The 461,373-nt window shown below is 70.6% G+C and carries 409 protein-coding genes, 5 tRNA genes and 1 pseudogene (1 of these 415 only partly in view); 210 read left to right on the forward strand and 205 right to left on the reverse strand.

Annotated elements, in window-relative coordinates:
* The 3 genes in view from HHX31_RS12610 to HHX31_RS12620 are tightly spaced (at most 43 nt apart) and all read left to right on the forward strand, a layout consistent with a single transcriptional unit that may run on beyond the window.
* Positions 1–315 carry the 3' portion of a TetR/AcrR family transcriptional regulator gene (locus HHX31_RS12610; protein WP_169948446.1) on the forward strand. The gene continues 261 nt to the left of window position 1, outside the view, so only the last 315 of its 576 coding nucleotides appear in the window; its start codon lies off the left edge, out of view; its stop codon occupies positions 313–315.
* Positions 316–358: 43 nt separating this feature from the next.
* Entirely contained in the window at positions 359–1,705 is a 1,347-nt protein-coding gene (locus HHX31_RS12615) for an MFS transporter (protein ID WP_249345941.1), read from the forward strand.
* Positions 1,702–2,454, forward strand: coding sequence for an SDR family NAD(P)-dependent oxidoreductase (locus HHX31_RS12620; RefSeq protein WP_169948448.1), 753 nt, complete (start codon positions 1,702–1,704; stop codon positions 2,452–2,454). Before HHX31_RS12615 ends, HHX31_RS12620 begins: the two co-directional genes overlap by 4 nt.
* On the opposite strand, the gene HHX31_RS12625 is transcribed toward HHX31_RS12620, so the two are convergent.
* Entirely contained in the window at positions 2,446–3,438 is a 993-nt protein-coding gene (locus HHX31_RS12625) for a YafY family protein (RefSeq protein WP_169948449.1), read from the reverse strand. The genes HHX31_RS12620 and HHX31_RS12625 overlap by 9 nt on opposite strands.
* A 62-nt stretch (positions 3,439–3,500) precedes the next feature.
* Here HHX31_RS12625 and HHX31_RS12630 point away from each other — a divergent pair, with 62 nt between their 5' ends.
* Positions 3,501–4,610, forward strand: coding sequence for an epoxide hydrolase family protein (locus tag HHX31_RS12630; protein ID WP_169948450.1), 1,110 nt, complete (start codon positions 3,501–3,503; stop codon positions 4,608–4,610).
* 94 nt (positions 4,611–4,704) lie between these two features.
* Positions 4,705–5,739, forward strand: coding sequence for a hypothetical protein (locus tag HHX31_RS12635; RefSeq protein WP_169948451.1), 1,035 nt, complete (start codon positions 4,705–4,707; stop codon positions 5,737–5,739).
* 65 nt (positions 5,740–5,804) lie between these two features.
* Here HHX31_RS12635 and HHX31_RS12640 read toward each other — a convergent pair whose 3' ends face one another.
* Together HHX31_RS12640 and HHX31_RS12645 are read right to left on the reverse strand one after the other, a co-directional pair.
* Positions 5,805–6,239, reverse strand: coding sequence for a CBS domain-containing protein (locus HHX31_RS12640; RefSeq protein WP_169948452.1), 435 nt, complete (start codon positions 6,237–6,239; stop codon positions 5,805–5,807).
* 63 nt (positions 6,240–6,302) lie between these two features.
* Positions 6,303–6,665 (reverse strand): hypothetical protein, encoded by a 363-nt coding sequence (locus HHX31_RS12645; RefSeq protein ID WP_169948453.1) that lies wholly within the window; start codon positions 6,663–6,665, stop codon positions 6,303–6,305.
* A gap of 88 nt (positions 6,666–6,753) precedes the next feature.
* Between HHX31_RS12645 and lhgO the strand changes: the two genes are divergently transcribed.
* The 3 genes from lhgO to HHX31_RS12660 are packed head-to-tail and all read left to right on the forward strand — an operon-like array spanning position 6,754 to position 10,098.
* Positions 6,754–7,938 carry an L-2-hydroxyglutarate oxidase gene (gene lhgO / locus HHX31_RS12650; protein WP_169948454.1) on the forward strand — a complete coding sequence of 395 codons (1,185 nt, stop codon included), beginning with the start codon at positions 6,754–6,756 and terminating at the stop codon, positions 7,936–7,938.
* An 18-nt stretch (positions 7,939–7,956) separates the two neighbouring features.
* Entirely contained in the window at positions 7,957–8,679 is a 723-nt protein-coding gene (locus tag HHX31_RS12655; protein WP_169948455.1) for a response regulator transcription factor, read from the forward strand.
* Positions 8,680–8,682: 3 nt separating this feature from the next.
* Positions 8,683–10,098 (forward strand): HAMP domain-containing sensor histidine kinase, encoded by a 1,416-nt coding sequence (locus tag HHX31_RS12660; protein ID WP_311931752.1) that lies wholly within the window; start codon positions 8,683–8,685, stop codon positions 10,096–10,098.
* Between the two features lie 70 nt (positions 10,099–10,168).
* On the opposite strand, the gene HHX31_RS12665 is transcribed toward HHX31_RS12660, so the two are convergent.
* Positions 10,169–10,795, reverse strand: coding sequence for an NYN domain-containing protein (locus tag HHX31_RS12665; protein WP_169948456.1), 627 nt, complete (start codon positions 10,793–10,795; stop codon positions 10,169–10,171).
* Between the two features lie 181 nt (positions 10,796–10,976).
* The gene (locus HHX31_RS35090) at positions 10,977–12,779 is read right to left on the reverse strand and encodes an efflux RND transporter periplasmic adaptor subunit (RefSeq protein ID WP_169948457.1); all 1,803 of its coding nucleotides are present in this window, start codon (positions 12,777–12,779) and stop codon (positions 10,977–10,979) included.
* 146 nt (positions 12,780–12,925) lie between these two features.
* Between HHX31_RS35090 and HHX31_RS12675 the strand changes: the two genes are divergently transcribed.
* From HHX31_RS12675 to HHX31_RS35095, 9 genes are read left to right on the forward strand one after another with little or no spacing between them, the layout of a single operon-like run.
* Positions 12,926–14,083 (forward strand): HlyD family efflux transporter periplasmic adaptor subunit, encoded by a 1,158-nt coding sequence (locus HHX31_RS12675; RefSeq protein ID WP_169948458.1) that lies wholly within the window; start codon positions 12,926–12,928, stop codon positions 14,081–14,083.
* On the forward strand, positions 14,080–14,817 hold the full coding sequence (locus tag HHX31_RS12680) for an ABC transporter ATP-binding protein (RefSeq protein ID WP_211589645.1): 738 nt from the start codon (positions 14,080–14,082) through the stop codon (positions 14,815–14,817). The genes HHX31_RS12675 and HHX31_RS12680 overlap by 4 nt, the downstream gene beginning before the upstream one ends.
* Positions 14,814–16,103: an ABC transporter permease gene (locus HHX31_RS12685; RefSeq protein WP_169948459.1), complete on the forward strand. Its 1,290-nt coding sequence runs from the start codon at positions 14,814–14,816 to the stop codon at positions 16,101–16,103. Before HHX31_RS12680 ends, HHX31_RS12685 begins: the two co-directional genes overlap by 4 nt.
* Before the next feature lie 28 nt (positions 16,104–16,131).
* Positions 16,132–16,719, forward strand: coding sequence for a hypothetical protein (locus HHX31_RS12690; protein ID WP_169948460.1), 588 nt, complete (start codon positions 16,132–16,134; stop codon positions 16,717–16,719).
* The gene (locus tag HHX31_RS12695; RefSeq protein WP_311931753.1) at positions 16,716–17,402 is read left to right on the forward strand and encodes a response regulator transcription factor; all 687 of its coding nucleotides are present in this window, start codon (positions 16,716–16,718) and stop codon (positions 17,400–17,402) included. Before HHX31_RS12690 ends, HHX31_RS12695 begins: the two co-directional genes overlap by 4 nt.
* Positions 17,386–18,894, forward strand: coding sequence for a HAMP domain-containing sensor histidine kinase (locus HHX31_RS12700; RefSeq protein ID WP_311931754.1), 1,509 nt, complete (start codon positions 17,386–17,388; stop codon positions 18,892–18,894). Before HHX31_RS12695 ends, HHX31_RS12700 begins: the two co-directional genes overlap by 17 nt.
* 11 nt (positions 18,895–18,905) lie before the next feature.
* The gene (locus HHX31_RS12705) at positions 18,906–19,442 is read left to right on the forward strand and encodes a hypothetical protein (protein WP_169948462.1); all 537 of its coding nucleotides are present in this window, start codon (positions 18,906–18,908) and stop codon (positions 19,440–19,442) included.
* A gap of 48 nt (positions 19,443–19,490) precedes the next feature.
* Positions 19,491–21,218 (forward strand): ABC transporter, encoded by a 1,728-nt coding sequence (locus HHX31_RS12710; protein WP_169948463.1) that lies wholly within the window; start codon positions 19,491–19,493, stop codon positions 21,216–21,218.
* On the forward strand, positions 21,215–22,930 hold the full coding sequence (locus HHX31_RS35095; protein WP_169948464.1) for a GTPase: 1,716 nt from the start codon (positions 21,215–21,217) through the stop codon (positions 22,928–22,930). Before HHX31_RS12710 ends, HHX31_RS35095 begins: the two co-directional genes overlap by 4 nt.
* Positions 22,931–22,945: 15 nt before the next feature.
* Here HHX31_RS35095 and HHX31_RS12720 read toward each other — a convergent pair whose 3' ends face one another.
* The 6 genes from HHX31_RS12720 to HHX31_RS12745 all read right to left on the reverse strand — a co-directional run bounded on the left by HHX31_RS12720 (position 22,946) and on the right by HHX31_RS12745 (position 28,781).
* On the reverse strand, positions 22,946–24,040 hold the full coding sequence (locus HHX31_RS12720) for an SPFH domain-containing protein (protein WP_169948465.1): 1,095 nt from the start codon (positions 24,038–24,040) through the stop codon (positions 22,946–22,948).
* A 3-nt stretch (positions 24,041–24,043) separates the two neighbouring features.
* Positions 24,044–24,475: an NfeD family protein gene (locus HHX31_RS12725; protein WP_169948466.1), complete on the reverse strand. Its 432-nt coding sequence runs from the start codon at positions 24,473–24,475 to the stop codon at positions 24,044–24,046.
* 185 nt (positions 24,476–24,660) lie between these two features.
* Complete coding sequence (locus HHX31_RS12730; RefSeq protein WP_169948467.1) at positions 24,661–25,095, reverse strand: VOC family protein; 435 nt, start codon at positions 25,093–25,095, stop codon at positions 24,661–24,663.
* Between the two features lie 46 nt (positions 25,096–25,141).
* Positions 25,142–26,377 carry an Ig-like domain-containing protein gene (locus tag HHX31_RS12735; protein WP_311931755.1) on the reverse strand — a complete coding sequence of 412 codons (1,236 nt, stop codon included), beginning with the start codon at positions 26,375–26,377 and terminating at the stop codon, positions 25,142–25,144.
* 149 nt (positions 26,378–26,526) lie between these two features.
* The gene (fahA, locus tag HHX31_RS12740; protein WP_169948468.1) at positions 26,527–27,618 is read right to left on the reverse strand and encodes a fumarylacetoacetase; all 1,092 of its coding nucleotides are present in this window, start codon (positions 27,616–27,618) and stop codon (positions 26,527–26,529) included.
* Positions 27,615–28,781 (reverse strand): homogentisate 1,2-dioxygenase, encoded by a 1,167-nt coding sequence (locus HHX31_RS12745; protein ID WP_169948469.1) that lies wholly within the window; start codon positions 28,779–28,781, stop codon positions 27,615–27,617. The genes fahA and HHX31_RS12745 overlap by 4 nt, the downstream gene beginning before the upstream one ends.
* Before the next feature lie 95 nt (positions 28,782–28,876).
* On the opposite strand from HHX31_RS12745, the gene HHX31_RS12750 reads away from it, so the two are divergent.
* Positions 28,877–29,596 (forward strand): uridine kinase, encoded by a 720-nt coding sequence (locus HHX31_RS12750; protein ID WP_169948470.1) that lies wholly within the window; start codon positions 28,877–28,879, stop codon positions 29,594–29,596.
* 3 nt (positions 29,597–29,599) lie between these two features.
* On the opposite strand, the gene HHX31_RS12755 is transcribed toward HHX31_RS12750, so the two are convergent.
* The gene (locus HHX31_RS12755) at positions 29,600–30,253 is read right to left on the reverse strand and encodes a helix-turn-helix domain-containing protein (RefSeq protein ID WP_249345943.1); all 654 of its coding nucleotides are present in this window, start codon (positions 30,251–30,253) and stop codon (positions 29,600–29,602) included.
* A 96-nt stretch (positions 30,254–30,349) separates the two neighbouring features.
* Here HHX31_RS12755 and HHX31_RS12760 point away from each other — a divergent pair, with 96 nt between their 5' ends.
* Positions 30,350–31,474 carry an FAD-binding oxidoreductase gene (locus HHX31_RS12760; protein WP_169948471.1) on the forward strand — a complete coding sequence of 375 codons (1,125 nt, stop codon included), beginning with the start codon at positions 30,350–30,352 and terminating at the stop codon, positions 31,472–31,474.
* A 140-nt stretch (positions 31,475–31,614) separates the two neighbouring features.
* Here HHX31_RS12760 and HHX31_RS12765 read toward each other — a convergent pair whose 3' ends face one another.
* A complete protein-coding gene (locus HHX31_RS12765; RefSeq protein WP_169948472.1) occupies positions 31,615–31,818 on the reverse strand; it encodes an EF-hand domain-containing protein in 204 nt (67 codons plus the stop codon).
* Between the two features lie 116 nt (positions 31,819–31,934).
* Here HHX31_RS12765 and HHX31_RS12770 point away from each other — a divergent pair, with 116 nt between their 5' ends.
* Positions 31,935–32,849 carry an SDR family oxidoreductase gene (locus HHX31_RS12770; protein WP_169948473.1) on the forward strand — a complete coding sequence of 305 codons (915 nt, stop codon included), beginning with the start codon at positions 31,935–31,937 and terminating at the stop codon, positions 32,847–32,849.
* Between the two features lie 116 nt (positions 32,850–32,965).
* Here the strand turns inward: HHX31_RS12770 and HHX31_RS12775 are convergent, their stop codons facing one another.
* On the reverse strand, positions 32,966–34,093 hold the full coding sequence (locus HHX31_RS12775) for a cellulose binding domain-containing protein (RefSeq protein ID WP_169948474.1): 1,128 nt from the start codon (positions 34,091–34,093) through the stop codon (positions 32,966–32,968).
* Positions 34,094–34,667: 574 nt separating this feature from the next.
* On the opposite strand from HHX31_RS12775, the gene HHX31_RS12780 reads away from it, so the two are divergent.
* From HHX31_RS12780 to HHX31_RS12825, 10 genes are all read left to right on the forward strand, one after another.
* Positions 34,668–36,035 carry a cytochrome P450 gene (locus HHX31_RS12780; RefSeq protein WP_169948475.1) on the forward strand — a complete coding sequence of 456 codons (1,368 nt, stop codon included), beginning with the start codon at positions 34,668–34,670 and terminating at the stop codon, positions 36,033–36,035.
* Positions 36,032–36,928 carry a terpene synthase family protein gene (locus tag HHX31_RS12785; protein ID WP_169948476.1) on the forward strand — a complete coding sequence of 299 codons (897 nt, stop codon included), beginning with the start codon at positions 36,032–36,034 and terminating at the stop codon, positions 36,926–36,928. The genes HHX31_RS12780 and HHX31_RS12785 overlap by 4 nt, the downstream gene beginning before the upstream one ends.
* Entirely contained in the window at positions 36,915–38,501 is a 1,587-nt protein-coding gene (locus HHX31_RS12790) for a prenyltransferase/squalene oxidase repeat-containing protein (protein WP_169948477.1), read from the forward strand. Before HHX31_RS12785 ends, HHX31_RS12790 begins: the two co-directional genes overlap by 14 nt.
* A 231-nt stretch (positions 38,502–38,732) precedes the next feature.
* Positions 38,733–41,009 (forward strand): nitrate- and nitrite sensing domain-containing protein, encoded by a 2,277-nt coding sequence (locus HHX31_RS12795; protein ID WP_311931756.1) that lies wholly within the window; start codon positions 38,733–38,735, stop codon positions 41,007–41,009.
* Positions 41,006–41,428 (forward strand): roadblock/LC7 domain-containing protein, encoded by a 423-nt coding sequence (locus tag HHX31_RS12800; protein WP_169948479.1) that lies wholly within the window; start codon positions 41,006–41,008, stop codon positions 41,426–41,428. Before HHX31_RS12795 ends, HHX31_RS12800 begins: the two co-directional genes overlap by 4 nt.
* Positions 41,425–41,799: a DUF742 domain-containing protein gene (locus HHX31_RS12805; RefSeq protein WP_169948480.1), complete on the forward strand. Its 375-nt coding sequence runs from the start codon at positions 41,425–41,427 to the stop codon at positions 41,797–41,799. Before HHX31_RS12800 ends, HHX31_RS12805 begins: the two co-directional genes overlap by 4 nt.
* Before the next feature lie 22 nt (positions 41,800–41,821).
* The gene (locus HHX31_RS12810; protein WP_249345944.1) at positions 41,822–42,379 is read left to right on the forward strand and encodes an ATP/GTP-binding protein; all 558 of its coding nucleotides are present in this window, start codon (positions 41,822–41,824) and stop codon (positions 42,377–42,379) included.
* 474 nt (positions 42,380–42,853) lie between these two features.
* The gene (locus tag HHX31_RS12815) at positions 42,854–44,026 is read left to right on the forward strand and encodes an extracellular solute-binding protein (RefSeq protein WP_311931757.1); all 1,173 of its coding nucleotides are present in this window, start codon (positions 42,854–42,856) and stop codon (positions 44,024–44,026) included.
* Positions 44,027–44,042: 16 nt separating this feature from the next.
* Positions 44,043–44,960 carry a carbohydrate ABC transporter permease gene (locus HHX31_RS12820; RefSeq protein WP_169948483.1) on the forward strand — a complete coding sequence of 306 codons (918 nt, stop codon included), beginning with the start codon at positions 44,043–44,045 and terminating at the stop codon, positions 44,958–44,960.
* Positions 44,957–45,814, forward strand: coding sequence for a carbohydrate ABC transporter permease (locus HHX31_RS12825; RefSeq protein WP_169948484.1), 858 nt, complete (start codon positions 44,957–44,959; stop codon positions 45,812–45,814). Before HHX31_RS12820 ends, HHX31_RS12825 begins: the two co-directional genes overlap by 4 nt.
* A 130-nt stretch (positions 45,815–45,944) precedes the next feature.
* Here the strand turns inward: HHX31_RS12825 and HHX31_RS12830 are convergent, their stop codons facing one another.
* The 8 genes from HHX31_RS12830 to HHX31_RS33625 form a co-directional block, all read right to left on the reverse strand.
* Positions 45,945–46,568 (reverse strand): SH3 domain-containing protein, encoded by a 624-nt coding sequence (locus tag HHX31_RS12830; protein ID WP_169948485.1) that lies wholly within the window; start codon positions 46,566–46,568, stop codon positions 45,945–45,947.
* Positions 46,569–46,723: 155 nt separating this feature from the next.
* Positions 46,724–48,757: a multicopper oxidase family protein gene (locus HHX31_RS12835; protein ID WP_169948486.1), complete on the reverse strand. Its 2,034-nt coding sequence runs from the start codon at positions 48,755–48,757 to the stop codon at positions 46,724–46,726.
* Positions 48,754–49,212, reverse strand: coding sequence for a DUF6220 domain-containing protein (locus tag HHX31_RS12840; RefSeq protein WP_169948487.1), 459 nt, complete (start codon positions 49,210–49,212; stop codon positions 48,754–48,756). The genes HHX31_RS12835 and HHX31_RS12840 overlap by 4 nt, the downstream gene beginning before the upstream one ends.
* A gap of 278 nt (positions 49,213–49,490) precedes the next feature.
* Positions 49,491–50,006: a hypothetical protein gene (locus HHX31_RS12845; protein WP_169948488.1), complete on the reverse strand. Its 516-nt coding sequence runs from the start codon at positions 50,004–50,006 to the stop codon at positions 49,491–49,493.
* Between the two features lie 63 nt (positions 50,007–50,069).
* Positions 50,070–51,116, reverse strand: a complete 1,047-nt coding sequence (locus HHX31_RS12850; RefSeq protein ID WP_169948489.1) for a glycosyltransferase family 9 protein — start codon at positions 51,114–51,116, stop codon at positions 50,070–50,072.
* The gene (locus HHX31_RS12855) at positions 51,104–51,256 is read right to left on the reverse strand and encodes a hypothetical protein (protein WP_211589646.1); all 153 of its coding nucleotides are present in this window, start codon (positions 51,254–51,256) and stop codon (positions 51,104–51,106) included. Before HHX31_RS12855 ends, HHX31_RS12850 begins: the two co-directional genes overlap by 13 nt.
* A 104-nt stretch (positions 51,257–51,360) precedes the next feature.
* Entirely contained in the window at positions 51,361–52,530 is a 1,170-nt protein-coding gene (locus HHX31_RS12860) for a cation diffusion facilitator family transporter (protein ID WP_211589647.1), read from the reverse strand.
* Entirely contained in the window at positions 52,523–52,930 is a 408-nt protein-coding gene (locus tag HHX31_RS33625; RefSeq protein ID WP_311931758.1) for a metalloregulator ArsR/SmtB family transcription factor, read from the reverse strand. The genes HHX31_RS12860 and HHX31_RS33625 overlap by 8 nt, the downstream gene beginning before the upstream one ends.
* Positions 52,931–53,041: 111 nt before the next feature.
* Here HHX31_RS33625 and HHX31_RS12870 point away from each other — a divergent pair, with 111 nt between their 5' ends.
* Together HHX31_RS12870 and HHX31_RS12875 are read left to right on the forward strand one after the other, a co-directional pair.
* Positions 53,042–53,482, forward strand: coding sequence for a hypothetical protein (locus tag HHX31_RS12870; protein ID WP_169948491.1), 441 nt, complete (start codon positions 53,042–53,044; stop codon positions 53,480–53,482).
* A gap of 133 nt (positions 53,483–53,615) precedes the next feature.
* Positions 53,616–54,404 carry a lytic polysaccharide monooxygenase gene (locus HHX31_RS12875; protein ID WP_169948492.1) on the forward strand — a complete coding sequence of 263 codons (789 nt, stop codon included), beginning with the start codon at positions 53,616–53,618 and terminating at the stop codon, positions 54,402–54,404.
* A 79-nt stretch (positions 54,405–54,483) separates the two neighbouring features.
* Here the strand turns inward: HHX31_RS12875 and HHX31_RS12880 are convergent, their stop codons facing one another.
* On the reverse strand, positions 54,484–55,041 hold the full coding sequence (locus HHX31_RS12880) for an Ohr family peroxiredoxin (RefSeq protein ID WP_169948493.1): 558 nt from the start codon (positions 55,039–55,041) through the stop codon (positions 54,484–54,486).
* Positions 55,042–55,226: 185 nt separating this feature from the next.
* Between HHX31_RS12880 and HHX31_RS12885 the strand changes: the two genes are divergently transcribed.
* Together HHX31_RS12885 and HHX31_RS12890 are read left to right on the forward strand one after the other, a co-directional pair.
* Positions 55,227–56,180: a Gfo/Idh/MocA family protein gene (locus HHX31_RS12885; protein ID WP_169948494.1), complete on the forward strand. Its 954-nt coding sequence runs from the start codon at positions 55,227–55,229 to the stop codon at positions 56,178–56,180.
* Between the two features lie 151 nt (positions 56,181–56,331).
* Complete coding sequence (locus HHX31_RS12890; RefSeq protein WP_169948495.1) at positions 56,332–56,949, forward strand: HAD family hydrolase; 618 nt, start codon at positions 56,332–56,334, stop codon at positions 56,947–56,949.
* Positions 56,950–56,970: 21 nt separating this feature from the next.
* Here HHX31_RS12890 and HHX31_RS12895 read toward each other — a convergent pair whose 3' ends face one another.
* Complete coding sequence (locus HHX31_RS12895; RefSeq protein WP_169948496.1) at positions 56,971–57,564, reverse strand: TetR/AcrR family transcriptional regulator; 594 nt, start codon at positions 57,562–57,564, stop codon at positions 56,971–56,973.
* 74 nt (positions 57,565–57,638) lie between these two features.
* Here HHX31_RS12895 and HHX31_RS12900 point away from each other — a divergent pair, with 74 nt between their 5' ends.
* Positions 57,639–58,439 (forward strand): class I SAM-dependent methyltransferase, encoded by an 801-nt coding sequence (locus HHX31_RS12900; protein ID WP_169948497.1) that lies wholly within the window; start codon positions 57,639–57,641, stop codon positions 58,437–58,439.
* A gap of 69 nt (positions 58,440–58,508) precedes the next feature.
* On the opposite strand, the gene HHX31_RS12905 is transcribed toward HHX31_RS12900, so the two are convergent.
* Positions 58,509–59,576 (reverse strand): spore photoproduct lyase family protein, encoded by a 1,068-nt coding sequence (locus HHX31_RS12905; protein WP_211589648.1) that lies wholly within the window; start codon positions 59,574–59,576, stop codon positions 58,509–58,511.
* A gap of 150 nt (positions 59,577–59,726) precedes the next feature.
* On the opposite strand from HHX31_RS12905, the gene HHX31_RS12910 reads away from it, so the two are divergent.
* The 4 genes from HHX31_RS12910 (at position 59,727) to HHX31_RS12925 (ending at position 62,598) form a co-directional block, all read left to right on the forward strand.
* Positions 59,727–60,215: a nucleoside deaminase gene (locus HHX31_RS12910; RefSeq protein WP_169948499.1), complete on the forward strand. Its 489-nt coding sequence runs from the start codon at positions 59,727–59,729 to the stop codon at positions 60,213–60,215.
* A gap of 116 nt (positions 60,216–60,331) precedes the next feature.
* Positions 60,332–60,751 carry a histone-like nucleoid-structuring protein Lsr2 gene (locus tag HHX31_RS12915; protein WP_311931759.1) on the forward strand — a complete coding sequence of 140 codons (420 nt, stop codon included), beginning with the start codon at positions 60,332–60,334 and terminating at the stop codon, positions 60,749–60,751.
* Positions 60,752–61,094: 343 nt separating this feature from the next.
* The gene (locus HHX31_RS12920; protein WP_169948501.1) at positions 61,095–62,012 is read left to right on the forward strand and encodes a TIGR03619 family F420-dependent LLM class oxidoreductase; all 918 of its coding nucleotides are present in this window, start codon (positions 61,095–61,097) and stop codon (positions 62,010–62,012) included.
* Positions 62,013–62,277: 265 nt separating this feature from the next.
* On the forward strand, positions 62,278–62,598 hold the full coding sequence (locus HHX31_RS12925; protein WP_169948502.1) for a hypothetical protein: 321 nt from the start codon (positions 62,278–62,280) through the stop codon (positions 62,596–62,598).
* Between the two features lie 212 nt (positions 62,599–62,810).
* Here the strand turns inward: HHX31_RS12925 and HHX31_RS12930 are convergent, their stop codons facing one another.
* The 5 genes from HHX31_RS12930 to HHX31_RS12950 are packed head-to-tail and all read right to left on the reverse strand — an operon-like array spanning position 62,811 to position 70,496.
* Positions 62,811–63,794, reverse strand: a complete 984-nt coding sequence (locus HHX31_RS12930; RefSeq protein WP_169948503.1) for a DUF2804 domain-containing protein — start codon at positions 63,792–63,794, stop codon at positions 62,811–62,813.
* Entirely contained in the window at positions 63,791–65,527 is a 1,737-nt protein-coding gene (locus HHX31_RS12935) for a glycoside hydrolase family 2 protein (RefSeq protein ID WP_169948504.1), read from the reverse strand. The genes HHX31_RS12930 and HHX31_RS12935 overlap by 4 nt, the downstream gene beginning before the upstream one ends.
* The gene (locus HHX31_RS12940; protein WP_169948505.1) at positions 65,517–67,535 is read right to left on the reverse strand and encodes an alpha-galactosidase; all 2,019 of its coding nucleotides are present in this window, start codon (positions 67,533–67,535) and stop codon (positions 65,517–65,519) included. Before HHX31_RS12940 ends, HHX31_RS12935 begins: the two co-directional genes overlap by 11 nt.
* Positions 67,532–69,187, reverse strand: a complete 1,656-nt coding sequence (locus tag HHX31_RS12945) for an alpha-amylase family glycosyl hydrolase (RefSeq protein ID WP_169948506.1) — start codon at positions 69,185–69,187, stop codon at positions 67,532–67,534. Before HHX31_RS12945 ends, HHX31_RS12940 begins: the two co-directional genes overlap by 4 nt.
* On the reverse strand, positions 69,177–70,496 hold the full coding sequence (locus HHX31_RS12950; RefSeq protein ID WP_169948507.1) for an MFS transporter: 1,320 nt from the start codon (positions 70,494–70,496) through the stop codon (positions 69,177–69,179). Before HHX31_RS12950 ends, HHX31_RS12945 begins: the two co-directional genes overlap by 11 nt.
* 74 nt (positions 70,497–70,570) lie before the next feature.
* On the opposite strand from HHX31_RS12950, the gene HHX31_RS12955 reads away from it, so the two are divergent.
* Positions 70,571–71,200, forward strand: a complete 630-nt coding sequence (locus HHX31_RS12955) for a TetR family transcriptional regulator (protein WP_169948508.1) — start codon at positions 70,571–70,573, stop codon at positions 71,198–71,200.
* A 51-nt stretch (positions 71,201–71,251) separates the two neighbouring features.
* On the opposite strand, the gene HHX31_RS12960 is transcribed toward HHX31_RS12955, so the two are convergent.
* The 4 genes from HHX31_RS12960 to HHX31_RS12975 form a co-directional block, all read right to left on the reverse strand.
* Positions 71,252–72,400 carry a hypothetical protein gene (locus HHX31_RS12960; protein WP_169948509.1) on the reverse strand — a complete coding sequence of 383 codons (1,149 nt, stop codon included), beginning with the start codon at positions 72,398–72,400 and terminating at the stop codon, positions 71,252–71,254.
* A gap of 288 nt (positions 72,401–72,688) precedes the next feature.
* Positions 72,689–73,660, reverse strand: coding sequence for a lysylphosphatidylglycerol synthase domain-containing protein (locus HHX31_RS12965; protein ID WP_169948510.1), 972 nt, complete (start codon positions 73,658–73,660; stop codon positions 72,689–72,691).
* Between the two features lie 20 nt (positions 73,661–73,680).
* Complete coding sequence (locus HHX31_RS12970; protein ID WP_169948511.1) at positions 73,681–74,763, reverse strand: glycosyltransferase family A protein; 1,083 nt, start codon at positions 74,761–74,763, stop codon at positions 73,681–73,683.
* A 36-nt stretch (positions 74,764–74,799) separates the two neighbouring features.
* Positions 74,800–76,011, reverse strand: a complete 1,212-nt coding sequence (locus HHX31_RS12975) for an endonuclease/exonuclease/phosphatase family protein (protein WP_169948512.1) — start codon at positions 76,009–76,011, stop codon at positions 74,800–74,802.
* Between the two features lie 228 nt (positions 76,012–76,239).
* On the opposite strand from HHX31_RS12975, the gene HHX31_RS12980 reads away from it, so the two are divergent.
* The 4 genes from HHX31_RS12980 to HHX31_RS12995 all read left to right on the forward strand — a co-directional run bounded on the left by HHX31_RS12980 (position 76,240) and on the right by HHX31_RS12995 (position 80,556).
* Positions 76,240–77,247, forward strand: coding sequence for a glycosyltransferase family 2 protein (locus HHX31_RS12980; RefSeq protein ID WP_169948513.1), 1,008 nt, complete (start codon positions 76,240–76,242; stop codon positions 77,245–77,247).
* Between the two features lie 24 nt (positions 77,248–77,271).
* The gene (locus HHX31_RS12985) at positions 77,272–78,306 is read left to right on the forward strand and encodes a glycosyltransferase family 2 protein (RefSeq protein ID WP_169948514.1); all 1,035 of its coding nucleotides are present in this window, start codon (positions 77,272–77,274) and stop codon (positions 78,304–78,306) included.
* A 2-nt stretch (positions 78,307–78,308) separates the two neighbouring features.
* Positions 78,309–79,349: a glycosyltransferase family 2 protein gene (locus tag HHX31_RS12990; protein WP_169948515.1), complete on the forward strand. Its 1,041-nt coding sequence runs from the start codon at positions 78,309–78,311 to the stop codon at positions 79,347–79,349.
* A 127-nt stretch (positions 79,350–79,476) separates the two neighbouring features.
* Positions 79,477–80,556, forward strand: coding sequence for an endonuclease/exonuclease/phosphatase family protein (locus HHX31_RS12995; protein WP_249345978.1), 1,080 nt, complete (start codon positions 79,477–79,479; stop codon positions 80,554–80,556).
* On the opposite strand, the gene HHX31_RS13000 is transcribed toward HHX31_RS12995, so the two are convergent.
* From HHX31_RS13000 to HHX31_RS13060, 13 genes are all read right to left on the reverse strand, one after another.
* Complete coding sequence (locus HHX31_RS13000) at positions 80,537–81,334, reverse strand: AfsR/SARP family transcriptional regulator (protein ID WP_169948517.1); 798 nt, start codon at positions 81,332–81,334, stop codon at positions 80,537–80,539. The genes HHX31_RS12995 and HHX31_RS13000 overlap by 20 nt on opposite strands.
* Positions 81,335–81,355: 21 nt before the next feature.
* Entirely contained in the window at positions 81,356–82,339 is a 984-nt protein-coding gene (locus tag HHX31_RS13005; protein ID WP_169948518.1) for a UbiA prenyltransferase family protein, read from the reverse strand.
* Positions 82,340–82,354: 15 nt separating this feature from the next.
* Positions 82,355–83,395: an NAD-dependent epimerase/dehydratase family protein gene (locus HHX31_RS13010; RefSeq protein ID WP_169948519.1), complete on the reverse strand. Its 1,041-nt coding sequence runs from the start codon at positions 83,393–83,395 to the stop codon at positions 82,355–82,357.
* Positions 83,377–84,810, reverse strand: coding sequence for an aminotransferase class III-fold pyridoxal phosphate-dependent enzyme (locus HHX31_RS13015; RefSeq protein WP_311931760.1), 1,434 nt, complete (start codon positions 84,808–84,810; stop codon positions 83,377–83,379). Before HHX31_RS13015 ends, HHX31_RS13010 begins: the two co-directional genes overlap by 19 nt.
* 149 nt (positions 84,811–84,959) lie before the next feature.
* On the reverse strand, positions 84,960–86,882 hold the full coding sequence (locus HHX31_RS13020; protein ID WP_169948521.1) for an AfsR/SARP family transcriptional regulator: 1,923 nt from the start codon (positions 86,880–86,882) through the stop codon (positions 84,960–84,962).
* A gap of 600 nt (positions 86,883–87,482) precedes the next feature.
* Positions 87,483–88,997 carry an endo-1,4-beta-xylanase gene (locus HHX31_RS13025; protein ID WP_169948522.1) on the reverse strand — a complete coding sequence of 505 codons (1,515 nt, stop codon included), beginning with the start codon at positions 88,995–88,997 and terminating at the stop codon, positions 87,483–87,485.
* 851 nt (positions 88,998–89,848) lie between these two features.
* Positions 89,849–90,358: a hypothetical protein gene (locus HHX31_RS13030; protein ID WP_169948523.1), complete on the reverse strand. Its 510-nt coding sequence runs from the start codon at positions 90,356–90,358 to the stop codon at positions 89,849–89,851.
* A 210-nt stretch (positions 90,359–90,568) separates the two neighbouring features.
* Entirely contained in the window at positions 90,569–91,486 is a 918-nt protein-coding gene (locus HHX31_RS13035) for an endonuclease/exonuclease/phosphatase family protein (RefSeq protein ID WP_311931761.1), read from the reverse strand.
* Positions 91,487–91,807: 321 nt separating this feature from the next.
* On the reverse strand, positions 91,808–93,676 hold the full coding sequence (locus HHX31_RS13040) for a DNA/RNA helicase domain-containing protein (protein WP_311931762.1): 1,869 nt from the start codon (positions 93,674–93,676) through the stop codon (positions 91,808–91,810).
* Positions 93,677–94,073: 397 nt separating this feature from the next.
* Complete coding sequence (locus HHX31_RS13045) at positions 94,074–94,487, reverse strand: RNA-binding S4 domain-containing protein (RefSeq protein WP_169948525.1); 414 nt, start codon at positions 94,485–94,487, stop codon at positions 94,074–94,076.
* Between the two features lie 158 nt (positions 94,488–94,645).
* Complete coding sequence (locus tag HHX31_RS13050; RefSeq protein WP_169948526.1) at positions 94,646–95,503, reverse strand: hypothetical protein; 858 nt, start codon at positions 95,501–95,503, stop codon at positions 94,646–94,648.
* A 203-nt stretch (positions 95,504–95,706) separates the two neighbouring features.
* Positions 95,707–96,411: an endonuclease/exonuclease/phosphatase family protein gene (locus HHX31_RS13055; protein WP_211589649.1), complete on the reverse strand. Its 705-nt coding sequence runs from the start codon at positions 96,409–96,411 to the stop codon at positions 95,707–95,709.
* A gap of 145 nt (positions 96,412–96,556) precedes the next feature.
* Positions 96,557–96,736: a hypothetical protein gene (locus HHX31_RS13060; RefSeq protein ID WP_169948527.1), complete on the reverse strand. Its 180-nt coding sequence runs from the start codon at positions 96,734–96,736 to the stop codon at positions 96,557–96,559.
* 589 nt (positions 96,737–97,325) lie between these two features.
* On the opposite strand from HHX31_RS13060, the gene HHX31_RS13065 reads away from it, so the two are divergent.
* Entirely contained in the window at positions 97,326–99,161 is a 1,836-nt protein-coding gene (locus HHX31_RS13065; protein WP_211589650.1) for a DUF2075 domain-containing protein, read from the forward strand.
* A gap of 29 nt (positions 99,162–99,190) precedes the next feature.
* Here HHX31_RS13065 and HHX31_RS13070 read toward each other — a convergent pair whose 3' ends face one another.
* Entirely contained in the window at positions 99,191–100,027 is an 837-nt protein-coding gene (locus tag HHX31_RS13070; protein WP_169948528.1) for a DUF499 domain-containing protein, read from the reverse strand.
* Positions 100,028–100,056: 29 nt separating this feature from the next.
* Between HHX31_RS13070 and HHX31_RS35625 the strand changes: the two genes are divergently transcribed.
* Complete coding sequence (locus HHX31_RS35625; RefSeq protein ID WP_396710916.1) at positions 100,057–101,043, forward strand: replication initiator; 987 nt, start codon at positions 100,057–100,059, stop codon at positions 101,041–101,043.
* 152 nt (positions 101,044–101,195) lie between these two features.
* Positions 101,196–101,717 (forward strand): hypothetical protein, encoded by a 522-nt coding sequence (locus tag HHX31_RS13080; protein ID WP_169948529.1) that lies wholly within the window; start codon positions 101,196–101,198, stop codon positions 101,715–101,717.
* A gap of 436 nt (positions 101,718–102,153) precedes the next feature.
* Here HHX31_RS13080 and HHX31_RS13085 read toward each other — a convergent pair.
* The 6 genes and pseudogenes from HHX31_RS13085 to HHX31_RS13110 form a co-directional block, all read right to left on the reverse strand.
* Positions 102,154–102,478 (reverse strand): annotated as a pseudogene (locus HHX31_RS13085) (LLM class flavin-dependent oxidoreductase); the annotation flags it as partial.
* Between the two features lie 66 nt (positions 102,479–102,544).
* Positions 102,545–103,252 carry a nucleotidyltransferase family protein gene (locus HHX31_RS13090; RefSeq protein ID WP_311931763.1) on the reverse strand — a complete coding sequence of 236 codons (708 nt, stop codon included), beginning with the start codon at positions 103,250–103,252 and terminating at the stop codon, positions 102,545–102,547.
* Positions 103,245–104,342 (reverse strand): XdhC/CoxI family protein, encoded by a 1,098-nt coding sequence (locus tag HHX31_RS13095; protein WP_169948531.1) that lies wholly within the window; start codon positions 104,340–104,342, stop codon positions 103,245–103,247. Before HHX31_RS13095 ends, HHX31_RS13090 begins: the two co-directional genes overlap by 8 nt.
* Positions 104,335–104,688 carry a transposase gene (locus HHX31_RS13100; RefSeq protein WP_169948532.1) on the reverse strand — a complete coding sequence of 118 codons (354 nt, stop codon included), beginning with the start codon at positions 104,686–104,688 and terminating at the stop codon, positions 104,335–104,337. The genes HHX31_RS13095 and HHX31_RS13100 overlap by 8 nt, the downstream gene beginning before the upstream one ends.
* On the reverse strand, positions 104,660–105,349 hold the full coding sequence (locus HHX31_RS13105) for an SRPBCC family protein (protein ID WP_169948533.1): 690 nt from the start codon (positions 105,347–105,349) through the stop codon (positions 104,660–104,662). The genes HHX31_RS13100 and HHX31_RS13105 overlap by 29 nt, the downstream gene beginning before the upstream one ends.
* Positions 105,350–105,399: 50 nt before the next feature.
* Positions 105,400–105,975: a helix-turn-helix domain-containing protein gene (locus tag HHX31_RS13110; protein ID WP_169948534.1), complete on the reverse strand. Its 576-nt coding sequence runs from the start codon at positions 105,973–105,975 to the stop codon at positions 105,400–105,402.
* 286 nt (positions 105,976–106,261) lie between these two features.
* On the opposite strand from HHX31_RS13110, the gene HHX31_RS13115 reads away from it, so the two are divergent.
* The 9 genes from HHX31_RS13115 (at position 106,262) to HHX31_RS13155 (ending at position 115,990) form a co-directional block, all read left to right on the forward strand.
* Positions 106,262–107,152 carry a xanthine dehydrogenase family protein subunit M gene (locus HHX31_RS13115; RefSeq protein WP_169948535.1) on the forward strand — a complete coding sequence of 297 codons (891 nt, stop codon included), beginning with the start codon at positions 106,262–106,264 and terminating at the stop codon, positions 107,150–107,152.
* A 5-nt stretch (positions 107,153–107,157) separates the two neighbouring features.
* Entirely contained in the window at positions 107,158–107,664 is a 507-nt protein-coding gene (locus HHX31_RS13120) for a (2Fe-2S)-binding protein (RefSeq protein ID WP_169948536.1), read from the forward strand.
* Positions 107,654–110,038, forward strand: a complete 2,385-nt coding sequence (locus HHX31_RS13125; protein ID WP_169948537.1) for a xanthine dehydrogenase family protein molybdopterin-binding subunit — start codon at positions 107,654–107,656, stop codon at positions 110,036–110,038. Before HHX31_RS13120 ends, HHX31_RS13125 begins: the two co-directional genes overlap by 11 nt.
* A complete protein-coding gene (locus HHX31_RS13130) occupies positions 110,031–110,978 on the forward strand; it encodes an NAD(P)-dependent oxidoreductase (protein WP_169948538.1) in 948 nt (315 codons plus the stop codon). Before HHX31_RS13125 ends, HHX31_RS13130 begins: the two co-directional genes overlap by 8 nt.
* Positions 110,979–111,010: 32 nt before the next feature.
* Positions 111,011–111,916 carry a dihydrodipicolinate synthase family protein gene (locus HHX31_RS13135; protein WP_169948539.1) on the forward strand — a complete coding sequence of 302 codons (906 nt, stop codon included), beginning with the start codon at positions 111,011–111,013 and terminating at the stop codon, positions 111,914–111,916.
* Between the two features lie 110 nt (positions 111,917–112,026).
* Positions 112,027–113,079 carry an ABC transporter substrate-binding protein gene (locus HHX31_RS13140; protein ID WP_169948540.1) on the forward strand — a complete coding sequence of 351 codons (1,053 nt, stop codon included), beginning with the start codon at positions 112,027–112,029 and terminating at the stop codon, positions 113,077–113,079.
* A gap of 134 nt (positions 113,080–113,213) precedes the next feature.
* Positions 113,214–114,125, forward strand: coding sequence for an ABC transporter permease (locus HHX31_RS13145; protein ID WP_169948541.1), 912 nt, complete (start codon positions 113,214–113,216; stop codon positions 114,123–114,125).
* On the forward strand, positions 114,115–114,909 hold the full coding sequence (locus HHX31_RS13150) for an ABC transporter permease (protein WP_169948542.1): 795 nt from the start codon (positions 114,115–114,117) through the stop codon (positions 114,907–114,909). Before HHX31_RS13145 ends, HHX31_RS13150 begins: the two co-directional genes overlap by 11 nt.
* Positions 114,890–115,990 (forward strand): ABC transporter ATP-binding protein, encoded by a 1,101-nt coding sequence (locus tag HHX31_RS13155; RefSeq protein WP_169948543.1) that lies wholly within the window; start codon positions 114,890–114,892, stop codon positions 115,988–115,990. The genes HHX31_RS13150 and HHX31_RS13155 overlap by 20 nt, the downstream gene beginning before the upstream one ends.
* A 59-nt stretch (positions 115,991–116,049) precedes the next feature.
* On the opposite strand, the gene HHX31_RS13160 is transcribed toward HHX31_RS13155, so the two are convergent.
* Complete coding sequence (locus tag HHX31_RS13160; RefSeq protein ID WP_169948544.1) at positions 116,050–117,342, reverse strand: ISAs1 family transposase; 1,293 nt, start codon at positions 117,340–117,342, stop codon at positions 116,050–116,052.
* Positions 117,343–117,544: 202 nt separating this feature from the next.
* Between HHX31_RS13160 and HHX31_RS13165 the strand changes: the two genes are divergently transcribed.
* A complete protein-coding gene (locus tag HHX31_RS13165) occupies positions 117,545–118,621 on the forward strand; it encodes an IS4 family transposase (RefSeq protein ID WP_211589652.1) in 1,077 nt (358 codons plus the stop codon).
* A gap of 724 nt (positions 118,622–119,345) precedes the next feature.
* Here HHX31_RS13165 and HHX31_RS35940 read toward each other — a convergent pair.
* The gene (locus HHX31_RS35940) at positions 119,346–120,113 is read right to left on the reverse strand and encodes a DUF6338 family protein (RefSeq protein WP_396710922.1); all 768 of its coding nucleotides are present in this window, start codon (positions 120,111–120,113) and stop codon (positions 119,346–119,348) included.
* A gap of 23 nt (positions 120,114–120,136) precedes the next feature.
* On the opposite strand from HHX31_RS35940, the gene HHX31_RS13170 reads away from it, so the two are divergent.
* Complete coding sequence (locus HHX31_RS13170) at positions 120,137–123,013, forward strand: CHAT domain-containing protein (RefSeq protein ID WP_169948545.1); 2,877 nt, start codon at positions 120,137–120,139, stop codon at positions 123,011–123,013.
* A 669-nt stretch (positions 123,014–123,682) separates the two neighbouring features.
* On the forward strand, positions 123,683–124,240 hold the full coding sequence (locus HHX31_RS13175) for a hypothetical protein (protein WP_169948546.1): 558 nt from the start codon (positions 123,683–123,685) through the stop codon (positions 124,238–124,240).
* 609 nt (positions 124,241–124,849) lie between these two features.
* On the opposite strand, the gene HHX31_RS13185 is transcribed toward HHX31_RS13175, so the two are convergent.
* Positions 124,850–124,922, reverse strand: a tRNA-Arg gene (locus HHX31_RS13185).
* A gap of 201 nt (positions 124,923–125,123) precedes the next feature.
* On the opposite strand from HHX31_RS13185, the gene HHX31_RS13190 reads away from it, so the two are divergent.
* Both HHX31_RS13190 and HHX31_RS13195 read left to right on the forward strand, forming a co-directional pair.
* Positions 125,124–125,651, forward strand: coding sequence for a hypothetical protein (locus HHX31_RS13190; protein ID WP_169948548.1), 528 nt, complete (start codon positions 125,124–125,126; stop codon positions 125,649–125,651).
* A gap of 129 nt (positions 125,652–125,780) precedes the next feature.
* On the forward strand, positions 125,781–126,884 hold the full coding sequence (locus tag HHX31_RS13195) for a D-alanyl-D-alanine carboxypeptidase family protein (protein WP_169948549.1): 1,104 nt from the start codon (positions 125,781–125,783) through the stop codon (positions 126,882–126,884).
* Between the two features lie 24 nt (positions 126,885–126,908).
* Here the strand turns inward: HHX31_RS13195 and HHX31_RS13200 are convergent, their stop codons facing one another.
* From HHX31_RS13200 to HHX31_RS13220, 5 genes are all read right to left on the reverse strand, one after another.
* Positions 126,909–127,538: an SAF domain-containing protein gene (locus HHX31_RS13200; protein ID WP_169948550.1), complete on the reverse strand. Its 630-nt coding sequence runs from the start codon at positions 127,536–127,538 to the stop codon at positions 126,909–126,911.
* A gap of 178 nt (positions 127,539–127,716) precedes the next feature.
* A complete protein-coding gene (locus HHX31_RS13205; protein ID WP_169948551.1) occupies positions 127,717–128,523 on the reverse strand; it encodes an S-methyl-5'-thioadenosine phosphorylase in 807 nt (268 codons plus the stop codon).
* 62 nt (positions 128,524–128,585) lie between these two features.
* On the reverse strand, positions 128,586–128,942 hold the full coding sequence (locus HHX31_RS35945) for an FmdB family zinc ribbon protein (protein ID WP_169948552.1): 357 nt from the start codon (positions 128,940–128,942) through the stop codon (positions 128,586–128,588).
* Positions 128,943–129,062: 120 nt separating this feature from the next.
* On the reverse strand, positions 129,063–130,562 hold the full coding sequence (locus HHX31_RS13215) for a potassium/proton antiporter (RefSeq protein WP_169948849.1): 1,500 nt from the start codon (positions 130,560–130,562) through the stop codon (positions 129,063–129,065).
* A gap of 39 nt (positions 130,563–130,601) precedes the next feature.
* Complete coding sequence (locus HHX31_RS13220) at positions 130,602–131,168, reverse strand: 5-formyltetrahydrofolate cyclo-ligase (RefSeq protein WP_169948850.1); 567 nt, start codon at positions 131,166–131,168, stop codon at positions 130,602–130,604.
* Positions 131,169–131,201: 33 nt separating this feature from the next.
* Here HHX31_RS13220 and galU point away from each other — a divergent pair, with 33 nt between their 5' ends.
* From galU to HHX31_RS13265, 9 genes are all read left to right on the forward strand, one after another.
* Entirely contained in the window at positions 131,202–132,107 is a 906-nt protein-coding gene (gene galU / locus HHX31_RS13225; RefSeq protein ID WP_169948553.1) for a UTP--glucose-1-phosphate uridylyltransferase GalU, read from the forward strand.
* Positions 132,108–132,111: 4 nt separating this feature from the next.
* A complete protein-coding gene (gene glp, locus HHX31_RS13230; protein WP_169948554.1) occupies positions 132,112–133,296 on the forward strand; it encodes a gephyrin-like molybdotransferase Glp in 1,185 nt (394 codons plus the stop codon).
* The gene (gene moaC, locus HHX31_RS13235; protein ID WP_169948555.1) at positions 133,293–133,769 is read left to right on the forward strand and encodes a cyclic pyranopterin monophosphate synthase MoaC; all 477 of its coding nucleotides are present in this window, start codon (positions 133,293–133,295) and stop codon (positions 133,767–133,769) included. Before glp ends, moaC begins: the two co-directional genes overlap by 4 nt.
* Positions 133,770–133,772: 3 nt before the next feature.
* Positions 133,773–134,249, forward strand: coding sequence for a molybdenum cofactor biosynthesis protein B (locus HHX31_RS13240; RefSeq protein ID WP_169948556.1), 477 nt, complete (start codon positions 133,773–133,775; stop codon positions 134,247–134,249).
* A gap of 55 nt (positions 134,250–134,304) precedes the next feature.
* Positions 134,305–134,946, forward strand: coding sequence for a GNAT family N-acetyltransferase (locus tag HHX31_RS13245; RefSeq protein ID WP_169948557.1), 642 nt, complete (start codon positions 134,305–134,307; stop codon positions 134,944–134,946).
* Positions 134,947–135,146: 200 nt separating this feature from the next.
* Positions 135,147–135,839, forward strand: a complete 693-nt coding sequence (locus tag HHX31_RS13250) for a hypothetical protein (RefSeq protein ID WP_169948558.1) — start codon at positions 135,147–135,149, stop codon at positions 135,837–135,839.
* A gap of 49 nt (positions 135,840–135,888) precedes the next feature.
* Positions 135,889–135,965, forward strand: a tRNA-Ala gene (locus tag HHX31_RS13255).
* 340 nt (positions 135,966–136,305) lie between these two features.
* Positions 136,306–137,727, forward strand: a complete 1,422-nt coding sequence (locus HHX31_RS13260) for a cell wall metabolism sensor histidine kinase WalK (protein WP_169948559.1) — start codon at positions 136,306–136,308, stop codon at positions 137,725–137,727.
* A 42-nt stretch (positions 137,728–137,769) separates the two neighbouring features.
* Positions 137,770–138,399: a TetR/AcrR family transcriptional regulator gene (locus tag HHX31_RS13265; RefSeq protein ID WP_211589653.1), complete on the forward strand. Its 630-nt coding sequence runs from the start codon at positions 137,770–137,772 to the stop codon at positions 138,397–138,399.
* A 60-nt stretch (positions 138,400–138,459) separates the two neighbouring features.
* Here HHX31_RS13265 and HHX31_RS13270 read toward each other — a convergent pair whose 3' ends face one another.
* Entirely contained in the window at positions 138,460–139,377 is a 918-nt protein-coding gene (locus tag HHX31_RS13270) for an amidohydrolase family protein (protein ID WP_169948560.1), read from the reverse strand.
* Between the two features lie 4 nt (positions 139,378–139,381).
* Positions 139,382–140,344: a YafY family protein gene (locus tag HHX31_RS13275; RefSeq protein WP_169948561.1), complete on the reverse strand. Its 963-nt coding sequence runs from the start codon at positions 140,342–140,344 to the stop codon at positions 139,382–139,384.
* A 78-nt stretch (positions 140,345–140,422) separates the two neighbouring features.
* Here HHX31_RS13275 and HHX31_RS13280 point away from each other — a divergent pair, with 78 nt between their 5' ends.
* On the forward strand, positions 140,423–140,842 hold the full coding sequence (locus HHX31_RS13280) for a VOC family protein (protein WP_169948562.1): 420 nt from the start codon (positions 140,423–140,425) through the stop codon (positions 140,840–140,842).
* Between the two features lie 23 nt (positions 140,843–140,865).
* Here HHX31_RS13280 and HHX31_RS13285 read toward each other — a convergent pair whose 3' ends face one another.
* Together HHX31_RS13285 and HHX31_RS13290 are read right to left on the reverse strand one after the other, a co-directional pair.
* The gene (locus HHX31_RS13285; protein WP_169948563.1) at positions 140,866–142,239 is read right to left on the reverse strand and encodes a hypothetical protein; all 1,374 of its coding nucleotides are present in this window, start codon (positions 142,237–142,239) and stop codon (positions 140,866–140,868) included.
* Positions 142,240–142,342: 103 nt separating this feature from the next.
* On the reverse strand, positions 142,343–143,848 hold the full coding sequence (locus HHX31_RS13290) for a dolichyl-phosphate-mannose--protein mannosyltransferase (RefSeq protein ID WP_249345986.1): 1,506 nt from the start codon (positions 143,846–143,848) through the stop codon (positions 142,343–142,345).
* 208 nt (positions 143,849–144,056) lie between these two features.
* Here HHX31_RS13290 and rsmI point away from each other — a divergent pair, with 208 nt between their 5' ends.
* Positions 144,057–144,887: a 16S rRNA (cytidine(1402)-2'-O)-methyltransferase gene (gene rsmI, locus HHX31_RS13295; protein WP_169948564.1), complete on the forward strand. Its 831-nt coding sequence runs from the start codon at positions 144,057–144,059 to the stop codon at positions 144,885–144,887.
* A 237-nt stretch (positions 144,888–145,124) separates the two neighbouring features.
* Here the strand turns inward: rsmI and HHX31_RS13300 are convergent, their stop codons facing one another.
* Complete coding sequence (locus HHX31_RS13300; RefSeq protein ID WP_311931764.1) at positions 145,125–146,561, reverse strand: hypothetical protein; 1,437 nt, start codon at positions 146,559–146,561, stop codon at positions 145,125–145,127.
* Between the two features lie 362 nt (positions 146,562–146,923).
* Between HHX31_RS13300 and HHX31_RS13305 the strand changes: the two genes are divergently transcribed.
* From HHX31_RS13305 to HHX31_RS13335, 7 genes are all read left to right on the forward strand, one after another.
* Complete coding sequence (locus HHX31_RS13305; RefSeq protein WP_311931765.1) at positions 146,924–148,162, forward strand: glycosyltransferase family 2 protein; 1,239 nt, start codon at positions 146,924–146,926, stop codon at positions 148,160–148,162.
* A gap of 83 nt (positions 148,163–148,245) precedes the next feature.
* Positions 148,246–149,832 carry a methionine--tRNA ligase gene (gene metG / locus HHX31_RS13310; RefSeq protein WP_169948566.1) on the forward strand — a complete coding sequence of 529 codons (1,587 nt, stop codon included), beginning with the start codon at positions 148,246–148,248 and terminating at the stop codon, positions 149,830–149,832.
* Between the two features lie 2 nt (positions 149,833–149,834).
* Positions 149,835–150,692, forward strand: coding sequence for a TatD family hydrolase (locus HHX31_RS13315; RefSeq protein WP_169948567.1), 858 nt, complete (start codon positions 149,835–149,837; stop codon positions 150,690–150,692).
* A gap of 19 nt (positions 150,693–150,711) precedes the next feature.
* Positions 150,712–151,575 (forward strand): 16S rRNA (adenine(1518)-N(6)/adenine(1519)-N(6))-dimethyltransferase RsmA, encoded by an 864-nt coding sequence (rsmA, locus tag HHX31_RS13320; RefSeq protein ID WP_169948568.1) that lies wholly within the window; start codon positions 150,712–150,714, stop codon positions 151,573–151,575.
* A gap of 503 nt (positions 151,576–152,078) precedes the next feature.
* The gene (locus HHX31_RS33630) at positions 152,079–153,581 is read left to right on the forward strand and encodes a serine protease (protein ID WP_211589654.1); all 1,503 of its coding nucleotides are present in this window, start codon (positions 152,079–152,081) and stop codon (positions 153,579–153,581) included.
* A gap of 255 nt (positions 153,582–153,836) precedes the next feature.
* On the forward strand, positions 153,837–154,805 hold the full coding sequence (locus tag HHX31_RS13330) for a 4-(cytidine 5'-diphospho)-2-C-methyl-D-erythritol kinase (RefSeq protein WP_169948569.1): 969 nt from the start codon (positions 153,837–153,839) through the stop codon (positions 154,803–154,805).
* Positions 154,806–154,817: 12 nt separating this feature from the next.
* On the forward strand, positions 154,818–156,623 hold the full coding sequence (locus tag HHX31_RS13335) for an ABC-F family ATP-binding cassette domain-containing protein (RefSeq protein ID WP_169948570.1): 1,806 nt from the start codon (positions 154,818–154,820) through the stop codon (positions 156,621–156,623).
* Positions 156,624–156,681: 58 nt separating this feature from the next.
* Here the strand turns inward: HHX31_RS13335 and HHX31_RS34290 are convergent, their stop codons facing one another.
* The 11 genes from HHX31_RS34290 to HHX31_RS13400 all read right to left on the reverse strand — a co-directional run bounded on the left by HHX31_RS34290 (position 156,682) and on the right by HHX31_RS13400 (position 176,689).
* On the reverse strand, positions 156,682–158,262 hold the full coding sequence (locus tag HHX31_RS34290) for a serine protease (protein WP_249345947.1): 1,581 nt from the start codon (positions 158,260–158,262) through the stop codon (positions 156,682–156,684).
* Between the two features lie 200 nt (positions 158,263–158,462).
* Positions 158,463–160,037 carry a serine protease gene (locus HHX31_RS13345; RefSeq protein WP_169948571.1) on the reverse strand — a complete coding sequence of 525 codons (1,575 nt, stop codon included), beginning with the start codon at positions 160,035–160,037 and terminating at the stop codon, positions 158,463–158,465.
* Between the two features lie 630 nt (positions 160,038–160,667).
* The gene (locus HHX31_RS34295; protein ID WP_249345948.1) at positions 160,668–162,188 is read right to left on the reverse strand and encodes a serine protease; all 1,521 of its coding nucleotides are present in this window, start codon (positions 162,186–162,188) and stop codon (positions 160,668–160,670) included.
* A 581-nt stretch (positions 162,189–162,769) separates the two neighbouring features.
* The gene (locus HHX31_RS13355; protein WP_169948572.1) at positions 162,770–164,269 is read right to left on the reverse strand and encodes a serine protease; all 1,500 of its coding nucleotides are present in this window, start codon (positions 164,267–164,269) and stop codon (positions 162,770–162,772) included.
* Positions 164,270–164,678: 409 nt separating this feature from the next.
* Positions 164,679–166,187 (reverse strand): serine protease, encoded by a 1,509-nt coding sequence (locus HHX31_RS13360; RefSeq protein ID WP_169948573.1) that lies wholly within the window; start codon positions 166,185–166,187, stop codon positions 164,679–164,681.
* An 839-nt stretch (positions 166,188–167,026) separates the two neighbouring features.
* Entirely contained in the window at positions 167,027–168,259 is a 1,233-nt protein-coding gene (locus tag HHX31_RS13365; protein WP_169948574.1) for a DUF3322 and DUF2220 domain-containing protein, read from the reverse strand.
* Entirely contained in the window at positions 168,256–171,594 is a 3,339-nt protein-coding gene (locus HHX31_RS13370) for an ATP-binding protein (RefSeq protein ID WP_249345988.1), read from the reverse strand. The genes HHX31_RS13365 and HHX31_RS13370 overlap by 4 nt, the downstream gene beginning before the upstream one ends.
* Before the next feature lie 2 nt (positions 171,595–171,596).
* Positions 171,597–172,268 carry a DUF4194 domain-containing protein gene (locus HHX31_RS13375; RefSeq protein ID WP_169948576.1) on the reverse strand — a complete coding sequence of 224 codons (672 nt, stop codon included), beginning with the start codon at positions 172,266–172,268 and terminating at the stop codon, positions 171,597–171,599.
* Positions 172,261–173,817 carry a DUF3375 domain-containing protein gene (locus HHX31_RS13380; RefSeq protein WP_211589655.1) on the reverse strand — a complete coding sequence of 519 codons (1,557 nt, stop codon included), beginning with the start codon at positions 173,815–173,817 and terminating at the stop codon, positions 172,261–172,263. The genes HHX31_RS13375 and HHX31_RS13380 overlap by 8 nt, the downstream gene beginning before the upstream one ends.
* Before the next feature lie 207 nt (positions 173,818–174,024).
* Positions 174,025–175,740: a serine protease gene (locus HHX31_RS34300; protein ID WP_249345949.1), complete on the reverse strand. Its 1,716-nt coding sequence runs from the start codon at positions 175,738–175,740 to the stop codon at positions 174,025–174,027.
* 424 nt (positions 175,741–176,164) lie between these two features.
* A complete protein-coding gene (locus HHX31_RS13400) occupies positions 176,165–176,689 on the reverse strand; it encodes a MarR family winged helix-turn-helix transcriptional regulator (protein ID WP_169948577.1) in 525 nt (174 codons plus the stop codon).
* An 83-nt stretch (positions 176,690–176,772) separates the two neighbouring features.
* Between HHX31_RS13400 and HHX31_RS13405 the strand changes: the two genes are divergently transcribed.
* On the forward strand, positions 176,773–177,525 hold the full coding sequence (locus tag HHX31_RS13405) for a trans-aconitate 2-methyltransferase (protein WP_169948578.1): 753 nt from the start codon (positions 176,773–176,775) through the stop codon (positions 177,523–177,525).
* A gap of 241 nt (positions 177,526–177,766) precedes the next feature.
* Here HHX31_RS13405 and HHX31_RS13410 read toward each other — a convergent pair whose 3' ends face one another.
* The 4 genes from HHX31_RS13410 to HHX31_RS13425 form a co-directional block, all read right to left on the reverse strand.
* Complete coding sequence (locus HHX31_RS13410; protein WP_249345950.1) at positions 177,767–178,735, reverse strand: NUDIX hydrolase; 969 nt, start codon at positions 178,733–178,735, stop codon at positions 177,767–177,769.
* Positions 178,732–180,822: an RNA degradosome polyphosphate kinase gene (locus tag HHX31_RS13415; RefSeq protein ID WP_169948579.1), complete on the reverse strand. Its 2,091-nt coding sequence runs from the start codon at positions 180,820–180,822 to the stop codon at positions 178,732–178,734. Before HHX31_RS13415 ends, HHX31_RS13410 begins: the two co-directional genes overlap by 4 nt.
* Positions 180,823–181,080: 258 nt before the next feature.
* On the reverse strand, positions 181,081–182,058 hold the full coding sequence (locus HHX31_RS13420; protein WP_396710935.1) for a TetR family transcriptional regulator: 978 nt from the start codon (positions 182,056–182,058) through the stop codon (positions 181,081–181,083).
* Positions 182,059–182,308: 250 nt separating this feature from the next.
* A complete protein-coding gene (locus HHX31_RS13425) occupies positions 182,309–183,247 on the reverse strand; it encodes a fatty acid desaturase (RefSeq protein WP_169948580.1) in 939 nt (312 codons plus the stop codon).
* Between the two features lie 539 nt (positions 183,248–183,786).
* Here HHX31_RS13425 and HHX31_RS13430 point away from each other — a divergent pair.
* The 3 genes from HHX31_RS13430 (at position 183,787) to HHX31_RS13440 (ending at position 186,715) form a co-directional block, all read left to right on the forward strand.
* Positions 183,787–183,857: transfer RNA gene (locus tag HHX31_RS13430), tRNA-Gln, on the forward strand.
* 164 nt (positions 183,858–184,021) lie between these two features.
* Positions 184,022–185,491, forward strand: coding sequence for a bifunctional UDP-N-acetylglucosamine diphosphorylase/glucosamine-1-phosphate N-acetyltransferase GlmU (gene glmU / locus HHX31_RS13435; RefSeq protein ID WP_169948581.1), 1,470 nt, complete (start codon positions 184,022–184,024; stop codon positions 185,489–185,491).
* A gap of 246 nt (positions 185,492–185,737) precedes the next feature.
* On the forward strand, positions 185,738–186,715 hold the full coding sequence (locus HHX31_RS13440; protein WP_169948582.1) for a ribose-phosphate diphosphokinase: 978 nt from the start codon (positions 185,738–185,740) through the stop codon (positions 186,713–186,715).
* Positions 186,716–186,770: 55 nt separating this feature from the next.
* Here HHX31_RS13440 and trpS read toward each other — a convergent pair whose 3' ends face one another.
* The gene (trpS, locus tag HHX31_RS13445) at positions 186,771–187,859 is read right to left on the reverse strand and encodes a tryptophan--tRNA ligase (protein WP_169948583.1); all 1,089 of its coding nucleotides are present in this window, start codon (positions 187,857–187,859) and stop codon (positions 186,771–186,773) included.
* Between the two features lie 428 nt (positions 187,860–188,287).
* Between trpS and HHX31_RS13450 the strand changes: the two genes are divergently transcribed.
* Both HHX31_RS13450 and pth read left to right on the forward strand, forming a co-directional pair.
* Positions 188,288–188,887, forward strand: a complete 600-nt coding sequence (locus HHX31_RS13450; protein ID WP_169948584.1) for a 50S ribosomal protein L25/general stress protein Ctc — start codon at positions 188,288–188,290, stop codon at positions 188,885–188,887.
* A gap of 78 nt (positions 188,888–188,965) precedes the next feature.
* A complete protein-coding gene (gene pth, locus HHX31_RS13455; protein WP_169948585.1) occupies positions 188,966–189,577 on the forward strand; it encodes an aminoacyl-tRNA hydrolase in 612 nt (203 codons plus the stop codon).
* On the opposite strand, the gene HHX31_RS13460 is transcribed toward pth, so the two are convergent.
* On the reverse strand, positions 189,552–190,172 hold the full coding sequence (locus HHX31_RS13460; RefSeq protein WP_169948586.1) for an exonuclease: 621 nt from the start codon (positions 190,170–190,172) through the stop codon (positions 189,552–189,554). The genes pth and HHX31_RS13460 overlap by 26 nt on opposite strands.
* Positions 190,173–190,313: 141 nt before the next feature.
* Here HHX31_RS13460 and HHX31_RS13465 point away from each other — a divergent pair, with 141 nt between their 5' ends.
* From HHX31_RS13465 to HHX31_RS13495, 7 genes are all read left to right on the forward strand, one after another.
* The gene (locus HHX31_RS13465) at positions 190,314–191,711 is read left to right on the forward strand and encodes a sugar transferase (protein ID WP_169948856.1); all 1,398 of its coding nucleotides are present in this window, start codon (positions 190,314–190,316) and stop codon (positions 191,709–191,711) included.
* Positions 191,712–191,714: 3 nt separating this feature from the next.
* A complete protein-coding gene (locus HHX31_RS13470) occupies positions 191,715–192,488 on the forward strand; it encodes a 3'(2'),5'-bisphosphate nucleotidase CysQ (RefSeq protein WP_169948587.1) in 774 nt (257 codons plus the stop codon).
* 11 nt (positions 192,489–192,499) lie between these two features.
* Positions 192,500–193,414: a sulfate adenylyltransferase subunit CysD gene (gene cysD, locus HHX31_RS13475; RefSeq protein WP_169948588.1), complete on the forward strand. Its 915-nt coding sequence runs from the start codon at positions 192,500–192,502 to the stop codon at positions 193,412–193,414.
* Positions 193,414–194,676, forward strand: a complete 1,263-nt coding sequence (gene cysN, locus HHX31_RS13480) for a sulfate adenylyltransferase subunit CysN (RefSeq protein WP_169948589.1) — start codon at positions 193,414–193,416, stop codon at positions 194,674–194,676. The genes cysD and cysN overlap by 1 nt, the downstream gene beginning before the upstream one ends.
* Before the next feature lie 223 nt (positions 194,677–194,899).
* Positions 194,900–195,823, forward strand: a complete 924-nt coding sequence (locus HHX31_RS13485; RefSeq protein ID WP_311931767.1) for a sulfotransferase — start codon at positions 194,900–194,902, stop codon at positions 195,821–195,823.
* Positions 195,820–196,743 carry a glycosyltransferase family 2 protein gene (locus tag HHX31_RS13490; protein ID WP_169948590.1) on the forward strand — a complete coding sequence of 308 codons (924 nt, stop codon included), beginning with the start codon at positions 195,820–195,822 and terminating at the stop codon, positions 196,741–196,743. Before HHX31_RS13485 ends, HHX31_RS13490 begins: the two co-directional genes overlap by 4 nt.
* Positions 196,743–197,561, forward strand: a complete 819-nt coding sequence (locus HHX31_RS13495; RefSeq protein ID WP_169948591.1) for a WecB/TagA/CpsF family glycosyltransferase — start codon at positions 196,743–196,745, stop codon at positions 197,559–197,561. Before HHX31_RS13490 ends, HHX31_RS13495 begins: the two co-directional genes overlap by 1 nt.
* 10 nt (positions 197,562–197,571) lie before the next feature.
* Here HHX31_RS13495 and HHX31_RS13500 read toward each other — a convergent pair whose 3' ends face one another.
* Positions 197,572–197,946 (reverse strand): DoxX family protein, encoded by a 375-nt coding sequence (locus HHX31_RS13500; protein WP_169948592.1) that lies wholly within the window; start codon positions 197,944–197,946, stop codon positions 197,572–197,574.
* 312 nt (positions 197,947–198,258) lie between these two features.
* Between HHX31_RS13500 and HHX31_RS13505 the strand changes: the two genes are divergently transcribed.
* Genes HHX31_RS13505 through HHX31_RS13515 form a run of 3 tightly spaced genes read left to right on the forward strand, consistent with a single transcriptional unit; the run spans position 198,259 to position 200,494 of the window.
* Positions 198,259–198,879, forward strand: a complete 621-nt coding sequence (locus tag HHX31_RS13505) for a dihydrofolate reductase family protein (protein ID WP_169948593.1) — start codon at positions 198,259–198,261, stop codon at positions 198,877–198,879.
* A gap of 53 nt (positions 198,880–198,932) precedes the next feature.
* Positions 198,933–199,256, forward strand: coding sequence for a YciI family protein (locus tag HHX31_RS13510; protein ID WP_169948594.1), 324 nt, complete (start codon positions 198,933–198,935; stop codon positions 199,254–199,256).
* Positions 199,253–200,494: an RNA polymerase sigma factor gene (locus tag HHX31_RS13515; RefSeq protein WP_169948595.1), complete on the forward strand. Its 1,242-nt coding sequence runs from the start codon at positions 199,253–199,255 to the stop codon at positions 200,492–200,494. The genes HHX31_RS13510 and HHX31_RS13515 overlap by 4 nt, the downstream gene beginning before the upstream one ends.
* 82 nt (positions 200,495–200,576) lie before the next feature.
* Here HHX31_RS13515 and HHX31_RS13520 read toward each other — a convergent pair whose 3' ends face one another.
* From HHX31_RS13520 to HHX31_RS13540, 5 genes are all read right to left on the reverse strand, one after another.
* A complete protein-coding gene (locus HHX31_RS13520; protein WP_169948596.1) occupies positions 200,577–201,821 on the reverse strand; it encodes an RNA polymerase sigma factor in 1,245 nt (414 codons plus the stop codon).
* Positions 201,818–202,132, reverse strand: coding sequence for a YciI family protein (locus HHX31_RS13525; RefSeq protein ID WP_169948597.1), 315 nt, complete (start codon positions 202,130–202,132; stop codon positions 201,818–201,820). The genes HHX31_RS13520 and HHX31_RS13525 overlap by 4 nt, the downstream gene beginning before the upstream one ends.
* Positions 202,133–202,283: 151 nt before the next feature.
* Positions 202,284–203,129 carry a bifunctional 5,10-methylenetetrahydrofolate dehydrogenase/5,10-methenyltetrahydrofolate cyclohydrolase gene (locus tag HHX31_RS35640; protein ID WP_169948598.1) on the reverse strand — a complete coding sequence of 282 codons (846 nt, stop codon included), beginning with the start codon at positions 203,127–203,129 and terminating at the stop codon, positions 202,284–202,286.
* On the reverse strand, positions 203,126–203,746 hold the full coding sequence (locus HHX31_RS13535) for a cyclodeaminase/cyclohydrolase family protein (RefSeq protein WP_169948599.1): 621 nt from the start codon (positions 203,744–203,746) through the stop codon (positions 203,126–203,128). Before HHX31_RS13535 ends, HHX31_RS35640 begins: the two co-directional genes overlap by 4 nt.
* A 139-nt stretch (positions 203,747–203,885) precedes the next feature.
* Positions 203,886–204,839, reverse strand: coding sequence for an EamA family transporter (locus HHX31_RS13540; RefSeq protein WP_311931768.1), 954 nt, complete (start codon positions 204,837–204,839; stop codon positions 203,886–203,888).
* A 97-nt stretch (positions 204,840–204,936) separates the two neighbouring features.
* Between HHX31_RS13540 and HHX31_RS13545 the strand changes: the two genes are divergently transcribed.
* Complete coding sequence (locus HHX31_RS13545) at positions 204,937–205,437, forward strand: MarR family winged helix-turn-helix transcriptional regulator (protein WP_169948600.1); 501 nt, start codon at positions 204,937–204,939, stop codon at positions 205,435–205,437.
* A gap of 56 nt (positions 205,438–205,493) precedes the next feature.
* Here HHX31_RS13545 and HHX31_RS13550 read toward each other — a convergent pair whose 3' ends face one another.
* The 8 genes from HHX31_RS13550 to HHX31_RS13585 form a co-directional block, all read right to left on the reverse strand.
* On the reverse strand, positions 205,494–206,240 hold the full coding sequence (locus HHX31_RS13550; protein WP_311931769.1) for a hypothetical protein: 747 nt from the start codon (positions 206,238–206,240) through the stop codon (positions 205,494–205,496).
* Between the two features lie 73 nt (positions 206,241–206,313).
* Positions 206,314–207,396 (reverse strand): hypothetical protein, encoded by a 1,083-nt coding sequence (locus HHX31_RS13555; protein ID WP_169948602.1) that lies wholly within the window; start codon positions 207,394–207,396, stop codon positions 206,314–206,316.
* Between the two features lie 137 nt (positions 207,397–207,533).
* Positions 207,534–208,442, reverse strand: a complete 909-nt coding sequence (locus HHX31_RS13560) for a sulfotransferase (protein ID WP_169948603.1) — start codon at positions 208,440–208,442, stop codon at positions 207,534–207,536.
* Positions 208,439–209,761 (reverse strand): polysaccharide biosynthesis C-terminal domain-containing protein, encoded by a 1,323-nt coding sequence (locus HHX31_RS13565; RefSeq protein WP_311931770.1) that lies wholly within the window; start codon positions 209,759–209,761, stop codon positions 208,439–208,441. Before HHX31_RS13565 ends, HHX31_RS13560 begins: the two co-directional genes overlap by 4 nt.
* Complete coding sequence (locus tag HHX31_RS13570; RefSeq protein ID WP_169948604.1) at positions 209,728–210,582, reverse strand: sulfotransferase domain-containing protein; 855 nt, start codon at positions 210,580–210,582, stop codon at positions 209,728–209,730. Before HHX31_RS13570 ends, HHX31_RS13565 begins: the two co-directional genes overlap by 34 nt.
* Positions 210,579–211,505 (reverse strand): hypothetical protein, encoded by a 927-nt coding sequence (locus HHX31_RS13575; RefSeq protein WP_169948605.1) that lies wholly within the window; start codon positions 211,503–211,505, stop codon positions 210,579–210,581. Before HHX31_RS13575 ends, HHX31_RS13570 begins: the two co-directional genes overlap by 4 nt.
* The gene (locus tag HHX31_RS13580) at positions 211,502–212,980 is read right to left on the reverse strand and encodes a hypothetical protein (protein WP_311931771.1); all 1,479 of its coding nucleotides are present in this window, start codon (positions 212,978–212,980) and stop codon (positions 211,502–211,504) included. Before HHX31_RS13580 ends, HHX31_RS13575 begins: the two co-directional genes overlap by 4 nt.
* Positions 212,977–214,269, reverse strand: coding sequence for a YveK family protein (locus HHX31_RS13585; protein WP_169948606.1), 1,293 nt, complete (start codon positions 214,267–214,269; stop codon positions 212,977–212,979). The genes HHX31_RS13580 and HHX31_RS13585 overlap by 4 nt, the downstream gene beginning before the upstream one ends.
* Before the next feature lie 321 nt (positions 214,270–214,590).
* Here HHX31_RS13585 and HHX31_RS13590 point away from each other — a divergent pair, with 321 nt between their 5' ends.
* Entirely contained in the window at positions 214,591–215,619 is a 1,029-nt protein-coding gene (locus HHX31_RS13590; protein WP_169948607.1) for a glycoside hydrolase family 26 protein, read from the forward strand.
* Positions 215,620–215,634: 15 nt separating this feature from the next.
* On the opposite strand, the gene cysC is transcribed toward HHX31_RS13590, so the two are convergent.
* Positions 215,635–216,924: an adenylyl-sulfate kinase gene (gene cysC / locus HHX31_RS13595; protein ID WP_283244480.1), complete on the reverse strand. Its 1,290-nt coding sequence runs from the start codon at positions 216,922–216,924 to the stop codon at positions 215,635–215,637.
* Positions 216,925–216,977: 53 nt separating this feature from the next.
* On the opposite strand from cysC, the gene HHX31_RS13600 reads away from it, so the two are divergent.
* Entirely contained in the window at positions 216,978–217,496 is a 519-nt protein-coding gene (locus tag HHX31_RS13600) for a SigE family RNA polymerase sigma factor (RefSeq protein ID WP_169948609.1), read from the forward strand.
* On the forward strand, positions 217,493–218,761 hold the full coding sequence (locus HHX31_RS13605) for a hypothetical protein (RefSeq protein WP_169948610.1): 1,269 nt from the start codon (positions 217,493–217,495) through the stop codon (positions 218,759–218,761). Before HHX31_RS13600 ends, HHX31_RS13605 begins: the two co-directional genes overlap by 4 nt.
* Before the next feature lie 28 nt (positions 218,762–218,789).
* On the opposite strand, the gene HHX31_RS13610 is transcribed toward HHX31_RS13605, so the two are convergent.
* Positions 218,790–219,521 (reverse strand): methyltransferase domain-containing protein, encoded by a 732-nt coding sequence (locus HHX31_RS13610; protein WP_169948611.1) that lies wholly within the window; start codon positions 219,519–219,521, stop codon positions 218,790–218,792.
* 226 nt (positions 219,522–219,747) lie between these two features.
* On the opposite strand from HHX31_RS13610, the gene mfd reads away from it, so the two are divergent.
* The 9 genes from mfd to HHX31_RS13655 all read left to right on the forward strand — a co-directional run bounded on the left by mfd (position 219,748) and on the right by HHX31_RS13655 (position 230,341).
* Positions 219,748–223,245 carry a transcription-repair coupling factor gene (gene mfd, locus HHX31_RS13615; RefSeq protein WP_169948612.1) on the forward strand — a complete coding sequence of 1,166 codons (3,498 nt, stop codon included), beginning with the start codon at positions 219,748–219,750 and terminating at the stop codon, positions 223,243–223,245.
* A 52-nt stretch (positions 223,246–223,297) separates the two neighbouring features.
* Positions 223,298–223,978, forward strand: a complete 681-nt coding sequence (locus HHX31_RS13620; protein WP_169948613.1) for a SurA N-terminal domain-containing protein — start codon at positions 223,298–223,300, stop codon at positions 223,976–223,978.
* A gap of 290 nt (positions 223,979–224,268) precedes the next feature.
* The gene (locus HHX31_RS13625; RefSeq protein WP_169948614.1) at positions 224,269–225,336 is read left to right on the forward strand and encodes a MazG family protein; all 1,068 of its coding nucleotides are present in this window, start codon (positions 224,269–224,271) and stop codon (positions 225,334–225,336) included.
* Between the two features lie 119 nt (positions 225,337–225,455).
* The gene (eno, locus tag HHX31_RS13630) at positions 225,456–226,736 is read left to right on the forward strand and encodes a phosphopyruvate hydratase (protein ID WP_169948615.1); all 1,281 of its coding nucleotides are present in this window, start codon (positions 225,456–225,458) and stop codon (positions 226,734–226,736) included.
* A gap of 140 nt (positions 226,737–226,876) precedes the next feature.
* Positions 226,877–227,323, forward strand: coding sequence for a septum formation initiator family protein (locus HHX31_RS13635; RefSeq protein WP_311931772.1), 447 nt, complete (start codon positions 226,877–226,879; stop codon positions 227,321–227,323).
* Positions 227,320–227,934 carry a DUF501 domain-containing protein gene (locus HHX31_RS13640; RefSeq protein ID WP_169948616.1) on the forward strand — a complete coding sequence of 205 codons (615 nt, stop codon included), beginning with the start codon at positions 227,320–227,322 and terminating at the stop codon, positions 227,932–227,934. The genes HHX31_RS13635 and HHX31_RS13640 overlap by 4 nt, the downstream gene beginning before the upstream one ends.
* Positions 227,931–228,869 carry a Ppx/GppA phosphatase family protein gene (locus HHX31_RS13645; RefSeq protein ID WP_211589658.1) on the forward strand — a complete coding sequence of 313 codons (939 nt, stop codon included), beginning with the start codon at positions 227,931–227,933 and terminating at the stop codon, positions 228,867–228,869. Before HHX31_RS13640 ends, HHX31_RS13645 begins: the two co-directional genes overlap by 4 nt.
* A 132-nt stretch (positions 228,870–229,001) precedes the next feature.
* Positions 229,002–229,331, forward strand: coding sequence for a PadR family transcriptional regulator (locus HHX31_RS13650; RefSeq protein ID WP_169948617.1), 330 nt, complete (start codon positions 229,002–229,004; stop codon positions 229,329–229,331).
* Complete coding sequence (locus HHX31_RS13655; RefSeq protein WP_169948618.1) at positions 229,328–230,341, forward strand: HAAS signaling domain-containing protein; 1,014 nt, start codon at positions 229,328–229,330, stop codon at positions 230,339–230,341. The genes HHX31_RS13650 and HHX31_RS13655 overlap by 4 nt, the downstream gene beginning before the upstream one ends.
* Before the next feature lie 63 nt (positions 230,342–230,404).
* Here HHX31_RS13655 and HHX31_RS13660 read toward each other — a convergent pair whose 3' ends face one another.
* Positions 230,405–231,610: a cytochrome P450 gene (locus HHX31_RS13660; protein WP_311931773.1), complete on the reverse strand. Its 1,206-nt coding sequence runs from the start codon at positions 231,608–231,610 to the stop codon at positions 230,405–230,407.
* A 130-nt stretch (positions 231,611–231,740) separates the two neighbouring features.
* On the opposite strand from HHX31_RS13660, the gene HHX31_RS13665 reads away from it, so the two are divergent.
* The 3 genes from HHX31_RS13665 to HHX31_RS13675 all read left to right on the forward strand — a co-directional run bounded on the left by HHX31_RS13665 (position 231,741) and on the right by HHX31_RS13675 (position 234,386).
* Positions 231,741–232,538: a uracil-DNA glycosylase gene (locus HHX31_RS13665; protein ID WP_169948620.1), complete on the forward strand. Its 798-nt coding sequence runs from the start codon at positions 231,741–231,743 to the stop codon at positions 232,536–232,538.
* Positions 232,539–232,712: 174 nt separating this feature from the next.
* Positions 232,713–234,047 (forward strand): NAD(P)/FAD-dependent oxidoreductase, encoded by a 1,335-nt coding sequence (locus tag HHX31_RS13670; RefSeq protein WP_169948863.1) that lies wholly within the window; start codon positions 232,713–232,715, stop codon positions 234,045–234,047.
* A 266-nt stretch (positions 234,048–234,313) separates the two neighbouring features.
* Positions 234,314–234,386 (forward strand) — tRNA-Leu (locus tag HHX31_RS13675).
* A 130-nt stretch (positions 234,387–234,516) separates the two neighbouring features.
* On the opposite strand, the gene HHX31_RS13680 is transcribed toward HHX31_RS13675, so the two are convergent.
* The 15 genes from HHX31_RS13680 to HHX31_RS13750 all read right to left on the reverse strand — a co-directional run bounded on the left by HHX31_RS13680 (position 234,517) and on the right by HHX31_RS13750 (position 245,688).
* Entirely contained in the window at positions 234,517–235,890 is a 1,374-nt protein-coding gene (locus tag HHX31_RS13680) for a tyrosine-type recombinase/integrase (RefSeq protein ID WP_249345952.1), read from the reverse strand.
* Positions 235,884–236,081 carry an AlpA family transcriptional regulator gene (locus HHX31_RS13685; RefSeq protein WP_169948621.1) on the reverse strand — a complete coding sequence of 66 codons (198 nt, stop codon included), beginning with the start codon at positions 236,079–236,081 and terminating at the stop codon, positions 235,884–235,886. The genes HHX31_RS13680 and HHX31_RS13685 overlap by 7 nt, the downstream gene beginning before the upstream one ends.
* Positions 236,082–236,237: 156 nt before the next feature.
* Positions 236,238–237,416 carry a DUF3631 domain-containing protein gene (locus tag HHX31_RS13690; protein ID WP_169948622.1) on the reverse strand — a complete coding sequence of 393 codons (1,179 nt, stop codon included), beginning with the start codon at positions 237,414–237,416 and terminating at the stop codon, positions 236,238–236,240.
* Between the two features lie 20 nt (positions 237,417–237,436).
* A complete protein-coding gene (locus HHX31_RS13695; protein ID WP_169948623.1) occupies positions 237,437–238,336 on the reverse strand; it encodes a bifunctional DNA primase/polymerase in 900 nt (299 codons plus the stop codon).
* A 272-nt stretch (positions 238,337–238,608) separates the two neighbouring features.
* Positions 238,609–240,906 (reverse strand): DNA translocase FtsK, encoded by a 2,298-nt coding sequence (locus HHX31_RS13700; protein ID WP_169948624.1) that lies wholly within the window; start codon positions 240,904–240,906, stop codon positions 238,609–238,611.
* The gene (locus HHX31_RS13705; protein WP_169948625.1) at positions 240,906–241,286 is read right to left on the reverse strand and encodes a hypothetical protein; all 381 of its coding nucleotides are present in this window, start codon (positions 241,284–241,286) and stop codon (positions 240,906–240,908) included. The genes HHX31_RS13700 and HHX31_RS13705 overlap by 1 nt, the downstream gene beginning before the upstream one ends.
* Before the next feature lie 21 nt (positions 241,287–241,307).
* Positions 241,308–241,625: a hypothetical protein gene (locus HHX31_RS13710; protein WP_169948626.1), complete on the reverse strand. Its 318-nt coding sequence runs from the start codon at positions 241,623–241,625 to the stop codon at positions 241,308–241,310.
* Entirely contained in the window at positions 241,625–241,942 is a 318-nt protein-coding gene (locus HHX31_RS13715; protein WP_169948627.1) for a hypothetical protein, read from the reverse strand. Before HHX31_RS13715 ends, HHX31_RS13710 begins: the two co-directional genes overlap by 1 nt.
* Entirely contained in the window at positions 241,939–242,229 is a 291-nt protein-coding gene (locus tag HHX31_RS13720) for a hypothetical protein (RefSeq protein ID WP_169948628.1), read from the reverse strand. Before HHX31_RS13720 ends, HHX31_RS13715 begins: the two co-directional genes overlap by 4 nt.
* Before the next feature lie 47 nt (positions 242,230–242,276).
* Complete coding sequence (locus HHX31_RS13725; protein ID WP_169948629.1) at positions 242,277–243,224, reverse strand: hypothetical protein; 948 nt, start codon at positions 243,222–243,224, stop codon at positions 242,277–242,279.
* Positions 243,221–243,415 carry a hypothetical protein gene (locus HHX31_RS13730; RefSeq protein WP_169948630.1) on the reverse strand — a complete coding sequence of 65 codons (195 nt, stop codon included), beginning with the start codon at positions 243,413–243,415 and terminating at the stop codon, positions 243,221–243,223. The genes HHX31_RS13725 and HHX31_RS13730 overlap by 4 nt, the downstream gene beginning before the upstream one ends.
* Positions 243,412–243,663 (reverse strand): hypothetical protein, encoded by a 252-nt coding sequence (locus tag HHX31_RS13735; protein ID WP_169948631.1) that lies wholly within the window; start codon positions 243,661–243,663, stop codon positions 243,412–243,414. Before HHX31_RS13735 ends, HHX31_RS13730 begins: the two co-directional genes overlap by 4 nt.
* Entirely contained in the window at positions 243,660–243,833 is a 174-nt protein-coding gene (locus HHX31_RS13740) for a hypothetical protein (RefSeq protein WP_169948632.1), read from the reverse strand. Before HHX31_RS13740 ends, HHX31_RS13735 begins: the two co-directional genes overlap by 4 nt.
* 327 nt (positions 243,834–244,160) lie before the next feature.
* On the reverse strand, positions 244,161–244,475 hold the full coding sequence (locus tag HHX31_RS13745; protein WP_211589660.1) for a WhiB family transcriptional regulator: 315 nt from the start codon (positions 244,473–244,475) through the stop codon (positions 244,161–244,163).
* A gap of 427 nt (positions 244,476–244,902) precedes the next feature.
* Entirely contained in the window at positions 244,903–245,688 is a 786-nt protein-coding gene (locus HHX31_RS13750) for a GntR family transcriptional regulator (RefSeq protein WP_169948633.1), read from the reverse strand.
* A gap of 73 nt (positions 245,689–245,761) precedes the next feature.
* Here HHX31_RS13750 and HHX31_RS13755 point away from each other — a divergent pair, with 73 nt between their 5' ends.
* On the forward strand, positions 245,762–246,205 hold the full coding sequence (locus HHX31_RS13755; RefSeq protein ID WP_169948634.1) for an NUDIX hydrolase: 444 nt from the start codon (positions 245,762–245,764) through the stop codon (positions 246,203–246,205).
* A gap of 692 nt (positions 246,206–246,897) precedes the next feature.
* Here HHX31_RS13755 and HHX31_RS13760 read toward each other — a convergent pair.
* Positions 246,898–251,916, reverse strand: a complete 5,019-nt coding sequence (locus HHX31_RS13760; protein ID WP_169948635.1) for a caspase family protein — start codon at positions 251,914–251,916, stop codon at positions 246,898–246,900.
* On the reverse strand, positions 251,913–252,320 hold the full coding sequence (locus HHX31_RS13765; protein WP_169948636.1) for a hypothetical protein: 408 nt from the start codon (positions 252,318–252,320) through the stop codon (positions 251,913–251,915). Before HHX31_RS13765 ends, HHX31_RS13760 begins: the two co-directional genes overlap by 4 nt.
* A 130-nt stretch (positions 252,321–252,450) precedes the next feature.
* On the opposite strand from HHX31_RS13765, the gene HHX31_RS13770 reads away from it, so the two are divergent.
* From HHX31_RS13770 to HHX31_RS13790, 5 genes are all read left to right on the forward strand, one after another.
* Positions 252,451–252,660, forward strand: a complete 210-nt coding sequence (locus HHX31_RS13770) for a GntR family transcriptional regulator (RefSeq protein WP_169948637.1) — start codon at positions 252,451–252,453, stop codon at positions 252,658–252,660.
* Positions 252,661–252,744: 84 nt separating this feature from the next.
* Positions 252,745–252,829, forward strand: a tRNA-Leu gene (locus tag HHX31_RS13775).
* A 420-nt stretch (positions 252,830–253,249) separates the two neighbouring features.
* A complete protein-coding gene (locus HHX31_RS13780) occupies positions 253,250–253,981 on the forward strand; it encodes a trypsin-like serine protease (protein ID WP_169948638.1) in 732 nt (243 codons plus the stop codon).
* Positions 253,982–254,036: 55 nt separating this feature from the next.
* The gene (locus HHX31_RS13785; RefSeq protein ID WP_169948639.1) at positions 254,037–254,840 is read left to right on the forward strand and encodes a Clp protease N-terminal domain-containing protein; all 804 of its coding nucleotides are present in this window, start codon (positions 254,037–254,039) and stop codon (positions 254,838–254,840) included.
* Positions 254,837–255,808 carry an asparaginase gene (locus HHX31_RS13790; RefSeq protein WP_169948640.1) on the forward strand — a complete coding sequence of 324 codons (972 nt, stop codon included), beginning with the start codon at positions 254,837–254,839 and terminating at the stop codon, positions 255,806–255,808. The genes HHX31_RS13785 and HHX31_RS13790 overlap by 4 nt, the downstream gene beginning before the upstream one ends.
* A 6-nt stretch (positions 255,809–255,814) precedes the next feature.
* On the opposite strand, the gene HHX31_RS13795 is transcribed toward HHX31_RS13790, so the two are convergent.
* The gene (locus HHX31_RS13795) at positions 255,815–257,248 is read right to left on the reverse strand and encodes a cell wall metabolism sensor histidine kinase WalK (RefSeq protein ID WP_169948641.1); all 1,434 of its coding nucleotides are present in this window, start codon (positions 257,246–257,248) and stop codon (positions 255,815–255,817) included.
* Positions 257,249–257,723: 475 nt separating this feature from the next.
* Here HHX31_RS13795 and HHX31_RS13800 point away from each other — a divergent pair, with 475 nt between their 5' ends.
* The 3 genes from HHX31_RS13800 (at position 257,724) to HHX31_RS13810 (ending at position 259,507) form a co-directional block, all read left to right on the forward strand.
* Complete coding sequence (locus HHX31_RS13800) at positions 257,724–258,509, forward strand: Bax inhibitor-1/YccA family protein (RefSeq protein ID WP_169948642.1); 786 nt, start codon at positions 257,724–257,726, stop codon at positions 258,507–258,509.
* A 199-nt stretch (positions 258,510–258,708) separates the two neighbouring features.
* Positions 258,709–258,927, forward strand: a complete 219-nt coding sequence (locus HHX31_RS13805) for a DUF4287 domain-containing protein (RefSeq protein WP_169948643.1) — start codon at positions 258,709–258,711, stop codon at positions 258,925–258,927.
* A gap of 169 nt (positions 258,928–259,096) precedes the next feature.
* Entirely contained in the window at positions 259,097–259,507 is a 411-nt protein-coding gene (locus tag HHX31_RS13810) for a PPOX class F420-dependent oxidoreductase (protein ID WP_169948644.1), read from the forward strand.
* Between the two features lie 49 nt (positions 259,508–259,556).
* On the opposite strand, the gene HHX31_RS13815 is transcribed toward HHX31_RS13810, so the two are convergent.
* The 3 genes from HHX31_RS13815 to HHX31_RS13825 all read right to left on the reverse strand — a co-directional run bounded on the left by HHX31_RS13815 (position 259,557) and on the right by HHX31_RS13825 (position 263,475).
* Positions 259,557–260,774, reverse strand: coding sequence for an acetyl-CoA C-acetyltransferase (locus tag HHX31_RS13815; protein WP_169948645.1), 1,218 nt, complete (start codon positions 260,772–260,774; stop codon positions 259,557–259,559).
* A gap of 311 nt (positions 260,775–261,085) precedes the next feature.
* A complete protein-coding gene (locus HHX31_RS13820; protein ID WP_311931774.1) occupies positions 261,086–262,429 on the reverse strand; it encodes a PQQ-binding-like beta-propeller repeat protein in 1,344 nt (447 codons plus the stop codon).
* 71 nt (positions 262,430–262,500) lie between these two features.
* Entirely contained in the window at positions 262,501–263,475 is a 975-nt protein-coding gene (locus HHX31_RS13825; protein WP_169948647.1) for an SGNH/GDSL hydrolase family protein, read from the reverse strand.
* A 120-nt stretch (positions 263,476–263,595) separates the two neighbouring features.
* Here HHX31_RS13825 and HHX31_RS13830 point away from each other — a divergent pair, with 120 nt between their 5' ends.
* Entirely contained in the window at positions 263,596–264,966 is a 1,371-nt protein-coding gene (locus tag HHX31_RS13830) for a cystathionine beta-synthase (RefSeq protein ID WP_169948648.1), read from the forward strand.
* A 276-nt stretch (positions 264,967–265,242) separates the two neighbouring features.
* Complete coding sequence (locus HHX31_RS13835) at positions 265,243–266,382, forward strand: cystathionine gamma-synthase (protein WP_169948649.1); 1,140 nt, start codon at positions 265,243–265,245, stop codon at positions 266,380–266,382.
* Between the two features lie 4 nt (positions 266,383–266,386).
* Here HHX31_RS13835 and HHX31_RS13840 read toward each other — a convergent pair whose 3' ends face one another.
* The 4 genes from HHX31_RS13840 to HHX31_RS13855 form a co-directional block, all read right to left on the reverse strand.
* Positions 266,387–267,604, reverse strand: a complete 1,218-nt coding sequence (locus HHX31_RS13840) for an MFS transporter (RefSeq protein ID WP_169948650.1) — start codon at positions 267,602–267,604, stop codon at positions 266,387–266,389.
* Positions 267,605–267,671: 67 nt separating this feature from the next.
* On the reverse strand, positions 267,672–268,106 hold the full coding sequence (locus HHX31_RS13845; protein ID WP_169948651.1) for a hypothetical protein: 435 nt from the start codon (positions 268,104–268,106) through the stop codon (positions 267,672–267,674).
* 406 nt (positions 268,107–268,512) lie between these two features.
* The gene (locus tag HHX31_RS13850) at positions 268,513–270,456 is read right to left on the reverse strand and encodes a VWA domain-containing protein (RefSeq protein WP_169948652.1); all 1,944 of its coding nucleotides are present in this window, start codon (positions 270,454–270,456) and stop codon (positions 268,513–268,515) included.
* Positions 270,453–271,862 (reverse strand): sigma 54-interacting transcriptional regulator, encoded by a 1,410-nt coding sequence (locus HHX31_RS13855; protein ID WP_396710961.1) that lies wholly within the window; start codon positions 271,860–271,862, stop codon positions 270,453–270,455. The genes HHX31_RS13850 and HHX31_RS13855 overlap by 4 nt, the downstream gene beginning before the upstream one ends.
* A 183-nt stretch (positions 271,863–272,045) precedes the next feature.
* Between HHX31_RS13855 and HHX31_RS13860 the strand changes: the two genes are divergently transcribed.
* The 3 genes from HHX31_RS13860 to ilvA are packed head-to-tail and all read left to right on the forward strand — an operon-like array spanning position 272,046 to position 275,578.
* The gene (locus HHX31_RS13860; protein WP_169948654.1) at positions 272,046–273,335 is read left to right on the forward strand and encodes an FIST N-terminal domain-containing protein; all 1,290 of its coding nucleotides are present in this window, start codon (positions 272,046–272,048) and stop codon (positions 273,333–273,335) included.
* Complete coding sequence (locus HHX31_RS13865) at positions 273,332–274,336, forward strand: ROK family protein (RefSeq protein ID WP_169948655.1); 1,005 nt, start codon at positions 273,332–273,334, stop codon at positions 274,334–274,336. The genes HHX31_RS13860 and HHX31_RS13865 overlap by 4 nt, the downstream gene beginning before the upstream one ends.
* A 27-nt stretch (positions 274,337–274,363) precedes the next feature.
* On the forward strand, positions 274,364–275,578 hold the full coding sequence (gene ilvA / locus HHX31_RS13870) for a threonine ammonia-lyase (protein WP_169948656.1): 1,215 nt from the start codon (positions 274,364–274,366) through the stop codon (positions 275,576–275,578).
* Between the two features lie 34 nt (positions 275,579–275,612).
* Here ilvA and HHX31_RS13875 read toward each other — a convergent pair whose 3' ends face one another.
* From HHX31_RS13875 to hppD, 3 genes are all read right to left on the reverse strand, one after another.
* On the reverse strand, positions 275,613–277,118 hold the full coding sequence (locus tag HHX31_RS13875; RefSeq protein ID WP_169948657.1) for a M1 family metallopeptidase: 1,506 nt from the start codon (positions 277,116–277,118) through the stop codon (positions 275,613–275,615).
* A gap of 100 nt (positions 277,119–277,218) precedes the next feature.
* Entirely contained in the window at positions 277,219–277,725 is a 507-nt protein-coding gene (locus HHX31_RS13880) for an RDD family protein (RefSeq protein WP_169948658.1), read from the reverse strand.
* A 101-nt stretch (positions 277,726–277,826) separates the two neighbouring features.
* Positions 277,827–278,930 carry a 4-hydroxyphenylpyruvate dioxygenase gene (gene hppD / locus HHX31_RS13885; RefSeq protein ID WP_169948659.1) on the reverse strand — a complete coding sequence of 368 codons (1,104 nt, stop codon included), beginning with the start codon at positions 278,928–278,930 and terminating at the stop codon, positions 277,827–277,829.
* A gap of 96 nt (positions 278,931–279,026) precedes the next feature.
* Here hppD and HHX31_RS13890 point away from each other — a divergent pair, with 96 nt between their 5' ends.
* Entirely contained in the window at positions 279,027–279,494 is a 468-nt protein-coding gene (locus HHX31_RS13890) for an Lrp/AsnC family transcriptional regulator (protein ID WP_169948660.1), read from the forward strand.
* 165 nt (positions 279,495–279,659) lie between these two features.
* Entirely contained in the window at positions 279,660–282,191 is a 2,532-nt protein-coding gene (locus HHX31_RS13895) for a transglycosylase domain-containing protein (RefSeq protein WP_311931775.1), read from the forward strand.
* Positions 282,192–282,218: 27 nt separating this feature from the next.
* Here the strand turns inward: HHX31_RS13895 and HHX31_RS13900 are convergent, their stop codons facing one another.
* Both HHX31_RS13900 and HHX31_RS13905 read right to left on the reverse strand, forming a co-directional pair.
* Positions 282,219–284,216, reverse strand: coding sequence for a thioredoxin domain-containing protein (locus HHX31_RS13900; protein WP_169948661.1), 1,998 nt, complete (start codon positions 284,214–284,216; stop codon positions 282,219–282,221).
* A gap of 63 nt (positions 284,217–284,279) precedes the next feature.
* A complete protein-coding gene (locus HHX31_RS13905) occupies positions 284,280–285,308 on the reverse strand; it encodes a trans-acting enoyl reductase family protein (protein WP_169948662.1) in 1,029 nt (342 codons plus the stop codon).
* Between the two features lie 106 nt (positions 285,309–285,414).
* On the opposite strand from HHX31_RS13905, the gene HHX31_RS13910 reads away from it, so the two are divergent.
* Positions 285,415–286,434: a helix-turn-helix domain-containing protein gene (locus tag HHX31_RS13910; RefSeq protein ID WP_169948663.1), complete on the forward strand. Its 1,020-nt coding sequence runs from the start codon at positions 285,415–285,417 to the stop codon at positions 286,432–286,434.
* Between the two features lie 11 nt (positions 286,435–286,445).
* Positions 286,446–287,609 carry a hypothetical protein gene (locus HHX31_RS13915; RefSeq protein ID WP_311931776.1) on the forward strand — a complete coding sequence of 388 codons (1,164 nt, stop codon included), beginning with the start codon at positions 286,446–286,448 and terminating at the stop codon, positions 287,607–287,609.
* 61 nt (positions 287,610–287,670) lie between these two features.
* Here the strand turns inward: HHX31_RS13915 and HHX31_RS13920 are convergent, their stop codons facing one another.
* Genes HHX31_RS13920 through mca form a run of 3 tightly spaced genes read right to left on the reverse strand, consistent with a single transcriptional unit; the run spans position 287,671 to position 289,044 of the window.
* The gene (locus HHX31_RS13920) at positions 287,671–287,988 is read right to left on the reverse strand and encodes a GNAT family N-acetyltransferase (protein WP_169948664.1); all 318 of its coding nucleotides are present in this window, start codon (positions 287,986–287,988) and stop codon (positions 287,671–287,673) included.
* Positions 287,985–288,152 carry a hypothetical protein gene (locus HHX31_RS13925; RefSeq protein ID WP_211589661.1) on the reverse strand — a complete coding sequence of 56 codons (168 nt, stop codon included), beginning with the start codon at positions 288,150–288,152 and terminating at the stop codon, positions 287,985–287,987. Before HHX31_RS13925 ends, HHX31_RS13920 begins: the two co-directional genes overlap by 4 nt.
* Positions 288,153–288,162: 10 nt before the next feature.
* The gene (mca, locus tag HHX31_RS13930) at positions 288,163–289,044 is read right to left on the reverse strand and encodes a mycothiol conjugate amidase Mca (protein WP_311931777.1); all 882 of its coding nucleotides are present in this window, start codon (positions 289,042–289,044) and stop codon (positions 288,163–288,165) included.
* Positions 289,045–289,194: 150 nt separating this feature from the next.
* Between mca and HHX31_RS13935 the strand changes: the two genes are divergently transcribed.
* From HHX31_RS13935 to HHX31_RS13945, 3 genes are all read left to right on the forward strand, one after another.
* Complete coding sequence (locus tag HHX31_RS13935) at positions 289,195–289,620, forward strand: DUF4307 domain-containing protein (RefSeq protein WP_169948665.1); 426 nt, start codon at positions 289,195–289,197, stop codon at positions 289,618–289,620.
* A 75-nt stretch (positions 289,621–289,695) separates the two neighbouring features.
* Positions 289,696–290,196 carry a transcription elongation factor GreA gene (gene greA / locus HHX31_RS13940; protein WP_169948666.1) on the forward strand — a complete coding sequence of 167 codons (501 nt, stop codon included), beginning with the start codon at positions 289,696–289,698 and terminating at the stop codon, positions 290,194–290,196.
* A 102-nt stretch (positions 290,197–290,298) separates the two neighbouring features.
* Positions 290,299–291,612 (forward strand): NlpC/P60 family protein, encoded by a 1,314-nt coding sequence (locus HHX31_RS13945; protein WP_311931778.1) that lies wholly within the window; start codon positions 290,299–290,301, stop codon positions 291,610–291,612.
* A gap of 24 nt (positions 291,613–291,636) precedes the next feature.
* Here HHX31_RS13945 and HHX31_RS13950 read toward each other — a convergent pair whose 3' ends face one another.
* Together HHX31_RS13950 and HHX31_RS13955 are read right to left on the reverse strand one after the other, a co-directional pair.
* On the reverse strand, positions 291,637–292,269 hold the full coding sequence (locus HHX31_RS13950) for a TetR family transcriptional regulator (RefSeq protein WP_169948667.1): 633 nt from the start codon (positions 292,267–292,269) through the stop codon (positions 291,637–291,639).
* Positions 292,247–293,767 carry a DHA2 family efflux MFS transporter permease subunit gene (locus HHX31_RS13955; protein ID WP_169948668.1) on the reverse strand — a complete coding sequence of 507 codons (1,521 nt, stop codon included), beginning with the start codon at positions 293,765–293,767 and terminating at the stop codon, positions 292,247–292,249. The genes HHX31_RS13950 and HHX31_RS13955 overlap by 23 nt, the downstream gene beginning before the upstream one ends.
* 76 nt (positions 293,768–293,843) lie before the next feature.
* On the opposite strand from HHX31_RS13955, the gene HHX31_RS13960 reads away from it, so the two are divergent.
* From HHX31_RS13960 to HHX31_RS13975, 4 genes are all read left to right on the forward strand, one after another.
* Positions 293,844–294,362, forward strand: a complete 519-nt coding sequence (locus HHX31_RS13960) for a hypothetical protein (RefSeq protein ID WP_169948669.1) — start codon at positions 293,844–293,846, stop codon at positions 294,360–294,362.
* A gap of 288 nt (positions 294,363–294,650) precedes the next feature.
* Entirely contained in the window at positions 294,651–296,492 is a 1,842-nt protein-coding gene (locus HHX31_RS13965; RefSeq protein ID WP_396711020.1) for a phosphoenolpyruvate carboxykinase (GTP), read from the forward strand.
* A gap of 267 nt (positions 296,493–296,759) precedes the next feature.
* A complete protein-coding gene (locus HHX31_RS13970) occupies positions 296,760–297,521 on the forward strand; it encodes an isoprenyl transferase (protein WP_169948671.1) in 762 nt (253 codons plus the stop codon).
* Between the two features lie 245 nt (positions 297,522–297,766).
* Positions 297,767–299,077, forward strand: a complete 1,311-nt coding sequence (locus tag HHX31_RS13975) for a PhoH family protein (RefSeq protein ID WP_169948672.1) — start codon at positions 297,767–297,769, stop codon at positions 299,075–299,077.
* A gap of 39 nt (positions 299,078–299,116) precedes the next feature.
* Here HHX31_RS13975 and HHX31_RS13980 read toward each other — a convergent pair whose 3' ends face one another.
* From HHX31_RS13980 to HHX31_RS13990, 3 genes are read right to left on the reverse strand one after another with little or no spacing between them, the layout of a single operon-like run.
* Positions 299,117–299,674 (reverse strand): hypothetical protein, encoded by a 558-nt coding sequence (locus HHX31_RS13980; RefSeq protein ID WP_169948673.1) that lies wholly within the window; start codon positions 299,672–299,674, stop codon positions 299,117–299,119.
* On the reverse strand, positions 299,671–301,116 hold the full coding sequence (locus HHX31_RS13985; RefSeq protein WP_169948674.1) for a HAMP domain-containing sensor histidine kinase: 1,446 nt from the start codon (positions 301,114–301,116) through the stop codon (positions 299,671–299,673). The genes HHX31_RS13980 and HHX31_RS13985 overlap by 4 nt, the downstream gene beginning before the upstream one ends.
* Entirely contained in the window at positions 301,113–301,787 is a 675-nt protein-coding gene (locus HHX31_RS13990; RefSeq protein ID WP_169948675.1) for a response regulator transcription factor, read from the reverse strand. The genes HHX31_RS13985 and HHX31_RS13990 overlap by 4 nt, the downstream gene beginning before the upstream one ends.
* Before the next feature lie 250 nt (positions 301,788–302,037).
* Between HHX31_RS13990 and HHX31_RS13995 the strand changes: the two genes are divergently transcribed.
* Both HHX31_RS13995 and HHX31_RS14000 read left to right on the forward strand, forming a co-directional pair.
* On the forward strand, positions 302,038–302,748 hold the full coding sequence (locus tag HHX31_RS13995; protein ID WP_169948676.1) for a lytic transglycosylase domain-containing protein: 711 nt from the start codon (positions 302,038–302,040) through the stop codon (positions 302,746–302,748).
* Positions 302,749–302,846: 98 nt separating this feature from the next.
* On the forward strand, positions 302,847–304,832 hold the full coding sequence (locus HHX31_RS14000) for a glycosyltransferase family 2 protein (protein WP_169948677.1): 1,986 nt from the start codon (positions 302,847–302,849) through the stop codon (positions 304,830–304,832).
* A gap of 272 nt (positions 304,833–305,104) precedes the next feature.
* On the opposite strand, the gene HHX31_RS14005 is transcribed toward HHX31_RS14000, so the two are convergent.
* From HHX31_RS14005 to HHX31_RS14025, 5 genes are all read right to left on the reverse strand, one after another.
* The gene (locus HHX31_RS14005) at positions 305,105–306,499 is read right to left on the reverse strand and encodes an aspartate ammonia-lyase (protein WP_169948678.1); all 1,395 of its coding nucleotides are present in this window, start codon (positions 306,497–306,499) and stop codon (positions 305,105–305,107) included.
* An 88-nt stretch (positions 306,500–306,587) separates the two neighbouring features.
* Positions 306,588–307,856 carry a serine/threonine-protein kinase gene (locus tag HHX31_RS14010; protein WP_169948679.1) on the reverse strand — a complete coding sequence of 423 codons (1,269 nt, stop codon included), beginning with the start codon at positions 307,854–307,856 and terminating at the stop codon, positions 306,588–306,590.
* A 42-nt stretch (positions 307,857–307,898) separates the two neighbouring features.
* Positions 307,899–309,224 (reverse strand): serine/threonine-protein kinase, encoded by a 1,326-nt coding sequence (locus HHX31_RS14015; RefSeq protein WP_169948680.1) that lies wholly within the window; start codon positions 309,222–309,224, stop codon positions 307,899–307,901.
* A gap of 99 nt (positions 309,225–309,323) precedes the next feature.
* Positions 309,324–310,976, reverse strand: a complete 1,653-nt coding sequence (locus tag HHX31_RS14020) for a fumarate hydratase (protein WP_169948681.1) — start codon at positions 310,974–310,976, stop codon at positions 309,324–309,326.
* A gap of 304 nt (positions 310,977–311,280) precedes the next feature.
* Positions 311,281–312,189, reverse strand: coding sequence for a DMT family transporter (locus HHX31_RS14025; RefSeq protein ID WP_169948682.1), 909 nt, complete (start codon positions 312,187–312,189; stop codon positions 311,281–311,283).
* Between the two features lie 67 nt (positions 312,190–312,256).
* Between HHX31_RS14025 and HHX31_RS14030 the strand changes: the two genes are divergently transcribed.
* Positions 312,257–313,648 carry a PLP-dependent aminotransferase family protein gene (locus HHX31_RS14030; protein ID WP_169948683.1) on the forward strand — a complete coding sequence of 464 codons (1,392 nt, stop codon included), beginning with the start codon at positions 312,257–312,259 and terminating at the stop codon, positions 313,646–313,648.
* A 65-nt stretch (positions 313,649–313,713) separates the two neighbouring features.
* Positions 313,714–314,586 (forward strand): sulfurtransferase, encoded by an 873-nt coding sequence (locus HHX31_RS14035; protein ID WP_169948684.1) that lies wholly within the window; start codon positions 313,714–313,716, stop codon positions 314,584–314,586.
* A gap of 7 nt (positions 314,587–314,593) precedes the next feature.
* Here HHX31_RS14035 and HHX31_RS14040 read toward each other — a convergent pair whose 3' ends face one another.
* Positions 314,594–315,838: an MFS transporter gene (locus tag HHX31_RS14040; protein WP_249345954.1), complete on the reverse strand. Its 1,245-nt coding sequence runs from the start codon at positions 315,836–315,838 to the stop codon at positions 314,594–314,596.
* 89 nt (positions 315,839–315,927) lie between these two features.
* Positions 315,928–318,294, reverse strand: coding sequence for a LuxR C-terminal-related transcriptional regulator (locus HHX31_RS14045; RefSeq protein WP_211589662.1), 2,367 nt, complete (start codon positions 318,292–318,294; stop codon positions 315,928–315,930).
* A gap of 121 nt (positions 318,295–318,415) precedes the next feature.
* On the opposite strand from HHX31_RS14045, the gene HHX31_RS14050 reads away from it, so the two are divergent.
* Positions 318,416–319,063, forward strand: coding sequence for a DUF1707 domain-containing protein (locus tag HHX31_RS14050; RefSeq protein ID WP_169948685.1), 648 nt, complete (start codon positions 318,416–318,418; stop codon positions 319,061–319,063).
* A gap of 7 nt (positions 319,064–319,070) precedes the next feature.
* On the opposite strand, the gene glpX is transcribed toward HHX31_RS14050, so the two are convergent.
* Positions 319,071–320,099 carry a class II fructose-bisphosphatase gene (gene glpX / locus HHX31_RS14055; RefSeq protein WP_169948686.1) on the reverse strand — a complete coding sequence of 343 codons (1,029 nt, stop codon included), beginning with the start codon at positions 320,097–320,099 and terminating at the stop codon, positions 319,071–319,073.
* 146 nt (positions 320,100–320,245) lie between these two features.
* Between glpX and HHX31_RS14060 the strand changes: the two genes are divergently transcribed.
* Both HHX31_RS14060 and HHX31_RS14065 read left to right on the forward strand, forming a co-directional pair.
* A complete protein-coding gene (locus tag HHX31_RS14060; RefSeq protein ID WP_169948687.1) occupies positions 320,246–320,839 on the forward strand; it encodes a TetR/AcrR family transcriptional regulator in 594 nt (197 codons plus the stop codon).
* A gap of 46 nt (positions 320,840–320,885) precedes the next feature.
* Positions 320,886–321,434, forward strand: coding sequence for a DUF4245 domain-containing protein (locus HHX31_RS14065; RefSeq protein WP_169948688.1), 549 nt, complete (start codon positions 320,886–320,888; stop codon positions 321,432–321,434).
* A 51-nt stretch (positions 321,435–321,485) separates the two neighbouring features.
* Here the strand turns inward: HHX31_RS14065 and HHX31_RS14070 are convergent, their stop codons facing one another.
* On the reverse strand, positions 321,486–321,755 hold the full coding sequence (locus HHX31_RS14070) for an exodeoxyribonuclease VII small subunit (protein ID WP_169948689.1): 270 nt from the start codon (positions 321,753–321,755) through the stop codon (positions 321,486–321,488).
* A gap of 134 nt (positions 321,756–321,889) precedes the next feature.
* Between HHX31_RS14070 and asnB the strand changes: the two genes are divergently transcribed.
* Positions 321,890–323,731 (forward strand): asparagine synthase (glutamine-hydrolyzing), encoded by a 1,842-nt coding sequence (gene asnB / locus HHX31_RS14075; protein ID WP_169948690.1) that lies wholly within the window; start codon positions 321,890–321,892, stop codon positions 323,729–323,731.
* A gap of 40 nt (positions 323,732–323,771) precedes the next feature.
* On the opposite strand, the gene xseA is transcribed toward asnB, so the two are convergent.
* Together xseA and HHX31_RS14085 are read right to left on the reverse strand one after the other, a co-directional pair.
* Positions 323,772–324,977 (reverse strand): exodeoxyribonuclease VII large subunit, encoded by a 1,206-nt coding sequence (xseA, locus tag HHX31_RS14080; protein WP_169948691.1) that lies wholly within the window; start codon positions 324,975–324,977, stop codon positions 323,772–323,774.
* A 115-nt stretch (positions 324,978–325,092) separates the two neighbouring features.
* Positions 325,093–326,091, reverse strand: a complete 999-nt coding sequence (locus HHX31_RS14085; protein WP_169948692.1) for a hypothetical protein — start codon at positions 326,089–326,091, stop codon at positions 325,093–325,095.
* A gap of 155 nt (positions 326,092–326,246) precedes the next feature.
* Between HHX31_RS14085 and HHX31_RS14090 the strand changes: the two genes are divergently transcribed.
* Positions 326,247–327,212, forward strand: coding sequence for a 4-hydroxy-3-methylbut-2-enyl diphosphate reductase (locus tag HHX31_RS14090; protein ID WP_169948693.1), 966 nt, complete (start codon positions 326,247–326,249; stop codon positions 327,210–327,212).
* A gap of 9 nt (positions 327,213–327,221) precedes the next feature.
* Here the strand turns inward: HHX31_RS14090 and HHX31_RS14095 are convergent, their stop codons facing one another.
* Positions 327,222–327,710, reverse strand: coding sequence for a DUF6542 domain-containing protein (locus tag HHX31_RS14095; protein ID WP_169948694.1), 489 nt, complete (start codon positions 327,708–327,710; stop codon positions 327,222–327,224).
* Between the two features lie 10 nt (positions 327,711–327,720).
* On the reverse strand, positions 327,721–329,022 hold the full coding sequence (locus tag HHX31_RS14100; protein WP_169948695.1) for a DNA recombination protein RmuC: 1,302 nt from the start codon (positions 329,020–329,022) through the stop codon (positions 327,721–327,723).
* Positions 329,023–329,131: 109 nt separating this feature from the next.
* Here HHX31_RS14100 and ychF point away from each other — a divergent pair, with 109 nt between their 5' ends.
* Complete coding sequence (gene ychF / locus HHX31_RS14105; RefSeq protein ID WP_169948696.1) at positions 329,132–330,220, forward strand: redox-regulated ATPase YchF; 1,089 nt, start codon at positions 329,132–329,134, stop codon at positions 330,218–330,220.
* 18 nt (positions 330,221–330,238) lie between these two features.
* Here ychF and HHX31_RS14110 read toward each other — a convergent pair whose 3' ends face one another.
* Positions 330,239–330,688 (reverse strand): VOC family protein, encoded by a 450-nt coding sequence (locus HHX31_RS14110; RefSeq protein WP_169948697.1) that lies wholly within the window; start codon positions 330,686–330,688, stop codon positions 330,239–330,241.
* 444 nt (positions 330,689–331,132) lie between these two features.
* Between HHX31_RS14110 and HHX31_RS14115 the strand changes: the two genes are divergently transcribed.
* From HHX31_RS14115 to HHX31_RS14160, 10 genes are all read left to right on the forward strand, one after another.
* Positions 331,133–331,969, forward strand: coding sequence for a hypothetical protein (locus HHX31_RS14115; RefSeq protein ID WP_169948698.1), 837 nt, complete (start codon positions 331,133–331,135; stop codon positions 331,967–331,969).
* Positions 331,970–332,345: 376 nt separating this feature from the next.
* Positions 332,346–333,356: a conjugal transfer protein gene (locus HHX31_RS14120; protein WP_169948699.1), complete on the forward strand. Its 1,011-nt coding sequence runs from the start codon at positions 332,346–332,348 to the stop codon at positions 333,354–333,356.
* A gap of 50 nt (positions 333,357–333,406) precedes the next feature.
* On the forward strand, positions 333,407–333,694 hold the full coding sequence (locus tag HHX31_RS14125) for a hypothetical protein (RefSeq protein WP_169948700.1): 288 nt from the start codon (positions 333,407–333,409) through the stop codon (positions 333,692–333,694).
* Positions 333,695–333,716: 22 nt separating this feature from the next.
* Positions 333,717–336,167, forward strand: coding sequence for a TcpE family conjugal transfer membrane protein (locus HHX31_RS14130; RefSeq protein ID WP_169948701.1), 2,451 nt, complete (start codon positions 333,717–333,719; stop codon positions 336,165–336,167).
* Positions 336,168–336,197: 30 nt separating this feature from the next.
* Entirely contained in the window at positions 336,198–338,675 is a 2,478-nt protein-coding gene (locus HHX31_RS14135) for an ATP-binding protein (RefSeq protein ID WP_169948702.1), read from the forward strand.
* Positions 338,672–341,125 carry a type IV secretion system protein gene (locus tag HHX31_RS35645; RefSeq protein ID WP_311931779.1) on the forward strand — a complete coding sequence of 818 codons (2,454 nt, stop codon included), beginning with the start codon at positions 338,672–338,674 and terminating at the stop codon, positions 341,123–341,125. Before HHX31_RS14135 ends, HHX31_RS35645 begins: the two co-directional genes overlap by 4 nt.
* A complete protein-coding gene (locus HHX31_RS14145; protein WP_169948703.1) occupies positions 341,125–341,763 on the forward strand; it encodes a hypothetical protein in 639 nt (212 codons plus the stop codon). Before HHX31_RS35645 ends, HHX31_RS14145 begins: the two co-directional genes overlap by 1 nt.
* Complete coding sequence (locus HHX31_RS14150; RefSeq protein ID WP_311931780.1) at positions 341,760–342,881, forward strand: bifunctional lytic transglycosylase/C40 family peptidase; 1,122 nt, start codon at positions 341,760–341,762, stop codon at positions 342,879–342,881. The genes HHX31_RS14145 and HHX31_RS14150 overlap by 4 nt, the downstream gene beginning before the upstream one ends.
* Positions 342,878–343,309 carry a (deoxy)nucleoside triphosphate pyrophosphohydrolase gene (locus HHX31_RS14155; protein ID WP_169948704.1) on the forward strand — a complete coding sequence of 144 codons (432 nt, stop codon included), beginning with the start codon at positions 342,878–342,880 and terminating at the stop codon, positions 343,307–343,309. The genes HHX31_RS14150 and HHX31_RS14155 overlap by 4 nt, the downstream gene beginning before the upstream one ends.
* A 93-nt stretch (positions 343,310–343,402) precedes the next feature.
* Complete coding sequence (locus tag HHX31_RS14160; RefSeq protein ID WP_169948705.1) at positions 343,403–344,356, forward strand: hypothetical protein; 954 nt, start codon at positions 343,403–343,405, stop codon at positions 344,354–344,356.
* 47 nt (positions 344,357–344,403) lie between these two features.
* Here the strand turns inward: HHX31_RS14160 and HHX31_RS14165 are convergent, their stop codons facing one another.
* From HHX31_RS14165 to HHX31_RS14195, 7 genes are all read right to left on the reverse strand, one after another.
* Positions 344,404–345,156, reverse strand: a complete 753-nt coding sequence (locus HHX31_RS14165) for a succinate dehydrogenase/fumarate reductase iron-sulfur subunit (RefSeq protein ID WP_169948706.1) — start codon at positions 345,154–345,156, stop codon at positions 344,404–344,406.
* Positions 345,156–347,042: a fumarate reductase/succinate dehydrogenase flavoprotein subunit gene (locus HHX31_RS14170; protein ID WP_169948707.1), complete on the reverse strand. Its 1,887-nt coding sequence runs from the start codon at positions 347,040–347,042 to the stop codon at positions 345,156–345,158. The genes HHX31_RS14165 and HHX31_RS14170 overlap by 1 nt, the downstream gene beginning before the upstream one ends.
* 9 nt (positions 347,043–347,051) lie before the next feature.
* Positions 347,052–347,837, reverse strand: coding sequence for a hypothetical protein (locus HHX31_RS14175; RefSeq protein ID WP_169948708.1), 786 nt, complete (start codon positions 347,835–347,837; stop codon positions 347,052–347,054).
* A 147-nt stretch (positions 347,838–347,984) separates the two neighbouring features.
* Positions 347,985–348,422 carry a response regulator gene (locus tag HHX31_RS14180; RefSeq protein ID WP_169948709.1) on the reverse strand — a complete coding sequence of 146 codons (438 nt, stop codon included), beginning with the start codon at positions 348,420–348,422 and terminating at the stop codon, positions 347,985–347,987.
* The gene (locus HHX31_RS14185) at positions 348,415–350,010 is read right to left on the reverse strand and encodes an ATP-binding protein (protein ID WP_169948710.1); all 1,596 of its coding nucleotides are present in this window, start codon (positions 350,008–350,010) and stop codon (positions 348,415–348,417) included. Before HHX31_RS14185 ends, HHX31_RS14180 begins: the two co-directional genes overlap by 8 nt.
* Positions 350,011–350,060: 50 nt before the next feature.
* Positions 350,061–351,236 carry a PP2C family protein-serine/threonine phosphatase gene (locus tag HHX31_RS14190; RefSeq protein WP_169948711.1) on the reverse strand — a complete coding sequence of 392 codons (1,176 nt, stop codon included), beginning with the start codon at positions 351,234–351,236 and terminating at the stop codon, positions 350,061–350,063.
* Positions 351,237–351,303: 67 nt separating this feature from the next.
* Complete coding sequence (locus HHX31_RS14195; RefSeq protein ID WP_169948712.1) at positions 351,304–352,230, reverse strand: LysR substrate-binding domain-containing protein; 927 nt, start codon at positions 352,228–352,230, stop codon at positions 351,304–351,306.
* A 331-nt stretch (positions 352,231–352,561) separates the two neighbouring features.
* Here HHX31_RS14195 and HHX31_RS14200 point away from each other — a divergent pair, with 331 nt between their 5' ends.
* From HHX31_RS14200 to HHX31_RS14220, 5 genes are all read left to right on the forward strand, one after another.
* Complete coding sequence (locus tag HHX31_RS14200) at positions 352,562–353,233, forward strand: succinate dehydrogenase cytochrome b subunit (RefSeq protein WP_311931794.1); 672 nt, start codon at positions 352,562–352,564, stop codon at positions 353,231–353,233.
* Positions 353,230–355,200: a fumarate reductase/succinate dehydrogenase flavoprotein subunit gene (locus HHX31_RS14205; RefSeq protein ID WP_169948714.1), complete on the forward strand. Its 1,971-nt coding sequence runs from the start codon at positions 353,230–353,232 to the stop codon at positions 355,198–355,200. The genes HHX31_RS14200 and HHX31_RS14205 overlap by 4 nt, the downstream gene beginning before the upstream one ends.
* On the forward strand, positions 355,197–355,937 hold the full coding sequence (locus HHX31_RS14210) for a succinate dehydrogenase/fumarate reductase iron-sulfur subunit (protein WP_169948715.1): 741 nt from the start codon (positions 355,197–355,199) through the stop codon (positions 355,935–355,937). The genes HHX31_RS14205 and HHX31_RS14210 overlap by 4 nt, the downstream gene beginning before the upstream one ends.
* 154 nt (positions 355,938–356,091) lie before the next feature.
* Positions 356,092–356,535, forward strand: a complete 444-nt coding sequence (locus HHX31_RS14215; RefSeq protein WP_169948716.1) for an anti-sigma factor antagonist — start codon at positions 356,092–356,094, stop codon at positions 356,533–356,535.
* Positions 356,536–356,663: 128 nt separating this feature from the next.
* The gene (locus tag HHX31_RS14220) at positions 356,664–357,014 is read left to right on the forward strand and encodes an STAS domain-containing protein (protein ID WP_169948717.1); all 351 of its coding nucleotides are present in this window, start codon (positions 356,664–356,666) and stop codon (positions 357,012–357,014) included.
* A gap of 11 nt (positions 357,015–357,025) precedes the next feature.
* Here HHX31_RS14220 and HHX31_RS14225 read toward each other — a convergent pair whose 3' ends face one another.
* Positions 357,026–357,583, reverse strand: coding sequence for a Clp protease N-terminal domain-containing protein (locus tag HHX31_RS14225; RefSeq protein WP_169948718.1), 558 nt, complete (start codon positions 357,581–357,583; stop codon positions 357,026–357,028).
* Positions 357,584–357,817, reverse strand: a complete 234-nt coding sequence (locus HHX31_RS14230) for an RNA polymerase subunit sigma-70 (RefSeq protein WP_169948719.1) — start codon at positions 357,815–357,817, stop codon at positions 357,584–357,586.
* Positions 357,818–357,916: 99 nt separating this feature from the next.
* On the opposite strand from HHX31_RS14230, the gene HHX31_RS14235 reads away from it, so the two are divergent.
* On the forward strand, positions 357,917–359,611 hold the full coding sequence (locus HHX31_RS14235; RefSeq protein WP_169948720.1) for an ABC transporter ATP-binding protein: 1,695 nt from the start codon (positions 357,917–357,919) through the stop codon (positions 359,609–359,611).
* 2 nt (positions 359,612–359,613) lie between these two features.
* Positions 359,614–361,362: an ABC transporter ATP-binding protein gene (locus tag HHX31_RS14240; RefSeq protein ID WP_169948721.1), complete on the forward strand. Its 1,749-nt coding sequence runs from the start codon at positions 359,614–359,616 to the stop codon at positions 361,360–361,362.
* 13 nt (positions 361,363–361,375) lie between these two features.
* Here the strand turns inward: HHX31_RS14240 and HHX31_RS14245 are convergent, their stop codons facing one another.
* On the reverse strand, positions 361,376–363,445 hold the full coding sequence (locus HHX31_RS14245) for a DPP IV N-terminal domain-containing protein (RefSeq protein WP_169948722.1): 2,070 nt from the start codon (positions 363,443–363,445) through the stop codon (positions 361,376–361,378).
* Between the two features lie 42 nt (positions 363,446–363,487).
* On the opposite strand from HHX31_RS14245, the gene mshB reads away from it, so the two are divergent.
* From mshB to rraA, 5 genes are all read left to right on the forward strand, one after another.
* Positions 363,488–364,393 carry an N-acetyl-1-D-myo-inositol-2-amino-2-deoxy-alpha-D-glucopyranoside deacetylase gene (mshB, locus tag HHX31_RS14250; protein ID WP_169948723.1) on the forward strand — a complete coding sequence of 302 codons (906 nt, stop codon included), beginning with the start codon at positions 363,488–363,490 and terminating at the stop codon, positions 364,391–364,393.
* A gap of 10 nt (positions 364,394–364,403) precedes the next feature.
* Complete coding sequence (locus HHX31_RS14255; protein ID WP_169948724.1) at positions 364,404–364,838, forward strand: DUF6113 family protein; 435 nt, start codon at positions 364,404–364,406, stop codon at positions 364,836–364,838.
* Positions 364,839–364,898: 60 nt separating this feature from the next.
* Positions 364,899–365,324, forward strand: coding sequence for a hypothetical protein (locus HHX31_RS14260; RefSeq protein WP_169948725.1), 426 nt, complete (start codon positions 364,899–364,901; stop codon positions 365,322–365,324).
* A 194-nt stretch (positions 365,325–365,518) separates the two neighbouring features.
* The gene (locus HHX31_RS14265) at positions 365,519–366,454 is read left to right on the forward strand and encodes an MBL fold metallo-hydrolase (protein ID WP_311931781.1); all 936 of its coding nucleotides are present in this window, start codon (positions 365,519–365,521) and stop codon (positions 366,452–366,454) included.
* A gap of 90 nt (positions 366,455–366,544) precedes the next feature.
* A complete protein-coding gene (rraA, locus tag HHX31_RS14270; RefSeq protein ID WP_169948727.1) occupies positions 366,545–367,027 on the forward strand; it encodes a ribonuclease E activity regulator RraA in 483 nt (160 codons plus the stop codon).
* A 317-nt stretch (positions 367,028–367,344) separates the two neighbouring features.
* On the opposite strand, the gene HHX31_RS14275 is transcribed toward rraA, so the two are convergent.
* From HHX31_RS14275 to HHX31_RS14310, 8 genes are all read right to left on the reverse strand, one after another.
* On the reverse strand, positions 367,345–369,378 hold the full coding sequence (locus HHX31_RS14275; RefSeq protein WP_211589664.1) for a DUF222 domain-containing protein: 2,034 nt from the start codon (positions 369,376–369,378) through the stop codon (positions 367,345–367,347).
* 477 nt (positions 369,379–369,855) lie between these two features.
* A complete protein-coding gene (locus HHX31_RS14280; RefSeq protein ID WP_169948729.1) occupies positions 369,856–370,947 on the reverse strand; it encodes a cysteine--tRNA ligase in 1,092 nt (363 codons plus the stop codon).
* Between the two features lie 43 nt (positions 370,948–370,990).
* Positions 370,991–372,856 carry a sigma factor-like helix-turn-helix DNA-binding protein gene (locus tag HHX31_RS14285; protein ID WP_169948730.1) on the reverse strand — a complete coding sequence of 622 codons (1,866 nt, stop codon included), beginning with the start codon at positions 372,854–372,856 and terminating at the stop codon, positions 370,991–370,993.
* Between the two features lie 55 nt (positions 372,857–372,911).
* A complete protein-coding gene (locus HHX31_RS14290) occupies positions 372,912–374,972 on the reverse strand; it encodes a UvrD-helicase domain-containing protein (RefSeq protein ID WP_169948731.1) in 2,061 nt (686 codons plus the stop codon).
* A 3-nt stretch (positions 374,973–374,975) separates the two neighbouring features.
* Complete coding sequence (locus tag HHX31_RS14295) at positions 374,976–376,565, reverse strand: hypothetical protein (RefSeq protein WP_169948732.1); 1,590 nt, start codon at positions 376,563–376,565, stop codon at positions 374,976–374,978.
* Positions 376,566–376,646: 81 nt separating this feature from the next.
* The gene (locus HHX31_RS14300) at positions 376,647–377,423 is read right to left on the reverse strand and encodes a trans-aconitate 2-methyltransferase (RefSeq protein ID WP_169948733.1); all 777 of its coding nucleotides are present in this window, start codon (positions 377,421–377,423) and stop codon (positions 376,647–376,649) included.
* Positions 377,424–377,602: 179 nt separating this feature from the next.
* Entirely contained in the window at positions 377,603–378,703 is a 1,101-nt protein-coding gene (locus tag HHX31_RS14305; protein WP_169948734.1) for an ABC transporter substrate-binding protein, read from the reverse strand.
* 86 nt (positions 378,704–378,789) lie between these two features.
* Positions 378,790–379,026 carry a hypothetical protein gene (locus HHX31_RS14310; protein ID WP_169948735.1) on the reverse strand — a complete coding sequence of 79 codons (237 nt, stop codon included), beginning with the start codon at positions 379,024–379,026 and terminating at the stop codon, positions 378,790–378,792.
* Between the two features lie 94 nt (positions 379,027–379,120).
* Between HHX31_RS14310 and fdxA the strand changes: the two genes are divergently transcribed.
* The 7 genes from fdxA to HHX31_RS14345 all read left to right on the forward strand — a co-directional run bounded on the left by fdxA (position 379,121) and on the right by HHX31_RS14345 (position 384,695).
* Positions 379,121–379,447, forward strand: a complete 327-nt coding sequence (gene fdxA / locus HHX31_RS14315) for a ferredoxin (RefSeq protein WP_169948736.1) — start codon at positions 379,121–379,123, stop codon at positions 379,445–379,447.
* A 44-nt stretch (positions 379,448–379,491) separates the two neighbouring features.
* Positions 379,492–380,571 (forward strand): succinyldiaminopimelate transaminase, encoded by a 1,080-nt coding sequence (gene dapC, locus HHX31_RS14320; protein WP_169948737.1) that lies wholly within the window; start codon positions 379,492–379,494, stop codon positions 380,569–380,571.
* Between the two features lie 11 nt (positions 380,572–380,582).
* Positions 380,583–381,215, forward strand: coding sequence for a DUF4178 domain-containing protein (locus HHX31_RS14325; protein ID WP_169948738.1), 633 nt, complete (start codon positions 380,583–380,585; stop codon positions 381,213–381,215).
* Positions 381,216–381,272: 57 nt separating this feature from the next.
* Entirely contained in the window at positions 381,273–382,037 is a 765-nt protein-coding gene (locus HHX31_RS14330; protein ID WP_211589740.1) for a hypothetical protein, read from the forward strand.
* 24 nt (positions 382,038–382,061) lie between these two features.
* Positions 382,062–383,117, forward strand: coding sequence for a succinyl-diaminopimelate desuccinylase (dapE, locus tag HHX31_RS14335; RefSeq protein WP_169948740.1), 1,056 nt, complete (start codon positions 382,062–382,064; stop codon positions 383,115–383,117).
* 243 nt (positions 383,118–383,360) lie between these two features.
* Positions 383,361–384,107, forward strand: a complete 747-nt coding sequence (locus HHX31_RS14340) for a TIGR00730 family Rossman fold protein (protein WP_169948741.1) — start codon at positions 383,361–383,363, stop codon at positions 384,105–384,107.
* Between the two features lie 9 nt (positions 384,108–384,116).
* A complete protein-coding gene (locus tag HHX31_RS14345) occupies positions 384,117–384,695 on the forward strand; it encodes a TIGR00730 family Rossman fold protein (protein WP_169948742.1) in 579 nt (192 codons plus the stop codon).
* Between the two features lie 7 nt (positions 384,696–384,702).
* Here the strand turns inward: HHX31_RS14345 and HHX31_RS33635 are convergent, their stop codons facing one another.
* On the reverse strand, positions 384,703–384,975 hold the full coding sequence (locus tag HHX31_RS33635; RefSeq protein ID WP_211589665.1) for a hypothetical protein: 273 nt from the start codon (positions 384,973–384,975) through the stop codon (positions 384,703–384,705).
* A 43-nt stretch (positions 384,976–385,018) separates the two neighbouring features.
* Here HHX31_RS33635 and HHX31_RS14355 point away from each other — a divergent pair, with 43 nt between their 5' ends.
* Both HHX31_RS14355 and HHX31_RS14360 read left to right on the forward strand, forming a co-directional pair.
* On the forward strand, positions 385,019–385,462 hold the full coding sequence (locus tag HHX31_RS14355) for a hypothetical protein (RefSeq protein ID WP_169948743.1): 444 nt from the start codon (positions 385,019–385,021) through the stop codon (positions 385,460–385,462).
* Positions 385,456–386,037 (forward strand): DNA-3-methyladenine glycosylase I, encoded by a 582-nt coding sequence (locus HHX31_RS14360; RefSeq protein WP_311931782.1) that lies wholly within the window; start codon positions 385,456–385,458, stop codon positions 386,035–386,037. The genes HHX31_RS14355 and HHX31_RS14360 overlap by 7 nt, the downstream gene beginning before the upstream one ends.
* 14 nt (positions 386,038–386,051) lie before the next feature.
* Here the strand turns inward: HHX31_RS14360 and HHX31_RS14365 are convergent, their stop codons facing one another.
* Both HHX31_RS14365 and HHX31_RS14370 read right to left on the reverse strand, forming a co-directional pair.
* Entirely contained in the window at positions 386,052–386,846 is a 795-nt protein-coding gene (locus HHX31_RS14365; RefSeq protein ID WP_249345956.1) for an enoyl-CoA hydratase-related protein, read from the reverse strand.
* 1 nt (position 386,847) lies between these two features.
* Positions 386,848–387,621 (reverse strand): PaaX family transcriptional regulator C-terminal domain-containing protein, encoded by a 774-nt coding sequence (locus HHX31_RS14370; protein ID WP_169948745.1) that lies wholly within the window; start codon positions 387,619–387,621, stop codon positions 386,848–386,850.
* 180 nt (positions 387,622–387,801) lie between these two features.
* Between HHX31_RS14370 and HHX31_RS14375 the strand changes: the two genes are divergently transcribed.
* Complete coding sequence (locus HHX31_RS14375) at positions 387,802–387,969, forward strand: DUF3117 domain-containing protein (protein WP_082777371.1); 168 nt, start codon at positions 387,802–387,804, stop codon at positions 387,967–387,969.
* Positions 387,970–388,046: 77 nt separating this feature from the next.
* Positions 388,047–389,477: a leucyl aminopeptidase gene (locus HHX31_RS14380; protein WP_311931783.1), complete on the forward strand. Its 1,431-nt coding sequence runs from the start codon at positions 388,047–388,049 to the stop codon at positions 389,475–389,477.
* 22 nt (positions 389,478–389,499) lie between these two features.
* On the opposite strand, the gene HHX31_RS14385 is transcribed toward HHX31_RS14380, so the two are convergent.
* Positions 389,500–390,129, reverse strand: coding sequence for an O-methyltransferase (locus HHX31_RS14385; protein ID WP_169948746.1), 630 nt, complete (start codon positions 390,127–390,129; stop codon positions 389,500–389,502).
* 185 nt (positions 390,130–390,314) lie between these two features.
* On the opposite strand from HHX31_RS14385, the gene sigE reads away from it, so the two are divergent.
* The 4 genes from sigE (at position 390,315) to HHX31_RS14405 (ending at position 393,374) form a co-directional block, all read left to right on the forward strand.
* The gene (sigE, locus tag HHX31_RS14390; RefSeq protein ID WP_211589668.1) at positions 390,315–390,923 is read left to right on the forward strand and encodes an RNA polymerase sigma factor SigE; all 609 of its coding nucleotides are present in this window, start codon (positions 390,315–390,317) and stop codon (positions 390,921–390,923) included.
* Positions 390,920–391,483, forward strand: a complete 564-nt coding sequence (locus HHX31_RS14395) for an anti-sigma factor (protein ID WP_169948748.1) — start codon at positions 390,920–390,922, stop codon at positions 391,481–391,483. Before sigE ends, HHX31_RS14395 begins: the two co-directional genes overlap by 4 nt.
* A gap of 123 nt (positions 391,484–391,606) precedes the next feature.
* Positions 391,607–392,950, forward strand: a complete 1,344-nt coding sequence (locus HHX31_RS14400; RefSeq protein WP_249345957.1) for a S1C family serine protease — start codon at positions 391,607–391,609, stop codon at positions 392,948–392,950.
* 76 nt (positions 392,951–393,026) lie between these two features.
* A complete protein-coding gene (locus tag HHX31_RS14405) occupies positions 393,027–393,374 on the forward strand; it encodes a sec-independent translocase (RefSeq protein ID WP_169948750.1) in 348 nt (115 codons plus the stop codon).
* Positions 393,375–393,378: 4 nt separating this feature from the next.
* Here HHX31_RS14405 and HHX31_RS14410 read toward each other — a convergent pair whose 3' ends face one another.
* From HHX31_RS14410 to HHX31_RS14420, 3 genes are read right to left on the reverse strand one after another with little or no spacing between them, the layout of a single operon-like run.
* On the reverse strand, positions 393,379–394,518 hold the full coding sequence (locus tag HHX31_RS14410; RefSeq protein ID WP_169948751.1) for an Mrp/NBP35 family ATP-binding protein: 1,140 nt from the start codon (positions 394,516–394,518) through the stop codon (positions 393,379–393,381).
* A 17-nt stretch (positions 394,519–394,535) separates the two neighbouring features.
* Positions 394,536–395,030: a DUF1003 domain-containing protein gene (locus tag HHX31_RS14415; RefSeq protein ID WP_169948752.1), complete on the reverse strand. Its 495-nt coding sequence runs from the start codon at positions 395,028–395,030 to the stop codon at positions 394,536–394,538.
* Positions 395,031–395,040: 10 nt separating this feature from the next.
* Positions 395,041–396,246: a magnesium transporter MgtE N-terminal domain-containing protein gene (locus HHX31_RS14420; protein ID WP_311931784.1), complete on the reverse strand. Its 1,206-nt coding sequence runs from the start codon at positions 396,244–396,246 to the stop codon at positions 395,041–395,043.
* 86 nt (positions 396,247–396,332) lie between these two features.
* On the opposite strand from HHX31_RS14420, the gene HHX31_RS14425 reads away from it, so the two are divergent.
* Positions 396,333–397,277 carry a DMT family transporter gene (locus HHX31_RS14425; RefSeq protein ID WP_169948754.1) on the forward strand — a complete coding sequence of 315 codons (945 nt, stop codon included), beginning with the start codon at positions 396,333–396,335 and terminating at the stop codon, positions 397,275–397,277.
* A gap of 27 nt (positions 397,278–397,304) precedes the next feature.
* On the opposite strand, the gene HHX31_RS14430 is transcribed toward HHX31_RS14425, so the two are convergent.
* Positions 397,305–397,682, reverse strand: coding sequence for a hypothetical protein (locus HHX31_RS14430; RefSeq protein WP_249345958.1), 378 nt, complete (start codon positions 397,680–397,682; stop codon positions 397,305–397,307).
* A 35-nt stretch (positions 397,683–397,717) separates the two neighbouring features.
* Between HHX31_RS14430 and HHX31_RS14435 the strand changes: the two genes are divergently transcribed.
* The 3 genes from HHX31_RS14435 (at position 397,718) to HHX31_RS14445 (ending at position 403,208) form a co-directional block, all read left to right on the forward strand.
* On the forward strand, positions 397,718–398,656 hold the full coding sequence (locus tag HHX31_RS14435) for a CoA ester lyase (RefSeq protein WP_169948755.1): 939 nt from the start codon (positions 397,718–397,720) through the stop codon (positions 398,654–398,656).
* A gap of 28 nt (positions 398,657–398,684) precedes the next feature.
* Positions 398,685–399,776, forward strand: a complete 1,092-nt coding sequence (locus HHX31_RS14440; RefSeq protein ID WP_169948756.1) for a CPBP family intramembrane glutamic endopeptidase — start codon at positions 398,685–398,687, stop codon at positions 399,774–399,776.
* 135 nt (positions 399,777–399,911) lie between these two features.
* Positions 399,912–403,208 (forward strand): hypothetical protein, encoded by a 3,297-nt coding sequence (locus HHX31_RS14445; protein WP_169948757.1) that lies wholly within the window; start codon positions 399,912–399,914, stop codon positions 403,206–403,208.
* Here HHX31_RS14445 and HHX31_RS14450 read toward each other — a convergent pair.
* Entirely contained in the window at positions 403,195–403,626 is a 432-nt protein-coding gene (locus HHX31_RS14450; protein WP_311931785.1) for an NUDIX domain-containing protein, read from the reverse strand. The genes HHX31_RS14445 and HHX31_RS14450 overlap by 14 nt on opposite strands.
* A 72-nt stretch (positions 403,627–403,698) precedes the next feature.
* Between HHX31_RS14450 and HHX31_RS14455 the strand changes: the two genes are divergently transcribed.
* Genes HHX31_RS14455 through HHX31_RS14465 form a run of 3 tightly spaced genes read left to right on the forward strand, consistent with a single transcriptional unit; the run spans position 403,699 to position 405,977 of the window.
* On the forward strand, positions 403,699–404,343 hold the full coding sequence (locus tag HHX31_RS14455) for a DUF6758 family protein (protein ID WP_169948759.1): 645 nt from the start codon (positions 403,699–403,701) through the stop codon (positions 404,341–404,343).
* A gap of 14 nt (positions 404,344–404,357) precedes the next feature.
* Positions 404,358–405,068 (forward strand): MBL fold metallo-hydrolase, encoded by a 711-nt coding sequence (locus HHX31_RS14460; RefSeq protein ID WP_169948760.1) that lies wholly within the window; start codon positions 404,358–404,360, stop codon positions 405,066–405,068.
* 6 nt (positions 405,069–405,074) lie between these two features.
* Positions 405,075–405,977: a PD-(D/E)XK nuclease family protein gene (locus tag HHX31_RS14465; RefSeq protein ID WP_169948761.1), complete on the forward strand. Its 903-nt coding sequence runs from the start codon at positions 405,075–405,077 to the stop codon at positions 405,975–405,977.
* A gap of 229 nt (positions 405,978–406,206) precedes the next feature.
* Here the strand turns inward: HHX31_RS14465 and HHX31_RS14470 are convergent, their stop codons facing one another.
* The 3 genes from HHX31_RS14470 to HHX31_RS14480 form a co-directional block, all read right to left on the reverse strand.
* Positions 406,207–407,124, reverse strand: a complete 918-nt coding sequence (locus tag HHX31_RS14470) for an oxygenase MpaB family protein (protein WP_169948762.1) — start codon at positions 407,122–407,124, stop codon at positions 406,207–406,209.
* Positions 407,125–407,134: 10 nt separating this feature from the next.
* Positions 407,135–408,019, reverse strand: a complete 885-nt coding sequence (locus HHX31_RS14475; RefSeq protein ID WP_169948763.1) for an alpha/beta fold hydrolase — start codon at positions 408,017–408,019, stop codon at positions 407,135–407,137.
* Between the two features lie 301 nt (positions 408,020–408,320).
* Positions 408,321–410,342 carry a DEAD/DEAH box helicase gene (locus HHX31_RS14480; RefSeq protein WP_211589669.1) on the reverse strand — a complete coding sequence of 674 codons (2,022 nt, stop codon included), beginning with the start codon at positions 410,340–410,342 and terminating at the stop codon, positions 408,321–408,323.
* Between the two features lie 407 nt (positions 410,343–410,749).
* Here HHX31_RS14480 and HHX31_RS14485 point away from each other — a divergent pair, with 407 nt between their 5' ends.
* Entirely contained in the window at positions 410,750–411,409 is a 660-nt protein-coding gene (locus tag HHX31_RS14485) for a ferritin-like fold-containing protein (RefSeq protein WP_169948765.1), read from the forward strand.
* A 533-nt stretch (positions 411,410–411,942) separates the two neighbouring features.
* Here HHX31_RS14485 and HHX31_RS14490 read toward each other — a convergent pair.
* The 5 genes from HHX31_RS14490 to ligD (HHX31_RS14510) form a co-directional block, all read right to left on the reverse strand.
* Positions 411,943–412,173 carry a DUF3107 domain-containing protein gene (locus HHX31_RS14490; protein ID WP_169948766.1) on the reverse strand — a complete coding sequence of 77 codons (231 nt, stop codon included), beginning with the start codon at positions 412,171–412,173 and terminating at the stop codon, positions 411,943–411,945.
* Positions 412,174–412,267: 94 nt separating this feature from the next.
* Positions 412,268–412,888 (reverse strand): TetR/AcrR family transcriptional regulator, encoded by a 621-nt coding sequence (locus tag HHX31_RS14495; protein ID WP_169948767.1) that lies wholly within the window; start codon positions 412,886–412,888, stop codon positions 412,268–412,270.
* A gap of 73 nt (positions 412,889–412,961) precedes the next feature.
* Positions 412,962–413,162 (reverse strand): hypothetical protein, encoded by a 201-nt coding sequence (locus HHX31_RS14500; protein WP_169948768.1) that lies wholly within the window; start codon positions 413,160–413,162, stop codon positions 412,962–412,964.
* 69 nt (positions 413,163–413,231) lie between these two features.
* Entirely contained in the window at positions 413,232–414,113 is an 882-nt protein-coding gene (ligD, locus tag HHX31_RS14505; RefSeq protein ID WP_169948769.1) for a non-homologous end-joining DNA ligase, read from the reverse strand.
* On the reverse strand, positions 414,110–415,066 hold the full coding sequence (gene ligD, locus HHX31_RS14510) for a non-homologous end-joining DNA ligase (protein WP_169948770.1): 957 nt from the start codon (positions 415,064–415,066) through the stop codon (positions 414,110–414,112). The genes ligD (HHX31_RS14505) and ligD (HHX31_RS14510) overlap by 4 nt, the downstream gene beginning before the upstream one ends.
* A gap of 76 nt (positions 415,067–415,142) precedes the next feature.
* Between ligD (HHX31_RS14510) and HHX31_RS14515 the strand changes: the two genes are divergently transcribed.
* On the forward strand, positions 415,143–416,084 hold the full coding sequence (locus HHX31_RS14515) for a Ku protein (protein ID WP_169948771.1): 942 nt from the start codon (positions 415,143–415,145) through the stop codon (positions 416,082–416,084).
* A 213-nt stretch (positions 416,085–416,297) separates the two neighbouring features.
* Here the strand turns inward: HHX31_RS14515 and HHX31_RS14520 are convergent, their stop codons facing one another.
* The 6 genes from HHX31_RS14520 to HHX31_RS14545 form a co-directional block, all read right to left on the reverse strand.
* Complete coding sequence (locus HHX31_RS14520; protein WP_169948772.1) at positions 416,298–416,606, reverse strand: hypothetical protein; 309 nt, start codon at positions 416,604–416,606, stop codon at positions 416,298–416,300.
* A gap of 619 nt (positions 416,607–417,225) precedes the next feature.
* Positions 417,226–417,888 carry a hypothetical protein gene (locus tag HHX31_RS14525; protein ID WP_169948773.1) on the reverse strand — a complete coding sequence of 221 codons (663 nt, stop codon included), beginning with the start codon at positions 417,886–417,888 and terminating at the stop codon, positions 417,226–417,228.
* A 1,099-nt stretch (positions 417,889–418,987) separates the two neighbouring features.
* A complete protein-coding gene (locus tag HHX31_RS14530; RefSeq protein ID WP_169948774.1) occupies positions 418,988–419,500 on the reverse strand; it encodes a hypothetical protein in 513 nt (170 codons plus the stop codon).
* Between the two features lie 855 nt (positions 419,501–420,355).
* A complete protein-coding gene (locus tag HHX31_RS33640; protein WP_211589670.1) occupies positions 420,356–420,844 on the reverse strand; it encodes a hypothetical protein in 489 nt (162 codons plus the stop codon).
* Positions 420,845–421,505: 661 nt separating this feature from the next.
* Positions 421,506–422,105, reverse strand: coding sequence for a hypothetical protein (locus tag HHX31_RS14540; RefSeq protein ID WP_169948775.1), 600 nt, complete (start codon positions 422,103–422,105; stop codon positions 421,506–421,508).
* 286 nt (positions 422,106–422,391) lie between these two features.
* Positions 422,392–422,970 carry a hypothetical protein gene (locus tag HHX31_RS14545; protein ID WP_169948776.1) on the reverse strand — a complete coding sequence of 193 codons (579 nt, stop codon included), beginning with the start codon at positions 422,968–422,970 and terminating at the stop codon, positions 422,392–422,394.
* Positions 422,971–423,362: 392 nt separating this feature from the next.
* Here HHX31_RS14545 and HHX31_RS14550 point away from each other — a divergent pair, with 392 nt between their 5' ends.
* Both HHX31_RS14550 and moeZ read left to right on the forward strand, forming a co-directional pair.
* Positions 423,363–424,277: an alpha/beta fold hydrolase gene (locus tag HHX31_RS14550; RefSeq protein WP_169948777.1), complete on the forward strand. Its 915-nt coding sequence runs from the start codon at positions 423,363–423,365 to the stop codon at positions 424,275–424,277.
* A 98-nt stretch (positions 424,278–424,375) separates the two neighbouring features.
* Positions 424,376–425,554 carry an adenylyltransferase/sulfurtransferase MoeZ gene (gene moeZ, locus HHX31_RS14555; RefSeq protein ID WP_169948778.1) on the forward strand — a complete coding sequence of 393 codons (1,179 nt, stop codon included), beginning with the start codon at positions 424,376–424,378 and terminating at the stop codon, positions 425,552–425,554.
* A gap of 89 nt (positions 425,555–425,643) precedes the next feature.
* Here moeZ and HHX31_RS14560 read toward each other — a convergent pair whose 3' ends face one another.
* Both HHX31_RS14560 and HHX31_RS14565 read right to left on the reverse strand, forming a co-directional pair.
* A complete protein-coding gene (locus HHX31_RS14560; RefSeq protein ID WP_169948779.1) occupies positions 425,644–425,955 on the reverse strand; it encodes a transcriptional regulator in 312 nt (103 codons plus the stop codon).
* Positions 425,955–426,419, reverse strand: a complete 465-nt coding sequence (locus tag HHX31_RS14565) for a hypothetical protein (RefSeq protein WP_169948780.1) — start codon at positions 426,417–426,419, stop codon at positions 425,955–425,957. The genes HHX31_RS14560 and HHX31_RS14565 overlap by 1 nt, the downstream gene beginning before the upstream one ends.
* Before the next feature lie 149 nt (positions 426,420–426,568).
* Between HHX31_RS14565 and HHX31_RS14570 the strand changes: the two genes are divergently transcribed.
* From HHX31_RS14570 to HHX31_RS14600, 7 genes are all read left to right on the forward strand, one after another.
* Positions 426,569–427,288 (forward strand): hypothetical protein, encoded by a 720-nt coding sequence (locus tag HHX31_RS14570; RefSeq protein WP_311931786.1) that lies wholly within the window; start codon positions 426,569–426,571, stop codon positions 427,286–427,288.
* Positions 427,282–428,574, forward strand: coding sequence for a S8 family serine peptidase (locus HHX31_RS14575; RefSeq protein ID WP_169948781.1), 1,293 nt, complete (start codon positions 427,282–427,284; stop codon positions 428,572–428,574). The genes HHX31_RS14570 and HHX31_RS14575 overlap by 7 nt, the downstream gene beginning before the upstream one ends.
* Before the next feature lie 9 nt (positions 428,575–428,583).
* Positions 428,584–429,489, forward strand: a complete 906-nt coding sequence (locus tag HHX31_RS14580; protein WP_169948782.1) for a hypothetical protein — start codon at positions 428,584–428,586, stop codon at positions 429,487–429,489.
* On the forward strand, positions 429,483–430,676 hold the full coding sequence (locus HHX31_RS14585; RefSeq protein WP_169948783.1) for a S8 family serine peptidase: 1,194 nt from the start codon (positions 429,483–429,485) through the stop codon (positions 430,674–430,676). The genes HHX31_RS14580 and HHX31_RS14585 overlap by 7 nt, the downstream gene beginning before the upstream one ends.
* 118 nt (positions 430,677–430,794) lie before the next feature.
* A complete protein-coding gene (locus tag HHX31_RS14590) occupies positions 430,795–431,163 on the forward strand; it encodes a hypothetical protein (protein WP_169948784.1) in 369 nt (122 codons plus the stop codon).
* Complete coding sequence (locus HHX31_RS14595) at positions 431,160–431,471, forward strand: MGMT family protein (RefSeq protein ID WP_169948785.1); 312 nt, start codon at positions 431,160–431,162, stop codon at positions 431,469–431,471. The genes HHX31_RS14590 and HHX31_RS14595 overlap by 4 nt, the downstream gene beginning before the upstream one ends.
* Positions 431,472–431,722: 251 nt before the next feature.
* Positions 431,723–434,620 carry a CDP-glycerol glycerophosphotransferase family protein gene (locus HHX31_RS14600; RefSeq protein ID WP_169948786.1) on the forward strand — a complete coding sequence of 966 codons (2,898 nt, stop codon included), beginning with the start codon at positions 431,723–431,725 and terminating at the stop codon, positions 434,618–434,620.
* Positions 434,621–434,695: 75 nt separating this feature from the next.
* On the opposite strand, the gene HHX31_RS35650 is transcribed toward HHX31_RS14600, so the two are convergent.
* Complete coding sequence (locus tag HHX31_RS35650) at positions 434,696–435,364, reverse strand: TetR family transcriptional regulator (RefSeq protein WP_169948787.1); 669 nt, start codon at positions 435,362–435,364, stop codon at positions 434,696–434,698.
* A 109-nt stretch (positions 435,365–435,473) separates the two neighbouring features.
* On the opposite strand from HHX31_RS35650, the gene HHX31_RS14610 reads away from it, so the two are divergent.
* The 3 genes from HHX31_RS14610 (at position 435,474) to HHX31_RS14620 (ending at position 443,162) form a co-directional block, all read left to right on the forward strand.
* Positions 435,474–436,469, forward strand: coding sequence for a zinc-binding dehydrogenase (locus HHX31_RS14610; protein WP_169948788.1), 996 nt, complete (start codon positions 435,474–435,476; stop codon positions 436,467–436,469).
* A 211-nt stretch (positions 436,470–436,680) separates the two neighbouring features.
* The gene (locus HHX31_RS14615; protein WP_169948789.1) at positions 436,681–439,911 is read left to right on the forward strand and encodes an ATP-dependent DNA helicase; all 3,231 of its coding nucleotides are present in this window, start codon (positions 436,681–436,683) and stop codon (positions 439,909–439,911) included.
* On the forward strand, positions 439,905–443,162 hold the full coding sequence (locus HHX31_RS14620; protein ID WP_169948790.1) for an ATP-dependent helicase: 3,258 nt from the start codon (positions 439,905–439,907) through the stop codon (positions 443,160–443,162). Before HHX31_RS14615 ends, HHX31_RS14620 begins: the two co-directional genes overlap by 7 nt.
* Here HHX31_RS14620 and HHX31_RS14625 read toward each other — a convergent pair.
* A complete protein-coding gene (locus tag HHX31_RS14625; protein ID WP_169948791.1) occupies positions 443,137–443,865 on the reverse strand; it encodes a Uma2 family endonuclease in 729 nt (242 codons plus the stop codon). The two genes, HHX31_RS14620 and HHX31_RS14625, sit on opposite strands and share 26 nt — an antisense overlap.
* Positions 443,866–444,920: 1,055 nt before the next feature.
* Between HHX31_RS14625 and HHX31_RS14630 the strand changes: the two genes are divergently transcribed.
* From HHX31_RS14630 to HHX31_RS14645, 4 genes are all read left to right on the forward strand, one after another.
* On the forward strand, positions 444,921–447,080 hold the full coding sequence (locus tag HHX31_RS14630) for a hypothetical protein (RefSeq protein ID WP_211589673.1): 2,160 nt from the start codon (positions 444,921–444,923) through the stop codon (positions 447,078–447,080).
* A gap of 147 nt (positions 447,081–447,227) precedes the next feature.
* The gene (locus tag HHX31_RS14635) at positions 447,228–448,598 is read left to right on the forward strand and encodes a multicopper oxidase domain-containing protein (RefSeq protein ID WP_169948793.1); all 1,371 of its coding nucleotides are present in this window, start codon (positions 447,228–447,230) and stop codon (positions 448,596–448,598) included.
* Between the two features lie 97 nt (positions 448,599–448,695).
* Complete coding sequence (locus HHX31_RS14640; RefSeq protein ID WP_169948794.1) at positions 448,696–449,442, forward strand: YcnI family protein; 747 nt, start codon at positions 448,696–448,698, stop codon at positions 449,440–449,442.
* Positions 449,439–451,196: a copper resistance protein CopC gene (locus HHX31_RS14645; RefSeq protein WP_169948795.1), complete on the forward strand. Its 1,758-nt coding sequence runs from the start codon at positions 449,439–449,441 to the stop codon at positions 451,194–451,196. The genes HHX31_RS14640 and HHX31_RS14645 overlap by 4 nt, the downstream gene beginning before the upstream one ends.
* Before the next feature lie 421 nt (positions 451,197–451,617).
* Here HHX31_RS14645 and HHX31_RS14650 read toward each other — a convergent pair whose 3' ends face one another.
* Positions 451,618–452,355: a Uma2 family endonuclease gene (locus tag HHX31_RS14650; RefSeq protein WP_169948796.1), complete on the reverse strand. Its 738-nt coding sequence runs from the start codon at positions 452,353–452,355 to the stop codon at positions 451,618–451,620.
* A gap of 268 nt (positions 452,356–452,623) precedes the next feature.
* Here HHX31_RS14650 and HHX31_RS14655 point away from each other — a divergent pair, with 268 nt between their 5' ends.
* A complete protein-coding gene (locus tag HHX31_RS14655) occupies positions 452,624–453,508 on the forward strand; it encodes a hypothetical protein (protein WP_169948797.1) in 885 nt (294 codons plus the stop codon).
* Here HHX31_RS14655 and HHX31_RS14660 read toward each other — a convergent pair.
* Genes HHX31_RS14660 through HHX31_RS14675 form a run of 4 tightly spaced genes read right to left on the reverse strand, consistent with a single transcriptional unit; the run spans position 453,496 to position 458,968 of the window.
* Positions 453,496–454,590 (reverse strand): type III PLP-dependent enzyme, encoded by a 1,095-nt coding sequence (locus HHX31_RS14660; RefSeq protein WP_169948798.1) that lies wholly within the window; start codon positions 454,588–454,590, stop codon positions 453,496–453,498. The two genes, HHX31_RS14655 and HHX31_RS14660, sit on opposite strands and share 13 nt — an antisense overlap.
* A complete protein-coding gene (locus HHX31_RS14665; protein WP_169948799.1) occupies positions 454,587–456,203 on the reverse strand; it encodes an IucA/IucC family protein in 1,617 nt (538 codons plus the stop codon). Before HHX31_RS14665 ends, HHX31_RS14660 begins: the two co-directional genes overlap by 4 nt.
* Positions 456,204–456,206: 3 nt before the next feature.
* Entirely contained in the window at positions 456,207–457,814 is a 1,608-nt protein-coding gene (locus HHX31_RS14670; RefSeq protein WP_169948800.1) for an IucA/IucC family protein, read from the reverse strand.
* Complete coding sequence (locus HHX31_RS14675; protein ID WP_169948801.1) at positions 457,811–458,968, reverse strand: acetyl-CoA carboxylase biotin carboxylase subunit family protein; 1,158 nt, start codon at positions 458,966–458,968, stop codon at positions 457,811–457,813. The genes HHX31_RS14670 and HHX31_RS14675 overlap by 4 nt, the downstream gene beginning before the upstream one ends.
* Before the next feature lie 129 nt (positions 458,969–459,097).
* Here HHX31_RS14675 and nudC point away from each other — a divergent pair, with 129 nt between their 5' ends.
* A complete protein-coding gene (gene nudC, locus HHX31_RS14680; RefSeq protein WP_396711022.1) occupies positions 459,098–459,997 on the forward strand; it encodes an NAD(+) diphosphatase in 900 nt (299 codons plus the stop codon).
* A 28-nt stretch (positions 459,998–460,025) separates the two neighbouring features.
* On the opposite strand, the gene HHX31_RS14685 is transcribed toward nudC, so the two are convergent.
* A complete protein-coding gene (locus HHX31_RS14685) occupies positions 460,026–460,265 on the reverse strand; it encodes a mycoredoxin (protein ID WP_169948803.1) in 240 nt (79 codons plus the stop codon).
* Positions 460,266–460,343: 78 nt separating this feature from the next.
* Complete coding sequence (locus HHX31_RS14690) at positions 460,344–461,357, reverse strand: alpha/beta hydrolase (protein ID WP_311931787.1); 1,014 nt, start codon at positions 461,355–461,357, stop codon at positions 460,344–460,346.
* Positions 461,358–461,373: the final 16 nt, after the last annotated feature.

Consider the following 461,373-nt stretch of genomic DNA (forward strand, 5'->3'; position numbering starts at 1 on the left):
GTCGAGATGTACGCCGAGGACTCGATCCGCGACCGGCGGGGCTGCCTGATCGTGAACGCGGCGGCCGAGCGCCTGCCGTACGACGAGCCGGTCGCCCGGTTCGTCGAGACGAGCTGGACGGGTCTGGAGACGGCGCTGACCTCGGCCCTCATCCGCGCCCGCGCCCAGGGGGAGATCTCCGCCGAGTCCGACCCCCGGGCGCTGGCGCGGTTCGTGCTCGTCTTCGCGCAGGGGCTGCGGGTGATGGGCAAGGGCGGCGGCGACCCCGCCCGCGTCCGCGACGCCGCCGCACAGGCGCTCGCCCTACTTCGCTGATCTCTCCGTGGGAAGGGGAGTGCGCTTTTCCATGCCCTCATTCTTGACTGATCGGTCCAGAAATGTGGCCGCGTTCGCCGTGCTCGGCGGGGCGCAGGTCACGCTCGTCGCGGCGATCACTCTTCTCACCGTGCCGCTGCCGGCCATCCAGCGGGAGTTCGGCCTCGGTCAGGGGGACCTGGCACTGCTGACCTCGGCGTACGGGCTGACCTTCGGCGGGCTGCTGCTCCTCGGGGGCAGGCTCGCCGACAGGTGGGGCGCCCGGGAGACGTTCCTCGCCGGGATGGCCCTGCTCGCGCTGGCGTCGGCGGCGGGCGGGCTGGCTCAGGACCACGCGGTCCTGCTCGCCGCGCGCTTCGCCCAGGGAGTGGGCGCCGCGATGGCCGCTCCCGCGGCCGTCCCACTGGTGACGCGGCTCCGCCCGGACGTCAGGGAGCGTGAGCGCGCCCTGGCGGTGTGGGGCACCCTGTCGGTCACCGGGGCCGTCACCGGAAGCCTGCTCTCCGGCCTCGTCGCCGCCGCTGCCTCGTGGCGCTGGTCGTTCCTCCTGCCCGCCGCCGTCGGCGTCGCGGCCGTGGCCGCCGGGATCCTCCTGCTGCCGCCCCTGCCTCGTACGGCGGCCCGCCTCGACGTGCCCGGCGCGCTGCTCGCCACGGCCGGGCTGATCGCGTTCGCGTACGGCCTGCTGGAGGGCGCGACGACCGTCGTCGTCACCGGCCTGGTGCTGACGGCGGGCTTCGTCGCCCTCCAGGCGAGGACGCCGCGGCCACTGCTGCCGCTCGGGCTGGTGGCTCATCCCCGCAGGGGCGCCGCCCTGCTCGTCGTCTTCGTCACGGCCGCCGCCAGTGCGACGATCACGTTCCTGCTGAGTCTCCACCTGCAGCAGGTGCGCGGGCTGTCGCCGATCTCCACGAGCCTGGTCTTCCTGCCCTTCCTCCTGGTCGTCGTCATGGGCCCGGTGAGCGGCCGCCTGCTGCGCCGCCTCGGTGTGCGGCACGTGCTGGTCGCCGGGTCGCTGCTCGCGGCGGTGTCGATGCTGCTGCTCGGCCGTCTCGCGTCCGGGGGAACCGTGCTCGCCGGGCTGCTGCTCTTCCCGGTCGCCTCGGGGCTGGCCTTCTCCGGCGCCACCGTGGCGGCCCTCGACGGCGTACGCGCGGAGGACGCCGGGGCGGCCGGGGGACTGGTCAACACCGCCATGGAGGCGGGGCCGACGGTGGGCCTCGCCGTGCTCGTGGCACTCGCCGCCGCCCGAGCGGGCGACGTGCCCGCCGGCGGCGCCCGGGCCATGACGGAGGGCTACGGGTTCGCCCTCACCGTCATGGCCCCGGTCTTCCTCCTCGCGGCGGCGACGGTCGCCGTCGCGTTCATCCGCACAGGGAGCGGCAGATGAGATTCACGGACAAGGTCGTGCTGGTCACCGGCGCCGGCTCCGGCGTCGGCCGGGCGGTCGCCAGGGGATTCGCCCGCGAGGGCGCCACCGTGGTGGCGGCCGGGCGGATGCGGGAGCAGTTGGAGCGGACCGTCACGCTGATCGAGGCGGGGGGAGGCCGGGCCGTCGCGCTCACGGCCGACGTGACCGACTCGGCCGCTGTGGCCCGGCTCGTCGGTGAGATCGTCACCCGGTTCGGCCGCCTCGACGTCGCGGTCAACAACGCCGGAATGTTCGCGGGAGGGGCCGTCGTGGACATGCCGGAGGAGGACTGGGCGCGCGTCCTCCAGGTCAACACGACGGGAGTCTTCCTCGCCCTGAAGCACGAGATCGCCGCGATGCGCGCGCAGGGCTCCGGCGTGATCGTGAACATCGCCTCGAACATCGGCGCGCACAAGGCGGTCCCGGGGCTGGGCGCCTACGCCGCGTCGAAGGCGGCGGTCAGCGCGCTGACCCGCACGGCGGCGCTGGAGAACATCAGGGCCGGCGTCAGGATCAACGCGGTGAGCCCGGGGCCGCTGGACACCGCCATGTCCCTGCGCCCCGGCGAGACCGAGGACGACCGGGCCGCCCGAATGCGGGAATCGCTGCCGATCGGCCGCGTCGGCGCACTCGACGAGATCACCGGCGCCGTGCTCTGGCTCGCCTCGGACGACGCCGGCTTCGCGGTGGGCCTCGACCTGGTGCTCGACGGCGGCGCCTCAGCCTGATCCCGCTGCCGCTGCCGCTGCCGTCGCCGCTGCGGCGGTCGCGCGGGCGTAGCGGGCGGCCAGGGCGCGCAGGTGGTCGACCAGTTCGGGCGGGCCGGTGACCTCGAAGTCGAGATCGAGCAGGCCGAGGTGGACGGCGAGCGAGTGCACGGTCCCGGCCCCCGTCGCGAGCACGCAGGTACGGCCGTCGACGTCCTCCACGACGCCGACGGCCGGGTTGATCCGCGCGGCGACCACCTCGGCGGGGGCGTGGACGAGCACCCGGGCGTGGTGCCGCCAGGCCGCCGACGACACGCCGCGGGCGACGTACGCCGCCGCGCCGCCCTCCGGCGGGTCGCGGGGCGGAAACCGCGGCCCGGTCGGAGTGCGCGGTGCGATGCGGTCCACCCGGAACGTGCGCCAGTCGTCGCGGTCGACGTCCCAGGCCACGAGGTACCACCGGCGGCCCCAGGACACGAGCCGGTAGGGCTCGGCCAGCCTGACGCCGGAGGAGCCGTCGTGGCCGCGGTAGTCGAACCGCAGCCGCTCGCGGTCACGGCAGGCCGCCGCCAGCACGCTCAGCACGCCGGGGTCGACCGCGGGGCCCGGCCGGTCGGGCGGCACCGGCTCGGTGTACGCCTGCACGGCGCCGACGCGGCGGCGCAGGCGTGACGGCAGGACCTGTCCGAGCTTGGCGGCGGCGCGCTCGGCCGCCTCCTCGACGCCCGTCACACCCGCGGCGGTGCGCAGCCCGATCGCCACGGCCACCGCCTCGTCGTCGTCGAGGAGCAGAGGCGGCATCGCCGCCCCGGCGACCAGGCGATAGCCGCCGTCCGTGCCTCGGGTGGACTCCACCGGATAGCCGAGACCGCGCAGCCGGTCGACGTCGCGGCGCACCGTCCGCTCGCTCACGCCGAGCCGATCGGCCAGGGTCGCGCCGGGCCAGTCGCGTCGGGCCTGGAGCAACGACAGCAGGCGCAGCAACCGCGCCGAGGTTTCCAGCATGGTCTCAGTCTGGCGTCACTTCAGGACAGAAGCTGTCCGGAAGGGTCCGTAATGTCGGCGTCATGAGCGAGAACACGCAGATCAGGCCCTTCCGCATCGACGTGGCGCAGGCCGGCCTCGACGACCTGAGGGACCGGCTCGGCCGGACCCGCTGGCCCGACGAGATCCCCGGAACCGGCTGGGAGTACGGCGTGCCGGTCGCGTACGTCAAGCGGCTGGCCGAGTATTGGCGTGACGGGTACGACTGGCGCGCCCACGAGGCCGAGATCAACCGGCATCCGCAGTTCATCACCGAGATCGACGGGCAGGACATCCACTTCCTGCACGTGCGGTCGCCGCACGAGGACGCCTTCCCGCTGATCCTCACCCACGGCTGGCCAGGCTCGATCGCGGAGTACCTCAAGGTCGTCGAACCGCTGACGAACCCGGAGGACCCGGCGCAGGCGTTCCACCTGGTGATCCCGTCGCTGCCGGGCTTCGGCTTCTCCGGCCCGACGAGGGAGCGGGGCTGGAACCGGTTCCGTACGGCCAGGGCGTGGGCGGAGCTCATGCGCAGGCTCGGCTACGACAGGTACGGCGCGGTGGGCAACGACGGCGGCTCGTTCGTCTCCCCCGAGGTGGGCAGGGTGGACCCCGAGCACGTCGCCGGCGTCCACGTGACGCAGATCTACTCCTTCCCCTCCGGCGACCCGGCGGAGATGGCGAACCTCACCGACGAGGAGCGGAAGGGCCTGGAGGTGCTGCAGTGGTTCTACGAGAACAAGATGTCGTTCAACATGGTCCACTCGCAGCAGCCGCAGACGCTGTCGTACGGGATCTTCGACTCGCCGGCCGGGCTGCTGGGCTGGAACGCCCAGTTGTTCGGTGAGGACGTCGACGACGACTTCATCCTGACCAACACGATGCTCTACTGGGCGACCGGCACCGCCACCTCGGCCACGCGGTTCTACTACGAGGACGCGCACGCCGAGCATCCCAAGGAGCCGACGACGGTCCCGCTCGGCCTGGCGATGTTCGAGGGCGACTTCGTGTCGATGCGCACCTTCGCCGAGCGCGATCACAAGAACATCGTCCACTGGCGGTCCTACGACGGGGGCGGTCACTACGCCGCCCACCTGCGGCCGGACGTGCTCGCCGCCGACCTGCGCGACTTCTACGCGGCCCTGCGGTGACAGGCCGCCCGCATACCCGTTCCTGACCGATTCCGGGACGGCCGGGGCACGTCGCCCGCCGCGCCCCCTGCGGACATCGGCCATGATGGGCCGCATGGGGTGCGCAAGGGGGCGGAGCCGGACGAGACGGATTCCGCGCACCGTCCTGGCTCTCCTCGCGACCGCGGGAGCGGTCCTCCCTGGTGCCGCCGCGCGGGCCGACGACGGGGACAAGCCGCAGTTCGTGATCCGGGACGAGCGCATCGGCGAGTCGAGCGGCCTGGCCGTCTCGCCCACGCACAAGGGCATCGTCTACACCCACAACGACAGCGGCAGCGGGCCGCGGATCTACGCCATCGGCCCGGACGGCCGCACACGGGCGACCTTCACGATCGGGAACGCCGAGGCCCGCGACTGGGAGGGCATCGCGGCCTCCACCGACCGCGCGACCGGCCGCGGCGTGCTGTGGATCGCCGACATCGGGGACAACCTGGACACCTGGCCGGACGTGTCCGTCTACAAGGTCGTCGAGCCCAGGACGATGGAGGACGCGACGCTGCGGGCGACCAGGTATCGCTTCAGGTACGCCGACGGTCCCCGCAACGCCGAGGGGGTGATGGTCAATCCCCGCACGGGCCGGCTGTACATCGTCAGCAAGGAGTTCTCCGGCGGCGTCTACGCCGCCCCCGCGAAGCTCCGCACCGACAGGGTCAACGTCCTGCGGCGGGTGGGCAGCGCGCCCATCATGGCGACCGACGCGGCGTACGCGCCCGACGGGTCGAGCTTCGTCATCCGCACGTACTTCTCGGCGTCCGTCTACCGGTCACCGGGCGAACTGATCGCGCACGTCACGATGCCGCCGCTGCACCAGGCCGAGTCGATCGCGTACACGCGGGACGGCAGGGCACTGCTCACCGGGAGCGAGGGGAAGAACAGCCCGGTCTACCGGGTGCCGCTGCCCGCCGCCGCCAGACCGGCTCCGTCGCCCACGCCGGCCCGGACCTCCGCCCGGCCGAGGGCGGTCAAGGCGACGAGCGGAGCGGCCGCCGGGGACGGAGTCCTCGCCGTGCCGATGCCGGTGTTATGGCTGGCGGTCGCTGTAGGGGCGATCGGGATCATCGCGTTCGTCGCCTACCGCACGGGCCGCTGAACGAGGCGTGGCGGCGCGAGAGGGCCGGGCACCGTCGGCGCCCGGCCCGGAGAGCGTCGCGAGAGTCAGCTCCGCGCGTAGATGCGGTGCACGAACTCCGCGAGCTTGCTGTCGGGCAGTTCCTTGGCCAGGTCGGCCTCAGTGATCATCCCGACGATCCGGTGGTTGTCGATCACCGGCATGCGCTTGATCTGGTGCTCCTCCATCTTCGCCAGCGCGTCCTCGACGCTGGCGCCGGCGTCGACCCAGACGAGGCCGCGGGCGAGCTCGCTCGCCGTGGTCTGGTCGAGGTCCTTGCCTTCCGCGCAGCACTTGATGACGATGTCGCGGTCGGTGATGATGCCTTTGAGCCGGTCGTCCTCCCCGCAGATGGGCAGGGCCCCGACGCCCAGGTCGCGCATCATCTCGGCGGCCCTGCGCAGGCTGTCGTGCTCGCCGATGCACTGCGCGCCCTCGTGCATGACCTGGCCGGCGGTCTTGGACACTCCCTCTGTGGTCATGGCTAACCCCCGATTCCCTCTTTTGAGCGGTTATGCCCCATATGTCGGGAAATAAGACCGGAATCACAGCCGGGGAAGGAAGTGCTCGCCGCGCAGGGCGCGCTCCACCAGCGCGATCGACGCGGCCAGCCGTACGAGCCGGGGGCCCTCCTGGCGGTAGGCGTCCAGGACGGCCTCGACCGCGTGCGGGGGGAGATGTCCCTTCAGCTCCACCGCCGCTCCGCGGTAGCCCTCCCTGGCCGCCTGGATCGAGGCCGCCACCTGCTGGCGTGCCATCCGGGCGAGCGCGAGCGGGTGACGGCGCAGCACGCCGTACGCGCGGTAGTCCGGAGGCACCGCGTCGAGCAGCCACGACACGGCCGAGATCTCCCAATCGGGGCTGTCCGGAGGGCGCACCTCCGGCGGCCAGCCGGGTGGCACGTACACGCAGCCATCGTACCGAACACAGGTTCGATCACCGCGGAGCGACTCCGGCTGCCACAATGTGCGCCATGCTGACGAGAGCCGCGCGGACATGAGGATCGGGATCGTCGGCGCCGGGATCCTCGGTCTGGCCGTGGCCCGGCAGATGGCGCGGGCAGGCGCCGAGGTGACCGTCCTGGAGAAGGAGAACCGGGTCGCCGCCCACCAGACCGGGCACAACAGCGGGGTCGTGCACGCGGGGATCTACTACCAGCCCGGCTCGCTCAAGGCGACGCTCTGCCGGGAGGGCGCGGCCATGCTGCGCGAGTACTGCGCCGAGCACGGCCTGCCGTACGACGAGGCGGGCAAGCTCGTCGTGGCCTCCACCCGGGCCGAACTGCCCGGCCTGCGCCGCATCGCCGAGCGGGCCAGGGAGAACGGCGTGCCCGGCATCGCCGAACTCGACGCGATCGGCCTGCGGGACGTGGAGCCGTACGCGGTCGGGGTCGCCGCCGTCCACTCGCCGCACACCGCGATCACCGACTTCGCCGCGGTCGCGCGCCGCCTCGCCGCCGACGTGGCCGAGGCCGGCGGGACCGTACGGCTCTCGCGTCCCGTACGCGCGATCAGGCAGACCACGGACGGCGTCGCGGTGCTGGCAGGGCGGGAGAGGTTCGACTTCGACCGCCTGATCTCCTGCGCCGGTCTCGGCTCGGACGGCGTGGCGGACCTGGCGGGGGCGGGCGGCGACGTGCGGATCGTCCCGTTCCGCGGGGAGTACTACCGGCTCGCCGGGCCGGCGCGTGACCTGGTGAAAGGGCTCATCTACCCCGTGCCCGACCCCCGGTACCCCTTCCTCGGCGTCCACCTGACCCGCCGGATCGACGGGGAGGTCCTGGTCGGGCCCAACGCCGTGCCCGCGCTCGCCCTGGAGGGCTACTCCTGGCGGTCCGTGTCGGCGCGTGACCTGCGGCGGATCGCCGCCTGGCCGGGCACGCGGCGGCTGGCGGCCGAGCACTGGCGGACCGGCCTGCGCGAGGTGTACGGCTCGCTGGCCAAACACGCCTTCGTGGCCGCCGCCCGGCGGTACGTGCCAGAACTGGCCCCGGCCGACCTCGTACGCACCGAGGGCGGCGTGCGGGCGCAGGCCGTGTCGCGGGACGGCGGGCTGCTCGACGACTTCGTCATCGACGTGCGCGGACGGATCGTGCTGGTGCGCAACGCGCCCTCACCGGCGGCCACGAGCAGCCTCGCCATCGCCCGGCATATCGCCTTAACGGTTCCCTTAGCCAATTAGGTCTAGAGTGCAGGCGCCATGGTCGCTGCATCTCCTGAAGCCCGGCTGCTGATCGTCGAGGACGAGCCGAACATCCTCGAACTGCTCGCGGCCAGTCTCCGGTATGCCGGATTCGAGGTCCGCACCGCGTCCAACGGCGGTGAGGCGGTCGCCGCGGCCCAGCGGCACCGCCCGGACCTGATCGTGCTCGACGTCATGCTGCCCGACATGGACGGGTTCGACATCGTACGCAGGCTGCGCGGCGGCGGCAGCCACACCCCTGTGGTCTTCCTCACGGCGCGGGACGCCACCGAGGACAAGGTCAGGGGCCTGACGCTCGGCGGCGACGACTACGTGACCAAGCCGTTCAGCCTGGAGGAGGTCGTCGCCCGCATCCGGGCCGTGCTGCGCCGCACCGCCGGGGACCCGCTGGTCGCCCCGCCACGGCTGACCTTCGCCGACATCGAACTGGACGAGGAGTCCCACGAGGTCTGGCGCGGCGGCCAGGCCGTGCCGCTGTCGCCCACCGAGTTCAAGCTGCTGCGTTACTTCATGCGCAACGCCGGCCGGGTGCTGTCGAAGGCCCAGATCCTCGACCACGTGTGGGAATACGACTTCCGCGGCGACGCCGGGATCGTCGAGTCGTACGTGTCGGTGCTGCGCCGCAAGCTCGACGGCGCGCAGACCATGGCCCACCCCCGGCTCATCCACACGCTGCGCGGCGTCGGCTACGTCATGCGGACACCGCCAGCCGGCGCCTGAGCCGTGTCGGGGCGCACGCCGCTGCGGATCCGGCTCAGCGCGGCCATGCTCGCGCTGGTCGCGGTCGCGCTCGCCGCCATCGGCGTGGGCAGCGTCTCTGTGCTGCGCGACTACCTGGTCAGCCGGGTTGACCTGCAGGTCGCCATGCTGGCGAACGAGACCCGGATCCGGCTCGACCGCGGGCCCGCGGCGTTCGCACGGCTCAGGCTGCCGCCCGAGGGACGCGTGGAGATCCGCGACACCGGCGGCAGGACGCTGCTCGCCCAGGCGGGCATGAGCGTGGAGGACCTGCCCGGTCCCGCCGTCGTGACCTCCCTGCGCCCGGCGACGGTCCCCGCGGTGTCGGGGGATGGCCGGTGGCGCGCCCGCGTCGTGCCCGTCGACGGCCGGGGCACGGTGGTCGTCGCGGTGGACATGGCCTCGGTCGGCCAGATCACCGCCCGGCTCGCCCTCATCGAGGCGCTGGTCGGCGGCGCCCTGATGGTCGTGCTCGCCGTCGTCGGCGTCGTGATCGTACGGCGGAGCCTGCGGCCCCTGGCGGAGATCGAGGCGACCGCCGAGGCCATCGCCAGGGGAAACCTAGGCAGCCGGATGCCCGACCGCGACCCGCGTACGGAGGTCGGGCGGCTCGCCCGCGCGCTGAACGGCATGCTCGCCCAGATCGAGGCGGCCTTCCAGGCGCGGGCCGCCTCCGAGGCGGCGGCCAGGGAGTCGGAGGCGAAGGCGCGGGAGTCGGAGGCGCGCATGCGCCGCTTCGTGGCCGACGCCTCGCACGAACTGCGCACGCCGCTCACCTCGATCAGGGGCTTCGCCGAGTTCCACCGGCAGGTGCCGGACGCGGACGTCACCCGGCTGTTGTCGCGCATCGAGAGCGAGGCCGCCCGCATGGGTCTGCTGGTGGACGATCTGCTGCTGCTCGCCCGGCTCGACCAGCAGCGCCCGCTGCGCATGCGGCCCGTGGACCTGCTGGCCCTGGCGGCCGACGCCGTCCACGACGCCAGGACCCTCTGCCCCGACCGAGACGTGTCGCTCGTGGTCGAGGGGGACGCCGCGCTGATCGTCTCGGGTGACGAGGTGCGGTTGCGGCAGGTCGTGGGCAACCTGATGAGCAACGCCAGGACCCACACGCCCGAGGGAACCCCGATCACCGTACGCGTCGGAAGCCGGGACGGTACGGCGTACATCGAGGTGGCGGACAAGGGGCCCGGCCTCACCCCCGAACAGGCCGCCCGGGTCTTCGAGCGTTTCTACCGCGCCGACCCCTCCCGTACGCGGCCCTCCGGGGGCAGCGGCCTGGGGCTGGCGATCGTACGGTCCCTCGTCGAGGCGCACGGCGGCGAGGTCGGCGTGGAGACCGCTCCCGGCGCCGGGGCCGCCTTCCGTGTCACCCTCCCCCTCGCCCCCGAGGCCCGCCCCTGAACCGCTGATCCCGCTGACTCCCCGTCCCGCGAAGCGGAGGTCGAGGGCGGAAGGCGTTCGTGGTCGGCGGTCAGTCCAGGGTGTAGTCGGTCGGGTCCTTGACCTGGTCGTAAGACGCGGCGTTCAGCCAGTGACACCAGAGATTCATGCCGGAGATCGACAACCGCCTGTTGTGCATGTTGTCTCCGCTCCACGCCGCCACCTCGACACGCGGGCCTCCTGACGACCGTAAAGAAGCCACCACTTCCAGGGCCGGCTTGAGGTCGGTGTCGGTCGACATCAGGATCCCGACGTCATACTCCTTCTCGATGGCCAACCGCACGAAGTCGACCGCCAGCGCGACGTCGACGCCTTTCTCCTGTGGCTTTTCGCCGGGAGCGCAACGTTCAGGCCACCCGTACGGATAGCGAAGAGTGCGGAGGGCGGTCACCACCTCAGCGCTGCGTTCCCAGGCGGCGACCTGCCGCGTGCAGGCTCCGTATCCCTTGGGGTCCCTTGTTGCGGCGGGCCTGCCGTGATAGACCCTGACCTGGGTCAGTTCACGGTCATAAGGGCTGTTGCGGACTATATGTTGACCAAGTGTCAATGGGAATATCTGTCCGGCCGTATGGGGAGGGTGTAATTGTGAGTAGAAACAGCTGCGGGCACCCTTGTAGACGTTCTGATAGTCGATGAACAGAATGACGCGGTCTGTCACTTTGCCCCACAACAAATAATCCCCGCCAGTCCGGGTGATACCCGGACGGCGGGGAGCAGTGTTTTCTTTATACGAGAGTAGCGAGGGCCGCGTCAACTCGCAGGGAAATGACGTGACCTCGTCTTTGCGCGCGACCGGGCTGGACGCCGTGTGGACCGCCGCCGGATCAGTGGGCTCCGGGTCAGTGGGCTCCGGGGAAGCCTTCGTCGGGGAAGGCGGTAGAGGCGGAGGGCAGGACGACCTGGTCGCCCTCGGCGAGACCGTCGGTGATCTCGACGTGGGTGTCGCCGCGCACGCCGATCCTGACCGTACGGCGCGTCTGCGTTCCGCCGTTCACGACGGTCACCACGGCGCTGCCGTCGTCCTGGGCGCGTACGGCCTGTGAGGGGACGTAGAGCGCGTCGGCCGCCTCGCCGGTCGTCACCCGTACGGTGGCGCTCTGCCCCAGCAGCAGCCGGGCGGGACGGTTCTCCAGGTCGATCGTCACGCCGTAGCGGACGAGACGGTTGGAGGTGGTCGCGGTCGGGTCGACGTGGGCGACCGTTCCCGCGTACTCCTGCCCCGGTCGCGTGGACAGCGTGACGGTGGCCGCCTGACCGACCTTGAGGAAGCGGATGTCCGACTCGGTGAACATCGCCCGCACCTGCAGGGCGTCGAGGTCGCCCAGGGTGATGAAGGCGCCCGAGGTGTAACGGGAGCCCGTGGTCCCCGCGATGGACAGGATCGTGCCGTCCGCCGGAGCCTTGATCCGCACCCCGGCGAGGGCCTGCTTGGCCTCGGCCAGTTCGGTCGTCGCCTGGCTGACCTGTGCCTCAGCCTGCGCCTCGGTCAGCCGGACGCCGCCCCCCTGGCCGCCCTGGCCCCCCGGAGCAGTGCGGCCGCCGCCGAAGCCCGCGCGCCCCTGCGTGCCGCCGCCCTGGCCTTGTCCGCTCCACCCCTGAGAGCCCTGTCCCTGGCCGGGCGCGCAGGTGGAGGAGGAAGCGCTGGGGGAGAGGCTCGGCTTGGCGGTGGGCTGGTGCGCCGGCGGCGTGGGCAGGATCGAGACGCTCGCCTCGGGGTTCGGCGCGGTAGCGCCGTGCGTAGGGGCCGGGTGGTGCGGCCTGGACGGTGTCGGGTGCGGGCGCGGGCGTGGCGTGACCGAGGGAGCCGGACTGGGCTGGGGCGTGGCGCCGCCGTGATCGCCACTGTGATCACCGCCGTGATTACCGCTGTGATCGTGGTCGTGGTCACCGCCCTGGTACGCCACAAGCGCGATGCTCGCCGCGCTCACCCCGTCGCCCATCGCGGCGGCGGCCGGTCGGCTCGACGGCCGGGCGGTCGTGGAAGGCTGCGAGGAGGGCCGCGGCGAAGGCTGTGGGGAGGGACGCGCGGACGCCTGCCCGGAAGGCCGTACGGAGGGAGCCGGGCACGAGACCGGGCCACCGCCGCCGGAGCCCGCCGCGTTCCCCGAGCCGGCTCCAGGGCCGGTCCCGCCGGAGCTTCCGGCCCCCGCGCCGCCGCCGTAAGAGCCGGTACCAGCGCCGTTAGAGCCGGTGCCGCCGCCGTACGCGCGGGCTCCGGAGCCACCCGCGCCTAGCGCGGCGGCCCCCGCTCCGGTGGCGGTGGCGGTGGCGGTGCCGTTCTCGACGTCGTCGAGGGTCTCCTGGGCGGCGGCGAGGGCGGCCTTCGCGGCCTCGTAGTTCTCCCTGGCGATGGTGTCGTCGACCCGGGCGAGGACCTCGCCCCTGCGCACCTTCTCGCCCACCTTGACGTAGACCTTCTCGACCGTGCCCTCCGCTCCGAACGCCAGGTCGCGTACGCCGGTGTCGATCGTGTTGCCGGCGGCGGAGACGTACGACTCGACCGTGCCACGCTGGACCGAGGCGAGCGCCATGCGATCGGCCACGGAGGCGTCGCCGCCCGTGGCGGAGATCACGGCGACGCTCGCGATGACGATCCCCGCCAGCGCGAGCCCTCCGACGCTGAGTGGAGTGCTCGGTCTCATGGCGGACATCCTGCTGACGTCACGTGACCGGTGGCTTGGCCGTACCTGAGAGTTGTCTGTGGATGCGGGCTCCCGATCCGGACTGTCAGCAAACCCTCAGCATCGGCCTAGGTTGCCCGCAGCGGAGTTTGCCAGGGTTCGACGTCGTGAAGCTGTCGACGAAGCGCAGGACGCTGGTCATCAACGGCGTCCTTGTGGTGCTGCTGCTCGGCGGGATCGCGGCGGCCTGGGCGTCCTTGGGGAGCGACTCCCCGGGCGACGGCGCCGCGCCGCTGACGACCCGGGTGACCCGCGGGACCGTGCTCGCGTCGGTGTCGGCCTCCGGTTCTGTCGAGAGCGCCAGGACACGCGCCCTCGATTTCGGTGCGAACGGCACCGTCGAGTCGGTCCTGGTCGAGACGGGCGACCGGGTCAAGAAGGGACAGGTGCTCGCGCGCGTCGACGACACGGCGGCCCGGGAGAGCCTCGAGGCGGCCCGGGCGAGCCTGGACGCCGCCGAGGAGGCGGACACCTCCACGGCCTCGGGCTACTCGCAGTACGTCAACGCGAGGAACGCCTACCGCTCGGCGAAGCGGGCGCTGGCCGGCACCGTGATCAAGGCGCCGTTCGCCGGGGTCGTCACGGCGGTCAACGGGGCCGTCGGCGGCTCGTCCGGCGGATCCGGCGGGTCCGGCGGCTCCGCCCAGGGCAGCCTCGCGCAGTCGCAGAGCGGATCGGGCGGGTCGAGCGGGTCCGCTGGCTCCAGCGGGTCCGGCGGCTTCATCGAGATCGCCGATCCCGCCCGGCTGCGCATCGTGGGGAACTTCACCGAGGCCGACGTCAGCAGGATCAAGACTGGCCAGGCGGCGACGGTGTCCTTCGACGCGCTCACCGGGATCACCGCCACTGGCAAGGTGACGGTGATCGACCCGCAGCCGCGGACGAACAACAACGTCGTGCAGTACGCCGTGACGATCTCGCTGACCGACGTGCCCTCCACCGTACGGCTCGGCCAGACGGCCACGGCACGGGTGACGGTGGGCGAGGCGGCCGACGTGCTCACCTTGCCGTCCACGACGGTCACCACGGCGGGCGGCCAGACCACCGTGACGGTGCTGGAGAACGGCACACAGGTCGTGAAACGGGTGGAGGTGGGCGTGAAGGGCGACACCACCACCGAGATCAAGTCAGGGCTCCAGGAGGGCGACCAGGTGGTGCGGCCCCGGGCGGCGACGACCGGCGGAGGCGGCATCCAGTTCCCCGGAGGCGGAGGCGGGTTCGGCCGCGGCTTCGGTGGCGGCGGTGGCGGCGGAGGCAACCGATGAGGCCCGACCCCCCTGTGCTCGATCTGAGCAACGTCACCAAGGTGTACGGCGAGGGCGAGACCGCGGTGCGTGCGCTGCGCGGCGTGTCGCTCCGGGTGGAGCGCGGCGACTACGTGGCGATCATGGGCGCCTCCGGCTCCGGCAAGTCCACGCTGATGAACATCGTCGGCTGCCTCGACGTCCCCACCGGCGGCACCTACCACCTCGACGGCACCGACGTCGGCGGGCTCGACGAGCGGCGGCTGGCGATCGTACGCAACCGCAAGATCGGCTTCGTGTTCCAGTCCTTCAACCTCATCCCCCGGATGAGCGCGCTCGCCAACGTGGAGCTCCCTCTGGCGTACGGCGGGGTCAGGGCCGCGGAGCGGCGGCGCAGGGCCCTGGCCGCGCTCGACCGGGTCGGGCTCGCCGAGCGCGTCCACCACCAGCCCAACGAGCTGTCCGGCGGCCAGCAGCAGCGGGTGGCGGTGGCCCGCGCGCTCGTGACCGCGCCGACCCTGCTGCTGGCCGACGAGCCCACGGGCGCTCTCGACAGCAAGTCCAGCGAGGACGTCATGAACATCTTCGACCGTCTCAGCGCGAGCGGCCGGACCCTGGTCGTCATCACGCACGAGGAGGAGGTCGCCGCGCACGCCAAACGGATCGTCCGCCTCGTGGACGGCCGGATCGTGGAGGACGTGCGCGTCGCCCCGGCCGGCGGCCCGCCTCCCCGGCTCGCCGAGGTGGCCTCGTGAACGGCGTGGAGGTCCTGCGATTCGCGCTGCGCGGCCTGGCCGCCAACAAGATGCGCAGCGCGCTCACCATGCTCGGCATCCTGATCGGCGTCGCCGCGGTGATCCTGCTGGTCGCGATCGGCGAGGGGTCGTCGCAGCAGATCCAGCAGAACATCCAGCGGCTGGGGGCCAACTCGCTGACCATTACGCCCTCGACCTCGGGCGGCGGTGGCGGCCCCGGCGGCTTCGCCCGCGCGGCGGGCGGGGGCGGCGGGCGGGACGGCGGACAGGCCGGGCGGCAGAACACCGGACCGCGCGTCCAGGCCAGGGACCTCACCGTCGACGACGCGCGGGCGCTGGCCGACCCGGCGAACGCCCCCTCGGTCAAGAGCGTCTCGCCCGTCGTCACGGCACAGGCCCAGAGCGCCGCGTACGAAGGGGCGAGCCACTCGATCAGCCAGCTCGTCGGCACCTACCCGAGCTATTTCGAGGCGTCCAACAAGCCGGTCGCCAAGGGCTCCTACTTCTACAACGACGACGTGCTGGCCGCGCGCAAGGTCGTGGTCATCGGGCAGACCGTGGCGGAGAACCTGTTCGGCGCGGTCGACCCCCTCGGCAAGCAGATCACGGTGTCCGGTGTGCCGTTCACCGTCGTGGGGGTGCTGAAGGAGACCGGCTCGTCCGGGTTCCAGGACGCCGACGACGTGGCGATCGCCCCGCTGCCCGCCGTGCAGCAGAGCCTGACGGGGTTCGGGCCGCTGGGGCAGATCCTCGTGCAGGCCAAGAGCGCCGAGGCGGTCGACGCCGCGCAGGCCGAGGTCACCGAGGTGCTCGACCAGCGGCACGGCATCACCGGCTCGGCGAGCGCCGACTACCGCATCCTCAACCAGGCGACCCTGCAGGAGACGGTCAGCGCGGCGACCGGGACGTTCACGGTACTGCTCGGCGCGGTGGCCGCGATCAGCCTGCTCGTCGGCGGCATCGGCATCACCAACATCATGCTCGTCACGGTCACCGAGCGGACCAGGGAGATCGGCATCCGTAAGGCGATCGGCGCGCCCAAGGGCGCGATCCTCGGCCAGTTCCTCGCCGAGGCGACGATGCTGAGCCTCGTCGGGGGCCTGCTGGGCGTGCTGATCGCCGTGGCCGGCGCCCAGTTCACGATCGCGGGCGTGCGACCGGTGATCGTCCCGACGTCGATCGCGCTGGCGCTCGGGGTCTCGGTCGTGATCGGCCTGTTCTTCGGCAGCTATCCCGCCAACCGCGCCGCAGGGCTGCGGCCGATCGAAGCCCTCCGCTTCGAGTGACGGCCGGGCCCATCGAAGGGAGACGAACATGAGCACCCGCGACTCCGAGGAGCTTCTGGAGACCTCGCCGTTCGACGACGACCTCCAGGAGGTGCTGACGGCGAGTCCCACGCGGGCGGGCGGGTCGAAGCTGACGCTCGCCCTGGCCGGGGGCGTCCTGCTCGTGGCCGGGCTGCTCCTCGGCATCCAGGTGCAGAAGCTTGTGGGCGGCTCCGCGCCGGGCCAGGGTCCGTCCCGCCCGGGCGGTCCTGGGGCGTACGCCGGTGCCGGTCAGGCCCCCGCGGGCGGCGGACTCGGCGGCGGGTACGCGCGGGACGGGGGCGTGGGCGGCGGCTTCGCCGGACGTGCGGGAGCGGGGGCGGGGGCCGGTGGAATGACCTTCGGGACGGTGAAGCTCGTCGACGGCGACAAGATCTACATCCAGACCGCGAACGGCGGCGTGGTCACGGTGACCACCTCGGGCGAGACCAAGGTCCAGGTCAGCCAGGAGGGGAAGGTCTCCGATCTCAAGCCGGGCAGCTTCGTCACCGTCGCGGGCACCGCCGACGACCAGGGCCAGGTGGCGGCGACGTCGGTCACGCAGGGCTCGCCCGTGGGCCGGAGGGCGGGATCGTGACGGAGGGCCGTCTGCTGGTCGTCGACGACGAGCCCGACATCAGGGAACTGCTGTCGGCGAGCCTGCGGTACGCCGGGTTCGAGGTGATCACCGCGGGCACCGGCAGAGAGGCGGTCCAGATCGCCGCCAAGGTGCGCCCCGACCTGATCGTGCTCGACGTCATGCTGCCGGACCTGGACGGCTTCGCCGTCTCCGACCGGCTCCAGGCGTCGGGGCGGCGGGTCCCTGTGCTGTTCCTCACCGCCAGGGACGCGACCGAGGACAAGATCGCGGGGCTGGGCCACGGTGACGACTACGTCACCAAGCCGTTCAGCCTGGAGGAGGTGCTCGCGCGCATCAGGGCGGTGCTGCGCCGCACGCGCGCGGGCGACGCGGCCCCCGCCCGGCTGCGCGTCGCCGACCTGGAGCTCGACGAGGACTCCCACCAGGTCTGGCGCGGCGGAACCTCCGTACGGCTGTCGCCCACCGAGTTCAAGCTGCTGCACTACTTCATGGCCAACCAGGGCCGGGTGCTGTCGAAGGCCCAGATCCTCGACCATGTCTGGCGCTACGACTTCGGCGGCGACCACAACGTGGTCGAGTCGTACGTCTCCTATCTCCGGCGCAAGGTCGACGCCGTAGAGCCCAAGCTGATCCACACGCTCCGCGGCGTGGGCTATGTCCTCCGTGCGCCACGCGGCTGACCAGCCGAGTCCGGGGAAGCGGGCCCACGGGCGCCTGCCGCGCCTGCCGGGCGTCGGCGAGCTCCGGCGGCGTGCCGCCCGGACCCCGCTCTGGCTGCGGCTCGTCGCGGGGACGCTGCTGCTCGTGGCGCTCGCGATCGCGCTGACCGGGGGGTTCGCCGTCCAGCTCCTGCGCGGCTACCTGGTTGATCGGGTCGACTCGCAGCTCACGGCCGTCGGCCGGCGCCCGGTGGAGCCGCCGTCTCCCGTCCAGGGCGCCGGCGCCGCCATCCGGCCGCCGAGACAGTTCGGGTCGTTCTACATCGTGGTGCTCGACCGGTACGGCGCGGTGGTCCGCACCGTCCAGGAGCCGCCGAACCCCGACCCGCCGCCCACGCTGCCCAGGCCCAGGCAGGACCGGAGGCAGTGGCTGTTCACGGTCGAGGGCCCTTCGGGCGCGCTGTGGCGGGCGATCGCCGTACGCGAGGACGACGGAGCCCGCTTCCGCGTCGCGGCCGTCAGCCTGGCCGACATCGACGGCACGGTCTCCCGGCTGGTGGTGATCGTCCTGGGGGTCGGCCTCGCGGTGCTCGCCGCCCTCGGCGTCGCCTGCCACTGGCTCGTACGGCGCAGCCTGCGCCCGCTGGGGGAGATCGAGAGGACGGCGGAGGCGATCGCGGCCGGCGACCTGTCGCGGCGCGTCCCGCTGCGACATCGGCGCACGGAGATGGGCCGTCTCGGCCGGTCTGTGAACGGCATGCTCACCCAGATCGAGACGGCGTTCCGGGAGCGGGAGGCGTCGCAGGAGAGGATGCGCCGGTTCATGGCCGACGCGTCCCATGAGCTGCGCACGCCGCTCACCTCGATCCGCGGCTACGCGGAGCTGTACCGGCAGCAGGGCTCGCAGGACCCGGGCCTGCTGCTGCGCCGCATCGAGGACCAGGCCGTGCGCATGGGCCTGCTCGTGGACGACCTGCTGCTGCTCGCCCGGCTCGACCAGCAGCGCCCCCTCGAACGCCGCCCGGTGGACGTGCTCAGCCTCGCGGCGGGGGCGGTGCTCGACGCGCAGACGCTCGCGCCGGATCGCGAGATCGACCTGCTGCGGCTGGACGACTCCGACGAGCCGGTGCGGGTGCTCGGCGACGAGGCGCGGCTGCGCCAGGTCGTCGGCAACCTTGTCGGCAACGTCCTGCGGCACACCCCGCCGGGCACCGCCTTCCGCGTGGGCGTGGGCATGGTTCCCGGGGGGCAGGCGGTGATCGAGGTGGCCGACGACGGCCCGGGGCTGGCCCCCGGCGACGCGGGGCGCGTCTTCGAGAGGTTCTACCGCGCGGATCCCGCGCGCAGCCGGTCGGACTCGGGCGGCACGGGACTCGGGCTGTCCATCGCCGCCGCCCTCGTCCAGGCCCACGGCGGCACCATCACGGCCGACAGCGAGCCAGGCCGCGGCGCGGTGTTCCGCGTCCGTCTTCCCGCGTGCCCTCCTGAAGAGAGCCTCCTGGAGAAAGGTTAGGGTGATCCCCCTTGCGACACCTGTCCATCGCGGTCGCCGCGGCGGCGCTGGCGGTCACGGTGACCGGCTGCGGCGGCGCCGACGACACCGCCGCCACGACCACCACGACCACCACGCGGGCCGCGGGCGGCGATTCGAGCGCCGACCCCCGTGCGGCGTTCACCGAGTGCCTGCGCAAGAACGGCGTCACGCCGCCCACCGGGCGTCCTTCCCAGGGGCCGAACGAACGGCCCAGCGGCAGGCCCAGCGCCTGGCCGAGCGGGCGGCCCAGCGGCGGCTTCGGCGGGTTCCGGTCGATGGACCCCGCCATGAGCAAGGCGTTCGAGGCGTGCCGCTCCCTGATGCCGCAAGGCGGCGGGGGCGGGTTCGGCGGCCGGCGCGGCGTCGATCCGCAGGACCTGCAGGCGTTCCGCACCTGCATGAAGGACAACGGCGCCGAGCTGCCCGCCGGCGGCCGCGTGCGCGGGCCGGCCACGCAGGACCCCAAGGTCGCCAAGGCGTACGACAAGTGCAAGGTCCTGCTGCCGGCGCCCACGCCCACTGCCTGACCGCCGGGGCGGCTGATTCGGCGGCCTTCCTCAGGGAAGGTCGGAAGTATGGCGGGGAACGACAGGCTGCGGGCCGCCCTGGAGAGCCTGCGGCGTCACCTCGAACAGGACCTGTTCCCTCTGGAGATCGGGGACGCCGCCGCCGACCGGCGCGTCCTCGCTGAGCTGCGCGGGCAGCTCGACGACTACGTGCTGCCCCGCCTGTCGGCCATCGACGCGCCGCTGCTCGCGGTGGTCGGCGGCTCCACCGGGGCGGGCAAGTCCACCCTGGTCAACTCGCTGGCCGGGGCGACCGTGACCGAGCCGGGGGTGCTGCGGCCCACCACGCTGGCCCCGACTCTGGTGTGCAACCCCGCCGACGCCACCTGGTTCACCTCCACCACGGTCCTGCCGGGGCTGGCCAGGGTGACCGGTGGGACGGCAGGCGGGGGACGCGGCGAGCCGGGCACCCTGCGGATCGCCCCCGTGGACGGCCTGCCTCCCGGGCTCGCGCTGCTCGACGCCCCCGACATCGACTCGGTCGTCGCTGCCAACCGGGAGCTGGCCGCGCAACTGCTCGCCGCGGCCGACCTGTGGTTGTTCGTCACGACGGCCGCGCGGTACGCCGACGAGGTGCCGTGGAGCTTCCTGCGCCTGGCCAGGGAGCGGAGCACGGCGCTCGCGGTGATCCTCCAGCGGGTCCCCCCGGAGGCGTGGGAACCGGTGGCCGCCGACCTGGCCCGGCTGCTGCGGGAGAACGGCCTCGGCGGCACGCCGCTGTTCACCGTCCCCGAGCTCGAGCTGCCGTCGGAGCGGGCCCGGCTGCCCGCCCACGCCGTGCAGCCGATCGCGACCTGGCTCGCCGGCCTGTCGGTGGACGCCAAGGCGCGGGCCGAGGTCGTACGGCGGACCCTCACCGGGGCTCTGGACAGCCTGGACACCCGGCTGCCCGACCTGGCCGGCCGGGTGGAGCGGCAGCGGGCGGGCATCACCGAGCTGCGCGACATCGCGACCGGGGCGTACGACGTGGCCATGTCGGCCTTCGACGACGGGATGCGCGACGGCAGGCTGCTGCGCGGCGAGGTGCTGGCCCGCTGGCAGGACTTCGTCGGCACCGGCGACCTCATGCGCTCGCTCGAATCGCGGATCGGCTGGCTCCGCGACCGCCTCGCCGCCGCGTTCCGCGGCCGCCCGGCGCCGGACAGGGAGCTGCGCGTCGCGCTGGAGAGCGGGGTGGAGTCGCTGATCCGCGCCACCGCCGACGGGGCCGCCGAGCGTGCCGTCGAGGCGTGGCTGGCCCTGCCCGCCGGGCGCGACCTCCTGGAGAAATCAGGCGTCGCCGTCTCAGGGCGGCTCGGCCGCGCCGCACCGGATCTGCCCCGCCGCGCGGGCGAGGCCGTACGCGCCTGGCAGGGGCACGTGCTCGACCTCGTCCGCGCCGAGGGCGGTGACCGGCGCACGCTCGCCAGGGCGGCGTCGTTCGGCGTGAACAGCCTCGGCGTGCTGATCATGCTGGCGGTGTTCTCCACGACCGGCGGGATCACCGGGATCGAGCTGGGCATCGCGGGCGGCACCGGCGTGCTCAGCCAGAAGCTGCTCGAAGCCGTCTTCGGCGACCAGGCCGTACGCACGCTCACCCAGGAGGCCCGCGACGACCTGCGGCGGCGCGTCCGCGCGCTGCTCGACGAGGACCGCGCCCGGTTCACCTCGCTGCTGGACGGGCTGGGCCCCGAGCCGGAGACGGCGGCCCGGCTGCGGGAGATCGCCAAGACCGTACAGGAGAGGGGCGCCCTGTGAAGCTCCCGCGCAGGAGGGCGGAGGTGCCGCTGGACGACCGCCTGGAGGCGCTCGCGGAAGCCGCGGACCTGGCGGAGGGCCGGCTCGCGCGGGAGGCGGTCGACCAGGCGCGCGCCGTGGTCGCCCGCGCCGGAGCACGGCGCGGCCTGTCGGTGGACCACACCGCGGTGGCCCTCGCCGGGGCGACGGGCAGCGGCAAGTCGTCGCTGTTCAACGCGCTGTCCGGGACCGATCTGGCGGCGGTGGGGGTGACCAGGCCCACGACCGCCAAGGCGCAGGCGGCCCTGTGGGGCGCCGGCGGCGCGGGACCGCTGCTCGACTGGCTCGACGTCCCCCTGCGCCACACCGTCGAGGACGGCGCGCCCGGGCTGATCTTGCTCGACCTGCCCGACCACGACTCCATCGAACTGGCCCACCGCGGGGAGGTCGACCGCCTGGTCGGCGTGGTGGACCTGCTGGTGTGGGTGCTCGACCCGCAGAAGTACGCCGACGCGGCCGTGCACGAGCGCTATCTGCGCGGGCTGGCCCGGCACAGGGACGTCATGGTCGTCGTGCTCAACCAGGTCGACCGGCTGCCGGAAGGGTCGGTCAAGCGCTGTCTCGACGACCTGCGCGGCCTGCTGGCGGCGGACGGACTCGAAGGGGTCACGGTGCTCGGCCTGTCCGCCCGCACCGGCGAGGGCGTCCCAGAACTGCGGGGGCTGCTCGACCGCGAGGTCTCCCGCCGCCGCGCCTGGTCGTCGCGGCTCGCCGCCGACGTGGCCTCGGCCGCCGCCGGGCTCTGGGCCGCCACCCGGCCCCCGGCCACCTCGCCCCCGGCCACCTCGCCCCCGGCCGCCTCGCCCCCGGCCACCCGATCCCCGGCCGCTCAGCCCCCGGCCACCCGATCCCCGGCCGCTCAGCCCCCGGCCGTCGCCGCGTCGCCGCCCCCGCCGGGACGGGTGACCGTGCCGGAGGTCACCGTCGGCAAAGCACTGACGCGGGCGCTGGCGCAGGCGGCCGGGGCGCCCGTCGCCGTCGACGCGGTCGCGAAGGCGCACCGGCACCGCTCGGTCGCCGCGACGGGCTGGCCGGTGACGCGCTGGCTGCGCGGGCTGCGGCCCGACCCGCTGCGCCGCCTGCACCTGACCGGGGGAGCCCGCTCCTCGCTGCCCGCGGCGACCGCCGTCGAGGTCTCCGCCGTGGACACCGCCCTGCGGGACGTCGGGGCCGCCGCGTCGGAGGGGGTGCCGGAGCCGTGGGCGACGGCCGTACGGCACGCGGCGCGGGCGCGGTCAGGGGAGCTGGCCGACGCGCTGGACCGCACGGTCGCCGCGGCCACCTCGGGCGACGTGTCCAAGGCCCCCCGATGGTGGCGGGTGGCGGGGACGGCGCAGTGGCTGACCGTCGCCGCGATGGCCGCGGGCGCGATCTGGCTGCTCGTGCGGTTCGCGCTGACCTACCTCATGCTGCCCGAGCTTCCCACCCCCACGGTCGGCCGGGCGCCGTGGCCGACCGTGCTCCTGCTGGGCGGCGCGCTGGCGGGCGTGCTGATCGCGCTGCTGTGCCGGCTGTTCGCCTGGGCCGGCGGGCGGCGCAGGGCGCGCAGAGCCGCCAAGACGCTGCGCGCCGGCGTCGAACGGGTCGCTGCGGAGCTGGTCGTCGCCCCTGCCAGGGACGAGCTCGACCGCTACGCCAGGTTCGCCGACCGCGTGTCGCTCGCCGCCTCCTGACGCCGTCCGGAGTTCCTACGGGCGCTCGTCCGGGCGTACGGCGTGGGCGGGGTCGGGGTTCGGGACGCCGGTCGCGCCGAGGTCGGTGCGGCGGGACTCGATCTGGCGCGGACCCAGCTCGCTGTCCTCGGCCGCGGCCTTGGCCTCCGCGGCGGCCCGCTCGGCCTCGGCCACGGCCGCGTCGCCCGCCGTCCTCCGCTCGTGCTCCCTGCCGTCCGTGACGGTGGCCCGGCTGGCGGGCAGAGACTCGGTGAAGGCCCTCGACAACGTGTTCAGCGCCGAGGTGACCTCGCTCGGGATCACCCACATGGTGTTGCCCTGGCCCTGCGCGAGCTGGGGCAGCACCTGGAGGTACTGGTAGGCGAGCAGCTTCGGGTCGGGGTCGTTGCGGTGCACGGCCTGGAACACCTCGTCGATCGCCTGCGACTGGCCCTGGGCCTTGAGGATCTGCGAGGTGCGCTCACCCTCGGCGCGCAGGATCGCGCTCTGCTTCTCGCCCTCGGCCGTGAGGATCTGCGACTGCCGCTGGCCCTCGGCCGTGAGGATCGCCGCGCGCTTGTCCCGCTCGGCGCGCATCTGCTTCTCCATGGCGTCCTTGATGGTCTTCGGCGGGTCGATGGCCTTGATCTCGACCCGGTTGACCCGGATGCCCCACTTGCCGGTCGCCTCGTCGAGCACGCCGCGCAGCTGGCTGTTGATCATGTCACGGGAGGTGAGCGTCTTCTCCAGGTCCATGCCGCCGACCACGTTCCGCAGCGTCGTCACGGTGAGCTGCTCGACGCCCTGGATGAAGTTGGCGATCTCGTACTCCGCCGCCCGGGGATCGGTGACCTGGAAATACAGCACCGTGTCGATGTCCACCACGAGGTTGTCCTCGGTGATGACCGGCTGCGGCTTGAACGACACCACCTGCTCGCGCAGGTCAAGCAGCGGGCGGACCCGGTCGATGTAGGGGATGACGAAGTTCAGGCCGGGGCCGAGCGTGCGGTAGTACCTGCCCAGGCGTTCGACGTTGCCGGCTCTGGCCTGGGGCACGATCCGGACGGCCCGCAGCACCGTCAGGATCGCGACGAACGCGATGACGATTCCGGCGATCAATGCTGCGTCCATTACTCACTCCCGGGGATACACGAGGGCGGTGGCGCCCTCGATCTCTATGACGTCGACCGTGGCCCCTGGCGGGATCACGAGCGTCTCGTCGTAGGCACGGGCCGACCACTCCTCGCCGCCGATCCGCACCCGGCCGTCCCTGCCGGTGACCTCCTTGGTCACGTACGCGGACTTGCCGATGAGCGCGGACACCCCGAAACGCTTGGGCGGCGGCTGCTTGAGGTGCCGGAGCGCGATCGGGCGCGCCCCGGCGAGGCCGGCCGCGGAGGCGATGACGAACACGGCGAACTGGATCGCGGGCGGCAGCCCGACGGCCGCGACGACCGTCGTGAGCACGGCCGCGACGGACAGCAGTCCCAGTGCCGCGGTCAGCGTGAAGATCTCGGCGACGCCCAGAAGCGCCGCCAGGATGAGCCATACGATCCAGGAGTCCATTGCCGCCTCCCTAGGTCGTGTCCGCCGATCCCGTGCCCTCGTACGAGTGGTCCAGGCGTCCACCTGGATCGCGCTCATCTACTGGCGGTATTCGTCAGACACTCTCTAGCAAACGAACGAACAACGCTGGGGTCCGGTTCCTCCAACCTAACGCGTACGGCCGCCGGTGCCCATGGCGCCGGGTCTCAGGCCGGGATCGCGGTGACGCGGAACTCGTTTCCCTCCGGGTCCGCCACCAGGATGTGGTCGTCGAATGCCTCAAGGAGCGTGCCGCCCGCGCGCACCAGCCGGGCGGCCTCCGCCCTGATCCGCTCCCACCGGTCGGCGGCCGAGCCGCTCCCTGGCACGCGCACGTCGATGTGGAGCCGGTTGTCCGCCTTCCCGCGCTCGGGGACCCGGACGATGGTGAGCCGGGGGCCTGCCCCCTCGGGGTGGCAGAGCAGGGCCCCCTCGTCGTCGGGGGCGCCTGCGGGCAGGTCGAGCCGCCCGAGCGGCTCCCCGGCGAGCCCGTGCCGGGACGCCGGGATCTCGTCGACGTAGCCGAGCGCCGTCTTCCAGAACTCGGCGAGGAGCCGGGTGTTCTCACAGTAGAGAGTCAGGTCGATCGTCACTGCTGCCATGACTCGACCGTAATGCAGGCCGCTGACTCGAAGGCGGTGATGCGTGTCAGGAGGCCGCGGAAGTGGCCGCCGCGGAGGGGGCCGGCGCGGCGTCCTCCCGCAGGGCGCTGCCGGCCAGCCACCGGGGCCAGGACAGCTGCCAGTAGCCCCAGCCGTTGTTCCACTCCAGCTTGCGGGTCGTGCCGGTGACGATGACCGGATCGCCGCGCAGCGCGTGCTCGTAGAACCACCGCGCCTGTTCTGGGTGGGCGTTCACGCAGCCGTGGCTGACGTTGACCCGGCCCTGCGCCCACACGTTGTCCAGCGAGTGGACGTACTCACCGCTGTTGGAGATCCGTACGGCGTGGTCGATGAGCTTGTCGTAGTAGCCGGGGTCGCCCTTGCGGCGGCCAGGGGACACCATGCGGACGGGATTGCCCTTGTCCATCGTCAGATGGATCCCGCTCGTGGTCGTGTATTCCCTGGTGGACGCCTTGCCTGCGCTGATCGGCATGCGCATGGCCACCCTGCCGTCCTGCCGCACCACCATCTCGTGCGCGCGGGTGTCGACCGTGCTGACCATGGCCCGTCCCACGGTGAAGGCCACGCTCCGGTCGGCGGCGCCGTACGTGCCGGGGGCGGCGCGGACGCCGGCGAGATGGGCGGTGAGCCGGACGGCCCCGCCGGACGGCCACATCCGGCGGGGCCGGTAGACGACCTCGGTGGGCCCCACCCAGTGCCAGGCGCCCTCGGCGGGGCCCCGGACCTCCAGCGCCCGCTCGACCGCCGCGCGGTCCTCGACCGGTCTGGTGAACCTCACGATGATCGGCATGCCGATCCCGACGGTCTCGCCGTCGGAGGGGATGATCGAGGCGACGGCGACCTCGCGGCGCGGGGTGAGCGTGCGGAACCGGCTCGCGACCCGGGTGGTGACGCTCTGGGGCCCGGTCGCGACCGCGTTGACGACGTACTGCGTGCCGGGGCGCAGCGTCCACGACGCCCGCCACACGGTCCTGGCCTGGTCGAACGTGCCCGGCACGAGGTCGCGCCCCGCGAACGCCAGCACGCTGGTCAGCCTGCCGCCCTCGGCCCTGACGACCAGGCCCGTCTCCGGCGGGACCGCCGCCGCGCCGGACGACGGGGTGATCACGATGCGCGGCGCGGGCGGCACGCGTACGGCGCAGCCCGCGACAAGCGCGAGGCAGACCGCGAGCAGCGCCGGGAGCAGCGCCGGGAGCAGCGCCGGGAGCAGCGCCGGGAGCAGCGCGGTGAGCAGGGCGCGGGCGGCGGCGGGGATCGCCACACGGTGGCCGTCCCCCTGCCGTCGTCTCGATCGCCGGGCGCGCCGGCTCCGTTCATGCCGCTCCGGCCGGCCGGAGCGGCCGCCTCGCCCATGGTGCCCGGGTAGCCTCACGGGCACCAAAGATAGCGGGGTGTGACGACATGAACACGTCAAGTCGCCGGAATGATCCTCCCCGAGACCTCGCCGAGACTGATCCCGTGCGAGGTCCACGCGGTGATCGTGACGGTGTCGCCGTCCTCGAGGAAGGTCCGGGTCTCGCCGGGCAGCTTGACCGGCTCCGCGCCGTTCCAGGTCAGCTCGATGAGCGAGCCCGGCTGGCCGACAGAAGAGACGGTGCCGCTGGCGAACAGGTCGCCGGTGCGCAGGCGCGCGCCGTTGACGGTGAGGTGGGCGAGCATCTGGTCGGGCGTCCAGTACATGTCGCGGAACGACGGCGTCGAGACCGTCTCGCCGTTCAGTTCGACGTGGAGGGTGAGGTCGAGCCCCCAGGGCGACTGCCTGCGGAGGTAGGCGGGCGGTTCCGGCTCCTGCGACCGGCCCTCGACCCTGGCCTCCTCCAGGGCGTCGAGCGGCGTGATCCACGCCGACATCGAGGTGGCGAACGACTTGCCCAGGAACGGGCCGAGCGGGACGTACTCCCACGCCTGGATGTCGCGGGCGCTCCAGTCGTTGACGAGCGCGACCCCGAAGACGTGGTCCTCGAACGCGCCTGCGCGCTCGCCGAGCCGCGTCGGCGTCCCCACGACGAAGCCGACCTCCGCCTCGATGTCGAGCTTCCGCGACGGCCCGAACGAGGGCCGCTGCCCGCACGGCCGCGTGATCGGCGTGCCCGAGACGACGACGGTGCCCGCCCGCCCGTGGTAGCCGACGGGCAGGTGCCGCCAGTTGGGCTTCAGCGGCTCGTCGTCCGGGCGGAAGATCCGCCCGAGGTTCGACGCGTGCTCAAGCGAGGCGTAGAAGTCGACGTAGTCGGCCACCTCGATGGGCAGGTGCAGGGTCACCTCCGACAGCGGGACCAGGTGGTCGCCGGTGGCCGCCGCCTCGCGGGCCCGCGCCCGCGTCTCCTGCCAGGCCGCACGGCCGAGGGCCAGCAGCGGGTTGAGCGTGGGCGCCGCGTAGACGTCCCCGCCGAGGGCCGCCGCCAGGTCGAGGACGTGGTCCCCGACCCGGACGCCGACCCTGCGCGCCTCGCCGGGCCGGGAGAACACGCCGTACGGCAGGTTGTCGAGCCCGAAGCTCATCGCGCCCACGTCCAGGCGTAGCCGGTGTCCTCGCAGGCGAGGGCCGCCTGGCCGAGGTCGAGCGGGCGGAACGTGTCGACCATGACGGCCATCTCGGTCGTCTCGGTGTGCCCCTGGCGCACGGCCTCGACGGCGGCCTCCACCGCGCCGGGCTGCGGGCCGTGCGTGAAGCCGGCCGGGTGCAGCGAGATCGAGCCGACGTCGATGCCAGATCCCTTCCTGGCCGTGTAGTCGCCGCCCACGTAGAACATGAACTCGTCGGAGTCGACGTTGTGGTGGTTGTACGGGATCGGCACGGCCTCCGGGTGGAAGTCCAGCGGTCGGGGGCAGAACGAGCAGACGACGAAGCCGGGGCCCTCGAACGTCTGGTGGACCGGCGGCGGCGCGTGGGTGCGCTTCACGATCGGCTCGAAGTCGCGGATGTTGAACGCGTAGGGGTAGAGGCAGCCGTCCCAGCCCACCACGTCGAACGGGTGGTGGGCGTAGGTCAGCCTGGTCAGCCCGCCCCGCGTCCTGACCAGGACGGGGACCTCCTCGCCGTCCACGATCAGCGGCTCGTCCGGCGCGCGCAGGTCGCGCTCGCAGTACGGCGCGTGCTCAAGGAACTGGCCGAACTGGGACAGGTAGCGCTTCGGCGGCCTGATGTGCCCGGCCGCCTCGATCACCAGCGCGGTCACCGGGCCCTCGGGCACCCAGCGGTGGATCGTCCCCGTCGGGATGACGACGTAGTCGCCCTCGCCCACGTCCAGCGCGCCGTACGCGGACTCGAACCGGGCCCGGCCGCTCGCGATGTAGACGCACTCGTCGCCCATCGAGTCGCGGTACAGCTCGCTGGGCGCGTCCGTCGCGGCGTACGAGATGCGGACGTCGGAGTTGCCCGCGAGCGGCATGCGCCCGGAGACCAGGTCGCCGTCGGGCTTCAGGTCCTGGGTGCGGAAGTGGCGCGGCGACAGCGGCAGGTTGGGCGTGAGGGCGGAGGTTCCCGCGTCCACGGACTCGGCCTTGACGATGGCCGTCGGCGCGTGGCGGTGGTAGAGGAGCGAGGAGTCGGAGGAGAAGCCCTCCTCGCCCATGAGCTCCTCCTTGTACAGCCCGCCGTCGGGAGCGCGGAACTGCACGTGGCGCTTGCGCGGCACCTCGCCGACCACCCGGTAGTACGGCATCACACCTCCCGATGCGTGTCCGTTAAACGGACGTCAGTGTCCTATATCCATGTACGACGATTCGTCATGGTGCCGGGAATGTCAAGCTGTGTGGCATGAGCACTGCCGAGATCCGCTTGTCCGTCTCGACCTGGCGGCAGCCGACGCCGGCGCCCGGGTCCCCCGCGCGTACGGCGTTGGTCCGGCGGGTGGCGGAACGCGTGCTGGCTCTGGGCCCGGGCCGCCTGCGCGTCGGCGTGGACGGGCTCACCGCCGCGGGGAAGACCAGCTTCGGCCACGAGCTGGCCGAGCACCTCGCCCGGGCGGGGCGCCCGGTGCTGCGGGCGAGCCTCGACGACTTCAAGCGGCCGTGGCGTGACCGGCACCTGTACGACCGGGAGTCGGGCGAGGGGTACTACCGCAACGCCTACGACTACGACGCCGCGATCGCCCTGCTGCTCGAACCGGCGGGTCCGGACGGCTCGGGGGACGTGGCGCTGTGCTCCATCGACCCGCTGACCCAGGTGGACCACTCGTCGGTGCGGACGACCGCCGCGCCCGGCGCGATCACGATCGTCGACGGGGTGTTCGCGTTCCGCCCCGAGATCGACGCGCACTGGGACCTGCGCGTCTGGATGGAGGTGTCCGCGGAGACCTCGGTGCGTCGCGGAGCCGAGCGCGACCAGGACTGGGCCGGGTCGGAGGCCGAGGCGCTGCACCTGCACCGCTATCTGCCCGCCGAGCGCCTCTACATCGCGGAGGCCGATCCGCTGGCGCGGGCTGACGTGATCGTCGACAACACGGTGTTCGCCGAGCCGCGGCTGCTGAAGTGGTGACCGTCAGTCCGGGGGCTCCAACAGGGCGGTCGCGAGCTGCTGGGCGGCCTCCAGGACCAGAGGGCCCACCTTGTCCTCGTCGAGGTAGGCGAAGCTGACCACCCCGACGGACGCCTCCAGCCATGGCGGACCCGGGATCGGCGCGGCGATGCCCCGCGCGCCCTCCTGGAGATGTCCCCTGCTCATGTGCACCTGCGGAGCCGTACGGCCCTGGCGCAGCGCGAGCAGCGCCAGCCCGGCCGCGCCGCGCGTCAGCGGGTGACGCGAGCCCTCGCGGTAGGCGACGTGCAGGTCGGTCCAGGACGGCTCGACCACCGCGACGGCCAGGCCCTCGTCGCCCTCGGCCACGGTGAGGTGCGCGGTCGCCCCCGCCTGCTCCGCGAGCGCGCGCAGCGCGGGCAGCGCCGCCGCCCGCAGCAGGGGATGCACGGCCTGGGCCAGCACGAGCACCCCGAAACCGAGATGCACGCGGCCCTGCGTGTCGCGCCGGGCGAAGCCCTCGGCCTGCAGGGTCGTCAGGAGCCGGTAGACGATCGGCCGGCTCAGGCCCAGCTCCTGGGCGAGCTCGGTCGGCGTACGGCCCCGGTTCGCGTCGGCGAGCAGCCGCAACAGCCGTAAGCCACGTTCGAGGGTCTGCGCCGACTCGGCCGCCATCATGCTCTGATTATCACCGCCCCGGCCACCGGTGGCCCAAATCAGCGCGTTACGTAGCCTACGTGCGATGTGGTTTCCGGGCGCGATCAGGGAGCGTGGATGAAGTCGGCGATCGTCGTGGGGGCGGGGATCTGGGGGGCGTCACTGGCGCTGCGGCTGGCCGACGAGGGCTGGCGGGTGACGCTCGTCGAGCAGTACGCGCCGGGACACGTGCGCCAGGCCAGCGCGGGGGAGACCCGCCTGCTGCGCTGCGCGCACGGCTCCGACGACTGGTATCCCCGGCTGGCCTGGCAGGCCAGGGACGCCTGGCGGCGGCTGGAGGAGAGGACCGGCCAGGACCTGTACGTCGAGTCGGGGCTGATGTGGTTCGCCCGCGACCACGACGGCTGGGAGACACGCAGCGCCCGGGTCCTGGAGAGTTTGGACATCCCTCACGAAATGCTTGATCCGGATGAGGCGGCCCGGCGGTTGCCAGGTCTGCGTGCCGACGACCTCGCGTACGCGCTGTGGGAGCCGAAGGCCGGGCTGCTGCGGGCCAGGCGGGCGACGCAGGTGACCGCGCGCCTGGCCGGCGACGTGGGCGTCCGGCTGGTCCGCGCCAGGGCCGTGCCGTACGCGCGGACGACGGGAGTCGTCGCGGACGGCGAGGTGCTGACGGCGGACCGCGTGGTGTGGGCGTGCGGCGCGTGGCTGCCGTGGCTGTTCCCGCACGAGGCGGGACACGTCAAGGTGACGCGGCAGGACACCTACCACTTCGGCGTGCCCAGAGACTGGACCACGCCGCCCCTGCCCGCGTTCTGCGACTACGACCTGGCGGCGTACGGGCACGGTGACCTGGACGGCATGGGTATGAAGATCACCAGTGACGCCGAGGGCGAGCCGTACGACCCGGAGACCGGCGGCAGGCGGGTGCTGCGGCACACCGAGGAGCAGGCGCGCTCCTACCTGGCCAGGCGGTTCCCCTCGCTGGTGGGAGCGCCGGTGATGTTCAGCCAGGTCTGCCAGTACGCGCTGACCGATGACTCAGAGTGGATCATCGCAGAGGTCGAGGACGGCGTCTGGCTGCTCGGCGGCGACTCCGGGCACGGCTTCAAGCACGCCCCGGCGCTCGCCGGCCTCGTCGCGGAGATCCTGGACGGCCGGCGGGAGCCGGAGGCGCGGTTCGGCCTGCACGAGCGGCAGGCGGCCAAGGGCCTGCGCACCAGCGGCGGCGCCACTTCCTGACCGGGCGGCGGCTGCCGGAGGGCCTGCTGGGCGCGCGGCCCGCTCTCCGGCAGACGCGTCCGTGTCGTGGGCGGGGACGCGGCGGCTCGCGACGCCCGTGGGCGCCGCGTCCCGGGACTCCTCGTCGTCCTACCGCTCGCTCAGCGCCCGCCCAGCCAGGTGCCGAACTCCTCCAGGTCGATCAGGCCGTCGCGGTCGGCGTCGACCTTGTCGATGGCGCTCTGCGCGTCCTCAGGCGTGAGCGGCCGGCCGAGCACCTCCATCAGGCGTACGAGTTCGTCGGCGGAGATTCGCCCGTCGCCGTCGGCGTCTATAAGTTGAAAAGTCGCTGCATATTCGCTCATGCCGTCCTCCTCCGGGATCGCGATCAGCACCCTAGCTGAAAGCACGCGCTGCCCCCAGGGATCGCGGTCAACCGCCGAGAGCCGTTTCTGTCGGTGGCGTCTGACAGCATGCGCTCATGACGAGCAGCCTGGAGGGGAAGGTCGCGCTGGTCGCCGGGGCGACCCGGGGCGCGGGCCGGGGCATCGCGGTCGAGCTGGGCGCGGCGGGGGCGACGGTCTACGTGACCGGCCGCAGCACGCGCGAGCGGCGGTCGGAGATGGACCGGCCGGAGACGATCGAGGAGACGGCCGAGCTGGTCACCGCCGCGGGCGGCCGGGGGATCGCCGTGCCGGTGGACCATCTCGACCGCGAGCGGGTGCGGGCCCTCGTCGAGCGGATCGACGCCGAGCAGGGCGCGCTCGACGTGCTGGTCAACGACATCTGGGGCGGAGAGCTGCTGTTCAGCTGGAAGGACCGGCTCTGGGAGCACTCGCTCGACGACGGCCTGCGCATCCTGCGGCTGGCGATCGACACGCACATCATCACCAGCCACTACGCGCTGCCGCTGCTGATCCGCAGGCCGGGCGGCCTGGTGGTCGAGGTCACCGACGGCACGGCGGAGTACAACGCCGCCAACTACCGCGTCTCGTTCTTCTACGACCTCGCGAAGACGTCCGTGAACCGCATGGCGTTCGCCCAGGCCAAGGAGCTCGCGCCGCACGGCGCGACGGCGGTCTCGCTCACGCCGGGCTGGCTGCGTTCCGAGCTCATGCTGGAGCACTTCGGGGTGACGGAGGCCAACTGGCGTGACGCGCTGGCCCACCAGCCGCACTTCGCCATCTCGGAGACGCCGGCCTTCGTGGGCCGCGCGGTGGCGGCCCTGGCCGCCGACCCCGAGGCGAGCCGCTGGAACGGGCAGTCGCTGTCCAGCGGTCAACTGGCGCAGGTGTACGGCTTCACCGACGTGGACGGCAGCCGTCCTGACTGCTGGCGCTACCTGGTGGAGGTCCAGGACCGGGGCCTCCCCGCGGACGTCACCGGCTACCGCTGATGCCGAAGCCGCCGCGGCGCGGGCGGCCCGCCGCACCGTCGGCATGAACCGCCGAGGACGCGGCTCTGCCGGGCCGGGCCTGGCCGCCCTCGGCGTGGCGGCCAGGCCCGGCGCGATCAGGTGGCCGTGCAGCCGGTCACGGGGACGGGGTTGGCGGCGTTCCAGGAGGCGATGAAGCCGAAGGTGGTGCTCGCCCCGGGGGCAACGGAGCCGTTCCAGCTCTCGTTCTTCACGGTCACGCTCGCCCCGCTCTGCGTGGCCTTGCCGCCCCACGCCTGGGTGACCTGCTGTCCGTTGGCGAAGGTCCAGGTCACGGTCCAGCTGTCAAGAGTTTCCTTGTCCCAGTTCTTGACCGTGACCTCACCCTGGAACCCGCCGTCCCACTGGTTCACGATCTTGTAGGTGGCTACGCAGCCCTTGGCGTCGGACGGGGGCCACGGCGACGGCGACGGCGTCGGCGACCGCGTCCCCGTGGGGCTCGGCTGGGCACTCGGGCTGACGCTGGGACTCACGCGGGGGCTGGGGCTGACACTGGGACTCGGGGACGGCTGGGCGCCGCCGAGCAGCGCCGACAGGGCGGGGTACCACTTGTCGGCCATCTTCTGGTCGCCGCTCGCGTTGGGGTGCACGCCGTCGTAGGTGTCCGCGCTCGTGCTGAAGCCCGTCCACTGGTCGACGACCACGATCGGGGAGGCCGCCGTGGTCTTCGAGGCGGCCCACGCCGGGATCGCCGCGTTCAGGGCGACGGTCCGCTGGGCGCACTCGGAGCAGGTCGCGGGGTTCATCGGGATGATCTGCGCGACCAGGATCTTCATGTTCGGGTTGCTCGCCCGCATCTGGTCCACGAGCTTGCCGTACGCCGCGAGGATCGTGCTGGTGGGCCTGTTGCTCCACACGTCGTTTGTGCCGAAGTGCATCATCACGATGTCGGGCCGGGCCGCGGAGAGCCACCCGGGGAGTTGGTTCTGGTCGGCGACGTTGGTGACGAGGAAGCCGCCGTGGCCCTCGTTGTCGCCGTCGTACGGCACCCCGCACCCCTGGGCGGGCAGCGTCCCCACCATGTCGACGTCCGTGAAGCCGCCGTTCTGCAGCTTGTTCCACAGCAGTGCCCGCCAGCAGCCGGGCGATCCGGTGATGGAGTCGCCCAAGGGCATGATGCGCACCGTGGCCGCCTCGGCGGGCCGGGCGACGAGCAACCCCAACACCACGAGCAGGGCCGCCAGCACCGCGTTCCTCTTCGCCATCGCGTCTCTCCCTCGTGTCGTCCGGCGCGATGGTAAGAAGCGGCGGGTCGCCAGACCCAGGGACGATCCGGGGCATGGCCCCTGACCAGCGGGTACGCATGTACGTTTCACCGCGACCGGCGGCGGCGCGGGCGGGGTCGCCGCCGGCTCGCGCGGTCCCCGGGGGCGGGGATCGCCGCCGTGCGCCGCCGCGGGTGGTGCCGTGTTCCCACGTCAGGCCCGACCGAATATGCTCTGGGTAACTTTCCGCACGTCACCGAGAGGATTCGGTCCCCATGTACAAGGAGTTCCTCGGCGAGGTCGTGGTGTGGCTGATCCCCATCGTCATCCTTGTGGGCATCGCGCTGCTGGTGACCAGTCACACCTGACGACGCGTCGGGAGAGGCCGGGCCGTGAGGTCCGGCCTTTCCCTTTTCTGCCACCCACCAAACACGCCTCAAGCGACAAATCCAACTTTCCTCACATCTGCGGTCACATCGGTATGAAAATGCCACTGACCTGCATAGTTGATCAATGTGAGGAGATCATGTGATACTTCGCAAATGGCGTGATCGTCAGGTGAGGGGCAAGTCCAATGTCGGTCAATGTTGATCCGAAGCCGACCCGAAACACGGGCGTTCTTCCCTTCTATCGGTTCCTCGCGAAGCACCCGCGTGATCCGGTAGCGGCCTTCGAAGAGGTCGGGGCGCAGGCCGGCGGCAGGATCGTCCAGCTCAACATGGGACCCTTCCGGCCCTACCTGGTGACCCACCCGGACCACGTCCAGCACGTGCTGCGGAACAACCAGCCCAACTACGTCCGTGAGGGCATGTTCTGGGATCCGCTGGTCCCCCTGCTGGGCGACGGCATCCTGTCCGACGGCGAGCACTGGCAGGAGAGCCGCCGGGTGCTGCAGCCCCTGTTCACCGCGAAGTACGTCGAGTCGCTGGCCGACCGCATGGCCGAGATCATCACGGAGCAGATCGACGCCGTCGTGCGACCCGGGGAGCCGTTCGACGTCGTCGACGGGATCTCCGCCATCGTCCATCCGACGATCGTCCGCCTCTTCTTCGGTGACCGGATCTCCAGTGGGGACATCGCCCGGCTCATTCCCGCGTACGAGGTGGCGGTGACGGCCACGTGGCCGCGCCTGCTGATGCCGTTCGTCCCGAACTCGGTGCCGCTGCCGGGTGACCGCGCGTTCCGCCGGTCCATCGACACGATCAACACCGTCGTCTACCCCCGGGTCCACGAGGCCCGCCGTACGGCGACCGAGGGCAAGGACGTCGTGTCGGCGATCTGCCGCGCCCGCGCGGACGACCTCGGTGAGCGGGGCGACCGGCGGATCAGGGACGACATGGTCAGCATGCACGGCGCGTCGACCGAGACCTCCGCGACCGCGCTCACCTGGGTGTGGGTCGCCCTGGACGCCTATCCCGACCTGGCGGAGAGGATCTACAAGGAGCTCGACGAGGTGGTCGGGACCGAGCCGGTGCGGCCGTCTCACCTGCCCGAGTTGCGCTACCTGAAGATGTTCCTGTCCGAGCTGGTGCGTCTCTATCCGCCGGGCTGGATCCTGCCGCGCAAGGCGGTGGAGACGGACGAGATCGACGGAGTCACGATCAAGGCCGGGTCCACGGTGATGATCAGCCCCTACCTCACGCACCGGATCGAGGAGTTCTGGGACAGGCCTGAGGAGTTCGACCCCGAGCGGTTCGCGCCGGAGCGCGAGCGGGACCGGGAGCGCCGGCACCGCTGGTCCTACTTCCCGTTCGGTGGCGGCCCCCACAAGTGCCTGGGCCAGCACCTGTTCATGATGGAGGCGCAGCTGCTCATGGCGAGCCTGCTGAGCCGCTACCGCCCGGTGATCACCGCGACGAGGCCGGTCAGGCCGCGGCTCGCCTCCTCCTTGAGGCCGAACCAGAAGGTGAAACTGACGCTCGTCGAGCGCAACCGCACATGATCCTTCAGCAACTCGCGGGGGAGGAGACCGCTCTCGCCGCGGATTTGGGCAGAACCTGCGCGCTCGCCGCGCGCTGTCAGCGTGATCTGCAGGCCGGGGCCGCGCCGTACGGCGATCTGTTCCCCGCCAGGCCGTTCGATCCGGCGTTCTTCGCCGGGGTGTCGATGGTCACCGCGTTCGGCTCGCCCTGGGCGTCCCCGGGCGAGCTGCGCGCGGTCGGCCGGGCCTCTCTCTGGATCTTCGCGGTCGACCGCCTGGTGGACCAGGTCGCCGGCTCCCGCGCGGAGGTGGAGACCCTGGTCGCCGAGTGCCTGGCGGCGGCCGGGGCAGGACCGGCGCAGGACGCCCCCGCCGTCGTGCGCTACCTGACCGACCTCCGGGACGAGCTGGCGGCGGAGCCCGCGTACCCGGCCCTCGGGCCGGTCTGGCTCGACCGGCTCGGGCGGACGCTGCGCGCCATGGTCCAGGAGTGGCGCTGGAGGGAGGAGGGGGCGCCGGTCTCGCTGGACGAGTACCTCCAAGGCGCGGACGGCTGCGGGTCCTCCTTCGTCAACGTCTCCCACTGGATCAGGACGGGCGACCCCTGGACGCTCGGCAACATCGACGAGCTCCTGCGGGTCAGCGACGAGGTGCAGCGTTATCTGCGCCTGCTCAACGACCTGGCCACCCGCGAGAGGGAGCGCGCCCTTGGCGACGCCAACGCGCTGGCGTTCGGCGTGGGCGTCGACGAGGTCACGGCCAGGATGAACGAGATCCGCCGCCGCTGCCTGACGCTTCTCGAGCCCGTACGGGCGGGCAGCCGGCGCACCGCGGCCTACCTCGAACGGCAGATCGGTTTCAACACGGGCTTCTACGGGCTCGCGGATTATTGGGGCGAGCGTGAACGTGCGTAATGGTGTTCTCGACGGGCCGGTCGACGTGCCGACGGCCGCGGGCGAGCTGATGATGGACCTGATGTTCCGGCCCTGGGGCCAGGTGTCTCCGTCCGTCTACGAGACCGGGCGGCTCGTCACCCTGGCGCCCTGGCTGCTGGGTCACGACGACCGGGTCGCGTACCTGGTGAAGACGCAGCGGCCCGACGGGTCGTGGGGCGTGCCCGACGGGTACGGCCTGGTCCCGACCCTGAGCGCAACCGAGGCGCTGCTGTCGGTCCTCATCCGGGGCGACCGCGGCATGGACAGGGACGTCCTGGTGCGCGCGGTCCGCGGTGGGCTGCGCGTGCTGTCCGGCTGGCTGGCGGAGACGGACGCCGCCACGCTGCCCGACACCCCCGCGATCGAGATCATCGTGCCGGCGCTGGTGTCGCTCATCAACGCGCATCTGGACGGTCTGCCCGAATGCGAGATCGGCCGCCTGCCGATCCCCGCGGGGATGAGCGACGTGCCGCTCGGCCGGATCAGGCAGCGCCTGGAGTCCGGCGCCGCGCTGCCGGACAAGCTCCTGCACGCGCTGGAGGTGGGCGGCCGGTCGGCGGCGGGCGCCCCGGCCGTCAGCCCGACCTCGATCGGAACGGTCGGCGCGTCACCGGCGGCGACCGCGGCCTGGCTGAGCGGATCCGAGCTGCCCGACCCCGGCCACCACGCCCGGCGTTACCTGGAGGCGGTGGCGGTGCGGCACGGAGGCCCGGTGCCGGTGGGCCTGCCGATCACCGTGTTCGAGCGCGGCTGGGTGCTGAGCTGGCTCGCCCGCGCGGGTGTCCCGTTCGACGCGCCGCCGGAGATGCTGGCCGACCTGCGCGCGGCGATCGGGCCGGCGGGCACGCCCGCGGGAGCGGGACTGCCGCCGGACGCGGACACCACCTCGGTCGCGCTGTACGCCCTGGCGCTCCTCGGCGTGCCGTACGAACCGGACAGCCTGCTGGCCTTCGAGACGGCCACGCACTTCTGCACCTGGCAGGGCGAGGAGGGCTCGTCGGTCAGCGTCAACGCCCACGTGCTCGACGCCTTCGGCCAGTACGCGGCGGCCCGGCCGGACCTGGCGTCCCGCTACGCGGCGGTGCCGGGCAGGCTCGCCGCCTGGCTGCGCGAGCGGCAGCGGCCCGACGGGAGCTGGGAGGACCGCTGGCACGCCTCGCCCTACTACGCGACGGTCTCCTGCGCGCTCGCGCTGCACGAGTTCGGCGGGCCGGAGTCGGCGGCCGCGGTGCGGACGGCCGTGCGGTGGGCGATGGACACCCAGCGGGAGGACGGCTCCTGGGGCCGGTGGGGCGGCACGGCCGAGGAGACGGCGTACGCGATGCAGCTCCTGCTCATGACCGGGCTGCCGGACGGTGACGAGAACCGCGCGGAGGCGGTGCGGCGGGGATACCGCTACCTGCTGGCTTCGGCCGACCCGGCGGACGGGCCCGCGCTCTGGCACGACAAAGACCTCTATCTGCCCATGGCGGTCGTCCGCGCGGCCGTGCTCGCCGCTCTGCATCTCGCACAGTCCAGTGGACTTGTTGTCCAACAAGCCGGTCAACTATGATCGCGTAGGGTAATCTCAATTTCGTCTTAATTCGGGTATGTCCCTGCCGCATCTTGCGGGTTGAGCGGTTTTCCAGCCTTTTGCTAGGGTGGCGCGAGGCGCGGCGCGATCTTTGGCGCTGGGCAGCCCGGGCTGCCCAAATGGCGGGCAATTGTTAATGGCCGGTAAACGCGCTGATAGGGCGTTCTGACTTCGCTGGGTGGTATATCGATGCGCTTCCGGAATTCGCGTGTGCGAACCAAGGTCGCGGCCCTGCTGGTGTCACTGACCGCCCTGTGGGCGTTCGCCGCCTGGGTCACCGTCCGGGAGGGTGTCAACCTCATCTGGGCCACCACCATCGACAGCGGGATCGCCCAGCCGAGCGAGCCGCTGCTGCTGGAACTGCAACGCGAGCGCCGGCTTTCCGTCGTCCGCGTCGGAGACGCCGCCAGGGTGTCGCGCAAGGAACTGCAGGACCAGCGTGCCCGCACGGACGCCGCGATCGGCGTCCTGAAGGAGTCGTCGAGCAGCGACAGGGTCCGTCTCGCGGCCGGCGACGAGCTGAAGGTCCGCCTGAACGAGACGCTGCGGCGGCTGGACGGCCTGCGCGAGGCCCGGTCGGCCATCGACGCGGGACGCCTCGACCGCATCAGGACGGTGGACGTCTACGACGACGTCATCGACGCCTTCGACGCCATGTACGGCGTGGTCGCCACGCTCGACGACGCCACGCTCGCCAAGGACGGGCGCACGCTGTCGGCCATGAGCCGGGCGCGCGAACTGCTCGCCCGCGAGGACGCGATGATGGCCGGCATCTTCGCGTCGGGGCTGTTCACCGAGCAGGACCACCGGCAGTTCATCCAGATGGTGGGAGTGGCCCGCTTCGAGCTCGACCGGGCTGCGGCCGACCTGCCGCCCGCGGACCGCGCCGCGGTGGACAAGTGGAAGAAGTCGCCGTCGGTGACGACGCTGCGCACGCTGGAGGACCAGCTCTCGCTCAGCAGGCAGGCAGGCCGCCCGCCCATAGTGACCGAGACGCAGTGGCGCGGCGCCGTGGAGGCGTCGATGGCCCAGCTGCAGAACGTGATCATCAACGCCGGTGACGCGCTGGTCGAGCGGGCCATTCCGGTGGGAATCGCCGTCTTCGCCCGCCTCCTGCTGGCCGGCGTGCTCGGCCTCGTGGCGGTCGTCGCCTCGATCGTCCTTTCGATCACCACCGCCCGGGCGCTGGTGCGCCAGCTGGAGAAGCTGCGCGAGGCAGCGCTCGAACTCGCCAACGACCGGCTGCCGAGCGTGGTCGCCCGCCTCGCCCAGGGCGAGAAGGTCGACATCAAGGCGGAGGCGCCGCCGCTGGACTTCGGGCCCGACGTCATCGGCCAGGTGGGCGCGGCGTTCAACACCGTGCAGGAGACCGCCATCCGCACCGCCGTCGAGGAGGCCCAGCTCCGGCAGAGCATCCGCGACATCCTGCTCAGCCTCGCCCGGCGTACGCAGTCGCTGGTGCACCGCCAGCTCACGCTGCTCGACGTGATGGAGCGGCGCGAGTCGGACCCGGCGGAGCTGAAGGACCTGTTCCGCATCGACCACCTCGCCACCCGCATGCGGCGCAACGCCGAGAACCTGATCGTCCTTTCCGGGGCGTCCCCCGCCCGCGCCTGGCGGCGCTCGGTGCCCATGGTCGACGTCGTACGCGGCGCGCTGGCCGAGGTCGAGGACTACACCCGCGTCACCATGCTGCCGATGGGGCAGACCGCGCTCAGCGGACGCGCGGTCGGCGATGTCATCCACCTGCTCGCCGAGCTGATCGAGAACGCGGTGTCGTTCTCCCCGCCGTACACGATGGTGCAGGTGGGCGGCCAGGTGGTGGCAAGCGGGTACGCGATCGAGATCGAGGACCGCGGCCTCGGGATGAGCGCCGAGGACCTGGAGGCGACCAACCAGCGGATCGCCGACCCGCCCGAGTTCAACCTGTCGAGCACCGCCAGGCTCGGGTTGTACGTCGTCAGCCGTCTGGCCGAGCGGCACGGCATCAGGGTGTCGCTCAAGGCATCCCCGTACGGCGGCACGACCGCGATCGTGCTGCTGCCGCGCGACCTCGTCATCGAGGGCGAGGACGCCGAGCCCGAGGAGGAGACCGGTCGCGGTCTTCCCGGACATCGGGAGCCGGGCACCCGGCGGATCGCCCTGGTGGGCGCGCCCGAGGCGGCTCCCGAACCAGTGCAGGAGGTGGTCCCCGTGCCGAGGGCTCCCGAACCGCCCAGGCCCGTGCCGAGCGTTCCACCATCCGGCGGCGAACCGGACCGGCTCACGCCCACGGGCGGCTTCACTCCGTCCGGCCTGCCGTTCCGGGTGCCGCAGGCGAACCTCGCTCCCGCGCTCGCCGAGGAGCCGAGGCGCGAGCAGGTGGACGAAGACGAGGACCGCTCACCTGAGGACATCCGATCGATCATGGGCTCGTTCCAATCGGGGACGAGGCGCGGCAGATACGAGGCCGCGAAGCTGCTCGGCGAAGAGGAGGACGACTCGTGACGCACAAGACCGCGGCCTCCGCGGACCTCACGTGGTTGCTCGACGACCTCGTCGCACGGATCCGCGAGGTGGAGCACGGCATCGTGCTGTCCACCGACGGCCTGCTGCTCGCCGGCTCCCAGGGCCTTCGGGTGGAGGACGCCGAGCACCTGTCCGCCGTCGCCTCCGGCCTGCAGAGCCTGGCACGCGGGGTCGGCGAGCGCTTCCAGGGCGGGCCCGTACGGCAGACCATCGTGGAGATGAAGTCGGCCTACCTGCTCGTGACCGTGGCGGGCCAGGGCGCCTGCCTGGCCGTGCTCTGCGCGGGAGACGCCGACGTCGGCCTGGTGGCCTACGAGATGGCCATGCTCGTCGCGCGGGTCGGGCAGTACCTCACCTCGCCCGCCCGCACCACGACGGGGAACGAGGTCCGCCTGTGAACGGTGAGTGGCACGCTGACGAGGAGCGCCTGCTCGACGCGCCGACCATCCGGCCCTACGTGATCGCACGCGGCCGTACGGAGGCCCAGGACCGCTTCGACCTCATCTCGCTCGCGGTGACGGTCCGGCCCACGACGGGGACGGAGATCGGGCTGGACCCCGAGCATCAGGCGATCGTGCGGCTGTGCCGCAGGCCGCTGTCGGTCGCGGAGATCGCGGCCCATCTGGATCTGCCGGCCGGGATCGTCCGGGTCCTCCTCGGAGACCTGTTCGACCGGGGCTTCGTGGCCGTGCAGCAGCCCCAACCGGAGATGGACGTGCTGGACGAGCGGATGTACAAGGCGGTGCTCGATGGTCTTCGGGCTCTCTGAATCGCCGAAGTCCCCCCTGAAGATGCCCACGCCGATCAAGTTGCTGATCGCCGGGGGGTTCGGGGTGGGCAAGACGACGATGGTCGGGGCGGTGTCGGAGATCCGGCCGCTGCGCACGGAGGAGACGCTGACCGACCGCAGCGTCGGCGTGGACGACCTGTCGGGGGTCGAGGCGAAGGCGACCACCACGGTGGCCATGGACTTCGGCCGGATCAGCATCGGGCAGGACTTCGTCCTCTATCTCTTCGGCACCCCCGGCCAGGAGCGCTTCTGGTTCGTCTGGGACGAACTCTCCCGGGGCGCGCTCGGCGCGGTCGTGCTCGCGGACACCCGCAGGCTCGCCGACTGCTTCCCCTCCGTCGACTACTTCGAGCGGCGTGGCACGCCCTTCGTGGTCGCGGTGAACTGCTTCGAGGGCGCCCAGGTCTTCGACCTGGACGAGGTCAAGCTCGCCCTCAACCTCGGCGGTGACGTACCGATCATGCTTTGCGACGCGCGTAAGCGGGAATCGGGCAAGGAAGTCCTGATCGAGCTCGTCAAGCACGCGTACGGGAAGCGTCCCACCGCCACCGCCCACTGACGTTTCTTCGCGGCTTCACCCCGGCTATGTCCGGGTTTATCTACATGCAGGCCATTTGTCTGGTCTGTGCGTGTTTACGTTTCGCGGCGTGCGATGTTTTCGTATCCGCCGACGCGCCGCCCACCTCTGCGGGCTGAACCGGACCCCATTTTCGGCTGTCCGTTATTGCCGCCCGATTGCTGCCTACTCATCCCGATTGAGTGCTGTGGGCCAATCGCGTTGCCCTCCGCGCTCAACCATGCGTAACAGGTGGACAACAGCCGTTGATCTGAGCCTAACCCCACTGTAACGTACGCCACATCGCAGAAACTATCGGGCGCAAGCCGAAAGTTTCGGTCGGAATCCAGAAGGGAAACCACCGTGAAGTTGAGTCGGCGAGGTGTGGCGCTCCTGGCAGCGTCGGCACTGGTCCTCGGGGGATGTGGTAGTACCGGGAACGACGCCGGCGAGAGCAAGAGCTCAGCCGGCGGCAAGGTGACCGTCGAGTTTTGGAATATCTGGACCACGGACCCTCTGAAGAGCTACGGCGCTCAGGCGATCAAGGACTTCCAGGCCAAGCACCCGAACATCACCATCAAGAGCGTTCCCTACGAGAACGAGGCGTTCAAGGCGAAGCTGACGACGCTCACGCAGTCCGGCAAGGCGCCGGACATCTTCCAGACCTGGGGCGGCGGTGTGCTCGGCCAGCAGGTCGACGCGGGCCTCGTCAAGGACCTGTCCGGTGAGGACGCCAACTGGCTCGGCACCTTCACCGACGCCGCGCTGTCGGCCTACCAGATCGAGGGCAAGACGTACGCCATCCCCGACGACATCGGCATGGTGGGCTTCTGGTACAACAAGGCGCTGTTCAAGAAGGCCGGGATCGACGAGCCGCCGACGACCTGGTCGCAGTTCATCGACGGCGTCAAGAAGCTCAAGGCGGCGGGCGTCACCCCGATCGCGCTCGCGGGCAAGGACAAGTGGCCCGGCCACTACTACTGGGCGTACCTCGCCATGCGCATCGGCGGTCTCGACGCGCTGAAGCAGGCGGGCGAGACCAAGGACTTCACGGGTCCGGCCTTCATCCAGGCCGGGCAGAAGCTCAAGGAACTGGCCGAACTGCAGCCGTTCCAGAAGGGCTACCTCGGCGCGACGTACGGCGACCCGGGCGGTCAGGCCGCGACCATGGGTGACGGCAAGGCCGCGATGGAGCTGATGGGCCAGTGGGCGCCCGCGGTTCAGAACGACGCCGGCAAGGGCCTCGGCGACGACCTCGGCTTCTTCCCCTTCCCGGCCGTGGACGGCGGTCAGGGCTCGGTCACCGACGCCTTCGGCGGTGGTGGCGGCTACGCGATCGGGTCGGAGGCTCCGCCGGAGGCGATCGAGTTCCTGAAGTTCCTCACCGAGGACACCGAGCACCGCAAGGCCGTCGCGACCGGCGGTGTGCTCCCGGTGCTGAAGGGCGAGGAGGACGCGGTCACGGACCCGAACCTGTCCATGGTGGCGAAGAACCTCGCCGGGGCGACCGGGTTCCAGCTCTACCTCGACCAGGCGTACCCGCCGGCCGTCGGTCAGGAGGTCAACGACTCCGTGGCCGAGCTGATCGGCGGTACCAAGACGCCGGAGCAGGTGGCGCAGGCCATCACCGAGACGGCGAAGTCGGAGTAAGTGTCGCGTGAAGACGATGAGACCCCGGAGCCACAAGCTCCGGGGGTTCACCACGATCCTGCTGTTCCTGCTCCCCGCGCTCGTGCTCTTCTTCGGGCTCGTCGTGGCGCCGATCCTGCTCGCCTTCTACGCGAGCGTGTTCAAGTGGAACGGCATGCGCGGGCTGCCGACGGACTTCGTCGGCCTGGCGAACTTCACCCGCCTCCTGGCGGACGAGGTCTTCCTGGGTGACCTGTGGCGCGGCCTGCTGCTGATCATCTTGTCGGTGGCGATCCAGCTTCCCCTCTCGCTGGGCATCGCCATGCTGCTGAACCAGAAGATCCGCGGCAGGGCGTTCTTCCGCCTGCTGTTCTTCGCCCCGTACGTCCTGTCCGAGGCGATCACCGCGGTTCTGTTCATGATGATCCTGTCGCCCACCGAGGGCCTGGCCAACTACATCCTCGGCTGGTTCGGGATCGACCCCCTCGACTGGTTCGCCGACCCGTCGACGGTCATGATGTCGGTGTTCATCGTCATGACCTGGAAGTACTTCGGCTTCCACATGATCTTGTACATCGCCGGGCGTCAGGGCATCCCCAGGGAGCTCACCGAGGCCGCCCAGATCGACGGCGCGACGGGCTGGAAGGTTTTCCGCTACGTCACGCTGCCGCTGCTCGGCCCGACGATCCGCATCAGCGTGTTCCTGTCGGTCATCGGTGCGATCCAGCTGTTCGACCTGGTGTGGATCATCACGGGCGGCGGTCCTTCGCACTCCTCCGAGACGATGGCCGTCACGATGTTCCAGTTCGGCTTCAAGCGCTTCCAGGTCGGCTACGCGAGTGCGATCAGCGTGGTGATGTTCTTCATCAGTCTCGTGTTCGCGCTCTTCTACCAGAGATACGTCATGCGCCGCGACCTCGAAGGAGCGAGCACCGTGCTGAGGGACCAGCGATGAGCGCCAACCGTCACAAGCACTCGCCGACGTCCGGCGGTCCGCTGCGCAGCCTGTCCCTGCACGCGGTCGTTGTGATCACGGCGTTGTTCGTCGGCATCCCGCTGCTGTACGGGGTGCTCGGCGGCTTCAAGACCACCCGGCAGTTGTCGAGCAACCCGCTGGGCCTGCCCGACCCGTGGGTGCCGGAGAACTACACGAGCGTCCTCGGCTCCGCGTCGTTCTGGCGCATGCTGTGGAACAGCACCTACATCGCGGTGGCGACCACGCTCGTGGTCGTCGCGGTGTCCGCGCTGGCGGCCTACGTGTTCGCGCGCTTCGCCTTCCGGGGGCGTGAGGCGCTGTTCACGATGTTCGCCGCGGGGCTCATGTTCCCGTTCGCGGTGGCGATCCTGCCGCTGTTCGTGCTGCTGCGGATGTTCGGGCTGCTCGACAACCCACTCGGCGTGATCCTCCCGCAGGCGGCCTTCGGCATGCCGATGACGATCATCATCCTGCGCGGCTTCTTCCGGGCCATCCCGGGGGAGATCGAGGAGGCGGCGATCCTCGACGGGTGCACGCCGTTCGGGTTCTTCTGGCGGATCCTGCTGCCGATGGCCAAGCCCGCGGTCGCCACCGTCTCGGTGCTCGCGGTCGTCAACAGCTGGAACCAGTTCATGCTGCCGCTCGTGGTGTTCAGCGACGACAGCCTCTTCACCATCCCGCTGGGAGTCCAGCAGTTCCAGGGGCAGTACGCGACGGACATCTCACGAGTCATGGCCTACATCGTGGTCGCGATGCTGCCCGCTCTCGGCTTCTACGCCGTGGCCGAGCGCCAGCTCGTCAGCGGCCTGACCGCGGGAGCCGTCAAGGGCTGATCCACGGGCACGACCGCGGCGGGTGGCCGAAAGGGCTCACCACCCGCGGCGGCCCCCGTCCCCGGCCAGGGGGACACCGGGGACGAGGACGGCGACGGGGGACGCGGCAGGACGGAGCCCGTCGTCCGGGTCACAGCCTCCGCAGGTAGCGGGCAGAGGCCCATCCGGGAATGCCGGCGGCGGTGTCGACGGCCACCCAGCCGTGGGTGGCGTCGCAGGCTCCGGCGATGTTCCCCCCGGCCGGTCGCAGCCTGCCCACGGGGGCGTGGCGGATGCCGGCGCCCTCGCGGACGTTGAGGAAGCTGCCCTCGCGCACGTGCCGGAGGCGGTAGACGCACGAAAGCGAGGGCCGCCCGGCGAGGTCGAGCCTGTGGAGGTAGCGGGCGGCGGCGAAGCCCGACGCCCCGCCGGCGGTCTTCACCGCGATCCAGCCCTTGGTGGCGGTGCAGGCTCCGGAGAAGCCCCCGTCGGCCGGTCGCAGTTTGGCGACGGGGGTGTGGCGCAGGCCGGCGCCGTCGCGGACGTTGAGGAAGCCTCCCTTGCGCACGTCCCTGAGCCGGTAGGTGCACACGACCCCGGGCCCTCGCCCGCTCGCGTCCATGAACTGCCCGAACTGCCCGAACGCCTCCGACGAGGTGGGGTCACCGGGACCCGGGGCCGGGCCGGCGACCGCCGGTGCGGGATGGCCCGCGAGGATCGACCCCGCGGCGGCCCACGCCGCCAGCGCGGGGACGATGCTTCTGACGACTTTCACGATCTCTCCCTTCGGTCGGCATCGCCCACGCCGGCCGGGGGGACCCGGGTCAGTGATGCTCACCCGAAGTTCTGATCTGATTACTCTGCGTTTACACCTCCGTCGAATTGGCGCCCTGATTTTTTACTCGACACACCAGGGAAAAGAGGGTGATCTCACTCCCCGTGGGAGCCGTGGAAGGGTGAGGTCACTCCCTCGTACGCCAGGTGCAGCATCATCCCCAGATCGGCGTGGCTGAGGTTGTGGCAGTGGTTCATCCACAGCCCGGGGTTGGTGGCGCGGAAGGCCACCTGCCACACCTCGCCCGGCCGTACGTCGAAGGTGTCGAGCGACAGCGGGCTGCCCGTGGGGGCGCGGCCGTCGCGCGACAGCACGAGCACACGGTGGCCGTGGAGGTGCCAGGGGTGGGTCTCCTGGCCGCGGTTGACCACGGTGAGCCGGACGAGGTCGCCCTCCCGCACCATCTCCGTGGGGATGTCGGGGAAGGCGCGGCCGTTCACCGTGTGCGCGTAGGCCGGCCGCCCACCGGCGAGCGCGATCCCCCGGTCGAGGACGAGCGTGAAGTCCCGGTCGAAGTGGTCGCGCGCCGAGTAAGGCGTCGGGGCGGGAGCGCCGTAGCGGGTGAGGTCGAGCTCAGGCCAGTCCTCCGTGCGGTCTCCGGGCGCGGGCGCGGCGGCGGGGTCCGGCCCGGGAACCGCCCCCGAGTCCGCGGTCGTGCTCTCGCCGGTGTCCCCGCCTGCGCTCTCGCCCGTGCCCTCGCCCGTGCCGGACGGTCCGGGGACGAGCCGTACGGCCTCGGAGCGGTCGTCGGCGCGCAGGACGGCGGGGCCCGCGGGCATCGTGAACGCGAGATCGTAGCGGCCGCCCGCGGCGAGCCGCAGGCCCACCCGGCCGAGCGTGCCCGGCTCGTTGAGATCCGTCCCGTCCATGGCCACCAGCCGGTAGGGCGTGCCCGCCAGGGTGAACCGGTGCGGCGTGTTGTCGGTGTTGATCAGGCGCAGCCGTACGGGCGTGCCCGGCGGGACCTGCCGGACCAGGGGCTGGTCGTGGTCGCCCGTCACCGTCACGCCGGCGAAGGTGTGGACGGGCAGCGTGAGGTCCACCCCCGAGGGGGCGGCCCCCTTCGGCGCGACGACGAACGTGCCGTAGAGCCCCATCCGCACGCCGAGGTCGGACACCTCGTGGGTGTGATACCAGTACGTCCCGGCCTGGGCCGCGACGAAGCGGTAGACGAACTCCTCGCCGGGCATGACGGCCGCCTGGGTGAGGCCGGGCACGCCGTCCTCGCCGGAGGGCACGTCGTAGCCGTGCCAGTGAAGCGTCACCCCCGACGTGATGTCGGCGTTGCGCAACCGCACCTCGACGAGGTCGCCCTGGGTGGCGGTGATCGGCGCCCCGGGCACCTGGCCGTCGAAGGTCCACGCGGCCACCTTCCGGCCCGACGACAGCGTGACGGTCGCCGTACGGGCCGTCAGGGTGAACCTGCGTACGGCGCCGCCGGGCGGTGGCTCGGCGGGACCGCGCAGCGTCGTCACGGACCTGACCGGCTCCTGCGCGCCGGACGCGGACGTGTGCGCGGCGGAGTGGCCGCCGGCAGCGGGGCTCGTCCCCGCCTCGGCGGTCCCCTCCGCGGGGACGAACACGAGCGCGGTGCCGAGCACGGCGGCCACGGCGGTCGCCGCCGTCGCCGTCCGCAGCCCGGGAACGGTCGCGGCGGTCGCCCTCCAGGTCACCAGGACGGCCCCCGCGACGACGGCCAGGAGGATGAGGGCGGTGCCGGCGTCCGCCGGGTAGCCGATCAGGAAGGTCTGCACGAGCCCGGCCGCCGCCGCGTAACCGGCGCCGAGCAGCGGGACCACCACCGCGGGAGCCCGCACGGCGCCGGGGTCCGCGTCCGGCCGCCGGGCGGCGCGCAGGACGCGCGGCCCGGCCAGCGCGGTGGCCACGGCCGCCGCCGTGAAGAGGAACGGCAGGGCGACGGTGACCTTCTCCTGCACGAACCACCAGCCCGCGCCGGCCAGTGCGAGCACGGACCAGACCCGGGCCAGGGACGCGACGACGGCCACGGCGAACAGGGCCGCGGTCGTCCTCGTACGGCGGGCCGCGGCGGCCACGCCCGCGCCCGCCCACGCCGCCGCGGTCAGCGCCGAGACGAGCAGGTCGAGCGCCATGAGCTGGCCGGTCGTCATGACGCGGGAACCGGACGGCCCTCCGCGGCGTCCTGCGAGTGCGCGCCGGGCTTGGGCCAGGCGAGCTGTCGCGCCCGGCGGAACACGAACTCGCAGACGCCGATGATCGCCATGCCGTTGATCGCGTGCAGGCCGAGGATCACCAGGGAGAGGGTCGTGGTGTTGCCGGTGCTGTCGTCGAACAGCCTGCCGACCACGACGATCAGCGACTGCACGATGATCAGGCCGAGGGGCAGGACGGTCATCCCGATCTGGCGTCCTGGCGCCTTGGCCGCCGCGGCGGCGGCGGTGGCGACCAGCGACAGCACCGGGATGATCATCATGCCGTTCATGGTGTGCAGGGCGAACGAGGAGTCGTCCTGCGGTTTGTCGAACGCGCCGACGGCCGCGAGGTACATCTGGAAGACGGCGGCGGCGAGCAGCAGTCCGGCTATGGCGGCGTAGACCTTGCGCACGCTTTGCTCCCTTCGGTCAGCGGATCACGGGGATCACGGGGGGTGTACGGGGATCACGGGGGACCATGGGGATCGTGTCCCACGTGGGCCGGGGACGCGTCCCTCGCCGGAGGACACATCGGCTACCACCGGGGGAGTACACGGGTCCGCGCAGGCCGTGCCCCGCGCTGTCTCGATGGTGGCCGCCGGGCCCTGCCCGCGTCGTCGCACGCGGGGAGGCTTCCCGGTGTACCGCCGCCGGATCAGCGCCGTACGCCGCTAACGCGAGGGGAGTAGGGTCACTGCGGCCAGTTCGCGATGATGGCCGGGGTGATGGCGTCGGCGTGGCACCTCAGGGTCGTACGGCGCTGTTTGTCGAGCACGCAGACCTTCACGTCGACCCGCTTGACCTGGCCATCCGACGACAGCCGGAACGAGGCGCGCGACGCGCATGTCGACTTCGGCCGGGCCCAGCCGGTGCCGCCGCCGACGTAGTGGAAGCGGGCCCGGACGTAGGCGCAGTGCCCGCTGTGCGCGTCGCGGTCGCGCAGCGTGCCCGAGACGACGAACGTCTCCGCCGTGAAGCGGGTGAGCCACACGTCGGCCGCGGCGTAGCCGTGGTGGCCGGACTTGGACCGCACGGGACCCCAGTGGATGGGCGGCGCCGCGGCCCGGTTCGCGGCGGCCTGAGCGGTCTGAGCGGTGAGGGCATGGCTCGAAGTGGCGTCGCTGGTGACGGCGTGGGCCGAGGAGACCGGCAGGACCATGGCGAAGGCGGCGGACAGCAGGCCGCCGATGACGAGGTTCTTGCTCATGTCCGCCGACCCTAGGATCGCGGACTTGGAAGCTTCTTGCGGTCCGCTGGTCTCCCAGGACGGTCAGCTTCCGAGCAGGTCCGAGGCCTGTTCCACCACGGCGTCGACCGTGACCTCGGCCACCCACGACTCGTCGTGCGGGCACCGCCCCGCCCGGGGATCGTGCCCGCCGGCGCCGCAGACCGGGCACCGCGCGGTCCAGGAGACCAGGGGCCGGTGCAGGGCGCGGGTGAGAGGCCCCGCGTTGATCAGGTTGCCCGACCAGTAGACGCCGACCGTGGGCGTGCCGACCGCGGCGGCGAGGTGGCGGGGGCCGGTGTCGTTGGAGACGACCAGGTCGCACCGCTCGTACAGCGCGGCGAGGCCGCCGACGGTCAGCGTGCCGACCGCCGTGAAGGCGGGCCGCCGCATCGCCGCCGCGACCTCCTCGACCACCTCCCGCTCCGCCTCGACACCGGTGATCACGACCGGGCGGCCGAGCCGGTCGGCCGCCTCCGCGAAGGCGCGCGCCGGCCAGCGCCGCCGGGGGTCGCGCGCCCCGGGATGCAGCGCGACCAGGCCGCGCGGCGGCTCGCCGTACACACGGGCGACCTCGGCGCGGTCGGCGTCGGTCACGGCGATCACGGGCTCGTACGCCTCGGCCGTTCCGCCGACCAGCGCGGCGACCTCCAGATGGCGGAACGTCTCGTGCTGGTAGTGGACGTACGGCACCCACAGGTCGAGCCGTACGGCGTCCGGCGTGCACAGCCCGGCCGTCACGGGGGCGCCGATCGCCCTGACGAAGGGGTTGGAGTGGCGCCCGCCGCCGTGGATCTGCACGGCGAGGTCGAACCGGTGCTCGCGCAACTCCTTGACCAGGCTCTCCGGCGCCTCGCGGCCGCTCTCCGCCGAGGAGATGCCGGAGATCGGCGGCAGGGCGACGACGTCGTCGACCGGACCCGGCCTGCCGTGCAGGAACCGGGCGTGCCAGGGGGTGCCGAGCAGGGTCAGCCTGGCCTGCGGATAGGCGCGGCGCAGCGACTCCAGGGCGGGCATCGAGAGGACCAGGTCGCCAAGGGCGTTGGCCCGCAGCACGGCGATGCGGCGCACCCCCTCGATCAGCGCGCCCATGCCGGCTCGAACACGTGGTCGTGGCACTCGGAGATCACGACACGGAACCCGGCCACGGTCCGCGCCGCGAGGCCCGCCGGCGTCACGCCCGGCCTGTCCTTCGTGGGCACGAGCACGTCCAGGTCGGACGGGGCGAACATGCGCGGCTGATACCCCTGAGATCGCAGGGCAAACAGCCGTGCGAACCGAGGAGCGGCGGCCCGATTCAGGTGGCCGATTCAGGCGTCTGATTCAGACGTCCGATTCAGGGACGGCGGTCGGAGAGCCGTCCGGGGCTGGGGAACCTGATGCGCCGGCGGCCGGCGCACCCGGCCGCGCGCCGCTCCCCAGTCGGCTCCCCAGCCGGCTCCTCTGTGGAGTCTGCTGCGGAGTCTGCTGGGGACTCCGCTTTGGACCCGGTCGCAGGCTCCTCCGCGGGCTGCCGCCGTCCGTTCGTGTGCGCGGGACCATGCGCGTCGGCGCAGTGCGGCTCCGCGACGTCCGCAGACGCCTCGCCGATGGCCAGGAGCCGTGGTGACGCGTGGTCGACCTGGAGGGTGGTGTGGGCGATGCCGTACTCGTCGTGGACCATCCGCTGCGCCGCCTCCCGTACGGCGTGGCAGTCGGCGCCGGGGACGACCAGGATGTGCGCGGACATGGCGGGGTAGCCGCTGGTGACCTCCCAGATGTGCAGGTCGTGCACCTCCACCACGTGTTCGAGGGCGGCGGCCTTGCGGCCGATCTCGGCGGGGTTCATCCCGGCGGGGGCGGCCTCCATGAAGACCCGGCCGGAGTCGCGCACCAGGCCCCATCCGGCCTTGAGCATCAGGGCGGCCACGACCAGCGCGGCCAGGGCGTCGGCCCGGCCCCAGCCGGTCAGCCAGATCACCACGCCCGCGGCGGTGGTGGCGATGAAGGCGAACAGGTCGTTGAGGACGTGCTGGAAGGCGCCCTCGACGTTCAGGCTGGCGCGGTTGGCCCGGTTGAGCAGCCAGGTGGCGCCGAGGTTCACCGCGATCCCCGCGACGCCGGTGACGACCACGTAGACGCCCTGGACCTCGGGTGGCTCGATCAGCCTGCGTACGCCCTCGTAGACGAAGTAGACGCTGAGGAGCAGCAGAGTGATGCCGTTGATCTGAGCACTGATGATCTCGGCGCGTTTGAGGCCGTAGGTGAAGCCGCCCTGCGGCGGGCGGGCGGCGATCCGCATCGCGATGATCGCGAAGGCGATGGCGATGGCGTCGGTGAGCATGTGCCCGGCATCGGTGATCAGGGCGAGGGAGTGCGCGATGACGCCGACGACGACCTCGACCGCCATGAAGCCGAGGATGAGCGCCAGCGCGCCGGTCAGCAGGCGCCGGTCGGCCTCGGTGCTGACGGCGTGCCCGTGCCCATGCCCATGTCCGTGCCCATGACCCTTGCCGGTCTCAGCCATCGCCCCGGTCCTTCTCCTCATGCCCGATGTGCGTGATCGCCAGATCGAACAGCAGTCGCACGTGCGAGTCCGCGAGGCGGTAGTAGGCCATCCTTCCCGCGCGCCGCACCTTCACCACGTTATGCACACGCAGCAGGCGCAGGGCGTGGGACGCGGCGGACATGCTGTGACCGGTCGCCGCGGCGAGATCGCACACGCACATCTCGCCGCCCTCCAGCAGCGCCGCGATCAGCCGCAGCCGCCCGGGATCGGCCAGCAGCGCGAAGACCTGCGCGAGGCCGTCCACCGTCTCCGCGGGCGGCATGGCCCTCCTGACGCTCTCCACCCGGCTCGCGTCCACGACGGGCAGCGCGCAGGAGTCGGCCGTCACGAGATCCACCACAGTTGAACGATCGTTCACATGTGAGAGTGTAGGCGAGGGCCGATCGAAGTCAACGCGTCCCGGACGGCGACCACCCCGCGCCCCGGTGGCCCGTACGGCCGTCATCCGGCCGGATGACAAGATCGGCGCATGAGCACCACCGATCCAGTACTGCGGGCCCTGGTCTTCGCCGTGTCCATGGCGAAGGAGCGAATGGGCGTCGCCCTCGCCGTCAACGGCACGATCATCACCGGTCAACTCGTCTCCCCCGAGGAGTACGCCGCCGCGGTGATCGAACAGATCCGCCGGTCGCACGCCAAGGAGGCGCCCGCGGGCAGTGGCCCAGAAGGCTTCTTCGCGCGTATCGCCGAGAGCGCGAAGGAGAGCCGGGAGCGCCACCGTGCCGCCGCGCTCGCCGGCGACTTCGACTCCGGCTCCGAGCAGGACCTCCCTGACTACCTTCACCTCGTCGACGCCTTCGCCGGCGACCGGCCGGCGGGCGGCGCCGGGGCGGCCTGGCGGATCCGCCTGCGGGACGTCAGCGGGTGGTCGCTCGTCCCGGCCGCCGCCCCGGAGGTGTGGACAGTCTGACGTCGCGCTCGGCCCCCGCCTCCTGAGCAGCGGGGGCCGAGCGGGGAACCCTGACCGGGGAAGTCAACGGGTCTTCACTGTTAGGAAACTTTCTTTTATATTTGCGCCACCCCCCCAGCAGTGAGGAGCACACATGCGAAGAACGCTGATCTTCCTCGCGACGGCGGCGACAGCGATCGGCGCCACGCTGTTCGTCGCCTCCCCGGCTCAGGCGCACGGCTACATCTCGTCGCCCCCGAGCCGCCAGGCGATGTGCGCCCAGGGCCGCGTCCCCAACTGCGGCGACATCGTCTACGAGCCCCAGAGCGTGGAAGGGCCGAAGGGGCTGCGCAGCTGCAGCGGCGGCAACACCCGGTTCGCCCAGCTCGACGACGAGAGCAAGCCGTGGCCGGCCACGAGCGTCGGCAGCACCGTCACCTTCACCTGGTCGCTGACCGCCCGCCACGCGACCAGCACGTGGGAGTACTACATCGGAAGCACGAGGATCGCGGTCTTCAACGACCAGGGACGCCAGCCTCCCGCCACCGTCAGCCACACCGTGAGCCTGAGCGGACGGACGGGCCGGCAGAAGGTGCTCGCGATCTGGAACGTGGCCGACACCACCAACGCGTTCTACGCCTGCGTGGACCTGCAGGTCGGCGGGGGCGGGACGCCCAGCCCCACCCCGAGTCCATCCCCGACGCCAACCCGTACCCCGAGCCCGTCTCCCACACCGACCCGTACCCCGAGTCCGTCTCCCACGCCGACGCGTACCCCCACACCCACTCCGACCGTTCCCGGCGGCACCTGGGCGGCCGGCACGGCGTACAGGGTGGGCGACCTGGTCACCTACGGCGGCGTGACATACCAGTGCAGGCAGGCCCACACGGCGCTCGTGGGCTGGGAGCCGCCGAACGTCCCCGCGCTCTGGCTGAGGATCTGAGACGAGCGGGCGGACCCGGGGTGCGCGCCCCGGGTCCGTTCCCGCCGCCGTCCCGGACGGCTTGGCCGGGCGCTGCGTGTCAGGCGAGATGGAGGTGCACCTCGGCGCCCTGCATGAAGGCCCGCGAGTACGGGCACTCCCAGTGGGCCTGTTCCACCAGCCTGCGGGCCGTCTCGGGCTCGACCCCCGGCAGGCGTACGGTCAGGTCCGTCGCGATCCTGTAGTCGTCGGCCACGCCGCGCTTGCGCAGGGTGACGGACGTGTCCACGGTGGCGTCCACGGTCCTGACGCCCTGCCGGCCCGCGACCAGGGTGAGCGAGTTGTGGAAGCAGGAGGCGTAGGCCGCGGCGAGCAACTGTTCGGGATTGGTCGCCCCGCCCGGCCCGCCGAGCTCGTCCGGCGCCTTGACGCGGACGTCGAGCATGCCGTCGTCAGACGCGACCTTGCCGAGGGCGGACGAGGCCCTGGCCGTGTAGAGGTCGTCGTAGGCGTCGTCGTCCTCGTGGGCGGCCTGCCGTTCGGGCCGAGTCTCGGGGAGTCTCCCGGTCAGCTCCGCCTCGACCCCTGGCCCCGAGTAGTCGGGCCCGGGCGCCCGGTCACTCGGCAGATGGGTGGATCGCCATACTTCTCCGCTCATAGCGCGTCCTTGTCCGATCGCGTCGCGTCCCTGTCGGGATCGGCGGTCTCCGTACCCCGCAGGTGACCCGATATCGGACTAAAGGGGCAAAGGTTCCCGCCAATGTCCCTGTGCTACGGTCCCGGCAGGCATTCCCCGGTAAACAGTGAAATCTCTGTCATCAGCGGCGAGAGGTGGGTTCGGGTATGAGCGGGGCTATCCGATGGGGGGTCCTCGGCACGGCGGCCATCGCCCCGCGGGCGTTCCTGCCGGCGTTGCGTGAGGCCGGCGGGGGCACGGCCGCCGTGGTGGCGGGCCGCGACCTGTCCCGGGCCGAGGAGTTCGCCGCGCGGAACGGCGTCGAGCAGGCCGTGCGCGGCTACGAGGCCGTCATCGAGGACCCGTCGATCGACGCGGTCTACATCCCGCTGCCGAACGCCCTGCACGCGCAGTGGACCATCGCCGCCCTCGAAGCGGGCAAGGCGGTCCTGTGCGAGAAGCCGCTGAGCCTCACCGCCGAGGAGGCCGGGAAGGTCATCGAGGTGGCGCGCCGGTCGGCCCGGCCGCTCTGGGAGGCGTTCGTCTTCCCCTTCCACCCGCAGACGGCCCGGCTGCGCGGCCTGCTCGCCGAGGGCGCGATCGGCGAACTGCGGGAGATCTGGTCGTCGTTCCACTTCACCATGCAGGGCACCGAGGACATCCGGCTGGAGGCCGCCTTGGGTGGCGGCGCGCTCTACGACGTGGGCTGCTACCCCGTACGGCTCGCGCACCTGCTGTTCGGCGGTGACGCCGTCGACGGGCACGCCGTCGTGGTCAAGGGGGACGCGGGGGTGGACATCGAGACCTCGGGCGTCCTGGAGTTCGAGTCCGGCCGCCTGATGATGAGCTGCGGCTTCGCCCTGCCGTTCACGACGTGGACCCGCCTGGTCGGCACCGGCGGGGAGATCCGGCTGACCAACCCGTTCCACCCCGAGCCGCACGACGGGATCGAGGTGTGGCGCGAGGGACGCCTGGTCGCGCGGCACGAGCCGGGCGAGGGGACCGCGTTCTCCTGGGGCATCCGGCACATCCACGAGGTGCTGCGCGGCGAGGCCGAGCCCAGGCACACGGCGGCCGACGACTCCCTCGGCACCGCCCGCGCCCTCGACCTGCTGCGCTGACCCGCCCCGGCCGGGTCGTCGCCCGCGCCGTCCCGCTCCGGCGCGGACGAGGTCGCCGGCGCCGCGTACTGGAAAAGCGGAGGCAGCGGTCTGACCGTCACCCGCCGATCATGTCATTCCGGGGCGCGGCGACGCGTGGTATGCATGGGCGATGGCGAACCCCCGGCCGTACGACGCGGTGCTGTGCGACTTCGACGGTGTCATCCGCTTCTACGACCAGTCGGAGCTGACCGAGCTGGAGCGGGCGATGGGCCTGGCCGAGGGCACCACGGCGAAGGTCGTCTTCGCGCCCGAGGTGGACCGGCCGGCGCTGCTGGGGCGGATCACCGTCGAGCAGTGGATGGAGGCGGCCGAGGCCGCCCTGACCGTCCAGGTGTCGCGAGAGCAGGCCCGCGCCCTGGTGACGGCGTTCGTCAAGGCGCCCGCCCGGGTGGACGACGACGTGCTCGGCCTGCTGCGCCGAGCCCAGGAGCAGGTGCCCGTCGTGCTGGTGACCAACGCGACGCTGAGCCTGGAGGACGACCTCGCCTGGCTGGGCCTGACCCACTTCGCCGACGAGGTGGTCAGCAGCGCGCTGGTGGGCGTGGCCAAGCCCGACCCCCGCATCTACGAGATCGCCGCCGAGCGCGCGGGCGTCCCGGCCGGGCGGTGCCTGTTCGTCGACGACCGGGCGGAGAACGTCGAGGCGGCCAGGGAGATCGGCATGACGGCCGTCCTGTTCACCGGCGTGGCCGACCTGGAGACGGCGCTCGCGCCGCTACTCGGCTGATCGGGGCTCCCCGCGCGGTGATCAGTCGCGTACGACGCCGGCGATGACCGTGGTCACCATCCTGTGGACGGCCTCGGCCTGCGGCGGGCCGCCGTCGCGGTCGGCGAACAGCAGGTGGGAGGCGCCGAGCAGGGTGGGGGCGAGCGTGCCGACGTCGGCGTCCGCCGCGACGCGGCCCAGGTCGCGCTCGGCGGTGAGGTAGGCGGCGAGCATGTCCGCGGCCTCCGTCAGGAGCGGGAGGCCGGGGCCCGGCCTGGCCTCGCGCAGCCGGGCGCGCAGGCCGTCCCTGGAGATGATCAGCCCGACGACCGCCACGGCGACCGACCCGAACAGCTCGGTCAGCACGCCGGTGAGGTTGCCTGCGACGGTGCCGGTCCCCGCCGACCGGCGCAGCGTGGCGGCCTGGGCGTCGACTCTCGTGATGCCGTTGAGCACGAGCTCGGCGAGGAAGGCGTCGAAGTCGGCGAAGTGCCGGTGCAGCACCCCCTTGGCGCAGCCCGCCTCGGTGGTGACCGCGCGGCTGGTCAGCCCGTTCGGCCCGTCCCTGAGCAGGACGCGCTCCGCGGCGGCGAACAACTGCTCCCGCGCGTTGTGGAGGGCAACCCCCGTCGGCACCGTTCGTTCCTCCTGTCCGTCTGTCGACTTTATCCCGTTTGACGAGTGGGCATGCGCCCACTCATAGTGGGCATATGCCCACTGCCTCGTACGGGAACGAAGCCCACAAGGCCAGAGAGACGGCGGAGTCGTTCGGCGAGGACGCCGAGCGTTACGACCGCACCAGGCCGCCCTACCCCGACGCCATGATCGAGCGGATCGTGGCCGCCAGCCCAGGCCGTGACGTTCTCGACGTCGGCTGCGGCACCGGCATCGCGGCCCGGCAGTTCCGGGCGGCGGGCTGCGCGGTGCTCGGCGTGGAACCCGACGCGCGGATGGCCGGATTCGCGCGCCGAGGGGGACTGGAGGTCGAAGAGGCGACCTTCGAGGCGTGGGACCCGGCCGGCCGCACGTTCGACGCCGTCGTCGCGGGCACTGCCTGGCACTGGGTCGACCCGGTCGCGGGAGCGGTCAAGGCCGCCGAGGTGCTGCGTCCCGGCGGCCGGCTGGCGCTGTTCTGGCACGTGTTCGAGCCCCCGCCCGCCATGGCCGAGGCCCACGCCGCGGTCTTTCAGCGGGTGATGCCCGGCTTCCCGTCGCAGGACCGGCCCGCCGGATCGGCCCTCGACGGCTACCGGCCGCTGTTCGCCAAGGCCGCCGACGGCATCAGGGACGCGGGCGCCTTCCGCGACCCCGAGGAGTGGCGGTACGCCTGGCAGCGGTCCTACACCCGGGACGAGTGGCTGGACCAGATGCCCACGTCGGGCGTCCTCACCAGGCTGCCGAAGGACACGCTCGCGGAGGTGCTGGCGGGCGTCGGGGACGCGATCGACGCGATGGGCGGCGGCTTCACGACGTCCTACGTCACGGTGGTGATCACCGCCGCACGCCTGTGACCGCCACGGACGGCAGCCGGAGACGGCATGCCCCGCCCCGAGGAGACCGGACGCCGTACGCGAGCCGGCTCAGAAGGCGTAGCGGACCGTGCAGTACGGGATCTTCTCGGCGATCAGGCCGGTGAGCGCGGTGACGTAGCGGCCCTTGTGGCCGGTCTTGTAGCGGACGTTCCAGCCGCCCGTCTCCGAGCGCTTCGGCTGCTGGAGGTCGGGACGCCACAGCACCTCCTCGGCCTTGGGATGCCAGCCCAGGTTGACCTCGTGCAGCCGGTCGTTGTGCGTGAGAAAGATGACCTCTGCGGCGAGCTGGGCGCGGGCGGCCGGGCCCAGCGCGTCGCCGAGCTGACCGAGCAGCTCGGCCCAGTCATCCAGCCAGCCGTCGCGGACGACCACCGGGCTGAAGTTGACATGCACCTCGTACGCCGCCTCGACGAAGTCGTCGATCGCCGCGATGCGCTCGGCGACGGGCGAGGTGCGGATGTCCAGCAGCTTGGCGTCGGCGGCCGGCATCAGGCTGAACCGGACGCGCGTACGGCCCCGCGGGTCCCAGCCGAGCAGGTCGCGGTTGACATGCTTGGTGGCGAAGCTCGCCTTGGCGTTCGGCAGGCCGCGGAACAGCTCGACGAGGTCGCGCACGTTGTCGGAGACGGTGGCGTCCACCGAGCAGTCGGAGTTCTCGCCGATGTCGTAGACCCAGGCGTGCGGGTCGACCTGGTTCGGCTCGGGCTTGACGCCCTGCCGCGCGGCGTGCCTGGCAAGATAGCCCGTGATCTTGTCGATGTTGGCGAACACCGTGATCGGGTTGCTGTAGCCCTTGCGGCGCGGCACGTAGCAGTACGCGCAGGCCATCGCGCAGCCGTTGGCGGTGGAGGGCGCGATGAAGTCGCTCGACCGGCCGTTGGGCCGCGCGGTGAGCGACTTCTTGACGCCGAGGACCAGCGCCTCGGTCTTGATCCTGACCCACGGGGCGACGTTCGCCTCGTCCCCGTACAGCTCGGGGATGCGGTGGTGAGCCTCGATCTCGATCCGCTCGGCCCCGGGGAAGCGATCCAGGATCTCCCTGCCGCGCGGCAGTTCGGCCGCGGCGGGTTCGAGGTAGATGCGGCGGATGTCCAGCAGCGTGCGGCCTTCGGTCACCTGGATATAACACGTGGGCGAAGGCATGACTTCCCAGGTCAGAAGGGATATGGGTACTGGCGGCCGGGACCCGGTGCCCGCGATGGCGGCCGGGCGCCTTTCCGGCATGCCCATGCCCGGCGATCGCCGTTCCGGGTTACCGTTTCGATCATGAGTTATGAGCCGGCATCTGAGGAACTGCGGCACCTGCGCCGCTGTGTGGAACTGGCGGCGGAGGCGCTGGAGGCGGACGACGAACCCTTCGGCTCGGTCCTGGTGTCCGGGGACGGGCAGGTGCTGGCCGAGGACCGCAACCGGGTTGCGGGCGGCGACCAGACGCGGCACCCGGAGTTCGAGCTGGCGCGCTGGGCCGCGGCGAACATGACGCCCGAGGAACGCGCGAAGGCCACGGTCTACACCTCCGGCGAGCACTGCCCGATGTGCTCTGCGGCCCACGGGTGGGTGGGGCTGGGGCGGATCGTGTACGTGGCGTCGTCGGCGCAGCTCGCGCGGTGGCTGGCCGAGTGGGACGTGCCGCCCCCGCCGGTGCGGACGCTCCCGGTCCAGGAGGTCGCGCCCGGCGTGCGGGTGGACGGGCCCGTGCCCGCGCTGGTGGACGAGATCCGCGCGCTGCACCGCCGCCTTCATACCGGCTCGTGAGCTTCGTGCCCGCGGTCCTGGTCAGGGAAGGCGGGCCGCCGGTGGAAGCACCAGTAGGATTCCACGGTCCAGATTGACGGAGACCCACCCTGGAAGGGCTGCACGTGGCGCAGAAGGTGATTCTGGTTGACGACCTCGACCACTCCGAGGGCGACGACGTGGCGAGACGGGAGTTCCCGCTGCTGAACCGGACCTTCTCCATCGACCTGTCCGACGCGAACCAGCGGAGGCTGAGCGAGGCTCTCGCGTTCATCGAGGAAGTGCTGGAGAACGCCCGTGAGGTGAAGCAGGCGTCGCGGGCCAAGAAGGCCGCGGACACCACCCCGCGGCTGCGCGGCTACACCCTGACGGACGTACGCGAATGGGCCCGCGAGCAGGGCCTGGACGTGCCCGCGCGCGGGAAGATGGCCGACGAGGTCATCGAGCGGTTCGTCGCGGCGCACCCCGACGCCGCCGCCGAGGACTCGACCGCCGAGGACTCCACCACCGAGGACTCCACCACCGGGGATCGCGTGGAGGCGGCCGTCGGCGCCTGAGCGGACGCCCCGACCGGACGCCCCGAGCGGGCGATCCGGGGCCGACGTTCCGGGCCGGCGTTTCAGATGGGATTTCGCCCGGCCCGGCCGGCCACGTGACGGCGGCCGGGCCGGGCTGCCGCTCCACTCGCCCCTGGCCCGACGTGCGTCGCGGCCGAGGAGCGGCGCACAGGAGCCGGCGTACCGCCGGTTTCGGCCGTGGTCCACGGGCAACGCCGGTCTTGGGGCGCTCTTGGACCTCACACTCCGCTTGTCCAAGTTTTCCGTAAGCGGGCTTTCCTAGCGTCTCCGCCGACGCCCGATCAGGGCGATCTTCTACCGGCGCGACGCGATGGAGACGATCATGCGGCTCGGATACACGGTTCCCCAGTACGGCGCGTTCGCCGACCCGGAGTTCATCCGGCAGGCGAGCACGGATCTCGAAACGATGGGTTACGACAGCCTGTGGGCGGGCGACCGCGTCCTGCTGCCGGTGACGCCGAGTGATCCGTACCCGGGGGGAGACGGGACGATTCCCCCGGCCTTCGGCACGTTCTTCGACCCGCTCATCGCCCTGACCCTGGCCGCCGTCGCGACGCGCGAGATCCGGCTGGGGACCAGCACGCTCAACGCGCTGTGGCAGCCGCCCGTCCTGCTCGCCCGTACGCTGACCTCGCTCGACCTGCTCAGCCACGGACGGCTGGACGTCGGCATCGGTCTCGGCTGGCTCCGCGACGAGTACACCGCGACGGGGGTGCCCTGGCGGGGCAGGGGAGCCCGGCTGGAGGAGACGCTCGACCTCATGGAGGCCGTCTGGACCGGTGAGGTGGTCGAGCACAAGGGCGCGCTGTGGACGGTGCCGCCGTCGCACATCGACCTCAAGCCCTGCCAGCGTCCGCGGCCTCCGATCCTGCTCGCCGGTTACACGCCTCCGGCGCTGGAGAGGGTCGGCAGGCGGGCCGACGGCTGGCTGAGCGCGGCCATGCCGATGCCCTACCTGACCTCGCTGTGGGGCATGGCGCTCGATGCCGCGTCCCGCGCGGGCCGGGACCCGTCCGCGCTGCGCATGGTGGTGCGGGTCAACCCGGAGATCACCGACTCGCCGGTGCCCGCAGACCAGGTGCCGCACGCCGGGACCGTGCGGCAGGTCGCCGACTATCTGCTGACCCTCGCCGAGGCCGGGGCCCACGAGGCGTTCGTGGACCTGCAGACGACGACCTCGTCGCGTGACCGCTTCCTCGACGTCGCGCACGCGCTGCTCACCACGCTGCGGGCCGGCTGAGACCCCGGGCGCCGCTCGCCCCGCCGTCCACCCCCAGGAGCCGAGGCCAAATCGGACATTAAGGGATAAGGGTGACATAAGCGCTCAGTCAGTGCCCTCAAAGGGACAACGAGGCATTAAATACCGTAGATCGCCGTTTGTTGCTCGTTCTGGCCGGAAACACTGACGTCGCGGGGCAATGACCACTTAACGGTCATTAGGCGACATTCCATTTCATTTTGGAAAGTCGCACAAATTAGGCAATTGATCCTTAGAGGGGGACGAAATGCCCAAGCTCAATAAGGTCATCGCCGGACTCGCTCTGTCCGCCGCGCTCGGTGGCGGCGCTCTCGCCGCGAGCGCCACGGCCGCGAGCGCCTCTACCGCCCCGACTGGCTGGGGCTGGGGCAACCCGGTGACGAACGAGTTCAACAACGGGTTCAACAACACCTTCGAGAACAGCCCCGTCCTCAACGAGGCCTGCTCGGGCGGCTGTTTCCAGGGCGGATGCCTCGACAGCTCGGACCTCGACGACATCCTGTGGGACGTCTGCGTAGCCGGCAACTGCCCCGACCTGCTGCCTGGACTGCTCGGCTGCGTGAACTAGAAGGCCGGCCTGACGGCCTGCGGAAATGAACGACCCGGGTGGCGATGTCCATGAGAGGCGTGGCGTCGGCTCATATGAGAGATGCTCCGAGCGCGAGCGCTCGCGCACGGACTCGCCGGTGAGCGCTTTCAGAACTCGGACGCGTTAGTTCCGCAGAGCAGGACACGGGCTCCGGCGACGGAACCGCCGGAGCCCAGGCTTTCTCCACCCGATCACCAGCGGTTGCGGGCCTCCTCGGCCCAGCCGGTGAGGCCGTCGAGGTCCACCCAGGAGCCGTCGTCGGCCCTGGCCCGTCCCGAGAAGTGGCCGAAGCACTGGTGCGTCTCGTTGCCCACCAGGCCGAGCTCGGTGCGGCCCGCCTTCTCGTGGAACGGGTGGAACTCCACCTCCACCCGCGGGCCGGTGATCCGCCACGGGCGCAGCCAGTCGCCGCGGTCGTACGACCACTCCAGTTGGTCGCCGATCTTGTGCAGCCGGCCGCCGACGAACAGGGCGTTCTCCGTCGAACCGGTGCCGTCGGTCCACTTGCCGCCGAGCTGGATCGCCCGGCCGGGCCCGCTGCCCGCCGCCCAGTTCCACGTGATCGAGTACGGCCACTTCCCGCGGCCGTGGTCGAGCACGGCGAAGGAGTCCGCCTCGCCGACGGCGAACTCGGCCGACTCCAGCCGCAGCCGCCCGCGCACCGGGCGGCCGACGTCCTTCACCGTGTACTGGAACCGGTTCGGCCCCCACGGCACCACCACGCCCAGCGACTCGTGACCCTCCGGCAGCGGCACCTGCAGATCGAGTTCGACGCCGGGCGCCACGGCCCGGATCGCGGTGCCGGAAGCGCCCTGCTCGATGTCGATCGTCACACCGCCGCCTCGTACGGACACCGTGCCGGCGCCGCTGCGGTCGGGGAAGACGGCGCCGCGGGCCAGCGGCACCACGACGTCCCTGGCGGTCTCCACACGGGTGTCCCGGTCGAGCACGTACACGCCGTTCACCGCGGCGTAGTCCAGCGACGACGCGACCAGGCCCACGATGTGGCGGGGGGTGACGATCCCCCAGTATTCCCAGCGCTTGCGCCTGCCCCAGCCGCGCAGGTTGCCCCGGTGCAGCGGACGCCGGCTCCAGCCGACAGCGCCGGGGTTGAGCCGCCCGTCCGGCAGGCACAGGTCGACCGGCTCGGTGATCTCCCGCTCGTGCGTGGTCATGCGAACCTGAGCCTTTCCATGATCGAGCGTACGAGGTCTTCGGGAAGCTTGAGCACCGCCCTGTCGTAGGTGAGCAGGCCGTTGACCTCGTCCTCGACATCGGACAACTGGGTGTAGACGGTCGCACTCAGGCCGCGTGCGACGGCCGGGACGATCTGCTCCTCGTGCAGCCGGGCGAACGCCTCGCCGAGCGCGCCTGCCGAGCGGTATCGCCGGTAGCCGAACACCTTGTCGCCCCAGACGTGGCCCTCGACCGGCAGGCCGTACCCGCCGTATTCGGACAGCACGAGCACGCGCCCGTCCGGCCGGGGCGGGCGGAACCGGCGGAAGTAGACGTGCAGGCTGCGCAGGTCGCCCGCGCGCTGGTCGTGCCAGCCGCTGGCGTGGTCGACCGTACGGGTCGGGTCGAGCCGGGCGACCTCCCCGGCGATCCGTGCGGCGTCGAACTGGCCCCAGCCCTCGTTGAACGGCACCCAGACCGCCAGGCTCACCACGTTGCGCAGGTGCTCGACCGTGGCGCGCGTCTCGGCCTCGAACGCCGCGCGCCCCGCCGCGTCGGCCCGGCCGAACCTGCGGTGGCGCCGGTCGTCCAGCCGTACGGCGGGCAGGATCGCCGGCGCGGTGACGACCCAGGGACGGTACGGCTCCCCGCCGTTCACCATGTCCTGCCAGACGAGGATGCCGAGCCGGTCGCAGTGGTGATACCAGCGCAGCGGCTCGATCTTGACGTGCTTGCGCAGCATGGTGAAGCCGAGCCGCTTCATGGTGGCGATGTCGTGGATCATCGCCTGGTCCGACGGCGGCGTGTAGAGGCCGTCCGGCCAGTAGCCCTGGTCGAGCACTCCGGCGTGGAAGTACGGCCGGCCGTTCAGCAGCAACCGGGGGACGCCGTCGGCGTCGGGCCCGACCGAGAAGGAGCGCATGCCGAAGTAGCTCCGCACGCGGTCGGCGCCGAGCGAGACCGTGACGTCGTACAGGTGAGGATCTTCGGGGCTCCAGGCGCGCACCTCGGGCAGGGGGACGCGCACCGGCCGCCCAGGCGGAACCGCGACCCGCGCGACCGTCTCGCCGCCGGACGAGATCTCGACGTCCGCCTCCCCAGCCTCCCCAGTCTCCCCAGGCTCCCGAGGCTCCCCGCCGGACGCGTGGACCGTCACCTCCACGGAGGAGTCGTCGAGCAGCGGGGTCAGCGTGAGCCGGTCGACGTGGACCTCGGGCACGCGCTCGGCCCAGACCGTCTGCCAGATGCCCGACTGCGCGGTGTACCAGATGCCCCCGCGCCGCCGCCGCTGCTTGCCCCGCGATCCGGTCCCGGTGTCGTCCCGCACGGCGACGACCAGGATGTTGCCGCTGTCGTGGAGCGCGTCGGTGACGTCGAACGAGAACGGCAGGTAGCCGCCGGTGTGACCACCGACCTCGTCGTCGTTGACCCACACCCGGCAGGTCTGGTCGACCGCGCCGAAGTGCAGGATCACCCGCCCGCCGGCGAAGTCGTCCGGCAGGTCGAACCGGCGCCGGTACCACAGGGTCTGCCCGGGGAGCAGCCGCCGGTTCACCCCGGACAGCGGCGCCTCCGGCGAGAACGGCACGAGGATCTCGCCGTCGTACGTCTCCGGGGCGTAGTCCCTGATCGCGTAGTCCCTGATCGCGTAGTCCCAGCGGCCGTTGAGGTTGAGATAGCTGTCGCGGACGAGCTGCGGCCGCGGATACTCCGGGAGCGGGTCATCCGGCACGGGTGAGCCTCTTCAGTTCGCTGGTGGCGTCCAGCGGCCACGGCCTGGGCAGCCCGTGGCTCATCAGCAGCGCGCCGTGGTGCGTCTCCCCGGTGTCCTCGTCCCGGTAGAGGCCGTCCGGATCCAGGCCCTTCAGCCGTACGGGGGCGGTCACGCGGACCAGCGCGGTCGGCCGCCAGGAGAGCACCACGACGTGCGGATCGAGGGTGTACTGCACGGCCCAGTCGGCGAGGCGGTCCATCCGGCCCTCGTGGACGACCGGGCGGATCAGCTTGTACTGCTCGACCAGCTGTCTCGCCTGCTCCAGCTCGTCGGTGCTCCAGCGCCCCAGGTCGCCGCCGATGCCGAGCGCGCCGGCCATCGCGACGTGGAAGCGGAAGGCGAGCGGCGTCGTCCTGCCGGTGAGCGCGTTGGGGCTGTCGGTCACCCAGCTGCCCATCGTGCAGGCCGGATAGACCTGGCCATAGCCGTGCTGGATCGCGATCCGCTGGGTGGCGTCGGTGTTGTCGGAGGTCCAGATCTGGTCGGTGCGGGCGAGCATCCCGAGGTCGGCGCGGCCTCCACCGCTCGCGCAGCCCTCGATCATCAGGTGCGGGTGGGCCGCGCGCAGCCGGTCCTTCACGGCGTACACGTTCCTGATGTACGGCGTCCACACGTCGTCGCCCGCCTCGGTGACCGGCCGATTCATGTCCCATTTGAGGAACGCGATGTCGTTGTGGGTCACCAGCTCGTCCAGCCGGTCGTAGGCCCATTCGGCGACTTCGTCCTTGGAGAAGTCGAGCAGGAGCTGGTGGCGCACCTCGGTGGCGCGCCGGTTCGGCTGGCCAAGCACCCACTCGGGGCGGGCGCGGTAGAGCTCGCTGTCGGGATTGACCGACTCGGGCTCCACCCACAGGCCGAATCTCATGCCGAGCCGCTTCACGTGGTCGATCAGCGGGGTGAGGCCGCCGGGGAACCTGTCGGGGTTCGGCCACCAGTCGCCCAGGCCGGCCGTCTCGCCCGTACGGCCGCCGAACCAGCCGTCGTCCACCACGAACAGTTCCACGCCGATGCCCGCGGCGAGCTCGGCCAGCTCCATCTGCCTGGTCAGGGAGATGTCGAACTCGGTCGCCTCCCACGAGTTGTAGACGACCGGCCTGACCCGGACGGGCGCGGGCAGCACGTGGCGGCGGACGTGGTCGTGCCACCGGTGACTCACCCCGCCGAATCCCTCGGCCGAATAGATCCCGGTGAACACCGGCGTCTCCAGGGATTCGCCGGGCCCGAGCCGCCAGGTCACCCCCTCGTGCCCGAACCCGCCGCTCCAGCCCGCCCGGCCGTCGTGGTCCCGATGGACGGTGACGCGCCAGCTTCCGCTCCAGGCGAGCGCCGCGCTCCACACCTCGCCGTGATCCTCGGTCGCGTCGCCCGCGTCGAGCATCACCCACGGGTTGGCGTTGTGGCCGCTGTGGCCGCGCCGGCTGGTCAGCACCGTCTCGGCCACCGGCAGTGCCGTACGCCGGACCTGGAACTCCGCGCCCCACGCGCCGGTGACGTGGGTCAGCCGGTAGTCCTCGCGCCCGGGAACGGCCCAGGCCGCCGAGTCGCAGCGCAGCACCGTGATCGCCTCGTCGCCCGTGTTGCGCAGGGTCGTCCACCGGTCGACGGCGTCGCTGTCCGGCCTGACCAGGTAATGAAGGTCGATCTCCAGCGGGTAGTGCCGGTCGGCCATCCTGATCGTCAGACGGCCGCCGCCGGCATCGTCGCCTTCGATGTCATGACCCAGATGACGCCACTCGACCCCGCGTACGGCGTCGTCGTACCTGACCTGCAGGCCCGCCACGCCGAACCGGTCGCCGCCCTCGACGGGCAGTTCCTCGGGCCCGGCGGGCAGCGCGCGGGCCTGGCCGGGCGTGAGCCGCGGCCCCCAGTGCGCGCAGCGCGGCGCGCCGTCCGGCCCGAGCCGCACGGCGTACGCGCTGGACGGGGTGGTGAGCAGCCACGAGCCGGGCTCCGGACAATCGATCATGACAGCCACACTCCGGTGTCGGGCGGCAGCAGGTCGCCGTCGAGGGGTCCGCTGGCGAGCAGCACGTCGTGGTGCCAGGCGAGGGGCACCGGCTCCGCGCCGAAGTTCACCATCAGGGTGAAGCCGGGGTCGCGGGCGAGGGCCAGCACCCCGGCGGGCGCGTCCAGCCAGGTCAGGTCGCCGTCGCCGAGCGCCGGGTGCTCGCGCCGGATGGCGAGCGCGGTGCGGTAGAGGTTCAGCGTCGAGCCGGGGTCGTCCCGCTGCGCGGCGACGGTCAGCGCCGCCCAGTCCTCCGGCTGCGGCAGCCAGGTGCGGCCGGCTCCGAACCCGTACGGCGGGGTCGCGCCCGACCAGGGGAGCGGCACCCGGCAGCCGTCCCTGCCCATGAACGTGCGCAGCGTGCGCTCGAACATGGGATCCTGCCGGGCCTCGTCCGGAATGGCGAGATGTTCCGGCAGGCCCAGTTCGTCTCCTTGGTAGATGTAGGCCCCGCCGGGCAGGGCGAGCAGCAGCAGCGCCGCCGCGCGGGCCCGCCGGGCGCCGAGCTCGGCGTCGACGTCCATCCGGCCCAGCAGCACCTCCGGGGTGGGCGCGCGGACCAGGTCCTGGTCGACGCCGAACCTGGTCACCATGCGCGGCACGTCGTGGTTGCCCAGCACCCACGGGATCGACCCGCCCGTCTCGCGCGCGAGACGGTGCGACGTGTCGATGACCGTGCGGAACTCCTCGGCGGACCACGGCGTGGGCATCAGGCCGAAGCCGAACAGCTGGGCCAGACCGTCGCCCTTCAGGTAGGGCCTGGCCTGGTCGGGGTGGCCGAACCACATCTCCGCCACGGTGCAGACGGGCGCGGCGCCGCGGTCGCCGGAGTAGGAGTCGAGGATCTTCCGCCAGGACCGGTAGAGGTCGAGCAGTTCCGGCTGGTGCTCGTACGGCACGGCCGCGTGACCTGGGCTGAGCGGGCCGCCCTGGCTGCCCGGGACGACGTCGGGCAGGCCCTCCTGCTTGAACAGCATGTTGGCCACGTCGATCCGGAACCCGGCCACGCCCCGGTCCAGCCAGAACCGCAGCACCCGCTCGAACATGGCGACCACATCGGGGTGGCGCCAGTTCCAGTCGGGCTGCCCTGAGTCGAAAAGGTGGAGGTACCACTGCTCGTCGGGCACCTGGGTCCAGGCCGGGCCGCCGAACACGGACTGCCAGTTGTTCGGCTCGTCCCTGAAGACGAACCGCTCCCGCTCGGGGCTGCCCGGACCGGCGGCCAGCGCCGCGCGGAACCACGGATGCTCCGCCGAGCAGTGGTTGGGGACGATGTCGACGATCACCTTGATGTTCTTCGCCGCGGCCGCCGCAACGAGCGCGTCGAAGTCGGCCAGCGTGCCGTACCGGGGATCGACGTCGCAGTAGTCGGCCACGTCGTAGCCGCCGTCGGCCAGCGGTGAGGGGTAGAAGGGGCTCAGCCAGATCGCGTCCACCCCCAGGTCGGCCAGGTGGCCGAGGCGGGCCAGCACGCCGGGCAGGTCCCCTTCGCCGTCGCCGTTCGCGTCGGCGAAGCTGCGCGGATACACCTGGTAGACCACCGCGTCGCGCCACCAGGCGCCCTGGTCGTACGGCCGCGCGGGGCTGCCGGGGGAGTGGTCGTCAGCGGACACCGCGGATCCTCCAGATCAGACAGGCACCGAGCGCGGCGAAGCCGGCCGCCACGCCGTACATCAGGGGGTAACCGCCGGCCGAGGTGACCAGGGGCGCCGCGATCACCGGGCCGAGTGTGTTGGACGCGGAGTTGGCCAGGCTCACGATGCCGAGGTCCTTGGCCCGGTCGGCGTCAGCGGGCAGCAACTGGGTGACCATCGCCTGGTCGACGGCGGCGAACATGCCGTAGCCCGCGCCGAGCAGGACGGACGCCGCGATCGCGGCGGTCCAACTGGTCATGAGCGTCAGCACCAGCCCCGACGCGGCCATCGTGAGGCCGCCGACGAAGACCGCGGGCCTGCGGCTGCCGTACCGGTCGGACAGCCAGCCCGCCAGCAGGGTCGGCACGACGCTGCTCAGCGTGAACACCGCCACGAGGACCACGACGCCCTGCTCGACGCTCGAACCGGGGAAGAGGCGCTCGTAGTGGACCGCGTCCCGCAGGTAGTACTGCAGATAGCCGATCGCCATCGCGAGCGTGAGGGTGATCAGGAGCCGGCTCGTCCAGGCCCAGGCGAAGTCGGGATGCCTGCGCGGGCTCACCCACAGGCCGCGCAGGAAGGACCGCAGGTCGAACGGCGCCGGGTGCGCGAGGCCCGCGACCGGTGCGGCCGGGGGTGCCGCCGGGGGTGCAGGCGTCGCGACGGAGACGGCGGCGGACGGGGTTTCCACGGGTTCGCGGGTGAACAGGCCGAAGGGCAGCACGAGCAGCAGGATCAGCGCCGCCATCGCGAGGAACCCGGCCTTCGTGCCGGTCAGCAGGACGGTGGCCACGACCCCGCCGAGCAGCGGCCCGGTCAACTGGCCCACCCCCGCCAGCGCGGACACCTTGCCCCGCTGACGAATGGGCACCTGGTCGGGCACGGTGGCGATGGCCGCGGCCAGGGCGGCGGTGAACGCCAGTTGGGCCACCGCCCAGCCCGCGACCAGCCCGGCCAGCGACTCCTGCCAGGCGAGGAACACCAGGGACGCGGCGCAGACCAGCGCTCCCCCCACGATCCAGGGGCGGCGCCGGCCGAACCGGGAGCGGGTCCGGTCGGACATGGCGCCGAAGAGCGGATTGGCGATGATCGTGCAGACGGCGCCGACGGCGAACACGGTCGCCAGCGACGCCTCCTTGTGCGCCGGGTCGATGCGCGCCACGTGGGAGGGCAGCAGGATCTGGTTGCCGACGGTCATCGCCATGATGACGCCCATCTGGGCGAGCGCCAGCAGGGTCATCCAGCCGGCGGTCACCCGTTCGGCGGGCGTGCCGCGCACCTCGTCCATGGGCGTCCTAGATGTTCAGAACATGACAGGGTGCCACGTTAGAACATGACAGGGCGTCATGTTAAGACTGATCGGTGGACAATCCCGGCGTCCGGCGGCGGCCGGTGCAGAAGCGCAGCATCGACAGGGTCGAGCGCATCCTCGACGCCTGTGCCCGCCTTCTCGACGAGGTGGGTCTCGACGCGCTGACCATCGTCGACGTCGCCAGGCGGGCCGAGGTGCCGAGCGGCACCATCTACCAGTTCTTCGACGGCAAGACCGGAATGCTGCGTGAGCTGGCGCTGCGCAACCTGGAGCTGCTGCTCGTGCGGCTGCGCCGCAGGGTGGCCGCGGAGGGCCCGCTCACCTGGCCGCGCGCGGCCGAGCTCGTCCTGGCCGAGACGGTCGAGATGCGCAGGACCGTGCCCGGTTACACCGTGGTCGACTTCGCCGACACCCGGCCGGGCGGGCCCACCTTCCTGCCTCCGGGCGAGGCGCAGGAGGGCGGAGACGTGCTGGCCGAGCGGCTCTACCACTTCGCCGTGGACGAGGCGGGGCTGCCGCCGCTGCCCGATCCCTACCGCGTGACGCGGCTGGCCATCCAGGCCACCGCGGCCGCGCTGCAGCTCGCCTTCGCCGCCTCGCCGCAGGGTGACCCCGCGATGATCGAGCAGGGGCGCAGGCTTCTGAGGGCCTACTTCGCCGACGTGTCCTCGCCCGGCTGACGCCAGGCCTGCCGGCCCTCCCGGGGGAGGGGAGGGCCGGCAGGAGTCCGGTCAGGACGTGGGAGCCGGGGTCGGGGTGTCGGTGGGAGCCGGCTCAGGGCTGGGAGCCGTGGTGGGAACCGAGGACTCCGTAGGGGTCGGGGTCGGCTCGGGCGTGCCGGCCGGCGGCTCGGTGGGGAGCAGCGTCGGCGTCGGGCACGGCTTGGGGGTGCGCCAGACGGGCTTGCCCGAGCGCCACTGCAGGGAGTACGGCGCGTTGTCGCCGTGGTACCACGCCCGCTTGCCCGGCCGAGAGAGGTCGAAGACGTAGGCGGCCGTCGCCGTCTCCCCCTGAGGGGCGGCGGGCGCCGTCTCCACCTGCGGAGGAACGGAGTCCGTCCCGCCCGGAAGAGGAGTGGGGGAGTCCGCGGGAGCCGTGGGCACGCCGACGGGCGGCGTCGGCGTCTCGGGGGGCGCCGCGCCGTCCGGCGGTGTCGGCGTGCCGCCCGGAGCCGTGCTCCCCGGAGGGGCCGGAACGTCGCCGGGCGGTGCCGGGCTGGCATCGGGCGGTGCCGGGACGCTGCCGGCCGGTGTCGGGGTGGTCTCCGGTGAGGCCGGTGCGCTCTCCGGCGGCGCCGGGCTCTGCGGGACGGGTGGCGTAGGGCTCTCCGAGGCGGGCGGCGCAGGGCTTTGCGAGGCGAGGGCCGGTGCCACGACCGAGACCCAGGCGTCCTGCCGGGGTTCGCCGCCCCGGCGACCCGTGAACACCTTCGTGGAGTCGGCGATCGCGTACGACCTCTCGAAGCCGTCCTGGCTGCGGACGGTGATGGAGTCCTCCGCCACGGCCACGGCCTGCCCGGTCTGGGTGAAGACGGCGATGGTGCCGCACCTGTCCTTGGTGGGCACGACCACCTCGCCGTGCAGCGCGCCGAGGAACGGGCCCACCAGGGGCACCTCGGCGGCGGGGCTCGCGGGGGAGCCGGTGGCGATCTCCGCCGGTCCGGCCGTCGGCGTGATCGTCACGGTGGCCGTCACGACGGGGTCCGACGTCTCGGGTGGCGGGTCGACGGGTGTGGCGGCGGAGGCCGCCGACGCTCCGGCGCCGCCCGCCGCGGTCAGCGCGAGCGCGGTCGCGAGGATCATGGGTGGGGAGATGCGCCGGCGTGGCCCACCCGGCCGGGACGGCAGCCCGATCTTCGGGTGGTGGGGGTTGGTCGGCATCACCGTTCCTCCGTATCGTCGATCCGATGGTCTCCGCCGGCGGGCGGCGGTCGTACCGGAGCGCTCTGCCCCGATGTCCGACGGTGGTGACCGGCGAATTCGTTGCCAAACCGTGTCACTTCCGAGGGATTGAGGAGACCTTCCCCATATATGCCGACTCCATTCGGGGCGATCCACGCCCGAGGAGCGGCCCGGCCGCCTTTCGGCAGGTCGCTGGGGGATCGACTGATTTCAGATTCTTCGGTCATCCGAAAGCGGAGAGCGGCCGGAGGCCGTCACCGGGCCGGCTCAGACCCCGGCGGACTCGCCGTCCAGCGCCTGGACCCCGGAAAGACCACGCGGCCTGCGGCGGATGAGGTATTCGGCTGTCCCGAGGGCGACCGCGCCGAGGAGGATCTCGCCGACGGTGGAGACGAGGCGGCTGGCCACGGCGACGACCGCGGCGGCGGGGGCGGGCAGCACCAGGGACAGCGCGGCCGCCAGCACCGCCTCGCGCACGCCGATGCCGTCGGGGATGATCACGCTGGCGATGCCGATCGTCGTGGCGAGCGTGAACGCGCCGACGCAGAGGGCGAGGGAGCGCGACGGAGGCGCGCCCATCGCGATGGCGAGGGGCCACAGGTGCAGCCCGGTGACCACCCAGGACAGGCTCTGCCAGGCGACCGCGAGCCGCACTCCCCGCACGGAGACGGCCTTGGCCGCCGAGGGGCGGCGCAGCAGTCGCAGCAGCAGCGCGGAGCCCTGGGTGACGATCTGCGGACGCACCAGGACGAGCACGATCAGCACGGCGGCGCCCGCGAGCCACGCCGCCTGGGCGCCCAGCATCTGCACGCCCGCGAGCAGCCCGACCGTGAACCCGCTCAGCAGCACCAGGCTCATGACGAGCGCGGCCGTGCTGATCAAGCGGGCGAAGGTGACGCCGTTGGCCGTCGCCACCTTCGTGATCGCGATGATGCCGGGCACTCGGCCCGGCACATACTTGGACAGGAAGCCGACGAAGAAGATCCGCACCACCCGTGGCTCGCTCACCGGGGGGCCGCTCTCCAGCAGCACGACACGCCAGGCGAGGAACCCGAACGACAGCCCGGCCATGCTCGTCAGCAGCGACCCGCCCAGCAGGAGAGCGATCTGCCCCGGGTCGCGCCGGGTGAACAGGACGGCGACCACGCCCCAGTCCAGCCGGCTCAGCGTCACCACGATCGCGCCCACGGCGACGAGGACGAAGACGGCCACCAGCGCCCGCAGGACCGGGCGCGGCACCCGAGGGAGCCTGATCGCCCTCACTCGGGCGCACCGCTCGACGGCACCGGGGACATGCCCGCCCTGACCGGCTCGCCCTGTCTGCGGCCCAGTTCGTACGCGACGCGTACGAGCCCCACGCAGGCGCCGAGGAAGAACGCGGTGTGGAAGCAGAGCTGCATCCAGGCGACCCACGCCGCGAAGCGGACGCCCCGATAACGGCGGGCGAACCCGATGAACGTGCGGTTCATCCCCAGGAACACCGCGAGCGTCGCCGCGGGCACGACCAGCAGCCAGGGGCTGACGAGCGCGAGCGGCAGGGTGAGGAAGGTGGCCGTCGCGGAGGCGGACGAGACTCGGGGCGGCTTGCGGCGTTTGTGCTGGCCGGTCCCGATCATGTTGAGCTGGAAGCCCACCCTCCCCTCGTCGCGCAGCCTGCGGGCCCTGACCATGATCACCGGTAAGGTCGTGGACCGGACGAACCGCTCCACGAGGCACCCCCAGAACTTGTCCTCGTCGTCGGCCCTCGTCACCACGGAGGTGGTCACCACGAGCCGGTAGCGGGCCGGGACACGCGTGCCGAACTCGAAGTCCTCGCCGTCGCGCAGCCGCTCGTCGAGCCGTCCCGCCTCCTCGAAGACGTGGCGCGGGATCAGCGTGCAGGACAGGAACGTCGCCGTGGTCTGGCTGCGCTCGTAGTGCTCGCACAGCACCCGGTAGCGCTCGACCGGGCCGTCGTCGTACAACGGCTCGATGTCGTAGATGCCCTGCACCATGCCGCAGTCCGGGGTGCTCCGGTACGCCTGGACCGCGTTGCGGATCGCGTCGGGAGCGAGGGCCGTGTCGGAGTCGACGAAGAACAGCAGCGGCGCCGTGCTCCTCGCCACCCCGAGGTTGCGGGCCACCGCGGGCCCTCCGTTGCGTGGCGACTCGACGATCGTGCACGGGAAGTCCCGCGCTATCTCCAGCGAGCCGTCGGTGCTGACGTCGTCGACCACGATGACCTCGGCCGGGCGGTAGGTCTGGGCGTACACCGACTCGAGGCAGGCGCGCAGGGTCTTCCTCTTGTTGTAGTTCGGCACGATGACCACGACGTCATCACGCCAGATCGGCTCGTCAGGCATGTCCGTTCCTCTCGTCGGTCAGGTCGTCGCAGGGGCTCAGGACAGGGATATGAGCATGCGCTGGGCCCGGTGATCGGACAGCCCCTCGGAGTCCGGCAACTCGTACTCGTGCACCGCCACGTCGGGGGTGGTGTAAAGCCAGTCGATCCGCCACAGCTCGAGGCCGTAGGCGGTGAAGGTCGCCGGGTAGAGGGACGAGAGCGCGGGTGTCCGGTCGACCAGCCCTTCGGGGAGCAGGCGGCGGAGGCCCATCGCCGGGGAGGTGTTGAGGTCTCCGGCGAGCACCACGGGGTTGGGGTTCGCCCGGACGTCCGCGCTGATGGCGTGGTAGCTCGCCGCGCGGCGCAGGGTCCTGCTCCGGTTGACGTCGCGGGACTCGGCGCGGTCCAGGCGCCACTCGAGGGGCGGCTGGAGGACCTGCGGGGCGTAGAAGGAGACGACGGTGCCGTTCACGTCGATGTCGGTGCGTAGCGTCTCGACCGTGTACCCCTCCGGCCAGTCCCGGAAGACGTCGGGGATCTCCTTCTGGCCGGCCGGCAGCCACGGGCGCAGGTCGAGGCCGCGGTGCCCGGTGATGGGGAACCGCGAGAGCGTCATCTGCTCGCCGGAGACCGAGACGTGGTAGCCGGGGAACTCACGGCGCAGTTCCGCCAGCTTGTCGATGCGCAGCGCCATGTCACCCGACCAGCTCTGCCCAGGGCGCACGTCCATGTAGAGGTACTCCGTCAGGAGGTAGACGTCGGCGTCCAGCCTGTGGAGATAGTCGTAGAAGCCGGGCGAGAACCGGGTGCCGCCCGAGCCGCGCAGGTCCTGGTCCCAGAACTCGGTGTTCCAGGCGACGACCTTGATGGCTCCGGGGGGCGCGGGCGGCGGGGTGTGCCACAGGGTGGCGTAGTTGACCCCGCTCCGTCCGGCGCCGAGCACCACGGCGAGCACCAGCAGCGACATGATCCGCCAGCGGACCGGCCTGGCCAGCGGCGCCACGACCATCAGCAGCACGGGGACCGCCAGGAACGTCAGCGGCGGGATCAGTTCGAGCGGCGCCCACCACCACGTCCGCCCGCTCGCCAGCAGGTGGGCGACCAGGAAGACCAGCCACGCCGCCGTGGCGGTCACGACCAGCTTGGTGCCCCAGCACCAGCGCCGCCGGGGACGGACGAAACGGCGGACACGTGCCGCCCAGCCTGCCGGGGGTTCGGGTACGGCGGTGACGGACTGCTCCTCGACCAGGGCGTCCCGATCGCTCATCGACACCATCCTCGGTGGGGTGGACCGCGTCGAACCTAACGAGCGCTCCTTGTCGCATCCTTGTCGGACGCGGACGCCGCGGCCGCCCTATTCGCGTTAATCGCGGCCACGGCCGGCCCCGGACGTACGCGACAAGATTGGGACAAGCCGCCGTGCCTAGCGTGGTCAGAACACGAGGTCCGACACGCACTCTTCGGAACCGACGACCTCCGGCCCCTGGAGCACATCATGAGTCAGGAGCACCCGCTCGTCTCTGTGATCATCCCCAGTTACAACAGGTCCGACGTACTGCGGCTCTGCCTCGACGCGGTCAAGGAGCAGACCTATCCGCACATCGAGGTCATCGTGGTGGACGACTGCGGCACCGAGGACGCGGCACAGGTGGCCGAGTCGAAGGGCGCCAGGGTGGTGCGCACCCGCGTCAACGGCGGCCCGACCCCCGCGCGCAACCTCGGCGCCGAGCACGCCACGGGAGAGATCCTCTTCTTCCTCGACGCCGACATCGCGCTCGACCCCGACGCCGTGGAGAACGCGGTGCGGATCCTGGAGTCCCACCCGGAGGTCGGCGCGCTCGGCGGCATCCTGCGGCCTGAGTCGCTGATGTCCCAGAGCCTGGCCTCGCAGTATCGCGCGCTGCAGATGCACCGCTGGTGGATGCCCGCCCATCGGCCCACCCTGGAGTTGCACGCGTCGGTGCTGGTGGTCCCCGCCAAGGTGTTCGCCGAGGTCGGTCCCTTCGATCCCCGGCTGCGCGAGACGGTCTCCTCGGACTACCGCATCAGGGTGACGCGGTCCCACCAGGTGAAGCTGAGCGACGCGATCCGCGGCAGGAAGGATCACGACCACACCGCGCGGATGATCCTGGGCAAGGTGTTCCGCCGCGCCCGTCTCAGCGCGCTCGACTGGCGTCAGGGCGAGACGCCCGGCGACTCGGTGCCCCGCGCGGTCGGCGGCGTCCTGCTGCTCGCCGCGGTCCCCGCGCTCGCGCTGCCCATCGTGGCGGGACGTGCCGGGGCGCTCGTGTCACCCGCGCTCGTCGCCGCCGCGGCGGCCCTGGACGCCGGCACCTATCGCTTCGCCTTCGCGCAGCGGGGCGCCGCCTTCGGCGTGTACTTCTCCGGCATGCACCTCGCCGTCACCTTCACCGGCGCGCTCGGCGGAGCGGTGGGCGTGCTCCAGCGTCTGGCGCTCTCCCGCCTGGAGAAGCCCGCCCAGGCGCTGGCAGCGCAGGACTGAACGGACGAGGCGAGGAGGACCCCGATGACGTCACAGGCACGCCCACTGGTCTCGGTCATCGTGCCGAACTACAACTACGCCCGCACGCTCGGCCTGTGCCTGAGCGCGCTGGAGCGGCAGACCTATCCGCACATCGAGGTCATCGTCGTCGACGACCGCAGCACCGACGACTCGGTGGAGATCGCGCGCAGGCACGGGGTGCGGGTCGTGGAGACCGACACGAACATCGGCGCGCCCGCGGCGCGCAACCTCGGGGTGGAGTACGCGCGCGGAGACGTGCTGTTCTTCCTCGACTCCGACCTCGCCCTGGCCGAGGACGTGGTCGAGCACACGGTGAACCTGCTCACCTCCGACCCCACGCTGGGAGTGGTGTGCGGCACCTACGACCCTGAGCCGCTGATCCCCGACAGCCGGGTGGAGCGGTACCGCAGCCTCCAGTTGCACTACTGGATCTCCGGCGACGAGGGTGAGATCACCACGATCTACTCCGCGCTGTTCGCCATGCGGACGGAGGTCTTCCACGAGGTGGGCCCGCTCAACCCCGCGCTGCGGCACAGCGAGAACGCCGAGTACGGCCACCGGGTCACCACCAAGCGCTACCGCATCGTGCTGGACAACCGGATCAGGGGACGGCACGACCACGACGACAGGCTCGGCGTGGTGCTGTCGAAGTTCTTCCACCGCGCCCGCCTGCACATCCCGCTCTATCTGCGCCGCCCCGACTTCAACGGCGGGCCGGCCCAGAGCAGCCGCGGGTGGGGCTCGCTCGCCGCCCTGTTCGCCGTGCTCTGCGCGCCGCTGCCGGTGGTGCTCGGGCCGGTCTGGCTGGTCGCGCCGGTCGCGCTGCTGGCCGGGTCGATCGCCGCGGACCTCGGCATGTACCGCTTCGTCCTGCGTTACGCCGGCCTGTGGTTCACCCTCTACTTCGCCGCGATCCACTTCCTGGTGAACGTCACCGTCGCGGTGGCGGTGTTCGCCGGCGTCGCCCAGTGCGTCCTGTCCAGCCGGTTCAGGCGCACCTACGACATCCCCGCCCGCTCCGCGTCGGTGGAGGCGTGACCGTGACAGAGCATTCACCCCTGGTGTCCGTGATCGTGCCCAACTACAACTACGCCGCCTCCCTGGAGCTGTGCCTGCGGGCGATGCGGGTGCAGACGTACCGGCAGATCGAGCTGATCGTGGTCGACGACGGCAGCACCGACGACTCGGTCGAGGTCGCGCGGCGGCTCGGCGTGCGGGTCATCCGCACGGAACGCAACATGGGGGTGGCGGGAGCGCGAAACCTGGGCGCGGCGCACGCCCTGGGTGAAATCCTGGTGTTCGTGGACTCCGACGTCGCCGCCTACCCCGACGCCGTGGAGGTCGCCGTGCGCATGCTCGCCGCCGACCCCCGGCTGGGGGCGGTGTGCAGCATCCACGACCCAGAGCCGCTGATCCGCGACAGCCTCGTCGAGGAGTACCGCGCGCTGCAGTACTACTACTGGACGGCGAGCTCCGAGGGGCCGATCTCGTTCCTGTTCCCGGCGCTGATGGCGATGCCCCGGCGCGTGTTCGACGAGCTCGGGCCGTTCAACACCCGGCTGCGCGAGACGGAGGAGGTCGACTACGGTCACCGCCTCACCCAGCGATACGGCATGGTGCTCACGTCGGCGATCCGCTCGCGGCACGACCACGACCACAACCTGCCCCGCCTGCTGCGCAAGCTGTACCGGCGGGGCCGCGCCCGGGTGCCGCTGTACGCGCGGCGGCGGCGGTTCGCAACCGGGTTCGAGACCTCCAACAGGGCCGGTGGCAGCCTCGCGGCGCTGGCGGCGGTGGCCTCGATACCGGTGGCGGTGGTGCTCGGTCCCGCCGGGGCCGCGCTCCCGGCCCTCGCCCTGGCCGTGTCGGTGGCGGCCGACCTCGGCATGTACCGCTTCGTGCTGCGCAGGCGCGGCCCGCTGTTCCTGCTCTACTTCGGCGCCGTGCACTTCCTGGTGAACGTGACCATCGCGGCCGGGGTGGCGGCGGGCGCCGTGCGGTGGCTGTTCTCGGCGAGGTTCCGCCGGCTCTACGACGCCGACCTGCCCGCGCGTCCCCCGGCGCTCGGGGAGGCCGCGTGACGGCGTTCGCCGCGCCCGCGCCGCGCCTTCTGACAGGGCGCGGCGCATGACAGGAGGCACGCGGGTCGCGACGCGCCCCGGCGGGTTCCCGCCCGCTCCGAGGGCCCGCCGGAGGATCCCTGTGGTGATGCCGGCGGCGGCCGCCTGGCTGACGTTCGCGGTGCTGCACCGCGCGCTGTCCGGCCGGGTGTGGTGGTGGCAGGTCCCCGAGCTCGTCCCCCCGCTGGCGTTCGCGGTCGTCCCCGTCGTGCTGCTCGCGGCGGTCTTGGTGGCGCGCCACGCGCGCCGCGCGGCCGTCGCGATGGCTCTGGTGTCACTGGTGCTGGGCGCGGGCGCCGGCGGGCTCAACCTCGCCTCGCTGTGGCACCGCGCCACCCCGGCTCCGCCCGGCGCGATCAGCGTGTTCTCCTGGAACACCTTCTATTGGGACCAGTCGGCAGAGGCCGGGCGGGCGATGCCCCCGCCAACCGGCACTCCCCAGTGGGAGTCCGACGGTTTCTACCGCTATCTCCGCGCCCAGAACGCCGACGTGTTCCTGCTGCAGGAGTACGTCTACTTCGGCGACGACTCACTGCCGATCCGGGTGAACGACCTGGACCGGCTGCGCCGTGAGTTCCCCGGCTACGACGTCGCCACCGCGGGCGAGATGGTGACGCTGTCGCGCTTCCCGATCGTCGCGCGGCGCGGCCTCGACCTGGGACCCTGGCTGGAGCCCGGCGGCGGCTCGCCCGTGCCGCCGGGCTCCCGCTGGCCCGGCTTCCACACCGTGAAGACGCTGCGTACGGACCTGGACGTCGGCGGCAGGACCGTCTCGTTCTACAACACGCACATCAACACGCCGATCGACTCGTCGCCGCCCGGCCTGGATCCCCGCCGCCTCAACCTCACCCAGCACGAGGCGCGCAAGGCGAACCTCCGCGCCCTCGCGGCCGACGTCGAGGCGAACCCGCTGCCGGCCTTCGTGGCCGGAGACTTCAACGCGTCCCCGGCCATGGGCATCATGCGCCTGCTGCCGCGGCGGCTGACCGACGCGGGACCCGCGATCGACTCGATCTACCCCGCGACCTGGGACGACCGGTTGCCGCTGTGGCGGATCGACTGGGCGTTCACCACCCCGGGCATCGCCGTGCACGAGTATCGGATCATCCCCTCGGAGGGCCAGTCGGACCACAGCGGCCAGCGCCTGGTCATCTCACTGACTCGGTGACCTGGGCGAGCAGCAGGTCACGCGGCTGGGCCCGCCGGCCGGTCCGCACGAGCGGTTCCCCGTCGCCGCGCAGGATCCGCAGGTGCAGCGCGCGCAGTTCCGGCCCCGGCTCGACGCCGAGGCGGTCGGCGAGATACCCGCGCAGGCGGGCGTACAGGGCCACCGCCTCCGCCGTACGGCCGAGGGCGCACAGGCCGCGCATGAGCATGTCCGCGAGGGGCTCCGCGAGCGGGTAGTGCGGCACCAGCGGGGTGAGCTCGGCGACCACGATGTCCGGGCGGCCCTGGCGCAGGTGCGCCTGGGCCCGGATGGCGAGGGCGCCGACGAACTCCTGCTCGATGCCGTACCGCATGCGGGCCGCCCAGTCTCCGGGAACGCCGGCCAGCGGCGCGCCCCGCCACAGCTCCACGGCCTCGGCCAGCAGCGCGGCCCGTACGGTGTCGTCGTGGGTGTTGCGCGCCTGCGTGGTCAGCCGGCGGAACCGGTGGGCGTCCACCCGCTCGGGGTCGATCTCCAGCGCGTACCCGCCGCCGCGGCGCTCGATGGAGGCCCCGGTCCCGGTCAGCGCCTGCCGCAGCCGGGCGATGTGGGCGTACACCGAGTCGGTCGCCCGGTCAGGTGGGTCGTCCCAGACCCGCTCGATCATCGTACGGAGCGACACCGGGCGGTCGGCGTCGACCGCCAGGGCCGCCAGCACCGCGCGCCGCTGGGGTGGGCCCAGGGGGACGCGGCGATCGTCCAGGGTCACCTCGACCGGTCCCAACAAGCGGACGTCCATCGCCTTCCTTCCATGTCGCTCTCACAAAGAGAGGGCGGCCGCCAGCGACGGGCGGTGGACGAGCACGAGCGTCACGCCCAGGGTCGCGGCCCAGACCATCGAGTTCGCGACCATGACGCGGTCGCGCAGCAGGATGCGGACCGGGTCGCCGCCCTCCTTGTCCATCAGCTGGATCTGCAGGTATCGGAACAGCGCGAACAGCGCGAACGGAGTGGACAGCATCATCGCCGTCTGGCCGTGCTGGGGTCCGAATGGCCCCTCGTCACGCAGGTACATCAGGCCGGATACGAGGGCGAGCACCGAGGCGATCTGCAGCAGCCAGTTGGTCAGCTCCATCGAGTAGCCGCGCAGGGCGGGCCGATGGACGGACCCGCCGTGCAGCAGTTCCTGGCGGCGCTTGCCGATCAGCAGCAGCAGGGACATCGAGAACACCGTGATCAGCAGCCAGGCGGGCGCCCGGCCTCCTGTCACCTCGAAGCCCTGCACGACGCGCAGGACGAAGCCGGCCGCCACCGTCCCCACGTCGATCAGCGGCAGGTGCTTGAGGAAACGGCTGTAGGCGACGTTGAGCAGGAGATACAGCAGCACCGGCCAGTACGACACCGGGGACTGGGCGACGATCACGGCGAGCAGCGCCAGCAGCAGGGCGCAGCAGACGCCCGCGGTCACCACACCCACCCGGCCGGCCGCGACGGGGCGGTGGCGCTTGACGGGATGATGCCGGTCCCGGTGCCGGTCGGCGATGTCGTTGCCGATGTAGACGGCGGCCGAGGCGACCATGAACGCCACGGTGGCCAGGACGACGTCCATCACCTGGGTCATGCCCTGGGCGGGTGCGCCGATGAGCGCCACGGGGACGAGGAGGATCGCCTTGGCCGAGTGGGAGGGCCGGATCAGACCGGCCAGGTCCGCGGCCAGACGCGTCCAGGTCCGCGCGGCCCGGTCCTGGGACCGTGGCGGATGCTGCGGGCTGTCCGGAAGGTCCGCCGATTCGATAACGTGCATGATCTCCCCGTCAGCTCAGAAGAAGACTTTCGCCAGCGCGAGCGCGCCCTGCCGCCACGCGTCGCGGCTCGTCTGGCCGGCGCCGCGCGCCGCCCCGGACGCCCGCTGCTCCCGCCACCAGGCGTACGTGCGGAGGATGGCGTCGCGGTTGGACAGGCGAGGTCGGAATCCGAGCCGGTCACGGGCCTTGTCGATGCTGACGTAGGAGTCGGCGAGCAGTTTGCGCACCAGCCGTCCGTACACGGGGGACATCCTGGTGCGTTCCAGCAGTCGCAGCCCCGCCAGGGTCGGGCCGGCGGGCAGCGAGACGACGCGCTTGCCGTGGCCGGCCGCGTCGAGCACCGCCTGGAAGTCCTCGCGCAGCGTGCCGAACTCGGCCGCCGCCAGGTTGTAGGTGTCGTTGGCGACGTCGGCCGGCGCGTCGAGCACGCCGGCGATGGCGTCGACCAGGTCCTCGACGGCGAACATCTGCACGCGCTTGTCGCCCTTGCCGAGCACGGGGAAGTTGCGGCCCTCCTCGGCCCATTCGAAGAGCATGGCGAACAGGCCCATCCGGCCGGGCCCGAGGAAGGTCTTGGGGCGCAGGATGGGCAGGCACATCCCCCCGGCGCGGTACTTCTCCGCCAGTTCCTCCGCCTCGGCCTTCGCCCGCGTGTAGGGGTCGACCGGCTCGCGCGGGTGCTCCTCGGGCGTGGGCACGAGTGTCGGCAGGCCGTACACGGCCGTGGAGGAGATGTGGACCATCCGCCCCACGCCGGTCAGGCGAGCGGCCTCCAGGACCGTGCCGGTGCCCCTGACGATCAGGTCGTGGATCTGCTCGGCCGGATAGCTCGGCAGCGCGCCCGCGCAGTGGACCACGGCGTCGGCCCCGTCCATCGCCCCGGTCAGCAGCCCCAGGTCGCGTATGTCGCCGCACTGGTGCCGGGCCGCGAGCAGCGGGTCGGTCTGCGGGCGCAGGTCCACGCCGAGCACGTCGTGTCCGTCGAGCACGAGCCGGCGGGCGAGGTTGCCGCCGAGCATTCCGGCGCTGCCGGTGACTACGACCCGCTGGACCACCGCGACCCCACCTTCTCCCGTACGAAGCGGCTGAGCAGCCGCGGCAGGCCCTTGGACAGCGTCTTGTCGAGGCCGTCCAGGAAGAACTCGACCTCCTCCGGTTCGATGACGAGCGTCGGCGCGACGACGAGCGGGTTGTCGGCGTTCGGGCTGTAGTAGGAGACGATCCCGTGCTCGCGGTAGAGGTCCGCGATCACCGAGAGGGTGATCAGCTTGGTGCGGAACTGCGGATCGTGGGAGAAACCGGGCGCGAACTTGCCGGCCAGGTCGAGCACCTTGGGGCCGCCCGCGAGGAACACCCCCCACAGCGCGCCCACGCCGCTCACGCGGCCGACCACGTCGGGATGGCGCTTGGCGATGTTCTCCAGGCCGGGCCGCAGGACGCGCTCGATCTGCCGCGCCCTGGCCGGGTAGTCCTCCTCGATGGCGATGTTGATGGCCTCGATGGCGGTGACGGTCTCCTCGCCGAACCCGTAGTAGGTCGTGCTGTGCAGGATGACGTCCGAGAGCCGGTCGTACGCCTTGCGGAAGATGGGCTCACGCGCGGTGTAGCCGGAGATCGACGCCTTTCCGCCGCCGAGCGACTTGGAATACACGAGGACGTCGGGCAGGAGGCCGGGGTAGCGCATGAAGTAGAAGAGGCTGCCCGTCTTGCCCCATCCCGTGTAGACCTCATCGAAGATGAGCATGATGTCGTTCACGTCGCAGAGCCGGCGCAACTCGTACAGGTCGGCCTCCGACCAGCAGCGCATGCTCGACGCGCTGTACGGCTCCGCCATGATCGCGTAGATGTCGCACCGTCCGTCGGGGGTGCGCGAGTTCTCGATCAGCTCGCGGACGGCGGCCACGTCTCCGTAGGGGTACACGGCGATGCCCGGCAGGCCGGGGAAGCGGAAGGAGTTCTCGGCCGATCCCGTCAGGCTCCCCGCGCCCAGGGTCTTGCCGTGGAAGCTGATGTCGGAGCGCAGGATCGTGTTGCGCCGCCCCTCGTGGTACTTGTACGCCAGCTTCACGGCGCCCTCGTTGGCCTCCGCGCCCGAGTTGGGGAAGTAGGAGATGTTCAGGTCGCCCGGCAGCACCTCGGCCATGTTGTGGCTCAGCGCGGCCACGTACGGCGAGAAGAACGCCTTGTGCACCTCCATGCGCCGCCGTTCGGCGAAGCGGCGCCTGGCCTCCAGGATGCGGGGGTGGTTGTGGCCGTGGTTGAGCACCCCGACCCCGCCGGTGACGTCGAGGACCCTGCGTCCGTCGCGGGTCCAGATCCAGGCGCCTTCCGCGCGCTCGACGAGCTCGCGCCCGAAGCCGAAGGAGGTCATGAGGTTGACCTGACTGCGGCTGACGTACTTCTTGTACAGGTCCTGGACCTGTTTCACGGTAAGGCTCTCACACGCGTCGATGCCGATCAGTTCGGACACGTTACGCCCATCCCCTTTACGTGATCGGAAATGCACGTCGTCAAGACTCGTCAATACGGCCACACCCCACCCCATACGAATGCGTGTAGGTCGGTGTGGAGGACCAGGCGACGGAAAGAAAAAAGCACCCGGAATCGACCGCCGGGAATTTATCGGTCGGATCTCGCGATCCCCGTGGAGGATTTCCCGTGCATCGGACGGATCGCCGGCTTCAGCCGGTCGCGGTCGCCGCGCGCCTGCGGGACGGACGGCACCCAGATGGTGCGCAGCAACCGCCGCACCGCCTTGGCCTGGTCCTCCGCGGTCTCCTCCTCCTGGGCCCGCTCGCGCGCGAACAGGCGGAGCAGGTCGTGCATGCCGTACCAGTCCTGGTCGCTCGCTTCGAGGAGGTGGGCGTCGGCGAGGCGGTCGAGCAGGTCGGCGGTGCTCGGCTCCGTACGGTCGGCCAGGGCCGCGGCGGCCGCGACGCTGACGGCGCCGCCGGCCAGGCTGAGCAGGCGGAACATGCGGGAGGACTCCGGGTCGAGCCTGCGGTAGCTCGTCATGAAGTAGGGCCGGACGGCGCGGTCGTCGGTCTGGAGTTCCGACAGGCGGTGGTCCTCCACGGCGAGCCGGTCCGCCAGGGCGCGCAGCGACAGGCCGGGCCTGGCGATCAACCGGGCGGCGGCGATCCTGACCGCCACCGGCAGCCCTCCGCACAGCCGCACGATGGCGCGCGCCGCGCGGGGGTCGGTGGCGACGCGTTCCGGCCCGATCAGGAGCCCGAGGAGCGTGGAGGTCTCGTCCTCGGTCATGACGCCGAGGCGGAAGTGCGACACGGCGTCCAGCGAGGTGAGCGACCTGCGGGCGGTGATCAGCACCCGGCAGCTGGGGCTCGCGGGCAGCAGCGGGCGAACCTGCGCGGCGTCGCAGGCGTTGTCGAGCAGGAGCAGCAGGTGCCTGCCGCCGGTCAGCGAACGGAACCGCGCCGCCATCTCGTCCACGTCGGGCCTGACGGCCCTGTCGTCGCCGAGCGAGCGCAGCAGGCGGGCCAGTACGTCGACCGGGTCGAGCGGCGCGACGTCGGGTGAGGAGCCGTGCAGGTCCACGTAGAGCTGCCCGTCGGGAAAGCGGTCCGCGATCTGGTGGGCGACGTGTACGGCCAGCGCCGACTTGCCGGACCCCGCCGCGCCGGTGATCGCCGCGACCGCGACCGCGTCGGAGCCCGCCGAGGTCAGCGCCGCGCGCAGGCGGGTGATCTCGCCTGTCCTGCCGGTGAAGGCCCGGCAGTCGATGGGCAGCTCGGCCGGGGCGGGGGGCCTGAGGGTGGCCCGCGTCGCGGGCGGCGCGAGCGTGGGGTCGTCAGCGAGGATGCGCTGGTGCATGCGCCGCAGGTCGGGGCCGGGGTCGATGCCGAGTTCCGCCGCGAGCACCACCCGCGCGCGCTGGTAGGCCGCCAGCGCGTCCGCCCGGCGGCCGGAGCGGTAGAGCGCCAGCATGAGGTGTGCCCTGAGGCGCTCGTTCAACGGGTCTCTGTTGGTGTGGGCCTCCAGATCGGCGAGCATCTCGCCGTGCCGGCCGAGCGCGAGCCGGGCCTCCAGCGAGGCGTCGACGGAGACCGTCCGCAGCCGCTCCAGCCGCGCCGTCTCGCCGCGCAGCGGCGCGGGCAGGGGCAGCCCCTCCAGGACCGACTCGCCGCGCCACAGGCCGAGGGCCCGGGTCAGCCGTTCGAGCGCGACGTCGTGCCGCGACTCGGACAGGGCGCGCAGGCCCTGCTCGGCGAGGCTCTCGAACCGCGTCACGTCGATCTCGTCGGGCCTGACCCGCAGCACGTACCCGTTGGCGCTCGCCTCGATGCGGGACGGGGTGCCGAGCACCCGGCGAAGCGCGGAGATGTACGTGTACACGTTCGACTCGGCGGCTGCGGGCGCCCGTTCGCCCCACAGCCAGTCGATCATCCGTTTGCTCGGGATCGCCTTGCCGGCGTTGAGCAGCAGGGTCGCGAGCAGAACCCGCTGTTTGCGCCGCCCGAGCGGGATCGGCTTCCCGTGGCAAGTACGGACCTCGATAGGCCCGAGGATCTTGAAGTCCATGCGACCACCCTGCAAGCCCGGTATTCACAGTTAGGAACCGTACAAATCCTGATAAAAGCTGATTTGTTGCGAACTATGATCGAGAGATTCGATCTGCGGGCGGTACTCGCGCGAAAGGAATAATGCTCTTACGCCGTACGAATTACGGGCTGACCTGAAATGGATGCGTAATACGTAGCAATCTGGTATTACGGACTTTCCCTATTTGTATCGGCGTGGAGACCTGCCCCCCAGCTAGGGGCCGACTACGGTGCGTGCGACGGGAAAGGGCCGGTATGTAATTCGCCGTGAGCGGGGCCGGACGTCTCGTCCGGCGGCGGGAAAGCCGGGCGGTATCGGACGCCGGAGCGTCCGCTCGATCACGTCGTGGGGGCCCGCCGCGGGGGGCCAGGGGAGCGGCGCGAGGGGCGAAAGGGACGTGGCCGGGGGACCGGGCAACGACACGGCCCCCGGTGCGGCGGATCGCGCCGCACCGGAGGCCGGGGGAGATGTCAGTGGTGAGACGATCCACGTCGCCGGCCGTCCGTCACACCGGCACGGGCCGGCGTGACGGACGGTGGAGCAGGCGACGTGCCGGATCGGCTCGCCGGTCAGACCTGGTCAGCGGTTCCAGGTCCACTTCTGGTTGTTGCCGCCCCAGCAGGAGTAGAGCTGGAGCTGGGTGCCGTTGCCGGTGCCGGAGCCGACGGCGTCGAGGCACAGCCCGGACTGGACGCCCTGGATGCTGCCGTCGGAGTTGACGCGCCACTTCTGGTTGTCGCCACCCCAGCAGGAGTAGATCTGGACCTTGGCGCCGTTGCCGGTGCCGGCCGCGTCGAGACACTTGTTGCCGTACACCCGGATCTCACCGGACGACGTCGAGCTCCAGGTCTGGTTCGACTGGCCGTGGCAGTCCCACAGTTGCAGTGCCGTACCGTCCGAGGTGCTCGCGTTGGGCACGTCCAGGCATCGTCCGGAGGCGACGCCCCTGATCGGCCCGCTGCCGTTGCCACCGGGGGTGGGAGAGACGCCGGGGCTGGGCGAGGTGCCCGGGCTCGGCGAGGTGCCGGGGCTGGGCGAGGTGGTCGGCGTGGCCGCGTTGAGCGCGTTCAGCACCGAGTTGTAGGCGGCCTTCTTGTTGCCGCCGCTGTCGAACAGCAGCGGGCTGGTGTTGGCGCCGAGCCAGGAGTCGCTGTCGCGCACACCCCACACGGTGATGCCGGTGCAGCGGGGCACGGCGAGGCAGTCGTTGACCACGTTGGCGTAGGTCTGGGCCGAGCCGCCCTGGATGTCCAGCTCCGTGATCTGCACGTCGACGCCGAGGGCGGCGAAGCTGGAGATCGTGGTGCGGTAGTTGCTGTTGTACGGGCTCTGGCTGTTGAAGTGCGACTGCAGGCCGACGCAGTCGATCGGCACGCCGCGGGACTTGAAGTCGCGGACCATGTTGTAGACGCCCTGCGTCTTGGCCCAGGTCCAGTTGTCGATGTTGTAGTCGTTGTAGCAGAGCTTGGCGTCGGGGTCGGCGGCCCGCGCGGTGCGGAAGGCCACCTCGATCCAGTCGTTGCCGGTCCGCTGGAGGTTGGAGTCGCGGCGGCCGCCGTTGTTGTCGTCGTACGCCTCGTTCACCACGTCCCAGGCGTAGATCTTGCCCTTGTAGTGGTTCATGACGCCGTTGATGTGGTTGATCATCGCCTGGCGCAGCGAGTTGCCGGACATGTTCCGCATCCAGTCGGGCTGCTGGCTGTGCCAGGCCAGCGTGTGGCCGCGCACCCGCTTGCCGTTCTGCACGGCCCAGTTGTAGACGCGGTCACCCTGGGAGAAGTTGAACTGGTTCTGGTTGGGCTCGGTCGCGTCGATCTTCATCTCGTTCTCGGCCGTGATCATGTCGAACTCACGGTTGGCGATCGAGGTGTACTGCCCGTCGCCGAGTTTGCCCGACGCGATGGCGGTGCCGAAGTAGCGGCCGCTCTGCCGGGCCGCCTCGGCCAGCGTGCTGCCGGCCGCGTCGGCGGGAACGGACACCGTCACCAGTGCCGAGGCCGCGCCGAGTGCGCCGATCGCGCCGGCCACCAGGGCCCGGCGCCAGCTCTTGACGGATCGCCGGCTTCCAGACGGGGGTAAGGCGTTTGCGCCCATGCCTGAGCCTCCATAGCTGAACGAACGATAAGGGGGACATACGGGGGATCCCGTGCAACCGACGCCGCGCTCCGTCGTGAGGAGCGCACACCAGGAGGGCGTCGTAAACGCGGGCCCCCTGCAGTGCACCACCACCGGGCAGGGGGACCGCCTTGGGGACTCAGTGTGGGAATCTCGCCGAAATGTGTCAAGACTATTTAGAAAAGTTTCGGCATCCATGTTTTACGAGAGGCCCCCGTACATGTCAGGGCACGAAACCTTTTCGAGGACATCGTCGTGGTAGGAGCGTGTGAGGCGACGTGCGAAGGGCGTCGGCGGGGCCGGATGACGATGAAACTTTCAACTTGATCCGGCGAGCGCGAGGCCGTGGTGATCTCAACGCCCAGATCCGCCGCACCGCCGTCTCGTGGGCCGGGCCAGCCGATGACGCGTCCCTTGACAGCGTGTCCCGGCCTCGTATTTGCTCCGGCCACCACCACCTCCACCCGTACGAGGGAGAGGCGACCGTGAACGACCTGTGAAAGATGACGCGCGACATTCACTGCCGTGAATGTGGGCCGACGGCGACCGGAGGCCGTACGACCTGGACGGACACCACGTCCCGGTCCGCTGCCTGACCGGTCCGAGTCCGCCGGGCCGTGACCACCACCCGGCCCGCGCTGCGGGCCTGCATTGTTGGCCTGCACTGGCAACCTGCGCTGCCGGCCTGCCCTGCCGCGGGCCGTGCGGCGGGAGTTTCGCGATCCCGGGCATCCGGCCGCCGAGCGCGCCGGTGCCGTCAGGGGTCGCGCCGCGATGTTCCTCCGGCGGTGTCCGGGTGAGGAAGGCGCGGCCGGGGTGGAGTCGTCCGCCTACGCGCGGCCCTGCAGGAGCTTGCTCAGTCGCAGGGCGGTGTCCTGGCGGCCGTCCGAGTCGGCGGTGCTCACCTTGATCCCGCAGTAGTCCCCGCTCCGGCAGGGGAACCACAGTTCGCCGTGCGTCTCGTCGTACGTGGCGCCGTCGACGAAGCCGCTCACCGGCTGGCCGATCTCGGCCACGGTTTCGTACTGGGCCTTGGGCAGCACCGCCGCGTAGATCGCCTCGGTGAAGCCGTCCTTGGCGCTGGACGCCGTCCAGACGCATCCGCCGAACGTGTAGTCGTGCTGCCCGCCGTCATGCGGGCCGATCGCCTCGGCGACCTCGTCCTCGCTGAGGAACTTGCAGCTTTCGCTGCCGCCCGAGCCTCCCTCCGCGGGGGCTTCGGCACCGGGAAGATCCACCGAGCCGGAGCCGGCGGGTTCGGCGCCGCCTCCGCAGGCCGCGACCAGCGCCAGCGCACTGCCGAGGATCGCGATGAGCGTGCACTTCTTGAGAAGCCTCACCAATGGTCCCTTCGCGTATGGGGTGTCATGGCGGAGTGAACCGCCCAGGGCCGGCACCGACTTCAGCATGACCAGAGCCTCCCGCCACGAGCAGTCCGCCTTACGGTCCCCTTCACTGTCGCTGCTCGTCACGGTCTTTGCACGCCTTATCCGATAGCCGGCCCGGCCGGCATCGGGTCATACGCGTCGCCCGAGGCGCGTACACCGTCGTCAGAGGCGGATACGGGCGACGATCGGCAGGTGGTCGCTGCCGGTTTTCGGCAGCGAGCTGATCTCGGTCACCGTCATCGCGCGGGTCAGGACCTGGTCGATACGTGCCAGCGGGGCGCGGGCCGGCCAACTGAAGGCGAAATCGCGGGGTGGGGCCGACATCAGCGAGAGGACCGGGCGCAGCCCGCGGTCGTCGACGGTGCCGTTGAGGTCGCCGAGCAGAAGAATGCGGTCGACCGGTTCGGCGGCCAGCACCGCGCCGAGCCGCCGGGCGCTCTCGTCGCGGCGTACGACGTCGAATCCCCCCGCGCCGATGCGCACCGAGGGCAGATGGACGACGTAGACGGCGAGGTCGCCGTGCGGGGTGCGGGCGACGGCGCGCAGCCCGCGGTTCCAGTCCTGGCCGACGTCGTGCGGGCGGATGTCCACCGTGGCCGTCTCGGTGAGAGGGAAGCGGGACCAGAGGCCGACGCTGCCGTGCACCGTCCGATACGGGTACTCGGCGTGCAGCGTGGCCTCCCAGGCGGGCAGGGCCGCCGGCAGGAGTTCCTCCAGGCCGATCACATCCGGCCGGGCCGCGATCAGTGCGCGCGCCGTGCCGGCCGGGTCGGTGTTCTCGTCACTGACGTTGTGCTGCACGGCGACCAGGTGATGTGGCCGTTCTCCTCGGGGTAGCAGATGTCCGCCGAACTGGGCGAACCAGGCGGCGACCGGCAGCAGCGTGGCCAGCGCACCCGCCGCGGAGCGCCGCCACCATGCCAGGACGAGCAACAGGGGAACGGCCAGCGCGAGCCACGGCAGGAACGTCTCGACCAGGCTGCTGAGATGACCGATCCCGTTCGGAACCAACTGAGGGAAGGCCAGGACGGCGCCGATCAGTACCGCGACGGCGACCAGGGCAGCACGGAAGATCGGCACGCGGCGATTTTCGCAGCCCCCCGCCACTTCCGGCATCGCCTACGCCGCTTCGCTGTGTACGGCGGCACACTCGAGATGTGTCACGTCGATGTCGTGTCCGTGGCGGTGATGAACGGTGGAGAGGACGGGTGAGGCCCCGGACACCGTGCGGTGTCTGGGGCCCTCGCTTTCCCCGCCCGGATGAGCCGCCCCGTCCGCCGCCAGAGTCGACACCTCGCCGGTAGGTCGCCGATGCAGAGGCGTGGCTGCTGCCGCCTTGGCCGTCGTAGAGTTCCCAGCCGCCGCCACCGGTCGTCGCCTACAGTGCTCCCGAGGCCGCCTTCATGGTGTCGCCGTTCGCATGAGGCCGGCGAGGTGACTCCGCAGCTCGGGATCGACTGCGTAGATCACCGTGCCCCGCATCCCTCTGGTGAGCAGGACCTTGTAGACGTTCCGTACGAGCTGGTCGAAGTCGCTGTCGGGAACGGACTTCCGGCTCCTGAAGGCAGGGTCCTTGTTCTCCTCGCGCACGGTGGCAAGTCGCCCATCCCGGACGGTGAGGTCAGGCCCCAGAATGACGCCATTCCAGTCGTACTCGAACCCCTGGGCGGTGTAGACACAGCCGACCTGCCCGAACCCGTTCGGCTCGCTGGCCCACAACATGCTCGGGGGATAGTCGCCGACGGCGCGGTCCTTCTTGACGTTCCACGGCCGTGCCCAGTCCCCAATGACGACGTCGTCGACGAGGGTGTCATCGGGGCGGGGGTCGCTCCACGGCCAGCAATAGCCCGCGGTCATGCGGGCGGTGCCGGTTTGGGCGCGAAGGAAGGCTTCGAGCTCTTGGGGCGAGTCGGCGAGCCGTACGTCGAAGTCCTGATCTCCGTCCCATTCCAAAGGGCCGCCGTCGGCCAGGCCCAGCAGCCGGAGCACCCACTGCTCGTACTTCCGGCTGCCTCCACAGCGGAACTGCTCATCCAGCGACACGAACCGAACGTCGTAGCCCTTGGCGCGGGCATAGTTCTCGATGGTCTGCACGGTGCCGAGCTCACCCGGCCGCACCACCTGGTGCTGGTCGAGGAGGAAGACCGGCACGCGGGCCGCCGACAGCAGCTCATCGAGCTGACTACGCCCTGTCCGCCTCGCGGCAGGCGTGAAGCGATTGGTGGACGTCTCACGGATGCGATGAGCTTCATCGCAGATCAGCACATCCATGCCGTTCCGCTCGGCGTCGGTGAAGCTGTTGAAGTACTTGAACAGGTTCTTGATCCGAGTACTGCCGCGGCCCGGATAACGGCGCATGGTCTGCGTGAACGATTGCGATCCGGTCGCGTGCAGGGCCGACCGGCCCTGCCTGTACAACTCGCCGAGCAGTGACAGCGCGATGACGCTCTTCCCGCTGCCCGGACCGCCGGTGACGATGACCACCTGTTTGGAATCCGCCTGCCGTGCTCGGTCCACGGCGCCCATGACCAGCTCGTACGCGACCTGCTGCTCGTCCAGCAACGTGAACTGCTCACGTTCGCGAATCTCTTTGGACGCGTACGTCATGAGCTGCTTGCTCGGGGCGACCGCGCTCTTGAGGAGCCGGTCGGCAGCGTCGGCACCCGGTTTGTCGGACAGCCGCTCGCTCAGGTATCGGAGGAATTCGCCGCGCCGCTGTTTGGTGAACAGGCGGCTACGCTCGTCCCGGACCTGCTCTGACAGCCCGTCGACGTCCAGGTCCATGGCGTTGTGCAGGTACGCGGCTCCGTGCACGGCGTTCGGCTTGCCGTTGAGCGCCCCGAGGAAGTCGCACATGTACTCGCAGTATCGGCGTACCTGCTCCGCCGGGTGCAGCGTCTCGCCGCCCGGCATGCCCTCCACGATGACCAGGTGCTCACCCGACTCGGAGGGCTCGGCACGGCTCCACTGCTTGAGCTCGACGACGACATAGGAGTCTTCGCCGGTACGCGGATGCACGCCGGCGAGGACCACGTCGACACGTCGGCTGGTAAGGGGGAGCTTGTACTCCACGAGCATCTCGACCCTGTGCAGCCCGGCGTCGGCAAGGTCGCGAGCGAGGACCGGCAAGCTGCGCTGCCAGGACTTGAACTCGGAGGGGGAGGGGCGGCGTCCTGTGGTCGCCCGCACGTGTTCAGCGATCGCTTCCGCCAGAACGGCCTCGTTCGGGGAGGTGAGCAGGTTGTCGACAGACAGCCGCAGAGCCGTCACGGATCGTCCCCCAGGCAGCACGAAAAACTCGTGCGGGTGGGGGCCTATCCGCTCCGGCCGAAGCCGTACGAATGCGGAAGCCCGTCGGGCCGCATCAAATGGTCACGCGAAAGCGTAGCGGGGGCAGTATCGCCGCGAAACCCGCGTAGCGATGCCGCATCCTCGGCCCCAGAATGCGTGATGCTCCCTCCGTAGGGGTTCACTCAGCGTCCAGCGATCCAGTCGCTGTTCGACTGGGCCGCTCGTGAGGAGCTCGTGAGGAGGGGACATTCGCTTTCCACGGCGGCCATCGCAGCCCCATGATGCTGTGGGGTCAAGGCGCGGAAAACGCGCACCACTCGAGAACAGCGTCGCCGACGGGAGGGACTCCGCACCCGGTTCTATGCGGCGTGGCCATTCACTCCATGGGTGGCCGGCGGTCCCGCTCCTCCGTCACTGTGCGCCCGAGCAGCTTGTCGATGCTGCGGCGCTCGCGTTTGGTGGGGCGTCCCGCACCGCGAGCCCGAACGGCCACCGTCACGGTCTCTTCGCGCGGAGGAGGCGGGGGGCTCTTGTCGACGTAGCACTCGGCGGCCACAGGGGCGCCGACGCGCTTGGTGATGACGCGGGAGACGACCACGATGCGTTCGCGCCCCTCGTGCCGGAGACGGACCTCGTCACCGACCCGGACGACGTGCGCGGGCTTGACCCGCACCCCGTTGACCCGGACGTGACCGCCCCGGCAGGCGTCGGACGCGATCGAACGAGTCCTGGTCAGCCGTACCGACCAGATCCAGATGTCCACCCGTGCGCTCACCTGCTCACCCGACACCCCGCCACTGTACTGACACCGAGGCGGACGACGCGTTCTGCCAGCGTCTGCGAGCCCGCTTCACCGAGCTGGAAGGCGAGCGCCGGACCAAGGCGCAGGAGCTTGCGCGTATAGCTCGTGCTCATCACGTCGTACCGCGCTTTCCGCGGCGGCGTACGTCACCCGTTCCCGGCGTGGCACGCGTTCTGCGCACGATGGCAGAGGACGGGGAGCATGCTCCATTCGTCCAGCACCACGCGATCGCCCAGCGGCTCGTCCAGCCTGACGACGCCCTGGCCGGAGTTGCCGACGCCTGCGCAGAAGCCGTAGCCCCGATAGGGCATCTCGAGTCCCAAGACCACGACAACTGGCCTCTCGCCGGCTCGCAGGGTGACGTCGAACGGTTCGTCGCCGACGCAGACGCCGTAGTCGTACTTCACCAGCAGTGTGCGTTCGTCGAGTAGTTCGAGATCTGTGATCCCCTCACCTGTCAGACGGTGGCCGACCGCGTCTTCGATGGTCCCGATCGCCTTCTGATCGACCGCGACGTAGTCGATGGGACCAGGGAGGTTGGAGAAGCTCAGCCGCCAGGCCGGTACGGTCGCCATGCCGCGTGAGGTCTTCAGCCGCCTGGTCGTGAAGGTGGCGCGGGTCAGCTTGTACTGCTTGTTGTCGGGAAACGTCATGTTCTCGGGCCAAGGGGACAGTGCCATCAGCGCCTCGCGCGGTGTGATCACGGGGACCCGCATCGTGGCCCCGCCGTCCCAGTGGACCTGTGCCTCGGCGGGTGGAGTGGGGAGCGGGCCGGCGACGACCCAGCCGTGCCACTCGTAATCGATGTCCTCGCTCACCTTCTGGGACATCTTCCTCAGGTCCTCGAGCGGAACGAACCCCTCGTGCCAGATCTCCGCGGCGCCGCTGGTCCGCCAGGTGGAGACGGCTTGCGTGGCGTTTTCCTCGAACGTCGGTCCCAACAGGCCAGAGCTGTCGCCGAGGAGTAGCACCGCTGCCAGAAGTATCGAGGCTAATCGCACCATTCAATGATCTTGGCAGAGTGCCGCTCCCGACACCGGCGGCTTCGCGCCCCGCACGCTGCCCTCGGAGAGCGCTCTGGTCGCCCGTCACTCCGGCGCGGTCAACGAAGCCATCGAACGCGACCTGCTCGGCGTCTTCACCTCTGAACTCCCGTAGTAACAGCGGGCGGCGATTCTGAACGGTCAGTGCCGTTCAAGTAGGACCATCAGCACTCGGAGCCGTGGCGGGAGGAGAAGGGCGGCCACGCCGCAGACGAGCGCAACTCCTGCCGCGACCCAGGATGCCCGGGCCAATCAATGAGGAGCCGCCCCGACCCCACGTAATCCTGGTATGACCTGCCGTACCGGTCAGAGGCGGATATGGGCGGCGATCGGCAGGTGGTCGCTGCCCGTTTTCGGCAGCGAGTTGATGTCGGCATTGTCATCGCGCGGGTCAGGACCTGGTCGATCCGTGCCAGCGGGGCGGGGGCCGGCCAACTGAAGGCGAAATCGCGGGGTGGGGCCGACATCATCGAGAGGACCGGGCGCAGCCCGCGGTCGTCGACGGTGCCGTTGAGGTCGCCGAGCAGAAGGGTGCGGTCGACCGGTTCGGCGGCCAGCACCGCGCCGAGCCGCCGGGCGCTCTCGTCGCGGCGTACGGCGTCGAATCTCCCCGCGCCGATGCGTACCGAGGGCAGGTGGGCGACGTAGACGGCGAGGTCGCCGTGCGGGGTGCGGGCGACGGCGCGCAGCCCGCGGTTCCAGTCCTGGCCGTTGTCGTGCGGGCGGATGTCCACCGTGGCCGTCTCGGTGAGAGGGAAGCGGGACCAGAGGCCGACGCTGCCGTGCACCGTCCGATACGGGTACTCGGCGTGCAGCGCGGCCTCCCAGGCGGGCAGGGCCGCCGGCAGGAGTTCCTCCAGGCCGATCACATCCGGCCGCGGCCGAGAGTTTCGAGATCGTCCCACGTATATCCCGGTTGCGTCCACGGTCGCGAGGGCAATCACGTCACTCGGTGGCAAGTTGGCCCGTTGTGCAATTCCGCAACGATTGAGATGCGGGTGGTCGGTCGTCGTCTCAGTGCCATTTCGGCGGGAGTTCGATGGTTACCTCGCGGATGGCAGACTTGATGGTGATCGTGGTTTCGCCTCGTCCGATCGCCTTGTCGATCTTCTTGATCTCTGTCCAGGAGAATCCCTGGCGGCGATACTTGTTCCGCTGGCTTGGCTTCATGTGGCGAATATCGTCCTTGGCCACCCGTGGTCATCCCGGGATGCCATGAGCGCGCAGATCCTTGAGTCATCTTGGTCATCGAGACCCTCCTCTGGTCCTTTGAGGTCGAGACCGGCTACTTCAAAAATCCTAATCGAATCAAAAAGGCTCGGTCTGAGACCGTATTACCACACCATCACCGTTACCGCGGCGCTTCGGACTCTTCTTGCTTTATCGGCCGTCGCCAGCGGCCGCCGTACGCCGCTGCCTTTAAGTTTGCTCATCATCGACCGCGCCCGCGGCTGGAAGGGAGGGCCCAACGTACGAGCATGCTGTCTGGTCGGGTCGTGCACCCCGACCAATTCGCCGCAAGCTTTTCCAGTTGGGAGCTGGAGGGCTCACGTTGGCCCCAAGCATCGCTGATCTTGTCGCTGCCCTCGGTTATGATCGTGCCGTTTCCACGCGGTCGACGGGCTTCCGCTGAGCATGATCACGGATATGCCCCCATGCCGCACGAGTCTGTCGTGCTGCCTGGGGGTTATTCATGGATCCTGCCTACCGGATGACGGCGAGGTCGCTGCGGCAGGACCTAAGTGTGCCGAGATCGGTCATCGAGGGACACCTCATTAGGATCTTGGCTGAGAAGGTAGAGCTCACGAGGCGGCGTAAGCCCAATGCGGCCGAGAAGCGCTCTTGGGTCGAGAGTCTGTCCGAGCTCGCGCGCGTACTCGACGATGCGGGATTGGAGCAGGTCGAGGTTCTGATCGAGTTCCCCATGCCACACAACAGGCGCAGCAGCGCCGATGTCCTTCTTGCGGGCGTTCATCCTGACACGGCGCTGGACACGTACATCGTGATCGAGCTCAAGCAGTGGAGCAGCGCCGACTCCCTTGACGAGGAGGCGGAGCTGTTTGAGGTGCCTGGGTTGGGCCCTCAGAGCCATCCCTGCCAGCAGGCCAAGGGCTATCGCAACCAGATAGCCGACCACTTCGGCGCCCTCGATGGGCGCCCCGAGGCCGTCAAAGCGGCTGTCTATCTCCACAACGCTACGCACTCCAGCGTCCAGGACCTTGCCATGGGAGCCGCGGTCGAGGGTGTGCCGCTGTTCACGAAAGCCGAGCGTGGCGGGTTCATCGAGTACCTGCGTGGCAACCTTGCGAACGAGCCGGGCAGGATGGCAGCGGATCGCTTGCTCGGAGGCCCTATCCGCCCGAACAAGCCCTTCCTGCGCAAATCTGCCGAAGTCATCCGCGGGGTCGGACAGTTCGATCTGCTGGACAAGCAGCTCGATGCGTTTAATCTTGTCAAGACGAGGGTGCGACTGGCTCAGGCGGCCAACACCAAACGGGTAGTGATCATCACAGGCGGACCGGGGAGCGGGAAGTCGGCGATCGCGGTCTCGCTCCTTCGCACCCAGATCGAGCAGGGCAACCGGGATCGCGTCGCGTACGCCACGGGTTCCCGCACCGTGACCAAGACTCTCCGTCGGCACGTGGCCGGGCGAGACATGGAATTTGACGGCCTGTTCAGGTACTACCTGGAGTTCGCGAACGCTGAGCAGAACAGTCTCGATCTGCTGATCGCCGATGAAGCGCATCGCGTGCGGAAGAACTCGCAGAGTCGGTTCAAGAAGGAGTGGCGCAGTTCCCGCCCGCAGATCGAGAGCCTTATACAGGCGGCCCGCGTCCCCGTCTTCTTGCTGGACGAGCATCAGGTCGTCAAGCCGGACGAGGTCGGCACGGTCGCTGCGATCGTGGCCCAGGCGCAGGCTCTCGACGTGGATTACGAGCTCATCCGATTGGACGGACAGTGGCGCTGCGGCGGCAGCGCCAAGTACGACGTTTGGGTTCAGCAGTTACTGGGGCTCGGCGATGCCGACTGTGAGTGGAATGGCGACGTGGAGCCCCAGCCCTGGACGGGGGACCAGAACTTCGAGGTCGTCCTCGCGGACACTCCCGGCGAGATGGAGGACCTTCTGCGCGGCAAGATCGCCCACGGGCTCACGGCGCGCATGACGGCGGGGTATTGCTGGCCCTGGCACGAGCCCAACCCGGACAACAGCCTTATGCCTGACGTCGTGATCGGCGACTGGGCACGCCCATGGAACGCCAAGCTGAAGAGAGACAAGCTGGGCTCAGTGCCGTCGAGCGACTTTTGGGCGACGGCCGAGGGCGGTTTCGACCAGGTGGGCTGCATTTATACCGCACAGGGGCTGGAGTTCGACTGGGTCGGGGTGATCATCGGCCCGGACTTCGTGGCTCGTGGCGGCAAGTTCGTGCCCCGGCGCGAGTTCAGCGAGGACAAGAACCTCACCGCAGCCAAGGTCACCCACGAGCAGTTCAGGCGGCATGTCCGCAACGTCTACAAGGTACTGCTCACGCGAGGGCTCAGTGGGGTGGTTATCTACGCGGTCGATCCGGAGACGCGGGAGTTCCTGGCCGGGCTGATCAAGACCGAGCCGGACGCATGAGGCCGGCGAGGAGCGGCGGAGTTCCGGATTCACCGCGTAGGGCACGGTCCCGCGCATGCCTCTGGTGAGCAGGACCTGTACACGTGCCGTACCAGCAGGTCGAACTCGGCGTCGGGTACGGCGCGGCGGCTCTTGAACGCGGGATCCTTGTTGGCTTCACTTTCGCCGATCTCGCTGTCGTCGGCCGGCTTGATCACCGCGCTCGGGTGCACCGCGCGCGTCAGCACATCGCCGATCTCCTGGGCGGTCTTGACCGAGACAGCGTTGGCGGCGTCGGTCTTCTCCTTCTCTTCACCGGTCAACTCGCTAATTTCGGTGGTCTCCGCCCCGAACGCGTTGGTGGTCGCGGCCAGGGTGATAATGATTGAGACCCTGTTGGTCGGATCGGAGGCGACTTCGAAGAGGTTGCCGAGAAAGACCGGTATCGCGCTGGCTATGCGGCGTATGTCCTTCCTGGAGGAGGCCACCGCGCGCAGATACTTGGCTAACTCGTCGATGATCACGACCGTAGGCTTGCCACGGAAGGCGGCCCTGATCGTGGCGGTGCCAGGAGCGGTGCGTTGGGTGTCGTTCGCCTCCATCGCTGCGAACGCGTCATCGCCGATCTGGGCAGCCATCTCACCCCACATCGTGTAAGTGCGATGACCGTTGGTCTCGATACCCACGGTGGGGTCGAGCGCGTCGCCGACCAAGGCCGCGACCTGGACCGGGCCGTCGGGAAGCAGACTCAGGTCGAGGAACTCAGTGACGTTGGACGGTCGGGCACCCTTGGCGAGGTGGTAGACGGCGGTCAGACCGTGGGTCTTGCCGCCACCGAACAAAGTCGTCGGGCGAAGTACGCCATTCTCCCCCGCGACACCCCTCACTCCGTTCAGGCGGAGGCGTCCCCGCGTCGGTGACCGCGCACCCGTGCCTGTTCGTCACCCTCATCGCGCCGTCCTTCGGCCCGGTCCACACCCGCAGGCAGCACAACGGGAGCGTCCTGCCCTGCCACCCCCGCCGCAACGCCGAAACCTGCCCGCACGGGCGCGTCCTGCCCTGCCACCCCCGCCGCGACGCCGAGACCTGCCCGCACGGGCGCGTCCTGTCCTGCACCGCTCGACACGGGGCCGACGATGACTGCCTCGGCGAGCCGCTGTGCCCCGACTGCTACGACTACACCGGCTCGGTGCTGTTCAACGCGGTCGCGCCGCTGCTGTGGAAGCGCTTCGCCGACGCCCTGCGCCGACACCTGGCCAAGCTCGGCGGCCTGACCCTCCGCGACATGCGTGACCAACTCGTCGTGTCCTTCGCCAAGGTCGCCGAATACCAGCGGCGCGGCGTCGTCCACCTGCACGCCGTGATCCGGCTCGATAGCTCGGCCGGACCCATCTCCCCGCCCCCGGCCTGGGCCACTCTCGACCTGCTCGGCCAAGCCGTAGAGCATGCCGCCTCCGTGGTCACTGCCAAGGTGCCCGCCTACGACCGCCAACCGGAACGCGTGCTGCACTGGGGCGCCCAGCTCGACACCCGCCCGATCACGATGACCGGTGACCTGACCGACCAGGCCGTAGCCGGATACGTGGCCAAGTACGCCACCAAGGCCGCCGAATGCGTCGGCACCATCGACCGGCGCATCGTCCCCGGCGAGGACCTAACCGCCCTACCCGTCCGCGACCACGCCCGGCGGCTCATCGCCGAATGCCTCCGCCTCGGAGCCTTCGAGGAACTCGGGGTGGGGCCTGATCACCCTCGAGAAGGCGCGGCCACAAGCGAACAAGCGGTGGACGAACTCGGGGGAGACCCACGACGAACGCGGCCTCCGACATGCGGCGGTCTCCTTGTGGCTGAATGCGGGCGTCCCACCGACCGAGGTAGCCCAGCGTGCCGGACACGGCGTTGACGTGCTCCTACGCGTCTATGCGAAGTGCATCGAGGGGCAACGCGCTCGCGCCAACGGGCAGATCACTAAAGCCCTGGAGCTGTAAGGCTCCGCCGTGCCGGTGTCGAGACAAGCGGTCGGGTCGTGGACCCGGCCGCTCTTACCGTTGAGAGGTGTCGGAAACCCTCGCCTACCGAGATCAGACCTTCATCAACTTTCGTGACTTCCGCTTCGACTCTCCAACTGGGCATGCGTTCCGATGGGTCGACGTCAAGCGGTTCGATCTGCCTCGCTCTGATCTCGGCGACGACTGGCTGTTGACGGCGTTGATCGGCCATGTGGCCTTTCGAGACGACTATGCGGGGGGAGGCGTAGAGGCCGAAGGACTACGGCATGGGCCCTACTGGCTGCGGCACATAACCCCAGCCCGCTATGTCCAGATCGATCAGGAGCACGCGAACGAACTCCTTCACGGCTGGACCGAACAGTTCGGGGCGCTTCCCCCTGCCTTGGCCGCTCGCCTGGAACGAGAGGTTTACTCATGGGTCGCGGCGGCGACGAGCCGATATCAGCTCGAGGACCTCGGCCACGAAGCCTTCCATGACTGGGGCGGAGTCCACACCGACTTCCACGAACTGGTCCTCATCGACCGCACGGCCGGCGTCCTCTTGCTGCTTGTGGCCGCTGATGACTGATGTCAGACCTGACCGGAGAATGGCACCACCATCTGCGTTGACCTGGCCGAACGGCCCAAAGATCATCCCGTGCATATTCCGTGAACGGTGATTCAGGGCTGCTCTCGGTGACCTACGGCTGCATGCGGTAGGAAGCCATGCCGAGAGAGAAGCCACAGGTCAGGCGGCAAATGACAAGGTCAACTAGGTGCCCCCGGCAGGATTCGAACCTGCGGCACCCGCTTTAGGAGAGCGATGATCGCTTCGGGGCATCGATGGCCCTGACCTCGGTGTATGCCGCCGAGGCCTGTCGCTCGCCCTTTGATCATTTCACGCATGTGTCGCGCTCCGCTACCCGTGCTCGGGAAGGGTCTCCGTACCCTCCAGCACATCGCCAACCACGTGATCGGAATCGTGCTCGGGCAGGGCTCCCCGGTCGATCCAGATCGTTCGGAGGCCCGGGGTCCGCCGGCTGTGCCACGCCGTGGAAACCCCTCGATCACTCTGGGGACCGGACGCGCCGATGCCGAGCGTGAAACGCCCCTCGGAGGCGTAGTCCAGGCCGGTCGCCGTCATGGCCAGCAGCGTGGGAGTGCGCGAGTAGACCGACAGGCGCCCGAGGCGATCTTGAGCCGCTCGGTCTCCGCGGCGATGTACCCCATCTCGCTGACCGCGTCGAAGCTGTAGGCCTCGGCCACGAACACGATGTCCAGACCGGCCTTCTCGTAGTCGGACAGCTCAGCGACGGTCTCCTTGAAGCCCCCCGCGTAGTTGAGGGCCATCCCGATCCGCGTCCGCGTCCTTCCATTCGCCCACAACCGAATGTTGTTCCGTTTTTGACGAAAAGGCTAACCGCCGACCTCCGAGATCGAGAAGTCCGCCTGAGCTTCCAGCAGTCTCCTCGGACTCGTCGCTCGCCTCGCCATCCGCCCGGTCATTCGGCTTCGTGGCCTCCCATTGCCTGAAGGCGCACGGCGGCCAGATCTTCGTTCGGAAGTGTCGATGTCGGCCGGGTCACCGGCATCGTCGCAGGGCACCTTCACGACCAGCTCGGGGTGGGCGCGGAGGAACAGCCTGGCCCCCACATCTCCCGCAGCCAGCGCGGCCACCTCGGTGAAGTGCCCGCGCGCGATCAGCACGGGGTTGCGCGGCGCGCTGCCGTACGTGGCGACGGCGACGGTGGCCCCGCAGCGGAACGCCTCGATCAGCCGCCGAACCGCCGCCGGCCGGACCAGCGGCTGGTCCACGAGGGCTATCACCGCGCCGTGGGCCGTACCGGGAAGCGACCGCAGGCCCACCTGCAGCGACGAGCCCATGCCGGACTCCCAGTCCGGGTTGTGCACGGTCATCACCCCCTCGACCCCGATTTCGGCAGTGCTGATCTCAGCGGCTCCCTCCACGACGACCACGGGGCGGCAGCCGCCCTCCGCGAGCAGGCGGACGCCGCGATCGGCCAGCCGCTCGCCGGCGAACTCCACGAGGGCCTTCGGCGTCCCCATCCGGCTGCCGCCGCCCGCGGCCAGCAGCACCCCGGCGACCTGCCCTGTCTCACCCATCGCCATGGATGCGGCCGGTCGTCTCGCTGAGGGAATGGCCGGAGCCGCCCCAGCGGAGCTTGATCAGTTCCGCCGCTATCGAGACGGCGGTCTCCTCCGGGGTGCGCGCCCCCAGATCAAGCCCGATCGGTGAGCGCAGCCGCGCCATCTCGGCCTCGGACAGACCCGCCTCGCGCAGCCTGGCGAGCCGGTCCTTATGCGTACGCCGCGAACCCATCGCCCCGATGTACGCGGCCGGCGTCCGCAGCGCGACCTTGAGCAGCGGGACGTCGAACTTGGGATCATGGGTGAGCACGCACACAACGGCCCGCTCGTCCACTGGGGTCGCCGCCAGATAGTCGTGTGGCCACCGGACCACCACCTCGTCCGCCTCCGGGAAGCGCCTGGCCGTCGCGAACACCGGGCGGGCGTCGCAGACGACGACGTGGTAGCCGAGGAACTTGCCGATTCGCGCCACGGCCGCCGCGAAGTCGATCGCGCCGAAGACGAGCATCCGCGGCGATGGCGCGAACGACTGGACGAACACCTGCAACTCGTCCAGGCGCCGCTCACCCTCGGCGCCGTACCGCCGGATGCCGGTCAGCCCCTGGGCGAGCATGCCGCGGACGTCGTCGTCCACCGCTTCGTCCAGGCGGGCCGAGCCGAGCGACCCGGAGGCGCGATCGGGCCATACGACACGGCGGGCCCCGACAGCACCGGGCCCGGCCACGATCGTGGCCACCGCCACCGGGAGCCGTGCGCCGATCGACGCGGCCACCTCCCCCAGCTCGGGAAACGTCTCCTTGCAGACGGCTTCGACGAACACATCGATGATGCCGCCGCAGGTCAGGCCGACGGCGAAGGCGTCGTCGTCGCTCACGCCGTACCGCTGGAGCACCGGCGGCCCGCCGGCGACGACCTCCCGCGCCAGTTCGTAGACCGCCCCCTCGACGCAGCCGCCCGACACGCTGCCGACGGCCTCGGCACCTAACACGGCCATCGAAGCGCCCGGCGGGCGCGGCGCGCTGCGGAACGTGCCAACCACCGTGGCCAGCCCGAACCGCTCCCCCGACTCCCACCACGCGAGGATCTGGGGCAGCACGTCACGCATCGGCCGCAACCTCCTGTTCAGCCTGTGCGACCCGTTCAGCCCGGCCCGAAAGGAGCGCGGCCAGGTGCTCGAACGCGGCCAGGCTGTGCCCGGCCACGAAGTCCGTGGCGTACGGCAGTGCGGCCCGCATCCCGGCGGTCAGCGGCCGGTAGGCCGGGTCGCCCTTGTGGGGGTTGATCCAGATCATCCGGTGGGTGATGCGCGACAGGCGGCCCATGTGCAGCGTGTACTCGTTGATACCAAGGTCCCGCGCAACATGCGAGACGGGTTTGCCGGTCTCCTTAACGATTCGCACCGCACCGGCCCGGAACTCCGGATCAAAGCGGCGTCTCGTGGTAGCTCCCACGACCAAACCTCTCCCGGTTCGGTCTCCACGCTACGAGGGGAACCTCATCAGCGCGCGGGCGGCGGGCCGCATGCACGAGGAGGATCAGCGCCAGTACGCCGAGCGCCACCGGCACCGCACGCTTGAGCACGGGCGGCCCGACAACGGCGATCAGGTTCATGGAGTCCGGGGCCGCCGCAGCGACTTGGACCATCGGCGGCGGCTCGGCCGCCGCTGGCTCGGCCAGGGTGGCGGCGAGACGGTCGGCGAACTGGCTCAGCAGCCGATCGCCCACGTCGGCGATCACACCCCGGCCGAACTGTGCCGGTCGGCCGGTGATCTCAAGGTCGGTGACGACCTGGACGCGGGTGGTGTTCGCGTCCTCGGCCACCAGGAGCGCCGAGACCGTCGCGTTGGCGGTGCCGGCGCCGCGCTCCTCCTTGCCGTTCGCGGAGACGACGACGCGGTAGCCGTCGGGGTCCTTCTCGACGAACCGCGCGGAACCGCGGTAGACCATGCTGATCGGCCCCAGCTTGACCTTCACCCTGCCGGTGAACTCGTCGCCGGACAGGTTCTCAAGCGAGGCACCGGGCATGCAGGTCGCGACCTTCTCGATGTCCAGTAGCCGCTGCCAAGCCGTGTCGATGGCGGCCGGCAGGACAAACGTGTTTTCGAGCTTCATACCCGTCTCTCGTCTTTTGGTTCTTGGCTGGTGCCGATGGGCCCGGCAGGTCAGAACGAGGGTGGCGTCATCGCGGTGATGGAGATCACGTCCTCGTCGAACGATCGGTACCAGTGTTCGGTGATGGAGGCGAAGCGCATGGAGTCGCCCTTCTCCAACGTCCGTACCAGGTTCCCGACGTGCACCTCAAGCCGCCCCTGCAGGATGAACAAGACCTCTTCCCCCGTGTGGCTGAAGGGGGCGTGCTCGTTGGAGAAATGAGCCGGCACCTCGATGTAGAGCATGGACAGCGCGCCCTTGAGGTCGGGCACGAGTAGTTGGTAGGTGAGGTTCTGGTCCGCCAGTACCAGGCGCGCGCGGGTGTGGGGGTGGACCACGCCGTCGGCGTCGTCGTTGGCACCGAGGAAGAACGAACCGAGCGACAGGCCGAGCGCGCCGGCGATGTTGCCGAGCGTCTCGATCGAGGGGTTGCCGATGCCGCGTTCCAACTGGCTGAGCAGCCCTGACGAGATGCCCGCGCGCCGCGCCAGTTCGTCGATGCTGAGCCCGCGGCCGGCTCGTTCAGTGGCGATGATCGTGCCTAAGCGCCCGACCAGATGATCGCCGTCAGGGGTCTTCCCCTTCAAACGAGGCACTCCTTTTCAGTCGAATGAATCGATGTTCAATATATTGACAGCGAGATTGCTTCATGTCTAGGGTCTGGGCACGAGGTCGAGAAACGGACATCTCGACCAGTCACGCCAACCACTTCTGAGGCCGGCGCGCCGGCCTCCTGGAGCTTGCCTGCTCCCCCACCAGAACCGCTCCCGGGAACTCCGCGTCAGGTCCCGGCGTCGTTCGGGGTCCGGATCTGGTAAGCCATCTGACCACATGAGACCACCAGCCGCGTCGCTGGGCCGAATAGGTGACCTAGTGAAACCCGCAGCCTTCGAGTACCACGATCCGCCGACCACCGCTGAAGCGTGCGAACTGCTCGCTCAGCTCGGCGACGAAGCGAAACCGCTGGCGGGTGGGCAGAGCCTCGTGCCTTTGATGAACATGCGCCTGGCGACGCCTCGGCACCTCATCGACCTGCGGAACGTGGCCGGGCTGTCCGACATCACGATCTCCGACACGTCGGTGACCATGGGCTCGATGACGACGCAGCGGCAGATCGAACTGTCCCCCGCCATCCGGAAGGCATGCCCGATCCTCACCGAGGCGACGACGCACATCGCGCACTTCCAGATACGGCAGCGGGGAACGATCGGCGGCTCCATCGCGCACGCGGACCCGGCCGCCGAACTGCCTCTCATCACCGTGCTCCTCGACGCACGGATCGTGGCCCGCAGAGCCGACGGCACCAGATCGATCCCGGCGCGCGGCTTCTTCTACTCGGCGTTCGTCACGGAGCTGGACGAGACCGAGATCGTCGAGTCGATCGAGCTGCCCCGGCTGGCCGACGGCGAAGGCTGGGCCTTCGAGGAGTTCGCACGCAGGCAGGGGGACTTCGCGCTCGTCGGAGTCGCGGCCACCGTCACCCTGACCGACGGAAAGTACTCCGGTGCCCGGCTGGCCGTGAGCGGAGTCGCGTCGGCTCCGGTGCTGCTGCCGGTGGCCGAGCACCTCGTCGGCGAGCGGCCGAGCCCGGCCCTGTACCGGCGGGTGGCCGCGGCGGTCACGGCCGGCCTCACCCCGGGCGGCGACATCCACGCCACCGGCGAGGACCGCAGGGACATCGCCGGCCACCTGACGGAGGTCGCGCTCGCCGCGGCGACGGAAAGAGCCCTCCAACTGACAGATCGTCCGGCAGGGCGGCGGTGACCACGATGAGACGCGTACGTTTCGAACTCAACGGGCAGACGGTGGAGCACGAGGTGGTGCCGCGGCTGCTGCTGTCCGACTTCCTCAGGGACGTTCTCGGGTTCACCGGCACCCACGTGGGTTGTGAGCAGGGAGCCTGCGGGGCCTGCACGATTCTCCTGAACGGCGAGGCGGTCCGTTCGTGCCTGATGTTCGCGGTCCAGGTGGACGGCGCGACGATACGGACCATCGAGGGGGTCTCCCCCGACGGGACCTCACTGCACCCGATCCAGCAGGCCTTTCACGAGAACTACGGACTGCAGTGCGGCTTCTGCACCCCCGGTTTCGTGATGAGCACCTGCGCTCTGCTGGCGGAGAACCCGGCCCCCACCGAGTCCGAGATCCGCAGCCACCTGTCCGGCAATCTGTGCCGCTGCGCCGGATACGAGTCGATCGTCCAGTCGGTGCGGCAGGCCGCGTGGGAACTGGCCGGCGGGAACTGCGCGGGAAAGGCCGACGGCGATGACGAGTAGCACCCTGGCCCGCACCTCCGAGGCGGCCACCGAACAGTCCGGACAGGGGTTCGGCGCGTCGGTGCGTCGCACGGAGGACTACCGGCTGCTGCTCGGCACCGGGACGTTCACCGACGACCTGCAACTTCCCCGCACCCTGCACGCGGCCTTCGTGCGCAGTCCGCACGCGCACGCGCGGATCATCGCCGTCAACGCCGAGCGGAGTCTCGCGCTCCCCGGCGTCGTGGCGGTCTTCACCGGCGAGGACCTGGCCGAACTCACCGCCCCCGGGGTCATGGTCCAGACCGGGGCCGAATCGATGGTCATGGAGACCCTGCCGACCCGCAAGGTCCGGTTCAACGGCGACCCCGTCGCCTGCGTCGTGGCCGTCGACCGGTACGTCGCGGAGGACGCGGTCGAGCTGGTCGAGGTGGAGTACGAACCGCTTGACCCGATCCTCACCATGGAGTCGGCCGCCGCCCCCGGCGCACCCCTGGTCGACGAGGACCTCGCAAGCAACCTGCACACCCAGCAGACGCAGACCTTCGGTGACGTCACGTCGGCCTTCGCCGGCGCCTACCGGATCGTCGAGGCCCGCTTCAGCACCCAGCGGATGACGCACGTCCCGATCGAGCCCCGCGGCGTGCTCGCCGTATGGGACGCCGGCCGCAGGGAGCTGACCTTCCACAGCGGCCAGCAGACGGCTCATCTGCTGCGGACCAACCTGGCACGCCGGCTCAGGCTGGAGGAGAACCAGGTGCGGGTGGTCTCACCGGACGTCGGCGGCGCCTTCGGCCAGAAGATCCCGCTTTTCCGTGAGGAGCTGACGGTGGCCGCCCTGGCCATCAAGCTGCGCCGGCCGATCAAGTGGATCGAGGACCGGCTGGAGAACCTCACGGCGGCCAACCACGCGCGCGACGACTCCGCCTGGGTCAGGGCTGCGGTGGACAAGGACGGACGCATCCTCGGCATGAAGGCCGAACTGTGGGCCGACTACGGCGCGTACGCCTTCTTCACGCCGAAGTACCCGATCGACTCCATCGGCTGGCTGCTCCCCGGCCCGTACAAGTTCCGCGACTACGAGTACTCCATCAACGTCGTGATCACGAACAAGTGCCCGGCCGGGACGCTTCGCGCGCCGATGGCTCTCGTGACGTGGGCCACCGAAGGCATCATCGAGCGCATCGCCCGCGAGCTGAAGCTCGATCCGGTCGAGGTCCGCCGGCGCAACATGATCACCGCGCAGGACCAGCCGTACGTGTCCGCGACCGGGTACACCTACGAGGCCCTCACCATGTGGGAGGGCTATGAGCAGATGCTCGGGGAGTTCGACCTCACCGGCTTCCGGGCGAGGCAGCGTGCCGCCAGGGCGGACGACCGGTACCTCGGCGTCGGGATAGCGAGTGTCCTTGAGCCGACCACCTACGGATCGGCGTGGTACAAGAAGGGCGGCAGGGGAAGCGGCCACGAGGCCGCCACCATCAAGGTGGAGCCGAGTGGCGCGGTCAACATCAGCGTCGGGATCGTGCCGACCGGCCAGGGATACGAGACCACGATCGCCCAAGTGGTCGCCGAAGCCCTCGGCAGCCGGGTCGAGAACGTCAACGTGCGGCTCGGCGACACGTCCCTGTCGCCGTACGGCATGGGAACCCGGGGTTCCCGTGGCGCCGCCGCCGGCAACGCGGTGGCGTACCTGGCGGCGATGGAGGCCCGCGGGAAGCTGCTGCGCATCGCGGCGCACCTCATCGGCGAGCAGGTCGACAACCTGGAGATCCGGGACGACCAGATCTACGTGCTGGGGGAGCCGGAGCCCCGCCTGCCGCTGTCGCAGGTGTCGTGGACCGCGTACATGGATCCCTTCAAGCTGCCACCAGGCGAACAGCCGGGCCTGGAGATCCACCGGACCTACGACCCGCCACCCATGACCTTCTCCAACGCCACACACCTGTGCGTCGTCGAGATCGAGCGGCGCACGGGCCGGGTGACGATCCAGGACTACCGGGTGATCGAGGACGCCGGCACCCTGATCAACCCGGCGATCGTCGACGGCCAGATCCGCGGCGGCGTCGCGATGGGAATCGGGCAGGCGCTGCTCGAAGAGGTCGTCTACGACGAGTCGGGCAACAACCAGACCGCCACGTTCCTGGACTACCTGATCCCGACCATGGACGCGGTACCCCCCATCCGGATATCGCACGTGCAGACGCCGAATCCGCACACCGTCCGCGGCCTCAAAGGGATGGCGGAGGGGCCGGTCCAGGGGGGTCTCGCCGCGGTGATGCTCGCGGTGCAGGACGCGCTGGACGGCCAGGGCCTCACCATCGAGCGGAGCCCGGCCAGCCCGAGCCGGATCAGAGCCCTGTTCCGAACAGTGGAAGGTGACGTCGATGAGTGAGCCGAACTCGGCCAGGATCGCTTTCGTCGGGCTCGGCACCATGGGGTTCCCCATGGCCCGCCGACTCGTCAAGGCCGGACATCCGGTCACCGTGGTGCCGCACACCTCCATGACCGCGGCCAACCGGCTGGCCGAGGACGGAGCCGTGATCGCCACGACACCGGCCAAGGCCGCGAAGGACGCCGACGTGGTGATCACCATGCTCAGGTCGGCCACCGAGGTCTCCACCGTGCTGTTCGGCGACTCCGGGGTGACCGGCACGGCGCGTCCCCGCACCTTGGTGGTGGACATGTCGACCATCGGGCCCGAGGCGGCACGGTCCATCGCGCGCCGGCTGGCGGACGCGGACCTGCCGTTCATGGACGCGCCGGTGAGCGGCGGGCCGGCCAAGGCCAACGACGGCACGCTGACCGCCATCGTCGGCGCGGACGAGGACACCCTCGCCATGGGCCGACCGATCCTGACTCCCATGACCAGCAGGATCTTCCACGCCGGGCCGGTCGGCGCCGGCCAGGCCGCGAAGATCTGCAACAACCTCATCGGCGCCGCCTGCATGCTCGTCAACGCCGAGGCCCTGACGCTCGGTGTGGCGTCCGGCGTCGACCCGCACACGCTGCGCGACATCATCCTCGCCGGCACGGGTGCGAACTGGCAGTTGGAGCACATCGTTCCCCAGACGATCCTGGCGAACGACTTCGACCCGCGGTTCGCGCTCTCCCTCCTGCTGAAGGACCTGAACATCGCGAGGGATGTCGCCGGTGAAGCCGGGTCGCCGTTCCACGTCGGCGAACTGGCGAGACAGATGTTCGGCCGGGCCGAGGCGTCGTTCGGGGGGCGAACGGACTTCAGCGCGGTCGTGAAGTTGTACCAGGAAGCACTCGGCGGCGACGTCTGGCCCCGGTCCGCCGATGCGGCCACCGGGTCGCCTCGCGACGACTGACCAGCCCCCCATCGCCAGGACATGGAGCACCAATGAACGACCCCACCCCGCTACCCCGACCGATCGTCAGCTTTCTCCCCACCGCCTTCACGCCGGACGAGGCCGTGGACACCGGCAAGATGAAGGACCTGGCGGACCTGCTCGCCGGCCACGGGATCAGGCCGGCGGTCCTCGGCGGCATGGGAGAGTTCTACGCCCTGCGCAGGAACGAGGCACGGGACTGCATGGAGGCGGCGGCGGCCGGCGCCGACGGCCGGGTGCCGGTGGTGGCCGGCATAGGGTTCTCGACGCGCGAGGCCACCGAACTCGCCACCGAGGCACGGGACGCCGGCGTGTCGGTGCTGGTGCTCAATCCGCACTACTTCGCCGTTCCCACGCCTGAGGGTGCCGCGGAGCACGTCCGGCGCGTCACCGGCGAGTCCGGGCTGCCGGCGATCGTCTACAGCAGCAAGACCCAGCCGGTCACCGAGGACCATTTGGACCGGCTCGTCACGGTGCCTGGCTTCCGCGGCGTCAAGGAGACCGCCTACGGACCGGACGAGGTGGGCCGGCGGGTCGCGCGCTGGGGCGACCGGATCGAGTGGTGGGGGGTCGGCGAGATCGGCGGGACCGAGTACGCGCGCGCCGGCGGAAACGTCATCACCTCGTCGCTCGCCAACTTCAGCCCCGCCACGTCGACCGCCTACGTCAGGGCGGCGCTGGGTGACGGCGCCATCGACCAGGAACTGGCCGAGTGCTGCGCCGCGTGGGACGCGCTGCTGCGCGCGCCGGAAGGCTACCTCGGTGTACTCAAAGCCGTCATGCAGGCACTTTACGGATGGCACCCCGCCGTACGGCTGCCGATGACCGAGGCAGGCGCGGCCACCCTGGAATCCGTGGCCCGGTTCCTCGACCGCTACGGACATCTGTCCGCCCGATCCGTCCCCACAAGGGGGTAGAGCACACCGGCTGTGCCCCGAAAGAAAATCCTCCCCACAAACCGGATGTCAGGCCCCCTGACCTCGCGATGACCATTCCGGTTGATCCTCCCCCCGATTGGTTGAATGGTATGAAAACTCGTGCTCGTGTGGCACTCGCCGGGCTTATGTGCCTGGCGGTGGCGGCGTGCGGCAGCGGCGGCGCTACCTCGTCCGCCGACCCAGAGTCCAACGGCCCGCTGACGCTGGTCGACTACGGAGGCGCGACGTCCGAGATCTCCAAGGAGATCTGGATGGAGCCCTTCACCAAGCAGACGAACATCCAGATGCGGCACGACGCGCCGAACGACTACGCGAAGGTCAAGGCGCAGGTCGACTCAGGGAAGATCTCCTGGGACGTCATGTTCGTCCAGCCGTACCGGGCGATCGTCGACTGCGGCACCTACTTCGAGAAGCTCGACAAGAGCAAGATCACGACCCTCGACAAACTCCCGCCGCTGATCGGCGAGTGCGGGGTGCCGATCGACAACTTCGCGTACATCCTCGTGTACGACGCCAAGAAGTTCGGCGCGAACCCGCCGACGTCCTGGAAGGACTTCTTCGACCTGGAGAAGTACCCCGGAAAGCGCGGACTCTCGACGGCCGTCGCGGGTGGCGTGCTGGAGGCGGCGCTGCTCGGCGACGGGGTGAAGCCCGAGGAGTTGTACCCGCTCGACATCGACCGGGCGATCAGGAAGTACGACAGCATCAAGGACAACATCTCCTTCTTCGAGTCGGGCGCCCGGCAGATGGAGCAGATCGAGAGCGGCGATGTTGTCATGTCGCTCGCCTGGCACGGCCGGGTGCAGTTGTCGGTGCGCAACGGCGCGCAGTTCAAGCCGGTGTGGAACCAGCACATCCGGACGCACGACACCGTGGCCATGATCAAGGGCACTCCCCGGAAGGAGGATGCCTACAAGTTCCTGAGCTTCATCACGGACGTGCAACAGCAGAAACTCTGGGCCGAGAAGACGTCCTACGGGGCGGCCAACAAGGACGCCAAGCCGACGCTGGACGAGGTCGGCCAGGAATACGACTCCAACGATCCGGCGCACGCGGAACTCGCGGTGAACCTAGACCTGAACTGGTGGGCCGAGCACTACGAAGAGGCCATCGACCGCTACACGAAGTGGTCCGCCCAGTGAGGTGACGCCGGTCGACGGATTCTCGCGAACGGAGATGACCTCTCCCGTACGCCACCGCGTACGGGAGAGGTCGTCGGAAACGGTCGGCGGATCCTGACGCGAGTATCCGCATGTGTGGTAACGAGGAGGATTGAATGACGACGGCGCAGACCATGGAGCGCGCGGACGGCACACAGGAGCGTTCCCGCCCGCTGAAACGACCGCGTAAAAGGCCCCCCGTGGGGCTGCTACTGACCGCTCCTGTCATTGTCTTCCTCATCATTTTCTTCGTCTACCCGGTCGCCGAGATCTTCCGGCTGTCCTTCGTCGACGATGATGGAGCGCTTTCGCTGGGGCATTACACCGCTTTCGCGGGCACGGACGTGTACGTGACGATCCTCATCCGGACGATCTACACCTCGATCATCGTCACGGGACTGTGCGCCCTCATCGCCTTTCCGTACGCGTATCTCATGGTCCTGGTCGGCCCGAAAGCGCGGGCCGTCATGCTCGGCGTGGTGCTCATCCCCTTGTGGACCAGCCTGCTGGCGCGCACGTACGCCTGGATCATCCTGCTCTCCGATGTCGGCCCGGTCGTGGCGTTCCTCTCGGTCTTCGGCCTCGAAGTGACGCTGCTCGGCACCACCCGCGGGGTGCTGATCGGCATGGTGCAGGTCCTGCTGCCCTTCATCACCTTGCCGCTGTACAACACCATGCGCACGATCGACCGGCGGCTCGTCATGGCGGCCCAGTCGCTCGGGGCCACAGCGGGCGCGGCGTTCCGGCAGGTCTTCCTGCCGCTGACGGCTCCAGGCCTGATCACAGGCAGCGTCATGGTGTTCGTGCTCGGCCTCGGCTTCCACGTCACCCCGGCCCTGCTCGGCTCACCCTCACAGTCCATGCTGGGCCAGCTGGCGGCACAGGAGATCTCGTTGAAGCTCGCCTGGGGAAGCGCGGGAGCGATGTCGGTCATCCTCTCCGTACTGACCCTCATCGTCCTGCTGATCGCGGCCCGGTTCGGTATGACCAAGATGCTCACCAGCGTGGGAGGCAAGAATGCCCGCTAGGCGGCCGTACGGCCTGGCCGCGTTCGCGGTCATCACAGGGGCTTTGCTGATTCTCCCCGGCCTGATCGTGTTCCCGATGAGCCTCAGCGATCGGCGTTCCTTCGTCTTCCCGCCGAAGGAGTGGAGTTTCCGGTGGTACGAGAACTTCTTCTCCGACCCCGGGTGGACAGAGACCCTGATGAACTCGCTGCAGACCGCGGTGGTCGTAGCGATCGTCGCCACCGTCGCGGGAACGGTCGCCGTTTTCGGCATCGTGCGGCACAACTTCCGCGGCAAGAGTGTCGTCGTCGGCCTGCTGCTCGCACCGATGGTGACCCCGATCATCATTCTCGGGGTCGGCGAGTACGCGCTCTTCCTGAGGTGGCAGCTTGTCGGAACGGGCCTCGGGTTCACTCTGGCCCACATCGTGCACGCCATCCCGTACGTCGTGCTCACGGTCTCCGGCGTGCTGATGACGATGGACCGTCAGCTGGAACGCGCCGCGGCGAGTCTCGGCGCTCCCCCGCACAAGGTGCTCAGGACCATCACCCTGCCGATCATCGCCCCCGGGATCATGGCCGGCTTCATCTTCGCCTTCATCTCCTCGTTCGACGAGACGGTGATCGCGCTGTTCCTCTCGGACCCCAACTTCCGCACGATGCCCGTCCAGATGTACGCGAGCATGACGCAGGAAGTGGACCCGACGATCGCGGTCGGCGCGTCATTGATCATGCTGCTCTCGACCCTGCTCATCCTGTTGTCCGCTCTCGTGTTCAGGAGGCGTTATGCCAAGGCCAACCGCTGACCGCTCCCGAGGTGCGGCTGTCCGGTTGCGGGGGATCGTCAAGCAGTACGGTGCTGGAGCTCCCGCCGTCAACGCAGTGTCGCTGGACATTGCGGCGGGCGAGTTCATCTCGCTCCTCGGCCCGAGCGGATCGGGCAAGACGACGACGTTGAACGCCATCGCCGGGTTCATCGACATCGACGCGGGCGAGATCGAACTGGGTGGAGTGGCCGTTGCGTCGATGCGCCCCCACTTGCGGAACATCGGCATGGTATTCCAGCATTTCACGCTCTTCCCGCACATGACCGTGGCCGAGAACGTCGCCTATCCGCTGCGCCAGCGCAAGGTCCCGGCGAAGGAGCGCGCGCGGCGGGTCCAGGCCGCGCTGGAGATGGTGCAGTTGGGCGAGTACGGGACCCGCCGCCCAGACCAACTGTCCGGCGGGCAGCAGCAGCGCGTGGCGGTGGCGAGAGCGGTCGTCTTCGAGCCCCGGGTTCTGCTGATGGACGAACCCTTCGGCGCACTGGACCGGAAGTTGCGCGAGGAGTTGCAGATCCAACTCAAGGGTCTGCACCGGGAACTGGGCATCACCATCATCTTCGTGACGCACGACCAGGAAGAGGCCTTGGTCCTCTCCGATCGCATCGCCGTCTTCAACAACGGCTCGATCGATCAGATCGGCACGCCGGCGGAGTTGTACGACCGGCCCGAGAACCGGTTCGTCGCGCAGTTCCTCGGCGAGTCGAACATCTTCGAGGGCACGGTCCGGGACGTGGACGGCGTCCGCGCGCTGGTGTGCCCCGACGGCAGGTTCGTCCTTCCCGCGCCAGCCGCCGACCCGGGGACGGAGATCCACGCGATGGTCCGCCCGGAGAAGTGCCGCGTCGCACCCGTCGGCCCAGACGGTGATGGGCTGACGAACGCCCTGGAGGGTGAGGTCGAGGAGGAGATCTTCCTCGGCTCGTCGCGGAAGCTGCTGGTCCGCACCCCGACCGACAGAGTGGTGACGGTGCGCTCGACCGCCGCAGCCGACCGCGGCGTTTCGGTGGGGTCGAAGGTGGTCGTGACCTGGGACTCGGCCGACCTGCTGGTAGTGCGCTAACGACCGCGCCGGGCGCCGGCTCGGCGGCCACACCGGACGGCCTCCGACGAAGACGGCGCTCAAAAGCTGGTCCTGCGGCTGGCTCGGGAAAACGCAAGGTGGGGCCACAAACGGATCCAGGGCGAGTTGGCCCGGCTCGGGCGTATGGGAGATCCTGAACGCGGCGGGCATCGATACGGCCCCGCGCCGCACCGGGGCGACGCGGCGGGAGTTCCTCGCGGCCCAGGCCGAGGGCATCCTCGCTGTCGACTTCCATTCAGGCGGGCCAGGCCGATGGCGAGATTGCGGAGGCTCGCCATGATCCGGGGTGCGGCACCGGTCCTCATCGTGCAGGCGTCTTCGCGGTAGGTGACGTCGCGGATGTGGTGCAGGGCTTCGATGCTCCAGTGGCCGCGGATCAGTCCGGCGAGGTGGGCATGGGTGATCTGGCCGGGGTGCAGGCTGGTGATGGCGTAGATGGTGACGATGGTGGTCTTCCCGGTGGCGTTGTTGGTGCGGCGTCGTTTGACCTGGATGGCCTGGGCGGCGTGAGGGAAGGGCAGGCCCGGGCGGACGGTGCAGATCTTCATGCGGTGGATCTCGCGGCGTCCGTGCGCGGTCTCGTCGGTGCGGTCGTTGAGGATGGCCTCGCGCCAGGGCAGTGCCTTGAGCCGGCGCAGCAGCGTGGGCTGGTTGCCCTTGACGATGAACACGTAGTGCCCTCCGGCGGCGACGATCTGGCGGGCGTGCTCGTGCTGGGTGTGCAGGGCGTCGGCGGTGATGACCACGCTGGTGAGGTCGAGCCCGGATAGCAGGGGCGTGAACGCGGGGATCTCGTTGCTTTTGGCTGCGACCTGGGCTTGAGCCATCACCGTCTGGGTGTCGTGGCGGGTGGCGGCCAGCAGGTGGGTTACGCCGCCTGCGGTGCGGCTGCCGCGCAGGGTTTTGCCGTCCACGGCCAGGCCGAGTAGCGCTGTTGTGCCGTTCGTGGCGGTCGCTGGTGGCGCGGCGGCCAGGTTGGACAGGTAGGCGCAGGTCGCGGCGTCGAAGTTGTCGCCGTCCAGGCGGGCCAGCAGCCGTCCCAGGGTGGAGGCGGCCAGCCGTACGGTGCCCGGGAGACCGATCCGGGCGCGCAGGTCGGGATCGTATCCGGCGATGAACCGGGTGATCTTCGCCAGGGAAGTCGCTCCGCCGAGCACGGCGAGAAGGGCTAACGCGAGTAGCGGGCCGAGTCGGTAGCGGCGCCCGCGGCGGCTGCGGGGGTCGGGTACGGCATCCAGCACCTCGGCCAGGGCGGGCAGATCGGACAGCGGATCGGAGATGGTGACGTGCTCCAGGTGGCGGGAGAGCACGTCGATCGGGGATGATGGCACGCGAACGCGGCCCCTGTTCTTGATCGACTGGCTAGACACCGACGATCATGAGGGGTCGCGTTTGTCATCTCCGCACCGGGGTGCCCTCAACCACCCGCCTGTCCCAGGGGTGCGACCGTCTCACCAGCCGAGAACGCTCGAGCCCTGGCGTGGAAGGCAATGCCGTTTAGTTAGATAGCGATCTTGCCGGTACCTTCGCCTGATGATCATGTCGGGCATTGCGGGCAGTTCGGGTCGATTGACGGATCTGGTGGCGATCGGCGCGCTGACATCGCTGATCCCCCGGCAGGTACTGGATGCGGTCGTCGCTGCACACGGATGCCGGGAGCAACGTGTTCGTAAGCTCCCCGCACACGTGGTCATCTACCTGCTCATCGCGCTGTGCCTGTACCCCGACGATGACTACGAGGAGGTCGCTGAGAAGCTGACGGGCATGCTGGCCTTGATGCCCGGAGCGTGCTGGGAGGCACCCACCCGCGGCGCGATCACGCAAGCCCGCCAGCGCCTAGGTTCCGAGGCGGTCCGAGAGGTATTCCGGCAGGTGGCGCGGCCCGCGGCGACCGAGTCAACGCCGGGCGCGTGGCTGAATCGCTGGCGGGTGATGGCGATCGACGGGTTCGTGATCGACCTTCCCGACACCCAGGCCAACGTCGCCGAGTTCAGCCGCGACAGCGCGGGCGGGTACGAGACCGCCTTCCCGCAGGCGCGGGTGGTCGCCATCAGCGAGTGCGCCAGCCACGCCATCGTGGCAGCCGACGTGGCGGGCTGCTGGGCCGGCGAACAGACCCTCTCGTTCTCCCTGTACGAGCAGTTGAACGAGGAGATGCTGCTCACCGCCGACCGCGGCTTCTACAGCTTCGCGGCCTGGAACCAGGCACGTCACAGCGGCGCTCATCTGCTATGGCGCGTCCAGGCCGGGCTCCGCCCCTACTGGCTATGTGACCTGGACGACGGGTCCTGGCTCGCCGTCATCACCAAACCCACCGGCCTGCGCCGATCGCAGAAAGACCGGCTCCGCGAGGCCGCCCGCCAAAGCCGAGACCTCGATCCCGATGACGCGGTGATCGTACGAGTGGTCGACTACGCGGTGCCCGACCGCAAGGGCGAGCACATCCGGCTGATCACCAGCATCCTCGATCCTGCCGAGGCCACCGCCGAAGACCTGGCCCATTGCTACCACGACCGCTGGGAGGCCGAAACCGGTATCGATCAGCTGAAGACTCATCTGCGCGGGCCGGGCCGTATCCTGCGCTCGCGCACCCCCGAGCTGGTCTACTAGGAGATCTGGGCCTATCTGCTGACCCACTGGGCGTTATGCGCGTTGATCTGCACCGCCGCCACAGTGGCTGGGATCGACCCCGACCGGATCAAGTTTGTGGGCACTGTCCGCATCGTGCGCCGCTCGGTCACCGACCACGCGGCCTTTTCCCCCTGAGCCAGCTGACGCCTCCTGAATCCTCCACCGAGTCGCGCACCGCCGGAACGTGAACCCTCTCCGCCGCCACCGTTCCTACCCGCGAGCCGTCAAACGCTCTCGCAGGAGCAGTTACCGTGAGCGGCGCTCTTCCGATAAGGGCATCCGGTACGCGGGTCCACCGACTGTCACGCTCTTGCCCACACCGTCGGCCGCCCAGCGAAGACCATGATCAATTGCTATCTAAACGGCATTGGGCGTGGAAGGTCAGGCCCTTCAGGCCAATAACAAGATCTCAACCGCTCTGGACGGCTAATTCCAGAGCTACCTTGGAAGGGCCTCGGCTATTCCGAGGCCCTTCCTGTTCGGGGCTCAGCCATCTGCCGATAGCCCGAGCCGGCGCAACTGCTCGGCGTCCTCCACCTGACCCTGATCGGCTAGCTAGCTGCTAGGGGATTGAGCTTGATCGGAGTCTGCCGCGTCCGGTTCAGCAATCGGTGCTGGTGTGGGAGGGGGCTGCTTAGGCTCAGGCACATGTCCAGCAGGGCGATAGCCCTTTTTCTCTGCAGGATCGAACGCGGGGCGGGTTTCACTCATCGGCGCTATCTCCTTTCTCCCGGGGGGCCTCTATGAAGTCCAGGCATTCGACCTCGTCCATCCGAATGTATAACCCTCCGCTGTATGGGAGCGGGTTCTCGAAACGGCCGGATTTCGAGAGTGCCCATGCACTTTGCAGGTACACGTCCGCAGGGTGAGGATAGCCTGATACGAATGATGTCTCACCATACCAGCCGCCCACCCAGCCGCCACTTTTGAGGCGTGCCCGAACGAAGCAATGCGAGCGGTTACTGAAAGCATCGTCCCAAGCTGTCGGTGTCGGCTTGTACGCGGAGGCAGCCCGGCGTATAGCCAACCGGTTAAGAAGCCAGGCGCTTCCGGCCGGAGCCGCAACGAGCAACAGCAGGGCCGTCAATGCTGCCAAGCGAGGGCTGGCCGCCGTGCCGACTAGCCAGCCTTGCCGCTGATCATAAACGAGTCGAACAAGCCATTCGCCCCCTATCGCCACATACACGGCATCAAGGACAATGCCAGCGGTTAAGGCGCGGAGCACTCGCTCTCCGAGCTCCTTGTGGCCAGGGGCGAGGCCGCGGAGGCGCTCACGTACGAACTGGTACGACACCCCAGGCAGAACTAGCAGGATCACGATTGTGACCTGCGCGAATGTCGTCGGCGCCTGTGACAACTGCCCTCCTCTCGAAGCCGCTTGAAGCGGCTGCGTGTTCAGATGTCGGATCGGTAACCTAGTGGAAATATCTTGTCCAGGCGTGGGCGTCAACCATGATGTCTTGCGTGACATCCGTTTAGAGGTGAGCCGATAAGATGCATGAGGACTTGCGAGAAGCGCGTGACAGCTGGATCGACCTGCTCGCGACGCAGATCTCTACTCGCTGGCTCCCTCGGGTAGGGATGTGCGCAGATCAGCTGCTGCCTTCTTGGGTGGCGCAGGATACACTGACACTTTCGATGTTGGCATCTAGCGTCGCTGTCGAAGATGTCATGGCGCGTCCGCCTGAGGCGATCGCGCAACGGCTTAAGGAAACTGGCCTTGTCCTCCCAGGTGTTTCTCCATTTCTGATTATTGACGAATTGGTGCTGCCTGTTATTAGGCAATTACGGCTTCATGGTGCGCCCTGGCGTCGTTGGTGGGATGTAGGGGCCCTACACGTATTGCTCGTCGAATTGTGGGCGGGGCGTCGTCGAGAGCAGTGCAGTGCAGATCAAGTGAGGGAAGAACTTGGGACAATCTGGCAAATTCCCGATGAGCAGCTAGCAACAGTTTTGGGTAATCTTGCTGATCCTTTCGTTCACCTGCCGGCGGACCTGCTATGGGAGTCCAGGAGTGGCATTGCCGCACAACTCTTTCAAAATCTCGTGAGACTGGGAAAGATCAGTCTAGCGACGGACGTAGACATTATCCGTGCTTGCCCAGCACTCGCTGACAGGCTAGAGCTTGTCGAGATCGCGCTACGGTATCGACGCCGTGTTGATCTGGAAATCGCTCTGCGGCAGGTGCGGGACACTCCTGCCGCAGACGAAGCCGCACTCCGCCTCGATTTGAAAACCTGGGATGAGCAGTTCGGTCTTCTCCTGCAGAGCTTAACCGCGCACGAGGTGGGCCTGCTGGCGACACCTGATCAAGACGAACTATATAAAGATGAATGCCTCATAGTAGGACAGGGGCTGTACGAACTCTGGTTACAACAAGACGATTCACTTCCATCGGAGCTTGTGCCTGGACGAGATGCCCCCGCACCAGGATGGATGCTCGATGAAATCGTTACTGGCGGCGCGCGCTCGTTCCGTACCAATGTGGGCCCACACCCGGTGTGGCTGGCCACCGCAGATACTCCTGAGATTCTGACGGCGATGCGTGCCCTGACAATACCGGGAAGCGCGTACGGGATCAGGTGCGCCATAGAGGACAACGAAGTGGTGGTTCGGCTGGTGTTGCCGCTCCCCCCCGAGGATTCAGGTCCTCCCATGGAGGTCCCCTATTCCTACCCGTTGGATACGGTCAATTCTGCCTGGCAACTGGTGCATCTAGCGGCGGTAGAATATGTGCGCCTCACGGTGCTGAGTCTCCAAGGCGACGGTGAGCTCCGAGTGCAGGGAACTGTGCCCATTCAGCTTCCACCAGCCGTGTGCGACAAGCTGACAGCAGCCGGTGTCCAGGCGCTCCGTCGCCTCGTTGGAAACGAGACCCGGCAGATCCCGTGGCGTCGTTCCATGGAGGGATTAGACAGGGCAGCCCAAGCGGCGTTTCACGGCAATGAAATTGCCAAGGGCGAAGAGCTCCGGGAGGAGTTTGCCATTCTGGATCCACAACCCTCGCCTGCGTGGGAAGCGTTCATATCGGCCGCCCGCCGACTTGCCCACATCAGGGCTCGCCACGCTGTTGCCGTGCTTGATGGACTTCCAGAACTATCGCTGAGGTCCGCCGTTGATCGGGCCGTCGAGGACCGGCAACGCCATCTGGAGATTGCACGCGCTGACTTCCGCAATGGAAAGAACCAGCGGCGCCTAGATGAGGAGGACCAAGTCGTTGAGGCATTGCGCGATGATGGAAGCGCGTTTGTGCATCTATTCACCAAAAACGATCGTTTGTCGTCAGTCATCGCATGGCTCCAGAATGGCTCGCCGCATTATGAGCTGCAGCCCTACAGCGACATTGCAGCAGAGTGGGTCACTGCTGTAGCATCCAGATGGGTACGATCTCCACATGTGTCAATGCTAGATGGAGATAAGGACGATCTGCTCCAACTATTGGCTGCCGCATCTAAGCTCCTCCAGCCGATTGCAGAAAGACTGATTGAGTTAAGAACTCGCCGCCTATTCCTCAGCCCGACTCCTCCGCTGGACCTGCTTCCCCTCCATGCTGTTCCTGTAGAATTCGACGACGGTCCCACAATGCTCTGTGATGCTTTCGAGAATGTCGTCTACATGCCAAGCGCGCGGATCCTGAGGGCCATCGGACAATCTGTAAGGCGTCCAGCATCCTGTCCCGCGCTCGTCGTAGCACACACCGGTAGCGGCATATTGGGAGCCGGTGCCAGCCGTAGCGCCCTTACCGAAGCCGAGATGGTCGCTGATATCTACCGTGGATCCATCCAACTCTCGGAGGCGGCCGCTACACCCGGCGCGGTACTGGCGGTCATGATGACGGCTCGTATTGTCCACATTACCTGTCATGGCCACATTCATTCGAATCGTTGGGCATCCGGCGTCATATTGCACGGTGAGACGTTGGGTGAAGCGACGCTCACCACGAGCAAGATCTTGGCAGACGCTGATCTCTCTGCAGTCGATCTTGTAGTTCTCAACGCCTGCAGAACGGGCACCCACGAATCTGCCGCTCGTACAGTGCAGACCCTCCGGGGGGTCGAGTCGGCATTTCTCGCTCGGGGTGCCAAATCGGTGATATCTACCTTATGGGAGATAACCAATCTCCACTCATTGGTGTTCTCGGCTTTGCTGCACACGCGGCTGGAAGTGGGGGGTTCCGTAAACGAGGCGTACCGCGATACGACTGACTTCCTGCGTTGGGGCCGGTGGCGTTCTGATTCCCGCACGGATGTCGATGAGGTAGCAATGGGACGGCTCGACCGAGTCTTTCCAGAATGGCGCCACTATCTCATTCGGCAGGCTGAGGATGATCCCCTATTCTGGGCGGCGTTCAAATTCACCGGAGCTACCTGAGTCTGTCGACATCCTGGGTCCTTCATTCAACTCCTGGACTAGTTTAGGACTCTGCTTAGCTGTTCGCCGTCAGAGATATCGCCAATCCTGATGACCCCACGCAACTTGTACCTGGCTGGGATGTCACGGATGCTACTCCAGTACGCCGACTGGTACGGTATGCCGCTGAATCAGTTGGCACCGGGGAATGCATTGTTGCAGTCTTCGCATCGTCGTTCGGCGTACCTGTCTAGGTTCCCACTCTCAGCCCATGCTGGATTATTTGGGCTAATGTTGGTCCAGAGGCCTGGACGAGGTTGGCGAATCCGCCCCCAGTCGGTCTCCATGATTTCTGGTGTGGCGGTGTGATTACAGCCGTCTGGCAAGTGTGCGTACCGCTTGGGTGAGATGAGGATTTCAAAGGGGACGAACATCCTCGCCGGTGCACCTGAGCAGGAGCAACCTAGGCCCACGGGGAGATCGCACCGTTCGCAGCGTGTTTCTGTCACGCGCACATTATTGGCGACCCGCATGAGCTTTGGTAGTCGGGAGCTGTAGAACGCGCTGGCCGAGGTGTCCGAGCTCTATCGACGTGCCTCGCTGGGGACGGGACTGTTGATGGCTGTCGTGTGGTTGTCCTGATCATTTTTCCCTTGGCGGGGTGGCGCCTCGGGCCGTAGCATCCCTCCTGTGACGACAGCCGACACCTTCTACACCTTCTGCAGGACGGTCGAAGCACGTTCGCAGGAGCATCACCAAGCCATGGACGTCGCGCTGGAACGGGGCTGGTGGGCGATCGCCGGCAGCGTGCTGCGCATGGAGCTGGACTCGATGATCCGCGTCATCTATCTACTCCACAATCCGGATGTGCGAGACCGTACTCTGGCGTCCTGCGTTGCCGGCAAGGGATTTAAGAACGACCGGGGCCGCATCGCTGATCAGAAGATGATCGAGGTCGCTACCGGTACCAACGGCTGGGTAGATGCCGTGTATAAGTTCGGGAACAAGTTCGTGCACCTGACCGACGCGCACGACTATGCAGAAGTAGATCCGTTCCAGGTGTACGAGCACAGGGATGAGGTCATCAAGTACCTCAACAAGTATCACCAAGGCAAGGTGCCCGGTCGGCCGCTGGACGACAGCTCCACGTTGCGCGACATCGCCGCGTATACCCCGCACGTGCTAAACAAGATCACCTCGAACCTGAACGGATACATCGAGCGTCTGCACGCAGAGGTACCGAACTAAATGCGTCTTGTCAGGTAGCTGACGAGGGCTGATCTATGCGGTACGACCGTGTGTGCGGTATGCACGGGGCGGTGGCTTTACCCCTCAGGAGCAGCAGCGCCGAGAGGTGGTAAGGCTGCGGGCAGCCGAGATGTTCGAACAGCGGGACACTACGGCGGCGGTAATCCGTGCGCCGCCGCGTCATCGAACGGTCGGTGGAGCGTGGCGGCGCTCCGGGCGGGAAGGCGGCACAGCGGTGCTGGCCTCCAAGGGCCCACCATTGCTGCCCAAGCTGAGCCCCGCGCAATTCGCCCGGCTGGAGGCTGACCTGGAGCGCGGTCCGCTCGCGCATGGCTTCGCCGACCAGCGTTGAACGCTGAGGCGTACTGGCCTGGCCATCACAGCGTGAGTCGACATCACGAATCAAAGATCAGTACCTGGAAGGGCCTCGGGCTATCCCGGGGCCTTTCTGCATGCGCGGCCTGACCTGGGGAAACGCCTGTATGATCATTTCGCGTATATTTCGCGATCACTGACATGTAGCTGCCTACGGCTGCATCTCGCTGCGCATGATCGCCGGGCGGCTACAGAGAAACCCCAGGTGATGGGCTGTTTGGGCTGATCAAAGAGTGCCCCCGGCAGGATTCGAACCTGCGGCACCCGCTTTAGGAGAGCGGTGCTCTATCCCCTGAGCTACGGAGGCGTGACGTGCATCAGTAAGCCTAGCGAAAGGTTGGGCCCGCTCGCGCCTCCACCGGGGGTGTCGTTTTCGAGTCCCCGGGTCACCGGCAGGCTGACCTGCGGTAAAGGCATGGCAAGTCCTCGTACGGCGGCTTGGGCGGGCCGGTTACCGTCGCTGGCCGTGACCGTAACGCGACATGGGTCCGCGCCTGGGCTGCGATCGATGGTGCTCCTCGTGGCGCTGATCGCGCCGGTGGTCCTGGCCTCGGGCATGCTCATGGCGGACTACACCGGCTACGGGGAGCGGGCCCGGGGCGATTTCGTCTCGGACGCGGCCGTACGGGCGGAACCGGCCGGGATGCCGGGTGAGGGGCGTGCCGGAGTCCGGCCACCTGCGGGGACGCCGGGCGCGCAGCCGACTGCGGGGGCCAGTCCAGAAGCCCCGGAAGCCCCAAGGATCGCCGTGGTTCCGATGGCCCGGGTCGTGCGGGAGCCCCTGCTGGATCCGACACCGGTGCCCGAGCCGACTGGTCCCGCTCGTCTCTACGAGCGGCTCGTACGGATTCTTCCGGTCGTCCGGCCCGTCCGTGAGGTCGTCATCCAGGGGAACGCACCGGCGGCGCGGCGTCCGGCGGAGGCGAAGCCATCGCCTCGCGAGGAGACGACCTTCACGTGCGCGCCCGAGTGGCGGGACACCTGGCTGTGGGAGCTCTGCCAGGAGCAACAGGCTCGACCTGATGGAGGGGAATGAGCGGGAATCGTGCAAACGCGACGCGACCGGTCGATAGCGCTTGTGCGAACCGAGGCTCGGGCACACGGGGCGCTGTAGTAACGTGCCTCCCTAATCCAGGTCACGAGTTCGCAAACGGGGGAGTCGATCGTGTCATCTCCTCGATCAGCCAGGCTGATCGCGGTCGTCACGGTGATGACTTCGCTGGCCGTCTCCGGGCCGTACGCCACGGCCTCGGCAGACGCCACGACCACCGCGAAAGAGTCCGCCCTGGCCGGTGAGCTCTCCAAGGAGCCCACCACGCTGACCGAGCTGCGGCGCGAGGCCCAGAAGGCGTACAAGTCCATTGAGGACGCGAACAGGGCGCTGGTGGCGCGCCAGAAGAAGTTCGGCGCCGTGGAGAAGGAACTGGCGGCCAAGCTCGAAAGCCTCCAGGAGGCCACGGCGCAGATCAACAAGATGCGCAAGCCGCTGTCCGATCTGGCGTCGTCGCTGTACCAGGACCCGTCCGTCGACGGGCTCAGCCCGTTCTTCAGGGCGGGGGGCGGTACGGACACGCTGCGGAGGATCGCCGACCTCGATCACATGGTCGCCGGGCGCAACAACGTGCTCGGCGACGCGATCAAGCTGCTGGAGCGGCAGCGGCAGCTCGCCCAGGAGGCTCAGGAGCTCCGGGCGGCGAGCCTGCTGCAGGAGGCGCAGCTGAGCGCCGAGGTGACCGCTCTGCGCAAGCGCTCGTCCGCCCTGGTCCGCTCCCTCACCAAAGCGCTGATCAAGCTCGGCGTGAAGATCGGCGACGGGACCCAGGGAGCCGGCGGATGCGACCCCACCAGGATCACCCAGGCCGAGCAGTACCCGAACGGCCTGCTGCCCAAGAGCATCCTGTGTCCCCTGCCGCAGGGGGGAGAGACGCTGCGGGCGGACGCGGCGATCGCCTTCGCCGATATGAACATCGCCTACAAGAAGCGGTTCGGCACCTCGATGTGCATCTCCGACAGCTACCGGAGCCTGGGCGAGCAGCAGTCGGTCTACTATCGGCGGCCCGGTTTCGCCGCCACGCCTGGCAAGAGCAACCACGGGCTGGGGCTCGCCGTCGACCTGTGCGGCGGTGTGCAGAACTTCCGCTCCGTGCAGTTCAACTGGCTGGAGGCCAACAGCAAGCGGTTCGGCTGGTTCCACCCCGACTGGGCCTACAGCAGCCCCTTCGAGCCCTGGCACTGGGAGTACGACCCCAAGCTCGGCTCACTCCTGTGACCCGGCCCGCGCCGGCCATCGGGGTCAGCGCGGGTGGATGGTGACGAAGAGCCTGCCCTGCGCCTGCGCCTGGGCGAGCAGCGCCGCCTCGCCGGGGGTCGTGGCGAGCACGAGGAGCGCGCCGCCGTCCGTACGGCCGGGCGGCCGCGCGATCACCCGCACCTCCTGGGCGATGGTCCTGGCCTGGAACGGCCCGTCCTCGAAGGCCGCGAGGACGTCGATCACGTCGCCGGGAGACAGCAGCCGGGCGGCGTCGGGGTCGGCGATCCGTATCGGCGTCGCGACCAGTCCCGCCACCCCGCCCGCGGACTGTCCGGCCGGCGCCCGTACGGCGAGGGCCTGACGGAACAGGCCGGGGCCGAGCAGTCGCACGTCGGTGAGCGGCTCACCCCGGCGCAGCGCACCGGACACCACGCGGCCGACCACCGGAGCGCCTGGCGCGTACGCCCCGGCGGGCACCGCGTCGGGCGGCAGCCGTACGACCATGACGTCGGCGGGGGCCAGCCGGCCACCGGGGACGTCACGGGCGGCGGCGAGGACCTCCACGCCGCCGGGGGCCCGGACGGCGAGCAGCACGCAGGCCACCGCCAGACCGGCGAGCCCGGCGGCGATCGGGCGGCGACGCCGCGCCGCCAGGCGCCTCACGCCGCGCATCGCAGCCTCAACCCCGCGCTTCGCGGCCTCAACCCCGCGCTTCGCGGCCTGGCCATCGCGTATCGCGGCCTCGTCCCCGCCCCGGCATGGGTTCCGGCCGTTCCCTCGGAGGTCGCACGTCGTCGGCCGTCCGCGATCGGGGCGCGTCGATGACGGGTCGTGGCACGCATCGGTGATCTCAGGGAAGCGTGATCGGCAGTTCGATGCCGTCGAGGGCGGCGGCGCAGGAGCAGACGCGCTCCTGCGGCAGGGCCTCGACGACCTGGGCGACCAGGGCCCGCATCCGCTCGACGTTGGCGGCGAAGAAGGCCAGGACCTCCTCGTGGGTGACCCCCTCGCCGGCCTCCACACCGGCGTCGTGGTCGGTCACGAGGGCGAGCGTCGTGTAGCAGAGGGCGAGCTCACGGGCGAGGACGGCCTCGGGGTGCCCGGTCATGCCGATGATCGACCAGCCGGCGCCCGCGAACCACTTCGACTCGGCCCGGGTGGAGAAGCGGGGCCCCTGGACCACGACCAGGGTGCCGCCGTCGACCGTGTCCCAGCCCGTCTCGCCCGCCGTGGCGACGGCCGCCGCCCGGCCCGAGGGGCAGTACGGGTCGGAGAACGAGACGTGGACGGCCCCGCCGGTGTCGAAGTAGGTCTGCTCACGCCCCTGGGTGCGGTCCACGAGCTGGTCGGGGATCACGAGGGCGCCGGGGCCGATCTCCGGGCGCAGGGACCCGACCGCGCTGGGCGCGAGAACCTGGCGGACGCCGAGGGACCGCAGAGCCCACATGTTCGCCCGATAGGGGATGCGGTGGGGAGGGAAGGTGTGGCCGCGGCCGTGCCGGGGGACGAACGCGACCGTCCGCTCGCCGATGCGGCCCACGGTGATCAAGTCACTGGGCGGGCCGTACGGCGTCGTCACGTCGACCTCTTCGGCGTCCTCCAGCAGGGAGTAGAACCCAGAACCGCCGATGACCCCGATGTCTGCTCGATTGACCATGGGCAGACCCTAGCGAACGGCTTCGTGCCCCCGCCGCGTCTCGCCGGCCCCTGTGGATAACCTCAGGCGGCGGCGGTGGAGCCGGACGACGAGGTGCTGGACGAGGACGTGCTCGACGTGCTCGACGAGCTCGTGGAGGCGGCCGCGGTCTCCTTCTTGCCCGAGTCGCCGGCCTTGCCCGAGTCGCCGGACGACTTCGAGGACGACGACGTGGTGCTGGCCGCGGTCGACGACGAGCTCGAAGAACGGCTGTCGGTCCGGTAGAAGCCGGACCCCTTGAACACGATGCCGACGGCGGAGAACACCTTGCGCAGCTTGCCCTGGCAGGCCGGGCACTCCGTGAGCGGGTCGTCAGAGAACTTCTGAACGGCCTCCAGCTGCTCACCGCAAGCGGTACAGGCGTACTGGTAGGTAGGCACTCGCTCCTCCTGAGGACTGGCACTCGACCGGGTCGATTGCTAATCGTACGCAACCAACAAGCGCAAACGCCACTCCAGGCATGTTTATTGCCCCGGGGTGTCCCTTTCCCCCAGGCCTGTTCAGCCGCCGCGTTCGCCGTACCAGCCGGCGAGCTTGCCGCGGCGGCTCACGGCGCGGAGGCGGCGTTCGACCGTCTCGCGCTGGGCGGCGGTGGTGACGACGAGAAGCTGGTCGCCCGCGAGCAGCCGGGTCGTCTGCGCGGGCACGAACGACTGCCCGTCCCGTACGACGAGCGTGACCATGGCGTTCGCGGGCAGCCGGAGCTCGAAGATCTCCACGCCGTGCATGAGCGAACCGGGCGGGATGCGCACCTGCAGCAGGTCGGCGTTCAGCTCGCCAAGCGGCGCGGCCTCCACGTCGAGGTCGCGCGCCTCGCCATCCGCCGCCAGGCCGAGCCGCCTGGCGAGCCACGGCAGCGTGGGCCCCTGCAGGATCGTGAACACGATGACGATGATGAAGACGTCGTTGAACAGGCCCTTCGCCCCCGGCAGGCCGGCCGCCCAGGGGATCGCGGCCAGCACGATGGGCACCGCGCCGCGCAGCCCGGCCCACGACAGGAACACCTGCTCGCGCCACGACAGCGAACCGAGGCGCAGCAGCCGGGCGACCGCCGCGGACGCCAGCACGGACGCCGGCCGGGCGAGCAGGACCAGCAGCAGGCCCGACACCAGGGCGGGAACGAGCACACTGGGCAGTTCGCGCGGGTCCGCGAGCATGCCGAGCATGACGAACAGCCCGATCTGGGCGAGCCAGGCGGCGCCCTCCGCGAATCCGCGGGTGGCGGCGCGGTGGGGGAGCCGGGCGTTGCCCAGGACCAGCGTCGTCAGGTAGACCGCGAGGAACCCGCTGCCGTGCAGCAGCGTCGCCCCGCTGTAGGTGACGAACGCCAGCGCCAGCACCGCGATCGGGTAGAGGCCGGAGGCGGGCAGCGCGACCCGGCGCAGCGCGTACACCCCCGCGGGGCCCACGGCGAGACCGACGGCCGCGCCGATGAGTAGTTCGACGGTGGTGTCCAGCAGGACGCCCGGCAGCGAGAGCGTCAGCGACGGGCCCGCGCTCAGCATGATCACGAGGATGACGGTCGGGGCGTCGTTGAAGCCCGACTCGGCCTCCAGGATCCCGGCGAGCCGGGGCGGCAACGGCAGCCGTCTCAGCACGGAGAACACGGCGGCGGCGTCCGTCGACGCCAGGAACGCGCCGAGGAGCAGCGCCATCCGCCAGTCCATGCCGAGCAGGACGGAGACCGTCACCGCGAGCACGACGACGCTGACCGCGATTCCGACCGTGGCGAGCACGAGCGCGGTCGGCACCGCGCTGCGTACGTGGTTCCAGTTGGTGGTGAGACCACCCTCGGCGAGGATCACGGCGAGGGCGACCATGCCGAGTTGCTGCGCCGTCTGGGCGTTGTCGAAGTTGATGCCGACGATGCCGCCCTCACCGAGCAGCAGGCCGAGACCGAGATAGAGGAGCAGCGAGGGAAGGCCGGTGCGATGCGCGATCCGTACGGACGCGATGGCCGCGATGACGACGACGGCGGACAGGAGCAGCCAGACGTTCAGACCTACCCGCTCCTCTCGCCGTCCCTTACAGCAATCTTGTCACAGGTGCACCAACCGGACTATTCCGCTCGGGAGGGCGGCGAAGCGCACACGCTGGTCGTGCGGCTCGGCCGGCACCCCCTCCACCAGTTCGCCCTCGTGCAGGAGCGCCACCGTCGGCACGTTCGGCCCGACGCGGGCGAGCGCCCGGTCGTAGAACCCGCCGCCGCGGCCGAGTCGCACACCGGTCACCCTGTCCACCGCCAGGGCGGGTGTGATGACCAGCGCGGCGGTGCGGATCGCGTCGACACCGCGCCGGACGTCCACGGGCTCCATGATCCCGTAGGGGCCTGGCGCGAGCGAGTCCGGGCCGTCGTACACCGCCCAGTCGAGGTCGCCGTCCGGGCGCTGGACCGGCAGGATCACCGTCGCGCCGTGCTTCCACAGCGCCAGGATCAGCCCCTGCGTGGACGGCTCGGTGCCCGTCGACCAGTAGCAGGCCACCAGGCCGGCCATCTGCACCCACGGCTGGTCGAGAAGCGACTCGCGGATGGACGCCGACGACTCGCGCAGCGTCCTGGCGTCGAGTTCCGACCGGTCGCGCAGGATACGGCGACGCAGGTTCATCTTGTCCAAAGACTGCTCCGTTAGTGTCTACTCATGGCTGACTTCGATCCCGTGACCAAAGCCGTCGTGCCCGCCGCGGGTCTCGGCACCCGCTTCCTTCCCGCGACGAAGGCGACCCCCAAGGAGATGCTGCCCATCGTCGACAAGCCGGCCATCCAGTACGTGGTGGAGGAGGCCGTCTCCGCCGGGCTGCTGGACGTCCTCATGGTGACCGGACGCAACAAGCGCTCGATCGAGGACCACTTCGACGTAGCGTACGAGCTTGAGGACGCTCTTCGCGCCAAGGGCGACGAGGAGCGGCTCAGCCAGGTGAAGGAGCCCGTCGACCTCGCCACCATGCACTACGTGCGGCAGGGGGAGCCCAAGGGACTCGGCCACGCCGTCCTGTGCGCCAAGCAGCACGTCGGCGAGGAGCCGTTCGCCTGCCTGCTCGGTGACGACATCATCGACCCGCGCGACGCGCTGCTCAAGCGCATGATCGAAGTGCGCGGGACCTACGGCGGCAGCGTCGTCGCGCTGATGGAGGTGCCGCGCGAGCACGTCTCCCTGTACGGCGCCGCCGCCATCCAGCCCACCGACGAGGACGACGTCGTCCGCGTCACCGACCTCGTGGAGAAGCCCCCGGCCGACGAGGCGCCCTCCAACTGGGCCATCATCGGCCGTTACGTGATCGACCCGGCCGTGTTCGGCGTGCTGGAGCGGACCCCGCCCGGGCGCGGCGGCGAGATCCAGCTCACCGACGCCCTGCGTACGCTCGCCTCGGCGAGCCCGGAGGAGGGCGGCCCGGTGCACGGCGTGCTGTTCCGCGGCCGTCGCTACGACACCGGCAACAAGCTGGAGTATCTGCAGACCGTGGTGCAGTTCGCCGCGAACCGGGAGGACCTCGCCCCCGAGTTCCTGCCGTGGCTGCGGGAGTTCCTCGACAAGTCCGGACAGTGAGCAGATGAAGCCCGTCGACCGCCATCTCGCCGACATCCTCGCGGCGGTGCGCCCGCTCGCACCGCTCGAGGTCGAGCTCGACGCCGTCCTCGGCGCCGTGCTCGCCGAGGACGTCGCCTCGCCCGTGCCGCTGCCGCCGTTCGACAACTCGGCGATGGACGGCTACGCCGTACGGGCCGAGGACGTGGCCGCCACTCCCGTCACACTGCCCGTGATCGGCGACGTGGCGGCCGGCGACGGCGGGCTGCACGCACTCGGCCCCGGCCTGGTCACCCGCATCATGACCGGGGCGCCGCTGCCCGCGGGCGCCGACGCCGTCGTCCCGGTGGAGTGGACCGACGGCGGCACCGCCCGCGTGCGGATCGACAGGCCGGCCCCGCCCGGCAACGCGATCCGGCGGGCGGGCGAGGATGTCCGGGCGGGCGACGTGGTGCTCCGCGAGGGCACCAGGATCGGGCCCGCCCAGGTCGGCATCCTCGCCGGGGTGGGCCGCCGCCGGGTGCGGGTGCGACCCCGCCCGAGGGTCGTCGTGCTGTCCACGGGCGCCGAGCTCGCCGAGCCCGGCACCCCGCTGGGCGCCGGGCGGATCTGGGAGTCCAACAGCTTCATGCTGGCCGCGGCCGTGCGGGAGGCGGGGGCGGAGGGGTTCAGGGCCGGGTCGGTGACCGACGACCCCAAGGAGTTCCTCGACACCCTGGACGCCCAGCTCCTGCGGGCCGACGCGGTGATCACCAGCGGCGGCGTCTCGATGGGGGCGTACGAGCCCGTCAAGGAGGCCCTGTCGCCGCTGGGCACGGTGACCTTCGAGAAGGTCGCCATGCAGCCCGGCATGCCGCAGGGCTTCGGCGTCGTGGGGCCGGATCAGGTGCCGATCTTCACGCTGCCGGGCAACCCGGTCTCGTCGTTCGTGTCGTTCGTGCTCTTCGTCAAGCCGGCCCTGCGGGTGATGCAGGGACTCCCGGCCGGGCCGCCCGCGACGGTCCGCGCCACCGTGACGGCGCCGCTGCGGTCCCCCGCGGGCAAGCGGTCGTACCTGCGGGCCATGCTGACCGAGGAGAGCGTGGCGCCGGTGACCCGGCAGGGCTCGCACCAGCTCGCGGCGCTGGCCGGGGCGAACGCCCTGATCGTGGTGCCGGAGGACGTGACCTCGCTGCCCGAGGGGGCCGAGGTGGAGGTGATACCGCTGTGAAGCTGACTCATGTGGACGAGTCGGGCGCCGCCCGGATGGTGGACGTCTCGGAGAAGGACGTCACCGCCCGTACGTCCGTCGCGACCGGGCGGGTGCTGCTGTCGCCCGAGGCGGTGGCCGTGCTGCGCGCGGGGGACGTGCCGAAGGGCGACGCGCTCGGCGTGGCGCGGATCGCCGGGATCATGGGGGCCAAGCGCACCCCCGATCTCGTGCCGCTGTGCCACCCCATCGCCCTGACCGGTGTGAAGGTCGAGCTGGCCGTCGTGGACGAGGGGGTGGAGATCACCGCCCGGGTCCGTACGGCCGACAGGACGGGCGTCGAGATGGAGGCGCTCACGGCCGTCACCGTCGCGGCGCTCGCCCTGGTGGACATGATCAAGGCGGTCGACCCGGGCGCCGTGATCACCGACGTCCGGGTGGAGGAGAAGACGGGTGGCAAGACGGGCCACTGGACCCGTGCCGGACAGGAGTAAGGCGTGCGCGCGTTGGTGGTCACCGTCTCCAACAGGGCGTCCGCGGGCGTCTACGAGGACCGCTCGGGGCCGCTGCTGGCCTCCCTCCTGGCGGAGGCGGGCTGCGATCCGGTGGACGGGCCCCGGGTGGTCCCCGACGGCGACGCCGTCGAGGCCGCGCTGCGCGACGGCGTCGCCGCGGGCTACGACGTGATCGTCACCACGGGCGGGACCGGGGTGACGCCTCTCGACCTCACCCCCGAGATGACCGCCCGGGTGCTCGACCGGGAGATCCCGGGCATCGCCGAGGCCGTACGCCAGGTCAACAGGGACAAGGTGCCGACGTCGATCCTGTCCCGCGGGCTCGCCGGGCAGGCGGGCAGGACGCTGGTGGTCAACCTGCCCGGCTCCTCCGGAGGCGTACGGGACGGCATGGCCGTGCTGGCCCCGATTCTGGCTCATGTCGTCGACCAGATCCACGGCGGCGACCATGCGCGCTGAGGACGAGAGCAGGTCCGCGTGGCGCGTTGACCGTGTGTCGGTGGATGATTGACGAATGGATCGACTCCGCGGCTGGCCGGCGTCCATGGCCGAAGGGCCCGTCGGGCTGCGGCCGCTGCGCCTGCGTGACGTCCGAGACTGGCGCGACACCCGGCTGCGTAACGCAGAATGGCTCCGTCCCTGGGAGCCGAGCAACCCCGAGACCCCGCTGTTCCGCACCGGCCTCGGGCCGTACGTCTCGATGGTCGGCACGCTGCGCCGCGAGGCCCGCCAGGGACTGGCCATGCCCTGGGTCGTCACGTACGAGGGACGGTTCGCCGGGCAGCTCACCGTAGGAGCGATCGTGTGGGGGTCGGCGCGCTCCGCGCAGGTGGGCTACTGGGTCGACGGCGCGCTGGCCGGCCGGGGCATCATCCCGACCGCGCTCGCCATGGCCGTCGACCACTGCTTCTTCACGACGGGTTTACACCGTCTGGAGGCCAACATCCGGCCGGAGAACCACGCCAGCCGCAGGGTCGTGGAGAAGCTCGGGTTCCGCGAGGAGGGCATCCGCCGGCGTCAGTTGCACATCGACGGGGCGTGGCGCGACCACATCTGCTACGCGCTGACCGTCGAGGACGTGCCGCGCGGGCTGCTCGTCCAGTGGCGCCGCGCGATGAACTCCGCCGCCCGCCGCAGCGAGTCCAGCCCCGGCTAGGCGATCACTGCGTGCCGCTACCCGGATCGCACGGGATCGAATTACATGAAGAGCTTTGACGATCTCGCGACACACCGGATCGAATGCTCGTCATTCAGTGACACGCGGTCCTACGGTGCGTGACGTGAACACCTCTCCGCCGACACAGGTCCACGGATGTGTTCACCATGCCCTTCGTCCGGGGGTGCGGGGGTGGGCGCATGGGTAGCGCCGTCCTCTACCTCGCCATTGTCGTCATGTGGCTCAGCGTCCTGCTGCCCATGTGGCTGCGCAGGGACCGGCCCACCGACGAGGACCTGTTCGAGGAGCAGGCGGAGGCGTCCACGCTGTCCGAGCGGCCCGCCGACGACGCTTCCGACAGCGTCGACGGCGCCGCTGACGCTGAGCCTGACGCGGACGGGGGCGACGCCGACACCGTCGTCACACCCGCGCGCTCCACGGACGCCGCGCAGCCCACGGACGCCGTGCCGGGCGCCGAGGCCCTCACGGCGGACCAGATCGCGGCCGAGCGGCACGCGCGGGCCCGCCGGGTGGCCGCCCACCGCCGCGCCAGGATCCTCGCCCGGCGCCGGCGGCGGCTCCTGTGGAGCATCCTGCTCGTGCTGGCCTCCGTGGTCACCGCGGCCGTCCGGGTGATGCCCTGGTGGGCCGTCGCGCCCTCGGGCGTGCTCCTCGTCGGCTACCTCACCGTGCTGCGCGTGGCCGTACGAGTGGACAGGGAGCAGCGGGACAAGGCCGCCAGGGCGCGGGCCGAGTATCTGCGCCGTCAGCGGGAACGCCGCCGTGCCCTGGCCGAGTTGGCCCGCGAGGCGGAGATCATCCAGTTCGAGGCGCGCAAGCGCGTCCAGGTCTTCGACCAGTACGCCGACGGACGCCGCGCCTCCGGAGACTGATCGGTGGCGCGAACACCCCACGGAGTTTGCTACTCTAGTCGAGGTCGTTGGGGCTATAGCGCAGTCCGGTAGCGCACTTCGTTCGCATCGAAGGGGTCTGGGGTTCAAATCCCCATAGCTCCACCACGACGAAGGCCCGTCAGGTGATCCACCTGGCGGGCCTTTTCGCTGCTCAGGGCCCTACCGCTACGTCCCGGGCCGCCCGCCGTCGAAGCCGGTCGGTACGGCCACCGGCGCGTTCCCGCTGTCAGGAGCCGTCAGGAGTCAGAGCCCTGGGCCGACGGCGTACGAGCGGGGGTACGGCGGGGCTGCGACCTGCGCTGACGACCCGCTCGATGGGAGGCGGGGAAACCTTGGGGTTTCGCGGCGGATGCTAGCGGGGCTGTGGTGACCTGTCGAAATTGGACAAGTGTCTCTTTTCTGGCTCTTTTCCCCTCGTGTGGTGCACTGGCCAGGAGGAGGGAGGATGCGCCTGGGCGACTGCGTCTCCATCACACGCCGCATCACCCTGTTCACCGGGGTCACGGCGACCTTGCTCTGTGCGCTGCTGGCGCTGTCCATCATGCTCGGCGTCCATCACTACGCCACCAATGAGGTGACCAGGGAGCTCATGGCGGCGGGTGGCCGGGTGGCCGTGGAGCTCGAGCGGGGGCAGGTGACCTACCCTCTGGCCGAGTACAAGTCCCGCAATCTCCAGGTGGTCGACCCGTCCGGCCGTGTTGTCGCCTCGACGGCGAAGATCCGGGGCAAGCCGAGAATGACGACGCTCGTCCCGCCGGACACCAAGAACAGCGTCACCTGCGTCGTGTGCGGCGGCATCTTCCCGGCCGCCGACTGCGACATCGTGGTGGCGCAGTGGGCGCACCGCATGGGCGAGAGATGGATGGTCTACAGCGCCTCTCCGGCGGTGCCGCCCTGGGTCGATCCCTGGCTGGCCGGGCTGGTGGGAGTGAGCGCGTTGACGCTGGCCGCCGCCATCACCTATCTCGGCCACCGGTGCGTACGGGCGTCGCTGAGGCCCGTCGAGGCCATCCGCGCGGAGCTGGACGAGATCAACGGGAACTGCCCCGGCCGCCGGGTGCCGGTGTCGGCCACGGATGACGAGATCCGGAGGATGGCCGAGAGCGTCAACCGCACCCTGGGCCGGTTGGACTGCGCGCTGCAGCAGGTGCAGCACGCGCTGCGAGACCAGCGCCAGTTCGTCTCCAACGCCTCCCATGATCTGCGCACTCCGATCGCCGCCATGCGTGCCGAGGTGGAGGACGGCCTTCTCGCGCCGGAGGAGACCAGCGTGCGCCAGCTGGGTGCGGCCCTCCTGCCCAGCCTCGACCGGCTGCAGGCGATCGTGCACAACCTGCTGACGCTCGATCAACTGGACCATGGCGTCTACGACGGACGATGCAGGGTCGACCTGGCCGAGCTCGTGGCCGCGGAGTTGCGGAACCGCCATCCCCTGGCCAAACGCGTCGAGTCCGAGATCGAGCCCGGGGTCGTCGTGGCCGGGGACAGGATGTGTCTCACTCGACTGCTGACCAGCCTCCTCGACAACGCGGAACGGCACGCCAGGACGGCCTTCACCGTGTCCGTACGGCGCGAGCCCGGCGGTGATCACGGCGCGGCGGTGCTGGAGGTGGCCGACGACGGGCCGGGCATCGACCGGGACAAGCGCGAGATGGTGTTCGACAGGTTCACCCGTCTGGACGCGGCGCGCAACAGGGACGCGGGGGGCGCGGGGCTGGGTCTGCCGATCGCCAGGCAGGTCGCGGAGATCCACGGCGGCAGCCTGAGGATCGAGGACAGCGCCGTCGGCGCCCGCTTCGTCGTCCGCCTCCCGGCCGCTCCGGCGTCGGCGTCGGCTGCTCCGGCTGGCGACGGCCTCTCCACGTAAGTTCGCTTGACGGAGTGAGTGCTCACTCCATATGCTCGTGGCATGACAGACTCCACCCCCCGCCGGCGGTCACCGGCCATGAGCACCGAGCAGCGCAGGGCGATGATCGTCGCTGCGGCGCTTCCCCTGGTCGCCGAGCACGGCGCCGCCGTCACCACGAACCAGATCGCCCGAGCCGCCGGCATCGGTGAGGGCACCGTCTTCCGGGCCTTCGGCGACAAGGACGAACTGCTCGACGCGTGCCTGGCCGAGGCGATGAACCCCGGTCATCTGCTGCGCGAACTGGCCTCGATCTCCCTCGAAGAACCGCTCGCCGACCGGCTGACACAGGCGGCCGAGGCACTAGCCGCCCACCTGGGACGCATGGGGACCGTGATCGGAGCCCTGCACGGCACCGGCCACCGCCGCGATCGGACCCGCGGCGTCCGGGAGGACGGCGCCCGCGAAGGCGACCGGCCCTCCCCGGGAGGCAGGGAGGCCTCGATGACGGCGACCAGGGAGGCGATCGTCGACCTGATCGAACCCGACCGGGCGTCGCTGCGCCTGGAGCCGGAGAGGATCGCCTCGGTCTTCCTGGGAATGCTCTTCACCCGCTCCGGGGCGCCGTCCCCCGGCGAACTCGTGGACATCCTCCTGCACGGCACCCTCAAGAACCGGGAGAGCGCGGCATGACCGTGGACGACCGCGGGGCGTCCGGGTCCTCGGCTCGATCACCCGCCGACCTCTACGAGGTCATGTCCCCGGCGTGATCGACGGGAGGCCGAAGATCCTGGCGGCGTTGTCGTGGCACACCGCGCGCAGCCACTCGTCCCCGAGGTCCAGGCCGGCCAGGGCCGACAACGCCTCGGCGTACGGATAGGGGATGTTGGGGAAGTCGGTGCCGAGCAGGACGCGGTCCTGAAGGTCCAGCAGGAGCGGGAGTGCCTCCCGGGGGAAGGGCGCGGTCTCCTCGGTGAAGCCGGTGAAGGTCATCGTCGTGTCCAGGCAGACCGACGGATGACGCAGCGCCAGCGCGAGAAACTCCGCGTACTCCGGCGTGCCCATGTGGGCGATCACGAGCCGCAGCCGGGGATGCCGGGAGAGCAGGGCCACGATCGGTTCCGGCCCCGTGTGGGGCCCGGGCACCGGGCCCGACCCGCAGTGCGTGACCACCGGGACTCCGTGGTCCTCCAGCATCCCCCAGACCTCGTCGAGCAGCGGGTCGTTCGGGTCGTACGCGCCGACCTGGAGATGCGCCTTGAAGACTCGGGCGCCCGACTCGATCGCCCGCGCGACGTACCGCGAGGCACCGGGTTCGGGGAAGAAGGTCGCCGTCCGGAGGCAGTCCGGGACGCGGGCGGCGAAGTCGGCGGCCCAGTCGTTCAGCCACTCGGCCATGTCGGGCTTGTGGGGATAGAGCATGGAGGTGAACGCCCGCACCCCGAAGGCCCTGAGCCGTTCGACGCGGTCGTCCTGCGGCAGCCGGTACGTGATTGGCCAGGGCCGTCCGACCAGCGGGCCGGCAGAGTCGAAGTACGCCCACACCTTGGTCAGCACGCGGTGCGGCATGAAATGGGTGTGCACGTCGATCAGGCCGGGCAGGCCCAGTCGCCGCCAGAACGCGTTCACGCTCCGGATGTCGTCTTCGCTGGAGATCGTCTCGTCTGGCATGACCTCACACGTTATCCGCCCCCGCGGCCAGGTAGCGCTCGCCGAGCGCACGCAGGTGGGCGCGCAGGCCGGGCGGGTCGAGCACGGTGAAGGGCACGTCGAGCGAGGTGAGGAAGGCCGTCAGGTCGTGCGGTGAGTCGCCGCCGGTCTCCAGCACGCAGGCGTCCGGCCCGTCGGCGCGCAGCAGTCCGGCGGCGGGGGTGAGCCGCGCCCCCATGACCTCGATCGGAGCGTACAGCCGTACGACCGCCTGGTGCCTCCACGCGGTCGAGCCGGTGCCGCGGACGACGTGGGCGGCGACGTCGTCCGCGGGCGGTTCGCGCGGGGTGAACCGGGGGCCGTTCGGGACGCGCGGCCGCACCCGGTCCGCGCGGAAGGTCCGCCAGTCGCGGCGGTCGACGTCCCAGGCGAGCAGATACCAGCGCCGGCCGGTGAAGACGAGCCGGTGCGGTTCGGCCGTGCGCCGCCCCTCGTGTCCCCGGTGGTCGAGATAGTCGAACCGCAGCGTCTCGTGGTCGCGTACGGCCGCGGCGATCGTGGTCAGCGTCTCCGGGTCCACCGTGGGGCCGTGCCCCGGCACCGCGACCGTCGCGGCGCGCACGGCCTCGATCCGGTGGCGCAGCCGGGAGGGCAGCATCCGCTGCAGCTTGGTGAGCGCGCGCAGCGAGGTCTCCTCGATGCCGGTCACGGTGCCGCCCGCGGCGGACTGCAGGCTGACGGCCACCGCGACGATCTCCTCGTCGTCGAGCAGCAGCGGAGGCAGGGAGGATCCGGCTCCCAGCCGGTATCCGCCCGCCGTGCCGGTGGTCGAGCGGATCTCGTAGCCCAGGTGGCGCAGCCGTTCGACGTCGTTGCGCACGGTCCTGGTGGTCACGCCGAGACGGTCCGCCAGGTCGGCGCCGGACCAGCCGGGCCGGGTCTGGAGCAGCGCCAGCAACCGCAGCAGCCGTACGGAGGTTTCCAGCATGGCCACAGTCTCTCGCGCATTGCGGAACCGTACGTTCCTCAATGCCTCATAGCGTCAATCCTGACGAAGGGAGCGCAAATGTTGCGCGGACTGACCACGGTGACTTTCTGGGCGGACGACCTCGAGCAGGCGAGGAAGTGGTACGCGGAGGTGTTCGGCGTGGACGCCTACTTCGAGCGCCGGGGGCCGGACGGGCGGCTCGCCTACACCGAGTTCCGCATCGGCGATTACCAGCACGAGTTCGGCCTGATCGACCGGCGCTACGCCGGCCATCCGACCGGAGAACCGGCCGGCGCCGTCGTCTACTGGCACGTCGACGACCTGGCGGTGAGCCTCGACAGGCTGCTGGCGCTGGGCGCCGAGCAGCACGAGGCGCCGACGGAGCGCGGCCCCGGCTTCGTCACCGCCTCGGTGACCGACCCGTTCGGCAACATCCTGGGGATCATGTACAACGCCCACTACCTGGAGATGCTCGAAGCGAGGCCGGGCACGTCCTGAAGCACGCGGGGTGCCCGCCGGGCTCAGCCGAGGCCGGCGTACTGCCGGGGGCGCAGCGCCTGGACGCGTAGCGCGGCCAGCGCGGCGCGGCGTCCGGCGGTCGTCAGCCGCCACGTCCCCGCGTCCGAGGCAGGCCGCACGGGTTCCCTTTCCGCCCTTCCAGAGCCGGTGGCGAGGGTCCCGGGCTCAGGCGAGGAGCTATCGGGCGTACCTGACGCGGCCCCGAGACCCAGGGCGTCGAGGCGGTGGCGGAGCCGGGCGAGCGGGCCGGTGAGGTCGGCGCCGCCTACCCGGCCGCCGTCCGTCGTGCGCCAGCCCTCGCCGTCGACCACCTCGGCGACCCGGTGGCGCAGGTCGTCGTCCCGCACCTCGTCGCCGTCCACCAGGATCATCAGCGCCGACTCGCGGATGGAGACCTCGAAGTCGTGTTCGCCGGGGGCGGGGACGAGCAGTGTGGGCGTGGCCGCGTCCCAGAGGGCGGCGCGGTCGTCCAGCAGGTTCCTGCCCGTGGTGGTGAGCACCAGCCTGCGGCCGCTGCGCCGCAGCGCCCCGAGGTCGTGCACGGCGATCTGCCGCAACTCGGTGAGCGCGGGCACGTCGCCCTCGCCGCGCACCGTCCGGTCCGCCCAGCCGAACCGGCCGGCCGCCTCGACGGCCACCGCACGCCCGACGTTGAGCCGCTCGGTCAGGCGGACCCCGGTGCGGGCCAGGTCGAGCAGCCAGCGCAGCGGTTCCAGGTGCGGCTCGTCCGGGGCCGTGATCGGCGCGTGCAGCCGCACCTCGAAGGGCTGGGCGAGCTCGCGGCGGGCGGTGCCGCGCCCGAGCACCCAGCGGTTCAGCCGCTCGCCGTGGACCCGGTGCAGCCAGCAGTCGCCGCCCAGCTCAGGACGGGAGGTGGTGAGCCAGCGGCGGGTCAGCTCCTCGCGGTCCACCGGGTCGCCGGAGACGATGGCCAGCTCCAGGGCGGCCGCGCAGGCGACGTGCGCGCCGAGCTCCTCCGGCCCCATGATCGAGCTCCACGACAGCTCGGCGATGTCCGGGGGCAGCACCCCGGTGGCCTCCAGCTCGCGGTGGTAGGCCGCGGCTCCGGCCTCCTCGCCCTCCCCGGCGTACGTCAGCAGGATCCGGGCGGTCGCGGGGGAGTCGCACAGGGCGGCGTAGCGCTCCATGCCGGCGAGCCTGAGCAGCTCGCCGAGGGCGCGCGCGATGGTCGCCTGGTCGCCGGGCACCTTGATCGGCAGCGTGTACCAGAGGAACTCGCACACGTCGAACTGGCTGATGGTCTCCAGAGCCTCGCCACCGGCGAGCCACTCGACCGCGACGCGGGCGGGCTCGGCGATGTCCGGATCGGAGCGCTCCAGCTGGGCCAGGAGCGCGGCGACGTCAGGTGCGGGCATGACCCGCAGTCTGCCGTATCGACCCCATCGTTGACGACGACCCGGCATCACTCGAGACCACCCCCTCTGAGCGCAACGGTATGCGCCCCACGATACGGGGGGCTTAAATCCACCGGTCGAACAGCATCCTCGCGTGCCAGGAGTCGTACGGGATGACCTCGGCGGCGATGACGGGGTAGAGCCAGCCGAAGTTGACCAGGGCCAGGAGCACGAACGCGCCGACCACGGCCGAGCCGACCACGCGCCGGTTGGGCCGGGCCGGGCTCGCCCTGCCGATGATCAATCCGCAGGCCAGCACGAGTGCCAAGATCATAAACGGTACCATCGGTATCGCGTAGAACAAGAACATTGTCCGGTTGTCCGCGATGGCGAAGTAGAACCACGGCAGCCACCCTGCGGCGTAGCCGAGCAGCACCGCGCCGGCGCGCCAGTCGCGGGTCGCGACATACCAGGCGATCATGCCGATCAGCGCGATGACACCGGCGAACCAGATGACCGGTGTCCCGGCCCCGAGGACCGCCCAGGAGCAGGAGTCGGTGCCGCAGCCCTTCGGCGACTCGTAGAAGAACGCCACCGGGCGCAGCAACAGCGGCCACTGCCAGGGCTCGGACTGGTACGGATGGGTCGACTCAAGGCCGGTGTGGAAGCTCAGCACCTGCTTCTGGTAGTCGAGCCACGACCGCAGCGAGTCGAAGACGAAGTAGGCCGGGCCGTTCGAGGTGGCCTGGTCCCAGTTGCGGCCGTACCCCTTGTCGGTGACGAACCATCCCGTGAACGAGACGACGTAGGTGATGACCGGCACGACCGCCATCCACGCCGTGGCGAGCGGCAGGTCGCGGCGGATGACCGCGCCGTACGGCCGGCCGGTCCCGGCGGCCCGCCGGGCCCCCACGTCCCACAGCAGCGACATGATCGCGAAAGCGGCGATGTAGAACCCGCCGGTCCACTTGGTGGCCATGGCCAGGCCCAGGCACAGCCCGGCGGCCAGGCGCCAGGGCCGCAGGCCCGTCCGCGGCCCGCCGGCCGGCGACCCGGCCTCACGCCAGTCGGCCAGGCGGCCGCGGAACCAGTCGCGGTCGGCCACCAGGCAGGCGAACCCCGCGAGCACCCAGAACATCAGGAAGATGTCCAGCAACGCCGTACGGGACAGCACGAAGTGCAGCGCGTCGACGGACAGCAGCAGGCCGGCCACGCAGCCGAGCAGCGTCGACCGGGTCATGCGGCGGGCCGTGCGGGCGAGGATCAGGATGGACAGCGAGCCGAACAGCGCGGCGGCGAAACGCCAGCCGAAGGGGTTCGGGCCGAAGATCAGCTCGCCCAGGCCGATCATCCACTTGCCGACCGGCGGGTGCACCACGTAGGACGCGCACTCGCCGACCGTGCCGCACTGCTTGAAGATGTTGTCGTTGCCGGCGAGCAGGAGCTTGTCCGCTCCCTCCACGAACTGCCGCTCGACACCGTACTTGATGGTGGCGAAGGCGTCCTTGGCGTAATACGTCTCGTCGAACACGACCGAGTGGGGTGTGCCCAGCCGGTAGAACCGCAGGAAGCCGCCGAAGAGCGCGACCAGGATGGGGCCGAGCCAGCCCCACATGGCGCTGCCGGGCATGGGCGGCACCAGCCGGTCTCGCAGGGACATGGCGGGAGCCTCGCCCTCTGCTCCCTCTTCCGGCTGCTCGAACGCCTTGTGGGAATGGTCGGTCACGGTCACGCCGACAGATTACTGGTGAGTCCCCGTCGAGGACACGACTCGCGTGAGTATTGCGGCAACAGGCCTTTCGGCGATGAATGTTTCACACCGGTCATAGGGTGGACGGGTGCTCGTTCTCGCCGCAGCCCCTATCGGCCAGCCCAAAGACGCGTCCCCACGTCTGCGCGACCTGCTCGCCGCCGCCGACGTGATCGCGGCGGAGGACACCCGCCGGCTGCGTCGGCTCGCCGCCGATCTGGAGGTCGTCATCGGGGGCCGCGTCGTGTCCTACTACGACGCCAACGAGAGCGCGCGGGCCGCCGAGTTGCTGGAGGCGCTGCGCGACGGGCGGACCGTGGTCGTGATCACCGACGCAGGGATGCCGGGCGTCTCCGACCCCGGATACCGGCTCACCCGCCTCGCGGTGGAGGCCGGCCTGCCCGTGACGGCGCTGCCCGGCCCTTCGGCGGTGACGACCGCGCTGGCCGTGTCGGGCCTGCCGAGTGACCGGTTCTGCTTCGAGGGGTTCCCACCCCGCAAGCCGGGGGAGCGGGCCAGGCGCCTGGCGGCGCTGGCGGCCGAGGAGCGCACGATGGTGTTCTTCGAGGCGCCGCACCGGCTGCACGCGACGCTTGAGGCGATGGCGGAGGCCTTCGGCGCCCACCGGCCGGCCGCGGTCTGCAGGGAGCTGACCAAGACGTACGAGGAAGTGCGGCGCGGCGGCCTCGGCGAGCTGGCCGAATGGGCGGCCGGCGAGGTGAGGGGCGAGATCACGCTGGTGGTGGCGGGACGGACCGCGGAGGAGGCCGCGCCGCGCATCGAGGAACTGGTAGAGGAGGTGGCCAGGCGTGAGGGCCAGGGCGTGCCGCGCAAGCAGGCCATCGCCGACGTCGCCAAGGCCGCCGGAGTCCCCAAACGTGATCTCTACAACGCCGTCCACACCCCCCCACCGGCGTGATCTTGTAGTTTGTCGCACCGATGCGGGCTGACCTGGGCCGGCATCCTTCGTGATCATGCAGTGAAACGGGGCGGAGCCCTGTCTACCTGGCCGTACGCGTTCCGTGATCATGCAGAAGTCATAGGTTGTCCGGCCGCACCTCCCGCGTTGCAGGTTGCAAGATCACGAAGTGAAAAGCCGCAGGTCGCGCCGTACGTCCGAGAAAAACTGCATGATCACGGAGACTGAACGCTCAGGTCAGCGGCCACGTCTGCGACTAACTACAAGATCACGCGCGGTGAGGGTGGCGGCGAGGCAGGCGAGGGGGGCGGCGGGCAGCAGATAGCGGTAGTCGAACTCGGCGGTCGCGGCCGGGGCCAGGATCAGGCCGACCGCCCCCAGCCAGGGCAGCAGCGCCGGCCCTCCGAGGTCGCGCCACCGCCGCACCACGCCGCACAGGCCGGTCAGCAGCAGCAGCCCCAGCACGAGGCCAGGCAGCCGCACCACCCGCTGGTAACCGATCATGATGTCCGACCACGGCGAGACCGCGCGCGTCGCCGCCGGGCCGTTCTCGTACGCCTCGGCGTCCTTGTCCGTGGTGCTGTGGTACGAGCTCCACTTGGGCAGCTTGCGGGTGAACTCGTTGTCGAACTCGTACTGCAGGAACGTCTTGGCGTCGGGGAACTGGGGCCGGCCCCACTGGAAGGCGCGGAAGAAGTCCTTGGCCACCGCGGCCAGGTAGTCGCCCGGCTGCGACAGGATCGCCCGCTTCGCGAACGCGCTCGCGTTGGCGTTGATCTCCGGGGTGAACTTCATGCCGGAGCCGAAGACGTGGAGCTGGTTCTGGTCGTCCCACCACAGGTACGCCTGCGCGGACAGGCCGCGGTCCTTCGGCGGGACGTTGATGCACAGCAGCGCCAGTTCGAGCTCGCGGCGCTCGTCGATGTTCATCTTGTGGCAGTCGGCGAACAGCGACGTTCTCATGTAGAGGATGACCCCGTCGCTGTTGGTCATCGCGAACTGGCCGTTCACGGCCTTGAACCAGCCCATGTACGCGAGCACGGGGAGCGCGCACGCGGTGACCATGGCGACGATCGGCTTCCAGCCCGCCCGTTTGATCACCAGGTAGGCCACGACGAGAGCGAGGATGGGCAGGCCGATGCTCCGGGTCAGCGCGGTCAGCGCGAGCAGCAGCCCCACCACGGTGCCACCGCGCCAGGTGAGCCGCTCCCGCCATAGCACGAGCGTCACCACGCCCACCACGAGCAGGATGAACATGGAGTCCGACATGACGAGCTGTTCGAGCTGGATCTGGTAGGCGTCGAACAGCACGGGAACGGCGGCGAGCGTCGCACCCCATCCTGGGATCCCAAATCTCCTGGTCAGTAGTGCGTAGATAAGGAACGCCGTTGCCAGGCCCATGAGGTGCTGAGTCAAGACCACCAGTGAGAAACTGTGGAACGGCTTGAGCAGCAGCAGCCAGAAGCTGTACCCGTCCGGCCGGATCGGGTGCGGCCGCGGGCGCAGCGCCACCGACACGTAGTCGTAGGAGTCGTTGAACCACATGGCCGGGCCGAAGCCCAGCATCGTGATGATCCGCAGGACGAACGCGGTGCAGAACGCGGCCGCGAACACCCGGTGCCGGCGCAGTAAGGCGACCGTACGGCGCCAGCGCCCGGCGGGGGACGCGTCCACGGAGGGAGGATCGGCGATCGCGACCATCAAAGTCGCGCGGAGGGCACCGCCCGCGTGAGCCGGCTGGTGTTTCCGCGCTTCCTCCCCTCGGTTGTCGGCGCCTCGCCCCACGGGCATCTCGGGGCCATGGGTATGTGACCTGCGGTTATGGCCCGCACGCCGATGTGGTCGGCGCGCGGGCGACTGTCCGTGCCGGGCTCGTCCTCTGCGTCGCCGCTCGGCCGGCGGCGCGGGAAGCCCGCCGCTCCAGCGGTGGGTGGAGTCACGGTTACAGAATGCCAGCCGTTTCGCGGACTTGACTCGGACGCTGCTGGGAAGCGGGCATCATTGGTGTCCTGCCGTCATATGCAAGGAGTTGCGACGTGGAACTTACCGTTGTCATGCCATGCCTCAATGAGGCCGAGACCGTGGAGATCTGTGTTCGCAAGGCTCTCACCTGCATGCGCGAGAACGGGATCGACGGCGAGGTGGTCATCGCCGACAACGGCAGTACGGACGGCTCGCAACAACTGGCCCGTGACGCGGGCGCCCGGGTTGTCCACATTGACGAGAAGGGTTACGGCAACGCCCTGATCGGGGGAATCCGTGCCGCCCGCGGCAAATACGTCATCATGGGCGACGCGGACGACTCCTATGACTTCACGAACCTGATGCCCTTCGTCGAGCAGCTCCGGGACGGCGCCGAGCTGGTCATGGGCAACCGGTTCCGTGGTGGCATCGCTCCGGGGGCGATGCCGCCGCTGCACCGCTACCTGGGCAACCCGGTCCTGTCGTTCGTCGGCCGGCTGTTCTTCCCGAGCGCGATCGGCGACTTCCACTGCGGCCTGCGGGGCTTCCGCCGCGACTCGATCCTGCGGCTCGGGCTGCAGACCGGTGGCATGGAGTTCGCCTCCGAGATGGTCGTGAAGGCGACCCTGCAGGGACTCGACGTCCGTGAGGTGCCGACCACCCTGTCGCCCGACGGCCGGTCCCGCCCGCCGCACCTGCGCTCCTGGCGGGACGGCTGGCGTCACCTGCGCTTCCTGCTGCTCTACAGCCCGCGCTGGCTGTTCTTCATCCCGGGCCTCGTGCTCATGACGTTCGGTCTCGTCGTGGGGGCCGCGCTGACGTTCGGCCCTGTCTACATCGGCAAGCTCGCCTTCGACGTCGACACGCTGGTCGGCGCGTCCGCGATGGTGATCAGCGGATTCCAGGCCGTGCTGTTCGCGCTGTTCACCAAGGTGTACGCGGCCGAGGAGGGCTTCCTCCCCGAGGACCGGCGCATCCGCAGGCTGGTGGACGTCGTCACGCTGGAGAAGGGCCTGCTCGCGGGTGGCGCGCTGGCGGTGGCCGGTCTGGTCGGCCTGGTGGCCTCGCTCGCCCACTGGGGCGGCCGCGGCTTCGGCGAGCTGATCCCGGCCGAGTCGCTGCGCCTCGTCGTGCCTTCGGCGACCGCGTTCGTCATGAGCTTCCAGACGATCTTCGCGTCGCTGTTCATCAGCATCCTCGGCATCCGCCGTTCGCGGGAGAACCCGGTCGACATCGCGGCGTCCGCGGCGGAGGAGGCCGCCGAGGCCGTCAGCCGCGAACCCGAGAAGGCCGGCCGCGAGTCCGTGGCCTGACACACCGGGCCTGACACACCGGGGCCTGACACACCGGGGTTTATCCAGAGGAGTCATCTCCCCGGGGCCGATAGGATTCGCACATGGCGGCTACAGGTACGACTGCATCAGGGGAGTCGGCGTTCTACGTGACGACGCCGATCTACTACGTCAATGACGCCCCGCACCTGGGCCACGCCTACACGACCGTCGCGGGTGACGTGCTCACCCGCTGGCACCGCCAGCGCGGCGAGAAGGTGTGGTACCTCACCGGCACGGACGAGCACGGTCAGAAGATCATGCGTACGGCCGAGGCGAACGACGTGACGCCCCAGGAGTGGTGCGACCGTCTCGTGGAGGAGGCCTGGAAGCCGCTCTGGGAGCACCTGCGGATCGCCAACGACGACTTCATCCGCACCACGGAGCGGCGCCACACCGACCGGGTGCAGGAGTTCGTGCAGGACCTGTACGACAAGGGCGAGATCTACAAGGGCGAGTACGAGGGCCCCTACTGCGTCGGCTGCGAGGAGTACAAGTCTCCCGGCGACCTGCTCGAGGGTGACCTGTGCCCGATCCACAAGCGCCCGGTCGAGTGGCTGAGGGAGGAGAACTATTTCTTCAGGCTCTCCGCGTACGGCCCGCGCCTGCTCGAGCACTACGAGAAGAACCCGGACTTCATCCAGCCGGCCTCGGCGCGCAACGAGATCGTGCAGTTGGTGAAGCAGGGCCTGCAGGACCTGTCGATCTCCCGGTCGACGTTCGACTGGGGTGTTCCGGTCCCCTGGGATTCCAAGCACGTCATCTACGTGTGGATCGACGCGCTGCTCAACTACGCCACGGCCGTCGGGTACGGCTCCGACCAGGCGAAGTTCGACGACACCTGGCCGGCGAACGTGCACCTGGTCGGCAAGGACATCCTCCGGTTCCACGCGGCGATCTGGCCGGCCATGCTGATGGCGAACGACCTGCCGCTGCCGCGCAAGATCTTCGCCAACGGCTGGCTGATGGTCGGCGGCGAGAAGATGAGCAAGTCCAACCTCACCGGAATCTCGCCGCGCGACCTGACGAGCCACTTCGGCGTGGACGCCTACCGCTACTACTTCCTGCGGGCGATCCCGTTCGGCCAGGACGGCTCGTTCTCCTGGGAGGACTTCTCCGCCCGCTACACCTCCGAACTCGCCAACGACTTCGGCAACCTGGCGTCCCGGGTCGCGGCGATGATCGGCAAGTATTTCGACGGCGCGCTGCCGGAGGCGAAGGACACGAGCCCGGCCGAGCAGGCGGTCGCGGACGGCCTCGCCGCCGCGGTGGCCCAGGCGGACACCATGATCGGGGAGAACCTCGACTTCGCCGGTGGCATCGGCGCCATCTTCGACTTCGTCAAGCAGGTCAACGGCTACCTGAGCGAGCAGGCGCCGTGGAAGGTGGCGAAGGACGACTCGCCGGAGGGACAGGCGCGACTCGCGACGATCCTCTACACGGCGGCCGAGTCGCTGCGCGCGATCGCGGTGCTGCTGCACCCGGTCATGCCCGACACCAGCGAGAAGCTCTGGGCGTCCCTCGGGGCGGAGCCGCACCTCGGCACGCTCGCGGACCAGCGGATCGCCGACGTCGCCACCTGGGGCAGGCTGCCCGCCGGCGCCCGGATCGTCAAGGGCGAGATCCTCTTCCCGAGGCTGGAGACGGCCTGACCATGTCGCGAGAGCGTCCCGCGCCACCCGAGGCGCTGCCGGGCGAGGTGTTCGACAGCCACTGCCACCTGGACATCATGGTCGGCAACCGGCAGGCGTCCTCGGGTGACCCGGTCGCGCTGGCGGCCCAGGCCGCCGGCGCGAACGTCGAGTCGATCCTCGCCGAGGCGAGGACGGTCGGCGTGACGCGTCTGGTGACGGTCGGGTACGACCTGCCGTCCTCGCGGTGGAACGCCGCGGTGGCCGGTGAGCACCGGGACGTCTACGCGGCGGTGGCGATCCACCCGAACGAGGCGCACGCGTCGACGCCCGAGGTCCTCGCCGAGATCGAGGACCTGGCGCGGCTGCCGCACGTGCGGGCGGTGGGGGAGACCGGGCTCGACTACTACCGCGACTGGGCCTCGAAGGAGGACCAGCACGCGAGCTTCCGCGCGCACATCGAGATCGCCAAGCGGACCGGCAGGGCGCTGGTCATCCACGACCGTGACGCGCACGACGACGTGCTCGCCGTGCTCGCCGACGAGGGCGCCCCCGACGTGGTGGTCTTCCACAGCTTCTCCGGCGACGCCGAGATGGCCAAGCGGTGCGTGGACGCCGGTTACGTCATGTCGTTCTCCGGCCCGGTGACGTACAAGAACGCCGGATACCTGCGGGAGGCGGCGGCGGTGGCCCCGCCCGAACTGATGCTCGTCGAGACCGACGCGCCCTACCTGCCGCCGACGCCGCACCGGGGCAAGCCCAACGCGCCCTACCTGATCCCGCTGACGCTCCGCTGCCTCGCCGAGGTCAAGGGGATGGACGTCGCCGACCTCGCCGCCCGGATCTCCGCCAACGGCGAGACCGTCTTCGGCGCCTGGTAGCGCGGGAGACACTGGAGGCATGAGTCTGCTCGGGCCGGTCGAAGTGCGTGTGCTGGCGGAGAAGCTGAATCTCCGGCCGACGAAGAAGCTGGGGCAGAATTTCGTGATCGACGGCGGCACCGTCCGCCGGATCGTCCGGCTCGCCGAGGTCACGCCGCAGGACGTGGCGATCGAGGTCGGGCCGGGGCTCGGCTCGCTCACCCTCGCCCTGCTCCCGCAGGTCGCCGAGGTCGTCGCCGTGGAGATCGACCCGGTGCTGGCGGAGCAACTGCCGTTGACCGTCGCGCAGCGGGCCCCGGAGGTGGCCGGCCGGCTCAAGGTGGTGCACGCCGACGCGCTGAAGGTGGGGCCCGCCGAACTCGGGACCGAGCCCACCGCGCTTGTGGCCAACCTGCCGTACAACGTGTCCGTTCCTGTCGTGCTGCATCTGCTCGACGTGCTGCCGTCGCTGCGGCGCGGGCTGGTGATGGTGCAGTCGGAGGTCGCCGACCGGCTCGCGGCGGCGCCCGGGTCGCGCGTCTACGGGGTTCCCTCGGTGAAGGCGGCGTGGTACGCCGACGTGCGCCGGGCCGGGCCCGTCGGGCGCAACGTCTTCTGGCCCGCGCCGAACGTCGACTCAGGGCTCGTCTCGCTCGTACGGCGGGAGCCGCCCGCGACGACGGCGACCCGGCGGGAGGTCTTCGCCGTCGTCGACGCGGCCTTCGCGCAGCGCCGCAAGACGTTGCGGGCCGCGCTCGCCTCCTGGGCCGGCACCCCGGCCGCCGCGGAGAAGGCGCTGGTCGGGGCGGGAGTCGACCCTTCGGCGCGCGGGGAGCAACTGCGGATCGAGGACTTCGCCCGCATCGCCGAGCAGCGGCCCACCGCGATTTCCCCGATCTCCTGACGCGCCGCGATCCCCGGCATCTCCTGACGCGCCGCGATCTCCCCTGTTTCCTGAAGCGCCGAACGTCCGCGACGGCATCCGCCGGGTGACCCGGATTGCCGGGGGAGCGCGTACGGCACGCGCCTCACACTGCCCGGCGTGAGCGCGCGAGCGGTGTCCGGAAGGCGCGTCGCCGCGGGAGGGCCGCTCGTGCCGGATCATTTTTGACGTGATCAACTAGCGATCCCGTTCCATCAGATTAATGTGATTTGGGTCACATTGAGGCCTTGCGTGGATCAGTGACCGTGCGTGACGACCTCGCGACGACGGTGTCTGTGATCAGCGGAAACGTGACGGTGAGCAGAGCGGTACGGCCGGTGGCGACGGGCGGGATCTTGACTTCAAGATCAGACTGAAACCACTAGACGGGGTCACAACTGGCAAATCCTCGGATAGCTTCTTACTCGTCCTTTACTGACGGATGGGGCGCGAGGCGCCCGACGATCAGACCAGGGAGTAGTAAGTTGAAGCGCACCCTCACCCTCGGCGGTATCGCGGTCGGCATGCTGGCCGCCGCTGCTGTCGCCACCACCCCGGCCCAGGCGGACACCGACGTGGCCCCGCCGGTCAACCTGGCCAACACGAACTTCGCCGCCAAGCAGGTCGCCGCGTTCTGGTACGGCCAGGCCAAGGCCAACCTCGTCAACGCGACGCCGTACAACGTCGAGACGACCGTGTCGTCCAAGCACGTCTCGACCGGCGGTGCCTCCGCCGACAGCAAGGCTGGCGTCGTCGGCTCCAGCGGTGACAAGAAGGCGTCCACCGGCACGTCGAAGAACGTCAACCTGCCGAAGACGACCGGCAAGGTGTTCTTCATCGGCGCGGACAAGAAGCCGCACTGGTGCTCGGCCACTGCGGTCCAGAGCCAGTACAAGAACCTGGTCGCCACTGCGGGTCACTGCGTCTACGACACGGTGAGCAACAAGGACACCCTCGACAAGTGGGTGTTCATCCCGGGTTACTACCAGGGCAAGACCCCGTGGGGCATCTACGTGGGTAAGACCGCGTACACCCACTACGACTACGACGTCTACGAGGACGGCGACCGCGACTACGCGTTCGTCACCGTCTACAACGGCGTCCAGGTCACCGACGTGAAGACCGACAAGGTCAAGAACTGGGTGGACAACCGCAAGTTCGAGACCAAGGCCGCGGCCGAGAAGGCCAAGAAGGAGCTGGAGCTCAAGAGCACCGGCTTCTCCGGTCAGATCGTCAGCCGGATCGACTACGGGACCAAGGTGCCGCTGCGCACCAAGGACTCGAAGAAGGTCGAGGCCACTCGCGACCAGCTCGCGAAGACGCCGGCCGACGTGACGACCCTGGAGAACCAGGCCAAGACCCACGGCACGTCCACCTACGAGGACAGGACGTGGGGCACCGTCGTCAGCCGGGTCTCCAAGCGCGAGTTCGGCCACGGTGGCTGGTCGTCCGACGGCAAGACCTTCTACTTCGCCAAGGACAACGCCTGGTACAAGGCGACCTTCTGGGGCAACTTCGACGTCGACTACCGTCTCAAGGGCAAGATCGTCGACATCGCCCTGAAGGACGTCGGCACCCTCGGCGCCAACGTCGGTGGCCAGGGCCTGGCCTACAACCAGAAGATCGGCACGAACGTCTTCGTGTTCGGTTACCCGAGCGGGTCGCACCCGGACGGCAGCTACGCCTTCACCGGTAAGACCCTCAAGTGGAGCTACGGCAAGACCTTCAAGGCGGCCGCGCCGTCCATGAAGGCCGAGGAGCTCGTCGGCATCAAGTCCTCCTTCACCGGCCAGGGCTCGATCGGTTCCTCGTGGCTCTACCGCTACAGCAGCGCGAAGCGTCTCGGTTACCTCAACGGTGTGACCATCGCGGTCTCCGACACCGACGGCAACAAGCGCATCGACACCAGCGTCTCCCCGTACTTCGACGGTGAGACCCTGGCGGTCTACAAGTACGCCTCGAAGTTCGCTTCCGGCAAGATCGTCTGAGGTTCTCCCGGCCACCGGGTGAACTGAGGGAAGGGCTCGGCCTCCGGCCGGGCCCTTTCCGCATGTCCGGGCCGGATGATGTTCGGGCCCGGGATGATGTTCGGGGCCGGATGACCAGCGGAAATCCGCGAGATGTCGGTGCGGACGGGTGCCGCTAAGCTCGGGTTCCATGGTCAGGCACAGACGACGCGGCCCTGCCCGTCGCCCACAACCAGGACGCCACGAACCAGCACGCCGCGAGCGGGGGAGCGGGCGATGAGCGCGATCACGGTGCGCGTGCCGGCGAAGGTCAACCTCCAGCTCGCCGTCGGCCCGCTGCGTGAGGACGGCTACCACGACCTGGTGAACGTCTTCCACGCGGTCTCGCTGTTCGACGAGGTCACCGCCGCTGAGCCGGCGGACGGGGACGCCGCGGCCACCCCGATCGGGATCAGGGTCGAGGGAGACCACACCGGAGGCGTTCCGGTGAGCGACGACAATCTCGCCGTCCGGGCCGCCAGGGCGCTGGCCGGCCGGGCGGGCCGTTCGTACCGGGCCGATCTGGTGATCCGCAAGTCGATCCCGGTGGCGGGCGGCATGGCCGGGGGGAGCGCCGACGCCGCCGCGGCCCTGGTCGCCTGCAACGAGCTGTGGGGCCTCGGGCTGCCGGTCGAGGACCTGATGGAGATCGCCGCCGACCTTGGCAGCGACGTGCCGTTCGCGCTGCTCGGCGGCACCGCCGTGGGCACCGGACGTGGTGAGCGGCTCGCGCCGCTGGAGACCGGGGGAGTCTTCCACTGGGTCTTCGCGCTCGCCGACGGCGGCCTGTCGACCCCGCGGGTGTACGGCGAGTGCGACCGGCTGCGGGAGGAGGCGGGAGCGGCCGCGCCCTGTCCCACGGTGAGCGAGGCCCTGCTCGACGCCCTGCGCAGGGGCGACGCGAAGGCGCTTGGGCAGGCGCTGGTCAACGACCTCCAGCCCGCTGCGCTGGCGCTGCGTCCCTCGCTCGCGGACACGCTCGCCGCCGGGCGTGAGCACGGGGCACTCGGCGCGCTCGTCTCCGGGTCCGGTCCCACCTGCGCGTTCCTGGCGGAGTCCGCCGAGCACGCGCATGAGCTGGCCGGGCTGATGACGGACGTCGACGGCTGCCGTGCCGTCGTCACCGCGTACGGCCCGGTCCCCGGCGCGAGCGTCACCGGTGCCGGGGCCGCCGGTGCGGGGGCCGCCGGTGCGGGGGCCGGATAAGCTTTACGCGCGATGAATCTGGTCAATCTGGAGTCCGTCTCCCACGCCTTCGGGCCCAAGCCACTGCTCGCCGACGTCTCCCTCGGGCTGGAACAGGGCGACCGGATCGGCGTCGTGGGCCGCAACGGCGGTGGCAAGACCACGCTCGTCTCGATCATCTCGGGCACGCTGAAACCCGACAGCGGCCGCGTCACGCACACCCGCGGCCTGCGCGTCGGGGTGCTCTCCCAGCGCGACCGGTTCGACCCGGACACGCCGGTGAAGGACATCGTGCTGGCCGGGCGGGCCGAGCACGAGTGGGCCGGTGACGCCGCGATCAGGGAGATTCTCGCCAACCTGCTCGGCGACATCGACCTCGCGGCTCCCGCGGGCTCGCTGTCGGGTGGTGAGCGCCGCCGTACGGCACTGGCCCGGCTGCTGATCGAGGAGCACGACCTGCTGATCCTCGACGAGCCGACGAACCATCTCGACATCGAGGCCATCGCCTGGCTCGCCGGGCATCTCGTCCAGCGCAAGTCGGCGCTCCTGGTGGTCACGCACGACCGGTGGTTCCTCGACGCGGTCTCCACCCGCACGTGGGAGGTCGTCGACGGCGCGGTCGAGCGATACGAGGGCGGTTACGCGGCGTACGTGCTGGCCAAGGCCGAGCGGGCGCGGATCGCGCAGGCCGCGGAGGACCGCCGGCAGAACCTCATGCGCAAGGAGATCGCCTGGCTGCGGCGCGGACCACCGGCCAGGACGTCCAAGCCCAAGTTCCGGATCAACGCCGCCGAGGCGCTCATCGCCAACGAGCCGCCCGCGCGGGAGACGGTCGAGCTGCTCAACTTCGCCTCCGCGCGGCTCGGCAAGACCGTCGTCGACCTGGAGAACGTGACGCTCCACGCCGGCGGCCCGGGATCGGGTCCGCTGGTGCTCGACGGGTGCACGTACCAGTTCGGGCCGGGGGACCGGATCGGCCTGATCGGGGTCAACGGCTCGGGCAAGTCGTCGGTGCTGCGGCTGCTGTCCGGCACGGTCGAGCACGACTCTGGACGCGTCGTCCGCGGCAGGACCGTACGGCTCGCGCACCTGTCGCAGGAGCTCGTCGAACTGGACCCCACGCGGCGGGTGCTGGAGACGGTCGAGGAGATCCGCAAGTACGTCCAGGTGGGCAAGAAGGAGTGGTCGGCCTCCCAGCTGCTGGAACGTCTCGGCTTCCGGGGCGAGGCGCAGTGGAAGGTCGTCGGCGACCTGTCCGGCGGCGAGCGTCGGCGGCTGCAGTTCCTGCGGCTGATCATGGATGAGCCGAACGTGCTGCTGCTCGACGAGCCGACCAACGACCTCGACATCGAGACGCTCACCGAGCTGGAGGACCTGCTCGACGCGTGGCCGGGAACGCTCGTCCTGGTCAGCCACGACCGCTACTTCCTGGAGCGGGTGGCCGACCGCTGCGTCGCGCTCCTCGGGGACGGCACGCTGTCGATGCTGCCGGGTGGTGTGGACGAATACCTGGAGCGCCGCGCGGCGGGCCAGGCGCTGTCGGCCCGCGCGGCCGCCGGCGCCGGTGCTCCCGAGCAGGTGCGGCCGGACGATCAGCCGGAGCAGGCGGGCGGGCTGTCCGCCAAGGAGCTGCGCGAGCTGCAGAAGGAGCTCAACCGGCTGGAACGGCAGATCGACAAGTTCGGCGAGCGCGAGGCGAAGCTGCACGCCGCGATGGCGGACGCGGCGAGCGACTTCGAGCGCCTGGCCAAGCTCGACGCCGAGTTGCGCGACGTCGCCGCGCAGAAGGAGGCGACCGAGCTGGAGTGGATGACGCTCGCGGAGCGTCTCGACCAGTAGGCCGGACCAAAAGGAAAGGGCCCGGCGCGCTGCCGGGCCCTTCGCATGAGATCGACGACTACACGATCTTGCCGGACGCGGTGGCCGCCGCGGCCTGGTAGACGCCCAGGGTCTCACCGTCGAAGTACGGCGAGACGCTGGTGTCGTAGCGGTCGTTGCCGTCGGTGTCCGAGACGCCGATGGTGACGCCGTTCAGGTAGCCGAACCGCTTGCTGTTGTTGTACTTGAACAGCCAGCCGGAACCCAGGGCGCCCTCACCCGTGAAGGACGACTTGATGCCCTGCAGGGCCTCGCCCTTGATGGCCGAAGCCACCGCGGGGAAGGTCTTGCCGTAGCTGTACTTGAGGGTCTTGCCGGTGAAGGCGTAGTTGCCGTCCGGGTGCGACCCGCTCGGGTAGCCGAACACGTAGGTCGGCTGGCCGACCTTCTGGTTGTAGGCGAGCCCCTGGCCGGGGACGTTGTCGCCGAGGCGGCCGACGTCCTTCAGCGTGATGTCCACGATCTTGCCGGTCAGCTTGTAGTCCAGGTCGTACTTGGCCCAGAAGTTGACCTTGTAGTAGCCGTTGTCGTAGACGAAGTAGACGCTCTTGCCGTCCTCGGAGACCCGGAACACGAGGTCGCCGAACTTCACCTCGTCCTTGGCCGAGTTGTACTCGGTCAGCGAGACGCGGGTGACCTTGATCCCGGTGCCGGGCGCGCTCTTGAAGTCCGTCGTCTGACCGCGGCCCTTGTTCAGGATGTCCACGGCGTCCTTGGTCGTGGGCGCCTTGTTGTCGCCGGTGAGAGCCGGCGCCTGGAGGTTCTGCCAGTGTGCCCAGCTGCAGACGTCGATCCACGTCTGCTGGTATTCCTTGCTCTTCTTGTCCCTGACGACCCTCTCGGGCTTGGAGACGAAGGGCACGATCTTGCCGGCCCAGCCGGTGGTCTTGAGCTCGACGTCCTTCTGGGCCTTCTCGGCCTCGGCCAGGGTCTTGAAGACCCGCTTGTCCACCCAGTTCCTGACGCTGTCGGTCTTCACGTCGGTGACCTGGACGCCGTTGTAGACGGCCACGAAGGCGTAGTCGTAGTCGCCGTCACCGTAGACCTCGTAGTCGAAGTGGGTGAAGGCGGTCTTGCCCACGTAGATGCCCCACGGGGTCTTGCCCTGGTAGTAACCCGGGACGAAGACCCACTTGTTCATCGTGGCCTTCTCTTTCGCCGTGCTGAAGACACAGTGCCCGGCGGTCGCCACGAGGTTCTTGTGCCCGCTCTGGATGGCCGTGGCGGAGCACCAGTGCGGCTTGTTGTCGGCGCCGACGAAGAACACCTTGCCGGAGGACCGGGGCAGGTTGACGTTCTTCGAGGTGCCGGTGGCCTTCTGGTCGCCGCTGGATCCGACGACACCGGCCTTGACGGAGGCGGGCTCCTTCGGCAGGTGGGCGACGACCTTGGAGGAGACCTTGGTCTCCACGTTGTACGGGGTGGCGTTGATCAGGTTGGCCATTTTCTGGCCGTACCAGAACGCGGCCACCTGCTTGGCGGCGAAGTTCGTGTCGGCCAGGGGCTTGGCCGGGACCTTCTCCGCCTGAGCGGGGGAGGCGACGAGGGCGGAAGCCAGCAGGCCTGCCGCCACACCGCCAAGAGCGAGGGTGCGCTTCACTTTTTCTCCCAGGTCTGGCGTGGGGCGTTACCTGCGCCCCATGCGTCAGTAAAGGATGTAAACAAAAGTTATCGGAGAAGATCAGCGGGACGTAAGGGCTGTTACTGGAGCGATGCTGGACAGTCCCCCCGGATACGGGAAAAGGGCCCGGCTGGAGGCCGGGCCCTTTCCTTGGTCCAGTCAGAACGTCAGAGGACTGCTCAGACGATCTTGCCGGAAGCGAACTTCGCGGCGTACTGGTAGACGGCCAGGGTCTCACCGTCGAAGTACGGGGAGACGCTGGTGTCGATGCGCTTGTTGCCGTCGGTGTCGGAGACCGCGATGGTCACACCGTTCAGGTAACCGAGACGCTTGGTGTTGCTGTAGCGGTACAGCCACGACGAACCGATCGAGCCCTCGCCGGTGAAGGAGGACTTCACGCCGACGAGCTCCTCGGCCTTCAGCGCCGGGGCAGCGGCCTTGAAGGTCTTGCCGTAGGCCCACTTGAGGGTCTTGCCGGTGAAGGCGTAGTTGCCGTCCGGGTGCGACCCGCTCGGGTAGCCGAACACGAAGACCGGGGAACCGATCTTCTGGTTGTAGGCCAGGCCCTGGCCACCGACGTTGCCACCGAGGGTGCCGACGTCCTTCAGCGCGATGTCGACGATCTTGCCCTTGAGGACGTAGTCGATGTCGAAGTTCACCCAGAAGGTGACCTTGTACCAGCCGCGGTCGTACGCGATGTAAACGGACTTGTAGTCCCCGGAGACGTGGATCTCGTCGTCGAACGCGTACTTGGCGCTGTTGAACTCTTCCCTGCTGACGCGGGTCACGGTGACGCCGGTGCCCCGGGACACCTTGAACTCCGTGGTGCCACCGCGCTGCTGGTTGATCTTGGCGGCGATGTCCTTGATGTCCTGCTCGCTCGGGCTGCTGAGGGACGGGTAGTTGTCCCCCCAGCCCTGGGAGTACGCCCACCAGAGGAGGTTGACGTATTCCTTCTGCGACTCGGCGTGCCGGCTGCGCACCACCGTGCGGTAGTCCACGACGGGCTTGATCTCGCCGGACCAGCCGGTGGTCTTGAGCTCGAGGTCCTTCTTGGCCTTCTCGGCCTCGGCCTTGGTCTCGAACTTGCGGTCCTTGACCCAGTTCTTGACCTTGTCGACGGAGACGTCGGTGACCTGGACGCCGTTGTAGACGGTGACGAACGCGTAGTCGCGGTCGCCGTCCTCGTAGACGTCGTAGTCGTAGTGGGTGTACGCGGTCTTGCCGACGTAGATGCCCCACGGGGTCTTGCCCTGGTAGTAACCCGGGATGAACACCCACTTGTCGAGGGTGGCCTTGTTGCTCACCGTGTCGTAGACGCAGTGACCCGCGGTCGCGACCAGGTTCTTGTACTGGCTCTGCACCGAGGTCGCGGAGCACCAGTGCGGCTTGTTGTCCGCGCCGATGAAGAACACCTTGCCGGTGGTCTTGGGCAGGTTGACGTTCTTCAGGTTGCTCGTGGCGGCCTTCTGGTCACCACTGGAGCCGACCACGCCGGCCTTGCTGTCGGCCGAAGCGCCACCGGTCGAGACGTGCTTGGCGGGCACGGTGGTCTCGACGTTGTACGGCGTGGCGTTGATCAGGTTCGCCTTGTTCTGGCCGTACCAGAACGCCGCGACCTGCTTGGCGGCGAAGTTCGTGTTGGCCAGGTTGACCGGGGGAGCAACGTCGGTGTCGGCCTGAGCCGGCGCGGCGACGGCGGCGGCGGCCAGCAGGCCCGCCGCGACCCCACCGAGGGCAAGAATGCGCTTCATGGATTTCTCCCAGGTCTGTCGTGGAACGCCGCTTGCGCCCCATGCGTCAGTGAAGGATCGGTATGAAAGCTATAGGAGAAATATGAGGTGTGGGAGTCGATTGGAGGGACTGTCAGTAAAGGGGCAATGGTGGTGAGAGGGGCAGATCCGACGGGCTTGGCGGTATTTGCGCTGATCGAGTAGGCATTTGTGCGCGACTTCTCACTCGTAGTCATGGAACGATTCAGAGCCGTCTGTGACGCGAATCACACTCGACGGATGAAACCGAGAGAGCCCGAGTCCCGTCGAATTCGGGCTCGCTGCCGCCGCGCGCCTCTGAGTACTCCGGACGAGTGCCGGGAATAGGGGCATTTGGGCAGTTCGAGGGTGGGACGACTATCCGTTTTGCCGGGGCGGGGGATCGCCGCAGCGAGAACCGGAATACCAGTGCCGGAGAGGGATTTTCGGGCGATTCCGGACGGCGGGCGGATTGGGGAATGGCGTCCATAGGGCCGACCGCGGAGTTCTGCCGCGTTCTCGCGGCGGCGCTTTCCCGCTCGGCCATCCGCCGAAAAGGGACCGGAAATGCGAAAAGGGCCCGGCTGGAGGCCGGGCCCTTTCCTTGGTCCAGTCAGAGCGTCAGAGGGGTGCTCAGACGATCTTGCCGGAAGCGAACTTCGCGGCGTACTGGTAGACGGCCAGGGTCTCACCGTCGAAGTACGGGGAGACGCTGGTGTCGATGCGCTTGTTGCCGTCGGTGTCGGAGACCGCGATGGTCACACCGTTCAGGTAACCGAGACGCTTGGTGTTGCTGTAGCGGTACAGCCACGACGAACCGATCGAGCCCTCGCCGGTGAAGGAGGACTTCACGCCGACGAGCTCCTCGGCCTTCATGGACGGCGCGGCCGCCTTGAAGGTCTTGCCGTAGGCCCACTTGAGGGTCTTGCCGGAGAAGGCGTAGTTGCCGTCCGGGTGCGACCCGCTCGGGTAACCGAAGACGAAGACCGCGGTCCCGACCTTCTGGTTGTAGGCCAGGCCCTGACCACCGACGTTGCCACCCAGGGTGCCGACGTCCTTCAGAGCGATGTCCACGATGTGGCCGGTCAGCTTGTACTTCACCGCCGCCTTCACCCAGCAGGTGGCCTTGTACCAGCCGCTGTCGTTGCTGAAGTAGGCGACCCCGTCGACGACCTTGAACTTGGTGAAGGGGTTCCCCACGGCCTTGGCGTACTCGTCCTTGGAGATGCGGGTGACGTCGAAGCCGCGCTGCCAGCCCGTCTTGTAGGACGACGACTCACCGCGGACCAGCTTCTCGATCTCGTCCAGGCTGCACGACTCCTGGCCGCACCACTGGGACCACGAGACCGCGATCTTCTTGGACTCCTGGCCGTACTTGGCGACCTGCCAGTACTTCGGCACGAAGGAGACGATCTCGCCGGACCAGCCGGTGGTCTTGAGCTCGAGGTCCTTCTTCGCCTTCTCGGCCTCGGCCTTGGTGTCGAAGACGCGGTCCTTGACCCAGTTCTTGACCTTGTCCACCGACGCGGCGGTGACCTGGACGCCGTTGTAGACGGTGACGAACGCGTAGTCGCGGTCGCCGTCCTCGTAGACGTCGTAGTCGTAGTGGGTGTACGCGGTCTTACCCACGTAGATGCCCCACGGGGTCTTGCCCTCGTAGTAACCCGGGATGAACACCCACTTGTCGAGGGTGGCCTTGTTGCCCACCGTGTCGTAGACACAGTGACCCGCGGTCGCCACGAGGTTCTTGTACTGGCTCTGCACCGAGGTCGCGGAGCACCAGTGCGGCTTGTTGTCCGCGCCGATGAAGAACACCTTGCCGGTGGTCTTGGGCAGGTTGACGTTCTTCAGGTTGCTCGTGGCGGCCTTCTGGTCACCACTGGAGCCGACCACGCCGGCCTTGCTGTCGGCCGAAGCGCCACCGGTCGAGACGTGCTTGGCGGGCACGGTGGTCTCGACGTTGTACGGCGTGGCGTTGATCAGGTTCGCCTTGGCCTGGCCGTACCAGAACGCCGCCACCTGCTGAGCGGCGAAGTTCGTGTTGGCCAGGTTGACCGGGGGGGCAACGTCGGTGTCGGCCTGAGCCGGCGCGGCGACGGCGGCGGCGGCCAGCAGGCCCGCCGCGACCCCACCGAGGGCGAGAATGCGCTTCATGGATTTCTCCCTGGTCTGTCGTGGGACGTCACTTGCGCCCCATGCGTCAGTGAAGGAACGAGGAGAAAGGTATAGGAGGAATAAGGGCGGTGTAAGTGGTTCCGCGGGCTTCGATCGCCGGTCGCCAGGCCCCGCCCCGGCACCGCCTCTGGGTGCCGCGGCCGCATTTTGGCTGATCATCTAGGGCCGGTCCCAGGCGCCGGTCACCTTGAGTGATGGAACGGTTCACGTCATATGTGACCTAAATCACAGTTTTAGATGAAACCGGGAAGGGGTCCAATGCCGTCAAAACGGGTCACTCTTCCACCGTCCGGCTCGCCTCCGCGCAAGCCGGCACGACAGGTCGATGCGTCAGGCCGGTGCGTCAGGCCGGTGCGTCCGGTCGGTGCGTCCGGTCGGTGCGTCCGGTTGATGCGTCAGGTCGAGGGCAGAGGGGCACCGCCTTCGTCGGCGCCCTCACCCGCGTTCCCCAGGCACCGCTGCCGGGATGGCGGCTCGGCGAGATTGTCCGAAGCATGCGAAAAGGGCCCGGCTGGAGGCCGGGCCCTTTCCTTGGTCCAGTCAGAACATCAGAGGGGTGCTCAGACGATCTTGCCGGAAGCGAACTTCGCGGCGTACTGGTAGACGGCCAGGGTCTCACCGTCGAAGTACGGGGAGACGCTGGTGTCGATGCGCTTGTTGCCGTCGGTGTCGGAGACCGCGATGGTCACACCGTTCAGGTAACCGAGACGCTTGGTGTTGCTGTAGCGGTACAGCCACGACGAACCGATCGAGCCCTCGCCGGTGAAGGAGGACTTCACGCCGACGAGCTCCTCGGCCTTCAGCGCCGGGGCAGCGGCCTTGAAGGTCTTGCCGTAGGCCCACTTGAGGGTCTTGCCGGTGAAGGCGTAGTTGCCGTCCGGGTGCGACCCGCTCGGGTAACCGAAGACGAAGACGGCGGAGCCGATCTTCTGGTTGTAGGCCAGGCCCTGGCCACCGACGTTGCCACCGAGGGTGCCGACGTCCTTCAGGGCGATGTCGACGATCTTGCCCTTGAGGACGTAGTCAACGTCGAACAGGACCCAGAACTGGGCCTTGTAGTAGCCGTTGTCCTTGGTGTAGTAGAACGACTTGCCGTCCGACGAGAAGCCGCCGTGGCCGTACTCCTGCTTGCTGACGCGGGTGATGGTGAAACCGGCCCGCTTGCCCAGCTTGACGTCCGTGCTGTCGCCGCGGACGAGGGCGTCGGTGTTCTCCTTCGCCCAGCCGGTCAGCCTGCAGAAGTCGTCCCAGCTGACGTAGCCCTTGGAGGACTCCTCGCCGTGCTTGGCCAGGTTCCGGTGGTCCGGAACGGCGACGATCTCGCCGGACCAGCCGGTGGTCTTGAGCTCGAGGTCCTTCTTGGCCTTCTCGGCCTCGGCCTTGGTCTCGAACTTGCGGTCCTTGACCCAGTTCTTGACCTTGTCCACGGCCACGCCGGTGACCTGGACGCCGTTGTAGACCGTCACGAACGCGTAGTCGCGGTCGCCGTCCTCGTAGACGTCGTAGTCGTAGTGGGTGTACGCGGTCTTACCCACGTAGATGCCCCACGGGGTCTTGCCCTGGTAGTAACCCGGGATGAACACCCACTTGTCGAGGGTGTCCTTGTTGCTCACCGTGTCGTAGACGCAGTGACCCGCAGTGGCGACCAGGTTCTTGTACTGGCTCTGCACCGAGGTGGCCGAGCACCAGTGCGGCTTGTTGTCGGCGCCGATGAAGAACACCTTGCCGGTGGTCTTGGGCAGGTTGACGTTCTTCAGGTTGCTCGTGGCGGCCTTCTGGTCACCACTGGAGCCGACCACGCCGGCCTTGCTGTCGGCCGAAGCGCCACCGGTCGAGACGTGCTTGGCGGGCACGGTGGTCTCGACGTTGTACGGGGTGGCGTTGATCAGGTTCGCCTTGTTCTGGCCGTACCAGAACGCCGCGACCTGCTTGGCGGCGAAGTTCGTGTTGGCCAGGTTGACCGGGGGAGCAACGTCGGTGTCGGCCTGAGCCGGCGCGGCGACGGCGGCGGCGGCCAGCAGGCCCGCCGCGACCCCGCCCAGAGCGAGAATGCGCTTCATGGATTTCTCCCAGGTCTGTCGTGGGACGCCGCTTGCGCCCCATCCGTCAGTGAAGGATCGGTATGAAAGCTATACGAGAGTTTGATGAGGCGTAAGTGGTAAGCGGCTTGTGCTCCTTTGGCGCCGGCCGCCGCGCCGCCCGTCGCAGAGCAGGGTTCCGCCGCGTTTTTGCTGATCACTGAGGGTGAGATCCGATCGCGATGCCGCGATGCGCGCGCCGAGTGTGTGATCTAAATCACGGTTTCTGGTGAAACCAGATGCGGCTCTGTCCCGTCAAAGCGGGCCTCTCGTCTGCCTGTCCCGTCGCCCACGACTCCTGAGACGAGACGCTCCCGGACAACGAAAAGGGCCCGGATGGACAAGCCATCCGGGCCCTTTCCTGGGTCCAGTCAGAGCGTCAGAGGGGTGCTCAGACGATCTTGCCGGAAGCGAACTTCGCGGCGTACTGGTAGACGGCCAGGGTCTCACCGTCGAAGTACGGGGAGACGCTGGTGTCGATGCGCTTGTTGCCGTCGGTGTCGGAGACCGCGATGGTCACACCGTTCAGGTAGCCAAGACGCTTGGTGCTGCTGTAGCGGTACAGCCAGGACGAACCGATCGAGCCCTCGCCGGTGAACGAGGCCTTGACGCCCACGAGCTCCTCGGCCTTCAGCGCCGGCGCAGCGGCCTTGAAGGTCTTGCCGTAGGCCCACTTGAGGGTCTTGCCGGAGAAGGCGTAGTTGCCGTCCGGGTGCGACCCGCTCGGGTAACCGAAGACGAAGACCGCGGTCCCGACCTTCTGGTTGTAGGCCAGGCCCTGACCACCGACGTTGGCGCCCAGGGTGCCGACGTCCTTCAGGGCGACGTCCACGATGTGACCACGGAGGAAGTAGTCGACGTCGAAGTTGCCCCAGTAGGTCGCCTTGAACCAGGCGTTGTCCTTGGAGAAGTAGAACGCCTTGCCGTCGGTCGACCAGTGGTCGCCGCCGGTGCCGAACTCCCTCTGGGAGACACGGGTGACGACGGTGCCCCACGTCTTGTCCTCGTAGGTGGACGTGCCGTGGGTCTTGGCCTGGTTCTCCAGGGTGGCCTGGTTCTGCGGGGTGTTGCCGCCGAGCTGCGCCTTGGTGGCGGGCGCCTTCTGCGAGTCCCGCGTGCGGAGCGCGACCCGGTGGTCGTAGTCCACCACGGCCTCGATCTTGCCCGTGTAGCCGGTGCTCTTGAGCTCCAGGTCCTTCTGGGCCTTCTCGGCCTCGGCCTTGGTCTCGAACTTGCGGTCCTTGACCCAGTTCTTGACCTTGTCCACCGACACGTCGGTGACCTGGACGCCGTTGTAGACCGTCACGAACGCGTAGTCGCGGTCGCCGTCCTCGTAGACGTCGTAGTCGTAGTGGGTGTACGCGGTCTTACCCACGTAGATGCCCCACGGGGTCTTGCCCTCGTAGTAGCCAGGGATGAACACCCACTTGGCGAGGGTGTCCTTGTTGCTCACCGTGTCGTAGACGCAGTGACCCGCGGTCGCCACGAGGTTCTTGTACTGGCTCTGCACCGAGGTGGCCGAGCACCAGTGCGGCTTGTTGTCGGCGCCGATGAAGAACACCTTGCCGGTGGTCTTCGGCAGGTTGACGTTCTTCAGGTTGCTCGTGGTGGCCTTCTGGTCACCACTGGAGCCGACCACGCCGGCCTTGCTGTCGGCGGAGGCGCCACCGGTCGAGACGTGCCGCGAAGGCACGGTGGTCTCGACGTTGTACGGCGTCGCGTTGATCAGGTTCGCCTTGGCCTGGCCGTACCAGAACGCCGCCACCTGCTGAGCGGCGAAGTTCGTGTTGGCCAGGTTGACCGGGGGGGCGACGTCCGTGTCGGCCTGAGCCGGCGCGGCGACGGCGGCGGCGGCCAGCAGGCCGGCCGCGATCCCGCCCAGAGCGAGGGTGCGCTTCATGGATTTCTCCCTGGTCTGTCGTGGGACGTCACTTGCGCCCCATCCGTCAGTAAGAGACGAGGGAAAAGGTATAGGAGAGTCATGCGAGGTGTAAGAGCATTCGGGCCTTCTACCCGGGTGCTGGCAGTACGCACCCGATACCTTTCTGTGCGGTTCTTGCGCGTTTTGCCTGATCATTTACCTGGCATATCAACCTTCTTGACGATACTGATCAACCCTGTATGTGACGTAAATCACAAATTTGAGGGAAACCGAAGACGGGGTGACCGCGTCCAAGGGGTCTCGTCGGCGTAGGCGGACGCGCGTTCCCCGGCGCTCGGACTCAGCGCGGGTTTGACCGCTCGAACCGCAGGTGAGGGCTCGTTCGCCGCCCCTGGAGCCGGACGACGCAAGCCCGGAGCGGGCCGCTGTCACGTCCTGTAAGTCCCCGTCCCTGCTGTGGATCCCCAACTTTCACTCACAGCGACATTCGCCATGTTCCGCTCTGAGGAGACGTCGGGTGGTGACAGGAACATAGGACCGGTCCGAGCGGGTCTTCATTGGCGATTGCACCGGTCCAACGGGCACCGGGCCGTCATTCTGTTACATCGGGCCGACGTTCATGACCGCGTTGTAAAGGCGAAGTAGACGGAATCGAGAGGCATATCAAGCGCATTCCGAGTCGTTATGACCGCGCTGTGTGACCGGCCCGATGGGCGCGTGAGTGCGGCCACCGCAGTGGAGTCAGGCCGCGGTGAGGGCCGGCATTACCCAGCGGAATGGAGAGGTGAGAGGGCCCACCAGATCACGCATTGCTCGCCGCGCGATCGAGGCGCGCCTGTCCGCGTCAGGTCGGGTGGTCAGTCTTGGATTTCCAAGATCTGCAGCAGCCGGTTCGCGGCGTGGGCGAGAGGGATGGCTTCCTGTTCGATCCGGCGGAACGGGGTGGAGCCAGCGGTCGCGATGGTGTTGTACGCGATGCTCTCGGCTTCGGTGAGGTGCCGGAGGTTCGCTGGTGACGGCTTGATGGGGCGGCCAGCCTTGTCGTGGTTGACGCCGTGCTCGGAGTAGTGGTGCAGGTCGGTGGCGTCCATGAGGATGGAGGTGACGGGCTTCGGCGGTGCGCCGTCGGGGGTGGGCTCGGCCAGTGCGGCGCGGAACCGGTCGAGGATCGTGTAGCCGTCCGCGTCGATGTCGCCCCAGTAGACGACATGGTCCGCCGCTCGGATCCACGGCACGTTCGCGAGCAGGGAAGCCGCGGCCTTGCCGCCGCCCTCGACCAGGATCGTGTCCTTGACCGGCGGGAACCAGAGGCGGGAGTCGCGGTTCTCGACCACGAGGACCACGCGTGGGCGGTAGGCGATGTCGTGCACGTCGCCGGTGGTCCAGGCGTCGTGCCTGCGGCGGCCGGACGCGGCGTGGTCAGGGTCGACGTAGGTCAGGTGCATGACGGCCGGCCGGGGCCGGACTTCCCCTCGTACATCGCGTCCGGCGACGTCGCGCAGTAATGCGCCGTGGGTGTCGAGCCATTTGGTGTGCATTCCGGGGACCGGGAGTTGCCGCAGGGTCCACGTGCCGGCGTCGGGGTGCCGGCGTAGCCAGGTCACGGCACCGACCAGAACCTCCATGTCGACGGCCGGCAGACGGCAGACGGCCCGGAGCGTGGCCGGCGTGAGGATCGCTCCGGCGGACCGCAGCGCCGACGCGAGCGCACGGGCATGGGCGATGTCCACGGCCAGAGGTCCGGCACCGGTACGGGCGCCGGCCATGAGCGAGACGGCGCCGTCCAGGTCCGCGATGAGCGTGGCGGGGAAGTCGCCGGCGACCCCTCGGATGGTCACCGCCTTGCGGACGAGTTCCACACCGGTGGGGAGCCGGCCGGCGAACTCGCGCCACTGCGTGTGCCACTCGTGCCAGGCGGCGGGCCCGATCCGCTCGACGGCCTTGCCCGTCGACACGCCGGGGCGGAGCGGAACGGAGAACACGACCTGGTCGCCGACACCGAGGCCCGCGCACACGGCTTCCGCCCATTTCTGGTCGATCTTGCGGCGGACGGCCGCGACGGCGTCCCTCGGGGTGACGAGCACGCTCATGCGTCCGGAACACCGACCAGAGGTTTCGCCCAGGACCGGCCCTGGGGGTTCTTGAGAATCAAGTACTCCGCGTCCACATGCGGCTCGATCGCGCTGTGCTTGTCGTTGGGGGCGCCGATGACGAGCTGGAAGCCGAGGCCGCGCCACGCGCCGATGGCCCTGCCGGTGAAGTGCGCGTCCGCCTTGATCAGCGCCTCGTCGAGGAAGACGGGGGCGTAGCGGGGGCGGTCGGCACCTGCGTCGCCCAGTTGGTACCGCAATGCGGCCCCGACGATGAACGCGACCAGCTCCTGCGACTCGCCGCCGGACTTCTCGCCGATGTGGTCGTACACCGCGACGTGTCCACCCTCGAGATCGCGTTTCTCGGCACTGATCCGCACATGGTTGCGCACGTCGACGAGGTCGGCGAAGTCGGGCGCGGTGCGTCGGATGCGGTCGATCACCTTGGCCATCCGGTGATAGGCGCGTTCCCGGTCCTCGTCCGTCGCCGCCTGGTCGATGAAGGCGCGTACTTCGCGCAGTTCCTTGCGGAACCGGGCACGCACCGTGGAGTGGCTCTCCTGCGGGTCGATGCGCAGCCGATGCTTGTCGTCGGCGAACGGCAGTTCGGCCAGGATGCGGTTGACCGGGTCGATCCGGTCGCGGATCTCCCGGACAGCGGCGGCGAGTTCGCTGTCCAGGCCGGTCAGGTCATTGCCGGACAGTTTGAGCAGACTGTCCCGCCACTCGATCTCCAGTTCGTGCAGCCCGCTGGTCTCCAGGTCGGTGAGCAAGCGATCGAAGTCGCGGTACGAGTCGTCCGCGTCGATGCCGAGGTTCGGGTTCGGCCAGCGCTCGACGAACGTCGAGAAGGTGTCGAGCAGCGCCTTCTTCGACCTGGCGATCGTCTCCGCCGCGGACTGCCGGTCGGCGCGGAGCCGCTCGGTGGCCCGTTTCACCGCCGCGTCGAACTCCGCGAGCGCCACCGCCAGGTCGGTGCCGTCCGGGTCGCTGTCGAACAGCGCCTCCAGGTAGGCCCGATGCTCCTGGCTGACATCGGCGCCTGTCTCCGCAGCCGTGTCGAGTGCCTGCTGTGCGCGGTCCACCTCGTCGACGGTCGCCCGCCAGGACTCACCGAGTGTCCTCACGTTGTCCTTCTGCCGGCCGACGCGTTCGGTCAGCTCCCTGACCTGCTCCTTGAGTTCGTCCACTTGGCGCTGCATCTGGTCGATCCTCGGATCGCCCGCGCGGACCTCGTCGATGACGCGGTTCCAGCGGTCCCGTTCCGCCGTGACGGACTCGACGTCCACCTGGTCCCAGGACAACTCGGTCAGGGTCTGGTAGGCCATGCGTCTGGTTTCGAGCGAGCTGAGGTCATCCTCCGTCTTCGCCACCCAGGCGACAGCATCGTCACGGCGTTGCCGCGCAAGGCTCATCCGGTTCTCAAGGTCGGCGAGCAACCTGGTGTTGGTGAAACCGAGCAGGTTGGCGCGGCCGTGGCCGCCGTGCGCGCCCCGACCGCCTTCCGACGTCTGGCCGGTGATCGTGAGTGCCTTGGGGTACTGCCCCAGCAGCCTCGGCGTCTCGACGCAGACGAAGTCGAACCGCCGGGCGAGTTCGCTCTTGAGCCAGGGGGTGAACGGCGACGGCCGGTAGTCGAGCCGGCCCGGGAGCGTTCTGTCGTCCAGCCCCACCTCGTCGCGCAGGCCCGTACGCACCCCTTCGAAATGGATACGCCGTGCGGTCGGCACCGCGTTGATCGCCTCGCGGAACGTGTTCAGCCGGCCGATGTCGATCAGCATGCGCGTGGCGAATCCGCCGAGCGCCAGGTTGAACGCCTCGCGCCACGGCTCGAACTCCGTCCGCACCTCGATCAGCTCGCCGACGAACGGCACGTCGTCCGGGCTGAGCCCGGCCGCCTCGGCCAGCGCCGCGCGCGCCTCGTGCAACTCGGTCGGGATGTTGCCCCGCCGGTTCCTGACCGCCTTGTGCTCGGCGAGCAGCCCGGCCAGCTCGCGGTCGGCGTCCTTCTTCTCCGCCATCGCCTCGGCGAACTCGTTCTGGACGGCCCTCCTGGCGTCGGTGTCGGCCAGGGACCGGCGCGCCGTCTCGACCAGTGTGGCGAAGTCATCGCCGTTCGACACGCCGGCGCCGATCGTGGCGAGCGCCCGGTCAAGCCGCTCCCGCGAGCGTTCGACATCGGCCAGTCGCTGCTCCACGCCGCGGATCTCCCGGAGTGCGGTGTCCAGGCGGTCACCACCGGACGCACGAAGCGTGTCAGCCACCCCATCACGCCGTACTTCGGTCGTCTTGACCAGGGCGGTGCTCTCCGCCAGTTCCTCCTCGGCTCGGCGGTGCCGCTCTGCCAGGTCCTTCTCGGCGGCGCGCAGCAGGTCGAGCCGGCGTTCATGACGCCACAACGCGGCAGGGGACGACGTGTCGGCGAACGATCCGACCTCGTCGATGAGGCGCGACCGGTCCACCGCTTCGTCGATGGTGCGCCGGTGTTCGCGGATCGGGGTCAACGCCTTCACCTGCTGGCGAGCGGTGATCATCCTGGTCCGGGTGCCGGACAGTTCGTCGAACTGCTGTACCACCGCGTCCGCCGTGGCCAGTGTGGACGGCTCCTCAAGGACCATCGTCTTGTAGAGAGCGTCGACGGTGGTGATCTGCTGACCGGCCTGGATCCGGCCCAGCAGCGCGACCGCCTTGTGCCCGTCGCCCGCGGCGCCGATCCCAAGGGTGGTGTGGAGACGCGCGGTGAAGTCGCGGTCGGTGTCGAAGCATTTCAAGCCGGTCGCCTCGACCTCGGCACGGGCGAGCTTCTTGTTCGCCGGGCCTTCCAGCGTGCGCAGCAGGTACGAGCGGTCACAGGTGGCGCGCACCGCCACGACTTCGTCGAGACTGCGGGCGGACGACGGGACGTACCAGGCCCGGAGCGCGGTGAACTCGGCGCCGGTGTGGTCGGCCCACGTCATCGCGATGGCGGACCAGGTGTCGCGGCCGTCCCCGCGCAGCACCCGCGACCTCGTCTCGCCGTCGGTCCGGGACTCGTCGAGTTTGCCGCGCGCGTAGGAGAGGATGTTGCGCTGGTCCTTGCCCCGGGGCCTGCCGACCACCCCGCCGTTGGACGCACCGTTGAACGGGGTCGTGTGCGGCATGAGCAGCGCGATGTAGGAATCCATCAGCGTCGACTTGCCGGATCCGGAACCTCCGCTGAACAGGGTGGCGCCGGGTGCGAGTCGCAGGTGGTGATATCCGTCGTAGCCGCCCCAGTTGACCAGTTGCAGAGTCCGCGCCACCCACTGCTGGCCCCGTGACGCCGCCGGGATCAACCCGAACAGCGTGTCGATCATGCTCACGCCGTGGCCTCGTTCTGTTCGCGCAGCCACTGCTCCAGTTCTGCGAGCCTTGCGGTGCTCAGCACGACCTCCACCATCGGGGTGATCCGATAACGGCCCGCGGACTCCTCCGTGAGCAGACCTTCGGTGACCAGTCGCTGCACCGCGTTGCGGACCTCCTGCTGGCCGCGGGCCAGATTGTGGTCCTTCGGATCGAAGTAGGTCAGCACGGTCTGCTCCAACTCCTCGATGTCCACCCTCGCGGACGCCTCGCCCGTGCCGCGCTCCCGTTGGAAGACGGTCCGCAGGTGCACCAGCACCAAGGTCTCGGCCCGGGTGTAGGGGTCGTCCTTGAGCAGGATCGGCACGTCCAGTTCTGCCGAGCGCACCTGCTGCTTGTAGGCGACGCCTCGGTCGTGGTCGACCACGAGCCGGACGAACAGGTCGTGCATCCGCGATTCGATGATCTGCTGGTTGTCCAGCAACGTGCGCCACTGCGCGGGGTTCTTCTCGGCCAGCAGGAACTTGCGCCGCAACAACTGGACCAGCACCCGCCGCACGTCCGCGTCCAGCGTGCCCGCGTCGCCGGCGAACAACTCGGCTGGATCGTCCTCCATCGAGATCGGGTCGATGAACCCGGCCCGCGTGCCCGCCGACCAGTCGTCGTCGGCGCCTTCCGGCTCACTCATCGCCGCCGCTCCTGTCCGCGCTCGCCGTGTTCGCCGCGCTCGTGGGGTTCGTCGCGCTCGTGGGGTGTGCCGGGTGTGCCGGGTGTGCCGCCACCACACCGCCGAGGGCGAACCGTCGCCGGGTCCGGTCGGGCCGGACCGTGTCGACCACCGTGACCTCGGCCGTCTCGGTCATCCCGGCGTCATGGGCGATTTCCAGCAGGCCGAGCAGGTCGACCGGCCGCCGGATGTCCTCGCCCGCCGCGCGGAACGCGGCCATGACGTCCACGCTCTCCGCGTCACCCGCGAACGCCGCCAGGTGCGCGTGCAACTCGGCGTACCGGGGGCCACCCCATGCCCGGGTGTCCGCGGCCGGCATGTCCTCGGCCTCGTCCCATTCCGCCAGCGGAGCGGGCGGCTGTGGGGGCCGCAGGTCGCTCGTCCGCTGCCGCAGGTGCCCGACGTCGGCGACCGGCAGGCGACGGAGCGGCTCGACGGCCTCGCCGCGGCGCGAACCGGGAACCCACCTGTGGAGACCGGAGATCACGTCCCTCAGGAGTTCGTCCACCTGGCGATCCCGCATCGGATCGTGGTTGCGGACCTGGGTGGTGATCACATGGGATGCCTGCCGCTGTGCGGTCAGCACATCCTTGACGCCCTGCTCGATCCGGCGTGAGATCTCGGTGAGCTCCCGACGCTGCTGCTCCGGCAGCAGCTCGGTGAACCGGTGCCGCAGCACCGTGCGCAGCTGGTTCCACAGATCATCGATCTGCGCCGGGTCGCCGATCAGGCGCAACGCCCCCGCGAACGCACGGCCTTCCGGCGTCGCGTCCAGGATCCGCTGCCCGCGGGCCAGATACTCGCGGAGCACCTCACCGGTCGGCCGTACATCGTGCCGCAACTCCGCGACGACGTCGCGCTGGATGGCTTTGATCGACTCCGCCACGCGGGCGAAGTCCGCAGGCAGCTCCCGCGCCAGGTGCAGCACGTTCTCCGCCGCCTCGAGCAACTGCTCGTCCTCGACGGTCTCGACGACGCCACCCTGTTCAAGCCGGGTGAGCTCCTTCTGACGGTGCTGGATCTCCTCGTGGAGGCGCGATATCCGGGCCATCACATCCGGGTCGGCGTCCTGCGCGAGTCGCTCGATCGCCTCCAGCAGCGTCCTGACCCGGGACTCCGACACCCTGGTCCGCACTCCGCCGACCCGCCCGGCGACTTCGAGCGCACCGACGCCGTACGCGGACAGCCGGTATACCTCGACATCGTCGTCCGACACCTGCCGCACCAACCACCCGGCTTGCACCCACTGCCTGCACAGATCCCGTGCGTTCCCGGCAGGCAGCGGCTGGTTGTCCTCGTCGCCGTAGCCCGCGGCCCGTAACTGGTCAAGAGCGTCGTTGATCTCCGCGTGCGAGTCCGCCACCGCCACCCTCGGCCGCTCCGCGGTGAAGACCATCGCCAACACCGTCACCACGAACGGCGCGTGCGTCTGGTGGAGCAGGGCGAGCATCGGATTCTGGAACGCCCGGAGCGCGCCCTGGTAAGCGCCTTCCACACCTCGTGTACCCATCGCTATGTAGCGTACGACCGGGGTACGACACAGTCGGCTTCCGCGACGGTGGCCGGCCGCGCGGACCTTCAGGCCGTGAGGTTCCCCCGTACGAGGCGCTCCTCGCCCTCGGCGCGTGGGAGGACCGTCTCCGGACAACGAAAAGGGCCCGGATGGACAAGCCATCCGGGCCCTTTCCTTGGTCCAGTCAGAACGTCAGAGGGGTGCTCAGACGATCTTGCCGGAAGCGAACTTCGCGGCGTACTGGTAGACGGCCAGGGTCTCACCGTCGAAGTACGGGGAGACGCTGGTGTCGATGCGGTCGTTGCCGTCCACGTCGCCCAGGCCGATGGTCACACCGTTCAGGTAACCGAGACGCTTGGCGCTGCTGTAGCGGTACAGCCAGGACGAACCGATCGAGCCCTCGCCGGTGAACGAGGACTTGACCCCCACGAGCTCCTCGCCCTTGACGGCGGGGACGCTCACCTTGAAGGTCTTGCCGTACGCCCACTTGAGGGTCTGGCCGGTGAAGGCGTAGTTGCCGTCCGGGTGCGACCCGCTCGGGTAACCGAACACGAAGACGTTCGTGCCGATCTTCTGGTTGTAGGCCAGGCCCTGACCGCCGACGTTCTCGCCGAGACGCCCCACGTCCTTGAGGCTGATCTTCAGCGTGCCCTGCGGCTTGTGGTCGGAGCGAACCGACTTCGCCCAGAAGGTACGGGCGTAGTACTTGTACTTCGGCTTCGGCTTGCCCGTGTGGGTCGGCTTCGGCGACGGAGACGGGGACGGGGAGGCCGACGGCGAGGGGCTCGGCGACGGGCTCGGGCTCGGCGACGCGCTCGGCTTGGGGGACGGGCTGTGCTTGGGTCCGTTCGGGCCGGGTCCGTTGGGGCCGGGTCCGTTGGGGCCGGGTCCGTTCGGGCCACCGGGGGCGGCCTTGAGCAGGGCCGCGTCGGCCGAGGCGGGACCGTTGTGACCGGGACCGCCGTGACCCGGACCGCCGTGACCCGGACCGTCCTCGACCTTCTTGCGGAAGTAGAGGGTCTTGCCGTCGCGGCTCACGTAGGAGTCGAAGCGGCTGTCGTACTGGCGCTCGCTGATCTCGCGGGTCTGGACGCCCGTGTTCTTGGCCCAGGGGCCGTTGCCGGTGAGGTTCTTGCCCTTGTTCAGAGCAGCGAACTCACGCACGGACAGGCTCTTGACGTACGAGCGGTCGTCGTGGCCGCGTCCGCGGTGGTCGTCACGCCCGTGCTTGTCGTCACGGCCGTGCGAGTCCTTGCGCCCGTGGTGGTCGTCGCGACCGTGCTTGTCGTAGGTGACCCCCGTGACCTGGACGCCGTTGTAGACCGTCACGAACGCGTAGTCGCGGTCGCCGTCCTCGTAGACGTCGTAGTCGTAGTGGGTGTACGCGGTCTTACCCACGTAGATGCCCCACGGGGTCTTGCCCTGGTAGTAACCCGGGATGAAGACCCACTTGTCGAGGGTGGCCTTGTTGCTCGCCGTGTCGTAGACGCAGTGACCGGCGGTCGCGACCAGGTTCTTGTACCCACTCTGGACCGAGGTGGCCGAGCACCAGTGCGGCTTCCTGTCGGCGCCGATGAAGAACACCTTGCCCACCGTGCGGGGGAGGTTGACGTTCTTCGACGTGCCGGTGGAGGCCTTCTGGTCGCCGCTCGACCCGACGACGCCCGCCTTGCTGCTGGCGGAGGTCCCGCCGGTCGAGACGTGCTTGGTGGGGAGCTTGGTTTCGACGTTGTACGGCGTCGCCTTGATCAGGTTGGCCCGAGCCTCACCGAACCAGAACGCGGCCACCTGCTGAGCGGCGAAGTTGGTCTTCGCCAGGTTAATGGCGGGGATCTGGTCGGCCGCTTGGGCCGGGGATGCGACGGCTGCGGAGGCCAAGAGGCCGGCCGCGACGCCGCCGAGAGCGAGAGTGCGCTTCAAGATGGATCTCCCTGGTCTGTCGTGGGGCGTCACTTGCGCCCCATGCGTCAGTGAAGGAACTGATGAAAGTTATAACGAAAAAGCCACTGAAAACAGGAATTTCACAATTCGCTATGGGTGTACGCGGGGTCTCGGCGCGTAGGCGAGGCGGCTCCGCCGTACGTGGACCGGGCCTTGTCTCCGCTGATCAGATCGCCCTCGGGCGCCGGCGTTCTTGTGGCGGAGCTGAATCGGTCCAGCGTGAAAGTGTGAGCAAACTCACATGCGTGGGAGGTGTGCCGCGTGAAGGGCGAGAGTGGCGAAGCGCATAATCCACGCGGAACGGATCAAAAGCGACAGACGTCAAAGGCTGGCATTTATGGGTACTGAGGGTGGCATTCCTCGGCTGCCGCTTCCGGAAGGGTCCGGCGAGGGTGAGGCCGGCTCAGTGCGCGACCCCGTTGGAGGAGTCGAAGGGGACCAGGAGCGTACGCAGCAGGCCGGCGAGCGTCTGCTGCTCCTGCTGTCCGAGACCGGCGAGCAACTCGCGTTCGCGGCGCAGCAGGTCGGCGAAGGCGGCGTCCACGCGATGCATCCCGGCGGCGGTCAGCCGCACGAGCACGCCGCGCCGGTCCTCGGGGTCGGGCCGCCGGGTCACCAGCCCGGCGGCGGCCAGCCTGTCGATGCGGTTCGTCATCGTGCCCGAGGTCACGAGAGTGGCGCGCAGCAGCGCCCCCGGGCTGAGTTCGTACGGCTCGCCCGCGCGGCGCAGGGCCGTCAGCACGTCGAACTCCCACGACTCCATGTCGTGGGAGGCGAAGGCCGCACGGCGCTCGCGCTCCAGGTGCCGGCTCAACCGGGAGACGCGGCTCAGCACCTCGAGAGGCGTCACGTCCAGGTCCGGGCGCTCCTGCTGCCAGGCCGCGACCAGCCGGTCCACCTCGTCTTCGGCGGGCCTCGAGAAGGTCATGAGGCGAGTCTAGCTTCTCTTGACATCGAGATATCTCCTGCGATAGCGAGTGAGTCGACGCAGGCGGAAAGGGGCGTACGGGCATGTGGGATCCGGAGGTCTACGGACGCTACGCCGCGGAGCGCGGCCGGCCCTTCCACGAGCTCGTGGCCCGCGTGGGCGCCCGATCGCCCCGGTATGTCGTCGACCTCGGCTGCGGCACGGGAGAGCTGACCGCGACCCTGTGCGATCGCTGGCCCGGCGCCCGTGTGCACGGCGTCGATTCCTCGCCCGAGATGATCGCCAAGGCGCCGCCCGGACCGACGTTCGAGACGGCCGACGTCCGAGACTGGCGCCCGCAGCGGCCGGTCGACGTGATCATCTCGAACGCGCTCCTGCAGTGGATCCCGGAGCATCCCGACCTGCTGCGCAGGTGGAGGGATCACCTGGCCGAGGGTGGCTGGCTCGCCTTCCAGATCCCCGGCAACTTCCACGCGCCAAGCCATGCCGTCGTCCGCGAACTGTGCCGTACGACCTGGCGGGAGGAACTGGGCGACGTGCCCCAGGGGGCGCCGGTCGCGGGGCTCGTCGAATACGTGGACCTGCTGACCGGTCTCGGCCTCGTCGTGGACGGGTGGGAGACCACCTATGTGCACATTCTGCCGGGGGAGGACCCGGTGCTCGGCTGGATCAAGGGCACGGCCCTGCGGCCCCTGCTCGACCGGCTGCCGGCCGAGCGGCACGACGCCTTCCTCGCCGACTGCGCACGTGCCCTGCGGGAGGCGTATCCGCCCAAGCCGTACGGCACCCCGTTCCCCTTCCGCCGCCTCTTCCTCGCCGCCCAAAACCCCGCGTGATCTTGTAGTTAGTCGCATGTATGGCGAACGACCTGCGCAGGAACCCTCCGTGATCTTGCAGTTAGTCGCACGCGTTGCGCATGACCTGCGCGGAGATCCCCCGTGATCTTGCACGTGGTTGGCCCATTGCCACCTGGACCTGCCGGAACTGAGTTCGTGATGTTGCAGTCGAGGACACAGTGCAAGATCACGAAGTTCGTTGTTCCTGGTCAGCCCCTACTCCACGTCCGTCACTGCAAGATCACGAAAGGTATTTCCCCTGTTCGGAGGCCACCTCTGCGACAAACTCCAAGATCACGCGGAGAGGGGGGTGGGGGGTGGTCATGGCTCGGTGGAGTACGGCGAAGCCGCCCTTGGTGATGGTGGGGTCGCCCAGGCCGTACGGCGGCCGGTAGGCCATCCCCAGCAGCTCAGGCAGGACCTTGCCGTGACTGCAGAGCACGGCGGGCTCGGGCTCCGCCAGCAGTTCGCGGACGATCCGCCCAGCCTCGCGCGGGTCATAGGCGCTCTCCGACAGGGCCTTCTCCTTGCGCACCTCCAGCCCATGCCGTTCCGCGTACGGCCGCAGCGTCTGCGTGCAGCGCCTGCTGTGCGAGCTGACCAGCGTGACCGGCCGGTAGGCCCCCAGCACCGTGGCCAGGATCTCGGCCTGGGCCAGGCCGTGCTCGTCCAGCGGGCGCTGGTCGTCGTCGCCCTTCCACTCCTGCCGGGAGCCCGCCAGCGCGTGCCGCAGCAGGATGAGCGGCGCGGTGACGAGGGGGCCGGCGCCGAGGGCGCGCAGCAGGCCGCGGTCCCCTTCGTAGGTGAGGCGCCGCCGCGCCTCCTCTACGGGCAGCCAGGCGATCTCGTCGACCTCGTGCCCGTCACCAGTGGTCGCCTCCTGGTGTCCGGGGGCGTGGGCGAGCCAGTAGTCCACCCGCTTGATCCGGCCGCGGTGGGTGTAGTGCAGGGGAGGGAGCGCGCGGCCGAGCACGACCCGCAGGCCGGTCTCCTCCCGCACCTCGCGCAGGGCGGCGGCGATCACGTGCTCACCGCGCCGGACCTTTCCCTTGGGCAGGCTCCAGTCGCGGTACGCCGGCCGGTGGACCAGGGCGATCTCCGGGTCGGCCGCGTTCCCCCGCCAGACGACGGCGCCCGCCGCCCTGATCATGCCGCCGCCCATCATCCGGCCGCCCATCATCCGGCCGCCCATCATCCGGCCGCCCGTCATCCGGCTCCGTCGTTGACGGCCCGCCAGCGGCGGGTCGCGATCAGGTGGTGCTGGAGGTCGGTTTCGCCCTTGTGGCGCAGCCACTCGCCGTCGGAGCCCAGCGTCCAGGCCGTGGTGGTCTCCTCGAACGCCATGTCGAGCAGGCGGGACAGATACTCACGATGCTCCGGCCCGGTGACCCTGACCAGCGCCTCGACGCGGCGGTCGAGGTTGCGGCGCATCAGGTCGGCGCTGCCGATCCACAGCTCGGTGCGCCGCCCGTCGCCGAACTCGTAGATCCGTGAGTGTTCCAGGAACCGGCCGAGAATGCTGCGTACGCGGATCGTCTCGGACAGGTCGGGTACGCCGGGGCGGAGCGTGCAGATGCCGCGCACCCACAGGTCGACCGGCACCCCGGCCTGGGACGCCCGGTACAACGCGTCGATGACGGGCTCGTCCACCAGGGCGTTCGTCTTGATCCGGATCCGCGCCGCGCGGCCCGCCCTGCGGTGGGAGATCTCCTGCTCGATCCGGGTGAGCAGGCCCTGCCGCAGCGAGTCGGGCGCGACCAGCAGCCTGCGGTAGTCGGACTGGTGGGAGTAGCCGGTCAGGTGGATGAACAGGTCCGTGACGTCCTCGCCCACCTGCGGGTCGGCGGTGAGCAGGCCGAAGTCCTCGTACTGCCGGGCCGTCTTCGGGTTGTAGTTGCCGGTGCCGATGTGGCAGTAGCGCCGCAGTTCGCCGCCGGCCTCCTGACGGACCACCATCGACAGTTTGCAGTGCGTCTTGAGCCCGAGCACGCCGTAGACGACGTGACACCCGGCCGTCTCCAGCTTGCGCGCCCAGGAGATGTTCGCGTGCTCGTCGAACCTCGCCTTGATCTCCACCACGACCACGACCTGCTTGCCGGCCTCGGCGGCGTCGATCAGCGCGTCCACGATCGGCGAGTCGCCGCTGGTGCGGTAGAGGGTCTGCTTGATCGCGAGTACGTCCGGGTCGGCCGCCGCCTCCTCCACGAACCGCTGCACGCTCGTCGCGAACGAGTCGTACGGATGGTGGATGAGGATGTCGCGTTCGCGCAGGGTGGCGAACAGGTCGTCCTCGGCGCTGATCGCCTCCGCGGGGACGAACGGCCGGTAGTGGAGCTCGGGACGGTCGAGGTCGGCGATGGCGTGCAGCCCGGTGAGGTCGAGTGGGCCGGGCAGGCGGTAGATCTCGTTGGCGGCCACGCCCAACTCGTCGACGAGCAGTTCCAGCACCTGCGGGGTGATGGTGTCCTCGACCTCCAGCCGCACCGGCGGCCCGAACCTGCGGCGCAGCAACTCTCGCTCCAGCGCCTTCATCAGGTTCTCCGTGACGTCTTCGTCGACCTCGAGGTCCTCGTTCCTGGTGACCCGGAAGACGTGGTGCTGCACGATCTGCATGCCCTTGAACAGTTCGCCCAGGTGTGCCGCGATCACGTCCTCCAGCGGGACGAAGCGGTTAGGCGACGCGGTCACGAACCGGGGGAGCTGCGAGGGCACCTTCACCCGCGCGAACACCGTGTGGCCGTTGGCCGGGTTCCGCACCATCACGGCCAGGTTCAGGGAAAGGCCCGAGATGTACGGGAACGGGTGGGCGGGGTCGACGGCCAGCGGCGTCAGCACCGGCCGGATCCGCTCACGGAAGAGCTTGCGCAGCGCCGTCCGCTCGTCCCTGGCCAGGTCGGCCCACCGGACGATCGCGATGCCCTCCTCGGCGAGCTCCGGGCAGACGAGTTCGTGGAAGACCGCCGCGTGCCGGCGCGCGAGGTCGTCGGCGACCGTCGCGATCCGCGACAGCGCCTCGCTCGGCTTCAGCCCGCCCGACGTCCGCAGCAGCAGGCCGGTCGCCATCCGCCGTCTGAGCCCGGCCACCCGTACGCGGAAGAACTCGTCGAGGTTGCTCGCGAATATGGCGAGGAACCGGACGCGTTCGAGCAGCGGCAGCGAGGGGTCCTCCGCCAGCTCCAGCACGCGCTCGTTGAACCGGAGCCAGCTCTCCTCCCGGTTGAGAAATCGGTCGTCGGGCAGCCGCGCGAGGAGGTCGGCCTCCTCCGGCTCAGAGGCGGGGGAGCTTTGGGCGGGCATATAACGAAATATGCCTTAAAACGTTGAACGGAACGTTAACTTCGCAGCAACGAAAGCGTCAGGTATGCCGCGCGGGCACCCTTTTCCCTGCTTGGCGGGCCGCCGCCTGCCCCCGATCTCGCTTGCCTGCGCCGCCCCCGCATGCCTGCGCCGCCCTCGCATGCTTGCGCCGCTCCCGCATGTCTGCGCCGTCCCCCGTCCCCCGATGCGAGGCCGTCCGCCGGCGCCCCGGGTCCCGCAGTCGTACGAGCGGGCCGGTCAGCTTTCGCCCGGCTGCTGCCGGTCGAGTCCCTTCGCCTGCTCGCGCTGCAGGCGTTCCTGTTCCCTGGCCTGCTCACGCTGGAGGCGTTCCAACTCCTTCGCGCGCTCCCGCTGCTCGCGTTCCTGCGCCTTCTCCTGCTCGCGCCGGAGCTTCTCCTGCTCCTTGATCTGCCGCTCGTGTTCCCTGGCGCGCTCGCGCTGCTGGCGTTCGAGCTGCTTGGCGCGTTCGCGCTGCTCGCGCTCGCGTGCCTTCTCCTGCTCGCGGCGGAGCTTCTCCTGCTCCTTCGAGTCGGCGGGCCTGCCCGTACGCGGGTCCAGGGTGGGAGACAGCACCAGGCCGCGGGTGGCGGCGGTGAGCACGGGATTGGGATCCATGCCCCTCAGGCCGTTCCAGGACAGGTTCACCAGATGGGCGGCGACCTCCTCACGGCGTGGTTTGCGCACGTCGAGCCACCACTGGCCGGTGAGCGCGGTCATCCCCACGAGCATCTGGGCGTACATCGGCGCGAGCTTGGGGTCGTAACCGCGCTCCTTGAACTCGTCCGCCAGGACGTCCTCGACCTGGCTGGCGATGTCGCTGAGCAGGCTGGCGAAGGTGCCGGTCCCCGACGCGGCGTGGGAGTCGCGGACCAGGATGCGGAAGCCTTCGCTGCTCTCCTCGATGTACTGGAGAAGCGCGAGCGCGGCCTGCTCCAGCTTGATGCGGGAGTGCGAGGCCGACAGGGCCTGGGTGACCAGGGTGAGCAGGCGCTGCATCTCCCGGTCGATGACGACGGCGTAGATGCCTTCCTTCCCGCCGAAGTGCTCGTAGACCACGGGCTTGGACACCTTGGCGCTGGCCGCGATCTCCTCGACCGAGGTGCCGTCGAAGCCCTTGTCCGCGAACAGGGCCCGGCCGACCTGGATCAGCTGCTCGCGCCGTTCCGCACCGGTCATGCGTCTGCGGGATCGGGAGGAGTCGCTCACGGGTTCCATCATGGCGGGTGTGGCCCGGACCTGGTTCGGGACGGAAGCGGGCTTTGCTCTCCCGGCGGGGGTGGCCACAAGCGCCGGTACGGCCACCGCGGAGGCGGAGGCCGTACGCCTGCCGGGGCCGGCCGGTGCCGCGGAGGGCACCGCCGGTGGAGGCACCGACGCGGGGGGCGTCGGCGTTAGGGAGGCAGGTGTGAGGGTCAGGGCCGCCGTCTTCCGGAGAGCGGCCCTGCCTTCAGCGCTGACTGAGTCGTCAGGCAATGCGCTTCGCCGCCAGCCGCTCCGGGGTCGGCCAGCGAACGTCATAGGCCCATCCGGCCTTCTCGCACATGCGGATGACACCCGCGCTGAGGTCGATCTGACCCTTGAGCGCGCCGTGGCGAGCGCAGGTGGGGTCGGAGTGGTGCAGGTTGTGCCACGACTCGCCGAACGACGGGATGGCCAGCCACCAGACGTTGCGGGACTTGTCGCGCGACTCGAACACTTCCTCGCCGAACACGTGGCAGATGGAGTTGATCGACCAGGTGACGTGGTGCAGGAGCCCGATGCGGATCAGCGTGCCCCAGAAGAACGCGGTCAGCGCGCCCTGCCACGACCAGGTGATCAGACCGCCGAGGACCGCCGGGAGCAGCAGCGAGGTGATCGCCAGCGAGGGGAACCACCGGTGCAGCTTCATGATGTCCGGGTCCTTGAGCAGGTCCGGGGCGTACTTGGAGCGGTTGACGCGGTCGACCTCGAAGAGCCAGCCCACGTGCGCGTACAGCAGGCCCTTGCACATCGACTTGAAGCCGGGCCCGAACCGCCACGGCGAGTGCGGGTCGCCTTCCTTGTCGGAGAACTTGTGGTGCTTGCGGTGGGCGGCGACCCAGTCCAGCACCGACATCTCCAGCGAGAGGCTGCCGGCGATCCCGAGCACCATCTTCAGCGTCCGGTTGGCCTTGAAGGAGCCGTGCGTGAAGTAGCGGTGGTATCCGACCGTGACGCCAAGGCCGGACACGACGTAGAAGACGGCGGCGATGATGACGTCCGTCCAGCCCAGGCCCCATCCCCAGGCCAGCGGCACCGCGGCGAACACCGCGAGGATCGGAAGGCCGACGACGAGTGCGAAGACGACCAGGTCGGCTTTGCTCTTGCCTTCCGGTTCGAACTCCGGCTTCGGCTGTGGTGAGGGACGTTCGGTCAGGACGGTCATGGGCTACCTCGCGAGACGGGGAAGGTTTCGATGGCTACGCAACCGTAACCTACGCCATCGTAAGTTAGGAATTCCTAAGAGCGAATGTGTGGAAGGTGACGCTCCGGGTCACATCTGGTGGTGAATCCACGCCTTGCACCAACGGTCGGCCATCTGGTAATGCCTCGGCTCGCTTCCGGCCGCGATCGGTGGCGCGCGGCGTCCACCGCGACCTGCCCCCGATGTCCTCTCGATAACGTCCGGACTGCCATCATTCGCCCGGTTTGGCGGCCCGCTAAGGAAGAGGTGTCCGCGCGCGTGCGGCGCGGAGCGCCGCCGGGGAACGGCGGGCGCGGGCCGGGTGGGGCGGTCGTGCCCGAAGCGGTCGAGGCCCGCCATGTGCGAGAGGGTCGCCATGTAGGAGAGGTATGGCGCTGGAGGGCCGCCCCGCATGGGGGGAATCACTGGGAAAGACTGATGCTCAGCGAACGGTGGGCTCTGTATCCTGAGTGCGGATTCGGGCGGTTGCCGGAATCCGGCAAATGGGACGTTTGCGCCCTTCCCGGGTCGTCTAGGGGCAAGACTACAGATTTTGGTTCTGTCAACGGAGGTTCGAATCCTCCCCCGGGAGCCTGTTCATCCTGTCTGTCCGCACCCAGGGGGGATGCTTCCCTCTTGGGACACTGCAGGTAAGCTCACCTTGTCGAGCGGGTGACCGTGCGGTTCCTGGGTAGTGGACGCGTGGAAGCCGCAGCCGATCCCGTGTAAGCCGCGACGCCGAGGGAGCCTCAGTCCGTGAGTGTGCCGCGCCCGGCAGCCGTGATCGTCCTCGCCGCGGGCGAGGGCACCCGGATGAGATCGAAAACCCCCAAGGTCCTCCACGAGGTCTGTGGTCGTTCGCTCGTGGACCACATGCTCACCGCCGCGCGCGGCCTCGGCCCCGATCAGTTGATCGTGGTCATCGGGCACGCGCGTGAGCAGGTCGGCGCCCACCTCGCGGCGACCGCGCCGGACGCCGTCACGGTCGTCCAGGAGAAGCAGAACGGCACGGGTCACGCCGTGCGCACCGCCCTCGAAGCCGAGGGCCCGATCGACGGCACCGTCCTGGTGACGTACGGCGACACCCCGCTGCTGCGCACCGAGACCCTGGCGGCCCTGCTCGAACGGCACGCCGCCGACGGCAACGCCGTCACGGTGCTGACCGCCGTCGTCCCCGACCCGACCGGTTACGGGCGGATCGTGCGCGACGAGGACGGCGCGGTGCTGGAGATCGTCGAGGAGAAGGACGCCACCCCCGAGCAGCGCGCGATCGCCGAGATGAACTCGGGCGTGTACGCCTTCGACGGCGCGCTGCTGGCCGACGGCCTGCGGCGGATCGGCGCCGCCAACGCCCAGGGCGAGGAGTACCTGACCGACGTGCTCGCCATCCTCCGTGAGGACGGCCACCGGGTGGGCGCGCACGTGGCGGCGGACCACGCCGAGGTCGAGGGCGTCAACGACCGCGTGCAGCTCGCCTTCGTCCGGCGCGTGCTCAACGACCGCATCCTGGAGGCGCACATGCGCGCCGGGGTGACCGTCGTCGACCCGGCGGGCACCTGGGTCGACGCCGGCGTCACGATGGAGCCCGACGCCGTGATCCACCCCGGCACCCAGCTGAAGGGCGCCACCAGGATCGGCGCGGGCGCGGAGATCGGGCCGGGCAGCACGCTGACCGACACGGTCGTCGGCGAGGACGCCGTCGTGCGCAACACCGTCGCCGACGGCGCGGAGATCGGCGCCGGCGCCGTCGTCGGCCCCTTCGCCTACCTGCGCCCCGGCACCGTGCTGGGCCCCACCGGCAAGATCGGCGCCTTCGTCGAGACCAAGAACGCGCGGATCGGCGAGGGCTCGAAGGTCCCGCACCTGACGTACGTCGGAGACGCGACGATCGGAGTCGGCTCGAACATCGGGGCCGCCTGCGTCTTCGTGAACTACGACGGCGTCGCCAAGCACCACACGGTCGTGGGCGACCACGTGCGCGTGGGCAGCGACAACATGCTCATCGCACCGGTCACCATCGGCGACGGCGCCTACACGGCCGCCGGCTCGGTGATCACGTCTGACGTGCCGCCCGGGGCGATGGCGGTCGCCCGCGGCAAACAGCGCAACATCGAGGGCTGGGTGGAGCGCCGCCGCGCCGGCACCCGGTCCGCGGAGGCGGCCAGGCAGGCGGCCGAGGCCCGCGACGCGACCGCGGCGGACGGCGGAGACCGCGCCGGTGACTAGGGCCGGCGACTAGGACCACCTGCGGCCCGCCCTCCCGCGGGCCGTAAGGGGACGGGAAACACATGTACGAGGCGCGGTCTGACCGCGTAGCGCCGAAGGGCCAGGCCAGGAGGACACCGTGACCGACCACATCGACCGCGTGAAAGGGCTCATGAGCCCCGGGGGACGCGGGGGAACAGCGCCACGGCCGGCCCGGCCTCACCATGCCCGGTACGGTGAACAGGCTCGACACGCGAGGAGCGCGGCATGAGCGGCAAGAAGACGACCGGCGAGCGGAACCTGATGTTCTTCTCCGGCCGGTCCCACCCCGAGCTGGCCGAGGAGGTCGCGAGTGCCCTCGGCGTCGAGATAACGCCGACCGCGCTGCGCGACTTCGCCAACGGCGAGATCTACGTGCGGTATCTGGAGTCGGTGCGCGGCTGCGACGCCTTCGTGATGCAGAGCCACACCGCGCCGATCAACGAGTGGATCATGGAGCACCTGATCATGGTGGACGCCCTCAAGCGGGCCTCCGCCAAGCGGGTCACCGTGATCATGCCGTTCTACGGCTACAGCCGCCAGGACAAGAAGGGCCGCGGCCGCGAGCCGATCACCGCCAGGCTGATGGCCGACCTGTTCAAGCAGGCGGGCGCCGACCGGCTGATGTCCATCGACCTGCACACCTCGCAGATCCAGGGCTTCTTCGACGGCCCGGTGGACCACCTGTTCGCCATGCCCGTGCTGGTCAACTATCTGCGCGCGAAGCTCGACCCCGCGACGACCACGATCGTCTCTCCCGACACCGGCCGCGTACGGCTGGCCGAGCGCTGGTCCGACACCCTGGGCACGCCCGTGGCGTTCATCCACAAGCGGCGCGACCTCGACGTGGCCAACCAGGTGAAGGTGCACGAGGTGGTCGGCAAGGTGCGCGGCAGGACCTGCGTGCTGATCGACGACATGATCGACACGGGTGGCTCGATCTGCAAGGCGGCCGACGCGCTCTACGAGCACGGCGCGACCGACGTCATCGTGGCCGCCACGCACGCGATCTTCTCCGACCCGGCCGTGGACCGGCTCAAGAACTCCCGCATCTCCGAGGTGATCGTGACCAACACGCTGCCCATCCCGGAGGAGAAGAGGTTCGACAGCCTCACGGTCCTGTCGATCGCCCCGCTGCTCGCCCGGGCCATCGAGCAGGTCTTCACCGACGGCTCCGTCACCAGCCTCTTCGAGGGCGACAGCTGAACCGTGCCCAGGACCCCCGGACGCGTACGCGTCGCCCGGGGGTCCGTTCGTCTCTTCAGTAGAGGGAGTTCATCGCCGCCCGCACCTCCCCGAGCGTGGCGTCGGCGATCACGGTCGCGCGTTCGTTGCCGTCGCGGAGCACCCGGCGGACGTGGGCGCGGTCCCCGGCCAGCTCGGCGCGCCGCGCCCTGATGGGCGCGAAGCGCTCGTTGACCGCCTCGGTGACGGTGGCCTTCAACGCGGCGGCGCCCCGGCCGCCGATCTCCCCGGCCACCTCGTGCGGGTCGCGGTCGAGGCACAGCGCGGCCAGGAGGACCAGGCTGGAGACCTCGGGCCTGGCCACGGGGTCGTACGTGATGTGGCGGTCCGCGTCGGTCTTCGCGCCGCGGATCAGCCTGGCCGTCTCGTCGGCGGTCGCGGCCAGGTCGACGGCGTTGCCCCGGCTCTTGCTCATCTTGGCGCCGTCGGTGCCGAGCAGCAGCGGGGCCGCCGACAGCAGGGCCTCGGGCTCGGGGAACACGGGGGCCGATGTGCCGCCGTACCGGTTGTTGAAGCGGCGCGCGATGATGCGGGCGACCTCCAGGTGGGGCAGCTGGTCCTGCCCGACCGGGACCAGGCCGGCCTTGCAGAACAGGATGTCGGCCGCCTGGTGGACCGGATAGGTGAACATCAGCCCGCTGACCGCCGACTGACGCGAGTGGGCGATCTCGTCCTTGACAGTGGGGTTGCGGCCCAGCTCCGCGACCGAGACCAGGCTGAGGAACGGCAGCAGCAACTGGTTGAGCGCGGGGATCGCGCTGTGCGTGAAGATCGTGGCCCGGTCCGGGTCGATGCCGGCGGCCAGGTAGTCGAGCACCAGGTCCTCGACGTGGTCCGTGAGCCGGTCGGCGACGTCGCGATCGGTCAGGACCTGGTAGTCGGCGATGAGCACCATCATGTCCACGCCCAGGTTCTGGAGGCGTACGCGGTTGTGCAGGGTGCCGAAGTAGTGCCCCAGATGGAGCCGGCCGGTCGGGCGGTCGCCGGTCAGCGCCCGGAACCGGCCCGGCCGCTCCCGGATCGATCTCTCCAGCTCGGCGCTGCGCCGTCGCGCGGCAGGCACGCCGAGGTCGTCGGACGGAGTGGTGTCGAGGGTCGTGCTCATGTGGTCTCTCCTTGGCAGGTGGTCCGCCGGTTCGAGATGGCGGCCACGTGCCCGGTGAGCACGAAAAAGGGCCGTCCATCCGAACGGCCCGGTCTGTACGCGTGTGAGATGGCCGCTCCTATACGGAGCGCCACCAGCCCAGACACGACATACGAAGCATGCGCCCAGCGTAACGACCTGCCGACACCGTGCCAAGCGGGGAACGCCGAGCGAGCCGGTGGGGCGCGCCGGTGCCTGGACTGAGGAGTGAGTGGGGAGCGAGGGACGAGCGACTCCGAGCGACGAGGGAAGGCGGCGGGTAAGAGCGTCCCGCCGTGCGAAGCGGGAGACGCGGTAGGGTGTGAGGGTTGCGCTCGTAACGCCTTCCGCTAGGGCGGGTGAGGGGGAGCGCGCAATCCGCCGATCGAGTCATCCCTAGGAGATGTGCCGTGTCCGAAGTACTCATCACCGCCGAGCTTCGCAACGAGTTCGGCAAGGGCGCCGCCCGCAAGATCCGCCGGGCGAACAAGGTCCCCGCCGTCCTGTACGGCCACGGCACCGAGACCAAGCACCTGACCCTCCCCGGCCACGACCTGCTGCTCGCGCTGCGCACGCCGAACGTGCTCATCCGCCTGCGCGGCGAGGGCGTGGACGAGATCGCGCTGCCCAAGGGCGTCCAGCGCGACCCGATCAAGGGCTTCCTCGAGCACGTCGACCTGCTGCTGGTCAAGCGCGGCGAGAAGGTCACCGTCGAGATCCCGGTCACCGTCACCGGCGACCCGATCGGCAGCGCCATCGTCGAGCAGCAGCTCGTCACGATCTCCGTCGAGACCGAGGCGACCCACATCCCGACCGGCGTCGAGGTCGACGTGGACGGCAAGGACGCCGGCTTCGCGGTGCACGCGAGCGACCTGGACCTGCCGAAGGGCACCACGCTGGCGGGCGACCCCGAGGCCCTGGTGCTGCAGGTGATCGGCGCCCCCGTCGCCGAGCTGCCCGAGGAGGGCGAGGCCGCCGCCGAGGGCGAGAGCGCCGAGGCCGCCGAGTAGGACCCGTTCGTGAGAGAGTCCTCCACAGGTGTCCTGTGGAGGGCTCTTCCATGTGAGGAGACAGCGGAGGAGACAGCGATGTCCGACGCGTCCACGCAGCGGTGGCTGGTGGCGGGCCTGGGCAACCCCGGGCCGGAGTACGCGGGGAACCGGCACAACGCGGGCTTCATGGTGCTCGACGAGCTGGCGGCCCGGATGGGCGGGCGGTTCAAGGCGCACAAATCGCGGGCCGAGGTGGTCGAGGGCCGCCTGGCCGCACTCCCGGTCGTGCTGGCCAAGCCGCTGTCGTTCATGAACCTGTCCGGCGGCCCGGTGAAGGCGCTGGCCGACTTCTACAAGGTCACTCCGGAACGGGTGATCGTGGTTCACGACGAGCTGGACATCCCGTACGGCGCGCTGCGCGCGAAGATCGGCGGCGGCGACAACGGGCACAACGGCCTGAAGTCGATCACTAAGGCGCTGGGCACGCGCGACTACCCGCGGATCCGGTTCGGCATCGGCCGTCCGCCGGGCCGCATGGACCCTGCGACGTTCGTGCTGCGCGACTTCGCCACGGCCGAGCGCAAGGACCTGCCGTTCCTCGTCGACCGGGCGGCCGACATGGTGGAGTCGGTGATGACCGCCGGCCTTGAGGCCACGCAGAACCGTTTCCATTCCGGCGATCTCAACCCGGCGAAGCCGCCCCGCTGACGTCGCCGGCTCCGCGGCGGGCCGCCCCCGGCCACTCCATGAGGTTCTGCAGCAGTTCCGCCTGCTCGATGGCGTCGTCCAGCGCGTTGTGGGTGTGGGGGCGGTTCGTGCGCACCTCGCGCGGCATCTGGCGTTTGGTCGCCCAGGCCACCGGCACCACGGCCTTGGCGGCGTACAACGTCTTGATGTCGACGCACCGGGAGTGGCCGAAGGGCGACTGGCCGGTGAACCGCAGCCAGTACCAGTACATCCACATCCAGTCGTACGACAGCGGGAAGGCCGCGAGCACCGGCAGGTCGTCGCCGCACACCTCGCGCACCCAGGCCGCCGCCGCCTTCATCGCATCGGCGGGGTCGCGTCCCTCGCGCAGCAGTGCGGCCCGGTCGAGACCGCTTACCGCCAGCGCCTCAGGGACGTAGTCGTCGCTGATCGGGCGTAGCTCGGCGTAGAACGTCAACGCCTCAGGGTCGGTCCGCTCGAACCGCCGCCCGGTCATCCGGCCGGCCACGGTCATGCCGAAGCTGACCATGGAGTACGGCCCCGGAATCGGGCCGTCCGCCTCGACATCAACCGAGATGTACGTTTCGGCTTTCACTGAATTCTCCCTGAGGCGCCGGGGCGGGCGGCTAGCATTCCATCACGATTGGTGGCCGAGTCATCACGGGGGGCGATGGTGCTGGACGGTGACACGTCCTCGCTCGCCCCAGGCACGTCGAAGGACTCGCCCGCCCATCCGATGCCCAGGCCGCCCGAGTGGGCCGTCCGATATCGGCTCGCCGCGGCCGCCTGCGACATCCTGGGCGCCCTTCTCGCGGGGATCACCGCCGTAGTGATCCGGTTCGGTGAGGTTACTCCGTACGTGACGCCGTATGTCATGGCGAGCGCCGCGCTGCCCGGTGTGTGGGCGATGATCCTGGTCCTGAACCGGGCGTACGAGCCGCGCCTGATCGGTGTGGGGGCCGAGGAGTTCCGCCGGGTCGCGCGGGCGGGCTTCATGCTGGTCGCGGGCATCGCGATCGCCGCCTACGCATCCAAGATCGACATCGCCCGCGGCTATGTGCTGATCGCGCTGCCGTTCGCCACCGTGCTCACCCTCTGCGCCAGGTACGGCCTGCGGCGGCGGCTGCACCGCAGGCGGGCGAGGGGCGAGGGCGGCATGCGCAGGGTGGTGGCCGTGGGCCACCGTACGGCGATCGCCGAGCTGGTCGGCACCTTCCGCAGGGAGCGCTACCACGGCATGGAGGTGGTGGCCGCCTGCGTGCCCGCCCACGCCACCGGGAGGGTGGGCGACGTGCCGGTGCTCGGCGACTTCACCGACGTGCCGCTGGTGGTCGAGCAGGTCAGGGCGGACACGGTCGCGGTGCTCGCCTGCCCCGAGCTGGACGGTACGGCGCTGCGCAGGCTGGCCTGGCGGCTGGAGCGCACCCGCACCGACCTCGTGGTGGCGCCCGCGCTGATGGACGTCGCCGGTCCGCGCACCGCGATCAGGCCCGTCGCCGGGCTTCCGCTGCTGCATGTGGAGCATCCCGAGCTCGCGGGGGGACGCCGCCTGGTCAAGGGCGTGTTCGACCGGCTGGTCGCCGCGGTGGCACTGGTCGTGCTGGCCCCGCTGCTGGCCGCCGTCGCCCTGGCCGTACGGGCGACCGGTCCCGGTCCCGCCCTGTTCCGCCAGCGGCGGGTCGGCAGGGACGGCGCGGAGTTCACGATCCTGAAGTTCCGCACCATGCGGCAGGACGCGGAGGCCCGCAAGGTCGAGCTGGTCAGCGACGCCCAGGGCGTGCTGTTCAAGGTGCGCAGAGACCCGCGGGTCACCCCGCTCGGCGCCATGCTGCGGCGTTACTCGATCGACGAGCTGCCACAGCTCATCAACGTGCTGCGGGGCGACATGTCGCTCGTCGGGCCGCGTCCGCCGTTGCCCGAGGAGGTCGCGAGGTACGGCGACGACGTACGCCGGAGGCTGGTCGTGCGGCCGGGGATGACCGGGCTTTGGCAGGTCAACGGCCGATCTGACCTGTCGTGGGAGGAATCGGTACGGTTGGACCTACGTTATGTCGAGAACTGGTCTCTCATGCTGGATCTGCAGATCTTATGGAAGACGTGGTCCGCGGTCGCGCGCGGGGCGGGAGCGTACTGAGGAATGACGATGCGGGACGACCATTCCCTTGCCGGGGAGCTTGCGACGGAGGCGGGGGAGCGGCTCGTGGAGCTGCGCGCCCGTCTCGGGTTCGCGGACGGCCGGGCCTTGAAGGACGCGGGTGACCAGGCCTCGCACCGGTTCCTGATGGACGCGCTGGCGCGGCTGCGGCCGGACGACGCCGTCCTGTCGGAGGAGGCGACCCGCGAGGAGCGGATGGACCCCCGGCGGCTGTCGGCCGAGCGCGTCTGGATCGTCGATCCCCTCGACGGCACCCGCGAGTTCTCCGAGGAGGGCCGCACCGACTGGGCCGTCCACGTGGCCCTGTGGGAACGCGGCTCTCTCACGGCCGGCGCGGTCGCCCTGCCCGCACAAGGCCGTACGCTCACGACGGCGGTGCCGCCGGAGCTGCCGGAGAAGGCGCGCGAGCCGTTCCGCATCGCGGTCAGCCGCACCCGGCCGCCCGAGTTCGTCCGTGAGCTGGCCGCCCGCCTCGGCGGGGAGCTCGTCCCCATCGGCTCGGCCGGCGCCAAGATCGCCGCGGTCCTCACCGGAGAGGTCGAGGCGTACGTGCACGCCGGGGGCCAGTACGAGTGGGACTCGGCCGCGCCGGTCGCGGTGGCGGTGGCGGCGGGGGCCCACGCGAGCAGGATCGACGGCTCACCCCTGACCTACAACCAGGGGGACCCCTCGCTGCCCGATATCCTGGTCTCCCTACCGGATCTGGCGCCAACGCTGCTCGCCGGAATCCGTGACCTGCATCGCCAGACTCCGTGAAGGAAGTCCCCATGCTTCAGCGTGACTACACGACGTCGCAGCTCGACGTGCTCGAGGCCGAGGCGATCCACATTATGCGCGAGGTCGCGGCCGAGTTCGAGCGCCCGTGTCTGCTCTTCTCGGGCGGCAAGGACTCGATCGTCATGCTGCGGGTGGCGGAGAAGGCCTTCTGGCCGGCGCCGATCCCCTTTCCTCTGATGCACGTGGACACCGGCCACAACTTCCCCGAGGTGATCGAGTTCCGCGACCGGCGGGTCGCCGAGCTGGGCGCGCGGCTGGTGGTCGCCTCCGTCCAGGCGTCGATCGACGCCGGGCGGGTGGTGGAGCAGACCGGGCGGCGGGCCTCCCGCAACCGGCTGCAGACCACGACGCTGCTGGACGCGATCGAGGAGCACGAGTTCGACGCCGTGTTCGGCGGGGCCCGGCGCGACGAGGAGAAGGCCCGGGCCAAGGAGCGGGTGTTCTCCTTCCGGGACGAGTTCGGCCAGTGGGACCCGAAGAACCAGCGTCCCGAGCTGTGGAACCTCTACAACACCAAGATCAGCAGGGGTGAGCACATCCGGGTGTTCCCCCTGTCGAACTGGACCGAGCTGGACGTGTGGCACTACATCCGGCGCGAGGAGATCGAGATCCCGTCGATCTACTTCGCCCACTCGCGCAGGGTCTTCGAGCGCGACGGCATGCTGCTCGCGGACGCCGAGGTGGTGCAGCGGGGCGACGACGAGCCGGCGTACGAGGCCGTCGTCCGTTACCGCACCGTCGGCGACATGACCTGCACGGGCGCGGTCGCCTCCCCCGCCACGACGGTCGAGCAGATCATCGAAGAGATCGCCGCCACCCGGATCACCGAGCGCGGGGCCACCCGCGCCGACGACCGGGCCTCCGAGGCCGCCATGGAAGATCGCAAGAAGGAAGGCTACTTCTGATGGACATCCTTCGTTTCGCGACGGCGGGCAGTGTCGACGACGGCAAGTCGACGCTGATCGGGCGGTTGCTGTTCGACTCCAAGGCGATCTTCGAGGACCAGCTCGAAGCGGTCGAGCGCACCTCCCGCGACAGGGGCACGGAATACACCGACCTGTCGCTGCTGACCGACGGCCTGCGGGCCGAGCGCGAGCAGGGCATCACGATCGACGTGGCGTACCGCTACTTCGCGACGCCCAAGCGGAAGTTCATCATCGCCGACACCCCGGGGCACATCCAGTACACCCGGAACATGGTCACCGGCGCATCCACCGCCGACCTGGCGATCATCCTGATCGACGCGCGCAAGGGCGTGCTCGAGCAGTCGCGGCGGCACGCCTTCCTGACCACGCTGCTGCGGGTGCCGCACCTCGTGCTCGCGGTCAACAAGATGGACCTCGTCGACTACTCCGAGGCCAGGTTCGAGGAGATCCGCGAGGAGTTCACCTCGTTCGCGAGCAAGCTCAACGCCTCGGACCTGACGTTCATCCCCATCTCGGCCCTGCACGGCGACAACGTCGTGTCCCGGTCGGAGAACACGCCGTGGTACGAGGGCTCGTCGCTGCTGCACCACCTGGAGAACGTGCACATCGCCTCCGACCGCAACCTGGTCGACGTGCGCTTCCCGGTGCAGTACGTCATCCGCCCGCACAGCGCCACCAGCCAGGAACTGCACGACTACCGGGGCTACGCGGGACAGGTCGCGGGCGGCGTGCTCAAGCCCGGCGACGAGGTGCTGCACCTGCCCTCCGGCCTGGCCACGACGATCACCGCGATCGACACGTTCGACGGCCCGGTGGAGGAGGCGTTCGCGCCGATGTCGGTCACGCTGCGCCTGAGCGACGACATTGACATCTCCCGTGGCGACATGATCTGCCGGCCGAACAACCAGCCGCAGACCGCCCAGGAGATCGACGCCATGGTGTGCTGGATGGCCGACGGCGTGAAGCTCCAGCCCAGGTCCAAGCTGATCATCAAGCACACCACCCGTACGGCGCGGGCTCTCGTGCGCGATCTGCACTACCGGCTCGACGTCAACACCCTGCACAGGGATGAGTCGGCCACCGCGCTCGGCCTGAACGAGATCGGCCGGGTTTCGCTGCGTACGACCCAGCCGCTGTTCGTGGACGACTACGCCCGCAACCGCATGACCGGCGGTTTCATCCTGATCGACGAGGCCACCAACGGCACCGTCGGAGCGGGGATGATCGTCGACGCGCGCTGACCGGCGCGTGAAGAAGGGCCGGGAAGGCCCTGTTCAGACGCCCCCGGGGGCATCGAGGCGCGAGGTGGCGATCCGCCGCTCATGACGGGCGGCGCCGCCCGCGCCCGGCCCCCGGGCCGCACCCGCAAGGGGTCGCCCGCAGTAGATCCTTTGGCGATTGGCAGCCATCCGATTACTCTCCGCGCTAGTGTCGTCGCGTTTCGCACTCATCCGTGGAGGGCACGTGGCCGACACTCAGCCAGTGATCTTCGTGGGCGGCCTGGGACGCAGCGGCAGCACCCTGCTCGAACGTCTCCTCGGCGAGGTGCCAGGGGTGGCGCCACTCGGTGAGGTCGTCCACCTGTGGGATCGCGGCGTACGCGCCGACGAGCCCTGCGGCTGCGGGCAGCGGTTCTCCCAGTGCCCGTTCTGGACGAAGGTGGGCGCCCGGGCGTTCGGGCAGTGGCGGCAGAGCCAGGCGGGCTGGCTGCCCGGCCTGCGCGCCCGTGTCGACAGAACCCGCCGCCTGCCCTTCCTCGCCCTCGGGCTCGCGAGCCGTGAGGCCGAACTGGCCGAGTACGTCCGGTCGTACTCCCGCATCTACGCGGCGGCGGCCGGGATCGCCGACGCCCGGGTCGTCGTCGACTCCAGCAAGCACGCCTCCCTGGCGTACTGCCTGGCGGCGATCATGGAGCTGCGGGTCGTCCAGGTGGTGCGCGACCCTCGCGCGGTGGCCGCGTCGTGGCGGCGCAGGGTGCGCAGGCCCGAGGACGGGCGGCCGATGACCCGCTGGACGCCCGCGCGCACGGCCGTCCACTGGCTGGCCCAGAACCTCGCCTTCGAGGTGCTGCGCCGCAAGGGCGTGCAGGTCGTCCGGGTGCGTCACGAGGACCTGGTGCGCGACCCCCGCACGACCCTGGCGCGCCTGGCCGCGCGGCTCGGACTCCCCGACGGCGGCCTCGACTTCCTGGACGACCGCGAGGCGCTGCTCGGGGTCGCGCACACCGTCTCAGGCAACCCGATGCGCTTCTCCGTCGGCCCGGTCGCGCTCAGGGACCGCCCCGCGCCCCTGCCGCGCACCCAGCGGTGGCTCGTCACCGCGCTCACCCTTCCGCTGCTCCTCTTCTACGGGTACGGCCTCGCCTACCGCAGGGGAGCCCGGCGGTGAGGCCGTCCGTCGGCGTCGTCATCCCCACCCGGGGTGACCGGCCGGACCTGCTCGTCGCCGCGCTGACCGGGGTGCTCGCCCAGGACTACGCCGGGCGGGTCGACGTGGCGGTCGTGGCCGACGGCGTCCCCGCCGTCCTGGTCGCCCGGCAGGTGGCCGGCGTCGCCGGCGAGGGGCCCGCCGGAGCAGTCCGTAGCGTCCGCGTGCTGGACAACCGGAGCGTCAGCGGCCTGCCGGGCGCGCGGAACACCGGGATCTCCGTGCTCGGCACGGACCTCGTCGGCTTCTGCGACGACGACGACCTCTGGCTGCCCGGCAAGCTGACCGCCCAGGTCGCCGCCCTCGCGGAGGAGCCCGCCGCCGGCTTCGCGAGCTGCGCCGTAGAGGTCGAGTACGGCGACCGCCGGATGCCGCGGCTGGCCGGCACGGGCAGGGTCACCCACAGGCAGCTCACCCGCTCGCGAATGATGATGGTGCACTCCTCGACGTTCCTGTTCCGCCGGGGCTGGGCCTGGGTGGACGAGAGCGCTCCTGGCGGGCAGAACGAAGACTGGGACCTCGCGCTGCGGGCCGCCCTGCGGCATCCGATCGTGCACGTCGACCGGCCGCTCGTGCGGGTGCGCTGGGGCTCCTCGCACTACTCGGGACGCTGGGCCGACCGCATCGCGGGCCTTGAGTGGATGCTCGCCCGGCATCCCGGCCTGGCCGCCGAGCCACGGGGCGCGGCCCGCGTCTACGGGCAGCTCGCCTTCTGCCACGCCGCCCTGGGCCGGCGTCGCGAGGCCGCCCGCTGGTCGCTGCGCGCCTTCTCCGCGCGGCCGGGCGAGCCGCGCGCGGCGGTGGCACTGGCGGTCGCCGGAGGGCTGGTCAGCCCGCGCGCCGTGCTGCACGTCCTGCACCTCCGCGGGCACGGCATCTGATGGCCGACAGCCCCGCCCCCACGGCGGAACCGGCGCGGGCCCGGGCCGACAGGGTCCGCGTGGGCGCGGTGCGGCTCGACCCGCTCACCGAGGCGCAGGTGGTCGCGCACGTCATGGCCGCCCTGGAGCGCGGCGTGGGCGGTCACATCGTCACCCCGAACGTGGACATCTGCCGCGCCGCCGCCCGCGACCCGTCGCTCCGGGCGCTGGTCGACGCGGCCGAGATCGCCGTCGCCGACGGCATGCCGCTGGTCTGGGCGTCGCGGCTGCTCGGGCGCCCGCTGCCGGAACGGGTCACGGGAGCCGACCTGATCTGGTCGCTGACCGGGGCCGCCGCCGCCAGGGGCATGCCCGTCTACCTCATCGGGGGTCCGCCCGGCGTCGCGGAGGCCGCGCGCGACGCGCTGCGCGAGCGGCATCCCGGCCTGGTCGTGGCGGGCGTCCACGCCCCGCCGTACGGGTTCGAGACCAGTGCGGCGGCGATGGCGGAGCTGCGGGCGCGGCTCGTCGCCGCGCGGCCCCGCCTGGTCTTCGCCGGGCTCGGCTTCCCCCGGCAGGACCGGCTCATCGCGGCGCTCCGGGCCGACCTGCCCGACACCTGGTTCGTGGGGTGCGGCGCGGCCATCGCGTTCGCCGCCGGGTCCGTGCGCCGCGCCCCGGGATGGATGGGCGACCACGGGCTGGAATGGCTGTTCCGCCTGCTCGGCGAACCCCGGCGGCTCGCCCGCCGCTACCTCGTCGACGACCTCCCTTTCGCCCTGCGCCTCCTGTCGGGCGCCCTGCTGCGCAGGGCCTTCGGGCCGCGAAGCAAGGGGTAGGAAGCAGAGGTCAGAAGGCGTACGGACCGAAGCGGCCCCAGGCGACCACGGCGGCCAGCACCAGGAGCACCAGGTTGACGACGATGACCTGGGATTCCGCGCGGCGGGCGTGGACGACGACCGCCCCGGCCATGATCAGGACGATGCCGAGCGCGGCGAGCGGCGTCAGGACCGGGGCGATGCCCGTGGCGGCGGGCAGGACGAGGCCGAAGGCGACCAGCACCTCGAGAGCACCGATGCCCTTGACCGCGCCCGCGGAGAAGTTCTCGGTCCAGGCCATGCCGGACGCGGCCAGCCTGTCCTTCGGCTGGGCGAGTTTCATCACCCCGGCGACGAGGAAGGCGAGGGTGAGCAGGCCGGCGATGGCCCAAAGGACGACGTTCATGGGGAGTCCGTTCTTGCGGCAACAGGGCGAAATGTAGCGGATGGGCGAGCCGTGGCCATCGCCGCGGATCGCTGTCACGCCTGTCTCGATGCCGCCGGCGTCCAGGGTTCGTGTCCGGCGCCGGAGACGCCGAATCTTCCGTCCACGGCACGACGCCGCCATGACCACCCCATGAGGGGTGAGCTCGGCGACCGGCGTCCCGTAAAGGTTCTTCGAAGAAATCCGGGAGGCGGTGTCGGATTAGGGCGGTGGTGTTCGTAGCAGGGGTGAGCCGTCCACGAGGGACGGCGCCAAGGCAGAGGAACCGCGATCATGAAGCTGACGACCATGACTCAGGTCACCGTCGACGGGGTGATGCAGGGAAACGGCGCCGCGTCGGATGACCGCAGGAACGGATTCGAGCGCGGCGGATGGGCCCTGGGCAAGGGCGACGACGAGACCCACGCGTTCATCAAGCAGACCTACCAGCGCGCCGAGGCGTTTCTGTTCGGCCGGCGCACCTACGAGCTGTTCGCCGGCTCGTGGGGGTCCTCGACCGTCCAGGATGTCCCGGGCTGGGAGCCCGTCCTGCGGGCGTTGAACACACGGCCCAAGTACGTGGCGTCGGCCACGATCACAGATCCGGCATGGTCGGGGACGACCGTCCTGTCCGGAGACGTCGCGGCCGCCGTCCGGGAACTGAAGGCCAAGCCGGGGGGTGAGCTGCAGGTGCACGGCAGTGGCATCCTGAGCCGGTGGCTGCTGGAGAACGATCTGGTCGACGAGATGACTCTGATCACCATCCCGGTGGTCGTCGGCCAGGGCGCGCGGCTGTTCCCCGACGCCGGCCCGGATCTAGCGCTCGACCTGATCGAGTCGCGCGTCGACTCCAAGGGCGTGACGATCCAGGTCTACCGGCCGGCCGGGCGCCCGCAGTATGCGCCGACGGCGTGAAGTCCCTGACCACCGAACCACTCTGTCTTGACACCACAGGAGGCGATCTTCAGATGCGGTACCTGGTTTCCGTGATCGATGACAAGAGCAATCCCGGCAGCACGGACAGGCAGCCTGCCATCAGCGCGTTCAACGAACGACTGATCGCCGAGGGCTACTGGGTCTTCGCGGGCGGACTCGCGGACACCGACGCAGCCACGGTCATCGACAACCGGGGCGAGGAGGCGGTGTTCAGCGACGGGCCTTTCGTGGAGTCGAAGGAGTACCTCGCCGGCGTCTGGGTGTGGGAGGCCCCCGATCTGGATGTGGCGCTCAAGCTCGCCACCGAGGCGTCGAAGATCTGCGATCGGAAGATCGAGGTGCGGCCGTTCCTGTGAACGACGTCGACGTCCGCGACGCGATCACCCGGGCCCACCACGAGGAGTGGGCCCGGGTGGTCGCCTCTCTGACCAGGCGCTTCGGTGACCTCGACATCGCAGAGGAGGCGGCCGCCGAGGCGTTCGCGACCGCCGTTCAGCGGTGGCCGGCAGACGGCGTGCCCCCCAACCCGGGCGCCTGGCTGACCACCACCGCCAACCGCCACGCCATCGACCGGATCCGGCGGGAGAACAAACGCGACGACAAGCACAGGAAGGCTCAGATGTCATACGACGATGACCCGCCCGAGGCTGTTGGCGCCGTCGACGACGACCGGCTCCGGCTGATCTTCACCTGCTGTCACCCGGCATTGGCGATGGAGACCCGCGTGGCGCTGACGCTGCGCATGGTCGCCGGCCTGACCATGCCCGAGATCGCCCGCGCCTTCCTGGTGGCCGAGAGCGCCATGGGGCAGCGGATCACCCGCGCGAAGGCCAAGATCAAGGCGGCCCGCATCCCCTATCGGGTGCCGTCGGCGGAGGATCTTCCGGCGCGCGTTTCCGGGGTCCTCGCCGTCCTCTACCTCGTCTTCAACGAGGGCTACCTGGCCACCGGCCCCGGCACCGATCCCGTACGGCACGAGCTGACCGCCGAGGCGATCCGGCTCACTCGCCTGATCCGCGCGCTCCTGCCACAGGACGGTGAGGTGGCCGGGCTGCTGGCGCTGATGCTTCTGACCGAGGCCCGCCGCCCCGCCCGGGTCTCGGCCGACGGCGAACTGGTCGCTCTCGACGAGCAGGACCGTGGGGCCTGGGACGCGGCGCTGATCGCCGAGGGTCACCGGCTGGTGCGCGAGCGCCTGGCCGCTGCCGCCGCCGGGGCGGCTCCGGGTCGCTACCAGATTCTCGCGGCGATCAACGCCGTGCACACCTCCGCCCGCGACATGCGCGACACCGACTGGTCGCAGGTCCTCGCCCTCTACGACCAGCTCGTCCGCCTCGACCCCTCGCCGATCACCGCACTCAACCGGGCCATCGCGGTGGCCGAGCTCGACGGCCCGGAGGTGGCACTGGCGGCTGTCGGCCGTCTTGAGCCCAGGTTGGCCGGTTATCACGCCTACCACGCCACCCGCGCCGACCTGCTGCGCCGGCTGGGCCGCGGCCGGGAGTCGCGCGCGGCCTACGACAGAGCCATCGAACTGGCCGGCAACACCGCCGAGACCGCCTACCTGACCCGCCGCCGCGACCAACTGCGGTAGCGCCCACGGACGCTCGCACGGGAAGTCCGGTGGTGTTCCGCTGCTCGCCCGCACCATGGCCGCCGCATGACCGCGCCACCTGTCAGGTTCCATTGGTCTCGGCGAGCCTGCGGGTGAGATAGCGGCGCTCCGCGTCCGTCGGCGCGAGTGCCAGGGCCTCCTCGTAGGACTGCGCGGCCTCCGCCGTACGGCCCAGCCGGCGCAGCAGGTCCGCACGGGTCGCGGCGAGCAGGTGGTGCCCGGCCAGCCGGCCGTCGGCTCGCAGCGTGTCGACGAGCCGCAGACCGGCGAGGGGACCGTCCGCCATCGCCACGGCCACCGCCCGGTTCAACTCGACCACCGGGGACGGCGCCAGCCGGGCCAGCCGCGCGTACAGCCCGGCGATCTGCGGCCAGTCGGTGTCGTCCGGGTCGAGGGCGGTGGCGTGGCAGGCGGCGATGGCCGCCTGCACCTGGTACGGCCCGGAGCGGCGGCGCGCCAGCGCGTCGTCCAGCAGACGCAGCCCCTCCTCGATCTCGTCGTGATCCCACTTCGCGCGGTCCTGGAACTCCAACGTGACGATGTCGCCCGCCGCGTCGAACCGGGCCGCGCGCCGTGAGTCCTGCAGCAGCATGAGCGCGAGCAGCCCGAGCGCCTCGGGCTCGTCCGGCATGAGCCCGGCGAGCACCCGGGCGAGCCTGATGGCCTCGGCCGCCAGTTCCGGCCGGGCGGGGCTCGGCCCGCCGCTGGCCGAGTATCCCTCGGTGAACAGGACGTACAGCACGCCGAGCACACCCGCCGTACGCTCGGCCAGGAGATGCGCGGGCGGCACCCGGTAGGGGATGCCCGCGTTGCGGATCTTCCGCTTGGCCCTGACCAGCCGCTGCGCCATGGTCGCCTCGGGCACTATGAACGCGGCGGCGATCTCGGCCGTGGTCAGCCCCGCGAGCGTACGGAGCGTGAGGGCGACCTGCGCCTCCAGCGGCAGAGCCGGGTGGCAGCAAGTGAACATCAGGCGCAGCCGGTCGTCGGGCACGTGATCCTCCTCGGCGGGCTCCGGATCGGGGTCGGCCGGCGCCGACGCCAGTGCGCGCAGCCGCGCCTCCTCGGTGGCGCCGCGGCGGAACCGGTCCAGCGCCCGGTTGCGGGCGGCCGTGGTGAGCCACGCCCCGGGACGGCGCGGCACGCCGTCCCGGGGCCAGCGGGCGAGCGCCTGGGCGAACGCGTCCTGGGCGCACTCCTCGGCCAGGTCCCAATCGCCGGTCAGCCGGATGAGCGTGGCGACGACGCGGCCCCACTCCTCGCGGAACGCCTCCTCGACGACCCGGGTGACGTCGGCGTCGCTCATTCCGGCCAGAACGGCCTCACCTCGATCGCGCCGAACGACGCCACGGGATGCTTCGAGGCGATCTCGATGGCCTCGTCCAGGTCGGCGCAATCGATGATGTCGAATCCGGCGATCTGCTCCTTGGTCTCGGCGAACGGCCCCTGGGTCACCAGTCCGCCTCGCACCGTCGTGGCGTCGTCGGCGGCGCACAGGCGATGCCCGTCGATGCGTACGCCTCGGCGCTCGGTCTCCTCGACCCACGGCTCGGGGTCGGCCTGCTCGGGGCTGACCTCGATCGACTCATCGACACAGACCAACAGTAGGTACTTCATCGGTTCTCTCCTCCGGTGCGCGGCGGCCGCCTCGCGGGGCCGCTCTCCTCTACGACGCGGAAGAGTCACGAAATCGACAGCCGGTGCCGCCCGAATCTCGAAAACCTGTCGGCCGTACGGGGGCGCCCGGCGCGGGCGGGAGGGGGACGTGTCAGCCGCGTTCGGCGGATCGGACGGTGTGCCGCAGCAGCAACGCGGTGGTGACCGGGCCCACCCCGCCGGGCACGGGGGTGAGCGCCCCCGCCTTCTCCGCGACCGCGATGGCGTCGACGTCGCCGACCAGGCCGCCGTCCTCGGTGGGGTTGGTGCCGACGTCCACGACGACCGCCCCCGTACGCACGTGCTCGGCCGTGATCAGCCCGGGGCGGCCGGCCGCCGCCACGACCACGTCGGCCACGGCGGTGACCGCGGCGAGGTCGCGCGTGCGGGAGTGGCAGACCGTCACGGTGGCGTTCCTGTCCAGCAGGAGATGGGCGACGGGCTTGCCGACCACCGTGGACCGGCCGACCACGGCGACGTGCAGGCCGGCCAGGTCGACGCCGTGGTGGTCGAGGATCGCCACGATCGCCTCGGCGGTCGCCGGAGCGAACGCGGGCAGGCCCGCAGCCAGGCGGCCCAGCGACAGCGGGTTGGCGCCGTCGACGTCCTTCCCGACCGTGATCGCGCCGGCCAGGTCCTCCAGCTTCGCTCCCCGAGGCAGCGGGGTCTGGAGGATGACGCCGTGGACGGTGTCGTCGGCGCTCAGCTCCGCGAGCCGGTCGCGGATCCGGCCGGGGTCGGCCTCCGCGCCGAGGCCGACGATGTCGCAGGCGATGCCGGCCTTCTCGGCGGCACGTGCGATCGAGCGCACGTACCAGGCGCTGGACTCGTCCGCGTTCGCCACGACGACCGCGAGCTTCGGCGGCCTGCCGGCCGCGGCGAGCGCGGCGGCCCGCTCGGCGGCCTCGGCCCGGACGGTGGCGGCGAGCTCCTTGCCGGAGAGCACCTGGGCGCTCACCTGGCGATCTCCGTACGGACCGCGGCGGTGACCCGTTCGGCCCGCGCGGCCACGTCGTCCACGCCTGCCGCCACGGCGGTCAGCTCGGCGCGGGCCCGCTCGTCCTTGATCCCGCCGAGATTGATCTCGATGTTCACCCGGGCGGTGGTCGCCGCGGACCGCGCGGCCTCGGTGGCGGCGGCGATGTCGGAGACGACGTTCCGGTTGCCGACGGGCAGCAGTTCCTCGGCGATGCCGACGGCCCTCCCCGCGACGCCGACGACCTCGGCCGGGACCCTGCCCGCCCCCACCAGCGCCTCGGCGATGGCGGCCGACCGGGCGGCCTTCGCCTCGTCGGTGTCCTTGGGCAGCTTGTACGCCTCGGTGACCGCCGTGAACGCCGCCTCGTCGTCCTCGGCCAGGCGCAGCGCGCTCGACCGCAGTTCGTCGGTCTCGCCGATGATCCGCTCGATCAGGGACGCGTGCCCGGCGTACTTCTCACCGGTGCTGTACCGCGCGACCATGCCCAGCAGCGCAGCGGCCTGGGCGGCCTGCAGGGCCGCGGCGGCGCCTCCGCCCGGGGCGGGGACCCGGTCGGCGAGCCGGGAGAGGAAGTCGCTGATCTTTTCGTCGTGCATCGCGCCCGTCCTCCGGTGGTGACAGCACGGCCCTGAGAAATCCTCCCACGTGCCGCCCGCCGCGCCCGCGCCGCCTTCCCTGTCTCCTGCGCCTCGCGTGTCCTCCGCCTCCTGTGTCCCCTGTCAGCTGTGTCCCCTGTCAGCGGGACGGGCGGGCGTGCTCGGCCGCGGGCGGCTCGGCCGGGGGCCGTACGGGCTCGGGCGGGGCGGCGGGAGTGGTCGGCGACGACGTCTGGCCGAGCAGGGTGCCGCCGAGGGCGAGGACCATGCCGAGCAACTGAATCGGGCTGAGCGCCTGACCGAGGGCGACCCAGCCGATCACGGCGGCGGACACCGGACTCAGCAACGCGAGGAAGGCGACCGACGTGGCGGGCAGGCGGCCGATGCCGCGGAACCAGATCCAGTAGGCGATGGCGGTGCCGAAGAGGCCCAGATAGGCGTAGCCGAGCAGGTTCTCGCCGCTGAGGGCGGGCGGCGCGCCCTCGATGAGCAGGGCGACCGGGACGAGCAGCAGCCCGCCGGCGGCGAGTTGCCATCCGGTGAGGGCGAGCGCGCCCACGCCCTCGGGACGGCCCCAGCGCTTGGTCAGCACGGTCCCCGCCGACATGGAAGCGGTCCCCAGGAGTCCGGCGAGCACCCCGACCATGTCCAGTTGCGCCTCGGCGCGCAGGACGACCAGGCTGACCCCGAGCAGCCCGACGAGCCCGGCGAACACCTTGTGCAGCGTGGGTCGCTCGGCCAGCAGCAGGGCGGCGAGGGCGAGCGCGATCAACGGGCCGGCGGCGCCCAGCACGGCCGCGACGCCGCCCGGCAGCCGGTAGGCCGCGAGGAACAGCAGAGGGAAGAACACGCCGATGTTCAGCGCGCCGAGCACCGCCGCCCGCCAGATCCACACTCCTCGCGGCAGCACGCGGGTGACGGCGAGCAGCACGAGCCCGGCGGGCAACGCCCTGGTCAACGCCGTGAACAGCGGACGGTCGGGCGGGAGGAACTCGGTCGTCACGGCGTAGGTCGAACCCCAGACGAGTGGGGTGAACGCGGTGAGGGCGAGCGTGCCCGGCGCCTGCAGGGAACCACGATCGGCGATTCTCACGGCTGCTCCTCGTTGATAATCTCAGCGTTGAGATAACAGCATGCCGAACAGTTCGACGTCAAATAAACGAACGCTGAGAGACTCCGCGGGAGGCCGGATGGGCGACGCCGTCGACTTGCTGCTGGACCAGTGGCGGCGGGAACGGCCGGACGTCGACCCCTGGCCGATCGGCGTCGTCGGGCGGGTCTCCAGGCTGGCGCGGCTGCTGGACCGTGAGCTCAAGGAGTTCTTCTCGTCGTACGGGCTGGAGCCGTGGGAGTTCGACGTGCTCGCGACCCTGCGCCGATCAGGCGCGCCGTACGAGCTGACGGCGGGAGCCCTGAACAGGGCGGCCATGGTGACCTCCGGCGCGATCACGAACCGCATCGACCGGATGGCGGCCCGAGGTCTGGTCGAACGGATCCCGGATTCCGGCGACCGGCGGTCCGTCCGCGTACGGCTCACCGGCAGCGGCCTCGCGCTCGTGGACCAGGTGCTGGCGCCGCACGTCGCGAACGAGGCGCGGCTGCTGGCGCCGCTGGACCCCGAGGAGCGCGATCACCTGGTGGGCGCGCTGCGCACCCTCCTCGCCTCCCTCGGCGACACCACCCTCGGCTAGCGGGACCGCTGGTTCAGGGTTTGTGGTCGCCCCGTCGGAGGCGTGGGCGGTGCGCTTCAGTCGGGCCGCATTGCCCGCACGAGATCAGCGGCGAGGAGGGACGTCGCCAAGGCGACAGTTTCAGGTTCACCGATGCCCTCTTCCGCGCGTCCCGCCATCCTCGCTCCGAGCGCGTCAGGGCTCGATGCGAACAGTGCAGCTAGGTATTCGACGGCCTGATCGGTGGTCTCGCTGCTGATGGGGTCACCGAGTAGGGCGTCGAAGGCGGCAGCCAGTTGGAGGGTGTCGGTGTCGATCAAGATGCGGTATATGTCGTGTGCGTCCTTGTCGTTGAGCCGGTGCGGAACGGCTACGCGTTCGAAAATCTTGTGGAGCTTGGCCACTAGTAAGGCCGCAGGCCCGGCGACCTTGACCCGATACGACCGGTGGTCGTGCGGGTCAAGCGCGGTGACCTCCATGACCATGTTGTCGATGACGGCGGCTTCGAGACCTCGAGCACGGCGGGCAGCACGCCGATCATGCGGGGGGATACGTGCACCTCGTGTGTTCTTGGTGCCGGATCCTGCGAGAGCTTCGGGCACCATCAGATCGACAGGAATGCCCTCGGAGTTCAGCCACGCGCCGGGCTGCCCACCAAGGGGGTCACGGTAGAACCCCGCACGGCCCATGGACTGCTCCAGAAGGGGCTCGTCCTCCAGCACCCTCGGATCGAGTGCGAGATCGCTGTCTTTGGTCGTTTCGGCCAGCGCCACGGGGCTCCGCACGGTGTGCAGGTAGATGGCCTGCGCGCCGATCACGATCACCGCGTCGCGATGTGCATCCAGAGCGGCCAGAGCATCGAGAAGCGCGGAGCGAGAGCGAACGAGGAGGTCGCCTCTATCTACGCCAGGACGGTTCATTGCGCGTCATCCATTCGACAAGTTCTTCGGCTTCGGCAGGACTGCGCCCAGGACCTGTCATGAGGTCGACGGCGACCTGGGATGGCGCTGCGATCGACAGGCCGGCGGCGTCGACTAGGGCGCGAGCGAAGACGACGTCGATTTCGGGCTCGGCCAACATGACATTCGCCCCGGCATCTGCGGGACGGAGATCCCAAAGCCGTGCGGATCGCTCGGCGTCCGACGTATAGATCATCGCGGAGCGGGCGGGGGCGTAGGGAGCCCACGTAGCGGCGGCCAAGGTCCCGGTCACGGCGTAGCGAACAGAACTCCCCGCTGCCCGTTGCAGGAGATTCGATAGACCTCTCGGTGCTATCCAGCGGGTGACGCGGCTGTTCCGCACGAACCCGTAGTCCTCGCTCCAGCGCCGCAGAAGCGGAACCCAGTCGGGCACGATGACAGCTCCCGAACTGTTTCGCATCGCGAAGCCCTCTGTCTCGAGGAACTCAATCACCCGGTAAGTCGACCCCGTGGAAACGCCCGCGATATCAACCAATTCGCGAATCGCCCATGATCTGTCATGGTCTAGCAGCGCACGTACGACTTTGGCCGCAGGAGCGCCCTTCAGTGTTCCGCGTGGTCTGCCGGGGCCGCGCCATGGGTCGCGGTCAGCGCCTCGGTCCGCTATGTAGAGTCCGGGCCGAGGCGCGGTCAAATGGATGTTGCCTGTCGCGTCGATGTAGGACAGGCCGGCGTTGGAGAGCTGTTCACGTACCGGTGGCGACAGGTATCTGGACACGACAACCCCACGGCTGCCTGGCATGGTTCCTGTGGAGGTGTTCAATCGCTGAAGCAGTGTGGCGGTGTCGCGCCTTTCCACCAGGCGTTTGGCTTCCACCACCAGCACGACCGTGCTTCCATCTGGTGCGGTCACCTCCCAGACTGCGTCGAAGCGGGTATCGGGAACTCTGCCGTGGCTGCGTGACCGGACGTCCCACCCCGGTGGCAACCGGTCTCTGAGGACGGCGATCCCGGCCGTCAGGACTTCAGCCTCGTTCTGAGGCCGCGCCCTCGACTCCATGTGCTCTCCCGCTCTCGTGCAGTTCGGGAAACAACGTACCTCCGCCGTCGGCGGAATGATGGATTTTCCCGAACTCGATGGTGTCCACCACTGACCGGCACCAGCCCTCCAATACGTAGTCGTGGGCGACACGCCGATCAGCCGTACGCCAGGGCGCGTACGCGGGCGGCGTCGTCCTGGGGGAGTGAGGCCGACATGAGGGCCCGCCGGGAGTCCATCGGGCGGTAGGCCGTACGGGACAGGCCCGTCCAGGCGAAGGCGGGGCGAGATCCGGGGCGGGAGCGCGTGCAGGCCGCGGTGATCCGGCGGGCGGCGCGGCCGGTCCAGGGCAGGCCGCACCAGTCGTACAGGTCGCGGAAGCCGTCGACGGGCGCGGCGCACAGGTCCTCGTAGCGCACGACCCTGACGCCTGCCGTCCGCCGGGCCACCGTGTCGGTGACCCGCCGCGCGGCCCGCCACAGCACGGCCGCCGCGGTGACCACGTCCCGCTCGCCGATGTGGCGCCCGAGATCGGCCACGTACGGGTGGTCACGCAGCAGGAAGGGCTGGCCGAGCAGTTCGCGCACGTCCACCCGCCAGCCGAGCCGCCGCCAGCTCGCGGCGAACGACACCGGGTCGCGGACCACGACGACCACCCGGCAGCCGAGGCGGGCGGCGAACCACTCGGCGGACAGCAGCGCGAACGGATCGTCGAGCAGCGCCCGCCTGGCCAGCAGGCGGCCCAGGGTGAACGCCGTGCCGTACTTGGCCATCCGCGCGAGGTCGCCGGGGCCGTGGTTGCGGCGGATCTCGGCCGCCCAGCCGTAGCGCAGCGCGACCGTACGGGAGAACGCCGCGAGCCAGGGCGTCTCGTCGTCCGGGCAGATGTACTGGAAACGGTGCGTCACGGACGCGTCGAGCACGCCGGGGGAGCGGCCGGGCGGGCGCTGCGGGTTCAGCGGCTCGTTGACGTAGACCAGCCGCCCGCTCGCGGTGAGCATCCGGCCCACCCAGCTCGTGCCGCTGCGCGGCAGGCCCGTGACCAGCACGGGAGGCTCGGCGGTCACGCGGCCGCCCGCGCGGGTTCGGCACGCCTCGCGCCGAAGGGGAGCAGGCCGTACCGGCGGCGGACCTGGACGGCGGGCAGCAGGTTCTTCACGAGCACGCCGCCCGACCAGCCGAGCACCGCGCCAAGCGCGCCGTACGCGGGGACGAGCAGCAGGTCGAGGGCGACCGTCACGGCGAGGGCCGCGGTCACGTTGGCCAGGCTGGCGGCGGTGCGCCCGCCCGCGACGAGCACGACGTCGACCATGCCGCAGGCGGTCGCCACCATCATCGTCGCGGCGAGGACGAGCGCGATCGCGCCGCCGCCCGCGTAGGCGGGCCCGAACAGCGGCAGCAGCCACGGCGCGAGCGCCGCGTAGCCCAGCCACAGCGGCCAGGTGAGCACGACCAGCCACCTGGTGGTGGTGCGATAAAGCGCGCGGGCGCCGTTCAGGTCGCCTTCGGCGAGTGCCCTGACCAGCCGTGCCTGCGCGGCCTGGGCGAGACCCTGACCGGCGAGCTGTCCCACCACCTTGAACCGGGTCGCGGCGGTGTAGACGGCCGCGGCGGCGGGCCCGGCGAGCAGCGCCACGACCACCACGTCGAGCCGCTGGAAGACCGACTGCAGGGCCGCCGCCGCCGAACGCGGCCAGGTGTGCCGCCAGAAGGCCCCGACCTCTCCCATGTCGTACGGCCCGAGCCCGCGCAGCCGTACGGCGGCCAGCACCGCGCCCGCCACCGGGGGAAGCGCCCAGGCGGCGGCCAGCACCTGCGGCGGGGCCGCGCAGAGCACGGCGGCGGTGACGAGCGCGAGCTGCCCGAGCGGCTGTACGGCCCCGGCGAGCAGCAGCGTCGGCCGCATGGTGCCGAGGCCGCGAGTGGCGCAGATCAGCACGTCGGACAGGGCGACGAACGGCAGGGCGGCGGCCAGCACCACCCAGACGCCGCCGGGCACGCCGGTGAGCCCGGCGAGCGGCCCCGCCGCCACGGCGACCCCCGCGCCGGTCACGGACGCGAGCACGGCCACCGGCGCGAGCACCCCGAGGACGAGCCGCCGGCCCCCGCCCGGGGCGGGGACGGGATGGTCGCGGGCCAGGGCGTGGACCAGCCCGTTGCCGGCGTCGAGGCGCACGATGCCCGCGAGCATCAGGCACACCGACGTGGCGGTGAAGAACGCCCCGGCGGCCTGCGGCGAGAGCGACCGCGTGACCACGAGGACGAGCGCGAACTGCCCGCCCGCGGCGGCGGCCGCCGTGGCCAGGCCCGCGATTCCGTGCCGGAGAAGACCGCCGGGCCGCGTCGGGCCGGTCAGCGCCGCCACGAGGGCACCGCTCCCAGCCACGGCACGAGCAGCGCGTCCCACGGCTCGAAGTGCTCCCTGAGCCGGCGGTGGACCGACGTGGGCATGGGCTGACGCGGCCGGGCGTTGTGCCGCTCGAACGCCACGTCCCCCAGCCGGGGCAGCCCGAGGAAGCCGAGCACCCGGTCGTATGCGGTGGCGGGGTCGCGGAACAGCAGCCCGCTGTCGAGCACCAGGATCCGGTCGCGCCCCACCAGGGGCTCCAGCCGGGCGAGCTGCTCGGCGTACCGGCCCCGGGCAAGGTACGCGTGATGCCGGTGCGCGTGGCTCGCGTAGCCGGGGTCGGCCCGCAGCCGTTCGGCCTCGCCTTCCAGGCGCTCCGGCTCCAGCGCGAGGGCGTGCTCGAAGCTCGGCTCGGTCTCGAACCCGCGCGCCAGTTCGTGCGCGTGCGCGGAGCGGGCCCGCTCGACCGGATCCCTGACCAGGACGATCAGCTTGACGCCGGGCAGGTCGGCCGCGATGCGTGCCCCCGCAAGGGGATGGAACAGGTAGTAAGGGGCCGACTCGAACGCCTGGGGCGCCAGGCCGTACCGAAAGCCGAGCATCCGGGCACTGGACGTCAGCGGGAAGTGGGCGCGATACCACGGCAGGCCACGCTCGTAGGCCATGTCGAAGTAGTGGACGCCCTTGCGCAGCACCGGCTTCATCACCAGCGGGTGGCGGGAAAGGGCGCGGTACAGCGAGGTCGTGCCGCACCGCTGCGCGCCGACGACCAGGAACGACGGCAGCACCCTCCCGGCGCTGGTCGCCCGGCCCGCGGCGTAGGAGACGGCGTGCGCCGACTGCTTCAACGGCGTCTTCACAGCAGGCACTCCTGGTGGTCCACGAGGGGGTTCAGCCAGACGGCGGGCGGCCCGAGCGGCTCGTGGCCGTCGCGACGATGCCGCTCCGCCAGGGCGATCAGGTAGTGGACCGCGGTACGGCGGGCCAGGCCCACGTCCACCCCGAACGGCTCCAGCAGCCCGCCCGCCTGGGCGAGACAGGACCGGGCGGCGACCGCGGGCGGCATCCGGCGCAGCGCCCGGTGGAAGAAGTGGTGGAGGGCGTCGAAGCCGAGCGGCACGCCCACGGCGAACCGTTCCCAGTCCCACACGAGCAGCCGTCCGTCCGCCCCCGCCGCGACGTTCCACGGGGTGAAGTCACCGTGCCAGGCCGCCTCCCCCGTCCCCTCGTCGCCGTACGGCCGGATGGCGGCGATCTCCCGCGCGGCCGAGGTGAGCAGGCCGGCGGGCACGCGGCGGGAGGAGACGGGGAGCGGGGACAGCATCAGCACCTCAAGGCCGCGCCACTCGCCGTGATACAGCAGGTCGGGCGGGACGACGACCTTCAGGGGCCGCCCGGCGAGCATGCGCAGCACCTCGCTCTCGTACCGCACCAGGCGCCTGGCCGGCGGCGAGTCGCCGATCTTCACGAACCCCGCGAGCCCCGACTCGTCGTACGCCTCCAGGATCGGCTTGCGGTTGGCGCGGCGGGCGGGCCTGACGTGGACGACCACCCGCACGCGGCGGCCGAGGACGTCGCTCAGGTGCGTCTCGATCGTGTCCGGCCCGCCGCCGACGGGCAGGGCGCGGCCCAGCGCGCCGTGCCACCACGCGCGCGGGACGACCCGCCGGGGGACGAGACGGTGCGGCAGCACGCTGCGGGCGCCAGGACGGGCGCCCTGGCCGGGGAACAGCAGGTCCATGACCTGGTCCAGGTAGCGGAGACGGTCGGCGGCGTCCCTCATCGGGCCTCCCCGAGGTCCGTTGCGACGGCGGCGTTGCGCCAGAGCAGGGCGAAGGAGATCAGGAAGAGGGTCAGGGCGCTGATCAGCCCGTCGTAGACGACCATGTAGAGCAGCACCAGGATCATCACGAGCGTCCCGGCCTTGCCGATCGGCGACCGGTCCGACCAGTAGCGCCGCACCGCGCCGGCGAAGAAGGCGACGTACAGCAGGGCGCCCGTGAAGCCCTGGCTGATCAGGAGCAGCCACAGTTGCCCGTCGCTGCCGAGCGGGGGATGGCCGCAGTCGACGCACCACGCGCTGCGGCCCGTCGTCACGGTCCGGTGGCTGCCGTACGCGTTGCGGGTGTTGCCGTAGCCGATCACCGGGGACGTGGTCGCGACCCGGATCGTGGACGTGACCGTGAACGCGCGGATGCCGTTGCTGTGCGGGTTGTCCAGCCGCTGGGCGACGATGCCGCTGAGCGGCGACAGCAGGAACGCCGCCGCGGCGACGGCCGCGACCGCGCCCGCCACCAGGGGGCGCCCGCCCCGGATCACGAGATAGGCCACCGAGACCCCGAGCCCGATCCACAGGCCGCGGTTGAGCGAGTAGACGACGGGGACGGCGGCGACGGCGAGCGCGAGCACGGCCACCACGCGCCGGTAAGGCCCGCCGTGGGCCCACCAGCCCACCACGAACCAGATCACCAGCACCGACACGTCGCTGCCCCAGGCGTTGGCCCACTCGAACGGCGCCTCCGGGCGTGGCGCGGCGTGCCCGAGCACGTGCTGAATCTGGGCGGCGGTCGGGTGGATCAGGTTGGCGACGAAGGGATGCCCGGCGATCGGCTGCGGCAGCGCCATCTCCATCGGCGAGGTGAACTCGAAGCCGGGCGCGAGCACGCCCAGCAGGCCGCCCGCGACGGCCGTCAGGAACAGCACGCCCAGCCACCTGACCAGGGTGCGCTGCGGCAGTTCGTCATGGGTGAGGTTGCCCAGGTAGAGCACCATGATCAGAAGTGAGACGTAGACGGCCAGCCGCATCAGGTAGCCGATGACCCGGCCGGTGGCGAACTCGCCGTACGTGCCGTCCGGGGTCTCTGCGAGCGTGAGCGCGCTGACGAGGTAACCCGTGAGCAGCAGCGCCCACAGGCCGAAGCCCTTCGGCACGCGGATCGGCCGCCTGCGCCACAGCATCGCCGTCATGGGCCCGGCCAGCACCACCACCGACAGCCCGCCGAGGCCGAGCGCCCACCAGACCGGATAGCCGAGCAGGAGCGCCGCGATCGGCCACGCCGCCCGCGCCGGACGACGGCGCCGGCGTCCCGCGCGGCCGGAGGGAAAGGGCTGGTCGGCGGCGGGCGGCCGGTCCCCCCACCCCGTCCTCGATCCCGGCCCAGATCCCGGCCCAGATCCCGGCTCCCGCGCCGGGACCGGCGGCGGGAGGGCGGTGACCGCGGCGACGCCGATCGCGTCACGGGGGCCGGGGGGCGTCACGCGCCCCACTCCGCGGTCTCGGGCACGGGCGCGACGAACCCCGGTGGCACGGCGACGGCCCCGAGCACGCGGGCGCCCTGCCTGGCGAGCTGACGTACGGCGCCGGCGACCTCGGTGGAGGTCGTCCGCCCCAGGCCGACCAGCAGCAGGGCGGCGTCGGGATGGGCGGACCTTCCGGTCACGACCGTCACCGGCGCGAGATGCGCGAGCGCGGATCCGAGGCCCTTGGCGAGCGGCCTGACCGCGGTCTGCGTGCTCTCGCCTCCGTGGCCGCCCCTACCTCCGTGACCGCCGACGCCTTCGAGGAGCAGCCGGTGAGGACCGCCGCCCAGCGACGTGGCGACCGCGGCGGCCATCTCGTCGAGGACCTTGGCGTCCGGCCTGGCCGGAAGCTCGGCGAGCAGCGGCACGCCGCACAGCCTCTCGATGTCCCCGCACGTGCGGACGCGGGTGTCCAGACGGTCGCGGCAGAACGCGGCGCCCACCCCGGCCAGGATGCCGAGGAAGAGCCCGCTGCCGAGGAAGAGAGGCGGGCTCGGGTGGGCCGGTCGCTCCGGCGGCCTGGCGGGGCTGATGACCGTGCCAGGCGTCACCGCGATGGTCCTGAGTGCGTCGTAGCGCAGCGTGAGGTCGGACACCTGCCGGGCGAGCATGGCCCGCCGCGCCGTCGCGGTGTGTGCCGTCGCGGTCTGGGCGGCCGTCGTCTGGGTGGCCGTGGTCTGGGTGGCGGCGGTCTGGGCGCTCTCGGTGGCCTCGTTGAGGTCGTCCTGGACCACGCGCAGCCGTGCGGCGATCAGCTTGAGCTGGGCGCCGATCGAGTCCTCGGCGGCGCGGGCGCGGTTGCCCAGGTACGCCTCCGCGTACGCCTGCGCTCCCGCCGCCGCGGCCCGGGGATCGGACGCGGAAAATGAAATGGAAAGAATGGCGGAATTGGGGGGAACGTCCACCACCACGTGCTCCCGCAATCCCTCCGGATCTGGACTTTTCAGAATCTCGGCGGCGCGGGCGGAGACGACCGCGGACCGGGCGATCTGCGATTCCGTGTCGAGATTGAGCACTTCTCGCTGCCGCGCGTTCGGCACGTTGAACTGTTCCTGCGCGCCGGTCGGCAATACCTGCACCTGGGCGGTCGCGGTGTACCGCTCGGGGGTCAGCGTGAGCGCCGCCGCGCCGCCTCCCACCCCCGCGAGCAGGCAGAGGGCGGCGATCAGACGCCTGCGCCCGAGCACCGAGCCGTACTCCGCGAGGCCGTGATCCACCCGGTGACGGCTGTGCGGCGGCAGGCTCATCGGACTCCCCGTGCCCTCGTCGGTCACGCGGCCGGGGGCCTCGGTGCGGGGGGCGTGGTCCCCCGGGCGAGGGAGAAACCGCCGGGCGCGTTCGTGGTCCCGGCGGCGGTCCGGCGGGATCCGTTTTCGAACTATAGGCCGCCGCGGAGTTTCGTCCCCGGCTATTCCCGAATTCGGCCCAGGAAATGGCTACGCAATTAGCTGATGAACTTGGACATTTCCGTACATGTGAGATGCGGAAACGGCTCCGGAGCCACGGGAATTGATGGGAAGGTGTTTGCCCATCCGGTCATTGTGAGGTCCGCCGAGGAAGGGGGCGCGATGAGACTCATCGCCGGCTTGGCCGTACTGGTGGCGGGGGCGTGCGCGACGGCCTGCACGGGCACCGCCACGAGCGGGCGGGTGCCGGAGGGCGCCAAGGCGACGCCGGTCGCCTGCGCGGTCACGGACAAGCTCATCCCGACGTGCGGGGCGTGGTGGGGGATCGCGCCCGACGTCTTCTCCGGACGCGGCCCGATCCGCTCCGTGGAGATGGCGGAACGGCGCATGGGCCGCAGGGCCGACATCGTGCACGTCTACCACCGGGGCGGTGAGCTCTTCCCCACCATGGAGGAGCGGGAGGTCGCCAAGGGCCCCCGGCTGCTGCTGGTGAACTGGAAGCCGGCCCTCGACCACACCTGGGCCGAGGTCGCGCGCGGCGTGGTGGACGCGCGCGTCGACCGGCTCGCGGAGCACATCAGGCGCACCTTCCCCGGCCGGTTCTTCCTCACGATCCACCACGAGCCGGAGAACGACGTGCGCGAGGGCGGGGGGTTCAGCGCCGCCGACTACGTCGCGATGTACCGCCACGTGGTGACGCGCCTGCGGCAGCAGGGCGTGCGCAACGCGGTGACCGTGATGACCTACATGGGCGCGCCCAACTGGGCGGCCAAGCCGTGGTTCGGCCGGCTCTACCCCGGTGACGACGTGGTCGACTGGGTGGCCTTGGACCCGTACGCCGACGGCCGGGTGAGCGACTTCGCCGGGCTGGTGAACAAGACGCGGCCCGACGTGCCCGGCTGGCCCGGGTTCTACCGGTGGATGCAGGCGAGGTTCCCGGCCAAGCCGATCATGGTCGCCGAGTGGGGCGCCTTCGAACGGCCGGGGGCGCCCCGCTTCAAGCGCGACTTCTTCGACTCGGTCCAGCGCCAGATCGGGGACTACCCGCAGATCAAGGCGCTGGTCTACTTCGACTCGCCGCTGGCTCCCCGTGGCGACACCAGGTTCGACACCACGCCGGGCGCCACCCGGGCGTTCACCGAGCTCGGGCGGTCGCGCCGCTTCACGTCGACGCCGGTGCCGCCCTCCTGAAACCCGGGAACGGCCTCAGCGGACCCAGCCGCCCGAGGTGACCAGATTCAGCACGGCGCCGACCGCCCGCTCGATCGACATGTCCGTCGTGTCGAGGACGAGGTCGGCGTCCTCCGGCTCCTCGTACGGGTCGGAGATCCCGGTGAACTCCGGGATCAGCCCGGCCCGTGCCTTCGCGTACAGGCCCTTGCGGTCGCGGCGCTCGCACTCCTCCAGCGGGGTGGCGACGTGGACGAGCAGGAAGTCGCCGCCGACCTCCTCGACCATCGCGCGCACCTCGTCCCTGGTCTCGGCGTACGGCGCGATGGGGGCGCAGATCGCCAGGCCGCCGTGCCGGGCGACCTCGGCGGCGACGAAGCCGATCCTGCGGATGTTGCGGTCGCGGTCCTCCCGCGAGAACGTCAGCCCCGCGGACAGCATGCGCCGCACCACGTCGCCGTCCAGGTAGGTGACCGTGCGTCCGCCGCGCTCCAGCAGCGCGTCACGCAGCCCCCGCGCGATCGTCGACTTGCCAGAGCCGGACAGCCCGGTGAAGAACACGACGAGCCCCCGCCGGTGCGGCGGCCCGGGGATCGTGACCGGCGCGGGGCCCGCGTAGTGCTCTGTGGCGCCGTAGTTGCGCGCCACGTGCTCGCGGAGCTCCAGGTCGATCTCGGCGTCCTCGCGCGGGGCGAGCGGCACCGCGACCACCGTCGCACCGGGGAACCGCTCGGCGGCCTTGAGCGCGGCCCGCACCACGGCGGGGCCGCCCTCGCCGAAGACGAGGGGCATGAGGAGCACCGTCGCGTCCAGTTCCTCGGCGGTCGCGGCCACGTCGTCGAGCGCGGCGGAGTCGAGCGGCCCGCGCATGGTCACCGCGAGCACCTCGCCGTCTGGCAGGCCCTTGCGCACCTCCTCCGGCGTACGGCGCAGCCGGGCGAACGGGCCGTACGCGGGGGTGTCGAGCGCCTCGACGGGTCCCGCGGCGTGATGGCCGTCACGTTCCACGATGGTCAGCACCGCGACCGCCGCGCCCTCGGGGTCGGTGAGCGTCACCCGGTCGCCCGGGCCGAACTCGTCGGGAAGGGCGATGGTGATCGGGTCGGGCCAGGGCGCGCCGCCGGGCAGCCGCCCGCGCGTCGCCACGCTCTCCGCCTCGCCGGAGGTGAGGAAGCCGGTCAGCGGCGCGTACGCCCCGGAAAGCAGTAGCTCCAGGTCGGCCAGCTCACGTGCGTCGGGCGTCCACTCGGTCATGGCATCCGTTTCCGCTTGGTCGATCGGACCTCGATGGGGTCGGTTACGCACCCTACTGGCATCGGCACGCATAGCGCGCCCACGCTCGCGCGTCTACAGGCAGACGTCAGTCCGAGGAGGTGATCGTGGACGCCGCAGAGGAGCGACGATTCCGCGCGTTCGTGTCGGCCCGCGCGCCGGCGCTCATGCGGCTGGCTTATCTGCTGACGGGAGGGGACCAGCACTCCGCGGAGGACCTGCTGCAGACCGCCCTGGCCAAGGCCGTCACACGGTGGAGCGGGATCGAGGAGCCGGAGGCGTACGTGCGCCAGGTGATGTACCGGCAGCAGATCAGCTGGTGGCGGCTGGCCTGGCGGCAGCGGGAGACCAGCGTGGCCGACGTGCCGGAGCGGCCCGCCGGGCGTCAGGGCGCCGACGACGCGGAGCTGAGGATGATCCTGCGCCGCGCGCTCGCCCGGCTGACGCCCCGGCAGCGCGCCGTGCTGGTGCTGCGCTATCTGGAGGACCTGCCGGAGAACGAGGTGGCCCGCATCCTCGGCTGCTCCGTCGGGACCGTGCGCAGCACCGCCCACCGGTCCCTCGCGCGGCTGCGTACGACCGCGCCGGAACTCGCCGATCTGCGCCTGAGTGAGGTGATCTCATGACGCCCCGCATGCTGAAGCAGGCACTGGAGGAGTGGTCGCGAGAGGCCCAGGTGCCCGGTGACCTCGCCGACCGCGCGCTGCGCCGCCGGTCGCGGCTGCGCCTGACGAGATTCGCGGGGGCGGTCTCGTGCGCGGCCGTGGTGGCGGCCGTGGTCCTGCTGGTGCCGCTCGTCGTGGTCCCGCGCCTCACCGCGCGGCCGATCTCGCAGGTGGGCGGCCCGCCGGTGGTCGTTCCCGTCCAGCCGTACCAGCCGTCGCCCCCGGCGGAGGGCGTGCTCGCCGACACGGAGAACTCGCCGCCGAAGACGATGATCGCGGCGGGCCGGGTGGCCGTCTCCGCCTACGTGACGTGGCGGTGGCGCACCGACGACGGCGGCCGCAGGCTGCTCGACCGCACCTGGTATCTCCTCGACCCCGTGACGAGCCGCTACGAGAAAACGGAGTGGGGCTGGGCCGAGGTCGCGCCCGGCCTGCGCTGGGCGGCGGTCCTGGAGAAGGACCTGCCCGTACGGAGGATCGGCGTCTTCGACATGGAGACCCGGCGGGTGCGGGCCTGGGTGGCGGTCGACCACCCAGTGGGCGGCGTCGCCTGGTCCCCGGACGGCACACGCCTGGTCGCCACCGCCTACGACGAGTCCCCCGACCTGGACACGACGTCCGTCCAGGGTAGGCGGCAGTGCCCGGTGCGGGTCGCGACGACGCCGGACGGCCCCCCGCAGCCGCCGTACGAGACGATCGACACCAGCCGCACGGGCTTCTACGTCGTCGACGTGGCGACCGCGACGGCGGGGGACTTCCACGCCGTCGATCCCTGCCTGACCGAGAACAGCAACGTCAGGCGCGACTTCGGCTGGAGCGACGACGGCGCGCTGGTCCGCGAGGCCAGCAACGTCTGGAAGCGACCTGACGGCTTCTACGACCTTGCGGGCAGACCGCACGACGCGCCCTCCGGGTACGTCGCGACCGAGTCGAAGGCGGGCGTGTCGCCCGGCGGCACGCTGCTCGCCGGCCCCGACGGCATGCCCACCAAGGTCACCGAGCTCTCGACGGGCAGGGTCGTAGGCCGGCAGAAGGTGCTCCAGCTTCTCGCCTGGGCCGACGACCGCCGCCTGGTCGCCCTGGGCTGCGCGGGCGCGTGCGGGAACGAGTTCCACAACGGCCTGGTCCTCGTGAGCGTCGACGGCAGGCAGACGGTTCCGCTGTCGGCGTACCGGAAGAACAGCCAGAGGCCCGAGGAGTGGCAGCCGGTGTTCGCCCTCAGGTAGCGGCTCGGATGAGCCCTCAGGTAGCGGCTCAGATGAGGCGGGCGAAGTGGTTCTGCGGGCGGCGGATCACCATGGTGATCTCGTCCTCGGTGCCGTTGAGCCCGCCTCGCGAGAGCGCGGACACGACCCGGCAGACCATGGAGACCAGGCCGCCGTGCGGTCCCCGCCTGGCCGGGCCGCTCACCGCCGAGTAGTCCTCGGCGATCATCAGCCCGCGCATCAGGCAGTACGCCTGGATGCCCTCCCGGGAGGCCAGCGGCTCGTACACCGCGGGGAGCGGCCCCACGGACCCGGCGGGGGCGAGCGCGCGCCACAGCATCCGCCGCAGCCGGCGGGGGGTCACCCGGTCGCAGAAGCCGTACGCCGACTTCCTGTCGCGCATCTTCAGCAGCAGCAGCCCGCCGGGGCGCAGCCCGGCGACGAGCCGGTCGAGCACCAACTCGGAGTGGCGGATGCGTTCGAGGAGGAACGACACGTAGACGACGTCGAAGGAGCGCGGCGGGATCGGCACCAGCCGCAGGTCGCCCAGGTAGGACGCCTCCAGGTCGCCGCGGGCGGCGGTCTGGACCCGCAGGGGCGGCAGGTCCTCGTCCACCCCCGTCATCCTCGGCTCGTACCGCCCCACGTCGAGGACCCCGCCCCGGCCGCATCCGGCGATGAGGATGTCGAGCCGCCGCCCGAGCTGGTCGGTCCACTGCTCACGAATCCGCTGGCTGAACACGTCGTCCTGGTCGACGGACGACACCCGAACCTCTGTCATGCCACTGAGAGTAATCATTTGAAGACTCGGAGTTGCGCATTTGCCGTCACCCATCTTGTCCGGACCGGGCGGCCGAGCGGAGCGAGGCGAGCGCGCAGGGCGTAGCCTGGATAGCCGCGGCCCGGTTGGAGCATCTCGTCGATCTTCGCTCAGGCGGGGACCGGCCGGATGCCGGGGCCGTTTCCGTACGCCTGCTGTCTTTGTCACGGGGCTCTTGAAGGCATCGATGTCTCTTTCCGGACTGCTCGACCTCCTATCCGCAGAACCCGGGCTGGCCGCCGCGCTCGACGCGGCAGGGCAGTCCGCCGACCCCGGTGCCGAGCTGGTGGCGCCACCCGCGCTGCGGCCGTTCGCCGTGGCCGCGCTGTCCCGCGTACGGCCCGTGCTCGCCATCACGGCTACCGGGCGCGAGGCGGAGGACCTCGCCGCCGCCCTCACCAGCCTGGTCGACGAGAACTCCGTGGCCGTCTTCCCCGCCTGGGAGACGCTGCCGCACGAACGGCTGTCGCCGCGCAGCGACACGGTCGGCCAGCGGCTGGCCGTGCTGCGGCGGCTAGCGCACCCGATCGAGGGCGACCAGACCGCTGGCCCGCTGCGGATCGTGGTGGCCCCGGTGCGCTCGCTGCTGCAGCCGATCGTGGCCGGGCTCGGCGACCTCGCGCCCGTACGGCTGCGCGCCGGAGACGAGGCCGACCTGGACGCCGTCGTGGCACGGCTGGTCGAGAACGGCTACCACCGGGTGGACATGGTGGAGAAGCGCGGCGAGGTGGCCGTGCGTGGCGGCCTGCTCGACGTGTTCCCGCCCACCGAGGAGCACCCGCTGCGGCTGGAGTTCTGGGGCGACACGGTCGAGGAGATCCGCTGGTTCAAGGTGGCCGACCAGCGCTCGCTGGAGATCGCCCAGGACGGCCTGTTCGCCGCGCCCTGCCGTGAGCTGCTGCTCACCGACGACGTACGGCGGCGCGCCCGCGAGCTGGCGGAGGAGCACCCTGCGCTGAAGGACGTGCTCGACCAGCTCGCCGAGGGCGTCCCGATGGAGGGCATGGAGGCGTTCGCGCCCGTGCTCGCCGGGGCCATGGACCTGCTGCTCGACCACCTGCCGGTGCGGTCCGCCGTGTTCGTCTGCGACCCCGAGCGCATCCGCGGCAGGGCCGTCGAGCTGGTGCGTACGAGCCAGGAGTTCATGGAGGCGTCCTGGATCGCGGCCGCCGCCGGCGGCGAGGCGCCGATCGACCTGGAGGCGGCGGCCTTCCGCTCGCTGGAGGAGGTGCGCGACCACGCCCGCGAGCTGGGCCAGCCGTGGTGGAGCATCGCGCCGTTCGGCGAGGGCGTGGAGCTGGACGCGCAGGACGTCGAGGCCTACCGGGGCGACACCCAGCGGGCGCTCGCCGACATCAAGGGCTGGCTGGGCGCCGGCAAGGCCGTCGTGCTGCTCAGCGAGGGCCACGGCCCGGCCGAGCGCATGGTCGAGCTGCTCAAGGGCGTGGACGTGGCGGCGCGCCTGGTGCCGTCCCTCGACGGCCCGCCGCCCGCGGACGTCGTGCAGGTGACGACCGGCAGGATCGACCACGGTTTCGTCACGCCGGGCGTCGCCGTGCTGACCCACCTCGACCTCGTCGGGCAGAAGGCGTCCACCAAGGACATGCGGCGGCTGCCGTCGCGCCGCCGCAACATGGTCGACCCGCTCCAGCTCAAGATCGGCGACCACGTCGTGCACGAGCAGCACGGCGTGGGCCGCTACATCGAGATGGTGCAGCGCACGATCCAGGGCGCGACCAGGGAATACCTGGTGATCGAGTATGCCAAGGGCGACAGGCTCTACGTGCCGACCGACCAGCTCGACGAGGTCACGCGGTACGTCGGCGGCGAGGCGCCCACGCTCAACCGCATGGGCGGGGCCGACTGGGCCAAGGCCAAGACCAGGGCGAAGAAGGCCGTCAGGGAGATCGCCGGTGAGCTGATCCGGCTCTACTCGGCCAGGATGGCCTCCCCGGGCCACGCCTTCGCCCCCGACAGCCCCTGGCAGCGGGAGATGGAGGACGCCTTCCCGTACGCCGAGACGGGCGACCAGCTCGAAGCGATCGACGAGGTCAAGCGCGACATGGAGCGGGCCGTCCCGATGGACCGCCTGATCTGCGGCGACGTCGGCTACGGCAAGACCGAGATCGCGGTGCGGGCGGCGTTCAAGGCGGTGCAGGACGGCAAGCAGGTCGCGGTGCTCGTGCCGACGACGCTGCTGGTGCAGCAGCACCTGTCGACGTTCGGCGAGCGGTTCGCCAGCTTCCCCGTCACCGTGAAGCCGGTCTCCCGCTTCCAGACCGACGCCGATGTGCGGGAGACCCTCGAAGGCCTGCGCGCGGGCTCGGTCGACGTCGTGATCGGCACGCACCGGCTGCTGTCGCCCGAGGTGAAGTTCAAGGACCTGGGCCTGATCATCGTGGACGAGGAGCAGCGGTTCGGCGTCGAGCACAAGGAGGCCATGAAGCACATGCGCACCCAGGTCGACGTGCTCGCCATGTCGGCCACGCCGATCCCGAGGACGCTGGAGATGGGCCTGACCGGCATCCGTGAGATGTCGACCATCCTCACCCCGCCGGAGGAGCGGCACCCGATCCTCACCTTCGTCGGGCCGTACGACGACAAGCAGATCGCGGCGGCCGTACGGCGCGAGCTGATGCGCGACGGCCAGGTGTTCTTCGTGCACAACCGGGTCCGCACGATCGACAAGGTGGCCGCGCGGCTGCGCGAACTGGTCCCGGAGGCGCGGATCGCGGTCGCCCACGGGCAGATGAACGAGAGCCAGCTCGAAAAAATCATGGTGGATTTCTGGGAGCGCAGCTTCGACGTGCTGGTCTGCACCACGATCGTCGAATCGGGGCTCGACGTGCCCAACGCCAACACGCTCATCGTGGACAGGGCCGACAACTACGGCCTTTCGCAGCTCCACCAGTTGCGCGGCCGGGTCGGCCGGGGCCGCGAGCGCGGCTACGCCTACTTCCTCTACCCGCCCGAGTCGCCGCTGACCGAGACCGCGCACGAGCGGCTCGCCACGATCGCCCAGCACACCGAGATGGGCGCGGGCATGTACGTCGCGATGAAGGACCTGGAGATCCGCGGCGCGGGCAACATCCTCGGGGCCGAGCAGTCGGGCCACATCGCCGGCGTCGGCTTCGACCTGTACGTCCGGATGATGGCCGAGGCCGTGCAGGAGCAGAAGTCCAAGCTCGCGGGTGAGAGCAAGGTGGAGGAGCGGCCCGACGTCAAGGTCGAACTCCCGATCAACGCCCACGTGCCGCACGACTACGTCACCTCCGAGCGGCTGCGCCTGGAGGCGTACAAGCGGATCGCGGCGATCGGCTCGGAGGAGGACATCACGGCGGTCCGCGACGAGCTCACCGACCGGTACGGCAGGCAGCCCCAGGAGGTCGACAACCTGCTGGAGGTGGCGCGCTTCCGCATCAGGGCGCGGCGGGCGGGCCTGACGGACGTGACGCTGCAGGGCCAGCAGATCAGGTTCGCGCCCGTGGAGCTGAAGGACTCCCAGCAGGTGCGGCTGCAGCGGCTCTATCCGCGCTCCATCTGGAAGCAGGCGGCGGGCATCCTGCTCGTCCCGGTGCCCAAGACGAAACCGATCGGTGGTCAGCCGCTTCGGGACCTGGACCTGCTGAAATGGTGTGGGGACCTGGTCGAGGCCCTGTTCCTGGAGCCGATGCGGGTACAGTGACCCGCGAAATTGTCAACATATGCGTGGCCGGTGTCGTTCGGGAGGATCGTCCGTGAAGTCGTATCGAGTGCGCGCCGCCGTGGCGCTGGCGGCGGCCGGTATCGCCGTGACCGCCTGCGGCGGCCCCGTGCAGGCGGGTTCCGCGGCCATCGTGGGCAAGGAGCGCATCACCTCCAGCCAGCTGAACGACGAGGTCCGCGCGCTGCGCGCCGACCTGGCCGCCAACAAGATCCCCGAGAACCAGCTCCAGCTGTCCTTCTCGCTGCCGCAGACGGTCCTGCTCAACATGACCACGAGCAGGCAGTTCCAGGAGCTCGGCAAGCGCAAGGGCATCACGGTCACCGACCGCGAGGTCGACGACGTGGCGACGGCCCAGGGCGGCTGGGACGAGTTCAACAAGGTGCTGCTGGCCAACGGCATCCCGCTGGACGAGAGCCGTGACTTCATCCGCGCCGTCATCATCCGCAACAAGCTGGCGCAGCAGTCCGGGGCCGGTCAGGACCAGGCGAGCCAGCAGGCCGCCCTCCAGAAGATCGTCGAGGAGGCCGACTCGGCCGTGCCGGTGAAGTACAGCCCGCGCTACGGCAAGTTCGACCCCCAGCAGGGCTTCGTCGCCGACGACCGCTTCGGCGCCCCCGCCGGTGCGGGGGCCCCCGGTCCGGAAGGAGCCGGCGCACCCGAAGGAGCTGGCACGGAAGGAGCCGGCACGGAAGGCGCCCCCCAAACCAGCTAATCCCCCACCCCGGCCGTGATCTTGTAGTTTGTCGCACGTACGGCCGTGACCTGCGGGTTCACTCTTCGTGATCATGCAGTTTTCTCGCGATCTGGCCTCTGGCCTGGCGATACATAGTGCGTGATCTTGCAATTGCAAGATCACGCACTATGTTGTGCCTGGCGGTCGTGCTCCCGGCCGAATTCGCGCAAGATCACGAAGGGTGAAAGTGCAGGTGAAGGGGGTTGCCTGCGACTAATTGCATGATCACGCCGGGGGTGGTGGGGGCGGGGCGTGAATAGGGTGGGGGTATGGCGTTGATCGTGGTGACCACCTCGCCCAGGGTCGCTCCGGGGCTGTTCTCGCCCGCGGCCTGGAAGGCCCTCACCGGGGGGCGGGTGCTCACCGGCACCCCCGGCCATCCCTGCCTGCGCTACCTGGACGAGGCCGGCGTCCGGGTAGAGGTGGTGACCCCGGACCCCGGCGCGATCGCCCGCGAGAGCCGTACGGACACGATCGTGTGGCTGGCCGCGCAGGACGGCGACGAGGACTTCATGCGGGCGGTCGGCCACGCCGCGATCTCCCTCGACGAGCCGCCGGAGATCGAGGTCGTCCCCGGCTCCTACGACCTGCCCGGCGCCCGGCTGATCGATCTCGTCCAGGTCATGGACCGCCTGCGCCGCGAATGCCCGTGGGACCGCAAGCAGACCCACGAGTCGCTCGTGCCCTACCTGGTCGAAGAGGCCTACGAGGTGCTGGAGACCATCCACGAGGGCGACTACGGCGCGCCGCTGCGCGAGGAACTCGGCGACCTGCTGCTGCAGGTGGTGTTCCACGCCAGGCTCGCCATGGAGCGGATGGGCACGGACGGGGCGGCGGAGGGCGACGGCTTCGACATCGACGACGTCGCGGCCGGGATCGTGGAGAAGCTGGTCCGCCGTCACCCGCATGTCTTCGCGGACGTCGCGGTCTCCGGCGCGGGCGAGGTCGCCGACAACTGGGAGACGATCAAGGCGGCGGAGCGGGCCGCCAAGGGGGAGACCCCCTCGGTGCTCAGCGGCGTTCCCATGGGCCAGCCCGCGATCTCCCTGGCCGCCCAGCTCCTGCGCAGGGCCGGCCAGGCCGGCGCGCCCGGTGTCCTCGCCGAGGATCTCGCCGCGCCCGCGGGCGCCCGCCTGTTCGCGCTCGTACGGGAGATCCAGGATGCGGGGCTCGATCCCGAGGCCGAGTTGCGGGCCGCGGCCAGGGAGTACCGGCGGCGCGTGGAGCACTGGGAGAGCGCGCAGGGCTCCTCCCCAGAAGACGCGCCGGGCTCCCCAGAAAACGCGCAGGCCCCCGCACAGGACGCGCAGGGCCCCGCCGCATCCGGGCGCGGCTGAACTCACGCCCGTACGCCCCGGGGGACACGCGAGTGGATCGGGCGGCCCTCCGCCGTACCGGGTAGTAGGGACCGATAGGCTCGGGTGGCAAACCGCCCGCCATTTTGCTAGGAGCGTTCGTGGCTGCCATCGAGGCCATCACCGCCCGCGAGATCCTCGATTCCCGTGGAAACCCCACGGTCGAGGTCGAGGTACTGCTGGACGACTACAGCACCGGCCGCGCCGCCGTTCCGAGCGGCGCCTCCACCGGTCAGTTCGAGGCTGTCGAGCTGCGCGACGGCGACAAGAAGCGCTATCTCGGCAAGGGTGTCGAGAAGGCCGTCCTCGGCGTCACCGACGAGATCGCCGACGAGCTGATCGGCTTCGACGCCGAGGAACAGCGTCTGATCGACCAGACGATGATCGACCTGGACGGCACCCCGAACAAGGCCCGCCTCGGCGCCAACGCGATCCTCGGCATCTCGCTGGCGGTCGCCAAGGCCGCCGCCGACAGCGCCGACCTGCCCCTGTTCCGCTACGTCGGCGGGCCGAACGCGCACATCCTGCCCGTGCCGATGATGAACATCCTGAACGGTGGCGCGCACGCCGACACCAACGTGGACATCCAGGAGTTCATGATCGCGCCGATCGGGGCCGAGACGTTCTCCGAGGCCGTGCGCATGGGCGCGGAGACCTACCACACGCTCAAGGGCGTGCTGAAGGAGAAGGGCTACGCGACCGGCCTGGGCGACGAGGGCGGCTTCGCGCCCAGCCTGCCGTCGAACCGCGACGCCCTCGACCTGATCATGGTCGCGATCGAGAAGGCCGGATACACGCCGGGCCAGGACATCGCGCTCGCGCTCGACGTCGCGGCCAGCGAGTTCCACAACGACGGCGTCTACACGATCGACGGCAAGGGCGTGTCGGCGGCCGAGCTGATCTCCTTCTACGAGGACCTGGTCCGCTCCTACCCGCTGGTCTCCATCGAGGACCCGCTGAACGAGGAGGACTGGGAGGGCTGGAAGGCCATCACCACCTCCCTCGGCGCCAAGGTCCAGCTCGTCGGCGACGACCTGTTCGTCACCAACCCCGAGCGGCTCGGGCGCGGCATCCGGGAGGGCGCGGCCAACGCCCTGCTGGTGAAGGTGAACCAGATCGGCACGCTGTCGGAGACTCTCGACGCGGTCGACCTGGCCCACCGCAGCGGCTACCGCTCGATGATGAGCCACCGCTCCGGCGAGACCGAGGACACCACGATCGCCGACCTCGCCGTGGCCACCAACTGCGGCCAGATCAAGACCGGCGCCCCGGCCCGTTCCGACCGCGTGGCCAAGTACAACCAGCTCCTGCGCATCGAGGAGCTGCTCGACGACGCGGCCCGGTACGCCGGTCGCGGCGCCTTCCCGCGCTTCCAGGGGTAGCGGCGCCAGATGCGGGTAGCCCGGCTGCACACGCCCCGCGCGCGAGCGACTTCGCGACGCGGAGCGTGTACGGCCGGGACGGGCGGTTAGTGTGGCCGTCGAATCGGGCCACGCGCTGACCGACCGGGAGGGGTGGTTTCGTGGCGGCGAAGCGGCCGCAGCTCACCGGGCGCGCGGCGATCCTCGCGATCGTCGTGTGCGCCATCGCCATGAGCCTCGCCTATCCCGTACGGGAGTACGTCGCGCAGCGCAGGCAGATCGCCCAGCTGGAGGCACAGCAGGCGAACGCGCTGCGCAAGCTCCAGAACCTGGAGGAGCGCCGCCGGCGGCTGGAGGACCCGGAATACATCAAGCGCCTGGCCAAGGAGCGGCTGTTCTACTGTGAGCCGGGCGCCGACTGCTATCAGGTGCTCGACGAGGAGCAGGCCGGCGCCGCCGCGGCCAAGGCGGGGACCAAGTCACCGGAGCGGCCCGCCTGGTACGTCACGCTCTGGCGGTCGTTCGAGGCGGCCGACAAGGGGCGGTCCGCCGCACCCCAGCAGGGGCAGCCGAGCCCGGCGCCGGCTTCGGCGGGCGCGGCGGGATGAGGGCCGTGGACGACGCCACGGCCGCGGCGGGCATCGTGAAGGGCGAGGAGAGCGACGTGGCGGACGATCGGGTGGACGCCGTGGACCGGGCGGACCTGGCGGCGGCGGGGGCGCAGCTCGGGCGGCAGCCGCGCGGGGTGCGGGCCGTCGCCCACCGGTGCCCCTGCGGGCTGCCCGACGTGCTGGAGACCGCGCCGCGCCTGCCCGACGGCGCGCCGTTCCCGACCTTGTTCTACCTGACCTGCCCGCGGGCGGCCTCGGCGATCGGCACGCTGGAGTCGTCCGGGATGATGCGGCGGATGCAGGCGCGGCTCGCCGAGGACCCGGACCTCGCGGAGGCCTACCTGGCGGCCCACGAGGACTACGTCGCCCGCCGCGACCGTGCGGCGGAGGAGGACGGTCTTGAGCCGCTGCCGCGCGACATGCAGAGCGCCGGCGGCATGCCGGGCCGGGTCAAGTGCCTGCACGCGCTGGTCGCCCACGAGCTGGCCGCGCCGGGGGTCAACCCGTTCGGCCGCGAGGCGCTGGACGCGCTGCCCGAGTGGTGGGCCGACGGGCCCTGTGTCGTCGTGGAGCAGCGGGAAGAGCCGATCGGAGGCCGGGAGGGATGAGCGTGGAGACCAGGCGGGTCGCGGCCATCGACTGCGGGACCAACTCGGTCCGGCTGCTCATCGCGGACATCTCGGGCGACGACCTCACCGACGTCGAACGCCGGATGGAGATCGTCAGGCTCGGCCAGGACGTCGACCGTACGGGACGGCTCGCGCCCGAGGCCCTGGAGCGGACCTTCACCGCGATGCGCGGGTACGCCAAGCTGATCAGGGAGCACTCCCAGGACGGCCAGGTGCCGGTCCGCGTGGTCGCCACCTCGGCGACGCGCGACGCCGCCAACCGGGACGACTTCGTCTCCGGCGTACGGGACATCTTCGGCGTGGAGCCGGAGGTGGTGTCCGGTGACGAGGAGGCGCGGCTGTCCTTCACCGGCGCGACCCGGGGCCTCGCCGGGTCCGCCGCGGAGACGCCCTTCCTGGTGGTGGACATCGGGGGCGGCTCCACGGAGTTCGTCGTCGGCTCCAGGGCCGTCGAGGGCGCGCTGTCGGTGGACATCGGCTGCGTACGGCTGACGGAACGCCACCTGCGCGACGACCCTCCGGCCACCGGTGACGTGGAGGCCGCGGTCGCCGACATCGAGGCGGCCATGGACCGGGTCGAGGAGAGCGTCCCCGTGCGTACGGCGCGCACGCTGGTCGGCCTGGCGGGCTCGGTGACCACGGTCGCCGGGATCGCGCTCGGCCTGCCCGCCTACGACCCGGCGCGCATCCATCACTCGCGCATCGCCGCCGAGCGGGTCCACGAGGTGTCCGCGTGGCTGCTGGCCGCGACGCACGACGAGCGGGCGGCCGTCCCGGTCATGCACCCCGGCCGGGTGGACGTCATCGGCGCGGGCGCGCTCATCCTCGACCGCATCGTCCGCCGCTACGGCTTCTCCGAGGTCGTGGTGAGCGAGCACGACATCCTCGACGGCATCGCCTGGTCCCTGGCCTGAACCCGGCTCCGGACCACGCCGGGCATCGGGCCGAGAAGCCGAGAAGCCGAGAAGCGAAAGGAAAGCCACGTAGGCACCGGAACGCCCTACAGATCTTGGCGCTACTACGCTATGCGTAGTACTGTGCGATGCGTGGACGGTAGCCAGCTACTCAAAGGGGTCCTCGACCTCGCGGTCCTCGCCGTGCTCGCCGAGCGCGACAGCTACGGCTACGACGTCGTGCGCCGCCTGCGAGAGGCCGGGCTCGAGGACGTCGGCGACGCGTCGGTGTACGGGACGCTGCGCAGGCTCTACAAGGCCGGAGCGCTCACGTCCTACGTGGTCGCGTCCGACGAGGGCCCGCATCGCAAGTACTACGGCCTGAACGACGTGGGCCGCTCGCTCCTGCAGACCTCGGCGAAGACCTGGACGTCCTTCGCCGCCACCATGCACGACCTGCTCAAGGAGGTCGACCGAGGATGAACCCCCCGATGACGCCCCAGGACTACGCCGCCGCCGTACGCGCGGCGCTCGCCGATCTTCCCGGCAGCGACAGGGAGACGCTGCTGGAGGACCTGGACGAGCATCTCGCCGAGGTGGCCGCCGAGCCGGGCATGTCGCTGGAGGAACGCCTCGGCAGCCCCGAGGCGTACGCGGCCGAGTTGCGGGCCGCCTACGGCGGGGGGCCGCGGAGCCGAGGCCGCTCGCTGTTCGGTGAGCGGGTGCGCGAGCGCCTGCACGGGCGGGTGACCGGAGCCGCGCGGCGCGTCCACACGCGGCTGCTCGTGCTGCCGCCCTACCGTCAGGCCGCCGTCTTCGCCCCCGAGCTTCGCCCCGCCTGGTGGGTGCTGCGGGGCTACGCGATCGCGCTGGCCGTGCTCGCGCCGATCAGCTCGCCCGGTCTGGTCCCCGGGGACATCGCCGCGTGGGCGTTCACACTGGTGGTCGTCTGGGCGTCGGTGTGGCTGGGCCGGCGGGGTCTCGCGCGGCCGTCGCGCTGGGGCAGGGTGCTGCTGCTCGGGGCCAACCTGGTGGCCGCAGCCCTCGTGCTGGGGACGATGGCCGACGTTCCGAGCACGTCGTCGCGCAGCGTGGCCTTCGACTACGGCCCCCGGCTGGTCGAGCACGTGCCGCGGATGCGGGTGGAGATGGTGTCCTCGCCGAACGGGGGCGTCTACAACATCTTCCCCTACGCGGAGGACGGGACGCCGTTGCGCAACGTCCGGCTCTACGACCAGGACGGCAACCCGATCACGATGGATCCGGAGATGTACGGCCAGACCGCGGTCCCTTCCTGTGGCAGTGAGCCGCCCCTCCGCAATGCCTACCCCCTGGCACTGCGGCCGATCGAGAATCCGGGCGATGTCGCCGGCGACGGACCGTGGGCGACCTGCGCGACCGTCACCCCCACCCCGACCCCCACGCCCACCCCGACCCCCACACCCACACCGTCGTCCGCGCACCCGTCGCCCTCCGCCGCGCCGACGCGCTGAACTCGGGGGTCCGCGCTCCGGCTCCGTCTCAGCGAGACGGAGCCGGAGGAGAGAGCCAGGACCTCAGCCGTGCAGGCGGACCGGCAGGGAGAACAGGCCGCGCATGATCGCGCTCGGCCACCACCTCAGCGTGCCGGGATCGGCGGCCAGGGCCAGGCGGGGGAACCGTTCGAGCACCCGGCCGATCGCGATCTCCCCCTCCACTTTCGCCAGGGCGGCGCCGACGCAGTAGTGCGGGCCCCTGCCGAAGGCGAGGTGCGGCTCACCGATCCGGCCAGGCGCGAACGCGTCCGGGTCGTCGAACGCCGCCGGGTCGCGGTTGGCGGCCAGCAGGGAGACGAGGATGGGCTCTCCCGGCAGCATCTCCTGGCCGCCGATGACCACGGGCTCCGTGGGAAAGCGCCAGGTAGCGTTCCGCACCGGGCCGTCGTAACGCAGGATCTCGTCGACGAAGTCCGGCAGCCGCGAGGGGTCGGCGCGCAGGGCCGCCGCCTGGTCGGGGTGCCGCAGCAGAGTGAGCAGGCCGTTGCCGATCAGCGCCACGGTCGTCTCGTGCCCCGCGACGAGCAGCAGGAACGCGGTCGAGGTCAGCTCGTCCTTGTCGATCTCGCCCTGGTTGGACCGCCGTACGAGGTCGGTGAGCATGTCGTTGCCGGGCCGGGAGCGCTTGAGCTCGACCAGGTCGGCGAGGAAGCTCTCCAGGGCGTCGGTGGCGCGGGCGATCTCCTCCACGTCGGACGCCGCCGCCGAGTCGATCACGGAGGCGTGGTGGTGGAAGGTGGCCCTGTCCTCCTCCGGCACGCCAAGCAGGTCGCAGATGATCGTGATCGGCAGGGGATAGGCGAGGCCGGAGACCAGATCCGCCTCCTGGCCGTCGAGGCGGTCGAGCAGCGCGTCGGTCACCTCAAGCACCCGCGTGCGCAGTCCCGCCATCCGCCGGGGGGTGAAGGCCGCGCTCACGAGCCGCCGCAGCCGCGCGTGGTCGCCGCCGTCGGCGTTGAGCATGTGCCGGGCGAGCCCCGGCCGGTGGTCCAGGGGCAGGCCGAGACTGGCGGCCCGCCACTCGGGCGAGCCGGCCGCCGGGTCCTTGGCGAGCGAGGGGTGGGTGAGCGTGGCCACGGCGTCCTCGTACCGGGTGACCAGCCACGCCTCACAGCCGGGCAGCGGCACGCGGGCCACCGGCGCGTTGCGGCGCAGCCAGTCGTAGGCGGGGTAGGGGTCGGTGTCGAACGCCGGACCGAACAGCGGGGGGCATGGGTCGATGGACACGGGCCCTACGTACCCATTTCCCGTACGAGGGAAAGATCCAAATTTTGGAGGTGCCCATGCGGCTGGAGTGATCGAACGGAGATCGGGTTTCCGGGCGGCCCATCCCATTTGACCTGGCACGATCGGTGGTATGAGTTTCGTTCCCCCCGGTTCAGGCTGGCCGGGCGACCCCGCGTCCCCCGACACCCCCGTCGCGCGGGACGCCCACGAGGTCGCCGGGCTCGCGGCGGAGAGCCGTACGCCGTCCGACCTGACGGCGCGGCAGTCGGTGTGCCGCGCCTGCCCGCGTCTCGTGCGGTGGCGGGAGGAGGTCGCCGACGTCAGGCGGCGGGCGTTCGCGGACGAGACCTACTGGGGCAGGCCGGTCGCGGGCTGGGGCGACGACGCGCCGCACACGCTCATCGTGGGCCTGGCCCCCGCCGCCCACGGCGGCAACAGGACCGGGCGGATCTTCACCGGCGACCGCAGCGGCGACTGGCTTTTCGCGTCGCTCTACCGCACCGGGCTCGCCGCGCAGGAGACCAGCGTGCGCGCGGGCGACGGGCAGCGGCTGATCGGCGCGCGGATGATGGCGGCGGTGCGGTGCGCGCCGCCCGCCAACAAACCGACACCGGAGGAGCGGGACACCTGTTTCCCGTGGCTCGCCAGGGAGATCGCGCTGATGGCGGGCACGACCCGGGTGATCGTCGCGTTGGGCGGCTTCGCCTGGCAGGCGGTGTGGCCGGCGCTGCGCGCGGCCGGGTTCACGCTGCCGCCGCGCAGGCCGGCGTTCGGGCACGGCGTGGAGGTGCCCCTGACCCACGGCGTCGCCCCGGTGACGCTCATCGGCTGCTACCACCCCAGCCAGCAGAACACCTTCACCGGCAGGGTGACCGCGGAGATGCTCGACGCGGTCTTCGCCCGTGCCGCCGCTCTGGGGACCTTGTGAATCGTTTCACGAGTGTGAAGTCGGTCACTGCGAGGAAGATTTCACGATCTTTCTGGGAAAAATCTTCATGATGTGACTATTTGGGGAAATTCGCGAGACCTTCGGCCCTGGTGGGTTGGTACGGTCACCATCTCATGACGTAGCCTTGTGAATGCTTTCACAAGCCTGGAGGGCATCGTGGCAGACCGCAACTGGAAGCACGTCGTCATCGTCGGCGGTGGATACGTGGGCCTCTACACGGCTCTTCGTCTCCAGCGCACGCTCCGCCGTGAGCTGCGCGACGGCAGCGTGCGGATCACGCTCATCGACCCGCAGTCGTACATGACCTACCAGCCGTTCCTCCCCGAGGCGGCGGCGGGCAACATCTCGCCGCGCCACGTCGTGGCCCCGCTGCGCCGGGTGCTGCCGAAGGTGCGCATCCTCAACGGCAAGGTCTCCAAGGTGCACCACGAGGCGCGCACCCTGACCTTCGAGCCCGCCGCGGGCCAGTCCAGGGAGATGGAGTACGACGTCATCGTCATGGCGGCCGGCTCTATCTCGCGTACGCTGCCGATCCCCGGCCTTGAGGACGCGGCCATCGGCTTCAAGACCGTCGGCGAGGCCATCGCGCTGCGCAACCGGGTGATCGCCCTGCTCGACCGGGCCGAGTCGAGCGAAGACGAGGACGTGCGCCGCCGGGCGCTGACCTTCGTCGTGGTCGGCGGCGGGTTCGCGGGCATCGAGGCCCTCGCCGAGCTCGAGGACATGACCGAGGACGCGATCAGGTACTACCCGAGCATCGACAGGAAGGACCTGCGCTGGGTCCTCATCGAGGCGTCCAACCGCATCCTGCCCGAGGTCGGCCCCGAGATGGGCGAGTGGACCGCCGAGCAGCTGCGCGAGCGCGGCATCGAGCTCAAGATGGAGACGTTCCTGCAGTCCTGCGAGGGCGGCCTGGTCAAGACCTCGGACGGCGACGAGTTCGAGTCGGCCACCATCGTCTGGACCGCGGGCGTCAAGCCCAGCTCCATCGTCAACTCCACCGACCTCCCGCTCGACGAGCGCGGCCGGATCAAGACCACGACCCGCCTGACGGTCGCGGGCTCCAAGGGCGCCTTCGCCGCCGGCGACATCGCGGGCGTGCCCGACGTGACCAACCCCGGCCAGTACTGCGCGCCCAACGCGCAGCACGCCGTACGGCAGTCGAAGGTCCTCGGCGACAACATCGCCGCGTACCTGCGCGGCGAGAAGCTGAAGGACTACCGGCACAAGTACGCGGGCTCGGTCGCCGGGCTCGGCCTGTACCGGGGCGTCGCCAACGTCTACGGCGTGAAGCTGCGCGGCTTCCCCGCCTGGTTCATGCACCGCACCTACCACCTGTCGCGGGTCCCCACCGTCAACCGGAAGGTCCGCGTGGTGATGGACTGGACGCTGTCGCTGTTCTTCAAGCGCGAGACGATCTCCCTGGGCGAGATCGAGCACCCGCGCGACGAGTTCAGGGCGGCCGCCCACAGCGGCCGCAGGCGCTGACCTCCCTCGGGCGCAGACCTCCCTCAGGTGCCGCTCCCGACGGCCGCAGGACATCGGACGGCCCGGCGGTGCACACCGCCGGGCCGTTCCCTGTTCCCATGGCTCTGCCATGCTGGTGTGATGGACGGGAGAGAAGGGGGCGGAGGGTCTCCCGGACCTTGACCGGGCCCGGCCGCCCACGCCGTTCGCCCGCTCTTGAAAGGGGGACAAGCCGCGTAAGACGTAACTTGCTTACAGAGGAGTGATCCGTGACATATGATCGCGGCGCCCCCGTAGCCCAATGGCAGAGGCAAGCCCCTTAAAAGGGCTGTGGTGTGGGTTCGAGTCCCACCGGGGGCACTAACTGTAGCCTCTCCGAATCAGCCCGTGACCTGGGGAAGCGTGGCCACGGGCCGATCTTAAATGTCCGGTTGACTACGGCTGAATACGAGCGTCTACGGAAAGCTGTGCCCGTGGTGTGCCCGCGATTTCATTCCTCGCTCAGCACGTCGGCGATGCGCTGCCGTGCCTGTTCTTCCTGGCCGGAGATGCACTTCGCATAGACGTGCAGTAGCACGGCCACGCTGTGGCCGGCCCACTCCGCGACCTGGGGAGCGGGCACACCGGCGTTCAGCCATGTCGAGACCGCCGCATGGCGAAGGTCGTAAGGCCGCTTCGCCAGCGGGGAGGCGAACTCCTCTTCCGTAAGCGCTGCCTTTCGTGCCTTCCGCCAGACCCGGTGATACGTGCTCTCGTGCAGGTACGTCCCGCCCTTGAGAGCCCAGAAGATCCGGCCGTCCGGCGCGGCGCCGAGGTCCTTCAGGTGCGCGTGCAGAATCCGCGTCAGCTCGGGAGGACAGGGGGCGATGCGGCTCTCGCCTCGCTCGCGATGCTTGAGAGGACCGGGATCGCGCCGATCGCCGCTGTTGGACCACGCCGTGCCCGGGGCCGGGTTGGCCGTCTCCAGGATCAGTTCCCCCCACCCCTCCTCGAGAAGCACGAGATTGCTCTTGCGGAGGTTGACGGCCTCCTCGGGGCGCAGCGCGGCGTAGTACATGAGCGCGAAGAACGCCACCAGCCGCGGGCCGCTGGGCTTCTGGGCGCGTACGGCCTCCAGGAGCGCGCGGGCCTGAGCGGGATTCACCACGACGCGCCTGTCCACCTGCCGTACGGACTTGGTCGCCTTCCACGGGAGATCGGTGATCGGGTTCCGGTTGAGCAGCCGGAGCTCTATGGCGTACTGCATCGCGTTGACGAGCACGCCCCGCGTGCGCTGGACCGTGCTCGCGGCCATCCGCTTGCCATCCCGGCGGGTCGAGAGCGCCTCCAGAGCCTTCCTGGCCATCGAGGGGTCCTCCAAGTCGCCTACGGGGCGCGTGTTCTGCTTGAGCCACTCCACGGCCCTGCGAAGGTCCTCCGGAGGCTCACCTTCGTTGCGGCGGCGGGTGTTGAACGCCCACTCCAGAAGAGCCCGACGCAACGTGTCGTCGTCCGGGCGCCCACGGCTGGTGGAGAGCAGGGCGAAAGTGACGTCCCGAAGGGTGCTCGCGGAGATCCGCCGGGAGTGGCCGGCCAGGTTCGGCCACTTCATGTCCATGTAGGCGCACGCGAAGTCGAACCAGCTCATGACCCGCTCCGCACGCTCCCAGGACACCGGCAGTCCGGTGCCCGTGCTGAACGCCTCGCCGCGGCGGGCCGCCGACAGCAGATCAGCACGGTAGCTCTCGGCATGCGCCTTGGTCGCGAAGGCCATGCGGTGCACGCGACTGTCGACCTTCCACCGCACGCGGTAGGTGGTCGCCTTCTCATGCTCGCGGATCTCGATTTTGTAGATCCGCACGTCGTAGGTGCGCTCCTTCAGCAAGCGGCGTCCTCCAGTGTGGCGAGCCAGCGGTCAAGGTCCGTACGGCGGATGCGCAAGTCGCCGTTCGGGAGTTTGAGGCAGCGAGGCGCGCGGCCCTTGGCGCGCCAGTCGTAGAAGGTGGAGCGGGAGATGCCGAGTTCGGCGCACAGCTCGGCTACGGTCAGCGGTTTGCTCGTGGCGGCGGTGGCCATGGGCGTCCTTTCGGGTTCCGAGATCGGAGGCTGAGGCGGCGATAGACGTCGTGGCGGGGAGCGCGAAGAGAGCGGTTTTGAGGGGGTGAGCCGTCCCAGCCGTCCCAGGCTCATTTCCGCAGGTCAGCCCTGGGACGGCTTTTCTGCTGGGACGGCTCAAGCCGTCCCAGGGATTGGAGCCGTCCCGCTGTGACCTGGGCTGATGATGCTGGGACGGCTGGGACGGCTACCCCTCTCGAACGGGACCACCTCCCCCTCTGGGACGGGGTCGAGAGTGGGGCAGTAGCGGGTCCAGGCGTCGATGAAGTCGGCCCGCTGGTAGCCCTTGGCCTGGGTGCCATCGGGGAAGCGGATGTTGCTCGACCGGATCTCGTACTCGCGCAGAATCGCCGCGAGCCGCATCGGCGTGAGTCCCGTGGGGCCGTAGTCGGCCCAGGGCGCTTCCGGGTCGGCCTTGAGCCTTTGCAGCAGATCGGCGGTGGCCAATGCTGTGTCGGAGCCGAACGCCGTGCGGCAGTCGGCCAGCAGCCGAACGCGGGTGGAGGGCTGGCCGTTGTCGTCGGCTTCGGCGGTCAGGGCGAGTACGGCGGCGCGGGCGCGCTCGGTCCAGTGGTCGCCGGCGTGGTCGGCGACGACGACGAGGGGTTCCCAGGTGTCGGCGGCGCGGTCTTCGACGGGCATGGGTGGTTCGGCCTTCTCCAGGGTGTCGAGGTCGGCGCGGAGCCATGCGGCGAGGTCGGCGGCGAGCTGGCGGAGGGCGGGGCGGTCGCGGCGGTGGCGGTAGGGGGCGACGGTTTCGCCGGGGCCGCGTCGGCGCATGCGGATGACGACGGCGCGGTCTTCGATGGTGTCGGGCATGGCGCCGATCCCCGCCAGGGCGGCCATGGCGAAGGTCGGGATGGACTCGACGCGGCCGGTGTTGGCGTCGTAGCGCTTGGCCGGCCGGTTGCGCTGGTGCCCGGCGTTCAGCAGCCCGCGCAGGTCCTCGTTGCCGTCTGCCTTGGGGCCGAAAATGGTGTCGGCCTCGTCCACGAGCAGCGTCGGCGGGTCGTCGGTGATGGAGCGGTAGACGGCGGCGGGCGAGGAGTTGACGGTGATGAACGGGTCGTGGCAGGTGGCCTCTACAACGTCGAGCAGCCGGGACTTGCCGCAGCGCTTCTCAGGCGCGCGGATAACCAGTCGAGGGGCATGCGGCCAGGCCGGTTGGGCATGGGTCGCGGCGATCCACAAGACCACGGCGTCGGCGGCCTCGGGGGTCGGCAGGATCACGTAGCGCGTGAGCGCGGCCAGCAGCGAGTCCAGCAGCACGGCGCCACGGTTGGCGGATGGGTTCATGAGTGCGGCTCCTTCAGCGGTTATGCGGCGACGGTGCGGGGGCGCTTGGCCCCGTGGCGCAGCCCGGATGCGACGGTGCGGTCGGCTTCGCGCCGGTCGAGCCCGGCGGCGACCCCTGCCTGTCCAAGCAGGGTGGTGACCTGGTCGGCGTCGAGCGCGCCGCCGGCGACGAGTTGCCCCAGGGCGATCGCGGCCAGGAACAACGTGCGGTTGCGCTCTCCCACGGGGGCCGCTGCGACGCGATCCAACTCGCCGTTGATCGCCGCGCGCAGGAATGCGCCACGCCGGTTTTCGGGCAGGGCCAGGCGGAGCGGCTTGGCCGCCTGCGGGGGCGGGGGGACAAGCCGCTTGGACAGCCAGGGGGGCAGCGGGGCTGGGGGCGCGTTGTAGATGACCTCGTAGGCGCCGGTTCCGTCCGACAAGTCCACGAAGCTGCCGGGGCCGATGACGTACCCACCGGCCGCGCGGGTGTCGATCAACCAGCCAAGTCCGTTGCCCTTGTCGCCTTCGGTGTTGCGCAGTTCGGGACCATCCGGCGCGGCGTAGTACAGGTGGATCCCACCGCGCCGGGTACGGACCTGGAAGGTCTCCAGCGTCGGGAACGGCTGCCCGGCCCGTTCGCAGACCAACGCGAGCACGTCCGCGCCGTCGTTGACGCCAGGCAGATCCCACACCGGCGGCGGCACCTCGCCCGGCTTCGGGGTGTCGAGGTCGATCACCACCAGGCGCGAGGGACCGCACGCGATGCCGATGTTGTACGGCTGCTGTGCCCACCAGCGGCGGATGACTTCGGGGTCAGCGGTGGCGCGGCGTTCCCAGTGGTCGAACCCTCGCGGCGGGGTCTTCCCACCAGGGACGAGCGGGAAGACGTGCCAGCCACGGGCGGCGGCGGCCAGGGCGTAGCGAAGCTGATCGTTCATGCGGTGGGTGCTCCTTGAGCGTGTTCGGGCAGCACGAGATCGGCAGGCGTGACAGGTGCGGGTGTCACGGAAAGGGGCTGGGGATGGGAGTTACAGGTCAGCGGGGGTGTGACCCCGTGACAGCAGCTCCGTGACAGCCCTGTGACAGGTGGCGTGAACGGGTGTGACACCCGTGCGTGACAAGATCATCCGCGCGGGCGCGGCGCGTCCCACGCGCAGCCGCACGAGGGCCGGGGGCGGAGCCGTCGTCACGGCCCGCCCCGGGCCCAGGGTCAGGCGGCGCGGTCGTAGCCGTCGCGGCCGTGGTCGTCGTGGTCGAGTGGTGACAGGTCGGTGATGGTGTAGGCGCGGGCGGTCCCGGACTTGGTGATGGTCAGGACGCCGCGGTCGGTCAGGTCGGACAGCACCTTGTAGATCCAGCCGCGTCCGTTGCCGGTCTTGTACCGTACGGCGGTCAGCTCGTCGTCGGTGGCGGTGAAGGTGGGGTTGCCGGTCTGGTGGCGGTGGCGCAGCCAGGCGTAGACGAGCTGGCGGGCCTGGGCTGGGTCGAGCTTCACCATGGGACCGTCGGCCTGCAGGGCGTCGGCCTCCTCCGGGGTGGGCTGGCGGATGGCGTCGTCGGGGCCGGCCGACAGGGACGGGTCGGGATCGTCCATGTGGGCGAGGGCGGCGGTGACGACGTCCCCGGTCGCGCGCAGCTGCTCCATCAGCTGCGGAGCGTTGCGGTCGTCGGCGGCCACCAGGACGGGCCGGACATCGCCGCCGGGGGCAGGCGGACCGACGATGTCCTTGCGCTGGAGGGCTTCCAGCAGGCGCAGGCAGTCGGTCCAGGCGATGCGCAGCTTGCGCTGCAGCATGGCCGGTGAGGCGTGCTGGGTGGCAATCACCAGCTGGGCGGCGTCGGCCAGCAGTTCGGCGAAGTCGGCGGCGAACTCCTCCTGCTCATCCTGCGGCTCGTACCCGCTGCCGCCGGCGGGCGTGGCCGCCGTGCTGGCGGCGGGGGCCGGGCCGGTAGGGCGGGCCAGGGCGGCCGTGAACTCGTCCACCTCCTTGCTCCTCGCGGGGTAGATGGCGGCGTGGGCGGCCATCGCGGCGCGGGCTTCGCCGCTGTTGCGGCCCCAGGTGTAGGTCCGCAGAGGCATGGCGTAGTGGGTGGCGCGGATGCTGCGGGCGTCCAGGTAGGCCATGCCGGGGTAGTGGTCTTCCCACTCGTGCGGGACGACGTCGGCCTTACGCTGCCGGGCCGACACGCCGTACTTGACGTCGTCGGGGTCCGACAGGCCGAAGCACATCTTGGCCATCTGGGACCGGAACAGGGTGGGGATCTGCGTGTAGTCGGCGCGCTGCAGCGACAGGATCACGCTCCCGCCGGCCGACCGCATCTCCTTGAGAATCTCCCCAAGCCGTTCCTCATCGTCGGCGCTGAGCTCGTTGACGAGCTTGGCGATCTCCTCGATGTGTAGGTACCAGTAGGTCAGCCCGCAACCCGGCTCCCAATCGCTGTAGCCGTGGTCGGCCAGCCACTTCGTCCGCTGCGGGATCGCCTCATGCATGGCGCGGATCAGCTCTACCGCACCGGCCTTGCCGGTCTCGAACCGGTGCAGGCCCTCCCGCAGCGGCCCCATGGTCTGGTCGTCCTTGGAGATGTCGATGGAGAACACCGCCGCGTCCTTGCGGGTGATGATCTCCCCGATGATGTTCCACGCCCCGCCGATGCTCTTGCCGGACCCGGTGCGGCCCATGATCTGCAGGTGGTGCCCGACGAACCGATACTCGACATCGTCCCCGTCCTGATACAGGCCGATGCGCAGCGGCTTGTCGATCGAGGCGCCGGGGTGGGACGGGCCGGGCCAGGCGATGGGCTGGCGGATCGCGCGGGGGTCAGAGACGGTGATGTGCGCGCGGTCGGCCCGGTCGTCGTCGCGGGCGACGATCACGCTGCCGGGCGGCAGCTGCATCCCGGACTCGATGCGGTCGGTGGCCTTGATGGCGTCGTCGGCGGTCTTCTCCCCGGGCGGGAGCTGCATCTGACCTTTCACCTTGTGGTCGGTCACCTGGGTCGCGCGGACCTTCGCGCCCTTGAGCCCGGCCTGCTCGCGGGCGCGGGCGAACAGCGTGCCGAGGGCGTCCCCGCCGTCGTGCTCGCCGTCGCCGCCTGTGTTGCGGATGACGGTGCGGATGTTCCACGACAGGGCCAAGGTCGCGCCGCCGAAGAACAACGCCCCGTTCACGACCGGGGTGCCCAGGCCGGTGATGGTGGCAGTGGTGAACCACGCCGACGCGGCGGCGGTGGTGATGGTGGCGTGCAGGCGTCCGATCAACCTGCGCTGGTGGGTGATCGCCCAGGTAAGAGCTGTCAGGGCGGTGGAGCCGAGGGTGCAGCCGACCGCCGCCCATGTCACCGCCGGCGCGTCTCCCCATAGGGCGTGGGAGATGGCCCCGGCGGCGGCCTCCACACCGAGGATGACCCACGGCGGGACCAGCACGCCGACCTTGGACAGCGTCGCGGCGGCCAGGCGTTCCATGGTCGCGTCCTGCACCAGCTGCAGGGAGGTGGTGTTGCGTGCCATCACAGATCGACCTTCCCCTTGTACTCCGCGCGCTTGGTGTCGCGCTTTTCCATCGCTTCCAGGGCCTCGAGGAACTCCTGCCGGAACTGCAGGTTGAACTTCACCGCCTCCGCCGAGATGCCTTGGGCGATCTCGCGGGCCTCCCGCAGTTGGCGGGCCACCCGCCACGCGCGGGCGCGCACGTCGATTCCCCGCAGCAGGGGGTGACCCTTGAGCTGGCTCATCGCGGCCTCGGCCGCGGCTTCGGCGTGGTCGAGCTCGCGGGCCAGGTCGTGCGCGAAGCGCTGGGTGGCCAGGGTGTAGGCGGCGATTTTCGCCGGTACCTTGCCGTGGAACTCGATACCGGCGATCTCGTCCAGCCGGTCGTTACCGGTCCCCACTAGAGCCCCTCCTTCCTCGTGTCAGTGGTTGGGCAGGAAGTGCTTGCGGTAGGAGCGGGGGAAGTCCTCGCCCCGCTCAGCCAGGGCCGCGGCCAGGTCCCGGGCGCGCTTGAGCCGCTTGGCCACCCGGCGGGCCCGGACCTTGGAATCCAGGCCGAACAGCAGCGCACGGCCCTTCATGGTCGACATCGCGGCTTCGGCGTCCACCGCCGCGATCTCCAGCTCGACGCCCCACCGCTCCCCGAGCGCGGTCAGCTGCTTGCCGTAGGCGTGGAACGCCTCACCCAGGGAGCCGGTGAACTCGATCGCGGACAGCTCGGTGATATTGCGGCTGCTCATCAGCGCCACACCTCCTGATCGGTGTTGATGACCTCGGCGTCGACCACGCCGCCGCCGGGGTCGCTCAGGTGGCTTGTGCAGGTGCGGCACTCAGCGGCGACCACCCTGGCGACCGCGGCGGCCAGGCGGCGAACCCGGGGGAGCAGCGGGGGCAGACCCACCAGCGCGGTCAGCCACGCATCCGCCGCCGTGACCAGCAGCACCAACAGGGCGAGCGCCACACACAGCGCCACACGCAGCCAGACGCCGATGCGCGGCCAGGCGCCGGGCCGGGGCCGCTCGTCGGCGGCGGCCCCGGGAACGCAGACGGTCCTCACGCCGTCTCCTCGCCGGTCGGGCCGGTCAGGGTGAACAAGGGCTCTTGACCCTCGCACAGGGCGCACGGCTCCCACTCGCGGCAGTCGTGCCGCTGGGGATCGCGGCACTGCTGGCGGGCGGGCACCAGCGGCAACGTGGTGATGTGCCGCTCCAGGTCCATCCGGGCCAGGCTGCGCACCTGGTGCACGTCGCCCGTCCTGCCGCAGGTGCAGCGCATCTGGTAGGTCCTGCCGACCGTGTCGGCCCCGGATGCGACGACCGGGCGATGCCGCACCACAGTCGACACCGAGGCCGGCGCCTGGGCCGCCGTGACGGCCTTCCTCGGGCGGGCCATCATGCACCCCCGGCCAGGGCGTCGCGGACGGCGCGGGCGTCGTCCATGCCGCACCGCAAGATGCGCTGCAGCCGGTAAGCGCTCGGGGCTGTCGGAAGCTCCCCGGTCGCGATGAGCGCCTGCGCCCGCTCGATCAGCCGGGCCACCTCCGGACTATGGGCGTTTGCGCTGTACGTAAGGCCGGTAAGCCGTCCGGCTTGCCTGTGGTCGAGGGTGGTGAAGGCGGCCAGGATGATCGGCAGGGCGGTCACGACAGCGACCGCGACGACCGGCCCCAGGATGTGCAGCACCAGGCGGGACAGAGAGAAGGACTCCCCCTGAGGGAGCGCCCACGGCAGGTGGGGCCAGGCGTTCATGCCGAGCGTCAGCCCCAGGAACAGGTACTCGATCCTGATCAGCTTGGGATCGTTGAGCGGCTGGCCGCGGGTGCCGAGGTAGGCCCGGGCGCCGACGACGACCAGCAGGGCCAGCGACATGAACGGCTCGACCAGCCAGGCGAACAGCCAGCCGGGCGACCACGAGGCGGCGCCATCGGCGGCGAAGGACTGGACGCCCGCGGTGGACCAGCCGAGCGCGAGCGCCAGCGACACCAGCGCGGCCGTCACCAGCAGCCGCAGCATCCGGCTCGCCTGCCAGGCGCGCATCGCGGGGTCCTGGCCCAGTGCGTGCAGCCGGGCGGCCTCGTGCGCCTTCTTACGCCGCTTGCGCACCCTTGGGGTGTCCAGCAGGAGCGGGGCGTCGTCGTCCTGCAGGCCGGCCAGCAGCTGCGCCTCGGCCACCTCCGCGCGCAGCCGCTGCACGCGGCGAGTCTCTCCCGGCACGCTGCCGGTGCGACTCACCGGGGGGCGGGGGACGGGGGCGGTCTGGGCGAGGTGCTGCTCGATCGCGGCCAGGCCCCGGGAGACTTCCTCGGGGTTCGGTTCCGGCAGCGGATTGGTCAGGTTCATCGCGAACCTGCCTTCCAGCACGTGGGGCAGCCGGGCCGGGCGCACCAGTTGGCCGGGGCCGCTGCCCAGGTGCGGGCGGCGACATCGGCGGTGTGGCCGGTCAGGGCGGCGGCGGTGATGATCTGGCGGGCGCGTGCCCAGGTCGCCACCTCGGCGAGGCACACGCGGGCGGTCAGGTTGAGCGGCTTCACGCGGCCACCTCCCCGGTTCTGGTGGGGGAGAGGGCGCGCAGGCGGGCGGCGGCCTCAATGGCCAGCTCGGCCAGCCGGTCCATCGCGGCGGCCTGAGCCTGGACGTCGTCGCCGGTGAGGTTCAGGGCGAACCAGACGTGCTCATGCGAGATGGTCAGGAACATGGCCGCGGACTTGGTGCCGTCCTTGAGGCTCATCTCTTCGGCGCGCGGCTCGTAGATCGCCAGGTTGACGTTAGTCGTGCTCATGCGGCCCTCCCGAGCGTGGCGGGGAACTCGGTGGTCAGGTCGGCGGCGTAGACCGACCGCTGGCAGGTGGCGCAGTGAAACAGCACCGGGCCGCCGTCCAAGGCGGTGCGGCAGCGCGGGCAGCCCTTGGCCGGTGGGAGCCGGGCCGGGCGGGCGTTGGTGGTGGGCATGCCGGGGCCTCCTACAGGCAGATCCGGACACGGGACAGGGCGCGGCACGAGCCGCAGGAGTGGACCGCGCGGACGCCGTGCAAGCGGCAGACCTCCACCTGGCAGCCCGTGCAGTGGCAGCGTGGGCAGCCAGTCGCCGACCCGTGGTCGCGGTCGCACTCGATGCACTGGAAGCGGGCCATCAGCGGCCACCCCCGCACGGGGGAGTGGCAGCGGCCTCCCCGCACTGACCGCAGCGCGGGGAGTAACCGGTGCCGTGGACCGGGCACCGCGCCTGGTCCTCGGTGCGGTGGATGCCCTGGCACAGCGGGCACTGGTAGCGGGCCATCAGGCCACCTCCCGCGTATCGGCCGGCACCAGGGACAGGGCGCGGACCTCGTCGGAGGTGAGCCCGGCCCACACTCCCTCGCCGGGGCGCAGGGCCAGGGCGTAGGCCAGGCACTCGGGCCGGGCCGGGCACGAACGGCACACCCTCTTGGCCGCGTTCTCCCGATACCGGCGGACGCCGGCCCGTTCGGGCTCGAAAACATCGGGACCGGTGAACAGCTCAGCGTCGGCCATGGTGCAGGCCGGACCGGCCTGCACCATGGCCTCGCGCAGCTCGCTCACCAGGTCGCGGGCGGTACGCGTACGGGTGCCCATCAGGCGGCCTTACCGTTCGAGGCGTTCGGTCGGCAGATCGGGCAGGGGTAGGGGCCGGACCCGGGATTCCAGATCTGGCCGTTACGGCAGTCCGAGGTGCACCGGTCGGACCTGACGCCAGACGTGTGCGTAGCGGTCATCAGGCACCGCCCTCACACCGTGAGCAGGTCGAGCCGGTGGTCTGGCCGCCGCACCCGCTGCACGTGTTCATCGGCCGCGAAGGGCCGTCGTTCGCCCCGGCAGGCCACTGCTGCCGGGCACAGGACCCATGGGTCATGATGAGAACACCTCTCTGAAGGGGTGCCGGGGCGTGGATCTCGTTTGGCGACTTGGGCCACGCCTCGGCTTTTTCATGGCCAGCTCCCTCATCTACTCGACTAGAGGAGCTGTGCTTCATGTATCCAAACTCGTCTAGAGGAGTCAAGCGCTATCGCGCAGGAAGTTGGTAGGAGAGGACGTAGGCGTCGCTCGACATGACGGTGTCGCAGACTTCGACGGGCTTGCCGGATTCCGCGTAGGCCGTCCGGATCAGGTGGAAGACCGGCACGCCGGGAGCAAGCTTGAGCGCCCTGATCTCGTCGCGCAGAGGCATCCGGGATCGGATCTCCTCATCGAAGTGATCCAGTCGGTGGCCCAACTCCTCCAGCCGCGCATAGATGCCGCCGGGGCCGGAGTCCGGTTCTGCGATCCGCGTACCGCGGGCGATGCTTGAGGGGATGTAGGAGACGGCCGTCTCTACAGGATGGCCATCGATCAGGTACCGGCGCGACCTAGTGATCACAGTCTCGCCCTGGTGGAGGCCGAGTCGGTTGCCGACATCGTCTGGCGGCTGGGCCTCGCTGATCTGGATCGAGTCGACGGCCGGCTTGCCGCCGGCACCCTCCGTTTCGACGATGAAGGCGGCTTTGCCTTGCTCCCGGTGGCGACGGGCGAAGCGATCGGAGGCCAGGCGTCGCACAGGCGGCCGGGAACGCACAAACACTCCGCGGCCGTGCTCGGCAACCGTCAGCCCTTCGCTCTGCAAGAGCTGGAGGGCGTTACGGATGGTCATGCGGGCAACACCGTAGTGAGCGATGAGTTGGCTCTCCGAGGGCACTTTCGACCCGGGCGGAAGAGTGCCATGGTTCATGGCCTCACGGAGGTGATCAGCGATCTGCTTGAAGACCGGGCGGTCAGACGTCGGGTCGAGTCCTGGCAGGGCGATGTCCGCCACGGTCAACTCCTCCACTCGTACATACGTGTATTACGGTGAGTCTAATTGGGCTGATGGGCCATCGGAGGGCCGCATGGATCAGGACAACCGCCACTCGGTGAGCGTCGCCGGCGTCGTTCTCGACGAGCAGGGCCGCGCGCTACTTATCCAGCGGCGGGACAACGGCCACTGGGAGGCGCCGGGCGGAGTCCTGGAGCGTGACGAAGACATCCTTACGGGCCTTCGCCGGGAAGTTGCCGAGGAGACTGGCCTCGACGTCGAACCGGAAGCGCTAACCGGTGTCTACAAGAACATGGCCCGGGGGATTGTGGCTCTTGTCTTCCGATGCCGTGCCGTTAATGGAGCTCTCACTGAAACGGATGAAACGCAGGCCTTCCGATGGGTGACCGCTAACGAGGTTTCGTCAATCGCGTCCGAGGCGTTCGCGATCCGCATCCTCGACGCGATGCGGCATAGTGACCACCCGGCAGTCCGGCAGCATGACGGGGTGCACTTGATCGCACGTAACCGCCCTTGACGACTCGTTCAAGTTCTCTGGCACCTACCGCTCGAGGAGCTTGCAAGAGTGCTGGCCGACCTGTAACCGCTCAAATCTGCGGCACCAGGCGTTCGCCAACGAATGTCTAGTCCCTTGAGATGCCTGACGTTTCTGTCCTAGGACATGGACGACAGGTGATGTAGGGAACATGGTCGAACATGCGGGGAGGGTGAGCCTTGTGGTTGCGAATCGGGTGTCGGTGGTCCGTTGCAGGTTTTCTTACGAATTCAAGCCGCGGCCCTTGCGGGGCGGCGGTGACCCGCCCGCTCTACGCAGCCTCATGACAGCCTGGCCGCAGGCCGGTGTGACTAACAGTACGAGCACGACATTGGCCGCCGTGACCAGGCGGACGCGCCGTAGCTGGCCGAGCTCCTTTTGCTGCCCACGCCGGAGACCCCGGCCTCCGGTCTGATCATCTCGCCAGAAGCCGGGGTTTGGGCTGGAGCCTGATCGCCTTGCCCGCCGTCGATCTAGATAAGCCCAGCAGACCGACTCCTCCGGTCTAAGATCAACCTTAAGCAATGATCGCCTAATCGCCGAGGAATAGCGCCCATGCTGAGGTACACGCGAGGCCAGCCTTGCCCCTGCATCATTGGCTCACTGCCGCTCTGTGGTGGGGCGATGGCCTATGCCTGATCGGGTTGGAGCTGTTTGTTGACTATGGGCACGGGCTATGCCGGTGATTGTTCCAGTTCATTGTGAATCATAACCAATGGAGACACCACGAACCCTAGCGTCACCAATCGTGTTGCGACATCAGCTGGACTTTTTCCTGTCTTTCCAGCCGCAGCGATTAGTCGGCCGGGCGATATCGGCTGATCAGGGGATAGCCAGGGGCGGTGGCCGTCCAGGTTCGTTGAGACGATGATGTCATCCATGGGCTCAGATTTGGTTGCGAGACTAGCAGGGTCTGGTGTGGTGAACCCGAGCATTTTGAGGCGGGCGGCTACCTGTGCCGGAGTTTGCCCCGTCTCGACAGCGGCAGCGATCACATGCCCAATAGGGACCGGATTATCAATGTGCAACCACGGTGAACTTCCGGTTCTGTCTGCGGTGACGATTATGCGATCGTTGGGTTCAATGTTGGTGGGGAGGGTGGCGGGGTCTGGTGTGGTGAACCCGAGCTTGTGGAGGCGGGCGGCTACCTGTGCCGGAGTTTGCCCCGTCTCGACAGCGGCAGCAATCACATGCGCGTGCGGGACCGGCTGATCAATGGCCAGCCACGGTGAGCGGCTGTCCAATGGCGCGCGGACGAAAATGCGATCGCTGGGTTCAATGTTGGTGGGGAGGGTGGCGGGGTCTGGTGTGGTGAACCCGAGCTTGTGGAGGCGGGCGGTTACCTGTGCCGGAGTTTGCCCCGTCTCGACAGCGGCAGCGATCACATGTCCAATGGGGACCGGATTATCAGCGGCGAGCCACGGTTGCTGGCCGTCCAGGTCTGCGGTGACGATTATGTGATCGTTGGGTTCAATGTTGGTGGGGAGGGTGGCGGGGTCTGGTGTGGTGAACCCGAGCTTGTGGAGGCGGGCGGCTACCTGTGCCGGAGTTTGCCCCGTCCCAAGAGCGGCGGTTGTCACACGGCCAGCTGGTATCGGTTGGTCAGCAGGTAGCCAGGGTCGATTGCCATCCATGTTAGCGCTGGTGATTATGTGATCGTTGGGTTCAATGTTGGTGGGGAGGGTGGCGGGGTCTGGTGTGGTGAACCCGAGCTTGTGGAGGCGGGCGGCTACCTGTGCCGGAGTTTGCCCCGTCTCGACAGCGGCAGCGATCACATGTCCAATGGGGACCGGATTATCAGCGGCGAGCCACGGTTGGTGGCCGTCCAGGTCTGCGGTGATGATGATGCGGTCGCTGGGGTCAGTGCTGGGGGGGAGGCTGGCCGGATCGGGCGTGGAGAACCCAAGCTCTTTCATGCGAGCGGCCACATCCCTCGGACTCCGCCCCGTCTCTGCAGCAGCAGCCGTTACGCCTGCAGGCGTCACGGGATGATCAGCGGCTAGCCCAGGGGAGGGGCGGTTCAATTTCATGATGATGATGATGATGCGGTCGCTGGGATCAGTGCTGGTGGGGAGGGTGGCGGGGTCTGGTGTGGTGAACCCAAGCTCTGTGAGGCGAGCGACCACCTGCGCAGGGGTTTGGCCGGTTCCCGCAGCGGCAGCGATCACATGCCCAGCGGGGACCGGATCATCAATGGCGAGCCACGGTTGGTGGCCGTCCAGATGTGCGCTGATGATGGTGCGATCCGTGCGATTAGTGCTGGGGGGGAGGCTGGCCGGATCGGGCGTGGAGAACCCAAGTTCTGTGAGGCGAGCGACTACCTGCGCAGGGGTTTGGCCCGTCCCCACAGCAGCAGCGATCACATACCCGAAGGGGACCGGGTCTTCGTCGGACAGCCAAGAATTATTTTGTAGGGCCGTCGACCTATCGTCCCCACGCCTTCGGCCACTATTCAAAAGAAGGTAATCGGACGGGCGTGCAACCGGAATATGCGAAAGTGATACCACAGACAAGCCAGGGATGAGCCCCGACCTGCTCCAGGCCAGTGCCCGCCAGGTGGATATAACATCAGGGATATACGCCGTGCGTCCTCTGTTATACGCTCGCATACCTGACCTGAGATGGACGGGGCTGCCTTTGCTTATCCCCCCGAGCAGCAACTTTTTATCCGGGAAGCAGCCAACTATAGTGATGTCGGCTTCCTGTCCAGCTGCGATCCATGGCCGACGGCCCACAGTCAGAGCTTGTTCAAAAATGACATCAGCCAGGGCGGGGTCGTAATCGGCCAAATAGAGCAGCCACTCATGGGTGAGTACCTTGGCTGCCTCCGGTGTCAGTGCAGCGCTCTCCTGGTGAAGTAGTTTTCTTACCCTCTTCTTGTCATAATCGAGCATCTGTTTGCGGTCGACGGTCAATTGTGGCATAAACGGACCGGTGAGGTTGACGACCGCACCGAATAGTGGCGTTCCTGCCCATAGTCCGTCAGCGAGAATTCCGCCAGAGGAGTCACACCACCAAACCTCGGGGGTTGTGGTTGCGTCGACGTGCTCGGCACGACGTCGGGCGCCCGCGGCGAGAGGGTCGTCGGACCCGATGGGAGCGATTTCGGACAAACGGCCGGCCCGCCATGTGTGGCTTCCGCCCGGATCGGTAGCGGTCACCTGATACTCAGGAATCCAAAGAATTCGACGCAGTAGGTCAACGCACGAGACCGGCGTGTCAGTGTCACGGAGGTGCAGGCGGACTGTGGTGAACGAACGCTCCCCTGAACCGAGATCGCGGACCCGGAACAAGGCGCCCGGCCCTGCGATGTGCACTTCAAGGACGTTTCGTGGCCGACCCGCTCGGTCGAAGCGGCAGGTGGTCACTGTAATCTCATCGGCCAGCATGAAGTAGCTAAGGACGCCTATGCCGAATCGGCTATTCGGATGGAGCGTGATTCCCGCTTCCTCCCACTCGGCCTGCTCCTCGATGAACTCGGGAAGGTCAGTGAAGCGGATTCCGGCGTAAGAGAAGATGCTCACGAGTTCCCGCATCCCCATCCCGACGCCATTGTCGGTGCAGTCGAGATATGGTCTGCCATGCTCGTCAATTCCCTGAGTGAAGACTATCTCGCCAAGCCAGGGGGCTGAGCGGGCACCCTTGGACCGCAGGTACTCTCCCCTCGCCTGCCGGTATCGGCAGGCATCGAGCGCGTTCTGGTACAATTCCCGGATTGCCAGAGCTGGGTCGCCATACAGCTGTGCACCCATTAGTAGTTCTTGGATGCGATCATCGGCAAGTCTGAATCGGAAACCCGACGAGTCATAGGCTCGACTTCCGCCGGCCAGGGTCACTGCCTGTACCCGGTCCCCCGTTGCATGCGCTGGCATATCTGTCAGGGGTACCAAAGACCCGTTGTCCCCTGCGGCGGTATCGATCTCGGTGAGTAGCGCATCGATCTGGGCAGCGTGCTCGCGTAGAGCCAGTTCAACCGCAGGATGGTTGCAGCGCGCCTCTAAGATTCTTGTCCGGCCTTGAGCGATCCATTTCGCCTCTCTGATCGTCGTATGTATGTCAGGAATGTTGACCCCAAAGCTGATCCCAAGGTGATCGACCACTACCTCAGGCAGCCCAGTGGCATCGATCGTGAAAAGGTAAGCTGTAGTGAGCAGGTAGGCGAGCAGCTGTTCGCGTACACCCTGCTCGTTCTCCGTCCCGCCAGCAACTTGCCGGATCGGGCTCAGCGTGGACTTCCGATCTGAACGGGTAAGCAACGCGGTGTCCATCTGCAGAGCGCGGAGCATCTCCAGCACTCGCTCTGGTTCGAATACCTCTCCGGTGAGTATGTCGAGGTCCCCGCTCCCCGCCACGTTCTCAAAAGCGAGTAGCTCGGAGATGATCTGGCCGGGCTGATAGCAGTCAGGCTGGCGTGCCAGCCACCGGTGGAACAACCACCAGCCGATGGCTGAGACGACGGAAGCATCTCCGGCTTCGGAAGCACGCTTAGCGCGGCGAAGCAAGCGCCCGTGGCCAGCCGCGAAGTTCCTGAATCGCCTGCCTTCGTCGGAACTGTCGCCAACCAAGTCCTGCGGATTTACATGACATCGCCGGGCGGCATGCCGGGCCCAGAACGACTCATACAGGAATGGGAACGCGACCAGTAGCGCTGCCTCCGCCGACGAGAGCTTCAGTTTGTCGGGATTCAGCACCGTCTGCAGCAGCCAGCGGATCTTTGAATTCATACGGACGGCAAATTGCTGATCCCGCCACGGATCGTCCTTCAGCGTCCTAGCGTCACTTTCCCATTTCGCTGCAAGCTGCTCAACTAAAGCCACGGTAGCTTCATATAAGCCATCGGCGCCTGGACCGTCGCCCACTTGTTTCCATGCCACGTGATCGCGAGCCTGGATTGCCCAGTTGTCTCGGCGACTCGTGTCCTGATCGCGCTCTTTTCGAGGGAAAACGACGAAGCCATTAGTGTCCGTCTCGGTCAGGACCCTAATTTGTTGTCTTGGTACCTGAGAGTCTGACGCGAGGCTGTCGAGCGCATCCTGGAGGGTCGGCTTAAGCTCGGCCAGTGTGCGCGGCCCGCTCTCGTTCTCTGCAATTTCGGTGAGAGAACGGGAGAACAAGCTGAACGTGGCCGCTCCCGCTGTGACATAACGTGCTCGTTCCCCTGGGGAACAGGCATAAACGTAGGCGAACCTCCGCGTCCCGGTCCGCTCGACACGGCGTTCTGACCAACTCGTAGCGTTTATGGCTCCCATTTCGCGAAGGTCGATGCCTTCACGGCAGGCATCGATAAAAACGAGAACATTACCCGCCCGGCTGTGTTCGACGTATCGGCCGAACTCTATTGGTACACACCCGGAGGGGAAGTTGCGTGAACGGGTGAAAGCATCCGAGGGAACTAGATAATCCGTTCCCGAATGATGCACGCCGTGCCCGCTCAGGTATATAAGCAGAGTCTGCTCAGGGGTTGCATCTTCAATAAAGAATTCAACTGCGCTATTAATCTGGCCTAGTCCGGTTCGATTCACATCGTGAACCTCTACGCTGTATCCGACGTCGCGGAGCACTGTCTCCAGTGCGGCCATGTCGCTTACAATAAAGGGGAGGTCTTTGATCGCCCCATCCTCGTAGAAAGGAACGCCGATCAGCAGCGCGCGAAACGGGCTCGCCCCTAGGGAGCCATCACCGGGCGTGGTCACCGGCCGAACGTCAGCGTGATGGCGCCCTTACCGGCCGCTTGCGTGCTTACGCCGACAAGAGCGATTCCGCCGCTGGCTGTGACCTCGAAGGTGATTTGCGCCTCCTTCAGCGGCAAACCGCCCTCAGTTGCTGCGACCTCGTCGAACAACTCCCGCAGAGCGCCTACGGTGCGACGCAGGTTTTCTCGTAACACCGCCACAGGGATGTGCCGTACCGAGAGCGTCGTTTCGCCCCGACTGAATATCCCCATGTCCCCCTGGGTGCCGTCGCCCTCGGCGTCGTTAACGAGGAACGGGAGGGTCTCGGTAGGTATCTCCGCTGCGGCATCAAACATGTTCCTGCTCTCAATTTCTGTGGTGCCTAAGGAGGGAAGGCCGATCGTACAGGCCGGGTCGCGCAGCATTCCAGAGTCTGACCGATAACAATTCTGTTGACCCTATTTATAACCGAAACTCCGTTTTGTGTGGTTCTATCAGATGTTGCGGAGCGAACGTGGCAGGCCCGAGCGTGTCTAACTGGTCGTGGCCGACCATATGACAGGCCGAATTGAGCGAGGCGACCTCAAGCCGGGACAGCGGCTACCTTCGGAGCTGGATCTCTCCGAGCAGTACGGCGTGGCACGGATGACCATCAGGCGCGCCATGAAGGAGTTGCGGGATCGGGGCCTCATCCGCAGCGTCCACGGCAAGGGCACCTACGTGCAGGCGCCGCCGGCCACCGAAGCCGCTGTCACGGACGAGTGAGCCAGGCCGGAAAGGCCGGCAGGACGGGACTGTGCCCCATGCGTGCCCAGGATGACAGCAAGAGGGGCACCAGAGAGCGGTTGCGCCAGCTCAGAAGGCACGCTGAGGCGTGGTAGCGGGACCCCTTAAAAGGGCTGTGGTGTGGGTTCGAGTCCCACCGGGGGCACCATCGCCTTCCAGCATCCATAAGGCCGTGACCAGCGCAAGCCCGTTCGCCGAGGGCTCCGCCGCGCCAGTGTCCATGGCCGGCGGTTGATCGACTCCGTTGCGTGTCCTGCCCGGTACGCCCTGGAAATAAAACGCTCCGAGCGCGCCGAGATGCGTTTCCGAGCCTGTTCTACGTGACCGGCAATGCGCATGGCGTAAACGCGCGGAAGCGCACCTGACACCGGGTGTCAACTGCAGGGGCCGGCGGTCCGGCCGAGTGGCTCGCGTACCGGCGGTAGGACCGGCCCGCGGGCCGGATCGCCGGTGATCGCGGCGATGCTCTCCCGGTAGATCTTCCTGCTCGGGTTTGCCACGGGGAACCCATGCTCGGATACATTTGCGCATGCGTTTCGTCCTTTTTGTCATGGTTATTGCTGGTTTGGTGGTTGCGACCGTCGCGCCGGCCTCGGCCATCACCCATGGCACGGTCGATACGGAGCACCCGGAGGTAGGCGCACTGATCGGCGACGCCCCGGAACGCGACGGCACCTGGGCGTACTGCACGGGCACGCTCATCTCGCCGACCGTCTTCCTCACGGCCGCCCACTGCGGGCACAAGGGACAGAAGACCGCACGGGTCTCCTTCGCCGGCCACTACAAGGCCGGAGGCGAGCTCCACGCCGGTCGCTTCGTGCCCGACCCTCGCTACACGGGCAAGAACGAACTCCATGACATGGCGGTCGTCGTGTTCCCCACCCCCGTACGCGGCATCACGCCGGCCATGCTGCCGTCACTCGGTCTGCTCGACCGGCTCGAGGCCGACGGCGTGCTGAAGACCGCGCGCTTCACCCCGGTCGGGTACGGCTCGGTGGAGCCCACGAAGAATCGGCACGAACTGCGGTTCCACTACACGGACACGCGCAGCCGGACGTCCATCTCCTTCAAGAACCTCCGTGGCAGGTGGCTCGAACTGGCGCCGGACTCGCGCGACGAGGGCGGGACCTGCTACGGCGACTCGGGCGGCCCCAACTATCTGGGCGGCCCGAGCTCGAAGCTGCTCGTGGCCACGACGATCAGCGGGCTGGACGACGCCTGCCAGTTCGTCAACCTCGACTACCGCCTCGACACGCCGTCGGCCAGGAAGTTCCTCCGGGACTTCGTCGCGCTTCCCTGACGCCGCCCGATTGGGGTTATAGACATATGCCCCCAGTGGGGGTACTGATTGATGCATGCCTAAGATCAATGTCTATCTGCCGGACGATCTCGCGGAGGCGGTCAAGGAGGCGGCCCTGCCGGTGTCCGCCATCTGCCAGCGCGCGCTGGAGCAGGCGGTCCGCCGGGTGGCGGCCATCAGGGAGAGCGTCCTCGGCGACGTCGAGATCGACGACCCCCGCCTGTCGCACTTCACCGCCAGGACCCGCGCGGTCCTCCGGCTGGCGCTGGAGCGGGCGAGGACCGAGGGCGCCTCGGGAGTCGGCACCGAGCATCTGCTCGCCGCGATGCTGGCCGAGGGCCGGAACCTCGCCCTGCACGTCCTGCGCGCCATCGAGATCGAGCCCGCCCTGCTCGAACGCGACCTCGCGAGCCGCCGGTCGTCCGCACCCGCCCCGGCGGCGGGCGCGGAGCCGGCCGGGGACGGGGGAGCGCGGGAGGACGGTCCGATCCGGTTCGAGACGACCGCCGCCAACGCGCTCGAACTGACGGTGACCGAGGCGCACGCGCTGGGGCACAACTACATCGGCTGCGAGCACCTGCTGCTCGGCCTGGTCGGGGAGCCGGACGGGGTCGCCGGGCAGGTGCTGCGGGCGAGGGGCGCCGAGCCCCGTCTCACGCGGCGCGCGGTCACCGCGGCGCTCGCCGGTTACGTCCACCTCCGGGCGCAGGGGCAGGAGGCCGCCAAGGACACCACTTCGGACACCATGCGGATCGTGGCGGCGGCCGTACGGCAGGAGATCGCTCCGCTCCTGCGGCGCGTCGAGCGGCTGGAGCGGCACGCCGGGGTCGGCGCGCCCGCCGAGGACGGCGCCTCGTGACCGGACGCGTGCTGCTGGTCGCCACGGGCGACGTCATGGCGTACGCCCGCCACACCGGCCGCCCCGGGCTCGCGACGGCCGCCGGCCTGCTCGCGACCCTGCCGGACGGCCTCGGTGTGGAGGTGGTGACCGAGGACGTCCAGGCAGAGCCGAGCTGGGACACCTCGCCCTCCACGATGCTGCGGTTGGCGAGGCGGGCCAGGTCGGCCCTGCTCGACGAGGGGTTCGACGGCGTGGTCGTCACCCACGGCCTGGACACGATCGAGGAGACGGCCTTTCTCACGGACCTGATGGCCGGGCCCGCCGCCACGCGCGGCGGCATCGTGCTGACGGGCGCGGTGAGAGCGCTGGACGAGCTGTCGAGCGACGGCCCGCGCAACCTCGCGTCGTCCCTGGTCGCCGCCGCCGATCCCGCTCTGCGCGGCGTCGGCGCGGTGGTCTGCGCCGACGACGAACTGCACGCCGCCCGATGGGTCACGATGAGCGACGCGACGGGAGTGAGGGCCATGTCCTCGGCCCCCGCGCCGATCCTCGGCAGAGTGGTGGACGGGCGGGCCGAGCCGACCGCCCCGCCGCCGCCACGGCCCCCGGCCGCGCGAGGGGAGCCCGAGTCGCACGTCGCACTGATCAAGACCTACCCGGAGATGGACCCCGTGCTCCTCACGGCCGTCGTGGACGCCGGCGCCAGGGGCGTCGTGCTGGAGGGCACCGGCGCGGGAAACGTGCCGATCACCCTCTACGCGGCCATCGCCGAACTGACGGAGTGGGACATCCCCGTGGTCGTCGCCTCGCGGTGCCGGACCCGGCCCGTCGCGCTGGAGGACCTGCCGCCGGGGCTGGGACTGGCCGCGAAGGTCGGCGCCATTGGGGCGCGCGGGCTGGCCGCGGCGAAGGCCAGGGTCGCCCTGATGGTGGCGCTCGGCGGAGGCGGGCGGCAGGCCGTCCAGGACTGGTTCGCCCGCCTCTGACCGCCGTCAGGCCCGGCTGCCCCCTGCCCGTCCCCGCGCCGCCTCCAGCTGCGCGGTCAGGGCGTACGGACGCTCGCCGTTGCGGCTCTCGGGGTGTGCCGCCGCGGCGTCGTTGTTCGGCGGGCAGCCGGAGACCGGCACCCACATCACGAACATGGCGCCGCCGTACGTCGACTCGGCGGCGGTGAGCGTGCCGCAGTGGGCGCGGGCGATGTCGCGGGCGATGGCCAGACCGAGCCCGGTGCCGCCGTGACCCCGGCTGCGCGCCGTGTCCGACCTGGCGAACCGCTCGAAGATCCGCTCTCGTTCCCCGACGGGGACGCCGGGGCCGTCGTCGGAGACCCACAACTTCACGAAGCCCTCGTCACGCCGGAGTCCGACCTCGACCACGCTCCTGGCATGCCGCTGCGCGTTGTCGAGCAGGTTGGTCAGCAGGCGGGCGAGGTGGCGCGGCGCCGCGTGCATTCTGACCTTGTCCTCCAGGTCGAGGCGCACGAGGATGCGGTCCGTCCGGCGGGCGACCTCGTCCCTGACCAGCGCCGTGACGTCCACGGTTTCGCGGTCAGGGGCCGCCGCCCCGACCTTCGCCAGCAGGAGCAGGTCGTCGATGATCACTTCCAGCCGCTCCACGTCGAGCAGCGCGTCCCGCAGCAGCGACCGCAGATCGGTGTCGTCTGGATGCAACTGCGCCTCTTCGAGTTGGGTGCGCAGGCCGGCGAGCGGGGTGCGCAGTTCGTGCGAGGCGTCCGCGGCGAACTCGCGCTGCCGCCGCAACGCGCGCTCCGTGGTCAGCTTCGCCTGCTCGATGCGGGCGAGCGTGCTGTTCACGGTGCGCGCGAGCTGTACGATCTCGTCGTCTCCTGCCGGTACGGGCACCCGGGTGTCCAGGTCGTTCACGTTGACGGCGGCCAGGTCGCTGCGGATGGCCTCCACGGGCCGCAGGGTGCGCCCCGCGACCTTCCAGGTGGCCCACGCGGTGAGCAGTACGAGCACGGCCACCTCCACGGTGAACAGCAGGTCGAACATCTCGACGGGAGTGAAGCCGTCGACCGGGCGTCCCGCGTATACGACGGGGGAGTCCGGCCCGGGCACCACCCGGAGCGCCGACAGGCGCAGGCAGCCGGCCCCGTCGTGCGCGCAGGTCAGCAGGTCCTGCATCGGATCCTGCTGGGACGGCCAGAAGGAGGTCATCGGGGGCAGTCCCCGCGCGGCGGGCGACGCGGCGAGGACCCGCCGGTTCGGAGCCACCACCTGGATCATGCTGATCCCGGCCACCTGCGGGGTGATGATGTTCCGCAGGTGGCCGGCCCGCCATGCGGCGGCCGTCAGCGCGGCCTCCTGCCGGGCGTCGAGCCAGACCGCGGTGGCGAACGCCTGCCGGGCCAGCACGCTGCCCAGGATCCCGGTGGGGATCAGCAGCAGGGTGGCGAGAGCCGTCACCAGGACGGTGATACGTCCCCGGATGGAGTGAGGCCGGAACCTCCGCAGTAATGGTGGGCCGCTGATGTTCATCGCCGTCCTCCTTGCGATGGCGTTCCCTGCGGCACTCGCGGCGGCGGCCGGCTCCATGTGGACGAGTCGGCCGCGTCCGGACGGCACGCGGTGCCCGAGAAATTCGGGATGAGGCTCGCAACGGCAGGCGGACCGGTCGTGTGGCTGTTCTGCCTGGTCAGGCCGCTACCTTCATGGCTCCGAACTACGCTAGCATTAAACTTGAGGAACTCAAGTAAAGGAATTGTTCAAGTTCTGATCCCCGCCCGAAGCGGACGTGTTCCCGGCGGGAACTCGCCCGGAACCCCGCTCGTTGCCACTGCGGAGGAGTGGCGCTCACACTTGTCGGGGCACCGCTCCTCGGGCAGCATCCCCACTAGGCCGCGCAGCGGCTGATCAGTTAGTCGCGTCCTGGAGGCAGCGAATGGAGAGCAGGAACCCCATATTCAGTCGGCGCGGGGCCGCTGGTCAGCAGACATGGGCCGGTCCGACGCCCAGCGTGCAGCAGTTGAACCAGATGTACGCCACCCCCTCGTACGCTCCCCCGTCTGAGCGGGCCATGACGATCGACGACGTCGTGGTGCGTGGCTTCATGACCCTCGGCACGCTCGTCGTCTCGGCGGCCCTGGCGTGGTACTTCGACCTCGGCTGGGGGCTCGCTGCGCCGGCGATGATCGTGGGCCTGATCCTCGGGCTCATCGTGTCGTTCAAGCAGAGCACGAACCCGGCGCTGATCCTCGGCTACGCGCTGTGTTACGGCATCGCCATCGGCGTGCTGAGTCACATGTACGAGACGCGGTTCAACGGCATCGTCCTGCAGGCCGTGCTCGGCACGATGGTCGCCTTCGGCGGCACGCTCGCGGTGTACGCACTGAAGATCTTCCGGCCGACGCCGAAGTTCACCAAGTTCGTGCTCGCGGCCGGGTTCGCCGCGGTCGGCCTGATGCTGATCAACTGGATCGCGAGCATCTTCGTCACCGGTGGCCTCGGTCTGCGCACCGACAGCCCCATGGGCTGGATCTTCAGCGTCGCCATGATCCTGCTCGGCTGCTTCTTCCTGCTGCTGGACTTCAGCCAGGTCGAGGACGGAGTGCGGGCCGGAGTGCCTGAGCGCTACTCGTGGCTGATGGCGTTCGGCCTGACCCTGAGCCTTGTCTGGCTCTACCTGGAGATCCTCCGCTTCATCAGCTACTTCACCAGCAACGATTAGCCGTACGAGTAGCCGTACGAGCGAAAGGGGTGTCGTTCCTCCGGGAGCGGCGCCCCTTTGTCGCGTTATAGCAGCATCTGGTGATCGGCGCCGTAATTTTCGATCAACATCTTGTAACAAATCTATGCCGCCGAGGGCTTGTCAATCGCGGACCGGTGATGCACTGTGACACAAAGCAGCCTTTTCCGTGGAGGTGCCCATGTCGTTGAACCACTCACCGGAGACCCAGAACAAGCTGATCGCCCGCGTCCCGTCCATAACCGGGCGAGAACTCCCAGAGTGGTTCGAAGCCATCGACAACGGTCCGTCGTTCCTGCGCTGTGACGAGCGGGCCAACTGGCTCGCCGACGAGCACGGGCTGAGCCACGGCTACGCCGCCGCGATCGTCCGCGAGCACGAGCGGCGTCGTCGCTTCTAGCGAACACCGGAGCGCAGGAGGGGCAGTGCCATCCCGCGCACACAGCACCAGCAGCGATCCGCGAGCAGCACCCTCGAGTCTCGGCCTCACAAGCACCGAGCATCCGTGACGAAAACCCGTAGCGACACTGAGCGCCCGCACCGGTCCGGTGCGGGCGCATCATTGTTCTATGGATCTCGACAAGGCACGTGACTTCGTCAGGAACAACCACCGTGCGGTCATGCTGACCCGGTATCCGGACGGACGACCGCAGACCTCCCCGGTGACCGTCGGCTGCGACCCGGACGGCCACATCGTGATCAGCAGCCGCGAGACGGCCGTCAAGACCAAGAACCTGCGGAAGAACCCCCAGGTCGTGCTCACCGTGATGACCGACGCCTTCTACGGCGAGTGGATGCAGATCGAGGGCACCGCCCGGGTCATCTCGCTGCCGGACGCGATGGACCACCTGGTGCGGTACTACCGCGACATCAGCGGTGAGCACCCGGACTGGGACGACTACCGCGACGCGATGATCAAGGACAAGCGTGTGATCATCCAGGTCGAGATCACCCGCGCGGGCCCCGACCACCACGGCTGACACGACGCCGGTCCCGGCCGTGGGCCGGGACCGGCGTGAACCGCGTCGCTCAGGACAGCCGCTCCAGCACCATCGCCATGCCCTGGCCGCCGCCGACGCACATGGTCTCCAGCCCGATCGACTTGTCGTGGAACCGGAGGCTGTTGACCAGCGTGGAGGTGATGCGGGCGCCGGTCATGCCGAACGGGTGGCCCACCGCGATCGCCCCGCCGTTGACGTTCAGCCGCTCTATGTCGATGCCCAGCTCCTGGTAGGAGGGGATCACCTGGGCGGCGAACGCCTCGTTGATCTCGACCAGGTCGACGTCGTCGATCGCCATGCCCGCGCGGGCGAGGGCCTGCCGCGACGCCTCGATCGGGCCCAGCCCCATGATCTCCGGCGACAGGCCGGTGACACCGGTCGACACGATCCGGGCGAGCGGCGTGATGCCCAGCTCGGCGGCCTTGGTGTCACTCATGACGATCACCGCGGCCGCGCCGTCGTTCAACGGGCAGCAGTTGCCCGCCGTCACCGTGCCGTCCGGCCGGAACACCGGCTTGAGCTGCGAGACCGCCTCGTACGTCGTGCCGGCCCTGGGGCCGTCGTCCTTGCTCACCACCGAGCCGTCGGGAAGCGTCACCGGGGTGATGTCGCTCTCCCAGAAACCGTTCGCGATGGCCTTCTCGGCCAGGTTCTGCGAGCGCACGCCGAACTCGTCCTGCTCACGCCGCGACACGCCCTTCAGCGCCGCGACGTTCTCGGCCGTCTGGCCCATCGCGATGTAGACGTCCGGCAGCGCGCCGTCCTCACGAGGGTCGCGCCAGACCGGAGCCCCGCCCTTCGCGGTCTCCTGCGTCCGCGCCGCCGCCTGGCCGAACAGCGGGTTCTGCGCCTGGGGCATGTCCGAGCTGCCGTTGGCGAAGCGGGAGACGGTCTCGACACCCGCCGAGATGAACACGTCTCCCTCGCCCGCCTTGATGGCGTGGAACGCCATCCGGGTCGTCTGAAGGGAGGAGGAACAGTAGCGAGTCACCGTGGTGCCCGGCACGTTGTCGAGCCCGAGCAGCACGGACACCACACGCCCGAGGTTGTGGCCCTGCTCGCCGCCGGGGAGCCCACAGCCCAGCATGAGGTCGTCAACGTCGTTCGGATCGAGCTGCGGCACCTTCGCCAGCGCCGCACGGATCATCTGTACGGTCAGGTCGTCCGGGCGGATGTCCTTGAGCGACCCCTTGAAGGCGCGGCCGATCGGCGACCGCGATGTCGCCACGATGACTGCCTCGGGCATGTGACTCTCCTGCCTGATCTCGGGCCCCTCCACCCGGGGTTCGGGGGGCCTCCTCCCCGGAGGTTACCCCTCAGTACTCTTGCCGCCACGCTCTGGGCCCCACTCACCAGAATTTTGTACTACTGCACAGCGTTCCCCGCTTCGCTCGGCGTTTCCCGCTTCGCCATCGGGCCGCTCACTTCCGCCGTCTTCCTTCGTCACGTGCTCGCTCGTTCCTCGCTGCGCCCGTTCCTCAGTCCAGATCGGCGGCGCGGCCCTCCGGCTCGCTCGGTGTCTCCCGCTTCGCCGTTGGGCCGCTGGGTGTGCCGGCGTCAGCCGTACATGCCGGGGGTGGTGGCGGTGCCGTCGTTGACGGCGTGGAGGGCGCCCTTCTCGTCGCGCCACAGGCGCCAGCCGTTCTGGCCTCCGGTGAACCAGGAGGGCGGGGCGGAGGAGGAGTCCTTGCGCTTGCCCGTGGCCAGGTCGAACTCGCACAGCGCCGCGATCGAGTAGAACCCGGGGGTCATGCCGCGCAGCGGCAGCGGCTTGGGGTCGGTCACGCAGAACGACCATCCGGTCGTGCCGCTGACCGGGGTCGGCTCGCCGGTGCTCAGGTCGAAGACCGTGCCGGGCGCGTCGCGCTTGAGGAAGCCGAGCTTGTTCATCTCCGGCGGGAAGGCCAGCCACCAGCCGGACCCGGGGACCTGCGTCGGCGTGATCTGCCCCAGGACCCGTCCGGTCTCGGCGTCGAGCCGGGCGAACCCGCCGTACTGGCCCTGCTCGTCGACCGGCCGGACGACCGGCGCGTACGCCGGGTTGCCGCTGGGGTAGACGCGGACGACGGACGGCCGCATCCAGTCGACGGCGCCGTCGGTGAGACGCGCGGAGAACAGGCCGAACGTCGAGGTCTCCCCGCTCTTGGGGTTGGTGTACGGCGCGACATAGCCGATGATCTTGTCGCCCGTCGCGCCGAAGGCCCAGCCTCCGCTCAGGTCGACGCCGGGGCCGAGGGCCTGCTCGATCGGCAACTGCCAGACGATCTTGCCGTCCTTGATCGTACGGGCCTCCAGCACCGGATGTGAGGCGAGCCTGAGCAGGACGACCTTGTTCGGGTCGGACCACTCGACCTCGGCGATGCCGGGCAGGCGCCACTTCACGGCGCCGTCGCGGGGGTCGAGGACCACCACGCGGGCCGAGGAGAGTTCGGTGTCCTCCGAGACGCAGACGTACGGCCCGCAGCGCTGCGGGCCGAAGGTGGACCGCACGGGCCTGACCCACTTCTGCTGCCCGGTGCGGGCGTCCCTGGCCACCAGTGTGGCGCCCTTGCGCCCGGCGGCGGCCGGGTCGAGCGACACCACCACGGCCTGCCCGCCGCCGACCTCCACCGTCGCGGGGGCCTGCACCCCCATGCCGGGGAGGCGTCCCACCATCGTCGCGGGCTGCGCCCACAGCCGGCGCCCAGTGGCGAGGTCGAGCGCGACGGTCTCCAGTGAGCCGTCGGGCCGCAGCGACGTCGTCGCCGCGACGCCGCCTCCCGTGGTGGCCCGGCTGACGGTGTTCACCTGCGTGTTGTGCCAGGCCGGGTAATCCTTGGCGGCCTCGTCGCCGCCGGAGCAGCCGGTGAGGGCGCCGCCGGTCAGCAGGGCGGTCGCGGCGAGGGCCAGAGCGGGTCTCACGTGGTTCACCTGGGGCCGGATCATTTCGCTCCTACAGGGGGTGATGGCCCGGCCGCGTAAGGTGACCGGCCCTAGGCGTTCGGAAGCGGCCCGGGTCTCCGGCGGAGCAGCGCCGCCCACCGTCCATGGGGGCCGACCGCCCGGCCGGCGACACGGGTCGCGGTGACCTCGGTGCCGGGTTCCTCCACGGCCATTGCGGCCAGAAGGTATTGCGATCCTTCGACGCGCACGGGTTCCGGCTCAGGCCACAACCCCAACGCGGCGCATACAGACGGTAGCACTGCGTACGCGGCTTGTAGGTAACCTCGGGCAGATGGATGAAAACGATCAGGTCCGAACATCTCTGCCGGGTTCGCGGCGAATTCGGGCCCGAGCAGGTCGGCGAACGCCACGGTCCGCCCGCCCGCCTCGATCACGGCGACCGTCTGGGCCGCGGCGAGCTGCCGCGACCAGCGCCGGGTGACCCAGCGGAGCGGCTGTGCGATCGGGCGGACACTGCCCAGGTCGGGGCAGGTCCCCACGACCACCTCCGCGCCGCCCTCGCGCAGCCGGCGCACCGCCTTCTGGAGATGGCGTACGGCCTTGGCCGGCGGGGTGGCCGTGGTCACGTCGTTGGCCCCCACGAAGACGACCGCGATCTCCGGCCTGGTCTCCAGCACGCGGTCCACCTGCACGCCGAGGTCCGCCGACGCCGCGCCCGACCGGCCCGCGACGGTGAGGCTGACCGGGCGCTCGGCCACGGCCGCGAGGCCGTACGCGATCCGTACGGCGGGGGTGTCCTCGGGGCGGAGCATGCCGAGGCCGACCGACGTGGAGTCGCCGAGCACGGCCATCCTGATGGGCTCTCCTGGATAGGCGCCGTACACGCCGTCGGCCTGGGGCCCGTCGAGGCCGTGCGGCTGCCCCACGATCCTGCGGGCGAGGACGGCCTCGGCCATCAGCAGGCCGTACGTGACGGCTCCCAGGGCCGTGAGCCCGCCTCCGCCCACGGCGGCGGCGGTGGCGATGCGGCGGGCGGCGCGCACCGCGCCCGACGTACGGAACACCCGTCCTCCCCATGCTCACGGTACGGTTTGAGGGAGAAATTAGCCGAGTTCCGGCCACCCCAATCGGAACCCCGGCTGACGGCAGGCTGACAAGCTTCGGCAAACAAGGTGGTCATCCCGGTGCGCGTATACGACTCGCTGGTGGAGCTGATGGGCGACACGCCGCTCGTCCGGCTGCGCAAGGTCACGGCGGGCGCGCCCGCTCAGGTCCTCGCGAAGGTGGAGTACTTCAATCCCGGCGGTTCCGTGAAGGACCGCATCGCGGTGCGGATGATCGAGGCGGCCGAGCGGAGCGGCGAGCTCAAGCCCGGCGGCACGATCGTCGAGCCGACATCGGGCAACACCGGGGTGGGCCTGGCCATCGTGGCGCAGGAGAGGGGCTACCGCTGCCTGTTCGTCTGCCCGGACAAGGTGGCCCAGGACAAGATCAACGTGCTCCGGGCGTACGGCGCGGAGGTCGTGGTCTGCCCGACCGCGGTCTCGCCCGACCACCCCGACTCGTACTACTCGGTGTCGGACCGGCTGGCCCGCGAGATCCCGAACGCCTGGAAGCCCGACCAGTACTCCAACCCGGAGAACCCGGCGAGCCATTACCACTCGACCGGTCCCGAGATCTGGGAGCAGACCGAGGGCAGGATCACCCATTTCGTCGCGGGAATCGGCACCGGCGGCACGATCAGCGGGACCGGCAAGTACCTCAAGGAGGTCTCCGGCGGCCGGGTCAAGGTCATCGGCGCCGACCCGATCGGATCGGTCTACTCCGGCGGCACCGGCCGTCCGTACCTCGTCGAGGGCGTGGGCGAGGACATCTGGCCCGCCACGTACGACACCACGATCTGCGACGAGATCATCGCGGTCTCCGACAAGGACTCGTTCGGCATGACGCGCAGGCTCGCCCGCGAGGAGGCGCTGCTCGTCGGCGGATCGTGCGGCATGGCAGTGGTGGCGGCCGTACGGGTGGCCCAGGCGGCCGGGCCTGACGACGTCGTGGTCGTGCTGCTGCCGGACGGCGGCCGCGGCTACCTGTCCAAGATCTTCAACGACGAGTGGATGGCCGACTACGGGTTCCTCACCACGTCGAGCGAGGAGGGCCTGGTCGGCGACGTACTGGGGCGCAAGACGCCAGGGCTGCCGGAGTTCGTCCACGTCCACCCGGACGAGACGGTCGGCACCGCGATCTCGATCATGCGGGAGTACAACGTCTCCCAGTTGCCGGTCATGAAGGAGGAGCCGCCGGTCATGGCGGCCGAGGTCATCGGCTCGATCCTGGAGCGCGACCTGCTGGAGGGTCTCTACCGGGGGCGGGTGCGGTCCGAGGACGAGATCGGCAGCCACATGTCCGCGCCGCTGCCCATGATCGGGTCCGGTGAGCCGGTGGCACGGGCCGTCGAGGCGCTGGAGAAGGCCGACGCCGCGGTGGTGCTGGACGACGGCAAGCCGGTGGGCATGGTCACCCGCCAGGACCTGCTCACCTTCCTCGCCAACCACTAACCCCCCACCCCCCCCGCGTGATCTTGTAGTTTGTCGCAGAGGCATGGCTTGACCAGGGCGTACGCCCTCCGCGATCATGCAGAAAATCGTTGCGCACCCCGTCTGGCCTGGGTAAACAGCATCCGTGATCTTGCAAATGCAAGATCGCGGAGCGCGTCCGGGCAGGTCATGCGGCGAGGTCGAGAATAAGTGCAAGATCACGAAAGGTGTTTGAGCAGTTCACGGCTCTTTTTGCGACAAACTCCAAGATCACGGGGGGAGGGTACGCTCGACTGCATGAACCATGGTTTCGAGACGCTGGCCATCCACGCGGGTCAGGAGGCGGACCCGCACACGGGAGCCGTCGTACCGCCCATATACGCCGTGTCCACCTACAAGCAGGACGGCGTGGGCGGCCTGCGGGCGGGATACGAATACAGCCGGTCGGCCAACCCGACCAGGACCGCCCTGGAGGAGGCACTGGCCGCCGTCGAGGGCGGCGTGCGCGGGCTCGCCTTCGCGTCGGGCCTCGCCGCTGAAGACACGCTGCTGCGCACCGTCTGCAAGCCCGGCGATCACGTGGTGATCCCCGACGACGCGTACGGCGGCACCTACCGGCTGTTCTCCCGGGTGCTCCAGGAGTGGGGGGTCACCTTCGACCCGGTGCCGCTCGGCGACCTGGACGCGGTCCGCGCCGCCGTACGGCCGGAGACGAAGGCGATATGGGTGGAGACGCCGACGAACCCGCTGCTGAACGTGGCGGACATCGCCGCGCTGGCGGACGTCGCCCACGACGGCGGCGCCGTGCTCGTGGTGGACAACACGTTCGCCTCGCCCTACCTGCAGCAGCCGCTCAGCCTGGGCGCGGACGTCGTGGTCCACTCCACGACCAAGTACGTCGGCGGGCACTCCGACGTGGTCGGCGGCGCGCTGGTCACCCGGTCCGCCGACTTCGGTGATCGGCTGGCCTACCACCAGAACGCGATGGGCGCGGTCGCCGGGCCGTTCGACGCCTGGCTGACGCTGCGCGGCCTCAAGACGCTGGGTGTGCGCATGGACAGGCACTGCGACAACGCCGAGCGCGTGGTCGACCTGCTGCTGTCGCACCCGAAGGTCGTCCAGGTGCTCTACCCGGGCCTGCCCGAGCACCCGGGTCACGAGGTCGCGGCCAAGCAGATGCGGCGTTTCGGCGGGATGGTGTCGTTCCGCGTAGAGGGCGGCGAGGAGGCGGCCGTGGAGGTCTGCAACCGCGCCACGCTGTTCACGCTCGGGGAGTCCCTGGGCGGCGTCGAGTCGCTGATCGAGCACCCGGGCCGGATGACCCACGCGTCGGCCGCCGGGTCGCCGCTGGAGGTTCCGGGAGACCTGGTGCGTCTGTCGGTCGGCATCGAGACCGTCGACGACCTCCTGGCCGACCTCTCCGAGGCGCTCGGCTGAGGTCTCAGCGCCCGCCACGCCCCGGGGCGGCAGGCTCCGGGGCGGGGTGGCGGGCGCCGGCCACCCATCGTTCGCACAGGAGGGCGACGAGGGCCGTGGCCGTCAGCAGGGCGCCGGCCATGGTCACGTTGCGTACGCCGGAGTGGTCGATGAGCGCGCCGCCGAGCAGCGAGCCGCCCGCGATGCCGACGTTGAAGGCCGAGCCGCTGCCGGCCGAGGCGATGTCGGTGCTGCCGGGGGCCACCTGCAGCGCGCGGCTGGCGATGGCGGCGGCCAGCGCGCTGAACGACATGCCGGTCACGCACAGGGCCGTCACCACCACCGGCTGCAGAGCGCCGAAGGCGTACATGGCGAGCAGGGCGCAGGTGATGAGGGCGAGCGGTCCGATGAGAGCGGCCCTGGGCCGGCTGTCGAGCAGCCGGCCCACTATGACCGTCCCGGTGACCCCGGCGATCCCGGACGCGAGCAGTAGCGGGCTGAGCGCGCCCGGGCTGAACCCGCCGAACTCCAGCAGGAACGGCGTGATGTAGGTGTACGCGGTCAGGTAGCCGCCCACCCCGATGACGGTGGCGACGATCAGAAGCGCGTAGCGGCGGCCGTCCGGGGTCGCGCCGCGGCCCGGCTCGTGGCGCTCGACGCCGGCGCCCGCCTGCCTGGGGCCGGGCATCAGGGCTGCCACGGTGACGCAGGTGACCAGGCCGACGGCGGCGGCCAGAGCGAAAGCGGTACGCCAGCCGACCTGCTGGCCGAGCCAGGTGCCCGCCGGTACGCCGAGTACGGGCCCGAGCGCGCTGCCGATCGACATCCGGGCGATCGCGCGTCCCCGCTTCTCCGGGGGGAACATCGCCGCGGCGGCCGGGGTCGCGACCGACCAGAACAGCGCCTGGGTGGCGGCGACCAGCAGCCGGGCGGCCAGCAGCGTCGGATAGTTGGGCGCCACGGCGGTCAGCAGCATGCCCGCGACGAACACGGCCAGCGTGGCGGTGAGCAGCCTGCGCCGCGGCACCCGCTGGGTCAGCCGGGTGAGCGGCAGCGACGCCAGCACCACGACCGCGGCGTACCCGGTGACGAGCAGGCCCGTCTCGGACGGCGACCTGTCCAGGTCGGCGGCCATCACCGTGAGCAGCCCGATGGGCAGCACCTCCGCGGTGACGTAGGTGAAGGCACCGACGGCGAGGGCGACCAGCGCCCACGCCGCCCGTCGTTGCGTCGTAAGGTGCACCCGCTCCTCTTTCCCCCGATTCCGGCCAAAGACGTTCTACCGGACATTCGACGAAAAGAGGGAATGATTATGACGGGTTGAAGAAGACCATCAGGAAGAGGATGACGAGCCAGAGCAGCGCGCTGATGCCGGCCAGCGCGGCGATCCGCCCGGTCTGCACCTTCGCGTCGTCTTCCGTCGACTCGCTGGACAGCGCCGCGATGGCCGTGCGCTGGTCACGCTCGACGATCACCAGCAGGACGGCCGCGACGATGAACAGCGTCATCGACACCGACAGGTACGGCGCGCCGAGCGCGCCCCGGCCCAGCAACAGGCCGAACAGGAAGACCCCGATCGTGAGCAGGCCGAAGAGCCTGGTCGCGCGATGCAGGTATCGCAGCACGTTCACGTCCCGCGCCCGGATGTAGCGCGGGGTGACGCTCGTGACGGCCGTGAGCGGACCGAGCGCGAAGATGGCGAATCCTATGTGCAGCCACAGCAGCAGATGGTCGAGAGGCGACATGGCCAGAGGTTATCGCCTGCCCCCGGAGGTCCGCAGGCGGCGGAACGCGTCCGCCCGGAGCGCCGGGAGGCTACTTCCGGCGACGGGGGCGGTTGTGCACCGCCATCTCGTACAGCACCGTGGTGACGATCATGAGGACGACGAGGCCGACCGCTGCGAACATCGGGAGCGCTCCTTCCACCGGCATGTGGAACGACCAGCGCGAACGTGGGATGCCTGTCTATCGTCCGCCGATTGCAGCCCGGTCGGCAATCGATTATCGCTTCACCGGCCAGGGCCGCCGTCCCCGCTCACGTCCGCTGCCCGGTGCTTCCGGCCCCCGCGGGACGCGCCCCCAATTCGCGCCGACTTGTCTAGAAATGCCCGGAGTGCAGTACGGGCAACCGTCACGACGCGCTGCAGCGCCTCAGCGGGTGCGGCGGGCGCGCAGGAAGTCGCTGACGACGTACTCGCCGAGGCGGTCGGCGCTCGCGGAGAAGACGCGGCCGCCGTTGCGCCGGGCGACCTCGTCCACGAACTCGCGCAGTCGGTCGTCCGCGGCCAGCATGAAGACGTTGATCGTCGCGCGCCGCCTGGTCATCTTGTCGACCTCGGCGAGCGTCAGCGTGAGCGTCTCCTGAGAAGGAGGCCACTCGAAGCGCGGCACGCCGCCGCGCGTCAGGTGCGCCGTCGGCTCACCGTCGGTGACCACCAGGACCACCGGCTCGAAGTCCGGGTGCCGGTCGAGGTGCCGGCCCGCGATCATCAGCGCGTGGTGCAGGTTGGTGCCCTGGACCATGTCCCATTCGAGCCCGGCCAGCTCGTCGGGCAGCAGCACCCTGGCGTAGTTGGAGAACCCGATGATCTGCACCGCGTCCTGCGGGAACTTCGAGGCGACCAGCGCCTGCAGGGCGAGCGCGGTCTGCTTGGCCGCCGCCCAGGTGCCGCGCAGGGCCATCGAGTAGGACAGGTCGACCAGCAGGCAGACGGCCGCCGCCGAGCGCCGTTCGGTCTCCACGACCTCGAAGTCGTCCACCGACAGGGTGACGGGCGAGCCACCGCCCCGCCGTACGCCGTTGACCACCGTACGGACGACGTCGATGGGCTGCTCGTCGCCGAAGCGCCACGCGCGGGTCGAGCCGGTCGGCTCGCCGGCTGTGCCCGCGTCGCGCTGGTCGTGGTCGCCGCGGCGGCCAGAGTCGAGCGAGGCGAAGACGCGGCGCAGGGCGGTCTCCCCGAGGCGGCGTACGGCCTTGGGCGTGAGCTCCAGCTTGCCGCGGGTGCGCCGCAGGTAGCCCTGGGCCTCCAGCTCGCGCTCGACCTGCCGCAGGGCCTCCAGGTCGTCCACGGCCGAGCGGCCGAGCGCCCGCCGGATGGCGGCCTCGTCGATGTCGTCGAGCCGGGCGCCGGGGTAGTCCTGGCGGAGCGCGGCCTCAAGTTCGCCGAGGTCGCCCAGTTCCTGCAGGGCGGACACGGCGTCGCCCATGCCCGTCGGCTGCTCGCCGGAGACCCGTTCTGGGGTGCCCCAGGCGAGGTCGGGACGGCGGGCGTGGAGGGAGTCGCCGAGACGCCGCATCTGCTCGGCCAGGCCGGCCTGCTCCAGCGTCTGGTTGATCAGCCCGGCCAGTTCCTCGCGCTGCTCCGGGGTGAGCGAGGCGAGCAGCCGCTGCGCGGCGGCGGCCCGGCGGGCGAGCTGGTCGACCAGCTCGTCCAGGTTCCGCGGATTCTCGGGGAACATGTCCCCATATTTCTGCATGAACTGGTCAAAGTCGGCCTGGGTGTGCTCGCCCCGGGCGTCGCGGTCCAGCATGTCGTTGAGGTCGGACATCATCTGCCTGACCCGTTCCATGGCGGCCGGGTCGGGATTGGCCAGCGCGTCGCGCATGCCGCGGAACTGGCTGTCGAGGACCTCCCTGCGCAGCAGGTCGCGCAGCTCCTCGAACGTCTGCCCCGCCGCGGCCGACCGCCAGTCGTATTCGGCCAGCTCCTGGACCGCCCGCGCCGTGTCCTGCGGCAGCGCGTCGAGCGCCGACTCGCGGAAGCGCGCGTCGTCGGAGGGATCGGGGAACAGCTCCGCGCGCTCCTGGCCGATCGCCTTGTCGAGCAGGGCGCGGACCCGTTCGAGCGTGCCGTCGAGCCGGGTGTTGTCCCGCAGGTCGCGGCGCCGCCGCCGCACCTGGCGGAGCAGGTCGTCGAGGCCCCGGCGGTCGGGAGCTCCGGGCAGCCCGCGCCGCAGCAGGTCGCGCAGCGCGTCGAGCGGCGTCGAGCCGGACAGGACGGCGTCGCCCATCTCGTCCAGCGCGGAACGCACGTCGTACGGCGGGGCCAGCGGGTCCGGCCCGTCGTGAAACTCCCGGTAGAAGTAGCTCACGTGCGGTACACCGTCGCGCCGTCGGTCTCGTCCTTCGACAGCCTGCGCATCAGGTAGAGCCCTTCCAGCGCGAACTCCAGCGCCGCGGCGGCGTGGCCGGGCGACTCGTCGCCCTCGCCCATGCCGAGCCGCGCCATGATCTTCGAAAGGCCCTCGACGCGGCCGATCCTGCGCAGCAGTTCGTGGGCCGGCACCAGCTCACCCGACTCCACCTGCGCGCCCTCGCCGAACCTGTCCAGCAGCGGCGCGAGGTCGGCGCCGCCGAGCGAGCCGCGGAACGTCTCGGCCGTCGCGCGGCGCAGCAGGTGGGCGAGCACATCGGTCTCCCGCCCCTCCTCGCTGACCTCGAACTCCACCTTGCCGCGCAGCGTGTGGACGACGCCGGGCAGGTCGCACACGCGGGTGACGGCCCGTTCCTCCCCGGTCAGCGCGGCCCGCCGTACGGCGGAGGCGGCGGCGGTCTCGGCGGCGGCGATCGAGAAGCGGGCCGACACGCCCGAGCGGGAGTCGACGGCGGTGGACTCGCGGACCAGGCGGGTGAACCGGGCGATCACCTCGACCAGGTGCTCGGGCAGCTCCGCGCCGAGGGCGTCGAGCTCGGCCTCCTGACGGATCAGGACCAGCTCGTCCTCGACCGTACGGGGATAGTGCGTGCGGATCTCCGCGCCGAAGCGGTCCTTCAGCGGGGTGATGATCCGGCCGCGGTTGGTGTAGTCCTCCGGGTTGGCGCTGGCGATCAGCAGGATGTCGAGGGGGAGCCGCAGGTTGTAGCCGCGGACCTGGATGTCGCGCTCCTCCAGCACGTTGAGCAGCGCCACCTGGATGCGCTCGGCCAGGTCGGGCAGCTCGTTGACGGAGAAGACGCCCCGGTTGGTCCTCGGGACCAGGCCGTAGTGGACGGTCTCCGGGTCGCCGAGCGTGCGCCCTTCCGCGATCTTGATGGGGTCGACGTCGCCGATGAGGTCGCCGACCGAGGTGTCCGGGGTGGCCAGCTTCTCGCCGTACCGGTCCTCGCGGTGCCGCCACGCGACCGGCAGGTCGTCACCGTGGGCGGCGGCCAGCCGCCGGCACCTGACGCAGACCGGCGCGTACGGATGGTCGTTGATCTCGCAGCCCTCGACCACGGGCGACCACTCGTCGAGCAGGCCGGTGACGGTGCGGATCAGGCGGGTCTTGCCCTGGCCGCGCTCGCCGAGGAGCACGAGGTCGTGGCCCGCGATCAGGGCCCTCTCCAGGTTGGGCAGGACCGTCTCGTCGAAGCCGACGATGCCGGGGAACCTGGCCTCGCCGGCCCGCAGCCGGGCCAGGAGGTTCTCCCTGATCTCGGCCTTGACCGTTCGGTATTGATGTCCACTCTCGCGCAGTTCACGCAGAGTGCTGGGGGCAGGCGTGGGCGATTTGTGCACGGAGTCGAGCCTACGTCCCCATCGGGGCATCCGGCAGCCGAGTTCGGGGAGACACGGCATGGGAGGAACGGCGCGAGAGCGCGCCCAATTGGCGGGGCGCCCCGTGCGTTGACCTCCGTTCAGTGGGGAGAATCGGCCCAGGGAAACAGTCACGGAGAAAGAGAGGGCGAGACTATGGCGGTAATGACGAGCCGCTTCGCCGACGGTCTCGCCGTGGGTGCCAACCTGGTGGAGGTGGCCGAGACGGCCGTGCGCCAGGCGTTGGCCGGCCTGTCGGGTCCGCCAGATCTCGTGTGCTTCTTCGTGTGCGGGGACGACCCGGACGACGTGGCCCAGGCCGGGCGGCGGGCGATGTCCGTGGCGTCCGGGGCCGACGTGATCGGCTGCAGCGCGACCGGTGTGATCGGACACGGCCAGGGCGTGGAGCTGACCCCGGCCGTGAGCGCGTGGGCGGCCTCCCTCGGCGGGGCCAGGATCGACACGTTCATCCTGGAGACGCTCAGGACGGAGGACAGGTACGTGGTCGTGGGGCTGCCGGAGCGCGTCCCCGACGACCGCGCGGCGATCCTGCTCGCCGACCCCTACAGCTTCCCGACGGACGCGTTCGTCGAGCACTCGCACGAGGTGCTGGGCACCCTGCCGATCGTCGGCGGCCTGGCCAACGGGCTGCAGGGCCGCGGATCGGTGCGGCTGTTCGCCAACGGGGAGGTCCACGACTCCGGCGCGATCGGCGTGGTCATCGGGGGCGAGGTGAGCGTGGGCACCCTCGTGAGCCAGGGCTGCCGGCCGATAGGTCCTTCGATGGTCGTCACCCGCGCGGAGGACAACGTGCTGCTGGAACTCGCCGGCCAGCCCGCCCTGGCGCGCCTGGAGGACATCGTCAGCGCCCTCGACGAGGAGGACCGCGACCTGGTCGCCGCGGGCTTACAGATCGGCATCGCGATGGACGAGTACGCCGAGCGCCACGAGCGCGGCGACTTCCTGATCCGGGGGGTCATCGGCATCGATCCCGAGCGTGAGGCGGTGGCCGTCGGCGACGTGATCGAGATCGGCAGGACGGTGCGGTTCCAGGTCAGGGATGCCGAGACGGCCGACGAGGATCTCTACGAACTGCTCGACGATCACCTGCGGGAGCATTCGGGCCGGGTCGAGGGCGCGCTGCTGTTCTCGTGCAACGGCAGGGGCGCCGGCATGTTCGGGTCGGCCGACCACGACGCGCTCGCCGTACGCGAGACGCTGGGGCCGATCGGGGTGGCGGGGTTCTTCGCCGCGGGCGAGGTCGGGCCGGTGAGCGGGCACAACCACGTCCACGGTTTCACCGCCTCGCTGCTCGTCTTCTCGGGCGGCGGCGGGTTCTCCAGCGGCACCGGCCTGTCCGGTGAGACGGGCTTCGCCGGTGGCAGGGGCTTCCCGGGCGGCGCCGGTTTCTCCGGTGACACGGGCTTTCCGGGTGACACGGGAACGGGCGCGTGAGCGACCTCGTCCTGGCCGTCGACATCGGCGGCACGAAGTTCGCGGCAGGCCTGGTGGATCCGTACGGGCGGGTGGTCGCCGCCGAGCGGGTCGCCACCCCGCCGGGCGGCGACGCCGAGACCCTGTGGGAGACGCTGACCACGCTGCTCGACCGGCTGGACCTGCCCGACGCGCTCGCCGGCGTGGGCGTCGGCTGCGGCGGGCCGATGACCTGGCCAGAGGGGGAGGTCTCGCCCCTCAACATGGGTGGCTGGCGCGGTTTTCCGCTGCGGGGAAGGCTTGCGGAACGGTTTCCCGGCGTTCCTGTCCGCGTCCACAACGACGCGATCTGCCTGGCCGTCGCGGAGCACTGGCGCGGCGCGGGACAGGGGAGCGCGGCCATGCTGGGGATGGTCGTGTCGACCGGCGTCGGCGGCGGGCTGATCCTCGGCGGCAGGCTCATCGACGGCGGCACCGGCAACGCGGGCCACATCGGGCACGTGGTGGTCGACCCCGAGGGCCCGCCGTGCGGTTGCGGCGGCCACGGCTGCCTGGAGGCGGTCGCCCGCGGCCCCGGCCTCGCCGCCTGGGCGCTCGCCCAGGGCTGGTCGCCGAGCGCCGCGGCCGCTCCGCAGGAGGCTCGCCACGGGGAGCCTGGCCAGGAGGACGTGGCGCTCTACCAGGAGGAGGGCACGGCCACCGCGCGCCGCCTCGCCGCCGACGCCGCGGCGGGCGACCCGGTCGCGCTGGCCGCGATGACCAGGGCCGGCCGAGCCCTCGGCGTCGCGATCGCCTCGGCCGTCAACCTGTGCGACCTCGATCTCGTGACCGTCGGCGGCGGGCTCAGCCAGGCGGGCGGCCTGCTGTTCGCGCCGCTGGAGGAGGCGCTGCGCGAGCACACCCGCCTGGGGTTCGCCGGGCGGGTGCGGGTCGTGCCCGCCGCCCTCGGCCAGGACGCCGGTCTCGTCGGGGCCGCCGCGCTCGTGGCGGCGGGTGACAGGTACTGGTCGCCGGAGCGCTGAGGTGCCGGAACCTGTGATGATGGGCGCATGGCTGTCCCACAGGTGACGTACGAGGACGTCGTCGCCGCACGCGAGTCGCTGGCGGACGTGGCGGCGCTGACGCCCGTCCTGCATTCACGGCTGCTGTCCGAGATCGTCGGCGGTTCTGTGCATCTGAAGTGCGAGAACCTCCAGCGGGCCGGGTCGTTCAAGGTCCGCGGGGCGTACGTGCGGATCGCGCGGCTGAGCGAGGAGGAGCGGTCCCGGGGGGTGGTCGCGGCCAGCGCGGGCAACCACGCGCAGGGCGTGGCGCTGGGATCGTCGCTGGTCGGCGCCAAGTCGACCGTATACATGCCCGAGGGCGCGCCGCTGCCGAAGGTGGAGGCCACCCGGGCGTACGGCGCGGACGTGGTCTTCGCGGGGCACACGGTCGACGAGGCGCTGAAGGCGGCCAAGGAGCACGCGGACCGGACCGGCGCGGTGTTCATCCACCCGTTCGACCACCCCGACGTGGTCGCGGGGCAGGGCACGGTCGGCCTGGAGATCCTGGAGCAGCTTCCCGGCACCGCCACGATCGTGGTGCCCATCGGCGGCGGGGGCCTCGCGGCCGGGGTCGCGCTCGCGGTGAAGTCCCAGCGTCCGGGGATCAAGGTGGTGGGCGTGCAGGCCGAGCGGGCCTCCGCCTACCCCGACTCGCTGGCCGCGGGCCGTCCGGTCATGGTCGAGCCCGCGTCCACGATGGCCGACGGGATCGCGGTCGGGCGGCCGGGCGACCTGCCGTTCGAGCTGATCCACTACCTGGTGGACAGCGTCGTCACGGTGTCGGAGGAGTCGCTGTCGCGGGCCCTGCTGTTGTGCCTCGAACGCGCGAAGCTGCTGGTGGAGCCGGCCGGGGTGGCGGGGGTGGCGGCGCTGCTCGACCAGCCGCACGCGTTCGAGCCGCCGGTCGTCGTCGTGCTGTCCGGCGGCAACATCGACCCGCTGCTGCTGGCCAGGGTGTTGCGGCACGGCCTCGCGGCCGCGGGCCGCTATCTCGCCTGCCGCATCCGGCTGACCGACCGTCCGGGGGCGCTGGCCGCGCTGCTGGCCAGGCTCGCCGACCTCGGGGCCAACGTGCTCGACGTGGTGCACGAGCGGTTCGGCTCCCGGCTGCATCTGGAGGAGGCCGAGGTCCTGCTGCAGTTGGAGACCCGGGGTCCCGCGCACTGCGACGAGGTGCTGAGCGCGCTGCGGCGGGACGGCTACAAGCTGCTGTTCTCCTGATCGGGTCTCCTGATCGGGCCGCCGCCCGTCCCGGTCAGCTCAGCGGGGCGGGGCGTTTCGGCTGGAACAGCCAGGCGTCGAACAGTCCCTTGAGGTCCTTGCCCGAGACGCGTTCCGCCAGCGCGATGAACTCCTGCGTGGTGACGTTGCCGTACCTGTGGGCGTCGGTCCACTCCCTGATCAGCGGGAAGAACTTCTGGTCGCCGATCTCCCTGCGCAGGGCGTGCAGCGTCATCGCGCCGCGGTTGTAGACGGCGGCGCTGAACAGGTCGTCGGCGCGGGCCGTGCCCGGGGGATAGGTCCACATCGGGTCCGCCGCGTTGTCGTAGTAGCGCCGGAAGACCGAATCGGCCGTGTACTGGCCGCTGTGCTCCGCCCACAGCCATTCGGCGTACGTCGCGAAGCCCTCGTTCAGCCACAGGTCCCGCCAGCGCCCGATGCTCAGGCTGTCGCCGAACCACTGGTGGGCGAGCTCGTGCGCGATGATCGCGGGCTCGGGCGCGAAGCCGCCGTAGATGGGCTTGGTCTGGTTCTCCAGCGCGTACCCCGCCGCGTAGTCGTCGATCACGCCGCCCGTGGAGGAGAAGGGGTAGGGCCCGAAGACGGTCGACCAGTAGTCGGTGATCTTGCCGGTCTGCGTGAAGAGGGTGTCGAGCGAGCCGCGGAAGGAGTCGGCGACGGCGGTGTAGATCGGCACGCCCTTGTCGCTCTTGCCGGTGCGGACCTGGAATTTGCCGGTGGTCATCGTGGCGAGGTAGCTCGCCATCGGGTGGCTCTCCCGCCAGACGAAGGTCGTCTTGCCCGCCGTGGTCCGCGGCGTCCCGGTCATCTCGCCGTTGGCGATCGCGGTCAGCCCTTCGGGCACGGTGATATGGAAGTCGTACGTCGCCTTGTCGGCGGGGTGGTCGTTAGACGGGAACCAGGTCTTCGCGCCGTTCGGCTCGCAGGTGACGAACGCCCCGTCCGCGGTGGGGATGAAGCCGTACCTGCCGAGGTTGGCGGAGTCGCGCATCGGCTCGGGCACGCCGCCATAGTCGACCGTGACCGCGAAGCCGTCGCCGTTCCCGATCCGCCGGGCGGGCTCGATCACGAGCTCGTCGCGGCTGCGGCTGAACGAGGCCGCCGCGCCGTCCACCGTCACGCGGCTCACCGTGAGCCCGTGCAGGTCCAGGTTGAACGACGTGAGGTCCTGTACGGCCTTCGCCTCGATCGTGGCGCTGCCCGCGAGCTTCCTGGACGGCGGGTCGTAGGACAGGCGCAGGCCGTAGTGCTGGACGTCGTAGCCGCCGTTGCCGTCGTCGGGGAAGTCGGGGTCGCCGATCCCCGGGGCGCCCATCGCCGACGTGCCCGCACCGGGTGACGCGGGGCCGGCCGCGACCTGGGACGGCGCCGTCGCGCCCGGAGACGGCGCGACCGCGCCCTCGGACGGCGCGCAGGCCGTGGCGGTCCCCACGGCGAGGGCGCAGATCAGGGCGGTGATCGGCCTGCCGGTCCGCGTCCTGGTGGGCGGTGAGAACGGAGGAAGACGATGCGTGGCCATATGTCAGGCAACCCTATGCGAGGCACCGAGGTGGTCCGGGTACTGACGCCCGCGTGTTTTCCCTGGTCGCGCGGGATGCGGGCCCGCGAGGCCGGCCGTCTCAGGCGTCCACGACGAGCGTCCTGGCCGCCTTGTCGTGCAGGGCCTGCTTCCTGCGGTCGAACAGGATCCAGCCGAGGTCCACCACCCCGAGGCAGCACAGCCAGCCCAGCACGATCTCCACCGCCTGCCGCACCGCGATCACCCCGGGACCGGCCGGCTCACCCGTCTCCCGCAACACCCGCATGCCGAAGAGCCGCTTGCCCACCGTCTGGCCGTTCCAGAACGACTGGAGCAGCCAGAAGTAGAGGAACCCGACAACCCCGGCGAACAGGCCGTCGCCGACCGGGATCCGGGCCGCCGCCTCCGTCACGCCGTCGGACACGACCCGTACGTCGTCCCAGGTGAACGGCGAGGTCAGGAGCCCGATCAGCACGGCGTCCACGATCCCGGCGAACAGGCGGCGCCAGCGGCCGGCGAGCCGCGGCGCCGTCAGCCCGAAGGGCGGGGGCGTCCAGGGAATCCTCGGTTCCCCGTACGGGTCGCCCGGAGGCGGCGGTGTTCCCATGGCTGAATGGTCACCCCGCCGCCCTTCGGTCAAAGCCGGGCGCGCGCAAAGGGTGGTGCGCGTCTGGCAAATGCTGCCCGTGAGCCGGGACGCGACCGCGGTCAGAGGGTGCCGCGGCGCGCCTGCTCGCGCTCGATGGCCTCGAAGAGCGCCTTGAAGTTGCCCTTGCCGAAGCCGAGCGACCCGTGCCGCTCGATGAGCTCGTAGAAGACGGTCGGGCGGTCCACCACCGGCTTGGTGAAGATCTGCAGAAGGTAGCCGTCCTCGTCGCGGTCCACGAGGATGCGGCGCTTCTTCAGCTCCTCGACCGGCACGCGGACCTCGCCGATGCGCGAGCGCAGTTCGGGGTCGTCGTAGTAGGAGTCCGGCGTGTCGAGGAACTCGACCCCCGCCGCGCGCATGGCGTCGACGGTCGTGAGGATGTCGTTGGTGGCGAGCGCGATGTGCTGCACGCCCGGGCCGCCGTAGAACTCCAGGAACTCCTCGATCTGGGACTTCTTCTTGCCCTCCGCGGGCTCGTTCAGCGGGAACTTGACCTTGCGGGTGCCGTCCGCGACGACCTTGGACATCAGCGCCGAGTATTCGGTGGCGATGTCGTCGCCGATGAACTCGGCCATCTTGGTGAAGCCCATGACCCTCTCGTAGAACTCCACCCACTCCTCCATGCGCTCGACGTTGCCGACGCAGTGGTCGATCGCCTGGAAGAGCCGGCCGTTCCGCACCGCGGGCGGCGCGACGATGGGCTCGGCGGCGACGTAACCCGGCAGGTAGGGGCCGGTGTAGTTGGCGCGGTCGACGAGGGTGTGCCGGGTCTCGCCGTAGGTCGCGATGGCCGCGAAGACGACCTTGCCGTACTCGTCCTCGACCACGTGGGGCTCCTCCAGCCCGCGGGCCCCGTTCTCCAGCGCGTGCCGGTAGGCCGCCTCCACGTCCGGCACGTCCAGCGCGAGGTCGATGACGCCGTCGCCGTGCTCGGCCACGTGCCGCGCGAGCGGCGTGCCCGCGCGTACGGCCGCGCGCAGTTCGAACCTGGCCGAGCCCGACACGAGGACGTACGCCACCTCGTCGCGGCTGCCAGTCTCCGGCCCTCGGTAAGCCACCAGGCGCATCCCGAAGGCGGTCGAGTAGTAGTGGGCGGCCTGCTTCGCGTTGCCGACCGCGAAGACCACCGCGTCCATGCCGTGAACCGGAAAGACATCGTTCATGTGACAAGGGTCCGTTCGCATGGCCAATTTGTGCAACAGTGACTTGATTTGGTGGACAATGTGCTCAGTGTGCGCCTCGGACAAGGGGAAATCGTTATGACGATTGACCACCTCGACGCCCGGCTCGTCGCCATGCTGGCCGCCGAGCCCCGGATCGGCGTGCTCGAGTGCTCCCGCAGGCTGAGCGTCGCCAGGGGCACGGTGCAGGCCCGGCTCGACCGGATGGTCGCCAAGGGGGTCATCACCGGCTACGGCCCCGACATCGATCCGGCCGCGCTCGGCTTCGACGTGACGGCGTTCGTGACGTTGCACATCAGGCAGGTCGCGGGGCACGTGCCGGTGGCCGACCAGCTCGCGCTCATCCCCGAGGTCCTGGAGGTCCACACGATCACCGGTGGCGGAGACATGCTCTGCCGCGTGGTCGCCCGCAGCAACGCCGACCTCCAGCGCGTCATCGACCGGATCGTGGGCGTGGAGGGCGTCGTGCGGACCGAATCGGTGATCGCCCTCGACACGCTGGTCCCGTACCGGACCCTTCCGCTCGTCCGCGCGGCCGGGAGCTGACCGGGGCGGGTTTTCCACAGAGTGCCGCCGTGGGCCAGGCTTTTCCACAGAGGTGGCGGGAAGTGCCGGACCATCGAGGCCCATCGTTTACCGTGGTCTCATTCGCCCAGCTCAGGGGGCTCAAAGGGGCGTAGCGGGGGTATCGGACTTATCGGGGGTCACAGCGTGGACAGCGCCGGGGGAGGCCCGACCGACGAGGGCCCGGTCGAGAAGGGCCCAGTCGGTGGGGGCCCGGTCGACGGCGGCCCGGCCGGCGAGGGCGCCGTGGACCGGCGGGCGTCGTTCGGCGGCCCGGACGGGGGAGGCGACGCCGGCGGCCGCGCGCCGGGTCGCCGGCGAGGGCGGCTGCCGCGCATCCTGCTTTTGACCATGGCGACGGGAATCGCCGGGTTCGTCGTGTTCCTCGCCGTGGTGTGGGCGCTCACCCCGATCCCGGACAGCACCCAGGAACTGGCGACGGCCCAGGGCTCGGTGATCTACTACCGGGACGGCAAGACCCTCCTCGCCACCGAGGGCGTGAATCGCAAGAACGTGCCGCTCACGCGGGTCCCGCAGGTCGTCAGAAGCGCGGTGATCGCGGCGGAGAACCGGACGTTCTACCAGGACCAGGGCGTCTCCCTGCCCGGTACGGCCCGCGCCGTGTGGTCGACGATAACCGGCCGCCAACTCCAGGGCGGCTCGACGATCACCCAGCAGATGGTCCGCAACTACTACAGCGGCCTCGGTCAGGAACGATCCATCGCGCGCAAGCTCAAAGAGATCATGATCGCGCTGAAAGTGGATCGTTCCAAGACGAAAGACTGGGTGCTGGAGCGCTATCTCAACACCATCTACTTCGGCCGGGGCGCGTACGGCGTCCAGGCCGCCGCGCGGGCCTACTTCGACAAGGACGTGCAGAACCTGACGGCGGCCGAGGGCGCCTACCTCGCCGCCGTGATCCAGCAGCCCACCCGGTTCGCCAACCCGTCCGGGGCCGCGCTCGACGCGGTGAAGTCCAGGTGGAAGTCGGTGATCCGCGGGATGCGGGAGACCGGCGCGATCAGCCGCGAGGAGGCCGGCGCGCTGGAGTTCCCCACGCTCGCCAAGCAGCGCGCGCCGCTGTCCCTCGGCGGCCAGAACGGCTACATGCTCGCGCAGGTGCGCGCCGAGCTGAACCGGCTCGGCTACACCGACGAGGACATCAACCACGGCGGCCTGAAGGTCACCACGACGTTCGACAAGAAGCTGATGGCGCAGGCCCAGCAGGCGGTGAAGTCCGTCCTGCCGGACGACACCCCCAAGAAGGTCCGCACCGGCCTGGCCGCCGTCGATCCCGCCACCGGCGAGGTCGTCGCCTTCTACGGCGGGCGTTACGAGACCAACCAGTACGACAACGCGTTCTCGGCCAAGGTCCAGGCCGGCTCGACCTTCAAGCCCTACACGCTGGCCGCCGCGCTCGAAGCCGGATACGGGCTCGACGCGCTGGTCTACGGCAACTCGCCCATCCGCATCGGCGCCACCGACATCCCCAACTCCGGCGGCAAGTCGTACGGCTCGGCCATCACGCTGCTCGAGGCGACGCAGTATTCCGTCAACACCGCCTTCGTGGACCTGGGACAGCGCATCGGTGTGGACAAGGTCGTCGCGGCGGCGCGGGCGGCGGGGATCCCCGCCGCGCAGCTCGCCCCGCACCAGGGGGTGGCGACGCTGCCCCTCGGCGTGGCGTCGGTGAGCGCCGTGCAGCAGGCCGCGGGGTTCGGCACGTTCGCGGCCGGAGGCATCCACCACGAGCCGCACGTGATCCGGGCCGTCACCGACGGCACCGGGCTCACCCGCAGGTTCGCCCCGCCCGGCGTCCGGGCCTTCAGCGAGAACACCGCCGCCGACACGACGTACGCGCTGGAGCAGGTGGTGCGCGGGGGCACCGGCGCCGCCGCGGGACTGTGGGACCGCCCGGTGGCGGGCAAGACCGGCACCACCGACGAGTCCGCCGCGGTCTGGTTCTCCGGGTACGTCCCCCAGCTGGCCGTGGCGGTGAACATGTTCCGCGACGACAACAAGCCGGTGACCGTCCCCGGCTACGGCGAGCTGTACGGCGGGACGCTGCCCGCCCAGATCTGGAAGACCTTCATGAGCACCGCCATGGAGGGCAAGCCGGTCCGGGAGTTCCCCGACCCTGTCACGTGGAACCCCTACAACTGGAACACCTACGGCATGGCCATACCCCAGCCGAGCGGCGTTCCCACCGCCTACCCGTCCGGCCCGCCCGGCGCCGACGGGCCCTACGGGCCGTACGGACCTGAGGGAGCGCCGGAGCCGGACGTGCCGGGCGGCGCCACGGACACCGGGGACGCCGGGGCCGCCGGGGACGAGCAGCAGGGCGCGCCAGGCCAGGGCGGCGAGGCCGGTCCGAGAGGCGGCGCGAACGGAACCGGCGGCGTGACGGACCCGGCGGGCGCGGCCCGTGCCCGCGACCCGGGAGCCGCCGACGCCGCCCCGGGTGCGAGGAACGGCAGGTCCGACGCGGGCGCCAGAATGGGCCCCGGCGCCGCCACGGGGCCCGACGGCAGGCGCATCGGCCAGAACGGCCAGAACGCTCAGAACGGCCAGAACGCTCAGAACGGGCAGGCCGGCCAGGATGGTCGTGGTGACCAGACCGGCCCGCTCGCGCGGCTCCCAGGGCCGCAGCTCCCGGTCCCGCAGGTCCCCGACCGCTGACGACCGCTGACGTCCGCCCCGCAGCTCCTACCTGGCCAGCTCGGCCCGCAGCTCGGCGGGGGTGGTGACCGGCGCGCGGCAGGTGAACCGCCGGCACACGTAGGCCGCCGGGGAGCCGTCGACCATGCCCCGGCCCTCCAGCAGCGGCACGTCCACGGGCCCGGCGCCGGACTGTCCTGAGCCCAGCGCGACGACCAGGCCCGGCGTGCCGGACATCAGGGCCGCCCGGTGCAGCGCGCGCGTGCGGGAGTCGTCCGCCGGGCCGATGATCGCCACCTCGGCGGGGCCGCGCAGCGCCGCCTCCGCCACCGCGAGACCCCACCCGGCGAACCGGGCATGCCTCTCCGCCAGCGCCGAGACCGTGCCAAGGGCCGCCTCCGCCGCCTCCCGGTGCCGAGCGGAACCGGTGAGCGCGGCGTACGACAGCAGCGCTCCGGCCGCCGCGAACTGGCCGGACGGCGTCGCGTTGTCGGTGGGGTCCTGGGGCCGCTGGAACAGCCGTTCGCCGTCGTCGGGGGCGTCGTAGAACCCCCCGGAGCCGTCGGGGAACCGCGTGAGCACCGTCTCCAGCAGGTCGCCGGCGCGGTGGAACCACCGGCTCTCCCCGGTGACGCCGTAGAGGGCCAGGAAGCCCTCGGCCACGTTGGCGTAGTCCTCCAGCATGCCGGCGTTGGCCCCCGCCCGGCCGTCGCGGGAGGTGCGCAGCAGCCTCGCCGGGTCGCGGCTCACCGTGTGCAGCTCGTCGAGCAGCACGGCCGCCGCACGTGCGGCGTCCACCAGTTCTGGCCGGTCGAAGAGCGCGCCCGCCTCTGCCGCCGCGGCGATCGCCAGCCCGTTCCAGGAGGCCACGACCTTGTCGTCCCGCCCCGGCCGCGGCCGGCGCTCCCGGGCGGCGAACAGGGCCGTACGGACCCGCTCGAACCGGGCCTGGTCGTCGGGGTCGGCTAGAAGCTGGAGCACCGACGTGCCGTGCTCGAACGTGCCCGTCACCTCGAACACCGAGGCCGCCCAGGCGGCGTCGTCCTCGCCGAGAACCTCGCGGAGCTGGGCGGGGGTCCAGACGTAGAACAGCCCCTCGCCGTGCCCGCCGTCAGGTCCCTCGCTGTCGGCGTCGAGGGCGGAGGCGAACCCGCCCTCGGGCGTGCGCATCTCCCGCAGCAGCCACTCGGCGGTCTCCAGGGCGACCCGCCTGGCCAGGACGGATCCGGTCGCCCGCCACCAGTGGGCGTAGACCCGCAGCAGCAGCGCGTTGTCGTAGAGCATCTTCTCGAAGTGCGGCACGACCCAGTCCGCGTCGACGGAGTAGCGGGCGAAGCCCCCGCCCAGCTGGTCGTACATGCCGCCTCTGGCCATCGCCTCCATGGTCGTCTCCGCCATGGCCATGGCGTCCCGGGTGCCGTGCCGCAGCAGGAACTCCAGGACCATGGACGGCGGGAACTTGGGCGCCCCGCCGAACCCGCCCCGCCGCCGGTCGAATCCGTCCGCGAGGTTCCGTACGGCGAGGCCGAGGGTCTCGGCGGTGGGCGCGGGGCCAGACGGAGCCCCGGTCTGCCCGGCGAGCGCCTCCACCACCTTCTCGCCCTGGGCCAGGACGCCCTCCCGGTCCTGCCGCCAGGCCTGCGAGACGGCGTGCAGCAGCCGCTGGAAGTGCTGCCGGGGGAAGTAGGTGCCGGCGTAGAACGGATGCCCCTCAGGGGTGGCGAAGACCGTCATCGGCCAGCCGCCCTGCCCGGTCATCGCCTGGACCGCGCCCATGTAGACCGCGTCGACGTCGGGCCGCTCCTCGCGGTCCACCTTGACGTTGACGAACATCTCGTTCATCAGCGCCGCGGTCGCCTTGTCCTCGAACGACTCGTGGGCCATGACATGACACCAGTGACACGCGGAGTAGCCCACGCTGATCAGCAGGGGGACGTTGCGCCGGCGCGCCTCCGCGAAGGCGTCCTCGCCCCAGGGGAACCAGTCCACCGGATTGTCCGCGTGTTGCAGGAGGTAGGGAGAGGTCTCGCCGCCCAGCCGGTTCATAGGATCACCCTCTCACACGTCGGAAAGGACGATCCGAGTGAGGATGAGGCGGGGGTCCGCCCGTTACCGGTGCAGTTCCAGGGAGACGTGCGGGGCCAGCGCGTGGAGGAAGCCGAGGGCGTCGAAGATCTCGCCGGCGGAGGCGACGCCGACGGTCCTGGTTCGTCCGGTGAGTATGCGGTCGACCGCCTCCACCGCGAGCGGCGCGGTGATGGCGTAGATGTCCCGGCCTCGTGCCACGGCGCGGCGTTGGGCGCCGCCGGAGCGCACGACGACGTCAACGACGAAGGTCTGCGCGGACCGTCCGTGCTCGTCCACCGGGGCCGGCGCCGGAGTGTTCGGGTCCGACAATTCCCTGGCGGCCTCGACCGTCATGTAGGTCCGCACATCGGGGATGGACAGGTGGCTGGGAATGGTGACGACGTCGGCCATCGTGAACTCTCCGATGACGGCCCGCGGTCCCATCGGGTCGGGGAAGGGCCACTCCAGGGTCGGCGCCTTGTCGTCGCGATACTCAAGCCTGCCGTTCGAGTAACGGACGCGCCGGCCGCCCCGCCGCTCCCCGGAGACCACGCCCGAGGCACGCGTCCCTGCGGTCGGGTGCCAGCCGCTCAGCCCGTACGCGACGTGCGCCTCGTCGGCCGCCGTCCAGTCGCCCATCGCGGCGGTGGCCAGCAGGTCGCCGAGACCGCCGTAGAAGGCCATCGCGGGGACGATCACGGCTCCGGCGGCGCGGGCGCGCTCCGCGAAGCTCGTGAACGTGTCGGCGTTGGCCTCGATCTCCGCCGCCACATCCACATAGGGGATCCCGGCGCGCAGCGCCGCCTCGATCACGGGAGCGGCCGTCGCGGCGAAGGGCCCGGCACAGTTGATCACGGCCGCCGCGCCGGCCAGTGCGCGGTCGAGCGAGGCCGGGTCGTCGACCGACGCCGGGCGGGCCTCCAGCCCTAACTCGGACGCCGCCTTCTCCAGCTTTGCTGGGTCGCGCCCGGACAGCAGCGGGACGAACCCGCGATCCCGCAGTTGTGCCACCACGAAGCGCCCGGTATGCCCGTACGCGCCGAAAACCGCCACCGTGCGACCCGATTCCATCGGTTCTCCTCCTCGAATGATCCACCGCGATCCGTCGTGGACATCCTGACGAGGACGGGTGTCTCATACGAGTGTCTGGAACGCCATTGCCCGTACAATTCCGGACATGAGCACTGTCGCGCTGGCCGTCACCGACGGGATGCTGCACTTCGAGCTCGCGTTGGCGTACGAGGTCTTCGGGGCCGACCTGTCCCACGTGGCCGACCCCTGGTACAGCCTCGTCGTCTGCGGGCCAGGCCCCGTACGGGCCGGGCGGTTCCGGCTGGACCCCGACCACGGCCTCGACCGGCTCTCACGCGCCGACACAGTGATCGTCCCCGGGTGGGCCGATGTCGACGTCGATCCACCCGCCGATCTGGTCGACGCGGTGCGCGCGGCCCACGAGGCGGGCGCACGCGTGGCCTCCCTCTGCACGGGCGCGTTCGTCCTGGCGGCAGCGGGCCTGCTGGACGGGAGACGCGCGACCACGCACTGGGCGCACACCCGGGAGCTGGCTGCCCGCCACCCGCGGGTGGACGTGGACCCGGACGTCCTGTACGTGGACAACGGCAGCGTGCTCACCTCCGCGGGCAAGGCGGCGGCCATGGACCTGTGCCTGCACCTCGTCCGCCTCGACCACGGCTCCTCGGTCGCCAACACGGTGGCCCGCCGCCTGGTCGTGCCGCCGCACCGGGACGGCGGTCAGGCCCAGTTCGTCACCACCCCGGTGCCCGCCCCCGGCAACCACCCGCTCGCCGATCTTTTCCCCTGGGTGACGGAACGGCTGGACCATCCGCTGACCGTTGAGGACATGGCCCGCCGGGCGCGGATGAGCTCGCGCAACCTGAGCCGCCACTTCAGGTCGGTCACCGGCGCCACTCCGCTGCAGTGGCTGCTGATTCAGCGGATCCGCCACGCCCAGGAGCTGCTGGAGACCACCGACGACGGCATCGAGGCCATCGCGGCGGCCACCGGCATGGGCACCGCCACGACCCTGCGCCGGCACTTCAACCGCACGGTCGGCGTGCCGCCGGACGCCTACCGCCGCACCTTCCGCTCCCGGACGCGCCCCGGTTCCGGCGGGCCGCCACGTCCTGGGGAACTCGCGGGGGACCGTGGGGATGTGTTCCGGCGCGTCCCAGCGTAGGCTCACAGGACGTGGGCTTGGATCTGGACTTCGCTGTCAGGCACTCGGGACGCCCCGCGGCCGTGATGACGCGGCGCGACGTCGCGCGGGTGCTGCTGGCCGTGCCGTCCGGGCAGGCCCTGGTAGCCCTTCCCGACCTGCGGCGGCAGCTTCTCGCGGCCGGCAACCCGCTGTCGCCCGTGTTCTGGGATTCGGCCAAGGCCGTGCTGACCAGCATCGAGTCGGGCGTCGCGACGGTCGGCGACGTGCAGCGCTGGCTGGAGTCCAGCGGGACCGAGCCGATCATGCTGACCCGCAGCTACTTCCTGTGGCCCGAGGAGAGCGAGCGCGGGCCGGTGGCCACGGAGATGTACGAGCGGCTGGTCGAGTTCCTGGAGGAGCGGATGGCGGCCGGGGAGATCGACCCGGACGCGCTGGCCGCCGGGAACCCCGCCGCCCGGCACGCCTACGAGGAGCTTCAGGAGCGCTGGCTGGGCGCCCCGCTGCCGGACGGCCGGGTGCCGGGCGTCGTCGTCAACGACGAGCAGGACCGGGAGCTGTACGCCGCCTGGGACGAGGAGGAGGCGTTCGCGCTCAGCGAGCTGCGGCGGGTGCTCGACGACCTGCCGGAGCCGCCCTTCCCCGAGGCCGACCTGCGCTCGGCCGCCCGGCGGCTGCGGGTGACGCTGACCCGGCCCGGCTACCCGGGCAACGTGCTGCGCGCCTGCGCCGGGCTGGAGGACGGCGACCTGCCGGAGGGCGACCAGGATTTGTGGCTGACCGTCGCCGCCGGAATCGCCGCGCCCATCTCGGACCTGCCGGATGAGGAGGACGCCGCCCGGTTCTTCGACATGGAGGGCGAGCTCAGCCACGAGGACTCGATACTGGCCTCGCTGTGCGCCATCCACCACGCCGACTGGCTCGCATCGGTGATCACGCTGGTGCGGTACGGCCCGGGGGTGCTCGCCTCGCCCGAGCGGATCGCCCGGTTCATCGCCGACTCCGAGGACGTCGACGTGGATCCGGACGAGCCGGAGGACCTTGAGGCGACGGAGATGCTGTTCACGGCGGTGACGCCGCTGTGGGCGCACCTCGGGATCGTGGACCGGGCCGAGGTGCTGACCCCGCTGGGCTGGTGGGGCCTGCCGAAGGCGCTGGAGCGCGCCTGGTCCTCAGGCCCCGCGCTGCCCGACTGAAAGCCCGCCGCCGCCCGGCTCAAAGCCCCGCGCCGCCCCAACCGAAACCCGGGGGAGCGCGTCAGTCCTGCGCGTCGGCGAGGTCGCGGTAGTCGTCGTCCAGCAGGTCGCGGTAAGCCGGGTTCTTCTCGATGTACCACGCCACGAACGAGCACAGCGGCACGACCCGCAGGCCGGCCGCCCGTGCGGCGTCCAGGGCCGCGCCGACCACGGTGCCGCCCAGCCCGCGGCCCTCGAACTCGCCGCGCACCTCGGTGTGCGTGAAGACCATCGAGCCGCCCCGCATCCGATACTGCGCGAATCCGGCGATCGTGCCGTCGATCAGGATCTCGTAGCGTGACGCGGCGGCGTTGTGGGCGACCTCGGCGGCCGTGCTCACGCCTTGGGCCCGTTCCCGCTCTGTTCGTCCTCACGGCCGTCGTGCGGCACCTGGATCTTCTTCATCTGCTTGTTCATGTTCTTCAGCAGGAAGAACAGGGCCAAGCCGATCCCGGCGACGATGAGGAAGCCCAGAAGACCCGGGCCGTAGTTGGTTGCGTCCACGACCCCCAGCTTACGAGCAGGCAGGGGTGACCCCCGCGTGGATCCCCGCGAACAGGTCGTCCTCCGGCAGCGTGGTGTCCACGAGCGACCGCGCGAGGTGGTAGTCCTCGGTCGGCCAGATCTCCTGCTGGAGCTCGCGGGGGCAGACGAACCAGAACCCGTCGGGGTCCACCTGGGTGGCGTGCGCGAGCAGGGCCAGGTCACGGACCTCGAAGTAGTCCGCGCACGGGACCTTGGTGGTCACGTCCCACTTCTGCGGCCGGTCCTCCCACCTGGCGATCCAGTCGGCGTACGGCGAGCCCATGTCGCGCTCGGTCATCGCGGTGTGCAGCGCCTCGAACCGCTCCCGCGTGAAGCCCATGTGGTAGTAGAGCTTCAGCGGCTGCCACGGCTCGCCCGTGCCCGGGTAGCGGTCGGGGTCGCCCGCCGCCTCGAACGCCTCGATCGACACCCGGTTGGTCATGATGTGGTCGGGGTGCGGGTAGCCGCCGTTGTCGTCGTACGTGAGGATCACGTGCGGCCGGAACTCCCGGACGGCGGCGACCAGCGGCGCGGAGGCGACTTCGAGCGGCTGCAGCGCGAAGCACCCCTCGGGCAGCGGCTCGTTCTCGTCCTCCGGCAGCCCGGAGTCGACGAAGCCCAGGAAACGCTGCCCCACGCCGAGGATCTCGCGCGCCTTCTCCATCTCCTGGCGGCGCACCTCGCCCATGTTCTCCAGGATGTCCGGCCGGTCCATCTTGGGGTTGAGGATCGAGCCGCGTTCACCACCCGTACACGTGACGACGAGGACCTCCACGCCCTCCGCGACGTAGCGGGCCATCGTGGCGGCGCCCTTGCTCGACTCGTCGTCGGGGTGCGCGTGCACGGCCATCAGCCTCAACGGTGCACTCACGGCTCTCCTCATGGTGTCCTCTGACTATCGAAAAGAGGTTAGCTTCTAGGTGACCGTGCGTTCCGGACCCGGGTGGCCCGCGCGCGGCACGGTCGACCTGTGTGGACGATCGTCTCGCACAACACCGACAATCCTCAGGGAGATTCCGCGATGCCCACCGATGAGGCCGGCGACCGGGTGACACGCCCGGTGCTCGGCACACCGGACGACTTCCCGGCCCGCCAGGCACGGCCGGCCAGGCTGGTGCCGTACATCGTGATGGCGCTGATCGTGGTGGTCATCGCGGGCGGGTGGGGTTTCGTCCTGCTGCGCGCCAACGGGAACCCGTCCGTGAGCGCGGACGTTATCGCCTTCGACGCGAGCGCCACGGATTCCGCCGTGATCACGTTCACCGTGCACAAGCCGGCCGACCGGGCGGCGACGTGCAGGATCCAGGCGCTCGACACCAAGCACATGGAGGTCGGGAGCCGCGAGGTGGCCATTCCCAAGGGCCGTTCGGATCTCGAGTTCACCGAGCGGCTGAGGACGAGCGCCCAGGCCACAGCGGTTCATGTCGACTACTGCGATCTCGTATAGTGGAATCTTTGGGGAAGCGTTCGAAGGCGTTAACTTGACAGCCTTTCGAGTCACTTACGGAAACAAGGAGAGCCCGTGGCCGTCTCCCAGAACGACAACGTCACCTGGCTGACGCAAGAGGCGTACGACCGTCTCAAGGAGGAGTACGAGTACCTTTCGGGCCCGGGTCGCACGGATATCGCCAAGAAGATCGAAGCCGCCCGGGAAGAGGGTGACCTCCGGGAGAACGGCGGCTACCACGCCGCCAAGGACGAGCAGGGCAAGATGGAGGCCCGCATCTTCCACCTCCGGCAGATCCTGGACAGCGCCAGGGTCGGCGAGGCTCCCCGCGCCGAGGGCATCGTGGGTCCGGGCATGACCGTGACGGTCCGCTTCGCCGGCGACGACGAGGAGGTCACCTTCCTGCTGGCCTCCCGCGAGGAGAGCGGCGCGCCGATCGACGTCTACTCGCCGAACTCCCCCCTCGGGTCCGCGATCAACGGCAAGAAGATCGGGGAGAAGGCGACGTACACGCTGCCGAACGGCAGGCAGAACACCGTCGAGATCCTCGAGGCCGTTCCGTACGTCGGCAACTAGTCGTTTCCGCACGGCCGGGAATTCCGCAATCATTTGCGGTATTCCCGGCCGTGCGGCAATCTCGACCTGGACCGGACCATTCGCCGCGGGAGGGGTGAGACCGTGCTCGAGCGCCGAGCGCGTTCGTCCACCCGATTAGGCGGGAAGGTCACGAGGGTCGTCTCCGAGGCTCGCCAGGACCTCGCCTACCGGCCCCGGCTGCCGCGCCCGGGGCGCCTGCGCAGGACGGTTCCCCTCATCGCCGTCTCCCTCGTCACCGTGCTGACGGCCGACGTCTTCGTGCTGGGCGAGCTCACGTCCGGCTCCCGGAATCCGGACGTGGTCGCGTCCCTGTCCGAGCGGCGCGCGGGCAACCGCTACGTGGCCGCGGTACGGCAGGCCCGCGACGGAGCGGCCACCACACCGGCGCAGCAGGGGCCCGCCGCCCAGACGGTGACGCAGCAGCCGGTGGCTCCGCTGGGGCGGCTGATCCGCCCGCACCTGTTCGTGGTGGCCAACCGGCCGCTGCCGCCCGAGGTGGTGGAGAAGGTCCGCAAGACCAAGGGCGTCGCGGCGGCCGAGGTGACGGGCGCGGCCGACGTCTCCGTGGACGGCAAGCGGGTGCCGACGATGGGCGTCGACCCGTCCACCTTCCGCTCGTACACGCCGAAGGTGACGGCCTCTTCCGACGGCCTGTGGCGCAACATCGCCGCCGGAGACATGGCGGTCTCGTTCGAGCTCGGCAACGACGGCGGCGTGCAGCTCGGATCCCAGGTCCAGAGCGGTGGCAGGCGCCTGCGCATCGGCGCGTACGCCACGGTGGGCATGGGGTCGATCGCGGCGATCGTCTCGAAGGGGACGGCGGCGGCGCTCGGCATCCCGGAGGGCAACGCCCTGGTCGTGAGCGCGCCGAAGGTCGACTCCCGAAAGCTCCGCCTCAGCCTGCTGAAGATCCTGCCCAAGGGCAGCCAGGTCGCCACGATCAACCCGGTGGTGGTGACGCCCAAGGGCCGGACGGTGTGGCCGCAGACCGCGTTCATGTCGGCGGACCAGCTCAAGGTCGTGCTCACCGCGGCGGTGAGCAAGCTCGGCCGTCCGTACGTGTGGGGCGCCGAAGGGCCTGACACCTTCGACTGCTCGGGGCTCGTGCAATGGGCGTACGCGCAGGCGGGCGTGCGCATGCCGCGGGTGACGTACCAGCAGTGGGTCACCGGTCCGCAGGTGCCGCTGTCGCAGGCGCAGCCGGGCGACCTGCTGTTCTGGCGCAACGATCCGACCAACCCTGGATACATCTCGCACGTCGCCATCTACTGGGGCGACGGGAAGATGCTGCACGCCCCGCGCACCGGCGACGTCGTGAAGATCGCGGACGTCTACACCAAGAACCTCGCCGGGGTCGTCCGGGTCAGCCCGCAGATCTCCGCCCGCGTCCGCTGATCTCGGGCGGCGGAGGAAGGCCGGTCAGATCGGCAGCCCGGCCTCCAGGTAGCCGAAGGCCTCGTCGAGCAGCGCGGGCAGCGGCGTCCGGCCGTCCTGCTCCACCCAGGTGAACAGCGCCGGGAGCATGACTCCCATGACCGCGCCGACGAGCGTTCGCACGGCGGGGCTGCGGGGGTCGCGGCCTGCCCGCTCGGCCACCGCGCCCGCGAGCATGTCGATCGTGGCGAACATTCCCTCCACGGTGCGGGCCCGCAGGGCGGGCACCGAGGTGGACAGCTTGGTCCGGGCGAGCACCTGGTCGAGCTCGTCGGCCTCCATCGACTCGAAGGCGGTGCGGAACGCGGCGCGCAGGGCGGTCAGCGGCGGCAGGCCGACCGGCTGCACCTTGATCATCTCCAGCAGCAGGGGGTCGTAGTCGTCCTGGACGACCACGTCCTCCTTGGTCGGGAAGTAGCGGAAGAATGTGCTGGGGGAGACCTCCGCCGCCTCCGCGATCTGCTCGACCGTCGTCGCGTCGTACCCCTGCTCGGCGAACAGCCGCAGGGCCTGCTCCTGGATGATCCTGCGGGTCTTGGCCTTCTTGCGCTCGCGCAGGCTCGTGACAGCGCGTTCGGAGGGGGATGGGGTCCGGTCAGCGCGCTGGGGTGAGCTCATGCCCCGATTCTGCCGTCTTTCCACCCTTGGCGCTCCCCGGCAGGAAGACGGCCACCAGGACCGCGACCAGCACCGACGTGGCCCCGGACACCAGCAGGACCAGGTTCATGCCGCCCACGAACGCCTCCTTGGCGGCGCTCAGCAGCGCGGTGTCCCCCGAACGCGCGGCCAGGACCGCCGCGGCCGTGATCGATTCCGCCGCCGCCTCCGGGGCTCCGTCCGGCAGGTTAGAGACGTAGGCCGCGGAGAGCATGCTGCCGAGACCGGCGACGCCCAGCGCGCCGCCGACCTGGCGTACGGTCTGCAGGGTCGCGGAACCCGAGCCGGACCGCTCCTCGGGCAGCGTGGCGAGCACGCCGTCCATGGCGGGGACCATGGCGAGGCCCACGCCCGCGCCGAGGACGGCCAGCCAGGCCGCGACGAAGCCGTACTGCGAGGACGCCCCGCCCGACACCGTGGTCCCGGCGCCCAGGAAGAACCCGGCGGCGAGCACGACGAGGCCCGCCGGCATCACCACGCGCAGCCCGAGGCGGGCCGTGAGCCGCTCTCCGGCCAGGCCGCCGGCCATCAGCCCGGCCACCATGGGGATCACCCGTACGCCGGTGCCGAGCGCGTCGTGCCCGAGCACGGCCTGCAGGTGCTGGGGGACGATGAAGAGCACGCCCGACATGCCGAGGCTCACGAACGTCGCACCGGCCGCGCCCCACACGAAGACCCGGTCGCGGAACAGGCCGAGGTCCATCATCGGCTGCCGGGTGCGGGCCTCGACGCGGACGAACACCGCCAGCAGCACCGCCCCGGCGCAGAGACCGGTCAGCACGCGCGGGTCGTCCCACCCGCGCGCCGGAGCCTCGATCACGCCGTACACCAGCGCGGCCAGACCCGTCACGGACAGCAGCGCGCCCGGCACGTCGGTCCGCGGCGCGGCGGGGTCGCGCGACTCGGGGAGGAACGCGGCAACCGCCACCGCCGCGACGACGATCAAGGGGATGTTCACGAGGAAGACCGAGCCCCACCAGAAGTGGTCGAGCAGGTAGCCGCCCACGACGGGCCCGAGGGGCAGGCCGAGCGCCATGGCGGCCGTCCACACGGCGATCGCGCGCCCACGCTCGGCCGGAGGGAAGACCACCGGCAGGATCGAGGTCGACAGTGGCATGATCACCGCGCCGCCCGCGCCCATCAGCGCGCGGGCCGCGATCAGGGAGCCGGTGCCGCTCGCGTACGTCGCGAGCACTGACGCGATCGCGAAGGCCGCGAGCCCGGCCAGCAGCAGGCGCCTGCGGCCGAACCGGTCGCCGAGCGCGCCCGCGGGGAGCATGAGCGCGGCGAACGGAATCAGGTACGCGTCGACGATCCACTGCAGGTCGCCGGTCGAGGCGTGCAACTCGGCCGCGAGCGTCGGGAGCGCCACGTTGAGCACCGTCACGTCCATGCCGATGACGAGGGCGCTGAGCACGAGGGCGCCGAGCGCCCACCAGCGAGAAGTGAGAGAGGCCATGATTTGAAAGTAACTATCAAAAAGTAGCTACTGTCAATCTGGGCGTTCATGACCAGGAGAATGTAATGTTGATTACATGAAATCAGAAGAAGAGCTGAGTGCCTGGTTCGCCGGCCGGGTGCCGGATGGTTGGTTCGCCGAGGCCCCCAAGGTGGTCGTGGACCGGGAGGAGATCGGCGTGCTCGGCACGCTGCCGCCGCTGTCGGTGGCCGACGGACTCCCCGCGCCGGAGCGCGCGGCGGCGGTCCAGGGGTACGTCGAGCGGTTCCGCGAGGAGACCCGCGAGCACAGGATCGACATCGCGAGAGAGGCCGAGCACCGCTTCCGCCGCAAGGTCTCCTGGGGCGTCGTCGTGGACGGCGCGACGGTGATGTTCACCACTCTCAGTGTCCCGGTGATGACCCGGTTGAGACAGCCGGAACGGCAGGTACTCGACACGCTGGTGGCCGCCGGTGTCGCGCGTAGTCGCAGTGACGCGCTGGCCTGGTGCGTCAGGCTTGTCGGCGAGCACACCGACACTTGGCTCGCTGACCTGCGAAATGCTCTCCGGCACGTAGATCGGATCAGGGCCGAGGGGCCCGGCGGATTGGACTGAACCAATTCGCGCAGAGGTCTAAACCAATTGCATTGGCCTATACCAATGTGTAGCTCCGGAGAGGTGGGTAAGGGGATAGAAGGACATTTTTTCCAAGAGGGTCAGGGTGGGTATCGTCCCACCACATCACGGCCTCTGCCTGCGGCGACGCTGTCGGGAGCCGTGAAGCCGAGAATGGCGCCGATTTAACGGAGTGGAAACACGGTGGTCTACTCCAATTGGATTCGGAGGCCATTCATCGCTCATGATGACCTGGCCCTGAGAGAATGAGGAGCCGCCCCCGTGTCGATTTCAGTAGAGGTACCGACTCCTACCACGCACAGCGAGCTGGCGGCCTGGGTCACCCAGATCGCGGAGCTGACCCAGCCGGACAGGATCGAATGGTGCGACGGCTCTGAGGCCGAGTGGACGCGCCTGACCAACCTGCTGGTCGAGCAGGGCACGTTCAAGCGCCTGGTGAAGCGTCCGAACAGCTTCTACGCCGCCTCCGACCCGAGCGACGTCGCCCGGGTGGAGGACCGCACCTTCATCTGCTCCGAGCGCGAGGAGGACGCGGGCCCCACCAACAACTGGATCGCGCCCGACGAGATGCGCCGGACGTTCGGCACCCTGTTCAAGGGCTGCATGCGCGGCCGGACGATGTACGTCGTGCCGTTCTGCATGGGTCCCCTGGGCGGGAGCATCTCGCAGCTCGGCGTCGAGATCACCGACTCGCCGTACGTCGTCGTGTCGATGCGGATCATGACCAGGATGGGTGAGGAGGCGCTGCGCCTCATCGAGGAGCGCGCCGCGGAGCGCGAGGCCCGGGAGGGCGCGACGGCCGGCGACTCCGCGCCGAGCGACTTCGTCAAGGCCGTCCACTCCGTGGGCGCCCCGCTGGAGCCCGGCCAGGCCGACGTGCCGTGGCCGTGCAGCCAGACCAAGTACATCAGCCACTTCCCCGAGACCCGTGAGATCTGGTCGTACGGCTCGGGCTACGGCGGCAACGCGCTGCTGGGCAAGAAGTGCTACGCGCTGCGCATCGCCAGCGTGATGGCCCGCGACGAGGGCTGGCTGGCCGAGCACATGCTGATCCTCAAGCTCACGCCGCCGCAGGGCGAGGCGCGCTACGTCGCCGCGGCCTTCCCGTCGGCGTGCGGAAAGACGAACCTCGCCATGCTCCAGCCCACGATCCCGGGCTGGAAGGTCGAGACGATCGGCGACGACATCGCCTGGATGCGCTTCGGCCCCGACGGCAGGCTCTACGCGATCAACCCGGAGGCCGGCTTCTTCGGCGTGGCCCCCGGCACGGGCGCGTCCACGAACGCCAACGCGATCGAGACGCTGTGGGGCAACAGCATCTTCACCAACGTCGCGCTGACCGACGACGGCGACGTCTGGTGGGAGGGCCTGACCGACGAGCCGCCGGCGCACCTCACCGACTGGAAGGGCCGCGACTGGACGCCGGACTCCCCGGAGCCGGCCGCCCACCCGAACGCCCGGTTCACCACTCCGGCCGAGCAGTGCCCGACGATCGCCCGCGAATGGCAGGACCCGGCGGGCGTGCCGATCTCGGCCATCCTGTTCGGCGGCCGCAGGGCGACCGCCGTGCCGCTGGTGACCGAGTCGCTGAGCTGGCAGCAGGGCGTCTTCCTGGGCGCCAACGTGGCCTCGGAGAAGACCGCGGCCGCCGAGGGCAAGGTCGGCGAACTGCGCCGCGACCCGTTCGCGATGCTGCCGTTCTGCGGCTACAACATGGGCGACTACTTCGCGCACTGGCTCAAGATCGGCACGATGACCGACGCGGAGAAGCTGCCGAAGATCTACTACGTCAACTGGTTCCGCAAGGACGCGAACGGCCGCTTCGTGTGGCCGGGCTTCGGCGAGAACAGCCGGGTGCTCAAGTGGATCGTCGACCGGCTGAACGGCGTGGCCGACGCCGTGCCCACGGCGATCGGCAACCTGCCCGCCTCGCTCGACACCGAGGGCCTCGACCTCGCGCCCGAGGACCTGGAGTTGCTGCTCAGCGTCGACGCGGAGGTGTGGCGCGAGGAGGCCGCGCTGGTCCCTGCCCACCTGGAGACCTTCGGCGAGCACACGCCGCAGGAACTGTGGGACGAGTACCGCGCCCTGGTCGAGCGGCTCGGCTGAGTCATCGCCCGCGGCCCGCGCTCCGTCGTCCCGGATTCGTTCCGGGCGGACGGCGCGCGGGCCGTCCGGCTTTTCCGGGGGTTCCTCTCCTTCTGCCGCCGTCCTTCGAGCGCGGGCGGCGGCCGGGCGGAGCCGTACGCGCCGGTGACCACGCGACTCGGGTTACGACGGCCCCGTCCAGGAAAGCCATGAGTGGCGGGCGGGGCACGTCCCATCGCCCGCGATAATTGGTGATCGAGCCCCACCGGTCGCGAGGAAGAGGGTTGCATGAGCATGCGCGATCTCGTGTACAAGCTGTACGAGCGCAGGCTCGAACGGAAACTGTCCTCCGATCAGATACCGCGTCACGTCGGCGTCATCGTGGACGGCAACCGCAGGTGGGCGCGGGCGATGGGGCTGCCGGACGTCAGCCGGGGCCATCAGAAGGGCGCCGACAAGATCTCCGAGCTGCTGGCCTGGTGCCGCGAGGCCGGCGTCGAGTACGTGACGCTGTGGCTGCTCTCCACCGACAACCTCGCCAGGGACAGGGCCGAGCTCGAGCCGCTGCTCCAGGTGATAGAGAACCTCGTGCAGGATCTCGTGGACCAGGGCTGGCATCTCAACCCCATGGGCTCGCTCGACCTTCTGCCCGATCACACGGCCCGTGTCCTCAAACACGCAAAAGAAACCACATCGCATCGTCCAGGCCTGATTGTGAACGTTGCCGTTGGGTATGGAGGAAGGCGTGAGATCGCTGATGCGGTGCGCTCCCTCCTCCAGGAGCATGCCAGCAAGGGCGCGAGCATCGAGGACCTCGTGGAGGTCCTCGACGTCGAGCACATCGCCAAGCATCTCTACACGCGCGGCCTGCCCGACCCGGATCTCGTCATCCGGACCTCGGGAGAACAGCGACTCTCCGGATTCCTGCTCTGGCAGAGTGCCCACTCCGAGTTCTACTTCTGCGAGGCCTACTGGCCCGACTTCCGCAGGGTCGACTTCCTGCGGGCGCTCCGCTCCTATGCCGCGCGGCACCGTCGGTACGGCTCCTGAGACGGTTTGTGACCAGCATCTTCCAAACAGCTCACACCTATTGGGCTGGGGAGATTCGTTACGTACCGTGGTAGCTGAGCGGTCGTCGAGGAGATCGACGGCCATCACCTCGGGAGAGGGCCCGTCCTTGCGCGACCACCATGCGAGGAGGGCCGGAGCCCCGGTCGGCCTCGCAGGTCCCGGGCCCGGTCCGTTCACCACCAGTCAAGGCAGGGCGCCGACCTCAGGCGCCCGGGGGAGAACGCGTGGCAGTGTCCTCGAGCAACCCGTCCACATCGCGCACCTACGTTCTGGACACGTCCGTCCTGCTCGCCGACCCGGCGGCGATGAGCCGCTTCGCCGAGCACGAGGTCGTCGTCCCGATCGTGGTCATCACGGAACTGGAGGCCAAGCGCCACCATCCTGAGCTGGGCTACTTCGCCAGAGAGGCCCTGCGCTTCCTCGATGACCTCAGAGTGCGGCATGGACGGCTGGATGAGCCCATGCCGATCGGCGATGGGACCATCCGGGTCGAGCTGAACCATAGTGATCCATCCTGTCTCCCCGCGGGATTCCGCATGGGGGACAACGACACCCGCATTCTCACCGTGGCCCAGAACCTGGCGGTGGAGGGCAGGGATGTGGTGCTGGTGTCGAAGGACCTGCCGATGCGGGTCAAGGCCGCGTCCATCGGCCTGAGCGCGGAGGAGTACCGCGCGGGCATGGTGGTCGAGTCCGGCTGGACCGGCATGGCGGAGCTCCAGGTCACCACGGAGGAGATGGACGCGCTCTTCGAGTCGGGCGCCGCCGACATCGACGAGGCGCGCGACCTGCCGTGCCACACCGGCCTGCGGCTGCTGTCGAGCCGCGGCTCGGCGCTCGGCCGTGTGCTGCCGGACAAGTCGGTACGGCTGGTCCGGGGCGACCGGGAGGTCTTCGGGCTGCACGGCCGGTCGGCCGAGCAGCGCATCGCGCTCGACCTGCTGATGGACCCCGACGTCGGCATCGTCTCGATGGGCGGCCGCGCGGGCACCGGCAAGTCCGCGCTGGCGCTGTGCGCCGGCCTGGAGGCCGTGCTGGAGCGCCGGCAGCACCGCAAGATCATCGTGTTCCGGCCCCTGTACGCCGTGGGAGGCCAGGAACTGGGCTACCTGCCCGGCACGGAGAACGACAAGATGGGCCCGTGGGCCCAGGCGGTCTACGACACGCTGGGCGCGGTGACCTCCCCCGAGGTGATCGAGGAGGTCATCGACCGGGGCATGCTGGAGGTCCTCCCGCTGACCCACATCCGCGGCCGTTCGCTGCACGACGCGTTCGTGATCGTGGACGAGGCGCAGTCGCTGGAGCGCGGCGTGCTGCTGACCGTCCTGTCCCGCATCGGGGCCAACTCGCGGGTCGTGCTCACCCACGACATCGCCCAGCGGGACAACCTGCGGGTGGGCAGGCACGACGGCGTCGTCGCGGTGGTGGAGAAGCTCAAGGGCCATCCGCTGTTCGCGCACATCACGCTGACCAGGTCCGAGCGGTCGCCGATCGCCGCCCTGGTGACCGAAATGCTGGAGGACATCACGCTCTAGAGATCGTCACCGTCACCGTCGTCGTCACGGAGGTCGTCGTCACGGAGGGAGATGGCCCCCCTCGGGGGCCAGATCCCAGAACTCCTGGCAGGTATGGCTCTTGAGGGGCCCGTTCAGGTCGGGAGTCGCGTGGGCGATCTCCACGGCCCAGATCTCCGGGCGCAGCCGCGCCGTACAGGTGATCTGGGCCATGGCGGTCCTGGTGATCTTCCAGCCGGCCACGAACAGCCTCACCTGCAGGCTGACGTTGTCGGGGTCGTTGCGGCTGCCCGCGTCCGGGGCGTACCTGACGAGCTGCACCTGGGCCAGCGTGAGCCCGGACAGCGCCGTGGACAGCTGGCTCGACGACCGCCCGCCGGCCTTGAACAGCGCGTCGAGCACGTCGTTGACGTGCGGCGACCTGGCCGCGACCCGCGTCGGCTGCAGGTGGCCGTCCCGCACCAGGTAGATCGTGATGAGGGTGGGGGTGCCGCTGATGACCGGCGCGGGTCCCGCGTCGATCACCCCGGTCGGCGCCACGCCGCAGGCCGCCGCCGGCGCGGCGAGGAGCCCCGCGAGCAGGACCGCCAGTGCCGTTCTGAGTCTCGGCGCTTTCATGGCTTGGGTATCCGCAGCAGGAAGAGGGTGCCGGGCTCGCACCGCTCGGCCGTGATGAAGCCGCCGTGCAGTTCCGCGTTCGCCTTGGCGATGGACAGGCCGAGGCCGCTTCCCGCGCTCCTGGCCCGGTCGGTGCCCGCCTTGTAGAAGCGGTCGAAGATGTGGGGGAGCACCTGTTCGGGGATTCCGCTTCCGTGGTCGCGCACGCTCACCTCCAGCCATCCGCGGGTGCTGCCGCCGACCGCGACCCGGGCGCTCACCACGACGGGCGGCGCGCCGTGGTTCATCGCGTTGCCGACGAGGTTGGCCACGATCACATCGAACCTCCGGGCGTCCAGGGAGAACGTGAGCCCGACGGGCACGGTGAGCTTCACCAGGTCGGCCCAGCCCCGCACCTCCAGGCAGTCGGCCAGCGCGTCGCCCACGTCGACGGTCTCCCTGCGGAGCGTGGCGGCGCCCGCGTCGTGCCTGCTGATCTCGATGAGGTGCTCGACCAGGATCCGCAGCCTGTCGATCTCGCGGACGACGATCAGCACGGCCTCCCTGGCGTCGCCCGGCAGGCCCTCCGCGTCCTCGTACAGCATGTCCGTGACCGCGGTCATCGCGGTCAGCGGGGTGCGCAGCTCGTGGGAGACGTCCGCGACGAACCGCCGTGACGTCGCCTCCAGCGTCCGCAGCTCGGACACCGTCTTCTCCAGCGCCGCCGCCGTCTCGTTGAACGTCGCGGTCAGCTCCGCCAGCTCGTCCCTGCCACGTACGGGGAGGCGGACGCGCAGTTCCCCGGCGCCGAGCGCGCGGGCGGCCGCGCCGAGCCGCCGTACGGGCAGCAGCACCCTCCGGGCCGACAGCAGGGCCAGGGTCAGCGCCAGGGCGAGAGTGATGCCCCCGGCCTGCGTGAGCGCGGTCCTGAGGCGGGTCAGCACGGCCTCCTCGTCCGATAAAGGCACGAAGACGTACGCCGTGAGGCCCGTCGGGCGCAGCACGCCGTCGCGGTTGGCCCGCTGGATTTGCGTGGCGACGATCAGCCAGGCCCGGTCCTTGAAGATCACCCTCTGGTGGACCAGCCGCCGCGCCGCCTGCCAGCGGAGCTGGTCGGGCACGTCGGTCATGGTGAACTGCGCCTCGGTGTTGGCGCGCTGGCGGTCGCCGTAGGTCATGATGACCGTCCGCTCGGGGGCCTCCAGCGCCCGCACCACCCTGTCGAGGTCCTCGTCGGTGATGGTGTCGTCGCTCGGCCAGACCACCTCGCTCGCGCCGATCGGCAACGTCAGCCTGGAGAGCGTGTCGCGGACGTCGGCGACCGCGCTCCGCTCCGCGCGCTCCAGGAGCCCTCGGCGGATGATCTGGTATCCCAGGCCCGCGACCATGGCGGACGCCGTGATCGCCACCAGCAGGAAGGTGATCACGAGCCGTGCCCGCAGGCCGGTCGGCACCCAGGTCATGGCGGGCTGAAGCGGTACCCGAAGCCGCGCACGGTGTGGATGTAGACGGGGTCGGCGGGAACCGGCTCGATTTTGGCGCGGATGCGCTGCACGCACGCGTCGACCAGCCGGGAGTCGGCCACGTGCGTGTGGTCCCAGACGGCGCGCAGGAGATAGCGGCGGTTGAGCACCTGGCCGGGATGGCGGACCAGTTCGAGCAGCAGACGCAGCTCGGTGGGGGTGAGGTGGACCTCCTTGCCCGCGAGCGTCACCTTGAGGGCCCCGCGGTCGATCACGAGGTCGCCGAAGGTGAGGCGGTCGGGCGAGGCGGACTCCAGACGGCGCAGGACGGCACGGATGCGGGCGTCCAGCACCCGCGGCTCGACGGGCTTGACCACGTAGTCGTCCGCGCCGGCCTCCAGGCCCACGACCACGTCGAGGTCGTCGCCCCTGGCGGTGAGCAGGATGACGGGCAGCGGGTCGAGCCTGCGGATGCGGCGGCACACCTCGACGCCGTCGATGCCGGGCAGCATGACGTCGAGGATCACGATCTCGGGACGCCGCGAGCGCAGGTGTTCGAGGGCCTCCTCGCCCGTGGCGTACGCGGTCACCGAGTGGCCCTGGCGGGTGAGCGCGAGTTCGAGTCCGGCTCGGACCGAGGGGTCGTCTTCGACCAGGAGGATGCCTGCCACTAGGTCATTATGGTGCGGACGGTACGAATTCCCTATTTCTCATGCTCCTCGGAACGGCTCGTACGTCACCGTCACGAGGCCGGAGCGCGCTGGTGCCGGGCGCCCGTGCCACCCCACGCCGGGTCATGTGTGATCAAAATCACACATGCCGGGAAAGTCCATGTGATCGGTGGTCGGGTCAAGAAGTCACCAAACGACTACCACGAATCGGTTGCGGACCACCCCCCAACACAGGGCAAGCTCATAGGCCGTGAGCTCTGGTCAGCAGTTGAAGGATCGGCCCCGTGCCTCCCGGTCGCGGCGGGGAGGAGGCGGCGGTTCCGGCCACGGCCGGCTGACCGTCAAACGCGTCGCCATCCTCGGCGTCACCGTGGCCGCGCTCGCCGGCGGGACGACGTACGTGGTCCGCACCTCGGTCGAGAACAACAGCGCGCCCAAGAAGGTGCTGGAACCGGACAGCTTCCTCGCCCTCGACCCGAACGCGCCCGACCCCGAGGCCGACATCCTCAAGGAGAACGCCGTCCAGGCGCTGCGCAAGGACCGGCTGGAGCGGGGCCGCGACCGGAAGAACGGCCTCGACCCCGTCGACATCGTCGAGAAGGCCCCCGGCGGCGGCGGGTTCAACCCGGCGAACTTCCCGCCCGGCTCCACGCCCGACCCCGGAAGCAACAAGGCCGTCGGCAAGGAGATGGCCGCGGCCCGCGGCTGGACCGGCGCCGAATGGGGCTGCCTGGAGCGCCTGTGGGACAAGGAGAGCCACTGGAACGAGCGGGCCATGAACCGCTACAGCGGCGCCTACGGGATTCCCCAGTCGCTGCCCGGCAGCAAGATGGCGAGCGCGGGCTCCGACTGGCAGACCAACCCCGCCACACAGATCAAGTGGGGCCTCGGCTACATCGCCGGCCGCTACAAGACGCCATGCGGCGCCTGGGGGCACTCGCAGCGCGTCGGCTGGTACTGATCGGGTAGGTCCGGCCCGCGCGAAACTCTGGTCAGGGTTGTTCGACCTTTCGGCAAGCCCGCGCGTCCGGCGGGGGGTCGCACTGCACCCTTGGGCTCATGGGTGTGAAGGTCAGCGTGGTTATGCCCGTGTCCAACCCCGGGCTGTCGAACGACGCCTTCGGCGCGAGTGTGCGCTCGGTGCTGGAGCAGTCGCTGCCGCCGGAAGAATACGAGGTCATCTTCGCGGACGACGGGTCGACGGACGGGACCCGCAGACGGCTCGACGCGATCGCCGAGCAGCGCGGCAACGTGCGGGTCCTGCACCTCGACCACAGCGGCTCGCCCGCGCGTGGCCGTAACGTCGGCCTGTCGGTGGCGCGAGGCGAGTACGTCTACCTGCTCGGCCAGTACGACAGGCTGGAGCCGCGGGCCCTGGAGCTGATGTACGACAGGGCGGTGGAGACCGACGCCGACGTGCTGATCGGCAGGCTCGCGAGCCAGGGGCCGCCTGCGGCCGCCTTCGCCCGCGACCGGGACCGCGCCGACGTCCTGCGCGACCATCTCCTCGCGCTGCCGACGGCGCACAAACTGTTCAGCCGCGACTTCCTGGAGACCTGCCAGCTCCGCTTCGCCGACCGGCCGCTGTCCGAGCAGGCCTTCGTGACCAGGGCGTACCTCGCCGCGAAGGTGATCGCCGTGCTGGCGGACGAGATCTGCTGCCACCTGGCCCCCGTCTCCCCGGGGACGGCGGAGGAGGAGGGGCCGGACGCCGAGGGGCTCTTCGACGGCCTCAACGCCGTCTTCGACGTGGTGGACGCCTACACCGAGCCCGGCCCGCAGCGAGAGCGCATCCAGGCCCACTGGTATCGGACGCTCGGGCTGCGCCGGCTGGCGGGCCCGCGATTCCTCGCCGCAGGCACCGACGAGCGGACGGTCCTGTTCTCCTTCCTGCGCCGCTTCACCCTCGACCGCTTCCCCTCCGCGCTCGACGTCCACCTGCCCGCGCACCTGCGCGCCCGTACGGCGCTGCTGCGTCAGGACCGGCTCGACGCGCTGGTCGCCCTCGCCGAGGCGTCCCGGGGCACCAGGCTCAGCGCCGAGTTGCGGGAGCTGCGGTGGGACCAGGGCGTGCTGCTGCTCGACCTGAGCGTGGAGATCCTGCGGGCCGGAGGCGCCCCGGTGTGGCTGCGGCAGCGGGACGACCGGCTGCTGTGGGCCCCGCCCCCCGCGGTCGAGGGGCTGCTCGACGGCCTGCTCGACGACGAGGGCGCCGACATGACCGACGCCGTGCGCAGGGCCCGCATCGAGGTCTGCGTACGCCACGCGGAGACCGGGGTGGTCCACACCCTGCCGGTCACCTGCTCGGTGGGGAGGGCGGGCCTGGGCGACCGGGCGCGCGGCGGCCAGGTGCGCGTGTGGGTGAGCGGCCAGGCCCGGCTCGACGCCGGAGCGGCGGCCCTCGGACGGCCGCTGCCGGCCGGGCTGTGGGAGGTGCACGTGCGCATGCGGGGCGTCCAGGCGGGCCGCACCCGGGTGGCGCGACCCGCCCTGCCGATGAGCTGCGCCGGCTCGCTCGCCGGGGAACCCAGGCGCCTCGTGGTGCCCTGCTGGTCGGAGCGCGGCGACCTTGGCGTGTGCGTGGAGCCGAAGTCGTTCCCCGAGTCGATCGCGCTCGTCTCGTCGCGGGCCACCGTGGCCCAGCAGGAGGGGCACGTCTTCGTCGTCGTGCCCGTGCCGTACGTGCCGCCGAGCGGCGGGCCGCCGGCCGAGCTGGTGCTGCGGGAGAAGGACGGACGCGGGCGCAGCATGGTCGTGCCCGCGCTGGTCGAGCCGGGGATACCCGGCAGGGTGGCGGGGCAGCTCGTCGCGCGGGTGCCGGTGAGCCGGATCGGCGGGGACGACTGCCTCGGCCCGGGGTCGTGGCGGCCCGCGCTCCGGGTCGACCAGAAGGACGTGGACCTGCTGTTCGGGCTGGCGGTGCGTCGTGGCGGGCAGGTGTCCGTCCTGCCCGCGGGGGCTGCGCCGCAGGCCCCGTCGCTGCTGCGCCGCATCGCCGTCCGCCTCCGCGATACCGTCACCCCCCGCCCCACCCCACCGTCGTGATCTTGTAGTTTGTCGCAGAGACCCGCGTTCACCTGCGGTGATCCCTTTGGTGATCTTGCAGAAATTTCGTGGAAAGCGCGTTGACCTGCGCGTACGGGGTTCGTGATCTTGCAGTCCCGTACGGCTGTCGCCCACTGCAAGATCACGAAACGCGAAAGTGCTGGTCAGGCGGGAAGTGGCCCCGTGTGCTGCAAGATCACGAAGGGTGGATCGCCTGTTCAGGCGGGGTGCGTGCGACAAACTACAAGATCACGGTGGTGTGTGTGGGGGGGTTAGTGGGTGGGGTGGGTCATGGACAGTACGTCCAGGGCTTGGTCTAGCTGCTCCTCGGTCAGGGTGCCGTTCGCCACGTGGCCGCGCTCGATGACGACCTCCCGGATCGTCTTGCGCTCCTTCAGCGCCTGTTTGGCGATCTTGGCCGCCTCCTCGTAGCCCACGTACCGGTTGAGCGGGGTGACGATCGAGGGTGACGACTCGGCGTACTCCCGCAGGCGGTCCACGTTGGCGGTGATCCCGGAGACGCACCGGTCGGCGAGCAGCCGCGACACGCCGGCCAGCAGCCGGATCGACTCCAGCACATTGCGGGCCATCACCGGTAGCATCACGTTGAGCTCGAACGACCCCGAGGCCCCGCCCATCGTCACCGCGGCGTCGTTGCCCACGACCTGCGCGGCCACCATCGTGACGGCTTCGGGGATGACGGGGTTGACCTTGCCCGGCATGATCGACGAACCGGGCTGCAGGTCGGGCAGGTTGATCTCGCCAAGCCCGGCGCGAGGGCCAGACCCCATCCACCGCAGGTCATTGGCGATCTTGTTGAGCGAGACGGCGATCACCTTGAGCATGCCCGACAGCTCGACCAGCCCGTCGCGCGCGCCCTGCGCCTCGAAGTGGTCCCGGGCCTCGGTGAACGGCAGCCCGGTCGTACGGCTCAGCTCGGCGATCACGGCCTGCGCCCAGCCGGGGCCGGGCACGTTCACCCCGGTGCCCACGGCGGTGCCGCCCAGCGGCAGCTCGGCCAGGCGCGGCAGCGCGGCCTGGATCCGTTCGATGCCCAGCTCGATCTGGGTGGAGTAACCGCCGAACTCCTGGCCGAGCGTGACCGGCGTGGCGTCCATGAGGTGGGTGCGGCCCGACTTCACCACGTCGGCGAACTCGGTGGCCTTCTCCTCCAGCGCGGTGGCCAGGTGCTCCAGCGCGGGCGTGAGCTCGTGCACCACGGCGTACGTCGCCGCGACGTGGATCGAGGACGGGAAGACGTCGTTGGACGACTGGGCGGCGTTGACGTGGTCGTTGGGATGGACGGGCCGCCCGAGCCGCTCCTGCGCGAGCGTGGCGACGACCTCGTTCATGTTCATGTTGGACGAGGTGCCCGACCCGGTCTGGAACACGTCCACGGGGAACTGGTCGTCCCACCTGCCCTCGGCGACCTCGCCCGCGGCCTCCTGGATCGCCTGCGCCAGGTCCTTGTCGAGTACGCCGTACTCCGCGTTGACCTTCGCGCAGGCGGCCTTGATCCGGGCGAGCGCGGCGATGTGGGCGGGCTCCAGCCCCCGGCCGGACACCGGGAAGTTCTCCACCGCCCGCTGGGTCTGGGCCCGCCACTTGGCACGGGCGGGCACCCGGACCTCGCCCATGGAGTCGTGCTCGATGCGGAATTCGTCCATGTCGCAGTCCTTCGGTCTGTCCCTGATCGCAGGGTTCCTGCCCCGGATGCCCGCCGTCTGAACGGCCGGCCCTCCTCAGCAGGGTGAATCAGCTGGCGAAGAAGAACACGCCCAGGAGGATCAGCACGAGGACGGCGACGAGCACGACCCCCATCGTCACGAGCACCCGGACCTGCGTCCGCGAGTCCGGGCCCTCGGGGCCGCGCATGGTGAAGAGGTCCGTGCCCAGGCTGGGCGGAGGCCCGGGGACGCCCTCCCCGGGCGGTACGGGGGGCCGCGGGAGCCGTCCGGGGACCGTGGTGCTGCTCCTGTCTGCGGCTTCCACGCCGTTGCCGGAGTCGTCCCGTACGGCTGCCACAGGCGGCGGGACGCGTGGCTCGGCCTTGGGACGGGCGACGACCATCGTGCGGTTGGCGTCGTCCTCGCCGGCGTCGGCCGTGCCGTGCTGCGCGGAAACAGGCGAGACAGGCACGACGGGAGAGACCGGTGAGACCGGCGCGGCGGGTGCCGGAGGCATCACGGGTACGGTGCCTGTGGGGGTGTCGGCGATCACCCGCAGCATCGCGGCGGCGCGCTCGGGCGTGAGGCGCGCGGTGTGGTCCTTCTCCAGCAGCCCTTCGAGGACCTGCCGCAGCGGCCCCGCCTGCGTCGGCGGGTCGGCGCTCTCCGTCATCAGCGCGGCCAGCGTCTCGCGCACGGTCGCCCGTTCGTACGCCGGCCGCCCCTCGACGGCGAAGTACAGCGTCGCGCCGAGCGACCACAGGTCGGACTCGACGCCGGTGTACTCGCCCCGGGCCCGCTCGGGGGCGGTGTAGCCCGGAGAGCCGATCACCATGCCGGTCTGGGTGAGCGCGTTGTCACCCATGGCCTTGGCGATGCCGAAGTCGGTGAGCACCACCCTGCCCGTCTCGGTGAGCAGCACGTTCGCCGGCTTGACGTCGCGGTGCAGAATGTTCTGCGCGTGGGCCGCGCGCAGCGCGCCGAGCAGGTCGTAGCCGATCTCCGCCACCAGGCGCGGCGGCAACGGCCCCTCCTCGTCGACGACCTGTTCCAGCGAGCGTCCTTCGACGAGTTCCATGATGATCCACGGGATGCCGTCGGACACGATCACGTCGTGGATGGTGGCGACGGACGGGTGGCTGACGCGCGCCGCCATGCGGCCCTCGCGCATCATGCGTTCGCGCAGTTCCTGCCGTTGCCGAGGGTTGAGCGAGGGGTCCTGTCGGATCTCCTTGACCGCGATCTCCCGGCCCAGCGACCGGTCGTACGCACGCCAGACGACGCCCATCGTTCCCCGGCCGATCCGGGTGCGCAGCTCGTAGCGGTCGGCGAGCAGCGGCGCATGCTGTTCCGGCATACCTAGAAAGATAGCGATTCCGGCTTGAAAATCACTTTCCGGTCACTTGTTGAAGATTCTGGGCCAATACCGGCGCGGGAGCAGAATTCTGATCACCTTCGCCACATGCCGCAGCATGGGAATGCGCACGACCTGGTGGAGAGTGGGCTCGGACGGCTTGCGGTGCAGTCCCTCGCTCGGCCGCCGGCGCGGGGCCGGTACGGCAGGAGCCTCCCGGTGCTGACCGGACCGCCCGTACTGCGACTGCGGGCCGCTGAACGCGCCACTCTGGAAGCCCGTGGGGGCGCCGCTGTGCGAGACGCTGTGCCGTAGCGGCCCATACTGTCCGCGCGTGCCGTACACGTCGTACGGGCCCTGCTGCCGGTGGGGCCCGGAGTCGCGGTCGCGTGGGGTCACCTTGGGCGAGGGCCGCGACTCGGCCCTGTGCTGCCCCCGGTGGCTGCGCTGCGGCGGCTTGCGGGTCTCCGGGGCCGCGGGCTGCGGGGCGATCGGCGGCGGCGTGGACCGGCCGGCGCGGAGCGGGGAGGCGAAGGGGTCCTCCGCCACGCCTCCCGCGGCGACCCTGGACAGCGCGTGGGCCGCGCGGATGCCGTCGAGCCTGACGGCGGGGTCGATCTGGAGCAGGCCGCGCAGGATCGGGGCGAGCGGGCCCGCCTTCTCCATGGGGATGGGAGCGCCGCTGGTCAGCGCCGCGAGCGCGGCCGCCGCCGTGCGGCGCCCGTGCAGGCCGCGGCCCTCGACGGCGGTGTAGAGGGTCGCGCCCAGCGACCACAGGTCGGCCGCCGGGCTCGCCTTGTCGCCGAGGACGCGCTCGGGGGCGATGTACCCGGCCGAGCCGAGGACGATCCCGGCCTGGGTGATGGAGGCGTCGCCCTCCAGGGCGGCCAGCCCGAAGTCGGTCAGCACCGCCCGGTCGTCGTCGGTCACCAGCACGTTGCTGGGCTTCACGTCCCGGTGCAGGATGCCCTTGGCGTGGACGGCGCGCAGCGCGCCGAGCACCTGCCGGCCGAGGTCGGCCACCCGGCGCGGCTGCAGCGGCCCCTCCTGGCGGATGAGCTCCTCCAGCGACCGCGCCCTGAGCAACTCCATCACGATCCAGGGACGGTCGTCCTCGGTGATGACGTCGAAGACCGTGATGACCGAGGGGTGGGCGACCATGGCGGTCGCCCGGCCCTCGCGTTCGGTGCGCGCGCACAGCTCCGCCCGCAGATCCTCGTCGAGGACCAGGGGAAGGCGGACCTCCTTGACAGCCACCTCGCGGTCGAGCAGCTCGTCACGCGCGCGCCACACAGTGCCCATCCCGCCGCGCCCGACCGGCTCGATCAGCCGATAGCGCGCGGCTAGCAGGTATCCGGACGGCGCACGCATGAGTGGCAGCTTACCGATTTGTGTAGTGCGACCTGTAGAGACCATGCCGGGAAATTGTTGAGATCTTCTGTCAAAGATCTTGACAACATCCCTGCAGGATCAGCGTCGTCCGATGGTAAGGACAGGGCCGGTCGTGTCCGTGAAAAAGTCGTTTCCCTTGTCGTCGACGACGATGAACGCGGGGAAGTCCACGACTTCGATCTTCCAGACCGCCTCCATGCCCAGCTCCGGATATTCCAGGACCTCGACCTTCTTGATGCAGTCCTGGGCCAGCCGGGCGGCCGGGCCGCCGATGGAGCCGAGGTAGAAGCCGCCGTACTTCTGGCAGGCGTCCGTCACCTGCTTGGACCTGTTGCCCTTGGCCAGCATCACCATCGAGCCGCCCGCGGCCTGGAAGCGCTCGACGTACGAGTCCATCCGCCCGGCCGTGGTGGGGCCGAAGGAGCCGGACGCGTAGCCTTCGGGGGTCTTGGCCGGTCCGGCGTAGTAGACGGCGTGGTCCTTCATGTACTGCGGCATGTCCTCGCCGGCGTCGAGCCGTTCGGCGATCTTGGCGTGGGCGATGTCGCGGGCCACGACGAGAGGGCCGGTGAGCGACAGCCGGGTCTTCACCGGATACCTGCTCAGCTCGGCGAGGATCTCCTGCATCGGGCGGTTGAGGTCGACGCTCACGACGTCGCCGCCGAGGTGCTCGTCGGTGGTGTCGGGCAGGAAACGGGCGGGGTCGGTCTCCAGCCGTTCGAGGAAGACCCCCTCCGGCGTGATCTTCGCGAGCGCCTGGCGGTCCGCGCTGCAGCTCACCGCGATGGCGACCGGGCAGGACGCGCCGTGCCTGGGCAGGCGGATCACGCGCACGTCGTGGCAGAAGTACTTGCCGCCGAACTGCGCGCCGATGCCCAGCTTCTGGGTCAGCTCGAAGACCTTCTTCTCCATCTCCAGGTCACGGAAGCCGTGCCCGCTGGGCGAGCCCTCGGTGGGAATGGAGTCGAGGTAGCGCGCGGAGGCGTACTTCGCGGTCTTCAGCGCGTACTCCGCGCTGGTGCCGCCCACGACGATCGCCAGATGGTACGGCGGGCAGGCGGCGGTGCCGAGCGAGCGGATCTTCTCCTCCAGGAAGGCGAGCATGCGCTTCTCGTTGAGCACCGCCTTGGTCTCCTGGTAGAGGAACGACTTGTTGGCCGAGCCGCCGCCCTTGGCCATGAACAGGAGCTTGTACTCGTCCGGGTGGCCGTTGGGGTCTTCGGCGTACAGCTCGATCTGGGCCGGCAGGTTGGAGCCGGTGTTCTTCTCGTCCCACATGGTCAGCGGGGCCATCTGCGAGTAGCGCAGGTTGAGCCGGGTGTAGGCGTCGTACACGCCGCGGCTGAGGTGCTCGGCGTCCTGCCCGTCGGTCAGCACGTGCCGGCCGCGCTTGCCCATGACGATGGCGGTGCCGGTGTCCTGGCACATCGGCAGCACGCCGCCGGCGGAGATGCTCGCGTTCTTGAGCAGGTCGAGGGCGACGAACCGGTCGTTGCCGCTCGACTCGGGGTCGTCGACGATCTTGCGGAGCTGCGCCAGGTGGGATGCCCGCAGGTAGTGCGAGATGTCGTGGATCGCGGTCTCGGTGAGCAGCCGCAGGGCTTCTGGCGCGACCTCAAGGAACCTGCGGCCGGCCGCCTCGGTGACCCGCACCCCCTCGGTGGTGATCAGACGGTATTCCGTCTCGTCCGGTCCAAGCGGGAGCAGGTCGGTGTACTCGAACTCCGGCATCGTCCTCGGTTCCTCGTGGTCTGCCTGATGGTCGGGCGCCGCCCGCCGTGCGGACCGCCCATGGTCTTCGCACAGCGTACGGTGCGGAGCCCGCGGTCAACATGTCCGGGCTATGAGTAGGTTTTGAATAACTTCATACCGACTATTCGGCCACAAAGAGGGATGATTGAGACATAAGGCACAGAGAGGAGAGGGGCCATGGACGGCGGACTGTTTGTCATGGTCGTATTCGCGCTCGGCATTCTCGTGGCCCTGGCGGTGTCGCTGCTCACGATCGTGCTGCGGCAGGTCCGGGAGGGCGACATCACCTGGTTGACTCCTCGGACGGCACGAGTGACGTCGCGCGAGGCGCAGGACGAGGCGAGGGTGACCGGAGACCGAGGACGATCCCGGTGATCACGAGGGCCGCTCCGGCCAGGTCGGCCGCGGAGGGGACGGCGATGCCCAGGAGGGCGGCGGTGGATATCGCGCCCACCGGGATCATCCCGGCGAACAGCCCGGCCCGGTCCGCGCCCAGCCGGGGCAGCGAGCGGTACCAGAGGAAGAACGCCACCGTCGTCACTACGACGGCCAGATAGGCCAGGCCGGCCGCCTCGGCGGCGGTGGGGGCGCGCAGCAAGTGGCGGCCGTCCAGGGCGAGGCCGATGACCAGCAGGAACGGCGCCGCGAGCGCGGCCGACCAGGCCGACACCCTGAGGGGCCCGATCAGCGGCAGCAGCGGCAGGGCCAGCAGCGAGAAACAGAGTTCGCAGGCGAGCGCGCCCAGGGACCACAGCAGCCCGGCCAGGTTTCCGCTGCCCGCGCCCGCGGCGAGGGTCGCGCCGGCGGCCACGACCAGGCCCGCCGCCACGACGCGCGGTGAGGGGCGGCGGCCCGACGCGACCGGCCCGACGAGGGCTAGCGCGAGCGGCACGGCGCCGAGGACGATCCCCGGCAGCGCGGGCCCTGCCGCCCGGGTCGCCTCGATCACGCAGATGTTGAACAGCACGAGCCCGGTCAGCGACAGCGCGCCGAGCAGGCCCCAGTGGCGTGGCCGCAGCCGGACCCGGCCGAGGCCGCTCGCCCGGGCGACGGCGAGCAGGACCACGGCGGCGAGGGCGTAGCGGACCGCCTGGCCGCCGTAGACGGGATAGCCGGCGATGACGTCGGAGACCGCCGCGAGCGTCCCCACGAGGAACATCGCCGCGGCGGCGCCCGCGACATGAGTGTTCATGTCAGGCGATGCTAGGGAGGGCTTGGTCCCTTCAGCCGGTCCAATCGGAGCGGGTTATGGTGGGCCAATGGCCGATCTCCACCTCGTGGTCGACAGAGCGGCGGGCGGGCTCGCCGCGCAGATCGCCCGCGAGGTGCGGGAGGCCGTCCGGTCCGGCCGGCTCGCCCCGGGCGACAGGCTGCCCGCCAGCCGCGACCTCGCCCGCGATCTCGGCCTGTCGCGCGGCGTCGTGGTCGAGGCGTACGAGCAACTGGTGGCCGAGGGCGTCCTCAGATCCAGGACCGGCGCGGGCACCCGGGTCGCGGCCGGGGCGGGACGGCACGCCGCCGAGCCGGACCCGGAGAATCGGGACGGCCGGTCCCGCTACGGGTATCGGCCCACCTCGCCCGACCTCGGCGCCTTCCCCCGGCAGGCCTGGCTCGCCGCGGTCCGCCACGTCCTGGCCACGCTGCCGAACGACGCGCTCGATTACGGCGACCCCGGCGGGGTGCCCGCCCTGCGCCGCGAGCTCGCCGCGTACCTCGGCCGGGTGCGCGCGGCGGACGCGCACGCGGACCAGATCGTGATCGTGACCGGGGTGGCCCAGGGGCTCAGTCTCGCCGTCCAGGCGCTCGCGCGGGAGCTGGGCCGCCGGGTCGTCCTGGCCGTCGAGGACCCGACGACCACGCGCCAGCTCCCGCTGCTGCGGCGGGCCGGAGCGGACATCGTGCCCGTGCCCGTCGACGGGGAGGGGATCGTCGTCGGGGCGCTGCCCGGCGACGCCGACGCCGTGCTCGTCACCCCGGCCCACCAGTACCCGACCGGCGTCGTCCTGTCCCCGGCCCGCCGCGCGGCGCTGGTCGACTGGGCGGGCCGCGCGGGCGCGCTGGTGATCGAGGACGACTACGACGCCGAGTTCCGCTTCGACCGCGACCCCGTCGGCTGCCTGCAGGGCCTCGCGCCTGACCGGGTCATGCTCGCGGGCAGCGTCAGCAAGGCGCTCGCTCCCGGACTGCGGCTCGGCTGGGTCGCGGCGCCCCCGGGTGTCGCCCGTGCCGTACGGCTCGCGCGTGGCGAGCTCGATCTCGGCTCGCCGGTCATCGACCAGTACGCGCTCGCCCACCTGATCGGCTCCGGCGCGTACGACCGGCACCTGCGCCGCATGCGCAGGGAGTACCGGCGGCGCAGGGACGCCCTGGTCCGCGCCCTGGCCGAGCACCTGCCGCGGGTCACCGTGCACGGCATCTCGGCGGGACTGCACCTGTACGCCGAGCCGGGCGGCGACCCGTCAGGACTGGTGGCCGCAGCTCATGCCGCGGGCCTGTCCGCCGAGGTCGTGACGCCGGCCCTCGCCCCCGGCGGGCGGCCGGCGGGCCTCGTGATCGGCTTCGCCCGGCTGCCCGCCCACCGCGTGACCGAGGCCGTACGTGCACTCGCCGCCGCCGGGGGCGCCGTCAGTGGTGATCACGAACCGTCGTGATCCGGCGGACGCCGTGCGGCGGGTAAGTCCGCCGGACCGGGGCATTTCATGTATAACGTGCTGGTATGGCATTGAATTCGCTCCCGCCCTTGATCGGCGCGTCGGAACTGCACGCGCTCCTCGGCACCCCCGGCCTCCGCGTCGTCGACGCCTCCACCATCCTCACCCTGGACACGACGCTGGAAAGGTACGTGGCCACGCCGGACAGGGACACGTATCTGCGCGAGCACATCCCGGGGGCGGTCTTCGCCGATGTCGTGCACGACCTGTCCGATCCCGACGCGGCCTGGGACTTCACCCTTCCTTCACCGGAGCGGTTCGCGGTGCGGGCAGGCGCGCTCGGCATCGGCGACGCCACCCACGTGGTCGTGTACGACGGCACCGGCGGCGCCTGGGCGACGCGCGTCTGGTGGCTGCTGCGCGTCTTCGGGCTGGACACCGTGTCGGTGCTCGACGGCGGACTGGGCGCATGGAAGGCGGAAGGGCTGCCCGTGGAGGCCGGGCCCGTCGATCCGCCCCACGAGGTCTTCACTCCACGGCCGCGGCCGGACCTCGTCGCCCGGCTGGACGAGGTCGAGAAGCTCTCGGCCGGCGGCGGCTGCCTCGTCAACGCGCTGGACGAGGAGACCTTCCGCGGGGAGCAGCCCGTGAACCCCTATCCCCGCAGGGGCAGGATCCCCGGCAGCGCGAACCTGCCCTTCTTCGGCCTCCTCGACCCGGCCACCGGCAGGTTCCGCCCCCGTGACGAGCTCGCCCGGCTCCTCGAACCGGCCGGCCTTCTCGGCCCCGGCCGGGCCGTGACCTACTGCGGCGGCGGCATCGCCGCCACGCTCCCCGCCTTCGCCGCGCACCTTGCGGGGAACTCGGAGGTCGCCGTGTACGACGGCTCGCTGACCGAGTGGACCTCCGATCCCGCCAGGCCCGTCGAGCTGGGATAGCCCGCCGCTAGGAGGTCAGGGGAGCCGTCGTGGGGGACGGGCGGGCCGTACGGGGCTGGAAGCCCCGCGCGAGCAGGATGATCGCGGCGGCGAGCGCGAGCGGCGCGGCGAAGGCGACGCGGAAGCCCGCGGCGTCCCCCACGCCTCCGACGAGCGCGGCCCCCACGATGAAGCCCACGTAGTTGAACATGTTGACGCGGGCGATCGCCGCGCCCGTGCCCGCCGGGTCGAGGCGGCCGGCCGCGGAGAACGACTGAGGGGCGACGACGGACAGGCCGATCCCGGTGAGGGCGAAGCCCGCGATCGCCAGCGGCACCGACGGCGCGGCCACGATCGCGAGGAAGCCCAGCGCCGCGACGGCGCCCCCGGCTCGCACGATCGCCACGGGGCCCCACCTGCGCACCGCGAAGTCGCCGCCGACGCGGATCAGGAACGTGGTGGCCTGGTAGGCCCCCAGGGCCAGCGGGATCACGGTCGCGGAGGCGTCCAGGACCTTGTCCATGAAGACGGTGCCGAAGTTGGAGATCGACGCGTCGCCCACGTAGAGGAACGCCATCGCGAGACAGAGGGGGATGATCGAGCGCCACGGCACCCCGGCGGAGCCGGTGGCGCCCGCGTCCTCCGTACGGCCGCCCGTGGGGGCGCGGTGTTCCTCCTGCGGCCGGTAGAGCCACAGGGAGGACGTGACGGCGACCACGGCGGCAGGTACGAGGGCGATCGCGAACGTGACGGGCAGGGCGAGGCCGAGCGTGGCCGCCGCCGAGGCCCACAGCGCCCCGATGACCGCCGCGAGGCTCGACAGCGCGTGGAACCCGGTGAGCACGGCCCGGCCGTACTCGCGTTCGACGGCGACGCCCTGCATGTTCATGCCGGCGTCCGCGCCGCCGAGTCCGATGCCGAACAGGACGGTGGCCGCCACCAGCATGGGGACGTTCGTCGCGAGGCCCGCGAGCACGACGGCGGCGCAGGCGAGCGGCTGCGTCAGGCGCAGGACCAGCCGGCTGCCCCACCGCGACGCCGCGGCGCCGGCGAGCACGCTTCCCGCCCCCGCGATGACCGGGACGACCAGGAGCAGGATGGTCAGCTCGCCGTCGGTCAGCCCGTGCTTCCTCTGTAGCGCCGCCACCTGGGTGAGCAGTGTGGCGAAGGCGAGGCCCTGGACGAAGAACACCGCGAAGGTGGCGAGCCGCGCCTGCCGGTCGCGGGGAGCGGGCACGGAGTCCCGCGCCGGCATCGTGCCCTCTACTGGCATCGGGCGCCTCCGCGAACATGAGGGGGGTTCAAGTTTTGTCAGCGTAGGAGTCGCCACCCGCCCGGTCAATGGGTGCGGCGGTGCGGCGGTCAGGGCTCGCCGCCCGCTTCCCGTGCCGCGACCCAGGCGGCGATCTGCGTACGGGAGGCGAAGCCGAGCTTGTCCAGGATGTGCTCGACGTGGCCCTCCACCGTGCGCTGTGAGATGACCAGGGCGGAGGCGATCTCCTTGTTGCTGCGTCCCCTGGCGATCAGATCGGCGATCTCCCGCTCCCGCCGGGTGAGCGGGGAAGGCCCGGCAGGGGAGGCCACCGCCGCGGGCCGGATGGGTGCGGCCGCGGCGGCGGCCGCCTCCGGGCGCGCGGTCCCGGCCTCGAGCCGGTCGCCTAGCGCCTCCTCGATCGCCTCGTCCACCGTCATCCGGCGGCCCCGGCTCAGCTCCCGGCCGAGCGCCTTGTCACCCAGCCTGTCCCGGAGCACGGCCACGCAGCTCTCGTGGAACTCGGTGAGCCGCCTGACCCTGGCGGGGGCCAGGTGCAATCTGCGCCCGATCTCCTCGGCGGCTCCCAGGAGGCGTGCGGCGTCCGCGTGACGGCCCTTCCTGGTGAGCAGCCACGCGAGCGTCTGCAGGTTCGTCTCGGCGTTGAGCAGGTCGCCGAAGTCGCGGCCCAGAGCCAGCCCTTCGCGCGCCAGCGCGGTGGCGCGCTCGTCGTCACCGCACTGCCACAGATGGATCGCGAAGACCGTCTGAGCCCAGGCGAGGCCGACCGTCTCCCCGCGGCTGCGGCTCAGCTCGATGCTCCGCTCGAACAGCTTCGTCGCGCGCTCGCTGTCGCCGAGCTGGCCCACCGTCGCCGCCAGCGTGTTCAGGGCGGTGATTATCGCGCTCTCGCCACCCTTGACCTCCAGCTCGGCGAGCGCCCGGCCCAGGAGCTCGGCGCATTCCGGGTAGTCGCCCTCGAAGTGGGCCACCAGCCCGGCGATCAGGCGGGCGCGCGTGAGGACGTCCCTGTCGCCCAGCTCCTCGCCCAGCGCCCGGCCCTCGTCGAGCAGGGACCGGCTCGCCGCGACGTCCCCCTGCATGAGCGCCAGGAAGGAGTCGAAGAGCAGAGCACGGGCACGCAGCGTCGTGTGCTCCGGCGCCGCCGCCAGCGCGCGGTCGAGCCAGTGGCGCCCCTCGCTGTACAAGGCGTTGCCCGTCCAGTAGGGATCGGTGAGCAGGGCCGCCATGCGCAGCCCGGTCTCCGCCTCGCACGGCTCCTGCAGGCAGAACTCCATCGCGGCGCGCAGGTTCGCCTGCTCCAGGTCGAGCCGCCTCGACCAGGAGAGCTGGTCTGGTCCGAACCACTCGTCGGCCGCCCGCCGCACCAGCAGGAGATAACGGTCCCTGTGCCGCCGCTGGAACGACCGGCGCTCCCCGGCCCCGCGCAGACGCTTGCGGCCGAACTCGCGCAGGGTGTCGAGCATGCGGTAGCGGACCGAGCCCCCGTGCTCCTCACGCAGCAGCAGCGACTTGTCCAGCAGCGCGTCGAGCAGGTCGAGCACGTCGTCGCGCTCGATGCCGTCGCCCGCGCACACCGCCTCGGCGGCGTCCAGGTCGAAGTGCGAGGGGAAGATCGACAATCGGGCCCACAGCGTCCGCTCCGCGGCGGGCAGCAACTGGAAGCTCCAGTCGACCAGCGCGTGCAGGGTCTGCTGACGCGGCACCGCCGTACTGCTGCCGCCCGTGAGCAGGCGATAGCGGTCGCGCAGGCGCTCGACCAGCGCTTTCACCGACAGGGCCCGCAGTCGTACGGCTGCCAGCTCGATGGCCAGGGGGATGCCGTCGAGCTGACGGCACAGCTCGGCGACGGCCGCCTGGTTGTCCTCGGTGACCGTGAAACCGGGCAGGACCGCGGCCGCCCGCTCCGTCAGCAGGTTGACCCCGTCGTACAACTCCAGCGACCTGCGGTCGAGCGGCCGGTCCGGCTCGGGTACGGACAGCGGCGAGATCCTCATGCGGTGCTCGCCGGTGATGCCCAGCGACTGCCGGCTCGTCGCGAGGACGCGTAGTTCGGGAGCCGCCCGCAGGAGCCGGTCGACGAGCACGGCGCAGGCGTCCCGCAGATGCTCACAGTTGTCCAGCACCAGCAGGGTCCGCTGGGAGGACAGCGTCCGCTCCAGCGCGTCCACCGGGGAGCACCCCGTCTCGTGCCGGACGCCCATGGTCGTGGCCACCGTATCCGCCACGAGCCCGGGGTCTCCGACGGTGCTCAGATCCACCAGCCAGACGCTGTCGAACGCGCGGCGCTGCTCGGCGGCCGCCCGCAGGGCCAGCCGGGTCTTGCCGACGCCGCCCACGCCCGTGAGCGTCACCAGGCGGGACACCGAGAGTAGCCGCCTGATCTCGGCCAGCTCACGCCTGCGGCCGACGAAACTCGTCACGTCGGCCGGAAGGTTGCCGACCTGCCGTGTCACCGCCCCCGCGACCACCTCCTCACGCTAAGCGGCCCGAACTCCCGGGTCAACGACGCCACTCGGCGACGCCCGGCCGCGTCGCGTGGTGACCGTCGCGCGGGGACCGCTTACTCTCGAAGATGTGAGTAGCAGTGAGTCCTCAGCCGTGAAGTGGATCTCCGCCTTTCTCTCGCCGCGCACCCCCGACACCCCTGACCCCTCCCTGCTGCGGGCGTCCGACGCCGACCGGGAGCGGATCGTCGCGGTGCTCACGGACGCCGTCAGCGACGGCCGCCTCACCCCGCCGGAGCACGAGGAAAGGGTCGAGCGCGTGTGGGCCGCGCGGACCCTCGCCGACCTGGCCGAGCTGACCGTCGACCTGCTGCCGCCGGAGAGCCAGCCGTTCCGCATGGACAGCCGTCCTGTCACCGCCTTTTTCCGTACGGAGACCCGCGGCGGCCGCTGGGTCGTGCCCTCCCAGGTGCCGGTGACGTCCCTCGGCGGCACGGTGTCGATGGACCTGTGCGAGGCGCTGCTCCAGTCGCGGCACATGGTCGTCCAACTGGCCGTCATGGCCGGCACGGTCAACCTGACGGTCCCCGAGGGCGTGCGGATCGTGACCGCCCCGGACGCCCGCGTCCGGTCGTTCAGGAACGAGGTGCGGCTCCCGCCGGGCGCGACCGACTTCGCGCCGGACGCGCCCGTGATCGAACTCGCCGGGTTCGTCTTCGGCGGCAAGGTCGTCGCCCGCTCGCCGAAGCGCCCCCGCCGCCGCCTGTTCGGCCGCTAGACCGCCGCTAGACCGCCGTGTCGAAGTTGATGGCGCTGTAGGCGCCGAGCTTCCAGAGCTGGTGCTCGCTCTCGATCTTGCGGATCGTGCCCGACCGTCCCCGCATGACGAGGGAGTGCGTCACCGCCGCGCCGCCCTGGAACCGCACGCCGTGCCCCAGTTCGCCGTCCGTGATGCCCGTGGCGGCGAAGAACACGTCGTCGGAGCGTACGAGATCGTCGGTGGTGAGCACCTGGCCGAGGTCCAGCCCGGCGTCGAGGGCCCTGCGGCGCTCGTCCTCGTCGCGGGGCCACAGCTTGCCCTGGATCACGCCGCCCATGCACTTGAGCGCGCACGCGGCGACGATGCCCTCGGGCGTGCCGCCGATGCCGAGCATCAGGTCGACGCCGGTGCCGCTGCGCGCCGCCATGATCGCGCCGGCCACGTCGCCGTCGGTGATGAAACGGATCCGCGCGCCGGTCTCGCGGATCTCCTTGACGATCCGCTCGTGCCGCGGGCGGTCCAGGATCACCACGGTGACGTCGGACGGCTTGGCGCCCTTGGCCCGCGCCACGGCGCGGATGTTGTCGGCCACCGGGGCGTCGATGTCCACGTGCTCGGCCGCCTGCGGGCCAGTGACCAGCTTCTCCATGTAGAAGACCGCGGACGGGTCGTACATCGAGCCGCGCTCGCTGACCGCGATCACGGAGATCGCGTTGTTCATGCCGAGCGCGCACAACCGGGTGCCGTCGATCGGGTCCACGGCCACGTCGCACTCGGGGCCGGTTCCGTCGCCGACCTCCTCCCCGTTGAACAGCATCGGGGCGTTGTCCTTCTCGCCCTCGCCGATCACCACGACTCCCTTCATGGAGACCGTGTTGATCAGCTGGCGCATGGCGTTGACGGCGGCGCCGTCCGCGCCGTTCTTGTCTCCTCGTCCCACCCAGCGCGCGGCCGCCATCGCCGCCGCTTCGGTCACCCTGACCAGTTCCAGAGCCAGATTGCGGTCGGGTGCGCGTTCCCCCGTCGCCAGAGCGGCCGGTACGTGATCAGTCATGGAACCCCTTCAGGTAGGTGCCGTTCCAGCGATCGTAGTTCGGAAAAGGCGTTCTTGTCCGATTGGTCTGGACCTGTTAGGCCAGCTAGGAGGCCATTTGCGGGCACGGACCCCCGGAACGGACGGCTCGGGGATATCGTCGCCGCATGAGCAGCGACACCGAACGACCAGTGACGATGCGCACATCGGAGCGGGGCGCGGCGACCAGGGGAGCCCTTCTGGAGGCTGCGAAGGAGACGTTCGTCACCAGCGGTTTCGCCGAGGCCGGCGTGACCGATGTCGTGGCCAGGGCCGGGGCCAGCGTCGGCAGCCTGTACCACCACTTCTCCGGCAAGGCCGACCTCTACCTGACGCTGTTCGAGGAGTTTCAGAAGCGGCAGGCCCAGCGCACCCGGCAGGCCGTGCAGGAGGCCAGGGCGGCAGGGGAGACCGACCCGATGCCCCAGTTCCTCGCCGCCGCGCGGGCCTATCTGGAGGGTTGTCTCGCCGAGCGCGACCTCGCCGCGCTCTTCCTGCGCGGCGACGGCCCGCCCGGGTTCGAGGTCATCATGCGCGACCGGCTCAGGCAGTGGGCCAGGCGCACCGCGGCGCTGTTCGAGCACGAGGACGCGCTGGTCGTCGTCGTCACCGGCGCGCTGGCGGCCGTCGTGCAGGAGGTGACGCTGTCCGACGACCCGGAGGTCGCCCGCAGGATGGCCGAGGACGCTCTTCGCATCATCGGCCAAATTCGGCATCCGTGACGGCCGGTACGGGCACCGCCCGGTCGACCGGCTAGTCTCGCATCACGTGGGACGATTCACCCAGGGACTGTACGGCTACGCGTTCGCGCTCTTCGTGTGCCTCGCATGCGTCGGTCTGTTCCTGCTCATCACGCCGCAAAGCCGCACCGAGCACATTCCGCGGGTGGACTTCTCGATCGACCAGGTCAACGCGGCGCGCACCGCGCCGTACGAGGTCGTCGCGCCGGGCCGGGTCCCGGACAACTGGGTGCCCAACAGCTCCTCGCTGACCGAAAAGGGCGGCGTGGTGACGTGGCGGCTGGGGTTCGCCACCGCCAAGCGGCAGCACGCCATGCTCGCCCAGAGTGACGAGAGGCCGTCCGCGGACTTCGTCAACCGCATGGCCAACACCGACAAGCCCGGCGGGAGCCGGCAGATCGACGGCGTGACCTGGGAAGAGCGGTTCCGTCAGGACAAGAACCAGCGGACGCTGGTCCGGGTCTTCCCCGATCACGCGGTGGTCGTCACCGGGACGGCCGACTGGGACGAACTGACCACGCTCGTCCGCACTCTCGCCCCTCAGGCCAAGCCCTCTCCGGCGCCTTCCGCGAGCTGAGGCTCCTCCTTCGCCCGCGACGCGTTCACCCGGGCGCCGGCGGGGCACTCCTCAGAACGGAGCCTCCGCGGAGCCGTTCGGCTGGGGCTCCTGGCGCTGGGCCATCGCGGCGGCCAGCTTCGCCCGCGCGCCCTGCAGCCACTCCTCGCAGATGGCGGCCAGCCGCTCTCCCCGCTCCCAGAGCTCGATCGACTGCTCCAGCGTGAGCCCGCCGGTCTCCAGCCGGCGGACCACCTCGGTCAGCTCCTCGCGGGCCTGTTCGTACGACGGGGTCTGCTTGTCCGACGGGTGCTTGTCCGACGGGTGCTTGTCCTCAGCCACGTCCCCACCTTAGAGGCAGGGACCGACACTCCGGGGCCCCCTTAGGGTTGTCCGTTTTGGGCATGAAAGTGGTGGATGGTCCGTTATTTAGATGAGCTAACCAACTTGGGGGCGATGATCGGGGGGTCATCTCTATGTGTGGAATCAGTGGCTGGGTGGACTACGGCCGTGACCTTCGTCTCGAACGGGAGACCGTGCAGGCCATGACGGACACGATGGCGTGCCGGGGGCCCGACGCCGAGGGGTCGTGGTTCGCTCCGCACGTCGCGTTCGGCCACCGGCGGCTGGCCATCATCGACATCGAGGGCGGGCGTCAGCCCATGACCGCCGGAGCCGGGGACGAGGTCGTGGCCGCGCTCACCTACAGCGGCGAGGTCTACAACTTCAGGGAACTGCGCGCCGAGCTCGAACAGCGCGGGCACCGGTTCAGGACGCAGAGCGACACCGAGGTCGTCCTGGAGGCGTACCTCGAATGGGGCGAGGACTTCGTCTCCCACTTCAACGGCATGTACGCCTTCGCCATCTGGGACGTCCGCCGCGAGGAACTGCTGCTCGTGCGCGACCGCATGGGGATCAAGCCCCTGTACTACTACCCCACCCCGAACGGGGTGCTGTTCGGCTCGGAGCCCAAGGCCATCCTGGCCAACCCGCTCGCCGAGCGGATGATCGACGCCGACGGACTCCGCGAGATCCTGGCCTTCGTCAAGACGCCCGAGTCCGCCGTGTTCCACGGCATGTACGAGGTGCGGCCCGGCCAGGTGGTGAAGGTGCGGCGCGAGGGACTGAGCAAGCGGCGCTACTGGCGGCTGGAGTCGCGCGAGCACACCGACGACCTGCGGACCACCGTCAGGACCGTGCGGGAACTGCTCGACGACATCATCGAACGGCAGCTCATCTCCGACGTGCCGCTCTGCACGCTGCTGTCCGGCGGCCTCGACTCCAGCGCGGTCACCGCGCTCGCGGCCCGCGCGCTGGCCGGCAAGGGCGGGGTGCGGTCGTTCTCCGTCGACTTCGCCGGCTACAGCGAGAACTTCCAGGCCGACGACATGCGCGACACTCCGGACACGCCGTACGTCAAAGACGTCGTACGGCACGTCGGCTCCCGCCACTCGGACATCGTGCTGGACTCGGCCGACCTCATGGATCCCGCCGTACGCGCCGCCGTCCTGCGGGCGAGGGACCTCCCGCTCGGCATCGGCGACATGGACACCTCGCTCTACCTGCTCTTCAAGGCGATCAGGGGGCACTCGACGGTGGCGCTCTCCGGAGAGTCGGCCGACGAGGTCTTCGGCGGCTACCGGTGGTTCCACGACCCCGCGGCCGTCAACTCGGGCACCTTCCCATGGCTCGCCAACCACACCCAGACGGGCCTGTCCGGCCGCGGCGAGTTCCTGAACGAGGAACTGCTGCGCAAGCTCGACCTTCCCGCCTACCGCGCGGACAGCTACCAGCGGGCGCTGGCCGAGGTGCCGCGGGTGCCGGGGGAGACCGGGCTGCAGAAGCGGATGCGGGAGATCAGCTACCTGCACCTGACCCGGTTCGTGCAGATCCTGCTCGACCGCAAGGACCGCATGAGCATGGCCGTGGGCCTGGAGGTCCGGGTGCCGTTCTGCGACCATCGCCTGGTCGAGTACGTCTTCAACGCCCCCTGGGAGATGAAGACCTTCGACGGGCACGAGAAGAGCCTGCTGCGCGCGGCGACGGCCGACGTGCTGCCCCGCTCCGTGCTGGAGCGCCGCAAGGTGCCGTACCCCTCGACCCAGGACCCGGCCTACGAACGCGCGCTGCGTGCCGAGGTGACCCGCGTGCTGGACGGGGACTCCGCCATCGGCTGCCTGGTCGACGCGGGCAAGGTGCGCGGGATGCTCGCCGAGCCCATGGGCGCGGTCAGCCTGCAGGGCGCCAGGACCTCGCTCGAGGGCATCCTGCAGATCAACGCCTGGCTCGACGCCTACGACGTCCGCCTGAAGATCTGACTCCGCTCACGAGTCCTGGGCGGTCACGAGTCCTGGGCGGTCACGAGTCTTGGGCAGTCACCGTCACGCGGTCGTCGGAGAAGCGGATCGTGAGCTCGTCGCCCGGCTTGACGTCCCCGGCCAGGCGGACGACCTCGCCGGAAGGGCGCTGGGCGATGGCGTAGCCGCGCTCCAGAGTGGCGGCGGGGGAAAGGGCCACGAGCCTGGCCGTCAGATGCTCAAGCGAGTCGGCCGAGCGGTCCAGGGACGAGGAAAGACAGCGCCTGGACCGCTCGCGCAGCGCGTCGACCTGTTCGGCCCGCCGGTCGAGCTCCCGCACCGGATCGGCGAGCGACGGCCGGGAACGGACGGAGTCGAGCCACGAGATCTCGCGGTCGACCCAGCCGCGCAGCACCCGCCGGCCCCGATCCCTGAGCTGGTGGATCAGCGTGAGCTGCTCGCCGACGTCGGGCACGACCTTCTTGGCCGCGTCCGTCGGAGTCGAGGCGCGCACGTCGGCGACGAGATCGAGCAGCGGGCTGTCCTGCTCGTGGCCGATCGCGCTCACGACGGGTGTGCGGCAGGCGGCGACGGCCCGCACCAGCGACTCGTCGGAGAACGGCAGCAGATCCTCCAGCGAGCCGCCTCCCCGCGCGATGACGATCACGTCGACCTCGCGGTCGGCGTCCAGCTTCCGCAGCGCCTCGGTCACCTCGCCCACCGCGTACGGCCCCTGGACGGCGACCTGCTCCACCTTGAAACGGACGGCGGGCCAGCGGCGGCGGGAGTTCTCCAGCACGTCGCGCTCGGCCGCGGAGTCCCGTCCGCAGATGAGGCCGACGGTGCCCGGCAGGAACGGCAGCCGTCTCTTCCTGTCGACGTTGAACAGGCCCTCGCCCGCCAGGACCTGGCGGAGCCGTTCGAGCCTGGCCAGTAACTCGCCGATGCCCACCGGCCGGATCTCCAGGGCCGTGAACGCGAACGAGCCCCTGTTGACCCAGAAGTCCGGCTTGACATGCATGACGACGCGCGCGCCGTCCACCGGGCGCGGCACACTCGCCTCGTAGACGCCCCGCGCGCAGGTGATCCGCGCCGAGACGTTGGCGACGGGGTCGCGCAGCGTCAGGAAGACGGTGCCGCCCCGGGCCGTCAGCTCGGTGATCTGCCCTTCGACCCAGACGGTGCCCAGCTTGCCGATCCACTGGGCGACCATCTGCAGCACCGACCTGATCGGCAGGGGCGCCTCAGGGGACGTCTTCCCGCTCACATGCCCTCCTCGCCTGACCCGGCCGCGTCATCCGCCGTACGCTCGCCGTTCGCACCTGCAGGCTAGCCGTACCCCCCGACAATCCACCGGCGACAGAGCGGGACGCGCCTCGGGATCAGGACTCGGACTGGAGCTTCGACAGCCGGTTCTGGAACATCCGGACCACCTCGGGACGGTTGAGGTGCGCCTGCTCGTAGTCCAGCAGCGCGTGCATCTGCTCGGCGGACCTGCCGCGCATCCGCGCCCGCAGCGACGCGACGGAGAGGTTCGCGTAGCCAGGCATCGGCTCGGCGGTCTCAGCGGTCCCAGCGGTCTTGGTGGTCTCGGCGGCGGCTTCCCCGGCGGGCTGTTCCGCCGTCACCTCGGCGGTCTTGGCGGCGGGGGCCTTGCGGCGGGTCCTGGTGGCCTTCGGCGCGGCGGCCGTGGCGTCGGGGGTCGTCCCGGCCGCTTCCGAGGTCTCAGGCGCGGCTTCGGGAGTCTCGGGCGCGGCTGCGGAGGTCGCCGCCGGGGCCTTGCGGCGGGCGCGCGGCTTCTTGGGCGCCTCGGCGGGGGCGGTCTCCGCCTCTCCTGCGGTCTCCGTGCCCGCTGTGGCTTCCGCGGCTTCGGTGGCCTTGGCGGTGGGCTTCGCGGCCTTCGCAGCAGGCTTCGCGGCAGGCTTGGCGGCGGGCTTGCGGGTGCGCGGCTTCACCGGGGCGGGGGTCTGGTCCGCGACCTCGGCGGCGGCCGGGGGCTCGACCGTCTCTGCCTTCTCGGCCGCCGGGGTGGCAGCCGTAGGGGTCTCGGCCGGGGACGGTTCGGCGGGTGTCTCGGCGGGAGACTCCGCAGGGGTCTCGGCAGGGGCCGCTGTGGTCACCGCGTCGGCCTTCTCGCCCTCCCCGGCGTTCTCGGCCTTCTCGGCCTTCTCGGCCTTCTCGGTCTTGCTCGGCCGGGGGGCGTAGATGACGGGCTTGCGGGGTTCTGTCCGTTCCCCGGCGGTCTCCGCAGTCTCGGGGGCCTTGGTGGTCTCGGTGGTCTCGGTGGTCCCGGTGGTCGTGGTCTCGGTGCGCTCGCCGTCCGGCGTCTCACCACCGGCGAAGCGGTGCCTGATGGTGGACTTGATCTTGTCGCCGGCCACGAGTGCCTGTCCGACCCCGTTCAGAGCGGTCTGTAGGACTGTCGTTATGGCTCTAAGGACGGACATTTCGGCTCCCGGGGAGATAGATATCTGGTACACCCAGTCTTGCAAGACCAGGGTCAAGAAGCGGCTCGCGTTCCACATAGCATAGGAACATGGACGTGCAGACCTCAGCGACCCGCCGTGTCCTGGTCGCCAAGCCCCGCGGTTACTGCGCGGGGGTCGACCGTGCGGTGGAGGCGGTGGAGCGGGCGCTGGAGCAGTACGGCGCGCCCATCTACGTACGCAAGCAGATCGTGCACAACACCCACGTCGTGAAGACGCTGGAGGAGCGCGGCGCGGTCTTCGTGGAGGAGACCGAGGAGGTTCCCGAGGGCGCCATCGTCGTCTTCTCCGCCCACGGCGTCGCACCGGCCGTGCACGAGGAGGCCGCGCGCCGCCGGCTGCGGACCGTCGACGCGACGTGCCCCCTGGTGACCAAGGTGCACAACGAGGCCAAGAGGTTCGCGGCCAAGGACTACGACATCCTGCTCATCGGGCACGAGGGGCACGAGGAGGTCGAGGGCACCGCGGGCGAGGCGCCGGAGCACGTCCAGCTCGTTGACGGCCTCGACGGCGTCGACGCGGTGTCCGTACGCGACCCGGAGAAGGTGGTCTGGCTCTCCCAGACGACCCTGTCGGTGGACGAGACGACCGAGACGGTCGCGCGGCTGCGGACGCGGTTCCCCAACCTCATCGACCCGCCGAGCGACGACATCTGCTACGCCACCTCCAACAGGCAGACGGCCGTCAAGCAGATCGCCGCCGAGTCCGACCTGGTCATCGTCGTCGGCTCGGCCAACTCCTCCAACTCCAAGCGGCTGGTCGAGGTCGCCAAGGACTACGGCGCGGCCGCCTCCTACCTCGTCGACGACGCCTCGTTCGTACGGGACGAGTGGCTGGAGGGTGTGCGTACGGTCGGTCTGACGAGCGGCGCCTCCGTCCCGGAGGAACTGGTGCAGGGTGTGCTCGCCAAGCTGGCCGGCCATGGCTTCACCGACGTCGAGGAGGTCGAGTCGGTGCGGGAGAGCATGCGCTTCGCCCTGCCGCACGAGCTCCGCAAGGACCTCCGCGCGGTCTGACCGGCGGGGTCACTCGTCGGCGGCCCTGCCGTACACGCGGGGCTCGAAGTAGCCCTCGGGCTCGGGGTCGAACCCGCCGCCACGGCGGGAGCGGGAGGCATGGGCCGGGGCGGGCGCAGGCGCGCCCCGCAACTCCTTCACGTTGGCGGGCAGGCCGCGGAACCACGCGGCCCCCAGGGCCAGCGCGGACCCGAGGAACAGCCACGGCGCGCCGGACGACAGCGCGGTGAACATGCCGAGCCCGAACGCCTTGAGCGCCGAGCCGGACCCGAGCGCCCGTACGAGTTCCACCATCAGGGCGGCGGTGAAGAAGACCAGCGGGGGCGTCACCACCAGCGGCAGCAGGTCCCTGGGACGCACCAGCAGGGCCGCGGCGAGGCACCCGGCCACGAACGCCGGCCCGGGCAGGAACGGCATGCCCACCACAGTGATCACGAAGAGCATGACAATCGCCCCCCGAGCGGTCAGCCGCAGCCCCGCTCGACCGGTGCCTGTCATCGGGCCCCCCTTACGACAAGTCTCGCGTCAATTTACCGTTCTGAGGATGCGGGGGAGGGGCGCTTACCCGCTCTTCACCATCGAGTTCCGGGATGGCGACCGGCCGGGGGACCTCCTCCACCGCCGCCGGGGCGTCGAGCGAGTAGTCCACCAGGCCGAGGTCGTTCATCTTCCGCGCGCTGACCAGGACACGGCTCTCCAGCGAGCCGACTGTCTGGTTGTAGGCGGTTACCGCTCTGGTGAGCGCCTTGCCCAGGTTGTCCACGTGCCGCCCGAGGGCGCCGAGCCGGTCGTACAGCTCCTTGCCGAGGTCGAAGACGGCCTTGGCGTTCTCGTTGACCGCCGTCTGCTGCCAGGCGTACTGCGCGGTGCGGAGCATCGTGACGAGCGTGGTCGGCGTGGCGATGTGGACGCGCCTGCGCATGGCGTGCTCGAGCAGTCCGGGGTCGCGCTCCAGGGCGGGCGCGAGGAACGCCTCGCCGGGGATGAACAGGACCACGAACTCGGGCGACGGGCTGAACGCCTGCCAGTAGGACTTGGCCGCTAACCGGTCCACGTGCTCGCGCAGGTGCCGCGCGTGGGCGTCCAGCCGGGCCGAGGCGAATTCGGGATCGGCGGCCTCGGCCGCGTCCAGGTAGGCCGCGAGGGACACCTTCGCGTCCACGATGACGTTCTTGCCGCCGGTGAGCCGTACGACCATGTCGGGCCGGACCACGCCGTCGCGGGTGACGGCGCTCACCTGCTCGTCGAAGTCGCAGAAGCGGGCCATCCCGGCGATCTCCGCCACCCGGCGCAGTTGCAGCTCTCCCCAGCGGCCCCGCGCCTCCGGCCGCTGCAGCGCGCGCACCAGGGCGTCCGTCTGCGCCTTGAGCCGGTCGGAGCTCTGCCGTACGAACTCCATCTGCTTGCTCAGCTCCGCGCGGGCGGCGCGGGCGCCCGACTCGCTCTCCCTGAGCTGGTTCTCCACCTTGGCGAGGGTCTCCCGCAGCGGCGCGACCAGGTTCTCGACCGCCTGCCTGCGCTGGTCGAGATCACCGGCGGCCTCCGCTCTCGTGGTGTTGAGCCGGTTCTCCGCGAGTTCGAGGAAGCGCAGGTTGGCGACATCGAGCGCGTGCGCGGAGACGGCCTGGAACCGCTCGGTGAGCTGGTTCTCGACGTACGCCACCTTGTCCTCGGCCGCCCGCGTCCTCGCCTCGGCCTCGGCCACCCTCGCGGCGGCCTGGGCGGCACGGCCGGCCGTCCGTGCCGCGGCCAGCGCGAGGCCGATCACCAGCCCCACGGCGACTCCCAGTACGAGTGCGACGACATCCACGGTCTGGATGATTTCAGGCATTGGCGTGCCAAACAGGGAGGCGCGCCTGGGAGCGGGCCGAGGCCGTCGATGTCCGGCGCACCCGCCGAGACCCCTAAACTCGGGGTACGTGAGCCTGAGCATCGGCATCGTCGGCCTGCCCAACGTCGGCAAGTCCACTCTTTTCAACGCCCTGACCAAGAGCGGGAACGCCCTGGCGGCCAACTACCCGTTCGCCACGATCGAGCCGAACGTGGGCATCGTCGGCGTGCCCGACTCGCGTCTCGACAAGCTGGCGGAGATCTACGGCTCCGCGCGCATCCTTCCCGCCAAGGTCGAGTTCGTCGACATCGCGGGCCTGGTGAAGGGCGCGTCCGAGGGCCAGGGCAGGGGCAACCAGTTCCTCGCGAACATCCGCGAGACCGACGCGATCTGCCAGGTCATCCGGGTCTTCTCCGACCCTGACGTCACCCACGTGGACGGCGAGGTGGCGCCGGAGCGGGACATCGAGACGATCAACACCGAGCTGATCCTCGCCGACCTGCAGACGATCGAGAAGGCGCTGCCCCGCCTCCAGAAGGAGGCGCGCACCAACAAGGACCGCAAGGTCCTCCTGGAGGCCGCCGAGGCCGCAGCGAAGCTGCTCGACACCGGCACCACCCTGTACGCCGGGGGCAAGGCGGCCGGGATCGACCTCGCCGACCTGCGCGAGCTCCACCTGCTCACGGCCAAGCCGTTCCTGTACGTCTTCAACCTCGACGCCGACGAGCTGATCGACGCCGACCTGCGGGCCAGGCTCTCGGCGCTCGTGGCGCCCGCGGAGGCCGTGTTCCTCGACGCCAAGATCGAGTCCGAGCTGGTCGAGCTGCCCGACGACGAGGCGCTGGAACTGCTGCAGTCGGTCGGCCAGGAGGAGTCCGGTCTCGCCCAGCTCGCCCGGGTCGGCTTCGAGACGCTGGGCCTGCAGACGTACCTGACCGCAGGGCCCAAGGAGGCCAGGGCCTGGACGATCCGCAAGGGCGCCACCGCTCCCGAAGCCGCCGGGGTCATCCACACCGACTTCCAGCGCGGTTTCATCAAGGCGGAGGTCATCTCGTTCGACGACCTGGTGGCGGCGGGCTCGATGGCCGCCGCCCGGTCCGCGGGCAAGGCCAGGATCGAGGGCAAGGACTACGTGATGCGCGACGGCGACGTCGTGGAGTTCCGCTTCAACGTCTGACCCTGCGCCCGCGCCGCACTAGACCACGTCGAACTCGTTGCCCTCGGGGTCAGCCATCGCCACCGCGTAGTGGTCGACCCCGGGCTCCGACAGCACCCGCACCACGGACGCCCCTGCCTGGACGAGCCGCTCCACCTCGGCGTCCACTCGCGCCTTCCTGACCTCCAGCGGCACGTCCTCCCGCCTGCCGCCCGCCTTCACGTCCAGGTGGAGCCTGTTCTTGACCACCTTGCCCTCAGGCACCTGCTGAAACCAGATCCTCGGCCCGTGCCCCTCGGGATCGACGATGCTGTCGCTGCCGTCCCCCTCGCCCAGTTCGTCCTCCGGCACTCCGATACCGCGCCAGTAGTCCCGCCAGGTCTCGAATCCATCCGGCGGCGGCTCCACCGTGTACCGCAGCGCGCTCGCCCAGAACCGGGCCATCCGCTCGGGCGCCGCGCAATCGATGACCAGCTGATAAGAGACCATGGCGGCCATCCTGCCGGACCCCGGGCGCGCAAAGCGGCGGTCACGGCGGCGAGGGCCCGCCATCGGGCGTGAGCGGCGGGCTCGCCGTGCTCCGGGCGCGGAAACCCCGCGACGATCAGGGCAGGACAATCTCAGACTGCTCCGCCGTCCAAGCAGTCGCAAAACGCCACCCCGCATCACCCGGCGCAGCTCTCCCTCCGGTCAGATCCTCGATGGCCTGCGTAAACGCTTGAGCCAACTGACCTAGACGCATTCGGGAAGCACGATGAAGCATCGAGATGAGGCCGTTTGGGTGCGAAGTCGCCCGTATTTCTCCCTTTCGCGACAAATTTCATTTCGTGTCGTAATCCGGCATGAATGTGAAGGGAGCGGCCTAATTCGGGCACCGGGATAAGCCCAGGTGGCCCGACCTGCCGAGGCCTGATCGGGCCCAAGGAGGGGACCATGCATCGGAAATCCAAACAGCTCGCTCTCGCGGCGATCGTCGCCTCGACCTGCACGGCCGGCGGAATCGCGCTGCTCGGCGGTACCGCCTCGGCGGCCACGAGCGCACCCCTCGCGGGCGAGCCCGGCTCGGTGCGGGTGACGTCGTACACCGTCAGTGAGCCGCTGCTTGCGGAATCCGCGTCCCAGCTCAGGACGATCTCGGCACCGCTGATCAGCGCGCCGCTGATCGAGGAGAGCGCGCCGGTCTTCGTCTCGCAGGCGTACCCGACGACCGGCCTGATGTCCCAGGCGCCGCAGCTCACCGTCTCCATGCCGGAGATGCCCGTACCGAGGCTGCCGCGGACCGTCTCGGTCACGGTGCGCGAGCAGTTCCCGGCGCAGTGGTCCCCGCGGGAGTACAGCCGTTCCAGCCTGTACAGCTCGTCGTGGCGCAGCGAGTCGCCGCGTACGGAGAGCCTGCGGAGCGAGTCGTTCCCTGGCGCGTCGATGGAGCAGACGGCGGCGGAGGCCCGCCAGAGCATCAGGGACGAGGCGACCAACGCCAGGCAGCAGATCATGCAGGAGGCGACGAACGCGCAGCAGCGCATCGAGCAGATGTCGCTGAACGCACAGCAGCGGTTGTCCGAGGCGCAGTCGTCGGCGAGCGAGTCACAGAGCTCCTCGCTGCCGCAGAGCGCTCCGGAAAGCGCCACGGAGAGCAGCACTCTGGAGAGCGCCCCTGAGAGCCTCCCGTCCTCTACCTCGGGGTCGGAGAGCGTGCCGCCGGCGGGCATCCCGGAGACCTCGCTCGAGTCGTCCTCCTCGTCCTCCTCGTCCTCCTCGGAGGCGTGCTAGTAGGGCGCAGGCAGCGTTCACGACACGACGGCCCCGCCAGGTGCGGGGCCGTCCGCTGTCCGTCGGCTGTCCGCGCGCGGGGGTGCGGTCGGTTTCGATATGCCTGCGAGCTGCGAAGACAGCAATAGGTGGCGGTTAGGTAATCGATGTACCGGCTGGCCAGGCGTAACGTGCTTTTCCGCGGAGTGGATAGGCGTGGGGCGTCTCGACGGGATGTGGACCCGGTTTGCTCGGTCGCGGCGATGCTTGCACCATGGGCGTGGCTTACCTGGAAGAATTGGCGAGACCGCTAGGGTGAATACTTCAATGCGGTTAACCGGATCGAGAGCAAGAGGAAACCGCGCCAGCCGGAGGGATCGGCGCGAGCGGAGGCGTGATGGCTCGCAGGTCAGACGTCCAGCAGGATCCGCGGATCGCTGGCGACCCTGACCCGTACCCACTGGAAGGCTTCGATCCGGCGAGCGCCGGGCGCGCCGCGGCCCCCCGCCGCAGAGGCTGGAGCGGCGGCGGAGGCCGCTGGCTCGTCTGGACGGGGCGGGTCATCGTCTGGGCGCTGATCGTCGTCATCGTGGTCAACGGCGTCCGTGCGATCTTCGAGCGCTCCCTGGAGGGCGACGGCGTCCCCGCGCCGGCGGCCGGGACGGCGACCTCCGGGTTCCCCACGACGCAGGCGGCGGCCTTCGCCAACCAGTTCGCGGCGGTCTACCTCAACTACGACGCGGCCAACCCCCAGCAGCGCGCGGAGCGGCTGAGGGCGTTCCTGCCCGAGGGCGCGGACGATCAGTTCGGATGGAACGGCTACGGGCGCATGTCGGCGGGGGCCTTCCAGTTCGCCGGGATCGAGGTTGCCGACGACCACAACGCCCGGGTGACCGTGACGTACCAGTCAGGGGGCAGCCGTGGGCTGCTGTCCGTGCCGGTCTACTACGACAACGGCAGGTTCGTGGTCTCGGCCCAGCCGGCCCTGCTGCCCGCGCCGGGTCCCGCCGGCCTGCCGCAGCTCCCCGACCCCGACCGCGACTCCGCCACAGAGGCCGAACTGCGTCCCCAGCTCGAAGGCTTCTTCAAGGCGTACGCCACCGGCAACCAGGTTGACCTGCAGCGGTACGTCGCGAGCGGGGTGACCGTCAACGGGTTCGGCGGCGACTTCACCCTCGCCGAACTGAAGGACGTCGTGGTCCCGCCGGGCGGCACCGACAGCAGGAAGGTCACGGCGGTGGTCGTGTGGGCGGTGGCGTCCGGCGACCAGGTGGCGCAGGCGAGCCCGGCCCAGGACCCGGCGGCGGAGCCCGCCGGTCTCGAGCAGGCCTATCAGTTGACGATCGAGAAGCAGGGCGGCAAGTGGTTCGTCAGGGACATCCAGGGTGCGAGCCGGTCCGTGGGGTAGCGCATGCACGGCACAGACATCGCTGATCCATACCCCCGGGAGGGCGAGAGTTGATACTGAAGACCATCACGGACCATGTGCTCGATCTGGCGGCGCCGTCGGCGCCGCCGACGACGGGCATCAACACCGAAGGTCTCGCCGACTTCCTCCGGAAGTTCTTCGCCCCGCTCTTCCTCGCGATCGTCTCCGTCGTGGCGCTCTTCTTCCTCTTCACCCGTGAGATCACCAGGTTCGTCCAGTTCATCATCCTGGCGATCGCGATCGGCGTGATCTTCTACGTTCCCAACATCATCGAGGTGACGGCGAAGGCGATCGCGGGCGCACTCGGCATCAAGTGACCGGGCGGAGAGGAGGTTCGGGGTGGATCTGCCCACATATACCAATATCTGGCGCATCGAGAAGCGGCTGTACAAGCTGTACGACCTACGGCTGCCGATGCCGCTTCCGGTCGTCTGGATCGGTGTGTTCGTGGGTGTCTCCGTGCCGTGGTGGGTCTTCCTCTACCTGATCGGCCTGCCCTTCGCGGCCCCGTGGCACGTCATCTACCTGGTTCCGCCCGGCGTGCTGACCTGGCTGTCCACCCGTCCCGTCATCGAGAGCAAGCGTCTCACCGAACTACTCCAGTCGCAGCTCCGCTACATGAGCGAGCCCCGGACGTGGTGCAGGATGGCGCCGTTCGACGAGCCGGACGAGGTCGCGCTCACGGCGCGCGTCTGGCGGACCACGCCGCCGGTTGTGTCGGTGACCGAGAGGGCGCCACGCAAGGCGCGCCGTACGGTCTCGGTCAAGGTGCCCGTCCGGGAGGTCGCCGGGACCGGCGCTCGGCGGTCCTCGCGGGCCGCCGCGCGAGGGGGCGCGAGCCAGGTCGATCCCTCGCGTGTGGTGCGCCCGGCCGTGGCGGCCGCGGCGGCCGCCGCCGCTCCCGTCGTCGCCGACCCCCCGGCCCCCCCAGTACCCACCGCAGTGCCCACCGCTCGTGCCGTCCCGCCAGGTGAGCGCGTCTTCTACCTCCAGGCGGAGCCGCGGGCCGGGCAAGGTCCCGTACGTGAGGAGGCCCAGGGCAGCCACACCGGCAGCCACACAACCAGCCACGCCACCAGTCACACAACCAGCCCCGCCACAGCGCCCGCGACCGGCCCGGCCCAGGAACTCGAGTGGCGGGATCACGAGAGCCCCGAGGGTCACGAGCGGGGCCCTGTCCCCGCCGCTCCGGAGGCCGCCGCCACAGAGGCATCCACCGAGGCATCCACCGAGGCCACCGACGCGCCCGCCGTCCCGCCCATCGGCACGGAGACGCTGCGCCGCCTGCGCAGGCTCGCCGCTTCGGCGGAACCCCGCACCGTGACGCCCTCCGGCGCGCCCGCCATCACCGGAGCACCCGCGCGGCCCGGCGAGCAGGCGGCGGAGGAGCCCGCGCAGGAACAGCAGCAGGAGCAGCGGCAGGAGCAGGCGCCGGTGTCCGGGCCGCGCGAGCCCGCCGGCGGCGAGCGGGAGGCCGAGGCGCTGGAGCAGCACCGCAAGGGCCGCCCGCCGAGGCTCGTACGGCCCCGCGCGCCGCGAGAGGCCTGGATCGAGATGCCCAGGGCCTCCTCGCCAGAGCCGGAGCGGACGCAACCGGCGGCGGACGAGGCGCCCCCGGCGACCGGAGACACTCCCGCGGAGCCCGCGGCGCAGGCCGCGCCGGAGCGAGGGACGCCCGCACCGGGGTCCCGGCCGTACGAGAACGCGGGGAGCCCGTCACACAGCACGTCCCAGGCCACACCTCCATCGGCCGCCGCAGGAGTGTCGATCAGGGCCGTGCCCGCGGGGCCCCGGGCGGCAGGCCCGGCCGGTCCCGCCCGGCCGTCGTTGCCCGCCGCGGGCAGGACCACCCCCGGCAGGCCGGCGCACGAGGAGCCGCCGCGGCTGCGCCGCGTCGAGGCCGTCGTCGGCCGTGACACCTCGGGCGGCTGGCGGCGGCTGGCGCAGGTCGTCGTCGGCGGCAGCCGTACGGACGGCATGGAGATCGACGAGGCCAGGGCCCGTGTCCCGCTCACCAGCAGCAGCCGGATCATGGTGCTCGGCTGCACCGGCGGCGCGGGGCAGACGACCACGGCGTTAATGCTGGGCCACACGCTGGCCCGCTACCGCGATGACCGCGTGCTCGCGCTGGACGCGAACACCGGAGAGGACACCCTCACGACGAGGATCGCCGCGGAGTCCCCCGAGACGCTGAGCTCGCTCATCGAGAGCTCGGAAGAGGTGACCGGCTATCTCGGCATGCGGGCGTACACGACGCGCTGCGAATCGGGACTGGAGGTCGTCGGGGCGGACACCGACGACCGCGTGACGCAGCGACTGGCGGATCGCGCGTTCCTGGCCGACTGGCGCAGGACGCTCGCCGCGCTCGACCGGCACTACCGGCTTACCGTGATCGACCCCGCGGCCGCGCTGGCGGCCCGGCTCCTGCCGTACGCCGACCAGCTCGTGCTGGTCGCCCCCGCGAGCGAGGACGCCTCGGAGGCGGTGGCGATGACCTACGAGTGGCTCGACGGGCACGGCTGCTCCGACCTGCGACGACGCGCCGTGATGGTGATCAACGGCGTGAGCCGCCGCAGCCTCCCCGACGTGGAGCAGGCCGAGGCGGTGGCCAGCGGACGCTGCCGGGCCATCGTCCGGGTGCCGTGGGAGGACGAGCTGGCCCCGGGACGGCCGGAACCGGTCGACGTCAATCACCTCCGAATGGGCGGCCGCAGGGCGTACGTTGCGCTTGCGGGTGTGATCGTGAGCGGCCTGGCGACCGTCCAGGCCAAGCAGGAGGTGGCCAGATGAGGGGCGAGCGAGGAAGCTGGTGAGGGGTCGATGAGCAGGGCGCGCAGTCGCCTCGCGGTGCGTTACTTCGACGATCGCGTTCTCCTCACCGACTCGGCGGCCTGGGCCTACTTCCGGCTGCCGACGGTGAGTTACGAGTTCCTCACCCCGGAGGAGCGCGAAGCGCTGGCCACCAACATCACGATCGCGCTGGCCGCGATCAGGATGCAGGACGCCGAGGTGCACCTGCGGATCGCGCACCGGGCCTATCCGGCCGCCGAGTGGGCCATGGCGCTCAACTCGACCTCGGACGAGGGCCCCGGCTGGCGGGAGTACCTGGAGGAGATGTACCGCCACGTCTGGGCCAAGGACTTCTGGAGCAAGGAGGTCTACCTCGGCGTACGGCTCGGGCCGCGCGGCGCGCAGCTCGGCACCGGCGTGCTGGCCCAGATCTTCGGGTTCTACCAGCGCGGGGAGAAGAGCCTCGGCATCGAGGACGACCACGTGCAGGACAAGGAGATCGCCCGGTGGACCGAGGCCGCGGAGCGGCTCGGCCGGGCTCTCGCCTCCAGCGCGTTGTACGCCCGCCACGCCACCTCCACGGAGATCGCCTGGCTGTACCAGCACGCGGCGGCGGGCGGCCTCGGTGAGCCGCTGCCCTCGGCCACGCCGCGCCGCAGGTGGGGCAAGGGTGAGATCGAGTCGCTGGTCGAGGGGCAGATCCACAACGGCAGGTCGCTGCTGCGCATCGAGCAGCCCGCCGGGGACTCCTGGACCGCGCACCTGTCGTTCGCCCGGTTCCCCGACCTGATGCCGTTCCCCGACGGGGAGCCGTGGCTGCACTTCGCCGACCAGTTGCCGTTCCCGGTGGAGGTCTCCAGCCGGATGCGGCTGATCCCCCCGGTCAGGGCGAGCAAGGACGTGGCACGCAAGCTGGCCCACGCCCGTGACATGGACATCCACATCCGCGAGGCGGGCGCGGAGGCGCCGCTCGCGCTGGCCGAGCAGATCGACGCCGCCCGCATGCTGGAGCACGGCATCACCAAGGAGCGCCTGCCGTTCGTGTACGGCTGGCACCGGCTCAGCGTCAGCGCGCCGACCGAGGAGATATGCGTCCAGCGGGTCGAGGCCGTGGTGGAGCACTACCGCGACATCGGCATCGACGTGGTCAACTCCACCGGCGACCAGTTCTCGCTGTTCTGCGAGGCCCTTCCCGGCGAGCGGCTGCGGGTCAACGCGTACGCCCAGCGGCAGCCGCTGCGCACGATCGCGGGCGGGATGTCCACCGCGACCGTCGAGCTGGGCGACCGGGTGGACGAGTCGAACGCCGGGTGGATCGGGCCGTACGTCGGGGAGACGCTGGGACGGGCCCGCAGCATCGTGCACTTCGACCCGCTGGTCGCGGCGGCGCGCAACCGCCCGACCGCGATCGCGATCACCGGTGAGCCGGGCGGCGGCAAGACCACGCTCGCCCTGCTGCTGATCTACCAGATGGCGCTGCGCGGCGTCACCATCGCGGTGATCGACCCCAAGGGCGACGCGGAGTCGCTCGTACGGCTGCTGCAACGGCGGGGCCGCAAGGCGCGGATCATCCCGCTGGGGTCGGCCGCGCCTGGCCTGCTCGATCCGTTCTCGTTCGGCGACGACATCGCGACGAAGAAGACGATGGCGACCGAGACCCTGCGGCTGCTGCTGCCGAGGATGTCGGAGGAACGTGAGTCCGCCATGATCCAGGCGGTCGCCGCGGTCTCGAACGAACCCGACCCCTCACTGGGCAAGGTCGTCGACCACCTGGAGCAGTCCACCGACCCGGCGTCGAAGAACCTCGGGGCCGTGCTGCGATCGATGTCGGAGATGCACCTGGCCCGGTTGTGCTTCGACGCCTCCGGCGGCGACCAGATCGACACCGAGGGCTGGACGACCGTGTTCACGCTGGGCGGCCTCACGCTGCCCGACGTGATGACGGTCAGGGAGGACTACTCCTACGAGCAGCGGCTGTCGGTCGCGCTGCTCTACCTGGTGTCGCAGTTCGCGCGCCGCCTGATGAACGGGCTCGACCGGCGCACGCCCAAGGCGATCTTCCTGGACGAGGCGTGGGCGATCACGTCCACGCCCGAGGGCGCCAAGCTCGTGCCCGAGGTCTCCCGGATGGGCCGTTCGCGCAACACGGCGCTCGTGCTGGTCTCGCAGAACGCAGGTGACCTGCTCAACGAGCAGGTGACCAACTGTCTGTCGTCGGTCTTCGCGTTCCGGTCGACAGAACGCGTGGAGGTCGAGCACGTGATGGAACTCCTCGGCGTGGACCCGTCCGAGGAGCACAAGGCGGTGCTGCGTTCGCTGGGCAACGGCGAGTGCGTCTTCCGGGATCTGGACGGCCGGGCGGGCCGTATCGGGGTGGACCTGATCTCGGAGGAACTGCTGCGCTGGCTTGACACCAATCCGACACACGACAAACCGAACGAGAACGTGCATGATCTTCTTGATGGGGGCTCCGGTCGGTCGGGGGTCGCGCAGGAGGTGCGATCGTGAGCGTGCGCAGGAACGGTCCCAGAGGCCGCACCCGAGAGGGTGGCAGACGCGGCAGGCGGATTCGCCGGAGCCTCGCCCTGCTGTTCGTCGCCTTCGCGGCGTTCGTGACCCTTCCGCTGGTCTTCCCGTCGGAGACGGCGAGCGCGGTCGGGCCGTGTGACCTGTCGCCGGCCCTCGCCCCGGAGATCGTGGGCGGCGGCGTCGACGGACTGGTCCAGCCGCCCGCCGTGGACACGGCCGGGGCCGCGGCTGGGACAGCGCCCGGGACCGCGGCCGGGACCGCGGGCCAGAACACCGAGCAGGCGCCGAAGGAGCCGGCGACCAACTACGAGCGGTACGGCATGGCCGGCCAGTTCTGGCACACGTACGACCTGGGGTGTTCCGACGTCACGGCCGTGCTCGGCAACGCCTGGGCGAACACGGTCTTCTCGTGGGCCAAGGCCGTCGACCGGCTGACGATCAGCACCTACCAGGCGGCGGCCACCGAGGGCCCGCTGCAGCCCATCAAGGAAGTCGCCGACGAGATCGTCACGAACCTCGCCGACGCGATGTACTGGCCGTACCTGCGGCCGATCGTCATCCTCGGCGCGATCTGGCTGGCGTGGTACGGCCTGATCCGCAAGCGCGCGACGACGACCACCGAGGGCGTCATCTGGATGGTCCTCGCGGTCACGGTCGCGATCTGGTTCTTCAGCCGCCCAGGCGACTTCACCGGCCTCGGCAAGACCGTGACCGACAAGACCGGCGAGATCGTCAACTCGGCCTTCTCCGGGCTGCCGGGAGCGGGCGGCGCGTCCTGCCTGCCCATGAAGGAGACCGCGCCAGGCGAGGTGCCGAGCGCGCCCACGGCGGGCGGCTACGGCCGCCAGGGCACCCCCGGCGTCGACCAGAACGCCGACGCGCTCTGGTCGGTGCTGGTCTGCAAGCCGTGGCTGATGGGCGAGTTTGGCACGGCCGATCCCGACGCCGGCCTCGTCAAGGGCCTGGGCCCGAAGGTCCTGAACCTCCAGGCGATCGACGCGAAGGAACAGGCGGCCGGCCAGGTTCCGGCCACCGACGAGCACCAGAAGCGGTTCGAGGAGGAGGTCGCCAAGCCGATGCAGAGCACCTCGGCGTACTTCCTCTTCCAGGGCAAGGACTGGACCAGCCGCCTGGGCATCGCGATCGGCGCGTTCATCGCGGCGATGGTCGCCGGTCTGCTCATCTTCCTCGTCGCGGTGTCGCTGCTCGTCCTCAAGGTCGGCTTCCTGCTGTTGCTGATGCTCGGGCCGATCTTCCTGTTGATCGGCGTGCATCCGGGCTCCGGCCGCATCATCGCCATGCGCTGGGTGGAGATGCTGGTCGGCACCCTGCTGCGCCAGGCCGTGCTGGCTCTGGTGCTGGGGGTCCTCGTGTACGGCTACGCGCTGATCATCTCGACCAGCTTGCCCTGGGGCATGCAGATCCTGTTCATGGCGCTGATGACGATCGCGGTCTTCTTCTACAGACGGCCTTTCCAGCATCTGTTCGCCTCCATGGACGGGCACACGATCACCACCCGGATGCTCGGCGAGGCCACCACCGCGCCGACGCTGTCGCGGGCGGCCAACGCGCTGCCGCCGGTCGCGGCGGCCCGGGCCGCCCGGTGGGGCCTGCGCAAGGCAGAGCCGGTCATCGGCGCGGCCGCCATGGCCACCGGCGCGGGCACGGCGGCGGCCGCCGCCGCGGGCGTGGCACAGGGCCGGGTGCGCGGCGAGGAGGGCGCGGGCGCCGTGGCCGCCCAGGCGGGAGCCCGCGCGGGGGCGCAACCCGCGCCGCTCGACGCCGACGCGCAGGGGGCGGGCCGCCGCAAGGCCGGAGTCGCCGCCGCACGCCCGGGAACGGCCCCGCCGCTCAACCTGTCGGGTGTCAGGCCCGCCGGCCCGGCCCGGCCCGGCCCACGGGGCGCGACACCGGGGGCCTCTGCTGCTCCGTCGGCTCCGTCGGCGGGGAGCCCGGCCACCCCGCTCCAGCGGGTCACCGCCGCGTCCCCCGTGTCCCCCGTGTCCCCGGCGTCCCCCGCACCGTCCCGCAACGGTTCGAGTGGCGGCTCCAGCGGTGGTTCGGGTGGTGGTTCCGGCGGCGGCTGGTTCAGCGGCAGGTCGGGCGGCTGGGCCTCCAGGCCGTCGTCCCCCCGGCCGTCCGGCGGCGGGGGCGGGTTCTTCGGCGGCTCGCGCGGCTCGTCGGGCAGGTCCTCCGGCTCCGGTGGCTCGGGTGGCTCGGGCGGCCTGTTCGGCGGCTCGTCCCGGCGGAACGACGGCGGCCGTTCCCGGCCCGCCCCTCCGCGTGACTCCGGCTCGTCCTCCAGCCGTCCCCGGTCCGCCGAGCCGCCCCCGCTCTGGCTGCCGAGCAGGGGAGCGGGCACCCGCCGCGACAGCGACGCGCCGACCCCGTTCTGGGCCAAGCCCGCCGATCGCGACTCCGGCGACTGATGAGAAGCCGCAACAGCGATCGAGGCAAGGGCCTGGCCTTCGCGGCGGCCGTCGTGGTGCTCGCCGCCGTCGGCGTCTACCTCACGATGGCTTCGCCGTCCGACGGCGACGAGCAGCCCCGGGAGCAGTCCGTCGGGGCGACCGCCCCGGCGACGAGGGCGGCGCGGGAGCCCGGCCCGGTGGCCACGACCCCCGGCGCCTTCGACGTCTACGCGTACCTGCCGCTGTCGAGGGAGGAGATCGGCGCGGCGGCCGACCTGGCGCGTCGTTTCACCGAGGCGTACGGCACCTTCGCGGCCGGTGACGAGCCCGCGGCGCGCGCCGACCGGCTGACGCGGTTCGCGACCGCCGAGTTCGCCGGCCAGCTCACCAGGACCGTCACCGACCCCGCGGTGGTGGACCAGAACGAGGCCGACCAGGTGACCTCGAAGGGGTCGGCGAAGGTGGCGACGATCCGCGACATGACGGCCGCCCAGGTGGTGTTCGTCGTCGACTCGGTCCGCCACGTGACGGACAGGAACGGCCAGAAGGAGGTGCCTGAGCGGTTCGCCGTGACCGTGGTCAAGGCGGGGGCCGACTGGCGGGTGTACGACCTGCAACTGGCCGACGCCGGTCAGGACGGAGACACCTCGCCGTGACCGCCTCGACGCGCGTCGTGCGCCGGCTCGCGTCGGCGGGGCGGGACTGGCGGATGATCGCCGTCGCCCTGGTAGTGATCGTGCCCGCCACGCTGTTCGGCTCGATCATCCTGATGACCCCGAGCCCGTCGATCCTCTTCGGCGGCGGCGCGGCGGCCGACTGCGCGGAGGCGGCCACGGCGGACGCGGCGGACGTCTCGGAGACGGCCCAGGGCGATATCCCGCAGGAATACCTGGAGCTCTACAAGAAGGTCGGCAAACAGGTCGGCGTGCAGTGGAACGTCCTGGCGGCCATCGGCAAGCGGGAGACGAACCACGGGCGCTCGACGTTGCCGGGTGTGAGCAGCGGCACCAACTACGCGGGGGCCGCCGGGCCGATGCAGTTCCTCATCAGCACCTGGGGCGGCCAGGCCAAGCTGAAGATCAAGCCGGACATCAACGGCTACGCCTCCGACGGCGACGGGGACGGCTACGGCGACGTCTACAACCCGGCGGACGCCATACTCGGCGCCGCCAAGATGCTGAAGCGCAACGGCGCGCCCGACGACCTCAGAAGGGCGATCTTCGTCTACAACCGGGCCACCTGGTACGTCGACCAGGTGCTGGAGATCGCCAAGCGCTACGCGGCGACCGGGGACATCGGCGTGCCGCCCGAGGCCGACCCGGCCTGCGACTCCGGCTACATCGACAGCGCCGACGGAGACGTCGTACGCCAGATCCTCGAGTACGCTCTGGCGCAGCGGGGCAAGCCGTACCGGTGGGGCGGCACGGGCCCGGACGCCTTCGACTGCTCGGGGATCATCTACATGGCCTATCGGAACGCGGGGCTGACCATTCCGCGGACGACCTTCGGCCAGTGGCCCTTCGGCGTGAAGATCGAGGAGGGCGAGGAGAAGCCCGGCGACCTCGTCTTCTTCAACTCGGGCCCGGGAACGTCCGCGGACAATCCCGGGCATGTCGGCATGGTCGTGTCGCCAGGGAAGATGATCGAGGCACGGTGCACGCTGTGCGGGCCGATCAAGGTCACGACGTACCGCGACCGGCCGAACATCGTCGGCTACACCAGGCCGCTGGCGAACGAGACCGTGCTCGCGCAGCTCAAACGGGCCCAGACGTGACGCGTCTCGTCGTCGGCGCCGCGATCGTCGAGGACGGCCGACTCCTGGCCGCCCAGCGCGCCGCGCCCCCCGAACTGCGCGGCCGCTGGGAGTTCCCCGGCGGGAAGGTCGACCCGGGCGAGGATGAGCGTGCGGCGCTGGTGCGCGAGTGCGCGGAGGAACTCGGCGTCGAGGTCGTCGTCGGACGCCGCGTCGGCGGGGAGTGGCCGCTGGGCGGCGGCTCCGGCGGCTCCACTGGCGGCTCTTCCGGCGACTATGTGATGCACGTCTGGCTCGCCACCGTGGTCGAGGGAGTGCCCCGCCCGCTGGAGCACCTGGCGCTGCGGTGGCTGGAGCCGCACGAGTTGTACGACGTCGACTGGCTTCCGGCGGACCTGCCGGTCGTCGCCGCGATAGAGAAGCTGCTCCCCGGCTCGGCGACCACATAGTCACCGAATCGTTCGCAAGATCCGGCTTTGTTGGTCCTTTGCCCGAACTACAATCAGGCTTGACCTCGGAGCCAGGCCGACGGGAGGCGAGCGGTGATCGGACGCGCGTACGTGAGAGCCGCCTCCTCGGCGGTCGCGTCCGTGGGCCTCGCCACGGTGGCGGTCCTGGTGATGGGCCCGGTGCTCGGCGCCAAGGCCGATCCGGTGGAGCCGTGCGACCCCGTCCAGGATCCCCAGTGCGCCGTCGTCACGGTCACCGTCACCCAGACGCCGCCGGTCAGCCCCACGGCCCCGGCGAGCCCCACCAGCGAGCCCGTGGTGACCAAGACCGTCACCATCACGCCGACGCCGAAGCACACGACCAAGACCCCCAAGCCGGCGACGACGACCACCGCTCCTCCCGCGTCCACCCAGGAGCAGGAGCCCCCGCCGCAGACCACGCAGACGCTCCCCACGCTGCCGGACGCGTCCACCTCGAGCCCCAGCCCGTCGCCCGACGACGGACAGGTGGTCCTGCCCCAGGCGACCGCTGAGTCGCCCGACGTGGCGCAGCAGACCACCCCCACAACCGGCCCGTCGTTCGAGCAGCCCGATCCCGAGACGGTGCCGATCGAGATCCGCAACGCGTCTCCGGAGTACGACAAGCCGACGCAGGCCCACCGGCTGGCCATCCCCGCCGCGGTGCTCGTGGGCATCGCGCTGATCGCCTGGCTGATCTTCGAGGGTCGGTTGCGCAGGATGGCGCACGCCGCCGCCGTACGGCGCGGAGGCCCGGTGGCGCCGCGGACGACGGCTCCCGAGCCGGCCGCGTACCCGGCGGCCGCGCCCGGCTACGCCCCGATGGTCGGCTTCGTGCCCGTCCAGCACTACCCGATGGGTTATCCGCAGCAGCCCTACGGCTACCCGGCGCCGTACGGCTACGCCCAGCCGTACGGATATCCGCCGGCGGACCCCGCCCAGATGCAGGTCCCGCCGCAGGCCCAGCAGCAGGTTCCGCAGCACCCCCCGCAGCAGCCTCCGGGCGAGGACCCGAACACCCGCCGCTGAACGAGAAAGCGCCGATCGGACCTGCCGATCGGCGCTTCTTCGTGAACTCAGCGCTGGCGCTTGAAGATCTTCGATCCCAGCCAGACCAGCGGGTCGTACTTCCGGTCGACCACGCGCTCCTTCATCGGGATGATCGCGTTGTCAGTGATCTTGATGTGCTCCGGGCAGACCTCGGTGCAGCACTTGGTGATGTTGCAGTAGCCGAGGCCGTGCTCGTCCTGCGCCGACTCCTTGCGCTCCGCCACGTCGTACGGGTGCATGTCGAGCTCGGCGATCCGGATGAAGTAGCGCGGGCCGGAGAAGGCCGGCTTGTTCTCCTCGTGATCGCGGATCACGTGACAGACGTTCTGGCACATGAAGCACTCGATGCACTTGCGGAACTCCTGCGACCGCTCGACGTCGACCTGCTGCATGCGGTACTCGCCCGGCGCGACGTCGGCCGGAGGGGTGAACGACGGGACCTCGCGGGCCTTCTCGTAGTTGAACGACACGTCCGTCACCAGGTCCTTGATGACCGGGAACGTCCGCAGCGGCGTGACCGTGATGGTCTCGTCCTCGTCGAAGGTGGACATCCGGGTCATGCAGCCCAGCCGGGGCTTGCCGTTGATCTCCATCGAGCACGAGCCGCACTTGCCGGCCTTGCAGTTCCAGCGGACCGCGAGATCGGGAGTCTGCGTGGCCTGGAGCCGGTGGATGACGTCGAGGACGACCTCGCCCTCGTTCACCTCGACGGTGAAGTCCTCCAGGCGGCCCTCGCCGCCCTCACCGCGCCAGATGCGAAACTTCGCCTTGTATCCCATCACGACTCCTTGACCGCGGCGTCGTACTCCGCCAGCTCATCCTCGGTGAGGTACTTCTCCAGCTCGGAGCGCTCGAACAGACCGATGAGGTCGCCCCGCATGGACGGCTGGATCTTCTCCTCGACCGAGATGGAGTCGCCGTCCTGGGAGGCCGCGCAGACCAGCAGCCTGCGCCGCCACTCGGCCGACATGCCCGGGTAGTCGTCGCGGGTGTGACCGCCGCGGCTCTCCTCCCGCAGCAGCGCGGCCTTCGCCACGCACTCGCTCACCAGCAGCATGTTCCGCAGGTCGAGCGCCAGGTGCCAGCCGGGGTTGTAGATCCTGCTGCCCGAGGAGGCGCAGTTCTTGGCCCGCTCCTTGAGCTTCTCGATGACCTGGAGCGCCTCGCTGATCTCCTCGGACTTGCGGATGATGCCGACCAGGTCGTTCATCGTGCGCTGCAGCTCGTGGTGGACCTCGTACGGGTTCTCCCCGCCGCTACGCTCCAGCGGGGCCAGCGCCTCCGCCTTCGCCTCGTCGAGACCGGTCACCGCCGGCCGCTTGGCCAGCCCGTCCACGTACGCGGCGGCTCCCGCGCCGGCCCGGCGGCCGAACACCAGCAGGTCGGACAGCGAGTTGCCGCCGAGGCGGTTCGAGCCGTGCATGCCGCCGGAGACCTCGCCGGCCGCGAACAGGCCGGGCACCGACGCAGCGCCGGTGTCGGCGTCCACCTCGACGCCGCCCATGATGTAGTGGCAGGTCGGGCCGACCTGCATGGGCTCCTTGGTGATGTCGACGTCCGCCAGTTCCTTGAACTGGTGGTGCATCGACGGCAGCCGCCTGATGATCTCGGCGGCGGGCAGGCGGGTGGACACGTCGAGGAACACGCCGCCCTGCGGTGACCCGCGCCCGGCCTTCACCTCGGCGTTGATCGCCCTGGCCACCTCGTCACGGGGCAGCAGCTCAGGCGGACGCCGGTTGTTGGCCTGGTCGTCGTACCAGCGGTCCGCCTCCTCCTCGGTCGTGGCGTACTTGTCCTTGAACACTTCCGGGATGTAGTCGAACATGAAGCGGCGGCCCTCGGAGTTGCGCAGGACGCCGCCGTCGCCGCGCACCGACTCCGTCACCAGGATGCCGCGCACCGACGGAGGCCAGACCATGCCCGTCGGGTGGAACTGGATGAACTCCATGTTGATGAGCTTCGCGCCGGCGAGCAGGGCCAGCGCGTGCCCGTCACCGGTGTACTCCCAGGAGTTCGACGTGACGACGTACGACTTGCCGATGCCGCCGGTGGCCAGCACCACGGCGGGGGCGTCGAAGACGATGAAGTCACCCGTCTCGCGCCAGTAGCCGAAGGCCCCGGAGATCGCGTCCCCGTCCTTCAGCAGCCGGGTGACCGTGCACTCGGCGAACACCTTGATGTACGCCTCGGGGTCGCCGTGCAGCTTCTCGTCCTCCTGCTGCAGGGCGACGACGCGCTGCTGCAGGGTGCGGATCAGCTCAAGGCCGGTACGGTCGCCGACGTGCGCCAGGCGAGGGTACTCGTGGCCGCCGAAGTTGCGCTGGCTGATCTTGCCGTCCTTGGTGCGGTCGAACAGCGCACCCCAGGCCTCCAGCTCCCAGACGCGGTCCGGCGCCTCCTTGGCGTGCACCTCCGCCATGCGCCAGTTGTTGAGGAACTTGCCTCCGCGCATGGTGTCGCGGAAGTGCACCATCCAGTTGTCGCTGCTGTTGACGTTGCCCATCGCGGCGGCGGCGCCACCTTCGGCCATGACCGTGTGGGCCTTGCCGAAGAGTGACTTGCAGACGATGGCCGTCCGCTTGCCCTGCTGCCGCGCCTCGATCGCCGCGCGGAGTCCCGCTCCACCGGCTCCGATGACGACGACGTCGTATTCGTGACGCTCCACGTGAAATCCTTATGCGAACGGGAAGTTGATGACGCCCTTGGCGACGAGCCGCACGTACAGGTCGGCGATCATGACGGAGAACAACGAGGCCCAGGCGAACTGCTGGTGCCTGGCGTTGAGCTTCGAGACCAGGGTCCAGGCCTTGTAGCGCAGCGGGTGCTTGGAGAAGTGGTTCAGGCGCCCCGCCGTGATGTGCCGGCACGAGTGGCAGCCGAACGTGTAGCCGAGGATCAGCGCCGCGTTCACGAGCAGGATCCAGGTGCCGAGCCCCGCGGGCTTGTGCACCAGCGCGAGCAGCGCGTCGTACGTCAGGACAAGGCCGATGAGAATGGCGAAGTAGAAGAAGTACCGGTGGATGTTCTGCAGGATCAGCGGCAGACGCGTCTCGCCGGTGTACTTCCCGTGCGGCTCGGCCACGGAGCACGCCGGCGGCGACAGCCAGAACGACCTGTAGTAGGCCTTGCGGTAGTAGTAGCAGGTGAGCCGGAACCCACCGGGCAGTCCGAGGATCAGGATCCCGGGCGGCAGCGTGTACCAGTCGCCGAACGGGGCGAACCCGAACAACCGCGCGCCCTCGGGACACGACGTCGCCAGACACGGCGACGAGAAGGGTGCGATGTACGGGTCGGTGAAGTAGCTCCCGTCAAAGGTCGCCCACACACCGTAAATCAGGAACAACAGGAGCCCCGCGAATGTTAGCGCCGGGGCCAGCCACCATCGGTCGGTGCGAAGAGTGCGCACCCTTATCTGCGCGCGCTGTTTCCTTGCCGCGCTGTCGGCCGTTGTCTGGGTCATCGGAGACCTTCCACCCTCACTGACTCCGCGCACGCCGGAGCGACCGCGCCGTACTGCTCAGGCCGTGCGCGTTATTGGTGGGGCACACATTACGACGAGCACATCACGAACTGTGAGGAGGGTCACTCCTCCTCCATGTGATCTCGGTCACTTCCCCGGCAGTTTGACGACGGTCACGAAGAATTCGTCGACTTGCCGTACTACCCGCGTGAACTGGTCGAAATCCACGGGTTTTGTGATGTACGCGTTGGCGTGCAGGTTGTATCCACGCAGGATATCCTGCTCGGCCTCCGATGTGGTGAGGATCACAACGGGGATGCTCCGCAGGGAGGGGTCCTTCTTGACCTCCTCCAGCACCTCGAAGCCGTTGACGCGGGGCAGGTTGAGGTCGAGCAGCACCAGGTCGGGCCGGGGCGCCGAGGCGTACGGGTCCTCGCCGCGCAGGAAGGCCAGCGCCTGCTCGCCGTCGTTCACCACGTGGAGGTTGTTGCCGACCTTGTTGTGGGAGAACGCCTCCCGGCAGAGCAGGACGTCGCCCGGGTCGTCCTCGACCAGGAGGACTTCGATCAGGCGGAATTCAGTCATCGGGATCTCCAAGGGCCGGCAGCGTCCAGCGGAACGTGGCTCCGGCGCTCTCGTTCGTGTCGAGCCAGATCCGGCCGCCATGATATTCGACGATCTTGCGGCACAGTGCCAGTCCGATGCCCGTCCCCGGGTAGACGTCTCTCGGGTGCAGGCGCTGGAAGATCAGGAAGATCCGGTCGGCGTACTTCGGCTCGACGCCGATCCCGTTGTCCGCGCAGCTGAACTCCCACATGTCGCCGTCCCTGCGTACGCCGATGTGGATCAGGGGAGGCTCGTCTGAGCGGAACTTGAGCCCGTTGCTGATGAGGTTCTGGAAGAGCTGGGTCAGCAGCGTGGAGTTGCCGACGGTCTTGGGCATGTCGTCGTGGGTGACGGTCGCGCCGGTGTCCGACAGGCGGGAGTCGAGGTTGCGCAGGGCGGCGGCCAGCGCGTCGCCCGTGTCCATCTCCACCCGTTCCGCGCCGACCCGGCCCACCCGGGAGAAGTCGAGCAGGTCGTTGATGAGCAGTTGCATGCGGCGGGCGCCGTCGACCGCGAAGCCGATGTACTGCCTGGCGCGGTCGTCCAGGCGGTCGGAGTAGCGCTGCTCCAGCATCTGGGTGAAGCTCGCCACCTTGCGCAGCGGCTCCTGCAGGTCGTGACTGGCCACGTAGGCGAACTGCTCCAGCTCCCGGTTGGAGCGCTTGAGCTCCTCGGCCTGCTCGGCGAGCTGCTGGCGGGCCTCGACGGACGACCGCCACTCGCTCATGATGCGGCGGCGCATCCCGTCGATGTGGCCGGACAGCTCCCACAGCTCGGCCGGCCGGTCGACCCCCAGCTCGTGGTCGAAGTCGCCCGCCGCGACCGCCCGGACCTGCCGCGTGAGCGTCGCGATCGGGCGGACGACGGCACGGCGCACGATCAGCGCGCAGAAGGCGATCGCCAGCACCATCGCGCCGAACAGCGCCGCGACCGCCCAGTAGATCGTGTTCCACCCGGAGTACAGCCGATCCCTGGCGACGTCGTGCAACTTCCCCAGCACGGCCTGCTGCTTGTCGAGCGCGACCCTGACCGCCGAGAAGCGCTCCAGGTTGTGCCTGGCCAGGTCGGTGAGCGGGCCGGGGCCGCTGGTGCGTGTCCGCGTGACCACGGGCTCCGCGTAGTCGCGCCGCCAGGCGTCCGTCGCCTCGGCGAGCTCGCGGATCTGATCTCGCACGCCGTACCCCTGGGGCAGGTGGGGGAGGAGAGCGGCGAGGGCGTCGTTGGCCGACCGCTCCTCCGCGACGCCCTGGCGGTAGGTGTCGAGGTACTGCTGCTCGCCGGTCAGCCCGTACCCGCGGATCGCGCCCTCCTGCGTCTGGACCGCGCGGGCGATCCGCAGCGTCTCCAGGGCCGCGGGGTCGACCGCGTCGACGAGGGTCCGCCGGGCGTCGTACGTCGTGGAGAGCGCGAGCAGGATCGCGGAGAGCGCGATCAGGAAGATGACCAGGACGCCCGTTCCCGCGAGGAGGAACCATCGGCTGACCGGGAGGCGGGCGGTCCGCCCGGCCGATGCCAGCGGGGGCAGCGGGGGCGGGGCCGCGCCGTCCGGCTCCTGCGAGTCAGGCATGGTTTCAGGCATGGTGTCGGGCGTGGTTTCGGGCATGGTTTCTGGCATGGTCACGCGCCGCCCTCCCGCACTCGCTGCCTGGGATGGCCGCGGGCCACGAGCACGGCGGCGACGTCGTCGTGCATGGCGCCGTCGAGGCTGGTGATGATGCGGTCGAGGTCGATGCCCTGCTGGGCCCTGATCAGGTTCGCGAGCCCCTCGGTGCCGAGCAGGTCGCGGTTCTCGCCGACCGTGGCCTCGATCAGGCCGTCGGTGTAGAGCAGCAGCGACCACCTGTCGCCCAGCGTGACGTCGATGGGCGACCACTCGATGTCCGGGAAGATCCCCAGCGGCGGGCCCGACGGCGTCTCGGTGACCACGCCGAGCACGCCGTCGCGCAGGATCAGCGGCGGCGGGTGGCCGATCACGTGGAGGCGGGCGGTGGTCAGGTCGGGAGCGATGGTCGCGCTGCACATCGTGGTGAAGATCTCCGGTGACTTGCGCTCGTGCCGCAACAGGGTGTCGAGCGTGCGCAGCACGTCGTTGCCGGTCTGCCCGGCCAGCACCAGCGTGCGCCAGGCGATGCGCAGCGCCGTGCCGAGCGCCGCCTCGTCGGGGCCGTGCCCGCACACGTCGCCGATCAGCACGTGGACCGCACCGTCCGGCGTCTGCACGGTGTCCCAGAAGTCGCCCGCGAGCAGCCCGCCCGTACGCCCGGGGAGATAGCGGGCCTGGTGGTGCAGGAGCATGGGGTCGAGCAGGGGGACGGGCAGCAGGCCGCGTTCCAGCCGGGAGTTCTCCTTGCTGACGATGCGTTCCTGCAGCAGTTCGCGCATGGCGATGTCGGCGCGCTTGCGCTCAATGGCGTACCGGATGGCGCGGATCAGCAGACGGGCGTCGACGTCCTGCTTGACGAGGAAGTCCTGCGCCCCCGCGGCGACCGCCTCGATGCCGACGTGCGCGTCCCCGAGCCCGGTGAGGACTAGCACCGCCGTCTCGGTGGTCATGGCGAGCACCTGCTGGAGCGCCTCCAGCCCCGAGGCGTCGGGAAGAGAGAGGTCGACGAGCACACACTGCACGTCGTCGGTGAGCCGCGCCCGCCCCTCGGCGAGCGTCCGCGCCCAGGTGATCTTCGGCGGCCTGTCGGCGCCCGCCAGCAACTCCTCGACGAGAAACGCGTCGCCGGCGTCGTCCTCGATCAGCAGGAGGGTGAGCGGATCGGGCAGATCAGGAGGGACGGGGGTCACGAACGCCTCTCGTCAGCGTCGGCATCATCGTGGGTACAAACCTATCGTCGGGGTCGTCCGGCAGGGCTCAGACATCTACGAGCGCCTCTATTCCCTGGGGAAGCGTCCCATCACGTGCCGCTTCGCCGAGGAACGACAACAGCGTGCCGCGGAAGGCCTGCGCGGCCCGGGTGGGCTCCACGTCCTTGCGGTGGGCGAGGGCGACCGTACGGCGCAGCCGGGGCAGCAGCGGCGTGCCCGTCAGCCCCGGCCGGTTCTCCAGCACCATCGAGGGTACGACCGCGATGCCGAGCCCCGCCTCGACGAACCGCAGCACCGCGTCCATCTCGCCGCCCTCCACGGCGAAGCGCGGCTCGAAGCCCGCCTGCCGGCAGGCCGCCAGCGTAGCCTCCCGCACGTCGTAGCCCCGCCGGAACATGACCAGGGGCCGTCCGCGCAGGTCCTCGATCCGCAGGTACGACCTGCGCCCTTCGGCCGACCTCGAGGCCACGACGAGGTTCTCGCTCAGGATGTTCTGGGTGACCAGGGACGGGTCGCTGCTCTGCAGCGGGAGGATGATCAGCGCCAGGTCGAGCTGGCCGCGGGCGAGGTCGCGGACGAGGTCGCGGGATCCGCCCTCCTCGACCTGAAGCTCCACCCCGGGGTAGTCGTGGTGGAAGCGGGCCAGCACGTCGGCCAGCAGCCCGGCGCACAGCGACGGGGTCGCGCCGAGGCGCACCCGCCCGCGCCGCAGCCCCGCCAGCTCCGCGACCTCGCGCCGGGCGGTCTCGGCGTCGGCGAGCATGCGCCGGGCGAGCGGGAGCAGCGCCTCACCCGCGGGGGTGAGCGTGACATTGCCCCGCGCCCGGCTGAACAGCGGCGCGCCCAGCTCGGTTTCGAGGCTCTTGATCTGCTTGCTCAGCGACGGCTGAGCGACCCGCATCCGCTCGGCGGCCTGGGTGAAGTGCCGCGTCTCTGCCACGGCCGTGAAGTAGGCCAGTTGCTGGAGCTGCACGGCTCAATAGCCTAGGACTATCGCCGGAGCCGGGCCGATGCGGGTCCCGCACCGGGGCGCGCGTGTGAGTTTCGTCGCACAGGATGTGACCTTCGGCCCTTGGAAAGCCGTACAGGACAGAGCGCATAGCCGTCGGCTATCGAAACCACGCCCCCCATGACTTGGACGCCTGAAAACCGCGAACCTAGCGTCTGTCTATGTGACTGCCACTGTTGACCACTCTGTGGACCCCCCCTCTGTGGACAGGGGCTCGGCGACCGCGCCGGTTCCCGTGAACGACGCACCTCGCAAGCCCGCCGGGGCGGGGCCGCGCACGGCCGGCCGCCGCGGTGTGCTCGGCACCTCGGCCGGTAGGAAGGCCGTCATGGCCGTCACCGGTGCCGCCCTCGTGCTCTTCCTGATCGCCCACATGCTGGGCAACCTCAAGGTCTTCATGGGGGCCGACTCCTTCAACCACTATGCCGAGTGGTTGCGCACCGCGGGGTCGCCCGCGCTGCCGAACCGGACCCTTCTGACGATCACCGAGATCGTGCTCGCGCTCTGCGTCGTTCTGCACATGTGGGCGGCCGTGTCGCTCGCCCGCCGGGCGGCCAAGGCGAGGCCCGTCAAGTACGCGGCCAAGCGGAAGTCGCAGGCCAAGGGCTACGCCACGCAGACCATGCGGTACGGCGGCGTGATCATCGTGCTGTTCGTGGTCTGGCACCTGCTGGACATGACGTTCGGCGCGGTCAACCCCAAGGGCGGCGACGCCACGCCGTACGACCGGATGGTGGCCGGCTTCCAGCCCGACCGCTGGTGGGTCACGGCGTTCTACCTGGTCGCCATGGTGATGATCGGCCTGCACCTGCGCCACGGTCTGTGGAGCGCGTTCCAGTCGCTCGGCCTGACCCGCCACCCCCGCTCACGCGGCGCGCTGCAGACGGGCGCCGCCGCGGTCTCCGCGGTGCTGGTGCTCGGGTTCGTCGTCGCGCCCATCTGCATCATGATCGGAGTGGTCAAGTGAAGTTCCGACGCCGCGACAAGGACACCGCGCCGGTCGTCGCCGGGCCCTACCGGGTCGGCGAGCCCATCCGCGACACCAAGGCGCCGGAGGGTCCCATCGAGGACCGCTGGGACAAGCGTCGTTTCTCGGCCAAGCTGGTCAACCCGGTCAACAAGCGCAAGCTGACCGTCATCGTGGTCGGCACCGGCCTGGCCGGCGGCTCCGCCGCGGCCACGCTGGGCGAGCTGGGCTACAAGGTCAAGTCGTTCTGCTACCAGGACTCGCCCCGCAGGGCCCACTCGATCGCCGCCCAGGGCGGCATCAACGCCGCCAAGAACTACCGCGGCGACGGCGACAGCGTCTACCGGCTGTTCTACGACACGGTGAAGGGCGGCGACTACCGCGCCCGCGAGTCGAACGTCTACCGCCTCGCCCAGGTCAGCGTGAACATCATCGACCAGGCGGTGGCGCAGGGGGTGCCGTTCGCCCGGGAGTACGGCGGCCTGCTCGACACCCGCTCCTTCGGCGGCACCCAGGTGTCGCGGACCTTCTACGCCCGGGGCCAGACGGGCCAGCAGCTCCTGCTCGGCGCGTACCAGGCCCTGGAGCGGCAGGTCGCGGCGGGGAACGTGGAGGTCCACACCCGCCACGAGATGCTCGAACTCATCGTCAGCGGCGGCCGGGCCCGGGGCGTCGTGGTCCGCGACATGGTCACCGGCGAGATCGAGACCCACCTCGCCGACGCCGTCGTGCTCGCCAGCGGCGGCTACGGCAACGTGTTCTTCCTGTCGACGAACGCCAAGGGCTGCAACACCACGGCCATCTGGCGGGCGCACAAGAAGGGCGCCTACTTCGGCAACCCCTGCTACACGCAGATCCACCCGACCTGCATCCCGCAGAGCGGCGACCACCAGTCGAAGCTGACGCTGATGTCGGAGTCGCTGCGCAACGACGGCCGCGTGTGGGTGCCGAAGCGCAAGGGCGACAGCCGCGCCCCCGGCGCCATCCCCGAGGACGAGCGCGACTACTACCTGGAGCGCATCTACCCGGCGTTCGGCAACCTCGTCCCGCGCGACATCGCCAGCCGCGCCGCCAAGAACGTCTGCGACGAGGGCCGCGGCGTGGGCCCCGGCGGCCTCGGCGTCTATCTCGACTTCGCCGACGCCATCTCGCGGCTGGGCCGCGACGCGGTCGAGAAGAAGTACGGCAACCTCTTCGAGATGTACGAGCGCATCACCGGCGAGAACCCGTACGAGGTGCCGATGCGCATCTACCCGGCCGTCCACTACACGATGGGCGGCCTGTGGGTGGACTACGACCTGCAGTCGACGATCCCCGGGCTGTTCGTCATCGGCGAGGCCAACTTCTCCGACCACGGCGCCAACCGCCTGGGCGCCTCGGCGCTCATGCAGGGCCTGGCGGACGGCTACTTCGTGCTGCCGACGACGCTCGGCGACTACCTCGCGGGAGCCGGCTCGTTCGGGCCGGTGGACGAGGGCGACGTCACGGAGGCCAGGAAGGCGGTCCAGGACAGGATCGACAAGCTCCTGTCCGTGAACGGCAACCGCACCGCGGACTCCTACCACCGCGAGCTCGGCCGGATCATGTGGGACTACTGCGGCATGGAGCGCACCGAGGAGTCGCTGCGCAAGGCGCTGGAGCGCATCCCGGAGCTGCGCGAGGAGTTCTGGAACAACGTCAAGGTGCCGGGCGACGCCGAGGGGCTCAACCAGGCGCTCGAACGCGCCGGCCGGGTGGCCGACTTCTTCGAGCTCGCCGAGCTGATGTGCATCGACGCGCTGCACCGTACGGAGTCGTGCGGCGGCCACTTCCGGGCCGAGTCGCAGGACGCGGACGGCGAGGCGCTGCGCGACGACGAGAACTTCTCCTACGTCGCCGCGTGGGAGTGGACCCCGGACGGCCCGGTCCTGCACAAGGAAGCGCTCGACTACGAGTACGTCAAGATGACCCAGCGGAGCTACAAGTGAACCTGACCCTCAAGATCTGGCGGCAGAACGGCTCGTCGGACAAGGGACGGATGGTGACCTACCGGGTCGAAGACGTCTCGCCGGACATGTCGTTCCTGGAAATGCTCGACGTGCTGAACGAGCGGCTCATCCTGGAGGGCGACGACCCGGTCGCCTTCGACCACGACTGCCGCGAGGGCATCTGCGGCATGTGCGGCATGGTCATCAACGGCGTCGCGCACGGCGAGCAGAAGCTCACCACGACCTGCCAGCTGCACATGCGGCACTTCAAGGACGGCGACGTCGTCACCATCGAGCCGTGGCGGTCCGCGGCGTTCCCGGTGGTCAAGGACCTCGTCGTGAACAGGTCGGCGTTCGACCGGATCATCCAGGCGGGCGGCTTCATCTCCGTCCCCGCGGGGTCCGCCCCCGAGGCGCACTCCGTACCGGTGCCGAAGGCCGACGCCGACGCCGCCTTTGACGCCGCGACCTGCATCGGCTGCGGCGCGTGCGTCGCGGCCTGCCCCAACGGCTCGGCCTCGCTGTTCACCGCGGCGAAGATCACCCACCTGGGCCTGCTGCCGCAGGGCCAGCCGGAGCGCGAGTCCCGCGCCCGCGCGATGGTCGAGCAGATGGACGCGGAGGGCTTCGGCGGCTGCACCAACACGGGCGAGTGCACGGCGGTGTGCCCCAAGGGCATCCCGTTCGACACGATCGCCCAGATGAACGCCGACTATCTCAAGGCCGCGTCCAAATAATGTCGGCGTAACGTCCGCGTCCCGGGAGCGCATGAGCCGCGCGGCTCGCACGGCTCATGCCTTCTCGGCGACATAATCCCCCCTCCTCCCGGGTAACGTGTGCTCTGTGTTGGCGTAACACGCCTGCCCTGATCCCGCAGGCGAGGGAGTGAGCATGCCTGTGTCCGGTTCTCGTTCCACTCTGAAGGTCGCGTCCGCGGTCCACGGCGCCGCCGTCGTCGTGCGCGTGGAAGGGGACCTCGACGCCGGCACCGTGCACCTGCTCCACGACGAGTTGCAGCGGGTCTGGGAGTCGCCGGAGGCATCCGTCCTGGTGATCGACGTCGCCGGGATCATGTTCTGCGACTCGCGCGGCCTGAGCGAGCTCATCTCCGCGTTGCAGCGGGGCCAGGCCATGAACGTCCGGCTGATCCTCAGCGGCGTGCAGGGCGTGCTGCACCGGGTGCTCACGATCACCGGGCTGCGCAACGTCTTCGAGCGGCACGACACGGTCGCCGAAGCGCTCAGCCAGGCCGCGGACGCCGGTCCGCGCCGCCCCAAGCCCGGCGACTCCGACGCCGGCTCGGGCGGTCTGTACGAGACCGCCGGCGATCGCTGAGCCGCCCGGGATCGCGTCACCGGTCCTCGAAGCCGGATTGCCTTGCCTCTCCTCTCCTGCCGGGGTAATTAGAGGTGTAACTTCTCTGTAGATCTTCCGTAGGGGGATCCTCGGACCGAGGACAGGGAATGACGACGAGACTTGGCGTCACGGTGAGCCATGAGGCGACACATGCTCTCGTCACCCTGACCGGCGAGCTTGACGTGATCTCCGGCGAGCGGCTGCGCGCCGTCTTGGGCAAGCTGGCGGACGAGGGCGTCACCCGGCTGGTGCTGGACGCCTCCGAGCTGACCTTCTGCGACTCCATGGGCCTGCGGCTGCTGCTGGAGTCGCACGACCGCGCGGTCGAGGCGGGCGGGTTCATGAAGCTCGCCGGCGTCCGGGGCGTCTTCCGGAGGATTCTCACGGTGACCGGGCTGCACGCCGCGTTCCCCATCTACGAGACGCTCCCCGACGCCCTGGCGGCGCTGGACGACTGACCCCGGCCGGGTCAGAGGGCGTTCCTGACCTCCGCCCGGAGCGCGGGCAGGTCGACCCCGGCGCCGACGAGGATGCGCGCGCCCAGGCTTTCGCCCTCCCGGATGAGGCCGAGGAGGATGTGGCCGTCGCGGATGTCCCTGCTCTTCAGCGCGAGGGCCTCGCGCAGTGCGAGTTCGAGCGTCTTCTTGGCATCGGGGCTGAACGGGGCGCGGCGTCCGCTGAGGAGGGCCCCCCGGCGGTTGCGGTGTGGCCCACGGTCGAGCGCCCCGACCCCGAAGACCTCCTCGATCTTCTCCCGCACGGCCGACAGGTCGATGCCGATCGTCTCCAGGGCCTCGGCGTCGATGTCCCCGCCCGTGGCGTCGCCGAGGATCTGGACGATCTTCGCCAGCACCCGCTCGTGATCGACGTCCCGCGCCATGAGGAGCCGGGCGGACAGCGTCTCCGGGCGGCTCAGCAGGCCGAGCAGCAGATGCTCGGTGCCCACCTGCCGGTGCCGCAGCCGCCTGGCCTGCTCCTCGGCGTGCGTGACGATCTGCCGCGCGTCTTCGGTGAACCGTTCGAACATCTACTTCTCCCGTCTCAGCAGTCCTCGGCCGCTCGCGTACTTCTTGTGCACCGCCTGCCGGGACACCCCGAGCAGGAGCGCGATCTCCTGCCACGACCACCCGGCGGTGCGGGCGTTCTCCACCTGCAGCGCTTCGAGCCGTTCCACCAGGAGCCGCAGGGCGCGTACGGCCCGCAGGCCGACGGCTGGATCGCGGCTGCCGGCGTCGCTCGCCAGCTGTGCCGTATCACTCATGCTGTCAACATAGGTTGACGCCGGGGGCGATGTCAACCTTGGTTGACGCGGGAAAACCATTTGCCGGGCGACCTGCGTGATTGCGAGCCTGGAACGACCATGCGCTCTCTTCCTGTCGCCGATCCCGGCACGCCCGACGCCCGCGGGCCGCTCCGCTACCTGTGGTGGGTGGCGCGCGGCCAGGCCGCCCCGATGGTGGCCGGAGTCGGCCTGGCGGTGCTGTGGTGGCTGGGACAGGCGCTCGTGCCGGCGGCCCTGGGCCGGGCGATCGACGCGATGACCCAGCGCGACACGGGCACGCTGGTGGAGTGGTCGGCGGTGGTGCTCGGCCTCGGCGTGGTGCAGGCGGTCGCGGGCGTCCTGCGCCACCGCTACGCCGTCTTCGTCTGGCTGTCGGCGGCGTACCGCACCGTACAGGTGACCGTGAGGCAGGCGGCCAGGCTCGGGGCGACCCTGCCGAAGCGACTGTCGACCGGCGAGGTCGTCAGCGTGGGCAACTCCGACATCGCCCACATCGGCAGCGCCATGGACGTCCTCCTGAGAGGTGTGGGCGCGGGGGTCGCCGTCATCGCGGTCACCGTGATCCTCGTCGCCACCTCGGCTCCGCTCGGCATGGTCGTGCTGGTCGGGGTGCCGCTGATGGCGGCCGCCGTGGGCCCCCTGCTCAAGCCGCTGCACCGGCGCCAGCACGAGCAGCGCGACCTGCAGGGCGACCTGGCCACCCGCGCGGGCGACATCGTGGCCGGCCTGCGGGTGCTGCGCGGCGTCGGCGGCGAGCAGGTCTTCGCCGACCGTTACCGCGAGGAGTCGCAGCGCGTACGGCACGCGGGCGTGCGGGTCGCCTCGATGGAGTCCCTGCTGGAGGGCGCCCAGACCCTGCTGCCCGGCGTGCTGATCGCCGGCGTGACCTGGCTCGGCGCGCACTTCGCCCTGGAGGGCCGCATCACCGCGGGTCAGCTCGTCGCGTTCTACGGCTACGCGGTCTTCCTGATCGCACCCCTGCGCACGCTGACCGAGACCGCCGACAAGCTCACCAAGGGGCACGTGGCGGCGCGCCGCGTCTGCCGCATCCTGTCGCTGGAGCCCGAGATCACCGGCGGTGACGGCCGTTTCAGCGTGGGGGATGGCATGCTCCGCGACGCCGAGTCGGGCGCCGAGGTCCGGCCCGGCCGGTTCACCGCGCTCGCGGCGGCCACGCCGGAGGACGCCGTCGCCGTCGCCGACCGCCTCGGCGGGTTCGCCCCCGGCCGCGTCACGCTCGGCGGCCGGCCGCTGGCCGAACTGCCGCTCGCCGAGATCAGGCGGCACATCCTGGTCGCGGACAACGGCGCGCGGCTGTTCACGGGACGGCTGCGCGACGAGCTGGACGTGCGGGGCACGGCCGGCGACGAGGAGATCCGCCAGGCGCTGTACGCCGCGTGCGCCGAGGACATCGTGGCGGCGCTGCCCGAGGGCCTGGACGCGCACGTCGCCGAGGCGGGCAGCGAGTTCTCCGGCGGCCAGCGGCAACGGCTCCGGCTGGTCCGCGCGCTGCTCGCCGACCCGGAGATCCTCATCCTGGTCGAGCCCACCAGCGCCGTCGACGCGCACACGGAGGCACGCGTCGCCGAACGGCTCGGCAAGGCGCGGGCGGGCCGCGCGACCCTGGTCTGCACGACCAGCCCGCTCGTGCTCGACCAGGCCGACCACGTGCTGTACGTCGAGGGCGGCGTGGTGCGGGCGGAGGGCGCCCACGCGGCGCTGCTGGAGGCGGAGCCCGGTTATCGCTCCACCGTGACCCGAGGGGAGGACTGAGCATGGCCCGCGAGATCCTGCCGGTCGCCGACCAGGCGCAGGTGCGCGCCTACGCGCGGCGGCTGACGTTGAAGTATCCGCGCGAGCTCGGCCTGGCTCTCGCCCTGCACGCGCTCGCGGCGGTCGCCGGCCTGTTCGCCCCCCGCATGCTCGGCGAGCTGGTGGAGGGCCTCGCCCAGGGCAGGGCCGATCTGCGCGTGGACACCGTCGCGCTGGCCATCGCCGGTTTCGTGGTCGCGCAGGGAGTGCTGATCAGGTTCGCCGTCTACGCGTCGTCGCGCCTGGGCGAGAAGGTGCTGGCCGAGCTGCGCGAGGAGTTCGTCGGCCGGGTGCTCGCGATGCCGCTCTCGACGGTCGAGCGGGCCGGCTCCGGCGACCTCCTCACCCGCACCTCCAGGGACGTGGACGCGTTGTCGCGCAGCGTGCGCCACGCCGTGCCCGAGACGCTGATCGCGGTCGTGACCGGCGCCTTCGTCGTGGGCGCCGTGGTCCTCGTCGGCCCGGTCATGGCCGTGCCCTCGCTCGTCGCCGTGCCGCTGCTGTGGGGGGCCACCCGCTGGTACCTCAAGCGGGCCAGGGACGGCTATCTGCGGGAGAACGCGGCGTACGCCGACATGACCGAAGGGCTGGCGGAGACCGTCGACGGCGCGCGCACCGTCGAGGCGCTGGGGCTGGAGGGCCGCCGCCTGGCCCGTACGGACCGGGACATCGCCCGGTCGTACGCCGCCGAGCGGTACACCCTGGGCCTGCGGATGGTGTGGTTCCCCGCGGTCGAGTTCGGCTACGTGATCCCGGTCGCGGCCACCCTGTGCCTCGGCGGGCTGTTCTCCATCGAGGGCTGGGTGACGGTGGCCCAGGTGACCACGGCCACGCTCTACGTCCAGCAGCTCATCGACCCGCTCGACCGGCTGCTTTCGTGGGTGGACGAGCTCCAGGTCGGCGGGGCCTCGATGGCCCGCCTGCTGGGCGTGGCCAACGTGCCCGACGACCGCCACGCGGGCGACGCCCGGCCGGTGGGGGAGGAGCTGAAGGTCAGCGGCGTGCGGTACGCCTACCGCCCGGGCCACGACGTGCTGCACGGCATCGACCTCGACGTACGCCCGGGAGAACGGCTGGCCATGGTCGGGCCCTCAGGGGCGGGCAAGTCCACGCTGGGCCGCCTCATCGCCGGGGTGCACGCGCCGGGGAGCGGGTCTGTCACGGTCGGCGGGGTGCCGCTGGTCGAGCTGCCGCTCGACGAGCTGCGCGGGCGCGTCGCCCTGGTCACCCAGGAGCACCACGTCTTCCGTGGGACGCTGCGCGACAACCTCCTCATCGCGCGGCCGGACGCCTCCGACGCGGAGGTGCGACGGGCGCTGGAGGCCGTGGACGCCTGGGACTGGGTGGCCGCCCTCGACGGCGCGCTGGACACCGTCGTCGGCTCCGGCGGCGCGGCGATCTCCCCGGCGCAGGCGCAGCAGCTCGCGCTCGCCCGGCTGGTGCTGGCCGACCCGCACACGCTCGTGCTGGACGAGGCGACCTCGCTGATCGACCCGCGGGCCGCCCGCGACCTGGAGCGGTCGCTCGCCGCCGTGCTGGAGGGCCGTACGGTGATCGCCATCGCGCACCGGCTGCACACGGCGCACGACGCCGACCGGGTGGCCGTGGTGGAGGACGGCAGGATCAGCGAGCTGGGCTCCCATGACGAGCTGGTGGCGGCGGGCGGCGCCTATGCCGCGCTGTGGGACAGCTGGCACGGCGCCGCCCGCTGACTCAGCCCGGGTCTCAGCCCAGGTCGAGCGATTTCCTGAGGAAGTCGAGCTGCAGGAGCAGCAGGTTCTCCGCGACGACCTCCTGCGGGGTCATGTGGGTGACGCCCGACAGGGGGAGCACGGTGTGCGGGCGGCCGGCCGCGAGCAGGGCCGACGACAGCCGCAGCGTGTGCGCCGCGACCACGTTGTCGTCCGCCAGGCCGTGGATCAGCAGCAGCGGGCGCTCCAGCTTCTCCGTGCTCCTCTCGGTGCTCTTCGCCGCGTCCTCAAGGAGGGACGAGCGCTCGTAGTGCCCCTCGTCCGGGTGGCCGAGGTAGCGCTCGGTGTAGCAGGTGTCGTACAGCCGCCAGTCGGTGACCGGCGCGCCCGCCACGGCGGCGTGGAACACGTCCGGGCGGCGCAGCACCGCGAGCGCGGCGAGATAGCCGCCGAACGACCAACCCCGGATCGCCACCCGCGACAGGTCGAGGTCGCCCGGATGCAGGGCCGCCACGCCCTGCAGGGCGTCCACCTGGTCCTCCAGCGAGATCGTGAAGTCGTGCAGCATCTCGCGCTCGAAGGCCGGGCCGTGCCCCGGCGTGCCCCGTCCGTCGGCCACCACGACCGCGAAGCCCTGCTCGGCCCACCACTGGGACTCCAGGAACATCCGCCGGGCCGACAGCACCCGCTGGGCGTGCGGCCCGCCGTACGGGTCCATCAGGACGGGCAGCGGGCCCGAGCCTGGCACGTGCCACGAGGGCAGCAGGACCGCCGTGGACAGCTCGCGCGAGCCCGCGCGGACGAGCGACACGCGCGGCTCAAGGCCGGGCCGCTCCGCGACCGACCTGATGGAGACCTGCCCGGCCGACACCGCCATGCCCTCGGTGTCGAGGCTCTGCCGGGCCACGAGCGTCAAGCCGCCCGCCCGCCGGCCGGAGTGGACGCCCGGCTCGGTGGTCACCGGGCTGATGGCGCCCGCCGAGTAGGTCCACAGGTGGATCTCGGTGGGCTCGCCGCTCGCGGAGAAGAGCACCGTGTCGCCGTCGACGTCGAGCACCGCCCTGACCTGCAGCGACCGCGGGGTGACCGGCTCGTCGCCGACCACGAGGCGGTGACCGCCTTCGGAGTCGGCGGCCCACACCAGGGTGCCGTCCGACAGGCGGGCCGGGACGCCGGGGACGATGTCCACCCAGGCGGGATCGGTGTCCTCGCGCAGGAGCGTCGTCTCACCCGTGCCGGGGTCGACGGACAGCAGGCGCATGCTCCGCTGGTCCCGAGACAGCGTGACGATCGCGAGACCGTGGGAGTCCCAGAGCGCGGTCACCAGGTACTCCTGCTCGAACGGCACCGCCGTACGCGTGCCGTCCAGGCCGATGACGTGCAGCGTGACCTCGGCGTTGGCCGTGCCCGCGGCGGGATACCGCTGGGGGACAGGTTCCCTGGAGGGGTTGGCCGGGTCGGCGATGTGCCAGAGCCCGACCGGAGACTCGTCCACCCGGGCCACGAGCAGGCGGTCCCCCGAGGGCGACCACCAGTAGCCGCGCATCCGGTCCATCTCCTCGGCCGCGACGAACTCCGCCAGGCCGTAGGTGATCTGGTCGCCTTCCGGCTCCGCAAGCGTGCTGTCAGCGCCGGTCGCGATGTCCAGGACGTGCAGCGCACCGCCCGTGACGTACGCGACCCGCTCGCCGGCGGGGTCGAGCCGGGGGTCGATCACCGGCCCGGCCGCCGGGAGCCGCCGCGCCTCGCCCGACGCGAGGTCGGTCAGGTAGAGGTCGCCGGACAGCGCGAAGACGGCCCGCCGGACCTCGCGGTCCGTGGCGTACGCAACCACGCCGCCCGCCGACTCCCGCGACCGCTCGCGGCGGGCGCGCTCCTCCGGCGGCAGGTCCTCGTCACCGGCGCCCAGGGTGAGGGGATCGACGACGAGCCGCTCGGCTCCGGACGCGACGTCCAGCTCCCACAGGCAGGTGACCGGATCGGTGCCCGACCTCGTCCTGAGGAAGGTCACCCGACCGCCGTCAGGGGAGATCGTGAAGTTGCGCGGCACTCCGAGGGTGAAGCGCCGGGTCCTGGCATGCAGCCGTGGGAAGCTCTCCGTCATAGCTCCTCATCCTGCCAGCACGGTGGCACTACCCTCAGAGGCATGACTGACCGCCGCCTGCTGCTCGTGCACGCCCACCCCGACGACGAGACGATCGGCACCGGGGCGACCATGGCGAAGTACGCCGCCGAAGGCGCGCACGTGACACTCGTGACCTGCACGCTGGGCGAGGAGGGCGAGGTCATCCCCGCGGAGCTCGCCCACCTCGCGGCCGACAGGGACGACGAGCTCGGCCCCTACCGCGTCGGCGAACTGGCCGCCGCGTGCAAGGCGCTCGGCGTCACCGACCAGCGGTTCCTCGGTGGGGCCGGCCGCTGGCGCGACTCGGGCATGATGGGCGCCGCGACCAACGACCATCCCGGCTGCTTCTGGCAGGCCGATCTCGACGAGGCCGCCGGCGAGCTGGTCGCGGTGATCCGCGAGGTCAGGCCCCAGGTCCTCGTCACGTACGACGAGAACGGCTTCTACGGCCATCCCGACCACATCCAGGCCCACCGCGTGGCCTGGCGGGCCTTCGAGCTGGCCGCGGACCCCGCGTTCCCCGGCGGGGAGCCGTGGCGGATCGCCAAGTTCTACCTCACCGCCATGCCGAAGTCGGTGCTGCGGCGGACGATCGAGACCATGCGCGAGGCCGGCATCGGCTTCTGGGTGCCGGAGTCGGCCGATGACATGCCGCAATGCGCGGACGAGGACGTGACGACAGAGATCGACGCCCGGCCGTACGTGGAGGCCAAGCTCGACGCGATGCGGGCGCACGCGACCCAGATCGCCGTGGACGCGCCATGGTTCGCGCTGTCCAACGACATCGGCCAGCAGGCACTCGGGGTCGAGCACTTCATCCTGCGGGCGGGGGTCCCCGGGCGGCCCGGCATCGGCGCTCCGCCCGAGGTCGGCGGCCTGGGCGAGCCGTACGACCGGGAGACCGACCTGTTCGCCGGCATCGGCTAGGTTGGGTGATATGACCCAGGAGACGCAGATCGGCGTCGAACCCACCGAGAACACCCCGGGCCCGCTGTCCGGGGCCGTGACCGGTGCGGCGTACGGTGTGCTCTTCCTGCTCGGCGTGGTGCTCGGCGTCGTCGGCGGCTTCCAGCACGGGTGGTACGTCGGGCAGGTGCCGATCGCCGCGATCGCCTGGCTGGCGGTGCTGTTCGCCGTGCCGTACGCCATGGGCAGGCTGACGGGCGGCAAGCTGGGCGCGCTCGTCCCCGCCGCCGGCTGGCTCCTCGTGTCGTTCCTGCTGGCCACGCCGCAGCCGGCCGGAGATCTCGCCGTCGCGGGCAACTCGGCCGGCTACTGGTACTTGTACGGCGGCGCCGTCGCCGTCGCGGCGGCCGTGGTCGTCACCCGCTCCAGCGGTTCGTGGCTGCTGAGGTCGTACGGCCGTGTCTGAGACCGGCCGTGTGAGGCCGGCGTGCTTGTCCGGGCGCGACCTGTCGCCGATCCTGGGGACATGCGGCGCTCGCACCGGATCCGGCAGGTCGTCAACTACCTGAACCTCTCCACGCCCCTCGGGCTGCTGATCGCGCGGCTCGGCCGGGCCCGCACCAGAAGAGGGGAGCGTGGCCTCGTCTACGCCCACGGCTACCGCATCCCCTTTCCCGTCGCGGGGGCGTTCACCGTGGGCAACGTGGTCCTGACCAAGCACGGGGATGGTTATCTCACCGGCTGCCTGCTCGACCACGAGTCCCGTCACGCCACCCAGTACGCGTACTGCGTCGGCCTGCCGATGCTCGTTTTGTACGTGCTCGCCTCGGCTGTCTCGTACGTCCTCTGCGGCCACCCGGCCTCGTGGAACCTCTTCGAACGGATGGCCGGTCTCGACGACGGCGGATATCCCCGGGTGCACCCACGGTGGAGGAGGTCGCGTTCCGTCTGAGGGTGGAGGCGGCGCACGTGGAATCCGCCGGTCGCAGGAGGAATATTTCCGGCCCTGTGGGGATCATGGAGAGCGGAAGGGAGTTCCCCATGTCACAAACTATCCAGCCGGAAAGCGCTGAATCTCCCGTTTCTCCCGTTCCTTCTGTTAACGCTTCTGCTGTTTCTCCGGTTCTGCCCATTCCGGTGCCGGATGTGGCGAAAAGTCCCCGCCGGTGGCCGTCCAGCTTCGCCGACCGGCTAACCGCCCCCCTCCCGGACTTCCGCGAGGTCACGAGCGTCATGTGGCACGGGCAACTGCGGCCCGACATCGGCGACAGCGACCAGATTCCCGTACGCCGTGTCGGTCTGCCCCGCGCCGCCGCCACCGAGACCGTGGCGACCTGGGTCGGCCATGCCACGTTCGTCCTGCAGATCGGCGGGCTGACCGTGCTGACCGACCCGGTATGGTCCCGCAAGATCCCCGGCGTGCGCCAGCGGCTGACCCCTCCCGGCGTAGCCTGGTCCGACCTGCCCAAGATCGACGCGATCGTGATCAGCCACAACCACTACGACCACCTGGACGCGCCCACGATCCGCCGCCTGCCGAGGGACACGGCCGTCTTCGTGCCGGCCAGGCTCGCGGGATGGTTCCGGCGGCGGGGCTTCCGCCACGTGACCGAACTGGACTGGTGGGAGTCGGCCCGTCTCGGCGACGTGACGTTCGACTTCGTCCCCGCCCACCACTGGAGCCGCCGTACGCTGTGGGACACCTGCCGCACCCTGTGGGGCGGATGGGTGCTCACCTCCCCGGACCACCGCGTCTACTTCGCCGGTGACACGGCCTACGGGGAGCGGTTCGCCCAGATCGGTGAGCGTTATCCCGGCATCGACCTCGCCCTGATGCCGGTCGGGGCCTACGAGCCGCGCTGGTTCATGAAGGTCTCGCACGTCGACCCCACCGAGGCCGTCCAGGCCTGCCTCGACGTCGGCGCGCGGCGGATGGCCACCATGCACTGGGGCACGTTCGTGCTGTCCGGCGAGCCGCTGCTGGAGCCCGTACGCCAGGCTCGCGCCGTATGGGAGTCGCGCGGCCTCGACCCCGCTGACCTGTGGGATCTCGCCATCGGCGAGAGCCGTACGCTGCCGTGACGGTAGGACGCTTTCGGCGGGGCACGCTCTCGGCGTGCGCTTCCGGCGGGGCGTGGGCAGTGCCGGACGACCCCTTGGCACAATGCGGGCATGAGTTTCGCGACCGCTGATCTCTACGACGCCCACGGCGACGCGCTGCGCAGTTGCGTGACCCAGTTCCGCTCGTACGGTGCCTGCGCGCGATTCTCCGGTCAGATCTCGACCATCCGCTGCCTGGAGGACAACGCGCTCGTGAAGCAGGTGCTCGCGACGCCGGGCGCGGGACGCGTCCTGGTGGTCGACGGCGGCGGATCACTCCGCACGGCGCTGCTCGGCGACATGATCGCCGCCTCCGCCCTGGAGAACCACTGGGCCGGCGTAGTGATCAACGGCGCCGTGCGGGACACGGCCGCCCTGTCCACGCTCGACCTCGGGATCAAGGCGCTCGGTTCCAATCCCCGCAAGAGCGCGAAGACCGGCACCGGGGAACTCGACGTCCCGGTGACCTTCGGGGATGTGACCTTCACTCCGGGCCATTGGCTCTTCGCCGACGAGGACGGCATCCTCGTCAGCGACCACCACCTCACCATCTGAGCTGCCTCTCGCGCTTCATCCGGGTCCTCGGTCGGGTCGGCATGGTGCTTGGCCGGGTTGGTCATGGTGCTTGGCTAGGTTGGTCATGGTGCTTGGCCGGGTCGGTCACTGCGCTGGAAGGAACCTCCGGTCCTCGCGAAGCCCGCTCCGCTGGGCCTTCGCTGCGGTCCTCGTTCCCTTCCGCTCCGCTCCCTCCAGCCCGGGAACCCCTCCAGCCTGGGAACCCTCCAGCCCGGCGAATCCCGCCAGTCCGGCGATTTCCTCCAGCCTGGATGTGCGCCCCGCGCCCCTAGCTAGTTCCTCATCGGCCGGTCCCGCTATACCTGCATCCGCCTGGTGCGGCCGTGGTAGGTGAAGGCCCAGCGGTCTTTGCCGGTTTGGCGTCTGGTGTAGCGGTGGGGGTGTTGGTAGCGGTCGCGGTTGTGGAACTGGCAGGCCGGGCCGAGGAGTTTCAGGTCGGTCAGGCCGCCGGTGCTCCAGTTGTCGGCGTGGTCGATCTGGCACATGGTGGCGGGGAGCGGGCAGCCGTCGATCCAGCAGGTGGCGTAGCGGGCGAAGATGGCCCGCCGCTGGGCGGGGGTGGCGAGGCGGACTTTGCGGCCCATGTCGAGGACCTGGCCGTCGGCGTCCATGACGATCCGCATGAGGGTGGAGGTGCGGGCCAGCCGGTGCACGCCGGTGACGGGCAGCACCTGCCCGGTCGCCAGCAACAACCCCGGCACCATCCCCAACCCAACACCCAACCCCGCACCCGGCCCTGCTCCCCGTGACGCCCCCGGCGAGGTCCCCGGTGCTGCTCCCGGTGTCTGTTCGCCGCGCGGGGTCTGACCGCTGCCCTGCTCACCGCTGCTCTGCTGACTGCTGCTGTGCGCATGCGGGACCTCCCTCGCAGGCCGGGGCCCGGCGTGGGTGTGGTGGGCATGGGTATCCCCCGGAGGATCAGGTGAGCGCCGGTCACTCCACCGCCACTCCCGCGATCTCCGCTCTTGCCTACGCCTCGCGCTCTCCTGCGGCTCCTCCTGCTTGGGCCAACCCGGCTGCGGCGGGCGCGGCGAGTCCTGCTGTGGCTTGCTCCGCTCCTGGTCGCTGTGCCGCTGGTCGCTCTGCTGTGGTTCCTGCCGCGACTCGTTTTGCCCGGTCCTCGCCTGCGCGCGGTCGGTCGCGTCGCCGCCGTGCTCCCTGTCGCGGAGGCCGGCTGAGCCGCCAGACTCAGTGCCAGCCGCACTGCCAACCGCGCCGCCGTCCGTGCTCGCAGCTGTGGTGTCGGCGTTGGTCGTGTCGTACTCGCCGGGAGCGCTGGTGTGCTCGCTTCCCCGGCCGACCGGCGCGACCTCGGCCTCCCCGGCGTCCTCGGCGTCTTCGGTGTCTTCGGTGTCGTCCATGTCGTTGGCATCAGCGGCGTGCCGGTCGCTCTCATCCGCACCGGCATCCTGCGCGCCGTCGCCGCTGCCGTCGCTGTCCTGGTTGTCCAGAGTGTCTTCGAGGGTCCCGGCCTGCTCGGGGGCTTCGGCGGTCTCCGTCGCCGGGTCGGCCGCAGGGTCCGTGGTGGGCTCGCTGGTGGGGTCGGGGTCGCTACCCGACGCGGGCTCGGGGTCGGGGCCTGCTTCCGGCTCAGGGTCGGTGGGGAGGGACTCGGCGTTGACCAGCACCAGAAGCTCGGTGGTGATCTGCTGTTCCAGCAGAGCGATGAACGCGTCCGCCTGACGCTCTGCCAATGACCGGTCATCGCCCTCCGCCCGTGGCCGGGCGTAGGCGTCCAGCAGCGCCCGCAACCGGGCCGCCGCCTCACGCGGCAGATAGAACTCCCCCTCCAGACCCCCGCCCTTGCCCGGGCGCACCCGCAACGACCGCCGCGCGTAGTCGGCCCGCTCGTCGCACTCCTCGCCGTCGGGGTCCAGCACCGCCCGCAGATACCGCCCCGCCTTGGCCACCTCCGCCGCGCCCGCCCGCCCCGCCAACTCCACCAAGATCGGCTCGGCCAACCCCGCCTGCTCATCCGAGAGCCCGGCAACGGCGGCGCAGATCGCCTCCACCACCCCCGCCGCCAACCGCCCGGCGGCGAACATCTCCCGCACGGTGGGCAGCCGCGCCAACTCAATCCCCAAGGTGAGCAGGCGGCCCGCACCCCCGACCGTCATCCCCCCGGCGGTGCGCAACCAACTGCGGGTGGAGGCATGCCCATGCTGTCTGGCCAGCCCCGCCCGATGCACCCGCCCGACGCGGTCGGCCAGCGCGCACGTGATCCGATCGCGGGCGAACAGCAGATCCTCGGCCTCGGCCAGGCAGATCTCGGGCGTCTCGGGGACCGGCGCCAAGGCCAGTGCCTGCGCCGACTCCCGCAACGACCCCACCAGCACCCACGACGACCGAACCCGCCGATCACCCCCACGACCGGCACCCGCCTCAGTAGAACCACCGGCACCGGCATCAGGACCACCGGCACCGGCATCGGCAGGACCGGCACCACCGGCACCATCCGGTGCGGCAGCTCCGGCGGCCCCACCGCCCGTAGCCCCGCTGCCAGGAGGGCCGCTGGCGGTGGTCCCGCTGGCGGTGGCCTCGTCGGCAGGGGCCCCGGCGTTGTCCACGGGCTTGTCGCGGGCGAGGGAACCGTCCGTGGACCACAAAGGAGAATCAGCGATCAGCCGATCCCACCAGCCGTCATCTCCGCTATTCGAACGATGGTGGCGCTCAGGATCGAGATCGGACAGATCCATCGCACCTCCCAACGTGATTCGAACTCTTGTGTGAATTCTTTCACGTCAGTGCCCCACCAACACCTCTGAGCAGGCGATTTGTTGGAGCGACAGGTGGGGAGGGCTGCGCCGTCAGATCCGGCCGATGTCGGCGGGCAGGTCGAGGGCGAGCACGTGGTCGAAGTGGAGGAAGGTCTCGAACTTGGAGCCCGGCGTGACCGACTCGTCGGCTTCCAGGTCGCGCAGCAGGCGCAGCGCCTCCGGGGTGTCGAGGTCGTCGTCCAGTGCCCGCTGGACGCGCTCGGCGTAACCGCCGTCGATCGGGCGGCTCGGCGATTCCGCCCATTCGGCCACCCGTCGCCGGAGGCGGCGCAGTTCCTCGTCGGCGGCGCGGAGCGCGTCCCATGTGAGGTCGACCGGCCGCCGGTAATGGTGCTGGAGCAACGCGAGCCGTACGGCGAGGGGGTCGAGGCCGGCGGCGGCGACGCCGGACAGCGAGATGACGTCGCCGGTGCCGGCCGGGCGGCCGTCGAACAGCAGGCGCCCGGAGTGTGCCCAGCGGGCGGCGGCCTCCTGACCGGTCGCGGCGTTCGACTGCGCCCGCGCCCTCTCGTGGTGGGGGAAGCACAGGTCGGCCGCGCCCACGTACAGGTCGAACCGTGTGCCGAGGAACCGCAGCGGCGTGGCCGAGCACTCGATGTCACGGCCGGGGAGCCCGCGGCCCCAGGGCGCGTGCCACACGGCCCCGGCGCCGTTGCCCGTCGAATCCTTCCGGGGCTCCCAAAGGGGCCAGTCGGACACCGCGCCCTGCGTGCCGGAGATGTCGCCGTACGCGGGGTAGGAGGCCGCGTCGAAGAACACCGCACCCTCGGGGGTCGCGTAGGCGTGGCCGCGCTCGATGAGCCGGCCGATGAGCTCGACCACCAGGCCCATGGTCTCGCTGGTCCTGGGGGAGTGGTCGGGAGCGCGCATGTTGAGCGCGAGCGCGTCGGCGTCCAGCGAGGCCCCCTCTCCGTCACGGAGGTCGGAGACGTTGCGGCAGGCGAGCACCAGCAGGCCGGACCGCTCGGCGACGCGGCGGACCAGGTCGGCGAGCAGGGCGGGGCGTAGGTCGGCGAGACCGGCGGTCTCGTGCGCGGTGCAGGTGTAGACCCGCAGGGTCCGCGCGCCGGTGGGGGCGGCAGGCACGACCTGCCGGGTCAAGGTGTCGTGGAGCCGCAACATGGTCCGAGCCTATGTGCTGCCCCCGACATGCCTTCACCCGCAGTCAGGTCAGGAATGTCAGGATGTCGCGGTCGCCTCGGTCGCGCAGGCGGTCGATGACCTCCTCGCGGGCCACCCCCTCGGGCAGGCCGATCCTGGCGCCGATGAGCCGCAGGCCCTCGGCGTCCGACGCCACCGGAGCGGTGTACCCGATGAGGTGCAGCGCCTGGTTGATCGCGGGCAGCGCGGCCCCCGAGGCGGGCAGGAAACGGGTCAGCAGTTCGCCGCCGTCGGAGACGGTGAGGAAGACGTGATCGCCCTCGGACGCGTTGTACTCGGCCAGCACGTGCCTGATCGAGCCGATCGTCGGCTGGTTGTGCCAGCTGATCACCACCTCGCCCGACGCGGTGGAGGCCGTGAGCTGGCCGCCGGGCGCCATGCCGAGGTGCGCGGCGAAACCGGTCGGCAGCGGGGAGCCGGAGCCGCGCAGGTGCTCGGCGTTCACGTCCACCCGGTGCCACCAGCGGCCGTCCCTGCTGCGGAAGCAGCGGCGGGTCATCGACACGTCACGGCGCGGCTGATACGGCTCGGCCTGGTCCTGGGCGGCCACCCTGATGTAGCCGCGCTGTGTCCGCTCGAACCCGGGTCCTCCGGCGTACGCCCTGATGGAGCTCTCGCTCACGTCGTAGCGGGAGGTCAGGTTGTCCACCACCGTGCTCACGGACGCCTCACCGCCGGCGCGCTCGATCTCGCGGGTGATCATCTCCCGGATGCCGAGGTACTCGTCGCCGCCCCAGCGCCGCAGGCCGTACTTGCTGCGGTCGAGCCGGATGAACCGCTCGTCGGAGGCGAGCTGGTTGCGGATGCCCACGAGACTGTAGTCCTCGCCGATGCGCGTCTGGATCTCCTCGGGGCTGAGCGGCGAGCGGACCACCGTCAGCACGGCCTCCGTCTTGTCGCCCATGCTGCGCGGCCAGGGGACGACGTGGCCGTCCAGTACGCGCAGGTGCGGCACGGACGCGAGCCAGCGCTCGGCGACGTCCTCCCTGACGCCGAGCTGGGCGACCAGGGAGACCGCCTCGTCGAGCGGCCGGGGACCGTCGGCGAACAGTTGCCTGGTCTTCTCCCTGAGCTCGTCCGCGCCGCCGGAGACGAGCCAGCCGTCCGCCTGCTCGTACCCGGTCAGCAGCGTACGGACGAAGCGCCAGGCGGGGATGGCGAGCGTGCTCAGCTCGGTGCGGTGCCACGGCACGGCCGCCGTGAGGTCGTCGGCGGGCACGGCGGAGCCGAGCCGGGTGCGCAGCCAGGCCAGGTGGGCGTTCAGCGGCGCGGCCGCCGGGCCGTTCAGCCAGTGCATCACGTGGTCGCGCAGGTCGCGCTCTATCTGCCTGATGCGCTCGCGGGTGACGGAGAAGCGCTGGGCGAGCTCGTCCAGGGTGGCCCGCTGGGAATGGCCGGTCTGCTGGGAGGCGTCGAAGTAGAGCCGGTCCCGCGCGATGGCGCGCTGGCGGTCGTCCAGCCGGGCGAAGATCTCGTCGATGATCTCGGGCATCGGCCGCTCTGGGACGGCGGGCTGGACCGGGGCCCCGGTGGGCTCGCGGGCCGGCTCGGTGGCCAGCAGCTTGTCGATCACGTCGACGTACAGCTCGTGGACGCTCTCCCGCGGGCCGGGCGTCTGGAGGCTCTCCTCGGGGTGGGTGAACCTCAGCAGCGGCAGGATGTCGCCGAGGACCAGGTGCGCCCAGCAGGCGATGGTGAGGTCGGCGAGCCGGGAGGCGACCTGGCCGGTGCCCACGGCCGCGCAGGCCCGGTCGAGGGGAAGCGCCTGCCACCACGCGTCGGGAAGACCGGGGTCGCTCGCGATCGGCTCCACCTGGCTGGGCGCGGTCCAGCGCAGCGGCGGCACGATGTCGCTAAGGCTCAGGTTCATGCAGGTCCAACCGGCAAGGGGAATATATCCGCAGTTCAGACTATGGGATCCGAAGTCAGGCCGGGATGAAGGGACTTGCTCGGCCGGAATAAGACACGTAGAGCAGTTCCCCCGCCCGCGTACACGCCACGTAGAGCAGCCCCCGTTCGCGTTGCAGGTCGTGCGCCCGGGCCGTCGGGTCCTCGGCGGCCGGGGTCAGCGCGTCCGGCGCCGGCACGATTCCGTCAGCCACGCCTATCACGGCCACGCGACGGAATTCCAGCCCTTTCATGCCATGAAGGGACGTGACTTTGACCGTGATGCCCGCTTCGCGTAAGGCGGTGCGGGCGGTACGCACGAGGTCTGTGGTGCGTGCGGCCACCGCGATCTGGGCGGTCGGCACCCCCTCCTCCAGCCATTCGGCCACCGTGGAGACGAGCCCGGCGATCTCCGCCTCCGCGCTCACGTACCCGCGCACCACCGGACGGGGGCCGTGGTCGAGCGCGCGGTAGCCGTACATCGCGGCGTTGCCCGCGACCAGGCCGTCGGCGGGCCCGCCGCCCCTGAGCCGCACCGCCCACGAGAGGATCTCGGCGGGCAGCCGGTGGGAGATCTTCAGATGGAAGCGACGGGCGGGGATGCCGACGTCCGCGAGCGCCACCCGCGCGTCGAACATCCGCTGGTGCGGGTCTCCCAGGATGAACAGGTCGTTCGGGGCCGGGGGGACCGCCGCCCGCAGCAGCCGCCACTGCGCCGGGTGCAGGTCGTGCGCCTCGTCCACCACGATGTGCCGGTACGGCTCGCGCCCCGGCGCCTGGTCACCCAGCAGGTCGCCGACGGCCCGCCCGAGCAGGCCCGCCGCCTCGGAGGCGAGCTGGAGCAGGGTGCGCCGGCCTGACTCGCGCAGCCGCCGTATGACGTGCTGGACGGCGTCCCACACCGTCGTCCTCGCGTCGGCGTCCAGGCGGACGCTGCGGCCGGGCCGGGCGGCGACCTGGTATTCCTCCAGTGTGCGAAGGTCCTGCGCGAGGATCACCTGCTCCCACTCCCGCAGCAGGAAGGCGCTGCCGAAGCGCCCGACGGCGGCCTCCTGCCACAGGCCCGCGAGGTCGTCGGAGGAGACGAGCGCCGGGGCGCGGCCCTCCGCCTCGGCGACGATGCGGTGGGCGAGCCTGTCGACATTGCCCACCTCGACGCGCTTGCGTACCGCCTCGTCCTCGATGATCATGTCGAGCCGCGCGGACAGCTCGGTCGCGAGGCCCTGCGAGAACGTGACGAGCAGCACGGGACCGGTGGCCGCGCGGGCCAGCAGGGCGGCCCGGTGCAGCGCGATGACCGTCTTGCCGGTGCCCGCGCCCCCGGTGATCAGCACCGGCTGCTCGTACGCGGGCCAGGTGGCGTACGTGTGCTGCGGCGGGTACAGGAACGTGCACCAGGTGGGCAGCGTGAGGATGCGGTCGAGATCCGCGGCGTCGGCGGCGAACACGGCCCGGTCCGGGCTGCGCCGCAACGCCGCGTGCAGGTCCTCGGCGTCGACCTCCTCGGTGACACGGGAGCGGCAGGCGTCCAGTTCGCGCCAGGCCGCGGCGAGCGACCCGCCGCGGGCGAGCGCCGCGAGCGGCGCGTACTGGCTGTGCGGGAGCATCGGCTCCACGGCCGCGAGATGGGACTCCGACGTCATCAGCCGCAGCAGCGGCAGCAGGCGGGCGTCGACGCCGATGTGCAGCAGGTCGGTGTCGCACCAGTCCTCGAAGAGCGGGCGCCCGCCCCGCTCCGACGCGCGGCGCAGGGCCGGCGCGATCCGCTCCAGCGCCTCGGCGTCCCAGACCTCGACGATCCCGATCGCCGTGTTCACGCCGACCCTGTGCCGCTGGGCGTACGACCACGCCTCGGCGTCGGGGAGCACGGTGAGCAGCCAGTAGACGTCCTCCTGCCGCACGACCACCCCCCGGTGGCGGTCGGCGAGCCGGAGCGTGGCCACGCGGGGATCGCGGCTGTTGCGCACCCTCTCCGGGTGCGGCGCGGCGGACACGTTCAGCAGGAACCGGCGTACGGCGACCGCGACGTCGCCGCGGACGGGCCGGGTGAGCGCGCCGAGCCCGCGCAGGAACTCCGGGGAGATCGCGAGCCGGGGCATCGGCTATCCCAGCAGGGTCAGCAGGTCGCGGTCCCCGCGTTCCCGCAGCCGCGCGATCAGCTCGGGCCGTTCCACGGCCTCGGCGAGCCCGACGCGCGTCGCGATCACCTGCTCCGCCTGCTCGGGCGTGCCGCTCGGCGTGGTGAAGCCCACCAGGCGCAGGGCCCGGCTCGCCGGGTCGCCGCCGTTCGCCGCGGGCAGGTGCCGTACGCGCAGCATGCCCTCCTCGGACAGGGTCAGGAAGATGTGGCTGCCCTCCTCCGCCGAGACCTCGCCGAGAATCCGCTGGAGGGAGCCCAGGGCCGGCCGCGTGTGCCAGGAGAGCCCGACCTCTCCCGCCGCGCTGAACACCGTGCGGTCCTCGCCCGGTGCGAGGCCGATGTAGGCGGCGAAGCCGCTCGGCAGCGGCACCTCGACGCCGTCGAGGTGCTCGCCAGACACGTCCACCCTGAGCCACCATCTGCCGTCCGGCTGCCGGAAACACCGCCGGGTCAGCGCCACGTCCTTGAGCCCGCCCCGCGGCCGGGCCGCCTTCTGGGCGCGTAACTGCGGCACGCTCTCCAGCCACTGCCGTGCCACGTCGGGACGTACGCCGAGAGTGGCGATCATCTCCAGCGCCTGGGAGACGGTGGGCGGACGCTCGGCGGAGGAGATCAGGTGCCGCGTCCTGTCGCGCAGTTCCTCGATGTCGCCGGCCACGAGCCAGTCGCAGGAGAGGCGGTGGCCGGGGAGCGTGGCGAGCACGAACCGCCAGGCGGGCACCTCAAGCGAGCGCAGTTCGCGCTCGTGCCACTCGGCGGCCGTGAAGAACAACTCTTTGGGGACCGCGGCTCCCAGCGTGTCGCTCAGGTGGGCGAGGTGCTCGTTGTACGGCCTCGCCTGGGGCAGCGAGAGCCACCGCGCCAGCCGGTCGCGCAGGGCCGCCTCCAGTTCGTGGATCACTACGGGAGGGACGGCCAGCAGCTTGGCCAGTTGGTCGGGCTCGGACGGCTCGGCGGTGAAGACCCGGTTCTGCGCCACCATCCAGGTCTGGTCGTCCAGGTCGCCGAACGCCGCGTCGATCAGCGCGGGCAGGTCATGCTCGGGCGACGGCTGCTCCTCCTGCGGCTCCTCCCGAGGCTCCTCTCGCGATTCCTGAGGCGATTCCTGAGGAACCTCCTCGGGGGGCATCTGCTCTGGGGACATCTGCTCGGGGGACATCTGGGCGAACACGGCGGTGAAGAGAGCCGCGAGCACCGGGCGGGCCTTGACGAACGGCTGGTCGGCCAGTTCCCGGCCGGACAGCGCGAGCAGGCCGTGCCACGATCCCGCCCGGTCGAGCGCGATCGCGACCTGGGGATCGTCGGCCTCGTCGGGGTCCAGCACGTACAACGCGGGCAGCACGTCGCCGACGGCCGCCGCGGGCCAGTGGTCGAGCGCGAGCCCGGTGAGCAGGTCGCCGAGCGCCTCGGCGTCCAGGACGGCGAGCACGCGGTGCAGAGGGAGCGTCCGCCACCAGGCGCCCGGCAGGCCGGGGAGGCCGGTCAGCGTGGTGATACGGGCAGCGTCACTCCAGCGCAGCGGTGGCACGAGGTCACTCAGGCAGAAGTTCATGCATTCCCCATCACTCACAAAGACCAGTCCATAGTCTGGCAAATCGCCCCCGCTGTGGTGGAGGTTCGGGGCTCACACAAGTCAGCGGCGTTCGGCCGCGAAGCGGAGGCGGACGTAGTCGGCCATCCAGCCGGTCTCCCGGCGCAGGGCGGGGGCGGCCAGTTCGTTGACCCGGCGGAGCAGCGGCTCGACGGCCGCCGGGGGGATCCGGCCGAGCAGAGAGCCGGCGAACATCCTGACCCAGTCGGCCGCGCCGTTCGGGCACTCGTCGAGGGGGGTGGGGCGGTCGAAATACTCCAGCAGGCGGACCGTGAAGCCGCCCTTCTCCAGGCGGAGGGCGTACTCGGCCGGGCTGGGGAAGTACCACGGCAGTTCGGGCTCGGGCAGGCCGTACTCGCGCCAGGCGGTGAACACGGCGGCGGTCAGGGCCGCGCAGTTGCCCGCGCCGCCCATCTCGGCGACGAACCTGCCGCCCGGCCGCAGCGCCTCCCGCACGCAGCCGATGACCGCGTCGGGGTCGCGGCTCATCCAGTGCAGCGCCGCGTTCGAGAACACCGCGTCGTACGGATGGGCGACGGTGAAGTCGTGGCCGTCGCCCACCGTGAAGTCGAGCCCGGGATGGTGCGCGATGGCCTGTTCGATCATGGAGTGGGAGCCGTCGATGCCGAGGACGTGGGCGCCGCGCGCGGCGACGTCGGCGGTCAGCACGCCGGTGCCGCACCCGAGGTCGAGCACCCGCTCACCGGGGCGAGGGTCGAGCAGTTCCAGGAGCGGCGCACCGTGGGCGGAGACGTATCCGAAGGAGCTGTCGTAGGCGCGAGCGTTCCATCGGGTGAGACTGGGAGTTTCGTACCTCAAGATCGGCTCGCATTCTGACACGTGGTGCCCTGTGTCGGGTTTGCCGCCGTCTCATGCCGACTTGTGAGACTGCTGGCTATCGACACACTTTACGGCTTCCGTCGCGTCCGCGAGATCGAGTGACTCACCTGACTCAGAACACTCACCGGACTCACCCGACGCACCCGGCTCAGCACGGCTCAGCCGACCAGGCGGCCCCAGTGCGCGGTCACGTACGCCTTGGCCCGGTCGAGTTCCGGGATGTTCAGGATGACCGGGTCGCCGGACGCCTCTGGCAGCTTGGCCGCGGCGTCCCCGTCCAGCGTGTCGCGCATCTCCATCGCCTCGACCCGGGCGGGGCGGGCGAACGCCTTGAGGTAGAGGTTCTGCCCCTCGTCGGACAGCAGGAACTCCTCCCAGAGCCGGGCGGCGGCGGGGTGCGGCGCGTCGGCGTTGATCGCCTGCATGTAGTAGGAGGCGAGCACCTCGTTCCTGGGGATCGTCACCCGCCAGGACGCCGCGCCGCGCCCTGAGGCGGCCCGCGCGGTGTTCATGAAGTCCCAGTCCACCACCGCGGTCGCCCGGTCGGGCTGGCCGAGCATGCCGCCCTTCTTCAGCCGGGCGAACAGGCCCACGCCCCGCGCGGCGTCCGGCAGTCCCTTGCCGAGCGAGGCGGCCATCACGGCGTCGAAGGCCGACGCCATCTTGCGCGGGTCGCCCGGCAGCGCCACCACGGTCCCCTGCCTGACCAGCGAGCCGTACGACGCGGGGGCGGGCACCTTCCGCGGGTCGTAGCCGATCGACATGTATCCGCCGTAGGCGGCGAACCAGCGCCCCTTCTGCTCCTTGACGTCGTCGGGGATGTCCGCCCAGCCGGTCACCCGGTAGGGCGCGAAGAGCTTGGCGTTGGCGACGGCGACCTCGAGGGTGAGGTCGAAGACGTCCGGCGCCTCCTTCGTCCCCTTAAGCCGTGCCGCGGTGTCGATCTCCTGCTTGCTGCTCGCCTCGGGCGCGATCGAGGTCACCTTGATGCCGTACTTGTCGGAGAAGCGGGCGATGATCTCCTTGTAGCCGACCCAGCCGCCCGGCAGGCCCACGACGGTGAGCGCGCCCTCCTTCTTGGCCGCCTCGACGAGCCTGTCCATGGTCCCGAACCCGGACTCCAGGCTGTCGGCGCGGGGGTTCAGGGGAGGCAGCGGCTTGTCCGGCGAGGACGGCGACGACGGCTTCGAGCACGCGGAGGCCGCGGACAGGAGGATCGCCGCCGAGGAGATCGTCACGACGCAGGCACGTATGGTCACGCCGCGTATGCTCCCCGCGTCGCGGTCGCCCTTCCCATCGGCGCGCTGGGGGATTACCGAGTCGGCGTCCGCACCAGGCGCGGGGATTACCGGGGGCGCGGCGCCTGCGGCACGACCTTGGCGGCGGCCAGGGTGTCCTCGGCGATCTCGACGAGACTTCCGTCCCGTTTCCGCACGGTGAGCACGCCGTCCTGCCAGGATTCCAACACGCCGACCGCGTCGCGGAACCCGCCGGGCGCCCGGCGTCGCGTGGTCACCCGTTTGCCCACGTCGGCCGGGGTGAGCGCGATCACGAGACGGGCTCCGAGCCGAGGGGTCGTCATGATTGGCCCCCTCCTGTTCCGGCTAGTCGGCGCGCACCGCAATACTAGGGCTAGCAACCCGCGGTCGAGCCGTGCAACCCAGAAGGAGCCCGAGGTGACGTACGTCATCGCGCAGCCTTGCGTGGACGTCCTTGACAAGGCGTGCATCGAGGAATGCCCCGTCGATTGCATCTACGAGGGCGAACGCATGCTCTACATCCACCCCGACGAGTGCGTGGACTGCGGTGCGTGCGAGCCGGTGTGCCCCGTAGAGGCGATCTTCTACGAGGATGACCTTCCCGACCAGTGGAAGGACTTCTACAAGGCCAACGTCGATTTCTTCGAGGAGCTCGGGTCGCCCGGCGGCGCCTCGAAGGTCGGCAAGATCAACAAGGACCACCCGCTGGTCGCGGCGCTCCCGCCGCAGGGTGAGGACCACTGACCGACGCTTCACCGGCGCGGTCGCGGACGACTGGGGGATTTTCTTTGCTTGCGTTGCCGGACTTCCCATGGGATCGGCTCGTGCCCTATCAGGACCTGGCGCGGGCGCATCCCGGCGGGATCGCCGACCTGTCGGTCGGCACGCCGGTCGACCCCGTCCCCCTGGTCGCCCGCGAGGCGCTCGCCGCCGCCGCCGACAGCCCCGGCTATCCCCTGACGTACGGCACGCCGCGGCTGCGTGAGGCGGCCGCGGGGTGGCTTCGGCGGCGGCACGGCGTCACGGTCGACCCGGGCGACGTGCTGCCCACCATCGGTTCCAAGGAACTGGTGGCCTGGCTGCCCACGCTGCTCGGCGTGCGCCCCGGCGACCATGTCGTCTTCCCCGAACTCGCCTATCCCACGTACGACGTCGGCGCGCGGCTGGCCGGGGCCGAGCCCTACGCGTCCGACGGGCTCCTCGCGCTGGGCCCCGAGCGGGTCCCGCTCGTCTGGGTGAACTCGCCGTCCAACCCCACCGGGCGCGTCCTGCCCGCCGAGCACCTGCGCAAGGTGGTCGCCTGGGCGCGCGAGCGCGGCGCGATCGTCGCGTCCGACGAGTGCTACATCGAACTCGGCTGGGAGGAGCACCCGGTCTCCGTGCTCCATCCGGACGTGTGCGAGGGCTCCCACGAGAACCTGCTCGCGGTCCACTCGCTGTCGAAGCGGTCGAACTTCGCCGGATACCGCGCCGGCTTCGTCGCCGGTGACTCACGGCTCGTACGGCGGCTGCTGGAGGTGCGCAAGCACGCCGGCATGATGATGCCCGCGCCGGTCCAGGCCGCGGCGGCGGCCGTGCTGGACGACGACGCCCACGCCGACGAGCAGCGTGAGCGGTACGCACGGCGCAGGGCGGTGCTGCGGCCCGCGCTGGAGCGGGCCGGCTGGCGGGTCGAGCACTCGGCCGCGGGGCTCTACCTGTGGGCGACGAACGGCTCCGGCTGCTGGGACCAGGTGCGCGCGCTGGCGGAGAAGGGCATCCTCGTCGCGCCGGGCGAGTTCTACGGCGAGGCCGGGCGTTCCCACGTCCGCATCGCCGTCACCGCGACCGACGAGCGCGTCGATGCGGCGGTCAGCCGCCTCCAGTAGGATCGCCCGCCATGACGACAGCGACGGTGACCGTGGTGAGCCTCGCGGCCGCCGTCGTGCTCGGCGTTCTCGCCGTGGCCCTGCGCACCCGGGCGGGCCGGCGGGCCCGAGCCCGGGCGGCCTCCGAGGGCGGGTTATCGCCGGCTGATCCCGAGGCGGACTCCGACTTCTTCGACCCCCGCACGATCAGGGTGGGGGACACGGTCTACGTGGAGGCCGCCCGCTTCCGGGCCGTCGGCGCGGTGCACTGCGCCATGCAGGGCGAGAGGTGGACCGACTACCTGCTGGACGAGGGCGCCCGCCGGCGCAACTGGCTGTCGGTGGAGGAACGGCCGGGCCCGCAGGGCGAGCCCCTCCACCTGGAGGTCCTGCTCTGGACCGACGTGCCCACCCAGGGCATGGTGCCGGCCAAGCACATGCTGATCGTGGACGGCGTGGAGTTCTCCCCGATCGAGCGCGGCACGGCCGCCTTCCGCTCCGAGGGGACGACCGGGCTGCCCGAGCGCGGCCTGCTCGACTTCGCCGACTACCGGGCGGGCGACGGCCGCCTGCTGTCTTTCCAGCGGGTCCAGGGCGGCCAGTGGGAGGCGTCCTACGCCCGCCCGCTCACCCCCGGTTCCGTGCGGGTGGATCGCCTTCCCTGATCTCCGGGGTAGGTTCTGCTCGTGGAACGGCGCCTTACCAAACCTGTCGTGACCGTCATGGTCATCGTCCTCCTGCTGGGCGCGGCCATCTTCTACGGCGCCTACCATCTGCTGAAGCGGACAGAGCCGTTCGCGCGCGGCGAGCACTGCCTCGTCGAGACCGCCGACGGCACGCTCGACATCGACATAGAGCAGGCCCAGATCGCCGCCACCATCGCGGCCGTCGCCGTGCGGCGCAAGCTGTCCGAGCGCGCGCTGCAGATCGCCTACGTCACCGCGATCCAGGAGTCGAAGCTGGCCAACCTGCCGTACGGCGATCGTGACTCGGTGGGGGTCTTCCAGCAGCGGCCCTCGATGGGCTGGGGGACGGCCGATCAGCTGCAGGACCCCGTCTACGCGACGCGGAAGTTCTTCGCCGCCCTGGAGAAGGTGCGCGACTACCGGAAACTGCCGCTGCACGAGGCGGCGCAGGCCGTGCAGCGCTCCGCAGACGGCTCCGCCTACGCCAGCCACGAGCACTCCGCCAAGATCCTCGCGGCGGCGTTCATCGGACGCGTGCCCCAGGCCGTCCACTGCTGGTATCCGCCCTCGGAGAAGCCGGTCGCGCCGCAGCCGGAGGCCGCGCGCAAGCAACTCGTGCGCGCGCTCGGGGCGGACTCCGCGCCCAAGCGCGGCTGGCTGGTGGCCGCCTGGTACGTCGCCCACGCCCAGAAGTACCACCTGCGCCAGGTGCGCTTCGAGAACGTCACCTGGACGGCCGAGAGCGGGCACGACGGCTGGCGCAAGGACACCAGGCCCGTCGCCACCGTGCAGATCGCCTGACCGTGTCGATTAGGGTCGGATGCCATGCGGCTTGACCTTGCCCAGGACGTGGGCGCGCTGACGGCGCGACTGGTGGACATCGAATCGGTGAGCGGCGCGGAGAAGGCGCTGGCCGACGCCATCGAGGAGGCGCTCGTGCCGCTGCCGCACCTGACGGTGCTGCGGGACGGCGACGCCGTGGTGGCGCGCACGGATCTCGGCAGAGCCGAGCGCGTGGTGATCGCGGGGCACATCGACACGGTCCCGGTGGCGGGCAACCTGCCCAGCAGGGTCGAGGACGGAGTGCTCCACGGGTGCGGCTCCTCCGACATGAAGAGCGGGGTGGCCGTCCAGCTCAAGCTCTGCCTGCTGGCCGAGCCGAACCGCGACCTCACCTTCGTCTTCTACGACTGCGAGGAGGTCGAGGCGGAGCGGAGCGGTCTGCTGCGGCTCACCCGCACCCATCCCGAGTGGATCACGGGTGACTTCGCGGTCGTGATGGAGCCGACCGACGGACTCATCGAGGGCGGCTGCCAGGGCACGCTGCGGGCCGAGATCACCGTGAAGGGCGTGCGGGCGCACAGCGCCAGATCGTGGGAGGGCGTCAACGCCATCCACGGCATCGCGCCGGTGCTCGAGATCCTCTCCCACTACGAGGCGCGGAGCCCCGTGGTGGACGGTCTCCAGTTCAGGGAAGGGCTCAACGCGGTGGGCGTACGCGGCGGGGTGGCGGGGAACGTGATCCCGGACGAGTGCGTGGTGACCGTGAACTACCGCTTCGCCCCCGACCGCACGCTGGAGGAGGCGTTCGCCCATGTCCAGGAGGTCTTCGACGGCTTCGACGTGCGCCTCACCGACGGCGCGCCCGGCGCGCGGCCCGGGCTGACCCATCCGGTCGCCGCGGCGTTCGCCGGCGCGATCGGCGGCACGCCCAGGGCCAAGCTCGGCTGGACCGACGTCGCGCGGTTCTCGGCTCTCGGCATGCCCGCCGTCAACTGCGGCCCCGGCAACCCCGACATCGCGCACAAGGCCGGGGAGAACGTGAGCCTGGCCAAGATCGTCGAGAGTGAGCGCCGCATGACGGCGTGGCTGACCGCGTAGCGCGTACACAGGAGCCCGTACACAGGAGCCCGTACATAGAAGAAAGTGGCTCTCCTCGCCGGCCATTTGGCGGGGAAAGCCACTTTCGTCCCGAGCAGCACCCTCGTTTCTTAGACGGGGCCTCGGCGACGACCGGTTCCATCCTCCCGAGGATGTTTTTCAGATTCTTCCGGCGCGCCGCGGGCGCCGGTGCGGCGCGTCCGGCTTGCGCCGTTACCGATCCCGAGCGTTAGCGTGACCATCATGAACCACACCCGACCCGAACGCCGGCAGGGGCCGTCTCTGGTCCGTGGCGGACTCGTCCCCGAATCCACCCACGACCAGCGCCTGCTCGACCGCCGCGGCCCGACCGGCTGGCTGCACGAGGACCCCTGGCGCGTGCTGCGCATCCAGTCGGAGTTCGTCGAGGGCTTCGGCGCGCTCGCCGACCTTCCCCCGGCCGTGACCGTCTTCGGCTCGGCCCGCACCGGTCCCGACACCCCCGAGTACGAACTCGGGGTGAAGGTCGGCGCGGCGCTCGCCAAGGCGGGCTACGCGGTGATCACCGGAGGCGGCCCCGGCGTGATGGAGGCGGCCAACCGGGGGGCGCTCGAAGCCGGCGGCGTCTCGGTCGGCCTCGGCATCGAACTGCCGCACGAGCAGCGTCTCAACGACTACGTGGACCTCGGCGTGGAGTTCCGCTACTTCTTCGTGCGCAAGACGATGTTCGTCAAGTACGCCAGCGGGTTCGTGGCCCTGCCCGGCGGCTTCGGGACGCTCGACGAGTTGTTCGAGGCGCTGACCCTGGTCCAGACGCGGAAGGTGACCTGGTTCCCGGTGATCATGATGGGCGCCGAGTTCTGGTCGCCGCTGATCGACTGGATCCGTGACACGCTGCTGGCCAGCGGCAAGATCTCCAAGAAGGACGTCGAGCTGATCTCGGTCACCGACGACCCCGACGAGGCCGTGCGGATCATCGTCGAGGCCGACAGGCGCGCCGCCACTGAGTAAGGTTGGCGGGTGTTCGTCTGCGTGTACTGCTCGTCCAGCCAGAAGATCGACAGGAAGTACCTCGACCTCGCCAGGGACGTGGGGGCCGAGATCGCCCGCCGCGGCCACGGCCTGGTCAGCGGAGGTGCGATCGTCTCCTGCATGGGCGAGGTCGCCCGTGCGGTCAGGGCCGGCGGCGGCCACACCGTCGCGGTGATCCCCCAGGCCCTGGTCGACGTCGAGATCGCCGACACCGACTCCGACGAGCTGATCGTCACGACCGACATGCGCGAGCGCAAAGGGATCATGGACGCCAGGGCCGACGCGTTCCTCGTGCTCCCCGGCGGCATCGGCACCCTGGAGGAGCTGTTCGAGATCTGGACCACCAGGGTGCTCGGCATGCACGAGCGGCCGCTGGTCGTCCTCGACCCCTGGGGCCTGTACGGGCCGCTTCGCGACCTGGTCGACGGCATGTACGAGCAGGGCTTCACCCGGCCGAACGCGTTCGACGCGATCTCGTGGGCGACCACGGTGGACGAGGCGCTCGACCTGGTAGAGCGGCCCGCGCTCCGCCTCACCCCCACAGGCGAGGAACTGGGCGAAAGCTAGCGCCGGGCTAGGCCAGGCCGCGGCGGGTCAGGGCGGGGAGCCTGCGGCCCAGCAGGGCCTCGGTCATGTCGAGGGCCTGCCGTACGTCGTGGGACGTCCGGAAGACGCTCGCCCCCGCCCAGGCGTACGCGGCGGCGGCGGCGAGGGCCTCGGTCTCGTCGCCGGGGAGCGTCACGACGACGGTGCGTCCCGCCCGGACCAGCGCGGACACTTCGGGCAGAGAGGCGGCCTCGGCCCAGCCGGGCTCGGTTTCCTCGTCGGGGCCGATCACGCGCGTCATGCTTCCATGCTCGCACGCCAAAGAGTTGTGGCACGATTCGTATGTGCTGGTCGTACTCGTCATCGCGGGGCTCGCCGTGATCGCCTGCGTGGTCATGGTCTCACTGGGACACGGCGGCGAGATGGCGGAGTTCCCCCCTGACACGCCGCCGCTCGATCTTCCCGCGGCCGCCCAGGTGACCTCCGCCGACCTGATCGCGCTCCAGCTCCCCATCGGGCTCGTGGGCTACAGCACCCAGGCGGTCGACGAGACCCTGCACCGCGTCTCGGTCGCGCTGGGGGAGCGCGACACGCGCATCGCGGTGCTGGAGCAGCGCGTGGCCGAGTTGTCGTACGCCCGGTCGCAGCCGCGTAGGGAGCCGCGCCGTGCCGAGATGGAGCGGGCCGAGACGGAGCGGGCCGAGGTGGGGCAGGCCGCGGCGGCGCGGGACGGCGACGACGAGAACCGCGCCGAGCGTGAGCGCGCCGAGGCGGAGGAGGCGTGGTAGCCGCCGACGACGGGCTGGTCCGCTGCGGCTGGGCGGGCACGATGCCCGATTACGTCGCCTACCACGACGAGGAGTGGGGCCGCCCGGTCCGCGGAGACGACCTCGTCTTCGAGCGGATGACCCTTGAGGCGTTCCAGTCCGGCCTGTCGTGGCTGACGATCCTGCGCAAGCGGGAGAACTTCCGCAAGGCGTTCGCCGGGTTCTCGATACCCGCGGTGGCGGACTTCGACGAGAGCGACGTGGAGCGCCTGCTCGCCGACGCGGGCATCGTCCGCAACCGCGCCAAGATCGAGGCGGCCGTCGCCAACGCCCGCGCCGCCCTGGAGACGCCGGACGGGCTGTCCGCGCTGGTCTGGCGGTACGCCGAGGAGCCGGGGCGCACGCCCGCCACCCTCGCCGACGTCCCCGCCCGCACCGCGGCGTCCACGGCGCTGGCCAAGGAGCTCAAGAAGAACGGCTTCCGCTTCGTCGGGCCCACCACGGCGTACGCCCTGATGCAGGCCATCGGCCTGGTGAACGACCACGTGGCCGGCTGCTACGTCCGAGAGGCCGTCGGCGCGCTTCGCCTGGCCTGACGGTCCCGGGCGGCCTACCTGCCCTCGAAGCGGGGGCGTTCCCTGTCGAGGAACGCCTTTGTCGCCGCCGCGTGGTCGGCGGTGGCCGCGCACTCGTCCTGAAGCTCCGCCTCCCGCTCCAGCGCGTCGGCCAGGGAGCTGGACGCCGCGTGGTCCAGCGCCGCCTTCGTCGCGGCGTACGCCCGGGTGGGCCCCTGCGCGAGCCGTACGGCGAGGTCCCGGGCGGCGGACGCCAGCCGGTCGGCCGGGACCACCTCGCCGACCAGGCCGAGCTCCAGGGCCCTGGCGGCGTCCACGACCTCGCCGAGCAGCAGCAACTCCCTGGCGCGCGCGGGGCCGACGAGCCGCTGCAGGGTCCACGACGCGCCGGAGTCGGGCGCGAGCCCGATCCCGGTGAACGCCATCGCGAACCTCGCGCCCTCCGCCGCCACCCGGAAGTCGCACGCGAACGCCAGCGAGGCGCCCGCCCCCGCGGCGACGCCGTTGACGGCGGCCACGACGGGCTTGCCCATCGTGGCGACGGCCAGCACGATCGGGTTGTAGTGCTCGCGCACGGTGTTCGCCAGCCCGAGGCCGCTTTCGAGGTTGCCGGCGTGCTCGCGCAGGTCCTGCCCCGCGCAGAAGGCCCGGCCCGCGCCGGTGATGAGCACGGCCCGCGCCGACGCGTCCTCGGCGGCGCGGCGCACGGCCGCGAGCAGGTCGGTCTTCATGGCGACGGTCAGCGAGTTCATCGCGTCGGGGCGGTTCAGGGTGATCGTGGCGACGGCCTCGTCGACGTCGTAGGTCACGGTGTCGTAGGTCGCGGTCATCTCAGGCGGCTCCATTCAGCGTGCGATCCACGAACGCGGCGGCGGCGGGCAGCAGCCGCGCGGCCTCCCGCTCGAAGAAGACGCGGGCCTTCTCGCCCTGCCAGCCGGGCGGCAGCAGGTCGGCGGGCAGTCCGGGATCGCGGAACAGGAAGTTGCGCCAGCCGTGCACCAGCCTGCTGCGGACGGCGAAGACCCGGTCGTCCGGGGCGTCTTCTGGCAGTGAGCCGACCAGGTCCGCGGCGCTGGCCAGCCAATCCTCGTACGCGTCGCCGATGGCGTCCAGGTCCCACGCGCGGGCGAGCAGGTCACGGGGGTCGCCCTCGAACGCCGCGTCGAACCGGTGGGCGGGCACCCGCAGCGCGTCGAGCTCCGGCGAGGGCCGGGGGCCGATCCAGGTCGTCTCGGACAGGGGGGCGTACCCGAGGAACGAGAGGTCGGCCCGCAGCCGCTCGCGCCGCGCCCGGTCCCTGACCGGTTCGAGCACCAGGACGTGCCAGCGGCCGGTCCACGGCGCGTCGCCTACGCGGTAGACGCGGGCCGCCGTCTCGTCGAGCCTGCGTTCGCACTTCGGTGTGACCGCGTATCCCGGTCCCTGCGGTAAACGCACGGGGTCGAGCCAGCCCTGTCTGACCATGCGGGATATCGCGGTCCGTACGGCCGGGGCCGCGATGTCGAGTGGCGCGAGCAGCCGCACGAGCGCGGCCACGCAGGCACGGCCGCCACGGGTGCGAAGGTGGTCCCCATAGAGATCGAAAAGCGCAGCTCGGGCGTTCACCCCACCCAGTGTGGGGTCACGTCCGGTCTGTCCACAACGCGTGGGACGCCGCATTGATCCACTGACCGGAGCCGGGCCGTTACCTTTTTGAGCTCGGAGGCGGGATAATAGAACATCACAGAAACGTGAATACGCCGGTTACCCTCCGGGGCGGCCGACAACGCGGGAAGGGATACACGCATGGCGGCGATGAAGCCGCGGACCGGTGACGGTCCGCTGGAGGTCACCAAGGAAGGACGGGGCATCGTCATGCGGGTCCCTCTCGAAGGTGGCGGCCGACTCGTCGTGGAGCTGTCCGCGGACGAGGCCGGTGCCCTCGGCGACGCGCTGAAGAAGGTGGTCGGCTGATCGTTCAGCCGACCTGTTCGATTAACGGCCCTGGCGGCGGGTGATCCCGCCCCGGGGCCGCCCTGTTGGAGGTGGACGTGCCCATCGAGACCACGCCGGTCCTCACCGGTGTCCGCGGCGCAGAGCCCGCGCCGGACGCCGAGCTGGTGGCCCTGCCCTTCGGTCCTGACCTGACCCCCGCCGCCGCGCCCTGGCTCGAGTCGCCCGTGCCGGTGGACGCGCTGCTCGCGCATTACGAGGCCAAGGGAGAGCCCGGCGAGGTCGTGGAGGTGCCGACGGCGCGGGAAGGCTCCGTGCGCCGCGTCCTGCTGTACGGCGTCGGCGACGCCTCGGCCGCCGCGCTGCGCAAGGCCGGGGCGTCCGTCGCGCGGCGGGCGAAGGGCCGGGCCTCGCTGTCGGTCGTCGTCCCGTCCGAGGGGGAGACCGCCGCCCTGGTCGAGGGGGCGCTGCTCGCGGCGTACACGTTCACCATCGGCAACGGCCGCGCCAAGTCCGTGGGGGAGATCGTCTTCCTCGGCGGGGACGAGCGGGAGCTGAGGCGCGGCGAGACGGTCGCGCGGGCCACCGCGCTCGCCCGCGACCTCGTGAACACCCCGTCGTCGGTGAAGACGCCCGCGTGGCTCGCCGACCAGGCCAAGGCGGTCGCGGCCGAGTCAGGGCTCGCCGTACGGGTGTGGGAGGGGTCCGAGCTCGGCGAGTTCGGCGGCATCAGGGCGGTCGGGCAGGGCTCGATCAGCCCGCCGCGCCTGGTCCAGCTCTCCTACACGCCGGAGAACCCGCGCGCCCACGTGGTGCTCGTGGGCAAGGGCATCACGTTCGACACCGGCGGCCTGTCCCTCAAGCCCACCGAGGGCATGAAGACCATGAAGACGGACATGGCGGGCGGCGCCACGGTCATCGCCGCGATGAGCGCGCTGGCGGCCTTCGACGTGCCCGTGCGGGTCACCGGCCTCGTCGCGTGCGCGGAGAACTCGATCTCGGGATCGGCGCAGCGGCCGGGAGACGTCATCACCCAGTACGGCGGGCGCACGGTAGAGGTGCTGAACACCGACGCCGAGGGCCGTCTGGTGCTGGCCGACGCCCTGGCGTACGCGGACGCCGAACTCGACCCCGACGTCGTCGTCGACGTCGCGACCCTGACAGGCGCGGCGAAGATCGCGCTCGGCCAGTCGCTCGGGGCGGTCTACGCGACCGACGACGCGCTGGCCGCGGCGCTGACCGCCGCGGGGGAGGCCAGCGGGGAGCGGCTGTGGCGGATGCCACTCGTCGACGACTACCGCGCGATGCTCGACTCAGAGGTGGCCGACCTGGCCAACGTCGACCGGACGATGTCGGGTGCGGCAGGGTCGATCGCGGCGGCGCTGTTCCTGCGCGAGTTCACCGGCGGGCGGCCCTGGGCACACCTGGACATCGCGGGGCCCGCGCGGGCCGGCTCGGACGAGGGGGAGATCACCAAGGGGGGCACCGGCTTCGGCGTGCGCCTGCTCCTGCGTTACCTGACCGCCTGAAGGCCGTTCGGGGAGATCTCCGTCAGGTCAGCTTGACGGCGGCCAGCAGGCCGGAACCGAGCGGCAGCATCAGCGGGCGCAGGCGATCGTCGTTCCTGACGAGCTTGCCCAGCTCCCTGACCGCCACGGTGTCGGGGTCGCGCTGGGTCGGGTCGGCCACCTGGTCGCCGCAGAAGGCGTCGCAGAAGACCACGACACCGCCCTGGCGCAGGAGCCGTACCGACTCGGTGAGGTAGTCGATGTACTCCTGCTTGGCCGCGTCGCAGAAGACCATGTCGTAGCCGCCGTCGGCGAGGCGGGGGAGGACGTCGAGCGCGCGGCCGCCGATCAGCCGGATCCTGCTGCCGGAGAACCCGGCCTCCGCGAACGTCTGGCGGGCCATGCGCTGGTGCTCCGGCTCCACGTCCACACTCGTGAGCGTGCCGTCCGGGCGCATGCCGCGCAGCAGCCACAGGCCGGAGACCCCGCACCCGGTGCCGACCTCCACGACCGAGCGCGCGCTCACCACGGTGGCGAGGAAGCAGAGCGCCGCCCCGCACCCGGGCAGGATCGGGTGCGCCCCGACCTCGATGCCCCGCCGGCGCGCGGTCCGCAGGATGTCGTCCTCCGGGACGAACTCCTCCGCGTACTCCAGGCTGGCCGGTGTCGCCATCGGCCTCCCCCTCCCCTGCTTCATCCTGGTCGCAGCCTAGGGGAGTCGGACCGGAACGGGAACTCACGCCACAACGGGGACGTTGCACGCTTTGAACGGTCTTTGTTCGAGACCGCTCGGCCCGCGGTGCGCAGGAAGGGGCGAAACCAGGCACTATGGCTGTAGCGACGATCCTGCAGAGAGGAATGCCGGTGGATGAGCACGACCACCAGGCGGAGACTTCGGTATCCGACTGGACGCCTCCCACCTGGGAGGAGGTCGTCCGAACTCATTCAGCTCGGGTCTACCGGCTGGCCTATCGGCTGACGGGCAACGTCCACGACGCCGAGGACCTCACCCAGGAGGTCTTCGTCCGGGTCTTCCGGTCCCTGTCGAGCTACACCCCCGGCACGTTCGAGGGGTGGTTGCACCGGATCACGACGAACCTCTTCCTCGACACGGCGCGGCGCAAGCAGCGCATCCGCTTCGAAGGGCTCGCGGACGACGCCGCGGAACGGCTGCACGGCCGTGAGCCGTCGCCGGCGCAGGCGTACGACGACGCGCACCTGGAGCCCGACATCCAGGCCGCGCTCGACGCGCTGGCGCCGGAGTTCCGGGCGGCCGTGGTGCTGTGCGACATCGAGGGACTGTCCTACGAAGAGATCGCCGCGACGCTCGGCGTGAAACTCGGCACGGTGCGCAGCCGCATCCACCGCGGGCGCGCCCAACTGCGGGAGGCGCTCGACCACCGGGCGCCCTCGGCGAACCGGAACGGCGACCAAACCCCCCCTTCATTCAGCAGGGAGGGACTGTGAGTCATCTTGGCGAGCGCGTCTCCGCGCTCATCGACGGCGAACTCAGTCACAACGAGCGAGAACGCGCGCTCGCGCACCTGACGTTCTGCGCGGACTGCCGCGCGGAGGTCGACACGATGCGGGCGCTGAAGACCCGGTTGCGGTCCCTGGATCCGCCCGCGATGCCGGCGGACCTCACCATGTCGCTGCTGCGCATGGCGGAGCCTGGAGGGCCGTTGCCGCCGCGGATGCGGCCCTTTCCCGACCATCCGGCCTTCGGCGCCGGGCGGCTTCCCGGCATGCACGCCGCGGGACCGCTGGACAACCGGCCCCGCGGCAGAGACGCGGGACGATCGGGTCCCGGGCGGCCAGGCAGGGTCAGACGGGCGGGATACGTCGTCGTGGGAATGGCCGGCGCCGCCGTCGCCCTCGGCACCATGCTCATGGCCGGCGGATCCGCCGCCACCCCGAACCCGACGCCCGGCCAGATGTTCTATCAGCATCCCGCCCAGAACAGGGCGCCCGTGGTGAGCGTGTCGCCCAGCCCGTCGCCCAGCGTGGTCAAGGGGCCTTCGCGCTGACCGGAGGAGACCGCATACGATCGGCACCGCAGCCGTCGTGTGCCGTGTCCTCGGGGTTTCCGGCGTGTTCCGGCGTCACGCGGCCGCAAGCGGATGACCCGTGCGCAAGGAGTGAGTGCCGCGATGACCGACAACACGCGTTCCCACGGCGCGTCGGACCGGCCCGAGTTCCTTCCCGCGGGCGGGGAGCCGCCCCAGGAGCCCTCCCAGGAGCCGCCTGCGGGCCTGTGGGGCGCCTATGGTCAGGAGACCTCCCCAGGAGGCCCTCCGCCGCCCACCGGCGCGTACGGCATGGGCCCCGGCTGGGCGCCGCCGCCGCTCTACCCCGCGGCGCCGCGGCGTGAGCCGCGCGGCCCCAACATCGCGTTGTACGCCGCGCTCGCCGTGGTCATCGCGCTCGTGTCGGGTGGGGCGGCGAGCTGGGGGACGTACCTGCTGACGCGCCCTGCCTCCGGCATCGACCCCGACTTCTCGCTCCGCGCTCCGTCGAAGCAGCCCACCGCCCGGCCGCCGGAGTCGGTGGCGGGGGTGGCCGCCAAGGTCCTGCCCAGCGTGGTCTCGCTGGAGGTCAAGGGCAACAGCGAGGCCGGCACCGGCTCCGGCTTCGTGATCAAGGGCGGCTACATCGTCACCAACAACCACGTCGTGGCCGTCGCCGGGCAGGTGGGCGAGATCCGCGTGCGCTACAACGACCGCTCCTCCTCGGGCGCGCGTGTCGTCGGCCGCGACCCCAACTCCGACATCGCGGTGGTCAAGCCCGACGCGCCGGTCAGAGCGCCTGAGCTTCCTCTCGGCAACTCCGACGGCGCGGTCGTCGGTGATCCGGTCATCGCGGTCGGCTCGCCACTCGGCCTGAGCGGCACCGTCACCACCGGCATCATCAGCTCGCTCAACCGCCCGGTCGAGGCGGGCGGCAGCACGGGGTCGGACTACGCGCTCATCAACGCGATCCAGACGGACGCCGCCATCAACCCCGGCAACTCGGGCGGCCCCCTGGTCAACGCCTCCGGCGAGGTGATCGGGGTGAACTCGGCGATCGCCACGGTCGGCGGCTCCCTGCTGGGCCAGCAGTCGGGCAGCATCGGCCTCGGCTTCGCGATCCCGGTGAACCAGGTGCGCCGCATCGCCCAGGAGCTCATCACCACGGGATCGGCCCGCACCTCCAGGATCGGCATCACGATCGACCAGAGCTACCAGGGCCAGGGTGTGCGGATCGCCACCGAGACGACCGGGGGCGCGGAGCCGGTCACCCCCGGCGGACCGGCCGCGAAGGCGGGGCTGCGCCCGGGGGACGTCATCCTCGAGGTCGACGGTCAGCCGGTCGGCGACAGCAGGGAGCTGATCGTCAACATCCGCAGCAGAGCCCCGGGCGATCAGGTGCGGATCAAGTTCCGGCACGACGGGGAGGTCCGTACGGCCACCGTCACCGTGGGCGCGGCGCCGGTTCCCAGCGCCCAACCCTCGTGAACCGGCCCTCGGCCGTCCGGAGCTTCGGGCGCGGGCATTAGTCTGATTTCAGTCGTACCTGCAGGAGGAGATCGCCATGTTCGGACTCGGCTGGGCAGAGGCCCTGGCGCTGGTGGTCATCGCCCTGCTCGTGTTCGGGCCGGAGAAGCTGCCCCAGGCCGCCTCGCAGGCGGGCCGTACGCTCCGGCAACTGCGGCAGATGGCCAACAACGCCAAGGAAGACCTTCAGGCCAACATGGGGCCCGAGTTCGCCAACTTCGACCCGGCGGACCTGAACCCCAAGAACTTCGTGCGCAAGCACCTGCTCGACGACGTGGAGAAGGACTGGAACGCCACCCCCGGAGTGGGGACGGAGACCGAGACCACCCCCACGCCGGAGCTGGGCGTGGGGGAGATCCCGCCGTACGACAACGAGGCGACCTGACCGGTCAGTGCTTGACCGGTGAGATGTCGAGCTTCAGGCCCTTGAGGCTGGTCGGCTTCTTGCCGAGGCCGGACGCGATCCGGATCAGCTCAGCCGCCGCCGGGGCGTCGGGGTCGGTGAGCACGAGCGGCTTGCCCTCGTCGCCGCCCTCACGCAGCCGCATGTCGATCGGCACCTGACCGAGCAGCGGCACCCGCGCGCCCAGCGTGCGGGTCAGCGCGTCGGCCACGGTCTGGCCGCCGCCCTCGCCGAACACCGAGATGCGCTCGTCGCAGTGCGGGCAGGGCAGCCACGCCATGTTCTCGATGACGCCGGCGATCTGCTGGTGGGTCTGGGCGGCGATCGACCCGGCGCGCTCGGCCACCTCGGCGGCGGCCTGCTGCGGGGTCGTCACGACGAGGAGCTCGGCCGTGGGCAGGCGCTGGGCGACGGAGATGGCGATGTCGCCGGTGCCCGGGGGCAGGTCCATCAGCAGGACGTCGAGGTCGCCCCAGTAGACGTCGGTGAGGAACTGGTAGAGCGCGCGGTCGAGCATCGGGCCGCGCCACACCACGGGAGTGTTGCCGTCGGGCTTGAACATGCCGACCGAGATGACCTTGATGTCATGCGCCACCGGCGGCATGATCATGTCTTGGACCTTGGTGGGCCGCTCGCTCACGCCGAGCATGCGCGGCACCGAGTGGCCGTAGATGTCGGCGTCCACGACGCCGACCTTCAGGCCCTGGGACGCCATCGCCGCGGCGAGGTTCACCGTGACGGACGACTTGCCGACGCCGCCCTTGCCGCTCGCGACCGCGAACACGCGGGTCAGCGAACCGGGCTTGGCGAAGGGGATCTCCTTCTCCGGCCCGCGGTCGCCGCGCAGCTTCGTCTGCAGCTCCTTGCGCTGGTCCTCACTCATGACGTCCAGGTCCACCTGAACGCGGGTGACGCCGTCGACCTTGGAGACCGCCTCGGTGACGTCGCGGGTGATCCTGTCCTTCAGCGGACACCCGGCGACGGTGAGCAACACACGGACGCGCACCACCCCGTCCGGGGAGACGTCCACGTCGTCGACCATGCCGAGGTCGGTGATCGGCCGGCGAATCTCGGGGTCGTTGACCGTCGCCAGCGCGGCCATGACCAGTTCAGGGGATGCTGCCATGAATCCATGCTATGGACTCAGCGCGGGTTCTCCGAACCCGCCCCGGGTGATCTGTTCCCTGCTTCGGCCAACTCCTCCCGCAGGCGCTGGAGCTCCGAGCGGATGTAGTCGCGCGTGGCCACCTCGCCGAGCGCCATGCGCAGGCCGGCGATCTCCCGGGTGAGGTACTCGATCTCGGCCTGGTCGCGCTCGGCCGCCATCCTGTCCTGCTCGTACTGGACGCGGTCGCGGTCGGCCTGCCGGTTCTGCGCGAGCAGGATCAGCGGCGCGGCGTACGACGCCTGGAGCGAGAGCATCAGGGTCAGGAAGATGAACGGGTAGGGGTCGAACGTGACCGGCATGAACACGTTCCACAGCAGCCACACCGTGACGAACACGGTCATGTAGACGATGAACCGCGCGGTGCCGAGGAAGCGTGCGAACCGTTCGGAGAACTCGCCGAACGCCTCGGGGTCGTAGTAGAGCCGCAGCCGCGGGGTCAGCTCACGCGGCTGGTCGAGGCGTTCTGTCATGTGCGATCGGTCATGGTCGTTCCCGCCAGTCCTCCGGGAGCATGTGGTCGAGCACGTCGTCGACGGTCACGGCGCCGAGCAGGCGGCCCAGCTCGTCCACGACGGGGATCGCGACCAGGTTGTACGTCGCGAGGTACTGCGCCACCTCGTGCACCGTGAGCTCGGGCCTGATCGGGTCCACGGTGATGTCTATCACGCTGCCGAGCAGCGTCGACGGCGGCTCTCGCAGCAGGCGCTGGAAGTGCGCCACCCCAAGGAAGCGCCCGGTCGGCGTCTCGCCGGGCGGGCGGGTGACGTACACCTGGGCGGCGATGGCGGGGGGCCGCTCCTGCTGGCGGATGTGGGCGAGGGCCTCGGCCACGGTCGACGTCGGCGGGAGGATGACCGGCTCGGTCGTCATCATGCCGCCGGCGGTGTACTCCCCGTAGGTGAGCAGCCGCCGGACCGGCGCGGCCTCCTCGGGCACCATGAGCCGCAGCAGCCCCTCGGCCTGCTCGGCGGGCAGCTCCTGCAGCAGGTCGGCGGCGTCGTCCGGGCTCATCTCCTCCAGCACGTCGGCGGCGCGCTCCCGGTTCAGCCTGCTCAGCACGAGCACCTGGTCGCGCTCGGGCAGCTCCTCCAGGACGTCGGCGAGCCGGTCGTCGTCCAGGGCGGCGGCGACCTCGGCCATCCGCTTGCCGGGCAGCTCGTGCAGCATGTTCGCCATGTCGGCGGGGCGCAGCGTCTCGAAGACGGCGAGCAGGTTGGCCGCTCCCTGGTCCTTCTGGATCCCCCCGAAGCCGCTGACCTCGTCCCAGTCCACGATCAGCGTCTCGCCCCTGCGCCGCGTGCCCCGGCGTACCGCGACCTTCGTGATGAGCCATTCGGACGGCCGCGGCTGCTCCATGGCCAGGTCCTGGACGGTCACGTGCTCGCCCTTGTAGTCGACGACGCGGTCGAGCATCTCCCCGATGGCGAGCGTCTCGGCGTCGCGGCACTCGAACCTGCGCAGGTTGAGCTTGCCGGTGAAGATGAGGGCGCGGGCCTCGATGCTGGTGATCCTGGTGATCGGCAGGAAGACCCGGCGGCGCGGCTGGACCTCGACGACGAACCCGTGGACCCGGGGGAGCAGCGGCCCCCGCAGCGAGACGACGACGTCCCGGATCCGGCCTATCTGGTCGCCGGCCGGGTCGAAGACCGCCAGCCCCGCCAGCCGGGCCACGAAGATCCGATCCACTCTGTCAGGGTACGCAAGGATGCGCGCCGTTCCTGGGTGTGACAGGATCAAAGCCATTTATTGGTCATTACATGGGCAGGTGAGGGATGAAGGCGGTCAGCCTGGCGATCGCGGGCGTCTCGGCCTTCTGTTTCGGGTTCTCCGGACCGATGGCGAAGATGATCGGTATGGCGGGGCTGGCGCCGCTCGAGGCCGTGTGGGTCCGCATGGCGGGAGCGGGCGGGCTCCTGCTGCTGGTCCTGGCCGTCGTCAGGCCGCGGGCGCTGCGCATCCCGCGCGGTCGCCTGCTGTTCTTCGCAGCGTACGCGGTGGTCGCCGTGGCCGCCGTGCAGGCCCTGTTCTTCGTGGCCATCACCCGACTGCCGGTCGGCGTCGCGCTGCTGGTGGAGTACACGTCCCCGGTGCTGGTGGTCCTGTGGGTGCGGTTCGTCCGCAGGGTACGGCTGCCGCGCGCCGCGTACGTGGGGGCGCTGATCGCGATCGTGGGCCTGGCGATCGTCGTGCAGGTCTGGGAAGGGCTGCGCCTGGACGCCATCGGGTTGCTGCTGGCCCTGGCCGCCGCCGCCTGCTGCGCCGGATATTTCCTGATGAGCGACTCGTTCGGCGACGACGTGGACACGCTCGGCCTGATCGGCTGGGGCATGCTCGGCTCGGCGGTGGTCCTGCTGCCCATCTCCCGGCCCTGGGCGGTCGACTGGGCGGCGTTCGCGGGCACCGTCGAGGTCTCCGGGCGCACGGTGCCGGTCGCCGTCGCCGCCGTCGTGCTCGTCGTGGTCGCGACCGTCATCGCGTACACGACGGGGGTCACCGCCGTACGCCGCCTGTCGGCGGCGGTCGGTGCGACGGTCGCGTCGGTCGAGGTGATCGCGGGGGCCGTGATCGCCTGGGTGCTGCTCGGCGAGCGCCTGGGGACCGCCCAGATCATCGGGGGCCTGATCGTGCTCGCCGGGGCGCTGCTGGCGCAGACCGCGACCGTGCGGAGGGGCGCGGAGCGTCACGTGGCCCAGGCGACGGAGACCGTACGGGTGTGAGGCTCAGGAGGCGCAGGCCAGGGGGGCTCAGGCCCGGGGGGTGAGCCGCACGACCGTGGACCGCTCGGCCCACCGGGCGGTCAGGCCCGCGGCGTCGCGCGCGTTCAGGCGCTCCCTGGCCAGCGCGGCCACGACCTCGGGGGCGGCCGCCTGGTCCACCACCTCGGCGACGGCGGGGAACCTGACGAGTTCCGCGCCGTTGTCCTTGCTGCGCAGCACGACCTCGACCTCGCCGCGCTCCGCCGCGATCGCGGTCAGGCCGGGCAGTGGCCGCTCCTCGCCGCCGGTCACCACGTGGAGCGCCCCGTCGTGCCACACGTGCCAGGTCAGCCGTGGCCCGGACGGCAGGCCGAGCCACAGCACGCCGGACTTCTTCGCGCCTTCTTCGATCACGGACAGGGTCATGAGGCCCAGCGTATTCACCACGCTACGGTTGGCCCATGCGCGCTCGACGTTCGTGCCTGGCGGTGCCGGGCAGCAACCCCCGTTTCCTGGAGAAGGCCCAGAGCCTCGCGGCGGACGAGGTCTTCCTCGACCTGGAGGACTCCGTCGCCCCCGGCGTGAAGGACGAGGCCCGCCGCAACGTCGTCGCCGCGCTCAAGGAGGGCGACTGGTCGGGCAGGACGGTCGTCGTCCGGGTCAACGACCTCACCACGCGCTGGACCTACCGCGACGTCATCGAGATCGTCGAAGGCGCGGGCGACCGGATCGACTGCGTCATGCTGCCGAAGGTCTCCGACGCCTCCCACGTGGTCTGGCTCGACACCCTGCTCGGCCAGATCGAGCGGGCCGTGGGCCTGCCCGAGGGCGGCATCGGCGTCGAGGCGCAGATCGAGGACGCCAGAGGGCTCGTCAACGTGGACGACATCGCCGCGTCCTCGCCCCGGCTGGAGACGCTGGTCTTCGGCCCGGCCGACTTCATGGCCTCGATCGGCATGCGGACGCTTGTCGTGGGCGAGCAGCCCCCCGGGTACGGCGAGGGGGACGCCTACCACTACATCCTCATGCGCATCCTGATGGCCGCCCGCGCCAACGGCCTCCAGGCGATCGACGGACCCTACCTGCAGATCCGCGACGTGGACGGCTTCCGCCGGGTGGCGATGCGGTCGGCCGCCCTGGGGTTCGACGGCAAGTGGGTGCTCCACCCTGCGCAGGTGGAGGCGGCCAACGAGGTGTTCTCGCCGTCCCAGGAGGACTACGACCACGCGGAGCTCATCCTCGACGCGTACGAGTACTTCACGACGGTCGAGAAGCGGGGCGCCGTCATGCTGGGGGACGAGATGATCGACGAGGCCTCGCGGAAGATGGCCCTGGTGGTGGCGGCGAAGGGCCGCGCCGCCGGCCTGCCCCGTTCGAGCTCCTTCACCCCGCCCAGCTGATCACGCGCGGTTCGCGAAGAATGGACATATGAACGAACCACAGCCGGGCCAGGATCCGGCCGCGAGGCCGCCCCAGCTGCCCGGTCCCTACCTGGCGCCCGGCCCGTACGCGGGCGGGACCGCCTGGCCGGCCGGTCCGCCGCAGCCGCTGCCCGGTGCGGTGTGGCCGTACGCGGGCCAGGCTCCCGGCCCCTACGGGTGGGGGCCGCCGCCGCGGGCCCGCTGGGACGCCCCGCCGCCGTCCGGCACCCGCTACGACCGCCTGGCGCGTACGCGGTGGCACCGCTGGTGGCGGCCGATCGCGGGCACGCTCGCGATCATCGTGGGCTTCCTGGCGCTCTCGATCGCCGCAGGCCTGGTCGCGTTCCTGGTCTCGCTGGTCACCGGGGTGCCCATGGTGCGGTCGGGCACCCGGCTGTTCGCCGATCCCGTCGTCGACCTCGGGTTCCAGCTGGGGGTCATCGCGCTGCTGCTGCCGCTGGTGCTCGGCGCGGCGTGGCTGTTCCAGCGGCGGCCGCCGGGGTCGCTGTCGTCGGTGGCCCTGCGGCTGCGGTGGCGCTGGCTGGGGGCGTGCCTGCTGGTCGCGCTGGTCGCCGTCCTGCTCGGCCAGGCCGTCGAGGTCGTGACGCTGCTGTCGGCGGGGGTGGACCCCGGGCTCCGCTGGGCGGGCTGGGACCGGTTCCTCCCCGCCATCATCGTGATCCTGCTGCTGGTGCCGTTCCAGTCGGCGGCGGAGGAGTACGCCTACCGAGGGTGGGTCATCCAGGGGTTCGGGGCGTACCTGCGCAATCCGTGGCCGGCGATCCTGGTGGGCGCGGCGGCCTTCGCCGCCTCGCACGGTTACACGGGCTGGGGCATCGTCTACGTCTTCGCGTTCGGGATCCTCATGGGATGGCTCGCGGTCCGCACGGGCGGGCTGGAGGCGCCGATCGCCCTGCATGCGACCAACAACATCCTGGCGTTCGGAGTCGTCGCCGCGTCCGGGGACATGGGCAGCGCGATGGAACAGGGCGAGGTGCCCTGGGAGTCGCTGATCGGATCAGCCGTGCAGTTCGCGGTTTTCGGCGTCGGAGTGCTGATAATCGCCCGAAAGCGGGCAATTCAGACCCTCTCCCGATAAATCTCACTAGAGAGGTATGGCCCCAGCGCTCATCCCGTGTTGCGCTGGATCCGTGATGGGGTATCACTGTGATCGCTTTGCCGTACCACAGGTGGAACGGTCCGGATCGACCTCTCCGGGGAGGAGGTGCCGAGCGTGACCTCGGGCCCCCACGAGCGCGACCACAGGCACGCCGCGGACGACCAGGGATCGCCGGGCGCACGGGAGTCGCGACGCGCTGCGGCCACCCCCTCCACGCCCCCGCCGGAGTTGCACCACCGGCCGCCCGGCCCGTCCCCTTGGGCGCTGCCTCCGTTCGCCGCTCCCGTGCCTGAGGACGTGCCCGACGACGCGGCCGACCCGGACTTATCCGGCGGCGACCCTGACTTACCCGGCGGCCGGCCTGGCGTGAGCCGGGATCGGCCGGAAGATCCCCCCGCCGCGCCGGGGACATGGGCGCCGCGCCCCGGCCCCGACGCGCCGCGCGAGCGCGGGCCACGGACCGGCCGCAGGCCGTACGCGGCGCCGTACGGCGGCGGGGAGCCGCGCCACGGCCGCTCCGAGGAGCGGCGTGAGTCCCGCGACGCGGGCGCGACCGGCCCGCCCGGTCCCGAGGGTTCCTCCGCGCCCCGGCACGGCGAGGGTGCCGGGGCGACGGAGGAGCCGGCCTCCGGCGGGGAGGGCCGCGGCCGCCGCATCGTGAACCGGCCGGACAAGCTGGTCGCCTCAGGCCCGCCACGACCGCGGCGCGCGCAGATCCCGCGAGAGAACCCCGACGGGCCGGACGCCCCGGAGATCGACACCCCGCCGTCCGGGCCGCTGCGCGAGGGGGACCCGGATGCTCCCGGGGAGCACGTGTGGACGCACGAGCCGCCCGCGCCCGCCTCCCGCCGCCCCGGCATCCGCATCAGCCCCGAGATCCCGGTCGAGCCCGAGCACCACGGCCCCGGCCTGCCGGTCCAGCCAGTCGAGCCGGTCCAGCAGGGTCAGCCGGTCGAGCGGATCGGGAGTCCCCCCGGGGGCCGTCCGGCGCGTCCCGACGTGCTGGTGGCCGCGGGCCCGCAGCGGGCGGGCGGCGGGCGCCGCCACCGGCGGGTGCTGCGCGTGCGGCGGTTCCCGCCGCGCCCGTCACGGCTGTTCGCTCCCGCCGTGATCGCCGTGGTCCTCGTCGCGGCCGCCGTGCTGGGCGTGGCCGTCGTCAGGTGGGCAGGCGGTCCCTCCAGTGCGGGGCTCCGCCTCGCCGCGGGCGACGGCCAGTCGGGCGACGCCGCGTTCGCCGCGCCAGGGCTGCCCGGCAACGGCTCAAGCCAGGTGCTCAACGCGTTCGCGGCGGCGGGCGCGACGGTGGTGGCGGCGGGCAGCGACACGACGAGCCCGCTCACCCGGCCGCTGTTCCTCGTGTCCGCAGACGGCGGCGCGCACTGGGAGGCGGGCAGGGTCGCCGACGCCCCGGGGTACGAGTCCGCGCCGGGGGCGGTCGGCAGGGTCGCGGGCGGCGAAGGCCGCTGGCTCGCCGTCGGGACCGACGCGCCCGGCTCGGCGGGCCCGGCCGCGCGCGGCATGTGGGTCTCCTCCGACGGCCGGTCCTGGACGGCGGTGGACCCGGCACGCCTGACCGCGTTCTGGAGCCAGGACAGGATCACCGACGTGGCGCGGACCGCGACCGGGTTCCTGGCCGTGGGCGCCACAACCCTGCGGGACGGCACGGCGGGCCCGGTCGCCTGGGTGTCGCCCGACGGCGTCGGCTGGACGAGGGTGGACACCGACCAGATCGGCACCCCGGACAAGATCCGCGCGATGCGGGCGGTGGCCGCCAGGGGCGACCGGGTCGTGGCGCTCGCCGATCCCAGTTCCGGTAATCAGGGGTCGGGCGACTCCGTCTCGGTCGTCCTGCGCTCCGACGACGGCGGGCGCACCTGGCTGCGTACGGCCGCCGCCCTCGCTGACGTACGGCCGGAGCCGGGCGCGCTGGCCGTCACCGCGAAGGGCTTCGTGCTCGTGCCCACCCGGCAGAAGTCCGAAGGCGGCGAGGTGCGGGTCTACTGCTCGCCCGAGGGCGCCGACTGGACCCAGTGCGGCACGATCGGGCCGCTCGGCGCGGAGGGGACCGGCGTACGGGGCCTGGCCGCGTCGGCGGCGGGGATCGCGGCGGTCGCCGAGTCGGCCTGGGAGCGGTACGCCGTCTACACCAGCCGCGACGGCCGCGAGTGGACCAGGAGCGCCGACCTCGGCGCCATCCCCGGCACCCTGCGCGGGCTGGCCGTCACCGACGCGGGGACGCTCGTGGCGGGCGGAGACAAGCGCGGGCCGGGCGACGTGGAGAACCTTCCGGTGCTGATCACCGCGAAGAAGGGCCAGGCGGCGCGCGGCGTGCCGCTCAAAGAGATCGCCGGGCTCAACCGGCTCGCCAGGGACACCGCGGACCTCGCCGCCGCCGGCGGCGTGTTCGTCGCCGTGGGCTCGGCCAACGGCGACGCCGCGATCTGGACGAGCGGCAACAACGGCGCCAACTGGAAGGACGTGACGTTCCCCGACCTGCTGGGCGGACCGGGACGCCAGGCGCTCAGCGGCGTCGCGCACGGTCCCAAGGGATGGCTCGCCGTCGGCAGCGCGACGACCGACCCGGCGGTGACCCGCCCGCTGGTCGTCACCTCGGCCGACGGGAGAACCTGGCGGCCGGGTCCGGCGATCGAGGTGCCCGCGGGCCACTTCCTGCTCGCGCCCGGCGTGGTTGCGGCGGGCCAGAAGGGCTACGTCCTCGCGGGGGAGGACCGCTCCGCCACGGGAACGCTGCCCGCCCTGTGGTTCAGCCCCGACCTCAAGCGCTTCACCCGCTCCGCGCCGGGCAGCATGCCGGCGGGCGGGGCCGGCGTGCGCCTGCACGACGTCACGGCGACGCCCAGGGGGTTCATGGCCGTCGGCGGATCGGGCACCGCGGACCGCGAGACGGGAGTGGTCTGGGTCTCCTCCGACGGCGTCAACTGGAACGCCAGGGGCCGGGTCCTGCCGCCGGACGCCACCTCGGCGGGGCTGCGCCACGTGGTCGCGACCGAAAAGGGCGTGGTGGTCGTGGGCACCGCGATGACCGACAAGGGCCCCCGCCCCTTCTCCGCGCTGTCCACCGACGACGGCGCCGAGTGGGAGTACGGCAGGCTGCCCGCCGAGGCCGCCGCCTCGGTCCTCGACGTGACCGCGACCGGATGGGGACTCGTCGCCGTCGGGTCGCACCGGTCGTCCGCGCAGGGCGGCGAGACCGACAGCGCGGCCTGGGTCTCCGCGGACGGGGTGAACTGGTCGCGCCGGGCGCTCACCCAGGACGGCCTCGGCGGTGAGGGGTCGCAGTGGCTCGGAGCGGTGGCGGTGTCCGGAGACCGGGTGGTGGCCGTCGGCAGGTCGGCCGGCCACGCCGACGACCATCTGACGATCTGGCGCAGCACGGTCACGGAGCGCTGATCCCCGGGAGGGTGCCGGAACCGGTCCCGGGGATGAGCCCCCACTCGGCGAGGGTGTCGGCGAGGCCGTCGGTCAGCGGGAGCCGCGCCAGGTCGGCCGGCGCGCACCAGCGGGCGTCCGCGGCGTCGTCCCCGGCGACCGGCACGCCCGAGGCCGTCGCCACGTAGTCGTGGATCTCGTAGGTGGCTCCGCCGGGGGCGGGCCACAGCACGGTCCCCGCGAGCCGTACGACGGTGACGTCGAGGCCGGTCTCCTCGCGCAACTCGCGGCGCAGCGCCTGCTCGTCGGTCTCGCCGGGCTCGACCCTGCCGCCGGGCAGGGACCACAGCCCCTCGCCGGGAGGGCGGCCCCGCCGTACGAGCAGGAGACGTCCCTCGGGGTCGGCGACCACGGCGCCCACACATCTGATGAACCGCACATCACCAAGATTACGACTAGATAACGGGCAGACTCTTGACGAATGGACATCACGGACGCACCGTGAATATTTGTGAGAACCGCGCCAACCTGTCCGCGGTGCTTCGGGCCGCTGCATGAACCGAATGTCTGGTCGAGTTCCTGGCGCTGCGCCGCCCATGGGGACGTCCTGCCCTTCCAGCCGCCCAGGCGGCCCTCCACGGCCGCGCTGGAGGCGCTCTGCGAGACGGCCAGGGTGCCCGTATGGCTCCCGTGGCCGCTCCCCGCTGGGTGGCTGGTGACGGGCTTCGCCGAGGTGGGTGACGAGCGCACCGGAGTCAGGGCGAGCGTCGTCGCCCTCTCCGGCCCGTCGGTCACCCACGGCCCCGCCGACATGCTGCTCATCGCGGAGGAGCCCGGCATCGGTCTCGGCGCCGCGTACGCCGGGCTGCCCGGCCCCGACCCGGGGGCGGGATTCGACGCCGGGCCGCCGCACGCCAAGATCGACGCGCGCGGCCACCCCACGGCGCTGTGGTGCGCGGGGCGGGCCGTGCCCGGCGACCGGGCCGTCTACGTGGGCGAGGCGCTCGGCAACTGGCTGTGGACCGTCGCCTGGCCGGTCGAGGCCGGCTGCTTCATCGCGCTGGCCAACCTGTCACTGCGCGATCTCCGCGACCAGGATCAGGTGCTCGACCTGCCCTTCGGCGCCTTCTCGCCGCGTCTGGACGGGGAAGGATAGTAAGGTTCAGAATCGTGACAGCGCGTATCGAACGAGTGGTGACCTCGGGCCTCGTGGACTACGAAGGCGACGAGCACAAGGTCGAGAACAACACCTGGATCGTGGGTGACGACGACGAGGTGATCGTGATCGACCCGGCGCGGGACGCCGAGAAGATCCTGGAGCAGGTCGGTGACCGCGAGATCCTCGCCGTCATCTGCACCCACGGCCTGCCCGACCACGTGGGTGCCGCGATCGAGGTGGCGGCCAGGGACGAGGCCGTGATCGCCGTGCACGTCAAGGACAAGCGCCTGTGGCGGCAGACCTGGGAGGAGACCTGGCCCGACATCGACATGGAGGACGAGGGACTGTTCTCCGTTGCCGACGTCGAGCTGGAGGTGCTCTCCACGCCGGGGATCACGCCGGGTGGCGTCTCGCTCTACTGCGAGGGCCTCGGCGCGGTCTTCTCCGGCAAGACCCTGCTCATGGACGGCCCCGGCAAGCTCGGCGGGGAGTATCCCGCGCTCGCCGACCAGCTCACCTCGATCGGCGAGCGTCTGTTCACGCTTCCGCACGAGACCAGGGTGCTGCCCGCCCACGGCGAGGAGGGCAGGATCGGCGACCTGGAGCCCGAGTTCGACCGCTGGCTGTCGGGGTCGCTGACGGGAGCCCAGGAGGCCGACCCGACGCCGCCGCTCGTGGACGGCACCGGGGCGTCCGGCATCAAGCTGAACCTCGACGAGTAGAGGGCCGTGGAGCAGCTCGGCCTCGACGGCATGCCGACGAGGCGGCTCTACACCTGCACGCCGTCGCGCCTCAACACCTGGCTCGACTGCCGGCGCCGCTACCGCTTCACCTATCTCGACCGGCCCGCTCCGCAGAAGGGGCCCCCATGGGCGCACAACAGCGTGGGGGCCTCGGTGCACAACGCGCTGGCCGCGTGGTGGCGGGAGCCGTACGACCGGCGTACGCCGGTCATGGCGGCCGTGCTGCTCACCAACGGCTGGATCCGCGAGGGCTTCAGGGACGAGGAGCAGTCGGCCACGTGGCGTGACCGCGCCCGCGCGATGGTGTCCTCGTACGTCGCCACGCTCGACCCCGGCGAGGAGCCGGTGGGCGTCGAGCGCACCGTCGCCACGCGTACGTCCGTGATCGCCATCTCAGGCCGGGTGGACCGGCTCGACAGGCGCGGGGACGAACTGGTCGTGGTCGACTACAAGACCGGCCGCCGCCCGCCGACCTCCGACGACGCCCGCACCTCGGTCGCGCTGGCCGTCTACGCGATCGCCTCGTCCCGCATGATGCGCCGGGCGTGCCGCCGGGTGGAGTTACACCACCTGCCCACCGGGACGGTCGCGGAGTGGGAGCACACAGACGAGTCGCTCGCCCGCCATCTGGGCAGGGCCGAGGACATCGCGACGGAGGCGGCGGACGCCGACGACGCCTACCGCGAGTGGGCCGGGCGGGAGAGGAAAGGCGTGCCGGCCCCGAGGCGGGAGGACGGCGCGGGGGCGGCCGCGGTGCCGCCCGAGATCGACCGGCTGTTCCCGCCGGAGCCGGGCCCCATCTGCTCCTGGTGCGACTTCCGCCGCCACTGCCCGGAGGGCCGGGCCGTGTCCCCCGACAAACTCCCTTGGGACGGCCTCCCCGCGTGATCTTGTAGTTTGTCGCACGTACCCCCGCTGAGCTGGCCTTATGGCCTCCGTGATCTTGCACGTCGTGCGCGCTCACCGATGCTGACCTGCGCCGATCGACTTCGTGATCTTGCAATTCCAAGATCACGAATCGCGTTTGGTGAGGTCGGGCTGCGAGTCGGCGAAAAACTGCAAGATCACGAACGGTCGATGCGCAGGTGAGACGTGCCGGGTGCGACAAACTACAAGATCACGGTGGGGGTGGGGGTGAGGGGGTGGGGTGGCGGCGGGGGTCGACCAGTGCTCTGAGGCCCTTGCCCACGTCGTATCCGGCGGCACCCAGGCGCTCACGTGAGGCCCGCAGCATGGTCCTGGTGCGCTCGTCCAGCACCTGCTGGTGGAGGAAGTCCGGGATCGTGTTCATGGTCAGCCGGAAGGCCCGCAGCGCCGCCGTGACCATGATCTGCGGCACCTCGGGCAGCACGCCGTACATCCGGCGCGCCCAGTCGGGCAGCGTGTAGTAGCACAGCGCCCCGAACGGGAAGTAGACCGGCTTGGCCGGGGATAGGAAGCGCATGTCGTCCGGCAGGCGCGGCCAGAGCAGGAACCGCACGGCGGCGGCCGACTCCGGAATGACCCGGAGGACCGGCCGCATCCGCGCGAAGTAGTCGTCCATCTCGCTGACCGAGCCGGGCACGTCGTCGGCGTCGAGCCCGACGTACGTGGCGCTGCGCCGCTGCTCGGCGAGGTACCGGTCGGCCTGCTCCGCGGTGATCCCGGCCCCCGCGCGGCGGACGACGTCCAGGTAGGACATGACCTCCGCGCAGTGCACCCACAGCAGCAGTTCTGGGTCGTCCACGCGGTGGGTCCGGCCCGTGTCGGGATCGTGGATGCGTAGCGCCCGGTGGATCGCGCGCACCCGCCTGCCGATCCTCTCGGCCTCCTCAGGGCTGCCGTACGTCACGCGGCCCACGAAGTCCGCCGTACGGCGGAGCCGCCCGAAGGGGTCCTCCCGGAAGTTGGAGTTCTGCCACACGCCCCGCATCGCCAGCGGATGCAGGGCCTGCAGCATGAGGCCGCGCACGCCGCCGACCCACATGGTCCTGTCGACGTGGACCAGCCACGTCGCGGACTCCGGGGGCTGGGCGGTCAGGCCGGCGCCGGGCATGACGACCGGCTCAGCCGTGCTGGTGCTGGAGCAGCCGGCTTTCCGCCGCGTTCCAGAAGCGGGTCAGGGCCGCCGCGGTGGTCTCGGGGGCCTCGACGGCCGGCGAGTGGAGCGCCCCGGGCACCACGACGCACTCCGCGTGGAGCCTGCGGGCCATCTCGGCCTGCAGCAGCGGCGGCCAGCCGTCGTCGTGCTCGCCGTACAGGACCAGGAGGTCGAGCCCGCACCCGGCCAGTTCCTCGCAGCGGTCGCGGGCGCCCAGGACCTCCTCCGCCATGGCCGCGAGGCCGGTGGGGTGGTTGGCGAGCAGCCGCTTGCGCAGGAACGCGACGATCTCGTCGGGTACGCCGGCCGCCAGCGCCTCCGGCTCCAGCCGGTTCGACCACATGTAGTCCAGGCCGTACTCCGGGAGCTCGGCCAGCAGGACCCGGCCCATCCGCTCCCGGGGGCCGACGATGCCCGCGGGGCCTGAGCTCATGAGCGTGAGCGAGGCGAGCTTGGCGTCACCGTTCAGCGCCGCCTCCCTGGCGACGAGCCCGCCGAAGGAGTGTCCCAGGAGGTGGACGGGTTCACCCTGGCCGACGACCGCGGCGATGGCGTCGATGTCCGTGCCGAGGGCCCCGCAGGTGTAGGCCGCGGGGTCGTCCGAGCCCTGCGTCTCGTACTGCCCGCGCATGTCGACCGCGATCACCCGGCGGCCGGCCTGTGCGAGCGTCTGCAGCACGGCGATGAAGTCCTCCTTCGACCCCGTGAAACCGGGGACGAGAAGGGCGGGCCAGCGCTCGGGGACACCGCTGACGGGAAGCGCCTCCAGGGCCGCGAACGAGCCCAGCGGCGTGTCGATCTGCTCGCTGCTGACACCCGGTGGAAGGGTCAGGAACCGTGGCGTGCTCACGAGGCCTCCTCCACCTCACCCCGGATCCCGGGAACCGATGCGCCGGACCGGCCCCACGTCCTGGACCGTCTGCTGAAGGCTCGCTCACTCACGTGGCATCACGATACCCAGGAAAGATCCCGACGACACTGCCGAAGCGACTACGCCGGTTTCTGATGGTCATAGCGCATGCCTCCTGTCCACGTCATACCCACTGCGGGCGAACCGGCCCCAACACGAAGGGGCAGGGCGAGCGCCGGCCGTCCGGCACTCTCCCTGCCCCTGCTTCCTGCTCATCGACGAGCGGGCCTGTGGCGGCCCCTCACCCCGTACGGCGAGGTCGTGGCCGGGGCGGGCGGCGCCGCTGCTGGGCTCGCTCGCTCGCGGCGGACGGCGCGGGGTCGTCGTCCGCGGTCGCGAGGTCGGGCGACCTGAACACGATCGAGAACGGGCTGGCGGGGATGATCCGCTCCGGTTCCGGCCGCTCGGCGGGCTCCGCCGCGACGACCTCGATCTCCGGCTCGGCCTCCCCGGCCGGCTCCTCGATCGGGAGTTCCTGCCTGGTGTCGGCGGCGCGGGCCCTGCGGCGGCGCGCGGGGCGCTCCTCCGCCGGCTCCTCGGCCGGCCTGGCGGCCACGGTGTCAGCCACAGCGTCGGCCACGCTCTCAGGCGCGGTGCCGGTCGCAGTGCCGGTGGCAGGGTCGGCCGCGGCGTCGCGGGCCCTGCGGCGCGTGGTCCTGCGCGTGGACGCCGCCTTCCGCTCCTGCCCGTCGCCGGCGGGCGCGGTCTCCCCGGTCACGGGTGCTCCGGCCTGCTCTTCCGCGCGGTCCCCCAGGGACCCCGTCGCCGCGACGTCGGCCAGCGCGCCGCTCAGGGCCGCGGTGTTCGCGCCCCTGCGTCCACGGCGGCCCAACGCGGCCTCGGCGGGCGCCACCTCCACGGGAGCCTCCACGGAAGCCTCTACGGGCGCCTCGGAGGCGATTCCCGCGGACGGCTCCGCGAGAGCCTCCACCGGAGCCGGCGCCGCGGTCTCGCCCTCAGGGGCCGTGTCGGCGTCCTGGAGGCGGCCGCTGCGGGTACGCCGCCGCTCGCGGGTGCGGGCGGGGCGCTCACGGCGCTCCTCCCGGTCACGGCGCTCTTCCCGCTCGCCGCGAGCCGGCTTGCCGCGGGACCGGCTCCGGCCCGTCTCGCCCAGGTCCTCGATCTCCTCGGCCTCCAGGCCCGCCCGGGACCGCTGGGCGCGCGGCAGCACGCCCCTGGTCCCCTCGGGGATGTCGAGCTCGGCGTACAGGTGCGGGGAGCTGGAGTAGGTCTCGACGGGCTCGGCGAAGTCGAGCGAGAGCGCGTTGTTGATGACCTTCCAGCGGGTCAGCTCGGTCCACTCGACGAAGGTCACCGCTACGCCGGTGCGCCCCGCCCGGCCCGTACGGCCGATCCGGTGGACGTAGGTCTTCTCGTCCTGCGGGCAGTCGTAGTTGACGACGTGGGTGACGTCGTCGATGTCGATGCCGCGCGCCGCGACGTCGGTCGCGACCAGCACGTTGATCTTGCCGTTGCGGAACGCCCGCAGCGCCTGCTCGCGCTGGCTCTGGCCGAGGTCGCCGTGGACGGCGGCCACCGCGAAGCCCTTGTCCTTGAGCTGCTCGGCGACCATGTCGCAGGCCCGCTTGGTCTCGCAGAACACCATCGTGAGCCCGGTGCCCTTGCTCTGCAGCAGACGGGCCACGATCTCGATCTTGTCCATGCGGTGCGTGCGGTACACGTGCTGCGTGGTCAGCGTGGTCGTCTCGGCGTCGGCCGTGCCGCTCTCCGCCCTGACCCGGATCGGCTGGGTCAGATAGCGACGAGACAGGTTGACGATCTCGCCGGGCATGGTCGCGGAGAACAGCATCGTCTGCCGGCTCTCGGGCACCAGCTTGATGATCCGCTCGATGTCCGGCAGGAAGCCGAGGTCGAGCATGCGGTCGGCCTCGTCCAGCACGAGCATGGTGATCTGGCCGAGGTCGAGGTGCTTCTGCTTGACCAGGTCGAGCAGCCGCCCTGGCGTGCCGACGATCACGTCGACGCCGTTCTTGAGCGCCTCGATCTGCGGCTCGTACGCACGCCCGCCGTACACGGTGAGAATGCGCGACCCCAGCTTGCCCGCGGCGAGGACCAGGTCCTCGGTCACCTGGAGAGCCAGCTCGCGGGTCGGTACGAGGACCAGACCGCGTGGCTTCTTGCGGTTCTTCCTCGGCTTGCCGACGAGCTGCAGCATGGCGACGCCGAAGGCATAGGTCTTGCCCGTGCCCGTGCGCGCCTGTCCGATGACGTCCTGGCCGGCCAGCGCCAGCGGGAGCGCCATCTCCTGAATCGGGAATGGTGAAGTGATGCCCTCGGTCTCGAGAGCATCGGCGATCTCCGGGATGACTCCCAGGTCTCGAAACGTCGTTGTCAGCGTGGCCTGCCTCAATCAATGCGAAGGCGGCCCTTCCGGGACAGCCGGCCGGCAGATCTTTCCCGGTCCGGGTCCTCGCGGACAGTCGCGCCCTCGTCGTGATCAGCGACCGCGGCATCCAGTGGTTCCTGGGGGTCCGGGGGTGGCCCCGGATCGACACAGTGAGTGGCACAGTGCGGTCGCACTTCCACGAACCAGTCTACTCGATACCACAACACGGAACCGATTTCTGCGTCTTCTCGCTAAAAGCTCTTGCTGTGCCGCCGGGCCGGGAGCCGCCGGAAGGAGGCGCTCCGGAGCCGTACGCTGCACCCATGAGTGATTCCTCTCCCGGGATTGTGGACCTGCTCGGTGTCCTCGCGTACGCCGAGCTCACCGCCTTCCTCCGGCTGGCCGAGGACGCCGCGCTGCTGGCTCCCACGCTGAACGACAGGGCCGCCCTCGGGGACGTGGCCGCCACCGAGTACGGGCACTTCCGGGTGCTGCGCGACCGGCTGGCCTCGCTCGGCGTCGATCCGCAGGAGGCGATGGCCCCCTTCGTGGAGGCGATCGACGCCTGGCACGCCCAGACCAGGCCGAATGACTGGCACGAGGCGCTGATCAAGGCGTACGTCGGTGTGGGGATCGCGGGGGACTTCTACCGGGAGGCGGCGCGTCACACCGCTCCTTCGATCAGGGCCCTGGTGGACGAGGTGCTGACCGACGAGAGCCGTGGGGAGTTCGCGGTGGAGCGGGTGCGGGCCGCGCTGGACGCCGACCCGCGGCTGTGCGGCCGCCTGGCGCTGTGGGCGCGCCGGATGGTCGGCGAGGCGCTGAGCCAGGGGCAGCGGCTCGCCGCGGCCAGGCCGCAGCTGGCCGCCCTGCTGGTGGGCGAGAACGGGGAGGATCTGGCGGAGGTCGGGCGGATGTTCGCCAGGCTGACCGAGGAACACGGCAAGCGGATGGCGGCCCTCGGGCTGACGCCCGGCCCGTAGTATTCACGGGTTCCGCGTACGTCGAGGACCGGCGTCCTGGGCGCGGCCGGGCCGGACTACCTGGTGAGACTTCCGGCGCGGCCGGATCGGGAGGTGCGGGAGGCGGCCTTCCCGCGGCGGCCGGTGCGGCGTTCTTGGGTCGCGCACGTGCCAAACGGATGTACGGTGCGAGCATGAGGGCCTCGCGCCGCTACGGCAGTTCCTTGACAAGATGTGGGCCGAACCCCTGGACTCCGCGTGCGGTGTTGCGGAGAGGAAGCGCGGGCTGTCCGACGATCAGCGGGAGACGAGATCCCCATCAGGCGGATCTGACGCGCCGTCCCCGCGGATGCGGTTACGGACGCACCTGAGACGGCGGCGGTTCCCAGGCGGCTGATCGGTGGAGCCCACATCGGAGCACACGGTCAGCCGCCGGGACGGCGCGCGTTGATGGGCGCGCGCCGCCCGCCGGCCGGTGCGGAGTCACCCGGGACCGCGGTGGGGGACTGTCGCGGTGGGTCAGAGGGTCTCGCGCGGTGGGTTGGCGCGGAGGGTTAGAGGGTCCCGCCGAAGCCCACGGGGCGCGTCTCGTCCTCGCCGATCTCGACGAACCCGAGCGATGCCACGGGGACGACCACCCGGCGGCCCTTGGTGTCGGTGAGCGAGAAGACGCCCTTCTCCGAGGCGAGCGCCTTGCGGAGCTCCTCCTCGATCTCCTCGGCCGACGCGTTGGTCTCCACCACTAGCTCACGGTGCACCGACTGCACGCCGATCTTTATTTCCATGGGGCTCCCCTTTCACGAGGGCTGGTCCCTACCCATCGTCGTCCCCTCAGGAAGCGGCGCGCCGTGTGATCGCGTGAAGCGAACAGGATTCCGGTCAGCCGGTGCGCGGGAAACCGCTGATGCCACGCCAGGCGAGGCGCGCCATCAGCTGGGTCGCCGCCTCCTTGGGAATCGAGCCGTGACTGCTCAGCCAGTAGCGCGCGCTCACCTCGGCCATGCCCACCAGGCCGACGCCGAGCAGGTGCGCCTCGTCGCTGGAACAGCCCGTGTCCTCCTGGATGACCTGGCTGATCGCCTCGGCGCTCTCGTGCAGCGAACGCTCCATGCGCTGCCGTACGGGCGCGACGTTGCGCAGGTCGGATTCGAAGACGAGCCGGAACGCCTCGCCCTGGCTGGAGACGAAGTCGAAGAAGGCGCCGATGGCGGCCTGCACCCGCTGCTTGTTGTCACTGGTCGACTCGAGCGCCTGCCGGATCCGGGTCACCATGTCGTCGACGTGCAGGTCCAGCAGCGCCAGGTACAGCTCCAGCTTGCCCGGGAAGTGCTGGTAGAGCACCGGCTTGCTCACCCCGGCCCGCTCGGCGATCTCGTCCATCGCCGCCGCGTGGTAACCGTTCTCCACGAACACTTCCTGCGCCGCGCTCAGCAACTGACGGCGGCGCGCCATCCGGGGCAGGCGGGTGCCCCGGGGCTTGGCGTCCGGGGTAGCGGTCACGGCAGTCTCCTTGGCAGATGCGCATCGGGGGCTCCCGCCCCCGGGGCCTCATCCTACGCGTCGGTAACTCGGGTCAACGATAGTCGTCGTCGTCCAGGTCGACCGTGCGCTCCTGTTCAGCCACGTCGGCCGGGTCGGCGTCGAACGGGACGTGCTCGGGCCAGCGCCTGTCTTCTGGGACCGTGACGAGCTGGTGCTGCTCGACCGCGTCGGCCTCCGGCGCCTCGATCGAGATCTCCTCGACCATCTCGTCGAGGGGGTCCATCTCGGACATCCGCGTGTCCTTCCGTTCGTGGTCGGCTGCGACAGGTCCAACACTAAGGCCAGGGCGGCGGCGGCGGGGCTAAGCGGTGAGGGGCAGAAACAGGTCGCCGTGTTCCGCCACCCGGTCGAGCACGTCGGGAGCGGTGAACACCAACTGGTCCGGGCTGTCGCACGCCTCGACCTCCTCCCACAGCAGGGGAGTTGACGCGGTCGGCCGCCGGGCGGCGCGCAGCGAGTAGGGCGCGATGGTCGTCTTGGCCGGGTTGTTCTGGCTCCAGTCGATGAAGACCTTGCCCGGCCGTTCCTTCTTCGCCATCACGCTGGTCACGAACGGGTGCTCCGCCTGCATCCGCCGGGCAAGCGCCTTGGCGTAGTCGGACGTGCCCGGCCCCCGGTCCCAGGGGACGTAGAGCTGCATGCCCTTCTGCCCGCTGGTCTTGGGACGGCAGTCCAAGCCGTCGTCCGCCAGGGCCTCCCGCAGCAGGACGGCGACGCGGCAGCAGTCGACGATGGTGGCCGGTGCGCCGGGGTCGAGGTCGAAGACCAGGGTGTCGGGCGGCTGCGGCTCGCCGTCCTTGGCCACCCGCCACATCGGCACGTGGATCTCCAGGGCGGCCAGGTTGGCGTAGTAGACCAGGGCCGGCAGGTCCTCCACGACCGCGAAGTCGATCTCCTCGCGGTTCTTGGTGCTGCCCGGCGCGGGCAGGGTCACCGTACGGATCCAGTCGGGCGTGTGCTCCGGGGCGTTCTTCTCGAAGAAGAACTGGCCCTCGACGCCGTTCGGATAACGCTTGACCGTGAGCGGGCGTCCCTTCAGGTGCGGCAGCAGGACCGGCGCGATCCGGGTGTAGTAGTCGATCACTTCGGCCTTGGTGAACGCAGCGCCGGGATAGAGGACCTTGTCCAGGTTGGTCAGGGTAAGCAGGCGGCCCTCGGTCTTCACCCGCACCTTCTCGGTCATCCCTGCTCCTCCCGCCGCACGTCCGCGGGCACCCTGTCCACGCGCACGCCCCGCCACACAGGGTTGCGCAGCCGCCCGTCCCGCGTCCACATCGTGAACGCCACCTCGCCCACCACCTCGGGCCTGACCCACCGGGCGTTCCTGGAGATCTCCCTCGGCAGCCCGTCCGAGAAGGGGCTCTGCCCGATCTCGAGCGGCTCAATCAGCCGGAGCAGGTCGCCGAGCATCGCGTCGGTGAACCCGGTGCCCACGTGGCCGGCGAACAGGAATCGGCCCGGGGAGCCTCCGGCGTACACGCCGAGCAGGAGCGAGCCGACGCCGCCCGCGCGGCGGCCCTTGCCGGGCCGCCAGCCGCCGACGACGACCTCGGCGGTGAGCAGGTTCTTGACCTTGATCCACCATTCCGTCCTGCGCCCCGGGCGGTACGGCGAGTCGAGGCGCTTGGCGACCACGCCTTCGAGCCCCTGCCGCCTGGTGGCCTCCAGCACCGCGGGCTCGCAGGGGAAGTGGGGCGGCGCGCCCACGCCGAGCGAGTCGAGCAGGGCCCGCCGGTCCCGGTACGGCACGTCGAGCAGCGTGTGCCCGTCGAGGTGGAGCAGGTCGAAGGGCAGGTAGGAGACCGGCAGCCGGCCGAGCAGGTGGGCGCCGGCGGGATCGGTGATGTGCATGCGCTTCTGCAGCCGGGCGAAGCTGGGCCGGCCGTCGAGGTCGAAGGCCACCACCTCGCCGTCGACGACCGCCCTGCGGCCGGCCAGCGGCGCGAGGGCGGCGGAGATCTCCGGATACCGGGAGGTGAAGTCGGCGCCGTGCCGTCCGGTGACCCGCACGCCGCCGTCGACGTACGCGAGCGCGCGGATGCCGTCCCACTTCACCTCCAGCGCGTACGCCTCGGCGTCGAGAGGGATTTCTCCTGGAATGGCAAGCATCGGCTCGATCGGATACGGCACCGCCATAGTGGGTACCTGCCCATCGGGTGACTCCCTTGAATCCACCATAGCGTTGTTCGAACACAGAGACGAGAATGTGGCTATGCGCAGCATCTGGAAAGGCGCGATCTCGTTCGGTCTTGTCACCATCCCGGTGAAGCTCTACTCGGCGACCGAGCAGAAGGACGTGGCGTTCCACCAGGTGCACAGGGAGGACGGCGGGCGGATCAAGTACAAGCGGGTCTGCTCGGTCGACGGCGAAGAGGTGCCGTACTCCGACATCGCCAAGGGATACGAACTCGCCACCGGCGAGATGGTCGTGCTGACCGACGAGGACTTCTCCGACCTGCCGCTGACCACCTCGCGCAGGATCGACGTGCTGCAGTTCACCCCCGCGGAGCAGATCGACCCCATTTACTTCGCCAAGTCGTACTACCTGGAGCCGGACGGGCAGGGCGCCAAGCCGTACGTGCTGCTGCGGGACGCGCTGGAGCGCTCGGGACAGGTGGCGGTCGTGAAGATCGCCCTGCGGCAGCGCGAGTCGCTGGCCGCGCTCCGCGTGCGTGACGGCGTCTTCGTGCTGGAGACCATGCTCTGGCCGGACGAGATCCGCGAGGCCGACTTCGGGTTCCTGGAGGAGGACGTCGACGTACGTCCCCAGGAGCTGAAGATGGCCGAGTCCCTGATCGAGACCATGGTGGCGGACTTCGACCCCACCGAGTACAAGGACGCCTACCGCGAGGCGCTGCAGGAGGTCATCGAGGCCAAGGTGGCGGGCAGGGAACTGGTCGCGCCCGAGGTGCCCACGGAGGCCGGTCCCGCCGTCGACCTGATGGCCGCGCTGCGGGCCAGCGTGGAAGCGGCCAAGCGGGAGCGCCAGGGCGTCACCGCGGCCAAGCCGGCCGGTGGAGCCGCCAAGACGAAGGCCGCCGCCTCCGGCACGAAGTCCGCCGACGCAGGCGCCGCAGGCAGGAAGGCCGGATCGAACGGAGCCGGCGAGGAGGAGAAGGCGCCCAAGAAGCGGAAGACGCGCCGCTCGGCCTGACACGTCAGGTCTGTGCTTTCCTCACGTCGATGCTGAGGAGCCCCGGCGGGTCGTCCCGCCGGGGCTTTCTTCACGGTACGGAAGCGGGTGATTCGTAAAGGGCCGCAGGCTCGCGGCCGCCCGGTCACCGCCGTCCGGTCATCACGGAGATGGCGGAGGCGTGATCAGGGCGAGCCCCGGCGGCCCCGTACGAGTGGGTGTCACCCGTCAGCGTCAGTCGTCGTCGTCGCCGTCGATCTCGATGACGGCGTCACCGGATGCGAAGGCCACGTTCTTCCGGTGGACCTTCTTCTCCTTCTTGAACTTGAAGACGCGGAAATCGTTGCGGTTCTCCAGCTTGTTGCGGTTCTTGTTGCAGTTGCGAGCGCGCCTGCAGCCGTCCGGGCCGTGCCACCAGGAGCTGGACATCGTGGTGGTGGTCGGGGTGGAGGCGTGGGCGGTGGTGGCGGTCAGCGCGAGAGCGCCGCCGGTCATCGCCGCGCTGATCGCGAGGCCGGTGATGACGTTCCGGAATTTGGGCATAGAGGCCCTCCTCAAAGGATGGATTGCCCGTGGTTCCGACATCCCCACTACTGCCGGGAATGTCCGATGATGGCCGATATGTCCGGTCATCGCCGTGATGTCTAGATTGCCGAGAGGGCCGAGAACCAAACGCGGCGGTGAGGAGTTTGATCTCTCGTTACGGCTTGATACGGCCGGATAGGCGACTGCTGACTGAATCAGCGGCCGGCCTCCGATTCGCCGGTTGCGGGACGGGGTAGACGGCGGAGCCGCGTTTCCCCGTGACGGCCTTCCCCAACCCTCCGCCGAGGCTGTTTCCCCGGCGGTCTCGCGGCTCCGGCAGCGTGGCCGTGCCCGTACGCGGCGGTCCGTCCCGGCCGTACGGGTTTCGTCGTGTGCGGCGGCGGATCGGGGGGTCCGCGATTCACGGAAAAAAGTCAGGGCTCCGGCGGACATATCCGCCGGAGCCCGTGTCTCATGTCCGGAACGATGAATCAGCGATTCCGGAGATGCGTTTTCGATGAACCGTCCGCCCGCACTCCGCGTCCCCCTGTCCGGCGGACGGAGGCGTGAGAGCGGATCAGCGCTCCTGGTCCTCCGTCACCGGCACAAGGGATTGGCGGTGCGGGTCGGGCACTCACTAGCGCAGGTTGTTGTGGAACCGGTTGTTGTTGAGCTGGTCGCGGACGTTCCACCAGTGGTTGTTGTTCAGCCAGTGGTTGTTGAACCAGTTGTTGTCGCGGTTCGTCTTGTCCTGGAAGCCGAGGGCCACGTCCTTGGCGACGACGCCGAAGGCGGAGTGGTCGTCACGGGCGTCCTTGTAGAGGCCCTGGTTCCAGAAGCCCTGCTGGTTCCACCAGGAGTTGTCGCCCCGGTTGTTGGCGAGGTTGTTCAGGTTGCCGTTGTTGCCACCCTCGTTGAGGCCGTTGCCGAGGCCACCGGCCCCGCAGCCGCCGCTGCCGCAGTTGTTACCCGGGCCGAAGCCGAAGTTGTTGAACGGCACGGTCTGGTTGAAGAAGGCGGGGGTGCCGTTGTTGCCCTGGGCGATACCGCCGGTGCCACCCCGGTTGCCGTTGGCGACGCCGTCGTCGTTGCCGGAGTTGAAGCCGGGGAAGAACCCGAAGTTGCCGAGACCTGTGTTGTCCTGGGCGATGCCGCCGGTGCCCCCGCGATTGCCGTCGGCGACGCCGTTGTTGTCACGACCCAGGTCGGCGCTGGCGGCGGTGGCCCCCAGAGCGATGGCACCGCCGATAACCGCGGTGCTGAGCGCGAGGCCTGCGATGATCTTGTTCAGCATGGGCATTATGTATCCTCCTTGGCAGGATTCGATTTCGATTGCCCTTATAGTCGGGGACATTTCTCGCCTTTCACGATGCGGGAAATGCCTTTATGGCCCCTATTGGGCCCTGCTCCCTACGCTAGCTGTGATTTCCTCTCGGCCTGCGTGACAAACGAGTATCTGACGCCTTTGATCAATGATTAGCTACTTATAAGCTTGATTCGATGGATAATGCGCCTTTTGTGTGAAAGGTACGATTTGCCCCCCCGGCGGGAGTCGTGGTGAGAAGGCGGCGAGCGGGAGGGGTGGCCGGCGGAACTCGTGCGGATGGGTGGAGTCGCCGGTAGCTGACACCCGACCGGTTTCGAGCCGTCGTCCCGCGCGCGGGACGACGGGCGCAGCGGGTGGGGCAGCAGGCTGAGGCAGCGGAGTGGGGCTGCGGGTGGAGCAGCGGGGTGGGCGTCCGGTCGGACTGGCGCCGCGAGGGCGGCCGGGCTCTGCCGGAGGGGCGACTTCGCCGGGTTCGCCGGCTCTGTTCGCGGGGGGTGGCGCTGCCCCTGCTCACTGCCTGTGTGCGCCGGCTCTGTTCTCCGGCTCTGTTCTCCGGCCGGAGTGGTGCTTCGCGGTGGGGGAGTGCACCGCAGGTCCGGCGGTGACCTCGGTGGCGCTTGGACGCTCCGACCGGGTGCGCCCGGGCGGGGTGCGTCCGGGCGGGGTGCGTCCGGGGTGCGTCCGGGGTGGGGGAGGTCGCGCGGACCGGACGACGGAGCGCGGGGGAAGGGGCGGGGAAGGTAGGTGTGCCACCGGGGTGCGGTCGCCGCGGATTCGGCGACGGTGGGGCGGACGGTGGGGCGGACGGTGGGGCGTCGGTGCGGCGTATGGGACAGGGCCCCGGCGGAAGTTTCCCGCCGGGGCCCTTAATTGGTGCGTTTGAGGTTGAGTCGGCCGCTTCCCGGTGGCGAATCGCTCAGGGAGCATTCGCCCTGCCGGAGAAGCGTCTCTGCATTCAACGACGCCGCTCTGGCGGACGGGGCGCAGAACCTTGGCGGGTTATCGCCCGGGTCCTACCCCTCACCGCGGAGATGTGGCGCGGTCACTCGCAGGGCCTGTTGACGGCACCCTCTTAGCGCAGGTTGTTGTTGAACCAGTTGTTGTGCAGCTGGTCACGGTTGTTGAACAGGTTGTTGTGCTGCCACCAGTTGTTGTTGAACCAGTTGTTGTCGCGGTTCGTCTTGTCCTGGAAGCCGAGGGCGACGTCCTTGGCGACGAGGCCGAACCCGGACGTGTCGTTCAGGCGGTCCGCGAACAGGCCCTGGTTCCAGAAGCCCTGCTGGTTCCACAGGTTGTTGTTGTTCCAGTTGTTCTGCTCGTGGTTCTGGATCGGCGTCCGGTTGTTGTTGTTGTTGTTCGGCACCTGGTTGACGAACACAGGGAAGTTACGCTCGAACGGAATGAAGTTGTCCTGGGCGATGCCGCCGGTGCCTCCGCGGTTGCCGTTTGCGACGCCGTCGCGACCGCCGTTGTCGCACCCGCCCGAGCACGACGCGTTCGCAGCCACGGCCCCCATGGCCAGCGCGCCGCCGATGACGGCGGTGCTGAGAGCGAACTGTGCGACGATCTTCTTGAACTTGGGCATTGCGTGTCCCCCTTGACAGGATTTCGATTGCCCTGATTCTTGAGGCGATTCCGGGCCTCGCGGCCCTTTGGAATTGCCCGATGGCCCCCGTTTGGAGCTTGGTTCCTGCGATTACGTTCATTTCCTGGGCGGCTGGGTGACAAACGGTTCTCCCGGCCTTTTAATCAATACTTAGACCTATATGACGGCTATTAAAGCCATTAGGGTCAATATGTCGCGAAATGTCTGAATCGGGAAGCGTCGTGCCGCAACCTCAAGGCGTGGGAAGCGGAAGCGGAGCCGATGAGAGCCGTCGTAGCCAAGAGCGAACGCGTGGCCATACAGCCGCTTGCGGGCCTGGTGGCCCCTGTGAGCGCTGCGGCCTCGCGGCGCTGGTGAACGGCGCTGGTGAACCCCCTGCGGCCGTGCGGGACGGCACGGCCTTGCGGCCAGTAGGCCCCGGTGAACCGTGCCGCCTGTGAGCCGTGCTGCCTTGCGGCCCTCGTGGACCGGGCGGCCTTGTCGGACGGTACGGCGCTCGATCCGGACGGTGGTCGGCGTGTGCCGGCCGCGTGTCGGCCGCGTGCCGGGAATCCCGGGTCGCCGCCGGGTGCGGTGAAGCCGTCGGCGGACGGTGAAAAAGTCAGGGCTCCGGCGAGAACGTCTCGCCGGAGCCCTTTGCGTGTCATCCCTATGGTTCGAACGGCCGTTCCCGGATGGTGTCTCCATCACCTGGTGCGCGATGGGTCCGGGAGCGGGTGGCTGCGCTCAATGCGCCCTTTTCCTGGTCGGGTCGCATCGGCCAGGATCGTTGGTCGTCCTGGTCGTCACGTCATCCGGCCGATCGGAAGGCGGCGTTGCCTCGCAGGCCCCGCGTCAGAAGCCGTTGCCGAAGCCGGGGTTGTTCCACACGTTGTTGTTGTTCCGGTTGTTCATGAACGTGTTGTTGTTCCAGAAGCCGTTGTTGAACCAGTTGGTGTTCCGGTTCGTCTTGTCCTGGAAGGCGATGGCGGCGTTCTTGCCGATGATGGCGAACCCGGAGTTGTCGTCGACGTTGTCGGTGAACGCGTTCTGGTTCCACATGCCCTGCTGGTTCCAGAACATGTTGTTGTCGTTGTTGCAGAAGCCGTTGCCGAAGCCGTTGCCGAAGCCTCCGCCACCGCAGCCGCCGCCGCACCCCTCATTGCCACCGAAGTCGATGGGAACGAAGTTGTTGAACATGGGCATTCCGCCGCCCAGGAAGCCGCCGCCGAAGCCGCCGCCGAAACCTTCGGCGTTCGCGGCGGTGGAGCTCATGGCGATGGCGCTGCCGGCGATGGCGGTGCCGAGAGCGAGCCCGGCGAAGACCGTCTTGAACTTGGGCATTGCTGTCCCCCTTGAAAGGATTGGATTTCCCCCGCATCCTCTTCGGCATTTCTCTTGGTGAGGAAGTGAGAAATGCCTTTGTGGCTCCGTGTGGAGCCGGGTTCCTGCGATACGTTGATGTCCGGTGGCCCAGCCCGACAAACGCCGCCTTATGGCTTTTGATCAGCTATTAGCAGCCTATGGAATGAATTAGAGGCAAAAGGGGCGACTTGTCCCATAATGTCCGATTCGAATCCACGGTGCACACGAGGGCGAAGGACCGGGACAAGCGACGGTGGAGTGCCGCGATCCGCCGAGGCACGGCCGGTCGGGCTCAGGCGGGGGCGCTCCAGGAGACGAGAGACGAACCTGGTGAGGGGACGAGGCGGTCACGGCGTGGACGGCCCGGAGGAGGGCGATGGGCGCGGGGGAGGAGCGCAGAGGGGGACGGAGGAACGAGAGGCGGAGACGGCGGCCCAGGGGCCGCAGGGGCCCGCCGGCGCGTCCAGGGGCGGGCGCGGAGGGAGGCCCGAATCCGAATGTGCGACGACGAAAAGTGCCCGTGCTCACGTCGGGCGCGGAAATCCACGCCCAGGCGAGCACGGGCACATTTCATCCTGCTCCCGGGCCGGTGGCCCGGGGTTCAGCGTGGCCGGTCAGCCCGGCCTGTGGCGGACACGGACTACGGGATGGCCTCGTAGCCGGGCCGCGGGTAGCGGTCCTTCTTCTTCTCGATGTCGACGTCCGCGTCGACGTCGACGTCCTTGACCTTGGTCCGCGGGTTGATGGCCGTGGCCTGGTTGGTCCGAGGCGTGGCGACCGAGGACTGGCCCTGGCGCGGCAGGTTCTGCGACTGCGTGTTGTCGTACTGCGAGCTGAAGGGCAGCGCCTGCGTCTGGCTCCACTGAGCGTTGTACGGCATGGCGCCCGAGCCGTTGGTGGACTTCTGGAACGGCGTGAGCACGAGCGTGAAGTCACGCATCAGGAACTGGTCCTGGGTCTCCGACTGACGGAGGTGCTGCCACTGGTTGTTCTTGTTCTTGTTCTTGTTCTTGTTGCCGTTCGCGGCCTTGTGGCGCTGGCCCTGGCGGTTGTAGTTCCAGTTGACGTTGGCGCTGCGCGGGTAGGAGCGAGCCGCCGGGGCGGGAGCGGGAACGTACCCGCCCATCACGGTGGTGGCACCGGCGGTGCCGGCGGTGAAGCCGACGCCGAGCACGACGGCCGCGCCGCTCAGCGCGGTGCCGAGGGCCAAAGCCCCGGCGATGTTCTTCAACACGGACATCTGGATGGTTCTCCTCTGAATATCGCGACCCTCCCCCGGTGCCGTACGGAGCCGGACGAGGGTGGTAGTAGTGCGGCGCCGTGTCGACACGGCGCGATGCGGTGGCTCGCGCCGGCGGCCCTCTCCTCGAAGCCGCCGCCGGCGCTCTGCTTCCTCAACTGCTCACCCGTCCGCCTGTGGGGCGGTGGACACCTCCGCCCCACAGGTCACGAGTACGGATGGCCGTCCGGTGCCGCGTCACCTGCCGTGGCCGGGACGTTCACCGAGGCCGCTTGTGCGGATTCGGTCAGGGCACGATCTCGGGCTCGGTCTCGTAGCCCTTCCGCTCCTTCTGCACGTCCAGGTCGATGTCCGCGTCGATCTCCTTCTTCTTCAGACGCGGGTCGATCTCGGTGGCCTGGTTCGTCTTCGGCGTGGCCGCGGACGCCTGGGCCTGACGCGGGTTGTTCAGGGAGTCGGCGTTGGTGTACATGCGGTTCCACGGAATCGCCTGCGAGGAGCCCGCCTGCCAGTTGTACGGCAGCGCCCGCGAGTCGGAGTCCGTCTTCTGGAACGGCGTGAGAACGAGCGTGAAGTCACGCAGCAGGAACTGGTGCTGTCCCTGGTTCTGACGCTCGTGCTGCCACTGCTTGGTGCGGTTCTTGTTCTTGTTCTTGTTGCCGTTCAGCGCCTTGTGCTTCTGCTTCTGCGAATTCCGGTTGGCGTTGTAGTTGTAGGGGTACGGGTAGCCGCCGCCCACGTAGCCGCCCATGACGGTGGCGGCGTTCGCGCTGGTGGCGGCCACAGCGGTACCCAGGGTGACGGCACCACCGGTGAGCGCGGCGCTGATCGCGAGGATCCCGACCAGGTTGTTGAACTTGGGCATTTCATGTCCTCCTTGAAGGATTGTTGCCCCGACACTCCGGCGTTTTCCAAGTCGTTCGGAAAATGCCCTTACTGATGATCCTTGGTGGATCATCCCTGCATTGTCTTGTTTTCCTCGCCGTCCGACTGACAAACGGCGATCGGCGGCTTTTGCCATTCACTTATCGCTTTATTGGCATCGTTGGCACCGATAGGAGCGCATTAGTCCGGATTGTCATTCGTATCCGCATTTCGAAATGTCCGAATAGGGGTGATATTGGCGCTATGTCGCGCTCGCCGATCGGGCGAACCCGGATGATCGGTCCCCTGTGGCCCGGGTAGCGGGAGTGCCCGCCGAGGAGGTGCGCGGGCGGCGTTATGGTCGAGAAACGCGAGGAGAACAGGGGAGGACGCGTGGGTGTCGAGCCGATTCCACTGTGGCCCGGCCGGCTCATCGACGTGGGGGACACGCGCCTCCATGTGCGGACGACCCCGGAGGGGCCGCCCGAGACCGCCTTGTACGTGCACGGATTGGCGGGCTCGGCGACCAACTGGACCGACCTGATGGGCCAGCTGGCCGACGAGGTGCGGGGGGTCGCCGTCGACCTGCCGGGAGCGGGGCACTCGCCGGAGCCGGCGGACGGCGACTACTCGATCCCCGCCCACGCCGCGGCGGTGGTCCGTCTGATGGAGACGCTGGGAGGCGGGCCCGTCCACCTCGTCGGCAACTCCATGGGCGGCGCGGTCTCTGTGCGGGTCGCGGCCATGCGGCCCGACCTCGTGAGGTCGCTGACCCTGGTCTCGCCGGCGATGCCCGACCTGCTGCCGAGGTACGGCCCGGCCAGGATCGCCATGTCCGCCGCCCCGCGCCTGGGCGAGCTGGCCGTCCGCTGGCTCAGCGCGCTGCCGCCGGAGCGGCGCGTCCAGGCGACGCTCGCCATGTGCTACGCCGACGCGGGGCGCGTCCACCCCGAGCGGCTGCGCGAGGCGATCGAGGAACTGCGCCGCCGCGACGGCCTGCCGCACGCGGGGGCGGCCATGGTCGGCTGCGCCCGCGCGATCGTGCGCGAGTACTTCCGCGTCGGCCCCGACAACCTCTGGCGGCAGGCCGAGCGGGTCACCGCGCCCACCCTCGTCGTGTACGGCCTGCGCGACCGGCTGGTCCACGCGCGCATGGCGCACCGGGCGGGACGGGTCTTCCGCGACGTGCGCCTGGTCACACTTCCGCACGCCGGTCACGTGGCGCAGATGGAGTATCCCGAGCTCGTGGCCAGGGAGGCGCGCCGCCTGCTGGCCTACACGAGGAAGTCCCTGCGCCGAACAGCGTGATTGGGGAATGCGGGGCTACCCCGGTTAAGTTGTGAGAAGAGCTTGTGATGGGCCCATGGAGCCGAGCGCGACATTGGCACGAAAACGGGAGTGGAACTGTGTCGTTGCCACCGCTGGTAGAGCCGGCAGCAGAGCTGACGGTTGACGAAGTGCGCCGCTACTCGCGCCATCTGATCATCCCCGACGTCGGCATGGCGGGTCAGAAGCGCTTGAAGAACGCCAAGGTCCTGTGTGTGGGCGCGGGCGGCCTGGGCTCTCCCGCGCTGCTGTACCTGGCCGCGGCCGGGGTCGGGACGCTCGGCATCGTCGACTTCGACGTCGTGGACGAGTCGAACCTGCAGCGTCAGGTCATCCACGGGCAGTCGGACGTGGGCCGCCTGAAGGCCGAGTCGGCCGCCGCGAGCGTGCGCGAGATCAACCCGCTGGTCAACGTCATCATCCACAACGTCGCTCTCACGACCGACAACGTGATGGACATCTTCTCCGGCTACGACCTGATCGTGGACGGCACGGACAACTTCGCCACCCGCTACATGGTCAACGACGCGGCCGTGCTGCTCGGCAAGCCGTACGTGTGGGGGTCCATCTACCGGTTCGACGGGCAGGCGAGCGTCTTCTGGGCCGAGCACGGCCCGTGCTACCGCTGCCTCTACCCCGAGCCCCCGCCGCCGGGCATGGTCCCGAGCTGCGCCGAGGGCGGCGTGCTCGGCGTGCTGTGCGCGTCGATCGGCTCCATCCAGGTGAACGAGGCCATCAAGGTCATCACCGGTGTCGGCGAGCCGCTCGTCGGCCGGCTGATGATCTACGACGCCCTTGAGATGAAGTACCGCGACGTCAAGGTCCGCAAGGACCCCGAGTGCCCGCTGTGCGGCAAGAACCCGTCGATCACCGAGCTGATCGACTACGAGGCGTTCTGCGGCACCGTCTCCGACGAGGCGCAGCAGGCCGCGGCGGGCAGCACGATCACCGCGGCCGAGCTCGTGGAGATGCGCGAGCGGGGCGAGGAGATCATGCTCATCGACGTCCGCGAGCCGAACGAGTACGAGATCGTCAGCATCCCCGGCGCCGTGCTGATCCCCAAGGGCGAGTTCCTCAACGGCTCGGCCCTGGAGAAGCTGCCGCAGGACAAGAAGATCGTGCTGCACTGCAAGTCGGGCGCCCGCTCGGCCGAGGTGCTCGCGGTCCTCAAGAACGCCGGCTTCTCCGACGCCGTCCACGTGGGCGGCGGCGTGCTGAGCTGGATCAAGACGGTCGACCCCAGCCTGCCGGCCTACTGATTCGCGGCCACGCGACGGCCGCCGCCTCCTCATCGGAGACGGCGGCCGTCGTCGTCCCTAGGCGTCGTCGTCCCCAGGCGTGGTGGTCCCTAGGCGTGGTGGTCCCGCACCACGCTGAGGCCGCTGGGCGCGACGATGCGCTGCAGGGTCTCGACGTACGCCGTGAACGCGGCCCGGCCCTCGTCGGTGAGCTTGAACCACGTCTTGGGCCGCTTGCCCACGTAGCCCTTGCGCACGGCGACGTACCCGGCGGCCTCCAGCGCGCTGCCGTGTTTGGACAGCACGGAGTCGCTGACGCCGACGGTGTCGCGGACGAACGAGAACTCCGCCTCCTCGGCCGCCGCGAGCAGCGAGACGATCTGCAGCCGGGTGGGGGCGTGGATGACCGGATCGAGGTCCATCAGCGGTTCTCGATGCCGCGGGCGAGCAGGACGGAGACCCAGCGCCCGACCAGGGGCCCGGTGACGAGCTGGAAGGCCGTCATGACGAGGCCGGCGTAGGTGCGGGCGTAGGCCACCTCGGCGGCGCTCAGGCGGAAGGCGACGGCGAAGCAGATCCCGATGCTCAGGAGAAGCCAGACCGCGAAGACGGCGATGGCGTCCGCGCGCATCAGGCTGCGGTGGGTCGTCATCGTGCGGGTCCGGACGAAGGCGGCGATCAGCGCGCCCAGGCCGGCGCACAGCAGGACACTCGTGATCACCGTCACCGGAACGGGGGTGCCCGGCTCGGTGACGAACTGCACACCCGTGACGAACAGCCCGACCCCGACGCCGTACCAGGCCGGGAACCAGGGCTGGGACCTGACGGCCTTCACCTGCGTCTGCCGGATCGTCGCCAGGCTGCGCGCGGCTTCCTCGGGGTCCATGAGGCTCCTTCCAATGGTCTTTCCATCATGGAAAGTATTTTCTACTTTCCGAAGCGTCAAGTACTTTCCATGACATTTGTGGGGATGCCAGGCGGTAGGTCGCGTTAAGGTCACTGAAGGAGGGAGGCCACCACGGAAACGGAGGCGCAGTGGGTGAGACGCGCACCTGGCCCGCCGTGGCCGTGGCCTCCGCGATCACCCTCGTCCTGGCGGTCGTCGGCGGGATCGCGGCCAGCGCCGCCGTCGCGGAACTGACCAGAGGGCCGAGGGTCGCCGAGCTGCGCGAGGCGCAGGCGGCCGAGAGGGCGCTGCGCTGGCAACGCTGGCCGGCCGGCCGGATCTTCCCAGCCACCCTGGTCTACACGAGCGAGCAGGGCGGGCGTGAGCTCGCGCGGCGGGTGGGCATCTCCTCGCGCACCGACTGCCGCGGCGCCGTCGACGCGGCCATCGCCGACCAGATGAGGACGGCCGGCTGCCGGGCGATCCTGCGGGCCACCTACCTCGACGCCCTGCAGGGCATCGTGGTGACGATCGGCGTGGCGGCCTTCCCCGACGAGCTCGGGCCGCGTTCCGCCATCCCGATCTTCCCGGGAGACGGGTCGGCGGCCCCCGGGCTGCGTGCCCTCGCCTTCCCCGGCACGGTGACCGACCGCTTCACCGCGAGCGGACGCCAGGCGCTGACCCTGCGGGTGGCCGGGCCCTACCTCGTGATGACGACGGCGGGACAGGTCGACGGGCGTCCCGCCCGCGCGCTCGGGAAGCAGCGGGACACCATGTTCTCGTTCACCGAGGACCTGGCCGAGGACGTCGGCGCGATCCTCACCGCCCCGGCGTCCCCTGACTGCACCGCCAAGGAGTGGCGATGCTGACCGCGCTCGGGGGAAAGCTCGGGGGGAAGCTCGGGCGGAAGGTCGTGGCCGCCTCGGCCGCGGCGCTGCTCGCCCTGCCCGGCGGCGCGTTCCTCGGTGCCGGCCCCGCCCGGGCCGACGACGTACGGATGAGCCAGCAGGACGTGCTGCGCACCCTCGACGTCGACGACGCGTGGCGGCTGACCAGGGGCAAGGGCGTCACCGTCGCGGTCCTGGACTCCGGTGTCGATCCCAACCACCGCGACCTGGTCGGGTCGGTCGTCACCGGAAGGGACTTCACGGTCGGGGCGAACCCGCGCGGGGTGCAGCCGGTCCGCCTGCACGGCACGTACATGGCCTCGCTCATCGCGGGGCACGGGCACGGCCCGGGCGGCGCCGACGGCATCATCGGCATCGCGCCGGAGGCCAAGGTGCTGTCCGTACGGGTGATCCTGGAGGACGAGGAGCCCGGCTTCGGCACGTTCAACTCCGACTCGCGGTACGAGGCCGTGGTCGCCAAGGGCATCAGGTACGCCGTGGACCACGGCGCGAAGGTCATCAACCTGTCGCTGTCGAAGGACATGCCGACGAAGGACGAGCGCACGGCGATCCGCTACGCGATCTCCAAGGGCGTCGTGCTCGTCGCCGCGGCGGGCAACGACGGCGCGGGCAAGCGGACCGCGCCGTACTCCTACCCCGCCTCGATCCCCGGCGTGATCTCGGTGGCCGCCGTCACGTCCACCATGCGGCGGGCCTCGTTCTCCAACCGCAACTCCTCGGTCATGGTGGCCGCCCCCGGCGTCGACGTACTCGGGGCGGGGCCGGGCGACGAGTACTGGGTCGGCCGGGGGACCTCCCAGGCGACCGCGCTCGTCTCCGGCGTCGCCGCGCTCATCAAGTCGCGCTACCCCCGCATGTCGCCCGCCCTCGTCGCGCAGGCGCTCGCGTCGTCCCCGGCCGACCGGGGGCCGTACAACACCGGAACGGGGTTCGGGGTGGTCAACGCGCACCGGGCGCTGACCGTGGCGGCCACCCTCTCCCGCCACCGCGCCACGGCGTCGGGGACCGGCGTGCAGAACCCGTCGCGTCCGGTCCGCTCCGCCGGGGCGCCCCACGACCCGATCGTGGTCGTGCAGCGCGACACCGGGGCGATCCTCCTCTACGGCGGCATCGCGATCGGCGCCTTCGCCGGCTCGGGCGCCGGCCTGGCCGTCCTGCTCGTGCTCACCCGGCGGGCGCGCGTACGGCAGCGGGAGGAAGACGACGCGCTGCCTCCGGCTCCTTGGCCGACGGGCCTGCCGACGTAGCATCGAGGTATGCCGCCCGAGCAGTCCCGCACCCCGAAGACGGCATCGACGCCGTCCCGCCTCGGGCGGGCGGGCTCTCGGCCACTGCCGCTCGGCGCGTCCGCCCGCCGCACCCGCGCGCGGCCCTGGACGGCGTCCAGGGGGCGCGCCGCCGCCGCGCGGGAGGCCGGTGAACGGGCCGAACTCGAGCGCGGCGTCCGGTTCCGCTCGCTCTATCTCACGATCATGGGCGTGGTGCTCGCCGTCGCGGCGGTGAACGTGCTGCTGGGATCGGTCGGGCTCGTCCAGGAGAACAGGGCCAGGCCTCTCACCGACGCCGAGCGTGCCCGTTACGTGGCCGAGGACGTGGCCCGCCGCTGGCGCGCCTGGCCCGCCGGCATGGTCTTCCCCGAGGAGCTTCCGTACACGGCGCTGGGCCGCGCTCAGCAGTACGCGCGCAGGGTCGGCATCGCCCCCGAGACGGCGTGCCATGCGGCGGTCGACTCGCCGGTGGCGTCGGTGCTGCGCAAGTACGGCTGCCAGGCCATGCTGCGTGCCACGTACGTCGACCAGACCTCGACGTTCGCCGTGACCGTGGGCATCGCCGTGCTGCCGGGCGAGCAGGCCCGCACCGACGCCGCAGGTGAACTGCCCGTGGACGACCGGGTCGGCGTACGGCCTGTGGCCTTCCCCGGCACGGTCACCGACACCTTCGGCGCGGCGCAGCGCCAGCGCACCGGGTGGGTGGGCGCGGGGCCGTACATCGTCTTCTCCACGGTGGGGTACACCGACGGCAGGACGCGCGCCTCCGTCCCCTTGGAGGAACAGGTGAACAGCGAGATGTGGCCCATGGCCGAAACCCTGGCCGGGCGCATCGCGCGCGCACTCGGTGAGCCCCCGGACGTCCCCCGCTGCACCCAGGGGAACGTGTGCTGAGGCCGGCCGCGCTCTGCGCGGCGCTGACGGCGGTCGTCCTGGGGATCGGCCCGGCGGCCTGGGCGGCGCCGGGCGGCGAGGACGCGACGTGGGCGCTGGACGCCGTCGGCGCTCCCGCCGCGTGGAAGGTCAGCAGGGGTGCGGGCGTGACCGTCGCCCTGCTCGGCGACGGGCAGCCCGACGCCGGCCTGCCCGGGCTGGGCGGCCGGGTGGAGCACGGGCCGGACCTGACGGGCGCGGCGGCCGGCGGCGAGCCGGCGCGGCCGGGCGACGACATGACCGCGATGGCCTTCCTGATCGCCGGGAGCGGGAGCGGCGGGGGGATCTCCGGGGTCGCGCCGGAGGCGCGGGTGCTGTCCGTGCCCGTGGCGGCCCGGCGGCCACAGGACGGCTCCGATCCCCGGGACCCGGGGCAGGACACACCGCGGCAGGAGACCCCGCGCCAGGAGACGCAGGACAGCCCGATCGCCCGCGGCATCCGCGCCGCGATCAGCAGGGGAGCCAAGGTCATCTGCCTGCCGGTCCCCGCGTACGCGGTGGACCGCGCGGAGCGCGACGCCGTCTCCTTCGCGCTGGCCAGCGGCGTCGTGCTCGTGGCGGCGGTGGGGGACGCGGGCAGGTCGCCGTACGCCCGCCAGAACGGCACCTCCTACTGGGCGTTTCCCGCGGGCTACCCCGGGGTGATCGGCGTCGGCGCCGTCGACCGCAGGGGCGCCAAGACGGCGGGCAGCAGCGACAACCTCTCGGTTCTGGTCGCGGCGCCGGGGGACGAGGTGCCCGCGGCTCTGGCCGGAGGCCGCCAGGGGACCGTGTCGGGAACGGGAGCGGCCAGCGCGATAGTCGCGGGAACTGCCGCGCTAATAAAGGCCAAATACCCGAATTTGCCGCCGGAATTGGTGTCGCGTGCTCTGACGTCGACGGCCCATCCCCGCCCGCCGACGGGTTATGACGACAAAATCGGATTCGGAGTAGTCGACGCGGCGGCGGCTCTGCGGAAGGCGGGGGAACTCGGTGGATACGGCCCCGCATCGGCGATCCAGGACGACGCGCACTTCGGCAAGGGCCCGGTCTCGCAGGGACCCGCGCGCCCCGGGCCGGATCCGGTTAGGCTCTGGATCTACGGCCTCACCGTTCTGCTCGGAACGGGTGGTTTCGTCGCGGGCGCCGTGGCGCTGCGCCGCCGATGACCGAATGCCGCCGGTGATCACATGTTGGCCGCCGTTTCGCAGCATTTCGGACGCGGTGCTCCCGATGTTCGCGTTTCTGGTGACACGGCCGGGTCAAGTTTCGCTAATGTCGCGGCTCATGGGGTACGAGCTGCGCGTAGAGCGGGACGCACCGTTCGCCTACGCCGAACTCGCGAACATCTCGGCACAGGCCGGATTCGAGCTGCGCGGGTCGCACGAGGCGGGCGAGGTCGTCGCACGACACGGCGATACCGTGTATCCGGTCGCGACCTGGTCGGGCCGGCTATTCGGCCAGCCCGGGTCGGACTGGCAGGTCGCCCAGATGGCCCGTCTCACCGACCTCATGGGCGCCCGTCTCGTGGGCGAGGACGGCGAGGCGTACGGCATCAGGAACGGAGTGGTCGAGCAGATCAACGGATCGTCGTCGTACGAGTTCGGCAAGCTCGAAGAGATCATCGCGGCCGGGCCGACCGAGTGGAGCGCTTGAGGGACGGCAGCGGCGGGCCGTCGCCGTACGCGGAGCGGGTGCTCGACCTGGTCGAGCGGATCCCGCCCGGCAAGGTGATGTCGTACGGGGACATCGCGGAGTACCTCGGCGAGGGCGGCCCCCGGCAGGTCGGGCATGTGATGTCGTTGTGGGGCGGAGCCGTCCCGTGGTGGCGGGTGATCCGCGCCGACGGCACCCCGGCGGCCGGCCTGGAGGCCGAGTGCCTGGCCCGCTGGCGCGACGAGGGCACCCCGGTCCGCGGCGCGAGGGCCGACATGCGCGCGGCGCGGTGGGACGGCCGCGCCTGACGCCGTGACCGTCGACGGTGGTCGTCAATCCGACTTCTCAGGGGCTTTGACGGGATCACTGACAACCGGGACCGTGATCGGCCTGACGCGCGTCTTCTTTCCCCTGTAGTGCCGCTCGTCACCGCCCGCCACGGCGGTGTCACCGGGTGATTCACAGGAAATCCACAGGCTTCGATGAGTCAGGTTCGGCAGTGTTCTGAGGGCATTACCATTTTCAGAACACAGGTCTGGCGAAGGGTGGTGCCTCCCGTATGACACCCGCACCCACGAGCGATGCCGTCGCCGAGCGACTGCGGGCTGTCCAGGAGCTTTACGACCGGGGCGAGCCGATAGACGCGCTGGTCGAGCTCGTACGCGCGGAGGGGCTGAGCCCCGCGCAGCGCCGGGAGGTCGACCGCGAGGCGATCGCCGGTCCCCTCGGTCTGCGCCTCGACGCCGCGGCCAAGCGCGGGCCCGCCCGCCGCCGCCAGGCCATCGACGTGCTCCGGCCGTACCTCGCCGAGGTCGACCAGAAGGTCAAGCGGGACCTGCCGGTCGGGCGCCGGGTCGCCTGCCACCTGATCGAGACCCGGGACCCGGGCGAGCTCGCGGAGAGCGACGCGCTGGGCAAGCTCGCCGCCGCCGCGGCCGAGCCCTCGCGGCGGGTCCGGCGCGGCCTGCGGTGGTACGCCGACCTTCCGGTCGAGGTCGCCGACCACTCACTGCTGCGCCTGCGGGCGGCCGACCTCGTGCCGGTCACGCAGATCGACGACATCACCTGGGTGGGCAACCGCCTGAGGGTGACAGGGCACGCCTACATCGCCGGCCTGTCGGTCCGCAGCGGGCGGTTCAACCGCGCCACCGTCGTGCTGCGCGGCCCCCGCTGGCTGCCCCGGATCACGATGAGAACCCGCAGGACCTACCGCCCCGAGGCCACCCACGCCGCCCGCGAACCCGGGTGCAACTACGACTGGGCGGGCTTCACGGCCGAGCTGCATCCGTTCGCCCTGCGCTGGCGCGCCGGGGTGCGCGCCCTGGTGCGCGGCACAAAGCGGGTGCTGCGCCGCCGCCACATCGTCCAGGACACCACCACCTGGCGGGCCGAGATCGTGATCTGGAGCCGCGCCGCCCGGGCCAAGGGCGTGCTGCGCGGGCCCGTGATCGGCCGCACCGAGCGCCCTGCCGGGTTGCGGGTGCGCCCGCGCTGGTGGGTGCGGCCCGTCTGGACCTCCGACAAGGCGCTGCAGGTGGTCTACCAGCCGACCCGCGCGCAGCTCACCGGCGTGGGGCTGAACGGCGACAACATCGAGCTCACCGGCTTCCTGCCGGGCAGGGCCGTCACCAAGGGCAAGGCCCGCGTCGGCGGGCACCGCATGTCGGCCGACTTCACCCCGGTCGAGGGCGGCAGCCGGTTCTCGCTGTCGCTCGCGGTCGGCACCCTGCTCAGCGCGGAGTCCCGGCGGCTGTGGGTCGAGCCCAAGGGCGACCCCGCCGCGGCCGTGATGCTGGAGGGCGCGGAGGAGACCCGCCTGCTCGTCGGCGAGCGTGAGGTCACGGTGCAGGGCGACCGGCGCGACCGGGTCGTCATCTCCGGCCACAAGATCCTGCCCGTGATCACGTCGGCCGTGTGGCAGGACGAGTCGATCATGCTGACCGGGCGTTACCCCGACCCGGACGACGGCCCGCGCGACCTCGTGCTGCGGCACAGGGGCGGGCTCACGATCCGTGTGCCGATCGAGCGCGACGGCGAGCGGTTCACCGTCCGGCTGTCGCCCGGCGCGATGCCGCGCTTCGGCTCGGCCGTGCCGCTGGCCGAGGGCACCTGGAACATCTCCGTGGCCCCGCCCGGCAGGTACGGCCCCGCCATGGTGCCCACCCGGTTCGACCACGCGGCGCTCGACGGGCTGGACGAGGGACCCCGGACGATCGGCGGCCGGGTCTACCGGTTCGTCGCCACCCGTTACGACGTGCCGGTGCTGGTGGCGGCCGAGGACCGGCCGGGCGACGAGCGCAGCGCCGCGGGGGTGTGGGCGCTCAGCCGCACCTTCTACCCGGCCGAGCGCGCCCGGCCCCTGCGGGAGGCCACCGTCTACGTCTCCTTCGACGGCCGCGCGTACTCGGACAACCCGCGCGCCATCTACGAGGAGCGGCTGCGGCGCGGCGACGAGAGCGAGCACATCTGGGTCGTCAGGGACGGCGCGTTCGTGCCGCCCGGCTCGCGCGAGCTGGGGCTCGGCGACGGCGTGACGCCCACGGTCGTCCGTGAGGGCAGCCGGGAGCACTACGAGGCGCTGGCCCGCGCCCGCCACATCGTCTCCAACGGCTTCCTGCCGCAGTGGTTCCGCACCCGTGAGGACCAGGTGTGCCTGCAGACCTGGCACGGCACGCCGGTCAAGCACATCGGCCGCGACCAGGCCCACATGAAGCGCGAGCCCCGGCCCCCGGTGTGGCACCGCCAGGCCGTGGAGGTGCGCGGCTGGGACGTGCTGCTGTCACAGAGCCCGTGGGCGTCGGGCGTGCTGCGCAAGGCGTTCGGCTACGAGGGCGAGATCCTGGAGTCGGGCTACCCGCGCAACGACATGCTCGTCTTCGACGACCGGGACGCCATGGCCGCGGAGATCCGGCGCAGGATCGGCATCCCCGAGGGCAAGCGGGTCGTCCTGTACGCGCCGACCTACCGTGACTACGACCGCAGGAACGCCTCGGTCAAGCTCGACCTGGCCGACGCGAAGCGGGCGCTGGGCGCCGATCACGTCGTGCTGGTGCGCGGCCACATGATGCAGGCGTTCCCGCACGTGAACGCGCACGACGGCTTCGCCATCGACGTGACCACCTACCCCGACACCGCCGACCTGCTGCTGATCGCCGACGTGCTCGTCACCGACTACTCCTCGGTGATGTTCGACTTCGTCGCGACCGGGCGGCCGGTGGTGCTGTTCACGCCGGACCTGGGCAAGTATCGGTCGTCCCGGGGGATCTACCTCGACCTCGAGTCCCAGCGCCCGGGGCCGCGTCTGGAGACCTCGCCCGAGGTCGTCGAGGTCCTGCGGAACATCGACGCCGTGACCGCCAAGCTGGCCGACCGCTACGCGGCCTTCGTACGGACCTACGCGCCGCACGACAACGGCAAGGCCACCGCCCGCGTCATCGACCACGTGTTCTCCTCCTGACCCGGGCGGAGAACGTCGCGGACTGCGAGGCAGGGGCGCCGGACGTCGGCCGGCGCCCGGGCCGGTGAAAGCCCGTCAGCCACCTTCCTCGTCTTCCGCGAGCGTGGTGACAAGTCCCCGTGCGGTCGAGCGGAGCAGCAGTCGCAGCCTCGGCGCGAAGTCCAGGGCCGCGTGGCCCCATTCAGGGACCTCCTCGTAAAGGGCGGCGAGCGTCGGGGTCGGGTGGGAGATCTGCCAGAAGTGCCCGGCGAACGACAGGGCCGCAGCGACGAGGGCGGCAAGCTGCGCGGTCGTCATGCCGCTCGCAGCCCTCAGAGCCGCCACGAGCGCGTCATGCGCCTCGAAGGCGCGGGTCTTGTACCGGCGGGCGCGGTCCGCGGAGACATCCCCTTCGAGGCTGAGCGCCACATGGGTGAGGAGGTCGCAGAAGACAGGCTGCTCCGCGATGGTGTCGGCGAGCAGGAGCCCGACGTCCTCGGGTGACAGGCGGACGTCGGCCGCGCATCGGTCCCGCACGGCGGCGCTCCAGCGGCGCCAGCCGTCCTCGGCGAGCGCCAGGAGAAGTTCCTCTTTGCTCGCGTAGTAGCGCCGCACGCCGGTGCGGTGCAGCCCCGCCCGTTCTGTGACGCCCGCGAGCGTGACGAAGCGGACGCCGCCGCGGGCCTGGGCCTCCGCCTCGGCCGCGACCAGGAGGTCCTCCGAGCGGCGCGCCTTGTCCTGCGCGGAACGAGCTCTCTGCTGCACGCCCCGATTTTAACGCACCCGTTGATGCGCTAACACTCGACGCGGTGTACCGTGAATAACGCATCACGAGGTGCGTTATCTTCAGTCCGCCGATCGAGGAGCGAGACCCATGCAAGCCGTACAAGCCACAGTCTTCGGAGACCCGTCCGTACTCGCCGTCCGGGAGGTGCCGACACCCGAGCCAGGGCCGGGGGAGATGACCATCGACGTGACGCATGCGGCGGTCGGCCTCGTGGACGTGTTCCTGCGCCAGGGGCTCCTCAAGGGCCGGCCGGGCATGCCGCAGGCTCCCTTCGTTCCCGGCCTCGAAGTCGCGGGCACCGTCCGCGCCCTCGGCGAGGGGGTGAGCGGGTTCGTCGAAGGGGAGCGCGTCGTCTCCATGTCCGCGGGCCACGGCACCGGGGGATACGCCTCCGTCTACCTCGCGAAGGCGCTCTTCGTCGCCTCACTTGACGGCTACGACATCGACTCCGCCCTCGCGGTCTCGGTGCTTCCCAACGCGGCCATGGCGCACGTGGCCCTGACGCGGGTCAGCCGCATGGTGAAGGGGGAGAGCGTCCTGGTCCACGGCGCTCTTGGCGGGTTCTCGGCCGCGTTCCCGGGGATCGCCAGACAACTCGGCGCCTCCAGGGTCGTCGGCACGGTCCGCGCGAGCAAACTGGACGCCGCGGCGCGCAGCCGGCTGCCGTACGACCGGATCGTCGACTCCGCCGAGATGACCGAGGCCCTGGCGGGAGAGACCTTCGACGTCGTCATCGATCCGGTCGGCGGGGAGCTCCGCACCCGGAGCCTGGACCTGATGGGGCCCGGCAGCCGGCTGCTGGCCTCCGGGAACGCCAGCGGCGACTGGGGTCACACGTTGGACAGCAACGATCTGTGGGGGCGCAACGTCACCGTGAGCGGCTTCAACGCCGGCGCCTACCTGCCCTCGGTCCCCGACGCGATCCGTCCCGCCCTGGAGGCGGCCCGCGCCGCGTTGGCGGCGGGGCTCGGCGCGACCGAGATCGAAGTGCTGCCCTTCTCGGAGGCGGTGACCGCACACGAGCGGATGGAGAACCGCTCGCTCGACGGCCGGCTCGTCCTTGTGCCCGACCGGCTTGCCTGAGCTGGTTGATGTCGATACCTTCCGTCCGGTCGACTCTGCTGCCCGACCGGGAAGCGGCCAGCCTCGGGGCCTGGCCGGTGAAGCGGGCCTGTCAGGGTGATCTGGATAAGCCGGACGTACGGGTGACGGCGGCGGGCTGATCCGCCCTACTGGGACATGGAGTGGGCATTCGGGCACGATCTGTCTCAGTGATCTGGTGGAATGCTGTGTTGTGAGTGGTCAGAACTACCGGCTGGTGCGTCGCGGGGGAGTGGGACGTCGCGCGGCTCCCGTGCTGGACGAACATCAGCGGGCCGTAGTCGCACACGAGAGCGGGCCCCTGCTCGTGCTCGCCGGGCCGGGCACCGGCAAGACCACCACGATCGTGGAGACCGTCGTCGACCGGGTCGAGCGCCGGGGCGTGGACCCGGAACGCGTGCTCGTCCTCACGTTCAGCCGCAAGGCGGCCGGTGAGCTGCGCGAACGTATCACCGCCCGGATGCGTCGGACCACCCGGACGCCGCTGGCCCTCACCTTCCACAGCTACGCGTACGCGCTGCTGCGCCGGGAGGCGGTGCTGGCCGGCGAGCCGCCGCCGCGCCTGCTCACCGGTCCCGAGCAGCTGCTGGAGATCCGGCGGCTGCTGCACGGCGAGCTGGAGGACGGCGCGCGCCACTGGCCCGCCGACATGCGGGAGCTGCTCAAGACCCGTGGGTTCGCCGAGGAGCTGCGCGACTTCCTGTCACGGGCGGCCGAGCGCGGCCTGTACGGCGACGCGCTGGTGCGGCTGGGCCGCGAGCACGGCAGGCCCGACTGGGAGGCCGCCGGGCTGTTCTCCTTCCGCTACCAGGACCGGTTCGACCTCGATCCGGTGCCCGCCCTGGACTACTCGGAGCTGATCCGCGAAGCGGCCGGCCTGCTGACCGACGGCGAGGTGCGGCGGCGCGAGCGGGACGCCTACGACCTGGTGCTGGTCGACGAGTATCAGGACACCGACCCGGCGCAGGAGTTCCTGCTCAGGCAGCTCGCGGGGGACGGCCGCGACCTGATCGCCGTGGGCGACCCCGACCAGTCCATCTACGGCTTCCGCGGCGCCGACGTGCAGGGCATCCTGCGGTTCCCCGAGCGGTTCCCCACCCGGGACGGACAGGACGCCCCGGTGATCGCGCTGCGCGTGTGCCGCCGCAGCGGCCCCGCCCTGCTTGAGGCGTCCCGCCGCGTCGCCCTCCGCCTCCCGGCCGTGCCTGGCTCCCATAACAGCCACGAGAACAGGACCGGCGGCCACCGCGACCTGATCCCGGTGGAGGACGCCGAGCCGGGCGAGGTGAAGGTCCTGCTGGCCGACAGCGCCACCCAGGAGGCCGCGGTCGTGGCCGACACGCTGCGCCGGGCGCACCTGCTCGACGGGGTGCCGTGGTCGCGCATGGCGGTGCTGGTGCGCAGCGCGGCCCTGCAGGTGCCGCTGCTGCGGCGGGCGCTGGTCTCCGCCGGAGTGCCCGTCGTGGTCGCGGGCGACGAGCTTCCGCTGGTGCGGGAGCCCGGCGTACGGCCGCTGATCACGCTGCTGCGGATCGCCGCCGCGCCGGCCGCGCTCGACGTGGCGACCGCCGAGGAACTGCTGACGGGCCCGCTCGGCGGCACCGACATGATCGGCGTACGCAGGCTGCGCCGCGCGCTGCGGATCGCCGAGCACGAGGCGGTCGCCGCGGAGGCCGCCGTCGAGGGGGAGGGCCAGCCGGCGCTGCCGTTCACCCCGCGCTCGTCGGACGAACTGCTGGTCGCGGCGCTGCGCGACCCCCGGGAGCTGAACGGCGTCGAGCCGCACGTCGCGGCGCCGGCCGAACGGCTCGGGCGGTTACTCGCCACCGCCCGCGACGCCGTACGGCACGGCCGGGGCGCCGAGGAGGTGCTGTGGGAGATCTGGCAGGCCAGCGGGCTCGCGGAGCGCTGGACGGAGGCCAGTCTCATGGGCGGGGCGCGTGGTGCGCAGGCCGACCGCGACCTCGACGCCGTCGTCGCGTTGTTCGACCACGTGGCCCGTTTCGCCGACCGGCTGCCCAAGGCCGGGGTCGCGGTGTTCCTCGACGACCTGACCTCCCAGGAGATCGCCGGTGACACGCTGGCCGAGTCCGCCCCCGAGGGCGACGCCGTACGGATCCTGACCGCGCACAGGAGCAAGGGCCTGGAGTGGGACGTGGTGGTGGTCGCGGGCGTGCAGGAGGGCCTGTGGCCCGACCTGCGCCTGCGCGGCTCGCTGCTCGGCACCGAGGCGCTGGTGGAGTTCGCGGGCGGCTCGGCGCTGGACACCGCCCAGGCGGCGACGGCCGCGCTGGCGTCCAAGATGCTGGCCGAGGAACGGCGGCTGTTCTACGTGGCGGCCACCCGTGCCCGCAGCAGGCTCGTCGTCACCGCCGTCGGCGGCGAGGACACCGACGAACGGCCCTCCAGGTTCCTCACAGAGTTGCTGCCCGGCGGCGTGGAGCCGGCGACCGTGGACGACCGGGCGCGGTGGCTCAGCATGTCCGCGCTGGTCGCGGACCTGCGCGCGGCCGTGTGCGACACGACCAAGTCCGAGGCGATGCGCCGCGAGGCCGCCGCGCATCTCGCCAGGCTGGCCCAGGCGGGGGTGCCCGGCGCCAACCCCGGCGAGTGGTACGCGCTGACCCCCATCTCCGACGACCGGCCCCTCGGCTGGCCCGACGACGTCGTCCAGATCTCGCCGTCGTCGGTGGAGAGCTTCACCAAGTGCGGGCTGCGCTGGATGCTGGAGACCGCGGTCGGGGCCGGGTCGTCGAACGTCACCCAGAGCCTCGGCACGGTCGTCCACGCGATCGCCGCGATGGCCACCGAGGACGGCACCGACTACGTCAAGCGGCTCGACGACATCTGGGACCAGTTCGACTTCGGCGGGCTGTGGTTCAACCGCAAGCAGCGCCGCGTCGCCGAGCAGATGGTCGACAGGTTCGTCCGCTGGCAGAAGGACAGACCCCGTGACCTGGTCGCCGTGGAGGAGGCGTTCACCGTACGGGTGCCCGGCCACGACATCCAGATCACCGGCCGGGTGGACCGGGTCGAGCGGGACGAGGCGGGCCGGGCCGTGATCATCGACATCAAGACCGGCGGCGGCAGGCCCAAGGACGCCGAGATCGACCGGCATCCGCAGCTCGGGGTCTACCAGCTCGCGACGACGCTCGGCGCGTTCGAGCGGCACGGCCTCGTCCAGCCGGGCGGCGCGGCCCTCCTGCAGCTCGGCAAGGCGGCGGGCCAGTCGGCCGACGCCAAGGAGCAGGCGCAGCGGGCGCTCGCCGACGACCCAGAGCCCGGCTGGGCGGACGAGCTGGTCAAGACGGTGGCGACCGGCATGTCCGCAGGAGTGTTCGTCGCCACGGTCAACGACGGCTGCCGCACCTGCGCCGCCAAGATCGCCTGCCCGGTGAACGACAACGGAGGACAGGTGTGCTGACGCCGGGTGAGCTGGCGGGCCGGCTCGACATCCTCCCGCCCACCCCCGAGCAGGCGGCCGTCATCGAGGCGCCGCCTGAGCCGATGGTGGTCGTGGCGGGGGCGGGGTCCGGCAAGAGCGAGACGATGGCCGGGCGGGTGATCTGGCTGGTCGCCAACGGCCTGGCCAGGCCCGAGCAGATCCTCGGCCTCACCTTCACCCGCAAGGCCGCCGCCGAGCTGGCCGAGCGGGTGCGCCGGCGGCTGGCCGGGCTGGCGGCCGCCGGGCTGGTCGAGCCCGAGCTGCTCGACTCCGAGCCGACGGTGTCCACCTACCACGCGTACGCCGCCCGGCTGGTGACCGACCACGCGCTGCGGGAAGGGCTGGAGCCCACCATGCGGCTGGTGACGCCCGCAGTCGCCTGGCAGATGGCGGCCCGGGTGGTCGGCCAGTACGACGGCCCGATGGACCGGGTGGACCTCTCCCCGCCGAGCGTCACGGCCGCCGTGCTGGATCTGGCCGGCGAGCTGGCCGAGCACCTGCGCGAACCGGCCGACGTACGCGAGATCGGCGACTGGCTGCGCGAGCGCCTGGCCTCGCTCACCGGGCGGATCGTGAAGGACCAGCGCAAGCCGGTCGAGACCCAGGCCGTCCGTGAGCAACTGCTGCCGATGGTCGAGGCGTACGAACGGCTCAAGCGCAGACGTGAGGTCATCGACTACGGCGACCAGATGGCGCTGGCGGCCCGGATCGCCTCCCGGCATCCGGAGGTCGGCGCGTCAGAGCGGTCCCGGTTCTCGGTCGTGCTGCTCGACGAGTATCAGGACACCAGCCACGCCCAGCTCGTGCTGCTGCGTTCGCTGTACGGCGGGGGCCACCCGGTCACGGCGGTCGGCGACCCCTGCCAGTCGATCTACGGCTGGCGTGGCGCGTCGGCGGGCAACCTGTCCCGGTTCCCCCAGGACTTCCCGGCGGCGTCCGGAGCCCCCGCGCAGGTGCGCAGGCTGTCGGTCAGCTTCCGCAACGGGGAGCACGTGCTCGGTGTCGCGGCCCGGATCCAGGCGCCCCTGCGCCGGGAGGCCCGTGAGGTGCCGGTGCTGGTGCCCGGCGGCAACCGGGTGGGCCGGGGGCGCGTGTTGTGCGCCTTCCACGAGACGGCCGACGACGAGGCCGAGTGGATCGCCGAAGGGCTGGCCGGCATGCTCGACGGCGAGGGCGCCCCGGACGGCCTGCCCTGGGGTGAGGGCGAGCGGGCCAGGCGCGGCCCCGCCCTGCAGCCGCAGGACGTCGCGATCCTCGCCCGCAAGCGGTCGCAGTTCCCGGCGCTGCGGCGCGCGCTGGAGGCGAGGGGCGTCCCTGTGGAGGTCGTCGGGCTCGGCGGGCTGCTGACGGTGCCCGAGGTGGCCGACATCGTGGCGACCCTGCGCGTGCTGTACGACCCGACCGCGGGGGACGCGCTGGTCCGGCTGCTCGCCGGGCCCCGCTGGCGGATCGGCCCCGCCGACCTGAAGGTGCTCGGCGACCTGGCCCGCGAGCTCAACAAGGAGATCAGAGCCGCGAGGGGAGGGCCACGGCCCGCGGACCCGCTGGACCAGGTCGTCACCGACCTCGCCGAGGAGCGCGGCAGCCTCATCGACGCGCTCGACGAGCTGTCCGACCGGCCCGACTGGCTGGAGCGGTTCTCCCCGCTCGCGCGGGTGCGGCTGCCGGCGGTCGCCAGAGAGCTGCGCCAGACGCGCGCTCACGCGGGACAGCCGCTGCCCGATCTGATCAGCGAGATCGAACGCCGGCTCGGCCTCGACGTGGAGGTCGCCGCGAGGGGCGGCAGCCCGCTGGCCGCCCGCGCCGATCTCGACGCATTCCTCGACGCCGCCTCCCGGTTCGCCGGCGACTCTGAGGACCCGACGCTGGGCGCGTTCCTCGCGTACCTCAAGGCGGCGGAGACGGAGGAGTTCGGGCTGGAGGCAGGACGCGTCGGCGACAGCAACACCGTGAAGCTGATGACCGTCCACGCGTCGAAAGGGCTGGAGTGGCCGGTCGTGGTGGTGCCCGGCCTGTCGCAGCTCACCTCGCAGAAGGGCGGGCTGATCAAGGGCAGCGTCTTCCCCGCGACCCCGGTCACCAACTCCCGGTGGACGGAGAACGCGCGCAAGCTGCCGTACCCGCTGCGGGGGGACGCCGCGGACCTGCCGGAGCTGGCCGGGCTGGACCGGGAGGCGGTGGGCGCGTTCGAGGAGCGCTGCCGCGACCGCGACCTCATGGAGGAGCGGCGGCTGGCGTACGTCGCGGTCACGAGGGCGCATTATCTGCTGATCGCCTCCGGCTACCGCTGGGGCACCTCGTCCCGCCCGCTGGAGCCGTCGCAGTTCCTGCGGGAGATCCGCGAGTCGGGCGCCCGCGTCGTGCGCTGGGCCGAGGATTCGGAGAGCGAGGAGAATCCGCTGCTCGCCGAGCCGCCCGTGGCCGAGTGGCCGTCCGTCACGGTGCGCGACGCGGTCCTCGACGGCGCCCGCCTCGTGGAGGAGGCGATGATGGGCGACACCCCGCCCCCGCAGGCCGGTGACCAGGCGCTCGTCCGGGACTGGGAACGGGAGCGGATGCGGGCCTGGGCGCGCGACACCGACCTGCTGCTGCGTGAGCGGGAGACGAACCGGCGGCGGGCCGGGGCGGTCGTGGAGCTGCCGTCGCGGCTGTCGGTGTCGTCGCTGGTCACGCTGGCGCAGGATCCGGCGGCGTTCGCCCGGCAGGTGCGGCGGCCGCTGCCGCGCAAGCCCGCTCCGCTGGCCCGCAGGGGCACCACCTTCCACCGGTGGCTGGAGTCGCGCTGGGGCCAGCAGCGCCTGATCGACGACCTTGAGCTGCCGGGGGCCGCCGACGAGATGTCGGAGACCGACGTGCAGCTCGCCGAACTGCAGGAGCGGTTCGAGGAGAGCGAGTGGGCCACGCGTGAACCGGTCGACCTGGAGGTCCCGTTCGAGACGATGATCGGCGACCGCCTGCTGCGCGGGCGGATGGACGCGGTCTTCCGGGAGGGCGACGGCTACGTGGTGGTCGACTGGAAGACCGGTGAACGGCCGCAGGGCAGGGCAGCGGAGACCGCCTCGGTCCAGCTCGCGGCATACCGGGTGGCCTGGGCCGCGCTGGCCGGGGTGCCGCTGGAGAAGGTCGGCGCGGCCTTCCACTACGTACGCTCGAACGAGACCGCCCGTCCCGTGGACCTCCTCGACACGGACGGTCTCACCGCGCTCATTCGGCGGGTTCCCGAGGACTGACCGCCTGGTCGAAGAGCGCGCTCGTCTCGATCTTGATCCCGAAGGGCTCTGGCAGTTCCAGGACCGCGCCCTCCTCGACGGTGACGATCCGCTGGTACGCCTGCCGGCGGTAGTCGAAGGGCTCCAGATCGGAGAGAGGATCGCTCATCAGCGTCACTCTGCGCGGAGATGCCACGGGGTCCACGATCAGGTACAGCGGCACGCCCGCCCGCGCGTAGTCGAGCGGCTTCTCCTTCCAGTCGACCCTGTACGTCCCGGGCGAGCACACCTCCACGACCAGCAGGAGGCTGCGCCCGTGAGCGCGCATCTCGTCGAAGGCTTCGACCTCGTCCGGCACGACCATGAGGTCCGGCAGTCGAAGGTCGGGCTGCGGCGGTATGTGCACTCCCCAGCCGTAGAAGAACCGCCAGCGGTTGGGCAGCTTCAAGGCATACAGCAGGTTGGAGAGCCGGTCGAGGATGTCGGCGTGCTGCATGGTTGCTGGGGGGCTCAAGACGACCTGCCCGTTATGGATCTCCGCTCGGTACCCGGCCTCGTTGAGTTCCAGGCAGAAGCGCAGCAGCTGGTCCTCGAGACTTTCGGGCTTCCTGGCCTCTGAGGGCTCGTGTTCGTCCGAGACGACATCGTCGGGGACGGGGTCGTCCTGCTTGCGCGGGACAGGGCGATCGTGCCTGCCGCGCTTGGTCGGCTTCGTGAGGGCCATGGCGCCATCCTCTCCTGCTCCTCCATGTGATGGTACGGACCGTCTCTGGATCGGCACGGAAAGTAACAGCGGAGTGGAGGGAGGGCGATTCTTCGGAAGGGCAACGAGGTGAAGGAAAGCCCTACCGGGAGGGGGAAAACCGGCTCCGCGAATCGGTCCTTAATGGCACATCCGTCGCAAATGTCCCGCGACAGGCTCTAAATTCCGCCGTGCGTCCCGTCGCCGGCGATGAAGTGATCGGTGAACCTTGGCCGTTGGGCCACGTGACACGGCTTGTTGCGTGGTCGTCGGGTCCGCTGTCGGCCGTTTGTGTTCGTCCCATAAGCCGCCTACGTGGCGCAAATCCCGCCCCGGTCAGTACGACCTGATCTTGGTCCTGAACCAACCCGATTCACGGATGCCGCAGCGCCATGTTGAGGCGTTCGTAACCCGTGTTGCGCGTGATCGCCCGTTCACTGCGAGTTAACGGCGCCGAGCTGTGCGTGAAACATCATCACGCTCGTATTCCAGTTCAGCGCGATCTTTCTCCCGCGCGGCCTTTGGCGTCTCATGAGTGGTGAAGGGTGCCGGTGCGTGTCACGTCATGCGCCCCGTCGCCGGCGATGGAGTATTCGGTAAACCCTGCCCGTTGGGCCAGGTGACACGGTTTGTTGCGGGGTGGTGGCGTCCGCTGTCGGCCGTTTGTATTTGTCCATAAGCCGCCTGAGTGGCGCAATTCCGCTCCGGTCGGTTCGACCTGATTTTGGTCCTGAACCGACCCGATTCACGGATGCCGCAGCGCCATGTTGAGGCGTTCGTAACCCGTGTTGCGCGTGATCGCCCGTTCACTGCGAGTTAACTGCCCCTAGCCGCGCGTGAAACATCCGGCTGGCGTCATCGATCTCACCCCACCTCAGGAGGAGTGCATGCATTCTCCCCCACGCGGCTTTCTCGCCGCCCGACGCCGGGCCAGTCGGCGACGACTGGCTTGGCTGCTGACCCCCATCCTGGCTTTGGTAACAATCGGGGTCAGTCCTACCTCATCCCAGGCGCTTCCGATCGGTGTAGGAACGCCGGTGCAATTCACGCTCACCGACGACCAGGGTGCGTGGTTCGACACCGGTGCGACGCTGTTCGGCACGCGGTCGCTCGGCGTCGCCGTGACGCCGCGGACCAAGCTCGCGTCGCTGCCGCTGGACACCGACACGCTGCTCAACGGCGATCTCGGCGGCGGCCTGCTCAACCTGCCGCTGCTCAACGGCACCGCACCGCTGATCGGCAGCCTCGGTGTGAACGTCAACAGCCTGCTCAACCTCGACCAGCTCAACTCCGCGGTCGACGCGGCAGGCGGCTTGCTCGGATTCCTGAACCCGACGATCCAGCGTGCCAAGACGCAGATCAACCAGCTCAGCCAGCAACTGTTGACGACGCCGGGCAGCAGCGCCGTCCCGCTCGGCAGCCTGCCCGTGGGGCTCGACCTGATGCGCACGCTCAAGGAGGTCGCCGCGCTGGCGCCCGCGGACCTGAGCCTCGCGCCGAAGGCGAAGTTCACGGTGGCGGCACCGGCGGCCGCCTCGGCCCACTCGGTGACCAGCCTGATCTGGCCGGTCGGCGCGCAGCCGCTCGACCAGAACAGTGCGTTCATCGGCAACGCCGAGACCAGCCTGACCGAACCGGGCCTGTACGCGTGGGTCTGCAAGATCCACCCGTACATGCTCGGCGCTGTGGTCGTGGACGACCCGCTCACGCCCGGCCTGGACTTCGGCAAGAAGCTCAACGTCAACGTCAAGGGCGGAATCGTCGTGCCCAGCTCGGCCGACGTGGTGCAGGAGCTCGTGCAGAAGTTCTTCCGGATCACCACGCCCGACAACTGGCAGGTCTTCAGCAACACGCAGACCAAGAACTGGAACCCCTACTACCCGCCCGCGCCGATCCTGCAGTACGACGCGAACGAGCAGCCGGTGATCATTCCGAGCCTCGACGCGTACTACAACAGCAAGTTCAACGAGGGCGTCACGCTGCCGGCGCTGACCCAGCGGCCGAGCGTGCCCGGCGTCGGTGAGCTCTGGGTCGACACCCAGATGGAGCAGTACGCCGGCAAGGTCAAGTCCGGCGCGGCGACCAAGGTCGACGTGCAGAACTGGACCGTAGCCCGGAAGGTGGCGCTACCACAGATCAACCTCAACAACCCGCACAACATGTGGTCGGACCGCGACGGAAAGTACATCTATCAGACGGAATGGTTCTCCGACCGCCTGACCGTGTTCGACCGGACCACGGGGAAGCTCGTGCGAACTATCCAGGTCGGCCCGGACCCATCCCATGTGATGACCCGGACCGACACCGACCAGATCCACGTCGCCATCAACGCCGGCAACGCGGTGGTCGAACTGAGTCCGGGTGCCACGCAGATCGACAGACGCATCCTGGTGCAGGGTCCCGGCAAGACACCGGCCCACCCGCACGCCCACTGGATGAGCGCCGATGCGCGCACCATGGTCACGCCGAACGTCAACCACAACAACTCGACGATCGTCGACGTGCCGTCGGGCTCGATCCAGGAGGCGCAGACCGAGCAGCTGCCCATCGCGACCGGCATGATGCCGGACTCCTCGAAGTACTACGTGGCCAACTTCCTCGGCCAGAGCGTCTCCTGCATCTCACTGGACGGGGCGGCGTGCCGCAGCGACAGCGGAACGAACGTCGGCTACAAGGCCATCAACTTGTGGGCGAACTACGACATGGTGACCGGAGCGACGACCGGGAGCTTCGGCGGCCTGCCGATCCAGATCCCGGTGAGCCCTGACGGCAACGCGGTGTTCGTGGCGAACACGCTCACGAGCAACATCGCCGTCATCGACCCCAAGACCGACAAGGTCATCAAGTACCTGCCGTGCGACTCCGGCTGTCACGGCATCAACTTCGGGGCCAAGCGCGGCGGCGGCTACTACGCCTACGTGTCGAGCAAGTTCGCCAACACCCTCGCCGTGATCGACCCCGACCCCAACGGCGACGGCAACCCCGCCGACGCCGCGATCGTCGGCAAGATGGTTCTCGACTCGGCCGCGGGCACCGTCGCGGATGACGTCGTGACCGGCTACAACGGCATGGGCGGGCAGGGCGTCCTCCCCTACCCGATCGTCTACAACGGCTGGGTGCAGAACGCCACGCCGGAGATGGCGAACCAGCTCACGTGTGCTCAGCTCAACCCCATCAACCCGGGGGTCTGCCAGTAACTGCGGGCCCGCGCGGCGGGGGAGGGACCGTAAAGCGGACGGTCCCTCCCCCTGATCAGGGCCCCCCATCGCGCACCACCCACGCCGGTCCATTCGGCCGCCGAGACGTGGGCGCGTGCATTCCACAGTAGACGAGGAAGTACACCCATGCCTGATACGACTGCGCCGGAGCCCTTCGCGGCCCTCCGGCGCGCCCTCTCCGACGCCTCGCCACCGGTACGGCGGCTGATGCTGATCGGCGTGATCGCGCTCTCGATCCTGGTCTCCGGCACGGCACTGTTCGCGCCGAAGGCCGCGCAAGCGGCGAACCACACGATCGCGATCAAGAACTTCGCGTTCACGCCGGACGTGCTCACGCTGGCACCCGGCGACACGGTCACGTTCGTCAACCAGGAGACAGACGGTACCGTCCACGCCATACGCGGCGACTTCACGTCCCCGGACCTGCCGCCCGGGGCGAGCTTCACGGTCACCATCGTCGCCGCCGGCTCGTACAACTACTACTGCAGTCTCCACCCGTACATGACCGGCATCATCAACGCCGGAACGGCACAGCCGTCGCCGTCCCGCTCGCCGAGCGCGAGCCCGTCGCCGAGCCCGAGCCGTTCGCCCGGCGCCAGCCCGTCGCCGGGTGGCAGCCCGGGCGCGAGCCCGAGCGCCACCCCGACGCCGGCGCCCGGCTCCGCGCCCTGCGACAACCCGGTCCTCGGCGCCGACCAGGGCGATGGCACCCGGCTGGCCGCCTACGAGCTGGTCGGCAGCGTCAAGGTGTTCAAGCTGTGCATGTCGCAAACCGACTGGGAGGTCTCGCCCGGGGTGGTGAAGCTGGCGTACACGTTCAACGGCATAGTGCCCGGCCCCACCATAAAGATCAACGAGGGCGACAAGGTGCGGGTCATCGTGCAGAACGACCTGCCGGAGCACACGGCGGTGCACTGGCACGGCATGGTGCTGCCGAACGCGCAGGACGGCGTGCCGGACATCACCCAGCCGCACGTCATGCCCGGCGAGACCTACACGTACGAGTGGACCGCCAAGGCGACCGGCACGCACTGGTACCACTCGCACATGGGTGGCGGCCAGGTCGGCCGGGGCCTCTACGGCGCGCTCCTGGTGACCCCGACGCTGGGCGACATCGCCGCCGACAAGCACTACACCATCGAGATCGGCGATGGTTCCAACGGGTTCACCTTGAACGGCAAGTCGTACCCGGCGACGGTGCCGCTGACGGCGGCGGCCAACCAGAAGGTCCATATCCGGCTGATCGGCGCGGGCCCCGAGATGATCCACCCGATGCACCTGCACGGCGCGGCGTTCCAGGTCGTGGCCCAAGACGGCAACAAGCTCGCCTCACCGTACACCGTGGACACGCTCAACGTCGGCGTCGGACAGACGTACGACATAGTTTTCCAGCCCAAAGAGCCCGGGAAGTGGTTGCTGCACTGCCACATCTTTTCCCACTCCGAGGGACCCAACGGCATGCTCGGCCTCGTGACGGTCGTCAATGTAACGCCGTAATCGCCGGCTGAACCCGCCTCAGAACCCGTGCCGGTCAGCCGTGAGCGCACCTGGCCGGCACGGGCTCCACATACCGATACGCGCAAGGAGTCCGTGCATGAAGCTTGTCCGTGCCGTCGCCGCGACGCTCGTCGCCGGCGTCGCCGTCCTGCTCGCCCCCACTTCGCCGGCGTGGGCTCACGTCACCGTTTCCCCCTCGGTCGCCACCACCGGCGGCTACGGCACGTTCGCGTTCAAGGTGCCCACGGAGCGCGCGGACGCGAAAACGACCCGCGTCGAGGTCGTCTTCCCGGAGAACGCCCAGCTCGCCAGCGTCTCCCTGCGCCCCGTCCCGGGCTGGACGGCCACTGTCGCCACCCGGCAACTGCCGAACGCCGCGTCCGCGGGGCCCGGCGACGAGGCCGCCGACAAGGCCGTCGCGGGCATCGTGTGGGAGGGCGGCGCCATCAAACCCGGCGAGTTCCAGGTCTTCGAGGTGTCCCTCGGTCCGCTGCCCACCACGCCCGGCCAGCTCGTGTTCAAGGCGCTGCAGACCTACAGCAACGGTGAGGTCGTCCGCTGGATCGACATCCCGGAGGCCGGCGCGCCACGGCCCGAACACCCGGCACCGGTGATCGACGTCAAGCCGGCGGACGCGCAGGCCAACGCGCCCGTCGCGGTCGCCCCCACCCCTACCCCCACCCCCACCGGCGACGGCGTCGCTCGTCTGCTCGGCTGGGCAGGCCTCGCGCTCAGCGCCCTCGCGCTGCTGACGGCGGCCGCGACCGGGCTGAGCCGGCGCACCCCGGTGCCGGCCTCCGCGCCGCTCGCGGAGGCGGACACCGCCGCGCGGCTCTCGCGGTGACCCGCACCAGGACACGCGGCGCGGGGCTCGCCGTCCTCCTCGCAGGGTTCGCCATCGTCGTGTCCCTCGTGGTGGCGAGCCCTGCCTGGGCGCACGCGGAACTGGTCCACGCCGCGCCGGCCAACGGCCAGATCTACCAGGACTCCCCTCGGACGCTGCTGTTGCAGTTCACCGACCCGGTGACCGTGCCGCCGGACGGCGTGCGGCTGTTCGGCCCAGACGGCGCCCGCATCGGCATTGGCGCACCGGTCCACCGCGTGGGCGACGACACGTCGGTGGAGGCCCCGCTGAACGGGAAACTCGCCGACGGCGTCTACACCGTCTCGTGGCGGGTGGTGTCCTCCGACAGCCACCCGATACAGGGCGCCTACACGTTCACCGTCGGTACGCCGGGCAGCGGGCCGGCCGGCGTGACGCCCCCGGACGATCGTCACGGCGATGTCGCGACGGCGTACGGCGCCGCCCGGTGGGCCGCGTTCGCAGGGTTCGCCGTGCTGGTCGGCACCGCGTTCTACCTGGCGTGGTGCTGGCCGGCCGGTGCGCGGCGACGGCCGGCCCGGCGGGCGCTGTGGGCCGGCTGGGGCGCCAGCCTCGCCGCCGCGATCGCCTCCTTCCTGTTGTACGGGCCGTACGTGGCCGACGGCGATCTGGCGGGCGCCTTCGACCCGCGGCTGCTGTCCACGACGTGGGCCACCGGCCTGGGCCGTGCCCTCGGGATTCGCGTCGGTCTGCTGCTCGCCGCGGCGCCCGCGCTCGTCTGGCTGCTGAACCGCTACCCGGACGCGCCGGACCGCCGCACGCGGTGGACGGCCGCGGCCGCGGTGCTCGCGGCCGCCGCGGCGCTCGCCGTGACCTGGAGCATCGCGAACCACAGCGTGACGGGCGAGGCCGGCGGGTTCGCCGTGCCGGTCGACGTCGTGCACCTCGTCGGCGGCTCGGTCTGGCTCGGGGGTCTCGTCGCGCTCGCCCTGACGCACGTGCCGGCCCGCGACGCCGTGACCCTGCGTGTGGCGGTGCCCCGGTTCTCGCACACGGCGCTGGTGTGCGTGGCGCTCATGGCCGCCACCGGCCTGTTCCAGGCATGGCGGCAGGTCGGGTCGCTGCCGACGCTGTTCGCCACCGCGTACGGCTGGGTCCTGCTGGCGAAGGTCGCCCTCGTGGTCGTGCTGGTCGCGTTCGGCGCCGCTGCCCGCGGATGGGTCGCCCGCCACTACGGCGCGGGCGGCAACCGGCGCCGCGGCGGCCCTGACCCGTACCAGCTCTACGCGTTCTACCGGCGGCTGCTGGCCGAGACGGCGGTGGGCGCCGTCGTGCTCGGCCTGTCCGCCGCGTTGGTCGCCATGGAGCCGGCCCGCTCGGCGTACGCCGGGCGGGGCTCGACGGCGGCGCCCGCGAACACGGCCGCGCCGGTGCCGGCCGTGCCCACACCCGTGCCGTTCTCGGCCGGCTCCGGCCCCGCCGCGCGCGGTGCGGTGCTGCTCGCGGTATTTCCACCCAAGGTGGGGCCGGCGCAGCTGCACCTGTCGCTGCTCGACCCGAACGGCGCGCCGCTCAACGTGCCGGAGGTGCACGCCGCCATGACCCTCACAGACCGGGACCTCGGGCCGATCCCGGTGGAGCTCCAGGGCGGCGGCGGACACTACATCGGCCAGCTGAACCTGCCGTTCCCGGGTCGCTGGCAGGCCGTTCTCACGGTCCGCACCACGGAGACGGACCAGGCCACTGTTCGCGTCGTGGTCGACGTGAGCGCATGAAGGGCGGATTCGGGCAACATACGCCGCCCAGTCGAACCGCTCGTGCGGGCGGGTGTAGGAGACGGCCATGCCGCCGCCGAGGTTGAACTCGCACAGGCCGAGGCTCCTGCCGTACGCCAGGACGGCCTCGGCGAGCGCGCACAGGTCGGGCGCGGCCAGACCACTCGCGAGATGGGCGTGGAGGCCGCGCAGCCGCACCGGCGAGGTGCCGAGCAGGGCCAGGCACTCGGTGATCCCGCCGGGGTCCGCCGTCCACGTGCGGCGCGAGCGCCCGCAGTCGGTCCAGCTCGCGGCATACCGGGTGGCCTGGGCCTCGCTGGCCGGGGTGCCGCTGGAGAAGGTCGGGGCGGCCTTCCACTACGCACGCTCGAACGAGACCGCCCGCCCCGTGGACCTCTCGACACGGACGGTCTCACCGCGCTCATTCAGCGGGTTCCCGAGGACTGACCGCCTGGTCGAAGAGCGCGCTCGTCTCGAGCTTGATCCCGAACGGCTCTGGCAGTTCCAGGACCTCGCCTTCCTCGACGGTGACGATCTGACGGTACGCCTGCCGGTGGTAGTCGAGGGGCTCCAGGTCGGAGAGGGGATCGCTCATCAGCGTCACCCTGCGCGGAGACGTCACGGGGTCCACGATCAGGTAGAGCGGCACGCCCGCCCGCGCGTAGTCGAGTGGCTTCTCTCGCCAGTCGACCTTGCGAGTCCCGGGCGAGCACACCTCAACCACGAGCAGGGCGCAGCGCCCGCGCATGCGCATGTCGTCGAACTGCTCGACCTCGTCGGGGGCGACCATGAGATCGGGCAGTCGAAGATCCTGATACGGCGGGATGTGCACCCCCCAGGTCTGGTGGAACCGCCAGCCGTTCGCCAGTTTCAGCGGGATCAGCAGATTGAAGAGCCTATCGATGATGTATGTGCTCTCCCTTCCCGCGGGTGGCGTCACGACGACCTGCCCGAGACGAATCTCCGCCCGATAACCGGCGTTGTGGAGTTGCACGCACAGGTGCAGCACCTCGTCAGGGAATTCTTGGGACTCTTCGGGCTTCCCGGCATCTGAGGGCTCGTGTTCGTCCAAGACGACATCGTCGGGGACGGGGTCGTCCTGCTTGCGCGGGACAGGGCGATCGTGCCTGCCGCGCTTGGTCGGCTTCGTGAGGGCCATGGCGCCATCCTCTCCTGCTCCTCCATGTGATGGTACGGACCGTCTCTGGATCGGCACGGAAAGTAACAGCGGAGTGAAAGGGGAGGGCGATTCTTCGGAAGGGTAACGAGGTGAAGGAAAGCCCTACCGGGAGGGGGAAAACCGGCTCCGCGAATCGGTCGTTAATGGCACATCCGTCGCAAATGTCCCGCGACAGGCTCTGAATTCTCCGCGAGAGCGATAGTTCTTTCGCCGAGGCCGACTCTTCATGATCGGCTATGAATGTCCTATGTCGGTTGTGCGGATGATGGTGGCGGCGGCCTGCGTCGCGGTGGTGGCCGGGTGTTCGGCGCCTGCGGCGGCGAATCCGCCGCAGGCGCCGGATTTCACCCTCCCCTTGGACGCCTACGGTCTCGGCGCGAAGGACCGCGCCCAGGTGATACGGGCCCGGTTCATGCTGGCCGAGGAATGCATGCGCCATGTGGGGCTCGATTTCCGGTTTCCCGCCGTCGAACCGGTGACCGACCTGCGCAACGCCGATTACCTCGGATGGCTCGACCCCGGCCAGGCCGCCAAATCCGGATATCTGGGGAAGGGGCGGAACCCGGATGAGATGACCGGCATTCCGTCGTACTCCGTCACCGACGACGAGTTCTATGTGCTGGAAGGGAAGGTCCGGCGACACCACGGGCGGAAGGTGCCGCCCGGAGGCTGCATGGCCGGGGCCGACGCCGTTCTGAATCGGGGAGCGAGGGGTGTGGCGCCTGCCGACATCGGCAGGAGGTTCGACGACGACGAGGTCCCCCGGCTCCGCGACAGCGCGTCCGACCTCGCGTATGAGGACCCGAGGATCGCGGCGGCCGAACGCGAGTGGAGCGACTGCATGAGGTCGGAGGGCTTCGACTACCGGAGCACCGAGGACGTCCCCTGGGCGTCGAGCGCCGCCGACGAGCGCGTCGTCCGGCCGCGTGGAACCCGGGCCGAGATCGACACCGCGGTCGCGGACGCGGAATGCCGGGCCGAGACCGGCTACTCCGCCGTCCGCCGCACGGTCTACGTCGAGGCGCAGAACCGGGTCATCGACAGGAACCGCGCCCGGCTCGATGTCATCAGGTCGCTCAACCAGGCCCGCCTCGCCAACTCCGCCCGGGTCCTCGACCCTCAGCGCAGGTAGTGGAACTCGGGCTTCGGGTGCATGAGGAAGTCGTGGTGCGAGATGTTCCACGCGTACGCGCCCGCCATGGCGAAGGCGACGACGTCGCCGACGGCGGGTGAGGCGGTGACGCGGCGGGCGAAGACGTCCTTGGGGGTGCAGAGCCGCCCCACCAGGGTCACCGGCCCGTCCTCGCCCGCTCCGCCTCTCGTGAGCACGGCGAACGGCTGGTCGTGTCCCTTCGTCACCGGGGTCCGCAGGTGGTGCGTGCCGCCGGACAGCACGGCGAAGCACTCCCCGTGGACGCGCTTCACGTCGAGCACCGTGGTGAGATACCACCCGCAGTAGGCCGTCAGGGCGCGTCCCGGCTCCACGCGCAGCGTCTCGCCGGGCAACGCCAGCGCCCGCAGGCCCCCGCCGTACGCCGCCCAGTCGAACCGTTCGTGCGGGCGGGTGTAGGAGACGGCCATGCCGCCGCCGAGGTTGAACTCGCGCAGGCCGAGGCTCCTGCCGTACGCCAGGACGGCCTCGGCGAGCGCGAGCAGGCCGGGCGCGGCCAGGCCGCTCGCGAGATGGGCGTGGAGGCCGCGCAGCCGCACCGGCGAGGCGCCGATCAGGGCCAGGCACTCGGCGATCCCGCCGGGGTCCATGCCGAACGGCGTGGCGCCGCCGCCCATGGTGAGGGCCGCGCCGGTGACGTCGACGTCGAGGTTGACCCGCAGCAGCACGTCGGCCGGTTCCCGCATCCGGCGCAGTTCGGCCGGGCTCTCGACGTGCCAGCGGTGCGCCGAGGGGGCGAGGGCCAGCTCCGCGCCGGTCTTCCCCGGCCCGCCGAAGCTCAGCGGGACCTCCGGCAGCACCGCCCTGACGTGGGCGAACTCGCCTCCCGATGAGACCTCGAAGCCGTCCACGTGCGGCGCGAGCGCCCGCAGCACCTCCGGGTCGGGGTTGGCCTTGACCGCGTAGCAGATCTCCGTCCCCGCCAGGGCGGCCCGTACGGCGGCGGCGTGGCGGGCGAGCCCGGCGAGGTCGTAGACGTAGGCGGGGACGTCGTCCAGCGACTCGGCGACCTTCCGCACGCCCGCGGGCACCTCGATGGTCATCGGCGCTCTCCTTCCGCCGCGCGCCGCACGCCGAGCGGGTTGGGGACGGGGACGTATCCGGCGGTCCGGTCGGCCGCCCGCGCCCAGCGCACGCCCAGGTTGGCCTTGGCGGGCAGCGGCGCCCCGGCCAGCAGCCGCGTCAGCGGTTCCACGGGCCCCGAGGGGTGGTCATCGGCGTAGCGGCGCAGGATCTCCCGGGCTGCCGCCCACAGCGCGCGCAGGACGTCGTCGGACCCACAGGACGTCGTCGCGGCGACCTCCGCCAGGTGGTTGACGACCAGGCAGTAGGCGACCCGGTTCCAGCCGCGCGCGGCGTCGTACGACAGGGGGCCCGCCACCTCGACCGGCAGGCCGGTCAGGTCGTGCCGGCCGGCGACCAGCTTGGCGCCCTCCAGGTCGCGGAAGACCGCCTCGACGGGCCACCCACGGGCGTCGAAGCCGACCAGCACGTTCTGCACGTGCGCTTCGAGCACGACGCCGTGGCGGAAGAAGGCGTCGAGCACCGGCCGCGCCACGCGCTCGACGTACGCCTCCCACCAGGCGACCGGGTCGGCCGCGCGGCGCGCCAGGACGGCCTCGGGGACGCCGTCCCCGCCCGAGGCGACCGCGCCGGCGAGCACCGGCGTGGTCCCCGGCCCGCACACCCCCCACGGGCCGGTACGGACGATCACTCCGAGCCCTTCGAGCAGCCGGGTGGCGAGGGCGGCCGACCGGTAGCCGGGCTCCGGCAGCCACCGTGTGCCGGGGAAGCGCCTGGCCAGCAGGTCGAAGACCGGGGCGAGCCGCCGGGTCAGCTCGACCGCGCCGGTCAGTTCGTACCACGCGTTCTTCCGCACGCAGTTCGTGATCCGCACGTCCAGGCTGAACTTCAGGCACATGCCGGTGCCGGGGTCGTACACCGTCCTGACCGACGAGGTGGGCACGACGGCGCGGGGGGCGGGCCCGAGGTCGACGAGCCGCCCGTCCGCGAGCGGCCCGCGCAGGCGGGCGGCGAGCAGGTCGAGTTGCCAGGGGTGGGCGGGCAACGGGACGTACCCCTCCGGCGCGCCGCCGAACGCGTCGAGCGCGGCCGTGTCGCCCTCCTGGGCCACCAGGTCGGCGCGCACGCCGAGCAGCCGTGGCGCGAACCGCGCGTGCGTCTCCGGCGCGTAGCCGAGCCAGCCGTCGCCCTCGCGGGCCTTGGGCGACGGGTGGAACGGGTGCCCGGCCACGAGGGCCTGCTCGGAGGCGAGCCACGGGTCGGCGGGCGGGACGGCACGCGCGCGGGCGGCGCGGATCGCCGCGGCCGCCTCGCGTCCCGCCAGCACCTGAGCGGCGAACTCCTCGTTGCCGCCGTCCAGTTCCCGTTCGACCAGCGCGACGAGGGACGGCAGGTCGAGGGGCCTCCACCGCCCCTCCGTGAGCTGCTCGGGCGGTCCGTCGAAACGCAGCGCGATGCCGCCGCGCACGCGCACCCGCACGGGGGTGCCCGCCACGCGCAGCGTCAGGCGGGGGCCGGCGGCGCGCACGTGGCCGCGCGGGCCGCCGACCTCGCGCAGCCAGCAGCGCAGCAGCGCCCCGAGCGCCGCCTCCTCGGCCGCGGCGGCGTGCGGGTCCAGCAGGAGGCGGTCCACGGCTCAGGCGCCCCTCAGATAGTTGGGGCCGGTCGTGCCGTAGAACTTGTTGACGTCCCTGGCCCCGGTGCGGTCCTTGGCCACGAGCGTCCCGGCGACGACCATCGACTTGCCGGTGAGGCGGTCGGCGTCCAGTGTGCGGGCCCGCAGCAGCCGGGCCGCAGGGTCGTCCCCGTACGCGTCGAGCGCGGCGGCCAGGGCCTGTGCGACCAGCGTGGCGGCCGGGCCGGGCAGCGCGCCGTGGGCCACGGCCATGGCGGCCAGGTGCAGGGTGATCGTCACGAAGACGTCGGCGAGCGCGTACGGGTCGTCGGTCAGCATGCGCTCGTCACCGAAGCCGGGCACGTCGAGCCCGGCCGCGCGCAGCCGCCGCGGCGAGGCGAGGAGCCCGTCGTTGTCCTTGACGAGCAGGCGCACGGGCCCGTCGCGGAACAGCAGCGCGAGGTTCTGCTGGTGGGCCTCCAGCGCGACGCCGTACCGGACGAACAGCGTGACGTTCCACTCCAGCAGCACCGCGAGGTAGTCGCGCAGCAGCGCCTCCGCGTCGCCGCCGTGGTGGCGCTCGGCCACCTCGTGCAGGACGAGCCGCCCGTCGCGGCCGGCGAGCGGCGCGAGCAGGGCCGCGACCGGGACGATCTCGCCTTCCGGCAGGCCGCGGACGAGCCAGGCCAGGTGTTCGTGCCCGGCGTGCCCGTAGGTCTGCTCGTCGGCGAGCGAGACGCGCAGGCGGGGCTCGCGGGCCAGGATCCGGCGCAGCAGCGACTCGGCCAGGGCGCCGTCGCGCAACGTGCCGGGTTTGATCGACCGGCGGTTGCGCAGGCCCAGCGTGCTGGCCGCCAGCGGCACCTTGAGGTGGACGCGGTCGGCGACCTCGACCGTCCGGGTGGACAGGGTCGGCCGCACGGTCAGGTACGGCTCCCGCCCCGGGACGACCCCGGGCAGCCGGGTCACCAGCGGCTCCGTCAGCGGGTGGACGGGGAAGAGCACATGCGTCCCGGCCAGGCAGGACGGCAGCCCGACGTCCCCTGGCGCGGGCCACCAGCCGGGCAGATCAGTGCGGGAGAGCGTCACCCGCTCGCGCGGCGCCGCCGCCCACCGCATGGCGAACTCGGCGGCGAACTCGGGGGCGTGGGCCGCCAGGCCGGCCGGGGAGATCCCCAGACGGCAGCGGGCCGTCGGATACAGCGGATGGTCCACGGTGGCGGCCAGCGACTCGTACCGGATGAGGCCGCGACGTGCGCGCAGCCGCCCGGCCACCTCGTGGCGCATGCGGTGGTGGGTCTCCAGCGCCGTGAGCGCCTCCTGGCACTCCCTTTCGAAGGCGGCGACCCCCTCGGCGTCGGCGGGGTGGGCGACGGCCTCCAGCGTCTCCAGCACCTCCGCCAGGGCCAGGCGCTCGTGCCGCGCCGTCGAGAAGTCCTGGAACGGGTCGCCGGCCGCGAGCCCGACCCGCCGCCCGGAGGCGAGGACGATCGCGACCCCGTCCCTGTCGCGGGTGATCCTGGCGGTGATCCCGGCGTAGTCCTCCCGCAGCAGGGCGTTCAGCACCCGCGCCGCCAGGTAGTGCTCACGGTCGGTAACTTCCCGACCGTCGCGGGCCTCCCTGGTCATGTGAGCACCCAAGGGTGGTCCTTCCTGAAGGCGTCGACGGCGGCGTCCACGCTCGCGCGGTCCCGGCCGAGGGCGCGGAGCAGGCCCAGGTAGTCGCGGTTCGTCCCCGTCAGCTCGACGTGATCGCCGATCTCGCGCAGCGCCCGGTGCCACAACCGCACGCCGTCCTGCCGGGTGGAGAGGTCCGGCGGCGCGCCGATGACCGTGCCGGAGCGCTCGGCCACGAGGCTGACCACCGATCCGTACGCGGCGGGAACGGCGTCGAGGTCGAAGGCCGGCAGCGGTTCGCCCGCGTGGACGCGCAGGATCCACTGGTGCAGGGGCACGCCGAGGAGGTCCGCGAGCAGGAAGTCGCAGTTGTCGCCGATCAGCCGATAGTTGATCTCGATGACGCGGGGGCCGTCGCGGGTGACGGCGTACTCGGTGTGGCACATCCCGAAGCCGGCCCCCGCCGCGTCGAGCGCCGCGGTCAGGTGGGGCAGGTGGTCCGGGTCGGGGGGCCGCCAGTCGAGGCGCTCCTCGACGAAGCGCGGCAGCGGGCCGAGCGTGGTGGCGAACCCCCCGACGACCCGCCGGGCGGCGCCGTCGCCCAGCGTCTCCAGGGTGCGGAGCGGCCCTTCGAGGAACTCCTCCGCGACCAGGACGTCCTGCGGCCGCCGCCGCCTGATCGCCGCGACGGCGCCGGCCAGCGCCTCCCGCCCGTCGACGAACACGACGTCCTCGCTGGCCACGCCGAGCGCGGGCTTGACCACGACCGGGTACGGCAGGTCCTCCGGCGGTTCCGCGCCGGGAGGGATCCGTACGGACCTGACCGGTTCGACGGCGGCGAGGGCGCGGCGCGTCAGCGCCTTGTCCTTGGCGGTGACGCAGGCCCGCCAGTCCTTGCCGGGAAGGCCGAAATACTCGGCGGCGAGCGCGGTGGCGGCCTGGAGATGGTCGGAGTTGGAGAAGATCACGTCGGGCCGGTGGTGGGCGGCCACGGCGTCGATGACGGCCCGGGGATCGCGGACGTCCGCCGCCACGACGTCGTGCCCCGGGTACCGATCAGGCTGGTCCGTGAGTATCGTCACGTCCCAGCCCAGCGCGGCCGCGGCGGGAAGGAACCCGGCGGTCACCGAGTCGGTCGGGTTGAGCGTGGTGACGTACAGCCGCACCGGCCCTCCGAGTAGGTAAGGCTAACCTAAGCGTGAGCATCCTAGTCCTGGTGTCGATCGTTTGACCGGCGAACGCCACGGGACGGGAGATTGCCGGGGCGGCGGCGGTGGAAGGATGACGGCGTGGATATCGCGGACGGACTGCTCGGCCCCCTGCTCCTGGCGAGGAACGCCATCGACAGATCGGCGGCCCTGCGGGGCGACGAGGACTGGCTGCGGCGGGCGTGGGAGGCGGACAAGACACGCGTCCTCCTCATCCACGAGGGCCGCACGCTGGTGCGCCGCTTCAGCGACGGCGCGGCCCTCGTGCTCACCTCGCCGGCCGAGGCGCCGGAGGGCACCCGTTATCTGCTGGGCGTGGACGAGGACGGCGTGGCCTACTTCGCGGTGGGCGCCCCGCTGCCCGAGGGCGACGCGGCGGGGCTCAGAGAGGCGGCGGTGCTGCTCGACGACCGCGACGCCGGACTGCTCGTCTACGCGGTGGCCCTGGAGGCGTGGCACGCGGGCCACGAGTACTGCCCGAGGTGCGGCAGCCGTACGGACGTCACGGCGTCCGGTCACACGCGCGTGTGCCCGCGCGACGGCAGCCAGCACTTCCCGCGCGTCGACCCCGCGGTGATCATGCTCGTGCACGACGACGAGGGCCGGATCCTGCTCGCGCGCGGCCCGCAGTGGCCGGAGAAGCGGATGTCGGTGCTGGCCGGCTTCGTCGAGCCGGGGGAGTCGCTGGAGCACGCGGTGGTCCGCGAGGTCCTGGAGGAGGTGGGCGTCGCCGTCGCCGCGCCCCGCTATCTCGGCAGCCAGCCCTGGCCGTTCCCGCGCAGCCTGATGCTGGGCTTCTTCGCCCGCGCGGTCACGACGGACCTGCGCCCCGACCTGGAGGAGATCGCCGAGGCCCGCTGGCTGTCCCGGGAGGAGCTGGAGACCCAGGTGCGCGCGGGAGAGCTGGTGCTGCCCGGCCAGGTCTCGATCGCCCGGCGCCTGATCGAGACCTGGTACGGCGCGCCCATCCCCGACACCGGCTGGTGAGACCGGCGCCGGGGGCCGTGGCCGAGATCTAGCAGGTGCCCGCGAGGTGCCGCTTGACCTCGGCGACCGAGGGGTTGGTCATCGTGTGGCAGTCCGCCACCACGGTGGGAACGACCTGGTTGCCGTTGTTCACGCTCGCGACGAACTCGGCGGCGTCCGGGTGACGCTCGATGTCGACCTCGCTGAAGGGGATGCCTTCCCGCGTGAGCTGGCCCTTCAGCCGCTTGCAGGGGCCGCACCAGCTCGTGGTGTAAACCGTCAGCGCCATCTGTCGTCCCTTTCGTGCGCATCAGTGTTGCCGAGAGCAGTCATTGGCAACATCGCCGGCGTGCCGGGTGTTCCCGCACTACCGCTGCGCCAGGGCGGCCGTGGGCGGCGCCACGTACCCAAGCCTGGCGGTGATCCAGGCCTGGACGCTCTCGGCCACCCCCGGCTCCCGGTACAGCGGCGCGCTGTGCTGGGTGCCCGCCATGGTCTTGACGACCATCGGCACGCCGACGACCTGCAGCGCCTCCCTGAGCATCTCGCTCTGGTACGGCGGGACGAACTCCTCCGACGAGTGGACGGCGAGCATGGGCGGGTCGCCCGGCGAGGCGTGGAACGGCACCTCCATGCTCGACCAGACGCGCGGGCACTTGGCGGGGACGCAGCCGCCGGCCAGCTTGATGGCCGCCTTGCGCAGCTTCTGCTGCTCCTTGGTGCCGAACGCGCTGCCGTCCGCGAACGCCGACAGCGGCGAGACCGGCGGCGAGATCCCGACGACCCCGCGCAGCCCCGGCCGGCCGTCGCCGTACGCGCCGACGGCGGCGGCGAGGTGGCCTCCGGCGGAGAACCCCAGCAGCGCGTAGCGGCCGGGGTCGGCGTTGAACATCGCCGCGTGTTTGCGCACGGCGTTGACGGCGGAGATGACGTCGGTGCGCTGGGCCGGCCAGGCCGCGTCGCCGGACAGGCGGTAGTCGAGGTTGACGACGGTGTAGCCGAGCTGGGAGTAGCTGCGGGTGACCGAGGTCATGTACTTCTTGTCGCCCCCGGACCACCAGCCGCCGTGGATCACGAACACGATCGGGCGGCGCGGGCCGGTGGGGTGCCACCACACGTCCATGATCTGGCGCGCGTGCGAGCCGTACGCGTAGGTGCGGGTCTTCGGGCCGTACGGCGTGGCCGACGGCGACGGCGAAGCCGACGGGGACGGCGTTGCCGAGTGGCGGGCCGAGGTGCTCGGGGACGGGGCTGGGGAAGCGGAGGAGTGGCGGACGGGGTCGCCGGCCGAGGCGGCGGCCTCGGCGTCCGGCGGGGTGAGCATGAGGGCGGCGAGGGCGGCGGCGCCCATGCCTATGGCAGTTCGGACCGCGGTGGCCACGGCGTGTTCCTCCCCG

Source organism: Microbispora sp. H11081, assembly GCF_012999535.1.
Taxonomy (GTDB): domain Bacteria; phylum Actinomycetota; class Actinomycetes; order Streptosporangiales; family Streptosporangiaceae; genus Microbispora.

Excerpts from the sequence above, each read along its gene's own strand:
- HHX31_RS12620 (WP_169948448.1), top strand. The coding sequence starts at position 1,702 with ATGAGATTCACGGACAAGGTCGTGCTGGTCACCGGCGCCGGCTCCGGC.
- HHX31_RS12625 (WP_169948449.1), bottom strand. The coding sequence starts at position 3,438 with ATGCTGGAAACCTCGGCGCGGTTGCTGCGCCTGCTGTCGTTGCTCCAG.
- HHX31_RS12630 (WP_169948450.1), top strand. The coding sequence starts at position 3,501 with ATGAGCGAGAACACGCAGATCAGGCCCTTCCGCATCGACGTGGCGCAG.
- HHX31_RS12635 (WP_169948451.1), top strand. The coding sequence starts at position 4,705 with ATGGGGTGCGCAAGGGGGCGGAGCCGGACGAGACGGATTCCGCGCACC.
- HHX31_RS12640 (WP_169948452.1), bottom strand. The coding sequence starts at position 6,239 with ATGACCACAGAGGGAGTGTCCAAGACCGCCGGCCAGGTCATGCACGAG.
- lhgO (WP_169948454.1), top strand. The coding sequence starts at position 6,754 with ATGAGGATCGGGATCGTCGGCGCCGGGATCCTCGGTCTGGCCGTGGCC.
- HHX31_RS12655 (WP_169948455.1), top strand. The coding sequence starts at position 7,957 with ATGGTCGCTGCATCTCCTGAAGCCCGGCTGCTGATCGTCGAGGACGAG.
- HHX31_RS35090 (WP_169948457.1), bottom strand. The coding sequence starts at position 12,779 with ATGAGACCGAGCACTCCACTCAGCGTCGGAGGGCTCGCGCTGGCGGGG.
- HHX31_RS12680 (WP_211589645.1), top strand. The coding sequence starts at position 14,080 with ATGAGGCCCGACCCCCCTGTGCTCGATCTGAGCAACGTCACCAAGGTG.
- HHX31_RS12690 (WP_169948460.1), top strand. The coding sequence starts at position 16,132 with ATGAGCACCCGCGACTCCGAGGAGCTTCTGGAGACCTCGCCGTTCGAC.
- HHX31_RS12710 (WP_169948463.1), top strand. The coding sequence starts at position 19,491 with ATGGCGGGGAACGACAGGCTGCGGGCCGCCCTGGAGAGCCTGCGGCGT.
- HHX31_RS12720 (WP_169948465.1), bottom strand. The coding sequence starts at position 24,040 with ATGGACGCAGCATTGATCGCCGGAATCGTCATCGCGTTCGTCGCGATC.
- HHX31_RS12725 (WP_169948466.1), bottom strand. The coding sequence starts at position 24,475 with ATGGACTCCTGGATCGTATGGCTCATCCTGGCGGCGCTTCTGGGCGTC.
- HHX31_RS12730 (WP_169948467.1), bottom strand. The coding sequence starts at position 25,095 with ATGGCAGCAGTGACGATCGACCTGACTCTCTACTGTGAGAACACCCGG.
- fahA (WP_169948468.1), bottom strand. The coding sequence starts at position 27,618 with ATGAGCTTCGGGCTCGACAACCTGCCGTACGGCGTGTTCTCCCGGCCC.
- HHX31_RS12745 (WP_169948469.1), bottom strand. The coding sequence starts at position 28,781 with ATGCCGTACTACCGGGTGGTCGGCGAGGTGCCGCGCAAGCGCCACGTG.
- HHX31_RS12750 (WP_169948470.1), top strand. The coding sequence starts at position 28,877 with ATGAGCACTGCCGAGATCCGCTTGTCCGTCTCGACCTGGCGGCAGCCG.
- HHX31_RS12755 (WP_249345943.1), bottom strand. The coding sequence starts at position 30,253 with ATGATGGCGGCCGAGTCGGCGCAGACCCTCGAACGTGGCTTACGGCTG.
- HHX31_RS12760 (WP_169948471.1), top strand. The coding sequence starts at position 30,350 with ATGAAGTCGGCGATCGTCGTGGGGGCGGGGATCTGGGGGGCGTCACTG.
- HHX31_RS12765 (WP_169948472.1), bottom strand. The coding sequence starts at position 31,818 with ATGAGCGAATATGCAGCGACTTTTCAACTTATAGACGCCGACGGCGAC.
- HHX31_RS12770 (WP_169948473.1), top strand. The coding sequence starts at position 31,935 with ATGACGAGCAGCCTGGAGGGGAAGGTCGCGCTGGTCGCCGGGGCGACC.
- HHX31_RS12775 (WP_169948474.1), bottom strand. The coding sequence starts at position 34,093 with ATGGCGAAGAGGAACGCGGTGCTGGCGGCCCTGCTCGTGGTGTTGGGG.
- HHX31_RS12780 (WP_169948475.1), top strand. The coding sequence starts at position 34,668 with ATGTCGGTCAATGTTGATCCGAAGCCGACCCGAAACACGGGCGTTCTT.
- HHX31_RS12785 (WP_169948476.1), top strand. The coding sequence starts at position 36,032 with ATGATCCTTCAGCAACTCGCGGGGGAGGAGACCGCTCTCGCCGCGGAT.
- HHX31_RS12810 (WP_249345944.1), top strand. The coding sequence starts at position 41,822 with ATGCCCACGCCGATCAAGTTGCTGATCGCCGGGGGGTTCGGGGTGGGC.
- HHX31_RS12820 (WP_169948483.1), top strand. The coding sequence starts at position 44,043 with ATGAGACCCCGGAGCCACAAGCTCCGGGGGTTCACCACGATCCTGCTG.
- HHX31_RS12825 (WP_169948484.1), top strand. The coding sequence starts at position 44,957 with ATGAGCGCCAACCGTCACAAGCACTCGCCGACGTCCGGCGGTCCGCTG.
- HHX31_RS12835 (WP_169948486.1), bottom strand. The coding sequence starts at position 48,757 with ATGACGACCGGCCAGCTCATGGCGCTCGACCTGCTCGTCTCGGCGCTG.
- HHX31_RS12845 (WP_169948488.1), bottom strand. The coding sequence starts at position 50,006 with ATGAGCAAGAACCTCGTCATCGGCGGCCTGCTGTCCGCCGCCTTCGCC.
- HHX31_RS12850 (WP_169948489.1), bottom strand. The coding sequence starts at position 51,116 with ATGGGCGCGCTGATCGAGGGGGTGCGCCGCATCGCCGTGCTGCGGGCC.
- HHX31_RS12855 (WP_211589646.1), bottom strand. The coding sequence starts at position 51,256 with ATGTTCGCCCCGTCCGACCTGGACGTGCTCGTGCCCACGAAGGACAGG.
- HHX31_RS12860 (WP_211589647.1), bottom strand. The coding sequence starts at position 52,530 with ATGGCTGAGACCGGCAAGGGTCATGGGCACGGACATGGGCATGGGCAC.
- HHX31_RS12870 (WP_169948491.1), top strand. The coding sequence starts at position 53,042 with ATGAGCACCACCGATCCAGTACTGCGGGCCCTGGTCTTCGCCGTGTCC.
- HHX31_RS12875 (WP_169948492.1), top strand. The coding sequence starts at position 53,616 with ATGCGAAGAACGCTGATCTTCCTCGCGACGGCGGCGACAGCGATCGGC.
- HHX31_RS12880 (WP_169948493.1), bottom strand. The coding sequence starts at position 55,041 with ATGAGCGGAGAAGTATGGCGATCCACCCATCTGCCGAGTGACCGGGCG.
- HHX31_RS12885 (WP_169948494.1), top strand. The coding sequence starts at position 55,227 with ATGAGCGGGGCTATCCGATGGGGGGTCCTCGGCACGGCGGCCATCGCC.
- HHX31_RS12890 (WP_169948495.1), top strand. The coding sequence starts at position 56,332 with ATGGCGAACCCCCGGCCGTACGACGCGGTGCTGTGCGACTTCGACGGT.
- HHX31_RS12900 (WP_169948497.1), top strand. The coding sequence starts at position 57,639 with ATGCCCACTGCCTCGTACGGGAACGAAGCCCACAAGGCCAGAGAGACG.
- HHX31_RS12910 (WP_169948499.1), top strand. The coding sequence starts at position 59,727 with ATGAGTTATGAGCCGGCATCTGAGGAACTGCGGCACCTGCGCCGCTGT.
- HHX31_RS12920 (WP_169948501.1), top strand. The coding sequence starts at position 61,095 with ATGCGGCTCGGATACACGGTTCCCCAGTACGGCGCGTTCGCCGACCCG.
- HHX31_RS12925 (WP_169948502.1), top strand. The coding sequence starts at position 62,278 with ATGCCCAAGCTCAATAAGGTCATCGCCGGACTCGCTCTGTCCGCCGCG.
- HHX31_RS12930 (WP_169948503.1), bottom strand. The coding sequence starts at position 63,794 with ATGACCACGCACGAGCGGGAGATCACCGAGCCGGTCGACCTGTGCCTG.
- HHX31_RS12940 (WP_169948505.1), bottom strand. The coding sequence starts at position 67,535 with ATGATCGATTGTCCGGAGCCCGGCTCGTGGCTGCTCACCACCCCGTCC.
- HHX31_RS12950 (WP_169948507.1), bottom strand. The coding sequence starts at position 70,496 with ATGGACGAGGTGCGCGGCACGCCCGCCGAACGGGTGACCGCCGGCTGG.
- HHX31_RS12960 (WP_169948509.1), bottom strand. The coding sequence starts at position 72,400 with ATGCCGACCAACCCCCACCACCCGAAGATCGGGCTGCCGTCCCGGCCG.
- HHX31_RS12970 (WP_169948511.1), bottom strand. The coding sequence starts at position 74,763 with ATGCCTGACGAGCCGATCTGGCGTGATGACGTCGTGGTCATCGTGCCG.
- HHX31_RS12975 (WP_169948512.1), bottom strand. The coding sequence starts at position 76,011 with ATGAGCGATCGGGACGCCCTGGTCGAGGAGCAGTCCGTCACCGCCGTA.
- HHX31_RS12980 (WP_169948513.1), top strand. The coding sequence starts at position 76,240 with ATGAGTCAGGAGCACCCGCTCGTCTCTGTGATCATCCCCAGTTACAAC.
- HHX31_RS12985 (WP_169948514.1), top strand. The coding sequence starts at position 77,272 with ATGACGTCACAGGCACGCCCACTGGTCTCGGTCATCGTGCCGAACTAC.
- HHX31_RS12995 (WP_249345978.1), top strand. The coding sequence starts at position 79,477 with ATGCCGGCGGCGGCCGCCTGGCTGACGTTCGCGGTGCTGCACCGCGCG.
- HHX31_RS13000 (WP_169948517.1), bottom strand. The coding sequence starts at position 81,334 with ATGGACGTCCGCTTGTTGGGACCGGTCGAGGTGACCCTGGACGATCGC.
- HHX31_RS13005 (WP_169948518.1), bottom strand. The coding sequence starts at position 82,339 with ATGCACGTTATCGAATCGGCGGACCTTCCGGACAGCCCGCAGCATCCG.
- HHX31_RS13020 (WP_169948521.1), bottom strand. The coding sequence starts at position 86,882 with ATGGACTTCAAGATCCTCGGGCCTATCGAGGTCCGTACTTGCCACGGG.
- HHX31_RS13025 (WP_169948522.1), bottom strand. The coding sequence starts at position 88,997 with ATGGGCGCAAACGCCTTACCCCCGTCTGGAAGCCGGCGATCCGTCAAG.
- HHX31_RS13050 (WP_169948526.1), bottom strand. The coding sequence starts at position 95,503 with ATGGTGCGATTAGCCTCGATACTTCTGGCAGCGGTGCTACTCCTCGGC.
- HHX31_RS13090 (WP_311931763.1), bottom strand. The coding sequence starts at position 103,252 with ATGGGTGAGACAGGGCAGGTCGCCGGGGTGCTGCTGGCCGCGGGCGGC.
- HHX31_RS13095 (WP_169948531.1), bottom strand. The coding sequence starts at position 104,342 with ATGCGTGACGTGCTGCCCCAGATCCTCGCGTGGTGGGAGTCGGGGGAG.
- HHX31_RS13105 (WP_169948533.1), bottom strand. The coding sequence starts at position 105,349 with ATGAAGCTCGAAAACACGTTTGTCCTGCCGGCCGCCATCGACACGGCT.
- HHX31_RS13120 (WP_169948536.1), top strand. The coding sequence starts at position 107,158 with ATGAGACGCGTACGTTTCGAACTCAACGGGCAGACGGTGGAGCACGAG.
- HHX31_RS13125 (WP_169948537.1), top strand. The coding sequence starts at position 107,654 with ATGACGAGTAGCACCCTGGCCCGCACCTCCGAGGCGGCCACCGAACAG.
- HHX31_RS13130 (WP_169948538.1), top strand. The coding sequence starts at position 110,031 with ATGAGTGAGCCGAACTCGGCCAGGATCGCTTTCGTCGGGCTCGGCACC.
- HHX31_RS13135 (WP_169948539.1), top strand. The coding sequence starts at position 111,011 with ATGAACGACCCCACCCCGCTACCCCGACCGATCGTCAGCTTTCTCCCC.
- HHX31_RS13140 (WP_169948540.1), top strand. The coding sequence starts at position 112,027 with ATGAAAACTCGTGCTCGTGTGGCACTCGCCGGGCTTATGTGCCTGGCG.
- HHX31_RS13145 (WP_169948541.1), top strand. The coding sequence starts at position 113,214 with ATGACGACGGCGCAGACCATGGAGCGCGCGGACGGCACACAGGAGCGT.
- HHX31_RS13150 (WP_169948542.1), top strand. The coding sequence starts at position 114,115 with ATGCCCGCTAGGCGGCCGTACGGCCTGGCCGCGTTCGCGGTCATCACA.
- HHX31_RS13155 (WP_169948543.1), top strand. The coding sequence starts at position 114,890 with ATGCCAAGGCCAACCGCTGACCGCTCCCGAGGTGCGGCTGTCCGGTTG.
- HHX31_RS13165 (WP_211589652.1), top strand. The coding sequence starts at position 117,545 with ATGATCATGTCGGGCATTGCGGGCAGTTCGGGTCGATTGACGGATCTG.
- HHX31_RS35940 (WP_396710922.1), bottom strand. The coding sequence starts at position 120,113 with ATGTCACGCAAGACATCATGGTTGACGCCCACGCCTGGACAAGATATT.
- HHX31_RS13170 (WP_169948545.1), top strand. The coding sequence starts at position 120,137 with ATGCATGAGGACTTGCGAGAAGCGCGTGACAGCTGGATCGACCTGCTC.
- HHX31_RS13190 (WP_169948548.1), top strand. The coding sequence starts at position 125,124 with ATGGTGCTCCTCGTGGCGCTGATCGCGCCGGTGGTCCTGGCCTCGGGC.
- HHX31_RS13200 (WP_169948550.1), bottom strand. The coding sequence starts at position 127,538 with ATGCGCGGCGTGAGGCGCCTGGCGGCGCGGCGTCGCCGCCCGATCGCC.
- HHX31_RS13205 (WP_169948551.1), bottom strand. The coding sequence starts at position 128,523 with ATGGTCAATCGAGCAGACATCGGGGTCATCGGCGGTTCTGGGTTCTAC.
- HHX31_RS13220 (WP_169948850.1), bottom strand. The coding sequence starts at position 131,168 with ATGAACCTGCGTCGCCGTATCCTGCGCGACCGGTCGGAACTCGACGCC.
- galU (WP_169948553.1), top strand. The coding sequence starts at position 131,202 with ATGGCTGACTTCGATCCCGTGACCAAAGCCGTCGTGCCCGCCGCGGGT.
- glp (WP_169948554.1), top strand. The coding sequence starts at position 132,112 with ATGAAGCCCGTCGACCGCCATCTCGCCGACATCCTCGCGGCGGTGCGC.
- HHX31_RS13245 (WP_169948557.1), top strand. The coding sequence starts at position 134,305 with ATGGATCGACTCCGCGGCTGGCCGGCGTCCATGGCCGAAGGGCCCGTC.
- HHX31_RS13250 (WP_169948558.1), top strand. The coding sequence starts at position 135,147 with ATGGGTAGCGCCGTCCTCTACCTCGCCATTGTCGTCATGTGGCTCAGC.
- HHX31_RS13260 (WP_169948559.1), top strand. The coding sequence starts at position 136,306 with ATGCGCCTGGGCGACTGCGTCTCCATCACACGCCGCATCACCCTGTTC.
- HHX31_RS13265 (WP_211589653.1), top strand. The coding sequence starts at position 137,770 with ATGACAGACTCCACCCCCCGCCGGCGGTCACCGGCCATGAGCACCGAG.
- HHX31_RS13270 (WP_169948560.1), bottom strand. The coding sequence starts at position 139,377 with ATGCCAGACGAGACGATCTCCAGCGAAGACGACATCCGGAGCGTGAAC.
- HHX31_RS13275 (WP_169948561.1), bottom strand. The coding sequence starts at position 140,344 with ATGCTGGAAACCTCCGTACGGCTGCTGCGGTTGCTGGCGCTGCTCCAG.
- HHX31_RS13280 (WP_169948562.1), top strand. The coding sequence starts at position 140,423 with ATGTTGCGCGGACTGACCACGGTGACTTTCTGGGCGGACGACCTCGAG.
- HHX31_RS13285 (WP_169948563.1), bottom strand. The coding sequence starts at position 142,239 with ATGCCCGCACCTGACGTCGCCGCGCTCCTGGCCCAGCTGGAGCGCTCC.
- HHX31_RS13290 (WP_249345986.1), bottom strand. The coding sequence starts at position 143,848 with ATGCCCGGCAGCGCCATGTGGGGCTGGCTCGGCCCCATCCTGGTCGCG.
- metG (WP_169948566.1), top strand. The coding sequence starts at position 148,246 with ATGGCGGCTACAGGTACGACTGCATCAGGGGAGTCGGCGTTCTACGTG.
- HHX31_RS13315 (WP_169948567.1), top strand. The coding sequence starts at position 149,835 with ATGTCGCGAGAGCGTCCCGCGCCACCCGAGGCGCTGCCGGGCGAGGTG.
- rsmA (WP_169948568.1), top strand. The coding sequence starts at position 150,712 with ATGAGTCTGCTCGGGCCGGTCGAAGTGCGTGTGCTGGCGGAGAAGCTG.
- HHX31_RS13330 (WP_169948569.1), top strand. The coding sequence starts at position 153,837 with ATGAGCGCGATCACGGTGCGCGTGCCGGCGAAGGTCAACCTCCAGCTC.
- HHX31_RS13335 (WP_169948570.1), top strand. The coding sequence starts at position 154,818 with ATGAATCTGGTCAATCTGGAGTCCGTCTCCCACGCCTTCGGGCCCAAG.
- HHX31_RS13345 (WP_169948571.1), bottom strand. The coding sequence starts at position 160,037 with ATGAAGCGCATTCTTGCCCTCGGTGGGGTCGCGGCGGGCCTGCTGGCC.
- HHX31_RS34295 (WP_249345948.1), bottom strand. The coding sequence starts at position 162,188 with ATGAAGCGCATTCTCGCCCTCGGTGGGGTCGCGGCGGGCCTGCTGGCC.
- HHX31_RS13355 (WP_169948572.1), bottom strand. The coding sequence starts at position 164,269 with ATGAAGCGCATTCTCGCTCTGGGCGGGGTCGCGGCGGGCCTGCTGGCC.
- HHX31_RS13360 (WP_169948573.1), bottom strand. The coding sequence starts at position 166,187 with ATGAAGCGCACCCTCGCTCTGGGCGGGATCGCGGCCGGCCTGCTGGCC.
- HHX31_RS13365 (WP_169948574.1), bottom strand. The coding sequence starts at position 168,259 with ATGAGCGTGCTCGTCACCCCGAGGGACGCCGTCGCGGCCGTCCGCCGC.
- HHX31_RS13370 (WP_249345988.1), bottom strand. The coding sequence starts at position 171,594 with ATGATCGACACGCTGTTCGGGTTGATCCCGGCGGCGTCACGGGGCCAG.
- HHX31_RS13375 (WP_169948576.1), bottom strand. The coding sequence starts at position 172,268 with ATGAGTGAGCCGGAAGGCGCCGACGACGACTGGTCGGCGGGCACGCGG.
- HHX31_RS13380 (WP_211589655.1), bottom strand. The coding sequence starts at position 173,817 with ATGGGTACACGAGGTGTGGAAGGCGCTTACCAGGGCGCGCTCCGGGCG.
- HHX31_RS13400 (WP_169948577.1), bottom strand. The coding sequence starts at position 176,689 with ATGACCTTCTCGAGGCCCGCCGAAGACGAGGTGGACCGGCTGGTCGCG.
- HHX31_RS13405 (WP_169948578.1), top strand. The coding sequence starts at position 176,773 with ATGTGGGATCCGGAGGTCTACGGACGCTACGCCGCGGAGCGCGGCCGG.
- HHX31_RS13410 (WP_249345950.1), bottom strand. The coding sequence starts at position 178,735 with ATGACGGGCGGCCGGATGATGGGCGGCCGGATGATGGGCGGCCGGATG.
- HHX31_RS13415 (WP_169948579.1), bottom strand. The coding sequence starts at position 180,822 with ATGCCCGCCCAAAGCTCCCCCGCCTCTGAGCCGGAGGAGGCCGACCTC.
- HHX31_RS13420 (WP_396710935.1), bottom strand. The coding sequence starts at position 182,058 with ATGGAACCCGTGAGCGACTCCTCCCGATCCCGCAGACGCATGACCGGT.
- HHX31_RS13425 (WP_169948580.1), bottom strand. The coding sequence starts at position 183,247 with ATGACCGTCCTGACCGAACGTCCCTCACCACAGCCGAAGCCGGAGTTC.
- HHX31_RS13440 (WP_169948582.1), top strand. The coding sequence starts at position 185,738 with ATGAGCGGCAAGAAGACGACCGGCGAGCGGAACCTGATGTTCTTCTCC.
- trpS (WP_169948583.1), bottom strand. The coding sequence starts at position 187,859 with ATGAGCACGACCCTCGACACCACTCCGTCCGACGACCTCGGCGTGCCT.
- pth (WP_169948585.1), top strand. The coding sequence starts at position 188,966 with ATGTCCGACGCGTCCACGCAGCGGTGGCTGGTGGCGGGCCTGGGCAAC.
- HHX31_RS13465 (WP_169948856.1), top strand. The coding sequence starts at position 190,314 with ATGCCCAGGCCGCCCGAGTGGGCCGTCCGATATCGGCTCGCCGCGGCC.
- HHX31_RS13470 (WP_169948587.1), top strand. The coding sequence starts at position 191,715 with ATGACGATGCGGGACGACCATTCCCTTGCCGGGGAGCTTGCGACGGAG.
- cysD (WP_169948588.1), top strand. The coding sequence starts at position 192,500 with ATGCTTCAGCGTGACTACACGACGTCGCAGCTCGACGTGCTCGAGGCC.
- cysN (WP_169948589.1), top strand. The coding sequence starts at position 193,414 with ATGGACATCCTTCGTTTCGCGACGGCGGGCAGTGTCGACGACGGCAAG.
- HHX31_RS13495 (WP_169948591.1), top strand. The coding sequence starts at position 196,743 with ATGGCCGACAGCCCCGCCCCCACGGCGGAACCGGCGCGGGCCCGGGCC.
- HHX31_RS13500 (WP_169948592.1), bottom strand. The coding sequence starts at position 197,946 with ATGAACGTCGTCCTTTGGGCCATCGCCGGCCTGCTCACCCTCGCCTTC.
- HHX31_RS13505 (WP_169948593.1), top strand. The coding sequence starts at position 198,259 with ATGAAGCTGACGACCATGACTCAGGTCACCGTCGACGGGGTGATGCAG.
- HHX31_RS13510 (WP_169948594.1), top strand. The coding sequence starts at position 198,933 with ATGCGGTACCTGGTTTCCGTGATCGATGACAAGAGCAATCCCGGCAGC.
- HHX31_RS13520 (WP_169948596.1), bottom strand. The coding sequence starts at position 201,821 with ATGAGCGACGCCGACGTCACCCGGGTCGTCGAGGAGGCGTTCCGCGAG.
- HHX31_RS13525 (WP_169948597.1), bottom strand. The coding sequence starts at position 202,132 with ATGAAGTACCTACTGTTGGTCTGTGTCGATGAGTCGATCGAGGTCAGC.
- HHX31_RS13535 (WP_169948599.1), bottom strand. The coding sequence starts at position 203,746 with ATGCACGACGAAAAGATCAGCGACTTCCTCTCCCGGCTCGCCGACCGG.
- HHX31_RS13545 (WP_169948600.1), top strand. The coding sequence starts at position 204,937 with ATGGGCGACGCCGTCGACTTGCTGCTGGACCAGTGGCGGCGGGAACGG.
- HHX31_RS13555 (WP_169948602.1), bottom strand. The coding sequence starts at position 207,396 with ATGGAGTCGAGGGCGCGGCCTCAGAACGAGGCTGAAGTCCTGACGGCC.
- HHX31_RS13575 (WP_169948605.1), bottom strand. The coding sequence starts at position 211,505 with ATGAGGGACGCCGCCGACCGTCTCCGCTACCTGGACCAGGTCATGGAC.
- HHX31_RS13585 (WP_169948606.1), bottom strand. The coding sequence starts at position 214,269 with ATGAGCCTGCCGCCGCACAGCCGTCACCGGGTGGATCACGGCCTCGCG.
- HHX31_RS13590 (WP_169948607.1), top strand. The coding sequence starts at position 214,591 with ATGAGACTCATCGCCGGCTTGGCCGTACTGGTGGCGGGGGCGTGCGCG.
- cysC (WP_283244480.1), bottom strand. The coding sequence starts at position 216,924 with ATGCGTGCCGATGCCAGTAGGGTGCGTAACCGACCCCATCGAGGTCCG.
- HHX31_RS13605 (WP_169948610.1), top strand. The coding sequence starts at position 217,493 with ATGACGCCCCGCATGCTGAAGCAGGCACTGGAGGAGTGGTCGCGAGAG.
- HHX31_RS13610 (WP_169948611.1), bottom strand. The coding sequence starts at position 219,521 with ATGACAGAGGTTCGGGTGTCGTCCGTCGACCAGGACGACGTGTTCAGC.
- mfd (WP_169948612.1), top strand. The coding sequence starts at position 219,748 with ATGTCTCTTTCCGGACTGCTCGACCTCCTATCCGCAGAACCCGGGCTG.
- HHX31_RS13625 (WP_169948614.1), top strand. The coding sequence starts at position 224,269 with ATGGCGTTGATCGTGGTGACCACCTCGCCCAGGGTCGCTCCGGGGCTG.
- HHX31_RS13640 (WP_169948616.1), top strand. The coding sequence starts at position 227,320 with ATGAGGGCCGTGGACGACGCCACGGCCGCGGCGGGCATCGTGAAGGGC.
- HHX31_RS13645 (WP_211589658.1), top strand. The coding sequence starts at position 227,931 with ATGAGCGTGGAGACCAGGCGGGTCGCGGCCATCGACTGCGGGACCAAC.
- HHX31_RS13655 (WP_169948618.1), top strand. The coding sequence starts at position 229,328 with ATGAACCCCCCGATGACGCCCCAGGACTACGCCGCCGCCGTACGCGCG.
- HHX31_RS13665 (WP_169948620.1), top strand. The coding sequence starts at position 231,741 with ATGAGTTTCGTTCCCCCCGGTTCAGGCTGGCCGGGCGACCCCGCGTCC.
- HHX31_RS13685 (WP_169948621.1), bottom strand. The coding sequence starts at position 236,081 with ATGGCCACCGCCGCCACGAGCAAACCGCTGACCGTAGCCGAGCTGTGC.
- HHX31_RS13690 (WP_169948622.1), bottom strand. The coding sequence starts at position 237,416 with ATGAACCCATCCGCCAACCGTGGCGCCGTGCTGCTGGACTCGCTGCTG.
- HHX31_RS13695 (WP_169948623.1), bottom strand. The coding sequence starts at position 238,336 with ATGAACGATCAGCTTCGCTACGCCCTGGCCGCCGCCGCCCGTGGCTGG.
- HHX31_RS13700 (WP_169948624.1), bottom strand. The coding sequence starts at position 240,906 with ATGGCACGCAACACCACCTCCCTGCAGCTGGTGCAGGACGCGACCATG.
- HHX31_RS13710 (WP_169948626.1), bottom strand. The coding sequence starts at position 241,625 with ATGAGCAGCCGCAATATCACCGAGCTGTCCGCGATCGAGTTCACCGGC.
- HHX31_RS13725 (WP_169948629.1), bottom strand. The coding sequence starts at position 243,224 with ATGAACCTGACCAATCCGCTGCCGGAACCGAACCCCGAGGAAGTCTCC.
- HHX31_RS13735 (WP_169948631.1), bottom strand. The coding sequence starts at position 243,663 with ATGAGCACGACTAACGTCAACCTGGCGATCTACGAGCCGCGCGCCGAA.
- HHX31_RS13740 (WP_169948632.1), bottom strand. The coding sequence starts at position 243,833 with ATGCCCACCACCAACGCCCGCCCGGCCCGGCTCCCACCGGCCAAGGGC.
- HHX31_RS13745 (WP_211589660.1), bottom strand. The coding sequence starts at position 244,475 with ATGGGCACCCGTACGCGTACCGCCCGCGACCTGGTGAGCGAGCTGCGC.
- HHX31_RS13755 (WP_169948634.1), top strand. The coding sequence starts at position 245,762 with ATGGATCAGGACAACCGCCACTCGGTGAGCGTCGCCGGCGTCGTTCTC.
- HHX31_RS13765 (WP_169948636.1), bottom strand. The coding sequence starts at position 252,320 with ATGCTGCGCGACCCGGCCTGTACGATCGGCCTTCCCTCCTTAGGCACC.
- HHX31_RS13770 (WP_169948637.1), top strand. The coding sequence starts at position 252,451 with ATGACAGGCCGAATTGAGCGAGGCGACCTCAAGCCGGGACAGCGGCTA.
- HHX31_RS13785 (WP_169948639.1), top strand. The coding sequence starts at position 254,037 with ATGCCTAAGATCAATGTCTATCTGCCGGACGATCTCGCGGAGGCGGTC.
- HHX31_RS13800 (WP_169948642.1), top strand. The coding sequence starts at position 257,724 with ATGGAGAGCAGGAACCCCATATTCAGTCGGCGCGGGGCCGCTGGTCAG.
- HHX31_RS13805 (WP_169948643.1), top strand. The coding sequence starts at position 258,709 with ATGTCGTTGAACCACTCACCGGAGACCCAGAACAAGCTGATCGCCCGC.
- HHX31_RS13810 (WP_169948644.1), top strand. The coding sequence starts at position 259,097 with ATGGATCTCGACAAGGCACGTGACTTCGTCAGGAACAACCACCGTGCG.
- HHX31_RS13815 (WP_169948645.1), bottom strand. The coding sequence starts at position 260,774 with ATGCCCGAGGCAGTCATCGTGGCGACATCGCGGTCGCCGATCGGCCGC.
- HHX31_RS13835 (WP_169948649.1), top strand. The coding sequence starts at position 265,243 with ATGAACCATGGTTTCGAGACGCTGGCCATCCACGCGGGTCAGGAGGCG.
- HHX31_RS13845 (WP_169948651.1), bottom strand. The coding sequence starts at position 268,106 with ATGTCGCCTCTCGACCATCTGCTGCTGTGGCTGCACATAGGATTCGCC.
- HHX31_RS13860 (WP_169948654.1), top strand. The coding sequence starts at position 272,046 with ATGACGAGCCGCTTCGCCGACGGTCTCGCCGTGGGTGCCAACCTGGTG.
- ilvA (WP_169948656.1), top strand. The coding sequence starts at position 274,364 with ATGGCTGTCCCACAGGTGACGTACGAGGACGTCGTCGCCGCACGCGAG.
- HHX31_RS13875 (WP_169948657.1), bottom strand. The coding sequence starts at position 277,118 with ATGGCCACGCATCGTCTTCCTCCGTTCTCACCGCCCACCAGGACGCGG.
- HHX31_RS13880 (WP_169948658.1), bottom strand. The coding sequence starts at position 277,725 with ATGGGAACACCGCCGCCTCCGGGCGACCCGTACGGGGAACCGAGGATT.
- hppD (WP_169948659.1), bottom strand. The coding sequence starts at position 278,930 with ATGAACGATGTCTTTCCGGTTCACGGCATGGACGCGGTGGTCTTCGCG.
- HHX31_RS13890 (WP_169948660.1), top strand. The coding sequence starts at position 279,027 with ATGACGATTGACCACCTCGACGCCCGGCTCGTCGCCATGCTGGCCGCC.
- HHX31_RS13900 (WP_169948661.1), bottom strand. The coding sequence starts at position 284,216 with ATGAACCGGCTGGGCGGCGAGACCTCTCCCTACCTCCTGCAACACGCG.
- HHX31_RS13905 (WP_169948662.1), bottom strand. The coding sequence starts at position 285,308 with ATGGAATCGGGTCGCACGGTGGCGGTTTTCGGCGCGTACGGGCATACC.
- HHX31_RS13910 (WP_169948663.1), top strand. The coding sequence starts at position 285,415 with ATGAGCACTGTCGCGCTGGCCGTCACCGACGGGATGCTGCACTTCGAG.
- HHX31_RS13935 (WP_169948665.1), top strand. The coding sequence starts at position 289,195 with ATGCCCACCGATGAGGCCGGCGACCGGGTGACACGCCCGGTGCTCGGC.
- HHX31_RS13950 (WP_169948667.1), bottom strand. The coding sequence starts at position 292,269 with ATGAGCTCACCCCAGCGCGCTGACCGGACCCCATCCCCCTCCGAACGC.
- HHX31_RS13955 (WP_169948668.1), bottom strand. The coding sequence starts at position 293,767 with ATGGCCTCTCTCACTTCTCGCTGGTGGGCGCTCGGCGCCCTCGTGCTC.
- HHX31_RS13960 (WP_169948669.1), top strand. The coding sequence starts at position 293,844 with ATGAAATCAGAAGAAGAGCTGAGTGCCTGGTTCGCCGGCCGGGTGCCG.
- HHX31_RS13970 (WP_169948671.1), top strand. The coding sequence starts at position 296,760 with ATGAGCATGCGCGATCTCGTGTACAAGCTGTACGAGCGCAGGCTCGAA.
- HHX31_RS13980 (WP_169948673.1), bottom strand. The coding sequence starts at position 299,674 with ATGAAAGCGCCGAGACTCAGAACGGCACTGGCGGTCCTGCTCGCGGGG.
- HHX31_RS13985 (WP_169948674.1), bottom strand. The coding sequence starts at position 301,116 with ATGACCTGGGTGCCGACCGGCCTGCGGGCACGGCTCGTGATCACCTTC.
- HHX31_RS14000 (WP_169948677.1), top strand. The coding sequence starts at position 302,847 with ATGGGTGTGAAGGTCAGCGTGGTTATGCCCGTGTCCAACCCCGGGCTG.
- HHX31_RS14005 (WP_169948678.1), bottom strand. The coding sequence starts at position 306,499 with ATGGACGAATTCCGCATCGAGCACGACTCCATGGGCGAGGTCCGGGTG.
- HHX31_RS14010 (WP_169948679.1), bottom strand. The coding sequence starts at position 307,856 with ATGCCGGAACAGCATGCGCCGCTGCTCGCCGACCGCTACGAGCTGCGC.
- HHX31_RS14015 (WP_169948680.1), bottom strand. The coding sequence starts at position 309,224 with ATGCGTGCGCCGTCCGGATACCTGCTAGCCGCGCGCTATCGGCTGATC.
- HHX31_RS14020 (WP_169948681.1), bottom strand. The coding sequence starts at position 310,976 with ATGCCGGAGTTCGAGTACACCGACCTGCTCCCGCTTGGACCGGACGAG.
- HHX31_RS14025 (WP_169948682.1), bottom strand. The coding sequence starts at position 312,189 with ATGAACACTCATGTCGCGGGCGCCGCCGCGGCGATGTTCCTCGTGGGG.
- HHX31_RS14030 (WP_169948683.1), top strand. The coding sequence starts at position 312,257 with ATGGCCGATCTCCACCTCGTGGTCGACAGAGCGGCGGGCGGGCTCGCC.
- HHX31_RS14035 (WP_169948684.1), top strand. The coding sequence starts at position 313,714 with ATGGCATTGAATTCGCTCCCGCCCTTGATCGGCGCGTCGGAACTGCAC.
- HHX31_RS14040 (WP_249345954.1), bottom strand. The coding sequence starts at position 315,838 with ATGCCAGTAGAGGGCACGATGCCGGCGCGGGACTCCGTGCCCGCTCCC.
- glpX (WP_169948686.1), bottom strand. The coding sequence starts at position 320,099 with ATGACTGATCACGTACCGGCCGCTCTGGCGACGGGGGAACGCGCACCC.
- HHX31_RS14060 (WP_169948687.1), top strand. The coding sequence starts at position 320,246 with ATGAGCAGCGACACCGAACGACCAGTGACGATGCGCACATCGGAGCGG.
- asnB (WP_169948690.1), top strand. The coding sequence starts at position 321,890 with ATGTGTGGAATCAGTGGCTGGGTGGACTACGGCCGTGACCTTCGTCTC.
- HHX31_RS14090 (WP_169948693.1), top strand. The coding sequence starts at position 326,247 with ATGGACGTGCAGACCTCAGCGACCCGCCGTGTCCTGGTCGCCAAGCCC.
- HHX31_RS14095 (WP_169948694.1), bottom strand. The coding sequence starts at position 327,710 with ATGACAGGCACCGGTCGAGCGGGGCTGCGGCTGACCGCTCGGGGGGCG.
- HHX31_RS14110 (WP_169948697.1), bottom strand. The coding sequence starts at position 330,688 with ATGGTCTCTTATCAGCTGGTCATCGATTGCGCGGCGCCCGAGCGGATG.
- HHX31_RS14115 (WP_169948698.1), top strand. The coding sequence starts at position 331,133 with ATGCATCGGAAATCCAAACAGCTCGCTCTCGCGGCGATCGTCGCCTCG.
- HHX31_RS14120 (WP_169948699.1), top strand. The coding sequence starts at position 332,346 with ATGGCTCGCAGGTCAGACGTCCAGCAGGATCCGCGGATCGCTGGCGAC.
- HHX31_RS14135 (WP_169948702.1), top strand. The coding sequence starts at position 336,198 with ATGAGCAGGGCGCGCAGTCGCCTCGCGGTGCGTTACTTCGACGATCGC.
- HHX31_RS14145 (WP_169948703.1), top strand. The coding sequence starts at position 341,125 with ATGAGAAGCCGCAACAGCGATCGAGGCAAGGGCCTGGCCTTCGCGGCG.
- HHX31_RS14165 (WP_169948706.1), bottom strand. The coding sequence starts at position 345,156 with ATGGGATACAAGGCGAAGTTTCGCATCTGGCGCGGTGAGGGCGGCGAG.
- HHX31_RS14175 (WP_169948708.1), bottom strand. The coding sequence starts at position 347,837 with ATGACCCAGACAACGGCCGACAGCGCGGCAAGGAAACAGCGCGCGCAG.
- HHX31_RS14180 (WP_169948709.1), bottom strand. The coding sequence starts at position 348,422 with ATGACTGAATTCCGCCTGATCGAAGTCCTCCTGGTCGAGGACGACCCG.
- HHX31_RS14185 (WP_169948710.1), bottom strand. The coding sequence starts at position 350,010 with ATGCCTGACTCGCAGGAGCCGGACGGCGCGGCCCCGCCCCCGCTGCCC.
- HHX31_RS14215 (WP_169948716.1), top strand. The coding sequence starts at position 356,092 with ATGCCTGTGTCCGGTTCTCGTTCCACTCTGAAGGTCGCGTCCGCGGTC.
- HHX31_RS14220 (WP_169948717.1), top strand. The coding sequence starts at position 356,664 with ATGACGACGAGACTTGGCGTCACGGTGAGCCATGAGGCGACACATGCT.
- HHX31_RS14225 (WP_169948718.1), bottom strand. The coding sequence starts at position 357,583 with ATGTTCGAACGGTTCACCGAAGACGCGCGGCAGATCGTCACGCACGCC.
- HHX31_RS14230 (WP_169948719.1), bottom strand. The coding sequence starts at position 357,817 with ATGAGTGATACGGCACAGCTGGCGAGCGACGCCGGCAGCCGCGATCCA.
- HHX31_RS14235 (WP_169948720.1), top strand. The coding sequence starts at position 357,917 with ATGCGCTCTCTTCCTGTCGCCGATCCCGGCACGCCCGACGCCCGCGGG.
- HHX31_RS14240 (WP_169948721.1), top strand. The coding sequence starts at position 359,614 with ATGGCCCGCGAGATCCTGCCGGTCGCCGACCAGGCGCAGGTGCGCGCC.
- HHX31_RS14245 (WP_169948722.1), bottom strand. The coding sequence starts at position 363,445 with ATGACGGAGAGCTTCCCACGGCTGCATGCCAGGACCCGGCGCTTCACC.
- mshB (WP_169948723.1), top strand. The coding sequence starts at position 363,488 with ATGACTGACCGCCGCCTGCTGCTCGTGCACGCCCACCCCGACGACGAG.
- HHX31_RS14255 (WP_169948724.1), top strand. The coding sequence starts at position 364,404 with ATGACCCAGGAGACGCAGATCGGCGTCGAACCCACCGAGAACACCCCG.
- HHX31_RS14260 (WP_169948725.1), top strand. The coding sequence starts at position 364,899 with ATGCGGCGCTCGCACCGGATCCGGCAGGTCGTCAACTACCTGAACCTC.
- rraA (WP_169948727.1), top strand. The coding sequence starts at position 366,545 with ATGAGTTTCGCGACCGCTGATCTCTACGACGCCCACGGCGACGCGCTG.
- HHX31_RS14280 (WP_169948729.1), bottom strand. The coding sequence starts at position 370,947 with ATGTTGCGGCTCCACGACACCTTGACCCGGCAGGTCGTGCCTGCCGCC.
- HHX31_RS14285 (WP_169948730.1), bottom strand. The coding sequence starts at position 372,856 with ATGAACCTGAGCCTTAGCGACATCGTGCCGCCGCTGCGCTGGACCGCG.
- HHX31_RS14290 (WP_169948731.1), bottom strand. The coding sequence starts at position 374,972 with ATGCCCCGGCTCGCGATCTCCCCGGAGTTCCTGCGCGGGCTCGGCGCG.
- HHX31_RS14295 (WP_169948732.1), bottom strand. The coding sequence starts at position 376,565 with ATGAACTTCTGCCTGAGTGACCTCGTGCCACCGCTGCGCTGGAGTGAC.
- HHX31_RS14310 (WP_169948735.1), bottom strand. The coding sequence starts at position 379,026 with ATGACGACCCCTCGGCTCGGAGCCCGTCTCGTGATCGCGCTCACCCCG.
- HHX31_RS14325 (WP_169948738.1), top strand. The coding sequence starts at position 380,583 with ATGACGACAGCGACGGTGACCGTGGTGAGCCTCGCGGCCGCCGTCGTG.
- HHX31_RS14330 (WP_211589740.1), top strand. The coding sequence starts at position 381,273 with ATGGTCATCGTCCTCCTGCTGGGCGCGGCCATCTTCTACGGCGCCTAC.
- dapE (WP_169948740.1), top strand. The coding sequence starts at position 382,062 with ATGCGGCTTGACCTTGCCCAGGACGTGGGCGCGCTGACGGCGCGACTG.
- HHX31_RS14340 (WP_169948741.1), top strand. The coding sequence starts at position 383,361 with ATGAACCACACCCGACCCGAACGCCGGCAGGGGCCGTCTCTGGTCCGT.
- HHX31_RS33635 (WP_211589665.1), bottom strand. The coding sequence starts at position 384,975 with ATGACGCGCGTGATCGGCCCCGACGAGGAAACCGAGCCCGGCTGGGCC.
- HHX31_RS14365 (WP_249345956.1), bottom strand. The coding sequence starts at position 386,846 with ATGACCGCGACCTACGACACCGTGACCTACGACGTCGACGAGGCCGTC.
- HHX31_RS14375 (WP_082777371.1), top strand. The coding sequence starts at position 387,802 with ATGGCGGCGATGAAGCCGCGGACCGGTGACGGTCCGCTGGAGGTCACC.
- HHX31_RS14385 (WP_169948746.1), bottom strand. The coding sequence starts at position 390,129 with ATGGCGACACCGGCCAGCCTGGAGTACGCGGAGGAGTTCGTCCCGGAG.
- sigE (WP_211589668.1), top strand. The coding sequence starts at position 390,315 with ATGCCGGTGGATGAGCACGACCACCAGGCGGAGACTTCGGTATCCGAC.
- HHX31_RS14400 (WP_249345957.1), top strand. The coding sequence starts at position 391,607 with ATGACCGACAACACGCGTTCCCACGGCGCGTCGGACCGGCCCGAGTTC.
- HHX31_RS14405 (WP_169948750.1), top strand. The coding sequence starts at position 393,027 with ATGTTCGGACTCGGCTGGGCAGAGGCCCTGGCGCTGGTGGTCATCGCC.
- HHX31_RS14410 (WP_169948751.1), bottom strand. The coding sequence starts at position 394,518 with ATGGCAGCATCCCCTGAACTGGTCATGGCCGCGCTGGCGACGGTCAAC.
- HHX31_RS14415 (WP_169948752.1), bottom strand. The coding sequence starts at position 395,030 with ATGACAGAACGCCTCGACCAGCCGCGTGAGCTGACCCCGCGGCTGCGG.
- HHX31_RS14425 (WP_169948754.1), top strand. The coding sequence starts at position 396,333 with ATGAAGGCGGTCAGCCTGGCGATCGCGGGCGTCTCGGCCTTCTGTTTC.
- HHX31_RS14430 (WP_249345958.1), bottom strand. The coding sequence starts at position 397,682 with ATGACCCTGTCCGTGATCGAAGAAGGCGCGAAGAAGTCCGGCGTGCTG.
- HHX31_RS14435 (WP_169948755.1), top strand. The coding sequence starts at position 397,718 with ATGCGCGCTCGACGTTCGTGCCTGGCGGTGCCGGGCAGCAACCCCCGT.
- HHX31_RS14440 (WP_169948756.1), top strand. The coding sequence starts at position 398,685 with ATGAACGAACCACAGCCGGGCCAGGATCCGGCCGCGAGGCCGCCCCAG.
- HHX31_RS14470 (WP_169948762.1), bottom strand. The coding sequence starts at position 407,124 with ATGCCCGGCGCCGGCCTGACCGCCCAGCCCCCGGAGTCCGCGACGTGG.
- HHX31_RS14480 (WP_211589669.1), bottom strand. The coding sequence starts at position 410,342 with ATGGCGCTCCCGCTGGCGCTGGCCGGCCAGGACGTCATCGGACAGGCG.
- HHX31_RS14485 (WP_169948765.1), top strand. The coding sequence starts at position 410,750 with ATGAGTGATTCCTCTCCCGGGATTGTGGACCTGCTCGGTGTCCTCGCG.
- HHX31_RS14490 (WP_169948766.1), bottom strand. The coding sequence starts at position 412,173 with ATGGAAATAAAGATCGGCGTGCAGTCGGTGCACCGTGAGCTAGTGGTG.
- HHX31_RS14500 (WP_169948768.1), bottom strand. The coding sequence starts at position 413,162 with ATGTCCGAGATGGACCCCCTCGACGAGATGGTCGAGGAGATCTCGATC.
- ligD (WP_169948769.1), bottom strand. The coding sequence starts at position 414,113 with ATGACCGAGAAGGTGCGGGTGAAGACCGAGGGCCGCCTGCTTACCCTG.
- ligD (WP_169948770.1), bottom strand. The coding sequence starts at position 415,066 with ATGGCGGTGCCGTATCCGATCGAGCCGATGCTTGCCATTCCAGGAGAA.
- HHX31_RS14515 (WP_169948771.1), top strand. The coding sequence starts at position 415,143 with ATGCGCAGCATCTGGAAAGGCGCGATCTCGTTCGGTCTTGTCACCATC.
- HHX31_RS14520 (WP_169948772.1), bottom strand. The coding sequence starts at position 416,606 with ATGCCCAAATTCCGGAACGTCATCACCGGCCTCGCGATCAGCGCGGCG.
- HHX31_RS14525 (WP_169948773.1), bottom strand. The coding sequence starts at position 417,888 with ATGCCCATGCTGAACAAGATCATCGCAGGCCTCGCGCTCAGCACCGCG.
- HHX31_RS14530 (WP_169948774.1), bottom strand. The coding sequence starts at position 419,500 with ATGCCCAAGTTCAAGAAGATCGTCGCACAGTTCGCTCTCAGCACCGCC.
- HHX31_RS33640 (WP_211589670.1), bottom strand. The coding sequence starts at position 420,844 with ATGCCCAAGTTCAAGACGGTCTTCGCCGGGCTCGCTCTCGGCACCGCC.
- HHX31_RS14540 (WP_169948775.1), bottom strand. The coding sequence starts at position 422,105 with ATGTCCGTGTTGAAGAACATCGCCGGGGCTTTGGCCCTCGGCACCGCG.
- HHX31_RS14545 (WP_169948776.1), bottom strand. The coding sequence starts at position 422,970 with ATGCCCAAGTTCAACAACCTGGTCGGGATCCTCGCGATCAGCGCCGCG.
- HHX31_RS14560 (WP_169948779.1), bottom strand. The coding sequence starts at position 425,955 with ATGGACCTCGATCCGGTCATCCACGCCCCCACCCGGCTGCAGATCGTC.
- HHX31_RS14565 (WP_169948780.1), bottom strand. The coding sequence starts at position 426,419 with ATGGACCCCGAGGAAGCCGCGCGCAGCCTGGCGACGATCCGGCAGACG.
- HHX31_RS14575 (WP_169948781.1), top strand. The coding sequence starts at position 427,282 with ATGCTGACCGCGCTCGGGGGAAAGCTCGGGGGGAAGCTCGGGCGGAAG.
- HHX31_RS14580 (WP_169948782.1), top strand. The coding sequence starts at position 428,584 with ATGCCGCCCGAGCAGTCCCGCACCCCGAAGACGGCATCGACGCCGTCC.
- HHX31_RS14590 (WP_169948784.1), top strand. The coding sequence starts at position 430,795 with ATGGGGTACGAGCTGCGCGTAGAGCGGGACGCACCGTTCGCCTACGCC.
- HHX31_RS14600 (WP_169948786.1), top strand. The coding sequence starts at position 431,723 with ATGACACCCGCACCCACGAGCGATGCCGTCGCCGAGCGACTGCGGGCT.
- HHX31_RS14610 (WP_169948788.1), top strand. The coding sequence starts at position 435,474 with ATGCAAGCCGTACAAGCCACAGTCTTCGGAGACCCGTCCGTACTCGCC.
- HHX31_RS14625 (WP_169948791.1), bottom strand. The coding sequence starts at position 443,865 with ATGGCCCTCACGAAGCCGACCAAGCGCGGCAGGCACGATCGCCCTGTC.
- HHX31_RS14635 (WP_169948793.1), top strand. The coding sequence starts at position 447,228 with ATGCCTGATACGACTGCGCCGGAGCCCTTCGCGGCCCTCCGGCGCGCC.
- HHX31_RS14640 (WP_169948794.1), top strand. The coding sequence starts at position 448,696 with ATGAAGCTTGTCCGTGCCGTCGCCGCGACGCTCGTCGCCGGCGTCGCC.
- HHX31_RS14650 (WP_169948796.1), bottom strand. The coding sequence starts at position 452,355 with ATGGCCCTCACGAAGCCGACCAAGCGCGGCAGGCACGATCGCCCTGTC.
- HHX31_RS14655 (WP_169948797.1), top strand. The coding sequence starts at position 452,624 with ATGTCGGTTGTGCGGATGATGGTGGCGGCGGCCTGCGTCGCGGTGGTG.
- HHX31_RS14660 (WP_169948798.1), bottom strand. The coding sequence starts at position 454,590 with ATGACCATCGAGGTGCCCGCGGGCGTGCGGAAGGTCGCCGAGTCGCTG.
- HHX31_RS14670 (WP_169948800.1), bottom strand. The coding sequence starts at position 457,814 with ATGACCAGGGAGGCCCGCGACGGTCGGGAAGTTACCGACCGTGAGCAC.
- HHX31_RS14685 (WP_169948803.1), bottom strand. The coding sequence starts at position 460,265 with ATGGCGCTGACGGTTTACACCACGAGCTGGTGCGGCCCCTGCAAGCGG.